The 450,900-nt window shown below is 60.4% G+C and carries 446 protein-coding genes, 5 tRNA genes, 2 other RNA genes and 2 riboswitches (1 of these 455 only partly in view); of the genes, 275 read left to right on the forward strand and 178 right to left on the reverse strand.

The genetic code is table 11. The features are described from left to right. The 4 genes from M8997_RS01875 to M8997_RS01890 form a co-directional block, all read left to right on the forward strand. On the forward strand, nt 1-472 hold the 3' portion of the coding sequence (locus M8997_RS01875; protein ID WP_250013161.1) for an NADH:flavin oxidoreductase/NADH oxidase. It extends 626 nt beyond the left edge of the window; the window shows 472 of its 1,098 coding nt (coding positions 627-1,098); its start codon lies beyond the left edge, outside the window; the stop codon is at nt 470-472. A 260-nt stretch (nt 473-732) separates the two neighbouring features. Further along, nucleotides 733-1,833, forward strand: coding sequence for a methionine ABC transporter ATP-binding protein (locus M8997_RS01880; protein ID WP_371929474.1), 1,101 nt, complete (start codon nt 733-735; stop codon nt 1,831-1,833). Continuing rightward, on the forward strand, nt 1,823-2,488 hold the full coding sequence (locus M8997_RS01885; protein WP_250013162.1) for a methionine ABC transporter permease: 666 nt from the start codon (nt 1,823-1,825) through the stop codon (nt 2,486-2,488). The genes M8997_RS01880 and M8997_RS01885 overlap by 11 nt, the downstream gene beginning before the upstream one ends. A 28-nt stretch (nt 2,489-2,516) precedes the next feature. Next, nucleotides 2,517-3,296: a MetQ/NlpA family ABC transporter substrate-binding protein gene (locus M8997_RS01890; protein ID WP_250014358.1), complete on the forward strand. Its 780-nt coding sequence runs from the start codon at nt 2,517-2,519 to the stop codon at nt 3,294-3,296. A gap of 66 nt (nt 3,297-3,362) precedes the next feature. Here the strand turns inward: M8997_RS01890 and ugpC are convergent, their stop codons facing one another. The 9 genes from ugpC to M8997_RS01935 form a co-directional block, all read right to left on the reverse strand. Continuing rightward, nucleotides 3,363-4,439 (reverse strand): sn-glycerol-3-phosphate ABC transporter ATP-binding protein UgpC, encoded by a 1,077-nt coding sequence (gene ugpC, locus M8997_RS01895; RefSeq protein ID WP_250013163.1) that lies wholly within the window; start codon nt 4,437-4,439, stop codon nt 3,363-3,365. 3 nt (nt 4,440-4,442) lie between these two features. Continuing rightward, entirely contained in the window at nt 4,443-5,291 is an 849-nt protein-coding gene (gene ugpE / locus M8997_RS01900; protein ID WP_250013164.1) for a sn-glycerol-3-phosphate ABC transporter permease UgpE, read from the reverse strand. Between the two features lie 9 nt (nt 5,292-5,300). Continuing rightward, nucleotides 5,301-6,191 carry a sn-glycerol-3-phosphate ABC transporter permease UgpA gene (gene ugpA / locus M8997_RS01905; protein WP_250013165.1) on the reverse strand — a complete coding sequence of 297 codons (891 nt, stop codon included), beginning with the start codon at nt 6,189-6,191 and terminating at the stop codon, nt 5,301-5,303. A gap of 73 nt (nt 6,192-6,264) precedes the next feature. After that, nucleotides 6,265-7,575: a sn-glycerol-3-phosphate ABC transporter substrate-binding protein UgpB gene (gene ugpB / locus M8997_RS01910; protein ID WP_250013166.1), complete on the reverse strand. Its 1,311-nt coding sequence runs from the start codon at nt 7,573-7,575 to the stop codon at nt 6,265-6,267. Nucleotides 7,576-7,724: 149 nt separating this feature from the next. Then, entirely contained in the window at nt 7,725-8,324 is a 600-nt protein-coding gene (gene pncA, locus M8997_RS01915) for a bifunctional nicotinamidase/pyrazinamidase (protein ID WP_250013167.1), read from the reverse strand. A gap of 51 nt (nt 8,325-8,375) precedes the next feature. Beyond that, nucleotides 8,376-9,536: an N-acetylglucosamine-6-phosphate deacetylase gene (gene nagA, locus M8997_RS01920; RefSeq protein ID WP_250013168.1), complete on the reverse strand. Its 1,161-nt coding sequence runs from the start codon at nt 9,534-9,536 to the stop codon at nt 8,376-8,378. Continuing rightward, nucleotides 9,533-10,543: an SIS domain-containing protein gene (locus M8997_RS01925; protein WP_250014361.1), complete on the reverse strand. Its 1,011-nt coding sequence runs from the start codon at nt 10,541-10,543 to the stop codon at nt 9,533-9,535. The genes nagA and M8997_RS01925 overlap by 4 nt, the downstream gene beginning before the upstream one ends. 8 nt (nt 10,544-10,551) lie before the next feature. Further along, nucleotides 10,552-11,340, reverse strand: a complete 789-nt coding sequence (locus M8997_RS01930; RefSeq protein ID WP_250013169.1) for a GntR family transcriptional regulator — start codon at nt 11,338-11,340, stop codon at nt 10,552-10,554. Next, nucleotides 11,333-12,211: a BadF/BadG/BcrA/BcrD ATPase family protein gene (locus tag M8997_RS01935; protein WP_250013170.1), complete on the reverse strand. Its 879-nt coding sequence runs from the start codon at nt 12,209-12,211 to the stop codon at nt 11,333-11,335. Before M8997_RS01935 ends, M8997_RS01930 begins: the two co-directional genes overlap by 8 nt. A 197-nt stretch (nt 12,212-12,408) precedes the next feature. Here M8997_RS01935 and M8997_RS01940 point away from each other — a divergent pair, with 197 nt between their 5' ends. The 8 genes from M8997_RS01940 to M8997_RS01975 all read left to right on the forward strand — a co-directional run bounded on the left by M8997_RS01940 (nt 12,409) and on the right by M8997_RS01975 (nt 21,269). Next, nucleotides 12,409-13,350 carry an N-acetylmuramic acid 6-phosphate etherase gene (locus tag M8997_RS01940; protein ID WP_250013172.1) on the forward strand — a complete coding sequence of 314 codons (942 nt, stop codon included), beginning with the start codon at nt 12,409-12,411 and terminating at the stop codon, nt 13,348-13,350. 1 nt (nt 13,351) lies between these two features. Beyond that, nucleotides 13,352-14,611 (forward strand): ABC transporter substrate-binding protein, encoded by a 1,260-nt coding sequence (locus M8997_RS01945; protein ID WP_250013175.1) that lies wholly within the window; start codon nt 13,352-13,354, stop codon nt 14,609-14,611. Between the two features lie 181 nt (nt 14,612-14,792). After that, the gene (locus tag M8997_RS01950) at nt 14,793-15,743 is read left to right on the forward strand and encodes a carbohydrate ABC transporter permease (protein ID WP_250013177.1); all 951 of its coding nucleotides are present in this window, start codon (nt 14,793-14,795) and stop codon (nt 15,741-15,743) included. Between the two features lie 16 nt (nt 15,744-15,759). Next, nucleotides 15,760-16,599 carry a carbohydrate ABC transporter permease gene (locus M8997_RS01955; protein WP_250013179.1) on the forward strand — a complete coding sequence of 280 codons (840 nt, stop codon included), beginning with the start codon at nt 15,760-15,762 and terminating at the stop codon, nt 16,597-16,599. Further along, complete coding sequence (locus M8997_RS01960) at nt 16,596-17,660, forward strand: Gfo/Idh/MocA family protein (protein WP_250013181.1); 1,065 nt, start codon at nt 16,596-16,598, stop codon at nt 17,658-17,660. Before M8997_RS01955 ends, M8997_RS01960 begins: the two co-directional genes overlap by 4 nt. Before the next feature lie 22 nt (nt 17,661-17,682). Continuing rightward, the gene (locus tag M8997_RS01965) at nt 17,683-18,681 is read left to right on the forward strand and encodes an ABC transporter ATP-binding protein (RefSeq protein WP_250013183.1); all 999 of its coding nucleotides are present in this window, start codon (nt 17,683-17,685) and stop codon (nt 18,679-18,681) included. Nucleotides 18,682-18,790: 109 nt separating this feature from the next. After that, nucleotides 18,791-19,852, forward strand: coding sequence for an L-glyceraldehyde 3-phosphate reductase (mgrA, locus tag M8997_RS01970; protein ID WP_250013186.1), 1,062 nt, complete (start codon nt 18,791-18,793; stop codon nt 19,850-19,852). Between the two features lie 106 nt (nt 19,853-19,958). Beyond that, complete coding sequence (locus tag M8997_RS01975; RefSeq protein WP_250013188.1) at nt 19,959-21,269, forward strand: UDP-glucose/GDP-mannose dehydrogenase family protein; 1,311 nt, start codon at nt 19,959-19,961, stop codon at nt 21,267-21,269. Between the two features lie 18 nt (nt 21,270-21,287). On the opposite strand, the gene M8997_RS01980 is transcribed toward M8997_RS01975, so the two are convergent. From M8997_RS01980 to M8997_RS02000, 5 genes are all read right to left on the reverse strand, one after another. Beyond that, the gene (locus M8997_RS01980) at nt 21,288-21,608 is read right to left on the reverse strand and encodes a lipid-A-disaccharide synthase N-terminal domain-containing protein (protein WP_250013190.1); all 321 of its coding nucleotides are present in this window, start codon (nt 21,606-21,608) and stop codon (nt 21,288-21,290) included. Beyond that, complete coding sequence (locus tag M8997_RS01985) at nt 21,601-22,332, reverse strand: glycosyltransferase family 2 protein (protein WP_250013191.1); 732 nt, start codon at nt 22,330-22,332, stop codon at nt 21,601-21,603. The genes M8997_RS01980 and M8997_RS01985 overlap by 8 nt, the downstream gene beginning before the upstream one ends. Nucleotides 22,333-22,399: 67 nt before the next feature. Continuing rightward, nucleotides 22,400-24,049, reverse strand: coding sequence for a thiamine pyrophosphate-binding protein (locus tag M8997_RS01990; RefSeq protein WP_250013192.1), 1,650 nt, complete (start codon nt 24,047-24,049; stop codon nt 22,400-22,402). After that, nucleotides 24,033-25,235 carry a CaiB/BaiF CoA-transferase family protein gene (locus tag M8997_RS01995; RefSeq protein WP_250013193.1) on the reverse strand — a complete coding sequence of 401 codons (1,203 nt, stop codon included), beginning with the start codon at nt 25,233-25,235 and terminating at the stop codon, nt 24,033-24,035. Before M8997_RS01995 ends, M8997_RS01990 begins: the two co-directional genes overlap by 17 nt. Next, a complete protein-coding gene (locus M8997_RS02000; RefSeq protein WP_250013194.1) occupies nt 25,235-26,185 on the reverse strand; it encodes an alpha/beta fold hydrolase in 951 nt (316 codons plus the stop codon). Before M8997_RS02000 ends, M8997_RS01995 begins: the two co-directional genes overlap by 1 nt. Nucleotides 26,186-27,377: 1,192 nt before the next feature. On the opposite strand from M8997_RS02000, the gene ettA reads away from it, so the two are divergent. Genes ettA through bluB form a run of 3 tightly spaced genes read left to right on the forward strand, consistent with a single transcriptional unit; the run spans nt 27,378 to nt 30,357 of the window. Then, on the forward strand, nt 27,378-29,027 hold the full coding sequence (ettA, locus tag M8997_RS02005) for an energy-dependent translational throttle protein EttA (protein ID WP_250013195.1): 1,650 nt from the start codon (nt 27,378-27,380) through the stop codon (nt 29,025-29,027). 31 nt (nt 29,028-29,058) lie between these two features. Further along, the gene (locus M8997_RS02010) at nt 29,059-29,667 is read left to right on the forward strand and encodes an MOSC domain-containing protein (protein WP_250013196.1); all 609 of its coding nucleotides are present in this window, start codon (nt 29,059-29,061) and stop codon (nt 29,665-29,667) included. 15 nt (nt 29,668-29,682) lie between these two features. Next, entirely contained in the window at nt 29,683-30,357 is a 675-nt protein-coding gene (gene bluB / locus M8997_RS02015; protein WP_250013198.1) for a 5,6-dimethylbenzimidazole synthase, read from the forward strand. Between the two features lie 77 nt (nt 30,358-30,434). Here the strand turns inward: bluB and M8997_RS02020 are convergent, their stop codons facing one another. Continuing rightward, complete coding sequence (locus M8997_RS02020) at nt 30,435-30,752, reverse strand: DUF2293 domain-containing protein (RefSeq protein ID WP_250013200.1); 318 nt, start codon at nt 30,750-30,752, stop codon at nt 30,435-30,437. A 127-nt stretch (nt 30,753-30,879) separates the two neighbouring features. On the opposite strand from M8997_RS02020, the gene M8997_RS02025 reads away from it, so the two are divergent. Next, on the forward strand, nt 30,880-31,887 hold the full coding sequence (locus tag M8997_RS02025) for a metalloregulator ArsR/SmtB family transcription factor (RefSeq protein ID WP_250013202.1): 1,008 nt from the start codon (nt 30,880-30,882) through the stop codon (nt 31,885-31,887). Beyond that, complete coding sequence (gene metF, locus M8997_RS02030) at nt 31,887-32,813, forward strand: methylenetetrahydrofolate reductase [NAD(P)H] (protein ID WP_250013204.1); 927 nt, start codon at nt 31,887-31,889, stop codon at nt 32,811-32,813. The genes M8997_RS02025 and metF overlap by 1 nt, the downstream gene beginning before the upstream one ends. Before the next feature lie 515 nt (nt 32,814-33,328). Here metF and M8997_RS02035 read toward each other — a convergent pair. Next, nucleotides 33,329-34,258, reverse strand: a complete 930-nt coding sequence (locus tag M8997_RS02035) for a DMT family transporter (RefSeq protein ID WP_250013206.1) — start codon at nt 34,256-34,258, stop codon at nt 33,329-33,331. A 133-nt stretch (nt 34,259-34,391) separates the two neighbouring features. Between M8997_RS02035 and M8997_RS02040 the strand changes: the two genes are divergently transcribed. Further along, on the forward strand, nt 34,392-35,618 hold the full coding sequence (locus M8997_RS02040) for an alanine racemase (RefSeq protein ID WP_250014363.1): 1,227 nt from the start codon (nt 34,392-34,394) through the stop codon (nt 35,616-35,618). Nucleotides 35,619-35,627: 9 nt separating this feature from the next. Here the strand turns inward: M8997_RS02040 and M8997_RS02045 are convergent, their stop codons facing one another. The 9 genes from M8997_RS02045 to M8997_RS02085 all read right to left on the reverse strand — a co-directional run bounded on the left by M8997_RS02045 (nt 35,628) and on the right by M8997_RS02085 (nt 47,427). Next, a complete protein-coding gene (locus tag M8997_RS02045) occupies nt 35,628-36,833 on the reverse strand; it encodes a lytic murein transglycosylase (protein ID WP_250013207.1) in 1,206 nt (401 codons plus the stop codon). Nucleotides 36,834-36,937: 104 nt separating this feature from the next. Continuing rightward, nucleotides 36,938-37,756, reverse strand: a complete 819-nt coding sequence (locus M8997_RS02050; protein ID WP_250013208.1) for a glycoside hydrolase family 25 protein — start codon at nt 37,754-37,756, stop codon at nt 36,938-36,940. A 105-nt stretch (nt 37,757-37,861) separates the two neighbouring features. Next, nucleotides 37,862-38,533 (reverse strand): class I SAM-dependent methyltransferase, encoded by a 672-nt coding sequence (locus M8997_RS02055; RefSeq protein ID WP_250013209.1) that lies wholly within the window; start codon nt 38,531-38,533, stop codon nt 37,862-37,864. Beyond that, nucleotides 38,533-39,789: a DUF3419 family protein gene (locus M8997_RS02060; RefSeq protein ID WP_250013210.1), complete on the reverse strand. Its 1,257-nt coding sequence runs from the start codon at nt 39,787-39,789 to the stop codon at nt 38,533-38,535. Before M8997_RS02060 ends, M8997_RS02055 begins: the two co-directional genes overlap by 1 nt. Nucleotides 39,790-40,036: 247 nt before the next feature. Then, nucleotides 40,037-41,071 (reverse strand): HlyD family secretion protein, encoded by a 1,035-nt coding sequence (locus M8997_RS02065; protein ID WP_250013211.1) that lies wholly within the window; start codon nt 41,069-41,071, stop codon nt 40,037-40,039. Nucleotides 41,072-41,083: 12 nt separating this feature from the next. After that, nucleotides 41,084-42,742 (reverse strand): MFS transporter, encoded by a 1,659-nt coding sequence (locus tag M8997_RS02070; RefSeq protein ID WP_256473136.1) that lies wholly within the window; start codon nt 42,740-42,742, stop codon nt 41,084-41,086. A gap of 2 nt (nt 42,743-42,744) precedes the next feature. After that, nucleotides 42,745-43,188 (reverse strand): MarR family winged helix-turn-helix transcriptional regulator, encoded by a 444-nt coding sequence (locus M8997_RS02075; RefSeq protein ID WP_250013212.1) that lies wholly within the window; start codon nt 43,186-43,188, stop codon nt 42,745-42,747. Between the two features lie 95 nt (nt 43,189-43,283). Continuing rightward, nucleotides 43,284-43,790: a GNAT family N-acetyltransferase gene (locus tag M8997_RS02080; RefSeq protein WP_250013214.1), complete on the reverse strand. Its 507-nt coding sequence runs from the start codon at nt 43,788-43,790 to the stop codon at nt 43,284-43,286. Nucleotides 43,791-43,794: 4 nt separating this feature from the next. Further along, nucleotides 43,795-47,427, reverse strand: coding sequence for a hydantoinase B/oxoprolinase family protein (locus tag M8997_RS02085; protein ID WP_250013217.1), 3,633 nt, complete (start codon nt 47,425-47,427; stop codon nt 43,795-43,797). A gap of 199 nt (nt 47,428-47,626) precedes the next feature. Here M8997_RS02085 and M8997_RS02090 point away from each other — a divergent pair, with 199 nt between their 5' ends. The 22 genes from M8997_RS02090 (at nt 47,627) to lpxC (ending at nt 71,714) form a co-directional block, all read left to right on the forward strand. Continuing rightward, nucleotides 47,627-48,034 carry a hypothetical protein gene (locus M8997_RS02090; RefSeq protein ID WP_250013219.1) on the forward strand — a complete coding sequence of 136 codons (408 nt, stop codon included), beginning with the start codon at nt 47,627-47,629 and terminating at the stop codon, nt 48,032-48,034. A 131-nt stretch (nt 48,035-48,165) separates the two neighbouring features. Beyond that, nucleotides 48,166-48,885, forward strand: a complete 720-nt coding sequence (locus tag M8997_RS02095; protein WP_250013221.1) for a DnaJ family molecular chaperone — start codon at nt 48,166-48,168, stop codon at nt 48,883-48,885. Further along, on the forward strand, nt 48,872-49,636 hold the full coding sequence (locus tag M8997_RS02100; RefSeq protein ID WP_250013223.1) for an N-acetylmuramoyl-L-alanine amidase: 765 nt from the start codon (nt 48,872-48,874) through the stop codon (nt 49,634-49,636). The genes M8997_RS02095 and M8997_RS02100 overlap by 14 nt, the downstream gene beginning before the upstream one ends. Before the next feature lie 212 nt (nt 49,637-49,848). Continuing rightward, complete coding sequence (locus M8997_RS02105) at nt 49,849-50,631, forward strand: lytic transglycosylase domain-containing protein (RefSeq protein ID WP_250013224.1); 783 nt, start codon at nt 49,849-49,851, stop codon at nt 50,629-50,631. Between the two features lie 80 nt (nt 50,632-50,711). Further along, an RNA gene (gene rnpB, locus M8997_RS02110) (RNase P RNA component class A) lies at nt 50,712-51,144 on the forward strand. 414 nt (nt 51,145-51,558) lie between these two features. Next, nucleotides 51,559-52,008, forward strand: coding sequence for a division/cell wall cluster transcriptional repressor MraZ (mraZ, locus tag M8997_RS02115; RefSeq protein WP_250013225.1), 450 nt, complete (start codon nt 51,559-51,561; stop codon nt 52,006-52,008). Beyond that, entirely contained in the window at nt 52,005-53,003 is a 999-nt protein-coding gene (gene rsmH / locus M8997_RS02120) for a 16S rRNA (cytosine(1402)-N(4))-methyltransferase RsmH (RefSeq protein WP_250013226.1), read from the forward strand. Before mraZ ends, rsmH begins: the two co-directional genes overlap by 4 nt. Nucleotides 53,004-53,005: 2 nt before the next feature. Continuing rightward, the gene (locus M8997_RS02125) at nt 53,006-53,410 is read left to right on the forward strand and encodes a hypothetical protein (RefSeq protein WP_250013227.1); all 405 of its coding nucleotides are present in this window, start codon (nt 53,006-53,008) and stop codon (nt 53,408-53,410) included. Next, entirely contained in the window at nt 53,410-55,149 is a 1,740-nt protein-coding gene (locus tag M8997_RS02130; RefSeq protein WP_250013228.1) for a penicillin-binding protein 2, read from the forward strand. The genes M8997_RS02125 and M8997_RS02130 overlap by 1 nt, the downstream gene beginning before the upstream one ends. Nucleotides 55,150-55,221: 72 nt before the next feature. Then, nucleotides 55,222-56,691 (forward strand): UDP-N-acetylmuramoyl-L-alanyl-D-glutamate--2,6-diaminopimelate ligase, encoded by a 1,470-nt coding sequence (locus M8997_RS02135; protein ID WP_250013229.1) that lies wholly within the window; start codon nt 55,222-55,224, stop codon nt 56,689-56,691. Then, nucleotides 56,688-58,121, forward strand: coding sequence for a UDP-N-acetylmuramoylalanyl-D-glutamyl-2,6-diaminopimelate--D-alanyl-D-alanine ligase (locus tag M8997_RS02140; RefSeq protein WP_250013230.1), 1,434 nt, complete (start codon nt 56,688-56,690; stop codon nt 58,119-58,121). The genes M8997_RS02135 and M8997_RS02140 overlap by 4 nt, the downstream gene beginning before the upstream one ends. Before the next feature lie 31 nt (nt 58,122-58,152). Further along, on the forward strand, nt 58,153-59,235 hold the full coding sequence (gene mraY, locus M8997_RS02145; RefSeq protein WP_250013232.1) for a phospho-N-acetylmuramoyl-pentapeptide-transferase: 1,083 nt from the start codon (nt 58,153-58,155) through the stop codon (nt 59,233-59,235). A gap of 7 nt (nt 59,236-59,242) precedes the next feature. Next, nucleotides 59,243-60,655: a UDP-N-acetylmuramoyl-L-alanine--D-glutamate ligase gene (gene murD, locus M8997_RS02150; protein WP_250013234.1), complete on the forward strand. Its 1,413-nt coding sequence runs from the start codon at nt 59,243-59,245 to the stop codon at nt 60,653-60,655. Next, complete coding sequence (ftsW, locus tag M8997_RS02155) at nt 60,639-61,793, forward strand: putative lipid II flippase FtsW (RefSeq protein ID WP_250013236.1); 1,155 nt, start codon at nt 60,639-60,641, stop codon at nt 61,791-61,793. Before murD ends, ftsW begins: the two co-directional genes overlap by 17 nt. A 3-nt stretch (nt 61,794-61,796) precedes the next feature. Continuing rightward, on the forward strand, nt 61,797-62,927 hold the full coding sequence (gene murG, locus M8997_RS02160; RefSeq protein ID WP_250013237.1) for an undecaprenyldiphospho-muramoylpentapeptide beta-N-acetylglucosaminyltransferase: 1,131 nt from the start codon (nt 61,797-61,799) through the stop codon (nt 62,925-62,927). After that, nucleotides 62,924-64,324, forward strand: a complete 1,401-nt coding sequence (gene murC / locus M8997_RS02165; RefSeq protein ID WP_250013238.1) for a UDP-N-acetylmuramate--L-alanine ligase — start codon at nt 62,924-62,926, stop codon at nt 64,322-64,324. Before murG ends, murC begins: the two co-directional genes overlap by 4 nt. 32 nt (nt 64,325-64,356) lie before the next feature. After that, on the forward strand, nt 64,357-65,331 hold the full coding sequence (gene murB, locus M8997_RS02170) for a UDP-N-acetylmuramate dehydrogenase (RefSeq protein ID WP_250013239.1): 975 nt from the start codon (nt 64,357-64,359) through the stop codon (nt 65,329-65,331). Between the two features lie 309 nt (nt 65,332-65,640). Beyond that, nucleotides 65,641-66,567 carry a D-alanine--D-alanine ligase gene (locus tag M8997_RS02175; protein ID WP_250013240.1) on the forward strand — a complete coding sequence of 309 codons (927 nt, stop codon included), beginning with the start codon at nt 65,641-65,643 and terminating at the stop codon, nt 66,565-66,567. Then, the gene (locus M8997_RS02180; protein WP_371929475.1) at nt 66,555-67,496 is read left to right on the forward strand and encodes a cell division protein FtsQ/DivIB; all 942 of its coding nucleotides are present in this window, start codon (nt 66,555-66,557) and stop codon (nt 67,494-67,496) included. The genes M8997_RS02175 and M8997_RS02180 overlap by 13 nt, the downstream gene beginning before the upstream one ends. Then, nucleotides 67,493-68,815 (forward strand): cell division protein FtsA, encoded by a 1,323-nt coding sequence (gene ftsA, locus M8997_RS02185; protein WP_250013242.1) that lies wholly within the window; start codon nt 67,493-67,495, stop codon nt 68,813-68,815. Before M8997_RS02180 ends, ftsA begins: the two co-directional genes overlap by 4 nt. Nucleotides 68,816-68,883: 68 nt before the next feature. Continuing rightward, a complete protein-coding gene (gene ftsZ / locus M8997_RS02190) occupies nt 68,884-70,569 on the forward strand; it encodes a cell division protein FtsZ (protein WP_250013243.1) in 1,686 nt (561 codons plus the stop codon). Between the two features lie 209 nt (nt 70,570-70,778). Next, the gene (gene lpxC / locus M8997_RS02195; protein WP_250013244.1) at nt 70,779-71,714 is read left to right on the forward strand and encodes a UDP-3-O-acyl-N-acetylglucosamine deacetylase; all 936 of its coding nucleotides are present in this window, start codon (nt 70,779-70,781) and stop codon (nt 71,712-71,714) included. Here the strand turns inward: lpxC and M8997_RS02200 are convergent. Continuing rightward, nucleotides 71,680-72,609 (reverse strand): LysR substrate-binding domain-containing protein, encoded by a 930-nt coding sequence (locus tag M8997_RS02200; RefSeq protein WP_250013245.1) that lies wholly within the window; start codon nt 72,607-72,609, stop codon nt 71,680-71,682. The genes lpxC and M8997_RS02200 overlap by 35 nt on opposite strands. Before the next feature lie 105 nt (nt 72,610-72,714). Here M8997_RS02200 and M8997_RS02205 point away from each other — a divergent pair, with 105 nt between their 5' ends. The 6 genes from M8997_RS02205 to M8997_RS02230 all read left to right on the forward strand — a co-directional run bounded on the left by M8997_RS02205 (nt 72,715) and on the right by M8997_RS02230 (nt 81,333). Beyond that, on the forward strand, nt 72,715-73,104 hold the full coding sequence (locus tag M8997_RS02205; RefSeq protein ID WP_250013246.1) for a tautomerase family protein: 390 nt from the start codon (nt 72,715-72,717) through the stop codon (nt 73,102-73,104). A gap of 280 nt (nt 73,105-73,384) precedes the next feature. Beyond that, nucleotides 73,385-74,251, forward strand: coding sequence for an outer membrane protein assembly factor BamD (locus tag M8997_RS02210; RefSeq protein ID WP_250014367.1), 867 nt, complete (start codon nt 73,385-73,387; stop codon nt 74,249-74,251). A 23-nt stretch (nt 74,252-74,274) separates the two neighbouring features. Further along, nucleotides 74,275-75,954, forward strand: a complete 1,680-nt coding sequence (gene recN, locus M8997_RS02215; RefSeq protein ID WP_250013247.1) for a DNA repair protein RecN — start codon at nt 74,275-74,277, stop codon at nt 75,952-75,954. 63 nt (nt 75,955-76,017) lie between these two features. Further along, complete coding sequence (gene ligA, locus M8997_RS02220; protein ID WP_250013248.1) at nt 76,018-78,162, forward strand: NAD-dependent DNA ligase LigA; 2,145 nt, start codon at nt 76,018-76,020, stop codon at nt 78,160-78,162. Then, nucleotides 78,159-78,869, forward strand: a complete 711-nt coding sequence (locus M8997_RS02225) for a DUF2461 domain-containing protein (protein ID WP_250013250.1) — start codon at nt 78,159-78,161, stop codon at nt 78,867-78,869. Before ligA ends, M8997_RS02225 begins: the two co-directional genes overlap by 4 nt. A gap of 199 nt (nt 78,870-79,068) precedes the next feature. Beyond that, nucleotides 79,069-81,333 carry a TonB-dependent hemoglobin/transferrin/lactoferrin family receptor gene (locus M8997_RS02230; protein ID WP_250013252.1) on the forward strand — a complete coding sequence of 755 codons (2,265 nt, stop codon included), beginning with the start codon at nt 79,069-79,071 and terminating at the stop codon, nt 81,331-81,333. Between the two features lie 54 nt (nt 81,334-81,387). Here the strand turns inward: M8997_RS02230 and M8997_RS02235 are convergent, their stop codons facing one another. After that, nucleotides 81,388-81,732 (reverse strand): cupin domain-containing protein, encoded by a 345-nt coding sequence (locus M8997_RS02235; protein ID WP_250013253.1) that lies wholly within the window; start codon nt 81,730-81,732, stop codon nt 81,388-81,390. 105 nt (nt 81,733-81,837) lie between these two features. Between M8997_RS02235 and M8997_RS02240 the strand changes: the two genes are divergently transcribed. Together M8997_RS02240 and M8997_RS02245 are read left to right on the forward strand one after the other, a co-directional pair. Continuing rightward, nucleotides 81,838-82,578 (forward strand): AzlC family ABC transporter permease, encoded by a 741-nt coding sequence (locus M8997_RS02240; RefSeq protein ID WP_250013254.1) that lies wholly within the window; start codon nt 81,838-81,840, stop codon nt 82,576-82,578. After that, a complete protein-coding gene (locus M8997_RS02245; protein ID WP_250013255.1) occupies nt 82,578-82,871 on the forward strand; it encodes an AzlD family protein in 294 nt (97 codons plus the stop codon). The genes M8997_RS02240 and M8997_RS02245 overlap by 1 nt, the downstream gene beginning before the upstream one ends. A gap of 6 nt (nt 82,872-82,877) precedes the next feature. Here M8997_RS02245 and M8997_RS02250 read toward each other — a convergent pair whose 3' ends face one another. After that, nucleotides 82,878-84,716, reverse strand: coding sequence for a M24 family metallopeptidase (locus M8997_RS02250; protein WP_250014368.1), 1,839 nt, complete (start codon nt 84,714-84,716; stop codon nt 82,878-82,880). Nucleotides 84,717-84,951: 235 nt separating this feature from the next. Here M8997_RS02250 and M8997_RS22120 point away from each other — a divergent pair, with 235 nt between their 5' ends. Continuing rightward, nucleotides 84,952-85,083: a hypothetical protein gene (locus M8997_RS22120; protein ID WP_256473138.1), complete on the forward strand. Its 132-nt coding sequence runs from the start codon at nt 84,952-84,954 to the stop codon at nt 85,081-85,083. Between the two features lie 23 nt (nt 85,084-85,106). Here the strand turns inward: M8997_RS22120 and M8997_RS02255 are convergent, their stop codons facing one another. Then, on the reverse strand, nt 85,107-85,988 hold the full coding sequence (locus M8997_RS02255) for a 50S ribosomal protein L11 methyltransferase (protein WP_250013256.1): 882 nt from the start codon (nt 85,986-85,988) through the stop codon (nt 85,107-85,109). Nucleotides 85,989-86,091: 103 nt separating this feature from the next. Between M8997_RS02255 and M8997_RS02260 the strand changes: the two genes are divergently transcribed. From M8997_RS02260 to M8997_RS02270, 3 genes are all read left to right on the forward strand, one after another. Beyond that, nucleotides 86,092-86,730, forward strand: coding sequence for a DapH/DapD/GlmU-related protein (locus tag M8997_RS02260; RefSeq protein ID WP_250013257.1), 639 nt, complete (start codon nt 86,092-86,094; stop codon nt 86,728-86,730). 68 nt (nt 86,731-86,798) lie between these two features. After that, complete coding sequence (locus M8997_RS02265; RefSeq protein WP_250013259.1) at nt 86,799-87,284, forward strand: CreA family protein; 486 nt, start codon at nt 86,799-86,801, stop codon at nt 87,282-87,284. Nucleotides 87,285-87,384: 100 nt separating this feature from the next. Next, the gene (locus M8997_RS02270; protein ID WP_250013261.1) at nt 87,385-88,020 is read left to right on the forward strand and encodes an N-acetylmuramoyl-L-alanine amidase; all 636 of its coding nucleotides are present in this window, start codon (nt 87,385-87,387) and stop codon (nt 88,018-88,020) included. Here the strand turns inward: M8997_RS02270 and M8997_RS02275 are convergent. Then, on the reverse strand, nt 88,007-90,448 hold the full coding sequence (locus tag M8997_RS02275) for an ATP-dependent helicase (protein WP_250013263.1): 2,442 nt from the start codon (nt 90,446-90,448) through the stop codon (nt 88,007-88,009). The two genes, M8997_RS02270 and M8997_RS02275, sit on opposite strands and share 14 nt — an antisense overlap. Before the next feature lie 236 nt (nt 90,449-90,684). Here M8997_RS02275 and M8997_RS02280 point away from each other — a divergent pair, with 236 nt between their 5' ends. The 5 genes from M8997_RS02280 to M8997_RS02300 all read left to right on the forward strand — a co-directional run bounded on the left by M8997_RS02280 (nt 90,685) and on the right by M8997_RS02300 (nt 99,773). Beyond that, nucleotides 90,685-93,021 carry a glucose/quinate/shikimate family membrane-bound PQQ-dependent dehydrogenase gene (locus M8997_RS02280; RefSeq protein ID WP_250013265.1) on the forward strand — a complete coding sequence of 779 codons (2,337 nt, stop codon included), beginning with the start codon at nt 90,685-90,687 and terminating at the stop codon, nt 93,019-93,021. A 128-nt stretch (nt 93,022-93,149) separates the two neighbouring features. Then, nucleotides 93,150-94,094, forward strand: a complete 945-nt coding sequence (locus tag M8997_RS02285; protein ID WP_250013267.1) for a hypothetical protein — start codon at nt 93,150-93,152, stop codon at nt 94,092-94,094. Between the two features lie 8 nt (nt 94,095-94,102). Further along, the gene (locus M8997_RS02290; RefSeq protein WP_250013270.1) at nt 94,103-94,468 is read left to right on the forward strand and encodes a DUF2185 domain-containing protein; all 366 of its coding nucleotides are present in this window, start codon (nt 94,103-94,105) and stop codon (nt 94,466-94,468) included. A 95-nt stretch (nt 94,469-94,563) separates the two neighbouring features. Continuing rightward, entirely contained in the window at nt 94,564-95,973 is a 1,410-nt protein-coding gene (locus M8997_RS02295) for an FAD-binding oxidoreductase (RefSeq protein WP_250013272.1), read from the forward strand. A gap of 119 nt (nt 95,974-96,092) precedes the next feature. Then, complete coding sequence (locus M8997_RS02300) at nt 96,093-99,773, forward strand: AsmA family protein (protein ID WP_371929505.1); 3,681 nt, start codon at nt 96,093-96,095, stop codon at nt 99,771-99,773. 4 nt (nt 99,774-99,777) lie between these two features. Here the strand turns inward: M8997_RS02300 and M8997_RS02305 are convergent, their stop codons facing one another. From M8997_RS02305 to M8997_RS02325, 5 genes are all read right to left on the reverse strand, one after another. Further along, a complete protein-coding gene (locus tag M8997_RS02305) occupies nt 99,778-100,263 on the reverse strand; it encodes a VOC family protein (protein ID WP_250013276.1) in 486 nt (161 codons plus the stop codon). A gap of 78 nt (nt 100,264-100,341) precedes the next feature. Further along, a complete protein-coding gene (locus tag M8997_RS02310; RefSeq protein ID WP_250013278.1) occupies nt 100,342-100,572 on the reverse strand; it encodes a ribbon-helix-helix domain-containing protein in 231 nt (76 codons plus the stop codon). Further along, entirely contained in the window at nt 100,569-100,805 is a 237-nt protein-coding gene (locus M8997_RS02315; protein WP_250013281.1) for a DUF4169 family protein, read from the reverse strand. Before M8997_RS02315 ends, M8997_RS02310 begins: the two co-directional genes overlap by 4 nt. Nucleotides 100,806-100,813: 8 nt before the next feature. Next, nucleotides 100,814-101,392 (reverse strand): SspB family protein, encoded by a 579-nt coding sequence (locus M8997_RS02320; RefSeq protein ID WP_250013284.1) that lies wholly within the window; start codon nt 101,390-101,392, stop codon nt 100,814-100,816. A gap of 178 nt (nt 101,393-101,570) precedes the next feature. Further along, nucleotides 101,571-102,263 (reverse strand): TetR/AcrR family transcriptional regulator, encoded by a 693-nt coding sequence (locus M8997_RS02325; protein WP_250013286.1) that lies wholly within the window; start codon nt 102,261-102,263, stop codon nt 101,571-101,573. Between the two features lie 175 nt (nt 102,264-102,438). Here M8997_RS02325 and M8997_RS02330 point away from each other — a divergent pair, with 175 nt between their 5' ends. Further along, nucleotides 102,439-103,647: a multidrug effflux MFS transporter gene (locus tag M8997_RS02330; RefSeq protein ID WP_250013287.1), complete on the forward strand. Its 1,209-nt coding sequence runs from the start codon at nt 102,439-102,441 to the stop codon at nt 103,645-103,647. Between the two features lie 63 nt (nt 103,648-103,710). On the opposite strand, the gene M8997_RS02335 is transcribed toward M8997_RS02330, so the two are convergent. Together M8997_RS02335 and ssrA are read right to left on the reverse strand one after the other, a co-directional pair. Continuing rightward, nucleotides 103,711-104,295, reverse strand: coding sequence for an AAA family ATPase (locus tag M8997_RS02335; RefSeq protein ID WP_250013288.1), 585 nt, complete (start codon nt 104,293-104,295; stop codon nt 103,711-103,713). A gap of 71 nt (nt 104,296-104,366) precedes the next feature. Continuing rightward, nucleotides 104,367-104,724: a transfer-messenger RNA gene (gene ssrA, locus M8997_RS02340) on the reverse strand. 140 nt (nt 104,725-104,864) lie between these two features. Between ssrA and M8997_RS02345 the strand changes: the two genes are divergently transcribed. Further along, nucleotides 104,865-105,176 (forward strand): DUF2853 family protein, encoded by a 312-nt coding sequence (locus tag M8997_RS02345; protein WP_250013289.1) that lies wholly within the window; start codon nt 104,865-104,867, stop codon nt 105,174-105,176. A 215-nt stretch (nt 105,177-105,391) separates the two neighbouring features. Continuing rightward, nucleotides 105,392-106,288: a thymidylate synthase gene (gene thyA / locus M8997_RS02350; protein ID WP_250013290.1), complete on the forward strand. Its 897-nt coding sequence runs from the start codon at nt 105,392-105,394 to the stop codon at nt 106,286-106,288. 6 nt (nt 106,289-106,294) lie between these two features. Here thyA and xth read toward each other — a convergent pair whose 3' ends face one another. Both xth and M8997_RS02360 read right to left on the reverse strand, forming a co-directional pair. Continuing rightward, nucleotides 106,295-107,074 (reverse strand): exodeoxyribonuclease III, encoded by a 780-nt coding sequence (gene xth / locus M8997_RS02355; RefSeq protein ID WP_250013291.1) that lies wholly within the window; start codon nt 107,072-107,074, stop codon nt 106,295-106,297. Between the two features lie 54 nt (nt 107,075-107,128). After that, on the reverse strand, nt 107,129-107,380 hold the full coding sequence (locus tag M8997_RS02360; RefSeq protein ID WP_250013293.1) for a GlsB/YeaQ/YmgE family stress response membrane protein: 252 nt from the start codon (nt 107,378-107,380) through the stop codon (nt 107,129-107,131). A 174-nt stretch (nt 107,381-107,554) separates the two neighbouring features. Here M8997_RS02360 and M8997_RS02365 point away from each other — a divergent pair, with 174 nt between their 5' ends. The 7 genes from M8997_RS02365 to M8997_RS02395 all read left to right on the forward strand — a co-directional run bounded on the left by M8997_RS02365 (nt 107,555) and on the right by M8997_RS02395 (nt 113,063). Beyond that, nucleotides 107,555-107,860, forward strand: coding sequence for a nitrile hydratase subunit alpha (locus M8997_RS02365; RefSeq protein WP_250013295.1), 306 nt, complete (start codon nt 107,555-107,557; stop codon nt 107,858-107,860). Nucleotides 107,861-107,930: 70 nt separating this feature from the next. Continuing rightward, on the forward strand, nt 107,931-108,275 hold the full coding sequence (locus M8997_RS02370) for a hypothetical protein (RefSeq protein ID WP_250013296.1): 345 nt from the start codon (nt 107,931-107,933) through the stop codon (nt 108,273-108,275). A 181-nt stretch (nt 108,276-108,456) separates the two neighbouring features. After that, nucleotides 108,457-108,960, forward strand: a complete 504-nt coding sequence (locus M8997_RS02375) for a dihydrofolate reductase (protein WP_250013297.1) — start codon at nt 108,457-108,459, stop codon at nt 108,958-108,960. A 192-nt stretch (nt 108,961-109,152) separates the two neighbouring features. Then, on the forward strand, nt 109,153-110,256 hold the full coding sequence (hflK, locus tag M8997_RS02380; RefSeq protein ID WP_250013298.1) for an FtsH protease activity modulator HflK: 1,104 nt from the start codon (nt 109,153-109,155) through the stop codon (nt 110,254-110,256). Continuing rightward, entirely contained in the window at nt 110,256-111,197 is a 942-nt protein-coding gene (hflC, locus tag M8997_RS02385) for a protease modulator HflC (protein ID WP_250013299.1), read from the forward strand. Before hflK ends, hflC begins: the two co-directional genes overlap by 1 nt. 12 nt (nt 111,198-111,209) lie before the next feature. Next, a complete protein-coding gene (locus tag M8997_RS02390; protein ID WP_250013300.1) occupies nt 111,210-111,395 on the forward strand; it encodes a DUF2065 family protein in 186 nt (61 codons plus the stop codon). A 129-nt stretch (nt 111,396-111,524) separates the two neighbouring features. Beyond that, nucleotides 111,525-113,063 carry a DegQ family serine endoprotease gene (locus M8997_RS02395; RefSeq protein ID WP_371929476.1) on the forward strand — a complete coding sequence of 513 codons (1,539 nt, stop codon included), beginning with the start codon at nt 111,525-111,527 and terminating at the stop codon, nt 113,061-113,063. Between the two features lie 22 nt (nt 113,064-113,085). Here the strand turns inward: M8997_RS02395 and serB are convergent, their stop codons facing one another. Beyond that, a complete protein-coding gene (gene serB / locus M8997_RS02400) occupies nt 113,086-113,973 on the reverse strand; it encodes a phosphoserine phosphatase SerB (protein WP_250013301.1) in 888 nt (295 codons plus the stop codon). On the opposite strand from serB, the gene miaA reads away from it, so the two are divergent. The 14 genes from miaA (at nt 113,963) to ilvC (ending at nt 127,519) form a co-directional block, all read left to right on the forward strand. Further along, nucleotides 113,963-114,883, forward strand: a complete 921-nt coding sequence (gene miaA, locus M8997_RS02405; protein ID WP_250013303.1) for a tRNA (adenosine(37)-N6)-dimethylallyltransferase MiaA — start codon at nt 113,963-113,965, stop codon at nt 114,881-114,883. The two genes, serB and miaA, sit on opposite strands and share 11 nt — an antisense overlap. 263 nt (nt 114,884-115,146) lie before the next feature. Then, the gene (locus tag M8997_RS02410; RefSeq protein WP_256473139.1) at nt 115,147-116,949 is read left to right on the forward strand and encodes an acetolactate synthase 3 large subunit; all 1,803 of its coding nucleotides are present in this window, start codon (nt 115,147-115,149) and stop codon (nt 116,947-116,949) included. Between the two features lie 14 nt (nt 116,950-116,963). Then, entirely contained in the window at nt 116,964-117,536 is a 573-nt protein-coding gene (gene ilvN / locus M8997_RS02415) for an acetolactate synthase small subunit (RefSeq protein ID WP_250013305.1), read from the forward strand. A 118-nt stretch (nt 117,537-117,654) separates the two neighbouring features. Beyond that, a complete protein-coding gene (locus tag M8997_RS02420; protein WP_250013307.1) occupies nt 117,655-118,248 on the forward strand; it encodes a LysE family translocator in 594 nt (197 codons plus the stop codon). Between the two features lie 38 nt (nt 118,249-118,286). Continuing rightward, complete coding sequence (gene nthA / locus M8997_RS02425; RefSeq protein ID WP_250013309.1) at nt 118,287-118,904, forward strand: nitrile hydratase subunit alpha; 618 nt, start codon at nt 118,287-118,289, stop codon at nt 118,902-118,904. After that, nucleotides 118,901-119,560, forward strand: a complete 660-nt coding sequence (nthB, locus tag M8997_RS02430) for a nitrile hydratase subunit beta (RefSeq protein WP_250013312.1) — start codon at nt 118,901-118,903, stop codon at nt 119,558-119,560. The genes nthA and nthB overlap by 4 nt, the downstream gene beginning before the upstream one ends. Beyond that, nucleotides 119,547-119,900, forward strand: coding sequence for a nitrile hydratase accessory protein (locus M8997_RS02435; RefSeq protein ID WP_256473140.1), 354 nt, complete (start codon nt 119,547-119,549; stop codon nt 119,898-119,900). Before nthB ends, M8997_RS02435 begins: the two co-directional genes overlap by 14 nt. A 1-nt stretch (nt 119,901) precedes the next feature. After that, entirely contained in the window at nt 119,902-120,339 is a 438-nt protein-coding gene (locus M8997_RS02440; RefSeq protein WP_250013314.1) for a hypothetical protein, read from the forward strand. A 61-nt stretch (nt 120,340-120,400) separates the two neighbouring features. Continuing rightward, the gene (locus tag M8997_RS02445) at nt 120,401-121,528 is read left to right on the forward strand and encodes an ATP-dependent RecD-like DNA helicase (RefSeq protein ID WP_250013317.1); all 1,128 of its coding nucleotides are present in this window, start codon (nt 120,401-120,403) and stop codon (nt 121,526-121,528) included. A gap of 104 nt (nt 121,529-121,632) precedes the next feature. Continuing rightward, nucleotides 121,633-122,373 (forward strand): pyridoxine 5'-phosphate synthase, encoded by a 741-nt coding sequence (locus tag M8997_RS02450; RefSeq protein ID WP_250013319.1) that lies wholly within the window; start codon nt 121,633-121,635, stop codon nt 122,371-122,373. 141 nt (nt 122,374-122,514) lie between these two features. Continuing rightward, nucleotides 122,515-124,440, forward strand: a complete 1,926-nt coding sequence (locus tag M8997_RS02455; RefSeq protein ID WP_250013323.1) for a potassium transporter Kup — start codon at nt 122,515-122,517, stop codon at nt 124,438-124,440. A 64-nt stretch (nt 124,441-124,504) separates the two neighbouring features. Continuing rightward, on the forward strand, nt 124,505-125,728 hold the full coding sequence (locus M8997_RS02460; protein WP_250013325.1) for an NAD(P)/FAD-dependent oxidoreductase: 1,224 nt from the start codon (nt 124,505-124,507) through the stop codon (nt 125,726-125,728). A gap of 85 nt (nt 125,729-125,813) precedes the next feature. Next, complete coding sequence (locus M8997_RS02465; RefSeq protein ID WP_250013326.1) at nt 125,814-126,485, forward strand: TetR/AcrR family transcriptional regulator C-terminal domain-containing protein; 672 nt, start codon at nt 125,814-125,816, stop codon at nt 126,483-126,485. Between the two features lie 14 nt (nt 126,486-126,499). Further along, nucleotides 126,500-127,519, forward strand: coding sequence for a ketol-acid reductoisomerase (ilvC, locus tag M8997_RS02470; protein WP_250013327.1), 1,020 nt, complete (start codon nt 126,500-126,502; stop codon nt 127,517-127,519). 58 nt (nt 127,520-127,577) lie between these two features. Here ilvC and M8997_RS02475 read toward each other — a convergent pair whose 3' ends face one another. Beyond that, the gene (locus tag M8997_RS02475) at nt 127,578-127,922 is read right to left on the reverse strand and encodes a BA14K family protein (protein ID WP_250013328.1); all 345 of its coding nucleotides are present in this window, start codon (nt 127,920-127,922) and stop codon (nt 127,578-127,580) included. Between the two features lie 126 nt (nt 127,923-128,048). Here M8997_RS02475 and M8997_RS02480 point away from each other — a divergent pair, with 126 nt between their 5' ends. From M8997_RS02480 to M8997_RS02530, 11 genes are all read left to right on the forward strand, one after another. Continuing rightward, the gene (locus M8997_RS02480) at nt 128,049-129,164 is read left to right on the forward strand and encodes an endonuclease/exonuclease/phosphatase family protein (protein ID WP_250013329.1); all 1,116 of its coding nucleotides are present in this window, start codon (nt 128,049-128,051) and stop codon (nt 129,162-129,164) included. Nucleotides 129,165-129,166: 2 nt separating this feature from the next. Next, nucleotides 129,167-129,925: an NUDIX hydrolase gene (locus M8997_RS02485; protein WP_250013330.1), complete on the forward strand. Its 759-nt coding sequence runs from the start codon at nt 129,167-129,169 to the stop codon at nt 129,923-129,925. A 100-nt stretch (nt 129,926-130,025) separates the two neighbouring features. Next, the gene (locus tag M8997_RS02490) at nt 130,026-130,943 is read left to right on the forward strand and encodes a PhzF family phenazine biosynthesis protein (RefSeq protein WP_250013331.1); all 918 of its coding nucleotides are present in this window, start codon (nt 130,026-130,028) and stop codon (nt 130,941-130,943) included. Nucleotides 130,944-131,058: 115 nt separating this feature from the next. Beyond that, nucleotides 131,059-131,134: transfer RNA gene (locus M8997_RS02495), tRNA-Lys, on the forward strand. 85 nt (nt 131,135-131,219) lie between these two features. Further along, nucleotides 131,220-131,564 carry a RidA family protein gene (locus tag M8997_RS02500; protein WP_250013332.1) on the forward strand — a complete coding sequence of 115 codons (345 nt, stop codon included), beginning with the start codon at nt 131,220-131,222 and terminating at the stop codon, nt 131,562-131,564. 715 nt (nt 131,565-132,279) lie between these two features. Further along, nucleotides 132,280-132,537: a 30S ribosomal protein S21 gene (rpsU, locus tag M8997_RS02505; protein ID WP_250013334.1), complete on the forward strand. Its 258-nt coding sequence runs from the start codon at nt 132,280-132,282 to the stop codon at nt 132,535-132,537. Nucleotides 132,538-132,674: 137 nt separating this feature from the next. After that, nucleotides 132,675-133,244 (forward strand): NADPH-dependent FMN reductase, encoded by a 570-nt coding sequence (locus M8997_RS02510; RefSeq protein ID WP_250013336.1) that lies wholly within the window; start codon nt 132,675-132,677, stop codon nt 133,242-133,244. Nucleotides 133,245-133,279: 35 nt separating this feature from the next. Beyond that, a riboswitch (TPP riboswitch) is annotated at nt 133,280-133,396 on the forward strand. A 94-nt stretch (nt 133,397-133,490) separates the two neighbouring features. Then, complete coding sequence (gene thiC / locus M8997_RS02515; protein WP_250013338.1) at nt 133,491-135,293, forward strand: phosphomethylpyrimidine synthase ThiC; 1,803 nt, start codon at nt 133,491-133,493, stop codon at nt 135,291-135,293. A 2-nt stretch (nt 135,294-135,295) separates the two neighbouring features. Further along, nucleotides 135,296-136,249, forward strand: a complete 954-nt coding sequence (gene thiO / locus M8997_RS02520; RefSeq protein WP_250013341.1) for a glycine oxidase ThiO — start codon at nt 135,296-135,298, stop codon at nt 136,247-136,249. Continuing rightward, nucleotides 136,246-136,443: a sulfur carrier protein ThiS gene (gene thiS, locus M8997_RS02525; protein WP_250013343.1), complete on the forward strand. Its 198-nt coding sequence runs from the start codon at nt 136,246-136,248 to the stop codon at nt 136,441-136,443. The genes thiO and thiS overlap by 4 nt, the downstream gene beginning before the upstream one ends. A 1-nt stretch (nt 136,444) precedes the next feature. Beyond that, a complete protein-coding gene (locus M8997_RS02530; protein ID WP_250013345.1) occupies nt 136,445-137,218 on the forward strand; it encodes a thiazole synthase in 774 nt (257 codons plus the stop codon). Nucleotides 137,219-137,223: 5 nt separating this feature from the next. Here M8997_RS02530 and M8997_RS02535 read toward each other — a convergent pair whose 3' ends face one another. After that, nucleotides 137,224-137,673 carry an Rrf2 family transcriptional regulator gene (locus M8997_RS02535; protein ID WP_250013348.1) on the reverse strand — a complete coding sequence of 150 codons (450 nt, stop codon included), beginning with the start codon at nt 137,671-137,673 and terminating at the stop codon, nt 137,224-137,226. Between the two features lie 247 nt (nt 137,674-137,920). Between M8997_RS02535 and M8997_RS02540 the strand changes: the two genes are divergently transcribed. From M8997_RS02540 to cysW, 4 genes are all read left to right on the forward strand, one after another. Further along, nucleotides 137,921-138,160, forward strand: a complete 240-nt coding sequence (locus M8997_RS02540; RefSeq protein ID WP_250013350.1) for a hypothetical protein — start codon at nt 137,921-137,923, stop codon at nt 138,158-138,160. Nucleotides 138,161-138,384: 224 nt separating this feature from the next. Further along, nucleotides 138,385-139,386 (forward strand): sulfate ABC transporter substrate-binding protein, encoded by a 1,002-nt coding sequence (locus tag M8997_RS02545; RefSeq protein ID WP_250013352.1) that lies wholly within the window; start codon nt 138,385-138,387, stop codon nt 139,384-139,386. Between the two features lie 92 nt (nt 139,387-139,478). Further along, the gene (cysT, locus tag M8997_RS02550) at nt 139,479-140,321 is read left to right on the forward strand and encodes a sulfate ABC transporter permease subunit CysT (RefSeq protein ID WP_250013354.1); all 843 of its coding nucleotides are present in this window, start codon (nt 139,479-139,481) and stop codon (nt 140,319-140,321) included. Further along, nucleotides 140,305-141,171 (forward strand): sulfate ABC transporter permease subunit CysW, encoded by an 867-nt coding sequence (gene cysW, locus M8997_RS02555; RefSeq protein WP_250013356.1) that lies wholly within the window; start codon nt 140,305-140,307, stop codon nt 141,169-141,171. Before cysT ends, cysW begins: the two co-directional genes overlap by 17 nt. A 7-nt stretch (nt 141,172-141,178) precedes the next feature. On the opposite strand, the gene M8997_RS02560 is transcribed toward cysW, so the two are convergent. The 5 genes from M8997_RS02560 to M8997_RS02580 all read right to left on the reverse strand — a co-directional run bounded on the left by M8997_RS02560 (nt 141,179) and on the right by M8997_RS02580 (nt 147,898). Further along, nucleotides 141,179-141,736, reverse strand: coding sequence for an alpha/beta hydrolase (locus M8997_RS02560; protein ID WP_250013359.1), 558 nt, complete (start codon nt 141,734-141,736; stop codon nt 141,179-141,181). 171 nt (nt 141,737-141,907) lie between these two features. After that, nucleotides 141,908-142,858, reverse strand: coding sequence for a lysylphosphatidylglycerol synthase domain-containing protein (locus M8997_RS02565; protein ID WP_250013361.1), 951 nt, complete (start codon nt 142,856-142,858; stop codon nt 141,908-141,910). Between the two features lie 45 nt (nt 142,859-142,903). Then, nucleotides 142,904-144,670 carry a YbaL family putative K(+) efflux transporter gene (gene ybaL, locus M8997_RS02570; RefSeq protein WP_250013362.1) on the reverse strand — a complete coding sequence of 589 codons (1,767 nt, stop codon included), beginning with the start codon at nt 144,668-144,670 and terminating at the stop codon, nt 142,904-142,906. A 182-nt stretch (nt 144,671-144,852) separates the two neighbouring features. Continuing rightward, on the reverse strand, nt 144,853-147,381 hold the full coding sequence (secD, locus tag M8997_RS02575; protein WP_250013363.1) for a protein translocase subunit SecD: 2,529 nt from the start codon (nt 147,379-147,381) through the stop codon (nt 144,853-144,855). A gap of 91 nt (nt 147,382-147,472) precedes the next feature. After that, the gene (locus M8997_RS02580; protein WP_250013364.1) at nt 147,473-147,898 is read right to left on the reverse strand and encodes a hypothetical protein; all 426 of its coding nucleotides are present in this window, start codon (nt 147,896-147,898) and stop codon (nt 147,473-147,475) included. Nucleotides 147,899-148,086: 188 nt separating this feature from the next. Here M8997_RS02580 and M8997_RS02585 point away from each other — a divergent pair, with 188 nt between their 5' ends. Genes M8997_RS02585 through guaD form a run of 3 tightly spaced genes read left to right on the forward strand, consistent with a single transcriptional unit; the run spans nt 148,087 to nt 151,385 of the window. Continuing rightward, nucleotides 148,087-148,788: a 2OG-Fe(II) oxygenase gene (locus M8997_RS02585; RefSeq protein ID WP_250013365.1), complete on the forward strand. Its 702-nt coding sequence runs from the start codon at nt 148,087-148,089 to the stop codon at nt 148,786-148,788. Nucleotides 148,789-148,839: 51 nt separating this feature from the next. Continuing rightward, the gene (locus M8997_RS02590; protein ID WP_250013366.1) at nt 148,840-150,072 is read left to right on the forward strand and encodes a urate hydroxylase PuuD; all 1,233 of its coding nucleotides are present in this window, start codon (nt 148,840-148,842) and stop codon (nt 150,070-150,072) included. Beyond that, nucleotides 150,069-151,385, forward strand: a complete 1,317-nt coding sequence (guaD, locus tag M8997_RS02595) for a guanine deaminase (RefSeq protein WP_250013367.1) — start codon at nt 150,069-150,071, stop codon at nt 151,383-151,385. The genes M8997_RS02590 and guaD overlap by 4 nt, the downstream gene beginning before the upstream one ends. Before the next feature lie 9 nt (nt 151,386-151,394). On the opposite strand, the gene M8997_RS02600 is transcribed toward guaD, so the two are convergent. The 3 genes from M8997_RS02600 to M8997_RS02610 are packed head-to-tail and all read right to left on the reverse strand — an operon-like array spanning nt 151,395 to nt 155,237. Next, the gene (locus M8997_RS02600) at nt 151,395-151,982 is read right to left on the reverse strand and encodes a sarcosine oxidase subunit gamma (RefSeq protein WP_250013369.1); all 588 of its coding nucleotides are present in this window, start codon (nt 151,980-151,982) and stop codon (nt 151,395-151,397) included. Continuing rightward, the gene (locus tag M8997_RS02605) at nt 151,975-154,962 is read right to left on the reverse strand and encodes a sarcosine oxidase subunit alpha family protein (RefSeq protein WP_250013371.1); all 2,988 of its coding nucleotides are present in this window, start codon (nt 154,960-154,962) and stop codon (nt 151,975-151,977) included. The genes M8997_RS02600 and M8997_RS02605 overlap by 8 nt, the downstream gene beginning before the upstream one ends. Then, entirely contained in the window at nt 154,959-155,237 is a 279-nt protein-coding gene (locus M8997_RS02610; protein ID WP_250013374.1) for a sarcosine oxidase subunit delta, read from the reverse strand. Before M8997_RS02610 ends, M8997_RS02605 begins: the two co-directional genes overlap by 4 nt. Before the next feature lie 258 nt (nt 155,238-155,495). Between M8997_RS02610 and M8997_RS02615 the strand changes: the two genes are divergently transcribed. The 7 genes from M8997_RS02615 to M8997_RS02645 all read left to right on the forward strand — a co-directional run bounded on the left by M8997_RS02615 (nt 155,496) and on the right by M8997_RS02645 (nt 164,281). After that, complete coding sequence (locus M8997_RS02615; RefSeq protein WP_250013376.1) at nt 155,496-157,949, forward strand: mechanosensitive ion channel domain-containing protein; 2,454 nt, start codon at nt 155,496-155,498, stop codon at nt 157,947-157,949. A 133-nt stretch (nt 157,950-158,082) separates the two neighbouring features. After that, nucleotides 158,083-158,346 (forward strand): hypothetical protein, encoded by a 264-nt coding sequence (locus M8997_RS02620; RefSeq protein ID WP_250013378.1) that lies wholly within the window; start codon nt 158,083-158,085, stop codon nt 158,344-158,346. A 197-nt stretch (nt 158,347-158,543) separates the two neighbouring features. Continuing rightward, the gene (locus M8997_RS02625) at nt 158,544-159,983 is read left to right on the forward strand and encodes a UbiA family prenyltransferase (protein ID WP_250013380.1); all 1,440 of its coding nucleotides are present in this window, start codon (nt 158,544-158,546) and stop codon (nt 159,981-159,983) included. Continuing rightward, entirely contained in the window at nt 159,980-161,299 is a 1,320-nt protein-coding gene (locus M8997_RS02630) for an FAD-binding oxidoreductase (RefSeq protein ID WP_250013383.1), read from the forward strand. Before M8997_RS02625 ends, M8997_RS02630 begins: the two co-directional genes overlap by 4 nt. Before the next feature lie 80 nt (nt 161,300-161,379). Continuing rightward, nucleotides 161,380-161,808 carry an EamA family transporter gene (locus M8997_RS02635; RefSeq protein ID WP_250013385.1) on the forward strand — a complete coding sequence of 143 codons (429 nt, stop codon included), beginning with the start codon at nt 161,380-161,382 and terminating at the stop codon, nt 161,806-161,808. An 11-nt stretch (nt 161,809-161,819) separates the two neighbouring features. Beyond that, the gene (locus tag M8997_RS02640; protein ID WP_250013388.1) at nt 161,820-162,830 is read left to right on the forward strand and encodes an NAD(P)-dependent oxidoreductase; all 1,011 of its coding nucleotides are present in this window, start codon (nt 161,820-161,822) and stop codon (nt 162,828-162,830) included. A gap of 11 nt (nt 162,831-162,841) precedes the next feature. Continuing rightward, nucleotides 162,842-164,281, forward strand: a complete 1,440-nt coding sequence (locus M8997_RS02645; protein WP_250013390.1) for an aspartate aminotransferase family protein — start codon at nt 162,842-162,844, stop codon at nt 164,279-164,281. Nucleotides 164,282-164,296: 15 nt separating this feature from the next. On the opposite strand, the gene M8997_RS02650 is transcribed toward M8997_RS02645, so the two are convergent. Further along, entirely contained in the window at nt 164,297-165,991 is a 1,695-nt protein-coding gene (locus M8997_RS02650) for a hypothetical protein (RefSeq protein ID WP_371929477.1), read from the reverse strand. A gap of 243 nt (nt 165,992-166,234) precedes the next feature. On the opposite strand from M8997_RS02650, the gene M8997_RS02655 reads away from it, so the two are divergent. Next, entirely contained in the window at nt 166,235-168,751 is a 2,517-nt protein-coding gene (locus M8997_RS02655; RefSeq protein ID WP_250013392.1) for an FAD-dependent oxidoreductase, read from the forward strand. 119 nt (nt 168,752-168,870) lie between these two features. Beyond that, on the forward strand, nt 168,871-169,722 hold the full coding sequence (locus M8997_RS02660) for a DUF1194 domain-containing protein (protein WP_371929478.1): 852 nt from the start codon (nt 168,871-168,873) through the stop codon (nt 169,720-169,722). Here M8997_RS02660 and M8997_RS02665 read toward each other — a convergent pair whose 3' ends face one another. After that, nucleotides 169,723-170,721, reverse strand: a complete 999-nt coding sequence (locus tag M8997_RS02665) for a GlxA family transcriptional regulator (protein WP_250013396.1) — start codon at nt 170,719-170,721, stop codon at nt 169,723-169,725. Between the two features lie 207 nt (nt 170,722-170,928). After that, nucleotides 170,929-171,183: a hypothetical protein gene (locus M8997_RS02670; RefSeq protein WP_250013398.1), complete on the reverse strand. Its 255-nt coding sequence runs from the start codon at nt 171,181-171,183 to the stop codon at nt 170,929-170,931. 118 nt (nt 171,184-171,301) lie between these two features. Here M8997_RS02670 and M8997_RS02675 point away from each other — a divergent pair, with 118 nt between their 5' ends. Next, the gene (locus M8997_RS02675; RefSeq protein WP_250013399.1) at nt 171,302-172,210 is read left to right on the forward strand and encodes a LysR family transcriptional regulator; all 909 of its coding nucleotides are present in this window, start codon (nt 171,302-171,304) and stop codon (nt 172,208-172,210) included. Here M8997_RS02675 and M8997_RS02680 read toward each other — a convergent pair. The 9 genes from M8997_RS02680 to M8997_RS02720 form a co-directional block, all read right to left on the reverse strand. Next, entirely contained in the window at nt 172,200-172,922 is a 723-nt protein-coding gene (locus tag M8997_RS02680; protein WP_250013400.1) for a copper homeostasis protein CutC, read from the reverse strand. The genes M8997_RS02675 and M8997_RS02680 overlap by 11 nt on opposite strands. Next, nucleotides 172,919-173,833 carry an ROK family protein gene (locus M8997_RS02685; RefSeq protein WP_250013401.1) on the reverse strand — a complete coding sequence of 305 codons (915 nt, stop codon included), beginning with the start codon at nt 173,831-173,833 and terminating at the stop codon, nt 172,919-172,921. The genes M8997_RS02680 and M8997_RS02685 overlap by 4 nt, the downstream gene beginning before the upstream one ends. Before the next feature lie 68 nt (nt 173,834-173,901). Continuing rightward, the gene (locus M8997_RS02690) at nt 173,902-175,929 is read right to left on the reverse strand and encodes an ASKHA domain-containing protein (RefSeq protein WP_250014373.1); all 2,028 of its coding nucleotides are present in this window, start codon (nt 175,927-175,929) and stop codon (nt 173,902-173,904) included. A 146-nt stretch (nt 175,930-176,075) separates the two neighbouring features. Continuing rightward, nucleotides 176,076-177,038 (reverse strand): methyltetrahydrofolate cobalamin methyltransferase, encoded by a 963-nt coding sequence (locus M8997_RS02695; protein WP_250013402.1) that lies wholly within the window; start codon nt 177,036-177,038, stop codon nt 176,076-176,078. Between the two features lie 10 nt (nt 177,039-177,048). Further along, nucleotides 177,049-177,921, reverse strand: a complete 873-nt coding sequence (locus M8997_RS02700; RefSeq protein WP_250013403.1) for a methylenetetrahydrofolate reductase — start codon at nt 177,919-177,921, stop codon at nt 177,049-177,051. Between the two features lie 16 nt (nt 177,922-177,937). Beyond that, complete coding sequence (locus M8997_RS02705) at nt 177,938-178,240, reverse strand: virulence factor (RefSeq protein ID WP_250013404.1); 303 nt, start codon at nt 178,238-178,240, stop codon at nt 177,938-177,940. 154 nt (nt 178,241-178,394) lie between these two features. Beyond that, nucleotides 178,395-179,066: an exopolysaccharide biosynthesis protein gene (locus M8997_RS02710; RefSeq protein ID WP_250013405.1), complete on the reverse strand. Its 672-nt coding sequence runs from the start codon at nt 179,064-179,066 to the stop codon at nt 178,395-178,397. A gap of 67 nt (nt 179,067-179,133) precedes the next feature. Beyond that, nucleotides 179,134-179,706, reverse strand: coding sequence for a DUF4893 domain-containing protein (locus M8997_RS02715; protein WP_250013407.1), 573 nt, complete (start codon nt 179,704-179,706; stop codon nt 179,134-179,136). Between the two features lie 36 nt (nt 179,707-179,742). Beyond that, nucleotides 179,743-180,372 (reverse strand): DUF1638 domain-containing protein, encoded by a 630-nt coding sequence (locus M8997_RS02720; protein WP_250013409.1) that lies wholly within the window; start codon nt 180,370-180,372, stop codon nt 179,743-179,745. Between the two features lie 69 nt (nt 180,373-180,441). On the opposite strand from M8997_RS02720, the gene M8997_RS02725 reads away from it, so the two are divergent. Further along, nucleotides 180,442-180,597 carry an entericidin gene (locus M8997_RS02725; RefSeq protein ID WP_250013411.1) on the forward strand — a complete coding sequence of 52 codons (156 nt, stop codon included), beginning with the start codon at nt 180,442-180,444 and terminating at the stop codon, nt 180,595-180,597. Nucleotides 180,598-180,655: 58 nt separating this feature from the next. Here the strand turns inward: M8997_RS02725 and M8997_RS02730 are convergent, their stop codons facing one another. Then, nucleotides 180,656-181,345, reverse strand: a complete 690-nt coding sequence (locus M8997_RS02730; RefSeq protein WP_250013414.1) for a B12-binding domain-containing protein — start codon at nt 181,343-181,345, stop codon at nt 180,656-180,658. A gap of 249 nt (nt 181,346-181,594) precedes the next feature. Here M8997_RS02730 and M8997_RS02735 point away from each other — a divergent pair, with 249 nt between their 5' ends. Both M8997_RS02735 and M8997_RS02740 read left to right on the forward strand, forming a co-directional pair. Next, nucleotides 181,595-183,169 (forward strand): trimethylamine methyltransferase family protein, encoded by a 1,575-nt coding sequence (locus M8997_RS02735; protein WP_371929506.1) that lies wholly within the window; start codon nt 181,595-181,597, stop codon nt 183,167-183,169. Nucleotides 183,170-183,250: 81 nt separating this feature from the next. Then, nucleotides 183,251-183,931, forward strand: a complete 681-nt coding sequence (locus tag M8997_RS02740; RefSeq protein ID WP_250013418.1) for a hypothetical protein — start codon at nt 183,251-183,253, stop codon at nt 183,929-183,931. A 12-nt stretch (nt 183,932-183,943) separates the two neighbouring features. Here M8997_RS02740 and bmt read toward each other — a convergent pair whose 3' ends face one another. Then, complete coding sequence (gene bmt, locus M8997_RS02745; protein ID WP_250013421.1) at nt 183,944-184,954, reverse strand: betaine--homocysteine S-methyltransferase; 1,011 nt, start codon at nt 184,952-184,954, stop codon at nt 183,944-183,946. Nucleotides 184,955-185,040: 86 nt separating this feature from the next. Continuing rightward, complete coding sequence (locus M8997_RS02750) at nt 185,041-185,877, reverse strand: helix-turn-helix domain-containing protein (RefSeq protein WP_250013423.1); 837 nt, start codon at nt 185,875-185,877, stop codon at nt 185,041-185,043. Between the two features lie 117 nt (nt 185,878-185,994). On the opposite strand from M8997_RS02750, the gene M8997_RS02755 reads away from it, so the two are divergent. Further along, nucleotides 185,995-187,008, forward strand: coding sequence for a fatty acid desaturase (locus M8997_RS02755; protein ID WP_250013425.1), 1,014 nt, complete (start codon nt 185,995-185,997; stop codon nt 187,006-187,008). Between the two features lie 10 nt (nt 187,009-187,018). Next, entirely contained in the window at nt 187,019-187,789 is a 771-nt protein-coding gene (locus M8997_RS02760; protein ID WP_250013428.1) for a phosphate/phosphite/phosphonate ABC transporter substrate-binding protein, read from the forward strand. On the opposite strand, the gene M8997_RS02765 is transcribed toward M8997_RS02760, so the two are convergent. From M8997_RS02765 to M8997_RS02785, 5 genes are all read right to left on the reverse strand, one after another. Next, the gene (locus tag M8997_RS02765; RefSeq protein WP_250013430.1) at nt 187,766-190,342 is read right to left on the reverse strand and encodes an FAD-dependent oxidoreductase; all 2,577 of its coding nucleotides are present in this window, start codon (nt 190,340-190,342) and stop codon (nt 187,766-187,768) included. The genes M8997_RS02760 and M8997_RS02765 overlap by 24 nt on opposite strands. 59 nt (nt 190,343-190,401) lie before the next feature. After that, on the reverse strand, nt 190,402-191,976 hold the full coding sequence (locus M8997_RS02770) for a trimethylamine methyltransferase family protein (RefSeq protein WP_250013433.1): 1,575 nt from the start codon (nt 191,974-191,976) through the stop codon (nt 190,402-190,404). Between the two features lie 167 nt (nt 191,977-192,143). After that, entirely contained in the window at nt 192,144-193,211 is a 1,068-nt protein-coding gene (locus M8997_RS02775; RefSeq protein WP_250013435.1) for a glycine betaine/L-proline ABC transporter ATP-binding protein, read from the reverse strand. Next, nucleotides 193,204-194,091: a proline/glycine betaine ABC transporter permease gene (locus M8997_RS02780; RefSeq protein ID WP_250013438.1), complete on the reverse strand. Its 888-nt coding sequence runs from the start codon at nt 194,089-194,091 to the stop codon at nt 193,204-193,206. The genes M8997_RS02775 and M8997_RS02780 overlap by 8 nt, the downstream gene beginning before the upstream one ends. Before the next feature lie 120 nt (nt 194,092-194,211). Continuing rightward, nucleotides 194,212-195,216: an ABC transporter substrate-binding protein gene (locus M8997_RS02785; RefSeq protein ID WP_250013440.1), complete on the reverse strand. Its 1,005-nt coding sequence runs from the start codon at nt 195,214-195,216 to the stop codon at nt 194,212-194,214. A gap of 569 nt (nt 195,217-195,785) precedes the next feature. Between M8997_RS02785 and M8997_RS02790 the strand changes: the two genes are divergently transcribed. After that, nucleotides 195,786-195,923, forward strand: a complete 138-nt coding sequence (locus tag M8997_RS02790; protein WP_250013443.1) for a hypothetical protein — start codon at nt 195,786-195,788, stop codon at nt 195,921-195,923. Between the two features lie 297 nt (nt 195,924-196,220). Here M8997_RS02790 and mmsB read toward each other — a convergent pair whose 3' ends face one another. Beyond that, entirely contained in the window at nt 196,221-197,111 is an 891-nt protein-coding gene (mmsB, locus tag M8997_RS02795) for a 3-hydroxyisobutyrate dehydrogenase (RefSeq protein WP_250013445.1), read from the reverse strand. Between the two features lie 25 nt (nt 197,112-197,136). After that, complete coding sequence (locus M8997_RS02800; protein ID WP_250013446.1) at nt 197,137-198,297, reverse strand: isobutyryl-CoA dehydrogenase; 1,161 nt, start codon at nt 198,295-198,297, stop codon at nt 197,137-197,139. Between the two features lie 100 nt (nt 198,298-198,397). Here M8997_RS02800 and M8997_RS02805 point away from each other — a divergent pair, with 100 nt between their 5' ends. From M8997_RS02805 to cobO, 7 genes are all read left to right on the forward strand, one after another. After that, nucleotides 198,398-199,861, forward strand: coding sequence for a cobyric acid synthase (locus M8997_RS02805; protein ID WP_250013447.1), 1,464 nt, complete (start codon nt 198,398-198,400; stop codon nt 199,859-199,861). Nucleotides 199,862-199,904: 43 nt separating this feature from the next. Continuing rightward, nucleotides 199,905-200,140, forward strand: a riboswitch (cobalamin riboswitch). Between the two features lie 46 nt (nt 200,141-200,186). After that, a complete protein-coding gene (locus M8997_RS02810) occupies nt 200,187-200,366 on the forward strand; it encodes a CbtB domain-containing protein (RefSeq protein WP_250013448.1) in 180 nt (59 codons plus the stop codon). Nucleotides 200,367-200,475: 109 nt separating this feature from the next. Further along, nucleotides 200,476-201,186 carry a CbtA family protein gene (locus M8997_RS02815; RefSeq protein WP_250013449.1) on the forward strand — a complete coding sequence of 237 codons (711 nt, stop codon included), beginning with the start codon at nt 200,476-200,478 and terminating at the stop codon, nt 201,184-201,186. Continuing rightward, the gene (gene cobU / locus M8997_RS02820; protein ID WP_250013450.1) at nt 201,186-201,710 is read left to right on the forward strand and encodes a bifunctional adenosylcobinamide kinase/adenosylcobinamide-phosphate guanylyltransferase; all 525 of its coding nucleotides are present in this window, start codon (nt 201,186-201,188) and stop codon (nt 201,708-201,710) included. Before M8997_RS02815 ends, cobU begins: the two co-directional genes overlap by 1 nt. Before the next feature lie 4 nt (nt 201,711-201,714). Beyond that, entirely contained in the window at nt 201,715-202,767 is a 1,053-nt protein-coding gene (gene cobW, locus M8997_RS02825; protein ID WP_250013451.1) for a cobalamin biosynthesis protein CobW, read from the forward strand. A 12-nt stretch (nt 202,768-202,779) separates the two neighbouring features. After that, nucleotides 202,780-206,505 carry a cobaltochelatase subunit CobN gene (gene cobN / locus M8997_RS02830; RefSeq protein WP_250013452.1) on the forward strand — a complete coding sequence of 1,242 codons (3,726 nt, stop codon included), beginning with the start codon at nt 202,780-202,782 and terminating at the stop codon, nt 206,503-206,505. Between the two features lie 26 nt (nt 206,506-206,531). Continuing rightward, complete coding sequence (gene cobO / locus M8997_RS02835) at nt 206,532-207,170, forward strand: cob(I)yrinic acid a,c-diamide adenosyltransferase (protein ID WP_250013454.1); 639 nt, start codon at nt 206,532-206,534, stop codon at nt 207,168-207,170. A gap of 2 nt (nt 207,171-207,172) precedes the next feature. Here cobO and M8997_RS02840 read toward each other — a convergent pair whose 3' ends face one another. Continuing rightward, nucleotides 207,173-207,967 (reverse strand): TSUP family transporter, encoded by a 795-nt coding sequence (locus M8997_RS02840; protein ID WP_250013456.1) that lies wholly within the window; start codon nt 207,965-207,967, stop codon nt 207,173-207,175. A gap of 155 nt (nt 207,968-208,122) precedes the next feature. Between M8997_RS02840 and M8997_RS02845 the strand changes: the two genes are divergently transcribed. From M8997_RS02845 to cobM, 3 genes are read left to right on the forward strand one after another with little or no spacing between them, the layout of a single operon-like run. Beyond that, entirely contained in the window at nt 208,123-208,551 is a 429-nt protein-coding gene (locus M8997_RS02845) for a TerB family tellurite resistance protein (protein ID WP_250013458.1), read from the forward strand. Next, nucleotides 208,551-208,943 carry a cobalamin biosynthesis protein gene (locus tag M8997_RS02850; protein ID WP_250013460.1) on the forward strand — a complete coding sequence of 131 codons (393 nt, stop codon included), beginning with the start codon at nt 208,551-208,553 and terminating at the stop codon, nt 208,941-208,943. The genes M8997_RS02845 and M8997_RS02850 overlap by 1 nt, the downstream gene beginning before the upstream one ends. 11 nt (nt 208,944-208,954) lie before the next feature. Then, a complete protein-coding gene (gene cobM / locus M8997_RS02855) occupies nt 208,955-209,710 on the forward strand; it encodes a precorrin-4 C(11)-methyltransferase (protein WP_250013462.1) in 756 nt (251 codons plus the stop codon). Here cobM and M8997_RS02860 read toward each other — a convergent pair. Together M8997_RS02860 and M8997_RS02865 are read right to left on the reverse strand one after the other, a co-directional pair. Then, nucleotides 209,689-210,453: a cobalt-precorrin-6A reductase gene (locus tag M8997_RS02860; RefSeq protein ID WP_250013465.1), complete on the reverse strand. Its 765-nt coding sequence runs from the start codon at nt 210,451-210,453 to the stop codon at nt 209,689-209,691. The genes cobM and M8997_RS02860 overlap by 22 nt on opposite strands. Next, the gene (locus M8997_RS02865) at nt 210,440-211,555 is read right to left on the reverse strand and encodes a cobalt-precorrin-5B (C(1))-methyltransferase (protein WP_250014374.1); all 1,116 of its coding nucleotides are present in this window, start codon (nt 211,553-211,555) and stop codon (nt 210,440-210,442) included. The genes M8997_RS02860 and M8997_RS02865 overlap by 14 nt, the downstream gene beginning before the upstream one ends. 104 nt (nt 211,556-211,659) lie before the next feature. Here M8997_RS02865 and cobA point away from each other — a divergent pair, with 104 nt between their 5' ends. Genes cobA through cbiB form a run of 4 tightly spaced genes read left to right on the forward strand, consistent with a single transcriptional unit; the run spans nt 211,660 to nt 215,809 of the window. Further along, the gene (gene cobA, locus M8997_RS02870) at nt 211,660-212,496 is read left to right on the forward strand and encodes a uroporphyrinogen-III C-methyltransferase (protein WP_250013467.1); all 837 of its coding nucleotides are present in this window, start codon (nt 211,660-211,662) and stop codon (nt 212,494-212,496) included. Beyond that, nucleotides 212,493-213,788: a cobyrinate a,c-diamide synthase gene (locus M8997_RS02875; RefSeq protein ID WP_250013469.1), complete on the forward strand. Its 1,296-nt coding sequence runs from the start codon at nt 212,493-212,495 to the stop codon at nt 213,786-213,788. Before cobA ends, M8997_RS02875 begins: the two co-directional genes overlap by 4 nt. Beyond that, complete coding sequence (cobD, locus tag M8997_RS02880) at nt 213,789-214,814, forward strand: threonine-phosphate decarboxylase CobD (RefSeq protein ID WP_250013472.1); 1,026 nt, start codon at nt 213,789-213,791, stop codon at nt 214,812-214,814. Between the two features lie 14 nt (nt 214,815-214,828). Then, nucleotides 214,829-215,809 (forward strand): adenosylcobinamide-phosphate synthase CbiB, encoded by a 981-nt coding sequence (gene cbiB / locus M8997_RS02885; protein WP_250013474.1) that lies wholly within the window; start codon nt 214,829-214,831, stop codon nt 215,807-215,809. On the opposite strand, the gene M8997_RS02890 is transcribed toward cbiB, so the two are convergent. The 3 genes from M8997_RS02890 to M8997_RS02900 are packed head-to-tail and all read right to left on the reverse strand — an operon-like array spanning nt 215,810 to nt 219,081. Continuing rightward, nucleotides 215,810-216,583 (reverse strand): ABC transporter permease, encoded by a 774-nt coding sequence (locus M8997_RS02890; RefSeq protein ID WP_250014375.1) that lies wholly within the window; start codon nt 216,581-216,583, stop codon nt 215,810-215,812. Nucleotides 216,584-216,630: 47 nt separating this feature from the next. After that, nucleotides 216,631-217,578 (reverse strand): ABC transporter permease, encoded by a 948-nt coding sequence (locus tag M8997_RS02895; RefSeq protein WP_250013477.1) that lies wholly within the window; start codon nt 217,576-217,578, stop codon nt 216,631-216,633. Nucleotides 217,579-217,602: 24 nt separating this feature from the next. Next, entirely contained in the window at nt 217,603-219,081 is a 1,479-nt protein-coding gene (locus tag M8997_RS02900; protein WP_250013480.1) for an ABC transporter substrate-binding protein, read from the reverse strand. 192 nt (nt 219,082-219,273) lie between these two features. Here M8997_RS02900 and M8997_RS02905 point away from each other — a divergent pair, with 192 nt between their 5' ends. From M8997_RS02905 to M8997_RS02915, 3 genes are read left to right on the forward strand one after another with little or no spacing between them, the layout of a single operon-like run. Beyond that, a complete protein-coding gene (locus M8997_RS02905; protein ID WP_250013482.1) occupies nt 219,274-222,129 on the forward strand; it encodes a molybdopterin oxidoreductase family protein in 2,856 nt (951 codons plus the stop codon). Then, nucleotides 222,126-222,893, forward strand: coding sequence for a 4Fe-4S dicluster domain-containing protein (locus M8997_RS02910; RefSeq protein ID WP_250013484.1), 768 nt, complete (start codon nt 222,126-222,128; stop codon nt 222,891-222,893). Before M8997_RS02905 ends, M8997_RS02910 begins: the two co-directional genes overlap by 4 nt. 4 nt (nt 222,894-222,897) lie before the next feature. After that, the gene (locus M8997_RS02915) at nt 222,898-223,797 is read left to right on the forward strand and encodes a DmsC/YnfH family molybdoenzyme membrane anchor subunit (protein WP_250013485.1); all 900 of its coding nucleotides are present in this window, start codon (nt 222,898-222,900) and stop codon (nt 223,795-223,797) included. Nucleotides 223,798-223,809: 12 nt separating this feature from the next. Here M8997_RS02915 and M8997_RS02920 read toward each other — a convergent pair whose 3' ends face one another. The 6 genes from M8997_RS02920 to M8997_RS02945 form a co-directional block, all read right to left on the reverse strand. After that, nucleotides 223,810-224,742, reverse strand: coding sequence for a lipid A biosynthesis lauroyl acyltransferase (locus M8997_RS02920; protein ID WP_250013486.1), 933 nt, complete (start codon nt 224,740-224,742; stop codon nt 223,810-223,812). A 7-nt stretch (nt 224,743-224,749) separates the two neighbouring features. Then, complete coding sequence (locus tag M8997_RS02925; protein ID WP_250013487.1) at nt 224,750-225,778, reverse strand: zinc-binding dehydrogenase; 1,029 nt, start codon at nt 225,776-225,778, stop codon at nt 224,750-224,752. Nucleotides 225,779-225,804: 26 nt separating this feature from the next. Next, nucleotides 225,805-227,082, reverse strand: coding sequence for a beta-ketoacyl-ACP synthase (locus M8997_RS02930; protein ID WP_250013488.1), 1,278 nt, complete (start codon nt 227,080-227,082; stop codon nt 225,805-225,807). A gap of 11 nt (nt 227,083-227,093) precedes the next feature. After that, entirely contained in the window at nt 227,094-228,278 is a 1,185-nt protein-coding gene (locus M8997_RS02935) for a beta-ketoacyl-ACP synthase (RefSeq protein WP_250013489.1), read from the reverse strand. Nucleotides 228,279-228,342: 64 nt separating this feature from the next. Then, nucleotides 228,343-228,624: an acyl carrier protein gene (locus tag M8997_RS02940; RefSeq protein ID WP_008123430.1), complete on the reverse strand. Its 282-nt coding sequence runs from the start codon at nt 228,622-228,624 to the stop codon at nt 228,343-228,345. 108 nt (nt 228,625-228,732) lie between these two features. After that, complete coding sequence (locus M8997_RS02945; protein WP_250013490.1) at nt 228,733-229,293, reverse strand: histidine phosphatase family protein; 561 nt, start codon at nt 229,291-229,293, stop codon at nt 228,733-228,735. 103 nt (nt 229,294-229,396) lie between these two features. On the opposite strand from M8997_RS02945, the gene M8997_RS02950 reads away from it, so the two are divergent. The 3 genes from M8997_RS02950 (at nt 229,397) to M8997_RS02960 (ending at nt 232,989) form a co-directional block, all read left to right on the forward strand. Beyond that, a complete protein-coding gene (locus tag M8997_RS02950) occupies nt 229,397-230,353 on the forward strand; it encodes an AEC family transporter (protein WP_250013491.1) in 957 nt (318 codons plus the stop codon). Between the two features lie 142 nt (nt 230,354-230,495). Then, the gene (locus M8997_RS02955) at nt 230,496-231,953 is read left to right on the forward strand and encodes an NAD-dependent succinate-semialdehyde dehydrogenase (protein WP_250013493.1); all 1,458 of its coding nucleotides are present in this window, start codon (nt 230,496-230,498) and stop codon (nt 231,951-231,953) included. Between the two features lie 16 nt (nt 231,954-231,969). Further along, complete coding sequence (locus M8997_RS02960) at nt 231,970-232,989, forward strand: aldose epimerase family protein (RefSeq protein WP_250014377.1); 1,020 nt, start codon at nt 231,970-231,972, stop codon at nt 232,987-232,989. On the opposite strand, the gene M8997_RS02965 is transcribed toward M8997_RS02960, so the two are convergent. Then, nucleotides 232,976-233,920 carry a sugar kinase gene (locus M8997_RS02965; RefSeq protein ID WP_250013495.1) on the reverse strand — a complete coding sequence of 315 codons (945 nt, stop codon included), beginning with the start codon at nt 233,918-233,920 and terminating at the stop codon, nt 232,976-232,978. The genes M8997_RS02960 and M8997_RS02965 overlap by 14 nt on opposite strands. Nucleotides 233,921-234,055: 135 nt before the next feature. On the opposite strand from M8997_RS02965, the gene M8997_RS02970 reads away from it, so the two are divergent. Beyond that, complete coding sequence (locus tag M8997_RS02970) at nt 234,056-234,670, forward strand: pyridoxamine 5'-phosphate oxidase family protein (protein WP_250013497.1); 615 nt, start codon at nt 234,056-234,058, stop codon at nt 234,668-234,670. Between the two features lie 6 nt (nt 234,671-234,676). Here M8997_RS02970 and phnF read toward each other — a convergent pair whose 3' ends face one another. Next, nucleotides 234,677-235,429 carry a phosphonate metabolism transcriptional regulator PhnF gene (gene phnF / locus M8997_RS02975; RefSeq protein WP_250013499.1) on the reverse strand — a complete coding sequence of 251 codons (753 nt, stop codon included), beginning with the start codon at nt 235,427-235,429 and terminating at the stop codon, nt 234,677-234,679. An 81-nt stretch (nt 235,430-235,510) separates the two neighbouring features. Between phnF and phnG the strand changes: the two genes are divergently transcribed. The 15 genes from phnG (at nt 235,511) to dusA (ending at nt 248,745) form a co-directional block, all read left to right on the forward strand. Beyond that, nucleotides 235,511-235,987 carry a phosphonate C-P lyase system protein PhnG gene (phnG, locus tag M8997_RS02980; protein ID WP_250013501.1) on the forward strand — a complete coding sequence of 159 codons (477 nt, stop codon included), beginning with the start codon at nt 235,511-235,513 and terminating at the stop codon, nt 235,985-235,987. Continuing rightward, a complete protein-coding gene (phnH, locus tag M8997_RS02985) occupies nt 235,988-236,599 on the forward strand; it encodes a phosphonate C-P lyase system protein PhnH (RefSeq protein ID WP_250013503.1) in 612 nt (203 codons plus the stop codon). Nucleotides 236,600-236,602: 3 nt separating this feature from the next. Further along, nucleotides 236,603-237,712 (forward strand): carbon-phosphorus lyase complex subunit PhnI, encoded by a 1,110-nt coding sequence (locus M8997_RS02990; RefSeq protein ID WP_250013507.1) that lies wholly within the window; start codon nt 236,603-236,605, stop codon nt 237,710-237,712. Further along, complete coding sequence (locus M8997_RS02995) at nt 237,709-238,587, forward strand: alpha-D-ribose 1-methylphosphonate 5-phosphate C-P-lyase PhnJ (RefSeq protein ID WP_267226551.1); 879 nt, start codon at nt 237,709-237,711, stop codon at nt 238,585-238,587. The genes M8997_RS02990 and M8997_RS02995 overlap by 4 nt, the downstream gene beginning before the upstream one ends. Beyond that, nucleotides 238,584-239,360 carry a phosphonate C-P lyase system protein PhnK gene (phnK, locus tag M8997_RS03000; protein WP_250013509.1) on the forward strand — a complete coding sequence of 259 codons (777 nt, stop codon included), beginning with the start codon at nt 238,584-238,586 and terminating at the stop codon, nt 239,358-239,360. The genes M8997_RS02995 and phnK overlap by 4 nt, the downstream gene beginning before the upstream one ends. Nucleotides 239,361-239,369: 9 nt before the next feature. Then, nucleotides 239,370-240,083, forward strand: coding sequence for a phosphonate C-P lyase system protein PhnL (gene phnL / locus M8997_RS03005; protein WP_250013511.1), 714 nt, complete (start codon nt 239,370-239,372; stop codon nt 240,081-240,083). Further along, nucleotides 240,080-240,694, forward strand: a complete 615-nt coding sequence (locus M8997_RS03010; RefSeq protein WP_250013513.1) for a DapH/DapD/GlmU-related protein — start codon at nt 240,080-240,082, stop codon at nt 240,692-240,694. Before phnL ends, M8997_RS03010 begins: the two co-directional genes overlap by 4 nt. A gap of 97 nt (nt 240,695-240,791) precedes the next feature. Then, nucleotides 240,792-241,625, forward strand: coding sequence for a phosphonate ABC transporter ATP-binding protein (gene phnC, locus M8997_RS03015; RefSeq protein ID WP_250013515.1), 834 nt, complete (start codon nt 240,792-240,794; stop codon nt 241,623-241,625). A gap of 69 nt (nt 241,626-241,694) precedes the next feature. Then, nucleotides 241,695-242,606, forward strand: coding sequence for a phosphonate ABC transporter substrate-binding protein (gene phnD, locus M8997_RS03020; protein ID WP_250014380.1), 912 nt, complete (start codon nt 241,695-241,697; stop codon nt 242,604-242,606). 69 nt (nt 242,607-242,675) lie between these two features. After that, complete coding sequence (gene phnE, locus M8997_RS03025) at nt 242,676-243,644, forward strand: phosphonate ABC transporter, permease protein PhnE (RefSeq protein ID WP_250013517.1); 969 nt, start codon at nt 242,676-242,678, stop codon at nt 243,642-243,644. Then, complete coding sequence (gene phnE / locus M8997_RS03030) at nt 243,641-244,978, forward strand: phosphonate ABC transporter, permease protein PhnE (protein WP_250013519.1); 1,338 nt, start codon at nt 243,641-243,643, stop codon at nt 244,976-244,978. Before phnE (M8997_RS03025) ends, phnE (M8997_RS03030) begins: the two co-directional genes overlap by 4 nt. Nucleotides 244,979-245,035: 57 nt before the next feature. Continuing rightward, nucleotides 245,036-245,743 (forward strand): DUF1045 domain-containing protein, encoded by a 708-nt coding sequence (locus M8997_RS03035; protein WP_250013521.1) that lies wholly within the window; start codon nt 245,036-245,038, stop codon nt 245,741-245,743. Between the two features lies 1 nt (nt 245,744). Beyond that, the gene (locus M8997_RS03040; RefSeq protein ID WP_250013523.1) at nt 245,745-246,881 is read left to right on the forward strand and encodes an alpha-D-ribose 1-methylphosphonate 5-triphosphate diphosphatase; all 1,137 of its coding nucleotides are present in this window, start codon (nt 245,745-245,747) and stop codon (nt 246,879-246,881) included. After that, a complete protein-coding gene (phnN, locus tag M8997_RS03045; protein WP_250013526.1) occupies nt 246,881-247,498 on the forward strand; it encodes a phosphonate metabolism protein/1,5-bisphosphokinase (PRPP-forming) PhnN in 618 nt (205 codons plus the stop codon). Before M8997_RS03040 ends, phnN begins: the two co-directional genes overlap by 1 nt. Nucleotides 247,499-247,728: 230 nt before the next feature. Then, nucleotides 247,729-248,745 (forward strand): tRNA dihydrouridine(20/20a) synthase DusA, encoded by a 1,017-nt coding sequence (gene dusA, locus M8997_RS03050; protein ID WP_250013527.1) that lies wholly within the window; start codon nt 247,729-247,731, stop codon nt 248,743-248,745. A gap of 13 nt (nt 248,746-248,758) precedes the next feature. Here dusA and M8997_RS03055 read toward each other — a convergent pair whose 3' ends face one another. Genes M8997_RS03055 through cobS form a run of 3 tightly spaced genes read right to left on the reverse strand, consistent with a single transcriptional unit; the run spans nt 248,759 to nt 250,488 of the window. After that, nucleotides 248,759-249,463: a TIGR02281 family clan AA aspartic protease gene (locus M8997_RS03055; protein ID WP_250013528.1), complete on the reverse strand. Its 705-nt coding sequence runs from the start codon at nt 249,461-249,463 to the stop codon at nt 248,759-248,761. A 2-nt stretch (nt 249,464-249,465) separates the two neighbouring features. Next, entirely contained in the window at nt 249,466-249,696 is a 231-nt protein-coding gene (locus tag M8997_RS03060) for a DUF1289 domain-containing protein (RefSeq protein ID WP_250013529.1), read from the reverse strand. 18 nt (nt 249,697-249,714) lie between these two features. Next, nucleotides 249,715-250,488 (reverse strand): adenosylcobinamide-GDP ribazoletransferase, encoded by a 774-nt coding sequence (gene cobS / locus M8997_RS03065; RefSeq protein WP_250013530.1) that lies wholly within the window; start codon nt 250,486-250,488, stop codon nt 249,715-249,717. 112 nt (nt 250,489-250,600) lie between these two features. On the opposite strand from cobS, the gene cobT reads away from it, so the two are divergent. Further along, entirely contained in the window at nt 250,601-251,620 is a 1,020-nt protein-coding gene (gene cobT, locus M8997_RS03070; RefSeq protein ID WP_250014381.1) for a nicotinate-nucleotide--dimethylbenzimidazole phosphoribosyltransferase, read from the forward strand. A gap of 39 nt (nt 251,621-251,659) precedes the next feature. Here the strand turns inward: cobT and M8997_RS03075 are convergent, their stop codons facing one another. Further along, complete coding sequence (locus M8997_RS03075) at nt 251,660-252,106, reverse strand: DoxX family protein (protein WP_250013531.1); 447 nt, start codon at nt 252,104-252,106, stop codon at nt 251,660-251,662. Between M8997_RS03075 and M8997_RS03080 the strand changes: the two genes are divergently transcribed. The 5 genes from M8997_RS03080 (at nt 252,072) to M8997_RS03100 (ending at nt 254,896) form a co-directional block, all read left to right on the forward strand. Then, complete coding sequence (locus M8997_RS03080; protein WP_250013532.1) at nt 252,072-252,581, forward strand: hypothetical protein; 510 nt, start codon at nt 252,072-252,074, stop codon at nt 252,579-252,581. The genes M8997_RS03075 and M8997_RS03080 overlap by 35 nt on opposite strands. Further along, nucleotides 252,568-252,987, forward strand: coding sequence for a thermonuclease family protein (locus M8997_RS03085; protein ID WP_250013533.1), 420 nt, complete (start codon nt 252,568-252,570; stop codon nt 252,985-252,987). The genes M8997_RS03080 and M8997_RS03085 overlap by 14 nt, the downstream gene beginning before the upstream one ends. After that, the gene (locus M8997_RS03090; protein ID WP_250013534.1) at nt 252,984-253,595 is read left to right on the forward strand and encodes a glutathione S-transferase family protein; all 612 of its coding nucleotides are present in this window, start codon (nt 252,984-252,986) and stop codon (nt 253,593-253,595) included. The genes M8997_RS03085 and M8997_RS03090 overlap by 4 nt, the downstream gene beginning before the upstream one ends. Beyond that, nucleotides 253,558-254,226: a uracil-DNA glycosylase family protein gene (locus tag M8997_RS03095; protein WP_250013536.1), complete on the forward strand. Its 669-nt coding sequence runs from the start codon at nt 253,558-253,560 to the stop codon at nt 254,224-254,226. Before M8997_RS03090 ends, M8997_RS03095 begins: the two co-directional genes overlap by 38 nt. A 190-nt stretch (nt 254,227-254,416) precedes the next feature. Next, nucleotides 254,417-254,896: an Lrp/AsnC family transcriptional regulator gene (locus tag M8997_RS03100; RefSeq protein ID WP_250013537.1), complete on the forward strand. Its 480-nt coding sequence runs from the start codon at nt 254,417-254,419 to the stop codon at nt 254,894-254,896. 63 nt (nt 254,897-254,959) lie between these two features. On the opposite strand, the gene M8997_RS03105 is transcribed toward M8997_RS03100, so the two are convergent. Beyond that, nucleotides 254,960-255,829: an NAD(P)-dependent oxidoreductase gene (locus tag M8997_RS03105; protein WP_250013538.1), complete on the reverse strand. Its 870-nt coding sequence runs from the start codon at nt 255,827-255,829 to the stop codon at nt 254,960-254,962. A 60-nt stretch (nt 255,830-255,889) separates the two neighbouring features. On the opposite strand from M8997_RS03105, the gene M8997_RS03110 reads away from it, so the two are divergent. Beyond that, entirely contained in the window at nt 255,890-258,349 is a 2,460-nt protein-coding gene (locus tag M8997_RS03110) for a penicillin acylase family protein (protein WP_250013539.1), read from the forward strand. 17 nt (nt 258,350-258,366) lie between these two features. Here the strand turns inward: M8997_RS03110 and M8997_RS03115 are convergent, their stop codons facing one another. The 8 genes from M8997_RS03115 to moaA form a co-directional block, all read right to left on the reverse strand. Further along, on the reverse strand, nt 258,367-258,987 hold the full coding sequence (locus M8997_RS03115; RefSeq protein ID WP_250013540.1) for a glutathione S-transferase family protein: 621 nt from the start codon (nt 258,985-258,987) through the stop codon (nt 258,367-258,369). Nucleotides 258,988-259,003: 16 nt separating this feature from the next. Continuing rightward, a complete protein-coding gene (locus M8997_RS03120; RefSeq protein WP_250013542.1) occupies nt 259,004-259,834 on the reverse strand; it encodes an ABC transporter permease in 831 nt (276 codons plus the stop codon). Beyond that, the gene (locus M8997_RS03125) at nt 259,831-260,550 is read right to left on the reverse strand and encodes an ABC transporter permease (protein WP_250013543.1); all 720 of its coding nucleotides are present in this window, start codon (nt 260,548-260,550) and stop codon (nt 259,831-259,833) included. The genes M8997_RS03120 and M8997_RS03125 overlap by 4 nt, the downstream gene beginning before the upstream one ends. A 126-nt stretch (nt 260,551-260,676) precedes the next feature. Then, nucleotides 260,677-261,468 (reverse strand): ABC transporter substrate-binding protein, encoded by a 792-nt coding sequence (locus M8997_RS03130; RefSeq protein WP_250013544.1) that lies wholly within the window; start codon nt 261,466-261,468, stop codon nt 260,677-260,679. A 192-nt stretch (nt 261,469-261,660) separates the two neighbouring features. Continuing rightward, nucleotides 261,661-262,176, reverse strand: coding sequence for a molybdopterin-guanine dinucleotide biosynthesis protein B (gene mobB / locus M8997_RS03135; RefSeq protein ID WP_250013545.1), 516 nt, complete (start codon nt 262,174-262,176; stop codon nt 261,661-261,663). Next, on the reverse strand, nt 262,169-262,804 hold the full coding sequence (gene mobA, locus M8997_RS03140; RefSeq protein WP_250013547.1) for a molybdenum cofactor guanylyltransferase MobA: 636 nt from the start codon (nt 262,802-262,804) through the stop codon (nt 262,169-262,171). Before mobA ends, mobB begins: the two co-directional genes overlap by 8 nt. 22 nt (nt 262,805-262,826) lie before the next feature. Further along, the gene (locus M8997_RS03145) at nt 262,827-263,744 is read right to left on the reverse strand and encodes an EamA family transporter (protein WP_250013548.1); all 918 of its coding nucleotides are present in this window, start codon (nt 263,742-263,744) and stop codon (nt 262,827-262,829) included. Between the two features lie 91 nt (nt 263,745-263,835). Then, nucleotides 263,836-264,825, reverse strand: a complete 990-nt coding sequence (moaA, locus tag M8997_RS03150) for a GTP 3',8-cyclase MoaA (protein ID WP_250014382.1) — start codon at nt 264,823-264,825, stop codon at nt 263,836-263,838. Between the two features lie 183 nt (nt 264,826-265,008). On the opposite strand from moaA, the gene M8997_RS03155 reads away from it, so the two are divergent. Further along, a complete protein-coding gene (locus M8997_RS03155; protein ID WP_250013549.1) occupies nt 265,009-265,380 on the forward strand; it encodes a gamma-butyrobetaine hydroxylase-like domain-containing protein in 372 nt (123 codons plus the stop codon). Between the two features lie 37 nt (nt 265,381-265,417). Here M8997_RS03155 and M8997_RS03160 read toward each other — a convergent pair whose 3' ends face one another. Next, nucleotides 265,418-266,026 (reverse strand): L,D-transpeptidase, encoded by a 609-nt coding sequence (locus M8997_RS03160; protein ID WP_250013553.1) that lies wholly within the window; start codon nt 266,024-266,026, stop codon nt 265,418-265,420. 282 nt (nt 266,027-266,308) lie between these two features. Between M8997_RS03160 and M8997_RS03165 the strand changes: the two genes are divergently transcribed. Next, a complete protein-coding gene (locus tag M8997_RS03165; RefSeq protein WP_250013555.1) occupies nt 266,309-268,228 on the forward strand; it encodes a murein L,D-transpeptidase in 1,920 nt (639 codons plus the stop codon). Nucleotides 268,229-268,246: 18 nt separating this feature from the next. On the opposite strand, the gene M8997_RS03170 is transcribed toward M8997_RS03165, so the two are convergent. The 6 genes from M8997_RS03170 to M8997_RS03195 form a co-directional block, all read right to left on the reverse strand. Further along, a complete protein-coding gene (locus M8997_RS03170) occupies nt 268,247-268,978 on the reverse strand; it encodes a proteasome-type protease (RefSeq protein WP_250013558.1) in 732 nt (243 codons plus the stop codon). Between the two features lie 30 nt (nt 268,979-269,008). Next, nucleotides 269,009-269,806, reverse strand: a complete 798-nt coding sequence (locus tag M8997_RS03175; RefSeq protein ID WP_250013560.1) for a transglutaminase family protein — start codon at nt 269,804-269,806, stop codon at nt 269,009-269,011. A 5-nt stretch (nt 269,807-269,811) separates the two neighbouring features. Further along, nucleotides 269,812-270,753, reverse strand: coding sequence for an alpha-E domain-containing protein (locus tag M8997_RS03180; RefSeq protein ID WP_250013562.1), 942 nt, complete (start codon nt 270,751-270,753; stop codon nt 269,812-269,814). Nucleotides 270,754-270,819: 66 nt separating this feature from the next. After that, nucleotides 270,820-272,214 (reverse strand): circularly permuted type 2 ATP-grasp protein, encoded by a 1,395-nt coding sequence (locus M8997_RS03185; RefSeq protein ID WP_256473175.1) that lies wholly within the window; start codon nt 272,212-272,214, stop codon nt 270,820-270,822. 228 nt (nt 272,215-272,442) lie between these two features. After that, nucleotides 272,443-272,940, reverse strand: a complete 498-nt coding sequence (locus tag M8997_RS03190) for a BA14K family protein (RefSeq protein WP_250013567.1) — start codon at nt 272,938-272,940, stop codon at nt 272,443-272,445. A gap of 103 nt (nt 272,941-273,043) precedes the next feature. Further along, nucleotides 273,044-273,727 carry an HAD family hydrolase gene (locus tag M8997_RS03195; protein WP_250013569.1) on the reverse strand — a complete coding sequence of 228 codons (684 nt, stop codon included), beginning with the start codon at nt 273,725-273,727 and terminating at the stop codon, nt 273,044-273,046. 121 nt (nt 273,728-273,848) lie between these two features. Between M8997_RS03195 and rpiA the strand changes: the two genes are divergently transcribed. The 3 genes from rpiA (at nt 273,849) to gor (ending at nt 276,611) form a co-directional block, all read left to right on the forward strand. Next, nucleotides 273,849-274,556, forward strand: coding sequence for a ribose-5-phosphate isomerase RpiA (gene rpiA / locus M8997_RS03200; RefSeq protein WP_250013572.1), 708 nt, complete (start codon nt 273,849-273,851; stop codon nt 274,554-274,556). A 3-nt stretch (nt 274,557-274,559) separates the two neighbouring features. Beyond that, the gene (locus tag M8997_RS03205; RefSeq protein WP_250013574.1) at nt 274,560-275,108 is read left to right on the forward strand and encodes a DUF2059 domain-containing protein; all 549 of its coding nucleotides are present in this window, start codon (nt 274,560-274,562) and stop codon (nt 275,106-275,108) included. Between the two features lie 111 nt (nt 275,109-275,219). Then, on the forward strand, nt 275,220-276,611 hold the full coding sequence (gene gor / locus M8997_RS03210; protein WP_250013577.1) for a glutathione-disulfide reductase: 1,392 nt from the start codon (nt 275,220-275,222) through the stop codon (nt 276,609-276,611). A 4-nt stretch (nt 276,612-276,615) separates the two neighbouring features. On the opposite strand, the gene M8997_RS03215 is transcribed toward gor, so the two are convergent. Continuing rightward, nucleotides 276,616-277,494 carry an alpha/beta fold hydrolase gene (locus tag M8997_RS03215; RefSeq protein ID WP_250013579.1) on the reverse strand — a complete coding sequence of 293 codons (879 nt, stop codon included), beginning with the start codon at nt 277,492-277,494 and terminating at the stop codon, nt 276,616-276,618. Between the two features lie 218 nt (nt 277,495-277,712). Here M8997_RS03215 and M8997_RS03220 point away from each other — a divergent pair, with 218 nt between their 5' ends. From M8997_RS03220 to gltX, 7 genes are all read left to right on the forward strand, one after another. Continuing rightward, nucleotides 277,713-279,092 carry a class II 3-deoxy-7-phosphoheptulonate synthase gene (locus tag M8997_RS03220; protein ID WP_250013581.1) on the forward strand — a complete coding sequence of 460 codons (1,380 nt, stop codon included), beginning with the start codon at nt 277,713-277,715 and terminating at the stop codon, nt 279,090-279,092. Nucleotides 279,093-279,217: 125 nt separating this feature from the next. Continuing rightward, nucleotides 279,218-280,396 carry a Na+/H+ antiporter NhaA gene (nhaA, locus tag M8997_RS03225; protein WP_250013583.1) on the forward strand — a complete coding sequence of 393 codons (1,179 nt, stop codon included), beginning with the start codon at nt 279,218-279,220 and terminating at the stop codon, nt 280,394-280,396. 30 nt (nt 280,397-280,426) lie between these two features. Further along, nucleotides 280,427-280,852, forward strand: a complete 426-nt coding sequence (locus M8997_RS03230; protein WP_250013584.1) for a GFA family protein — start codon at nt 280,427-280,429, stop codon at nt 280,850-280,852. 52 nt (nt 280,853-280,904) lie between these two features. After that, a complete protein-coding gene (locus tag M8997_RS03235; protein WP_250013586.1) occupies nt 280,905-281,255 on the forward strand; it encodes a diacylglycerol kinase in 351 nt (116 codons plus the stop codon). A 51-nt stretch (nt 281,256-281,306) separates the two neighbouring features. Next, nucleotides 281,307-282,977 carry an NAD+ synthase gene (locus M8997_RS03240; protein WP_250013588.1) on the forward strand — a complete coding sequence of 557 codons (1,671 nt, stop codon included), beginning with the start codon at nt 281,307-281,309 and terminating at the stop codon, nt 282,975-282,977. Nucleotides 282,978-283,344: 367 nt separating this feature from the next. Next, nucleotides 283,345-285,159 (forward strand): ABC transporter ATP-binding protein, encoded by a 1,815-nt coding sequence (locus tag M8997_RS03245; protein ID WP_250013590.1) that lies wholly within the window; start codon nt 283,345-283,347, stop codon nt 285,157-285,159. 78 nt (nt 285,160-285,237) lie between these two features. Next, nucleotides 285,238-286,611, forward strand: a complete 1,374-nt coding sequence (gene gltX, locus M8997_RS03250; protein ID WP_250013592.1) for a glutamate--tRNA ligase — start codon at nt 285,238-285,240, stop codon at nt 286,609-286,611. Here the strand turns inward: gltX and M8997_RS03255 are convergent. Further along, complete coding sequence (locus tag M8997_RS03255) at nt 286,529-287,473, reverse strand: DUF2865 domain-containing protein (protein ID WP_252597179.1); 945 nt, start codon at nt 287,471-287,473, stop codon at nt 286,529-286,531. The genes gltX and M8997_RS03255 overlap by 83 nt on opposite strands. 96 nt (nt 287,474-287,569) lie before the next feature. Continuing rightward, the gene (locus tag M8997_RS03260; protein WP_250013597.1) at nt 287,570-289,867 is read right to left on the reverse strand and encodes an NADP-dependent malic enzyme; all 2,298 of its coding nucleotides are present in this window, start codon (nt 289,865-289,867) and stop codon (nt 287,570-287,572) included. Nucleotides 289,868-290,088: 221 nt separating this feature from the next. Between M8997_RS03260 and M8997_RS03265 the strand changes: the two genes are divergently transcribed. From M8997_RS03265 to M8997_RS03275, 3 genes are all read left to right on the forward strand, one after another. Further along, nucleotides 290,089-290,910 (forward strand): UDP-2,3-diacylglucosamine diphosphatase, encoded by an 822-nt coding sequence (locus M8997_RS03265; RefSeq protein ID WP_250013599.1) that lies wholly within the window; start codon nt 290,089-290,091, stop codon nt 290,908-290,910. Beyond that, complete coding sequence (locus M8997_RS03270; protein WP_250013602.1) at nt 290,900-291,961, forward strand: glycosyltransferase family 1 protein; 1,062 nt, start codon at nt 290,900-290,902, stop codon at nt 291,959-291,961. The genes M8997_RS03265 and M8997_RS03270 overlap by 11 nt, the downstream gene beginning before the upstream one ends. Before the next feature lie 105 nt (nt 291,962-292,066). Continuing rightward, a complete protein-coding gene (locus M8997_RS03275) occupies nt 292,067-293,281 on the forward strand; it encodes an MFS transporter (protein ID WP_250013604.1) in 1,215 nt (404 codons plus the stop codon). On the opposite strand, the gene dgcA is transcribed toward M8997_RS03275, so the two are convergent. Further along, a complete protein-coding gene (dgcA, locus tag M8997_RS03280) occupies nt 293,278-294,261 on the reverse strand; it encodes an N-acetyl-D-Glu racemase DgcA (RefSeq protein ID WP_250013605.1) in 984 nt (327 codons plus the stop codon). The genes M8997_RS03275 and dgcA overlap by 4 nt on opposite strands. Before the next feature lie 58 nt (nt 294,262-294,319). Between dgcA and M8997_RS03285 the strand changes: the two genes are divergently transcribed. The 4 genes from M8997_RS03285 to M8997_RS03300 all read left to right on the forward strand — a co-directional run bounded on the left by M8997_RS03285 (nt 294,320) and on the right by M8997_RS03300 (nt 298,025). Continuing rightward, nucleotides 294,320-295,495 carry an MlaE family lipid ABC transporter permease subunit gene (locus tag M8997_RS03285; RefSeq protein ID WP_250013607.1) on the forward strand — a complete coding sequence of 392 codons (1,176 nt, stop codon included), beginning with the start codon at nt 294,320-294,322 and terminating at the stop codon, nt 295,493-295,495. 9 nt (nt 295,496-295,504) lie between these two features. After that, a complete protein-coding gene (locus tag M8997_RS03290; protein WP_250013608.1) occupies nt 295,505-296,380 on the forward strand; it encodes an ABC transporter ATP-binding protein in 876 nt (291 codons plus the stop codon). Nucleotides 296,381-296,383: 3 nt separating this feature from the next. Next, nucleotides 296,384-297,376, forward strand: a complete 993-nt coding sequence (locus M8997_RS03295) for an MlaD family protein (protein WP_250013610.1) — start codon at nt 296,384-296,386, stop codon at nt 297,374-297,376. A gap of 64 nt (nt 297,377-297,440) precedes the next feature. Continuing rightward, entirely contained in the window at nt 297,441-298,025 is a 585-nt protein-coding gene (locus M8997_RS03300) for an ABC-type transport auxiliary lipoprotein family protein (protein WP_371929480.1), read from the forward strand. A gap of 146 nt (nt 298,026-298,171) precedes the next feature. Here the strand turns inward: M8997_RS03300 and M8997_RS03305 are convergent, their stop codons facing one another. Then, nucleotides 298,172-303,133 carry a kinesin gene (locus M8997_RS03305; RefSeq protein WP_250013612.1) on the reverse strand — a complete coding sequence of 1,654 codons (4,962 nt, stop codon included), beginning with the start codon at nt 303,131-303,133 and terminating at the stop codon, nt 298,172-298,174. A 303-nt stretch (nt 303,134-303,436) separates the two neighbouring features. On the opposite strand from M8997_RS03305, the gene M8997_RS03310 reads away from it, so the two are divergent. The 3 genes from M8997_RS03310 to M8997_RS03320 all read left to right on the forward strand — a co-directional run bounded on the left by M8997_RS03310 (nt 303,437) and on the right by M8997_RS03320 (nt 305,459). Then, nucleotides 303,437-303,805 carry an Hpt domain-containing protein gene (locus M8997_RS03310; protein ID WP_250013615.1) on the forward strand — a complete coding sequence of 123 codons (369 nt, stop codon included), beginning with the start codon at nt 303,437-303,439 and terminating at the stop codon, nt 303,803-303,805. Nucleotides 303,806-303,907: 102 nt separating this feature from the next. Continuing rightward, complete coding sequence (locus tag M8997_RS03315; RefSeq protein WP_250013618.1) at nt 303,908-304,228, forward strand: 2Fe-2S iron-sulfur cluster-binding protein; 321 nt, start codon at nt 303,908-303,910, stop codon at nt 304,226-304,228. A gap of 205 nt (nt 304,229-304,433) precedes the next feature. Then, nucleotides 304,434-305,459, forward strand: a complete 1,026-nt coding sequence (locus tag M8997_RS03320) for an NAD(P)/FAD-dependent oxidoreductase (RefSeq protein ID WP_250013620.1) — start codon at nt 304,434-304,436, stop codon at nt 305,457-305,459. Between the two features lie 18 nt (nt 305,460-305,477). On the opposite strand, the gene M8997_RS03325 is transcribed toward M8997_RS03320, so the two are convergent. Continuing rightward, on the reverse strand, nt 305,478-306,104 hold the full coding sequence (locus M8997_RS03325; protein ID WP_371929481.1) for a DUF922 domain-containing Zn-dependent protease: 627 nt from the start codon (nt 306,102-306,104) through the stop codon (nt 305,478-305,480). 135 nt (nt 306,105-306,239) lie between these two features. Here M8997_RS03325 and folP point away from each other — a divergent pair, with 135 nt between their 5' ends. Next, a complete protein-coding gene (gene folP / locus M8997_RS03330; RefSeq protein WP_250013626.1) occupies nt 306,240-307,088 on the forward strand; it encodes a dihydropteroate synthase in 849 nt (282 codons plus the stop codon). Beyond that, nucleotides 307,085-307,591 carry a 2-amino-4-hydroxy-6-hydroxymethyldihydropteridine diphosphokinase gene (gene folK, locus M8997_RS03335; RefSeq protein ID WP_250013628.1) on the forward strand — a complete coding sequence of 169 codons (507 nt, stop codon included), beginning with the start codon at nt 307,085-307,087 and terminating at the stop codon, nt 307,589-307,591. Before folP ends, folK begins: the two co-directional genes overlap by 4 nt. Nucleotides 307,592-307,603: 12 nt before the next feature. On the opposite strand, the gene M8997_RS03340 is transcribed toward folK, so the two are convergent. The 4 genes from M8997_RS03340 to M8997_RS03355 all read right to left on the reverse strand — a co-directional run bounded on the left by M8997_RS03340 (nt 307,604) and on the right by M8997_RS03355 (nt 311,426). Beyond that, nucleotides 307,604-308,140, reverse strand: coding sequence for a hypothetical protein (locus M8997_RS03340; protein WP_250013631.1), 537 nt, complete (start codon nt 308,138-308,140; stop codon nt 307,604-307,606). Nucleotides 308,141-308,304: 164 nt separating this feature from the next. Beyond that, nucleotides 308,305-309,375 (reverse strand): YcjF family protein, encoded by a 1,071-nt coding sequence (locus tag M8997_RS03345; protein ID WP_250013633.1) that lies wholly within the window; start codon nt 309,373-309,375, stop codon nt 308,305-308,307. Next, nucleotides 309,372-310,829 (reverse strand): YcjX family protein, encoded by a 1,458-nt coding sequence (locus tag M8997_RS03350; RefSeq protein WP_250013635.1) that lies wholly within the window; start codon nt 310,827-310,829, stop codon nt 309,372-309,374. The genes M8997_RS03345 and M8997_RS03350 overlap by 4 nt, the downstream gene beginning before the upstream one ends. A gap of 81 nt (nt 310,830-310,910) precedes the next feature. Continuing rightward, nucleotides 310,911-311,426 carry a histidine phosphatase family protein gene (locus tag M8997_RS03355; RefSeq protein WP_250013638.1) on the reverse strand — a complete coding sequence of 172 codons (516 nt, stop codon included), beginning with the start codon at nt 311,424-311,426 and terminating at the stop codon, nt 310,911-310,913. Between the two features lie 358 nt (nt 311,427-311,784). On the opposite strand from M8997_RS03355, the gene dksA reads away from it, so the two are divergent. Next, on the forward strand, nt 311,785-312,201 hold the full coding sequence (gene dksA / locus M8997_RS03360; RefSeq protein ID WP_091877580.1) for an RNA polymerase-binding protein DksA: 417 nt from the start codon (nt 311,785-311,787) through the stop codon (nt 312,199-312,201). A 59-nt stretch (nt 312,202-312,260) separates the two neighbouring features. Here dksA and M8997_RS03365 read toward each other — a convergent pair whose 3' ends face one another. Continuing rightward, on the reverse strand, nt 312,261-313,283 hold the full coding sequence (locus tag M8997_RS03365) for a flagellar biosynthetic protein FliO (RefSeq protein ID WP_250013641.1): 1,023 nt from the start codon (nt 313,281-313,283) through the stop codon (nt 312,261-312,263). Between the two features lie 407 nt (nt 313,284-313,690). On the opposite strand from M8997_RS03365, the gene cckA reads away from it, so the two are divergent. Beyond that, nucleotides 313,691-316,288: a cell cycle histidine kinase CckA gene (gene cckA, locus M8997_RS03370; protein ID WP_250013644.1), complete on the forward strand. Its 2,598-nt coding sequence runs from the start codon at nt 313,691-313,693 to the stop codon at nt 316,286-316,288. A 37-nt stretch (nt 316,289-316,325) separates the two neighbouring features. Here the strand turns inward: cckA and M8997_RS03375 are convergent, their stop codons facing one another. Continuing rightward, on the reverse strand, nt 316,326-317,756 hold the full coding sequence (locus M8997_RS03375) for a PLP-dependent aminotransferase family protein (RefSeq protein WP_250013647.1): 1,431 nt from the start codon (nt 317,754-317,756) through the stop codon (nt 316,326-316,328). Between the two features lie 102 nt (nt 317,757-317,858). Between M8997_RS03375 and M8997_RS03380 the strand changes: the two genes are divergently transcribed. Then, entirely contained in the window at nt 317,859-318,113 is a 255-nt protein-coding gene (locus M8997_RS03380) for a DUF1127 domain-containing protein (protein WP_250013650.1), read from the forward strand. A gap of 76 nt (nt 318,114-318,189) precedes the next feature. On the opposite strand, the gene purB is transcribed toward M8997_RS03380, so the two are convergent. From purB to M8997_RS03405, 5 genes are all read right to left on the reverse strand, one after another. Further along, a complete protein-coding gene (gene purB / locus M8997_RS03385; RefSeq protein ID WP_250013653.1) occupies nt 318,190-319,491 on the reverse strand; it encodes an adenylosuccinate lyase in 1,302 nt (433 codons plus the stop codon). An 88-nt stretch (nt 319,492-319,579) separates the two neighbouring features. After that, nucleotides 319,580-320,317 (reverse strand): DUF2259 domain-containing protein, encoded by a 738-nt coding sequence (locus M8997_RS03390; RefSeq protein ID WP_250013656.1) that lies wholly within the window; start codon nt 320,315-320,317, stop codon nt 319,580-319,582. Next, on the reverse strand, nt 320,317-320,991 hold the full coding sequence (rpe, locus tag M8997_RS03395) for a ribulose-phosphate 3-epimerase (protein WP_250013660.1): 675 nt from the start codon (nt 320,989-320,991) through the stop codon (nt 320,317-320,319). Before rpe ends, M8997_RS03390 begins: the two co-directional genes overlap by 1 nt. A 70-nt stretch (nt 320,992-321,061) precedes the next feature. Beyond that, nucleotides 321,062-322,069, reverse strand: coding sequence for a P1 family peptidase (locus tag M8997_RS03400; RefSeq protein WP_250013662.1), 1,008 nt, complete (start codon nt 322,067-322,069; stop codon nt 321,062-321,064). Further along, nucleotides 322,070-323,125, reverse strand: a complete 1,056-nt coding sequence (locus M8997_RS03405; protein ID WP_250013665.1) for a branched-chain amino acid ABC transporter substrate-binding protein — start codon at nt 323,123-323,125, stop codon at nt 322,070-322,072. 213 nt (nt 323,126-323,338) lie between these two features. Between M8997_RS03405 and M8997_RS03410 the strand changes: the two genes are divergently transcribed. The 5 genes from M8997_RS03410 to M8997_RS03430 all read left to right on the forward strand — a co-directional run bounded on the left by M8997_RS03410 (nt 323,339) and on the right by M8997_RS03430 (nt 326,287). Then, nucleotides 323,339-323,794: a flavin reductase gene (locus M8997_RS03410; protein ID WP_250014384.1), complete on the forward strand. Its 456-nt coding sequence runs from the start codon at nt 323,339-323,341 to the stop codon at nt 323,792-323,794. A 2-nt stretch (nt 323,795-323,796) separates the two neighbouring features. Beyond that, nucleotides 323,797-324,120, forward strand: a complete 324-nt coding sequence (locus M8997_RS03415; RefSeq protein ID WP_250013668.1) for an XdhC family protein — start codon at nt 323,797-323,799, stop codon at nt 324,118-324,120. A 2-nt stretch (nt 324,121-324,122) separates the two neighbouring features. After that, nucleotides 324,123-324,824 carry an XdhC family protein gene (locus M8997_RS03420; protein WP_250013671.1) on the forward strand — a complete coding sequence of 234 codons (702 nt, stop codon included), beginning with the start codon at nt 324,123-324,125 and terminating at the stop codon, nt 324,822-324,824. 20 nt (nt 324,825-324,844) lie between these two features. Further along, nucleotides 324,845-325,726: an alpha/beta hydrolase gene (locus M8997_RS03425; protein ID WP_371929507.1), complete on the forward strand. Its 882-nt coding sequence runs from the start codon at nt 324,845-324,847 to the stop codon at nt 325,724-325,726. A gap of 123 nt (nt 325,727-325,849) precedes the next feature. Next, the gene (locus tag M8997_RS03430; protein WP_250013674.1) at nt 325,850-326,287 is read left to right on the forward strand and encodes a hypothetical protein; all 438 of its coding nucleotides are present in this window, start codon (nt 325,850-325,852) and stop codon (nt 326,285-326,287) included. A gap of 27 nt (nt 326,288-326,314) precedes the next feature. Here the strand turns inward: M8997_RS03430 and M8997_RS03435 are convergent, their stop codons facing one another. Both M8997_RS03435 and M8997_RS03440 read right to left on the reverse strand, forming a co-directional pair. Beyond that, entirely contained in the window at nt 326,315-327,238 is a 924-nt protein-coding gene (locus tag M8997_RS03435) for a diacylglycerol kinase family protein (protein WP_250013677.1), read from the reverse strand. 34 nt (nt 327,239-327,272) lie between these two features. Continuing rightward, nucleotides 327,273-328,577, reverse strand: a complete 1,305-nt coding sequence (locus tag M8997_RS03440) for a glucoamylase family protein (protein ID WP_250013680.1) — start codon at nt 328,575-328,577, stop codon at nt 327,273-327,275. Between the two features lie 87 nt (nt 328,578-328,664). On the opposite strand from M8997_RS03440, the gene M8997_RS03445 reads away from it, so the two are divergent. The 4 genes from M8997_RS03445 (at nt 328,665) to M8997_RS03460 (ending at nt 334,204) form a co-directional block, all read left to right on the forward strand. Then, nucleotides 328,665-329,360 carry a fumarylacetoacetate hydrolase family protein gene (locus M8997_RS03445; RefSeq protein ID WP_250013681.1) on the forward strand — a complete coding sequence of 232 codons (696 nt, stop codon included), beginning with the start codon at nt 328,665-328,667 and terminating at the stop codon, nt 329,358-329,360. A gap of 247 nt (nt 329,361-329,607) precedes the next feature. Beyond that, nucleotides 329,608-330,087 (forward strand): hypothetical protein, encoded by a 480-nt coding sequence (locus M8997_RS03450; protein ID WP_250013683.1) that lies wholly within the window; start codon nt 329,608-329,610, stop codon nt 330,085-330,087. A gap of 128 nt (nt 330,088-330,215) precedes the next feature. Then, nucleotides 330,216-332,837 carry a bifunctional lysylphosphatidylglycerol flippase/synthetase MprF gene (gene mprF / locus M8997_RS03455; RefSeq protein WP_250013685.1) on the forward strand — a complete coding sequence of 874 codons (2,622 nt, stop codon included), beginning with the start codon at nt 330,216-330,218 and terminating at the stop codon, nt 332,835-332,837. After that, on the forward strand, nt 332,834-334,204 hold the full coding sequence (locus tag M8997_RS03460; protein WP_250013687.1) for an AcvB/VirJ family lysyl-phosphatidylglycerol hydrolase: 1,371 nt from the start codon (nt 332,834-332,836) through the stop codon (nt 334,202-334,204). Before mprF ends, M8997_RS03460 begins: the two co-directional genes overlap by 4 nt. A gap of 2 nt (nt 334,205-334,206) precedes the next feature. Here M8997_RS03460 and M8997_RS03465 read toward each other — a convergent pair whose 3' ends face one another. Beyond that, a complete protein-coding gene (locus tag M8997_RS03465; RefSeq protein ID WP_250013688.1) occupies nt 334,207-335,196 on the reverse strand; it encodes a bile acid:sodium symporter family protein in 990 nt (329 codons plus the stop codon). A gap of 74 nt (nt 335,197-335,270) precedes the next feature. Then, nucleotides 335,271-335,975 carry a GntR family transcriptional regulator gene (locus M8997_RS03470; protein WP_250013690.1) on the reverse strand — a complete coding sequence of 235 codons (705 nt, stop codon included), beginning with the start codon at nt 335,973-335,975 and terminating at the stop codon, nt 335,271-335,273. A 76-nt stretch (nt 335,976-336,051) separates the two neighbouring features. Here M8997_RS03470 and M8997_RS03475 point away from each other — a divergent pair, with 76 nt between their 5' ends. The 3 genes from M8997_RS03475 to M8997_RS03485 are packed head-to-tail and all read left to right on the forward strand — an operon-like array spanning nt 336,052 to nt 339,917. Then, entirely contained in the window at nt 336,052-337,650 is a 1,599-nt protein-coding gene (locus M8997_RS03475; protein WP_250013692.1) for a sugar ABC transporter ATP-binding protein, read from the forward strand. Nucleotides 337,651-337,676: 26 nt separating this feature from the next. Continuing rightward, entirely contained in the window at nt 337,677-338,933 is a 1,257-nt protein-coding gene (locus M8997_RS03480) for an ABC transporter permease (protein ID WP_371929508.1), read from the forward strand. A gap of 24 nt (nt 338,934-338,957) precedes the next feature. Beyond that, a complete protein-coding gene (locus M8997_RS03485) occupies nt 338,958-339,917 on the forward strand; it encodes a substrate-binding domain-containing protein (protein ID WP_371929509.1) in 960 nt (319 codons plus the stop codon). Nucleotides 339,918-339,947: 30 nt separating this feature from the next. Here M8997_RS03485 and treY read toward each other — a convergent pair whose 3' ends face one another. Both treY and M8997_RS03495 read right to left on the reverse strand, forming a co-directional pair. After that, nucleotides 339,948-342,554, reverse strand: a complete 2,607-nt coding sequence (gene treY / locus M8997_RS03490; RefSeq protein WP_250013697.1) for a malto-oligosyltrehalose synthase — start codon at nt 342,552-342,554, stop codon at nt 339,948-339,950. Nucleotides 342,555-342,577: 23 nt separating this feature from the next. Continuing rightward, the gene (locus tag M8997_RS03495; protein WP_250013698.1) at nt 342,578-344,002 is read right to left on the reverse strand and encodes a trehalose-6-phosphate synthase; all 1,425 of its coding nucleotides are present in this window, start codon (nt 344,000-344,002) and stop codon (nt 342,578-342,580) included. 159 nt (nt 344,003-344,161) lie between these two features. On the opposite strand from M8997_RS03495, the gene otsB reads away from it, so the two are divergent. Beyond that, nucleotides 344,162-344,911 (forward strand): trehalose-phosphatase, encoded by a 750-nt coding sequence (gene otsB / locus M8997_RS03500; RefSeq protein WP_250013700.1) that lies wholly within the window; start codon nt 344,162-344,164, stop codon nt 344,909-344,911. A gap of 3 nt (nt 344,912-344,914) precedes the next feature. On the opposite strand, the gene M8997_RS03505 is transcribed toward otsB, so the two are convergent. Then, nucleotides 344,915-346,255, reverse strand: a complete 1,341-nt coding sequence (locus M8997_RS03505; protein ID WP_250013702.1) for a sorbosone dehydrogenase family protein — start codon at nt 346,253-346,255, stop codon at nt 344,915-344,917. Nucleotides 346,256-346,523: 268 nt separating this feature from the next. On the opposite strand from M8997_RS03505, the gene modA reads away from it, so the two are divergent. The 4 genes from modA to M8997_RS03525 all read left to right on the forward strand — a co-directional run bounded on the left by modA (nt 346,524) and on the right by M8997_RS03525 (nt 350,394). Beyond that, the gene (modA, locus tag M8997_RS03510) at nt 346,524-347,282 is read left to right on the forward strand and encodes a molybdate ABC transporter substrate-binding protein (RefSeq protein ID WP_250014388.1); all 759 of its coding nucleotides are present in this window, start codon (nt 346,524-346,526) and stop codon (nt 347,280-347,282) included. A 26-nt stretch (nt 347,283-347,308) separates the two neighbouring features. Further along, entirely contained in the window at nt 347,309-348,010 is a 702-nt protein-coding gene (modB, locus tag M8997_RS03515) for a molybdate ABC transporter permease subunit (protein WP_250013704.1), read from the forward strand. After that, complete coding sequence (gene modC / locus M8997_RS03520) at nt 348,007-349,086, forward strand: molybdenum ABC transporter ATP-binding protein (RefSeq protein ID WP_250013705.1); 1,080 nt, start codon at nt 348,007-348,009, stop codon at nt 349,084-349,086. The genes modB and modC overlap by 4 nt, the downstream gene beginning before the upstream one ends. 267 nt (nt 349,087-349,353) lie before the next feature. Then, nucleotides 349,354-350,394: a glutamine synthetase beta-grasp domain-containing protein gene (locus M8997_RS03525; protein ID WP_250013707.1), complete on the forward strand. Its 1,041-nt coding sequence runs from the start codon at nt 349,354-349,356 to the stop codon at nt 350,392-350,394. A gap of 86 nt (nt 350,395-350,480) precedes the next feature. Here M8997_RS03525 and M8997_RS03530 read toward each other — a convergent pair whose 3' ends face one another. Next, nucleotides 350,481-351,323, reverse strand: a complete 843-nt coding sequence (locus M8997_RS03530) for a phytanoyl-CoA dioxygenase family protein (RefSeq protein ID WP_250013709.1) — start codon at nt 351,321-351,323, stop codon at nt 350,481-350,483. A gap of 236 nt (nt 351,324-351,559) precedes the next feature. Next, on the reverse strand, nt 351,560-352,225 hold the full coding sequence (locus M8997_RS03535) for an outer membrane protein (RefSeq protein WP_250013712.1): 666 nt from the start codon (nt 352,223-352,225) through the stop codon (nt 351,560-351,562). A 238-nt stretch (nt 352,226-352,463) separates the two neighbouring features. Between M8997_RS03535 and M8997_RS03540 the strand changes: the two genes are divergently transcribed. Genes M8997_RS03540 through arsH form a run of 4 tightly spaced genes read left to right on the forward strand, consistent with a single transcriptional unit; the run spans nt 352,464 to nt 355,052 of the window. Continuing rightward, complete coding sequence (locus tag M8997_RS03540; protein ID WP_250013715.1) at nt 352,464-352,820, forward strand: helix-turn-helix transcriptional regulator; 357 nt, start codon at nt 352,464-352,466, stop codon at nt 352,818-352,820. Between the two features lie 45 nt (nt 352,821-352,865). Beyond that, a complete protein-coding gene (gene arsB / locus M8997_RS03545) occupies nt 352,866-353,927 on the forward strand; it encodes an ACR3 family arsenite efflux transporter (RefSeq protein WP_250013718.1) in 1,062 nt (353 codons plus the stop codon). After that, the gene (arsC, locus tag M8997_RS03550; RefSeq protein WP_250013721.1) at nt 353,927-354,349 is read left to right on the forward strand and encodes an arsenate reductase (glutaredoxin); all 423 of its coding nucleotides are present in this window, start codon (nt 353,927-353,929) and stop codon (nt 354,347-354,349) included. The genes arsB and arsC overlap by 1 nt, the downstream gene beginning before the upstream one ends. Continuing rightward, nucleotides 354,327-355,052, forward strand: coding sequence for an arsenical resistance protein ArsH (gene arsH, locus M8997_RS03555; protein WP_250014390.1), 726 nt, complete (start codon nt 354,327-354,329; stop codon nt 355,050-355,052). The genes arsC and arsH overlap by 23 nt, the downstream gene beginning before the upstream one ends. A 29-nt stretch (nt 355,053-355,081) precedes the next feature. Here arsH and M8997_RS03560 read toward each other — a convergent pair whose 3' ends face one another. Further along, a complete protein-coding gene (locus tag M8997_RS03560; RefSeq protein WP_250013725.1) occupies nt 355,082-355,891 on the reverse strand; it encodes a helix-turn-helix transcriptional regulator in 810 nt (269 codons plus the stop codon). 138 nt (nt 355,892-356,029) lie between these two features. Between M8997_RS03560 and M8997_RS03565 the strand changes: the two genes are divergently transcribed. The 7 genes from M8997_RS03565 (at nt 356,030) to M8997_RS03595 (ending at nt 365,367) form a co-directional block, all read left to right on the forward strand. Then, entirely contained in the window at nt 356,030-358,138 is a 2,109-nt protein-coding gene (locus M8997_RS03565; RefSeq protein WP_250013728.1) for a N,N-dimethylformamidase beta subunit family domain-containing protein, read from the forward strand. A 1-nt stretch (nt 358,139) separates the two neighbouring features. Continuing rightward, on the forward strand, nt 358,140-359,105 hold the full coding sequence (locus tag M8997_RS03570; protein WP_250013730.1) for an ABC transporter substrate-binding protein: 966 nt from the start codon (nt 358,140-358,142) through the stop codon (nt 359,103-359,105). Between the two features lie 57 nt (nt 359,106-359,162). Then, nucleotides 359,163-359,996 (forward strand): ABC transporter permease, encoded by an 834-nt coding sequence (locus tag M8997_RS03575; protein WP_250013731.1) that lies wholly within the window; start codon nt 359,163-359,165, stop codon nt 359,994-359,996. After that, on the forward strand, nt 359,993-360,808 hold the full coding sequence (locus tag M8997_RS03580) for an ABC transporter ATP-binding protein (RefSeq protein WP_250013733.1): 816 nt from the start codon (nt 359,993-359,995) through the stop codon (nt 360,806-360,808). Before M8997_RS03575 ends, M8997_RS03580 begins: the two co-directional genes overlap by 4 nt. Before the next feature lie 52 nt (nt 360,809-360,860). Beyond that, nucleotides 360,861-362,183 carry a histidinol dehydrogenase gene (hisD, locus tag M8997_RS03585; RefSeq protein WP_250013734.1) on the forward strand — a complete coding sequence of 441 codons (1,323 nt, stop codon included), beginning with the start codon at nt 360,861-360,863 and terminating at the stop codon, nt 362,181-362,183. Between the two features lie 285 nt (nt 362,184-362,468). Continuing rightward, entirely contained in the window at nt 362,469-363,560 is a 1,092-nt protein-coding gene (pstS, locus tag M8997_RS03590; protein WP_250013736.1) for a phosphate ABC transporter substrate-binding protein PstS, read from the forward strand. 82 nt (nt 363,561-363,642) lie between these two features. Further along, entirely contained in the window at nt 363,643-365,367 is a 1,725-nt protein-coding gene (locus M8997_RS03595) for a Na/Pi cotransporter family protein (RefSeq protein ID WP_250013737.1), read from the forward strand. 54 nt (nt 365,368-365,421) lie between these two features. Here M8997_RS03595 and M8997_RS03600 read toward each other — a convergent pair whose 3' ends face one another. The 9 genes from M8997_RS03600 to M8997_RS03635 form a co-directional block, all read right to left on the reverse strand. Next, nucleotides 365,422-365,934 (reverse strand): hypothetical protein, encoded by a 513-nt coding sequence (locus tag M8997_RS03600; protein ID WP_250013739.1) that lies wholly within the window; start codon nt 365,932-365,934, stop codon nt 365,422-365,424. Between the two features lie 436 nt (nt 365,935-366,370). After that, complete coding sequence (locus tag M8997_RS03605) at nt 366,371-370,144, reverse strand: vitamin B12-dependent ribonucleotide reductase (protein ID WP_250013742.1); 3,774 nt, start codon at nt 370,142-370,144, stop codon at nt 366,371-366,373. Between the two features lie 609 nt (nt 370,145-370,753). After that, entirely contained in the window at nt 370,754-371,248 is a 495-nt protein-coding gene (locus M8997_RS03610; protein ID WP_250013744.1) for an NUDIX hydrolase, read from the reverse strand. A 345-nt stretch (nt 371,249-371,593) separates the two neighbouring features. Then, nucleotides 371,594-372,091 carry a xanthine phosphoribosyltransferase gene (gene gpt, locus M8997_RS03615; RefSeq protein ID WP_250013746.1) on the reverse strand — a complete coding sequence of 166 codons (498 nt, stop codon included), beginning with the start codon at nt 372,089-372,091 and terminating at the stop codon, nt 371,594-371,596. 157 nt (nt 372,092-372,248) lie between these two features. Further along, entirely contained in the window at nt 372,249-373,091 is an 843-nt protein-coding gene (locus tag M8997_RS03620; protein ID WP_250013747.1) for a universal stress protein, read from the reverse strand. A 43-nt stretch (nt 373,092-373,134) separates the two neighbouring features. Further along, complete coding sequence (locus M8997_RS03625) at nt 373,135-373,905, reverse strand: competence/damage-inducible protein A (protein ID WP_250013749.1); 771 nt, start codon at nt 373,903-373,905, stop codon at nt 373,135-373,137. A gap of 169 nt (nt 373,906-374,074) precedes the next feature. Then, nucleotides 374,075-374,530, reverse strand: a complete 456-nt coding sequence (locus M8997_RS03630; protein WP_250013751.1) for a DNA-binding transcriptional regulator — start codon at nt 374,528-374,530, stop codon at nt 374,075-374,077. Between the two features lie 26 nt (nt 374,531-374,556). Next, nucleotides 374,557-374,886 carry a DUF4258 domain-containing protein gene (locus M8997_RS22215; protein WP_371929483.1) on the reverse strand — a complete coding sequence of 110 codons (330 nt, stop codon included), beginning with the start codon at nt 374,884-374,886 and terminating at the stop codon, nt 374,557-374,559. A 265-nt stretch (nt 374,887-375,151) separates the two neighbouring features. Beyond that, nucleotides 375,152-375,237: transfer RNA gene (locus tag M8997_RS03635), tRNA-Leu, on the reverse strand. A 173-nt stretch (nt 375,238-375,410) separates the two neighbouring features. Here M8997_RS03635 and M8997_RS03640 point away from each other — a divergent pair. Beyond that, nucleotides 375,411-376,901 (forward strand): glycosyltransferase family 39 protein, encoded by a 1,491-nt coding sequence (locus tag M8997_RS03640; RefSeq protein ID WP_250013753.1) that lies wholly within the window; start codon nt 375,411-375,413, stop codon nt 376,899-376,901. Here the strand turns inward: M8997_RS03640 and M8997_RS03645 are convergent. From M8997_RS03645 to M8997_RS03655, 3 genes are all read right to left on the reverse strand, one after another. Continuing rightward, nucleotides 376,898-378,403, reverse strand: coding sequence for a tripartite tricarboxylate transporter permease (locus M8997_RS03645; protein WP_250013754.1), 1,506 nt, complete (start codon nt 378,401-378,403; stop codon nt 376,898-376,900). The two genes, M8997_RS03640 and M8997_RS03645, sit on opposite strands and share 4 nt — an antisense overlap. 9 nt (nt 378,404-378,412) lie before the next feature. Beyond that, a complete protein-coding gene (locus M8997_RS03650; RefSeq protein ID WP_250013770.1) occupies nt 378,413-378,874 on the reverse strand; it encodes a tripartite tricarboxylate transporter TctB family protein in 462 nt (153 codons plus the stop codon). Nucleotides 378,875-378,954: 80 nt separating this feature from the next. Next, complete coding sequence (locus tag M8997_RS03655; protein WP_250013773.1) at nt 378,955-379,932, reverse strand: tripartite tricarboxylate transporter substrate binding protein BugD; 978 nt, start codon at nt 379,930-379,932, stop codon at nt 378,955-378,957. 320 nt (nt 379,933-380,252) lie between these two features. Here M8997_RS03655 and ade point away from each other — a divergent pair, with 320 nt between their 5' ends. From ade to M8997_RS03670, 3 genes are read left to right on the forward strand one after another with little or no spacing between them, the layout of a single operon-like run. After that, entirely contained in the window at nt 380,253-381,992 is a 1,740-nt protein-coding gene (gene ade, locus M8997_RS03660; protein ID WP_256473179.1) for an adenine deaminase, read from the forward strand. Then, complete coding sequence (gene ilvA, locus M8997_RS03665; protein ID WP_250013779.1) at nt 381,989-383,248, forward strand: threonine ammonia-lyase IlvA; 1,260 nt, start codon at nt 381,989-381,991, stop codon at nt 383,246-383,248. The genes ade and ilvA overlap by 4 nt, the downstream gene beginning before the upstream one ends. Before the next feature lie 10 nt (nt 383,249-383,258). Then, nucleotides 383,259-383,816 carry a DUF1697 domain-containing protein gene (locus M8997_RS03670; RefSeq protein ID WP_250013781.1) on the forward strand — a complete coding sequence of 186 codons (558 nt, stop codon included), beginning with the start codon at nt 383,259-383,261 and terminating at the stop codon, nt 383,814-383,816. On the opposite strand, the gene M8997_RS03675 is transcribed toward M8997_RS03670, so the two are convergent. Then, nucleotides 383,764-385,212: a PLP-dependent aminotransferase family protein gene (locus M8997_RS03675; protein WP_371929484.1), complete on the reverse strand. Its 1,449-nt coding sequence runs from the start codon at nt 385,210-385,212 to the stop codon at nt 383,764-383,766. The genes M8997_RS03670 and M8997_RS03675 overlap by 53 nt on opposite strands. 84 nt (nt 385,213-385,296) lie before the next feature. Here M8997_RS03675 and M8997_RS03680 point away from each other — a divergent pair, with 84 nt between their 5' ends. From M8997_RS03680 to M8997_RS03705, 6 genes are all read left to right on the forward strand, one after another. Then, nucleotides 385,297-386,193 (forward strand): DMT family transporter, encoded by an 897-nt coding sequence (locus M8997_RS03680; protein ID WP_250013788.1) that lies wholly within the window; start codon nt 385,297-385,299, stop codon nt 386,191-386,193. Between the two features lie 290 nt (nt 386,194-386,483). Then, a complete protein-coding gene (locus M8997_RS03685; protein ID WP_250013790.1) occupies nt 386,484-387,875 on the forward strand; it encodes a DEAD/DEAH box helicase in 1,392 nt (463 codons plus the stop codon). 166 nt (nt 387,876-388,041) lie between these two features. After that, entirely contained in the window at nt 388,042-389,073 is a 1,032-nt protein-coding gene (locus M8997_RS03690) for a cysteine synthase A (protein WP_250013793.1), read from the forward strand. After that, nucleotides 389,073-389,819, forward strand: a complete 747-nt coding sequence (locus M8997_RS03695) for an alanyl-tRNA editing protein (protein WP_250013796.1) — start codon at nt 389,073-389,075, stop codon at nt 389,817-389,819. Before M8997_RS03690 ends, M8997_RS03695 begins: the two co-directional genes overlap by 1 nt. Nucleotide 389,820: 1 nt before the next feature. Then, nucleotides 389,821-390,672 (forward strand): 3-mercaptopyruvate sulfurtransferase, encoded by an 852-nt coding sequence (gene sseA / locus M8997_RS03700; protein WP_250013799.1) that lies wholly within the window; start codon nt 389,821-389,823, stop codon nt 390,670-390,672. Nucleotide 390,673: 1 nt separating this feature from the next. Beyond that, complete coding sequence (locus M8997_RS03705) at nt 390,674-391,198, forward strand: N-acetyltransferase (protein WP_250013802.1); 525 nt, start codon at nt 390,674-390,676, stop codon at nt 391,196-391,198. A 394-nt stretch (nt 391,199-391,592) separates the two neighbouring features. On the opposite strand, the gene M8997_RS03710 is transcribed toward M8997_RS03705, so the two are convergent. The 3 genes from M8997_RS03710 to ald form a co-directional block, all read right to left on the reverse strand. Continuing rightward, entirely contained in the window at nt 391,593-392,420 is an 828-nt protein-coding gene (locus M8997_RS03710; RefSeq protein ID WP_250013805.1) for an Abi family protein, read from the reverse strand. Nucleotides 392,421-393,960: 1,540 nt separating this feature from the next. Beyond that, nucleotides 393,961-394,281, reverse strand: a complete 321-nt coding sequence (locus M8997_RS03715; RefSeq protein ID WP_250013808.1) for a GIY-YIG nuclease family protein — start codon at nt 394,279-394,281, stop codon at nt 393,961-393,963. 240 nt (nt 394,282-394,521) lie between these two features. Beyond that, nucleotides 394,522-395,637: an alanine dehydrogenase gene (gene ald, locus M8997_RS03720; RefSeq protein WP_250013810.1), complete on the reverse strand. Its 1,116-nt coding sequence runs from the start codon at nt 395,635-395,637 to the stop codon at nt 394,522-394,524. A 149-nt stretch (nt 395,638-395,786) separates the two neighbouring features. On the opposite strand from ald, the gene M8997_RS03725 reads away from it, so the two are divergent. Continuing rightward, nucleotides 395,787-396,275, forward strand: coding sequence for an Lrp/AsnC family transcriptional regulator (locus M8997_RS03725; RefSeq protein ID WP_250013813.1), 489 nt, complete (start codon nt 395,787-395,789; stop codon nt 396,273-396,275). A 189-nt stretch (nt 396,276-396,464) separates the two neighbouring features. Here the strand turns inward: M8997_RS03725 and M8997_RS03730 are convergent, their stop codons facing one another. After that, a complete protein-coding gene (locus M8997_RS03730) occupies nt 396,465-397,724 on the reverse strand; it encodes a cyclopropane-fatty-acyl-phospholipid synthase family protein (RefSeq protein ID WP_250013817.1) in 1,260 nt (419 codons plus the stop codon). 601 nt (nt 397,725-398,325) lie between these two features. Here M8997_RS03730 and M8997_RS03735 point away from each other — a divergent pair. Beyond that, nucleotides 398,326-398,886 (forward strand): DUF930 domain-containing protein, encoded by a 561-nt coding sequence (locus M8997_RS03735; RefSeq protein WP_250013820.1) that lies wholly within the window; start codon nt 398,326-398,328, stop codon nt 398,884-398,886. A gap of 311 nt (nt 398,887-399,197) precedes the next feature. Here M8997_RS03735 and M8997_RS03740 read toward each other — a convergent pair whose 3' ends face one another. After that, nucleotides 399,198-400,709, reverse strand: coding sequence for an NAD(P)H-hydrate dehydratase (locus tag M8997_RS03740; RefSeq protein ID WP_371929485.1), 1,512 nt, complete (start codon nt 400,707-400,709; stop codon nt 399,198-399,200). A gap of 78 nt (nt 400,710-400,787) precedes the next feature. Here M8997_RS03740 and M8997_RS03745 point away from each other — a divergent pair, with 78 nt between their 5' ends. From M8997_RS03745 to M8997_RS03755, 3 genes are read left to right on the forward strand one after another with little or no spacing between them, the layout of a single operon-like run. Continuing rightward, complete coding sequence (locus M8997_RS03745; RefSeq protein WP_250013822.1) at nt 400,788-401,024, forward strand: DUF2171 domain-containing protein; 237 nt, start codon at nt 400,788-400,790, stop codon at nt 401,022-401,024. Between the two features lie 29 nt (nt 401,025-401,053). Continuing rightward, nucleotides 401,054-401,263: a hypothetical protein gene (locus M8997_RS03750; protein ID WP_250013825.1), complete on the forward strand. Its 210-nt coding sequence runs from the start codon at nt 401,054-401,056 to the stop codon at nt 401,261-401,263. Nucleotides 401,264-401,286: 23 nt separating this feature from the next. Then, complete coding sequence (locus M8997_RS03755) at nt 401,287-401,490, forward strand: hypothetical protein (protein WP_250013828.1); 204 nt, start codon at nt 401,287-401,289, stop codon at nt 401,488-401,490. Nucleotides 401,491-401,495: 5 nt separating this feature from the next. On the opposite strand, the gene M8997_RS03760 is transcribed toward M8997_RS03755, so the two are convergent. Continuing rightward, nucleotides 401,496-401,660, reverse strand: a complete 165-nt coding sequence (locus M8997_RS03760) for a hypothetical protein (RefSeq protein ID WP_250013831.1) — start codon at nt 401,658-401,660, stop codon at nt 401,496-401,498. A 148-nt stretch (nt 401,661-401,808) separates the two neighbouring features. On the opposite strand from M8997_RS03760, the gene M8997_RS03765 reads away from it, so the two are divergent. Together M8997_RS03765 and M8997_RS03770 are read left to right on the forward strand one after the other, a co-directional pair. Further along, nucleotides 401,809-402,048, forward strand: coding sequence for a hypothetical protein (locus M8997_RS03765; protein WP_250013834.1), 240 nt, complete (start codon nt 401,809-401,811; stop codon nt 402,046-402,048). A 115-nt stretch (nt 402,049-402,163) separates the two neighbouring features. Further along, complete coding sequence (locus M8997_RS03770) at nt 402,164-402,517, forward strand: hypothetical protein (RefSeq protein ID WP_250013837.1); 354 nt, start codon at nt 402,164-402,166, stop codon at nt 402,515-402,517. Between the two features lie 131 nt (nt 402,518-402,648). On the opposite strand, the gene M8997_RS03775 is transcribed toward M8997_RS03770, so the two are convergent. From M8997_RS03775 to M8997_RS22220, 3 genes are all read right to left on the reverse strand, one after another. Beyond that, the gene (locus M8997_RS03775; RefSeq protein WP_252597180.1) at nt 402,649-402,789 is read right to left on the reverse strand and encodes a hypothetical protein; all 141 of its coding nucleotides are present in this window, start codon (nt 402,787-402,789) and stop codon (nt 402,649-402,651) included. A 33-nt stretch (nt 402,790-402,822) separates the two neighbouring features. Beyond that, on the reverse strand, nt 402,823-403,050 hold the full coding sequence (locus M8997_RS03780) for a hypothetical protein (protein WP_250013839.1): 228 nt from the start codon (nt 403,048-403,050) through the stop codon (nt 402,823-402,825). Between the two features lie 83 nt (nt 403,051-403,133). Next, the gene (locus M8997_RS22220) at nt 403,134-403,475 is read right to left on the reverse strand and encodes a general stress protein (RefSeq protein ID WP_371929486.1); all 342 of its coding nucleotides are present in this window, start codon (nt 403,473-403,475) and stop codon (nt 403,134-403,136) included. Between the two features lie 301 nt (nt 403,476-403,776). Between M8997_RS22220 and M8997_RS03790 the strand changes: the two genes are divergently transcribed. From M8997_RS03790 to M8997_RS03800, 3 genes are read left to right on the forward strand one after another with little or no spacing between them, the layout of a single operon-like run. After that, nucleotides 403,777-404,589, forward strand: a complete 813-nt coding sequence (locus M8997_RS03790; RefSeq protein ID WP_250014392.1) for an SDR family oxidoreductase — start codon at nt 403,777-403,779, stop codon at nt 404,587-404,589. 12 nt (nt 404,590-404,601) lie between these two features. Next, the gene (locus M8997_RS03795; RefSeq protein WP_250013840.1) at nt 404,602-406,233 is read left to right on the forward strand and encodes an alpha-amylase family protein; all 1,632 of its coding nucleotides are present in this window, start codon (nt 404,602-404,604) and stop codon (nt 406,231-406,233) included. Then, entirely contained in the window at nt 406,233-407,201 is a 969-nt protein-coding gene (locus M8997_RS03800; RefSeq protein ID WP_250013842.1) for a TIGR03885 family FMN-dependent LLM class oxidoreductase, read from the forward strand. Before M8997_RS03795 ends, M8997_RS03800 begins: the two co-directional genes overlap by 1 nt. A gap of 65 nt (nt 407,202-407,266) precedes the next feature. On the opposite strand, the gene M8997_RS03805 is transcribed toward M8997_RS03800, so the two are convergent. Continuing rightward, nucleotides 407,267-407,341: transfer RNA gene (locus tag M8997_RS03805), tRNA-Asn, on the reverse strand. 246 nt (nt 407,342-407,587) lie between these two features. Here M8997_RS03805 and M8997_RS03810 point away from each other — a divergent pair. Together M8997_RS03810 and M8997_RS03815 are read left to right on the forward strand one after the other, a co-directional pair. Then, entirely contained in the window at nt 407,588-407,824 is a 237-nt protein-coding gene (locus tag M8997_RS03810; protein ID WP_250014393.1) for a hypothetical protein, read from the forward strand. Nucleotides 407,825-407,998: 174 nt separating this feature from the next. Beyond that, a tRNA-Cys gene (locus M8997_RS03815) sits at nt 407,999-408,072 on the forward strand. 22 nt (nt 408,073-408,094) lie between these two features. Here M8997_RS03815 and xerC read toward each other — a convergent pair. From xerC to M8997_RS03880, 13 genes are all read right to left on the reverse strand, one after another. Continuing rightward, the gene (gene xerC / locus M8997_RS03820) at nt 408,095-409,279 is read right to left on the reverse strand and encodes a tyrosine recombinase XerC (RefSeq protein ID WP_250013844.1); all 1,185 of its coding nucleotides are present in this window, start codon (nt 409,277-409,279) and stop codon (nt 408,095-408,097) included. Next, entirely contained in the window at nt 409,276-409,521 is a 246-nt protein-coding gene (locus tag M8997_RS03825; protein WP_250013847.1) for a hypothetical protein, read from the reverse strand. Before M8997_RS03825 ends, xerC begins: the two co-directional genes overlap by 4 nt. Further along, nucleotides 409,514-409,942, reverse strand: a complete 429-nt coding sequence (locus M8997_RS03830) for a hypothetical protein (protein WP_250013849.1) — start codon at nt 409,940-409,942, stop codon at nt 409,514-409,516. The genes M8997_RS03825 and M8997_RS03830 overlap by 8 nt, the downstream gene beginning before the upstream one ends. Beyond that, on the reverse strand, nt 409,939-410,337 hold the full coding sequence (locus tag M8997_RS03835) for a hypothetical protein (RefSeq protein WP_250013852.1): 399 nt from the start codon (nt 410,335-410,337) through the stop codon (nt 409,939-409,941). The genes M8997_RS03830 and M8997_RS03835 overlap by 4 nt, the downstream gene beginning before the upstream one ends. After that, entirely contained in the window at nt 410,337-410,525 is a 189-nt protein-coding gene (locus M8997_RS03840) for a hypothetical protein (protein ID WP_250013854.1), read from the reverse strand. Before M8997_RS03840 ends, M8997_RS03835 begins: the two co-directional genes overlap by 1 nt. Beyond that, the gene (locus M8997_RS03845; RefSeq protein ID WP_250013857.1) at nt 410,522-410,944 is read right to left on the reverse strand and encodes a hypothetical protein; all 423 of its coding nucleotides are present in this window, start codon (nt 410,942-410,944) and stop codon (nt 410,522-410,524) included. Before M8997_RS03845 ends, M8997_RS03840 begins: the two co-directional genes overlap by 4 nt. A gap of 41 nt (nt 410,945-410,985) precedes the next feature. Next, the gene (locus tag M8997_RS03850) at nt 410,986-411,978 is read right to left on the reverse strand and encodes a hypothetical protein (RefSeq protein ID WP_252597181.1); all 993 of its coding nucleotides are present in this window, start codon (nt 411,976-411,978) and stop codon (nt 410,986-410,988) included. Between the two features lie 2 nt (nt 411,979-411,980). Then, nucleotides 411,981-413,009, reverse strand: coding sequence for a hypothetical protein (locus M8997_RS03855; protein WP_250013862.1), 1,029 nt, complete (start codon nt 413,007-413,009; stop codon nt 411,981-411,983). Then, entirely contained in the window at nt 413,006-413,182 is a 177-nt protein-coding gene (locus tag M8997_RS03860; RefSeq protein WP_250013865.1) for a hypothetical protein, read from the reverse strand. The genes M8997_RS03855 and M8997_RS03860 overlap by 4 nt, the downstream gene beginning before the upstream one ends. Beyond that, the gene (locus tag M8997_RS03865; protein WP_250013867.1) at nt 413,179-413,409 is read right to left on the reverse strand and encodes a hypothetical protein; all 231 of its coding nucleotides are present in this window, start codon (nt 413,407-413,409) and stop codon (nt 413,179-413,181) included. Before M8997_RS03865 ends, M8997_RS03860 begins: the two co-directional genes overlap by 4 nt. A gap of 76 nt (nt 413,410-413,485) precedes the next feature. Continuing rightward, complete coding sequence (locus tag M8997_RS03870; protein ID WP_250013869.1) at nt 413,486-413,815, reverse strand: hypothetical protein; 330 nt, start codon at nt 413,813-413,815, stop codon at nt 413,486-413,488. Next, on the reverse strand, nt 413,812-413,955 hold the full coding sequence (locus tag M8997_RS03875) for a hypothetical protein (protein WP_250013871.1): 144 nt from the start codon (nt 413,953-413,955) through the stop codon (nt 413,812-413,814). The genes M8997_RS03870 and M8997_RS03875 overlap by 4 nt, the downstream gene beginning before the upstream one ends. Continuing rightward, nucleotides 413,955-414,254 (reverse strand): hypothetical protein, encoded by a 300-nt coding sequence (locus M8997_RS03880; RefSeq protein WP_250013873.1) that lies wholly within the window; start codon nt 414,252-414,254, stop codon nt 413,955-413,957. Before M8997_RS03880 ends, M8997_RS03875 begins: the two co-directional genes overlap by 1 nt. A gap of 130 nt (nt 414,255-414,384) precedes the next feature. Here M8997_RS03880 and M8997_RS03885 point away from each other — a divergent pair, with 130 nt between their 5' ends. Both M8997_RS03885 and M8997_RS03890 read left to right on the forward strand, forming a co-directional pair. Continuing rightward, nucleotides 414,385-414,609 carry a hypothetical protein gene (locus M8997_RS03885; protein ID WP_250013875.1) on the forward strand — a complete coding sequence of 75 codons (225 nt, stop codon included), beginning with the start codon at nt 414,385-414,387 and terminating at the stop codon, nt 414,607-414,609. Then, entirely contained in the window at nt 414,606-414,908 is a 303-nt protein-coding gene (locus M8997_RS03890) for a hypothetical protein (RefSeq protein ID WP_250013877.1), read from the forward strand. The genes M8997_RS03885 and M8997_RS03890 overlap by 4 nt, the downstream gene beginning before the upstream one ends. Here M8997_RS03890 and M8997_RS03895 read toward each other — a convergent pair. Next, complete coding sequence (locus tag M8997_RS03895; protein WP_371929488.1) at nt 414,905-415,774, reverse strand: LexA family protein; 870 nt, start codon at nt 415,772-415,774, stop codon at nt 414,905-414,907. The two genes, M8997_RS03890 and M8997_RS03895, sit on opposite strands and share 4 nt — an antisense overlap. Nucleotides 415,775-415,923: 149 nt before the next feature. Between M8997_RS03895 and M8997_RS03900 the strand changes: the two genes are divergently transcribed. Next, nucleotides 415,924-416,766 (forward strand): DUF2312 domain-containing protein, encoded by an 843-nt coding sequence (locus M8997_RS03900; RefSeq protein WP_250013879.1) that lies wholly within the window; start codon nt 415,924-415,926, stop codon nt 416,764-416,766. A 117-nt stretch (nt 416,767-416,883) separates the two neighbouring features. On the opposite strand, the gene M8997_RS03905 is transcribed toward M8997_RS03900, so the two are convergent. Then, complete coding sequence (locus M8997_RS03905) at nt 416,884-417,156, reverse strand: hypothetical protein (protein WP_250013881.1); 273 nt, start codon at nt 417,154-417,156, stop codon at nt 416,884-416,886. An 85-nt stretch (nt 417,157-417,241) separates the two neighbouring features. Here M8997_RS03905 and M8997_RS03910 point away from each other — a divergent pair, with 85 nt between their 5' ends. Both M8997_RS03910 and M8997_RS03915 read left to right on the forward strand, forming a co-directional pair. Then, nucleotides 417,242-417,616, forward strand: a complete 375-nt coding sequence (locus M8997_RS03910) for a hypothetical protein (protein WP_250013884.1) — start codon at nt 417,242-417,244, stop codon at nt 417,614-417,616. A 3-nt stretch (nt 417,617-417,619) separates the two neighbouring features. Further along, nucleotides 417,620-417,844 (forward strand): LexA family transcriptional regulator, encoded by a 225-nt coding sequence (locus tag M8997_RS03915; protein WP_250013887.1) that lies wholly within the window; start codon nt 417,620-417,622, stop codon nt 417,842-417,844. A 2-nt stretch (nt 417,845-417,846) separates the two neighbouring features. Here M8997_RS03915 and M8997_RS03920 read toward each other — a convergent pair whose 3' ends face one another. Beyond that, a complete protein-coding gene (locus tag M8997_RS03920) occupies nt 417,847-418,662 on the reverse strand; it encodes an HNH endonuclease signature motif containing protein (RefSeq protein ID WP_250013890.1) in 816 nt (271 codons plus the stop codon). Nucleotides 418,663-418,894: 232 nt separating this feature from the next. Here M8997_RS03920 and M8997_RS03925 point away from each other — a divergent pair, with 232 nt between their 5' ends. The 9 genes from M8997_RS03925 (at nt 418,895) to M8997_RS03965 (ending at nt 423,985) form a co-directional block, all read left to right on the forward strand. Then, nucleotides 418,895-419,140 (forward strand): hypothetical protein, encoded by a 246-nt coding sequence (locus M8997_RS03925; RefSeq protein ID WP_250013894.1) that lies wholly within the window; start codon nt 418,895-418,897, stop codon nt 419,138-419,140. A gap of 199 nt (nt 419,141-419,339) precedes the next feature. Beyond that, entirely contained in the window at nt 419,340-419,942 is a 603-nt protein-coding gene (locus M8997_RS03930) for a DUF1376 domain-containing protein (protein WP_250013897.1), read from the forward strand. After that, nucleotides 419,929-420,159 (forward strand): hypothetical protein, encoded by a 231-nt coding sequence (locus M8997_RS03935; protein WP_250013900.1) that lies wholly within the window; start codon nt 419,929-419,931, stop codon nt 420,157-420,159. Before M8997_RS03930 ends, M8997_RS03935 begins: the two co-directional genes overlap by 14 nt. Continuing rightward, nucleotides 420,159-420,461, forward strand: coding sequence for a LexA family transcriptional regulator (locus M8997_RS03940; RefSeq protein ID WP_250013909.1), 303 nt, complete (start codon nt 420,159-420,161; stop codon nt 420,459-420,461). Before M8997_RS03935 ends, M8997_RS03940 begins: the two co-directional genes overlap by 1 nt. Before the next feature lie 21 nt (nt 420,462-420,482). After that, nucleotides 420,483-421,067, forward strand: a complete 585-nt coding sequence (locus tag M8997_RS03945; RefSeq protein WP_250013910.1) for a transcription termination/antitermination protein NusG — start codon at nt 420,483-420,485, stop codon at nt 421,065-421,067. Between the two features lie 45 nt (nt 421,068-421,112). Next, nucleotides 421,113-422,120, forward strand: coding sequence for a hypothetical protein (locus M8997_RS03950; RefSeq protein ID WP_250013912.1), 1,008 nt, complete (start codon nt 421,113-421,115; stop codon nt 422,118-422,120). A 348-nt stretch (nt 422,121-422,468) separates the two neighbouring features. After that, on the forward strand, nt 422,469-422,885 hold the full coding sequence (locus M8997_RS03955) for a DUF4279 domain-containing protein (protein ID WP_250013915.1): 417 nt from the start codon (nt 422,469-422,471) through the stop codon (nt 422,883-422,885). Between the two features lie 151 nt (nt 422,886-423,036). Next, nucleotides 423,037-423,113, forward strand: a tRNA-Met gene (locus M8997_RS03960). 401 nt (nt 423,114-423,514) lie between these two features. Next, a complete protein-coding gene (locus M8997_RS03965; protein WP_250013917.1) occupies nt 423,515-423,985 on the forward strand; it encodes a ferritin-like domain-containing protein in 471 nt (156 codons plus the stop codon). A 227-nt stretch (nt 423,986-424,212) separates the two neighbouring features. Here the strand turns inward: M8997_RS03965 and M8997_RS03970 are convergent, their stop codons facing one another. Then, entirely contained in the window at nt 424,213-424,737 is a 525-nt protein-coding gene (locus tag M8997_RS03970) for a super-infection exclusion protein B (protein WP_250013919.1), read from the reverse strand. A gap of 65 nt (nt 424,738-424,802) precedes the next feature. Between M8997_RS03970 and M8997_RS03975 the strand changes: the two genes are divergently transcribed. Further along, nucleotides 424,803-425,432 (forward strand): putative metallopeptidase, encoded by a 630-nt coding sequence (locus M8997_RS03975; protein WP_250013921.1) that lies wholly within the window; start codon nt 424,803-424,805, stop codon nt 425,430-425,432. Nucleotide 425,433: 1 nt separating this feature from the next. On the opposite strand, the gene M8997_RS03980 is transcribed toward M8997_RS03975, so the two are convergent. Then, nucleotides 425,434-425,796: a helix-turn-helix transcriptional regulator gene (locus M8997_RS03980; protein WP_250013923.1), complete on the reverse strand. Its 363-nt coding sequence runs from the start codon at nt 425,794-425,796 to the stop codon at nt 425,434-425,436. A gap of 39 nt (nt 425,797-425,835) precedes the next feature. Between M8997_RS03980 and M8997_RS03985 the strand changes: the two genes are divergently transcribed. From M8997_RS03985 to M8997_RS04020, 8 genes are all read left to right on the forward strand, one after another. Then, complete coding sequence (locus M8997_RS03985; protein ID WP_250013926.1) at nt 425,836-426,300, forward strand: DUF2280 domain-containing protein; 465 nt, start codon at nt 425,836-425,838, stop codon at nt 426,298-426,300. Then, on the forward strand, nt 426,287-427,705 hold the full coding sequence (gene terL / locus M8997_RS03990) for a phage terminase large subunit (protein WP_256473142.1): 1,419 nt from the start codon (nt 426,287-426,289) through the stop codon (nt 427,703-427,705). The genes M8997_RS03985 and terL overlap by 14 nt, the downstream gene beginning before the upstream one ends. Beyond that, the gene (locus M8997_RS03995; RefSeq protein WP_250013933.1) at nt 427,698-429,200 is read left to right on the forward strand and encodes a DUF4055 domain-containing protein; all 1,503 of its coding nucleotides are present in this window, start codon (nt 427,698-427,700) and stop codon (nt 429,198-429,200) included. The genes terL and M8997_RS03995 overlap by 8 nt, the downstream gene beginning before the upstream one ends. Before the next feature lie 94 nt (nt 429,201-429,294). Further along, nucleotides 429,295-430,071, forward strand: a complete 777-nt coding sequence (locus M8997_RS04000) for a hypothetical protein (RefSeq protein ID WP_250013936.1) — start codon at nt 429,295-429,297, stop codon at nt 430,069-430,071. Nucleotides 430,072-430,179: 108 nt separating this feature from the next. Beyond that, the gene (locus M8997_RS04005) at nt 430,180-431,151 is read left to right on the forward strand and encodes a major capsid protein (RefSeq protein WP_250013939.1); all 972 of its coding nucleotides are present in this window, start codon (nt 430,180-430,182) and stop codon (nt 431,149-431,151) included. Between the two features lie 72 nt (nt 431,152-431,223). Then, nucleotides 431,224-431,619, forward strand: a complete 396-nt coding sequence (locus M8997_RS04010) for a hypothetical protein (protein ID WP_250013942.1) — start codon at nt 431,224-431,226, stop codon at nt 431,617-431,619. Nucleotides 431,620-431,628: 9 nt separating this feature from the next. Beyond that, nucleotides 431,629-432,159: a DnaT-like ssDNA-binding protein gene (locus M8997_RS04015; RefSeq protein ID WP_250013945.1), complete on the forward strand. Its 531-nt coding sequence runs from the start codon at nt 431,629-431,631 to the stop codon at nt 432,157-432,159. Continuing rightward, nucleotides 432,159-432,524: a hypothetical protein gene (locus tag M8997_RS04020; RefSeq protein ID WP_250013948.1), complete on the forward strand. Its 366-nt coding sequence runs from the start codon at nt 432,159-432,161 to the stop codon at nt 432,522-432,524. The genes M8997_RS04015 and M8997_RS04020 overlap by 1 nt, the downstream gene beginning before the upstream one ends. Here the strand turns inward: M8997_RS04020 and M8997_RS04025 are convergent. Then, a complete protein-coding gene (locus M8997_RS04025) occupies nt 432,521-433,084 on the reverse strand; it encodes a hypothetical protein (protein ID WP_250013952.1) in 564 nt (187 codons plus the stop codon). The genes M8997_RS04020 and M8997_RS04025 overlap by 4 nt on opposite strands. Before the next feature lie 151 nt (nt 433,085-433,235). Here M8997_RS04025 and M8997_RS04030 point away from each other — a divergent pair, with 151 nt between their 5' ends. Both M8997_RS04030 and M8997_RS04035 read left to right on the forward strand, forming a co-directional pair. Continuing rightward, complete coding sequence (locus M8997_RS04030; RefSeq protein ID WP_250013956.1) at nt 433,236-434,282, forward strand: phage minor head protein; 1,047 nt, start codon at nt 433,236-433,238, stop codon at nt 434,280-434,282. A gap of 146 nt (nt 434,283-434,428) precedes the next feature. Next, nucleotides 434,429-434,875, forward strand: coding sequence for an HK97 gp10 family phage protein (locus M8997_RS04035; RefSeq protein ID WP_250013959.1), 447 nt, complete (start codon nt 434,429-434,431; stop codon nt 434,873-434,875). Here the strand turns inward: M8997_RS04035 and M8997_RS04040 are convergent. Continuing rightward, nucleotides 434,853-435,062, reverse strand: coding sequence for a hypothetical protein (locus M8997_RS04040; RefSeq protein WP_250013961.1), 210 nt, complete (start codon nt 435,060-435,062; stop codon nt 434,853-434,855). The two genes, M8997_RS04035 and M8997_RS04040, sit on opposite strands and share 23 nt — an antisense overlap. 18 nt (nt 435,063-435,080) lie before the next feature. On the opposite strand from M8997_RS04040, the gene M8997_RS04045 reads away from it, so the two are divergent. The 15 genes from M8997_RS04045 (at nt 435,081) to M8997_RS04115 (ending at nt 447,578) form a co-directional block, all read left to right on the forward strand. Then, nucleotides 435,081-435,497: a phage tail terminator-like protein gene (locus M8997_RS04045; RefSeq protein WP_250013963.1), complete on the forward strand. Its 417-nt coding sequence runs from the start codon at nt 435,081-435,083 to the stop codon at nt 435,495-435,497. Between the two features lie 58 nt (nt 435,498-435,555). Further along, on the forward strand, nt 435,556-436,050 hold the full coding sequence (locus tag M8997_RS04050) for a phage tail protein (protein WP_250013965.1): 495 nt from the start codon (nt 435,556-435,558) through the stop codon (nt 436,048-436,050). Nucleotides 436,051-436,097: 47 nt separating this feature from the next. Then, nucleotides 436,098-436,511 (forward strand): hypothetical protein, encoded by a 414-nt coding sequence (locus tag M8997_RS04055; RefSeq protein WP_250013966.1) that lies wholly within the window; start codon nt 436,098-436,100, stop codon nt 436,509-436,511. Nucleotides 436,512-436,558: 47 nt separating this feature from the next. Then, entirely contained in the window at nt 436,559-436,879 is a 321-nt protein-coding gene (locus M8997_RS04060) for a hypothetical protein (RefSeq protein WP_250013968.1), read from the forward strand. Nucleotides 436,880-436,882: 3 nt separating this feature from the next. After that, nucleotides 436,883-439,093 carry a phage tail length tape measure family protein gene (locus M8997_RS04065; RefSeq protein ID WP_250013970.1) on the forward strand — a complete coding sequence of 737 codons (2,211 nt, stop codon included), beginning with the start codon at nt 436,883-436,885 and terminating at the stop codon, nt 439,091-439,093. 2 nt (nt 439,094-439,095) lie between these two features. Beyond that, nucleotides 439,096-439,752 carry a hypothetical protein gene (locus M8997_RS04070; RefSeq protein WP_250013972.1) on the forward strand — a complete coding sequence of 219 codons (657 nt, stop codon included), beginning with the start codon at nt 439,096-439,098 and terminating at the stop codon, nt 439,750-439,752. Between the two features lie 8 nt (nt 439,753-439,760). Then, nucleotides 439,761-440,393 carry a hypothetical protein gene (locus M8997_RS04075; RefSeq protein ID WP_250013975.1) on the forward strand — a complete coding sequence of 211 codons (633 nt, stop codon included), beginning with the start codon at nt 439,761-439,763 and terminating at the stop codon, nt 440,391-440,393. A 9-nt stretch (nt 440,394-440,402) separates the two neighbouring features. Continuing rightward, nucleotides 440,403-440,822 (forward strand): hypothetical protein, encoded by a 420-nt coding sequence (locus M8997_RS04080; protein WP_250013979.1) that lies wholly within the window; start codon nt 440,403-440,405, stop codon nt 440,820-440,822. Between the two features lies 1 nt (nt 440,823). Continuing rightward, nucleotides 440,824-443,838: a phage tail protein gene (locus tag M8997_RS04085; RefSeq protein ID WP_250013982.1), complete on the forward strand. Its 3,015-nt coding sequence runs from the start codon at nt 440,824-440,826 to the stop codon at nt 443,836-443,838. Nucleotides 443,839-443,876: 38 nt separating this feature from the next. Then, a complete protein-coding gene (locus tag M8997_RS04090; RefSeq protein ID WP_250013986.1) occupies nt 443,877-444,092 on the forward strand; it encodes a hypothetical protein in 216 nt (71 codons plus the stop codon). Continuing rightward, a complete protein-coding gene (locus M8997_RS04095; RefSeq protein WP_250013990.1) occupies nt 444,092-445,102 on the forward strand; it encodes a hypothetical protein in 1,011 nt (336 codons plus the stop codon). The genes M8997_RS04090 and M8997_RS04095 overlap by 1 nt, the downstream gene beginning before the upstream one ends. Beyond that, on the forward strand, nt 445,099-445,557 hold the full coding sequence (locus tag M8997_RS04100) for a hypothetical protein (RefSeq protein ID WP_250013992.1): 459 nt from the start codon (nt 445,099-445,101) through the stop codon (nt 445,555-445,557). Before M8997_RS04095 ends, M8997_RS04100 begins: the two co-directional genes overlap by 4 nt. Nucleotides 445,558-445,865: 308 nt before the next feature. After that, nucleotides 445,866-446,711: a glycoside hydrolase family 108 protein gene (locus M8997_RS04105; protein ID WP_250013994.1), complete on the forward strand. Its 846-nt coding sequence runs from the start codon at nt 445,866-445,868 to the stop codon at nt 446,709-446,711. Further along, nucleotides 446,708-446,998: a hypothetical protein gene (locus tag M8997_RS04110; protein ID WP_250013996.1), complete on the forward strand. Its 291-nt coding sequence runs from the start codon at nt 446,708-446,710 to the stop codon at nt 446,996-446,998. Before M8997_RS04105 ends, M8997_RS04110 begins: the two co-directional genes overlap by 4 nt. 118 nt (nt 446,999-447,116) lie before the next feature. Beyond that, the gene (locus M8997_RS04115; protein ID WP_250013998.1) at nt 447,117-447,578 is read left to right on the forward strand and encodes a hypothetical protein; all 462 of its coding nucleotides are present in this window, start codon (nt 447,117-447,119) and stop codon (nt 447,576-447,578) included. Between the two features lie 961 nt (nt 447,579-448,539). Here the strand turns inward: M8997_RS04115 and M8997_RS04120 are convergent. Beyond that, nucleotides 448,540-449,967, reverse strand: a complete 1,428-nt coding sequence (locus M8997_RS04120) for a PAS domain S-box protein (protein ID WP_250014000.1) — start codon at nt 449,965-449,967, stop codon at nt 448,540-448,542. A 170-nt stretch (nt 449,968-450,137) separates the two neighbouring features. After that, nucleotides 450,138-450,794, reverse strand: a complete 657-nt coding sequence (locus M8997_RS04125) for an SOS response-associated peptidase (RefSeq protein WP_250014002.1) — start codon at nt 450,792-450,794, stop codon at nt 450,138-450,140. Between the last annotated feature and the right edge of the window lie 106 nt (nt 450,795-450,900).

Consider the following 450,900-nt stretch of genomic DNA (forward strand, 5'->3'; position numbering starts at 1 on the left):
TTTCCTGCTCGAGACGTTCCGTGCGGTTCGCGCCGTCTGGCCGCAGGAGCTGCCGCTGGCCATGCGGCTCGGCGTGATCGAATTCGACGGGCATGACGAGGAAACGCTGGCCGAGGCCGTAGAACTGGTGCGCATCCTCAAGCAGGAGGGGCTCGACTTCATCGATGTCAGCATGGGATTCTCGACCGATGCCGCGAATATCCCCTGGGGTCCCGCGTTCCTCGGTCCAGTCGCCGGGCGGGTGCGGCAGGAAGCGGGATTGCCGGCCTCCACCTCCTGGTATGTCAGCACGCCGCAACAGGCTGAGAAACTGGTGGCGGATGGCATGGTCGATCTCGTGATGCTGGCGCGGCCGCTGCTCAACGACCCGCACTGGCCCTACCGCGCGGCGCGGGAACTCGGCGTCGATCGCCCGTCATGGGTGCTGCCCGCACCCTATGCGCATTGGCTGGATCGCTATCGCGCGGCATAGCGTCTGCAAAGATGCAGTTTTTGCAACCTGTTAGTACGGTTCTTTTAGAATAAGATTCCGGCATATGACCACAATATGAAACCGGCTGCTTGTTGGGCCGCAGGGCGCTCATCTATGTTGGTGGCAGGATTTCCCGCCACCAACCACCGAGCCTAAATGTTCAACACTTTTACCAAAGCCTATCGCAAATCGTCGATCGCCTATATAGACGGTCGAAAATTGGCAATAGGGCGGCCGGGTGCGTGCCGCAGATGAATATGATGGCGATAAAGACGAAGGCGCAGGCGGTTGCCCGGGACCCGCAGCGGGATGCCGCGCCCATGGTGGAATTCCGCCAGGTTTCGAAGCGGTTTTCAGCCGGCAGGACGAGTGCGGAAGTGGTGGCGCTGGACGGGATCGATCTCACCGTTCCCCGCGGCTCGGTAACGGGCATCATCGGCCGCTCCGGCGCGGGCAAGTCGACGCTGATCCGGCTGGTCAATGGCCTCGAAAAGCCGAGCAGCGGGCAGGTCCATGTGGACGGAACCGACATTTCGGCCATGGACGAGAAGAGCCTGCGCTCGGTCCGCCGCGAGATCGGCATGATCTTCCAGCATTTCAACCTGCTCTCGTCGCGTACCGCATTCGACAATATTGCGCTGCCGCTCGAGATTGCCGGGCTCGACCGTCGTGCGATCGAAAGCCGCGTCACGCCGCTGCTCGAACTCGTCGGGCTTTCCGACAAGCGCGACCGCTATCCGTCCGAACTTTCCGGCGGCCAGAAGCAGCGGGTCGGCATTGCGCGGGCGCTCGCCACCGAGCCGAAGCTGCTGCTTTCCGACGAGGCGACCTCCGCGCTCGACCCCGAGACCACGCGGTCGATCCTGGCGCTGCTGCACCAGATCAACAGGGAACTGGGGCTTACCGTCCTCCTCATCACCCACGAGATGGAAGTCATCAAGACGATCGCGCACCATGTCGCCGTCATCGATGGCGGGCGCATCGTCGAGCAGGGCTCGACATTCGACGTGTTCACGGCACATGAACATCCGACGACACGCGCGCTTCTGAGCGGGCTTTCGGGGATGCACCTGCCGGAGTTCCTGACCAGCCGCATGAGCGAAGAGGCGGCGCCGGGGGCGCGCGCCATCATCCGCGTCATCTTCAAGGGCGAGAATGCGACCGAGCCGATGCTGGCGCGCCTCGGCAGCGAGCTTGGCATAGAAGTCAACATCATGGCCGGCGCCGTGGACGAGATCGCGGGGCGCCCGTTCGGCCTGCTCGTCGTGTCGCTGCTGGCCGACGCAGAAAAACTGCGGGAAGCGCGCGCCTTCCTGCTGGAGCATGGTCTCGCATCGGAGGTGCTCGGTTATGTCCGCTGACATCATCTATCTCATCATCAGGGCGACCGGCCAGACGCTGTACATGGTCGCGGTCGCCGGCCTCGTCGGCTCGCTGTTCGGCATTCCGCTCGGCGTATTCCTCGCGACCAGCGAGAAGGGCGAGCTGTTTCCGGCGCCGCGCACCAACAGGGTGCTCGGCCTCATCGTCAACGCCACGCGCTCGACGCCCTTCATCATCCTCGTCGTCGCGATAATCCCGTTCACGCGGCTGATCGCCGGGACCTCCATCGGCACCAATGCCGCCATCGTTCCCCTGACGCTCGCCACCGTTCCCTTCATCGCGCGCCTTGTCGAGACGTCCATTCGCGAGGTCGATTCCGGGCTTTCGGAGGCTGCGCGGGCGATGGGCGCGAGCCCCATGCAGATCGTCTTCAAGGTGCTGCTGGCCGAGGCCCGCCCGGGTATCGCCGCGGCGCTGACACTGACGATCGTCAGCCTCATCGGCTATTCGGCCATGGTCGGCGCGGTCGGCGGCGGCGGGCTCGGCGATCTCGGCATCCGCTACGGCTACCAGCGCTTCATGCCGGATGTGATGGCTGTCGTCGTCGTCGTCCTCATCGTGCTCGTTCAGCTTGTCCAGAGCGCCGGCGACCGTCTCGCCCGGCAGTTCGACAAGCGAAACCGTCCCAGATAATCAAGAAACACAACAGGAGTATGAGATGTTGAAGAAAATTCTCGGTGTGGCCGCACTGGCAGCGGTCCTGAGCGCCACCGGCGCACTGGCCGAAACGATCAAGATCGGCGCGACGCCGGGCGAACATGCCCAGATCCTGGAGAAGGTGAAGGAAGTGGCCAAGCCGAAGGGCCTGGACATCGAAATCCTCGAATTCTCCGACTATGTGGTTCCGAACCAGGCGCTGAACGATGGCGAGCTCGACGCCAACTCGTTCCAGCACAAGCCCTATCTCGACAACCAGATCGCCGACCGCAAGTTCGATATCGTCGACGTCGCCTATACGGTGAACTTCCCGATGGGCGTCTACTCGAAGAAGGTGAAGAGCTTCGACGAACTGGCCGATGGCGCGACGATTTCCATCCCCAACGATCCGACCAATGGCGGACGGGCGCTGCTCATCCTCGCCGACAAGGGCGCGATCAAGCTGAAGGAAGGCGCGGGCCTCAAGGTAACGGTCAATGACGTCACCGAGAACCCGAAGAACTTCAAGTTCGTGGAACTGGACGCCGCGCAGCTGCCCCGTTCGATCGACGATGTCGATGCAGCCGCGATCAACACCAACTACGCGCTCGAAGCCGGTCTCGACCCGATGAACGGCACCATCCTCAAGGAAGGCGAGAAGGCTCCCTACATCAATCTGATCGCCGTTCGCACCGCCGACAAGGACAAGCCCTGGGTGAAGACGCTGATCGAGGCCTATCACTCCGATCCGGTGAAGCAGTTCATCCTCGACAAGTACAAGGGTGCCGCGGTACCGAGCTGGTAAGCATCACGAAAAAGGCCGGGTTCGTCCCGGCCTTTTTTATGCCTGTCCTGAAATGGTTCTTCCGGCTCAATCGTTCAGGCGCTTGCCGTCCTTGCCGAAAAGATGGAGCTTTTCCCGGGGTATGATCACCCGCAGGCTGTCGCCGGTCTGCGACGCCGAACGGCCCGCCACGCGCACGACCACCCTTTCGCCGCCGACTATTCCATAGACATAGCTTTCCGCGCCGACAGGCTCGACGCCGAGAATGCCGAGCTCCAGCACGAGCCCGCCGGCATGCGACTTCTCGTCGGCGGCAACCTCGAGATCTTCGGGCCGGAACCCGATCACCGCGCCTTCGCCGGGCACGGCAAGCCCGGTTGCGCCGATCTTGGTTCCATCATTGAGAATGAGGCCGTTGCCGTCGCTGGTCACATGAACGAGGTTCATGGGCGGCGCGCCGATGAAACTTGCGACGAAGGTGCTCGCCGGCTTCTCGTAGATATCCAGCGGCGCCCCGATCTGCTCGACGGCACCGGCATTCATCACCACCAGGATATCGGCGAGCGTCATGGCTTCGAGCTGGTCATGCGTGACATAGACGCTGGTCACCCCGAGCTGGCGCTGGAGGTTCTTGATCTCCACCCGCATCTGCCCGCGCAGTTTCGCGTCGAGGTTCGACAGCGGCTCGTCGAAGAGGAACACTTTCGGGTTGCGGACGATGGCGCGGCCCATGGCGACGCGCTGGCGCTGGCCGCCGGATAGTTCGCGCGGGCGGCGATCGAGGAGATGCGTCAGTTCCAGCGTCTGGGCGGCCTCGCGCACCCGCTTGTCGATCTGGTCCTTCGGCATGCCGCGATTGCGCAGGCCATAGGCCATGTTGTCATAGACCTTCATATGCGGATAGAGCGCATAATTCTGGAACACCATGGCGATATCGCGCTCGGCGGGTCCAAGGTCGTTGACCGTCCTGTCGTCGATCCGCACGGTGCCGCCGGTGATCGATTCCAGCCCGGCGATCATGCGCAGCAAGGTTGATTTGCCGCAGCCGGAGGGGCCGACCAGCACGCAGAGCGCGCCATCCTCGATGGCGATGTTCACGCCCTTGACCGCTTCTACCGAGCTGCCATAGACCTTGCGGACATCGGTCAATTCTACGCTTGCCATAAATCACTTCTCCGTTTCGACCAAGCCGCGCACGAACCAGCGTTGCATCAGGACGACAACGAGAATGGGCGGGACAATGGCAAGAATGCTGGTGACCATCACCAGATGCCATTCGGTATCGGCATCGGCGAAGGAGATCATTTTCCGCAGGCCGATCACGATCGTGGCCATGTCGTTGCGGTTCGTCATGAGCAGCGGCCAGAGATATTGCGTCCAGCCATAGATGAAGAGGATGACGAAGAGCGCGGCGATGTTGGTCTTCGACAAGGGAAGCAGGATGTCCTTGAAGAAGCGCCAGGGCCCGGCGCCATCGACGCGCGCCGCTTCCACCAGTTCGCCGGGGATCGTCATGAAGAATTGCCGGAACAGAAGGGTCGCCGTGGCCGAAGCCATGAGCGGCAGGATCAGCCCGGTATAGGTATCGATGAGGCCGAGATCGACCATGATCTTGTAGGTCGGCAGGATGCGCACCTCGACGGGGAGCATCAATGTGATGAAAATCAGCCAGAAGAACACCATGCGCCCGGGGAAGCGGAAGAACACGATGGCATAGGCCGAGAGGATGGAAATGACGATCTTGCCGATCGCTATGCCAAGCGCCATCACCAGCGTATTGAACAGCAGCCGGCCGACGCCGACGCCGCCGATGCGCCCGACGCCGCCGAACAGCGCCGCCTTGTAGTTCTCCCAGAAATGGGCGCCGGGCAGGAGCGACAGCGGCGGACGCATCACCTCCTGCAGGGTCTGCGTCGAGGCGACGAAGGTGTAGTAGATCGGAAAGGCGACGATCACTATGCCCAGGATCAGGATGAAATGGGCGATGAAGCGGCCTATGGGATTGTTCTCGATCATGTCCGCATCCTAGCCGTAATGGACTTTCCGCTCGACATAGCGGAACTGAATGGCCGTCAGGGCAATGACGATGACCATGAGGATCACCGATTGCGCTGCCGAGTCGCCGAGAATGAGGTTGACGAAACCGTCATTGTAGACCTTGTAGACCAGTGTTTCCGTTGCCTTGCCGGGGCCGCCGCCGGTGACGGCATGGATGATGCCGAACGTGTCGAAGAAGGCGTAGACGGTATTGACGACGAGCAGGAAGAAGGTCGTCGGCGCCAGCAGCGGAAAGATGATCGTCCAGAACCGCTTGTTTTCGCCCGCGCCATCGATGGCGGCGGCTTCGATGAGCGATTTCGGGATGCTTTGGAGGCCGGCGACGAAGAACAGGAAATTGTAGCTTATCTGCTTCCACGCCGCCGCGGCGACGACCAGCACCATGGCCTGGCCGCTGTCCAGCAGCGGATCCCAATTATAGCCGGTAGAGCGGATCAGATAGGCGAGGGTGCCCATCGAGGGGTTGAACAGGAAGAGCCACAGCATGCCGGCGATTGCCGGCGCCACCGCGTAGGGCCAGATGAGCAATGTGCGGTAGATGCCCTTGCCGCGCACGACCTTGTCGGCCATGACGGCGAGCAAAAGCGCGAGCGCCATCGCTATCAGCGCGGTCGCCACCGAAAAGACCACGGTCACCTGCAGGGAATTCAGGTAGTTCGGATCGTTGAGGACGCGCTTGAAATTGCCGAGGCCGACGAATTGCGTCGCCAGACCGAACGGGTCCTCGCGCAGCACCGATTGCTGGATGGCCTGCGAGGCAGGCCAATAGAAGAAGATGATGGTGATCGCGAGCTGCGGGGCAAGGAGAAGATAGGGCAATAATTTATTCGGAAACGTCACGCGGGTGGACGATGCCATGAATAATCTCGCTTTATCAAAGAGGGATCCGTCCGCGCTGAAATTCCGCGGACGGATTGCGTTGCAACGATGCTTACTGGCCGATGGCCTGCTTTATGGCGGCATTGCCGCGCTCTACAGCATTGTCGAGCGCCTGCTGGGCGGTCTGCTTGCCGGCCAGCATGTTCTCGAACTCCTCGTTCTCGATATCGCGGACCTGCGGAAGATTGACGAGGCGAACGCCCTTGGAGTTCTCGGTCGGTGCCTTGCCCATCATCTGCTTGATCGGGATCTCGCGCGCCGGGTTCTTGTCGTAGAAGCCGGATTTCTTCGTCTCTTCATAGGCTGCGAGCGTAACCGGGAGGTAGCCCGAGACCTGATGCAGGCGCGCCTGGATTTCGGTCTTCGACAGGAAGGCGAAGAAGGCGGCGACGCCCTTGTACTGCTCGTCGGATTTTCCGGCGAAGACCCAGAGGCTCGCGCCGCCGGGCGTGGTGTTCTGCGGTGCGCCCTGGGCTTCCGGCTCATAGGGCAGCTGCCCGGTGCCGTAATTGATACCCGACTTGACGACATCGCCCAGACCGCCGGAGGATTCGGTGAAGATGCCGCATTCACCGGAGGTGAAGAGCTGCTTGGCTTCCGAGGTGCGTCCGCCGTAACGGAAGGTGCCGTCCTTGGCGAGATCGGCCAGTTCCTGGAAATGCTTGACGAAGATCGGGGCGTTGATCTTCAGTTCGACGTCGGTTCCGGCAATGCCGTTCTCGTTGCTGCCGAAGGAGACGTTGTTCCAGGCGGCAAAATTCTCGGTATGGATCCATGTGAGCCAGGTCGAGGTATAGCCGCAATTGGCCGCGCCGCTGGTCTTGATCTTCTTCGCCGCTTCCCAGACTTCCGGCCAGGTCTTCGGCGGGTTGTTCTCGTCGAGACCTGCCTTCTTGAAGATGTCCTTGTTGTAATAAAGGATCGGCGAGGAGCTGTTATAGGGGAAGGACAGCATGGTGCCGTCCGGCTTCGAATAATAGGCGACGATGCCCGGCAGATAGAGGCTCTTGTCGAACTTCGAATCGCCCATCGACAGGATGTCGGCGACCGGCTTGATGGCGCCCTCGGCGCCCATCATGACGCCCGTGCCCGCATCGAAGACCTGGATGATGTCCGGTGCCTGCTTGGCGCGGAAGGCCGCAATGCCGGCATTCAGCGTTTCGGGATAGGTGCCCTTGAATACGGGCGTTACCTTGTATTCGCTCTGGCTTTCGTTGAATTCCTTGGCCAGCGTGTTCACCACCTCGTTGTTGGCGCCGGACATGGCGTGCCACCAGGAGACTTCGGTGACGGCAAAGGATGAAGTGGACGAGGCGAGGATAAAGCCTAGTGCAAGGCTGATCTTGCGGCTGTCAATCTGCATTTGTTTCTCCCATTCGTGAGGCGTCATCTTCAGTGCGCTTGCGGTCAGTATCCTTATTATGTGACAGACAAACAACAGTTTTCTGTCCGCCGGCCTTTTTCGGACGGCCGGCCTGTGGAAAAATGCGCAGCTGTTCACTTATCGGGGCTTCAGATCAGGGTGACGCCCGCCTTCAGCATGCGATCGGTCATGATCTTCATGGAGCCGGCAAGGTCGATGCCGCGGCAGGCATCCATCAGCACCTCGGCGGTGAAACCCTGGCTGACGGCGTCGAGCGCCGAATAGGCCACGCAGAAATCCGTGGCAAGGCCGACAAAGGTGACATGGGTAATGCCCCGTTCGCGCAGATAGCCCGCAAGCCCCGTCGGCGTCCGGCGGTCGTTCTCGAAAAAGGCCGAATAGCTGTCGATGTGCGGGCGGAAACCCTTGCGGATGACGAGCTGCGCCTTGGTCCAGTGCAGATCCGGATGGAACTCGGCGCCGACCGAGCCCTGGACGCAGTGGTCGGGCCATAATGTCTGCTCGCCATAGGGCATGGCGATCGTGTCGAAGGGCGCTCTTCCGGGATGCGAGGAGGCGAAGCTCGAATGCTGCGCCGGGTGCCAGTCCTGGGTGAGGATGACACGGTCGAAACGAAGGATGAGCTTGTTGACGATCGGCAGGATTTCATCGCCGGCGTCGACGGCGAGCGCGCCACCGGGGCAGAAATCATTCTGCACGTCGATGACGATCAGGGCGTCCTTGGTCATTGTCGGGTTCTCTCGGTGAGCGGCAAGACTACGGCCAAGCGGCGGCCCGCGTCAACGCGCGTAGTGCGTATCGCCGCCGACCCAGACATGGTTCACATCGAGATCGTCGCCGAGATGGACGATGTCGGCGGCATAGCCGGCGGCGATCCTGCCGCGATGATGATCGATGCGGATGCTCTGCGCCGGGTAGAGCGACGCCATGCGCAACGCCTCTTCCAGCGGCAGGCCGAGCTCGCGATGGACGAAGCGCACCGCCGATATCATGTCGAGATCGGCACCGGCCAGCGTGCCGTCGGCCAGGGTCAGCCGTCCGCCGGCGCGGGTGATCGTGCGGCCATTGAGCGTGAGCGTGGTGATGTCGGTGCCGATGGTGGACATCGCGTCGGTCACCAGGAATATGCGGCCGGGTCCCTGCTTGGCGCGCAGGGCGATCGACATCGCCGCCTTGTCGACATGGAAGCCGTCGGCGATCAATCCGGCCGAGAGCGCGCCGGACTGCAGGGCGGCGCCGACGAGTCCGGGGCTGCGGTGGCCGAGCTGGCTCATGGCGTTGAACAGATGCGTGACCATGCTGGCGCCGGCGTCGCATGCGGCCATCGCCACCTCGAAGCTGGCGCCGCTATGGCCGAGGCTGACGATGATGCCGGCATCGGCCATGGCGGTGATCTTTTCCGCCGGCACCGTTTCGGGCGCAAGCGTCGTCAGCAGCACGGGTATCTCCTGCGCCGCCTCTATGATGGCGACGAGATCGGCATCGTCCATCGGCCGGATCAGTTGCGGATCGTGCGTTCCCTTGTGGCTGACCGAAAGATGCGGGCCTTCGAGGTGGAGGCCGGCAAAGCCCGGCACCCGGTCGCGCGCCGCTGCCCTGGCGGCGGCAATGGCGGCGGCGGTGATTGCGGGCGTGTCGGTGATCAGCGTCGGCAGGAGCGCCGTGGTGCCGAAGGCGAAATGCGCGCTGCATATGCGGGCGATGATTTCGGCGCTGGGGCCGTCATTGAGCAGGACGCCGCCGCCGCCATTCACCTGGACGTCGATGAAGCCGGGAACGAGCCTGCCGCCCGGGAGCGCGACGCGTCGCGTTTCGGCCGGAAGCGAGCCGGCGGCAACGATGCCGGCAATGGTGCTGCCATCGACGACGAGCGCGCAATCGGAGTGCCATTCATCGCCGTCGAATATCTCGGCCCCGACAAGGGCAAATTCCGTGCTCATAGAGTTTCGGTCACTTTTCGCAAATGGGGCGGCTGGTCGGGATTATGGCCCCGGCTGCGCGCGAATGCTTCGACGAAGGCATAGAAGGATACAAGGGCGGCGAGGGGGTCGGTCAAGGGATGCGCGGTCGTCACGAAGGGCAGCGTCCTCGCCGACGCGGCCTTGTCCGAAGTGATGAACACGGCCGCGCCCTGTTCGGCCAAACGGTCCGCAGCTTCGGCGATCGAGGCTTCGGCGGCATCGCGCGAGGCGAGGACGAGGATGGGGAAATCCTTGCCGACGATGGCCTTCGGCCCGTGCATCACCTCGGCGGCACTGTAGGATTCGGCGTGGACGCCGCTGGTTTCCTTGAATTTGAGCGCGATCTCGTTGGAGATCGCCAGCGACGGACCACGGCCGAGCACGAAAAGCGAGGTCTCGTCCTTCAAGGCGGCGGCAAAGGGCGACCAATCGCAGGCGAGCGCCTTGGCGAGGGCCGCCGGAAGCGCATCGATGGCGGCCAGCAGATCGTCGTTCTCCGTCCAGTGGGCGATCAGCGCGAGGCCGGCGATAGCGGAACTGACGAAGGATTTGGTCGCCGCGACGCTGCGCTCCGGCCCCGCCAATATGTCGATCGGATATTCGCTGGTGCGGGCAAGGTCGGAATCGATCGCATTGGTGATGGCGATGGTCAGGGCGCCGCTCTGCCGCGCCGCCCGCGTCATGCTGACGATGTCGGGGCTCTTGCCGGATTGCGAGATCGACAGGGTGGCGGCCTGGCCGAGCTTCAGGCTGACGCCATAGATCGAGGCGACCGAAGGGCCGAGCGATGCCACCGGCACGCCCGCCGTCAATTCGCTGGCATATTTGAGAAAGGCGGCGGCGTGGTCCGAGGAACCCCGGGCGATGGAGGCCATGAATGGCGGGTTCTTCCTGCGCAGTTCGGCTCCGACCGAGGCCAGCATGCCGCGCGACTGGTCGAGAAACCGGGTCGCGACATCCGGGATCGATAGAATTTCTTCGCGCATGAGGGTGGTCAAAGCACTGCTCCTGATATTTCGGACGAGCTGCCGAGCTTCAGTTCGGCAACGAATTCATAGGCGTCGGCACGGTAGATCGACCGCGTGAACTCGATCACCCTGCCGGATTCCAGATAGGATATGCGCTCGATGTTGAGGCTGGCAGAACCCGCCGGCACCTGCAGCAGCTTCGCGTCGCTCTCCCGCAGGATTGCCGCGGAAATCCGCTGGATCGCGCGCGCCGGCCGATTGCCGCTCTCCGCCAGCACCGCATAGAGCGACAGCGTGACCAGTTCGGGATTTGGCAGCACCTGCACCGAAAGCGCGGCCCGCTCGATTGCCATGGGTGTGTCGTTGGCGACGCGCAGGCGGCTGATGCGGGCGACCTTTTCCCCCGAACTCAGCCCGAGCGTCACCATTTCTTCCGGCGAGGGCGCATAGACGCCGCGATCGAGCCATGTGGAGCGCACGATCATGCCGCGCCGCGCCATGTCCTCGGTGAAGGAGGTGAGGTGCGTCAGCGACTGCTCGACACGGGCCGAACGGGGCGCGACGAAGGTGCCGGAACCGTGGCGCTGGACCAGCAGCCCCTCCTGCACCAGTCCCTGCACGGCCTTGCGCACCGTGACGCGCGAAATATCCGCCATGGCCGCGAGTTCCCGTTCCGGCGGCAAGGCATCGCCGGGATTGAGCAAGCCGTCGCGCACGGCATTTTCGATCAGGCGCTGCAGTTTCACGTAGAGCGGCCCGCCCATGGTGGAGCCGTCATTCAGCGACGGCAGTATCGAGACCAGTCCGTCAGCCATGGATACGCTCCAATGCAAATTGCTTCACCGCCAGCTGCACGGCCCCCGTCAGGGCATCGTTCAACGGCTTGTGCAGCCGCGCGCGATAGGCGGGCGAAAGCCGCGGTTCGTAGAGCGGTCCCAGCCCGCCAAGCAGCGCCAGGCGGTGTGCGCCCGGCTGCATGACCGTCGCGAGGCCTTCTTCGATCTGGCGAACCGCCGCATCGAGCAGCCCCGCCGCGACCGCATCGCCATTATCCGCGTGGTCGAAGATCATCGGCGCCAATGCGCCGAAATCGCTCGGCGTCGCCGCATGGGCGAATTGCACGATCGCATGGGGATCGCCGCCAAACCGCGCCATGACCTTTGCCGTCAGGCCGGAGGAGGGGTGGAACCCGTCATGGGCGAGCAGCGTCTCTTCAAGCAGCGCCCGGCCGAGCCGTGCGCCGCCGCCAAGATCGCCGACCTTGAAGCCCCAGCCGCCGGCAAAGCGCACTTCGCCCCCGGCCCGGGTAATGAAGGCCGAGCCTGTGCCAAGGATGACGACCGTGCCGTCATGATCGCCGATGGCGCCCTGAAGGGCGATGAAACCGTCGGAATGGACGCTGGCATTGCGGAAGGGCAGCGCCGCGCGCAAGTCGGCGGCATTGCTGCCGACATTGGCCCCGGCAAGGCCGAGAACCGCGTCAAGCGAGGAGATTTCAGCGGCATCCAGTCCCGCATCCCGCAGCGCGAATGTCGTGGCCTCGATGATATTGGCGCGGGCGACGTTCATATCGGTCATGATATTGGCCGAGCCGCTGCGGCCCGTGCCGAGAATGCGGCCTTCCATATCCGCCACGGCCGCCCTGCAGCCAGTGCCTCCGCCATCAATTCCCAGGAGATAAGTCACGCGATTGCCCTCCATCACCTAGAATACCAATAAAGTACCAATAGCCAAGTGTTAATTTCGGTAAATGATCGTTTTTGCCAAATTGGCTGATTTTATTGGGTAAATTACAGCACGCCTGCGCCATGGTCAGAAAATTTTAAGATTTGCTGGACAAGTGGTATTTTTTTGGCATTAATTACACCAACGAGGAGAAATCAGTGGCGCTTACCCGCACAGAGCAACGCAACGACAAGGCCGTCGGGCTGGACGAGAAGTCGCCCGCCGAGGTTCTTGGCCTGCTGCTCGATGCCCAGATCGCTGCGGCCGAAGCGGTGCGCCCGGCGCTTCCTTCCATTGCCCGTGCGGCCCATCTCGCTGCCCGGACGCTTGCCGATGGCGGGCGTCTCGTCTATGCGGCGGCGGGCAGTTCCGGCCTGATGGCGCTGGCCGATGCACTCGAAATTCCAGGCACATACGGTATCGCGGCCGACAGGATCGTGCTTCTGCTGGCGGGCGGTCTCGCCAGCCTGGAGCGTCTCGCCGGCGGCTACGAGGACGATGTCGAGCAGGCCTCGCGCGATATTGCCGGCGCGAATATAGGCCCGAAGGATTGCCTCATCGCCATTTCCGCCAGCGGCACGACCCCCTATGCGCTCGGCGCGATGGGGCAGGCGCGGCAGCGCGGCGCGAGGATCATCGGCATCGCCAACAACAGCAATGTCCCTTTGCTCGACGCCGCCGATGTCGCGATCGTGCTCGAAACGCCGGCGGAGATCGTGGCGGGATCGACGCGGATGGGGGCGGGCACGGCGCAGAAACTGGCGCTCAACCTCATGTCCACGCTGATGGCCGTCGAGCTCGGCCATGTGCATGACGGCTATATGGTCAATCTCATTGCCGACAACATCAAATTGCGCGATCGCGCCGCGCGGATCGTCGCGGCGATCAGCGGCTGCGATCTCGATGCGGCGCGCCGCCATCTCGATTCCAGCGGCGGCTCGGTCAAGGCGGCGGTGCTTCTGGCGGCCGGCGCGGAAAATGGCAATGCGGCATTAGGAATTCTCGAAAGCAATCAACAGAGGCTTCGCCCGGCGCTTTCGGAACTGAAAGGGAGCATGGCTCTCGTCAACGGCACTGCTGAGGGTGCAACAGGAGACTAAAATGGGAAGCAAGACATTGAAGACATTGCTGATGGCCAGCAGCATTCTGGCAGGCGCCGGAATGGCGAATGCCCAGGAGACCACCCTGACCATCGAAAGCTGGCGCACGGACGACCTTGCGATCTGGCAGGAAAAGCTCATCCCGGCCTTCGAGGCCAAGAACCCCGGCATCAAGGTCAAGTTCGCACCGACGCCGCCGACGGAATATGACGCCGCTCTCGGCGCGCGCTTCGATGCGGGCAGCGCCGGCGACATCATCACCTGCCGGCCGTTCGACAAGTCGCTGGAGCAGTTCAAGCGCGGCAATCTGACCAGCCTGAACGACCTTGCCGGCATGAAGAACTTCTCCGACGTCGCCAAGGCGGCCTGGACGACGGACGATGGCAAGGACACGTTCTGCGTGCCGATGGCCTCGGTCATCCATGGATTCATCTATAACCAGGAAGCCTTTGAAAAGCTGGGCATAAAGGTTCCGGCCACGGAAGAGGAATTCTTCGCCGCGCTGGAAAAGATCAAGGCCGACGGCACCTACATCCCGATGGCGATGGGAACGAAGGACCTGTGGGAAGCCGCCACCATGGGCTACCAGAATATCGGGCCTACCTACTGGAAGGGCGAAGAGGGCCGCGCCAAGCTGATCAAGGGCGAGGCCAAGCTCACCGATCCGGAATGGGTCGAGCCCTACAAGGTGCTTCTGAAGTGGAAGGACTATCTCGGCGACGGCTTCGAGGCGCAGACCTACCCGGACAGCCAGAACCTGTTCACGCTCGGCCGCGCGGCGATCTATCCCGCCGGTTCGTGGGAGATCGGCCTGTTCAACACGCAGGTGCAGTTCAAGATGGGCGCATTCCCGCCGCCGGTGAAGAAGGCGGGCGATGAATGCTACATCTCCGACCACAATGATATCGGCGCCGGCCTCAACGCCAAGAGCAAGCATCCCGAGGAAGCAAAGAAGTTCCTCGACTGGGTTGCCTCGCCCGAATTCGCCGAGATCTACGCCAATGCGCTGCCGGGCTTCTTCAGCCTGAACTCGACGCCGGTGAAGATGCAGGACCCGCTGGCCCAGGAATTCGTCTCCTGGCGCGAGAAGTGCAAGCCGACGATCCGGTCCACCTACCAGATCCTGTCGCGCGGCACGCCGAACCTCGAAAACGAAACCTGGGTCGAATCCGCCAATGTGATCAACGGCACCGATACGCCGGAGGCGGCTGCGAAGAAGCTGCAGGACGGGCTCGACAGCTGGTACAAGCCCGCCAAGTAAGCCGATGGCGCGTGGCTCGCCACGCGCCGCCAATCGTGAGGGTGCGGCCTTGCCCACCCTCGTATGCCAGATATCGGGCGCCTGACATCGGGCGCCCGACATCGGGGGCTGATATCGGGCACCTGACATCGGGCAGATGCCGGGAAATCGCGGCCTGGAACAAAACTGGGATTTGGGGTTCATGAGCACTATCGAGCAATCATCGGCCATTGCCGGCGGCGACAGGCGTCCGCGGCGCTGGCACATATTGGTGTTCCTCGCGCCTGCGCTCCTCATCTACACGGCCGTGATGATCCTGCCGCTGATCGAGACGCTGCGGCTGTCGCTGTTCAATGTCAGGGACGGGCAGAGCGTTTTCGTCGGCTTGGGCAATTTCGGCGTTCTCTTCGGCGATACGCGCTGGGCCGCGAGCTTCTGGAATGCGCTGAAGAACAATTTCGTGTTCTTCGCCATCCACATGCTGGTGCAGAACCCGATCGGCGTGGCGCTTGCGGCGCTGCTCTCGGTGCCGAAGCTGCGCTTCGCCGCCTTCTACCGCACGGCGCTTTTCCTGCCGACGCTGCTGTCATTCGTCATCGTCGGCTTCATCTGGAAGCTGATCCTGTCGCCGATCTGGGGCGTCTCGCCCTTTCTCCTCGATCTCGTCGGCCTCAAATCGCTGTTCTCGCCATGGCTCGGCAAGCCCGGCAGCGCGCTGATCGCCGTCTCGCTGATCTCGGTCTGGCAATATGTCGGCATACCGATGATGCTCATCTACGCCGCCATGCTGAACATCCCGGACGAGGTGCTGGAAGCGGCGGAATGCGATGGGATCACCGGCTGGAGCCAGTTCTGGAAGATCAAGCTGCCGCTGATCCTTCCTTCCATCGGCATCATCTCGATCCTGACCTTCGTCGGCAATTTCAACGCCTTCGACCTCGTCTATACGGTGCAGGGCGCGCTTGCCGGTCCGGATGGTTCGACGGACATTCTCGGAACGCTGCTCTACCGCGTGTTCTTCGGATTCCAGCTGCAGATCGGCGACAAGTCGATGGGCGCGACCATTGCGACGGTGATGTTCCTCATCATCCTGTCCGGCGTCTGCCTCTACCTGTTTGCAATCCAGCGGCGCATGCGCCGGTATCAGTTCTGAGGGCGAGGGGACCATCATGGCAAGACCGACCGCATCTCCGTTCCGCATGGGCCTCGTGCATCTCGCGCTCGTCATCTATACGCTGATCGCGCTGTTCCCGGTGTTCCTCACGGTCATCAATTCGTTCAAGGACCGGTCGGCGATCTTCCGCGATCCCCTCGGCCTGCCGATGCCGAAATCCTTCAGCCTCGTCGGCTATGAGACGGTGCTCAAGCAGGGCGATTTCGCCCTCTATTTCCAGAACAGCTTCATCGTCACCGCGGTCTCGATCTTCTTCGTGCTGCTGTTCGGCGCCATGGCGGCCTTTGCGCTGTCCGAATACCGCTTTCGCGGCAATACGCTGATGGGGCTCTATCTCGCCCTCGGCATCATGATCCCCATCCGCCTCGGCACCGTGGCAATCCTGCAGGGCATGGTGGCGACCGGCCTCGTCAATACGCTGACCGCGCTCATCCTGGTCTATACGGCGCAGGGGCTGCCGCTCGCCGTCTTCATCCTCAACGAGTTCATGCGCACCGTCTCGGACGATCTGAAGAATGCCGGGCGCATCGACGGCCTGTCGGAATATTCGATCTTCTTCCGCCTGGTGCTGCCGCTGGTGCGGCCCGCCATGGCGACGGTCGCGGTCTTCACCATGATCCCGATCTGGAACGATCTGTGGTTTCCGCTGATCCTCGCGCCGAGCGACGCCACCAAGACCATCACGCTGGGCTCGCAGGTGTTCATCGGCCAGTTCGTGACCAATTGGAACGCGGTTCTGGCGGCGCTGACGCTGGCGATCGTGCCGGTGCTGGTACTCTACATGCTTTTCTCGCGGCAGTTGATCCGCGGCATCACCGCAGGAGCAGTGAAATGACGGACAGGCCGATAAGGGTACTCGTGGCCGGGCTCGGCAATATGGGGCGGAGCCATGCGCTGGCCTATCATGAAAATCCCGGCTTCGAGATCGTCGGGCTGGTCAACCGCTCGGTGGTCGAACTGCCGCCGCAGCTTGCGTCCTATACGATCCATCCGTCCTACGAACGGGCCCTGGCCGAGCTGAAGCCCGATCTCGTCTCGATCAATACCTATTCCGACAGCCATGCGGACTATGCAATTGCCGCCATGGAGGCCGGCGCGGACGTGTTCGTGGAGAAGCCGCTGGCGACCAGTGTCGCCGATGCGGAGCGCGTGGTGGCGGCGGCGGTGAAACATGGCCGCAAGCTGGTGATCGGCTATATCCTGCGCCATCACCCGTCATGGATGCGGCTGATCGAGGAGGCGCGCAAGCTCGGCGGTCCCTACGTCTTCCGGATGAACCTCAACCAGCAATCGAGCGGCCCGACATGGGAGACGCACAAATCGCTGATGAAGACCACCTCGCCGATCGTCGATTGCGGCGTGCATTATCTCGACGTGATGCTGCAGATCACCGATGCGAGGCCGGTGCAGGTGAGGGGGATGGGCGTGCGGCTCTCCGGCGAGATCGCCGACGACATGTATAATTACGGCCATCTGCAGGTGCTGTTCGACGATGATTCCGTCGGCTGGTACGAGGCGGGCTGGGGCCCGATGATCTCGGAAACCGCCTTCTTCGTGAAAGACGTCATCTCGCCGGCCGGCTGCGTCTCCATCGTCATGGACCAGAACGCCAAATCCGACGATATCGACTCGCATACGAAGACATCGACGATAAAGCTGCATTCGGCCGCGACCGGCCCGGATGGCCGCTTCGCCAGGGCCGACACGCTGCTCGACATGGCGGGCGAGCCCGGCCACCAGGAGCTTTGCGACCGTGAACAGGCCTTCGTGCTGAAGGCGATCCGCGAGGACATGGATCTGGGCCGCCACATGCGCGATGCGGTACGCTCGCTCAGCGTCTGCCTGGCGGCGGATGAGAGCGTGCGCACGGGCCGGCCGGTCGATCTGACGATTTGATTCAAGAGACAGGAACAAGACATTGGGTTCTTTGAAGATTCAAGACATTCGCAAGTCCTTCGGCCACGTGGACGTTCTCAAGGGGATCGATCTGGAGGTCGAGGATGGGGAGTTCGTGATCTTCGTTGGCCCTTCCGGTTGCGGCAAGTCCACCCTGTTGCGGGTCATTGCGGGTCTCGAGGATGCGACGTCCGGCGATATCCTCATCGATGGCAAGCGCGTCAACAACACGCCGCCGGCCAAGCGCGGCATTGCCATGGTGTTCCAGACCTATGCGCTCTATCCGCACCTGACGGTGCGGGACAATATGGGCCTCGGGCTGAAACAGGCCGGAAAACCCGCTGCCGAGATCAAGGAACGCACCGCCATCGCCTCGGCCATGCTGTCGCTCGACGATTATCTCGAACGCCGCCCGTCCGAGCTTTCCGGCGGCCAGCGCCAGCGTGTCGCCATCGGGCGGGCCATCGTGCGCGAGCCCGAGCTGTTCCTCTTCGACGAACCGCTGTCCAATCTCGATGCGGCGCTGCGCGTCAATACGAGGCTTGAGATCGCCCGGCTGCATCGCCAGCTCAAGGCGACGATGATCTACGTCACCCATGACCAGGTCGAAGCCATGACGCTGGCCGACAAGATCGTCGTGCTCAACAAGGGCAGGATCGAGCAGGTCGGCACGCCGATGGAGCTCTACAACAATCCCCAGACGGTGTTCGTCGCGGGTTTCATCGGCTCGCCGCAGATGAACCTCATCGACGGCGGCAAGCTTGGCGATACGGCGAAAACGGTCGGCATCCGGCCCGAGCACATCCAGGTAAGCGCCAAGGAAGGCACCTGGAAAGGCTCGGTCATCCATGTCGAACATCTCGGCGCCGACACGATCCTCTATCTGCAGACGGAATTCGGCCCGCTGACGGTGCGCCTGTTCGGCGAGCACGATTACGAGGTGGACGGCGTGCTCTACGCCACGCCGGACAAGGGCCGGACCTATCGCTTCGACGCCGAAGGCAAGATCGTCCGCAGCTAGATACCCAACCATCGCGGGCATGACATTGCGCCTTGTTTCGTCCATAGTCGCCGCGCGCGGGGAGTCGCCTGCGTGCTGCATGTGACATGAAGATCGAGGACTGGTGAAGATGGTTTGGACTGCTGACGCGAAGCGCTACGACACGATGAAATATAATCGCTGCGGACGCAGCGGCCTGAAGCTCCCGGCGATATCCCTCGGCCTCTGGCATAATTTCGGCAATGATACGCCACACGGCCTGAAGCAGTCGATCTGCCGGCAGGCCTTCGATCTCGGCATCACCCATTTCGACCTCGCCAATAATTACGGCCCGCCGCCCGGTTCCGCCGAGACCGCCTTCGGCGAGATACTGCGCACGGATTTCAAGCCCTACCGCGACGAATTGATCATTTCGTCCAAGGCCGGCTATGGCATGTGGCCCGGCCCCTATGGCGAGTGGGGCAGCCGCAAATACCTGATTGCCAGCTGCGACCAGAGCCTGAAGCGGCTCGGCCTCGACTATGTCGACATATTCTATTCGCACCGCTTCGATCCCGATACGCCGCTCGAAGAGACCATGATGGCGCTCGATCACATCGTACGTTCGGGCCGGGCGCAATATGTCGGGATTTCCTCCTATAATGCGCGCCGCACGCGCGAGGCGGCCGCCATTCTCGAACAGCTCGGCACGCCGTGCCTCATTCACCAGCCGAGCTATTCGATGATCAATCGCTGGATCGAGGAAGACGGGCTGGTCGATGCGCTGGATGAACTCGGCATCGGTTCCATCGTGTTCTCGCCGCTGGCGCAGGGCATGCTGACCGACAAATATCTGAAGGGCGTGCCGGAGGAGAGCCGCGCGGCGCAGGGAAAATCGCTCAATCCGGAATTCCTGAGCGAGAAGAACATCGCCAATATCCGCGGCCTGAACGAGATTGCATTGAAGCGCGGCCAGACCCTGGCGCAGATGGCCCTGGCCTGGGTGCTGCGCGGCGGCCGCATCACCACGGCGCTCATCGGGGCCAGCAAGCCGCAGCAGGTCGTCGATTGCGTCAAGGCGCTCGACAATATCGAGTTCACCGATGCGGAACTGGCGGAGATCGACGTTTTCGCCAATGATGCCAACATCAATCTCTGGGCTGCCTCCGCCGAGCGCAAGGGGCCGGCACGCAAGCCGGTCAAGGTGGACTGACGGGGACGATTTACCAGATTCCGGGTCACCAGATGCAGGGTGATTGGCAGCGCGCGTGCAATGTGCGAAATCATTGCCGCGCAGATTTGCAGATTGGAAGTATTCGATGAAGATTGCGATGATTGGGACCGGATATGTCGGTCTGGTGTCGGGCGTTTGCTTTGCGGAATTCGGTTTTCAGGTCACTTGCGTCGACAAGAACCCGGCCATCATCGAGCGGCTGCGGGCCGGCGAGGTGACGATCTTCGAGCCCGGGCTCGACGAATTGCTGATGCGCAATGTCCGCGACGGCCGGCTGACCTTCACCACGGAACTCGCCGCCACCGTCGCCGATGCCGATGTGGTGTTCGTCGCCGTCGGCACGCCTTCACGCCGCGGCGATGGCGAGGCGGACCTGCAATATATCCACGCCGCCGCCGACGAGATCGCCGCGGCGATGAAACCCGGAGCCGTCATCGTCATCAAGTCGACCGTCGTCGTCGGCACCAATGCGGCGGTGCGCGAGCGTATCGCGCAGGCACGTCCCGGCGTTCCGTTCTCGATGGTGTCGAACCCGGAATTCCTGCGCGAGGGATCGGCGGTGGAGGATTTCATGCGCCCCGACCGCGTCGTCGTCGGCGTGCATGACGAGACCGGCGCGGCTGCCATGCGCCGTGTCTACAAGCCGCTTTACCTGCGCGAGACGCCGATGATCGTGACCACGCTCGAAAATGCCGAGCTGATCAAATATGCGGCCAATGCCTTCCTCGCCATGAAGGTGACCTTCATCAACGAGGTCGCCGACCTCTGCGAAAAGGCGGGCGGCAACGTCCAGGACGTGGCGCGGGCGATCGGCATGGACAATCGCATCGGCTCGAAATTCCTGCATGCCGGGCCGGGCTTCGGCGGTTCGTGCTTTCCCAAGGATACGCGCGCCTATGCCGCGACCGGGCGCAAGCTGGAGGCGCCGCAGACGCTGATCGAGCAGGTGGTCGCCATCAATGAAAACCGCAAGCGTTCGCTGGCGCAGCGCGTGGTGGAAGCGGCGGCAAGGACCAGCGCGAGAACGGTCGCCGTGCTCGGCATCGCCTTCAAGCCGAACACCGACGACATTCGCGAGTCGCCCTCGCTCGACATCATACCGGCGCTGCAGGCGGCGGGCCTGACGGTGCGGGCGCATGATCCGGAGGCGCGGCAGGCCGCCGAGGCGGTGCTCCCCGGCGTGGTATGGTGCTCTTCGTCCTATGAGGCGGTCCGGGGCGCGGGCATCACCGTCCTGATGACGGAATGGAATGCCTATCGCGCGCTGGATCTCGGGAGGGTCGCCGAACTGATGGACGGCAAGGTCTTCTTCGACATGCGCAATGTGTTCAATTCACAGGATCTCGAAGGTTCGGGACTGGAATATCACTCCGTCGGCCGGCCATTGATCCGCTAGACCGGAGCGCGACGCGAATCAGGTGTCCTGCGTCAGCGACTTCTTCTCGTTGGCGATGAGCCAGAGATTGCGGATATAGACGAAGAGGCCGAGGCCCTGGCCGGCAATGAAGACGGGGTCCTTGCGCACCACGGCATAGACGAACAGCAGCGTGCCGCCGATCAGCGAAAAGAACCAGAAGGCGACGGGCACGACGCTGCGCTTCGCCTTTTCGGAAGCCAGCCATTGCACGACGAAGCGCATGGTGAAACAGCCCTGGGCGAAAAAGCCGAGCACGATCCAGGCGTCGAACTGGGCGACGAAGACCGAGTGCAGCCAGTTTGAAAATGCGTCAGCCATGGCCGATCTCCGTAATCTTTGGAACCGTCTTTCGACGTCTTCTCAGCCACCATACCCCGTAGAGGTCGAGGATGCCGCGCAGGCCGCGGTCGAGGATACCGTAATTGGATTTGCCGTGCCGCCGCTCGCGGTCGACGACGTCGACATGAACCGTGCCGTAGCCCTCGCGCAGGACGAGGGCGGGCAGATAGCGGTGCCAGCCGTCGAAGAACGGCAATTCGCGAAACAGCTGCGCGTGGACCGCCTTGAGGCCGCAGCCGCTGTCGCGGGTATTGTCCTTGAGGATCGACTGGCGCAGCCCATTGGCAAAGCGCGACGATATCTGCTTCAGCTTGCTGTCCGTCCGCTTCAGCCGCTGGCCGGCGGCAATGCCGATGGCGGGGCCGGCGGCGATCAGCGCATCGGCGAGAACCGGGAGATAGGCCGGATCGTTTTGCCCGTCGCCATCCATGGTGACGATCACCGCGCCGCGCGCCGCAAAGACGCCGGAGCGCACCGCGGCGCTCTGGCCGGCCGACTTGTCATGGTGGATGTGGCGCAGCTGCGGCGCCGTCTTCATCCGCTCCTGGAGCGCGGTGCCGGTCGCATCGGTGGAGCCGTCATCCACGACGATGACTTCATAGTCGCGCCCCTTCATCGCCTCGTCGACTTCATCGAGCAGAAAGGCAAGATTGGCCGCTTCATTGCGGCAGGGGATGACAATGGTGATCGCGGGATTGCGCAAAGATGGAAGCTCTCGTCATTATTTCTGGCGCGCTCATACCATCGAATTGTGCGCTCTACCAACCAGTTTATTTGCCAAGGCGTATGTCCGTCAGCGTCCGCGCCGGGGTGATCGCCTCCGGATCGAGCCGTATTTCGATGATCGCCGGCTTGCCGCTGGCGAGCGAGCGCTGCCATGCGCCGTCGAACTCGCCGGTGGTCTCGACCGTCTCGCCATGGCCGCCGAATGCCCGGGCCAGCAGCGCGAAATCGGGGTTGGTCAGGTCCGTCGCCGAGACGCGGCCGGGATATTCCCGCTCCTGATGCATGCGGATCGTGCCGTAGATGGAATTGTTGACGACGATCGCGATGATCGGCAGCCGGTATTTGACCGCCGTGGCAAAATCCTGCCCGTTCATGAGAAAACAGCCGTCGCCGGCGAAGCAGACGACGGTTCGCTGCGGATATAATTGCTTGGCGGCGACGGCAGCCGGCAGGCCATAGCCCATGGAGCCGGATGTCGGCGCGGCCTGGGTGCCGAAGCGGCGGAAGCGATGGAAGCGGTGCAGCCATGTGGCGTAATTGCCGGCGCCATTGGTCATGATGGCATCCTCCGGCAGCACCGTCTCCAGGTAGGACATGATCGGTCCCATGGCGACAGCGCCGGGGCCGGTCTGCGGCGGTGTCGACCAGGCAAGATAGGCCTCATGCGCCGCGGCGGCCGCATCTGCCCATGCGACATGGGATGGCGGCGCCAGATGTTCCACCGCCTCGGCAAAGGCGTCCGGGGCGCTGTTGATCGCCTGGTGGGGCCTGTAGACGCGGCCGAGCTCTTCCGCGTCGGGGTGGACATGGATGAGCGTCTGGCGCGGATAGGGGCTCTCGACCAGCGAATAGCCGGAGGAGGGCATTTCGCCGAGCCGCCCGCCGACGAGGAGAAGCACGTCCGCCTCCCGGATGCGCTTCGCCAGAGCCGGGTTGATGCCAATGCCGACATCGCCGGCATAATTCGGGTGGAGATGGTCGAACAGCATCTGGCGCCGGAAGGAGCAGCCCACCGGCAGGTGCCATTTTTCGGCGAAGCGGGTGATGGAGTGCACCGCCTTCTCGCTCCAGCGCGAGCCGCCAAGGATCATGAAGGGGCGCTCGGCGCCCTGCAATCGATCCGCCAGCTTCTCGATCGCCGCGGGCGAGGGCGCGGTCTCCACCGGCTCGTAGCCCTGCGCGGCGACGGCTTCCACGCGGTCGGTCAGCATGTCTTCCGGCAGCGCCAGCACGACCGGTCCCGGTCGGCCCGAGGTCGCGACCGCGAAGGCGCGCGTGACGAATTCCGGAATGCGCCGTGCATCGTCGATTTCCGCCACCCATTTCGCCGTATCGGCGAAGAAGCGGCGATATTCGATCTCCTGGAATGCCTCGCGCTCGCGGGCATCCCGCTGCACCTGGCCGATGAAGAGGATCAGCGGCGTCGAATCCTGCCGCGCGATATGGATGCCCGGCGAGGCATTGGTGGCGCCGGGGCCGCGGGTGACGAAGCAGATGCCCGGCTTTCCCGTCAGCTTGCCCCAGGCTTCGGCCATCATCGCCGCGCCGCCCTCGGCCCGGCACACCGTCACGCCGATCGGGGCGTCGTGCAGGGCGTCGAGCACGGCGAGATAGCTTTCGCCGGGCACGCAGAACAGTCGCTCGGCGCCGTTTGCAATCAGGGAATCAACGATCAGTTCACCGCCGGTCTTCATCCTTCGCCTTTCCGATTTCCTCGAGAATTTCCGAACTGTGCTCGCCGAGGCGCGGCGAGGGCCGATCATAGGTCAATGGCGTCTTCGACAGCACGATGGGGCTCCGCACCGAGGGAATGGCATTGCCATGGCCGTCGTCGAGATCGAGCCGCAGCCCCCTTGCCACGATCTGCGGATCGGCGAACATCTCGCCGATCTCGTTGATCGGCCCGGCGGGAACCGCATTGCGCGAACATTCGAGCAGAAGGTCGGCGCGGGTGCGCAGGGCGGTCTCGGCAGAGATGAGCCGCGTCAGCTCGGCGCGGTTTTCGAGGCGGGCGCGATTGGTGAGGAAGCGCGGGTCGCTCGCCCATTCATTGCGCCCGACGATCGCGCAGAAGCGGGCGAACTGGCCGTCATTGCCGACGGCGAGGATCATGTGGCCGTCGGCGGTCGGTATGACCTCGTAGGGCGAGATATTGGGATGGGCATTGCCCATGCGCGTCGGGCTGCGGCCGGTGGCGAGATAGTTCATCGCCTGGTTGGCGAGGACGGCGGATTGCACGTCGAACAGCGCCATGTCCACCAATTGTCCTTCGCCAGTCCTTGCCGCATGGGCAAGCGCCGCCTGGATGGCGATGACGGCATAAAGCCCGGTGAAAATATCGGCGACGGCGAGCCCGACCTTCTGCGGCTGGCCCGCCGGGTCGCCGGTCACCGACATCAGGCCGGACATGCCCTGGATGATGAAATCGTAGCCGGCCTGCGCGGCATAGGGGCCGGTCTGGCCGAAGCCGGTGATCGAACAATAGACGAGGCGCGGATTTTCCGCGCGCAGGCTTTCATAGTCGAGGCCGTATTTTGCCAGGCCGCCGACCTTGAAGTTCTCCAGCACCACGTCGGCGCCGCGGCACAGGGCCTTGACGGTATCGCGGCCCTCTTCGGTGGTGAAATCGGCGGTGATCGAGCGCTTGCCGCGGTTGCAGGCGTGGAAATAGGCGGCGGAAAGGTTCTCGCCCTCGCGGCTGTTGATGAATGGCGGGCCCCAGCCGCGCGTCTCGTCGCCGCCGGCGGGGTTCTCCACCTTGATGACATCGGCGCCGAGATCGGCGAGCACCTGTCCGGCCCATGGCCCGGCAAGGACCCGTGCAAGCTCGACGACGCGAATTCCCTTCAGCGGGGCATTTGACAGCGGCGCTTCGGACATCATCTGCCGTCCCTGTTGAAACTCGCGAGCGCCCAGGCGGCGAAATCCCGCAGGATCATGTCTCGATTGATGTCGTTCAGCCCCTCATGGCGCGTATCGGGATAGATGGTGGCATTCACATTGCCAAAGCCGAGATTTCGCATTCTTCGTTCAAGTTCCTCCACCGCCTTGCCGCCTTCCGTTGCCGGATCGGCCGCGCCTCCCACCAGATTGATCGGCATGCCGCGGGCGAGCCGTGACAGCAGCCTATCGTCGGCGCCGTCGAATACAAAGCTGAATATATCGCGCCACATGCCGACGCTCGGCGGCCAGCCGCAAAGCGGGTCGGCAATATACGCATCGACTTCGGCGGGATCGCGCGACAACCAGTCGGCGTCGGTGCGTCCCTCGCCGGTGCGCCTGTTCCAGTCCCGGAAGGTCAGCTTCGGCAGGATCATGCTCGGCACGTCCGAGCCGAGCAGCATCCGTTCCGCCGCGAGAATGGCGATCGCCGCCCTGCCTGCCATGCCGGCGGAGAAACTGGCGTTCCAGATCGCCGCCGCATCGACGCGGCCGGGAAAGCGCATCGCATAGGCGAGGGCGATCAGCCCGCCCATCGAATGGCCGAAGATCAGCACCGGCAGGCCGGGATGGCGCTGGCGCATCTGCCGGTTGACGGCATCGACATCGCCCAGCACCAGCTCGGCCCCGTTTCGCGCGGCGAAGCGGCCGGCGCCCCCTGCGGCCAGGCCCGGCACGCGGCTGAAGCCATGGCCGCGATGGTCATGCGCATAGACGTGAAATCCGTGGCCCGCGAGATGGGCGGCGAAGCGGGCATAGCGCCGCGAATGTTCGCTCAGTCCGTGGTTGACGTGCACCAGCGCCCGGGGCTGGCCCGTCGCCGGCCAATGCCGCAGCGCGAGCATGGCTCCGGTCGGGCTCGCCAGGATTTCGGGCTCGTCGAAGTTCATTGCGAATCTGCGCGAATCTGCCATTTCAAGGCAGTTGACGGCCTGCCGTTTAATTAGTCAACGCGCAAAACTCGCATTAAAATGCCGGCAATTTTGCAATATTATGCCTAATTGATAGGCACACACTTGGCGTTGCAATTTTATTTTGCAAACCCCCTTGCAATGCTGTTTAACATGCCTCAAAACTTCCTTCCACGAGCTTTTTGGGCGGTCTGAACCTCGGTTCCAAAGCACTCGCGCAGCTCGAGCAGTTACATGGCCGTTCAGGGGAGAAGAGGACGCTTTCCGAATGCGGCACCAGAGGGGAAACCGGGTGACGGAAATATCCGCGCCCGGTTTCGCTCGTTGTGGCCCTCCCTTTTTGCAATCAATCCAATTTGCCTCATCCTGAGCTTGTCGAAGGGTGCAGCAACATTTGTGCAATCCTTCGTTGGAGCGCTGCAAAAGCATCGTGCGTGCTTCGACAGGCTCAGCATGAGGGAGGTGGGCTCAGCATGAGGGAGGTGGGGGGCAATCCCTGCTGGATGCGGAAAATCCGCACCACGCCCGCAAAATCGCGTCTGGTCATTGAAAATGGGGGGAGACGGGCGGTCTTCAGCGCGTCAGTAGGTATCAGGGTCGAGGTCCGAAGACCGCCCGCGACGTCTTTGCCTGCCATTGTCACGTTTGTCAGACGCAACAACCCGGAAAACGAAGCGCCACCCCCGTTTCCTTCTGCAGTTTGCCGGCCAATCGGGGTTGTCACTTCCGATATCCCGGCAACGCCATCCTCTCCCAGCTTGTCGAAACAGCTCCGGAAGCTGCTCCCCCACTGGAAAGGATTTGTGCAGAATACCCCGGCTTCAAACAGGGGGGATAAGTTTTTTTGCGTGCCGGGGGGAAGAATGAGCGAAATCAGCAGCTTGCAGGGCGAAATATTTTTTTAGGCCGGAAATCTATCCCACCGCGTGGGCCAGTTGTTGAAAAACGAGAGATGGCAATGAGGTACCGCGTGCTTTGTGGTTCGACCAGCTCAGCATGAGGGGCTCAGCATGAGGGAGGTGGGGCTCAGCATGTTGGCCCGGCATCAGGGAGAGCGATCTGATTGCAGGCAATGCGGGGACAAATCGGCCCGCGGTCCATTGCCACAACTGGCCCTTTCGCCTACATACGGCGCAAATTCATTACCCGAAAAAGCGGAGTGACGCGCGGTATGGCACGCCAATTCATCTATCATATGGCCGGCTTGAACAAGGCCTATGGCGCCAAGAAGGTGCTCGAGAACATTCATCTGTCGTTCTATCCGGATGCGAAGATCGGCATTCTCGGGCCGAACGGCGCCGGCAAGTCGACGATTCTCAAGATCATGGCCGGCATGGACAAGGAGTTCACCGGCGAGGCCTGGCTGGCGGACGGCGCCACGGTCGGCTATCTGGCGCAGGAGCCGGTGCTGGACCCGGACAAGGACGTCATGGCCAATGTGATGGAAGGTGTCGCCGCCAAGAAGGCGATCATCGACCGCTACAATGAATTGATGATGAATTATTCCGACGAGACCGCAGACGAGGGCGCGAGGCTGCAGGACATCATCGACAGCCAGAACCTCTGGGATCTGGAATCGCAGGTTGAGATGGCCATGGAAGCGCTGCGCTGCCCGCCCGGCGATGCGGATGTGACCAAGCTTTCCGGCGGCGAGCGTCGCCGCGTGGCGCTGTGCAGGCTGCTCTTGTCGCAGCCGGACCTGCTGCTGCTCGACGAGCCGACCAACCATCTGGACGCGGAGACCACCGCATGGCTCGAGAAGCACCTGCGCGAATATCCGGGCGCGGTGCTGCTCATCACCCATGATCGCTACTTCCTCGACAATGTCACGGGCTGGATCCTCGAACTCGACCGCGGCCGCGGCATTCCCTATGAAGGCAATTATTCGGCCTATCTCGAAGCCAAGGCCAAGCGCATGCAGCAGGAGGGCCGCGAAGAGGCCTCGCGCCAGAAGGCGCTGGAGCGCGAGCGGGAGTGGATTGCCGCCAGCCCCAAGGCGCGGCAGGCGAAATCCAAGGCGCGCATCCGTGCCTATGACGAACTCGTCGATGCCGCCAACGACCAGCGGCCGGGCGATGCGCAGATCATCATTCCCGCCGGCGAGCGTCTCGGCCAGGTGGTGATCGAGGCGGAGAACCTGACGAAATCCTTTGGCGACCGGGTGCTGATCGAGAACCTGACCTTCAAGCTGCCTCCGGGCGGCATCGTCGGCGTCATCGGGCCGAACGGCGCCGGCAAGACCACGCTGTTCAAGATGATCACCGGGCAGGAAAAGCCCGATTCCGGTGCGATCCGCATCGGCGACACGGTGCATCTCGGCTATGTCGACCAGAGCCGCGACCACCTGAAGGGCGACAAGAACGTCTGGGAGGAAATCTCGGGCGGCAACGACATCATCAAGCTCGGCAAGCACGAGATGAACTCGCGCGCCTATGTCTCCGCCTTCAATTTCAAGGGTGGCGACCAGCAGCAGAAAGTCGGCAACCTGTCCGGCGGCCAGCGCAACCGCGTCCATCTGGCGAAGATGCTGCAATCGGGCGGCAATGTGCTGCTGCTCGACGAGCCGACCAACGATCTCGACACGGAAACATTGTCGGCGCTGGAAGATGCGCTGGAAAAATATGCCGGCTGCGCCGTCATCATCAGCCATGATCGCATGTTCCTCGACCGCCTGGCGACGCATATCCTCGCTTTCGAGGGCGACAGCCATGTGGAATGGTTCGAAGGCAATTTCGAGGAATATGAGAACGACAAGATCCGTCGCCTCGGGCCCGACAGCGTCAATCCGAAGCGCCCGACCTACAAGCGCCTGACACGTTAGGATCAGCGGCGCGGAGAACGGTGGGTGCAACATGACAGACCTGTTCCACAATCCGGATGAAATCGTCCCCGCGCGCAAGATCAGCGGGCGGGTCGAGGCCCTGTTCGAAGCGCGGGGCGGGGATTTCGTCACGACGCCGGCGGCGGCGCTGCATCTCACCTTCGACGGTATCGTCGGCGATTTTCATGCCGGGCCGACCCGCCGCTCGGGCGGGCGCGAGCCCTGGTATCCGCGCGGGACGGAAATGCGCAATGAGCGCCATGTCTCGATCCTCGGCGCCGACGAGATGAGCCAGATCGCCGCCGGCATGGGTCTGGCGGAGCTGAAGAGCGAGTGGATCGGCGGCAATATGCTGCTTTCGGGCGTGCCGTCGCTTTCCATGCTGCCGCCGCGCAGCCTGATGTTCTTCGAAGGCGGCGTGACGTTGAAGGTCGATGGCCAGAATGCGCCATGCAAGGTGGCGGGCCGCTCCATCGCCGCGCATGCCGGCAGCGACGACGAACTGGCCACGGCGCTGGATTTCGTCCGCGTCTCCAAGCGCCTGCGCGGCATTGTCGCCTGGGTCGAGAAGCCCGGCACCATCCATGGCGGCGAAAAGGTCGATATCCGCCTGCCGGAACAATGGATCTACCGTGCGTAGCGGGACCAGCCGCCGATGAGCGAGGCAAGCGGTCCGGTACCGGCGGTCAGGTTTACCCCGGAAGAGCGCGACGCCGTCTACAAGGCCATCTTCAACCGCCGCGACGTGCGCGACCAGTTCCTGCCGCAGCCAATCGAGGAAGCCGTGCTGCTGCGGCTGCTGGAGGCGGCCCATCACGCGCCTTCGGTCGGTTTCATGCAGCCATGGAACTTCATCATCATCCGCAGCGACGAGACGAAGGCGGCCGTGCACGCGGCGTTCACGCGCGCCAACGAGGAGGCGAAGGCGCTGTTTCCGGACGAGCGGCAGGCGCTCTATGCCTCGCTGAAGCTCGAAGGCATCCGCAAGGCGCCGATCAACCTGTGCATCACCTGCGACCGGACCCGCGGCGGCGAGGTGGTGCTGGGGCGCACGCATAACAGGCAGATGGACCTCTACAGCACCGTCTGCGCGGTGCAGAACCTCTGGCTCGCCGCCCGCGCCGAGGGGATCGGCGTCGGCTGGGTGAGCATCTACAGCGATGCGGACATGCGCCGCATCCTCGCCATCCCCGACCATGTCGAGATCATCGCCTATCTCTGCATCGGCCATGTGGACGAGCTCTATAGCGGACCGGAGCTGGAAAAGCGCGGCTGGCGCGAGCGCCTGCCTCTCGGCGATCTCATCTTCGAGGAAAGCTGGCAGGGTTAAGGCAGGGCGCTCATTTTTCGATTCACGCTGTGCCCGCAAACATCTGTTTTGACGGTATTTTTATGAAGGGCGGCGCTCTAGGAGGCGTCTTCCTCGTCGGGATCGAGCAGGCGCGTCGCCCGCCACTCCGTCAGCTTGCGGTTGATGGCGTCGAGCACGAAGAACCGCGCCGAATCGCGGTCATAGCCCTCGTCGCGCAAACTGTCGTAGTCCGTGTGCTGATGGCGTATATGCGCGACGGCGGCGAGCCATACGGCGATGCCGGGCGGCAGCGCCTTCATGTGCGGGGCATTGGCCGCGGCCCGGATCGGCTCCGAATCCGAATAGGGCACCGCAGGCAGCAGCAGTGTCAGGGACTTGTTCAAGGCCCGCTGCCGGTTCGTTCCTGCGCTCATGCGTCATCTCCATTTCATCTGCGCCACCATTTCAGTCGCGTCACATTTTGTCGTCAATAGCAAAAACAGCTTGCCAGCAAACCCTTTCTCACATAAACATATCTTTATGTCTTTTGAGGATCAGCCGATGAGCCGTGGAAATCTCGATCTCGACCTGATGGTGGATACGCTGAAGGCGGCGGCCGAGCCGAGCCGCCTGCGCATTCTGGCGCTGCTTTCGCGCGGCGACCTGACCGTTTCCGACCTGACATCGATACTTGGACAGTCGCAGCCGCGCGTGTCGCGCCATTTGAAGCTCCTGTTCGAGGCCAGCCTGATCAACCGTTACCAGGAAGGGTCCTGGGCCTATTTCCGTCTCGCCGAATCGCCGATCGTCGGCGACATCGCCCGTTCGCTGCTCGAAAGGCTGGATTGCACCGATGCGCTCATCGAGCGCGACCTGGAGCGCCTTTCGGCGGTCAAGCTGCAGCGGCGGGAGCGGGCGGCCGCCTATTTCAGCGCCAATGCCTCGAGCTGGGATGCGATCCGCTCGCTGCATGTGCCGGATGGCGCGGTGGAGGAGGCGCTGCTGCGCATCGTCGGCGACAAGCCGTTTCAATCCATGCTGGACATCGGAACCGGGACGGGCCGCCTGCTCGAACTCTTCGCCCCGCTCTATCTGCGCGGTGTCGGCGTCGATATCAATCGCGACATGCTGGCGATCGCCCGTTCCAATCTCGAAAAGGCGAGCATCGGCAATGCGCTGGTGCGCCAGGGCGATGTCTACTCCCTGCCGGTGGACCGCGAATCCTTCGATCTGGTGACGATCCACCAGGTCCTGCACTTCCTCGACAATCCTTCGGAAGCCATTCGCGAGGCGGCGCGGGCGCTGCGGCCTGCCGGCCGGCTGCTGATCGTCGATTTCGCGCCGCACGAGCTCGAATTCCTGCGCGACAAGCATGCGCATCTGCGGCTGGGCTTCCATGACGACCAGATGCGCGACTGGCTGTCCGATGCCGGCCTGTCGCTGGAGAAGAGCACCGAGCTCGAATCCAGGGGCAAGGACAAGCTGACCGTCAAATTATGGCTGGCGCGCGACCCGCGCCTGTTGATCGCCGATCCCGTTTCAACCTCCCGCCTCACGGAGAGTGTCTAATGAGTTTCTTCCGCCAGTCCCGCCGCCCCGATATCGGCGACAATATCCAGGTTTCCTTCGAGTTCTTTCCGCCGAAGACCGAGGCCATGGAAGAACGGCTTTGGGAAACGGTGACGCGCCTCGCGCCGCTCAAGCCGGAATTCGTCTCCGTCACCTATGGCGCCGGCGGTTCCACCCGCGAGCGCACGGCGCGCACCATCAAGCGCATCCTGACCGAGACGGATGTGAACGCCGCGGCGCACCTGACCTGCGTGGATGCGACGCGCGAGGAAGTGGACGCGGTCGTGCGCGAATTCGCTGCCATCGGCGTCAAGCGCTTCGTCGCGTTGCGCGGCGATCCTGCCGGCGGCGTCGGCACGCGCTACAGGCCCACGCCCGGCGGCTATGAGAATGGCGCCGATCTCGTCGCGGGGCTCAAGGCCTTCGCCGATTTCGACATTTCCGTTTCGGCCTATCCGGAGAAACATCCGGAGAGCCCGGATTTCGCCACCGATATCGACATGCTGAAGCGCAAGGTCGACAATGGAGCCACACGTGCCATCACCCAGTTCTTCTTCGAGAACGACCAGTATGAGCGTTATGTGGAAAAGGTTCGCCGGGCCGGCATCTACATTCCGATCCTGCCGGGCATATTGCCGATCCATAATTTCAAGCAGGTGACGAATTTCTGCTCCAAGGCCGGCACCCATATCCCTGCCTGGCTGGCGGAACGCTTCGACGGGCTGGAAAATGACGAGCAGACCCATGCGCTGGTCGCATCGGCTGTCGCTGCCGAACAGGTGCTCGATCTGGTCGAGCGCGGCGTGCAGGATTTCCACTTCTATACGATGAACCGCGCCGATCTCGCATTCGCCATCTGCCATCTGATCGGCATCCGCCCCGAAACCAGCCCGGTCGGCGCCGCATTGGCAGGCGCTGCCGCCTGAACGGAATTTTCAGGACGCTGAAGCCCTGAAATGGAAAACGGCCCGGTCTTGCCACCGGGCCGTTTCACTTTGTCTTCGCTTAACGGTCAGAGACCATCTCCATAGCGCTCTGGTTCATTTCACGGTATCAGTCCTACGACCATTGCACCAATAAATGCGAACGCTGCGCAGATCATAAGGACGTTCATCGATCGAGTTAGTCCCATCATATGTCTCCTGCGGTTAACCCCTATAACATAGCGCAAATTTGCCACAGAAAAAGCCCAAATATTACTGTTGTGTGACATGGCGCGAGAAATAATTTTCTACGAGGCATATAAGTTGATGATATTCAATGCATTTAGGTGGTGCGATTCCAGCGAAAAATCGCAGAAATATTCCTGAATCGAGGAATTTTTTGCGCTGCGGTATAAATCCGTGTGCGCTGCGAAGCTGCCGTTTTCAGCCACATTTTTGCCGGAATGAGGATACTCGCCGGCGAGCTAACCCATGGGATTTATTGCAAAGTTCATGGTTCAACTCCGGCGCATGAGCGCTTCGATGCGTCCATCGATGACGAGCAGCCCGATCGCGATCAGCCCCATGCCGATGAAGTCCTGCAGGGCAAGGCGCTCGCCGAGGAAAATGGTTCCAAGCAGGATGGCGCTGACCGGCACGATCAGCGTGACCAAGGAGGCGTTGGTGGCGCCGCCGGACCGGACGATGGAGAAGAAGAGTATATAGGCAAAGGCGGTCGACAGCAGGCCGAGCGCGAGGATCGCCAACCAGACGCCGGGCGACACGCCGGAGAAATCCGCCACGCCATCATTCATGAGGACGAGCGGGATCATGATCAGCGTCGAGGCCGTCAGCTGGCCCGTGGCCGTGACTGTCGGGGGCACCGCCTTGAACCGCTTGGCGAGGATGCTGGCCAGCGCATAGGAAAGCGTCGCGCCGATGACGGCGAGCTGCGCCCAGAGCGGCGCGCCGAAGCTGGTGCCAATGCTCGGGCCCATCATGACGATGATGCCGGCAATGCCGAGCCCGATGCCCGTCAGCTTGCGCGGCGTGGCTTTCTCGTCCGCCGTCAGCACCGTCGCCAGAAGCACGGTCCAGATCGGCGTCGTCGCGTTGAAGATCGATGCGAGCCCGGCGCCGAGCGCGGTCTGTCCGATGAAGAGCAGCGAGAAGGGGATGGCATTGTTGAGGATGCCGAGCCCGGCAAAACCGAGCACATGGCTGCGATAATCGAGAAAGCGGATGCCGCGCGCCAGCAGGAAGACCTGCAGGGCAAGAGCGGCGACGGCGACGCGGATCAGCACCAGGGTGAACGGCGGCACGAACTGCACGGCGATGCGGGCAAAGAAGAACGAGCCGCCCCAGATCGCGCCGAGAAGCAGCAGTTGCAGCCAGACATAGCCGCTCATCGTCAGCGGATTGGTCGCTCGCGTGCCGGCTGTGGACATTGATTCTCTCCCAGCGAAACTGCGGCGATCCTACGAGCCTGGCCAGTGGCGCACCATCCGAATCTTGCACGAGGGGTGACTTTCGCCTGCCACGATCCCTTGCTAAGGATTGGCGATGGAACAGTCAGCGCCAATGCAACGATTCGCCACCGCCCGCGATGCCGCGCTCCAACTGCGGCCCGACGAGCCCGTCTATTGCTTCCGGCCCAAGGTCCTTGTCGAGGAAGCGCATAATTTCATGGCGATGTTTCCGGGTGAAACCGCCTATGCGGTGAAGACCAATGGCGAGAACATCGTGCTGGAGACGCTGGCCCGCAACGGCGTCCATACGTTCGATGTTGCCTCGCCGGGCGAATTCGCCGCCGTGCGCCGCGTCGCGCCCGATGCGCAGATGCTCTACATGCACCCGATCAAGGCGCAATCCGACATAAGGCTGGCGCTGGAGACCTATGGCATCAGGGTTCTCGCGGCCGATCATGAGGATGAGATTGCCAAGATTACCCGCATCGTTCGCGCGCTCGACATCGATCCCGGCAGCATCACCCTCTACATCCGGTTGCAGACCAAGGGCCATGCAGCCTACGAATTGTCGAAGAAGTTCGGCGCCGCGCCCGCCCATGCGGTGGAACTGCTGCAGCGCGCCGACAGGATCGGCTACCGCGTCGGCATCTGCTTCCATGTCGGCAGCCAGATCGAGGATCCGGATACCTATGAACGTGCGCTTCGCGCTGCCGACTGGGTGCGCAACCGCGCCGGCGTCACGCTGGCGGGCCTCGATGTGGGCGGCGGCTTTCCGGCCGAATATCGGCCCGATCCGAAGCGCAAGGGCACTGAAATGCCGGGGCTCGGGCAACTCATGTCGCGGCTGCGCAACGATATCGATGAATATGGCTTCGGCGATCTGCCGCTCGTGGCCGAGCCGGGCAGGGTAATCGTCGCCAAGGCGTTCTCGCTGATCGTGCGGGTGCTGCTGCGCAAGGGCAAGCGCCTTTATATCAATGATGGCATCTGGGCGTCGCTGTCGGATTCCTGGACCGGCAAGATCACGCTGCCGGCGCGGTTCATTCCCGATCCGGCCAAGAAGATCCGCCACGGCAATGCCGACAATGTGGTGCCGTTCCGCGTCTGCGGCGCCACCTGCGATTCGGTCGACATCCTGTCGCGGCCGTTCTGGCTGCCGGAGACGGTCGACACCGGCGACTGGATCGAGATCGGCAATATCGGCGCCTATTCGCTCTCCCTGCGCACGCGCTTCAACGGCTTCTACCCCGACACTTTCGTCGAGGTGGAGACGACATTCGAAGCGGGCGAGACGCCGGAAGGGCTGGCCTCGCTGGAGACGATGTCGCCGGGCGAATAGCGGCCGGGATCAGAGCTTGCCGAGCAATTCGGGCGTAGGCCAGGAATCCGCCGGCAGGCCGAGGCGCAGCTGCTCGTCGCGCACCGCGTCGCGCGTCAATATGCCGAACACGCCGTCGATCTTCGGACCCATATCATGGCCGCGGGCGGCGAGCTTGTTCTGCAACTCTTTCATCTGTTCCGGATCGAGGCCGGTTTCAGGCGTCGTCGGCGTCAGTGCCGGTGCGCCGGCGAGGCGAGTGGCGAAATAGGCGGCCGTCGTCGCATAGATGATGGATTTGTTCCATTCGACGAAGATGTCGAAATTCGGATAGGACAGGAAGGCCGGCCCCTTGCGGCCCATGGGCAGGAGCAGCGAGGCATTGCCATTGTCCGGGCCGAGCGGGCCGTCGCGGCCGGTCACGCCCCATTCCGCCCATTTCGAATGGGGGAGGCGGTTGCTGCGGATGGCGTTCTCCCAGGGCAGGTCCCTGGTCAGCTTCACCTCTTCCAGCCATGGCTCGCCGCGCTTCCAGCCGAGGTCGCGCAGCACGCGCGCCGCCGTCATGATGGCGTCTGGCGCGCTGTTCTTCAGATCGACCTTGCCGTCGCCATCGCCATCGACGCCGCGCTCCAGATAGTCGGTCGGCAGCATCTGCATCTGGCCGATTTCGCCGGCCCATGCGCCGGTCGTCTTGGCATCGACGACGCCGCGGTCGAACAGTTTGAGAAGGGCGATCAACTGCGGCCGGAAGAGTTCGGGCCTGCGGCAGTCGAAGGAGAGGGTGAGAAGGGCGTTCAGCGTGTCGAAATCGCCCTGCACGGCGCCAAAATCGGTCTCCAGCCCCCAGAAGGAGGAGATGACCGCGCCGGGCACGCCATATTCCGTCTCGGCCTTGGCGAAAGCATCGGCATATTTCTTCAGATTGGCGGCGCCCTGCTTCAGGCGGTAATCCGAAACCATGCGCGACGAGAAGGTAAGGAAGGTCTGGTTGAAGACGCCCTGCGCCCGGTCCCGCTGCAGGACCCTGTCGTCCATGGATGCCTTCAGCAATTCGCCGAGGCCCTTGTCGGTGACGCCCGCTGCCCGGGCTTCGGCGATAAGCCCGTTGAACCATGGCTCAAGATCGCCGCCGCAGGCGGGCTTCACCGCCGGCGCTGGCGCGACCTGGTCGAGGGCGTGGGCGCCGGTAACGGCAAAGAGGGTTGCGGCGAGGGCAAGCGAAAGTCGGTTCATCTGGAGGTTCTCTGTGAGGCGCGGGCGCGCGCTTGGACGCCTAATGCCCCATTATCGCATCGAGGTGAAGTCACAGAATTGCGATGCAAGTGCCGCTTGCCGCTTTATCGCACCTTGTTGCGCACCAGCCACTGTTTCCAGGCTTCATGGCCGCCGGCGAAGACGTTGATGTCGGCGTCGCCGCGGATGCCGGGAATGGCGCCGGTGCCGGTATATTGCCAGAACGTCCATGGATGCGGGCCGTATTTCTCGTCCGGATGGCCGGCGACCGAGCGCAGCCAGAAGGGATAGCTCGCCAATTGCCGCAGGTCGTTGTCGTCGAAGAAATCGACGGTCGTATAGATGATCGGCCGCTTGCCGTAATGGCGTTCCACCATGTCGAGGAAGGTCTGCATCTCGCGCCGGACAGTGGCTGCCTTGGGACGCAGCTTGCATGTGGGCGAGGCGGAATTCCATTCCATGTCGAGGACCGGCGGCAGCGCGCCCGGGTCCTTCGGCACATGGCGGATGAACCAGCGCGCCTGATCCTCGGCGGAGCGGCAGAAATAATAGAAATGATAGGCGCCGCGGGCGATGCCGACATTGCGGGCGGCAGCCCAGTTCTCGGTGAAACGATCGTCGACCCGGTCGCCGCCCTCGGTGGCCTTGATGAAGACGAAGGAAATATTGCTCGCCCGCACTCTCTGCCAGTCGATCGTCGACTGGTATTTCGACACGTCGGTGCCGTGGACCGGGTAGTGCCAGGGCGTCTTGCCGGTCCATTCATGCGGGTCGCGGTCGCCGAAGCGCGGCGCCTTCACATTGCCCGAAGGTGCCGCGATGCGCGCCGTCGGCGAGGGTTTCGCGGCTTCCGAAAAATTATAGTCAACCGTGGTGCAGCCGCCGAGGACAAGTGTGATCAGTGCTGCTGCTATGCGTCTCATGAAAAATCGTCCGTGGCCAATCGAGGAATGCGTAGGGATTGTGCCATACAGATGCTTGATTATGTTTAATAGATCGTGAGCGCAGCTTCGACATCGGCAAGTTCTTTATTGCTTGTCCTGTTGTTGCAGGCGGCGCAGCAACGCGATCCAGGCAAAGCCGCGATAGAGACGCTGCTCGCCGAGTGTGCAGCCATGCTTCGATGCGACGGACCGGGCGACTTCGAAGAGATCGTTGCGCGGGCTGACATGGTACCAGCCGAGCCAGGTATAGAGCGCTTGCCTCGCAATGGCCGGAAGGTCGCGCAGATCGCCGAAATCGACGATGTGCAGCGAGCCGGAAGGGCTGAGATGGCTCACCGCCTCCTCGACCACGTCGCGCCATTGCGGGATCATCGAAACCGCATAGGAGATGAAGATGCGGTCGAATTTCTCGACGTCGAACAATTCAGCGGGCGCGAACCGCGCCGCATCGGCATAGGCGAGGGTCGCTCGCTGTTCCAGCCCGGCCTGTGCGATCTTTCGCCGTGCGGTCGCCAGCATCTCGCTCGAGATGTCGACGCCGTAAAGCCGGGTCTGCGGATAGGCGCGGCCAGCAAGCACCAGATTGCGGCCGGTGCCGCAGCCGATCTCCAGGATCGTCGCGCCGGGAGGAGGCGCGAGCCCGGCGATCATCGGATCGCGGCCGAGAAGGTAATATTTGCGCGTGGCGTCGTAGAAATGCCGCTGGTGCCGGTAGACCCGGTCCATCAGCCGGCCATGGTCCAATTGCGCGAACATCATCGATCCCGCAGCGTATAGAGGTGGAAACCGCCATAGATCGACGAGCGGTCCCTGGCATGAAGCGCGGCCGACCGCTCGGCGTGATAGTGCCAGCGCGCGAGGATGTCTTCCGGCACGCGGCCCGGCAGCAGCGAAGGTTCGGCCGCCGTGCGGAAAATGACGCGCGCGCCCTTGGCGGCCGTGCGGCTTATCTCGGTCCATAATTGCTCGAGCTGAAGGTCGCTCATCCAGTCCTGCGCATCGAGCAGGATGAAGCGATCCACCGACGCATCGGGCTTTTCCGCCAGGAACTCGGTCAGCGACGCGTTGACGACGCTCATCCGTTCCGCCCGCTCGCGGACGATGCTGAAATTGTCGCGCGAAAGATAGGGCGGCAGCGGCCCGGTCTCGGCGTCCGAACTGTAGCCGCGGCCGAATGCCTGCCAGGCGAAGTAATTTTCCGACAATGGGAAGCCGCAGGCGAGCTTTTCGAGGCGCCCGCGCAGGACCTGCGCCATGTCGCCATTTCCGGCTGTCGCCAGTGCATCATATTGCTGCGGCGGAATGCCGAGCCCGAACAGCGAGGATTTGCGCTTCGTCGCCCAGCGCACCATGCGCTTATCGAAGAGGGGCGACAGCGCCGTGTCGAAATAGGCGCGCTGCTCCTCCATCGTGCGGGCCTTGAGCATATCGCGCGGGTCGATGCCGTAGAGCCGGGCAACCCGGTGCCCCATGCCGATGAAGAGGCCGAGCAGGCCATGGCGGTAGAGGTCGCGGGAAAAGATCGTGATGCGGCGCCGGCCGGACCACATGCGCTTCTCCCAGTAACTCCGGCTCGCCGTATCGAGCTCCGGCTGGATGAAACGTTCATAGGCTGCAAGATTGGCCCTGTCGTCGGCCTTGCCATAGAAGCGGTAGAAGGCATCGTAATTCGGCAGGTTCTTCACGGCTGCAAGCTTGAGCCGGTTGAAGGCGACATGCGCGGTGTTCAGATCGACAGCCTCCACGGCGGCCGGATCGGCAGTGAGATAGGACATGGCGTTGCAACCGCCAGATGCGATGGTCACGATCCTCGCGCCCGGAAAGATTTCCAGCGCCTCCATGTCCACCTCGGGGTCTTCCCATATCTGCGGGTAGACGAGGCCCTTGAAGACATGGGCGAAAAGCCGCTCGGAGATGCCGGCCCGGGAAAAGAGCCCGTTCTGCCGGACCGCGTCGTTCAGCTTGCTGCTTCCCGGAGCGGGGATATCTGTCATTGGTCGGGCGTGGGCCATGGTGTCGAATCTCCCAGATTGGAAATTCCTGCCCGCCTAGCATTGCGATGTAACAGGCCAGTGACGGCCCGGGATGAACTCGATTAGAAGTTGATTCAAATTTTAACGATACAGCCTTGAATTGCTTCAGTTGCCGTCCGGCACGGCGGGGTCGCCGGCCATGGCGGCAACGGCCGAGCCAGGCGCTTTACCGGTGATCGTTCGGAGCCTGATTCACCCGGGCGCATCAAGCCACTGATTTCGATGATTATTCCGGTTCTGTCCTGACGACGACCGACATGCCGGGTGCAAGTGCGCGCGCCAGCTCCTGGCCTTCATCGATGGCGATGCGGACCGAGATGCGTTGCGCGACCTTGGTGAAATTGCCCGTGGCGTTGTCCGGCTTGAGCACGCTGAATTCCGAGCCTGCCGCCGGTGCGAAGCGTTCCACGCGTCCTGTCAGCCGCTTGCGCTGCAACGCATCGACGCTGAAGGAGACACGCTGGCCGACGGCGATATTGCTGAGCTGCGTTTCCTTGAAATTGGCGATGACCCATACGTCTTCGGGCACGACGGCCATCAGCTGCGTTCCGGCCGCCACATATTGGCCGAGCTTCACGCCGACTTCGCCGAGCCGGCCGTCGCGCGGGGCGACGATCTTGGTATTGGCAAGGTCGATCTCGGCCAGCTTCACCGCCGCTTCCGCGCCAGCGACCGAAGCCTCCAGCGAGCCGCGGCTGACCTTGATCGTCTCGAGATCCTGGCGCGAGACTTCAAGGGCGGCCTTGGCCTGGGTCACGGAGGACTGTGCCTGTTCAAGTGCGGTCTCGCTTTGCTCGGCATCGCTTTTCGTCATAACGCCCTGGCGCGCCAGCGGCTCTATGCGCGCCCAGTTGGCCTGCGCACGGCGCAGTACCGCCGAAGCGCTGTCGAGTTCCGCCTGGCTGGAGCCGATCCTTGCTTCGGCCGCGCGCTGCTGCTGGGTGGAATTGGCAAGGGCGGCCTTCTGGCTGGCGAGCGTCGCCTTGGCCTGGTCGAGCTTCTGGGCAAAGATGCGGTCGTCGATGCGCGCCAGCAATTGACCGGCCTTGACGCTGGCATAGTCCTGGACCGGGACATCGACGATATAACCGCTGAGCTGCGGGCTGATCAGGGTGACATAGCCTTTGACATAGGCGTTCTCGGTGGTCTCCACATCCGAGGTGAAGGGCGGCAGGCGCCATGAATAGAGGACGAGGACGAGACCGGTAATGCCGATGAGTACGGCGATGATGCTGGCGGCGTGGCGTTTGAATCGAGACATTTGCGTTTTCCGTTATGCGTGCAGTGGCCTGGGCGAGCCACTGACGAGGCGGCGCAACGTGACGTGGCCGACAAGCGTGATCAGGGCGCCAAGCGAGATGATGGCGATGAGGAGGAAGGCGTCGTTATAGGCGAGGATATTGGCTTCCCGCGTGACCTGCTGCGACAGGAGGGCGACGCCTTCCGCATTCAGCAATGCCTTGTCGGTGAGGACGCGGCCATAGGCGCCGGTCAGCTGGCCGATCCGCTGGACGACGAGCGGGTCGGACATGAGGATGCCTTCGGTGAGGATATTGGAGTGGAACTTCTCCCGGATCGTGATGAACGTGCCGAACACGGCCTGGCCGAACAGGCCGCCGAGGCTCTGGGTCGCCAGGAACACGATGATGAAACTCAGGAGGTAGTTCGGCCCGCGCTTGAGCGCCGAGGTCAGCCCGACCGACATGGCCGGCGGCAGGAAAAGCGCCGTCGCCGCGGCGATGCAGGCCTGGCTGAAATACATCTGTTCCGGGCGCGTCAGGCTCGTCGACTGGCTGTCGAGCAGCGAGCCGATGATGAGAAAGCACAGCGCGACCGCATGGATGGCCGGCACGCGCTCCGGCGTCATGACGGCGGCGCAGCAAAGCGCCGCGACGATCATCGCGGCCATCATGACGAGATAGAGCGTCGCGATCTGGTCGTTCAGAAGGCCGAGGTTCTGGAAGAAATTGTTGGCGACACTCGATTGTTCGGACACGGCCAGCCGGAACAGGAAGATCGTCCCAGCGAAATGCACCACCTCGCGGCTGGCGATCCAGCGGATGTCGAGGAGGGGGCTTTCCCGGTTGAGTTCGATGACGACGGCAATCGTCACCGTGATCACCGCAATGGCGAGCAGCACGCCGAGCCAGGGCGCTTCGAGCCACCAGTAGAACCGGCCGGTGGCGAGAGCGACGGCTGTGCAGCCGAACCCGACCGCAATGAGCAGATAGCTCACTATGTCGAGCTTTTCGATCACCTTGGCGCGCGGAACCGGCGTGAGCGGCAAGAGGTAGATGACCCCGAAGGCGATGAGCGCCAGCGATATCTCGAACATGTAGAGGCCGGGCCACTGGCCGATGTCGAGCAGGGTGGGCGAGAGCAGCCGCGCCAGAGGCGGGGCGAGCGATATGTTGGTCAATGCGAGGCAGATGCCGATCGTCATCTTGCGGGCCGGAGAGAAGGCCTGCAGCATGTACAGGAAGGCCAGGCCGGAGAGCGGCGATGCCGCTATTCCCGCGACGAAGCGAATTATGATTGCCGATTGCAGGTCGGTGACGACAAGGTGCAGCAGCGAGGCGAACACGAATATCGCAAGGCTCAGCTGGGCGAAATTGCGCAGCCCATATTGATTGCGGATCTTGATCAGCGCGACCGACAGGCTGACATTGGGCGCCATATAGGCGGCGATGAGCCACGTCGTTTCCGTCGTCGTCGCGCCGAGATAGCCTTGTATCTGCGGTATGTTGGTGGCGATGAGGTTCATTCCGAGCCCCTGCGTCAGGGCGAGCAGGGTCGAAGCGCCGACATAGGCGGCGGCCCGCAGCGGATGTAGGGGTGGGGGCTCGGCAGCGGCGGGTCCAGCTGGGGCGGGCGCCGGCTGCCGTGCCGCCACGGGGTCATATCCAACGAATTCGGCCTGGGGCAGCGTCATCGTCATGTCCTTCCGGAAAGCCGGTCCATATTGCCGTTGACAATGGACAGAACGGCCGTTGCCCGCTCGAGTTCGCTTCCGTCGATGCCCGACAGCAATTCGGCGCGGAGTTTCATGGCGAGGTCGTCCACCTGCTTGACGAGTTCGTCGCCTGCCTCGGTGATATGGATTTCCTTGGCACGGCGGTCGCCCGATGCCGCGCGGCGTTCGATGAAGCCCTGGCTTTCCAGCCCGTCCAGCAGGCGAACCATGGTCGGCGTCTCGATTTCCAGTTCCTCTGCCAGTTCCTTCTGGTTCCTGACTTCCTCGCGGTCGAGCAGCATGAGGGCCCGGGCACGCGCATGGGTCAGGCCCAGTTCCTTCACCCGGGCATCGAAAAGCGTGCGCAGCTTGCGGCTCGCTTTCGCCAGATGATCGACGAACAGGAAATGCGCTTGACGGGTCATAAGGGTAGCCATGTAATGGGTAGGTTGCTAATTATATAGCCAATATAGTTGCAGCCCTGCCATCTGACAAGTTCCAATGGTGTAAAAGACGCAGTTTATTGGAAATCGAGGCGCAGCAATTCGTCGGTATAGGAGCGGCCGCCCTCGCGCAGCGCGTCTTTCTCGACCCCGAAAACGACGAAGCCGAGGGCAAGATAGAGGTTGCGGGCCGTCACGTTCTCGGCCATCACGGTGGCATGAAGCGTATCGACATGCTGGCGGGCATGTTCGATCACGGCGAGCGTCAATTTCCTGCCAAGCCCCTGTCCGCGCCATTGCCGGTCCACATGCACGCCCCAGAGCAGGCCCTTGTGCTTCTGCTTGAGCCGGGGATTGCGGGCAAAGCCGGCAATGCCGACGAGCTGCCCTTCGGCAAAAGCGCCGAACACCGCATTGGGCCGGGCGCCGAGCCTTTGCGCCACTTCACCGAGCGGCTCATCCTTTTCCTCGTCATAGCTCGAGCCGAAGGCCTCCGGCCGGTCGAGCAGGGCGCAGAGGCGGAACGCCTGGAACGCCGCCGCGTCCACGGGTTCGAGCATGCGGATGGTGATGGTTTCGCTCATGATCTCAATCCCCGCTGCCGTAGCCGCCCGGCGTCGGCGTGGTGACGATCACCGCTTCGCCCGCCTCGAGCACGGTCTGGTCGCAGGCTTTCAGACGTTCGATCGTGCCGTTCCGGCGGCGGACCTCGGTCTTGCCGGCCTCGCCGTTTCCACCGCCGTCCAGCCCCTCGGGCGGGCGGCCCCGATGCGACGAGAGTATGGCGCAGTCCATCCGTTCGAGGAAACGCAAAGTGCGGCTGGTGCCGTCGCCACCGGGAAACGTCCCGCGTCCGCCGGAGCCCTGGCGGATATGGAAATCTTCGAGCAGCACCGGGAAGCGCATTTCCAGGATTTCAGGGTCAGTCAGCCGCGAATTCGTCATATGAGTATGGACGCCGGCCGTGCCGGCAAAACCGGCGCCATTATTGTGGCGGCCGGCAGGCGAGCCCGAGCAGATCGTCTCGTAATATTGGTAGCGGTCATTGCCGAAGGTCAGATTGTTCATCGTCCCCTGCGAATTGGCCATGGCGCCGAGTGCGCCGAAGAGTGCGTTGGTGACGTGTTGCGATGTCTCGACATTGCCGGCGACCACGGCGGCGGGATAGGCCGGCTTGAGCATCGAGCCATCGGGTATGATGATGTCGATCGGGCGCAGGCAGCCGGCATTCATCGGTATCGCCCCTTCCACCATGACGCGGAAGGCATAGAGCACCGCGGCGCGGGCGACGGGTTCGGGAGCATTGAAATTGTTCTTCATCACCGGCGAGGTGCCGGTGAAATCGACGATTGCGCGCCGCTCCTGCCTGTCGACGCTGATCTTGACGCGGATCGTCTGGCCGGTATCGGTGTCGTAGGAATATTGCGACTGTTCCGGCAGCCGGTCGAGAACCGCCCTGACGCTTTCGGCGGCATTGTCCTGGACGTGTCCCATATAGGCTTCGACCACGTCGAGGCCGAACAGGCCGATCATTTTCCTGAGCTCGGCAACGCCCTTCTCATTGGCGGCGATCTGGGCCTTCAGATCGGCGATGTTCTGGTGGACATTGCGCACCGGCCAGCGATGGTTGGTCAAAAGTTCCGTCAGTTCGGCCTCGCGGAAGCGGCCCTGCTCGACGAGGCGGAAATTGTCGATAAGCACGCCCTCTTCATCGACGGTGGTGGCAAGCGGTGTCATCGAGCCCGGCGCCGAGCCGCCGACATCGGCGTGATGGCCGCGCGAGGCGGAATAGAACAGGATGTTCTCCCCCGCATCGTCGAAGACCGGGGTGACGACCGTGATGTCCGGCAGGTGCGTGCCGCCATTATAAGGTGCATTGAGGGCGAAGACGTCGCCCGGGCGGATATTGCCGGCATTGAGCTTGATGATCGTCTCGACGGAACGGTCCATCGAGCCGAGATGCACGGGCATGTGCGGCGCATTGGCCACCAGCGCGCCATTGCGGTCGAATACGGCGCAGGAAAAATCCAGCCGCTCCTTTATATTGACGGAATAGGCGGTGTTCTGCAGCGTCACGCCCATCTGCTCGGCGATCGACATGAAAAGATTGTTGAAGACTTCAAGCATGATCGGATCGGCCTTCGTGCCGAGCGCCGCATGCCGCCGCTTCTTCTCGATCCTGCGCATCAATATGTGGTTGAGCGCCGTGATCTCCGCCTGCCAGCCCGGCTCGACGACGATGGTCTGGTGCGCCTCGATGATCAGCGCCGGACCCTTGATCCTGTGGCCGGGCCTCAGACCGTCGCGCAGGAATGCCGCGGCGTCATGATACTGGCCGCCCGAATAAAACCGGACCTCTGTTCCACTATTCGGAACACCATCTTCGGTTGCAGACTTTGTCTCTATGCGCGCGCGCTCGCGGTTGTCGCTGCCTTCGACCGAAACCGCCTCCACCACGATCGGCTTGTTGTCGTAGACGAACCCGAATTGCGCCTTGTGCGCCGCTTCGAAGCCGGCCAGCGCCTGCTCCAGCGAGAAATGGGAGAATTCCACGGCGATGGTGGTATCAGTTCCCTCATAGCGCAGATGCAGGACCGGGCGATGCGCAATATCGCCAGCCGGTACGCCCTGTGCGGTGATCTCGCCGATGACATCGCGGGTGAGCGTGTCGCTGAGCTGGCGGATTTCCGCGAGCGCCGCTTCGGCGAACGGCTTGACCAAGGCCTGCTGGCGCGTGGCGAAGATCGAGGAAAGGCCGATGCCATAGGCGGACAGCAGGCCCGAAAAGGGATGGATCAACACTGCTTCCATGCCGAGCGCGTCCGCCACGAGGCAGGCATGCTGGCCGCCGGCGCCGCCAAAGCAATTGAGAAGATAGCGCGTCACGTCATAGCCGCGCTGGACCGATATCTTCTTGATGGCATTGGCCATGTTTTCGACGGCGATGGTCACGAAGCCTTCCGCGACTTCCTCCGCGCTCTTGCCGCCGGTCTCGGCCGCGAGGGCGGCGAACTGGTCCGCCACTGCCGCCGCATCCAGCGCCTGGTCCTGATCGGGGCCGAAGATGGCGGGAAAGAATTCCGGCCGCAGCTTCCCCAGCATCACATTCGCATCGGTGACGGCGAGCGGGCCGCCGCGGCGATAGCATGCGGGTCCGGGATTTGCTCCGGCGGAATCCGGTCCAGCCTGGAAGCGGCCCGCCCGGTAATGGAGTATCGAGCCACCGCCGGCGGCGACCGTATGGATGCGCATCATCGGCGCGCGGATGCGGACGCCGGCAACTTCGGTATCGAAGGCCCGTTCGTAATCGCCATCGAAATGGGCGACATCGGTCGACGTTCCGCCCATGTCGAAGCCGATCACCTTGTCGAAACCGGCCAGCCTTGCCGTCTCCACCATGCCGACCACACCACCGGCGGGGCCCGACAGAATGGCGTCCTTGCCCTGGAACAGGTTTGCGGCGGTGAGCCCGCCGGACGACATCATGAACGACAGTCGCGGCGTGTCGCCATCATTATCATCGCCAATGCCAAGCTCTTTGGCGACGCGGTCGACATAGCGGCGCAGGATGGGCGACAGATAGGCGTCGACGACCGTCGTATCGCCGCGCCCGACCAGCTTCACCAGCGGCGAGACCTCGTGGCTGACCGATATCTGGCCAAAGCCGATGCTGCGGGCAATGTCCGCGGCCAGTCGCTCATGCTGCGGATATTTCCACGCGTGCATGAAAACGATGGCGATGGCATCGAAGCCGTCGCGCCTGATCTGCGCAAGCTGGTCCTGAAGCGTTGCAGCGTCGGGCTCCAGCTCCACGGTCCCGTCCGCCCGGACACGTTCGCCGATCTCGACGACGCGTTCATAGAGCTGTTCCGGGAGGATGATCTCCTTGGCAAAGATGTCGGGCCGGGCCTGATAGGCGATCTTGAGAGCGTCGCGAAAACCTGCCGTGATGATGAGGGCAGTGCGATCGCCCTTGCGCTCGAGCAGCGCATTGGTCGCCACCGTCGTGCCCATCTTCACCTCGCCGATGCGCCGGGATGGAATGGGATCAGCCGCGCCGACGCCCAGAAGCTGCCTTATCCCGTGCAGCGCCGCATCGGGGTAGGATTCGGGATTTTCGGACAGCAGCTTTCGCGCATGAAGACCATGTGTCGGATCCCGTCCGATAATGTCGGTAAACGTGCCGCCGCGATCGATCCAGAAGTCCCATTTTCCGTTCATGACATTGTCCATTCGCGAGAATCAGTTAGTTGTTACTTGAAAGAGGCGGGGCGTGCTCGACAATAAGCGGGGGCTTATGCCGAGGGCAATCCATCACAGGGGGCAACTCCGACTTTCCGCAATCTTTGCGAATCACGTCACTCATGACCCAAGTCCCGCATGTTGATCGAGCCGGGACACTTGCCTAGGAGAGGAAAAGATGAAGAACAAATTGACGGTTGCCGTAGCAGCCCTGTCGCTGTTGGCCTTGGCCGGTTGCGGCGAAAGCGAACAGAAATCCGAACAGGCACCTGCCACGACAACGGAAACGCCGGCGGCACCTGCCACGACGACGGAAACGCCAGCACCTGCCACCACGACGGAAGCACCGGCGCCGGCGCCTGCTGCACCAGCGGGGACAGAAAAGCCGATGACCGTTGAAGATGCGATGAAGACGCTCAAGGAACAGGCGGCGACGATGACCGCCGAGCAGAAGCAGGCCGCGATCCAGACCGCGCGCAAGGCCGCCGAAGATGCCGCCAAGGCTGCCGGCCAGACCGCCGAGCAGATCAGCGCTGCAGCCGACGCCGCCGAAAAGGCGATCAAGGAAGCGCTGGGCGTTCAGTAAAATTCAACCTGCCGGCACGGCCAGGCCTCGTTTGGCCGTGCCGGCAGACGCAACCGGTCTTCAAGATTGAACAATTTTGATGCGCCAATATCTCGCTCGCAATCGCGAAAGATATTGAATAAAACAGAACAATGTCGATTTGGCGCCGCATAAGCGATTTCATAACCACCACTGCCGCTGATGCTTTTTCCAGCATCATCGAGGCCGTGCGCACGGCGTTTGAAGGCGACCCCGAGACCCGGCGGCGCGTGGCTTTCTCCATCGCCATGATCGCCCTGTCCGCCAAGATGGCCAAGGCCGATGGCATCGTCTCGCAGGCCGAGATCAACGCGTTCCATCAGATATTCCACGTTCCGGCACAGTATCGCCAGCAGGTCGAGCGGCTCTACAATCTCGCCAAGCAGGACGTGGCCGGATATGAGGCCTATGCCGCGCAGCTGGCATCGCTCTGCGGCTCGGGGCAACCCAACTGCCAGATGCTGGAAGACGTGCTCGACGGCCTCTTCTATATCGCCAAGGCCGATGGCGCGCTGCACGACCAGGAACTGATCTTCCTCGGCACGGTAGCGGAGATATTCCAGCTGGACGAGGCCAAGTTCGATAGCGTTCTTGCCCGCCATGTCGGCAGCGGCCGCGCCGATCCCTTCCTCGTCCTCGGGCTGCCGCGCAATGTCACTTTCGATGAAGCGCGCAAGCGGTACAGGTCGCTCGTGAGAGACAATCACCCGGACGTTCTCGTCGCACGCGGCGTGCCGGAAGAATTCATCGCCATCGCCAATCAGAGACTGGCAGCAATCAACGCCGCCTGGGAGCAGGTCGAAAAAGATCTCAAGGCGTATGAGCGCGTTTGAATCCGATCATTTTGGCGCGCACGTCCATGCTTCTCCCAATTTCGGCCCGCGCCGGGATGGCAAGCGCGTTACCGTCCTCGTCCTGCACTATACGGGCATGGAGACGGGGGAGGCGGCCGAAAGCTGGCTGGCCAATCCCGGCAGCGAAGTCTCGGCGCATTACCTCGTTCATGAGGACGGCCGCGTCGTGCAGATGGTGCCCGAGAGCGAGCGTGCCTGGCATGCCGGGCAGAGCTCGTGGAAGGGCGAGACCGATATCAATTCCTCTTCCATCGGCATCGAGATCGCCAATCCGGGGCCGCTTGCGGGGTTTCCCGATTATAACGAGGCGCAGATCGAGGCCGTGATCGACCTCTGCAAGGGGATCATTTCGCGCCACCGCATAGCGCCGGAACGCGTGCTGGCCCATTCCGATATCGCGCCCGCGCGGAAGATCGATCCGGGCGAGAAATTTCCGTGGTCGGTGCTTTACGACTCCGGCGTGGGGCACTGGGTTCCGCCGTCGCCGATCCGGGGCGGACGCTTCTTTTCACGCGGCGATAATGGCCAGCCGGTGGAGGCCTTGCAGTCGATGCTGGCCCTTTACGGCTATGATGTCCCCATCGACGGGACGTTCGGAAATGCGACGGAATTGGGAATTCTCGCGTTTCAACGCCACTTTCGGCCGGCCAAGGTTGATGGAGTCGCGGACATGTCAACCATCGAAACGCTGCATCGACTGCTTTCTGCACTTCCGTCTATAAGCGTTTAACTTATTGAGAAAAAAGCGTTTTATTGCGGTGCTTTTTGCACTGCAGCATATATATTTCAATGAGTTACATATTGTTATTTGGCGGATCAATATTCGGCTGCATTGGGCCTGCAAATCCTTGGCCAGTTGTTCCGGCACGAGCCTTCTGGGGGTTGGCCGCTGAACTTTCCCGGCCCGCTTGAGTTTGCGGGCCCCATATTAGACGGAAAATGATGACAAAAAAATTTGGTGTGATTTTCGCCCTTCTGGGGGCGGTGGCTTTGTTTGGTTCAAATCCGGCGTTCAGCGAGCCGGCCCAGCCCACGAACCTGAGGGATCTGTTCAAAGCGAAGCGTGCGGAGGCCGAAAAGGCCAAGGCGCAGAAAGCAAAAGCCGAGAAGGCAAAACCGGCCAAACCGGCCAAGGTAGCAAAGGCAAAGCGCGCGAAAGCGCAGGGGCAGAAGGTAGCTGCAAAGGCTGATCTGAAGAAGAAGGCCGAGCTGAAGAAGCCGGCGGTCAAGCGGCATGCCGGCAAGAAGGCATCCGGCAAGGCAGCGGCCAAGGCGCGGACGCGGATCAAGACGGTCGTTTCGCGCAATATCGATACGATGACGACGGGCAGCGTCGGTACGGCCGGTGGCGCGACGAAATATTCGTCGATCATCGCATCCTATGCGAGCTCCTATGGCGTTCCGGTCGATCTCGCCCATGCCGTGGTGCGTGTCGAAAGCAATTTCCGTCCGGAGACGACCGGTCTTGCCGGTGAGATCGGCCTGATGCAGATCAAGCTCTCGACGGCGAGGGGGCTCGGCTATACGGGCAGCCGGGCTGCGCTCTACAATCCGGATACGAATATCCGCTGGGGCATGAAATATCTTGCAGGGGCACACAAGCTCGGCAATGGCACCACCTGCGGCACGATCCTGCGCTACAATGCCGGCCATGGCGCGACGCGCATGAATCCGGTGTCCGCCAATTATTGTGCGAAGGTCAAATCGCAGCTCGCCTCGAACTAAAGGCGGCGATTTACGCAAAGGGCCGGATTTTCCGGCCTTTTTTGTTGCAATTTGCCGGAACAATGCGTTTATACGCAACGCCAGCTGGCCGGGCAGCCGCGCATGTCAAAAGCCGAAAGGCGGCATGTGAGGAAAGTCCGGGCTCCAGGGAAACACGGTGCCGGATAACGTCCGGCGGGGGCGACCCCAGGGAAAGTGCCACAGAAAGGAAACCGCCCCGCCTGCAAATCGGCTGCTCGCAAGGCAGAAGAGCCGATTTATTGGCGGGGTAAGGGTGAAAGGGTGGGGTAAGAGCCCACCGCGCAACTGGTAACAGGGGCGGCATGGCAAACCCCACCGGGAGCAAAACCGAATAGGGACGGCGTGCCGGGCGCAAGCCTGGCGATCAGTTTCCGGGTTAGTCGTCCGGGTGGGTTGCAGGAGGCGGATGGCAACATCCGTCCCAGATGAATGGCTGCCGCGCCGGGCTCGCGCCCGGCCATACAGAACCCGGCTTACAGGCCAGCTGGCATTTCTCTCCATAGCCGATATGGCGTGCTGCCCCCGCTGCGACAGGTCGCGGCGGCGGCTTTGCAGCATGCAACTGCATCCAACGCAAAACCGAACCGATTCAACGGGCTCTAACCCTTCATTAAGCTTAATGAGCCATAAATTAAGAATCGCCGGAAGTGCGTCCGAATTCGGGCTCATTGCCAAGTTGTGTACCCTGATCCCATTGACGCCCATAGTGCCCCATGATAACGATTGGTTTCATCAGTAGCGTTCAGTCGACACGGTGTTTCCCGACATTGGCTCTTGCTTTGCAAGGCCGGCATCCCGCTCGCGGGGCCGGTTTGCCGACGGTCGCTGACTGGCAGTCGCGGCCCGCTGATGCGGCGGGCGTCGCGGTGAAAACGGGAGCCCCTGCGGGCAAGAGGGTGGCAGGCATTGGACCGGTTTCTCGGGCACATCACGAACAGGATCGACGCGAAGGGTCGCGTTTCCGTGCCGGCTCCGTTCCGCTCGATCATTCTGGCATCCGGACATACGGAACTCTACGCGCTGCGCTCGCTGCACCTTCCGGCACTGGAGACGGGCGGCCCCGAACTGCTGACGCGTTTCGACAAGAGCCTCGAGGGCGCCGATCCCTTCACGCAAGGGGCGGACGACATGTCGTTCTACCTTCATGCGGACGGGACCTTCCTGAAGCTGGACGCGGATGGGCGCATCACGATGACCGATTTCATCCGGGAACATACGGGCATTACGAGCGAAGTTACCTTTGCGGGTGCCAATACGCATTTTCAGATCTGGCAGCCCGAACAGTTCGAGGCGCACCGGGCAAGGGTGCGGCAGCGGCTGGCCGAGAGGCGCTTGAACATGGAACGCGAGGCATGAACGAAGCAGCCGACGACAGGCACATTCCGGTTCTCATCGACGAAGTCATCGCAGCATTGCGTCCCGGCAAGGGCACGCGCATCATCGACGGCACATTTGGCGCCGGCGGTTACACGAAGCGCATCCTAGAAACGGGTGCGGAAGTCATCGCGATCGACAGGGACCCTTCGGCCATCGCGGCCGGACGGCAGCTGGAAAAGGATCATGCCGGGCGCCTGACGCTGGTGCAGGGGACATTCTCGACATTGGACCAGGTGGCCCTTCTCGGCGCGCCGGATGGCATCGTCCTCGATATCGGCGTGTCGTCGATGCAACTCGACGAGGCCGAGCGCGGCTTCTCCTTCCAGAAGGATGGTCCCCTCGACATGCGCATGTCGAGCGCCGGCGCCAGCGCTGCCGATGTCGTCAACCGTTTCAAGACCGGCGATCTTGCCCGCATCTTCAATTTCCTTGGCGAGGAACGTCAGGCCGGCCGTATCGCGCGGATGATCGAGAAACGCCGCGCGAGCGAGCCTTTCGAGCGGACGCGCGACCTTGCCAATGCCATCGAGGCGCTGGTCGGTCGCAACCCCAAGGTGCCGATTCATCCCGCCACACGCGTGTTCCAGGCATTGCGGATCTTCGTCAATGACGAGCTGGGTGAGCTCGTCCGGGCGCTGCATGCTGCCGAGCGGGTATTGAAGCCGGGCGGAAGGCTCGTCGTCGTCACCTTTCATTCGCTCGAAGACCGCATCGTCAAGCGGTTCTTCGCCGATCGGGCAGGGGCGGCGACCGGATCGCGTCATCTGCCGCAGGTGGAGCAGCGGCTGGCGAGCTTCACGCCCATCGGCAAGGGCATCGTGACACCGGGCGAGACGGAACTGGCGCGCAATCCGCGATCGCGCTCGGCCAAGCTCCGCGCCGGCGAACGCACGGACAATCCGCCGCTTGCCGAAGATCACTCGATCTATGGCTTGCCGCAACTTCCGCAAATCCATGAAACCGCGAGGAACTGAACGTGCTGCGCACCTTTGACATCATCCTCATCGGCCTCATGATCACGGCAGCTTCCGTGACCTACAAGATCAAGCATGACGCCGAAAAGCAGATGACGCAGGTCAGCAAGCTCGAACGCATGATCGCCGACGAGCGCGACACCATCGATCTGCTGAAGGCCGACTGGAGCCTGCTGACCCAGCCCAACCGGCTGCAGAAGCTCGTCGAGACCTATCACGACCAGCTCCAGCTCCAGTTCGTCGAGGCCCAGCAGATCGTCGGGCTGAACGAACTGCCGCAGCCGAAGCCGGCAGTGGAGAATTTCAAGTCCATTGCAGACATCATAACCGAGGCCGATGCCGGGGCCCTCGGAACCGACGACACGCTGACCGGCAGCGTGGCCAAGCCGAAGGGAGCGACGCACTGATGGCTGGGGCGTGGATCAAGCGGAAGAAACCCGTCGTGCAGGATGCCGGAACGCCGGCCTTCGCGCTCGATGCGCGCAAGAAGAAGACCGGCAGCCGCGCTCGCAATCGCGTCGTCATGGCCATTGCCTGCTTCGTCGGCATCTACGGCGTCATTGGCGGCCGCCTCGTCTATTACGGCATGCAGGAGGATGCGACCGGCTATAACGGCCCGACAGGCAGCACCCTCGCGGCGCGGCCGGACATTCTCGACCGCAATGGCGAAGTGCTTGCGACGGATATCAAGACCAATTCGCTGTTCGCCGAGCCGCGCAAGATCATCGATCCGGACGAGGCCATCGAACTGCTCTCGACCGTCCTGCCGGACCTGAATTTCGAGCAGACCTATAATCGCCTGAAGAGCGGCAGCGGCTTTGCCTGGCTGAAGCGCGGACTGACGCCGCAGCAGAAGAGCCAGATCATGGCGCTCGGCATTCCGGGCATCGGCTTCAGGACCGAGAAGGCACGGTTCTATCCGGGCGGGCCGACCGCGTCGCATATTCTCGGTCTGGTGAATATCGACAATCAGGGCATTGCCGGCATGGAGAAATATATCGACGCGCAGGGGCTCTCCGACCTGCGCGACGTCGGGCTTGCCGATAGCCGTTCGCTCGAGCCCGTCCGCCTGTCGATCGATCTTCGCGTCCAGCACGTGGTTCGCGACGTGGTGGTGCAGGCGATGCAGAAATACAGCGCCATTGCCGCTGGCGCGGTCGTCCTGAACGTCAATACCGGCGAAGTTCTCGCCATGGCTTCGGCGCCGGATTTCGATCCCAACAATCCCGTCGATGTCGGTGACAAGGACCGCCTCAACCGCATGTCGGCGGGCGCCTATGAGATGGGATCGACGATCAAGAGCTTCACCACGGCGATGGCGCTCGATTCGGGCAAGGTCAATCTGCAGAGCACGTTCGACGCGCGCCGGCCCATCACCATCGGTCGCCAGACGATCCGGGATTTCCACGGCAAGGGCCGTGTCCTGACGCTGCCGGAAGTCTTTATCTACTCCTCCAATATCGGCTCGGCCAGGGAGGCCGACGTGGTCGGCATCGAGGGACATCGTGAATTCCTGCATCGCCTGGGCCTTCTCGACCGGATGCAGACCGAACTGCCGGAAGTGGCACGGCCGATGGAGCCGAAAGTCTGGAAGAAGGTCCATTCCATCACGATCTCCTTCGGCCATGGAATGGCCACAACACCCCTGCAAACAGCGGTCGGGGCAGCTGCCCTGATGAATGGGGGCAAGCTCATCCCGCCGACATTCCTGCCGCGCACGCCGGAGCAGGCGGCGGAGGTGGGCAAGCGGGTGATCAGCGAGAAGACGAGTGAAGACATGCGCTACCTTTACCGCCTGAATGCCGAGCCCGGTTCCGGAGGTTCCGGTTCGCGCGCGACGGTCAAGGGCTACCGGGTCGGCGGCAAGACCGGAACGGCGGAAAAGGTGGTCAATGGCCGCTATTCGAAGGATGTGCGCTTCAATGCCTTCGTCGCAGCCTTTCCGATCGACAAGCCGGAATATGTGGTGCTGACGATCGTCGACGAACCGAAGCCGGAATCCGGCAAGGTCGGTGCCACGGCCGGTTTCAATGCCGCGCCGATGGTTCAGGAGATCATACGACGTTCCGCCTCGTTCCTCGGCGTCAAGCCAGACTTCGAGGAAGAACAACAATCCGCTCCATTGATGGTGAATTTTAATCAGTAGCGCCGCGAATCGAAGCAAAGCCATGCGTTTCTTCCGGCAAAGCATCAGGTAGAAGACAGGTCCGGTCCGGCCATGAAACTAGAACAACTGAACGGTATCCCCGCCCTGGCCAAGTCGGAACTTGGCAGAACGACCATTACCGGCCTGACATCGGATTCACGCCAGGTGGAACCGGGATATCTGTTTGCCGCGCTCAAGGGCTCGAAGGCCGACGGCACAGTCTACGCAGCGGATGCGGCGGCGCGCGGAGCCGCCGTCATCATCGCCTCGAAGGATGCCAAGCTCGGCGGCATCAAGGCTCCGATCGTCTATGTCGATGATCCGCGCCGCGCATTGGCGCTGGCGGCGGCAAGCTTCTACGGCCGCCAGCCCGACGTCATGGTCGCGATCACCGGCACCAGCGGCAAGACTTCGGTGGCCTCGTTCACGCGCCAGATCTGGGCGCATGCGGGTTTCGCCTCCGCAAGCATCGGTACGACGGGCGTCGTATCGCCCCGCCGCGAGGATTATGGCTCGTTGACTACGCCCGATCCCGTCGAACTGCACCGACTGCTCCGCGAACTCGCGGATGAGGGCGTCACCCATGCGGCGATGGAGGCCTCGTCCCATGGTCTCGACCAGCGCCGGCTCGACGGCGTGGTGCTTTCCGCCGGCGCATTCACCAATCTCGGCCGCGATCACATGGATTATCATGCGACGGTCGAAGAATATCACGCCGCAAAGCTGCGACTTTTCACCGAATTGCTGCCGAAGGGCGGCCCGGCGGTCATCTTCGCCGACGATCCGTTTTCGAAGGCGACCATCGCGGCGGCGACGGCAGTGGGCTGCAAGGTTCTTACCGTTGGCCGCAAGGGCGAATTCATCTCGCTCAAGCGCGTCGAACACGAGCGCTTCCGGCAGCATGTGGAGGTTCATATCGCCGGTGATATCTACGAGATAACCCTGCCGCTCGCCGGTGATTTCCAGGTTGCCAACGGGCTGGTGGCCGCAGGGCTGGCAATAGCCACGGGCGTGCCCGCCGCCGCCGCCATGCGCGGCCTCGAAAGACTGAAAGGCGCTCCCGGCCGTCTCGATCTCGTCGGCGCCACCGAAGATGGTGCGCCAGCCTATGTCGATTATGCCCATAAGCCGGACGCGCTGGAAAATGTGCTGACCTCGGTGCGCCCCTTCACCACCGGACGCGTCATCATCGTCTTCGGCTGCGGTGGAGACCGCGACCGGGGCAAGCGGCCGATGATGGGCGAAATCGCCACCCGCCTTGCCGATGTCGTCATCGTCACCGACGACAATCCGCGCTCGGAGGTTCCTGCGGCCATCCGCGCCGAGATATTGGCCGCCGCTCCCGGCGCCGTGGAGATCGGCGATCGCCGCGAGGCGATTCGCGAGGCGGTGGGCATGATGCGGCTGGGCGACACCTTGATCGTCGCCGGCAAGGGGCATGAAGAAGGGCAGACCGTCGGCGACGTGGTGCTGCCATTCTCCGACCATGTCGAAGTGGCGCAGGCGCTGAAGGACCGCGCCCTGGCGGGAAGCGGCTCATGAGTCTGCTCTGGTCATCCGACGCCATGCTGGAGGCGATGAACGGGCGGCCGGTCGGCACCCTGCCCGAGGGCATTACCGGCATTTCCATCGACACGCGCACGCTGAAGGAGGGCGAGGCCTTCTTTGCCATCAAGGGCGATGCGCTCGACGGACATGATTACGCTACGGCGGCAGTGGCGGCGGGCGCCGCGCTGCTGGTCGTCGCCGAGGCGAAACTGCCGGCGCTCGGCAAGCTCAAGGCGCCGCTGATCGTCGTCGACGACGTGCTGGCCGCGCTGACGCGGCTCGGCATTGCCTCGCGGGAACGGTCCCATGCCCAGATCATCGCGGTGACCGGTTCGGTCGGCAAGACGACCACCAAGGAAGCCCTTCGCCACGTGCTCGCCGATTGCGGCAAGGTGCACGCCTCGGTGGCCTCCTTCAACAATCATTGGGGCGTGCCACTGACGCTCGCAAGGATGCCGGGCGATACGGATTTCGGCGTGTTCGAGATCGGCATGAACCATCCCGACGAGATCAGGCCGCTTGTAAGGATGGTGAGGCCGCATGTCGCGTTGATCACGCTTATCGCCGCCGCCCATCTCGGCCAGTTCAAGAACCTGCAGGAGATCGCGGCAGCGAAGGCCGAGATATTCGAAGGGCTCGTGCCAGGCGGATACGCCTTGCTCAATCGTGATGATAAATACTTCAAATCGCTTGAGAAAATGGCATTCGCGGCCGGCGTCGAGCATATCAAGTCCTTCGGCGAAAGCCGGCTTGCCGACTACCGCCTGATGAAGTTGAAGCTGCATGACGAATGTTCCTGCATGACGGCGCGCCTGGACGGCGAGGAGGTCGTGGCGAAGGTCGGAGCGCCCGGCCGCCATATAGTGCAGAACGTGCTTGCGGTGCTCGGCGCCGCGCATCTGACGGGGGCGGACATGGCCAAGGCCGTGCTTGCCCTGGCGTCGCTGCGGGCCGAGGGCGGGCGCGGGGAGCGCCATGTGCTCGAAATCGGGCGGGGTACGTTCACGCTCATCGACGAGAGCTACAATGCCAACCCCGCCTCGATGCGCGCGGCTGTCGAACTCCTGGCCGCGGCGAAACCGGCCGGCAATGGCCGCCGCATCGCGGTGCTTGGCGACATGCTGGAACTCGGCAAGCACTCCGCCAGGCTGCATGCCGAGCTTTCAGCGGTGATCAGCGACAACAAGATCGACATGGTGTTTTTGGGCGGGCCTGAAATGCAGGCCCTCAAAACGGCAATGCCGGTTGATATTCACGCCGAATACAGGCAGAGCGTCGAGGAATTGCAACCGCAACTGCTCAAGACGATCCGGGCTGGTGACGTGATCATGGTCAAGTCATCCAAGGGGACCGGGTTTTCCCGGATCGTCAAGACGCTCTTGCAGAAATACAACGCTGCCGCGCCGCTCGCTCCAGCCGAGTGAACCCGCGGGGAATGGGGAAAGGCATTAGTCGATGCTTTATTATCTTGCCGGCCTGGCGGAACATGTCCAGTTCCTGAACGTGTTCCGCTACATCACGTTCAGGACCGGCGGCGCGCTGATCACCTCGGCGCTGATCGTTTTTCTTTTCGGGCCGCGTATCATCGACTCCCTCCGCATCCGCCAGGGCCGCGGCCAGCCTATCCGTGCCGACGGGCCGCAGACGCATTTCAAGAAGGCCGGAACGCCGACAATGGGCGGCCTCATGATCATGACGGGCATTCTCCTGTCGTCGCTGCTCTGGGCCAACTGGTCCAACATCTATGTCTGGGTAGTCCTGCTCGTCGCCGTCAGCTTCGGTGCGATCGGCTTCTATGATGATTACCTCAAGGTCAGCAAACAATCGTTCCGCGGCTTCTCGGCAAGAGCGCGCCTCGGCATCGAGTTCCTGATCGCCGCCGTAGCCGGGCTTGCCATCATGTGGGCCGGGCAGGAGCCGTTCTCGTCATCATTGACGTTCCCCTTCGCCAAGCAGCTGATCCTCAATCTCGGTATCTTCTTCATTCCCTTTGCCGCTTTCGTCATGGTGGGCGCGGGCAATGCCGTGAATTTCACCGATGGTCTCGATGGACTCGCCACCGTGCCCGTGATGATTGCCGCCGCGTCCTTCGGCGTCATCGCCTATCTGTCCGGCAATGCGATCTTCGCCGATTACCTGCAGATCCATTTCACCCCGGGCACCGGCGAACTCGCCGTCGTCCTCGGCTCGGTGATCGGGGCCGGCCTCGGCTTCCTCTGGTTCAATGCGCCGCCGGCGGCAATCTTCATGGGCGACACGGGTTCGCTGGCGCTTGGCGGCCTGATCGGCGCCGTGGCCGTGGCGACGAAGCATGAAATCGTTCTCGCCATCATCGGCGGCGTGTTCGTGATGGAGGCGATGTCGGTCATCATCCAGGTCGCGTCCTTCAAGCTCACCGGCAAGCGCGTATTCCTGATGGCGCCCATCCATCATCACTTCGAAAAGAAAGGCTGGACGGAAAGCCAGGTGGTCATCCGGTTCTGGATCATCGCTGTCATCCTGGCGCTGATCGGCCTTTCGACCCTGAAGTTGCGGTGAGTTGCCGATGATCGCCGCCCACTCCATGAAAGGCAAGATCGTCGCGCTGTTCGGCCTTGGTGGCTCGGGCATTGCGACGGCGAGGGCTATTCTTGCCGGTGGAGCGGAGGTCGTCGCCTGGGACGACAATCCGGAGAGCGTCCTGCGCGCCAGGTCGGCCGGCGTCCCGACGCTGGACCTGCGGCAGGCCGACTGGAAGCAATTCTCCTCGTTCGTGCTGTCGCCGGGCGTGCCGCTGACGCATCCGCGCCCGCACTGGACCGTCGATCTTGCCCGTGCCGCCGGTGTCGAGATCATCGGCGATATCGAGCTTTTCGTGCGCGAGCGCAACCTTGCGGCCAAGGCCGATGCGTTCATCGCCATAACCGGCACCAACGGCAAATCCACCACGACCGCACTGATCGCCCATATCATCAGGAACGCCGGCAGGGACATGCAGCTCGGCGGCAATATCGGCACTGCGGTCATGACGCTGGAGCCGCCGGCAGATGGCCGGTTCTATGTGGTCGAATGTTCGTCCTACCAGATCGATCTCGCGCCGTCGCTCAACCCCACGGCGGGCATCCTTCTCAATCTGACGCCGGATCATCTCGACCGGCACGGAACCATGCAGCATTATGCCGAGATCAAGGAGCGGCTGGTCGCCGGCAGCGACACCGCGATCATCGGCGTCGATGACAGCTATTGCGCGGCGATCGCCGACCGGCTGGAGCGGGCAGGCAAGCGGGTGGAGAGAATATCCAAGCGCATGCCGGTCCGGAACGGATTTTTCGCCGATGGCGCCGACCTGTTCGAGGCGCGGGACGGCGAGGCGCGGCTGATCGCGTCGCTCACCGGCATCGGCTCGCTGCGCGGCGAGCATAATGCGCAGAATGCACTTGCCGCCATTGCCGCCTGCCGCACGGCAGGTCTTTCCGAGGAAGAGATCGGCCAGGGCCTTGCCACTTTCCCGGGGCTTGCGCACCGCATGGAGCAGGTAGGGCGTATCGGCCCGACCCTCTTCGTCAACGATTCCAAGGCAACCAATGCCGAAGCCGCTGCGCCGGCGCTCTCGTCCTTTTCGCGCATCTACTGGATCGCAGGCGGATTGCCGAAGGAGGGCGGGATAAGCTCGCTATCCGGCTTCTTCCCGCGGATCGTCAAGGCCTATCTCGTCGGCGAGGCCGCACCGCAATTCGCTGCCGCATTGGGCGATGCGGTGCCGTTCGAGATTTCGGGCACCGTTGCATCGGCCGTCGCCCACGCCGCCGCCGACGCGGCAAGGGACGGTTCGCAGGAGCCCGTCGTCCTGCTGTCGCCCGCCTGCGCCAGCTTCGACCAGTTCCAGAATTTCGAGAAACGCGGCGAGGCATTCCGCGCTGCAGTCTTGGCGCTCGAGGGCGCATCACCGATTGGGGGTTCTGATGGTAAGTCGCATTGACCGTGGTCCCGTCGCCGAATGGTGGTGGACGATTGATCGCTTTCTTCTCGCCGCCTGCCTCAGCCTGATGGGGCTCGGCATATTGCTTTCCTTCGCTGCCAGCCCCGCCGTGGCGGAGCGCATCGGCCTCGAGAGCTTCTACTTCGTCAAGCACCAGTCGATGTTCATGGTGCCCGCCGTCGTCGTCATGTTCGCGGTGTCGTTCATGGCGCCGCGCACGATCCGCCGCTTCGCCATCATACTCCTCGCCGGTTCGCTGGTGGCGATGGTGGGAGCACTCTTCTTCGGCATCGAAGTCAAGGGCGCGCGGCGCTGGGTGTCGCTCGCCGGTATCTCCGTGCAGCCGTCCGAATTCATGAAGCCGGCCTTCGTCATCGTCTGTGCCTGGCTTTTCGCGGAAAACGAACGCCGCAAGGACATTCCGGGCAATTTCTTCTCCATGGTGCTGTTCTGCATCGTCGCGGCGCTGCTCGTCGCGCAGCCCGATCTCGGCCAGACGATCCTGACGGCCGGCACCTGGGGTGCGATGTTCTTCATGGCGGGCGTGCCCTGGATCTGGATCATCGGGCTTGGCGTCCTTGGCGCGGCGGGCTTCTTCAGCGCCTATACGGTATTTCCCCACGTCGCCGGCCGTATCGACCGCTTCCTGACAGGGGAAGGCGACACGTTCCAGGTGGACGCAGGCCGGGAGGCGATCATTCGCGGTGGCTGGCTCGGGCAGGGCCCGGGCGAAGGCACGATCAAGCGCATCATCCCCGACAGCCACACGGATTTCATCTTCTCCGTCACGGCCGAGGAATATGGCATAGCGCTCTGCCTGCTGCTGGTACTCATCTTCGCCTTCATCGTCATCCGCGGCCTGTCGATCGCGCTCAAGGAACGCGATGATTTCACACGGCTGGCCATTTCCGGTCTGGTCATTCTCTTCGGCTTCCAATCGATCATCAACATGTCGGTCAATCTGCACCTGATGCCCGCCAAGGGCATGACCCTGCCGTTCATTTCCTATGGCGGTTCGTCACTGATCTCGGTGGCTATCTCCACGGGCCTCCTGCTCGCGCTGACGCGCCGCCGTCCCGAGGCTCGCCGCTCCGCAACACTGGAAAGCAGCATGGCCTCCATGGCGCGCGCGGGTTAGCCAATGTCGAAGGGTGTTATCTTCCTGGCCGCCGGTGGTACTGGCGGCCACCTCTTTCCGGCCGAGGCCCTGGCGCACGAACTCATCGAGCGCGGATGGGATATCCAGCTGGCGACCGACGATCGCGCCGAGCGGTTCACATCGGGATTTCCGGCCAGCAAGATCCATGTCGTGCGCTCCGCCACCATAGCGGGGCGCAACCCTCTGGCGCTGGCGAGAACGTTCTGGACGCTCTGGCTGGGCAATCTCGATTCGCGCCGGCTGTTTCGTTCGGTGAAGCCGAAGCTCGTCGCCGGCTTTGGCGGCTACCCGACATTGCCGCCGCTCTATGCGGCGACCGCCATGCGCATACCGACCCTCGTCCACGAGCAGAACGCCGTCATGGGACGCGCCAACAAGGCGCTGGCGGCGCGCGTCGATGCTATTGCCGGAGGCTTCCTCGCGGATGCGCCCGGGCCCTATGCCGCAAAAACGGTGATCACCGGAAATCCGGTCCGGCCGGCCGTGCTCGCCGAAGTCGGCAGGCCCTACAAGGCGTCGCAGGCGCATCAGCCGTTTCACTTCCTCGTCTTCGGCGGCAGCCAGGGCGCGCAATATTTCTCGTCCGCAGTCCCGGAAGCCATCAAGCTTCTGGCGCCTGAAATACGGTCGCGGCTCGTCATCACCCAGCAGGCCCGCCCCGAGGATGAGGGGCAGGTGCGCGGCACCTACCAGGCGCTGGGCGTGAGGGCCGATGTCGCGGCGTTCTTCAAGGACATGCCGCAGCGGATCGCCGCCGCGCATTTCGTCCTGTCCCGTTCCGGAGCGTCCACCGTTTCCGAAATTGCCGCTATTGGACGCCCGGCGATCCTGGTGCCGTTCCCCCATGCGCTCGATCATGACCAGGCCGCCAATGCCGCGGCCCTGCAGGCAGCGGGCGGCGCGGATGTGATCAAGCAATCGGAGCTGTCGCCCGAGCGCATTGCAACCCTGCTTGCGCAGGCCATGGATGAGCCCACGCGCCTGGCGCGCATTGCGGAAAATGCGAGAAGCACGGGCAAGCCGCATGCTGCGAGGTTGCTCGCAGACCTCGCAGAGGCTATTGCAACCGGCCAAAGCGTCGAAAAGTTCAAGAAGGAAGGAGTGCGTCCATGAAGATGCCGCTCAATATAGGTCTCGTCCATTTCATCGGTATCGGTGGTATCGGGATGAGCGGCATTGCGGAAGTGCTCCACAATCTCGGCTACAGGGTGCAGGGCTCCGACCAGTCCGATGGCGCCAATGTCCAGCGTCTGCGCGACAAGGGCATCGAGGTCTTCGTCGGCCACGCGGCGGCCAATCTTGGCGATGCCGAAGTCGTCGTCGTCTCGACGGCCATCAAGAAGTCCAATCCCGAACTCGCGGCCGCACGCGAAAAGCTGCTTCCGATCGTGCGCCGCGCCGAGATGCTGGCGGAACTGATGCGCTTTCGCCAGGCTGTCGCCATCGGCGGTACCCATGGCAAGACCACGACCACGTCGATGGTCGCGACCCTGCTCGACGCCGGGCGGCTCGATCCGACCGTCATCAATGGCGGCATCATCAATGCCTATGGCACGAATGCGCGCATGGGCGGCGGTGACTGGATGGTGGTGGAGGCGGACGAGAGCGACGGCACGTTCCTCAAGCTGCCGGCCGATATCGCCGTCATCACCAATATCGACCCCGAACATCTCGACCATTACGGCACGTTCGACCGCGTCCGCGAGGCATTCCGGCAATTCGTCGAGAACGTGCCCTTCTATGGTTTCGGCGTGATGTGCCTCGACCATCCGGAAGTGCAATCGCTCGTCTCGCGGATCGAAGACCGCCGGGTCATCACCTATGGCGAAAACCCGCAGGCGGATGTGCGCTTCGTCAATCTCGTCGTTGACGGTGCGACCTCGCGCTTCGACGTGCAGATCGCCCGGCGCAAGACGGGCGAGATCACGGAGATCACCGGCCTGACCCTGCCCATGCCGGGCCGGCACAATGTTTCGAACGCCACCGCGGCCATCGCCGTCGCGAGCGAACTCGGCATATCGGCGGAAGACATCAAGAAGGGGCTTTCTTCCTTCGGCGGCGTGAAGCGCCGCTTTACCCATACGGGCAGCTGGAACGGTGTCGAGATATTCGACGATTACGGCCACCATCCCGTCGAGATAAAGGCGGTGCTCAAGGCCGCGCGCGATTCAGCCAGGGGACGCGTCATCGCCATCGTGCAGCCGCATCGGTTCACGCGCCTCGCAAGCCTGTTCGACGAGTTCGCCGCCTGCTTCAACGATGCCGATACGGTCGTCGTCGCTCCCGTCTATACGGCGGGCGAAGAGCCGATCGACGGCGTGACGTCCGAGGCGCTGGTGGCGAAGATCAAGACCGCCGCGCACCGCGATGCGCGCTATGTTGCCGGACCGGAGCAGATCGCCCCGCTGATCGCCGGAATAGCCAAGCCCGACGACTATGTGGTCTTCCTCGGTGCAGGCAATATCACGCAATGGGCTTACGCCTTGCCAAAAGAGCTGGCGGCGCTCTAAATCGCTCCTAGCCGAGCGCCTGGAAGGATAGAATGTCTTCAAAGATCGATGGTGAAGCGCTGCTCAAGAAGCTGGGAGACCGCTTCGCGAATTTGCGCGGGCGCCTGACGCCCGATATGAGCATGGAAAAAGTGACCTGGTTCCGCGCCGGCGGTCCGGCCGAAGTGCTGTTCCAGCCGGCCGACGAAGAGGATCTGGCCGCGTTCCTGCAGGCGCTGCCCGAAGAATATCCCGTGCTGACAGTCGGGATCGGCTCCAATCTTCTCGTTCGGGATGGCGGCATTCCCGGCTTCGTCGTGCGCCTGTCCGCCAAGGGCTTCGGCGAGGTCGAGCGCGTCGGCGAAACGCAATTGCGGGCCGGCACGGCAACGCCGGACAAGCGCGTCGCGGCCATGGCATTTGAAGCGGGGATTGCCGGCTTCCACTTCTATCACGGCATTCCAGGCGGGATCGGCGGTGCGCTGCGCATGAATGCGGGCGCCAATGGCGTCGAGACGCGCGAGCGCGTCGTCGAGGTGCGGGCGCTCGACCGCAAGGGCGAGCTTCACATTCTTTCAAACGCCGATATGGGCTATGCCTATCGCCACTCGGGGGCGGCGCCGGACCTCATTTTCACGTCCGCATTGTTCGAGGGTACGCCCGGCGACAAGGCCGACATATTGGCGGCGATGAATGCCGTCCAGCATCACCGCGAAACGGTCCAGCCCATCCGCGAGAAAACCGGGGGTTCCACGTTCAAGAATCCCGAAGGCTCCTCTGCATGGAAGGAGATCGACAAGGCCGGCGGCCGCGGCCTGATGATCGGCGGCGCGCAGATGTCGCCGATGCACTGCAACTTCATGATCAATACCGGCACTGCGACCGGCCATGATCTCGAAACGCTGGGCGAGACGATCCGGGCGAGGGTGCTGCAGAATTCCGGAATCCGCCTGCATTGGGAGATCAAGCGCCTCGGCAATTTCCGTCAAGGCCAGGAAGTCCAGGAGTTCATGGGGCAGTTGCTCTAGCCCGCATCGACCGCATTCGCCGAGATGCCCCGTCTGTCGCGTCCATTGCGCCAGCGCGGGACGCAGCTGTCATTTACCAACCCGGAACGATCTTTCCGGCGCTCCTGACATAAAATATTGCACCTTTCATCATTGTTGAATCATTGGGGCTTGTCAGAGAATCAACTCTCTGATTCTTTAGGGACAAGCGTTAACTGATTTGAGTCGGCTGGTTTTCACCAGCCTTGGGTATCTGCGGTCCTGCCGCCGGATGTGTGTCGACTCATGCCTGTTGTTCGCGGCGAATGGGGAAGTGAGGGGTTTATCTTTATGGTCAAGAAGCATGTTGCAGTGCTGATGGGTGGTTTTTCATCGGAGCGCCCGGTGAGCCTCTCATCCGGTAATGCCTGCGCCGATGCTCTCGAGGCCGAAGGTTTCTCCGTTACCCGGGTCGATGTCGACCGCAATATCGCCGAGCGCCTGCAGCAATTGCGGCCGGACGTCGTTTTCAACGCGCTTCATGGTCCGTTCGGCGAGGACGGAACGATCCAGGGCATCCTCGAATATCTTGAAATCCCCTATACCCATTCCGGCGTGCTGGCCTCGGCTCTCGCCATGAACAAGGAGCAGGCGAAGATCATCGCGAGGTCTGTCGGCATTCCGGTCGCCGATGCCGTGGTGATGAATCGCATGCAATTCACCTCGGAACATCCGATGAAGCCGCCTTACGTGGTCAAACCGGTCAATGAGGGCTCGAGTTTCGGCGTCGTCATCGTCAAGGAAGACCAGTCGCATCCGCCGCAGATCATCACCTCCGCCGAGTGGAAATATGGCGATGTCGTCATGGTCGAGCGCTATATCCACGGACGCGAACTTACCTGCGCCGTGATGGGCGAGAAGGTCCTTGGCGTCTGCGAGATCATACCGGTCGGTCACCAGTTCTACGACTACGACTCGAAATATGTTGCCGGCGGATCAAATCATGTGATTCCAGCGAAAATTTCACCGAAAATTTACCAAAAAATAGAAACACTGGCGCTCAAGGCACATCAGGCAATCGGATGTAAAGGTGTCAGCCGGTCGGACTTCCGTTTTGACGATCGTTTCTCCGAAGAAGGCGAGCTCATCTGGCTGGAAGTCAATGCCCAGCCGGGCATGACGCCGACGTCTCTCGTGCCTGAGATAGCCGCGGCCGCTGGATATTCCTTCGGTCAATTGTTGAGTTGGATGGTGGAGGACGCATCGTGTTTGCGTTGAAAGGCAAAAATCCGCACCGCCGTGGTGCCTTGCCGATGTCTTCGGACAGGTCGGTGGGTTTTGGCCGCTTTCGCGTGGTGCTGCCCCGATTCCTGCGCAAGCCCGTGCGTGTGCTGACCCGTCTCGTCGATGGCGACCTGATCATACCGAACCATGTCGGCACTGTTGGTGCTGTTGCATTCCTCGCGCTCACCGGCGCCTATGGCGCGATCATCGGTGGCCATGCGCCGGAAGTGGTGAAGGTCACCACCTCCACATTCGGCTTTGCCATTGAGGACGTGAAGATCGTCGGCAATACCGAGACTTCCGAAATCGACGTGCTCGGCGCGCTGGGCCTCGATGGCGAAACCTCGCTGGTCGGCCTGAGCGCCAGGGACGCGCAGCAGGCGGTGGCACAGCTTCCCTGGGTTGAATCCGTCGATGTGTTCAAGGTCTATCCGAACACGATCCAGATCTCGATCAAGGAGCGCAAGGCGCTGGCCGTCTGGCAGAATGGCAGCGAGCTATCGGTGATCGATGCCGATGGCCGTGTGATCGTGCCCTATACCGGCGGCAGCAGTTCGGCTCTTCCCCTCATCATCGGCGATGGCGCTGACAAGCAGGCGAAGCTGCTCTTTGCCCAGATCGCCGCCTATCCCAAGATCGCGTCGCAGGTTCTCGCCTATGCGCGGCTCGGCAATCGCCGCTGGGACCTCATCCTTAAAAACCGCATCAAGCTGATGTTGCCGGAGCACGACATCAACGAGGCGCTCGCCCATGTCATGGAAATGGATGCGAAGTCCGGTCTTCTCGGCCGCGATATCGCATCGGTGGACATGCGGCTTGCCGACCGGGCGGTGATCCGGCTGACGCCGGAGGCGATGGTACAACGAGTTGAGTATTTGAAGGCGCGCGAAAAGGCGTCCAAGCGTTCGGAGAAGCGTGTATGAGTATTCTCGGCGGAAAAAGCGTCTCTTCCGGAACGACGTCCGCAAAAAGGACGCGTTCCTTGACGGTTCTGGATATTGGTTCGAGCAAGGTCTGCTGCATCATTGCGCGCTTGCGCCCGCGGGAGGAAAGCTCGCTGCTTCCGGGCCGCACGCACCGCATCGAGGTGCTGGGCATCGGCCATCAGAAGTCCCGCGGCATCAAATCCGGCGTGATCGTCAATCTCGATGCGGCCGAGCAGGCAATCAGGCTGGCGGTCGATGCTGCCGAGCGGATGGCAGGGCTGACGGTCGATTCCATGATCGTCAATATCTCCGCTGGACGCCTCAAGAGCGAAAGCTTTTCGGCCAGCATCAATCTTGGTGGCCATGAGGTCGATCAGGCCGATATCCGCCGCGTCCTCTCCGCAGGCGCCAAGCAGGCGCTGGCGACGGAGCGTCATCTGGTTCATTCGCTGCCCATCGCCTACGGGCTCGACGGCGAGCGCGGCATCCGCGATCCGCTCGGCATGATCGGCGATTCGCTCGGTGTCGAGATGCATGTGCTCACGGCCGATGCCGCGCCGCTGCGCAATCTCGAACTCTGCGTCAATCGCTGCCACCTTTCGGTCGAGGCGATGATCGCGACGCCCTATGCGAGCGGCCTGTCGGCGCTGGTGGACGACGAGGCCGAAATGGGCGCTGCCTGCATCGATATGGGCGGTGGCACCACGACGATTTCGGTGTTTTCCGAGGGCAAGTTCATCCATGCGGATGCGATCGCCATCGGCGGCAATCATGTCACCATGGACGTGGCGCGCGGCCTGTCGGCCCATATGGACGATGCGGAGCGGCTCAAGGTCATGCATGGCTCGGCCCTGCCCAGCGCAGCGGACGACCGCGACCTGATCAGCGTATTGCCGCTTGGCAATGATGCGCGGGACGTTCCGAACCAATATCCACGCGCGGTGCTGACGCGCATCATTCGCGCGCGTGTCGAAGAGACGCTGGAGTTGGTGCGCGATCGTCTCAATCAATCGGGCTATGGCCAGATCGTCGGCAAGCGCGTGGTGCTGACCGGCGGTGCAAGCCAGTTGGCCGGCCTGCCCGAAGTGGCGCGCCGGATCCTTGCCCGCAATGTGCGTATAGGCCGCCCCCTTGGCGTCACCGGCTTGCCGGAAGCTGCCAAGGGACCGGCTTTTGCCGCCGCGGTGGGTCTTCTGATCTATCCGCAAGTGGCGGGCATCGAGGAGCGTTCTGTGAAGGCTGGTTCATCATCGCTGATGACAGGTACGGGTGGGCGTTTTCAGCGTATCGGCCAATGGCTGAAGGAAAGTTTTTGATCAATCGGGGAAACCCAAAAAGGGATTACCGCAGCGGCGACGCGGTATAGACAAAAAGGAACGGACATATGAGCATCAATCTGCAAAAGCCGGACATTACCGAGCTTAAGCCCCGCATCACCGTCTTCGGTGTTGGCGGCGGCGGTGGCAACGCGGTCAATAACATGATCAATGCCGGTTTGCGCGGTGTTGAATTCGTTGTTGCCAATACGGACGCCCAGGCGCTGACGCAATCGAAAGCCGAGCGGTTGGTACAGCTTGGCGCTTCGGTTACCGAAGGTCTCGGTGCGGGTTCGCAGCCCGAGGTCGGCCGCGCGGCCGCCGAGGAATGTATCGACGAGATCAATGATCACCTGCAGGGAACGCATATGTGCTTCGTCACCGCCGGCATGGGCGGTGGTACCGGCACCGGCGCTGCCCCGGTCGTTGCCCGCGCGGCGCGGGAAAAGGGCATCCTGACCGTCGGCGTGGTCACCAAGCCCTTCCATTTCGAAGGCCAGCGCCGCATGCGCACCGCCGACCTCGGCATCGAGGACCTGCAGAAGAATGTCGATACGCTCATCGTCATTCCGAACCAGAACCTGTTCCGCATCGCCAATGACAAGACGACGTTTGCCGATGCCTTCGCCATGGCCGACCAGGTGCTCTATTCCGGTGTTGCCTGCATCACCGACCTGATGGTCAAGGAAGGCCTCATCAATCTCGACTTCGCCGATGTTCGCTCCGTCATGCGCGAGATGGGCAAGGCGATGATGGGAACGGGCGAAGCCTCTGGCGATGGCCGGGCAATGGCTGCGGCCGAAGCCGCGATCGCCAATCCGCTCCTGGACGAGACATCGATGCGCGGCGCCAAGGGCCTGCTCATCTCGATCACGGGCGGCCGCGACATGACCCTCTTCGAGGTCGACGAAGCCGCAACGCGTATTCGCGAGGAAGTCGATCAGGACGCCAACATCATTCTCGGTGCGACGTTCGACGAGAGCCTCGAGGGCATCATCCGCGTATCGGTTGTCGCGACCGGCATCGACAAGCAGGTTGGCGACGCCGCGCCGGCGCCGATCGAATTCCGTCAGCCGCTGAAGCCGATGCCGAAGCCGGCCGCACAGCCCGCCGCCCGCATCGAGCCGGCGCGCCCGGCAGTGCAGCAGCCCGCCGCCCGCGCACCGGAAGCGGCCCCGGCTGCCGTCCATGCGACGGAGCACGAGGAGGTTCAGCGCGCGCCACAGGCCAGCGAACCGGAATTCCGCCCGCAGAGCCGTATTTTCCAGGCTCCCGCACCGGAAGTGTTCGACGCGCCCGTGGCCGCCGCACCGCAGCAGCCGGCGATGCAGCCCGCACCGCAGCCGATGCCTGAGGTCATGGCTGCGCCGGCACCGGTTCCGGCCGCACCGCGCATGCCGAACATTGCCGACTTCCCGCCGGTGGTTCAGGCCGAACTCAGCGCCCGCGACCATAATCGCGAGCAGGCAGCCTATGAGGCACAGGAGGACCGCGGTCCGATGGGGCTGTTGAAGCGCCTGACCGCCGGCCTTACCCGCCGCGAGGACGAGACTGCCCGCCTGGAGCCGGCCCAGCCGCGCGAACCGGCGATGCGTCCGGCCGAACCGCGCCGTCCGCTCTCGCAGGATGCTTCGATCTACGCACCGCGTCGCGGTCAGCTGGACGATCAGGGCCGTGTGCAGCCGCAGGCACGCCAGTCTTCGGACGAAGACCAGCTCGAGATCCCGGCCTTCCTGCGCCGCCAGGCCAACTAAACAGAGCCTCGACACCGAGGTCTTCAAATTCCGCCATCTCCGGATGGCGGAATTTTCTGTTTGCAATCATTGAAAATCGGGCAAATCTCGCTAGCTGTAGGTACATAGAGCGAAGAACGCGATATGGGTTCGATCCCCGGTACCCATGTGGCAGGCGAGGGGAAGCATGCCGGTCATGCGTCGTGTCATAGCAGTGCCAGAGGTTTCCATTGCGGATTTTCCAGACGACCATAGCGGGCGAAATCACCTTGAGCGGCGTTGGCGTTCACAGTGGCGCGCCGTCGCGCATCACTTTCCGTCCGGCGGACCCCGGCCACGGCATCGTCTTCCGCACCATCGATAGGGACGGCCGCCGCCATCCGGTGGAAGCCCTTGTCTCCCGTGTCGCTCCAAGCGATCTTTCCACGACGTTGACGGGGCAGAACGGCCAGACCATCAGCACCGTCGAACATGCCATGGCCGCCATTGCGGGAGCTGCGATCGACAATCTCGAGATCGATATCGACGGGCCGGAAGTGCCGATCATGGATGGCACGTCGCTCGCCTTCATCGATGCTTTCGAACAGGCCGGCATCGTCGAGCAGGCGGCGAAGCGCAGATATATCCGCATTCTGCGTCCCGTCCGCATCGAGAGCGGCAATTCCTGGGCCGAGTTCGGGCCCTATGATTCCGGCTCGCGCTACGAGGTGGAGATCGATTTCGACACGCCGGTCATCGGACGACAGAAATATGCCGGTGACATGCAGCCGGCGGCATTCCGCGGCGATATATCGAATGCCCGCACATTCGGTTTCATGCGCGATGTCGAGCGCCTGTGGGCTGCTGGACTGGCACTCGGATCGTCCCTCGACAATTCGCTCGTCATCGGGGACGACAATACGATCATAAATCCCGGCGGCCTCCGCCATCCCGACGAGTTCGTCCGGCACAAGACGCTGGACGCGATCGGCGATCTCGCGCTGGCAGGGGCGCCTTTCATCGGCTGTTTCCGATCCTATCGCGGCGGGCACCGGTTGAACGCCGCCGCGCTGCGGGCGGTGTTCGAAGCGGACAATGCCTATGAGATGGTGGAACTCGAGGAGGCGCCGGGCGGCACTTCCCATGTGCCGGTCACGCCGCCGGTGCCAGCGCCGGGTGCCGCCTGACCCGCTCGCCGCGTGGAATGACGTTCGACACGGCCTCGCGCAGAATATCGGCGAGGCGCTCCGTCGCCGGCGTGCCATGCGCGTCGGCCCTGTGCAGGACAAGACCAAGCTCCGGAAGCTCGGGCAGGCCGGATTCGGCCGGCGAAAGCGGCACGAGCCCTGCCGGCAGGCCGATTGGTGTGCGTACCGCAAGGCCGAGCCCCGCCGCCGTTGCCGCCCACAGCCCGGCAAGGCTGGGGCTGACAAAGGCAAGCCGCCATGCCAGCCCGGCCTGGTCCAGCGCATCGATGGCTGCCGTTCGAAGGATACATGGCGCCTCGAGCGAGGCGAGGGGCAGCGTCTCTCCGCCTTGCTCCCGGCGGTGCTGGCCGCCGGCAGCGCCAACCCAGCACATGGGAACCGTGCCGATCTGCTGGTGATGCGGTGTTTCGGCTGCGCCGAGGCTCCATGCCAGCGCCAGGTCCAGGCGCCCCGATGCGACGCGCTCCAGAAGTTCGGAGTTCCTGCCGATACGCGCTTCGATGCGCACCTTCGGATGGGCGCGGGCGAACTGGCCGAGTATCTGCGGCAGGACGGTTTCGCCGAAATCCTCCTGCAGGCCAAGCCGTACCCAGCCTTCAAGATCGCTGCCGCGCACTGCCACCGCCGCTTCGTCATTGAGTTCGAGCAATCGCCTTGCATAGGCGAGCATGGTTTCGCCTGCCTCGGTAAGGGCGAGGCCACGTCCTGCCTTCTCGAAGATGGCGGTTCCGGCCTGCTGCTCCAGCTTTTTCAACTGGGCGCTGACGGCCGAAGTGGAGCGGCCGAGACGGTCCGCCGCCCTGGCGAAACTTCCAAGCTCGACCCCGGTCAGGAAGGTGCGCAGCACATCGAGATCAAAATTGACTTTCCGCATCTCAATCGTCCGGTTTTTCAGGATTATCTGTTCCTAAAAATCTGATTTTCAGGACGATATTGCGGCCTTATCCTTGCATCGTCAAGTGAAAGGAAGGAAGCCATCATGCCCTTTACCCGCATCTCCCTACTGGAAGGTAGGTCGCCCGATTATCTGAAAGCCATATCGGACAGTTTTCATCAGGCAATGGTCGACAGTTTCAATGTGCCGCCGACGGACAAGTTCCAGGCCTTCCATCAACACCGCGCCAACGAACTGATCATCGACCCGACCTATTTCAGCAAGGGCCGATCCGCCGACTGCGTGATCTTCACCATCACGATCGGCAAGCCGCGCGATACGGCGACGAAACAGGCCTTCTACCGGCGCGCCGTGGAACTGCTCGGCAAGTCGCCCGGCATCCGCCCGGAAGACATCATGATCGTCATCAGCACGTCGACGCGCGAAGACTGGTCGTTCAGCAATGGCGACATCCAGATGCTCGAGCCTGCCTGAGCATTGGAATCATGACGGAATATCGCCCTGATCCGATGCAGGAACCGTAAAATCAGCCACTTGCAGCCTGCAAATCGACGGCGGCGCTGCTTCCGCCACAAATTTGGACGATTGCGCGGCAATAAGATTGCTGATTCCTGCCGCTTGTGGTTTATGAACGCCCAAACCCAAGGCAGGTACTGCCTAGAGCGTGTCGCGAAAACGTGGTAACGGGTTCGCGACAATCGCTCTTTTAATGACAAGCGGGGCCGGAGACAGCATGGCGTATAGCAGAATGTCGATGAATGCAGGGTTTGGGGGCAAGGCTCGCTTGGCTCTTCTTCTTTTTCCCATTGCAGGCGCCGTTGCCCTGTCGGGATGTGCTTCCAAGGATGAGGATCTCGACCTTGCGGCCTATGTCGACACGATCGAACCCGCCGATGTTCTCTACAATCAGGCGCTCGCCAATCTGAATGCCGGCCGGCTCGACGAGGCCGCCAAGAAGTTCGATGCCGTCGATCGCCAGCATCCCTATTCCGAATTCGCACGCAAATCGCTGGTGATGGGCGCTTTTGCCAACTACCGCGCAGGCAAGTATGACGAGGCCGTCGCGATGACGAAGCGCTATGTGTCGCTTTATCCGACGCAGCCGGAAGCGGCCTATGCCTATTACATCACCGGCCTGAGCTATTACCGGCAGATTCCGGACGTGACGCGCGAGCAGACGATGACGCGCCGGTCCATTGCGGCCTTCAACGAGGTGGTGGAGCGCTACCCCGATTCCGAATATGTCGAAGATTCCAAGGCGAAGATCCGCTTCGGCCGCGACCAGCTCGCCGGCAAGGAAATGCAGATCGGTCGCTATTATCTGGAGCGCAAGGAATATATAGCGGCGATCAAGCGGTTCCGCGGCGTCGTCGAGCAATATTCCAACACGCGGCATGTGGAAGAAGCGCTCGCCCGCCTGACCGAAGCCTATTACGCGCTCGGCCTGACCAGCGAGGCGCAGACCGCAGCCGCAGTGCTCGGGCAGAATTACCCGGACAGCCAGTGGTACAAGGATAGCTACAAGTTGTTGCAGGGCGGCGGTCTCGAGCCCCGTGAGAATTCGGGCTCTTGGCTCTCCAAGGCTGCTTCTGCTATTACAGGCGGTAAAGACGGCGCCTGATTCACAACTTACCCGAGCGATCCATGCTTTCGCATTTGTCGATCCGCGACATTGTTCTGATTGAACGGCTCGACATCGAGTTTCATGAAGGCTTGTCGGTGCTGACCGGCGAAACCGGCGCGGGCAAATCCATTCTTCTCGACGCATTGTCGCTGGCGCTTGGCGCACGGGGCGATGCGTCTCTCGTTCGGCATGGCGCGGAGCAGGGGCAGGTGACGGCCTCCTTCAATGTCGCGCTGGGGCATCCGGCACGGCAATTGCTGCGTGACAATGATATCGACGATGATGGCGACATCATCCTCAGGCGCATGCAGAGCTCCGACGGCCGCAGCCGCGTTTTCATCAATGACCAGGCCGCAAGCGTCGGCCTCCTGCGTGAACTTGGCCGCAAGCTCGTCGAGATACATGGCCAGCATGACGACCGGGCGCTGGTCGATACCGGCATCCACAGGACCCTGCTTGACGCGTTCGGAGCGCTCGATGGAGCCGCTGCCCATGTGCGGGCGCTGCACAAGAGCTGGAAGGACACGGAGCAGGCGCTTGCTCGTCACCGCGCCCGGGTCGAGGCGGCGATGCGCGAGGCCGATTATCTTCGTGCATCGGTGGAAGAACTTTCGAAGCTCGATCCGGAGCCGCAGGAAGAGGAACTGCTGGCGAACAAACGCTCCGACATGATGCGGTCCGAAAAGATCGCAAGCGACGTCAACGACGCCAATGACGTGCTTTCCGGCAACGCGTCGCCCGTTCCTTCGCTTGCCAGTCTCGTGCGGCGCCTGGAGCGCAAGGTGCCCGAAGCCCCGCACTTGCTGGAACCGGTGGTCAAATCCATCGACGAGGCGCTGAACGCGCTTGCCGAGGCGCAAAGCGGCATCGAGCAGGCGATCAGGGCGATCGATTTCGATCCGCGCGTGCTGGAGCAGACCGAGGAGCGGCTTTTTGCGCTGCGCGGCGCGGCGCGGAAATATTCCGTCACGGTGGACGATCTTCCGGCGCTGAGGGACCGCATGGATGCCGATCTGGCCGATCTCGATGCCGGCGCCGAACGGCTTGCGAAGCTCGAGGCGGACGCCGCTGCGGCGCGCGACAGCTATGACGAAGCCGCGCGGAAACTGTCGGAACAGCGGCGTGAGACGGCGGATCATTTGAAACAGGCAGTCATGGCCGAATTGCCCGCCTTGAAGCTGGAACGGGCCGAATTCATCGTCGAAATGACGACAGATGGCGACAACCGCATGCCGGAAGGCATCGATACGGTCGAATATTGGGTGCGCACCAATCCGGGAACGCGCGCCGGACCCATGATGAAAGTGGCCTCGGGCGGCGAGCTCTCGCGCTTCCTCCTGGCATTGAAGGTGGCGCTGGCGGACCGTGGTTCGGCGCCGACGCTGGTCTTCGACGAGATCGATACGGGCGTTGGCGGCGCCGTCGCCGATGCCATCGGGCAGAGATTGCGCCGCCTGGCGAGCACCGTGCAGGTCCTTTCGGTTACCCACGCGCCGCAGGTGGCCGCGCGGGCCCAGACGCATTTCCTTATCGCCAAGGCGGCAGCGGGGAATGACCGGGTGGCCACCTCGATCCGCGCCATGGCGATCGACGACCGCCAGGAAGAAATCGCCCGCATGCTGGCCGGGGCGAGCGTGACGGAAGAGGCGAGAGCGGCGGCCGTGCGCCTGTTGCGGGAAAATGCAGCCATTGTCAGTTGATCAGGGCGATGGTTCTCTGGCAAGAACGTGCGAGTTTCCCGCCGAAGCAGAATGGGCACAATCATGGCAGACATCCCGGTCGACAAATTAAGCGAAGCTGAAGCCGCTGAGGAGCTTGGCCGTCTCGCCGCCGAGATCGCCCAACATGATTACCGCTACAATACGGAAGATGCCCCGATCATCTCCGATGCGGAATATGATGCGCTGCGCCGGCGCAATCTGGCGATCGAGCAGCGATTTCCGCAGCTGAAGCGCGAGGATTCGCCGTCGAACAAGGTTGGCGCCAGCGTTTCGGAGAAGTTCGGCAAGGTGACGCATACCGTGCCGATGCTGTCGCTGGACAATGCGTTTTCGGATAGCGACGTCGAAGATTTCGTCGGCCGCATCCGCAGGTTTCTCAAGCTCGCAGCCGACGCGCCGGTCGCCATCACGGCGGAACCGAAGATCGACGGCCTTTCGCTTTCCCTGCGCTACGAGCTCGGCCGGCTCGTCACCGCCGCGACCCGCGGCGACGGTACGACGGGCGAGAATGTGACGCTCAACGCACGGACAGTCGCCTCGATACCCAATGTTCTTGCCGGCGATCCGCCGGAGGTGCTGGAGGTGCGCGGCGAGGTCTATATGAGCCATGCGGATTTTGCCGCGCTCAATGAGCGCCAGGCGAAGGAGGGCAGGCAGGTATTCGCCAATCCGCGCAATGCCGCTGCCGGGTCGCTGCGCCAGCTCGATGCTTCGATCACGGCGTCGCGCCCGCTGCAATTCTTCGCCTATGCCTGGGGCGAGGTGAGCGAGATGCCGGCTCAGACACAGATGGGCATGGTGGAAGCGTTCCGTTCCTACGGTTTCCGGGTCAATCCGCTCATGCGGCGGTTTGACAGCGTCGAGGGGCTTGTCGAGCACTATCATGATATCGAGGAGCAGAGGGCGCTGCTGGGCTATGACATCGATGGCGTCGTCTACAAGGTGGACGACCTTGCCCTGCAGCAGCGGCTCGGTTTCGTCTCGCGCAGCCCGCGCTGGGCCATTGCGCATAAATTCCCGGCCGAGCGGGCGATGACCATCCTGCGCGGCATCGACATACAGGTGGGCCGGACCGGGGCGCTGACGCCCGTGGCGCGGCTTGAACCGGTCACCGTCGGCGGCGTCGTCGTCACCAATGTCACCCTGCACAATGAGGATTATATCAGGGGCATAGGGCAGAATGGCCAGCCTATCCGCGAGGGGCGCGACCTGCGCATCGGCGACACGGTGGTGGTGCAACGTGCCGGCGATGTCATCCCGCAGATCGTCGACATCGTCGCCGACAAGCCGCGCGGCGCTGACGCCTATGTGTTTCCCGACACCTGCCCCGCATGCGGCTCCCATGCGGTGCGCGAGGAGGGCGAGGCGGTGCGCCGCTGCACGGGCGGTCTCATCTGCCCGGCGCAGGCTGTCGAGCGAATCCGGCATTTCGTTTCGCGCAATGCTTTCGATATCGAAGGGCTGGGCGAAAAACAGGTCGAATTCTTCTTCAGATCGGAAGATCCGGCCCTCCATATCGGCACGCCTGCCGATATTTTCACCCTTCGGCAAAGGCAGGCGAATTCGCTGGCCAAACTCGAGAACATTGACGGTTTCGGCGCCACATCCGTGCGCAAGCTCTATGACGCGATCGATGACAGGCGGCAGGTCCCGCTCGGCCGGTTCCTCTATGGCCTCGGCATCCGCCACATCGGTGAAGTCAATGCGAAGCGGCTGGCGAGGGCTTTCCGCTCATACGAGGCGCTTGCCGGGACCGCCAGGGCGGCGCAGCCGCCCAGCGACGAGGCACCGAAGGGGAACGATGCCTGGCGCGACCTCAACGAGATCGAAGGCATCGGCAGCATCGTCGCGGAGGCGCTCGTCGATTTCTATGCGGAGCAGCACAACGTGGAAGCGCTGGATGCCCTGTTGCGCGAGGTTACGCCGCTCGACGAGGAACTGAATACCGTCGGCAATTCTCCTGTCGCCGGCAAGACGATCGTGTTCACCGGTTCGCTCGAGCGCATGTCGCGCGACGAAGCAAAGGCGATGGCGGAGCGTTTCGGCGCCAAGACTGCGGGTTCCGTGTCCAAGAAGACCGATCTCGTCGTGGCGGGGCCGGGTGCCGGCTCGAAGCTGGCGCAGGCGCAGGCGCTCGGCATCGAAGTCATCGACGAGGATGCCTGGTTCACATTGGTGGGAGCATGACCGACAATCGCTTCAGAGGATTTGGCGAAAAGGCGCTGCCGTTCCTGAAGGCGCTGGATTTTCACCAGAATCGCGAGTGGTTTCTCGAAAACAAGGATATTTTCGAGGCGCATCTCCACGAACCGCTAGGCGATCTGGTGGAAGATCTGATCCAGCGTTTCGAGAAGGCGGGCCTGCCGTTCAAGGGCGACCGGACCAAATCGCAGTTCCGGATAAAGCGCGACACCCGGTTTTCCAAGGACAAGGCACCCTATAACAGGCATTTGTCCGCACTTCTGTCTCCCGACGGCAGCAAATGGACCGAAACGGGCTGTTTCTACGTCTGTATCGGGCTCGCCGAATATCGCGGCTGCTTTGCCTCCGTCGCCTGGTGGCAGCAAAAGCCTGAACTCCTGCTGGGCATGCGCAAGGCCATCGTCGAGAAGCCCAGGGCCTATCGGTCGATGCTGGCCGCGCTCGGCAAGAATGGATTGCAGCTCGGCGATGGCGACAGCCTCAAGCGCACGCCGCGCGGCTTCGAATCCGTGACCGACGCCGACCTGATCGAAGCCGTCCGCCGCAGGAATTTCAACGTGCGCCATCCCATCGATCCCGAGCGGATAACCGCGCCGGAACTCGTTGACGACCTGTTCGATTTTGCCGAGCGCGCCCGGCCATTGATCGATTGGGGCAGGGCCATCCAGGGCACTCTCGTCAACGAGCCGTGACATTGCCGCAACAGCTGCCGGTGGCCGGCGGAATCACGGCGATTTGAGGGCGCGGTAATGTTGACTTTTCCAGTTAAGTATTAGTACTGAACATTTGTTAGCGTGCTTGAACACGCTTCATTTCTGCTCAGCAAGCCACCACCTCGCGCCTCCGTGCCGCGGGTCAGCCAGCCAGGCAAACTTCTCTGTGGGGATTGATATGGCTTTGACTCGAAGAATGTTCGGGCGACTGATGTGTGGCAGTGCGGGCATGATATTGGCGGCGATGGGGGCATCGCCAGCGTTTGCGCAGAGCGCCGATACGGGCGCGAGCGTGCAATTGGCGCCGATCGTATTGAAGGGCAAGGGAAGCGCGGGCTCGGGTGAAGCCACGCCGCTGACCACCGTCACCGATCGCGAGACCATCCAGAAGCGCATGGTCGATGATTTCAAGGATCTCGGCCGCCGTGTGGATGCGGGCGTCAACGTCAATTCCTCCAGCAAGAGCATCAATCTGCGCGGGCTTGACCGCGATCGCGTGCTGACCACGCTCGATGGCATCCGCGTTCCGTGGCTGTCGGATCCGCGCAGTACCCAGGGTGGCCTCGATTCGTTCGATTTCGACGGTCTGGGCAGTGTCGAGATCACCAAGGGCACCGATTCCAGCCGCTATGGCTCGGGTGCGCTTGGCGGCGTCATCATGCTGCGCACGCTCGATCCATCCGATGTGATCGGCGAGGGGCGCAATTGGGGTGCGATCACCAAGGGCACCTATGACAGTTCCGACGAGAGCTGGCGTACCAATGCCGCTATTGCCGCCCGTTCGGGTGGCACCGAAATCCTCGTTCAGGGGGGCTATCGCGAAGGGCACGAGGTCGACACTTTCGGCGAGATCGGCGGTTATGGCGCGACGCGCTCGGAAGCCAATCCGGGCGACTACGATCAACGCAATCTCCTGGTCAAGCTGTACCAGAATGTCGAGGGCGGCCACCGCTTCGGCCTGACCGGCGAGATCACCAGGCGCAATGAGGATGTCGATAATTTCAGCGGCACGACTTCCTCCTATGTGCGCAATTCACTTCGCTCCGGCGAAGATTCCGAGCGGAAGCGGATCTCCGGCAGCTATGATTATGTCGCTCCGGACGGTTCCGGCTGGGTGGACGAGGCGCATGCCGTTGCCTATTGGGTGCAGCAGACGCTCAACAATACGACGGACGGCATTCGCTTGCCCGACGCTCGCGCTCGCATCATCTCCGGCGATCCTTTCCGCTACGGCTATCCGTCTGGCGTCTATCAGCGCGACAATGAGCTGAAGCAGGATTCCTATGGCTTCACCGGCCATGTGAAAAAGTCGGTCGAAATCGGCGATATCAAGCACACGTTCCGCCTCGGCGCCGAGCTCTATCGCTATGATCTGACGCAATATTCGGCCGGCGTCGACAATTGTCCGGATGTCGACTGGTCGCGGCTGCCGCAGCCATTCGGCCCACAATCCTGCCGCATGCTGCATTCCAACAGTTCCGACATGCCCGATGTCAAGACGACCGGCTTCGGCATCTATCTCGAGGACGACATCGAGCTCTTCGGCGGTCGCCTGACCTTGACGCCCGGCGGGCGCTTCGACTGGTACGAACACAGCCCCGAATCCACTGCGGCCTATGTGGGCGGACCGAACTATAGTGGCTCGCTTCCGGACAGCAACAGCGATTCCCGCTTCACGCCGAAGCTGCGGGCAACGTGGCACGCAACGCCGGACCTCGATTTCTATGCGCAATGGGCGCAAGGCTACCGCATGCCATCGGCAATGGAGCTTTACCAGAATTACGGCGCTCCCGGCTCCTATGCCCGCCTTGGCAATGCCGATCTGAAGCCCGAGACCAGCAATGGTTTCGAAATCGGCACCAAATATGATGACGGCACCTATGCACTCTCGGCGAGCGTGTTCAACAATTACTACCGGAATTTCATCTACGACGGCGTCGTGATCGCGCCGCCGGGCGGCGAATATCCGGTCGGCGGCATCACCGGCTATGCCAATCTGAACAAGGTCCATATCTACGGTGCCGAGATCAGCGGCCAGATCAACTTCGCCAATAATTGGTATAGCTGGGCTTCCGTCGCCTGGACCGTCGGCAAGGATACCGAGGCGGATGCCTATCTGAACTCCATCCCGCCGTTACGCGGCATCCTCGGCGTCGGCTATAATGGCGATGGCTGGGGTGCGGACGTGTCATTGACCATGGCCGCCAGGCGCGACAAGGTCAGCGGCAGCGGGTTCGTGGCGCCGGGTTACGGCATTGTCGATGCGACCGCCTATTGGGAGCCGAAATTCGCCAAGGGCATGAAGCTGCAACTGGGCGTGTTCAACATCTTCGACAAGAAGTACTGGAACGCGACGGATGTTGCCGACAGTCGCGGTCAGCCGATCGACTATTACACCGAGGCAGGACGCAGTGTTCGCGTCTCCCTGACGCAGAAGTTCTGACCGTCCTCACCGCAAAATGGCCGCCTCGTCATGGCGCGGCGGCCATTCATTCACTCATTCCAGCCATTCGGTCACGATCTTGGGGCTGGCGTGAATATTGATCGTTTCCAGTGCATCCGGGCCGAGATTGACGAATTTATGCGGGGTGTTGGCGGGAGAAACGACGATCTGGCCCTCGCTCGCATCGATCACTTCGCCATCCACCGTGAAGCGGGCATTGCCCTTGCGGACGACATAGGTCTCCGTATAGGGATGCCGGTGCAGACGAGGTCCGGCGCCGACACGGTCCTGATGGTTGAAGATGATCGAAATCTCCGATCCAAACGCGCCGCCGTTCAATTCGCCCCGCCACAATTCCGGATGCTGGGCCCAGTCGCTGCGATTGATTATTGTAGCCATTCCGATCCTCCCATGGGCGTTGCGTCGTCGAGTTTCTGACGTATTGATGATTCCATCAATAAAACTTGCGTGACACGGGCAGCAAGCCTGTCATAAGGGACCGGCATGGATCAGCAGACACATCAGCACCTGCAAGGGGGTGTCGTGAGCCCGAGCGCGCAGTTCTGGGAAGGTTTCGCCAGGGGCGTGCCGATCATGATCGCTTCGGCGCCCTTCGGCCTGCTCTTTGGCGCGCTTGCGATCGATAATGGCTTCACGCTGTCGGAAACGGTGCTGATGAGCGCCGCGGTCTATGGAGGCGCCAGCCAGATGGTCGGGATCGAATTGTTCGGCCAGAATATTCCCGCCTGGCTGATCATATTCTCGATCTTCGCGGTCAATTTCCGCCATGTGCTCTATTCGGCCGCAGTAGGGCGACGTATCGGCCATTTCCGGCCACTGCAGAGCCTTTTGAGCTTTTTCGTGCTGACGGATCCGCAATTTGCCGAGACGGAGCGCCGCGCCGAGGCGGGCCGGCAGATCACGTTTGCCTGGTATATCGGCGTCGCGGCACCGATCTATGTCATGTGGGTGGTCGAAGCCTGGATCGGTGCGCTTTTCGGCAATCTCATCAGCGATCCGCATGCCTTGGGCATAGACATGCTGCTGCCGATCTATTTCCTCGGCCTCGTCATGGGCTTTCGCAAGCGCAACCACTGGGCGCCGGTCGTTGCCGCCAGCGCCATCGTTTCCATAGCAGCCTATACGTTCATCGGTTCGCCCTGGCATGTCGGCATCGGCGCCCTGGCCGGCATATTGACCGCCGTCATACTGGCGAAGCCCGATGACCGGCCGGAGGTCGAATAATGTCGGACACGTTCTGGATCATCGTCGCCGGCGCCGTGCTGACATTCCTGACCCGGATCGGCGGCCATCTCGTCCTGTCGCGGTTCGAGCGCGTCCACCCGCGTGTCGAGGTGGCGCTGAACGCAGTTCCGGCGGCCGTGCTGACGACGCTGGTTGCCCCCGCCGCCGCCAATGCCGACTGGCGCGGCCTGCTGGCATTGGCCATCGCCGGCCTCGTTTCGCTGCGCTTCAATGCCCTGACGATGTTCGTTGCCGGCGCAGCGGTGATCATCGTGCTGCGCCAGATTTCCTGATCCCGTTCAGCCTTCGTGGCCGAAAGGCTCCGTGGCCTCGATCAGCCATTGGCGGTTTTCCTCGTCCGCATGCGGCATCAGCGCCTCGCGCACGCGGGCATGATAGGCGTCGAGCCAGATGAGTTCCTCGCGCACCAGCAGGGACGTGTCGATCAGGCGCTTGTCGATCGGGCAGAGCGTGATCGTCTCGAAACCCATCATCGGCAGGTCGCCGCCTTCCGGAACCTGCGGCTCGGTCACGATCAACAGGTTCTCGGTGCGAATGCCGTAGCCACCGGGCTTGTAGTAGCCCGGCTCGTTGGAAAGGATCATCCCCGGAAGCAGCTCCTGCATGCCGCGCCTGGAAATGCTTTGCGGCCCCTCATGCACCGAAAGGAAGGCGCCGACGCCATGGCCGGTGCCATGTCCATAGTCATATCCCTGTTTCCAGAGCGCGATGCGGGCCAGAACATCGATATCCATGCCTCGCGTCCCCTTCGGGAAGCGCGCCGTGGATATGGCGATCATTCCCTTGAGAACGAGGGTGAACTTGCGCTTCATGTCGTCCGTCGGCGTGCCGATCGGCAGGGTGCGGGTAATGTCCGTCGTTCCATCGCGATACTGGCCGCCGCTGTCGATCAGATAGAGTTCGCCATCACCCAATATCCGGTTGGACTGCGTGTTGACGCGGTAGTGGGCGAAGGCGGCATTCGGCCCGGCGCCCGAGATACTGTCGAAGGAAAGGTTTTCCAGCGGCATCTGGAAGCTCTCGGCATTCCTGGTGCGGATTTCCTCGAGTTTCGTCGCCGCTCCGATTTCGTCGATCGTTCCGGGAGCCTGCGCGTCGATCCATGAGAGGAAGGAAACCATGGCCACGCCGTCGCGCAGATGCGCCTTGCGCGCGCCTTCGAGTTCCGCGCCGTTCTTCGTGGCACGCGGAAGGCGGGCAGGGTCGCTGCCCTCGATGACCATTCCGCCGGCCCTTTCGATGATCAGGCGGAAGTTTTCAGCGGCAAGGGACGGATCGAGGAGGATCGTCCTGCCTCCAGCCGCATAATCGGCAATGTCGCCTTCGAGTGCCGATGGCGCCCGCAGGGCGGTCAATTGCGTCAGATAGGCTTCCGGTTCGATCGGGAGCTTGCGCTTGTCGATGAAGAGCACTGGCTCGCCCTCGGCCGGGATCAGGGCGAATGCCAGGGGAAGCGGCGTATTGCTTACATCATTGCCGCGAATATTGAACGTCCAGGCAATGGATGAAGGATCGGTGATGATCGCCGCGTCTGCCCTGGCTCCCGCGATGATGGCGGCCATGTCGCGCAGCTTCTGGCTGGCCAGCCTGCCGGCATATTTCTCCGGCTGGATGGACACCTGTTCCAGCGGCGGCGCGGGCTGGTCGTCCCATACGAGATCGACGAGATTGTCCTTCACCGGCACCAGCGTGCCGCCATTGGCTTCGAGCGACTCGCGCAATGCCCGGGCCTCGCTGATCGTATGCAGCCATGGGTCGAAACCGATCCTGAGCTTGGTCCCCGACTTGCGGAACCAGCTTGACGGCGGTGTCTCGACGAGGCTTTCAATGGTGAAAACCGTGGGATCCGTCTGTTCGGCGGCCTGCAGGGTGTAGCGGCCGTCGACGAAGAGATAGGCCTGTTTCCTCATGATCAGCGCGACTCCGGCGGAGCCCGTGAACCCGGTCAGCCAGGCAAGCCGCATGGCGCGGGGCGGGACATATTCCCCCTGATGCTCGTCGGCGCGCGGAACGAGAAAACCATCAAGGCCGAGCGCTTCCAGTTCCGCCCGCAACAGGGCAACACGCGGCGCGCCGGTAGCAGGATTGCTTACGACCTCAAACGACTGGAACATGATGGCGGGACCTCTTTGTTGGTGGCCGACCCTAGCTTCCCGCCCCGGCCGACGCAACGGATGAGTGTTGCCGGCAACAGGTTTTTGCCGCCGAAAGGCCGGAAAACCGTGGGGCGAGGGCCGGTTTATATGCAGCTTCGTCATGACTGCCATGCCGCAACGGCAATAGTGGCGCTGCGGCGTGCGGCGTATGATGCTCGCGGGAGGATCGACAGGCCGATATTCGTGGAGATGAAATATGGCGCTCGTGATCCGATACGTTAAGACCGCACTGCAGAACCTCATCGCCTATCGCATGGCTGAAATGGAGCGGCATGCCGTCATTTACGCCGATGGCCGCCGCAAGCAGCAGATCAGCTATTATATCTGACGCCTGACGAGCCCGAGGGCCGCTCAGGCCGCGCTCGCCTTCAGATGCAGCGTGACCCAGCCCTCGCGGTGCAATGTCCGGTGGTGATAGAGGCCTTGCGCCCTGTAGGCGGCGAGGACCTTGTCCCTTTGCGTATCGAGAATGCCGGAGAGTATGAGCGAGCCGCCCCAGGCAAGGTGCTGGCGCATCTGGGGTGCAAGCTGCATCAGGGGCCGGGCCAATATATTGGCGACGATAAGCTCGAAAGGCGCATTGGCGCGGAACGAGGGATGGTGGAAGCCCGTTGCGGTCACCGCCTTCACTCTTGATGCAACGCCATTATTGGCGATGTTCTCCTGCGCCACCACTATGGCGACCGGATCGATATCGGTGGCGAGAACCGGGATCGGCGTCAGCCTGGCTATGCCTATGGCAAGCACGGCGCTGCCGGTGCCGAGGTCCAGCGCGTTGCGGGGATGTTCGCGCCGCACGACATGGCCGATCATTTCGAGGCAGCCGGACGTGGTGCCATGATGGCCCGTGCCGAAGGCCTGGCCGGCGTCGATCTCGATCGCAAGATCGTTGACGCGGCGGCGGTGGCGATCATGCGAGCCATGCACGAAAAAGCGCCCGGCGCGGACGGGCCTGAGGCCTTCCAGCGAATGGGCGACCCAGTCGATATCGGGTAATTGTTCGCGCTGCAGGCCATGCTGGCCCGGCGTGTCGCCCAATATGTCCCGCATGCGCTGTTCTATTTCGTCCGGGTCGAACGAATAGACCGAAACCTCGTATATTTCCCGTTCTTCATCGATTTCGGATGACGAAATCGGCAGGCCTTCATCTTCGAAAGCACTTTCGAGGAGCGAAAAGATGCGTTCCGCTTCCTGCTTTTCCGCAGTGATGTAAACACGGGTCTGGGTTGTCATGATATGTGTCTTCCGGCCGAATTCAGTTCGAGGCTAGCCGTAACAGGATTTTCGCCATAGGCAATGCTTGATGAATCGGCGCATGAATTGCATGGGGATGATGATGAGCGAAGACGAGGATTTACGCTTTCTGGACGAGCAGCCGCGGATCCATTCGACAGCGCAGCTGAAGGGGGTGAAGCTTGGCAAATATGCCGAAATCGGCGAGCGCGTCATCCTCCGCGACGTGAAGATCGGCGATTTCTCCTATATCGAGCGTCAGAGCGAGGGCATCTACACGGATATCGGCAAGTTCTGCTCCATCGCCTCGCAAGTGCGCCTCAATGCCCTCGAACACCCCATGGAGAGGCTGACGACGCACAAGATCAGCTACAGGCCGAATGAATATTTCCGCTACCAGGGCGTGGACGGCGCCTTTCGCGACATGCGCAGCGGCAAGCGCGTGACCATCGGCCATGATGTGTGGGTGGGCCATGGCGCCGTCGTCATGCCGGGCGTCGAGATCGGCCATGGCGCTGTGATCGGTGCGAATGCCGTCGTCACCAGGGATGTCGCGGCCTATTCGATCGTCGCCGGCAGCCCGGCGAAGTTCATCCGCAACAGGTTTCCGCGGCCGGTGGTAGAACGCCTGTTGCGATTGTGCTGGTGGGACTGGCCGCGCGAGATGATCTTCGATGCGATCGGCGATATGCAATCGCTGGAAATAGAGGCGTTTCTCGACAAGTGGGAGCGCACAGGCTGATATTCAGCTTGCAATGCGTGCGCGCAGTATCCACTTGGTTCAAGCATGTCGACAATCGGAGGTCACGGATGAAAAACTGTCTTCTTGCCGCAATGGTTCTGCTCGGCGCGGCTTCGCTGCCGGCGCAGGCGGAAGAGGTGGGGAAGGTCGGGGTCGATTGGCTCGGCAATGATATCGTCATCGATGCGGTCAGCGATCCCAAGGTTCAGGGCGTGACCTGCCATCTGGCGTCCTTCTCGCGCGGCGTCATCGACCGGCTGCAGAAGGGCAATTGGTTCGAGGACCCCTCCAACGCATCCATCGCCTGCCAGCAGACGGGGCCAATCACGGTCGGCGACATCGATCTCGACGAGAATGGCGAACGGGTGTTCTCGGAGCGCACCAGCCTGATCTGGAAGAAGCTCATCATCACCCGCATCTACGACAAGGCCAATGACACGCTGATCTACCTCGCCCATGCCAGCCAGATTCAGGACGGTTCGGCCAAGACGTCCATCTCGACGATTCCGCTTTTCTCCGGCAACGTCACATGGTCCAAGGGCAAGCCCCAATAGGCAATTAACGGTGCCGCTCCCGAAGCGGCATTTTTGCTATTGCCTTATAGGATTATTTTCTTATTATGCGCATGAGTTTTGAGATAAGAGGATTTTAATCATGGCATATTCCATTTCCGATCATTGCCTCATTTCCAGGTCCAAACCCGTCCCTTTCATGCCTTCGCCGAATTCCGGCGGGCGGCTTCGGCCCCGGTTTCTCGTTATCCACTATACCGCGAGCGGTCCGAGGAGCGACGTGGCGTCATATTTCAGGCAGGAGGCGGCGAAGGTGTCGGCACATCTGGTCATCCGCCGCGACGGCACGGTGACGCAATGCGTGCCCTTCGACAAGATCGCCTGGCATGCGGGCCGGAGCCAGTGGCGCGGCAAGAACGGCAGGCGGTATGACGGATTGAATCAGTTTTCTATCGGCCTGGAACTGGAAAACTGGGGAGCGCTGACGCGAACCCGACAGGGATGGACATCATGGTCCGGGGCGGCGGTCGACAGTGGATCGGTGATCGAGGCACGCCATAAATTCGGAGCACAGGATTGCGGATGGGAAACATTCCCGTCGCCGCAGATGGACACCGCCATTGCCGCGGCAAAGGCGATCTGCCTCGCCTATGGCATCGAAGAGATCGTCGGCCATGACGATATTGCGCCCGACCGGAAAATCGATCCCGGTCCGGCCTGGGATATGGAACTGTTCAAGGCAGGCGTGGGGATGGGGACTGAACTCAGACTGGCTTGACGAAGCTGTCCAGCACGCGCTTCTGCCCGGCCTTGTCGAAATCGATCGTCAGCTTGTTGCCTTCGATCGCGGAGACATTGCCATTGCCGAACTTGATGTGGAACACGCGGTCGCCGACATCGAAGGGGGAGGGCGCATCGCTTACCGATTTGGCAACGAGCTCTCCATCGATGGTCTTGGCCTTTACCGAGCCGCGGCCGGCGCCGTGGCCGGAATCGGTTTCGCCATAGCCGATGCGTTCGACGCGGGCACCGGAGCGCGAGCCCCAATTGTTGCGGGTTGCATCGGAGCGATTCTGCTGCGCCCTCTGCCAGCCGGGCGTGGAATAGGTGTTTTCGAACGGGTCCGCCCGGTCGAAGCGGGATTGCCCGTAGCTGCCTCGTCCGCCATAGCCGCCATAGGTATCGCCGCTGGCAACCACTTCCACATGCGCTTCCGGCAATTCCTCAAGGAAGCGGGAAGGTATGGTCGATTGCCACAATCCATGAATGCGGCGGTTGGAGACAAACCAGATATGGAGGTTTTTCTTGGCGCGGGTCACGCCGACATAGGCGAGCCGCCGTTCCTCTTCGAGGCCTGAGCGTCCGCCTTCGTCCAGGGATCGCTGGTGCGGAAACAGGCCCTCTTCCCAGCCAGGGAGGAAGACGGTTTCGAATTCCAGGCCCTTGGCGGAATGCAGGGTCATGATGTTGACCGCATCGAGGTTCTCGTTCTGCTCGGCATCCATGACCAGCGCCACATGTTCGAGGAACGAGCGCAGCGACTCGTATTCTTCCATCGAACGGACGAGTTCCTTCAGGTTCTCGAGCCGCCCCGGCGCTTCCGCCGATCGATCGGCCTGCCACATGGCGGTATAGCCGGATTCGTCCAGTATTCTTTCGGCCAGTTCCGTATGCGGCGTCGAATCGATCAGCGATTGCCAGCGGCGGAAATTCTCAACCACTTCGCGCAGCGCCGAGCGTGGCTTGGGCTTCAGTTCCTCGGTCTGGACAAGATCGGCGGCGGCGTCGAGCATGCTGATGTCGCGCGCGCGGGCATAATCGTGCACCTGCCGGATCGCAGCCTCGCCAAGCCCGCGCTTCGGCGTGTTGATGATGCGTTCGAGCGCCAGATCGTCCGAGCCCTGGGCAACCACGCGCAGATAGGCGAGGGCGTCCCTTATCTCCAGGCGTTCATAGAATCGCGGGCCGCCGACCACGCGGTAATTCAGCCCGAGCGTGACGAACCGATCTTCGAATTCGCGCATCTGGAATGATGCCCGCACGAGGATGGCCATGTTGTTGAGCAAATGACCCTTGCGCTGCGCCTGCTCGATCTCCTCGCCGACGGCGCGGGCCTCCTCCTCGGAATCCCAGGCGGCATGGACGAACACCTTGGCATCGTCGGGATCCGGCGCATCTGTGAACAGCGTCTTGCCGAGGCGTCCCTCATTATGCGAAATCAGGAAGGACGCCGCGCCGAGAATATGGGCGGTCGAACGGTAGTTTCGTTCGAGCCTGATGACCACCGCGCCCGGAAAGTCCTTCTCGAACCGCAGGATATTGTCGACCTCGGCGCCGCGCCAGCCATAGATGGACTGGTCGTCGTCGCCGACGCAGCAGACATTCTTCGATCCCTGCGCAATCAGCCGCAGCCACATATATTGCGCGGTATTGGTGTCCTGGTACTCATCGACGAGGATGTAGCGGAACTTGTTGTGATATTCCTTGAGGATATCGGGATAGGCACGGAACATGCGGATGGGGTGGCACAGAAGATCGCCGAAATCGCAGGCATTGAGCGTTTTCAGGCGGTTCTGGTAGGCAGCGTACAATTCGCGGCCCTTGCCGTTGGCGAAGGCGCGTGCATCGCCTTCCGGTATTTCGGACGGTCCAAGACCCTTGTTCTTCCACCCGTCGATCATCAGGGCGAATTGCTTGGCGGGCCAGCGCTTGTCGTCGAGGCCCTCGGCCTGGATCAGCTGCTTGATCAGCCGCACGACGTCGTCCGTGTCGAGAATGGTGAAATCGGAGCGCAGGCCGACCAGTTCCGCATGCCGGCGCAGCAGCTTCACGCCGATCGAGTGAAAGGTGCCGAGCCATGGCATGCCCTCGACTGCGCCGCCGACAAGAACGCCGATGCGCTCCTTCATCTCGCGCGCGGCCTTGTTGGTGAACGTCACCGCCAGGATCTGGCTTGGCCATGCCTTGCCGAGAGACAGGATATGGGCAATTCGCGACGTCAGCACCCGCGTCTTTCCCGTGCCCGCGCCAGCGAGGACCAGCACCGGACCTTCGGTTGTTTCGACCGCCAGGCGCTGCTCAGGGTTGAGCCCGTTCAGATAGGGCGGGGCGCCCCGCGCCTGCATTGCACGCGCGGCGATGCCCGAAGGCCGGCTGGGCACATCAGGTTCGTCAAAGAACGGCATATCGTCGGCTAATCCGGACATTTGGTCCCAATGTAGTGATTCGGGACCGAAAAACCAGATAAAAACGGATACAAAAAGAGAACGCGGCAGATTGAAGCTATAGGGTGTGCAAAACCCCCAGTTGAATCAAGGGAACCGTGTTGCGTCACGGCGATTATGGGCCTACTCCTTTCGATTAATGGGATATTCGTCCGGCAATTCAGCTGGATACTTCGCTGCCGTCGACCTTGGTTGAGCTTGAAAAAGGACTCTACTCCATGGCTGTAAATCTCACCGCTCTCCTGCTCCTCGTCATTGCTGCGGCCCTCGGCGCCGGCGGTGTCTGGCTCGCCGTCCTCGGCGGCAGCTGGTATTACATCATTGCCGCGATCGCCTTTCTATTGACGGCCATACTGCTTTTCCGCAGGCGCTCGTCGGCGCTGCTGGTCTACGCCCTGCTGGTGATAGGAACGCTGGCCTGGGCGATATGGGAAATCGGGCTCGACTGGTGGCAACTGGCGCCGAGAGGCGGGGTCATCATGCTCATCGGCCTCTGGCTGCTGACGCCGTGGGTGAGGCGCGGGCTGGTGTCCACGGACGGAAGCGTCCGCTCGTCATGGGGCGGCGCGGTGCCGCTCCTGCTCAGCGTCGTCGCGGCGCTCGCCATCGCCGGCTATTCGATGACGCGGGACCCGCTTGCCATCGCCGGGAAGCTGAGCGAAGAAGTGGTGTCCGATTCTGCCGATCTCGGTGGAAATGTTCCGCCCGAGGACTGGCACCAATATGGCCGAACCCCCTATGGCCAGCGCTACTCGCCGCTCAACCAGATCACGGCCGAGAATGTCGGCCAGTTGAAGGTTGCCTGGACCTACCAGACCGGGGACGTGAAGCTGCCGGAGGATGTGGGCGAAACCACCTACCAGGTGACGCCGCTCAAGATTCGCGACACGCTTTTCATCTGCACGCCGCACAATTGGGCGATCGCGCTGGATGCGAAAACGGGCAAGCAGAAGTGGAAATTCGATCCCAATGCCGGGCTCAATCCCGACCGCCAGCATCAGACCTGCCGTGGCGTTTCCTATTATGCGGATCCGGCGATCCAGCCGGGACAACCCTGCGCGGAGCGGGTCTACCTGCCGACATCCGATGCGCGCCTGATCGCGCTGGACGCAGCCAATGGCCAGATCTGCACCAGCTTCGCCGATGGCGGCACCCTGCATCTGGAACAGGGCATGCCCTACAATCCGGCCGGCTACTATTATTCGACATCGCCGCCAGTGGTCGCGGCCGGGAAGATCATCGTCGGCGGCGCGGTCAACGACAATTATTCGACGCAGGAGCAGTCCGGCGTCATCCGCGCTTTCGACATCAATACGGGCGCCCTCGTCTGGAACTGGGACTCGGGCAATCCGGATGTGACGACGCCATTGCCGGAGGGGCAGAAATACACGCATAATTCGCCGAACAGCTGGTCCGTCTCCAGCGCCGACGAGAAGCTCGGCCTGCTCTATGTGCCGCTCGGCAACCAGACTCCGGACCAGCTGGGCGCCGGGCGCACCGAGCATGTGGAGAAATATTCGTCGTCCATCGTCGCCCTCGATCTCAATACGGGACAGGTCCGCTGGGTACGCCAGACGGTCCACCACGACCTCTGGGACATGGACGTTCCCTCGCAGCCGACGCTGGTCGACATCAACACGGCGAGCGGCACCGTGCCGGGGCTGGTCGGGCCCACCAAGCAGGGCGACATCTATGTGCTCGACCGGCGGACGGGCGAGCCGATCCTGCCCGTCAAGGAAGTGCCTGCGCCCACCGGCGCCATCGAGGGCGATTTCACCGCTCCGACACAGCCGGTATCGGACCTAACTTTCATGCCGCCGCCGCTGACCGGCAAGGACATGTGGGGCGTCTCCATGTTCGACCAGATGGTCTGCCGCATCCAGTTCCTGCAACTGCGCTATGAGGGCCGGTACACGCCGCCATCGCTGCAGGGCACGCTGGTCTATCCGGGCAATTTCGGCGTCTTCAACTGGGGCGGCGTCGCGGTCGATCCAGTGCGCCAGGTCATGTTCGGCATGCCGACCTATCTGGCATTCACGTCGAAGCTCGTTCCCCGTGCCGACGTTCCGCCGCCGGGCCAGGGCACCAAGGGCAGCGAGCAGGGCCTGAACCGCAACGAGGGCGCTCCCTACGCAGTCATCATGGGGCCGTTCGTCTCGCCGCTCGGCCTGCCGTGCCAGGCGCCGCCATGGGGCTATGTTGCGGGCGCCGACCTCAGGACAGGCAAGATCGCCTGGAAACACCGCAATGGCACGGTGCGCGATTCCTCGCCTCTGCCCCTGCCGTTCAAGGTGGGCGTGCCCGGCATCGGCGGACCCATCGTCACGGCGGGCGGCGTCGCGTTCCTCGGGGCGGCCGTGGATAATTTCTTCCGCGCCTATGATGTGACCGACGGACGCCAGCTGTGGGAAGCACGCCTGCCGGCGGGCGGGCAATCCACGCCGATGACCTATTCGCTCGACGACAAGCAATATGTGGTCATCGTGGCGGGCGGCCATGGATCGGTGGGCACCAAGCCGGGCGATTACGTCATCGCCTATACCTTGCCGGACTGATCCACGACGCCAACGGTTCCTCGGCCTTGCGGGCGGCTGCAACAGCCAGCCGTCCGCGCCGCAACCAATCGCTTGCCGGATCGTTTTCGGGACACTACTTGTGGGCTGAAACACAGGATTTATCCCGAATGCGAATTTTGTTCCTGGCCTTTTTCCTGCTGGTGGCCGCAGTCAATCCTCTCATTGCCCAGGAAGCGCGCTTTCCCGAAGGAGCCAGCGTCGGCCTGGTGCCGCCGGCGGGGCTGGTCCCTTCGGCTCGGTTCAGCGGTTTCGAGGATGCGGCAAAGGGCACCTCGGTCGTCGTCACCGAACTGCCGGTCGAGGCCTATGCGAGCATTGCGGCCAAGTTCAACAAGGAAGGGCTTGAGGCTACCGGCATCGCGATCACCAGCGGGCCGGAGGACTGGCCGGTAGAGGGGGCTGTCGTTTCCAAGATCGTTCGCGGCAGCCAGGTCGCAGCCGGAGTCCGCTACAGGAAATGGGTCGTGCTCATCGGAGCGGAGAAGCTGACCGCGATGGTGACCGTCCAGATACCGGAAGGCGTGCAGGGCGGACTGTCCGACGAGGATGTCGACAAGACGTTGCGCAGCATCCGATTGCGCGCGCCGGTCACCCTGAACGATCAGATCGCGACGCTGCCCTTCAAGGTCGCCGACCAGGCGGGTTTCCGTCCTGTCCGCGTCATTGCGGGAGCGACGCTGCTTCTCACCGAAGGTCCGAACGATGTCGCGGCCAATTCGCTGCAGCCGGTGATCATCATCGCGTCCAGTCTCAGCAGCGCACCTGCCGCCGCGACCCGAATGGAATTTGCGAAACAGGCTTTCCTTTCGCTCACCGGCATAAAGGACGTGCAATCCGACAATGAAACGAGTTCCCAGGCTGGCGAGGCCGAGTGGATCGAGATCGATGGCAAGGCGACCGATTCGGTGAGCGGCGACGCTCTCTACGTCGCGCAGGTCGCTCGTTTCGAAGCTGAACGCTATGTGCGGGCGATCCTGATCGTGAGGGAAAGCGAGAAGGACAAATATGCCTCCCGTTTCCGGACGCTAGCCAAGTCCATGACGATCAACTAAAATTGGCCATGGAGAAAAGTTACCGACTCACCAAGTCCGAAATTCGGCCATTGATCCGGAACTATGGCGGCTGCATCGCCACCGACACGATCACGATCGACGGCTACCCGGTACGGTTCATGTACCGCGAATATCCGGACAATGAGCAGGATAGCGGCTGGCGCTTTCTTTCCGGATTCGAGAGCGACGACTACATGGAAGACCCTGCCAATAGCGGGATATTCGACGTCAATACCATCGCCAACTACGATCCCAGCATCATACCCCTGCTGGATTCGCCCTTCGGCAGCGTCTTCGAGAAGACGGGCGAACAGGAGCGCTTCGTCGCGGTCACGGACTGGCATCCGGACGAAGATGAGGATGACGACGCCTGAGGCCGGCTCACACTGAGTTACAACTGGACAAGTTGTGTGCATTCCTCGAAAATGCGCCCCTGTAAAAACATATCTCGTTGAATTCGGAGACCGGAATGGCATTGGCAGACGCAGGTGCATTGCTGCGCAACGAAAACGGCATCGCGACCGTTGTTTCGATACTGAAGAAACGCTTTGGAGACAGTGCGCAAGGCGGCCAGGCAATTCGTCAGCAGCACGCCCATACGACCAGCTATGTGCCCAATCAGGCGCCAGACCTCGTGGTTTTCGCGCAATCGGCCGAGGATGTGCAGGAAGTCGTCCGGCTTTGTGGCGAATGGCAGGTTCCGGTCATCGCATTCGGAACGGGTACGTCGCTCGAAGGGCAGGTCAATGCACCCGCCGGCGGCATCTGCATCGACATGTCCCGCATGAACCGGATTCTCAAGGTGCATGCCGAGGATCTGAACGTGGTCGTCGAGCCCGGCGTGACCCGCAAGGAGCTCAATGAATATCTGCGCGATACGGGGCTCTTCTTCCCGATCGACCCCGGTGCCAATGCGAGCCTTGGCGGCATGGCGGCGACGCGCGCCTCCGGCACCAATGCGGTTCGCTACGGCACCATGCGCGAGAACGTGCTGGCGCTGAAGGCGGTCATGCCGGACGGGCGGCTGATCACCACGTCGAAACGCGTGAAGAAGACCTCGGCGGGCTATGATCTGACCCGCTTGCTCGTCGGCTCCGAGGGGACACTCGGCATCATCACGGAGCTCACCTTGAAGCTCTATGGCATTCCCCAGGCGATTTCCGGCGGGATATGCCCGTTCCCGAACCTTGAAAGCGCGTGCAACACCGTTATCGAGACCATCCAGATGGGTATTCCGGTAGCGCGCATCGAACTCGTCAACGAACTCGAAATGAAGGCGATGATCGCCTATTCGAAGCTGGACTACGCGCCGGCGCCCTATCTCTTCCTCGAATTCCATGGCAGCGATACCAGCGTCGCCGAACAGGCGGAGATGTTCGGCGAGATCGCGGCTGCCAATGGCGGCGGCGAGTTCCGGTGGACGGCGAATGCCGAGGAGCGCGAGAAACTCTGGTCTGCGCGGCACAATTCCTATTTTGCCTGCATGACGCTTGCCCCGGGCAAGCAATCGCTGTCGACGGATGTCTGCGTGCCGATTTCGCGCCTTGCCGAATGTATCGTGGAGACGGAAAAGGACATCGAGAGCAGCGGCCTGATCGCGCCGATCGTCGGGCATGCGGGGGATGGAAACTTCCATGTCCTGGTGCTTTTCGACGAGAACAACCCGCGGGAGATCGAGAATGTCGAGGCCTTCGTCGAGCGGCTCAACCTGCGGGCCATCGCGATGGACGGCACCTGCACGGGCGAGCATGGCATCGGACAGGGCAAGATCAAGTTCCTGCGCGCCGAGCTTGGCGGGGCGGTGGATGTGATGGAAACGATCAAGCGGGCGATCGATCCGGGCAATATCATGAATCCGGGCAAGATCTTACGGCTATAGGTTCAGAATTTGAATCGGCTTGCTGATGCAAATTGTTGCCACCTGCTCATGCGAGCATTGTGGCTGCATGATCAGGCTGGAATAATCGGAGTGAGACACTGGCGCGTCTGTTTGTATTCATCGGTGGGCTACTGGTAGTTCTGCTGACGGCGGCGTTGGTGGTGCCCTATTTCGTCGATTGGGCGGGTTATCGCTCTGCCTTCGAGCGCGAAGCGTCGGCGCTGCTGGGGCGGCCTGTCACAGTGGCCGGCACGGCCAATGCGCGGCTTTTGCCGTTCCCGTCGGTGACATTTTCGGATGTGCGGGTAGGCGAGCCGGGAAGCGAGCCGCTGATGACCATCGAGAAGTTCTCGATGGATGCGGAACTCGCGCCCTTCCTGCGCGGCGAAGTGCTGATCTTCGACATGCGGGTCGAAAAGCCCTCGGCGGTGGTGCGCATCGACGAAGAGGGCCGGTTCGACTGGACGATCCGGCCGAGCAGCCCATTCGGCTCCGCGCAGGTCAAGCTGGAAAACATGCGCATCACCGACGGCGCCGTCATCATCCGCGACCAGTCGACATCGACCACGCGCACGATCAGCAATGTCGATGCGACGTTGTCGGCCACCGATCTTTCCGGGCCATGGAAGTTCGGCGGAACGCTGTTCTTCAACGGCCGAAAACTGTCCATGACCGCCTCGACCGGGCAGGCGAAGCCCGATGGAAGCATGCAGTTGCGCACGCGCGTGGTCCCCGACGACATGCCGGTTACGGTCGAGACCGACGGGCAATTGGTGCTGGAGAACCAGGGCCTCAAATACGGGGGGACGATCAATCTCCGTTCGGCGGATGCCGCGCCGACGCCCGCTGCCGCGACGGCGCCCGCTGCCGTAACGAGCCGCACGCCGGCAGAGCCGCCGCTGCTCGCCAGCGTGCGCGTCAATGGCCGGTTCGAAGCCGATCATGCGAAGATCAGCATACCGGAATTCCAGATGGAGCAGGGGAAGGCGGATGATCCCTACCGGATCACCGGCAACGCCTTGTTCGACTATGGCCGGGATCCCCGTTTCGAAATCAAGGCCGACGGTCAACAGGTGACGTTCGGCAATGGCACGGAAGAGAACACGACGCCTCGCCCGCAAGTATTGAGCGAAAGGCTCAGTGTTTTCCGGCGTCTCATGGACCAGCTGCCCGTTCCGACCGTGCCCGGAAAGATCGATCTCAATCTGCCGGCCATCGTTGCGGGCGATACCACCATCCGGTCCGTCACGGTCGACGCTGCGCCCTCCGGCGGCAATTGGCTGATCAACCAGCTTCGGGCCGAACTGCCGGGAAGAACGCAGTTCGAGGCCAAGGGAACGCTGCAGGTCGGGCAGAATTTCGGCTTTGACGGCGATCTTCTGATCGCGTCGCGGCAGCCTTCCGGCCTTGCGGCGTGGCTGACCGATTCGGTGGACGAGGCCATAAGGCGGCTTGCGGGGGCCGGTCTTTCCGGCAAGGTCAGCCTGCATGAGGACCTGCAAAAGGTCGACAATCTGGAAGTGGCGCTCGGCGGGGCCTCGCTCAAGGGTTCGCTCGTTCGCAGCGCCAAGGGCGCATCCATGCCGCTTACCCAGCTCAAGCTGGAGGGTGGCGCGCTTGATGCGGATGCACTGCGCGCGTTTTCATCATTGTTTGGCAGCGGCGACCGGCCGCAACTTCAGGGCCAGGATCTGGACGTCTCGCTCAAGATCGGACCGGTCGCGGCTGAAGGGCTCAAGGCGGAAAGTCTGGATACGGCGTTCAGGGTGCGTGAGGGCGCATTCGACATCGATCGCCTGACGATCAGCAATGTCGCCGGAGCGACGATCACGGCGACGGGCAGGGTGGAGCCGTTCAAGGCGGAGCCATCCGGTTCGATCGACGCCACCATACTTTCGGATGATCTTGCTCCGCTGCTATCGACGCTTGGGCAGCGATTTCCATCCTTTCCATTCCTGCAGACGCTGAACCGGCATTCGGCCCGGTTTCCGGGGCTGTTCAGCGATACGCAACTCAGCCTGCTCGCCAATACGCTGAAAGGCGACAGCGGCAGGGAAGAGTTTTCCTTCAGCGCCGCCGGAAACTCCGGCGGAATGACGCTCAATTTCTCAGGCACGGCTGCAACGGCCGCCAATCAGCCGCGCACGCTCGAACTGACGATGAACGGACGGTCGGGCCAGGCTGAAAACCTGATGGCGCTGCTCGGCCTGCCGGCGCTTCCACTTGGACTTGCGGGAGAGCTCGAGGCCGATCTTGCGCTGAAAGGCGATGAGAAAAGCGGGCTGCAGACGCAGGTCTCGTTGAAAGGGCCGGGTGGCCGCGCGCTGGTCGATGGCAGTTTCAGGCAGACGGGAGACGCCATGAGCGGCGAGGGGCGCGCATCGGTCAAGGTCGACGACATCGATCCGTATCTCGCGACCACGGGCTACTCACTGCCGGGATTCGGCAATGGCACGCCTGTCGATCTTGCCAGCAGCTTCCAGCTCGCCAATGGCAAGCTGACGCTTCCGGATCTGAGCGGCCAGGTCAATGACGGAAAGGTGACGGCGCGGCTCTCCGCGTCGATAGACCAGGGCGTCCCCAATATCGAAGGCAGCGCCAAGCTGGCGACGCTGGATCTTGATTCCATGGCGCAATTCATCCTTGGCATCGGCACGACAGCCGGTGGCAGCGAAGAGGAATGGCCGCGCCAGGCATTTGCTGCCGGGGCGCTCTTTCCCGCCAATCTCAATGTTGCGCTGGCCATTGACGAGGCGGATGCGGGCGCATTGGGGCCGATCAGGAATTTCGCTGCGACCGCGTTCGTCAAGGATGGATCGCTGCGTTTCGAGAATACCAATGGCGAGCTGTTCGGCGGCAAGCTGACGGGGATGTTCGAACTGCGCAACACGAGCGGCACAGGGCTCGCGACGGCGCAGTTCACGCTCGATCAGGCGGCGCTCGATCATCTCTATCGACGCAATAACCCGCCGGTGAAGGGCCAGGCGCGGCTTTCGGCCTCGATAAATGCTACCGGCCAGACGCTTGCCGAGCTCATGGGCTCGGTTGCCGGGTCGGGCGCGGTGACAATCAACGATCTTACGATCAACGCGATCAATCCGGCCGCTTTGCAACCGATCCTTGCCGATATTGACGGCATCGAGGGGCCGGTGACGCCGGATGCGGTCGAAGCGACGATCAACAAGCATCTGCATGCAGGCGTACTCACGGTTCCCCAGACGGAGATAGCCTATACGATCGCCGGCGGCATCGCCCGGACCTCGAGCTTTCAGCTGAAGGGCGATGGCGCCAGCCTGACCGGTGATCTGCGGGTCAATCTCGACGACATGTCGGTGGCTTCGAAGGGCAAGATCAGTTTCGATCCCGGCAAGTCCGTCGTGGTGGGTGCCGATCCCGAAGTGGAATTTGCGCTGCTCGGGCCCTGGGGCGATGCGGCGGCAAACCTGAACCGCCAGCCGCTCGAGCAATTCCTGACGCAGCGGGCGCTTGAGCGCGAACAGCAGCGGGTAGAGACGCTCCAGGCTTCGCTGATGGAGAAGCAGCGCCTGCGGCGGGAAGTGCAATTGTTCCAGTTCCGCGCCGACGAACGGGTGCGGCTGGCAGAGGAGGCTCGCCTGAAAGTCGAGCGCGAAGCGGCCGAGCGGAAGGAAGCGGAGCGGAAAGCGGCCGAAGAAGCCGCTCGCCGGGCGCAGCAGCAGTCAAATCCGGCGGCGCCAGCGCAAGGCGAGCGCTCCACCGGCGGGGCCATCGACCAGCGCTCGGTGGAGGAGTTCCTGAAGTCGCTCGAGCCGGCGCCCTGATCGATCAGCGACCCGCATAGGCGGCTTCGAGCTTGGCCAGGTCCAGCTTTCTCATATCCATGACGGCATCCATCACGCGCTCCACCTTCTCCTGATCGGCATCCCGCAGCATATCCATCAGCCCGGACGGAACGATCTGCCATGAAAGCCCGTATTTGTCCTTGAGCCAGCCGCAAGGGCCGACCTCACCGCCATCTGCGGTCAGTTTCTGCGTCAGTTCATCGACCTCCCGCTGGTCCTTGCAATCGATCGTCAACGAGATCGCCTCGGTGAAGCGGAATTCCGAACCGCCATTGAGGGCGATGAATTCCTGCCCCGCCATCCGGAACTTGGCTGTCAGGAGCGACAGTTCCGGTGCATTGGCGCCACGCTTCCAATAGGTGCTGCTGATGATCTCGCCGTCCTTGAAGACGGAAAAATAGAACGCCATGGCTTCATCGGCGTTTCCGCTGAACCAGAGGCAGGGCGTAATCTTCTGATTGGCTGGCATGCTCGCTTCCTTTCGATATGAATGGCGATATCGATTGAAAGACGAAGCGTCGGGTGCCGCTCCTACACCGGTGCCGAACTATTTTTCGGCGCGCGGCCCGTTCATCACCCATTCGAGCGCGTGGATGCGCAGGGCCGAGGAAAGATTGGACGAAGGGCTGCGTTCCGCATCGACCTCGGCAATGATCTGCGCCAGCGTCGCCTGGCGCTGACGGGCAATGGCGATGATGATGTCGTAGAAGGGGTCTTCAAGGGAAAAGCTGGTGCGGTGGCCGTTGATCGTCACCGACCGCTTGCGGACGTCACTCACGCATCGTCCTTGTCGGCGTCCCTGCCAGCGTCCTTGTCGGCGTCCTTGCCGGCATCGGGCCGCTCGCGGCGGCTGTCGTCGAGAAACTTCTCGTCCTTTTGCGCCAAGGTCGCCCGCAGGCGCTTCTCCGCCTTGGTCTGGCCGAAGACGACGCGGTTTTCCGCTGCCGCCTGCTCCCTGGCCGCCTTCTCGCGGCGCTTCCTGGCCTGCCGGAGATTGACGATCTCAGCCATGCGCCAGCCTATTTTTTCTTGCGGAACGAGTCGAGCGAGACCACGGAAGCCGATGATTTCGATTCACTTTCTTCGCCCGGCTCCTGCTTTTCGGTAGCCTTTGCGGGCTTCTTGCCAGTTTTGGCGGCCGGCTTCGGCTTGGCGCTCGCGGAGGGCAGCTTTGTCCCCTCCGGCGTCTCTACCGGTCCAATGCTCGTGATGCCCTGGTCATTATCGCCCACGGTCTCCTGAATCTCGACGTCGAATTCGAGCTCGAAATTGACGGAGGGATCGTAGAAGCCGCGAATCGCCGAAAACGGCACGACCAGCCGTTCCGGTACGTCGCCGAAGGACAGACCGACCTCGAACTGCGTCTCCGTGACCTGCATGTCCCAGAACTGGTGCTGAAGCACGATCGTCATCTGCTCGGGATATTTCTCATGCAGGCGCGAGGAGATGCGCACGCCCGGCGCGCTGGTGAGGAACGTGACAAAGAAATGATGATTGCCCGGCAATCCCGCCTTGGCGACTTCGCCGAGCACCTTGCGGATCACGCCCCGCAGTGCTTCCTGGGCAAGTATATCGTATCGGATCAAATCTTGTGGCATGCGCTCTTATCCCATGGATTCACCCCCGCATGTCAAGCGGGCCGGCAACCGTATTTCGCTATTATGGCGCATGGCTAACGCAATTGCGACCGATTGTCAGCCACTGGTCCCGTTTTTGCCGGACCGTTTGCTGCCGAAAACCGGAAAATGCTGCGACTTCAAGCCACTGGGCGTGTTTTCAGGCCGGCTCCTGCACGGCGGTTTCCTGGGGGGAGCGGACGGATGAATAGGCTTTGAGGAAGGTACGGGCGGCATTGCGCGCGGCCGTTGCGAGTTCCTCCTCCGTCGGCTTGCCGCCAAAGAGCGTCGCCATTTGCAGGTCGGCATTGACCAGAGCGAGGAATTGCCGTGCCGCCAGGTCGAAATCGTCGATCTCCAGCAGGCCCTGGCGCGTGAGCCGGGCGAATATCATGCCGAGCGCCGTCGCGATCTTGGCCGGTCCCTGTCTCCGCCACGCCTCGAAGAGATGCGGATAGTGCTCGCCTTCCGACAGGACGAGCTTGCGGAGAAACTTGCCATCCTGATTGCACAAACAATTTGCGCTCAACCTTACCGCGAAGTCCGCCAGTTCGTCCTCGAGCCGGTCGGGCTTGTCGGGGAAACTCGACAGGGTCGAGAACAGCATGGCATTGGCACGGTCCATCACATCTTCGACGACGGCCGTGAACAATATTTCCTTTTCGCGGTAGTGGTTGTATATAGTCTGCCGAGACACGCAGGCTTCCATGGCAATCTCGTCGATACTCGCTCCCGCGAAGCCCTTTCGGCAAAAAACGGCGGCGGCGGCATCCAGAATCGATAAACGTTTCGCACAGTGACCACGCTGCGTGTGGGTGATCGTTCTCGGTGGCGATACTGAATTATCTGTCATGAGAGCAGGATATGATGTCTTGACGTCTTAGACAATAGTGTCTAGTTTTACATCACTGTCCAAGTTAATGGACAGGCCTCTTTCGCTGTCGGCACCGTCCTCCCAAGCTTTCGCCGGCAGCCCAAACTTAAAATTCGGCAGTTCTGAACTTCGAGATTCGTGAAAGAGCATCGCTATGAGTCCGTCCTTTCTGCGCTATGCGATAATTCTCGGATTGCTGTCGGCGATCGGACCTTTCGCGATCGACATGTATCTCCCGGCATTGCCGTTCATCGGCCAGGACCTGATGGCGGACGAGGGCGCGGTGCAGATGAGCCTGCTCGCCTTCTTCCTGTCCTTCGCGCTGTTCCAGATCGTCTATGGACCGCTTTCGGATATGTGGGGGCGCAAGCTTCCGCTCTATCTCGGCATCGGATTGTTCACCGTGGCCAGCATCGGTTGCGCCCTTGCCACCAGTGTCGAGATGCTCATCGCCTTCCGGTTCCTGCAAGGCATCGGCGGTGCTGCGGGCATGGTCATTCCGCGCGCCGTCGTCCGCGACATGCACACCGGCGTGCAGGCTGCCCGCCTGATGTCGCTGCTGATGCTGGTTTTCAGCATCTCGCCGATTCTCGCGCCCCTGACCGGCAGCGGCGTCATTCATTTCTTCGGCTGGCGCGGTGTGTTCTGGGCGGTGATGATCGCAGCCCTGATCGGACTGATCCTGCTTGCGACCCAGCTTGAGGAAACCCGCCCGAAACAGGCGCGGACCGAAAGCAGCCTCGGCAGCGCCCTGTCGGCATATGCACTCCTGCTGCGCGACCGGAACTTCCTCACGCTCACCTTTATCGGCGGATTCGGAATTTCGAGCTTCCTCGTCTATCTCGCCAATTCCCCCTTCGTCCTCATCGACCATTACGGCCTGACCCCGACGCAATATAGTTTCGCCTTTTCCATCAATGCCGTCTCGTTCTTTGCCGTATCGCAAATGACCGGATGGCTCGGCAGCCGCTACGGCCTGCTGCGCGTGATGCGGATGGCGGTTGCCGGCTTTGGCCTGTCCATGGCTGCCATGGTTCTGGTGATGAGCACGGGCTTCCCGCAGCTATGGGTCATGGCGGCGTTCCTCTTCGTCGGTTACGGCTGCCTCGGCCTTGTCATTCCGACGACAGGCGTCCTGGCGCTCGAGGATCATGGCGAGATTGCCGGATCGGCCTCCGCCCTGATGGGAACGCTGCAATTCGTCGTTTCCATCGTGGCGATGGTCATTGCATCGCTGTTTTTTAACGGTACGCCGCTACCAATGATCATGGGCATAGCCCTGTGTGCGGTCATTGCGTTCGCGATCACCCATCTGGCGGTTGGCCGCCACGGCGAGGCAGCAGTGAGTGCGCCCGCTGAATAGAGAAATCTGATCCTCCAGTCAGATGAAGGCGGAAGGCCCGGAGCTTGCTCCGGGTCTTCTGTTTCAAGCGCCTTGTTTCAGGATGAAGTCCGCGCGCTCTTCCACCGGCAGCCGCGGCACCTCGACCAGATCATAGCCGCAATCGCGGTAGGCGCGCAGCATTGCCTCATAGGTGCGTTCCGCGTCGGCAAAATCCTGTTTGCGCTCCGTATCCTGGCCGAATATCTCCTTCCACGGCGGAAGAATGAACACGGTCCGGTGATACCGATAGAGTTCCGCCGCCCGTCTCACATGAGCGGGGACCGCGATTCCGACAAGGCCGAGATAGCCGATGACATCGGGAACGCCGCGGTCGAAGTAGATGCGCTGCGGACTTTCCGGCGCAGTGGCATGCGAGCGCAACTCCCATGCGAGCATCAGCTCGGCAAACAGCAGCGGATCGTTCCAGGGCAGGGCGGGGCCGCCTATGGCCTGGTGGTACTGGATGATGGCGCGGCCGGCTTCGCTGCTTGTCGCATGGCCCTTGTGCGCAAGCTCGCCGAGCAATGTCGTTTTGCCCGATCCCGGGCCGCCGGTGAGAATGGTGAAACGTTGATGATTCTGCACGGATGTCTCCTTATGGAAGGCCGAGCCACAGCCTTGCGGCATGGCACGAATGTCGGCGCAGCGCCGACAGACTGATCGATGAAAATCTGGAGATGGGAAAAGCAAAGGGGGAAAGTGAAGGCTTCTGTTGCCAGGTGCCTCCGAACCCCGCCTAGAAGTGCGAACCACTAGGACTTGATTTGAAGCTATCGCACCGCATTAAGCGGCGAGACGTGCTTCCGCATAGTTGTCGTTTGCAACTACTGAGTTAGCCCGATAACGGTGGTACAATGCCGGGCAAAAGTTCGATCTTTACACCCTTGTCGATCCTATTTCGCCCCCGCCAAAACGCAGCTCCGAGTGCTGGATTTTGGTGGAGGCGCCGGGTACCGCCCCCGGGTCCAATGGGCTTATTGCATCGTCCGTTTATCGCCATAGCCGACCGAAGCCGGCACGACCTATATAGGGACTATCGCGCTGAATTAAAAGAGTGCATTGACTTGGGCATGCGGCTGAGGAATGTTTCACTCTGTATCAGCGGTGTCGAACGGAGCTTGTGAGCTTTGGACGGTGTCCGCATTGTCAGGGAGGCGGCAACCTCTAGTTGCGCCTAACAATCAGGGGATGATTCCATGAGTGACTATCTTACCGATGTTCGCCGCTATGATGCCGCGGCCGATGAAGCAACGGTCGAAAAAATCGTCAAGCACCTCGGTATCGCGCTGCGCAACCGTGATTCGTCGCTTGTATCCTGTTCGGATCCTGACGAGCTTAAGCGCGTGCGTACAAACTGGGTGGAAAAGAAGCTCGGATTGACCGATGAGACCAAGGCGGATGCAGCAATCCAGTCCGTATGCGAAACGCTGAAGGATGATCGCAGCAAGAGCCGCGTGACGTTCTATTACCTGACGGCGAAGGCGCTCGGCGCGCTTGGCAGCATCTAAGGCCGATTCGGTAACGGTGCTTTGCGGGCCCCGGTCTCGACCGGGGCTTTCGTTTGTCCGGGTTTGATCGGTGAGGATCTGCCGTTCCGCGATGGTGCAGACGATTTCTGTGGCCTAGACTGTGCTGGAGATTCGTTTGACTTGTGCCCAGCGCGCCCGGCGGTCTAACACCGCCTTGTCAGTGCGTCAGCGCCAACTCCAGTGAGAGCCGAACCATGTATCATGCCGAATCGCAATATCTGGATCTCATGTCCTTCATCCTCGAGAAGGGGGACAAGCGCATGGACCGCACGGGCGTCGGCACGCTTTCCACATTCGGCGCGCTGATGCGGTTCGACCTTTCGGATGGCAGCGCACCGATCCTCACCACCAAGAAGGTTTACTGGAAGCTGGCGGTGAAGGAGATGCTCTGGTTCCTAACGGGCGGCACCAATATCCAGGCTCTGCTGAAGGAGAATGTCCGGATCTGGAGCGACTGGCCGCTGGCCGCCTATCGAAAGGCCACCAATAGCGACATTTCCCAGGCGGAATTCGAGAAGCGCATTGTCGAAGACGACCAGTTCGCCGCTGAATGGGGCGAGCTCGGGCCGGTCTACGGCAAGCAATGGCGGCGCTGGCGCGGTGCCGACGGCAAGGATTACGACCAGATCGCAACCCTGATCGAGACTCTTCGCAACAATCCGTCCAGCCGAAGGATGTTGTTCCACGCCTGGAACGTGCCTGAACTTTCGGATATGGCGCTGCCGCCCTGCCACATGGTCTACCAGTTCCACGTTTCGCATGGCGATCGCCTCAATCTCCTGATGTTCCAGCGCAGCTGCGACCTTCTGCTGGGCGCGCCGTTCAACCTCGCCGGCGCGGCCGCCTTGCAGCACATGATAGCGCAGCAGGCGGGGCTGAACCTTGGCGAGCTGGTCTGGGTGGGTGGCGACGTTCATCTTTATCTCAATCATATCGATCAGGCGCGCGAGCAGCTGTCGCGCACGCCACGGCCATTTCCGAAGATGCGCCTCAAGCGCCAGGCAGCGTCGATCGACGATTACAGGATCGATGATTTTGAAGTCGTCGACTACGATCCGCACCCCGCCATCGCCGCCGAGGTCGCAGTCTAGGCGCGGTCAGGCCTCGACATCCACCTCTATCCAGACCGGAGCGTGGTCGCTGCTCTTGGGCCAGCCGCGCACGTGCCGATCGACATTTCCCGCCCGCAGGGATCTGGCGAGCGTCGGATTGAGCAGGAAGTGGTCCAGCCGCAGCCCGGCATTGCGTCCCCACGCGTTGCGGAAATAGTCCCAGAAGGTAAATATCTGCTCCTGCGGATGCAGCGTGCGTATGGCGTCGGTCCAGCCGCTGTCGACAAGCGCCTTGAACAGGGATCGCACTTCCGGCCGGAACAGGGCGTCGCCTTCCCAGCGTTCGGGCTTGTAGACGTCGAGCGCCGTGGGCATGACATTATAATCGCCGACCAGCGCGACGGGAGCCTCTATGGAAGAGAGCTCGCCGGCATGGGCAAGCAACCGGTTGAACCAGGCCAGCTTGTAATCGAATTTCGGACCCGGAGCCGGATTGCCGTTCGGCAGATAGATATTGCCGATCAGCACACCGCCGACCGCAGCTTCGATATAGCGGCTTTGCACGTCTTCCGGATCGCCGGGCAGGCCGCGCCGCGTTTCGACCGGCTCGGCGTCACGGGCGAGAATTGCAACGCCGTTCCAGCTCTTCTGGCCATGCCAGATTGCGCCATACCCAGCCTTTTCAATGGCTTGCAAGGGAAAGTTGTCTTGCTGTGCCTTGAGTTCCTGCAGACACACGACGTCGGGCGCTGCTTCCTCAAGCCATTTCAGCAGGACCGGGAGGCGTCCATTGATGCCATTGATGTTGAAAGTGGCAATTTTCATCATGCGCCGCCCGGCTTCGTCATCGGCGCGAGGCGGCGCATGTTTCGCATTCCGCTAGCGCCGGATCATTCGGCCTGCCGCGATGAGGATACACGCTCCGATGAAACCGGCGACGAGATAGCCGAGCCAGCCCGAGAGCGCCACGCCGACGAAGGACAAGAGGGCATTGGCTATGATCGCGCCGACTATGCCGAGGATGATGTTCATGATGATGCCCATATTGCTCTTCATGAACATTTCCGCGAGCCATCCCGCGATGCCGCCGATGATGATTGCCGCGAACCAGCCGACTTGTGCATCTTCCATTTGAATTCTCCTGCGCTGAAAAGATTGAGCGCGAGCGCGCCCCGCTGTCTAAACGCAGAACTGCCGTTCTGGTTCATTCGCCAGTATTGGGCAAGGCCCCGTTTTTCGCAAGGAAGGAACCAATACCGTCCCGGAGCCTTTCTGTTCCAGCGCGGTTTTAGCCTGGAGGATAGGATGGACACCGGAAATCTGCAGATGCAGGGCCTTTGCCTCGCCCTGGCATCGCTCAATGAACTTCTCGTCGAAAAAGGTCTCGTGAGCCAGTCGGAAGTGGATAGGGCCCTCGCCAGGGCGGAGGCGGGCGCGACCGGCGACGATCGCTTCGCCGAACTCCTCGCGCCGCAGCAGCGTGATGCGGTGTGCTTCCCCATACGATTTCTGCGCCTCGCCAATGAAGGCGGCGCCGACCTGGAATTGTCGTTCAGCGGATTGGCGAAGCGCGTCGGCATGACCAAGGCGCAGTATAATGACCAGCGATAGTTGAACGGCGACGGAACATATCCGGCCTGCGCGCAGTTTAGGTCCGTAATGTTCAGCGACGAGGTTTGCCATGAAAATCGTGAAGGTGGAGGTCATACGGGGCGGCTTGCCCGCCTATGTGGACACGGTCGAGTTCCTCGCAGAGGACGGCACGCGCATCCAGGTGAAACTGAAGCGTGCCGACGAAGCCGAGCCAAACCATGACGAACTCGTGCGCCGGGCCGTGGGCCTCATCCGCGAAGTGTCGGATGAATCGCTCAGCCAGGTCACCCAGCTTTCCCGCCGCACCGCCGGCCGTTCGGAAGATGCCGAAACGCTGGAGGAGCAGTTGCAGGAAGGACTGGAAGACACGTTCCCCGGGAGCGATCCCGTATCGGTGGCATCGACTGCAATTCCTGGCCAGCCTAAGGAATGAATTTTGGGCGGCGGCGGAGAAGTCGCTCGATCGCCCTGCGATGGCGGCCTGATCCTATAAGTACGGACGGCTGGATGACGCGCCTTGGGGCGCGTTATTTTTTTGTCCTTCCGTGCTTGTTGGCAGGTTTCATATTGCCTACAACTCCGCCTTCGAGATCAATCGAACCAGGCAGGCAGAAATGATCAGTTTCGTAGTTGCGATCGCGCAGAACGGCGTTATTGGACGAGAGAACGATCTGCCCTGGCGCCTCTCCACGGACCTGAAGCGCTTCAAGGCCACGACGATGGGCAAGCCCATCATCATGGGGCGCAAAACGTGGGAATCGCTGGGACGGCCCTTGCCGGGACGGACGAATATCGTCGTGACGCGCGATACCGGCTTCGCGGTCGAGGGCGTTATCGCGGTGCGGTCGATCGACGAGGCGTTGCTGGTCGCCGGCAGCCATGCCGCGGCAGACAGGGTCAACGAGATCTGCATCATCGGCGGCGGGGAAATCTTCAGGCAGGCCCTGAACAGGGCCGATCGGCTGCATGTGACCTGGGTTCTCGCCGATATTGAAGGCGACGTGCATTTCCCGCCCATCGATCCGGCCGTCTGGGAAGAAAAATCGAGCGAGGAGTTCCCCTCGGGCGAGAAGGACAGCCATCCTACGCGCCACGTGGTCTATGACCGGCGTCGGTAAGGGATCGCGCACCGTCGACATTGATATGATAATATCGTGATAGAGCCTGATAATCGTTTGTTTTTTCAGTAAAACCTTTCGAAATGCCAAGGCGCGCGTTGAAAGCGCGTCCTGCGATCCCTATAAACGGGTGATCGGACCAGCGAGGGGAGGCCACGGGGTGGCGCTTTTCGTTCAAATTAAGAGGTAGGAATGCCCTGGAGTAATCAGAACGGTGGCGGCGGCCCATGGGGTGGCGGCGGAAACAATAATGGTGGAGGCGGTGGCCCGTGGGGCCAGAAACCCCAGGGCGGCGGCGGAGGCAAGACGCCTCCCGATCTCGAAGATATTTTCAGGCGCGGCCAGGACCGTCTGCGCCAGGCCATTCCCGGCGGCACCGGCGGAAGCCCGGCAATATGGATCGTCGGCGTCCTCGCGCTGGTCGCCTTCTGGATCTTCCAGTCCGTCTATACCGTGCAGCCGGACGAGCGCGCGGTGGAGCTTCGCTTCGGCAAGCCGAAGCCTGATATCGCCGAGCCCGGATTGCATTTCCATCTCTGGCCCATCGAGACCTATGAAAAGGTCGAAATCGTCGAGAAGCAGAAGAATATCGGCGGCCAGGGAACAAGGGGCGCGAAAGAGGGCCTGATGCTGTCGGGCGACCAGAATATCGTCGACGTGCAGTTCTCGGTGCTTTATCGCATTTCCGATCCCGTTTCCTATCTATTCCACGTGGAAAATCCGGAAAACCTCGTCCAGCAGGTATCCGAAAGCGCCATGCGCGAGATCGTCGGACGCAGCCCTGCGCAGGATATTTTCCGCGACAACCGTGCCGGCATAGCCAATGACGTGCGGGCGATCATCCAGCGCACGCTGGACGAGTATCGCTCAGGCGTCGCGATCAACGCCGTTTCCATCGAGGATGCCGCGCCGCCGCGCGAAGTGGCGGATGCCTTCGACGAAGTCCAGCGTGCCGAGCAGGACGAAGACAGGTTTGTCGAAGAGTCGAACCAGTATTCGAACCAGAAGCTGGGTGAAGCTCGCGGGCAGGGCGCGCAGATTCGCGAAGATGCCGCCGCCTACAAGAACCGTATCGTCCAGGAGGCGGCCGGTGAGGCCCAGCGCTTCACCTCGGTTTACGATGAATATGTCAAGGCACCGGACGTTACGCGCCAGCGCCTTTACCTTGAGACCATGGAGCGTGTGCTGAAGGATTCCACCAAGGTGATCGTCGATCAGAACGGGCAGGGCGTCGTTCCCTATCTGCCATTGCCCGAGCTGAGCAGGCAACAGAACTCCGCAAAGGGAGCACAGTGATGAACCAGAACCGTCTCCCTTTCATTGCAGGCATCGTCGTTCTTCTCGGCCTGCTCGTCTACGCCTCCGTTTTCGTGGTCAAGGCCGGCCAGCAGGCCATCGTCCTGCGTTTCGGTGAAATCGTCGATGTGAAAACCGACCCCGGCATCTATTTCAAACTGCCGTTCAGCTTCCTTGAAGCGGACAATGTCCAGTGGATCGAGGATCGCCTGCTCAGCTTCGAGCTCGACAATATCCGTGTCCAGGTTTCGGGCGGCAAGTTCTACGAGGTCGATGCCTTCCTCGTCTATCGCATCACCGATCCGCGCAAGTTCCGCCAGACCGTCTCCGGCGACATCACCCTTGCCGAGGCGCGGCTGCGCACACGCCTGGACGCATCGTTGCGCGGTGTATACGGCCTGCGCGGCTTCGAGGCGGCATTGTCAGACGAGCGCGCCGGCATGATGCGCGAAGTACGCGAACAGCTGCGTCCGGATTCGGAATCGCTCGGCCTTCAGATCACCGACGTTCGTATCCGGCGCACCGACCTGACGCAGGAAGTGTCGCAGCAGACCTTCGAGCGCATGAAGGCGGAGCGCCTGGCGGAAGCCGAGCGTCTCCGGGCGCGCGGACGTGAAGCGGCCCAGCGCATCAAGGCAATCGCCGACCGCCAGGTCGTCGAGATCGTGGCCGAGGCGCGCAAGGAATCCGAGATCATCCGCGGCCAGGGTGAAGGCGAGCGCAACCGCATCTTCGCCGAAGTCTTCTCGAAGGACCCCGACTTCTTCACGTTCTACCGTTCCATGTCGGCCTATAGCGCCGCCCTGGAGAATTCCGGTACGACGATGGTATTGTCGCCGAACTCGGAATTCTTCCGCTACTTCCAGGGCGCGGCCGGGGCCGTTCCGCCGGCAGCCGGTGCCGCACCGGCGCGTCCCGCCGCTCCTGCTCCTGCTCAGTAAGGGGCGGGAGACATGACGGATTTTCTGGACGCCGTAGGGCTGTTCCTCGTTTTCGAGGGACTGCTCTACGGATGCTTCCCCATCATGGCGAAGCGGGTGGCGAGAGATGTCAGCGAGCAGCCCGACACGTTCCTGCGGATGGCGGGCGTGGCCTCGATCGCGATCGGCGTCGCGGTCGTCTGGTTTGCCAGGGGCTAGCCCGCCGACAGGTCCCGTTCGGTCGCGGGCCGATCAAATCACCGTGGGGAGATAGCCACGCGGCCATATTTTCGACTATTCTTGCCGGTCTGTTGTGACCGGTCATCCCTATCTGAAAAGGCCCGAGGCATGGTTTCCGATAAAGTCGTCCGCTCTCTCTCTGCTTCCGTGGCGCTTCTCGTGCTGGTGACTGCCGCGGGCAGTCCCTTCACCGTGACGCAGGCGATGGCCCAGAACGAGGCTCCGGCAGTTCCGAACAGTGCGCAGCCGCGCGCCCAGGGGCCGGCCTCGGTCGCGGACCTCGCCGATGGGCTGCTCGGCGCCGTGGTCAATATATCGACATCGCAGCGGGTCAAGGGTCCCGATGGCGAATCCGGGCCCATTCCGATGCCGAAAGTGCCCGACGGATCGCCATTCCAGGAGTTTTTCGACGAATATTTCGGCAAGCAGCGGCCCGGCCAGAACAATCCTTCGCGCGAGGTGCAGTCGCTGGGCTCCGGTTTCGTGATCGACGCGGCGCAGGGGATCATCGTCACCAATAATCACGTCATCGCCGATGCAGACGAGATCGAAGTGAATTTCAGCGATGGCATGAAGCTCCCGGCCGAGCTCGTCGGCAAGGACACCAAGACCGATCTTGCGGTTCTGAAGGTCGATCCATCCAAGCGGAAGCTGGTCGCGGTCCAGTTCGGCGATTCGTCGAAGACCCGCATCGGCGACTGGGTCATGGCGATCGGCAATCCGTTCGGCTTCGGCGGCACGGTGACGGTGGGCATCGTTTCCGCCCGCAACCGCGACATCAATTCCGGCCCCTACGACAATTTCATCCAGACGGATGCCGCGATCAATCGCGGCAATTCCGGCGGGCCCCTGTTCGACATGTATGGCCAGGTCATCGGCATCAATACGGCGATCATCTCTCCGACCGGCGGGTCCATCGGCATCGGCTTCGCCATCCCGGCGGAACTCGCTTCCGGCGTCATCGCGCAATTGCGTGAATTCGGAGAGACCCGCCGAGGCTGGCTCGGCGTTCGCATTCAACCCGTCACCGACGATATTGCCGAAAGCCTCGGTATGACCTCCAGCAAGGGCGCGCTCGTTGCCGGTGTCATCGAAGGCGGCCCGATTGCAGGCGGCGAGATCCAGGCCGGCGATATCATCATCCGTTTCGACGGCAAGGAAGTGGGCACCGTGAAGGACCTGCCGCGCGTCGTCGCCGAGAGCCCCGTCGGCAAGGAAGTGGACGTCGTCATCGTCCGCAAGGGCAAGGAGCAGACGGTGAAGGTCAAGCTCGGCCGGCTGGAGGACAGCGAGCAACAGGCGGCCAAGCAGGATCAGACCGACGAGGGCGAGGACAGCACGCTTCAGGGCGTCGATGTACTCGGCATGACGCTCGGAGCGCTGGACGACGAGACGCGCAAGAAGTTCGGCATCGCCAAGGAAGTCCAGGGCGTGGTGATCACCGAAGTGCAGAACGATTCGGTCGCGGGCAACAAGCGCGTCCAGGCCGGCGATGTCATCGTCGACATTGCACAGGAAGCGGTTTCGACGCCGGAAGACGTGGCGGCACGCATCGAGAAACTCAGGGATGAGGGCCGCAAGAACGCCTTGCTCATGCTCGCGTCCAAGAGCGGAGAACTGCGCTTCGTCACCCTGCAGATCGATTGATCTTCAGCAGCGTCCGGGCGCGTCAGACGACGAAATCGGTCTTTCTATAGCCTTGCAGGTAGAGAAGGGCGGTCAGATCGCCATGGTCGATGCGGATTTTCGCCTGCGCGGCGACGATCGGCTTCGCATGCAGGGCGACGCCTGTGCCAGCAAGCTGGATCATGCCGAGATCGTTGGCGCCGTCGCCGACTGCCAGCGCATCCTGGGTGGAGAGGCTGAAACGCTCGCAGATGGAGCGCAGGGCGGCCACTTTCGCATCGCGCCCGAGTATCGGTTCGGCGACCTCGCCGCTCAGCGTCTCGCCATTGTCGACAAGGACATTGGCGCTGTTCTCGTGAAAGCCGATCATTTCGCCGATCCGCCGCGTGAAGACGGTAAAGCCGCCCGAGACGAGCGCGGTATAGGCGCCGTGCTTCTTCATGGTGCGCACCAGTTCCGGCGCGCCCGGCATCAATGTGATGCGGCTGGCGATAACCCTGTCGATGACCGAATAGGGCAGCCCCTTCAGCAGCGCGACGCGCTCCCGCAAGGCCGGTTCGAAATCGATCTCCCCGTTCATCGCGCGGGCGGTGATCGCCGCGACCTGGTCGTAGACGCCGGCCTCCTGCGCAAGCTCGTCGATACATTCCTGCTGGATCACGGTCGAATCCATGTCCGCGATCAGCACCTTCTTGCGCCGCGCATCCTGTTCCTGCACGACGATATCCACCGGCTCGCCATCGATGGCGTTCGCAAGCTCGGCGCGCACCGCGGCAAGATCCGCGCCCTCCCTGATGGTCAGATCGCAGGCCACGCCGTCCGCCAGCCAGTAAAGACCGGTTGCATTGATGGCGGCAGAAGCTTTAATCCCGAGGGAAGTCGTAAGGACGGGCCTTGCGGGATTGGCTATGAGAGTGGCCATGAATGGCATGAGCGATTTCCAGTCGGGTGATGGTGTGGGTAGACAACGAGTAGTGCTGATAGCCGGACCGACCGCAAGCGGCAAGTCGGCACTTGCGCTGGAGATCGCGAAGGAGCGGCAGGCGGTCATCGTCAATGCCGATTCGATGCAGGTCTATGACGTTCTCGACGTCCTCACCGCGCGGCCGGATGCCAGCGAACAGGCGGTCGTCCCGCATTATCTCTATGGCCATGTCGACCCGTCGGTCGCCTATTCCACCGGCCTTTGGCTGGACGATGTGAAGAGGCTGCTGCAGCAACCGCCGCTCCGCGAGCGTCCGCTGGTGTTCGTCGGCGGTACCGGCCTCTATTTCCGCGCCCTTCTCGGCGGCCTTTCGGACATGCCGGAGATTCCCGCCGATATACGCGCCTATTGGCGACAGCAGCAGGTCGAACAGGGGGCCGAGGCGCTGCATGCGGTGCTCGCCGCCAGGGACCCGCTGGCCGCCGCAACGTTGCGCCCCACCGACAGTCAGCGCGTCGTGCGGGCGCTTGAAGTATTCGAGGCATCGAATCGCTCCATCCTCGAGTGGCAGGAGCAGAAGGGCGAAGCGCTGATCGAGGGCGAGTTCGCGGAGAAGATGGTCATCGAGCCCGACCGGCAATGGCTGAACGACCGCATAGCGCAGCGCTTCGCCAGGATGATCGATCTCGGGGCCCTCGACGAGGTTCGCGCGCTGTTGTCGATGCGGCTCGCGGGCGACCTCCCGGCCACGCGGGCGATCGGCGTCCGTGAACTTGCGGAAGTGCTGGCGGGGACAATGGAAATCGATCGGGCGATCGAACGCGCGATCATCGCGACACGGCAATATGCCAAGCGCCAGATGACGTGGTTTCGCAACCAGCTCGATAGTAGCTGGCAGCGCATTGCGCGCCCCTGACCGGATCGATTCAATCGATCCTTTTGCAAATGAGGTCATTTTTGCCGTTGACGGACGGAAAAGGCTTAATTATCGTCCGCCACCATGAAAACTATTCTTATCGTCGTGGGATCGCGCATGGGCAGGGTGTTGTAAACACCCGGCGAAAGCTCCCATGCGCGAAACACAGGCTCCTTCGGGGGCCTTTTTTATTTCCATCATCTCAGCTAAACGAAAGCACCTTCTGAAAGGCCGCGCGCCACAGAATAGACGGGAAGAGACCAATGACCGCAGATAGACAGGACAACAGCCAGCCATCGCAACGACGCGAAATGACCGGGGCCGAAATGGTGGTCCAGGCGCTGATCGACCAGGGCGTAACAGATATTTTCGGCTATCCCGGCGGTGCTGTGCTTCCGATCTATGACGAACTCTTCCAGCAGGACAAGATCCAGCACGTGCTGGTGCGGCACGAACAGGGCGCCGGACACGCCGCCGAAGGCTATGCGCGCTCCACGGGCAAGGTCGGCGTCATGCTCGTCACCTCCGGTCCCGGCGCCACCAATGCGGTGACGCCATTGCAGGACGCATTGATGGATTCCATTCCGCTCGTCTGTATCAGCGGCCAGGTGCCGACGACGCTGATCGGCTCCGACGCCTTCCAGGAATGCGATACGATCGGGATCACCCGGCCCTGCACCAAGCACAATTGGCTCGTCAAGGACGTGAACGATCTCGCCCGCGTCCTGCATGAAGCGTTCCATATCGCCCGCACCGGGCGCCCGGGACCGGTCCTCGTCGATATTCCGAAAGATGTCCAGTTCGCGACCGGCACCTATACGCCGCCCGAGACCAGCCCGCGCACCAGCTACCGGCCGAAAATGCAGGGCGACCTCGAAGCGATCAAGCAGGCCGTGGCGCTGATGCTCTCGGCCAAGCGTCCGGTCATCTATTCCGGCGGCGGTGTCGTCAATTCCGGCAACGAGGCCAGCAAATTGCTGCGGGAACTCGTCCAGCTGACCAATTTCCCGATCACCTCCACCTTGATGGGGCTCGGCGCCTATCCGGCTTCCGGCAAGAACTGGCTCGGCATGCTGGGAATGCACGGCACCTACGAGGCCAACATGACCATGCATGATTGCGACGTCATGGTGAATATCGGCGCCCGTTTCGATGACCGCATCACCGGGCGGCTGAGCGGCTTCTCGCCGAACTCGAAGAAGATCCACATCGATATCGACCCGTCCTCGATCAACAAGGCGGTTCGCGTCGATATCCCGGTCATCGGCGATGTCGCTCTCGTGCTGGAGGACATGATCCGCCTGCTGCGTGCCTCGTCGCAGAAACCGGACGAAAAGGCGATCGATGCCTGGTGGACGCAGATCGACAAATGGCGGGGCCGGCGTTCGCTGTCCTATACGCGCAACAAGGACGTCATCATGCCGCAATATGCGCTTGAGCGGCTCTATGCGCTGACCAAGGACCGCGACACCTATATCACCACCGAAGTCGGGCAGCACCAGATGTGGGCGGCGCAGTTCTACGGGTTCGAGAAGCCGAACCGCTGGATGACGTCGGGCGGCCTTGGAACGATGGGCTATGGCCTGCCTGCGGCGCTCGGCGTGCAGATCGCCCATCCGGAATCGCTGGTCATCGACATTGCCGGCGACGCTTCCGTCCAGATGACGATGCAGGAGATGAGCGCCGCCGTTCAGTATGAAGCGCCGATCAAGATCTTCATCCTGAACAATCAATATATGGGCATGGTGAGGCAGTGGCAGCAATTGCTGCACGGCAACCGCCTGTCGCACTCCTACACCGAGGCGCTGCCGGATTTCGTCAAGCTGGCGGAAGCCTATGGCGGGCACGGCATCCGTTGCGAAAAGCCGGACCAGCTCGACGACGCCATCCAGGAAATGATCGACGTGAAGAAGCCGGTGCTCTTCGACTGCCGCGTTGCCAATCTCGCCAATTGCTTCCCGATGATCCCCTCGGGCAAGGCACATAACGAGATGTTGCTGCCGGACGAGGCGACCGATGAAGCGGTTGCCAATGCAATCGATGCCAAGGGCAGACAGCTCGTTTAAGCCGGAGAGAAATGATGAACGCACAGAACCTAGCCTCCGGCTCCGCCTATTTCATTGCCAAGGAAACGGAACTACCCGTCACCACCGTCCTGTCGGTGCTGGTGGACAATGAACCCGGCGTGCTCGCACGCGTGATCGGCCTCTTTTCCGGGCGAGGCTACAATATCGAGAGCCTGACGGTTTCGGAGACGGAGCACGAGCAGCATCTGTCGCGGATCACGATCGTGACGCGCGGCACGCCGCATATACTCGACCAGATCCGCCACCAGCTGGAACGCATCGTTCCGGTCCACCGCGTGGTGGACCTGTCGATGCGGGCGGACGAACTCGGGCATGAACGGCCGATCCAGCGCGAGCTGGCGCTGGTCAAGGTCGCGGGGCGGGGAGAGCACCGCAACGAAGCCTTGCGGCTGGCCGACGCGTTCCATGCCAAGGTCGCCGACGCGACGACGGAGCACTTCATCTTCGAGATTACCGGCAAGAGCTCCAAGATCGACCAGTTCATCGCGATCATGAAACCGCTGGGACTGGTGGAAATCTGCCGGACCGGCGTCGCGGCGATGAATCGCGGCCCTGTCGGCATGTAAAGACAGATGCAATCTTGTCAGGGATTTCGATTGCATCCCTGACAAGTCGCCTGTTGAACGGCCATGGCGCCGGTTCCAGGCTATTGTCCAACCCTGAGCGTTACCAACGCGGTTCAAGATGTCTCTCGATATATTCATCACCCTGGTCGTCTACGCCTTCGTGGCGTCGATAACGCCGGGTCCCAACAATTTCATGCTGCTCACATCCGGCGCCAATTTCGGCTTCCGCAGAACGATCCCGCATATGCTCGGCATCGGCTCGGGCTTCTGCTTCCTCCTGCTCGGGGTCGGCTTCGGCCTTGGAGCCCTGCTGGAAACGGTGCCGCTGCTCTATACGGTGCTGAAATTCGCCGGCGGCGCCTATCTCGTCTATCTCGCCTGGCGGATTGCGACGTCCAGGTCTATGGACAATGTCGACGGGCGTTCGCAGCCGATCTCCTTCCTCGAGGCGGCGGCGTTCCAGTGGGTCAATCCCAAGGCATGGGTGATGGCGGTGACGGCGATGGCGACCTATACGTCGCCGCAATCCTATATCGCCACGGTTCTCATCGTCTGCCTCGTCTTCACGATCGTCAATGTGCCTTCCGTATCGAGCTGGGCAGCCTTCGGGCAGGTCATGCGCGGCTGGTTGGCCGATCCGGTCCGCCTCAGATGGTTCAACATCACCATGGGCGTTGCCCTCGTCGCCAGTCTCTGGCCGATGCTGAGGTAAGGCTTGCGACTTTGCCGAGAGCCTCATAGGATTTGGCCATGGCCCATCATCATGATCATGACCACGACAACGAACTCGACCCGATGACGGCGCGCGTACGCGCGCTGGAGACGATCCTGACGGAGAAGGGGCTCGTCGATCCCGCCGCCATCGATGCTATTGTCGATACCTACGAACACAAGGTCGGCCCGCGCAATGGTGCCCGCGTGGTCGCCAGGGCCTGGAGCGACCGGCAATATGCCGACTGGCTGAAGCAGGATGCGACGGCTGCGATCGCTTCCCTCGGCTTCACCGGACGGCAGGGCGAGCATATGCAGGCGGTGTTCAACACGCCCGAGACGCATAATCTCGTCGTCTGCACCCTGTGCTCCTGCTATCCGTGGTCGGTGCTGGGCCTGCCGCCCGTCTGGTACAAGTCGCCGCCCTATCGCTCGCGGGCGGTGATCGATCCGCGCGGCGTGCTGGCGGAGTTCAATGTCGTGCTGCCGCAATCCACCCGTATCCGCGTCTGGGATTCGACAGCGGAACTGCGCTATCTCGTCATTCCGATGCGTCCCGCCAATACGGAGGGATTGAGCGAGGAGGCGCTGGCCGATCTCGTCACGCGTGATTCCATGATCGGGGCGGGGCTGGCGCTGGCTCCGGGCGCAGCATGAACGGAGCACAGGACCTTGGCGGTGAAATGGGCTTCGGGCCCGTGGCGCCGGAGAAGGACGAGCCGCTGTTCCATGCGGAATGGGAGAAGCGCGCGCTCGGGCTGACACTGGCTGCCGGGGCCATGGGGCACTGGAATATCGATGAAAGCCGCCACGCGCGCGAAAGCCTGCATCCGGGGGACTATTACGCCTCCAGCTATTATGAAATCTGGATCAAGGCGCTGGAGATCCTGCTGAAACGCCATGGTTTCGTCTCCGATGAAGAATTGCGGTCCGGACGGGCGCTCTCCGCCGGTGCGCAGGCAAAGTCGAAGCTCCTTGCCGAAAATGTCCCGGCGGCTCTTGCCCGGGGCGGGCCGTGCGACCGGCCTGTCGATGGCCAGCCCCGTTTCAAGCCGGGCGACAGGGTTCGCACCATCAATTTCAATCCGCCTACCCACACACGCCTGCCGCGCTATGCGAGCGGCAGGGAAGGCGTGATCGAATCCGTGCATGCCGGCTATGTCTATCCGGACAGCAATGCCCATGGCCATGGCGAGAACCCGCAATTCGTCTACACGGTGGCGTTCGCAGGAAGCGAGCTATGGGGACGCTCGGCGGATGCGAGTTCCGTGGTCAGCATCGACGCGTGGGAGAGCTATCTTGAGCCTGCCTGATTTCGATCCCCGGGGACAAGGGGCGATCGACCCGCCCACGTTCCAGGAGCCGTGGCAGGCGCAGGCCTTCGCCATGGTCGTCGCGCTGCACGAGCGGGGACTGTTCAGCTGGGCCGATTGGGCCGAGGCGCTGTCGACGCGGCTGGCCCAGCCGGATTTCCGCCATGATGCCGGCAATTATTACGAATGCTGGCTGGACGCGCTGGAAACCCTGATGACGCGGAAGGGGATTGCGGACCCGGACCATATCGGGACATTGGCGGCGGCGTGGCAGCGCGCGGCGAAGGCAACGCCGCACGGAAAGCCGATCTTGCTCGAAAACGACCCTGACAGGAATTGATATGAGGCTTATCTCGATGGAACGGATCGGTGCAATCCTGGTCCTGTCGCTGACCCTGCTGGCGGCGCCGACGCAGGCAGAGGAGACCTGGCCGACGCCGCCCCTGGAAGAATTGCGCAAGCTGCTCACCGGCGCGACGCTGACTGGCGAAATCAAGGCGCAGCCGCCCTATAATTTCAGCGAGTACCTGGCCGAGGACGGCACGTCGCGCGGCAGGATGATCGAATGCTGCAAGCCCGATCAACTCCTGACCAAGGGCATTTCCTATTCGGGCGAATGGGCGCTGTCGGAGGAAGGGCTCTGCCTGACCTATGAGGGCGAGGAAAAGAAGATCTGCTGGACGCTGCAGGTCAAGGACGATCGCTTCCGCATGGTCGACAAGCATTTCGGCCCGATCGGCGAGGGCACCATCCGCGCCGGAAATCCCGATAATCTCTAGGAAATGAGCGCCGGCGCGCATTCTTCTTGCCCTTTGGGCACGAATCCTGTCAGTCAGACCCATGCAATTATCACCTCAACAGGATGAGGCGCTCAAAGCCGTCTCCAAATGGCTGAAAGATGGCCGGAGCCCGATCTTCCGGCTGTTTGGCTATGCGGGAACGGGGAAAACAACCCTGGCGCGCTATTTCGCCGAGCACATCGACGGCGACGTGCAATTTGCCGCCTTCACCGGCAAGGCGGCGCAGGTTCTGCGCTCCAAGGGCGCCAGAAACGCCCGAACCCTGCATTCGCTGATCTATCGGCCGCGCGGCGAGGAAGCCGTGGAGGATGAAACCACGGGCAAGACCAGCATCGCGCCGACATTCTCGCTCAATCGCCAAAGCCCCGTGGCAAAGGCAAAGCTGATCGTCGTCGATGAATGTTCGATGGTCGATGAACAGCTTGGCCGCGACCTGATGACTTTCGGCACGCCGATCCTCGTGCTCGGCGATCCCGGTCAGTTGCCGCCCATCTCCGGCGGCGGGTTCTTCACCGAGCATGATCCGGATTTCCTCCTGAGCGAGATACATCGGCAGGCGAGGGACAATCCGATCCTGCGCCTCGCTCTCGATGCGCGCGAGGGCCGCGACTTCGGATATGGGGATTTCGGCAAGGCCAAGGTCATTTCGAAGGCGGAGGTGACGCAGGAACTGGTGCTGGGCGCCGATCAGGTCCTCGTCGGCACCAACCGCACGCGCCGACGCTACAATCAACGTTTGCGGGAACTCAAGGGCTTCAGCGCATCGTTTCCGCAGGCCGGCGACAAGCTGGTCTGCCTGCGCAACGACCCGGCGAAGGGACTTTTGAACGGGTCGCTGTGGAAGGTCATGACGTCGTCGCGCGAGACCGTAAAGCCGGGAATAAACCTGCTCGTCTCGCCCGAAGACGAGGAGCCGGGCAGGGGCGTGGCAAAGATAAAGCTGCTCAAGGCACAGTTCGACGATCCGGATACCGAGATTCCATGGCAGACCAAGAAGCGCTATGATGATTTCGATTATGGCTATGCACTGACGACCCATAAGGCGCAGGGTTCGCAATGGAACGAAGTCGTGCTTTTCGACGAGAGCTATGCGTTCCGCGACACACGCGAGCGCTGGCTCTATACGGCGATCACCCGGGCGGCCGAGCGGCTGACCGTGGTGCGCTAGGTGCCGGTGCGGCGCCGGAATTGACAGGGTGACGATATAGCTGTTTCCAATGCGGCTTCGCACTGTATTAACTGACGCCATCCTATTCGCGCGGGTTCTTTTCGATGACAGCTTCTCTTTCAGTCAATCTCAACGCCATCGCCATGCTGCGCAACCGCCGCGACCTGCCATGGCCAAGCGTCACCGGCCTCGGGCGCATCGCGCTGGCCGCCGGCGCTTCCGGCCTCACGGTTCACCCCCGGCCGGACGAGCGGCATATCCGCTTCTCCGACCTGCCGGAAATACGGGCGCTGATCGATGATGAATTTCCGGCGGCGGAATTCAATATAGAAGGCTATCCGACCCCGGAATTCCTCGATCTCGTCGCGAGGAACGAGCCCGAGCAGGTGACGCTGGTTCCCGACGACCCGGCGCAAGCGACCTCGGACCATGGCTGGGATCTGGAGCGGCAGGCGCAGTTTCTGCAGCCCATCATCCAGGAATTGAAGCGCGACGGCCGCCGCGTGTCCCTGTTCATCGATGCCGATCCCGCCCTGCCGGCGCTCGCGGCGGAACTCGGCGCACAGCGCGTCGAACTCTATACCGGCCCCTATGGCGGTGCCGTGGAAGACAGGCAGCGCGAGGCGAGCGAACTGGAGAAGCTCGGCGCGACGGCACTGGCGGCGGAAAAATCCGGCGTGGAGGTGAATGCCGGCCATGACCTGACGGTCGGAAACCTGCCGCCGCTGGTCAAAAAGGTGCCGAATCTCGTGGAAGTGTCTATTGGACACGGCCTCACAGCCGATGCGCTGGTCCATGGAATGGCGCGATCTGTGGAAAGATTTCTTGCCGCTTTGCGCGGCTAGTGCTTTGAAACGGCTGCATTTACAATTTTCCCATGCATTTTTGCATAGCAGTTGTTAACAGCTATGTTAAAATGATGATTGATATTGCGATGCAACACGACTAACTCGTCCGCCCACGCCGTCAGAGCGAGGGAAAGCCATATGAGTGACCAACTGTCGGACGACGATAGCTGCGAAAACGGCAATGTCGTTCATGAGTCGGACCCGCACCACAAGGAAGCTTTTCCGGTCCTGGTGCTCGGCGCTCTCGGCGTCGTCTATGGCGACATCGGTACCAGCCCCATCTACGCCTTTCGCGAGGCGCTCCACGCCGCATCGCTGGACGGAAGCCTGAGCCGCACGGACGTGCTCGGCGTCGTATCGATGATCTTCTGGGCGCTGGCGCTCATCGTCACCGTCAAATACGTGCTTTTCGTGCTGCGCGCCGACAATGACGGCGAAGGCGGCATTCTTTCCCTGATGGCATTGGCGCGGGCGAGCTTCAAGTCTCGCCCGCAGCTCATTCTGGGCCTCGGGATCATCGGCGCTTCCCTGTTCTATGGCGATGCGGTCATCACGCCGGCAATTTCCGTGCTCTCGGCCGTGGAGGGACTGGAAATCGTCACGCCGGACCTTGAACCGTTCATCGTCCCCATCACCCTCGTCATCCTTATCACGCTGTTCTCCATACAGCGTTTCGGCACTGCGAGGGTCGCCATCATTTTCGGTCCGATAACGCTGTTGTGGTTCCTGGCGATCGGCGCTTTCGGCCTGTGGCATCTGGCGGACGACCTCACGGTGTTCGCGGCGGTCAATCCGGTCTATGCCTTCGAATATATCATGAACAATCCCGCCACGGCCTTTCCGACCATCGGCACGGTGTTTCTCGCGGTGACCGGCGCCGAGGCGCTCTATGCCGACCTCGGGCATTTCGGCCGCAAGCCCATTGCGACGGCGTGGATGTGGATCGTGTTCCCCTGCCTGCTGCTCAATTATTTCGGCCAGGGCGCCTTCATTCTCGCCCATGCGTCTTCCGCCAAGAACCCGTTTTTCGAGATGTTCCCGGGCTGGGCGCTGCTGCCGATGGTCGGTCTTGCGACCATGGCGACCGTCATCGCCAGCCAGGCGGTCATTTCCGGCGCCTATTCGCTGTCGCGCCAGGCCGTCCAGCTCAATCTTCTGCCGCGCCTGAACATCGAGCATACGTCGGAGAAGCAGTCCGGCCAGGTCTACCTGCCGAAAGTGAACGTGCTGCTCGGCATCGTCGTCATCCTGCTCGTGCTCGGTTTCGAACGCTCGACCAATCTCGCCTCGGCCTATGGCATTGCCGTCACCGGCAATATGCTGGTCACGACGATCCTGCTGTTCATCGTCATGACGCGGATCTGGAACTGGAGATTGTGGATCGCCATTGCGCTGACCACCGGCTTCCTGATCATCGACCTCACCTTCGTCAGCGCCAATCTCATCAAGGTCGTCGATGGCGGCTGGGCGTCGCTGGTGGTGGCCGTGCTCGTCGTCCTCGTCATGTTCACCTGGGTGCGCGGCAGCCGCCAGCTGTTCGAGAAGACGCGCAAGGGCGAGGTTCCGCTCGATATCATATCGCGGAAGATGGCGGAGAATCCGCCCGCGCTCGTTCCGGGCACCGCGGTTTTCCTCACCGGCGATCCGAAGAGCACGCCGACGGCGCTCATGCACAGCCTCAAGCACTACAAGGTGCTGCACCAGAGCAATGTCATCCTGACGGTGGTCACGGCTTCGACGCCGCTGGTGCGCAAGAGCGAGCGGGTGCGCATCGAGCCCATCAACGATCTCTTCATGCGCGTCACGCTGACTTTCGGCTATATGGAGCGTCCCAATATTCCGCGCACGCTTGCCATCTGCCGCAAGCAGGGCTGGAAGTTCGACATCATGACGACCTCGTTCTTCCTTTCGCGCCGTTCTCTCAAGGCCTCGGCCCGCTCGGAGATGCCGCGCTGGCAGGATCGGCTGTTCATCGCCCTGGCTCGAAGCGCCAGCGACGCGACCGAATATTTCCAGATACCCACCGGCCGCGTGGTCGAGATCGGTACGCAGGTCAATATCTAGAGCATTCGACGCGGATCATGGCATGCCTCGGTCCAGGGAAGCCTGCAGTGCAAGGTGAGGATCGATGAAGAAACTGGACGTCGCGATCGTGGGGGCGGGGCCGGCGGGACTGGCCGCCGCTCTCTATCTGAACCGCAGCGATCACCGCATCACCCTGTTCGAGCGGTTCTCCTCGCCGTCTCCGGTCGGTTCCGGCCTGATCCTGCAGCCGACGGGCCTGACCATCCTTGACGATCTCGGCCTGTTCGATGCCATCCGGGCGCTGGGCAATCGTATCGACCGGCTCCATGGCACCGATGCCGTGACCGGGCGCACGGTTCTGGATGTCAAATATTCCGCGCGGCCGGGCGGAAGATTTGGGCTGGCCGTGCACCGTGCAGCGCTGTTCGACGTGCTTTATCGGGCGGTCCTCGACGCCGGGATAGCTATGGAGACCGATGTCGATGTGGTGTCGCTGGAAAGCGGCGCCGACAAGACCACGCTCCTGACGGAGGCGGGGCGCCGGTTCGGTCCGTTCGACCTCGTTGTCGATGCGAGCGGCGCCAGATCGAAGCTCATCCGGCACTGCCTTGCCCCGTCTTCTCCCAGACCGCTGGCCTATGGAGCCTATTGGGCATCGCTCAAATGGCATCCGGAAGGTTTTGACAACCGTTCGCTGGTGCAGCGCTATCAGAGGGCGAGCACGATGATCGGCGTACTGCCCATCGGCCGGACGCCGGCGGGGGATCACGAGATGGCTGCCTTCTTCTGGAGCACCAAGCCCGAAGGGGAGGCGGCGCTGCGGCAGGGCGGACTTCAGCGCTGGAAGGACAGCGTGCTTGCGCTCTGGCCCGAATGCTCGGCCTATCTCGACCAGATCAGCAGCTTTGACGAAATGACATTGGCCCGCTACGGCCATCACACGCTGGCCAGGCCGATAGGACCCCGGCTTGCGATCATCGGCGACGCCGCCCATTCGACGAGCCCACAGCTCGGCCAGGGCGCCAATATGGCCATGCTGGATGCGCGGGCCCTGGCGCATGCCCTGGCCATATCGGGCGATCTCGCATCGGCCCTGTCGTCCTATGCGCGGTCGCGCAGGAACCACATACGCGGCTTCCAGATGTTCTCGCGCGTGTTCACGCCCTTCTACCAGTCGGACTCGCACATATTGCCGCTGATCCGCGACCACGTCGTCTCCAATCTCGCCCGTATTCCGCCGGTGCCGCAGCAACTGGCTTCCCTGGTCGCCGGCACCTTCATCGACCCGTTCAGGCCGATCGGCCTTCGCGAGAAGAACTGGCTCTGATTTTGCGGCTGTCCCGCCTTGTCAAAGGCCGGAAGCTGTATTAGAACACGCCGTAACGTACGGTACGGTACGGCCGGAGGATGAATTGGCTTCAGAACTGGAGATAGGCGAGACCACATTGACGGAGCGTCAGAAAGACGTCCTCGATGCTGCCTTGGCGCTTCTGGTCGAGGCCGGCGACAAGCTGACGATGACCAGCGTGGCGCGCCGCGCCAGTTGCTCCAAGGAAAGCCTCTACAAATGGTTCGGCGACCGTGACGGCCTTCTGACGGCCACCGTGCAATGGCAGGCCTCGAAGGTGAGGGGCGTGCCGGTCCGGCGCGACGATTTCGATCTGAGGGCATTGAAGATCGGACTTGAGCGGTTCGCCGCCGACTGGCTGCGCGTCATATCCGGCAAGATCTCCGTTGCGCTGAACCGCGTGGCGATCAGCCATGCGGGCATCGACCGGCATGGCCTTGGCCGCGACCTTGGCGGGATCGTGCTGGAAAACGGCCCGTTCGCGATGGCACGCCGGCTGCAGCCGCTGCTGCTCACCGGGCGCGAGGCCGGCTATCTGCGCTTTGACGACGAGCGCGAGGCGTTTCGCACCTTTTTCGGCCTGGTGGTGCGTGATGTGCAGATCCGCCTGCTGCTCGGCGACCATTTCGAACTGAGCGACGCGGCGATCGAACGCGACGCGCATCGGGCAACGGAACAATTTCTTCGCCTTTACCAAACACAGGAAAACGGCCCCGATGGGCCGCAACATTCATAGGAAGGATAAATCACATGCGCGTTTATTATGACCGGGATGCGGACATCAATCTCATCAAGTCGAAGAAGGTCGCCATCATCGGCTACGGCTCGCAGGGCCGTGCCCATGCGCTGAACCTCAAGGATTCGGGCGCCAAGGATGTGCGCATCGCCCTGCGCGCCGGCTCGGAAACGGCCAAGAAGGCCGAAGCCGACGGCTTTCAGGTCGTCAGCGTTGCCGATGCGGCGAAATGGGCGGACCTGATGATGATGGCGACGCCGGACGAGCTCCAGGCCGACATCTACCGCGACCACATTGCCGCCAACATCCGCGATGGCGCGGCAATCGCTTTCGCGCATGGCCTGAACGTCCATTTCGGACTGATCGAGCCGAAGAAGACGGTCGACGTCGTCATGATCGCGCCGAAGGGCCCGGGCCACACCGTGCGCGGCGAATACCAGAAGGGCGGCGGCGTTCCCTGCCTCATCGCCATCCACCAGGATGCTTCCGGCAATGCGCATGACCTCGCGCTTTCCTATGCCTGCGGCGTTGGCGGCGGACGTTCGGGCGTCATCGAAACCAATTTCCGTGAAGAGTGCGAAACCGATCTTTTCGGCGAGCAGGTGGTCCTGTGCGGCGGTCTGGTCGAGCTCATCCGTGCCGGCTTCGAGACGCTGGTTGAAGCCGGGTATGCGCCGGAAATGGCCTATTTCGAGTGCTTGCACGAAGTGAAGCTCATCGTCGACCTGATCTACGAGGGCGGCATCGCCAACATGAACTACTCGATCTCGAACACCGCCGAATGGGGCGAATATGTTTCCGGTCCCCGTATCATCACTGCCGAGACGAAGGCGGAGATGAAGCGCGTGCTCAAGGACATCCAGACGGGCAAGTTCACCTCCGACTGGATGCAGGAATACAAGGCCGGCGCGTCCCGCTTCAAGGGCATCCGCCGCATGAACGACAGCCACCAGATCGAGGAAGTCGGCGAGAAGCTGCGTGGCATGATGCCATGGATCGGCAAGAACAAGCTCGTCGACAAGGCCAAGAACTGATCTTCGGACGAACCGATGAAAGGGCCGGTGGAGCAATCCGCCGGCCCTTTTTTCTATGCTAGAGGTCGCAGCGGCGGCGGGGCCCGACATAGGGCTGGTAGGTATTGTCGAAGCCGCGATAGGATTGATACGCGGCCTTGCAGCGCTCCGCCTGGCTCGGGCCGGAAGGGCCGACAGGCTTGTGCCGGCGGAAATTGTAGCAGCCGCTGCCCGAACCCCGGCAATCGGGCTCGCGATATTTGTAGCCCGCGCTGTTGCGCTGGATGATCTGCGTCCGCGGCGTAACGTCGAGGCCGCGGGGAGCCGGGCGGTAGGTCTGAATTTCCTGCGCGAACGAAGCCGTCGCCGCCGGTATCGCGCCGATCAGCGCCGCGCCCAGGGTCATGAGGATCAAACGTTTCACTTTCCGTCTCCCATATTCGTCTCCCCCGCATATAGGTGTCGCGGCAGTGCAAAGCTACTGGCCGAAGCGTCACAATGTGGTTAGTTTCGGCCGGAGCAGCCATTCCCCTTGAACCTCAGGACGTGCATGTCAGTTCGAATTGCCACCTTCAACGTCGAAAACCTCATGAACCGGTTCGATTTTTCGGGGTTCAGGAACAATCTCAACCAGGACAGGACGCTGCAGCTGTTCCAGATAAAGGACGAGAATCAGTATCGCCAGCTGGAACAGGCACGCGCCATCGCGCATACGGACGATACCAGGCAGCTCACGGCTCTGGCGATCGCCGCCACCCATGCGGACATCATCTGCCTTCAGGAGGTGGACAATATCGGTGCGCTCAATGCCTTCGAATTCGGCTATCTCTTCAAGATGGTGGGCGAGGGCTACCGCCACAAATACATGGTCGAGGGCAATGACAGCCGCGGCATCGATGTCGCGGTGCTGGTGCGCGACCAGACCCGCGACGGGGAGGCGATCGAATTCGTCGAGATGACGAGCCATGCCCATGTCACCTACCAGGAGTTCGGGCTGCATACGCCGGAACTGGCGCTGCTCGGCCTTGAACCGCATGAGCGCATTTTCAAGCGCGATTGCCTGTGCATCGATCTGCGCGTCGGCGGCAGGCCGCTTTCGCTCTTCGTCAGCCATTTCAAATCCATGGGCTCGCCGCGAAACGGGATGGACGGACGTACGGCATCGATGCCGGTTCGCATGGCGGAGGCCAAGGCGGTGCGGCGCATCATCGAGGAGAAGTTCGGCGGCGTTGCCGGCGCCATGGCGCGGGATTGGCTCGTTTGCGGCGATTTCAACGATTATCGCGAGCGCGTCATCATCAGCGGCGACAGCCTGTCCGGCTACGGGTTCGAGCCGGTCGAGGAAGCCCTGAGCTGCGTCAATGTGCTGACGGAAGGCGGCTTCTGCGAGAATCTCGTGGAGCGGCGCCCCGCGATCGATCGCTGGACGCTCTACCATACCCGCGGGCCGCAGGAGCGTCATCTTTGCCAGCTGGACTATGTTCTCGCCTCCGCGGCGCTGGCGGGCAAGAATGCCGGTGCGGTTCCCGATATCATCCGGCAGGGCCAGCCATATCGCACCATATTCCCGCCGGATCAGGCGGTCGAACGTTTTCCGAGGGTGGGCTGGGACCGTCCCAAGGCCAGCGATCACTGCCCCGTCGCGGTAACATTGGACATGGCCTAGGCATGCTGAATATTCCCGAAGAGACAGTCGTACCGCTTGCTGCAGCGAAGCTGCAGATCGACGACGGCCCGCTGGACTACGAGGTGCGGAACCGGCAGCAGATCGACGCCAACTGGCTGAGCGACGTGACGGACAATCCCGCGCTGTTCAACGGCCCGTTCTTCATGGCCGAAGCGGCGGACGTGGACAATGGCGTTTTCGCTGCGCGCTATCGGCGCACCCGTTTCGCCACCATGCTGCACTGGAAGAAGAATGCCGATCTGGCGAAGCCCTGGCATGTGTTCGCCGTCGGTGTCATCGTCTCGGCCGACAACCGGTTGATCGCCGGGCGAATGGCGGCTTCGACTTCGGCGGCGGGCCGCGTCTATTTTCCGGCCGGTTCGTTCGACGAGGGGGATGTCGTTGGCGGTACGATCGATATCGAAGGCAACATGCACCGCGAGGTGGCCGAGGAAACGGGCATCGACCTGTCGGCGGCGGCGGATCGCGACAGCGCGACCTATCTCGTAACGTCGAGACGCAGCATCGCCCTGTTCCGGCGGTACTACCTGGCGCTGGAAGCCCGGGAATTGCTGGCGCGCATCAGCACGCATATTGCATCCGAACAGGTGCCGGAACTCGACGGCGTGACGGCGATTTCGGCAGCCGGAGAGATGGGGGAGGCTACGCCGGCGCCGTTCCGCATCTTTGGCGACTGGCATTTCAGCGAGGAGCAGCGACGACGGAGGCCGCGTCGGCCCCATAGGCCAATGCCACCATGACAAGGCCAATGACACCATGACAAGGCCAATGTTACCATAACAAGGTTTGACTTGATCTGGCGAAAGCGTGTTCTATTTTCCGGCGAACGGGAGCGAAACCATGTCGGGTCGTCAATACGAGATTTATGATGTCTTTACCGATTCGGCATTGAGCGGCAACCCGCTGGCCATCGTCCACGAGGCCGAGGGGCTTGACGACGCGGCCATGCAGCGGGTCGCAAGGGAATTCAATCTGTCCGAGACGGTTTTCGTGCTGCCGGCGCAGAACCCCGCACATACGGCATCGATACGAATATTCACGCCGGATTATGAACTGCCTTTTGCCGGGCATCCGACCGTCGGCACCGCCATATCGCTCGCCCACCGCCGCTTCGGCGCCGAGACGAGCGGTCAGGATGCACTGATCATTCTCGAGGAGCAGGTGGGGGCGGTGCGCTGCGGCGTGACGCTGGGCCAATCCGGCGCCTTCGCCGAATTCGACCTGCCCAGGCTGCCGCAGCGGGTCGCCTATAATTACGACAGGATGGCGATAGCCGCCGCGCTTCGACTGGAGCCGGGCGACATAGGCTTCGAGAACCACGTGCCGAGCATCTGGGAGGCGGGCGTGCCCTACCTTCTTATTCCGCTCCACGGCATCGACGCGGCCGGGCGCATCCGGATAGATCAGGCGGCGATGAAGAAGGTGGCGCCCCGCATCGGCGCGCGGCAATTGCCCGTCTACGCCTATTGCCGCGAGACGGTGCGGCATGACAGCCATTTTCACGCCCGCATGTTCGTCAGCGATGACGGCACCTATGAGGACCCCGCGACCGGTTCGGCGACGGCGGCATTCGCCGGTGCCGTTCACGCCTTCGACCAGCCGCTCGACGGCGTGCTGCACCTTTCGCTGGAGCAGGGCTTCGAGATGGGACGGCCGTCGAAGCTGCGGCTGGAGCTCGACATCGCGGACAGCCGGCTCGTCGGCGCCCGCATAGGCGGTGGAGCGGTGAAGGTCGCGGAGGGCCGGATTTTTGTCTGAGCTGCGCCAAAGCGCAGTTGTTGCACGGCGAAACAATAAAGTTGTCGCGAGGGGCTGGACAGGCAAGATTTGCCCCGTTATAGAGCGCTCACTTACTGCCGTTCAGGCGGCCGGAGGGCACATAGCTCAGTTGGTAGAGCAGCTGACTCTTAATCAGCGGGTCGTAGGTTCGATCCCTACTGTGCCCACCATATCTTTGAAAACAAGGGCCTTACGGCCCTTTTTTCTTGTGCCCCGGCGGGCATTGGCCTGCCATATTCTTACGAGGAGACATCCATGAGCGTTCGTCGAATTGAAGCTGGCCCCCGCATGAGCCAGGCTGTCATCCATGGCAATACCGTATATCTCGCCGGCCAGGTCGGTGGTCCGGGCAAGAGCGTCACGGAACAGACGAAGGATGTACTCGCCTCCGTCGACCGCCTTCTCAAGGAAGCAGGCACGGACAAGTCCAAGCTGCTGCAGGCGATTATCTGGCTCGACGACATGAAGGACTTTGGCGAAATGAACGCCGTCTGGGATGCCTGGGTCGATCCGGCGAACGCGCCCGCTCGCGCTACCGGCGAAGCCAAGCTCGCCACGCCCGAATACAAGGTCGAGATCATCATCACCGCCGCGCTCTAGGCGACCGACATGCCTCATGCTGTGCCAGTTCACCTGGCTCAGCACGAGGGTGGTGGATTGAATACGGAAGATCCGCACCACGCCCGCGAAATCGCGTCTGGTCATTGAAAATGGGGGGAGACGGGCGGTCTTCAGCGCGTCAGTAGGTATCAGGGTCGAGGTCCGAAGACCGCCCGCGACGTCTTTGCCTGCTATCATTGCGCTTGTCAGACGCAACAACCCGGAAAACGAAGCGCCACCTCCGTTTCCATCTGCAGTTTGCCGGTCGATCGGGGTTGTCACTTCCGACCATCCGGCAACGCCACCCTTTCCCAGCAATCGAAACAGCACCGGAAGCTGCTCCCCCACTGGAAAGGACCGAAACAGAATAACCCGGTTCCAAAGTGGTGGGATAAGTTTTTTTGCGTGCCGGGGGGAAGAATGAGCGAAATCAGTGGCTTGCAGGGCAAAATATTTTTTTAGGCCGAAAATCTATCCCACCACGTGGGCCTGTTGTGCCCCCGTTCACGGCCCACCTCCCTCATGCTGAGCCCTCATGGTTGTTCAGTGCTGCACACCCATCGCCCGGTGCCAATCCATGCAATTAATTGCGTGTAATGCGAACAATTGAGCTGCGGCACTGGATTTTCAGGCGCGAACTGAATAGAGTTCGCGCTTCTCAAGCTGCTCCAAGGCGATATACCGCGCCACGCAGACAAAATGGTGAGGATTAGGATTGCAAGTTCTCGTTCGCGACAACAATGTTGAACAGGCCCTGAGGGTCCTGAAAAAGAAGATGCAACGCGAAGGGCTGTTTCGCGAAATGAAGGCTCGACAGGCTTTTGAAAAGCCCTCCGAGCGCCGGGTGCGTGAAAAGGCCGAGGCTGTCAGCCGTGCCCGCAAGGCGGCGCGCAAGCAGGCTCAGCGGGAAGGGCTTCTGCCCGGCCCGAAGAAAAAGGAACGCGGCGCCCCTGCCGGCAACGATCATCGTTGAACGTCGCGCCTGATTGAATAAAAAGCCCGCGCGGTCATCCGTCGCGGGCTTATTCACATGGTTTCCCGAAAGTGCCTTCTTGCAAGCCTAGGCTCGTCGTCCCTATGCAAGGGCTGTCGTGAATCATGGAGAGACCAATGGCGCTCAAGTTGAATATCATCATTGCAAGTACACGTCCCGGCCGGGGTGGTCCGCCGGTGGCGGAATGGTTTCATGAATTCGTCAGGCAGGATGGCACGTTCGAGCCTGTTCTCGTCGATCTCGCGGATATCAACCTTCCGCTACTCGACGAACCCAGCCATCCGCGGATGAAGAAATATGAGCACGAACATACGAAGAGGTGGAGCGCGGTGGTCGATGCGGCCGATGCCTATGTCTTCGTCATGCCGGAATATGATTACAATGCGCCGCCGTCGCTGATCAACGCCTTGATCTATCTCTGGAACGAATGGAACTACAAGCCCGCGAGCTTTGTCAGCTATGGCGGGATTTCCGGCGGCATGCGCGCGGTGGAATCGGTAAAGGGGCTCATGTCTGCCCTGCGGCTCGTGCCGCTCTCGGAGTCGGTGCCGGTGCCGCTCTACCAGAACTTCATCAATGACGAGGGCGTGTTCCAGCCCAATGAGGCGATCACCAACGGCGCCAAGACGATGCTTGCCGAGCTGGCCAAATGGGCCGGCGCGTTGAAGCCGCTGCGCGACGCCTGACACTTGACAGAGCGGCGCTAAGCCGCTCTTCTAACGCTATTCACCAGGGGGGTCCCGACAAGGGGCTGAGATACTGCTGGCTTTTGCAGCGCAGTGACCCGTTGAACCTGATCCAGTTCATACTGGCGTAGGGACGGTGCAAAGCTGCGACCAGCTCTGGCAAAAAGTCTGATTCCAGGCTCGCGCAGTTCTTCATCCTTCCGGCACAGAACTGGGTTTCCTTGACGCAAACAATGGAACCTGACGATGACCGACACACTGAAAGTATCCACGGGGCCGCTGCCGGCCTCAGAGAAAATCTACAAACCGGGCAAGCTTCACCCTTCGATTCGCGTCCCCTTGCGGCAGATTGCCGTTCATCCGACCGCGGGCGAGCCCGATCTTCCCGTCTATGATTCCTCCGGACCGTTCACGGACTCAAATGTGGCGATCGACATCGCCAAGGGTATCGCCCGGGTGAGAGAACAATGGTCGATCGCCCATGCGGATACCGAGCAATATGAGGGCAGGCATGTCCAACCGGCCGATAACGGCTTCGCATCCGGCGAGCGGCTGACGCCTGCGTTCCCGGTAATCAACAGGCCGCGCAAGGCGAAGAATGGCAAGGCGGTTACGCAGCTCGCCTATGCCAAGGCCGGCATCATCACGCCCGAGATGGAATATGTGGCGATCCGCGAAAATCTCGGACGCGACGCCGCGCGCGGCATCCTGCGCGACGGAGAATCCTTCGGCGCCGCCATTCCCGACCACGTCACGCCCGAATTCGTCCGCGACGAGATCGCGCGGGGCAGGGCCATCATCCCCGCCAACATCAATCACCCGGAACTTGAGCCGATGATCATCGGGCGCAATTTCCTCGTCAAGATCAACGCCAATATCGGAAATTCGGCCGTGACCTCTTCCATGGAAGAGGAAGTGGAAAAGATGGTCTGGGCCATCCGCTGGGGCGCCGATACGGTCATGGACCTCTCCACCGGACGCAACATCCACAATATCCGGGATTGGATCATCCGCAATTCGCCCGTTCCGATCGGGACCGTTCCGCTCTACCAGGCGCTGGAGAAGGTCGGCGGCATTGCCGAGGACCTCAATTGGGAAATCTATCGCGATACGCTGATCGAGCAGGCGGAGCAGGGCGTCGACTATTTCACGATCCATGCCGGCGTCCGGCTGCATTACATCCCGCTGACGGTGAACCGGGTGACGGGCATTGTCTCGCGCGGCGGCTCGATCATGGCCAAATGGTGCCTGCACCATCACCGGGAAAGCTTCCTCTATGAACATTTCGAAGAGATCTGCGATATCTGCCGCGCCTATGATGTCAGCTTCTCGCTGGGCGACGGGTTGAGACCCGGCTCCATCGCCGACGCCAATGACGCGGCGCAATTCGCCGAGCTCGAGACGCTTGGGGAACTGACGCGGATTGCCTGGGAGAAGGATTGCCAGGTGATGATCGAAGGCCCGGGCCACGTGCCGATGCACAAGATCAAGGAGAACATGGACAAGCAATTGGCCATATGCGGAGAGGCGCCGTTCTATACGCTTGGACCGCTGACCACCGATATCGCGCCGGGCTATGACCATATCACTTCGGGTATCGGCGCGGCGATGATCGGCTGGTACGGCACGGCAATGCTCTGCTATGTGACGCCGAAAGAGCATCTTGGCCTGCCCAACCGCGACGACGTCAAGGTCGGGGTGATCACATACAAGATCGCCGCACATGCGGCCGACCTTGCCAAGGGGCATCCCGCCGCCAAGCTGCGCGACGATGCGCTGTCGCGGGCGCGGTTCGAGTTCCGCTGGGAAGACCAGTTCAACCTGTCGCTCGATCCGGAAACCGCGCGCCTCTTCCACGACGAGACCCTGCCGAAGGATGCGCATAAGGTCGCGCATTTCTGTTCCATGTGCGGGCCGAAATTCTGCTCGATGCGGATATCGCACGATATCCGTGCCGAGGCGCAAAAGGAGGGAATGGCCGCCATGGCGGAGAAATTCCGCGTCGGCGGCGAACTCTACATGCCGTTGGAAGGCGGCGGGGCTGGCTGAGCATGCCGATACTGGTGAAAGGGGCCGGGGTTGCCGGCCTCACGGTGGCGCATGAGCTTTGGAGCAGGGGACATGACGTCGCCGTATTCGATCCTGTAGGGGACCATCGCCATGCCGCCTCCTGGTATGCGGGCGGCATGCTCGCACCCTATTGCGAGCGTGAAAGCGCCGAACAGGCGGTCGTCGATCTCGGCGCCGGCGCGGCGGATTGGTGGGATTCCGCCTTGCCGGGGCTGGTGCGGCGCAATGGAACGCTGGTGGTTGCGCCGGCGCGGGATACCGGCGAACTGCGCCGCTTCGCCGGCCGCACGACCGGGTTCGAGCCGCTCGATCACGCGAAGATAGCTGCGCTCGAGCCTGATCTTGCGGAGAATTTCCGCAGCGGGCTCTTCTTCTCGCAAGAGGCGCATCTTGACCCACGCAGCGCGCTGATGCAGTTGCGCACCAAGCTCGCGGCAGCGGGTGTGGAATTTCACGCGGCAGCGCCGGACGTCGCCGCATATGACCGGACGGTGGATTGCACCGGGATGGCGGCCCGGCTTTCCGGCCTGCGCGGCGTTCGCGGCGAGATGCTGCTGCTTCGGACGGCCGAACTGTCATTGGCCCGGCCGGTTCGCCTCATCCATCCGCGTTTTCCGCTCTACATCGTGCCGCGCGACGATAATATGTTCATGGTCGGCGCAACCATGATCGAAAGCGAGCAGTCCGGCCCGATAAGAGCGCGGTCGCTGATGGAACTGCTCAATGCGGCTTATGCGCTGCATCCGGCATTCGGCGAGGCGGAGCTGGTGGAAACCGGCGTCGGCATCCGGCCCGCCTATGCCGACAATTTGCCGCGCGTCAGCCGCGATGGCGCGACGATCCATATCAACGGCCTTTATCGCCACGGCTTTCTGCTTGCACCGGCGATGGCTGTCCGGGCGGCGGGCCTGATCGAAAACGAGGAAGAACCATGAGACTGATCATCAATGGCGAGCCGCGCGAGGTGACCGCCCAGGGCCTCGGCGAGGTGCTTGCCGAACTGGAATTCACCGGCGACTGGCTTGCAACGGCGGTCAACAGCCAGCTCGTCCCCGCGGCTGAACGCGCTGGTTTCGTCCTGAGCGACGGCGACCGGGTCGAGATACTGACCCCGAAGCAGGGAGGCTGACATGCTTGATCTCTATGGCGAGCAAATCGCCTCGCGCCTGCTGCTCGGCACGGCGCAATATCCGTCGCCGGCGGTGCTGGCGGAGGCCGTCAAGGCTTCCGGAACAGGCATCGTGACCGTCTCGCTTCGGCGCGAGACGGCGGGCGGCAAGTCGGGAGACGGCTTCTGGTCCCTGATCCAGTCGCTGGGCGTGAGGGTGCTTCCCAATACTGCAGGCTGCCATACGGTGAAGGAAGCCGTGCTGACCGCGCATATGGCGAGGGACCTCTTTCGGACGGACTGGATCAAGCTCGAAGTGATCGGCAATCACGACAGCCTGCAGCCCGATGTCTTCGCGCTGGTGGAAGCGGCGCGCATCCTGACGCAGGACGGCTTCAAGGTGTTTCCCTATACGACGGACGATCTCGTGGTCGCCGAGCGGCTGCTCGAGGCCGGCTGCGAGGTCCTGATGCCATGGTGCGCGCCTATCGGTTCCGCCATGGGGCCGGTCAATCCCTATGCGCTGCGCTCGCTGCGAGGGCATTTTCCCGCTGTGCCGCTGATCGTCGACGCGGGGATCGGGCGTCCATCGCATGCTTGCAGCGTCATGGAGCTCGGATTTGATGCCGTGCTGCTGAATACTGCGGTCGCAAAGGCTGGCGATCCCGTCGAAATGGCGGCGGCATTTGCGGAGGCGGTGAATGCCGGCCATCGCGGCTATCGGGCGCAGATGCTGGAACCGCGCGACTTCGCGGTCCCGTCAACGCCCGTCATCGGCAAGGCGGTGTTCAGCTAAGGCAATCAGCCTTCAAGGACGGCAGCGATGGGGCTTGCCTTGCCATAGGCGAGGCAGTCGGCGATCGTCGTGCCATCGAGCACGCCGCGAGTGACATTCGCGACCCTGTGGAAGACATGTCGAATCTCGCATGTCTCCTCGCTCTCGCAGTCCTCACAGCGCCGATAGGCGATCTTGCTCAGGCAGGGAAGGGAAGCGATCGGCCCGTCTATCAGCCGCAAGACTTCGCCGAATGTGATCTCGTCGGCCGGCTTGAGCAGGAGATAGCCGCCCATCTTGCCACGACGGCTCATGACGATGCCTTCGCGCTTCAGATCAAGAAGGATCTGTTCGAGGAACTTCTTCGGAATATTCTGCTCATCCGCAATATCGGATATGAAGAGCGCCTTCTGCGCGTCTGCTCGGGCAAGAACAACAAGGGCTCGCAGAGCGTATTTTGCTTTTTGCGAAATCATTTTCTCTGTCTGACTGCGGTTTCGGGCGCGGCCGTCCCTTGTCGCGCGCTCGTTTCTAACCGAAATTGGTTAAAAAAACGATGGGGAGCGAATTTTTTACGTGAGCTTTATTGCCGCGCCTAAATCGCTGAAAATTAAGGCTTCATTAAGGATGCGGCCGGCACGCGGATCGCCGAACGCGCCATCGATACACGATTAATTCAGTCGTGATTGTTGACAAATGATTTCCTGCCGTCATCATTCGGCAATGGCAGCCGTGATGGAAGCCCACTCGCCACCTGATTTCAGGGAGATTGCAATGCACAGTGAAGCTAGCAGTATTTTCACCAAGGCGGAGCGTTTTTGGCGTGATGCCTTTTTTGCACGCCAGGACGACAGCGACGAACAGGGCGACAGGGTGAGTGCAGCCGAAGCCGCTGCACGGCGCAGAAGGAACTGGACCGAGGAAGATTTTCTCTGGTGCTGGCAGCACCGCGGCTTCTGGTAAGAACCGGTCTTATACTGCCGATTTTCGGCCGTTGTGACAATGGGCGGCGCCGCTCAGCGCCGCTTGCTCGGTTTTTGCCGATCCTTGGCACGAACGTCCTGATTTCCACCGTCCAATAGTATATTTTACCTTCCTAATCGCCTGCCGCCCCGGCAATGTCGAAAAAAATATCCGCGATAAATCGCGTGTCGGCACCGCCGGCATTACCGGGCATGGAGAGTGTGATGAAGAGGATGATCGCCTACGCCGTTCTGGCGCTGGGACTGGGTGTTGCGCCTGTGAAGGCCGAGCCGACGGAAATATTGAATGTGTCCTATGATATCGGACGCGAGCTTTACGAGCAGATCGATAAAGCCTTCACCGCCAGCTACAAGGCATCGTCGGGCAAGGATATCACCGTCAACCAGTCGCATGCCGGTTCGTCCAAGCAGGCGCGGTCCATCCTCGAAGGGCTGGAAGCCGATGTGGTGACCTTCAACCAGGTGCCTGACGTTCAGGTCCTGCATGACAAGGGCAACCTCATACCCGCCGACTGGCAATCGCGGCTGCCGAACAATTCCTCTCCCTATTATTCCCTTCCGGCATTCCTCGTAAGGGCCGGCAACCCGAAGGGCATCAAGAACTGGGACGACCTCGTGCGGGATGACGTCAAGGTGGTTTTCCCCAATCCGAAGACGTCCGGCAATGCGCGCTATACCTATCTCGCCGCCTATGCCTATGCGCTGGAGGCGAACAACAAGGATGAGGCCAAGGCGCAGGAGTTCGTCAAGAAGCTGCTCGCCAACGTGCCGGTGTTCGATACCGGTGGCCGCGCGTCCACGACGACCTTTGCCGAGCGCGGCATTGGCGACGTTCTCATCACCTTCGAAGCGGAGGTGCTTGGAACCCGCAAGCAGCTCGGCGAGGACAAGTACGAGGCGGTCGTGCCGCCGGTCAGCCTGCTGGCCGAATTTCCCGTCACCGTCGTCGACAAGGTTGCCGACAAGCGTGGTTCGCGCGCCATAGCCGAGGACTATCTGAAGTTCCTTTATACTGCCGAGGGGCAGGACATCCTGGCCCAGAACTATAACCGCGTTCACGACGAAACGGTAAAGGCCAAATACGCCTCGCAATTCCCCGAGACGCGCCTTCTCACAGTCGAAGACGTGTTCGGCGGCTGGGACAAGGCAACCAGGCAGCATTTCGCCGAGGGCGGGATATTGGACAAGGTGTTCACCAGGCGCTGAGTCCGGCGTTCTGTCGGCCGGAATGATGTTTACACCGCGTCCTTCCGGCCACAGATGCCTTGCTTTGGCTCGGTGATCGATTAAGAAGCGCTATGTCGTTCTTCAGGGGTCCCAGCAATCGCGGAATACTCCCAGGCTTTGGCCTGACGCTCGGCGTGACGTTGCTTTACTTCGCGCTGATCGTCGCGTTGCCATTGCTGGCGATGCTCTACAAGATCTACGGCCTCGGCTGGGTCGATTTCTGGACCATCATATCGTCCGAGCGGGCCATAGCCACCTATCGCACAACCCTCGGGGCTGCTGCGCTGGCGACCATCGGCAATGCCGTCTTCGGAATGCTGCTGGCCTGGGTTCTGGTGCGCTACGAATTTCCCGGCAAGCGCATCCTCGACGCCGTGGTGGATCTGCCCTTCGCCCTGCCGACGGCAGTCGCCGGCCTCGCTTTGGTCACCATGTTTTCCGGCAATGGCTGGTTCGGGCAGTTCCTGGAGCCGCTCGGCATCAAGGTGGCCTATGCGCCGCTCGGCATAGCCATCGCGATGATGTTCACGAGCATCCCCTTTGTCATACGCACCGTGCAGCCGGTGCTGGAGGATGTGGCAAGCGATGTGGAGGAGGCGGCCCGCTCCCTCGGCGCCAACAAGTGGCAGGTGTTCGCGCGGGTGATATGGCCGGCCATTCTGCCCGCATTCATCGCCGGCTGCAGCCTGTCCTTCGCCCGCAGCCTCGGCGAATTCGGCGCGATCATCTTCATTTCCGGCAATCTGCCGTTCGAAACCGAGGTGGTGTCGCTGCTGATCTTCATACGCCTCGACGAATATGACTATCCGGCTGCGGCCGCGCTGGCGACAGTGATGCTGTCGATCGCATTCGTCATGCTCTTCGTCACCAATTCCATCCAGGCCTGGCAGCTCCGCTATGCAGAACGCAACTGATATGGCTCTTCCCGCATTGGGCCCGGGGCGGCCACACGGTCGCGGCAAGCGCCCGGGCACTGCCGGGCAGTGGTGGCTGGTCGCGGCAGCCGGGATATTGTCGATCGTCCTGATCGGCGTGCCGCTGGTCATCATCTTTGCCTATGCCTTCAGGGAAGGTTTCGGCGTCTATTTCGCCGAGATCAGCGAACCGGCGACATTGCATTCGATCTGGTTGACCGTGCTCACTGCGATCGTCGTCGTGCCGATCAACATGGTTTTCGGCGTGTGCGTCGCCTGGCTCGTGACACGCTTCCGCTTTCCCGGGCGGCGGCTGCTCATTACCTTTATCGAAATACCGTTTTCGATTTCGCCGATCGTTGCGGGCGTGACCTATCTTTTTCTCTATGGCAATCAGGGCCTGCTCGGCCCATTCCTCGAGAGCCACGACATCCGTATCATGTTCACTGTCCCGGCGATCTTCCTGGTCAGCCTATTCGTCACCAGTCCCTTTGTCGCGCGTGAGCTCATACCGCTCATGCAGGCGCAGGGCAGCGAAGACGAAGAAGCGGCCATCACCCTCGGCGCTTCGGGCATCCAGACGTTCTTTTATGTCACGCTGCCGAATATCCGCTGGGCCTTGCTCTACGGCGCGGTGCTTTGCAACGCCCGCGTCATGGGTGAATTTGGTGCGGTGTCAGTGGTTTCCGGCGCGATCCGCGGCCAGACCAACACCTTGCCGCTGCAGATCGAGCTGCTGTTCAACGACTACAATGTCACCGGCGCATTCGCCGCGGCATCGACGCTGGCGCTGATCGCCGTGCTGACGCTGGTATTGAAGTATCTGCTGGAGCGCAAGCAACTGGCCTAGATGCCGGTCAGGCGGCAGCCCGCTCGCCAGAATGCTGCGGCCGGACCAGCGATCCGGCAAGGATATGGCCCTCCGGCCAGGCGCCATGGCCGCTGTCGATATTGATGTGGCCGGCATTGCCGAGATCGACAAATCCCGCTCCCCATACTTCCGACAGCGCCTTTGCCTTGTTGAACGACATGTAGGGATCATCGCGGCTTGCAACGACGATGGCGGGAAAGCTCAGCTTCTGGCGCGGCAGCGGCGCAAAGCTCTCAAATGTCTTGTCTGCCGCGGCCATGCGCTCGACATCCGCCGGCGCGACGATAAGGGCGCCGGCGACATGCGCTGCCGATGGACGCCCGGCGAGATGGGCAACCAGTATCGATCCGAGGCTGTGCGCCACCAGCACTGCCCCCGGCGTTTCCGCAAGCCGGGCTTCGAGAACATGCAGCCATTGCGAAAGCGTCGGCGCGTTCCAGTCATCCTGTTCGACGAGGTGTGCGTTGGGATCGTCGCGCAACCATTGGCGCTGCCAGTGCCCGTTTTCGGAGCCACGATAGCCGGGTATCAACAGTGTCGTCATATGCAATCGCTCCTTCGCTGGGGCTGGCAAATATCACCGTAGAAAGGATAGGCTGCGATCAGCGATTTTCGAAGGAACCGGGGACTAAATTGCGGTCGGAATAGAAAAATATTCTCCTGGCATGGTCCGCTGGCTGGAAAGTTTCTTGGCGTTTCCGTTTGGGCGCAGGGCCTAGCTGTCCTCGTCTTTCCTGTACCAGCGCAGCAGCAATTGCGATCTTTCGAAGAACAGGACGACGATGAGCGAAAGCGCGAAGGGAATAAGCAGATAGAACAGACGGAATATGATGAGCGCCGCAAGCACGTCCGCCTTGTTCATGTCGGGCAGGCCGGTCAGGAACACCAGTTCGAGGACACCGAGGCCGCCCGGCGCATGCGATATGAGTGCCGCGGAAAACGATACGAGAAAAATGCCGAGGATGATGAGAAAGCCGGGATTTCCCGCAGCGGGGAGGGTGAAATAGATGATGGCGGCCGCCCCTATCAGTTCGAGCGGGCCGACGACGAGCTGCTGCATCACCACCGAAAGCCGTGGATATTCGAGCGTGAACTGCCGGATGCGCAGGGGCTTGAACTTCAGCCAGCTGCCGAAGACATAAAGCAGAACGAATGCCGACGCGCCGCCGCCAATGGCATAGCTGAACCATAGCGGCCATTCATCATTGAAACGCTGCGGCAATTCCGGCTCGATCAGCAGCACGAAGGCTGCGAGCGTGATGACGCCGAGCATGAAGGTGAAGGAGCAGAAGGCGATCAGCAGGGCGATTTCGGGGCCGCTCATGCCTTGCGAGGAATAGGCCCTGTAGCGCACGACCGCCCCTGAAAGGACCGACGCACCGATATTGTGCGAAAGCGCATAGGTGGTGAACGAACATAGCGCGATGAACAGCCATGAAATATGGCGGCGCAGATGGAGAAGGGCGATCCGGTCATAGCCCGCGAGTGCGGCATAGGCGACAAGCGACGCCAGCGCGGCCAGGATCCAGCGATGGGCATCGATGGCATTGATACTGTCGATTACGTCGTCCAGGGATATGCTGCGGAGCTCCTTATAGAGGAGCCAAACCGAGATTCCCACGGCTGCCAGGCCAATGGCCGGCCAGGCATAATCTTTTAGTTTCATAGTCTTCCTGCCCGAATTTCCCACTCATGTCGTTCTTGTTTTGCTTCAGTTTTCGGTGAGCGGCCCTTCCGGCTTCGGCTGATCGAGGCCCATTATATGCGAGACGATGCCGCGGGCGATCTCCCTTTCGCCCATTATCACGGCATCGGCTCCCAAATCCTGCAAATGCTGGACCTCAGCGTCGGAATGCGCCCGTGCAAGGATATTTATCACCGGGTTCGCGGCTCTTGCCTTGACCACGATCTGGCCTGCCTCGAAGGCATTGGGTATTGCAAGGATGAGCTGCCGTGCTTCGGCGACATTGGCCGCCGTGAGCACATCGCCATTGACGGCATTTCCGACGATCGTCTCGACGCCCTCGTCGCGAAGCTTGGCTACCGTCTTGTCGGCATCCTCGATGACGAGGAACGGCTTGCCGACCTCCTTCAACGCATCGCCGACGAGACTTCCGACCCTGCCATAGCCGATGAGAACCGTATGTTCGGCGAGCGAGGTCGGACGAAGCTCCTCGGTCTCGGCTTCCTCCGCATCCGTTGGAGTGGCAACCTCGCTTACCGGTTCGGAGCCGCCGGATATGCGCCGCTCGAGCCAGGGCTTCATATAGGCGATACCGGCGAAGACGAGGGGATTGAGCAGGATGGACAGGATTGCGCCACCAAGGATCAGGTCCCGCCCTTCCTCCGGCAGCATGCCGAGACTGACGCCAAGCTCCGCCAGGATGAACGAGAATTCGCCGATCTGGGCGAGGCTGGCGGAAATCACCAGGGCCGTGCCGGTGGGATAGCCGAATGCGAGCACGATGAAGAAGGCGGCCAGCGACTTTCCTATGACGATGATCCCCAGTGTCGCGAGCAGTGGCAGCGGATCGTTGACGATGGTCATCGGATCGAAGAGCATGCCGACCGATACGAAGAACAGCACTGCGAAAGCGTCGCGAAGGGGCAGGGACTCTTCCGCCGCCCTGTGGCTGAGCTCGGATTCGCTCATGATCATCCCGGCGAAGAATGCGCCGAGCGCCAGCGATACGCCGAATAGCTTGGCTGCACCGAAAGCCACGCCAAGGGCGATTGCGAGGACGGCGAGGCGGAACAGCTCGCGGGAGCCGGTATGGGCGATGGCATGGAGCGTCCACGGTATCACGCGGCGGCCGACGATGAGCATGATCGCAACAAAGGCCGCAACCTTGCCGAATGTCAGCGCGATCACCCCGCCGACGCCGAGATTGAAATAGGACGCTATGGGATCGCTTGCGAGATGCAGCGAGCCTTCCGGCGTCGCGCCGCCATTCATGGCGCCGGCGATGGCTGGCAGCAGGACCAGCGCCAGAACCATGGCGAGATCTTCGACGATCAGCCAGCCGACCGCGATCCGGCCGCGCTCGGTCTCGATCAGGCGTCGTTCCTGCATGGCGCGCAGGAGCACGACGGTACTTGCGACGGACAGCGCCAGGCCGAAGACCAGGCCCGCTTGCAGGCCCCAGCCGAGAATCCAGGCGAGGCCGGCGCCAAGCAGCGTCGCCGCGAGAATCTGGACGATCGCCCCGGGGATGGCTATGGCGCGAACCGACAGCAGGTCCTTGAGCGAGAAGTGCAGCCCGACGCCGAACATGAGGAGGATGACACCGATTTCGGCGAGTTCCGCCGCCAGTTCCTGATCGGCTACGAATCCTGGCGTGTGCGACCCTGCGAGCACGCCGGCAACGAGATAGCCGACCAGTGGAGGAATACGCAGCCGATTGGCAATCGCACCGAAAATAAAGGCCAGTACAAGGCCGATGACGATTGTCGCAATAAGCGGCGTTTCATGAGGCATATGGCGGCGTCTCCCTCGAGGATTCGTGATGTGGTGCGATGTTGAATGAGCGTTCGGGGCAGTATTGCCCACCCGGCTCGGCTTGCAAACCTTTTTCCTGCTTTTGCGGCACTTGAAGCCGAATTTTTTTCAAGTGCCGCAAATAGTTAGCGGTGGATGTTGAGTTCCGGGCGAAATCGCCGTCAGCTGGCCTGGGTTTCCCCCGACCCGATCCTGTGTGCGTGGTTCTTTTCCCACCACGTGCCGAGCAGCAAGAGGATCGGCGCGGCGATGAACAGCGAGGAGCTCGTGGCGACGATCACGCCGAACAGCATCGGAAGGGCGAAGTTCTCGACCGCCTTGCCACCCCAGATTGCCATGGGCAGCATCGCAAGGAACACCGTCAGCGACGTATAGATACAGCGGGCGAGCGTCTGGTTGATACTCAGGTCGATGATCTGGCGCAGCGGCATCTTCTTGTGAATGCGCAGGTTCTCGCGCATGCGGTCATAAACCACCACCTTGTCGTTCACCGAATAGCCGATGATCGTCAGGAGCGCCGCGATCGCCGTCAGGTTGAAGTCGAGCCCAAGCAGCGCGAAGAAGCCCACCGTCTTGGTCGTATCCAGTATGAGCGTTGCGATCGCGCCGAGCGCGAAGTGCCATTCGAAGCGCCACCAGATGTAAAGCAGCATGGCCAGGCTTGCCAGAACGACAGCGAGGACGCCGGAACGTGCGAGTTCCTGGCTGACCTTCGGTCCCACCACCTCGGAACGTTCGATCTTCACGCCCGCATCGAGCTTTTCCACGGCCTCTTTCACCTTGGTGACGGCGGCTGTCTGCGCTTCCTCGCCGCCTTCCTGCCGCTGAACGCGGATGAGCACCTGGCTATCGCCGCCCGCCTGCTGCAGGGCGACTTCGCCGAGACCGAGGCCTTCCAGCGTTTCGCGCATCGAGGCGAGATCGGCAGGCTTCGACGTGGTGACCTCCACCTGGATGCCGCCCTTGAAATCGATGCCGTAGTTCAATCCGGGATGGATGAACAGGATAATGGAGGCGATGGACAGGAATATGGAAACGCCGATACCGAAGAAACGGGCGTTCATGAACGAGATATTGGTGTTTTCCGGCACGAGCTTGAACAAGTGCTCGATGCGGATCGTCTTCATCTTCCGGCGGCGGACGATCGCCGTCATGATGATGCGGACGACGGTGACTGCCGTGAACATCGAAACGAGCGCGCCGATGATCATGGTGATGGCGAAGCCGCGCACCGGGCCCGTTCCGAAAAGGAACAGCAGCAATGTGGCGATAAGGTGCGTGGCATTGGCGTCGATGATCGTCGAATAGGCCAGTTTGAAGCCACGATCCACGGCCGCCATTGCGCCGATGCCTTTGCGCGCCTCCTCGCGGATACGCTCATTGATGAGAATATTGGCATCGACCGCGAAGCCTATGCCGAGGATGATGGCGGCGATGCCGGGAAGGGTCAGCGTCGCGCCGATGAGGCTCAGAACGCCGAAGGTGAGAATGACGTTCAGGGCAAGCGCCAGATTGGCGATCAGGCCCCAGCCGCTATAGAGGATCATGATGAAGACGACGACGAGGGCGAAGCCGATAATGCCTGTCAGCAGGCCCATGCGGATGACGTCGCCGCCGAGGTCCGGTCCGACGGTGCGCTCTTCGATCACGGTCAGCGGTGCGGGGAGGGCGCCGGCCCGCAGCAGCGCGGCGGTCGTGACAGTATCCTGAACGGTGAAATTGCCGGTGATCTGGCCCGATCCGCCGGTGATCGGAACCTGGATGACCGGTGCCGTCAATACCTTGCCGTCAAGCACGATGGCGAATGGGCGACCGACGTTCTGGCTCGTAATGTCGGCGAACTGCCGCGCGCCGATATTGTCGAAACGGAACGAGATGATCGGCTGGTTGGTCTGCTGGTCGAATGCGGCGCGGGCATCGCTGAGACGCTCGCCGCTGATGGCGACGCGGTCTTCGACCGGGTAGGTTACACCGGACTCCTTGGCGTCGGGCAGGATCGAAACGCCGGGCGGCGGCGTTGCGCCGGTCGCGCTGTCGGCAACCATGTGGAAGGTCATCTTGGCGGTGCTGCCCAGCAGCGCCCGCAACTGGCTCGGATCCTGCAGGCCCGGCAACTGCACGACGATGCGGTCCGATCCGACGCGCTGGATCGATGGTTCGGCGACGCCGACCTGGTCGACGCGCCGGCGCACGATTTCCAGGCTCTGCTGAAGGGCATTGTCGAGCTTGTCCTTCATGCCAGCTTCGGTCAGCGTCAGCCGCACCTGATTGTCATTGGTGGAAATATCGATATCGCTGACCGGAGCGGCAAAGCCGACCTGGCCGACCTGCGTCGTCAGTTCCCTCAGCGCCGTGGTGGCGGCATCGCGCTGCGACGGGTCGGCGAGCGTCACGACGACCGAGTCGCCCGCGACCCGCACCGACTGCGGCTGAATGCGCGCCGTCCTCAGCCGGCCACGCGCATCATCCAGAATCGAGCGCACCCGGTCGCGTTTCAGCGCCACCGCATCGACTTCCAGCACCAGATAGGAGCCGCCGCGCAAGTCGAGACCGAGGGCGACCTGCTTCTTCGGGAACCAGCCCGGAAGCGATTCAAGTTGAGCCTTGGTGAACATGTTCGGGAGGGCAAGGATGATACCTGCCACGATTACAAACATATAGGTCCAAAAGAGCCATCTGGGCGTGCGCATAGTCTGAAGTTCCGTTTATAAGGCGAGGTGATGGCCGCGTTCGTAGGCGGCTGCCCGCTGAAAATGATCGAATTCTGCCGGTATGAAGCTGCTAGGCCTGATTCGGCGGCCCGCGCGGATGAAAACCGGCTTCACGCTTCAGGCGAAGATCAGCCGAGACCGACGAGGCGTTTGCCTGCCGGCCTTCTTGAAACAGAAGCGACGGCGACGCCGGCAGGATTGCATCCTGCGGGCCCGTATCGAGCTTCAGTCCGCTCTTGATTTTCAGATGCAATGTTTCGAGCGCAGCCACACGGGTGGTGCGTTGCGGAGCGTTCGACGAATTGTCGCCTTCGCGCGACACGCGGGCATGGGCGCTGTCCGCTGCTTCGGTGGAGGCCATGTTCGAGGGACGCTCGGCGAGGTAGCCGGCGCTGATGGCAGCGCCGAACGTCGACACCAACCAGAAAATAGAAAGCAGGACGGAAGCAATATTCTGCTTTCCTGATTTGCTATTTCTCCTCAAGCTCATGCTCATCCCGAATTTGAAGCGTTCCTACGCGTCATGACGCGTTGATACGCTCTTTATGAAGTCTGGTCCCGCGAGTCACCTAAAATCGTCGTGTATGGCCCGATTGGCGGCATTTTCACGCAAAGCAGGAAACGGGTGGCCCGTCAGGCGTCGGATTGTACTCTGGTTTGCGACAATACTGAAGGAGCCGGGATATGAAGGATGAATTGAAAGCGATTGACTGGGGCGCCGTCGAGGCGGAACTGGACCAGTTCGGTTGCGCGGTCCTGAAGAACGTTCTGGACGGCCCCCAATGCAGCAGGATCGCGGCGGGCTATGGCGACGACAGTCAGTTCCGCAAGCGAATCGTCATGGCGCGGCACGGTTTCGGCAGTGGCGAATACAAATATTACGACTATCCGCTGCCTTCCTTTCTGGCCGGGCTGCGCGAGACGCTCTATGCGCCGCTGGCCGAAATCGCAAATGTGTGGAACGAGCGAATGGGTATCGCGACGCGCTATCCGCAGCGACACCAGGATTTCATGGAGACTTGCCGGACCGCAGGACAGAATCGCCCCACGCCGCTGCTGCTTGAGTATAGGGAAGGCGACTACAACTGCCTTCACCAGGATATATATGGCGAGCATGTGTTCCCGTTGCAGGTCGCATTCCTGCTATCACGTCCGGTCGACGATTTCAGCGGCGGCGAGTTCGTCATGACGGAGCAGCGGCCGCGCATGCAGTCGCGGGCGGAGGTCGTTCCGCTTCGGCAGGGCGATGCGGTAGTATTTCCGGTCAGTCATCGCCCCGTCAAGGGCGCGCGCGGCTATTACCGGGTGAATATGAAACACGGCGTAAGCCGCCTGCGGGCCGGCACGAGGCACACGCTGGGCATTATCTTTCATGATTCGAAGTAGTTGCATCGTTCCGCGAACCGCAGCATTGTAGGCTGATCACCACGCGGGGACTTGATGGATTATCTGATTTTCTGGGATTGGCTGGCCTTCGCTGCGCGCTGGCTGCATGTCGTGACGGCGATCGCCTGGATCGGCTCCTCCTTTTACTTCATCGCCCTGGATCTCGGCCTGCGCCGTCATGCGCAGTTGCCGGCGGGCGTCAATGGCGAGGAGTGGCAGGTGCATGGCGGAGGCTTCTACCACATCCAGAAATATATGGTGGCCCCGCCCAACATGCCGGAACATCTGATCTGGTTCAAATGGGAATCCTATGCCACCTGGCTATCGGGTTTTGCTCTTCTCTGCATCGTCTATTATGCGGGTGCCGATCTCTATCTGATCGATCCGAACGTCCTCGACGTTTCTCCCGCAGTCGCAATCCTGATTTCGCTGGTCTCCTTGTCGGTCGGCTGGCTGATCTACGATCTTCTGTGCAAATCGCCCCTGGCGAGCAACGACACGCTGCTGATGTTGATCCTCTATGGCGTGATCGTCTTCATGGCATGGGGATATACGAACCTTTTCACCGGCCGGGCGGCATTTGTTCATCTTGGAGCTTTCACCGCCACGATAATGTCGGCCAATGTCTTCCTGCTGATCATACCCAATCAGAAGAAGGTGGTGGCCGATCTCATAGCGGGCCGCACTCCGGACCCGAAGCTGGGCAAACAGGCGAAGCAGCGATCGACGCATAATAATTACCTGACGCTTCCAGTGCTGTTTCTGATGCTGTCCAACCATTATCCGCTGGCACATTCGACGCAATTCAACTGGGTGATAGCGGCGCTTGTCTTCATTCTGGGCGTCCTCATCCGCCACTATTTCAATTCACGCCACGCGGGGACGGGCAATCCGCACTGGACCTGGCTGGCGAGCGCGATAATCTTCATTGTCATCATCTGGCTTTCCACCGTGCCGAAAATGCTTGGAGGTCAGGAGAAAATCAGTGCGTCGGCGCAGGCGCTGATCGAAGCGCCGGAATTCCAGCAGGCGCGGGACGTTGTCCTTGGCCGCTGCTCCATGTGCCATGCCGCCGAACCGGCGTGGGACGGCATTCTGTTGCCGCCCAAGGGCGTGCGGCTGGATACCGATGGCGGGATCGCGACCCATGCGCGCGAAATCTATTTGCAGGCGGGCGTCAGCCATGCCATGCCGCCCGGGAATCGAACCGGCATGACCGAAGAGGAGAGGGCGCAGATTGTCGGCTGGTACCGGAATGCGACGGCAGGAAAATTGATCCAATGAATGATGTCATATTGCGTGGGCGCCTCCTGACGTTTCACGACGAGCCGTTCGGCAATGAAGACGACCAGCGTTGCTTTACCTATCTCGAAGACGGTGCCCTGCTCATACGGGATGGGAAGATCGCCGCGGTCGACGAATTCGCGGCCATCCAGGCAGGAGGCGGCGAGGACATCGATGTCATCGACCATCGCCCGCATCTCATCCTGCCCGGTTTTATCGACTGTCACATCCACTTCCCCCAGATGCAGGTGGTCGCGTCCTATGCCGGGGCATTGATGGAATGGCTGAACCGCTACACATTCGTAGAGGAGCAGAAATTCGGCAATCAGGGCCATCCCGAGATGATCGCCTCGGCGTTTTTCGACGAACTGATCCGCCATGGCACCACGACGGCCGCTGCCTATTGTTCGGTTCACAAATCTTCCGCGCAGGCGTTCTTTGCCGAAGCGCATGCGCGGAACATGCGGATGATCGCCGGCAAGGTGATGATGGATCGCAATGCGCCAGACGGCCTGCTCGATACAGCTCAATCGGGCTATGACGACAGCCAGGCGCTCATCGCGCAATGGCACGGGAAGGGCCGCCAGTTATACGCGATAACGCCTCGTTTTGCGCCGACCTCCTCGCCGGAGCAACTGGAAATGACCGGGGCGCTGGTGCGTGAGCATCCCGATCTTCACGTTCAGACGCATCTTTGTGAAAATGCGGGCGAAATTGCCTTTGTAGCCGAGCTGTTTCCCTGGAGCCGTGACTATACGGATGTCTACGAACATTATGGCCTGTTGGGTCGCCGGACACTTCTCGGCCACTGCATCCATATGACCGACCGCGAAATCGGCGCCTTGGCCGAAAGCGGGGCGGTCGCAGTCTTCTGCCCCACCTCGAACCTGTTCATCGGCAGCGGTTTGTTCGATCTGGATCGCCTGCGGCAGGGCAATGTCCGCAATGCCATTGCCACCGATATCGGCGGCGGTACCTCATACTCCATGCTTCGTACGCTCGACGAGGGCTACAAGGTGCTGAATATCCAGGGCCAGCGCTACCATCCGCTGCGATCCTTCTACCAGGCGACGCTCGGCAATGCGCGGGCCCTCGCACTGGATGGCGTGATCGGAACGTTCGCGCCGGGCGCAGAAGCCGATTGCGTGGTGCTCAATGCCAATGCCACTGCCGCGATGCGCGTGCGCATGGCGACGGTGGAGACGCTGGTCGAAGAGCTCTTCCTGCTCCAGACAATGGGCGACGATCGCGCCGTGGAAGAGGTTTATATCGCGGGCAAGGGCGCCAAACGCGCATTGAAGCAGCGCGTTTGAGAGTTTGACTCAGCCGACCCGGTAGCCGACTTCTTCGGCTGCATGACCCAAAATGGTCCAGAACGAGCGTGCGAAGGTTCTGAATATGTAGAGATCGAAGGCATCTTGATCGACTCGCTGGATGAGAGCGTGGATATCATGATGAAGCGTCGCGCGGCCATGGCCAACAGCGAAGGCGTGCTCGGAGAAATCCAGCGCGAAAAGCTTGGAAAGCACCCACTCGGACGCCGGGCCCGCAATGCGGATCACGCAGCGGCCATGTGTCAGGGGAACGATAGTGCCGAGATCGGCGGAAATGGCTGAACGAAGCCTCGTCTCAAGATCCGCCGACGCGGCTGTGACAAGGAAGCGTCCGGGGGCAAAGCCGAACACGGATTTTTCGCCAGCGACGCGACCGAGGCCCGGCTTGTTGTCGATGATGAGCCCGGTGGCGCTGCCGATCGCGGTGAGGACGGTAGGGATGGTGTTCGGCCAGGCCGTGACCTGGATGATCGAAAGGTTCCTGCGTTCGGCAAGCGAGACACCTATACCCGCCGCGACATTGCCATGCTCGCCGGCAATATAGTTCGAACCGAGAGGAGAATCGATTTCAGCCATGCATGCGGCTCCCTTCGCGGTCGAACATGTGGTGGCTGACGATCTCGACAGGACCATGCTTGTCGCGCAACAGGTCGGACGCATAGGCGCGCCGGCCGATCATCGAGCTGCCGTGCTTGACGAGGGCGAGCGCAACATATTTGCCGAGGGCGGGGGAATAGCAGGCCGCCGTGACATGGCCGAAACTGTCGGCCGGTTCGCGCGGCGTCGCATCCGCCACGATATGACTGCCGCCGTTGATCGGCTGGTTGTCGAGGGAAATCAGCCCGACGAGCGAAAGCCGGTTGTTGTCCTGCAGGCCTTCACGCCCGAGCATGGCGGAGCCGATGAACGGCTTCTTCTTCGACAGCATCCAGTCCAGATGCAGATCATGCGCCGTGGTTCGTCCGTCGATCTCCGCGCCCGTCACATGGCCCTTCTCGATGCGCAGGGTCCCAAGCGCCTCAAGGCCATAGGGAACGATGCCAAAGGGCGTACCCGCCGAGATGAGGGCTTCCCACATGGCAGTTCCGAAACCGGCGCCGCAATAGACCTCGTAGGCAAGCTCGCCGGAGAAGGAGAGGCGGCAGATCATCACGGGAATATCGCCGATCCTGGCATGAACGATGCCCATGAACGGCAAGGTCGCATCATCGACCTTGCTTGCCGTGACGCAGCTTTCCAGCACGGCGCGCGATTTCGGTCCCGCGATCGCCGCTCCGGCCCAAACATCGGTGACCGATGTCAGATGCACGCGCAGGTCCGGCCAGATGCAATCGAGGTAATATTCCAGATGCTGCATGACGGGGCCGGCATTGGCCGTCGTCGTCGTCATGAGAAACTGATCCTGGCCGAGCCGCCAGGTGGTGCCATCGTCAAAGACGATGCCGTCTTCGCGGAGCATCAAGCCGTAGCGTGCCTTGCCGATGGGCAGGGTCGAGAACATGTTGGTGTAGACGCGATCCAGAAATTCCGCCGCATCGGGTCCCTGGATGTCGATCTTGCCAAGCGTCGACACGTCGACGATGCCGACGCTGTCACGTACGGTGCGGGCCTCGCGTATATAGGCCTGTTCGATTGTTTCGCCGGGACTGCCATAGATCATCGGGCGGTGCCATAGGCCGGCATCATACATGGTCGCTCCAGCCGAGAGGTGCCAGTCATGTATGGGCGTCAGCCGGTGCGGCCGCAAATCGCCGTAACGCTCGCCCGCAAGTGCGCCGAGCGAAACCGGCGTGAAGGGGGGGCGAAAACGCGTTGTTCCGGCGGCGGTGATCGGGATCTGCCTCGCATCCGCCATGATCGCCAGGCCGGGAACGTTCGACGTCTTGCCCTGGTCGGTCGCCATGCCGAGCGTGGTGTAGCGCTTCAGGTGCTCGACGGAATGGAAACCTTCGCGATAGGCGAGGCGGATATCGTCGGCCGTCACGTCATGCTGCAGATCGACGAAAGCCTTTTGGGTCTTTCCGTCCGGTTCTATCTGGTATACCGGGGCGGGCGATGCATCGAACATGGGCGCATCGACCGTGGGCAAAGCGGCGCGGTGTTTTGCCGAACCCTTGGTGGCGGCGTCCGACAATACGCTGATCGTATCCATATAGCCGGCCGCGCTGCCGGCAACGACCCAGTTCTGGTGAGCTTCCGGCGCGAGGAATGCCTGCAGGTCCTCGTCCCATTCAGGTTTCCCGCCGGCCTGGCTGGCAAGATGGATGGCCGGAGACCAACCGCCGGAAACGCCGAGACAATCGGTCTTTATCTCGCGTGGCGCACCGGAGACCCGGCCCGTCTGCGCATTGAAGTGCTGGACCGTGATGGAACTGAGCGTCTTGCCTGCGTGAGTGGCCGTGACGGCATGGCCGAGCAACAGTTCGGCACCCGCAACATCGGCTATGTCGCGGCATGTGCCGGAGATGTCGGTGCGGACATCGATGATGGTGCCGATGCCGACCCCCGCCTGCGAAAGCGTCCGCGCGACATCGTAGGCGCTGTCATTGTTGGTGAAGAGCGCGATGTTGCTGCCCGCGGCCACGCCATATTCCATGGCGAAACGGCGAACCGCGTCCGCCAGCATGACGCCGGGCCTGTCATTGCCCGGAAACACGATCGGCCGTTCGAATGCGCCCGTCGCCAGTATGGTCTTGCCGGTACGGATTACCCAATGACGCTGCCGCGGCTGGCCCTCCGTGCGGTTGGGCTTGAAATCGGCAACATGTTCGATTGCCGCAAGGACGTTGCCGTCGTAGTGCCCCCAGACCGTGGTCCTCGTCAGAAAGCGGACATTCGGCAGGCCCGCCAGCAACTCCGCCTTCTCGCGCGCCCATACTGCCGGGTTGCGGCCATCGATCAACTCGCCGGACGAAACCAGCGAGCCGCCCGCAACGGGTCGTTCCTCGGCAATGATGACGCGCGCGCCGGTCGCGGCCGCCGTCTCGGCGGCAATCAGGCCCGCGGGGCCCGTGCCCACGACCAGCACGTCGCAATAGGCGTTCATTCTCTCATAGCGATCAGGATCGGCAGCCATGCCGGCCCTGCCGAGTCCGGCAGCCCGGCGGATGAACTTTTCGCAGAACATCCAGAAGCGGGTGCCGCGCAACGGCCCGATGGCCGGGCCCATGAACGTCTTGTAGTAGAAACCCGCCGAGAAGAGGGGCCCCGCCAGCTGGTTCACCGCCATCAGATCATGTTCGAGCGACGGGAACCGGTTCTGGCTCTCGGCCACGAGTCCATCATGAATTTCGGCTTCCGTCGCCCGCACGTTCGGCTCGCGCACCTCGCCGTCGATGAGCGTGACCAGGGCATTCGGTTCCTCGCTGCCGGCGGCAAACACACCTCGCGGCCGGTGATACTTGAACGAGCGACCGAAGAGCGTCACGCCATTTGCAAGGAGCGCGGATGCGAGCGTGTCACCCGGATGACCCGTATAGGCCTTGCCGTCGAAGATGAAGCGGATGGTTCGGGACCTCTCGATACGTCCGCCGGTGTTCAACCTGGAACTCGTCATCGCCTGTCCCCGGAAGACGTATTTTCCCGCGCGAAGCTAACGGAGGAGATCGCGTGGGAGCTCATGTCCCGAACGACAAGCAGATGCTGTCGGCATCCGCCGCTGTGAAGCCAGTATTCGCGATGCGACCCCGAGGGGTTGGCGCGGTCATAGACGTATCGATTCCATTCCGCCTGGTCGGTCGAGGCCGGTTCGGGGCGCGTGCGTGAGGCATCGCCCTGATAAACGAATTCTATCACGTCGCGCGGTCCGCAGTAGGGGCACTTTATGATCATTGTTTCATTGTCCGGCAGGCGAATCGGTGCGTGCAGGCATTATGATGCGGCCTTCCTCTTCACACAAATGGAACGCGAGAATAGACGTGCGGATGCGGAGATAAACGAACATTCCTTACTATGCTATTGTCACCGCGCAATGATCATCAGTATAGCGGCGGTGAGTATCAACCAGCCGACTTCAAATTCGCCGCGCCTTGATTGTGCCGAGATAGACGGGCAAACGCCATGAAAGCTTCCAGGAACGGATATGAAACAGTGATTTTCAACATTCGGCAGATGATTCGGCGCCTAGTCGGCATCATGATCCTCCTTGGCCTGTGCTGCGTTGCGCCCGCCTCTTTCGCGCAGCCGGCCGAACAGCCGCAGGTGTCGTCGACCATCGTCGCCGAGCAGCGGCCCGTGATCGACGCGCTGAAGCAGCAGATAGAAGGCTACCAGCAGAAATTTCAGGACAAGGCGGATGCGGATGCCGCCTTGGCCGACCTTCGGCTGGAACTGGAGGAAACGGCGAAGAAACTGCTCGAAGTGGGCGTATCCTTTCGGCCGCGCATAACGGAGATCAATTCGCGGCTCGAACAATTGGGATCGCCGCCGGCCCAGGGACAGCCGCCCGAGGCGCAGATCGTTACCGAAGAGCGCGGAAGGCTGACGACGGAAAAGGCCGAGATCAATGCCGTCCTCGGCGAGACGGAGGATCAATTGATCGCCGTCAACAAGATGATCGAGGCGATCGGCGATGCGCGGCGGGAGCTATTTGCCAATACGCTCTCGCAGAGGGTCGATATCAATTACTCCCTCGGAAGCGAGATTGCCGAGGCTTACGGCCAGGAACTGCGCACGATGAACCAGCTCGTGTCGTCCTGGTGGCGTTTCGTGATATCGTTCAAGTGGCAATCCTTGCTTGCTGCTGCCTTAATGGCAGCAATAGCTGCGCTGGTGCTGCTCCTGGGTGGGCAGAGGCTGTTTGGCCATCTTTACAGGCGCGACGCCACGATTGAATCTCCTTCCAATCTCAGCCGGGTGGCGGTCGCCTTCTGGTCGACCCTGATCCGTTCCCTGACGGTGGTGGTCTTCCTCGCCACAACCTACTTTTTCCTCGGCTACTTCAATGTGTTGCGGCCGGATATAGCGTCTCTCTTCTATACGCTGTTCAGCGTGGTGGGGATCGTCTATTTCGTCCACGCGCTGGCGCAGGCCGTCATCTGCCCCGGTGCGCCGAACTGGCGCCTCGTGCGTGTCGCTCCCCGGCCGGGACGCATTCTGATGGTTCTGATCACGGCAACCGCCACCATCACCGGCCTCGACTACCTTGCCGGTACGGTCAACCAGATCGCCACATCGCCCCTGTCGCTGACGGTAGCGAAAAGTCTTTTCGCGACGGTGCTGGTCGGGGCCCTTATCATTGCCATCGCCTCGCTACGGCCGCTGGAGGATCCGGAGACCGGGGAGATCAAGCCCTGGCCGAAGACGATACGGATACTGCTCTACATAGCAGGGCTTCTGCCGGTGATCGCCGCCTTGCTCGGTTATATCGGTCTGTCCCGGTTCGTTTCGCAGCAGATCGTCATCAATGGCGCGGTTCTTGCCACCATGTATCTCGGCTTCCTCACCGCGCGCGCCGTGTCGGAAGAAAATGCGCTCTCCGGCACGGTTCTCGGTCGAGCCGTGCAAAACCGCTTCGGAATGGATGAGACGACGCTGGATCAGCTCGGGCTCGTCGCCAGCATCGTCATCTACATCTTTGTCATCATGCTGGGCATTCCGGTCATCCTGCTGCTCTGGGGCTTCCAATGGAGCGAGATGACAGCCTGGTTCCTCAACGTCGCGACAGGCTTCCAGATTGGTTCCGTCAATATCTCGCTTGTCGCAATCGCCATCGGCCTGCTGCTATTTGCGCTGTTCTATGCGTTCACCCGCTGGTTCCAGGGCTGGCTCGATACGAAGGTCATGGCGCGCGGCAAGCTCGATTCCGGCGTTCGAAACTCGATCCGCACCGCTGTCGGCTATCTCGGGCTTGGCGTCGCCGGCGTCATCGGCATATCGGCTGCAGGCATAAACCTTTCGAGCCTCGCGCTCGTCGCCGGCGGCCTCTCCCTCGGCATCGGTTTCGGCATGCAGGCGATCGTATCGAATTTCGTTTCCGGCCTGATCCTCCTGGCCGAACGTCCGTTCAAGGTCGGCGACTGGATCGAAACGGCCGGCGTCGGCGGTATCGTCAAGAAGATCAGTGTTCGAGCGACAGAGGTCGAGACGTTCCAGCGCCAGTCCATCATCATTCCCAATTCGTCCTTCATCAATGGCAATGTCGGCAACTGGACCCATCGCAACAAGCTTGGCCGCGTCGATATCCCGATCGGAGTGTCTTACAAGGTCGATCCGCGCCGGGTTTACGCCATCCTGATGGATATTGCGCGCGAGCACCCGCTGGTGCTGAAGAACCCGGAACCGTTCGTGGCCTTCAAGGCATTGATGGATTCGACCATGGAATTCGAGATGCGCCTTCATCTGGCGGACCTGTCCAATTCGGGCACGGTACAGAATGAAATCCGCTTCGCGCTGATCGACCGCTTTGCGGAAGAGGGCATAGAGATCCCGTACCCGCAGCGGGATGTGAACCTTCATCTGGAAGATGCGGAAGCTATCGTCCAGGTTCTGACGAAGCGGGTGAAGGACGAGTTGCAGAAGGAGCCGACGAAGCCAAAATCCTGAACGTGGCTTCGATGGCCAAATCATGGCGAAATGTCGGAGCGTTCAGTTGCCGTTCAGACTGATCCCGCTATAAGTTAAGCCGAAAGGTCTAACGACCGACGGTTAACAGAGGCGGTGGTGACACCGGACAATTATGTACAGAGTTGTTGTAGCTATTGTCTTTTGCGGTTTCTCTATTGGTCAGGCGTTCGCCGCGAGCGTTACGAACGCCGATACGAGCGTGCAGACCATCGTCGTGACAGAGGGATCGAGAAAGACCGAATTGCAGGTCGGCGCAGGAGAAACGCTCGAGTTCTGCAGCAGTGGCTGCTTCGTGACGTTCCCCAATGGCGACCGTGAGGCGCTCAAGGGCGACGAGACCGTCGAGATCAAGGGCGACAAGGCCTCGGTAAAGTAATCCCCGCCAGCCCACTACTGATTTAGCGCCAGTTTGACATAGTTCAAACTGGCGTTTTAATACAGAGTTTACTTTGGGAAGTGGATTTCAGCTTCGACCTCGGCTGGTTCACTAATCATTTTTACTTTTTCTCTAATCCCGCATATTGATACAGCGCCGTGCGAGCGAGCGCGCTCGTCGGTGTCAGGGATTCTGTGGTGGACTCTTCTTCAAAAAACAATATCGCCGACCTTATCGTCGATCTCGATGGCACTTTGATTGCCACTGATCTTCTTTGGGAAAGTATGTTTCAGCTTCTCAAGCAGAATGTGCTTTATCTATTTGTTCTGCCATTCTGGGCGATAAAGGGAAAAGGCTATCTGAAGCATAGAATATCCCTGCTGGTGAACATTGATCCGACCATTTTGCCGTATCGGACCGATTTCATCGACTTCCTGCGGTCGGAGCGTGCCCGCGGCCGGCGGCTCATTCTTGCCACCGGTGCAGCGAAGCGTTTCGCCGATGCCATTGCGGAATATCTCGGCATCTTCGACTTCGTCCATGCGACCGACGCCAAACGCAATCTCACCTCCACCAACAAGACGAACTTTCTGCTCGAGACATATGGCGATGTGAAATTCGCCTATGCGGGAAACAGTCGTGCCGATATCCCGGTGTTCAATGCTGCCTCCGAGGTGATTGTCGTCGCGCCGGATCGTGCAGCGGCCCGATGGCAGCGGAAACATGCCTCGCGCCTGTTCCAATCGCCAAAACTCCATTGGAAATCCATCCTGAAAATGCTGCGCGTGCATCAGTGGATGAAGAACACGCTCATTTTCGTTCCGGCCATACTCGATCACGAGATCATGAACTGGCAGGTCCTTTTCAGCGCGCTCATCGCCTTTTGCGCCTTTTCCAGCGCTGCATCGGCGATCTATATCATCAATGACCTCCTCGATCTTCCGCTCGACAGAAAGCATGCGCGGAAAAAGCACCGGGTATTTGCAAGCGGCGTCTTTTCGATCCCTTTCGGCATCGTGGTGTCCGGCGGCTTGCTTGGCATTGCGGTGCTGCTCTCCTTGCAATTGCCCTGGGCGTTCAGCGCCGTGCTGGCGCTTTATGTGGTCGCCACCAGCGCCTACTCGCTATCGCTGAAGCGGATGCTGTTGATCGACGTCTTCACGCTCGCCGGCCTCTATACGCTGCGCATCCTCGCCGGTTCGGCCGCCAACGAGATCGAAGGCTCGTTCTGGCTCCTTGCCTTTTCATCGTTCTTCTTCATCTCGCTGGCGCTGGTGAAACGATATGTGGAATTGCAGTCCGTGGCACATTCGGCCAATGACAGGATCGCGGGGAGGGGCTATCGCCCGGCGGACAAGGAGATAATCGCGCAATGCGGTGTCGCCGCGGCCTTCGCCGCAGCGCTGGTTCTGGCGCTCTATGTCGATAGCGACGCCGTAGTCAGCCTTTATGCCTACCCATGGCTGATCTGGCCGCTATGCCCGATCGTGCTCTATCTCAACATCCGCATCTGGATACTGGCCTATCGCGGCGAGATGCATGACGATCCGGTGGTTTTCCTGATTTCCGACTGGCGCAGCCTGATAATGATCGGTGTCGGGGCGGTACTGCTACTATATGGCGGCATGCGCCTATGAGCGGACCTTGCTTTGACAGTTTCGGCCGCATTCGGCGTCAGCTACGAAAATCCGTAAGCCTGGACAAGGCGCGCGAGATTTTCCTGGAACGTGGCGCCGGCAGTGCCAGCTATCTCGCCTATGGCAATGGCAGGTCCTATGGCGACAGCTGCCACAATGATGCCGGGAGCCTTGTGGATATGCGCGATGCCGACGCGTTGATCCACTTCGATGCGAATACGGGTCTTCTCACGGCTCAGGCGGGCATGCTGCTGTCGCAGATCATCGCGATTGCCGCGCCGCACGGCTATTTCCTGCCGGTCACGCCGGGGACGCGTTTCGTCACACTCGGCGGCGCCATCGCCAATGATGTCCATGGCAAGAATCATCATCGCCGGGGGACGTTCGGCCGCCATGTCGAGAACCTGAAATTGCTTCGGTCCGACGGCACGGTCAGCACGTGCTCCGGAACCAGCCATGCGGAGCTCTTCGCAGCGACGATCGGTGGGCTCGGCCTCACCGGGATAATCTTGTCGGCGACCGTGAAGCTGATGCGGGTGGGCTCGCTGGACATCCTCGAACGGATCACTCCATTCAACAGTCTCGAAGACTATTTCGCTATGGCGTCCGAAGCCGATCTCGACAACGAATATGCGGTCGCCTGGGTGGATCAACTCGCCTCCGGTGCAACATCCGGCCGCGGCGTCCTCATAACCGGCAATCACGCGGAAAAGGGCGGGCACCGCACGCCGGAATCGCCGGGAAATCTCGGCGTGCCTTTCGAAACGCCAATTTCGTTGCTCAATTATCCGAGCCTGAAGCTGTTCAATATGGCCTATTTCTGGATGAAGAGCCGCAAGACCGAACCTCATATGGTCGGATACGGCTCCTTCTTCTATCCGCTGGATCAATTGCGGAACTGGAACAGGCTCTACGGAACGGCGGGGCTGTTTCAGCACCAGAGCGTCATTCCGGAGCAGGCGGCACTGGCAACGATACCGAAGATGCTCAAGGCGACACGCGATGCCGGTCAAAGCTCGTTCCTCACCGTCCTCAAGCGCTTTGGCGACGTCGCTTCGCCCGGATTACTTTCGTTTCCGCAGCCGGGATATACGTTGACGGTGGATTTTCCCAATCGCGGTCAACGCACGCTGGCGCTGTTGAAGCGCCTGGACGACATGACGATCGATGCCGGCGGACGCATCAACCCGTACAAGGATCAGCGCATGAGTTCCCACAGCTTCAAGCGCGGATTTCCGATGTGGGATCAACTGGAGACATGGCGCGATCCGGCAATCATGTCGAACTTCTGGGCAAGGACGGCGCTGGCGTCATAGCGGCAATATCAAATTTTACACAAGAGCTTGGTGGCTTTTCAACTTATGGTTGTTATTGGATCGAGCAAGGGGCGGGCATAATGACAAAATACATCCCATTCATACTCTTCACCGTCATGACGAATGCGGCGGCGCAGGTCATGCTCAAATATGGCATGATCACGCTTGGTCCGATCAGCTTCAGCATGGATACGCTGATCCAGCGTGTCTTTCAGATCGTGTTCAACCCCTGGGTGTTCGCCGGTCTGGTCATGTTCGTCATATCCATGGCGTCCCACCTTTATGTGCTCTCGAAGGTCGATCTCTCCTTCGCCTACCCCTTCTTGAGCCTTGCCTATGTCGCAGTGGCTCTCTTTGCCTGGCTGGTCTTCAAGGAAGATCTCGGCATCTACAAAATCGCCGGCATTGCGTTGATCATGGCCGGCACCATCCTCATCGCGCAAAGCGGGCGCTCGGTTCCGGAGAATACCGGTCTCGGAGAACCCCCGGCGTCCACGACCTCTTCCTGAGCGAGCATCCCATGAAACACATCATTTTCGGTGGCGACGGATTTGTCGGCCGCCATCTTGCACCAAAACTGGCCGCGGAAGGCCAGGAGGTTGTCGTCGCGGACATCGTCAAGAGCGACTTGGCCCATTATGGGCAGGTACGTTTCTTCCATTGCGACGTTACCGATCCCAACTCCGTCCAGGCCGTGGGCATGACGGCAGGGGATATGGTCTATAACCTTTCCGCGAAGATGCTTTCGCCGCTGCAGGTCAGGGCCAAGCGGCATGATTTCTTCTTTCCGGTCAATTATTACGGCACGGAGAACATCATCAAGGAGATGGACCGGGCAGGGGCCAGCAATTTCGTCCACTACACCACCGATATGATTTACGGCCATACCTACGTCTGGCCGCAGACAGAGGAACACCCGGCTGCGCCTCTGGGCGAATACGGCCTGTCGAAACTCAAGACGGAAGAGCTTGCTGCAGAGTGGCGCCAGCGCGGAATGAACATTTCGCTGTTCCGTCCGCGTCTCATCATCGGACCTGGCCGGCTCGGAATATTGGAGAAGCTGTTCCGCCTGGTGGATCTCAATCTGCCGGTGCCGATGATCGGATCGGGCAAGAACCCGTATCAATTCATCTCGGTATTCGATTGTGCCGAAGCCGCAAGGGCAGCTTGGAAGGCAGGGGTTCCGAACGAGGCCTACAATCTCGGTTCGCTCAATCCACCGCCGGTACGGAAACTCCTCGGGGATCTCGTCAAATTCGCCGGTTCCAGGTCGATCCTGCTGCCGACGCCCGCCTGGGCGGTAAAGAGGACGCTCGACCTGTTCGACTGGATGAACATACCGATCATGGATCCCGAGCAATATCTCATCGCCGACGAGATGTGCGTGCTCGACGTGTCGAAAGCCGAAAGACAACTGGGCTGGATTCCGCAATATCGCGATGAGGACATGCTGATCGCAGCCTATAAGGAATATCGCAACACGAAAGAGGGTGGGGCGCAACAGCCGGCTTCATCTGCCGCTATACAATAAAGGATAGGGTGATGAACGACATGCACACGCCGTCGATGGACAAACGTCCAGCCGTGACGAAGCCGAACCTCCTGACCGTCGAGGATGCCAAGGCGATGCCCCTGGCCCAGATGGCGGATATTTTCACGAAGCACATCAATCCGGGACAGCTCCATTTCATGAAGCTTCTCGGCTTCCACAAGATCAAGATCGAGCGTGCCGAGGGCATGTATTATTACGATCAGACCGGCCGTGCCATTCTGGACTTCTTCGGTGGCTTCGGCTCTCTGGCCTTCGGTCATAACCATCCCCGCATCATCGAAGCACGACGAAAGTTCCAGGAGGAGAAGCGGCAGGAGATCGCCATCGCCTTCATGTCGCAATATGCAAGCACTCTCGCTTACAATCTGGCTGCCTGCTCGCCCGGCGATCTCGATATGGTATTTCTAGGCTCGTCCGGCTCCGAAGCCATGGAAGCGGCGATCAAGGTGGCCGAGCGCGCCGCCGGTCCGTCGCGGTCGAAGATCGTCTATGCGGAGAACTCCTTTCATGGCAAGACCAAGGGCGTCCTCGCAATAACCGACGGCCAGCTCTACAGGGGTGAGTTCAAGCTCACCGGCAATACGGTCAAGGTGCCGTTCGCCGATATCGAAGCGGTAGAGGCTGCCTTTAAGGCCGATCCGGAGATTGGCGTCATCGTGCTCGAGACGATCCAGGGCGGCGGCGGCATCTTGCAGGCGCCGGTGGAATATTGGCAAAAGCTGCGCGCCCTTTGCGACCAGTACCGCGTACTTTGGGTTGCCGATGAGGTACAGTGCGGTTTCGGCCGTTCGGGCAAGTTCTACGCCTTCGAGCATGCCGGGGTGGTCCCGGATGTCACCGCATTGGCCAAATCCCTGGGTGGCGGCAAGGCCGCTGTCGGGGCGATGATCGCGCGGCGGGACGTCTATATGAAAGCCTATGGCACGCCGAAGACGGCGATGATCCATGCCATGGCGACCTTTGGCGGCATCGGGGAAGCCTGCGTCACCGCCATCGAGGGCATGAACATTCTCTATGACGAGCACCTGATCGATAATTCGGCCGATATGGGCGACTACCTGCTGTCCAGACTGCAGGAGTTGAAGCACCGCTATCTGACGATGATCAAGGATGTTCGCGGCAAGGGCTTGATGATCGGCATCGAGTTCCACGACTTCTCGAAGACGGTGCCGGTCGTGTTAAGGCCGGTGCTGGCCATGCTTGACGACAAGCTGAAGGGGTCATTGCCGGGCTTCATCGGCAGTCATCTGCTGCGCGACCACGGTGTTTTGGTGGCCTTCACCGAATATAACCGCAATGTCGTTCGCCTGGAGCCGCCATTGATCTGCGAGAAGCAGCATGTGGACGCATTCATCGCTGCGCTGGAAGAGGTTCTTTCCCGCGGGATCGTGCGTATCGTCAAAGATTTTGTGAAGGCGCAGGTGAAATGATCGCCGCTGCCGGGATCACGGCCCGGCAGCGATATCCGAACGAAGCAGCAATTCCCAGCACTCATTGAGCTTGACGACGCGGCGCCCGGCAAGGGCGCTTTCATAGGTCTCGGCCAAGCGCATGCGGGAGTGGGTGATCGGGCATAGCGGCCGCAATATCCCGTCAGTTGCGCGAACCGATGCCTCTTCCATTGCCGAAAGGCCGGCAACCGTGCGGAAAGGATCGGCCCCGATCTGGATGTTGCGCGTGGCATCCCGGTCCAGAATCCAGGGAAACGGGTTAACGAAATCGAGATTCATCAGGCTCTCCAGCCGGATATTGTTGCTGGTCTCGAACTGCTTGATCGCCTTGACCGCACCATCGGCGGAAATCAGCCAGAACATCTGATAGTCAAGTTCGGAATAGAGCTGCCAGCTTGGCAATTGTCCGTTCAATGCGAGGTCGCGATAGGAAGCGGCAGCGCGGCTGTAATGGCCTTCCAGAAACAGCGCTCGCTCCATTATGTCCTTGCGCGTCGATACAAGGCCCATCGTCTTCAATTCCGTAACCGGAGCGGCGATGTAGGTCGGTGCTACGGCGATGAAGCGGAGCGTGCCATGAACGACTTTCGCCACGGTCGGAACGGCAACAAAAGCGACGAGACAGCCGATGATCAACCGATCCCGGCTTGGCGAAATCCGGATGCTGCGCAGGATCGCATAGAGGACCGGCCAAAGGAAAATGAACTCCTGGCTGCCCGTGTTCTGGGTTTCCAGAAAGGTGCCGGCGACCAGGACGACGAGAACCCACAGCCAATCATGGTCGATCGTGGATGTTTTGCTGGCGGGTTTTGGCCCCGAGCGCACATGTTCCGCCCAGAACAGGTAGAGAGCGAGCAGGCCGGCTGCCATGATCACATCGAGCTTGGCGGAGAATACCGTGAGAAACCGGGAGAGCAGCGAGTCCTGGTTGAGAGCAATCAAGATCGCTATCTCGCTGAGATAGGACGAGACAAGTCCGGTGGAAAGCTCCAGTGTACCGATCAAGGCGAGGAACACCGCCGCTGCGATCAGCGTCTGCCGCAGGGTAATGCGGCCTGCGGCAATGGCGTAAAGACCGATGAGGCCGCCGGCGAGAAATCCGGTGATCTTGGTCATGAAGAGCGTCGCCATGGCAAGCGCCGCAACGATCGTAAGGCGCAGTCCGTTCGGGAGGAAGACGAGCGCGCTCACCAGCACATACAGCAGCAGGGAGGTATGCCTGTTATAGATGCCGAAGCCGTTCACGCCGGGATAGGAGTGGAAGCTCAACGAATTCGTCGGGCAGACGGCGAATATCAGGAACGGCAAGACCAGCGCATAGGCCGTCCACCGGTCCCGCCTGTCGATTGCGGCGGCGACGACCGCCATCAGAGGTGCGGCGCTTATGAGGACCGACCATTGTGCCAGCAGCGTCGGCTGTCCGCCTGGGAACAGCGATTGAAGCCAGTAGAACTGATAATATTCGAGCGCGCCCGCCGGCGTATGGAAATCTATGGCCGGTATCTGGCCTAGTTTCAGTCGCTGGGCGGCATCGAGATAGATATAGGTGTCCCAGTACATCGGCCCTATGGGAACGACTAAAGGCAGGGAAAGCAGGACGCACAGAAAGGCGAGTACGAGGCCCATCGGGACGAGTGGAGAGAAGCACCAGTCTGGCATCGCGCTGGTGATGGTTTTCGGAGGCGCCATAGGCTTTCGATCCACATTGCCGAGGAATGGTTCACCCTAAGCGGGCAATTATCGATATTGGGTTAAACCAAGGCGCAACTTGTGTAGATTGGCTCCATTAAAGCGCCGATTCAGGCTGCGTCGCGCGGTGTTTTAGCCATGTCGCAAACAGGCCGGAAGAAGCAATGGACGTCACTGCATAGTGCGAAAAATGGGCGCAAGCCATGCCAACCATCGATCGGTACTACCAAAGGATAAAATGAAATGAAGACTGAGGCGCGTGTTGTCGTTATCGGCGGTGGCGTGGTGGGTGTTTCGACGCTTTACCATCTGGCCAAGAAGGGCTGGAGCGACGTTGTACTGATTGAACGCAAGGAGCTCACATCCGGCTCGACATGGCATGCCGCGGGCCTGCTGCCACTGTTCAACATGAGCTACTCGGTTGGCCAGATCCACAAATATTCCGTAAAGTTCTATCAGGAACTGCAGGAGGAGACCGGCATGAATGTCGGCTTCTCCAATTGCACCAATATTCGCCTGGCGCGCACAAAAGACCGTTGGGACGAGTATATGTATTATGCCGGCGTTGCCGAAACGATCGGCGTACCGGTGAAAATGTTGACGCCGGAACAGGTCAAGGAAGTCTGGCCGTTGGCCGAGACGGATGGAATTCTCGGCGCGATCCAGCATCCGGACGATGGCTACATCCAGCCTGCCGACCTTACCCAGGCACTCGCCAAAGGGGCACGCGACCGCGGCGCCACCATCTATCGCTATACGACAGTCACCGGCATCGAGCAGCTGCCCGACGGGAAATGGCTGGTAAAGACCGACAAGGGCGACATAACAGCCGAACATGTGGTGTCCGCCACCGGCAATTTCGCCCGCAAGACGGGCCAGATGGTCGGGCTCGACGTCCCGGTCATTCCGGTCGAGCACCAATACATCGTCACCGAACCGCATCCGGCCATTGTCGAGCGCAAGGCGAAGGGCCTGCCGGAAATGGGCGTTCTCCGCGAGAGCGACTCCTCCTGGTACATGCGCGAGGAGAATGGCGGCCTTCTGCTTGGACCATACGAGCATGGCGCTCCGGTCTGCTATGTGGATGGCCCGTCGGATGGCAGCGAATACGAACTGTTCCAGGAGGATCTCGAGCGCCTCGAGCCCTATATCGAAACGGCCATAGCGCGCGTTCCCGCCTTTGGCGAAGTCGGGATCAAGAAGGTCTATAATGGCGCGATCGCCTATACGCCAGATGGTTCGCCGATCATCGGGCCTGCGCCACGGTTGAAGAATTTCTGGCTCAATGAAGGCCACTCCTTCGGCGTAACGGCCGCCGGTGGTGCTGGCTGGCAGCTGGCAGAATGGATCGTGGAAGGAGAACCCTCGATCGACATGATGGGTGTCGATCCGCGGCGCTTCGGACCCTACGCGACCGAAGGCTATCTCAAGGAGAAGAACGAAGAAGCCTATGCGGATGTGTTCACCGTCCACTACCCGGACGAAGAGCGCGTTGCGGCGCGGCCGTTGAAGCGGTCGCCCAGCTATGACCGCCAGAAGGAACTCGGAGCCGTTTTCGGCAGCGTCTATGGCTGGGAGCGGGCCAACTGGTTTGCGCCAAAGGGCTATGAACTCGACGTAGGCAAGCTGGAGAAACCGGACGTTCTCCTGAACCGGAACCATCCGATGCCCGACGCCAACGGCAAGATCAAGGAATTGTGGTCGTTCAGGCGGTCGAATTATTTCGAGCATGTCGGCAATGAAGTACGCAATGTGACGACCAATGTCGGTCTCCTCGACATGTCGGCATTCGCCAAGATGGAAGTATCCGGACCCGGAGCGCGTGCATGGCTCGATTCCATCCTGGCCAATCGCATCCCAAAGAAGCAGGGCCGGATTGCGCTGTGCCACCTCCTGACACATCAGGGTGGGGTGCGTTCGGAGTTCACGGTCTATGAATGGTCGCCGGGCCGGTTCTATCTCGTCTCGGCCGGTGCCTACGAGAACCATGACCATGATTATCTCTACAAGTTGCTGCCAAATGACGGCTCGGTATCGCTGCGGTCTCTGACGGCTACCTTTGGCGTTCTTGTTCTTGCCGGACCACGCAGCCGCGACGTTCTGCAGAAGTTGACCCGTGCGGACCTCTCCAACGAGGCGTTCCCCTGGCTGTCAGGCAAGCAGATCAATGTGGGACCCGCCACCGCTCACGCGTTGCGCGTGAATTTCGTTGGTGAACTGGGCTGGGAGTTGCATCATCCGATCGAGCAACAGGCAACGATCTACGACATGTTGCTTGAGGCGGGCGCCGAATTCGGCATCAAGCCATTCGGCATCCGTGCAATGACGGCCATGGCGGTGGAGAAGTCCTACCGGCTCATACCGCGCGAGCTTTCGATCGAATACAACGCGTTTGAAAGCGGACTTGACCGTTTTGTCCATCCCAACAAGGGTGATTTCATCGGTCGCGACGCGGTGGTCAAGGCTCGCGAAGAAGGGCTTCGATGGAACTTCGTCACGCTGGAGGTGCACGTCCCCGGTGTTTCGGACGTGGACGCCCGCGGCAGTGAGCCGATCTATGCCAAGGGCGAACTGATAGGCCGCGCCACCCATGGCGGTTATGGTTGGCGCCTTGGCAAGAGCCTCGCATTGGCGATGGTAAAGCCTGCTCATTCCGCGCTCGGCACCGTGCTGGAGATCAAGATACTGGGCAAGAACCACAAGGCCACCGTGATCGCCGAGTCGCCGTTCGATCCCGAAAATGAACGTCTGAAGGCCTAGTCCCGGGTTCCAGACAAGTGGGCGCGCGAATGGCGCGCCCATTCCTTGCCCCGTTCAACAGAGCGTGAACGGCGGCAAAGCTGCTTTGTCCTTGGGAAAACTGCGCTACACTTCCCGGCATGTTCATGCGGAAGAAGGCGATCTTCGGTTTTCTTGTGCTGGCGACAATGGCTGCCAGCCCCTCCGTGCGAGCCCTATCAAACGAAATCGATGTCGATGTGGAACTTGTGCTGGCAGTCGATGCTTCGCGCTCCATGGAAAGTTTTGAACAGAAGATCCAGCGCGAAGGCTATATCGCAGCGCTGAGGCAGAAGGAGGTCATCGACGCTATCCGGGAGGGCGTTCATGGCCGAGTAGCAGTGACCTATGTCGAATGGGCCGGGGCCACCATGCAGCGAGTGATCGTGCCTTGGACAATTATCGACAGTGCGGAAACGGCGGAAAGCTTTGCGACCGCCTTGATGCGCCCGATACCTTCGACGCAGAGCCGCACCTCGATCTCGGGTGCGCTCGAATATAGCGGCCGGCTCTTCGATGATAATGGGTTCAAGGGAATTCGAAGGGTGATCGACGTGTCCGGTGATGGCGCCAACAATAACGGCATGCCCGTTGCGCCGGTACGAGATGACGTCCTCGCCAAAGGCATCACCATCAATGGCCTGCCATTGATGACGCAGGGCAATTTTTATTCTGACTGGGCCGTGCGCGATCTCGATGTCTACTACACCAATTGTGTCATCGGCGGGCCGGGGTCCTTCATGATCCCCGTGAACTCGTGGGACCAGTTTCCCGAGGCCGTCCGCCGAAAGCTCGTGCTCGAACTTGCCGGCAGAACGCCCGACGTGGTGAAGGCATCGAGCGATGTCGAAAAGCTACCTGTGATCCTGGCCCAGGCCAAGGCGCAATCCTATGATTGCATGTCCGGAGAGCGCATATGGCAACGCCGGATGCAGGATTGGGAATCCCGATGATCAGGCGGCCATGAGCTGTTTTCTGTCAGCGCGCTCCTGCTGCGGCGAACGCCCGTAAAGTTCGCGATAGCATTTGGAGAAGTGCGAGGCGGAAACGAAGCCGCAGGCGACCGCAACTTCGACAATGGGCATTGACGACTGAATCAGGAGATGGCGCGCCCTGTCCAGCCGTATTTCGAGGTAGTAGCGCGCTGGGGACCGGCCCATTTCCTGGCGGAACAGTCTTTCGATCTGCCGCCGCGACAGGCCCACATGGTCTGCAATCTCGATCAGCGACAAGGGCTCGGACAGGCGTGCCTCCATCAATTCGATAATGGTCAACACCTTGGAATTCTGGACGCCGAGACGCGCACGCAGGGGTAGTCGCTGCCGGTCATGCGGGCTGCGGACCCGGTCGGTCAGCGCCTGCTCGCAAACGCGATTGACGATATTGTCGCCGAAATCATCGCCGATGAGCTTCAACATCATATCCAACGCCGCCGTTCCGCCGGCGCAGGTATAAATGTTTCCGTCTACTTCAAAGAGGTCGGCATAGACGTCGGCCTTCGGGAATGCTTCGGCAAAACCCGGCAGGTTTTCCCAATGGATCGCGCAGCGCTTGCCAGAAAGGAGGCCGGCCGCCGCCAATATGTGCGCGCCCGTGCATAGCCCGCCAACAGCGACGCCCCGATTGAATTCCTCGCGGAGCCAGGCGAATACGGACTTGTTCTGGAACTTCTCGACATGTACGCCGGCGCAGACGAAGACCATCGACGGACGTTCTTCGCCAGTCAGGAACCGCCGTTCATCTTCGAGCGAAGAATTGACTGCGCATTCGACACCGTTCGAAGCGGTGACCGGTCTCGCATCAACCGAGGCCAGACGCCAGCGATAGGCCTCGTAGCCCAACATCCGGTTCGCGATCCGCAGCGGCTCGATTGCCGTGGCAAAAGCGATCATCGAAAAATTGGGTACGAGAAAAAAGACGAACGACCGCTTGTTGAGACCGATTTGATCCATAATAGCCTATGTTCCCGTATCTGGCTTTGAACCATGTCGCAGTTGAAGCATATTTCGCGGCATTCAACCGAGGCTCACAAAGCTTTTTTTCAGATACAACCATAGAACTATTCTAATTGGAAGTGGCCATCCCTGTGTCGCAAACGCACAGCTTTCACTTATGCTGACCGGGGCAGATAGTTCGTTATCGGCCCCGGTCGTACCAGGCTATTGCTGCTGCTTTTCGCATTCGCTGACCTGGCGCTGGTAAAGGTCCGGCCAGCCTATATCGCAGCGGATGTTCTCGGGCAGCGCGTCGAGAGCGGCTTCTGTAACATGGCGGCGATGAATGCTTCGCACACGGTTTCCGACGCTTTTGATGAAGCGAACGGAGTAATCGGCTTGGGCAACAAGCGGGGCGGCGAGCCGCTCGATAAGCGGAGTGGCAGCCCGTTGCTGATGAAGTTCGATGCAAGTGCTCATTTCCTTCTCCTGCTATAAGTTGGTTGAACTCTTCAGGCTTGACTATCGGGCTAATCTAATGTTCAATCAAACGAAATTTGCGAACTATATGATTAAGAAAAATTGATGGAGTAGCGCCGTGTCAGCCCCTATGCATCACCCAATTCCGATCCTTGATCTGGATGTTTTGCGTACTTTCGCGATGATCGCCGAAACCGGAAGTTTTTCGAGCGCCGCCAATGCGGTGTTTCGCACTCCCTCGGCTGTCTCGATGCAGATCAAGAAGCTCGAGGATATTCTCGGTCATGTCCTGCTCGAGCGCGACGCACGGTCGGTGAAACTGACCCCGAATGGCGAGATTCTGCTTGGTTACGCCAAGCGTATGCTGGCACTCAACCGCGAAACCGTCGCCAAATTCATTGCGCCGACCGTTTCCGGCGTTGTGCGTCTCGGCGCGCCTGATGATGTCGGGGAGCGCGTTCTTCCTTTCGTGTTGAAGCGTTTCGCCGATTCCCATCCGGATGTGACGGTCGATGTCGTCATCGACCAAAGCAACAGCCTGCGAAAGCGGCTCGACGAACAGCGCCTGGACGTGACGCTCGTGAATGTGAACGAGACATTGGCCAAGCTGGACGAGATCGAGGTCCTGATGACCGAGGAGATCATCTGGGCCGGGGCCAAATGCGGCACCGCCCACGAGCGCAACCCGTTGCCGCTCTCGATGTGGGAGGAGGGCTGCATATGGCGCGCCAATGCAATCGAATCGCTGGAGAAGGCCGGTCGCGATTATCGCGTGGCCTATATGAGTGCCCACACGATGGGGCAGCGTGCCGCGATCATAGCTGATCTTGCAGTTGCGCCATTCTCCAAGTTTCTACTGGATGACAATATGGTGCAACTCGGACCGGAGCATGGATTGCCTCCGCTCGGGGAGTCGAAGCTGGGCATGCTGGTCGCCAAGGATGCCGGCGCCCATATCCGGGCTGTCGCGCAGCATTTGCGCGTCTATTTCGAAGGCTATGAACGGACTGGCAAGCTCAGCTGTTGAGCAAATAGGCTTTCAACTCTCGTACGAGATCGGCGTCCGTTCGCTTCCGGGAGGCTGTTTCGAAGCCCAGTCTTGCGGCCGGTTCATTGACGATCGTTGCGGCAACGGAGCAGGACGAATGAATTTCGCCAAAAGCCAGGTGTTCCAATAGTTTTTGCGCAGTTCTTAAATTGACGCCTGAGCCGGGCATGATCGCAATGCGGCCCGCTGCACAATCGTGGGTCGCCTCGAGATCTGCCATGCCTTCGAGGGCGGTGGGCATGCGGCCGGACGTCAATATGCGTTCGAACTTCAATTCGACGGCTGTTTCGACTGCTTCGGCCACATCCGGAACGAGATCGAAGGCGCGGTGCAGGGTCACTCCGAGCCCAGTTGCCTCCGCCATCAGGCGTCGGAGCGCTCGCTCGTCCAGGGCGCCATTGGCGAGATTCGCGCCGAATACCACTCCCGCCAGTCCCGCCGAACGGATACCGGCGATGTCGTGCAGCATCGCACCCAGCTCAATGTCCGAATAGATGAAATTGCCTGCGCGCGGCCGAACCATCGCATAGACGGGCGTTGAGACCCGTGCCGCCTGTTCAATGAGCCCCGGCGTCGGAGTGAGCCCGCCGAGCTCCAGCGAGGAACAGAGTTCGATACGGTCTGCCCCGCCGGCCACGGCGGCCGCGAGACCTGCTGGATCATCGACGCAGACCTCAAGCAGGACAGTCATTTGGCGATCTCCGTCAACCCAAGGATGCCGGCGCCGACGAGACCTGGCTCGACCTTGAGCTTGGCGGGTACCACCAGGGGGCGGTCCGTCTTGTAGAGGATGCGCCGCCGCACGGCTTTGTCGAGCAGTTCCACCAGCGGGATGCAATTGGCAAGGCCGCCACCCACCGGAACGATGGATGCGCCGACAATATTGATGGTCATCGCAAGCGGCGCGCTGACGATATCGACATAGCAGTCGATCGTTCTTGCGGCGGTGGCCTCGCCATTCTCCCATGCCTCGATGATTTCGGTGCTGCTCAGCGCGGCTTGATGCAGGTGAAGATGCAGGCGCTCCAGTCCGCGGGCGGCTCCCACCGTATCGATGCAACCGATCTGGCCGCAACCGCACGCAAAGCGCGGTATGCTGGCAGGAGGATTGCCTGCACTCGTGGCCGAAACGGGCCCATGCCCCCATTCTCCGGCAAAACCGCCGACGCCCTCATGGATATTCCCGTTGATAACGAGGCCACCGCCGACGCCGGTGCCGATTATCACGCCAAAGACGATCCGGTGGCCAACCCCCGCGCCGACTGTCGCCTCGGACAGCGCAAAACAATCGGCGTCATTGGCAATCAATACTGACCTGCCGAGTTTTTCCTTCAGATCGGCGGCGAGGGCGCGTCCGTCTATACACGGTATGTTGGCGCAGGTGATCCGGCCCGTTTCCGCATCGACGACGCCGGCAATGGAGATCGCGATCAATTGCGACCGGTCGGCGCCGCTCTGGTCCGCAAGCTCGCCTATGGTCGCGGCGAAGGCGTCGAAATCGCTCAACGGCGTCGGCACTTTCGGCAATGGTCGTACGTCGTCATGCGCGTGGGCAGCGGCCGCCTTGATGGCCGAACCACCAATATCAAAACAGGCTATCATGGAAGGTGCAATCCAGGTCCGAGCTTCAATGCGACGCTTGTTAACCGAAATTGCTGCGCCGTCAAAGCCTATTCCCGGTTGCGGCGGGCGGCGCGATCTTCCCGCGAGCGCCGGCGCGGCGTGGCTTCGCCAGGCGTGGCGCCATCCGACAGGCTTTTGCGCGGCGGCAGGGTGACGGCCTCTGACAATTTGGGGAAAGGATCGACCTTGTTCGGCAGGGCCATCGCATAGACGAAATGCTCCTGGAACTTCGGTTCGAGCGCCGTTTCGATCTTTTCGATGCTGGTAACGGCATTTTCGATTTCGCGGCGGTAATTGCGGTTCAGCAAAGCCATGCGGGCACCCGTACCGGCGGCATTGCCGACCGCCTGCACCTTGTCGAGATCACAGTCCGGAATGAGGCCGAGGACCATCGCATATTTCGGATCGATGAACGAACCGAATGCTCCGGCAAAGCGGATCTGGTCGACATGGTCGATACCAAGCTTGTCCATCAGGAGTTTGACGCCGGCATAGAGCGCAGCCTTGGCCAGTTGGATGGCGCGAACGTCATTTTGCGTGATGGTGATCGTCGGTGATCCCTCATGCAGCAGATACGAGAATGTGCGGCCGGTAGCGACAATTCGCGACGACCGTGCCGCCATGGCACCATCGACAACGCCGTCTTCCGAGATGATGCCGGAAAGATACATCTCGGCCACGACCTCGATGATAGCCGATCCGCAAATTCCGGTGATGCCGGTCTTGGCGACTGCTTCCGCGAAGCCGGGCTCGTCCGACCATTGTTCGGTACCAATGACACGAAAGCGGGGTTCGAGCGTCAGCGGATCGATGCGAACGCGTTCGATCGCCCCCGGTGCTGCGCGCTGGCCGCCGGAGATTTCGGCGCCCTCGAATGCCGGACCGGTGGGAGACGACGCGGCCACGGTTCTTACGCGATTGCCAAGGACGATCTCGGCATTGGTGCCGACATCGACCAGAAGCATCATTTCATCCTGCCGGTGTGGTCCCTCGGCCAGCGTGGCGGCGGCGGCATCGGCGCCGACATGACCGGCTATGCAAGGCAGCATGTAGAGCCGGGTGCCCGGGTTCATCGTCAGGCCGATTTCAGACGCCTTGGTATGAACTGCACCGGAGACGGCGAGGGCGAACGGAGCACCGCCAAGCTCGGTCGGATCAATACCGAGGAAGAGGTGATGCATGATCGGGTTGCCAACGAAGACGCTGTCGAGGATGTCCTCTCGCGCAACGCCGCCCTCCGCGCAGACCTTGTCTATCAGGCCGTTGATGGCTTCACGAACCGCCTTCGTCATCGCCTCGCGTCCGTCCGGATTCATCATGACGTATGACACGCGGCTCATCAGGTCTTCGCCAAAGCGGATCTGCGGGTTGGATGTGCCGGCCGAGGCGATCGTGCGCACCGAAAGAAGCGACGACAAATGCATGGCTATGGTGGTGGAGCCAATATCGCAGGCGATGCCATAGGCCTCGTTCTTCAGCCCCGGATAGAGCGCTATCATGGTCGGGCTGAGGCTTTCCTCGTCATGGTGAATGGCTGCCGTGACGGCCCATTGACCTTGGCGCAGGATCTTCTGTACCTGCGGCAATAGATGCGTATCGACGGAAATGCCCGTCAGCCCCCATTCCCTTTCAAGCGCCGCCTTCAGCCGATCAAGATCGCCGAGAGGCTTGTGCATGTCGGGTTCTTCAACTTCGACATAGCACATCCGCACCGCCGGATTCCGCTCGATAACGCGGGTGTCGGCGGCCTTGCGGACGATCTGAGCGTTTATCTGAACATCCTGCGGCACATCGACCACAAGATCGCCAAGGATAGTGGCAGAACAGGAAAGACGGCGCCCCTCTTTGAGGTCGCGCTTTTCCGCATATCGCTGCTCCTTGGGGCCGAACTCGGAAATATGATCATTGGAGGAAGTGATGCCGTGCTTGGCAAATCGCCCTTCCTGCACCTCGACCTGGCAGCGGCCGCATATGCCGCGACCGCCACAGACGCTTTCCACGTAGACGCCGAGCGTGCGGGCGGCCTCGAGCACCGGCGTGCCAACCGGAAAGCGTCCGCGCTTTCCCGATGGCATGAACAGGACCAGGGCTTCCTTGCTATTTGTTTCGGGCGTCTTCACGGGTGCATTCAATATCGATGCTCCAAATACTGGGGCGGGAGTTACCGCCTCCTCTTATCCCGCCTGCATATCAGTCGTAAACGCGCTGAGCGCACAGGCGGTCAAACAGCCGCACCGCGGCGCGCTTCCCGGCCACCGCGCCGCCGTCCGCCGTTGGACGAAGCGGCCTCCGCTGGCACCGACGGTGCAACTCCTGCCGCCGCGGGCTGATGATCGCGGTATTTCTTGATCCAGTAAGTGCAATTGGCGTCGGTCCCATTGAGGACATTGGCGGCATGCACCGCTTCCATCTCCTGCGGTCGGCACGGGTTCATGATGGCCGACGTCATTCCGGCGCCGATGACCATCGGGATGAAACCTGCATTGATGCCGTGCCTGTGCGGCAGGCCAAACGAGATATTCGAGAGGCCGCACGTGGTGTTGACCTTCAATTCTTCGCGCAGGCGGCGGAGCAGTGCAAAAACCTGCCTGCCGGCATCTCCGAGGGCCCCGATCGGCATGACCAGCGGATCAACGACGATATCATGCGCGGGAATGCCGAAATCCGCGGCGCGCTCGACGATCTTCTTGGCGACGGCAAAGCGGACGTCCGGGTCCATCGAAATACCGGTCTCGTCATTCGATATCGCCACGACCGGGACATTGTATTTCTTGATGAGAGGCAAGATCGCCTCGAGCTTTTCCTCTTCGCCAGTGACGGAATTTACCAGCGGGCGGCCCTTCGCAACCCTCAAGGCGGCCTCGATAGCGGCCGTGACGGAACTGTCGATGGACAGCGGAACATCGACGAGGTTCTGCACGATCTCAAGTGTCTTGACGAGAAGGTCCGGCTCCGTGGCGTTCGGATCGACCGCCGTGACGCCGGCATTGACATCCAGCATCGTTGCGCCTGCCGCCACCTGTTCCAGCGCGTCCTTGGTCACCGTGTCGAAATTGCCCGCCACCATCTCTGCGGCCAGTTTCTTGCGGCCGGTGGGATTGATGCGCTCGCCGATCACACAGAAGGGCTGGTCAAAACCGATGATGATTTCTCTTGTCGCCGAGGCAACGATCGTACGGGTCATTCAAATTACCTCAGTTGGCAGCGGCGTTTGCGGCGGTGAAATGCGAAGGTGCCAGATTCCAGCTACCCCGATCGACAAGCCATTCGGACGATTTCTTCAAGCCACCAAAGGGGAATATATGGATCTGCTTGATGGCGGTACCCGCCGTCGCGAGCACATGTTGCTCAATAGGCCCCACCACGCCCTCTGGCGAATGGCTGGTGGCGAGAGCAGTCAGGGAGAGGGCGTTCTTTTTCAGGAAGCTGATGGAATTGCCGACGCCGCACATGGCGGCATATTTTATCAGCGTCGTGATCTTTGCCGGTCCGGCAACGCCGAGATGCACCGGCAGGTCGATGCCATGTTCGCGCAGCGATTCAGCATAATTGATGAAGCGTTCGGCATCGAAGCCGAACTGGGTGACGACACGAAGCTTGGCTCCGGTGCGTTCGCCAAAACTCTTCTTCAACCGCAGGGCCTGCAATGCCACCGCGTCCGAAAATTCCGGGCTGCCTTCCGGATGGCCGGCCACGCCCATTTCCTTGATGCCATATTTGTCGAAGAAGCCGGTTTCGAGCACTTCCATGGTCGAAGAGAATTCTCCGGCCTGACGCTCCAGACCACCGCCTATGACCAGCACATCGGTAACGCCTGCCTCCTCGGCAGCGCGGCGGATGCGTGTTTCCAGCGCGGTGCGGCTGGAAAGGCGCCGCGACGCAAAGTGCGGGACGGGCTTGTAGCCGAGATCATGAATTCTCCTCGCCGCAGCAGTGAGCGTGTCGACGCTGTCGGTGCCCATATCGGTGATGTAGACCCGCGTTCCGACCGGGAAGAGGCCGGGCAGATCTTGCGATTCAATTGCCTGGCGCGCCGCGACTTCGATAGATGCTGCGATTTTGCTCATTGGCTTCGCTTTCAATTCATGAATTGTCATGTCCACCTGCCTGTACGAGGGCTACCAAGCGCTGCCGGTCATACTCCTGATCGATGCGGGCCAGCGCATTATCCGCTTCTGCTTCAAGATCGTCACTGACCGCAACTGGCGCTCCACGGCGCCATTCGGCCAGATATGCGTCGGAATCCTTTGCGCCGATGCGCATCGCACACATGTCGATAGCTTCGGTGAAGCGCAGCGGAAGCTCTCGCTTTGCTGATTGCCGACCCTTCTTGACAGTGACTTGTGCCGGAATATCCCGCCAATAAACGACAATGAGATCAGCCATGCACCACATCCTCCGACAGGGACCGTTTTGCCGGAAAAATAAGGCTCAAGCTAGCTATGGCACGACGCGCGTGCACTCAAATGCGACGTTGCCAGATGGTGTTTTTGCGACGCCGCAACCAGCCGGATATGGCCTTCGGAAAGTGACGATCTGCCTAGAAGGGCCAGAAGCTGGCGAGATAGGTCAGGACACTCGCCGCGATGAAGGCGAAACCGGCGACAATAGCGATCGATACGACACCGATGACCAGCCCACCGAAGAGCAGCCTGCCGTCCCGCTCGCAAAGAGCGATGCCGATAATGGCCGTGGCAAAGGCCGGCAGCCAGTTCGAAAGCGGCATCGGCAGCACGACGGACATTCCGAGTATCGTGGTGAAGGCGCCGAGCCAGCGATCGCCCTGTCTTCGCCCGAACGGCCAGTTTCTTGGCTTGATGAACCGCTCGAGCCATTGCAGGCGAGGGACGACCTTGTCGGACATCTGCCGGAAGCGGTCCGGCGATATGGATTTGGTGCGCAGGAAAGCGGGCAGCCATACGGAATCACGTCCCATGACCATCTGCACCGATACAAGTACCAACGGGATGCCTGTGATCATCCCGGTGCCCGGCGGCAGTGGAATGAGGTTCAATATGGCAAAGAACGTCAGAAGGGCGGCGAAGCTCCGATCGGTGAACGCATCTTCGAGTTCGGTAAACGATACGGGTCTTGTTGCCGATAGCGAAAGATCTTGAAACACCTGGGACAAGGGGCGCGGATCATTGTCCGCCATTGCATCGGTTTTCTTGTCTTCCGACATCAAATCATCACCTGCATCTGTCGCGGTCATAGCCTCATCTTCGTCAAGCGTTTCGACGCATATGGCGCGGGTATGATGACATTGCAATGACGAATTTCTATCGAGCGAGCTCCAATATATTGAATCGGGACTCTTTGGCGGGCGCGGGAAACTCGATGCGAAAGGCGTCGTCGGAGGTTCGGTAGGCATAGCCGACTTCGTCGGTTTCGGCGCCGCTGCCATAGGGCAGGGCGGTTTCTCCCGCTATATAGCCTGATCCGAGATAGGTGAGGCGATTGTCGCCATCGGTATAGAAACGCCCTTTTGTTCGTTGCGAGCCGGTGAGTTTCTCCAATTGCCAGCCCGACCCATCATCGGTGACGCGGCATTTGAACCAGCCATAGACAACCAGCGGCAGATTACCGCCGAGTTTCAGCGTCCGGCACTTCCAGTCGCCGGTCATGTCGAAGCTGCCAAATGGCAGATCCGGTCGGGCGATTATCCCGTCCAGGATCGCTAGATCCTGCGCTGCGCCACGCCGCGCTTCCTCGAGGGCCTGTTTCCTGGTCGTTTCGTATCCGGCCAGGCGCTCGGAATCCTGGCGCGTGATGATTTTAAGGATGGTGCCGTCAGCCTTCGCCGGTAACGCGGCAAGAAGCATTGCCGACACGATCAAAGTGACACGAAGCATCGATCCATATCCTTGTGAGAGAGCTGCAATGATTGATCACGAAGGGACGGAAGCGGCCTTCGCGAGCGCGGACGGAAGATCGCCATAACCGGTGAAGCGGCGTTCATAGGCGAGACCGAGAAACTGTGCCGCCCGCTCCGCCTTCAGATCGAGCTCCGGGTCGTCCGTCTGCGCCATGTAGATCATCTTTTTGTAATGCCCGAAATACATGTCCCGCAATTCAGGATGCCGGTTCAGTCCCAAGGGTTTGACCATGAAGGTTTCAAAATGGCGGGCAAGAAAGTCGGTCATGAAGAATGATGTCATGTCATCCTCCCATTGCTCGGCGAATTTGGCATTGCCGGTATAGAACGAAAAGCAATGCGGGCCGGCAATGCGCTCCACGCCGTGGCGCTTGCAGACTTCGTCCAGCAGGCCGCCGGTGCCGCAATCGGCATAGCCGACAAAAACATGGTCGATGCCTTCGGTGCGGGCCTCGGAGATTGCCCTGTCGACCGCTGCGGGGATTTTATCGGGATGATGATGGAAGTCGGCGGGCAGGCACGTAAGCTGCACATGGTCCAGCCCGAGAGATTGGCGAATTGCCAGCACCTCGCGTGCAATCATGCCACAGGCGATGACTCTGACGGTGCTGGGCGAAATATTGTTCTTGCGGCTAACATTCATGGAACCGATAATGCTCCATCGCGTTATGCGAACGTTGAATTCAGTTTAACACAACGGGAGACCCAGTCCATGAAACTATCTCGCATTGCTCCAATTGCCGCAGTTGTCGCAGTCATTGCGCTGGCGGGCTGTGCAAATACCATACGGGGTGTGGGGGCTGATGCAGCCAACACTGTGAATGCGACCCAGAATGCCGGCCAACGCGTCGCCAATTCGGCGGAATAGGACCGGGTCAATCCATCGATTGAATGGCCGCTCCCGGCGGCCATTCAATTTTGTGCGTCTAGAGCTGATTGTGCTTGCGCTTCATATATGATTTGGCTGTCTCCACAGCCACCGCCGCATCGCGGCAATAGGCATCGGCACCGACAGCCTTGCCGAATTCTTCGTTGAGCGGTGCGCCGCCGACGAGAACGACATAGTCGTCACGGATGCCTTTTTCCTTCATCGTGTCGATGACGACCTTCATATAAGGCATCGTCGTCGTCAGCAGGGCCGACATGCCGAGAATATCGGGCTGGTGCTCTTCGATGGCGGCCAGATAGTTCTCGACCGGGTTGTTGATGCCGAGATCGATGACGTCGAAACCAGCGCCTTCCATCATCATTCCAACCAGGTTCTTGCCGATGTCGTGGATGTCGCCCTTGACGGTGCCGATTACCAGCTTGCCCTGCTTGGGCGCGCCTGTCGCGGCAAGAAGCGGCCGCAATATCGACATGCCGGCCTTCATGGCATTGGCCGACAGCAGAACTTCCGGAACGAAAAGAATGCCGTCGCGGAAATCCTCACCGACGATGCGCATGCCTTCGACCAGAGCTTCGGTCAAGACCCGATAGGGCTCCCAGCCGCGCTCCAGAAGAATATTGGTGCCTTCTTCGATTTCTTCCTTCAGGCCGTCATAGAGGTCGTCATGCATCTGCTCGACGAGTTCATCGTCGGAAAGCTCCGAAAGAATGATTTCATCATCGGCCATTTAAATGCTTCCTTTCAGACTTGTGCACCGTTGAGACCCGGTTCTGGCGTTTCCCTATCATATCGGGCAAGTTGCTGAAAACACATTGCTTAAATGCGACCTAGTGAATGACGAAAACGACTGGCCATTTGTCCCCGATGCGCCATCATGTGCCGCACACGGAATTGCTATTGCGGGTATGAAGGCTAGGATTTGCCCATTATCAAACTATCGGCGCCATGCGCCCGGAGAAATCTAATGACCGAGGAAATGCCAATCGATGTTCCCGCAGAGGCGGAGGCAGGCAGTGGACGTCGCGGCAGGGGAAGCGGTGGAGGCGCGGCTGCCCGCCGTGCGGCCCGATCGGGCGGCGGCCCCGGCAAATCGCTGACCTATATCCGGCGGAAGATCCACACCTATGATGTCCTCGATGAAGAGGGGCTGGCACTGATCGAAGCCAATGCGGATACTGTGCTGGAGGAGATCGGCATCGAGTTCCGCGACGATGCCGAGGCGTTGTCGCTCTGGAAGGAAGCGGGCGCCGACGTGAAGGGCGAGCGGGTTCACTTCCCGAAAGGCCTGCCGCGTTCCTTGTTGAAGACCGCGCCGTCCATCTATACGCAGCACGCGCGAAATCCGGAACGTTCGGTCCAGATTGGCGGCGATGCCACTGTGTTCGCACCTGTCTACGGCCCGCCCTTCGTCCGGGATCTCGATGGCAACAGGCGCTATGCGACGATTGCCGATTTCCAGAATTTCGTGAAGCTGGCCTATATGGCGCCTTCGATCCATCATTCCGGCGGCACGGTTTGCGAGCCCGTCGACGTGCCGGTCAACAAGCGCCATCTGGACATGATCTATGCGCACATCAAATACTCCGACAAGCCCTTCATGGGCTCGGTGACTGCGCCCGAGCGCGCAGAAGATACCATCGAGATGTGCAAAATGGTGTTCGGCGAGGATTTCCTTGACCGGAACACCGTGCTCACCAGCCTGATCAATGCAAATTCGCCTATGGTTTTCGACGAAACCATGCTGGGCGCATTGAAGGTCTATGCGCGCAACAATCAGGCTTGCATTGTCACGCCGTTCATTCTCGCCGGCGCAATGAGCCCGGTCACGGTGGCCGGGACGCTGACACAGGTTCTCGCCGAAGTTCTGGCGGGCGCTTCGTTCACCCAGCTGGTGCGTCCCGGCGCCCCCGTTATCTTCGGCACCTTTGCCTCGTCCATATCGATGCAGTCGGGGGCCCCGACCTTCGGCACGCCCGAACCTTCTCTCGTATCCTACGGCGCTGCGCAGCTCGCGCGCCGTCTGGGGCTGCCTTTCCGTACAGGCGGGTCGCTCTGCGCCTCCAAGGTCTCCGATGCACAGGCTGCCTATGAAAGCGCCAATACGCTGAACTCGACATTGCTTGCAGGCACGAACTTCGTCCTGCATGCGGCGGGCTGGCTCGAAGGCGGGCTGGTGTCGTCCTACGAGAAGTTCATGATGGATATCGACCAGCTTGGCATGGCCCAAAGGCTCTCGGAAGGTGTGGACCTGTCGGAAAACGGTCAGGCCATGGATGCAATCCGCCAGGTTGGCCCCGGTAGCCACTATCTCGGCTGCGACCATACGCAGGCAAATTTCCAGACCGCGTTCTATCGCTCGACGATGGCCGACAACAACTCCTACGAACAATGGCTGGCCGAAGGGGAGAAACGCGCGGATCAACGAGCCAACGAGCTCGCACGCCGCTGGCTGGAAACCTATGAGGCGCCCTATCTGGACCCCGCGATCGACGAATCCCTGAAGGAGTTCATCGCCAAGAAGAAGGCTTCGATGCCCGACGCATTCACGTGAAAGAAGCCCGAGGACGGCCGGGCTAAAGTGGCCGATCTGATCCACAAGGACGTGTGGGCAACTGCCGTCAAGGGGTAGACCATGCCGGATGGTGGTCCAGATATCGGCGGATTGACATCACGGCTCGAGGAGTTTGGCCTGTCGGTGCGTGGCGGGTTCGTCCTGGAAGAGGGCGATATCGATGCACCACGTCATCGAGCAGGGCCTGTGAGATCCGTTCTGATGGTTGGCCATTTCGGCTCTTCCATCTGGCCTAGCTTCCGGCGGTGGCACCTTGCCCATTCCCATGAAGCGGATCCGCTGGACAATTGGTCCAAGGAAGTTCTGGGCCGTATTGCGGCAGACCATTCCGCAGTCGCGGTGTTTCCATCCGACAAGCCCTTCATGCCCTTTCAACGTTGGGCCATGCGGGCGGAGGGCATTTCGCAATCGCCACTCGGCATGCTGATCCACCCCGTATACGGTCTGTGGCATGCGTTTCGCGGCGCCTTGCTGTTCCGCGATCCGATCGACATCGAGCCTGCGACAAAACAGGCGCACCCCTGCGCCACTTGCCGAGCCAAGCCATGCCTTTCAGCCTGTCCCGTCAGCGCCTTCGATGGCGCGAATTTCGCGGTGGACAGATGCCGCGATCATCTGCGGCAGAAACATCAGGCCTGCATGATGGGTGGCTGTCTTGCCAGGTTGGCGTGTCCGGTCGGCGATGGTTATGAATACGTTCCGGAACAGCAGGCGTTTCACATGCGGGCTTTCGCGGGCTGAGCGCCGAACCCGTCAGGCCCTGCGCCGCCGCTCCCGCTTCGGCAGATTGTCGCCATGCGCGGCCAGCTTGTTGCGCATCGGGCCGATCACCTCAACGATGCTCTCCACGGTGGGCCGAGCCGCCGCCTTGTGTGTATCGAGCGCCTTCCGCATTGCAGCGAGGTGCTCAAACGAGGTGCCACAGCAGCCGCCGATGATCCTTGCCCCGCCATCGATCGCCAGTCGTGCATAATCCGACATGAGTTCCGGCGTGCCAGAGTAGAAAATCTCGGAACCACGAAATTCCGGGATGCCGCAATTTCCCTTCACGACGATGGTTGCAGATGGGTCGGATTCGCTCATATCCAAAAGGGAAGCGAGAATGTCCGATGCTCCGACGCCGCAATTGGCACCGACTGCCAGCGGACGTTCCGCGAGGCCGTCCACGACGCCGTGAATATCTTTCGGATGCAGGCCCATCATCGTCTTGCCCGCAGTATCGAACGATCCCGTATATACGTAAGGGAGGCCGACCTTCACGGCCGCTTCGGCTGCGGCCCTTATCTCGCCGGGCGCAGACATGGTTTCAATCCAGGCAACATCCACACCGCCGGCCTTCAGGCCCTCCAACTGCTCGATGAACGCTGCGACCGCGTCTTCTTCGGTCAGTGCGCCAAGCGGGACAAGAAGTTCGCCCGTCGGGCCGACCGATCCGGCAACGATGACCTTGCGGCCGGCCTTGTCCGCAACCTCGCGAGCCAGTTCCGCAGCCGCCTTGTTCAAGGCAAAAACACGGTCCTGCGCGTGATGCAACTTGAGGCGATGCCTCGTTCCGCCGAAGGAGTTGGTGAGGATGATGTCCGCACCCGCATCGATGAAGCCCTGATGCAGCGCCAGGATTTTCTCCGGCTGCGACTCGTTCCACAGTTCCGGCGCTTCGCCTGCTTCAAGTCCGGCGGCGAACAGGTTGGTCCCTGTGGCTCCGTCGGCGAGCAGCACCCCTTTTTCTGCAATGAGGTCGGCAAGAGGATTGGAAGCGGACATTGCGGAGTATTCCTTCGTTGGATTTAGATAATGATATAAGCAAGTCTTTATATGTCGGTCAATGCGAATCTAAGCGTCGATGATCTCTAGGCTGTGTTCAGGCCGGCAATATAGGCCGCTGTTTCATGAGCATTTATCCGCGCTACGCGGATGAGCCCGTCAAAATGACGCTGCATCGTCAGAACAGCCTCGGTCGTGTTGAGCACGAGGTACATGCCTCCGACGAAAAGCGCCACTCTATAGGGCCCGAAAACCGTATAGGGCACCGAATAGCGCTCGCGCCCGTCGAAGAGGTACAGCCGGAACGACGGATAGAGCTCGTCCACCAGACCGGCCATGTGCTTCAACTGTTCAATTCGAACGTCTTGCGGCAGATCTGCCCATATGCCGTGCCCGGAGGCGAAATCATTGAGTGTCTGCACCGGCATGCAGACTTCCATATCCGTTCCGGGCTGGCGGTTATAGTCCAGCCGAAACGCAGTTTCATGCATCTGGACTGACGGGTCGCGCGGAACCATCGAGGTCTCATAGGAAATGACCGCAGGGGTACGCAGAAGATCGGGAATACGGGCGGGAACGTAGCGAATCTTGCTTCCGGTTGCCTCGGCGTGCCAACGCACCAGCAATGTACGTTCGAAATTATCCGGACCCTCTTCCAGCTCCATGCTCGGGCGAAGCTCGCCGGTGATGCCTTCATCATGGCTAAGCCCGAGCAGCCAGTCCAGCGACACAGCATATTTCTCGGCAATGTTCAGCAAGGTCTCCACCCGCGGCAGACGGGTTGATTGGCCGGAAAGCAGCTGTGAAAGGGCTGAACGATCGATTCCTATGGAGGCAGCGAAAGAGGATTGGTTCTCTCCGCTTCGTTCCAGCAGGATTTTCACCCGAGTCTGGAAGAGCCGGGACAGATCCCTCTTATCCACTGCAAGCACTCCGAATGTTTATATTGAACAACATATGCGCTGTTTGGTGCGCAAAATCAACATTCAGTTACGGAAATCTCATTGCTGACACTTGCTGACAATGAGACGATAAATGACATGGAATCAGAAAGACATACATCTCGCCGCGGTAAGCGGCGCATCGAATGGCCGACAATCGGCCTTGTTTTGGTTTGCTACGGGCTGTGGTTTGCCTCCGGCCTTTATCTTTATCCCGTAAGCCCGCTGCTTGCGCTGTCACTCATGGCAGTGTCGGTCGCCTTGCACTCTTCACTGCAGCACGAAGTCCTGCATGGCCACCCGACGCGGAATGGCTCTATCAACGAGTTGCTGGTGGCAATGCCGCTCGGACTTTTCTACCCGTATCGCCGCTATAAGTACCTGCATCTGAAACATCATGCGGATGAGCGGCTCACAGACCCCTATGATGATCCGGAGAGCTATTATCGGGCGTTGGGCGATTGGGAGAAATTGCCGTCATTCATCAAACGGCTCCTGAACTGGAACAATACGCTGATCGGACGGGTAACGATCGGGCCGGCCCTAATGGTTATCGGCTTTGCCATCAGCGAGACGCAACTGGTTCTCGGTGGCGAACGCAAGACCCGCGACGCCTGGATATTGCATGGTCTGAGCCTGATCCCTCTCGTCGCGGTCCTGTGGTTCGTCTTCGATATTCCATTGTGGCTCTATGGCCTGACTGCCGCCTATTGGGGGTTGTCGATCATTGCTATTCGCACCTATTGCGAGCACCAATGGTCGGAGCGGCCGGATGGTCGAACGATCATCGTCGAAAAATCACCCCTGGCACTGCTTTTCCTCAACAACAATCTTCATTTCGTCCACCATAAACGGCCGACGGCGCCATGGTATGATCTGCCTAAACTGTATCAGGCGCAGCGGGAGGAATGGCAGCGCATGAATGGCGGCTATGTGTTCCGCAACTATCTCGAAATTTTGAAGGCCTATGCTTTCCGCAAGAAGCACGAAGTCGTTCATCCGGTGTTGCGGCGCGATCCCGCTCCCGCACGCGCTTTCCGGCCGCGGCGCCATGGTATAAGCATGCAGGGAGGGTCAACCATGCCCATCCCGGCCGAGCCGCCCAAGGACTGAAGCCCATTACATGATGCCATTCATTGCCGCTTTGCCAATGTATGATTGGCCGGAACGCCGTGCTGAGGTCGACGCGCAGTGGGGTTTGCTGCGTCAGCGGCTGATCGATGCAGGGTTTGACGCGCCGAGCGACCTCGTGCGCCGCAACGGGGATCTTCCGCCTGTGCCTGGCGGTATCATCGGCAAGAATGGCGAGCTTATCGCGCCGGACCCGGCGACATTGCCGCCGCATGAGCTTGATCTTCCGGTACTGTGGAAGCACCCGGCACTATTGTTGGCGCAGACCTGCTGGGGGCCGATGGAACTTGGCCTGAGGGACCACGTCCATGTGGTTGGCCAGGACGATTATTCGGGTATCGAGGGCGGGCAGGGTGCCTTGTATTCCAGCGTACTCGTCATGCGTCGCGGCGACGGCGTCCGTGCCGGTGCGCCTGCGGACGGCAATGCGATGCTGCCTGTCGAGAAAATGCGAGGCAAGCGGCTCGCTTTCAACAGCCGGGATTCCATGTCCGGCTACCTGGCGCTGGAGCGCGATCTTGCTGAAGCCGGGCTTTCGTTCGGCATTTTCTCCGACCTTGTCGAAACTCGCGGACATCGCAGATCGATCGACGCCGTTGCCGAAAATCGCGCCGATCTCGCCGCGATCGACTGCAAATCGTGGGATATTGCATTGAAGTTCACGACGGCGGCGCGCGCCCTGGCACCTGTAGGCTGGACTGCGAGGCGAAAGGGTTTGCCCTTCATCTCCTCGCTGCAGCTACCCGCGGAGCTTTTCGCCTGAAGGATCAAAGGGCGGTTCGACATTGATGCGGGCAGGGCGTCGTTTCCCGAGGATTTCGATCTCGAAGAGCCCGGCGCTTTCGTTTCCTGCAAGCTCGTTCGGCACATAGCCCTGGGCCATGGAATGGCCGACATGATGCGCATAACCGCCCGAGGTAACCCAGCCGACCACGCGCCATTCGCCCTGTACTGCACCGATGTCGCCAATATTCGCAACAGTCTTGCCGCTGCCGTCGAAGCGCGGCGCACCGACGCCGTGGCTGGCCTGAACGATGCCATAATCCTTGGAAACCTTGGCCCAGATCGGCTCATCGCCCATCACATCGGCGGCGTCCGGTCCGGTTGGCACGTCGACGATGAATGATACGCGGCGAAGCTTGCCGTCACCTCCGGCGTCAAACTCTGCCTTTTCCCTCGCTGCCGGCTCCCGTCCGATGAAATCATTCTTGGCCAGCTTGACGAAGCGATCCATCGAGCCTTCATAGGGGCCATAAATCGGCCGCAGCTCGCGATACCAGGTCGGAAAGTTCTTTTCGAGGCGCATCGAGAGCAGGGCGCGCATGCCGAAGTCCACGATGCCATATTCGGCGCCGGCATCCTTGATCGCCTGATAGACAAGACGCTGATAGGCCGGCTCCATCCAGATCTCGTAGCCGAGGTCGCCGGTATAGGAGATCCGGTTGACGCGGCAGGGAGCACCGCCGACAGCCATCTCGCGATAGTCCATGAAGCGGAACTGGCCACCCGAGACATCCTCGTCGACCAGTTTGGCGAGCAGGTCGCGCGATTTCGGCCCGGCAATGCTCAGTCCGACCAGGGTCTGGTCGAAACGGTGGATGCGAACCGAGCCGTCGCGCGGCTGGTGCTTCTGGAACCAGCGCATGTGATAACGCTGGGCGGCGGATGAGCCCCAGATGACGAACCGGTCCTCTGCTGCCTTGGCAATGGTGAAGTCGCCGATGAGTTTTCCATCCTCGTTCAACATGGGTGTCAGCACCAGGCGTCCGATCCTCGGCATGGTGTTCGTCATCAACCGGGACAGGAAGGCTTCGGCGCCGGGACCCGTCACCTCATACTTTGCGAAGTTTGCGATTTCGGTCACGCCGACGCTGCGCCGCGTTGCCCGTACTTCATTGCCGACATGGTCGAAATCGTTGGAGCGGTGGTAGGAAACGATATCGCGCGGTTCAGTGCCCTCTGGTGCGAACCAGAGCGGCGTTTCAAGGCCCCAGGAATCGCCCATGACGGCGTTTTGAGCAATCATCCTGTCATAGAGCGGCGTGGTCTGCTGCGGTCTGCCTGCCGGGAGTTCCTCATTGGGGAAGCGAATGGAGAAGCGTCTGGAGTAATTTTCGCGCACCTTGGCATTCGTATAGCGCAGGGTTGCCCACTCGCCGAAACGGGCGACGTCCATTCCCCATACGTCGAAGCCGGGTTCGCCGTGAACCATCCAGTTGGAGAGCGCCAGGCCAACGCCGCCGCCCTGGCTGAATCCGGCCATCACGGCGCAGGCCGTCCAGTAATTGGTGAGGCCCGGGACGGGGCCGACGAGCGGGTTGCCGTCCGGCGCGAATGTGAAGGGTCCATTGATGATCTGCTTGATGCCGGCCTTTTCGATGCCGGGGAAATGGCGGAACCCGACTTCCAGCGAGGGGGCGATACGATCCAGGTCAGGCGCCAGCAGCTCGTGGCCGAAATCCCAAGGGGTATTGACGGGCGACCATGGCTTTGCCGCTTTCTCATAGGTGCCGAGCAGGACGCCGTTCCGCTCCTGGCGCGTATAGATCTCGCCCTTGAAGTCCATGACACCGATGAGCTCGCGACCGGTCGATTCATTGAATTCGATGACTTCCGGCATGTCTTCGGTCAGGAGATACATGTGTTCCATGGCGAGGACAGGCAGTTCGAGCCCCGCCATACGCCCGACCTCGCGAGCCCAGAGCCCACCGCAATTGACCACGTGCTCGGCCTTCACCGTTCCCTGTTCGGTTACCACGTTCCATGTGCCATCGGCGTCCTGGGTCAGTTCCACCACGCGATTGCGCAGCGAGATGTCGGCGCCGAGCTTGCGTGCCGCCTTGGCATAGGCATGGGTAGTGCCGGAGGGATCGAGGTGGCCTTCGACCGGATCCCACATGGCGCCGACGAAATTGGACTCGTCCATGAGCGGGAACATTGCCCGCGCTTCGGATGGGGTAATGAGCTCGGTGTCCATGCCGAGATAGCGGCCGCGCGCGTGGGCGAGGCGGAGAAAATCCATTCGTTCGGGCGAATCCGCCATCATGACACCGCCGGTCAGGTGCAGGCCACAGGACTGCCCGGACAATTCTTCGATCTCCTTGTAGAGACTGACGGTATAGGCTTGAAGTTTCGCGACGTTCGGATCGCCGTTCAGTGTATGGAACCCGCCGGCCGCATGCCAGGAGGAACCGGATGTGAGTTCGGATCTCTCGATCAGCAATACATCTGTCCACCCGGCGCGGGCGAGATGATACAGCACCGAACATCCGACTACTCCGCCACCGATTACCACTGCTTTAACGTGCGATTTCATTCGCTTGGGCCTCTTTGATGTGAATATGATTCAGGGGGCTGACAGATTGATTCAAGCAATCAGAAATCCGTCGGCGCGCCGCCTTCCGCCTTGCGCCGTGCGACGAAGGCATCGATCTCTTCTTCGATCGCGAGATCGATTGCGGGTTTGGTATAGGTCGCCAGACGCTCTTTCCAGAGGCGGTTGGCGCGCTGGATGGCTGTAGGCGAACCGGCTTCCTGCCATGTCTCGTAGTTCCGCCAGTCGGATATGATGGGCGAATAGAATGCCGTCTTGTAGCGCGACTGCGTATGGGCAGTGCCGAAGAAATGACCGCCTGGGCCGACATCCCGCATGGCGTCCACGCCAAGCGCATCCTGCGACAGGTCCAACGGGGTCAGAAATTCGGCTACCATCTGCAGCAGATCGATATCCAGCATCATCTTCTCGTATGAACAGCAAAGGCCGCCTTCGAGCCAGCCGGCCGAGTGGAGCATGAAGTTTGCTCCGCCCTGAATGGCGCCCCACAGGGAAAACACCGATTCGTAGGCGGCCTGCGCGTCAACCGTATTGGCGGCGCAAACATTAGAGGTGCGGTAGGGGATGCCATAGCGTCTCGCCAATTGTCCGCCGATGAGCTGCGCCTTCATATATTCGGGTGTTCCGAAGGCGGGTGAACCGGATTTCATGTCCACATTGGAGGTAAAGCCGCCATAGCCGACGGGAGCGCCCTTCTTGACCATCTGCGTGAAGGCGATGCCCGCCAATGCCTCGGCATTCTGCTGCACGAGGGCGCCGGCAATGGTAACCGGGGCCATTGCTCCGGCCAGGGTGAACGGGGTGACGATGACGAGCTGGCCATTGCCCGACATCTGGATGATGCCTTCCATCATCGGGATATCGAGCCTCAAGGGTGAATTCGTATTGATGATGGTGTAGCAAGACGGTTCGTCCTGCAATTGTTCGCGGCTTATCCCCCGAGCCAGCCGCGCAATCTCTATTCCATCCTCATTTCGCTCCTTGCCGAGCGAATAGATGTGGAATGCCTTGTCGGTGAGGGTGGCAAGGTCTCTGATACATTCGAGGTGCCGAACCGATGGATGGATGTCGATGGGCTCGACGGGATAGCCGCCGCTCATGTTGATGATATTATGCATCTGGGCGAGCTTGAGGAAATTGCGAAAGTCCGCCTGGTTTCCCGAGCGCCTGCCATTGTCGGTGTCGGAGCAATTTGGCGCAGAACCCATCTGGGCGAAGATGAGATTATTGCCACCGAAGCGCACATTATGCGCCGGGTTGCGCGCGTGCATCGTGAATTCAGAAGGCGCATGGCCGACATGCTCAAGGATCATCTCCGGGTCGAAACGCACGCGCATGCTGCCTGGGACGATATCGGCGCCGGCTTGCTTCATGATTTCGCGCGCGCCGTCGTGGAGGACATCGACACCGATTTCCCGCAGGACCTGCAGGGAAGCATTGTGGATCGATTCCAGTTCGTCGTCGGAAACGATCTTGGTCGGCGTGATCGGAATGCGAAGCTGGCGAAAGGGTGGCTGGTCGAATGGGCCGCTTGCGACATCGCGGGGCCTTGCCCGTCCGCCACGCCTGCCATGTGCCTGTTTTTCGCTATCGGTTCCTGTCGCGGATTCGCTCATTGCCATGCCCTCAATCGCACCTGATGGTGTGGCTTTCACTATCGCCAAGCGACCGCAAAAGATGCGTGGCCTGAACGACGCTCAGCGCGAGGGAAGCGACATGGCGATTGCCGAAACTTGGTGCGACGACGATGCCGGCCGGCGGCCGGAATCGGATACGCGGCGAGCTATTCCGCGGCTGCGCTAAGATGGCTGATCGGGGTCACCATCGCCTGGATAAGGCTGTTCATGCTGATGACGCCGATGCTCTTGCCGGACTCGTCCACCACCGTTGCATATTGCTGGTTGGCGTCGGTCATGGTCTTGGCGGCATCCTCCAAAATCGTACCGGACTTGACCGTTACGCTGCCTAGATCGGGCGGCGTGGCACCGGTCGTTGCTATCGTGTCGACCATGATGACGCGGCCGCGATTCACTTCCTTTACGAAGCTCGAGATATATTCATCGGCAGGCTGAAGGACGATATCCTGTCCTGTTCCCTGCTGAACGATTTCCCCATCACGAAGGATCGCGATGCGGTCGCCGAGGCGCAGTGCCTCGTCAAGGTCGTGGGTGATGAAGACGACCGTCTTCTTGATTTCCTTCTGGAGATCCAGCAGGACCGATTGCATATCCATGCGGATAAGCGGATCGAGCGCCGAAAAGGCCTCGTCCATCAGGAGAATCGGCGCGTCATTGGTCAGCGCTCGTGCGAGGCCGACGCGTTGCTGCATGCCGCCGGAAAGCTGGTTGGGATAATTGTCCTCAAAGCCTTTGAGTCCGACACGTTCGATCCAGCGCCGGGCCTGCTCTTCCTGCTTCGTGCGGGACAATCCCTGTATTTCCAGGCCGTAGACCGTATTATCCAGCACCGTGCGGTGCGGGAGCAGGGCGAACTTCTGGAACACCATGGCGGTCTTGTGCCGCCGGAACTGGCGCAATTCATTCTCGTTCATCTTGCAGACATCATCGCCATCGATAATGACTTCGCCGGCCGTTGGGTCTATCAAACGGTTGATGTGACGGATCAGCGTGGACTTGCCCGAACCGGAAAGCCCCATGACAACCTGAATACAACCAGCTGGCATATCGATGTTGATATCACGCAATCCGAGCACGTGGGCGTGCTTCTCATTGAGCTCAGCTTTCGTCATGCCGTTCTTGACGGCCTCGACATGGGCGGAAGGACGCTGGCCGAAGATCTTGTAGAGATTCTTGATCCTGATGCCAGCGTGCTGTGGTGATGGATTAGCCATGTACGACCTCTTGATGCTTCTGCAGACGCTTGCCATAGGCCTGACTGACGCGGTCAAAAATGATGGCAATGCCTACGATGGCAAGACCGTTGAATAGCCCAAGGGAAAAGAACTGGCCGTTGACGGAGCGCAGAACCGGCTGGCCTAGTCCCTGCACGCCGATCATCGAAGCGATGACCACCATTGCCAGCGCCATCATGATGGTCTGGTTGATGCCGGCCATGATCGTGGGCAGGGCGAGCGGAATCTGGACGTTTTTCAGCCTCTGCCAACTGGAGGAGCCGAAGGCGTCGGCCGCTTCGAGAACGTCCTTGTCGACGAGCCTGATGCCGAGATTGGTCAGGCGTATCATTGGCGGGATCGCGTAGATGACGACCGCGATAAGGCCGGGCACCTTGCCGATACCAAGAAGCATGACGACGGGTATGAGGTAGACGAAGCTCGGCATGGTCTGCATCACATCGAGTATCGGATTGACCAAACGCTGGAAACTGTCCGAGCGAGCCATGATGATGCCGATGGGAATGCCGACGACGATGGACACGACGGTGCCGACAAATATCATCGCGATGGTCTTCATCGCGTCGCTCCACATGTCGAAATAGCCGATGAGGAGGAGGGTGATGATGGTGCCGCCGACGATCTTCCAGTTGCGGCTCGCGAGCCATGCAATCCCCGCTATCAGGACGATCATGATTGGCCACGGCGTCGTGGTCATGAACTTTTCGGCCTGGATCAGGAAATATTGCAGCGGCCGAAAGAATGTTTCGATGACGTCGCCATAACTGCGCGTGAAAGCCTTGAAGCCCTCATCCATCGTCTTTTTCAGATTGCGCAGCGTATCGTCATTCATATTCGGGAATGAGTAGAACCAATCCATTTGTTGGTACCCCCTTCTTCGGCCACAACGCGGCTCGTCATAGCAAATTCATAGCTGAGCGTTGCGGCTCAACTGTCCAAGCTTGCGGGTGCGGCGGAGTCTTGCTCCGCCGCATGCAAATTACTGTACTGCGGCCTTGATTTTCTCGGCAGCTTCCGGCGAAACCCAACTGGCCCAGGTCGCCTCATTGTTCTTGAGGTAGTATTTGGCGCCATCTTCACCGGTGGCCTGATTGTCCACCATCCATGCCAGGAGCTTGTTGGCGTCTTCGGTGGATATCTGCCGCTTCTTCAAATATTCGAAGGCGGGGCCGGCACGATCAGCGAATTTCTTCGTCACGATCGTGTAGATGTCGGCAATGGGCCAGCCGTTCGGCTTGGGATCCGGGCAATCCGCGATGGCATTGCAACGGTTCCATTCCTTCTCGTCCCACGCCACGCCGTTGTCCAGTTTGACCATGGGATATTTTCCGAGGATCGCCGTTGGGCCCCAGTAATAGCCGAGCCATGGTTCCTTGCGCTCATAGGCCTTGGCAATAGAGCCATCGAGGCCGGCGGCAGAACCCGTATCAACCAGCGTGAAGCCGTTCTTCTCGCCTTCATAGGCCTTGAAGAAATTCGTTGTCGTGATCTGGCATGCCCAACCGGAGGGGCAATTGTAGACAGCACCCTTCTTGGGATCTTCCGGCGAGGGGAAGAGCTCCGGATGTTTCATCGCATCAGCGATGGTCTTGATCTCCGGATGTGCGTCCGCAAAATATTTTGGTACCCACCAGCTCTCGGTGCCACCCTCGGTAATTGCGGGCGCTGCATAGACCAGCTTGCCTTCCTTGACGGCTTTCTCGAGCGGCTCACGAACGGCATTGAGCCAGCCTTCCGGTGCGATGTCCGGCTCGCCTTTTTCGATCATGGAGGTGAAGGTTGGAACGGTGTCGCCGGCCACAAGTTCGGCATCGCAGCCATAACCTTCCGACAGAATGATCTTGTCGAGATTGGCGAGAGCTTCAGCCGATTGCCAGTTCATGTTTGCGATCGTCACGGTACCGCAGTCTTCGGCCGCTGATGCCGTTCCGGCATAACCCAGAAGGCCTGTGACCAATATAGTCGAAGCCAATAGCTTCTTCATGATGGTAGTCTCCCACTCTTTGGACAGTTCACCCTTACGCGAATTACTGCTGGTACTGCCTCACCCAGCTTCGCTTGTGCCATTTGGCATTATTATCCCGGCAGAATGCAATGGTTCCACTGAATAAATGCGGTCTAACGCGACAATGCCTGTCGATATAACGACGCCTGTAAAATGACTGAGTGCCAGTACAAGAATGCTCATGTGAACATCGTAACAAAGCAATAGATGAAAGATCAACGCTTTAAGCCATTTTCTTTATCCTGGACGCCCCTCCGATGTCGCGAAGCTGGCTGAAAGCTAGTAATGGCGGGTCCATATCGGCGTCCTCGGAAGGCGATTGCTTGTGGATTACTGGCTTATCTGATAGCGCCATGCTCAAATTCTGCGTCGGTTGATGACGAGTTCCCGTGCCGCAGGCGGTTTTTGCGGCCTCGCGCATAGCTGGTATGCAAAAATGCATGAGCCGGTACCGTAAATGCGACACGTCGTGACGAATTTCCCTGATCAAAGTTTAAGCAAAGAGCGCATTTGGAGTGCAACAACCACTTCGTTTTTAGGGTGCAGAAATGCTCTATATCTTCAATCGCAACAACCGCGTTCACATCGCCTGGAATGCAACTGAAAAGCGCGACATGGCGCGCGCCAATGAGAAGAGCGGTCTGGCTTCCGCGCTCTCCTTCATCTGGACCCGTTCGGCAGGCTGACACCTGCGGAACCAGCCGGAGGTACACGACCGCCGGCAACACCGATCCAGTTCGTTATCTTGGCGGCGCTTACTCGGCGCCGCTTTTTCACGTCTGAACGCAAAAAAACCGCCCCATGCACGGCACAGCGCGGTCTTTTTAAAGCCAGAAGCTTGGTATCCTGCCGTCTAGGAAGCAGGACTCCGGTACGCAGTACCTGATCCGGAGTAGGGGCTTTGCAGCTCCGGATAAAGTTTTACCTGCACATCGTTACCGCAAGGTTATCAGCCGCAGCGGAACTGGCGCTGCAACGTGCAACTAGTCGCGCCGTTCGGCCTGGCGCAGATAATTGACGATGCCCGAGAAATCGGAGCCTTCATTTCCCGCCGCCGCGAAAGCCGCATAGATTTCTTCCGCATGCGCTCCGAGTGGTGTCGCGACATGGACACTGGCGGCTGCCTCCTGGGAAAGCTTGAGGTCTTTCAGCATCAGCGCAGCGGCAAATCCCGGTTTATAGCCGTTGTTGGCAGGAGATGTCGGGACCGGACCCGGTACCGGGCAATAGGTCGTCAGCGACCAGCACTGGCCGGACGATGTGGACGCGACGTCGAAAAGTGCCTGATGGGAGAGGCCGAGCTTCTCTGCCAGGGCGAAAGCCTCGCTGACCCCAATCATGGAAATGCCAAGGATCATGTTGTTGCAGATCTTTGCGGCCTGGCCGTTTCCGGCGTCGCCGCAATGGACGATGCGGGCTCCCATGTTCTTGAGGAGAGGTTCCGCCGCGGCGAAAGCCTCCGGGGCGCCGCCGACCATGAAGGTCAGCGTTCCGGCTGCCGCGCCACCGATGCCGCCCGAAACCGGTGCATCGACCGAGCGCAAGCCGTTTTCGCGGGCGATCTCATGCGCTTTCCGCGCCGAAGCTACGTCAATGGTCGAGGAATCGATGAGGAGGCTGCCTTTCGGGGCGCGCTTGGCGATTGCCTCATAGACGGAAAGCACATGTTTGCCTGCCGGCAGCATGGTTATGATGGCTTCGGCTTCCGCAACAGCATCCTCGGCACTCGCTGCGATGACGACACCATTCGCCTCCGCCGTAGCGAGGTTTTCGGGCATCAGATCGAACCCAAGCACCTTGTGCCCAGCCTTCACCAGATTTGCGGCCATCGGATTGCCCATATGTCCCAATCCGATAAATGCGATTGTCGTCATCGCGCTTTCCTCCCTCGCTGAACAGTCATCGATCGATCATATGCCGTGCGATGATGACACGCATGATCTCGTTCGTGCCTTCGAGTATCTGATGCACGCGCAAGTCGCGAACGATTTTTTCGATTCCGTAGTCGTGCAGATATCCATAGCCGCCATGAATCTGCAGCGCATCATTTGCGATGGCGAAGCCTGCATCGGTAACGAAGCGCTTGGCCATGGCGGACCATTTCGAGGCATCGTGTGCCTTGCGGTCGAGCTTGGCCGCAGCCGTATAGAGCAGCATCCGTGCAGCGGAGATGTCCGTTTCCATATCGGCGAGCTTGAATTGCAACGCCTGGAACTGGTTGATCGCCTTGCCGAATGCCTTGCGTTCGGCGGCGTAGGCGAGGGCCTTGTCGAGCGCCGATTGTGCGCCGCCGAGCGAACAGGCGGCGATGTTGAGCCGGCCGCCGTCGAGCCCACCCATGGCGATGCGGAAGCCTTCGCCTTCCTCGCCTATCCTGTTTCGGACAGGCACCCGGCAATCGTCAAAAGTCACCGTGCGCGTCGATTGGGCGTTCCACCCCATCTTGTGTTCATTGGCTCCAAAGGAGAGGCCAGGCGCATCCTTTGGTATGATGAATGCCGATATGCCTTTCGCGCCTTCGCCACCGGTTCGCACCATCGTCACATAGAGATCGCTGTCGCCCGCGCCGGAAATGAACTGCTTGGCGCCGTTCAGAACATATTCGTCGCCTTGCCTGACCGCCGTGGTCTTCAAGGCGGCTGCATCCGATCCTGAGCCGGGCTCCGTGAGGCAATAGCTGGCCAATTGCTCCATGGCCGTCAGGCCCGGTACATATTGCCGCCGCTGGTCCTCGTCTCCGAAGCGGTCGATCATCCACGTCGCCATGTTGTGGATGGATATGAAGGCCGAAAACGCCGGACAGGCGGCAGCGAGCGCCTCGAAGATCAGCACGGCGTCGAGACGCGCCAGGCCCGATCCGCCGACATCCTCGCGCACATAGATGCCGCCCATGCCGAGCGGTCCCGTCTCCTTGATGATCTCGATCGGAAAATGCCTGTCCCGATCCCAGGCGAGCGCGTTCGGAGCGACCCTGTCGGCGGCAAACGACCTTGCCATATCCTGAATTGCAATCTGATCTTCGTTCAGTTCGAACTGAACCGGCGCGACGTCTGCGTCCATTGTTTCCTCCAACCCACGACCCACTCTATCCAAAGTGTCGATGCGCGCAACGGCCTGCATGGGGCTAGGAAGAGAAAGACATATCCGCTACTCAGAGCCCATGACACGCGCAATCATGTTACAGGGAACAGGCTCGGACGTTGGCAAATCGGTACTGGTAGCCGGTTTGTGCCGCCTGGCACGCAATCGCGGCTTGAAGGTTCGGCCATTCAAGCCGCAGAACATGTCGAACAATGCAGCGGTCAGCGATGACGGCGGCGAAATCGGGCGCGCGCAATGGCTGCAGGCGCTGGCCTGCGGCGTTCCCTCGTCCGTGCACATGAATCCTGTACTCCTGAAACCGCAATCGGAAACCGGCAGCCAGGTCGTCGTCCACGGCAAGGTGAGGGGCAGCGCTCGCGGCAAGGACTACCAGACCTTCAAATCCACCCTGATGGAAGCCGTCATGGAATCATGGGGCAGGGTCGGGGAGGGCGCCGACCTGGTTATAGTCGAAGGGGCGGGATCGCCGGCCGAGATCAACCTGCGGGCGGGAGACATCGCCAATATGGGCTTTGCAACGCGCGCCGGTGTTCCGGTGGTGCTCGTCGGCGATATCGACCGTGGCGGTGTCATCGCGTCCATCGTCGGTACACACACCATTTTGCCGCAAGAGGATCGCGGCATGATCGCCGGCTATATCATAAACAAGTTTCGCGGCGACGTATCGCTGTTCGACGAAGGGTTGAAATCGATCACCGATTTTACCGGCTGGCGTTCCTTCGGCGTTGTTCCATGGCTCAAGGATGCGGCGCGCCTGCCGGCGGAGGATTCGGTCGTGCTGGAGCGGCTGACCCGAAGTGCCGGCCCCGCGCTGAGAATCGCCGTGCTGGTGCTCGACCGGATCGCGAATTTCGACGATCTTGATCCACTCGGCAGCGAGCCGGCCGTCGACCTCAATTGGGTGCACCGAGGCGAGCGGATACCGGCCGATGCCGGCCTTGTCATCATTCCGGGCTCCAAATCCACCATCGGCGATCTTCAGCAGTTGAAAGCGAATGGCTGGGATCAGGATCTTCATCTCCATCGCCGGCGGGGAGGCACGATTGTCGGCATTTGTGGCGGCTACCAGATGCTTGGGCGCAGCATATCCGACCCTGACGGCATCGAGGGACCTGCGCGAGAGGTCGATGGTCTTGGTTTTCTCGACGTCACGACCATCATGGAGCCTGAAAAGACCGTGCGCAATGTGACGGCGCATTCGCTGCATTTCGACTTGCCGTTGGAGGGATATGAAATCCATCTCGGCAGGACTGCCGGGCCCGATTGCACCCGGCCTGCGACGCGTATCAATGGGATCGATGATGGAGCGACTTCCGCTGACGGCAAGGTTTTCGGAACCTATCTCCATGGATTGTTCGGCGCCGACGATTTCAGGACGCAGTTTCTGCGTTCGATGGGAGTAGTGGCGGAACCGTCGAATTACAAGGCAGGCGTGGAACTCGCCCTTGACGCCATCGCCGCGCAACTCGAGCAGGTTCTGGACATCGATGCGCTCCTTTCCGTCAGTTCGATCTCCCGGTGAAGGCCATGGCGGATTTGTTTTGACATTTCGCGCGCTTGGTGACTAACGTTCGGGATTGATTGGTTCCCGCTTGGCCAAAGGCTTAGGGATCAAAAGGGAATACGACGACCGTACCCATCAGGGCGGTCCAACCGTAGCCGACCCCGCGACTGTAGAGCGGATAGGATCATGCCATCGCTGCGAGCCGAAGCGCTTGCAGCAGCCACTGGGAAACCGGGAAGGAGGCAAGGATCTTATGACCCGCGAGCCAGGAGACCTGCCAGTCAAAGGGCAATAATGCCCAGAACCGAAGGATTGTCCCTTCTGGCCCTGCACGGAGGTTGTTATGGCTGCCACTTCTACTTCGAATACGATTTCCATACCGCTTGCTTCGCGTATGGCGACCGCTGTCGTCTCGCTGCTGCTCGGTGTCTTCATCATTTATGGCGTCGGCATGGCCCATTCCGACATGCTGCACGATACCGCGCATGATACGCGCCATTCCTACGGTTTTCCCTGCCACTGAGCCGAAGCTGAATCTGATTCTTTAGCGCGCTTGATTGCCGAAAAACCTGCGGTTTTGACCGATATCGTTGCGGTATCGGCACAATCGTATTCCGATGGGGACTGAAACCATGTTGGTAAAATATCTTCTGGCTACGATCGTGGCCGGATTGTTCGCCGGTATCCTTCTCACGCCGGCCATGTATGTCCGAAACGTACCTCTGATCCTGCACGCCGAACAATTCGAAGGCGAGGGCGGGCATTCGCACGAATCGGACCATGCGGCGCAGGGTGCCGCTGCGACGCCGCATGAACACGCCGAGGAGGCGGGGGCAGAACTCCCGTTAGGACGCCTTGGCAATACCTTGCTGATCAATCTCGTTGCGGGTGCGGGCTTTGCACTGGTGACCGGCGCCGCCGCCCTGTTTCTCGGCCGTCGCATCACGTTGCAGAACGGCGTCTATTGGGGGCTGGCAGGGTTCTTCATCTTCAACTTCGCACCCGCTTTCAGCCTTGCGCCGGAACTGCCCGCAATGCCTGCGGCCGATCTCGCGGCGCGTCAGACATGGTGGCTGGTCACAGTTCTGCTCACGGCCGGCGGCCTCTATCTGATCGTGCTTAAAGATTTCATCTGGGCGAAGATCGCCGGCATTGCGCTCATCGTCGCGCCTCATCTCTACGGCGCGCCCGAGCCCGATAATCTCACCTCGCCGGTTCCGCCGACGCTGGCATCGGAATTTGCCGTATCGACGCTGGCGACGAACCTCTTCTTCTGGGCCGTACTCGGTATCTCGCTGGGCTGGCTCCTGCAGACTTACGCTCAATCGGAGCTTGAAGTCTGATGCATGAACTTGATCGCGGCTGCACGCTCGTGCTTGGCGGCGCGCGGTCCGGCAAGTCGAGCTTCGCCGAAGGACTAGCCGAAAGTTCGGGCAAGCGCTGCGTCTATATCGCAACCGGGCGTGCCTGGGATGAGGAGATGACGCAGCGTATCGCGCTTCACCGACAAGGACGTGGCGCTTCGTGGGTGACGGTAGAAGAGCCGCTCGATCTCGTTGCGGCGCTGGAGGCGAATTGCGGGGCGGAGAATGTGGTTCTCGTCGATTGCCTGACGCTATGGCTGACAAACCTCATGATGGCTGAAAAGGATGTGGACGAGGAAATTGCGCGGTTCGTCGCGCTGCTACCCAAGCTGGAAGGCGCGACGTTGCTCGTATCGAACGAAGTGGGCCTCGGCATCGTGCCGGAAAACCGCATGGCGCGCGATTTCCGCGACCATGCCGGCAGGCTCCACCAGGCGGTGGCCAAGGTAGCCGCGAGTGTTTATTTTCTGGCAGCCGGGCTGCCGCTCAAAATGAAGGGATAATGAAATGCAGGGGCACAAGATTCCGGCGACGGTAATCACTGGTTTTCTAGGATCGGGCAAGACGACGATGATCCGCAATCTGCTGGAAAACGCAGATGGCAAGCGTATCGCGCTGATCATCAACGAATTTGGCGATCTCGGCGTCGATGGCGGACTGCTCAAGGGCTGCGGCATCGAAGCCTGCCGGGACGAGGACGTCATCGAACTCAACAATGGCTGCATATGCTGCACCGTGGCCGATGACTTCATTCCGACAATGACCAAGCTGTTGGACCGCGAGGATCGGCCTGATCATATCGTCATCGAGACGTCCGGCCTGGCACTACCCCAGCCGCTGGTGGCGGCCTTCAATTGGCCGGAAATCAAGACGCAGGTCACCGTCGATGGCGTCGTGACGGTCATCGATGCCGCTGCGGTCTCCGAGGGCCGTTTCGCAGATGATCACGACAAGGTCGATGCACAAAGGGCGCAGGACGAATCGCTCGATCATGAGAGCCCGTTGGAGGAGCTGTTCGAAGATCAGATCAGGGCGGCCGACCTTATCGTTCTCAACAAGGCGGATTTGATCAGCGAGACCGGACTGGCCAGCGTCAGAAGCGACGTGCAGAGCCGGTCGAGCCGATCGCTCAACATGGTGCCGGCAAGCTTCGGCAAGCTCAGCACACAATTGCTGCTCGGGCTCGGCGTCGGCACAGAAGAAGATATCGCCAACAGGAAATCGCATCACGAGCTTGAACATGAGGCCGGCGAGGAACACGATCATGACGAGTTCGAGAGCTTTGTCGTGGGTCTTGGCCCGGTTGCCGATCCGAAACCCTTCATCGATAAGCTTAAGGACGTGATCGCGGGCCATGATATCCTTCGTTTGAAAGGCTTCGTGGACGTGCCGGGCAAGCCGATGCGTCTCGTCATCCAGGCGGTGGGCCGGCGGATCGAGCATTATTTCGACCGGAGCTGGAATCCCGGCGAGGCGAGGGAGACGAAGCTTGTCGTCATCGGCCTGCACGATATAGACAACGCGGCCATAGAGGCGGCGATTCAGTCTGCCGCAGCCTGACGGATATCAGATATGCATTTGTTGCTGGCGCAGAAAGGCACGATTGCCGAGGGCAATGAAGCGATCGACCTCGGGCAGACCCCGGGCGATGTCGTATTTCTCTCGGCTGCCGATACGGAACTCGCCAGCCTGGCTTCGGCCCGGCGCGGCGAGGCCGGCTTTTCGCTGCGTCTGGCAAACATGATGGCATTGAGCCATCCGATGTCGGTCGATGCCTATGTCGAGCGTACTGCCCGTCACGCCCGGCTCATCATCGTCCGCATCATAGGCGGCGAAAGCTACTGGCCCTATGGGCTGGAGGCGCTGCACGCCTGCGCGGTCAATCACAAGATCATGCTTGCCGTTCTGCCCGGCGACGACAAGCCCGATCCGGGCCTCGACAGGTTCTCGACGCTCCCGCAGGCCGATCGCGACGCACTCTGGCACTATCTTCTTGAGGGAGGCGAGCAGAATTCGCGCCGTTTTCTCGACTATTGCGCTTCCCTCGTCCATGGTTCGGAGAGGCCCGAGGAGGCTTCGCCGCTGCTCAAGGCCGGACTGTGGTGGCCTGAGCTTGCAGCTCCGGCATTGGATGATGTTTCCAGACATTGGCAGGTAGGCGCACCCGTCATAGGCATCTGCTTTTACCGGGCGCTCGTACAAAGCGGACAGACCCGGCCCGTCGAGGCGCTTGTCGCGGCGCTGTTGGCGAAAGGGCTCAATCCGCTGCCGATCTTTGTCGCCAGCCTCAAGGATGCGGTGTCCGTTGCCATCGTAGAGACGCTGTTTGAACAGGCGTCTCCGGCCGTCGTGCTCAACGCGACGGGTTTTGCGGTTTCCGCACCGGGTAGCGCCCGCAAGCCAACAGTGCTCGAGAAGGACGGAGCAATCGTCCTCCAGGTCATTTTCTCGGGTTCGAGCCGCGAGCAGTGGCAGGAAGCAGGGCAGGGACTATCGGCGCGTGACCTTGCCATGAATGTCGCCCTGCCCGAGGTTGACGGCCGCGTTCTTGCGCGCGCGGTTTCGTTCAAATCCGCCCGGCAATATGACGAGAATGTCGAAGCGAATATCGTCTCGCACGAGCCGCTTGCCGATCGCGTCGAATTCGTGACCGATCTTGCCGCCAATTGGGCCAGGCTCCGCGCTTCCGCGCCGCAAGCGAGGCGCGTGGCGCTGGTCATGGCCAATTATCCAAGCCGCGATGGCAGGGTAGGCAATGGCGTTGGTCTCGACACGCCGGCCAGTACGTTGGGAATACTCGGCGCCATGCGTGAGGCGGGTTATGATGTGAGTGATCTGCCGCCGGATGGCGAGGCTCTGCTGCGGCAGCTTGGTGCAGGTCCGACCAATGCCGGGATTCGTGGCCGCGAGGTGCGTGAGACGATTTCCGTCAATGATTACAAGGATTTTTTCCGGTCGCTTCCGGAAAAGATTCAGGCCGAGGTAACGGCGAGATGGGGCGCACCTGAATCGGACCCGTACTTTATCGGCTCCAAGGGACTATTCGCGCTGCCTATTTGCAGGTTTGGCGGCACATTGGTTGGCATTCAGCCGGCGCGAGGCTTCAATATAGACCCAAAAGAGAGCTACCACTCGCCCGACCTTGTTCCGCCGCATGGCTATTTCGCCTTTTATGCCTTTCTGCGCCTTATCTATGCGGCACATGCCGTCGTTCACGTTGGCAAGCATGGCAATCTTGAATGGCTGCCCGGCAAGTCTCTTGCACTGTCGAATGCGTGCTATCCGGAGGCTGCGCTCGGGTCATTGCCTCACATTTACCCGTTTATCGTCAACGACCCGGGCGAGGGCACGCAGGCGAAACGCCGCGCTTCGGCAGTCATCATCGACCATCTGACACCGCCGCTGACGAGGGCTGAGAGCTATGGTCCGTTGAAGGACCTCGAAGCGCTGGTGGATGAATATTACGAAGCTTCGGGCGTCGATCCTCGCCGACTGGTGCGATTGAAAGCGCAGATTCTGGATCTGGTGCGGGACATCGGCCTCGATCACGATGCGGGCATCCATGGGCATGACGCCGACGATCTGGCGCTGCAGAAGCTCGACGCCTATCTCTGCGACCTGAAGGAAATGCAGATTCGCGACGGTCTGCACATATTCGGGCAATCGCCGCAGGGGCGCCTGAAGACCGACCTGATCGTCGCGCTCTCTCGAGTGTCGCGTCATTCCGGCGAAGGACGCGACAAGAGCCTGCAGCGCGCCATCGCCGCCGATCTGGAACTGGATATCGACCCGCTGGATTGCGACATGGCCGCGCCGTGGGAAGGTCCGAGGCCGGAAATGTTGCAGGCGGTGTCCGCCGATCCGTGGCGGACCAACGGCGATGTCGTCGAGCGGATAGAACTATTGTCCGCCAGCTTCGTAAGCGGCGAACTTGGCTGCCCGTATGGTTGGCTGGCAACCGCCGCGGTCCTCGAAGGGATAGAACAGGAGATTGCCCCTGCCATCGACCGTTGCGGGGCCAACGAGATCAATGGTTTGCTGGCGGCGCTGGACGGGCGCTTTGTCGAGCCGGGGCCGTCCGGGGCGCCGACGCGTGGCCGTCTCGACGTGCTCCCGACCGGCAGGAACTTCTTTTCCGTCGATACCCGCAGCGTGCCGACACCGGCTGCCTGGGCGCTCGGCCAGAAATCGGCAGAGCTTCTGGTCCGACGCTATACTCAGGATCACGGTGAATGGCCGAAATCCTTCGGCCTGACGGCGTGGGGCACCTCCAATATGCGCACGGGAGGAGACGATATCGCGCAGGCGCTCGCCCTCATCGGCGTCAAGCCTGTCTGGGATATGGCCTCCCGCCGGGTGACTGGCTATGAAATCCTGCCCGTGTCGGTGCTGGGACGGCCGCGCGTCGATGTGACATTGCGCATCTCCGGCTTCTTTCGTGATGCATTTCCCGACCAGATCGCGCTTTTCGACCGGGCGGTCCGTGCGGTTGCGAAGCTCGCCGAGGACGAAGACGACAATCCCATCGCGGCGCGCGCCAGCAAGGACCGGCAGCGGCTGCTGGCGGAAGGCGCTGACGAGAAGCTTGCAGAGCTGCGCGCCGGCTTCCGTGTCTTCGGCTCCAAGCCTGGAGCCTATGGGGCGGGGCTGCAGGCCCTGGTCGATCATGGCGAGTGGACCGAACGCGACGATCTCGCCGAAGCCTGGCTCGTCTGGGGCGGCTATGCCTATGGTGCCGGCGAAGAAGGCAAGGCGGAACGCGGGCTGTTGGAAGAACGCCTGCGCGACGTGAGCGCGGTGGTGCAGAACCAGGACAATCGCGAGCATGACCTGCTCGATTCGGATGAATATTACCAGTTCGAGGGCGGCATGGCGGCGGCGATCGAGAAGGTGGCAGGAGAGCGGCCCGCGATCTACCACAATGACCATTCGCGCCCCGAGAAACCTGTCATCCGGACGCTCGAGGAAGAGATCGGCCGGACCGTGCGTGGCCGCGTCACCAATCCGAAATGGATCGCTGGCGCGATGCGACACGGCTATAAGGGTGCCGCCGAGATGGCTGCGACGGTGGATTACATGTTTGCCTTCGCTGCGACGACGGGGGCGGTCGGCAATCATCATTTCGAAGCCGTCTATGCGGCATTCCTTGGTGATGAAGCCGTTCGGGCATTCCTGCAGGAAAAGAACCCGCATGCCTTGCGCGAGATGGCGGAGAAGCTGGAAGAGGCGGCGGCAAGGGGACTGTGGACGCCCCGGTCCAATTCGGCGCGCTACGAATTGAGCAGGCTGGCAGCTTGAGAAACAGATTCGGGAAAGACGGGTAAATGGCTGAGAAATCACAAAAACTGCAAAACATGTCGGAAGCGGAGCTCAATGAGCGTCACGCCGAGAAGATGCGCAAGAAAAAGGCGGTTCGCGACAAGATCCTGGCCACCAAGACGGACGAGAAGGGCCTGGTCATCGTCAACACCGGCAAGGGCAAGGGCAAATCGACTGCAGGGTTCGGCATCGTCTTTCGGGCGCTGGGGCATGGCATGAAGATCGGCGTCGTCCAGTTCGTCAAGGGCGCTTGGGACACGGGCGAGCGCTGGGTGCTGGAGAAATTTCCCGAGCAGGTGAAGATTTCGGCGATGGGTGAAGGGTTCACCTGGGAGACGCAGGACAGGGCGCGCGACATCGCAATGGCGCGCGAGGCCTGGGAGCAGGCGAAGACGATGATAATGGATGACGAAACCGAGATCGTGCTGTGCGACGAACTCAATATCGCCCTCCGTTACGACTATCTGCCCGTCGAAGAGATTATCGATGTGCTCCGGCAGAAGCCGCATATGAAGCACGTGATCATCACTGGCCGCAATGCCAAGGACGAACTGATCGAATTCGCCGACCTCGTGACCGAAATGGAAATGATCAAGCATCCGTTCCGGGACGGCATAAAGGCTCAGAAGGGCATCGAGTTCTGAGCCTAGCCGACTAGCGCGGTAATCCAGATGCGCAGCGGATTGTCCGTTTCGAGCAGCAGCTTTCCCGCCAGCGCCAGGCAGACGACGATCAGCAGCGGCTTGATGATCCTGGCGCCGTTTTTCATCGCCATGCCGGCCCCGACCCTTGCCCCTGCAAACTGCGCGACCCCCATGAGGATGCCGACCTTCCAATTGATGACGCCAAGCACGGCGAATGTGGCGAAACCGCCGAGATTGGAAGCAAGATTGAGCAGTTTCGTATGGGCGGTCGCCTTGAGGAGGCCATAGCCGGCGAGGGAAACGAAGCTGAGCATGAAGAAAGAGCCCGTTCCAGGGCCGAAAAGCCCGTCATAGAACCCGATGAGCGGAACGATGGTGAGACCAAAGAGAAAGGGTGTCATGCGTTGTGCCCGGTCGATATCGCCCATATTCGGCTTCACCGCGAAATAGACCGCAATTGCGACGAGCAGGATGGGCAGGAAGGCGCGCAGCACATCGCCCGGCAGAAATCCCGCCAGGAGTGCGCCGCCGACACCGCCAAGCGCAGACATGAGCGCGGAAGGCAGCTGTTTCTTCAGGTCCACATGTCCCTTCTGGGCATAGGCGATCGTCGCCGAGGCCGAGCCGAACAACGATTGCAGCTTGTTGGTGCCGAGGGATTCGACTGGCGAGAAGCCGGCGAGCAAGAGTGCAGGCACGGTCACAAGGCCGCCGCCGCCGGCAATCGAGTCGATGAAGCCTGCTGCAAATGCTGCAATTACCAGGATGAGCGGAAAATTATCGAGAAATGTAGACATTGGGCGATCCGATTTTGCGCCGGACCATAGTGGTATTTTGGCGATTGGCGAGTGGTTTCAGAGCGGCGCCGTGCAAATAAGCGGGCTGTGTGTTGTTTACGCACTTGAAACGATCGGCGGCCACTGCAATCAATCGGGAAAATGACGGGGGTATGATGAGCGAGAGCATTTTTGATCGCATATTGGCATATCTGGGCACCAAGAGCGCTGTCCAGAAAGTTGCCGATGATCCTGTTTTGACGGCCGAACTTCTCTTGTTGCTTCACATCGCCCTGGCCGATGGGAAGACGGAGAAAGCCGAATACACGGCCATATTGAAGATCGCTGCATCGGATTTCGGCATATCTCCGGAGGAATTTGGAGAAGTCGCCTCCTATCTGAAGGATTTCGGTTATGAAACCACGAGCGCGCAGGCGGCGCTGGCTTTCGCCGAGGTGCCATTCGAACGCAAGGTACTTCTTCTGCGCCATTTGCTGACGATCGCCAATGCCGATAATGATATCGACCCCAAGGAAGCGAACCTGATCCGGAAGACGGCGGAGCTGCTCGGTGTCACGCCTGAAGAACTGCACAAACCGCATTGATGAAACCCGTCTATACGCTTGGCCTTGGGTGCGAACGGGGGTGCGATCCGCTTGAACTGCGGCAGCTTGCCGAAAGGGTGCTTGCCGAAGCAGCATTGTCACCAGGGGATCTCGCCGGCGCTTTTACGATCGACCAGCGCGAACATGAGCCGGCGATCATTGCCGTCGCCGATGGTTTGGGTATCTCCTTGTCATGCTACAGTGCGGCGCAGCTGGAAGAGCAGACGCCGAAACTGCTCAATCCGTCCGATGCCGTTTTTGCGCTTGTCGGTTGTCATGGCGTAGCCGAGGCGGCCGCATTGGCTGGTGCCGGCAGGCTAGCTCGCCTCATCATCGGCAAAACCAAGTCTGCACATGGAACGGCCGCACTCGCAACCGGGTCGAGCCTTTAACGGGACATAGAATGATCGTACATTTCATCGGTGCCGGCCCCGGCGCGACAGACCTCATCACCGTTCGTGGGCTCCGGCTCATCCAGACCTGCCCGGTATGCCTCTATGCGGGGTCACTGGTTCCGGCGGAAATGCTGGCCGAGGCACCCAAGGATGCGCGCATCGTCGACACGTCGGTGCTCACCCTGGATGAGATCGTAGCCGAATTTGAGAAGGCGCAGCGGGAAGGCAAGGATGTCGCGCGCGTTCATTCCGGCGATCCTTCCATCTATGGCGCCGTAGCGGAGCAGATGCGGCGGCTGGACGAACTCGGGATCGACTACGACGTCACCCCGGGTGTGCCGGCCTTTGCGGCCGCGGCGGCGGCGCTGAAGAAAGAGCTTACCGTTCCGGAAGTATGCCAGACGATCATCCTGACACGCACTTCGATGAAATCTTCCGCCATGCCGGAGGGCGAGGATCTGGCAACGCTGGGCAAATCAGGGGCGACGCTTGTCATCCACCTTTCCGTCCGCAACATGCAGCGGATCAGGACAGAGCTGGCGCCACTATATGGGGAGGATTGCCCGGTCATCGTGGCCTACCGCGTCGGATGGCCCGACGAGCAGTTCCTGCATGGAACGTTGGCCGATATCGAGGACAAGATCAAGAATGCGGGCCTGAGCCGAAGCGCCATGATCTTTGTCGGGCGAGGGCTATCAGCCGACGGTTTTCGTGATTCAGCGCTCTATAACAAGGGCCATCATCACAGTTTGAGACCCGGCTGAGGCATCGCTTCGGCGACAAAGGACAAAATCGCGCCGATATCGGGGAGTGTGGCAATGGCGGGGCGCTGCGGCCGCTCGATCATGATGACGGGTATGGATTGTTCCCGCGCCGCCCTCAACTTCGCATAGGACTGGCTGCCGCCGGAATTGCGGCAGACGATATGGGAAATCCGCTTCTTTGAAAGCAGTGCGACCTCGTCGTCGAAATTGCCGGGCTTCGACAGTTCAAGTTCGAAATCCATCAGATCGAGCGGAGCGTCTGGCGGATCGATCATGCGGACGATGAAATGAACGTCGTTGCGGCGCGAAAACGGCGCAAGATGCTGTCGGCCCAGTGCCAGCAGGACCCGGGCTTTCGATGGGATGGCGCGGGCCGCCGCCGAACCATCGGCCACGCTGGTCCAGATATCACCGGGCCTCGGCAACCATGCGGGCCGCTCGAGCCGCGCGAAGGGAATTCCCGTTGCCTCTGCGGCAGCTATCGCGTTGTCCGAGATCTGCGTCGCGAAGGGGTGCGTCGCGTCGATCAGGATGGCGGTGCCATTGCTGCGAATATAGTCCGCCAGGCCCTGCTGTCCGCCGAAGCCACCGACGCGCGTTTCACCGGCAATGCGGATGGGATCGCTGGTGCGCCCGGCCAGCGAGGAAATGACTCGGTATCCTTGTTCCACGAGCATTTTGGCCAGGCCGCGCGCCTCCGCGGTGCCTCCGAGAACAAGGATTGGCCGCTCAGACGCGCGCAATGATCGTCCCTTTACGATCCACGACGATGATTTCGACTTCGACGGGCGCGCCCTTCAGCGTCTGCAGTGCCGTGGCCTTTGCCTTCACGGCTATTGGCAGGGCGAGGTCGATTCCATTATCTCGCGCGGTTTCAAATACTTCCTGTGCTGTGTTGGCATTTTGAATCCGCTCGATCAGCTCCGCAGGTGCGCCAAGTTCCTTTGCTTCAGCGGCAAGAAACTCCATGCTGACCTGGCTGCGGGCGGAATGCAGGTCCAGTGCGCCCTGGGCGAGTTTCGTGAGCTTGGCGAAGCCGCCGGCGATGGTGAGACGCTCGATCGGGTGGACACGCAGATATTTGAGCAATCCACCGGCGAAATCGCCCATGTCGAGCAGTGCGATCTCAGGCAGATCATATAAGGATTGCGCTGCATCCTCCGATGTTGAACCGGTCGCGCCCAACACATGTTTCAGGCCCGCTGCGCGGCAGACGTCGATGCCACGGTGAATGGAATGAATCCAGGCGGCGCAGGAGAACGGATGCACGACACCCGTCGTGCCGAGGATCGATATGCCGCCGACGATCCCCAGTCGTGGATTCCAAGTCTGTTTGGCCAGTTCTTCTCCCTCAGGCACGGAGATGGCAATCACGAGGTCCGCCGGCAGGTCGTACTGAGCACAGATTTCGTTGCAGATGTCCGTCATCATCTTGCGCGGCACCGGATTGATGGCTGCTTCGCCGGGGGCGATCGGCAGGCCCGGCAATGTCACCGTGCCTACGCCTTCGCCAGCGACAAACTGAATGCCGCTTCCGGGCGGGGCAGGAAATACCGTCGATATTATAGTTGCGCCATGGGTCACATCGGGGTCATCACCGGCATCCTTCACGATGCCAGCCATAGCGTAGCCGTCGCCGAGGGATTCGATGGCGAGCTGGAAATGCGGAACTTCGCCCTTTGGCAGGATGATCGCTACAGGATCCGGAAATTCCCCCGTGATCAGCGCCAGAAGAGCAGCCTTCGTGGCAGCCGTTGCGCAGGCGCCCGTTGTCCAGCCCCTGCGCAATGGCCGTTCATGTGTCTCATCCTGCTTGCGCAAGCCAGCATCTGCTTCATCACTCATCCGGTTCTTATAGACCAGCTTCGATCGCAGTTGCATGATTTTTGCATTATGCTCATTCATGTTCGGCGGAAATTTATGCTATGCGCCAGCAGGCGGGGTGACTTATGAGCGCGAAAGTGAAATTGCCGAAACTCGAAGCGGGTCATGTATGGCTGGTGGGCGCCGGTCCGGGCGATCCCGGGCTGTTGACGCTGCATGCGTTGAACGGCATCGAGCAGGCAGATGTGATCATTTACGACGCGCTCGTAAATGAAGACTGCCTCTCCTATGCGAACTCGGCGGCAGCGCTGGAATATGCAGGAAAGCGGGGCGGCAAGCCTTCGCCTCAGCAACGCGATATTTCGTTGCGGCTGGTCGAACTGGCTCGAGCCGGCAAGAAGGTGGTTCGCCTGAAGGGCGGCGATCCGTTCGTCTTCGGGCGGGGGGGCGAAGAGGCGCTCATGCTGGTCGAACATGGCGTGCCGTTCCGCATCGTTCCGGGAATCACGGCCGGCATTGGCGGGCTGGCCTATGCGGGCATTCCCGTTACCCACCGGGAAACGAACCAGAGCGTCACCTTCCTGACGGGGCATGATGCGAGCGGCCTCGTACCCGATGCCATGGACTGGGCAAGCATAGCAAAGGGTTCTTCCGTCATCGTCATGTACATGGCCATGAAACACATAGGCACGATTGCGGCGCGGCTCATCGCAGGCGGGCGCGCAGCGTCCGATCCCGTCGCCTTCGTCTGCAATGCCACGACCAATGTGCAGCGGGTGGTGGAAACGACACTCGCGCAGGCCGAGGCGGATGTCGAGGCAGCAGGTCTTGAGCCGCCGGCGATCGTCGTGATCGGACAAGTGGTGCGACTGCGGAGCGCGCTGGACTGGCTTGGCGCGCTCGAGGGCCGGGTGCTCACGCGCGACCCTCTCGGTACGCGCAAGAAAAGAGATACCGCATGAAGGGAATACTGATTGGCGCTCCCGCATCCGGAAGCGGCAAGACGACCATCACTCTCGGGCTTTTGCGTGCATTGCAGGACGCAGGCGCCGATGTTGTGCCGGCCAAGGCCGGGCCCGACTACATAGATCCGGCATATCATGCCATCGCTGCGCGAACGAGTTGCATCAATCTCGACCCATGGGCGATGCGCCCCGACCTGATAAGCGCGCTCGCTGCACGCCATACGGAAGGCGGCAAGATGCTGCTCGTCGAAGGGATGATGGGTCTATTCGATGGGGCGATCGACGGGCAAGGCTCGGGTGCGGATCTGGCGCAGCGGCTGCAGCTTCCAGTTATTTTCGTCGTCGATTGCGCGCGTCAGTCGCAATCCATCGCCGCGCTGGTCAGCGGCTTCAGGGATTTCCGGCGCAATGTGATGATTGGCGGACTGATCCTGAACAAGGTCGGCAGCGTCCGGCATGAAAGCCTGCTGAGGCGGGCACTGCAGCCGGTGGGAATACCGGTGCTCGGGGTGGTCCCGCGCGATGCGGGCCTGGCATTGCCGGAGCGTCATCTCGGCCTCGTCCAGGCGGGGGAGCATCAGGATATCGATGATTTCATCGCCAATGCCGGAGAAGTCATTGCCGGCGCGGTCGATTTGCAGAGCATTCGCCAGATCGCGGGACGGTGGGGGCCAAGCGAATCCATGGCCAATGTGCAGCGCGTCCCGCCTTTGGGACAGCGGATCGCCGTGGCGCGGGACAATGCCTTCGCCTTTTCCTATGCTCATCTCATCGATGGCTGGCGCAGGCGGGGAGCAGAGGTCAGCTATTTCTCGCCGCTGGCCGACGAAGCGCCGGCGGTCGACAGCGATGCCATCTATCTGCCGGGCGGATATCCCGAGCTTCACGCGGGGAGGCTGGCCGCAGCGCAGGTTTTTGGCGACGGGATTCGCGAGGCTGCCGCCCGCTCGATTCCCGTCTATGGGGAATGCGGTGGCTATATGGTGCTGGGGGAATCACTTGAGGACGCGGAAGGCAATGAGCACAAGATGCTCGGTCTGCTGCCGTTGCGGACGAGCTTTGCCAAAAGAAAGCTTCATCTCGGCTATCGCCGGCTCCAGCCTCTCCCGGGTGGCCCGTTCGCCTCGCCGCTTACCGGCCATGAGTTCCACTACGCAACGATCGTCGAGGAAGGAAGCGCCCCGCGGCTGTTCCGGGTTCGCGATGCCTTGAACGAAGATCTGGGAGAAGCGGGACTGAGAAATGGCTCGGTTTCGGGTTCCTACATGCACATTATCGACTTGGCCTGAATGAAAAAGATCGAACATGGTGGCGCGCTCGACCGCGCCATGAGCCAATATGGCGGGGTCCGCAGCGACTGGCTCGACCTCTCCACGGGCATTAATCCCGAGCCGTTCCATTTACCCGATATGAGTTCCGATATATGGAACAGCCTGCCGGACGAGGGACTTTTGACCAAGGCGTTGAACGGCGCGCGAACCTATTATGGTGCAGCACCGGCCACTGCGATCGTGGCGGCACCGGGCACGCAGGCCCTGATCCAGCTCATGCCCTGGATGAAGCCGAGCGGCGAGGTGGCCGTGGTCGGACCGACCTATCAGGAACACGAGTTTTGCTTCGCCAAGGCCGGCTGGGCAATCCGCCATTGTTCGAGTTTGCGCGAGATTCCGGTCTCTGCGGGCGCTGTTGTCATCGTCAATCCGAACAATCCCGACGGCCGAAGCGTCGATCGGGCCGATCTGTTGAAACTTGCCGAGGAAATGGCGAATCGTCAGGGTTTTCTGGTCGTCGACGAGGCCTTCGCGGACATGCATCCGGAAAACAGCCTTGCCGCCGACGCCGGCAAAAAGGGTTTGATCGTCCTCAAATCATTCGGAAAGTTCTTCGGTCTGGCCGGTTTGAGGCTTGGATTCGCCCTGACATCACCGGAGACAGGGCTATTCCTGCGGGAAAGGCTGGGCCCTTGGGCCGTATCGGGGCCTGCGCTCGCCATTGCGGCGCATGCGTTTGCCGGCGGCGAGGCGTTGGATGCCTTTGCGTCGAGACTGCAGACGAGGCGCAAGCTGCTGAGCGAGGTGCTGGCTGCGCATGGTTTGATGGAGATCGGCGGCACGGCGCTTTTCTCGCTCGTCAGGCACGAACAGGCGCACGGGCTGCATGATTCTCTGTGCAGGCAGCGCGTTCTGACCCGAAAATTCGAGCATTTCGCGGACCGTCTTCGCTTCGGCGTGCCGCTCGATCGGAACGATGCCGACAAATTGCATCTTCGTCTTACTCTTGCTTTACGAGCGGCCCAAGCTGATTGGCCGAAGTGATGGATTGGGTGCAAATGGAAATCAATCTGCTGATATTGTTTCTTGCGCTGCTGGCCGACCGATATTTCGGCGATCCCGATTGGCTCTGGCGCACGATTCCGCACCCCGTCGTGCTATTCGGCAAGGCCATCGATTTTGTCGATCACAGGTTCAATCTGGCTGCCAATACCGACCAGCAGCGTCGGCGCGATGGTTTCTTGTCGGTGCTCGCACTCTTGCTTCTGGCAGCGCTGGTTGGTGCCGTCATTCACGCCGCACTTGCCCTCATCCCGCCCTTTGGCGGGCTGGTGGAGGCGCTTGTCGTGGCAGTGTTTCTGGCACAGAAGAGCCTCGGCGATCATGTCGAGGCCGTAGCAACCGCGCTGCGCGAGGAGGGCCTGGAGGGCGCGCGGCGGGCCGTGTCCATGATCGTCGGCAGGGATACGCAAGTGCTGGATGAGGCGGCGACCAGCCGTGCCGCGATCGAAAGCCTTGCCGAAAACAGTTCGGACGGTATCGTCGCGCCGGCCTTCTGGTATGCGCTGCTCGGACTTCCCGGATTGCTCGCTTACAAGATGCTGAACACGGCCGATTCGATGATCGGTCACCTGAATGACCGGCATCGCCATTTTGGACGCTTCGCCGCGAAGCTCGACGACGTGGCGAACTGGGTGCCGGCGCGGCTCACCGGGCTTCTGATCGCAGCCGCAGCCTGTCTCGTTCACGGCGGGAGCGCGGCCCGGCAATCCTTCGACGTGATGATGCGCGATGCCCGCCTGCATCGTTCGCCGAATGCCGGTTGGCCCGAAGCGGCGATGGCCGGCGCCATCGATGTGGCGCTGGCGGGACCGCGCGTCTATGGCGGGGCGGTCGCCAACGAACCCATGCTCAACGGTGCCGGCCGACGCGATGCGGGCATAGAGAATATCGAGGATGGCCTGCATATTTTCCGCGTCGCGACGGCCATATTCACGGGCGTGGTGGCGGTACTCTTCCTTGTCGGGCTGTTGTTCTGATCAGCGGGAGGAGGCCCTCGGGTCCAGCATGTCGCGCAGCCCGTCACCGAAAAGGTTGAGCCCGAGCACCGTCGCGACAATGGCGAGGCCCGGGAATATCGCCATGTGCGGCGCCACCCCGATCATCGTCTGGGCATCGAAGAGCATGCGGCCCCAGCTTGGCATCGGCGGCTGGGTCCCGAGCCCGACATAGGCAAGGCTCGCTTCCGCAAGGATGCCGAGCGAGAACTGTATCGTCGCCTGCACCATGAGCAGGTGCGAGACGTTCGGGAAGACATGATCGAAGGTGATCCGACGGTCGCTTTTCCCGGTCGAACGGGCGGCGAGGATATATTCCCGTGGCCAGATGGAAAGCGCTGCTCCCCGCGTCGCCCGGGCGAAAACCGGAATATTGAAGATACCGATGGCGATGATGGCGTTGAGCGCACCGGGGCCGAAGACCGCCGTGATCATGATCGCGGAAATGAGGGCGGGAAACGCAAATATGAGGTCATTCAGCCGCATCAGCGCGTCGTCGATCAGACCCCGCCGCTCTGCCGCCAACAGTCCGATGGGAACACCGATGCCGATGCCGATGGCAACGGCGGCAATGGCTACCGCGATCGACGTTCGACTGCCGACCATGACCATGGAAAGAATGTCGCGGCCGAAATGATCCGTGCCCATCCAGTGTCGCATCGAGGGAGGCTGCAACTTGCTGGCGATATCGATGGCGGTCGGCGGGTAGGGTGTCCAGACGAACGAGCAGAGGGCCGTCAATCCTACGACCAGCATGATGAGCAAGCCGATCTTGAAACGGGCTGGTGATTTGCGCCAACCGTTCATCGGTCTGCCGCCAGTCTTGGATCGATCAGAGCGTAGGAACAATCCACGAGAAAATTTATCAGGATGACCGTCGCGACGAGCAGGACGACGACGCCCTCGACGACGATGAGATCCCGCTGCGTGATGGATTGGAAGACGAGCCGCCCGAGACCCGGCAAATAGAAGACGTTCTCGATGATGATCGTGCCGGCCAGCAGGAACGCGAACTGCAGCCCCAGGATCGTCACCACCGGTATGAAGGCGTTGCGAAGAGCGTGGCGGTAGAGCACCTGCGCCGGGCTCAGTCCTTTGGCGCGGGCGGTGCGAATATAGTCCTCGGCCAGGGTTTCGATCAGGCTGGAGCGCGTTATCCGGGCGAGTATCGCTGCTTGCGGCAAGGCAAGGGCAAAGGCAGGCAGCAGCAGCGATTTAAGCGCTGTCCAGGTGCCGGTCTCCCAGCCTGCAAATCCACCGGCTGGAACGAGCCGCAAGGATATGGCGAACACGTAGACGAGAAGCAGCGCCAGCCAGAAATTCGGCAGTGCTATGCCGAGCTGCGTGGCGCCCATGATGGCGGTATCTGCGGGCCGCCCGCGCCGCGAGGCCGTGAATATTCCAATGGGGATCGCGATGGCGGTAGACAGGACAAGCGACAATACCGCCAGAGGCAGCGATACGACGACGCGCTCGCGAATGAGGTCGGCGACAGGAACGGCATAGGTATAGGAGCGGCCGAAATCCCCGGTCAGCATGCCGAAAAGCCAGCTGAAATAACGCATGAACAGCGGCTGGTTCAGTCCCATCTGTTCCTGGAGAGACCGTATGGCTTCCTCCGAAGCATTCATTCCCAGCATGATGCGGGCAGGATCGCCGGGGAGGATTTCAATGAGGGCGAAGATAACCGCGCTGGCCGCAAGAAGCGTCATAAGGCTTATGAACAGACGTCTGATCGCGTAATTTGCCATCGCTGCCCAATCCGCCTGCGAGCTTCAGTCGGTCCATCTGACATTGGTCAGATCATTCGCCTGGATCGGGCCATTCTCCCAAAGCCCCTCGACGCCGGCATCCCAGATACCCGTCTTGGGAAGCTGGAACAGGAAGGCCGCAGGCATATCGTCGGCGAGAACAGTCTGTGCCTCGCGGTAGAGTTCGGCACGTTGCGCCTGGTCCGAAGTCGCGGCAATGGTCTTGATCAGTTCCTTGAAGGCCGGATTGTTGTAGTTGAAATAGTAGTCGTCACGGGCAAATATATTGAGATCGTTCGGCTCCGTATGGGATACGATCGTCAGATCGTAATCCTTGCCCTTGAACACCTGGTCGAGCCATTGCGCCCATTCCAGTGGGACGATCTGGGCTTCTATGCCGATGGCCGCGAGCTGCGCCGCGATAATCTCGCCACCGCGCCGCGCATAGACGGGCGGAGGCAGTTTCAGCGTCGTCTTGAATCCCTGCGGGTGACCCGCCTCCGCCAGCAATTTCTTGGCAAGTTCCGGATCATAGGCCGATTTGGCGGTCAGATCGGTATAGGCTGCATGGTGCGGCGGGAAGAACGAGCCTATCGGCGTCCCAAATCCGAACATTGTTCCATCGATCAGTGCCTTGCGATCGATCGCATGCGCGATCGCCTGCCGGACTTTCAATGCGTCGAATGGAGGTTTGGCATTGTTCATGCCCAGAACCGTCTCGCCTTCGGTCGTGCCGATCACCACCTTGAAACGCGGATCGGTCTGGAATTGCGGTACCGTTTCATAGCTCGGAAACACCGGAAAAGCTTGAACATCGCCGGCAAGAAGCGCTGCCGTGGCGGCGGCAGGGTCCGGTATGATGCGGAACGTCGCCTTCTCCAGCGCCGGTTGGCTGCCCCAATAGGCGGTATTGCGCAATAGTGTGATCTGCGATCCCTTGGCCCAATTGCCGAATTTGAACGGGCCTGTGCCTACGGGTCTTTCCTTGTTTGTCGCGGCCGTTTCCGGTGCCACGATCACCGCGTCTCCCCAGCCCATATTATAGAGGAAATCGCCATCCGGTTGTTTCAGCGTGATGCGCACCGTCAGCGGATCGACGATCTCAACATTCTCGATACCTTCGAACAGTACCTTCTGCGCATTGACGGATTTCGCGTCGCGGGCGCGATCCAGCGAGAATTTCACATCTTCCCCGTCGAAAGTCGTGCCATCGTGGAAAAGCACCTTGCCATGAAGCTTGAACGTATAGACCCGGCCATCGTCGGAAATGTCCCAGCTCTCCGCCAATGCAGGTAGAACTTCGCCATTCGCGCCTATCCGTGTCAGTCCTTCGAACACATTCGCATAGACGATCTCGTCTATCGCGGCAGCAGCGCCGGCGGTGGGATCGAGATGCGGCGGCTCAAGGACGACACCGAGCACCAGATCGCTCCTGGCGGCATGGGCGCTCGCCGATCCAAGGACCAGCGTCAAGGCAAGCAGCGCAGATCTCCACAACGTCATTCTACCGTTTCTCCAGTATTCGGTGCTCGTGAATCGATATGTAGCGCGTTTCGTGCTGCGAGCACAGCAGGAGCCGGATATCGATGAATCCGGCATCAAACTTTGCGCGGGAAATGTCGTTTGCGTGTTTGTAGATTGGAATTGTTCTTATAAAACTGGTGTCACAGAGTAAAGCGAGCGGGGCAGCGCGTCATGACGTCAGAACCAGATCTGACCCTAACCGAACCGGTGGGTGACGCTATTGCCAAGACCACATGCTACATGTGCGCCTGCCGCTGCGGCATCGACGTGCATCTGAAGGACGGCAAGATCCGCTATATCGAGGGCAATCGCGACCATCCGATCAACAAGGGCGTCCTCTGCGCCAAGGGCTCGGCCGGCATCATGCAGCACTATTCGCCAGCGCGGCTGCAGGCGCCTCTGCTGCGCACCGGGCCAAGGGGGTCGGGCGAGTTCAAGACGATCAGCTGGGAGGAAGCGCTGTCGCTCGCGGTCGAATGGTTGGCGCCGATCAGGGAGACGGCGCCTCAGAAGCTGGCGTTTTTCACGGGACGCGACCAGAGCCAGGCGCTGACGAGCTTCTGGGCGCAGAATTTCGGCACGCCGAATTATGCCGCGCATGGCGGTTTCTGCTCCGTGAACATGGCGGCCGCCGGGATTTATACGATCGGCGGCGCTTTCTGGGAGTTTGGCGCGCCGGATTGGGACAAGACCAAACTCTTCGTCCTGTTCGGCGTCGCGGAAGATCATGATTCGAACCCGATAAAGATCGGCATATCCAAGCTGAAAAAGCGGGGAGCGCGCTTCGTCTCGGTCAATCCGATCCGCACCGGATATTCAGCCGTGGCGGACAATTGGATCGGCATTCGTCCCGGGACCGATGGCTTGCTCATCCTGTCGATCATCCATCAATTGTTTCTCACCGGCAGGATCGACCTCGATTATCTCCAGCGTTACACGAATGCGCCCTGGCTGGTCATCGACAATCCGGGAGGAGAGGACCACGGCCTCTTCCTGCGCGACGATCTTGGCAAGGCGCTGATACGCGACCGCGGGACGGGTGCCCTGGTCAGGTTCGATGCGTTCGGGCATTCCCCCGATCTCAACGCGGACTTCGTCCTTGCGGACGGTCGCAAGGTGCGCAGCGTATTGCGGCTGATGGCCGAGAAATATCTCGATCCCAGATATGCGCCCGAGGCTGTGGCGGAGCAGACCGGGATCGATGCGGCGACCATACGAGGGCTGGCTGCGGAGATAACCCGCGTTGCCTTTGAGGAAGAGATCATCCTGCAGCAACCCTGGACGGACATGAAAGGCGAATATCACGAGGTGATGATCGGGCGGCCGGTCAGCTTCCACGCCATGCGCGGGATTTCAGCGCATTCGAACGGATTTCAGACGGCGAGGGCGCTGCACGTCCTTCAGACCATCATCGGCTCCATCGATTGCCCTGGCGGCTATCGCTACAAGCCGCCATACCCGAAACCCGCGACGGCTCACCCTCGCCCGCACGGGAAACCGGCACATGTCCAGCCCGGCAATCCGCTGGCAGGACCGCATCTCGGCTACCCCCTTGGGCCGGAGGATCTGCTCGTAGACGATCAGGGCAAGCCACAACGCATCGACAAGGCGTTTTCCTGGGAAGCTCCGCTTTCGGCGCACGGCATGATGCACATGGTGATCGCCAATGCCTGTGCCGGTGATCCCTATCCTGTGGATGTCCTGTTCCTCTATATGGCCAACATGGCCTGGAACTCGTCGATGAACACGCGCGGCACCATCCGGATGCTCGAGGAGCGCGATGAAACGACGGGCGAGTACAAGATACCGCGAATCATCTATTGCGACGCCTATTCATCGGAAATGGTGGCCTATGCGGATCTCGTCCTGCCGGATACGACCTATCTGGAGCGCCATGACTGTATCTCATTGCTGGACAGGCCCATATCGGAACCCGACGCGGTTTGCGACGCGGTCCGCTGGCCGGTACTTCAGCCAGAGCGCGACGTTCGAGGCTTCCAGTCGGTTCTGATCGATCTCGGTGCGCGCCTCGGACTTCCGGGCTTCGTCGATCCGCAGGGGCAACCGCTCTACCGCGATTATGCGGACTACATCGTCAATCACCAGCGCAAGCCCGGTATCGGACCGCTGTCCGGCTGGCGGGGTGAGGATGGACTGGACGAGGGCAGGGGACAACCCAACCAGAGCCAGCTCGACCGCTACATCGGCAATGGCGCCTTCTGGCAGAAGCATATTCCGGCCGAGGCACTCTACTTCAAGCACCACAACGCCGCCTATCAGCAATTCGCCATCGATATGGGGTTTTTCGATACGCCGCAGCCGGTGACGATACAGCTTTATCTGGAAACCCTGCAGAAGTTCCGGCTGTCGGGCGAAGGCGTGCGCGAGCCGGTGGCGCCTGAGCCATACAGGCAGCGGCTGGTGGATTATTTCGATCCCCTGCCGGACTGGTACATGCCTCTCGAAGAGCAGCAAACCGACAATTCGGTCTTTCCCTTCCACGCGCTGACGCAAAGGCCCATGGCCATGTATCATTCCTGGGGCTCGCAGAATGCCTGGCTCAGACAGATACACACCAGAAACCCGCTTTATGTTCCGGGACCGATCTGCAACGAACTCGGCCTGAGCGACGGTGATTGGGCATGGGTCATCTCCAGCCATGGCCGGATCAAATGCGAGATCGCCCGCATGGATGCGGTAAATTCGAAGACGCTGTGGACGTGGAATGCCATCGGCAAGCGCAAAGGCGCATGGGCGCTCGAGACGAACGCGCCGGAAGCCAATAAGGGCTTCCTGCTCAACCATCTCATCCATGAATTGCTGCCGCCAAAGAGCGACGGCATGCGCTGGTCCAATTCCGACCCGATCACCGGGCAGGCCGCCTGGTATGATCTGCGCGTGCGTATCGAAAAGGCCGAGCCCGGTCTTGAACTGGCCGAGCCGTCCTTTGCGCCGGTCGGGCGTCCGGCGGGCCAGGCCCGCGCGGCCAGCGAACTGCGCTATGGCCAGGAGTGGAGCAAGCAATGACCAGTCTTCCGCAGGATCGCGGTACAACCAGTCTCGGGCTGGTCATCGATCTCGACGTATGTGTCGGCTGCCACGCATGCGTCGTCAGTTGCAAGGAATGGAACACTGGCGGATATGGCAGCGCGTTGTCCGACCAGCATCCTTATGGAGACGACGTCTCGGGTACGTTCCTCAACCGCATTCACAGCTACGAGGTCGTCCCGGAAGGCGGCGAGGTGATCGGCGAGGCCGGACAGGCCCGTATCGTCCACTTTCCGAAATCATGCCTCCACTGCGAGGATGCGCCTTGCGTCACCGTCTGCCCCACCGGAGCGTCATACAAGCGCGCAAGCGACGGCATCGTTCTGGTGGACGAGACCAAATGTATCGGTTGCGGGCTGTGCGCTTGGTCCTGTGCCTACGGCGCTCGCGAGATGGATCTGGCTGCCGGCGTCATGAAGAAATGCACGCTGTGCGTGGATCGCATCTACAATGAAGCGCTGCAAGAGGAAGATCGGGTTCCGTCCTGTGTCCGTACCTGCCCGGCGAACGCTCGCCATTTCGGCGATCTTGGCGACCCGCGATCCGAAGTTTCCATCATGGTTGCCGAGCGCGGCGGCTATGACCTCATGCCTGAACAGGGCACACGGCCAACCAACAAATATCTGCCGCCGCGACCAAGAATATCCCTGGCCGACCAGCAACCTGCCATGCCGCTGGCGGAGAACACGGAAGGCGCTCGCGGTTTCTTCGCCTGGCTGGACAAGACGCTGGACCGGATCTGACGCAATGCATCCAGCCTATTCGATGATCATATTCACGGTACTGTCAGGCCTGGGCTATGGGCTTGCCGTCGTTCTTGGCCTTGGCGGGCTCGAGCCTTCGCTGCCATCGACGGTGCTGGCCCATATCCTGGCGCTGGTGCTCATAGCGGCGGGATTGATCGCGTCGCTCTTCCACCTCGGCAATCCGCAACGGGCATGGCGCGCGCTCAGCCAATGGCGGTCGAGCTGGCTGTCGCGCGAAGGCGTGATGGCGCTTGGAACCTTCGTGCCTCTGACATTGAACGCCGGGCTGTTGCTGTTCACAGGACAGTCGGAGCCCATCCTCGGCTATATCGGCGCCGCCGGCGCCATGCTCACCGTGTTCTGCACGTCGATGATCTACACGTCGCTGAAAGGCATAGACGCCTGGCACAGCGCCCTGACGCCGGCCTGCTTCCTGCTCTTGTCGCTGACGGGGGGCGTTCTGCTCGCCGCCTGTTTCGCCCCGGGCACGAGGCTGCTTGCCGGCGCGGGATTGCTGCTGCTCCTCGGCGCGATGGCCAGCAAATTGGCGTGGCGCAGGCGGATGTTGCGAAACCAGCCGCTCTCGACACCGGAAAGCGCGACAGGGCTGGGCGGTATCGGCCGGGTGCGGCTATTCGAACGTCCCCATACGCTCGACAATTATCTCACGCGGGAAATGGGCTACCGCGTCGCGAGGAAACATTCGGCGAAGCTGTGGGCCATTGCGCTTGTCTGCGCTTTTCTGCTGCCGGCGGCACTGCTGCTGCTTTCCCTGGCGCTGGGCGGCCTGCCCTTGCGTTCGGTGCTCGTCTTCGCCGTTCTGAGCCATTCTGTCGGCGTTCTGGTCGAGCGTTGGCTGTTCTTCGCGGAGGCAAGGCACGCCGTGATGAATTATTATTGAGCGACCATGACCCTAGCTGTTCCAGCGCTTGTGGAACCACATCCATTGGCCGGGATATTCGCGGACCCAGGCTTCCACCTTGTCGTTCAGCGCCTGCGCGGTCGCAGCTATATCGACGCCGCCCTTTTCATCGCGCGGCAGCTCCATCTTTTCCTCGAGTTCGAGACGAAACCGGCCGCCAGGAAGGCGGACGCAGCGCGCCGGATAGACGTCGCATTCATATTGCCGCGCCAGCTTCGCGAGGAGCGGGTTCGTCCTGCACGGCCGGCCGAAGAATGTCGAGGGTACGCCCCGACGGAACTTCTGGTCGACCAGCATGCCCACATTGCCGTCCGCGTTGAGGACTGTCGCGAGCGACCAGGCGGCACCCGCCTTTGAAGGTACGAGATGACCCATATTCGTGCGCCGGGCGCTCAAGATCTTCTTGGCGACATAGGGATTGTTGGGCGGGCGGAACAACGCGGTGACGTTCAGATCGAACGTGGCCGCGCATATCGGCAGCAGTTCGAAATTCCCCGTATGGCCGGTGAAGAAGATGTGAGGACGGTCCTTTTCGTCGCGGATGCGCTCGAAGATCTCGCGTCCCTTCACCTCGACGAGGCCCGTTTCGTCGCTGTGCGGATCATAGTCGAATATAGCGTCGAGGAAGATGTACTCGCCGGTGAGGCGCGCCATGTTGCCCCACATTTCGCGCGCGATCGTCTGAAGCTCGGCTTCGTCCTTTTCCGGATAGGCCTTGCGCAGATTGTTCATGGCGACCCTGTGGCGGCCGAGCCAGGGGCCAACCCGTCGCGCAGCGGAATCCAGAAAATTCATCGCTGCCCTTGCCGGCAAGAGCTGCAGCAACCGCAAGATGCCGAACACGAAATGAGCGGACAGCCAGTAGTTGAACATTTTCAACTTCTGGCTCCACCGGAAGAGGGCGAGCTTGTATTTGAGCTTCATTGCTGGATCAATTGATGCGCAATATGATCTTGCCGAACACGTCGCGGCCTTCCATTCGCTTCAACGCGGTATCGATATCGTCGAAACCGACTTCGGTGTCGATGACCGGATGAACCAGGCCGCGCGCCATCTTCTGCATGGCGTCAGCCATGTTCTCCATCCGGCATCCGAAGGAACCGAGCAGCTTCAACTGCTGCTGGAACAGCATCATCAGATTCATGCTTGTCGAGACACCCGATGTCGATCCGCAGGTGACGAGGCGTCCGCCACGCTTGAGCGAGAGCATCGAGCCGGCCCAGGTATCGGCGCCGACATGTTCGAACACGACGTCGACGCCCTTCTTCTTTGTCAGTTTTCGGACGACGCCTTCAAAGCGGTCTTCACGGTAATTGATGACATGATCGGCGCCGAGCGCCTTGGCCTTTTCGATCTTGCTGTCCGAGCCAACCGTCGTGATGATCGTACAACCGATCTTGCGAGCCAGCTGGATCGCGGCCGAGCCTATGCCGGAGCCGCCCGCATGGATCAGGATCGTTTCGCCGGGCTCGAGCTTGGCATTGTCGAAGAGCATGTGCTCTACCGTGCCGAAGGTGACGGGCGCGACCGCCGCGCCGATTTCATCGACACCGGGAGGGGCCGGTACCAGCAGCCGCGCCGGCAGATTGACCTTCTCCTGGGCGAAGCCGTCGAGATGAAAACCATGAACGCCGGAGACATGCTCGCAGAGATTGTCGCGGCCTTCCCGGCACGGACGGCAGAGGCCGCAGGTACGGGCCCCGTAGATCGAAACGAGCTGGCCCGGAAGGAGGTTGGCCACACCCGGACCAATGGCGTCCACGACGCCGGAGGCCTCGGCCCCGATCGTCAACGGCATTTTGCGTTTCGCGAATGCCATGCCGCGCCAACCCCAGACGTCGATATGATTGAGGGCGACGGCCTTGATATTGACGGTGACCTCGCCGGCAGCCGGCGGAGGCGGGGGTGCCAGATCGACGATCTCGAGTTTGCGGTCTTCAACCAGTTGTAATGCGCGCATATCCGTTTTCCTTTTAGGGAAGGGGATTAGTGCGGTTCTGCAGTCATTACAAGACAGGTATTTTGTCCGCCAAAGCCGAAGGAGCTGGAAAGCACCGTAGAGACGCTGGCTTCGCGCTTCACATTGGGCACGACGTCGAGGGCGATCGCCGGATCGGGGTTGTCATAATTGATCGTCGGCGGAATGGTCCCGGTCTGGATGGTGAGAACCGAAAAAACCGCCTCGATCGCGCCGGCCGCGGTCAGAGTGTGCCCGATCATCGACTTGTTCGACGAGACCGGAAGCGACGATATCCTTTCGCCAAAAACGGTGGAAAGCGCCAGATATTCCATCTTGTCGTTTTCCGGCGTGGAAGTGCCATGCGCATTGATGTAGTCGATGGCGTCTTCCTTGATGCCGGCGTCATCGAGCGCCGCACGAACGGCGCCGATGGCTGGCGATCCATCGGGTTTCGACCGCGTACGGTGGAAATCATCCGCTTTTTCACCGCATCCGCGCATGATGCCCAGGATATTTGCGCCGCGGGCAACCGCCGCTTCGAGCGATTCCATGACCAGCGCACCGCTGCCTTCAGCCATCACGAATCCATCGCGATCCTTGGAGAACGGCTTGGCGGCCTTGTGGGCAGGATCATTCTGCGTGGAGAGCGCGGACAGCAGCGAGAACCGGATCAGAGCTTCAGCGGAGACCGAGCCGTCGGTTCCGATCGAAAGCACCCTGTCGCTCTCGCCGCGCCGGATCGCCTCGACGCCAAGCTGGATCGCCGTGGCGCCGGACGCACAGGCGGTCGAAAGCGTGATCGGCAGGCCCCGCGTGCCGAAAGTATCAGCGAGACGCTCGGCGATGAAGCCGAACTCGGCCGTATTGAACATTTCCGTGTGAGCCTGCTGGCGGCAGGCGGCAAGCAGCAGATCATATCCGGGCTCGCCTTCGCTCTTCACCGCTGCATCGAGGGCAAAGCGATTGCGCCATTCGAGTTCGACCGGGGGGGCTGCCAGAAAAAGCGGGCCACCGAAATCATCCGTCTTGAAGCCCGCCTGCGCGATTGCCTCTTCAGCAGCCAGCGAGGCCAGTTTCTCGGAGAGCGCCGAAGCGCCCTTGCTGCTTTCCTCGAGGAAATCGACGGTTCCAGCGATCTGCGTGCGCAGATTGTCCAACGCAAAACGGGTGATCGTATGAATGCCGGACGTGCCAGAGGTAAGCGCGGTCCAGTTTTCCTGCTTGCCCTGTCCGAGCGACGAAACGACGCCGAGCCCCGTGATGGCAACCAATGGACGGCCTAGATGATCGGTATATTTGGACATGGAGATATCCTTTAAACCTTGGTCAGGCGGGCGACGCCTTCGCTGCGCGTGGCGCCGATGGAGGTTGCTATCGCACTCGTGACCTTCGCCGGTCCGGCCTTCTCGTGCTCGCTGTCGAGCGGAGCGAACGCCTGTCCCTTGAACACGGTAAGCGCCGCGATCGCCACAGCCAACGGGAATTGCGCCTCGCGCATATGGCCGGTTTTCGTCGCCAATCCGCGAATGGCGGAACTTTCGAACGAGTCCAGCACCGCTTTCTCGGCTGCGGTCACCCGCTTGGCCCCGCTTGCGCCGGAAATGATGAGATCGGCAGTGCTCTCCGCGCTGGCTGCGCCGAGAAGCTTGGCTATCGTCGTTTCCAGATCCTCGCGGTTGCGCCTCGTCTGCTCGCCGAAGACATTATCGATTGCCGCATAGGCGCGTGCGCCGCGCTGCTTCGCATGGTCGGCGCTTTCGAGCACCAGAAACGCACCACCGGATCCGGTGACGATACCGCCGCCGCTGGCATTCTCGCGCTGCCATAGCGGCGACCAGCCATCGGTCTTGAGCATCTGGTTGAGCTCGAACCCCAGCAACATATCCGGATGTTCGGCATTATACGCGCCGCCAACGAGCGCATGCGTGCTCTGCCCGGCACGGATGCGCGAGACGGCGGTGTCGATAGCGGAAATCCCCGAACCCTCTTCGCCCATGAAGGTGCGCGAGGATCCCGTAACCTTGTGGACGATGGAAATATTGCCGGCGAGAAGGTTGGAAAGCTGGGCAAGGAACAATGTCGGCCGAAGTTCCGTCGACAGTTTCTCGTTCAGCATCGTGCCAAGATCGTTGCGGCCGCGGGCCTCGGCAAGAATCTGCGTGTCGACCGCGACATCGCGCTCGCCGCCACCGGCTGCGACGACCATGTCCATGGTCGTGCATAGCGCCTCGTTCTCCTTGATGCCGGCATCCTGGAGGGCCAGCCCGGCGGTATAGGTGCCGATCCGCTGCCAGGTTTCCATCTGGCGCTGGTCGCCGCGCTTCGGAATCTGGTTGTTCCAATCGACTTCCGTCAGCGGATGCACCGTATAGGGGTTGAACCTGTCGCTGTCCGTTCGGGGCGCCGACGCATCGTTCAGCGCCTGCCAATGCGCCTCGACGCCTTCTCCAAGCGAAGAAATAAGTCCGATGCCAGTGATAAGGACGGTATTGTTCTGCATTTTTCGCAACACCGCTTTACGGTGGACCCGGTTGATCGAGAAGAGAGCGGCAGGCCGGTCTGGATCAGGCCTTCTTCGCAGCGACGAGTTCGTCGATCTTGGCGCAAAGGTTCTTCAGCACGAAATATTCTTCGGTCGGAACCTTGCCGTCATTGACTTCCTGCGTCCACTGTTCCAGCGGAATCTTGATGCCGAACGCCTTGTCGATCGCAAAGACGATGTCGAGGAAGTCGAGACTGTCGATACCGAGATCGTCGATCGTGTGGCTCTCGGGGGTGATCGAGTCGCGATCGATTTCGCTCGTTTCAGCAATGATATCGGCAACTTTGTCGAATGTATCGGACAATGGATGTTCCTTTGTGTTGTAGGTGCCTTCGGCAAGGCACAGATGCTTCATGGGGCGCTATCTAGCTTTTTTCACGGCGCAGGGAAAGACCCATGCGCCTCGTGCAATTCAATCGAATATAATTCGTCCAGCGACATTTATCGTCTGTCCATCTTTCGCGGGCGCCACGACAACTGCTTCGGAAGGGCGCGGTGTGATGCCGGTCAGGGCCGCAATATGGTTGCGATCGGTCATGATTACCAGATTTCCCTTGCCTTGAAATGTGTTGATGGCGGCGCGAAGCGCCTCGGTCTGCTGCTGGTCCGCCCCCGTGTCGAGCGATGGCAGGACTTCGGCGGCGACGGAACCGAACGAAAGACGTGCTGTTTCACGGGCAGCGCAGGAGGAACTCGTCAACAGCTTCTCGATGCGTATCGAGCGGGCGGCAAAACGCGCACCAAGCTTTTGCGCCAATTGGTGGCCACGGTCGGAGAGGACCCTTCCGCTGCACTCGTCATCGCCCGGCTGGGCAGCGGCTCTCGGCGTTTCTCCGGCTTGCAGCAATATCGTATAGCCGCCGCTCTGGATGCGCGCCCAGGCTGCCTCCGTCGCCACGGCGCTTGGAACCATGGAGGCGAGCAGCAGACACAGCAAGGCTGCGGTCGCCAGATAAGGGAATCTTGCAGGCATTGGTCCTCCTTACCAGTCGAAATGGGGATTTGCTCGCAAAAAGTGAAGGAGAACGGCCGTTCACCCTTGCGACCCGCGCCCGGCGGGCTTATTGCGGATGGCGATGGGCCTCGTTCAGACAATTCTCGTTGTGTTCGGTGTGATTGCCATCGCTTACGCCGCTGCACACTTCAAGTTGCTGGATGAGCGCGTGGGCGATGGGCTGTCCGAATTCGTGTTCATGATCGCTGCACCATTGCTGCTCTTCCGCACGATGGTCACCGCCGATTTCCATGGCACTGCGCCATGGGGGCTGTGGATCGCCTATTTCAGCGGCGTCACGATTGCATGGGCTGCCTCGGATATTGCGATCAAACTCCTGTTCGGGCGCGACAATCGAGCCGGGGTGGTCGCGGGTGTTTCCGGCTCGTTCTCCAATCTCGTATTCCTGGGCATGCCGCTCGTACTCGGCGTGTTCGGACAGCCCGGATTTGCAGTCCTGTCCCTGATCGTCGCCGTTCACATGCCCATCATGATGGCCGCATCGATCTGCCTGCATGAAGTCGCGCTGCGCCGCGACAAGGTGTTCGATGGAGAACATAGTTTCACCGCGGTGGTGCGATCCTTTTTTACGAGCCTGCTGCGCAATCCCTTCGTGCTGGGGATATTGGGCGGCTGGCTCTGGCGATTCGCAGGTTTGCCCATGCCGCAGACCGTCGATGCGCTGATCGGCACGCTGGCCAGCGTGGCCGGTCCGGTTGCGCTCTTCGCCATGGGAATGGGCCTGAAGAAATTCGGTGTTTCGGGCAATATCGCCGCGGGTCTCGCCATGTCCGTGATCAAGCTGATGATCATGCCGGCAGCGGTGCTCGGCGCCGTGCTGTTGCTGGGGTTACCGGCGTTTACCGCGAAAATTGCGGTGGTATCGGCGGGCCTGCCAGCCGGCGTCAACTCATATCTCATCGCGACGCGATTCGGCACCGGCCAGGCGCTCGCTTCCAATTCCATGGTGATGGCCACGGGTCTTTCCGCAGCAAGCCTCTTGTTCTGGATATTCGTCGTCACCCATATCTACGGCTAGGACGGTTTGCCCCGTTGCAGCTTTCGCGGAAAAAGAGCAGGGTACCGATGGCCCCGACCAGGCGGCTTTGCTGACAGCAATTAAGGTTCATCCAGTACGGACGCTACCAGGACCATAACCCTCAGAATTCAGGGAGACTATGATGTTGCAGAAATCCAGCCAGTTCATGAAGCAGGCCAATCTCATCGACGGAGCGTGGGTCGCGGCAGATTCAGGCAAGACGATCGACGTCATCAATCCCGCGACCGGGCTGAAGATCGGCACGATTCCGAATTCGGGCAAGGCCGAGACGCAACGGGCAATCGATGCCGCCGCCGAGGCCTTCAAGTCCTGGCGCAAGACTTCGGTGCTGGAGCGATCCAAGCTCATGCGCAAGCTGCACGATCTCATCCTTGAGAATAAGGACGCACTTGCCGAGCTCCTGACCATGGAGCAGGGAAAATCCCTGGCAGAGTCCAAGGGCGAAGTCGGCATGTCCGCCGCCTATATTCTCTGGTACGCAGAGGAAGCCCGCCGGATGTATGGCGACGTCATTCCTTCACCATGGGCCGACCGGCGGATCATGATCACGAAGGAACCGGTCGGCGTCGTTGGCGCGATCACGCCATGGAATTTCCCGTCATCCATGCTGGCGCGCAAGATCGGCCCCGCCTTGGCGTCCGGATGCACGGTTGTGGTGAAGCCCGCCACGCAGACGCCCTATTCGGGACTTGCCTGGGGCGCGCTGTGCGAGGAGGCCGGTATCCCGAAAGGCGTCGTCAACATATTGACAGGTTCGGCAACCGAGATCGGCGGAGAGCTGACCAGCAATCCCCTGGTGCGGAAGATCACCTTCACGGGCTCCACGGAAATCGGCAAGATTCTCATCAAGCAGGCAGCTGATACGGTCAAGAAGGTTTCGATGGAGCTTGGCGGCAATGCCCCATTCATCGTCTTCGACGACGCGGATATCGACCGCGCGGTCGAAGGTGCAATCATGGCCAAGTTCCGCAACTCCGGCCAAACCTGCGTATGCACCAACCGGTTCCTGGTGCAGGCCGGCATCTATGACCGCTTTGTCGAGAAGTTCGCGGCTGCCACCGACAAGCTCAAGGTCGGTGACGGACTGGAATCCGGCACGCAGCAAGGGCCGCTGATCGATGAAAAGGCCGTTCAGAAGGTGGAAGAATTCATCGATGACGCGAAGAAGAAGGGCGCGAAGATCGTCACGGGTGGAAAGCGCCATGCGCTCGGCGGCAGCTTCTTTGAACCCACCGTCATTGGCGACGCCAAGGTCGACATGCTGTTCACCTCGGAAGAGATATTCGGCCCCGTCGCTCCGGTCTACAAGTTCGAGACGGAACAGGAAGCAATCGACCTCGCAAACAACACGCAGTTCGGTCTCGCCAGCTATTTCTATACACAGGATCTCGGCAGGGCGTTCCGCGTCTCCGAGGGATTGAAATACGGAATGGTCGGCATCAATGAGGGCCTGATCACGACGGTCGAAGCTCCGTTCGGCGGCGTGAAGGAATCAGGACTCGGCAAGGAAGGCGGTCATCAGGGCATCGAGGACTATCTCGATACCAAATATGTCTGCCTTGGCGGTCTCGGGCTCTGATCAAGAGATCGGCATGATGGAAACCGAAATATTCGGCCATGCGCCGTCTGGCGAGCCTGTCCACCGCATCACTATTTCCGGTGGTGGACTGACCGCCAAGGTCCTCACCTGGGGCGCAGTCATCCAGGACCTGCGTCTGAAGGGGCATGAACATCCCCTGGTGCTGGGCTATCGGAATTTCGAGGACTACCCGGCATATTCGCCCTATCTCGGTGCGACGATCGGGCGCTCGATCAATCGGATACGCAATGGCGAACTTGTGCTCGACGGCGCAACCTTTGAACTCGAGAAGAACTTCAAAGGGTTGCACAATATTCATGGCGGCAGCACCGGTGCAGGCAAGCGCGTCTGGCAGGTGGTGGCAGTCGGGCCGGATTATGTCACGCTCACCATCACCCTTGCCGATGGGGAGTGCGGGTTTCCGGGGAATCTCACCATTACCTGCACCTATATGCTGGAAGCCAAAGGTACGTTGGTCGTGCGACTCGATTCCGTCACGGACAAGCCGACGATCTGCAATCTCGCCCATCACAGCTATTTCAATCTGGAAGATGGCGGAGCGACCGACGCGCTCGACCATGAGGTCATGATCGCGGCCGACGCCTTTCTGCCGGTCGACGCCGACCTTCTTCCGGATGGGCGTGTTGTGCCGGTTGCCGGAACCAGCCATGATTTCCGCGTGGCTCGGCCTGTCCGGATGGAGCAGGACGGCCGCCAGATCGTCTACGACAATAATTTCTGCCTCTCCAGCCAGAGGCAGCCCCTGCGGCAGGTCGCTTCGGTCCGGGGACCCCGCTCAGGCATTGAGATGTCTGTGCTGACGACCGAGCCGGGCGTGCAGTTCTACGCAGCCAACACGCTTGGCGGGCGCCCGCCGATCGGCCTGACCGGCCAGCCATATGAAAACTATGCCGGCCTCTGTTTCGAAGCCCAAAGCTGGCCGGACGCCACGCATTATCCGTATTTTCCACAAGCCGTACTGCGCCCGGACCAGGCTTACCGTCAAATGACGAAATATAGTTTCAGGCAGAATTAGTCTGATCCACCGGAATGACGCCGAACGCCTTCCGCGCCTCCTTCATGGGCGCAAGCGCGCCATGATATTCGACTACCCGCGCGGCTACACGATGCGCTGCCGCAGCTGAAGACACCGGATCCATTCCTGCGACGCGGGCCGAAATGTAGGCGCCGTTGAAACTGTCGCCAGCGCCGGTGGTGTCAACCGCCCGTGCGGCAATCGCAGGCACGCTCGTCTGCTGGCCGTTCTCGACGACCAGCGCCGGAGCGGTGCCGTCCTTGACGATGATTTCCTTGACGCCGTAGCTGGCGATCCTGGCTGCTGTCTCCTCGGGCGTCGCGTCGCCGAAAAGAGCATTTTCATCCGGAAAGGTCGGAAGCGCGATGTCCGAGACGTGGAAGGCATTGCTCAGTGCCTGCTTCGCCGTTTCGGCATTTTCCCACAGGCGCGGCCGATAATTGGCATCGAATATGACCGTTGCGCCAAGTCGGCGGGCGCCGCTCACGGCGCTTAGAAGGTTCTGGCGCGCCCTTGGACTCAATATGCCCATTGTTATACCGGAGAAATAGATGATCCTCCGCCCCTCAAGGCTGCGCTGGAGCGCATCCATGTCATCCGCGAGCTGACGCGCTGCCGAATCGCTGCGCCAATAGGTGAAGGACCGTTCCGCTTCCGTGAGCGTGATCGCGTAGAGCCCGGGGCGCGCGCCGGTAATGGTGGGGCTGTGGGCTGTTTTGATGCCGTTCTCCGCCAGGAATGCGCGTTGTTTGTCCGAGAAGGGATCGTCGCCGAAGGCGGTGACATAATCGACCGGGAAATCTGCCGGGGCGAGGGCGCGTACATACCAGGTGGTGTTGAGCGTGTCTCCGGCAAAGCCCATGCGCCATTGGTCGCCATTTGCTCCGGAAAGCTCGATCATACATTCGCCGATTGCAGCAAAACCGCCCATGTGAACCTCTTTCTTCCGTACTGGGGCGAACTGATATACTAGCTGGTTGCCGCTGTCATGGGCTAAAACGGGCCGCGTGTCACAATCGGTTCGTGAAGGCGTGTTAGTCGGCGAAGGCAAGCAAGGGAGAAACGAATGTCACGGATTACCACGATCGAGCAATTGGAAGCGATCTATGATGCCGGCGTCACCGAGGCATCGACAGCCAAGGTCGCCGCCCACATCACACCGGAATATCGCCTGCTCATTGAGGCCTCGCCCTTTGTCGCCCTTGCTACCAGTGGACCGGAAGGCCTCGATTGTTCGCCGCGCGGCGACCTGGCGGGCTTTGTGCGTGTTCATGATGCGAATACGCTGATGATGCCGGACCGGCGCGGCAACAATCGAATCGATTCCCTGCGGAATATTGTCCGCGACCCGCGCGTCGGGCTGCTATTTCTCATTCCCGGCCTGACCACCACATTCCGCGTCAATGGCAAGGCCTATATCGAGACTGAACCGGCACTGCTCGAAAGCTTCAATGTCGATGGCAAGGCGCCGCGCTCCGTCACCGTGATTGATGTCGAAGAGGCGTATTTCCAGTGCGCGCGGGCGCTCATACGCTCGGAACTCTGGAATCCGGAACGACATCGCTCGCCAAGGGAGTTTCCGACACCTGGCCAAATTCTGGCGGCCCTAAGCGAAAATCGGGTCGGCGGCGAGAATTATGACCGCGAATGGCCGGAGCGCGCGGCGAAAACGATGTGGTGAGGCGCTTCACTGCGCCGGATGATCGATGGCGATCTCCATACGATCGGCCGCAAAGCGTGTCTGACCATATTCTATCGGTTGCCCATTCATATCGACGTTGATGGCTGTGGAAACGAGGACGATCGCGCCCGGTGAAAGGCGCAGATGGCGCAGGTCCTCGGCATCGGCATGCCGCGCGGCGATGATGGTTGACTGACGAAGATAATCATCGACGCCTGCGGCTCTCAGCGCCGCGGTGATCGATCCAGATGCGCGATAATCATCGGCAATATTGGGAAACCGCTTCGCATCGAACCATGCCGTGGCGCAGGAGATGGGATTGCCATCGGCCGAATGCGTGGTGTCGATCCGGATGACCTCTCCATCGCTCATATTCAGCGCTTTTGCTATCTCGGCGCTTGGTGTTTCAAGCCGCTGCCCGAGCAGGGTGCCCCTGGTTTCCCGGACCTGCGCTGCCAGCGTCTGCGAAAAGCGCGTCCGCGAACCGATTCGGTAGAGCAGCTTGCGGTTGTTGGCGACGAAGGTGCCGCGCCCCTGTTCGGCTCTCAGCACGCCTTCATTGGTCAATGCAGCGATCGCCGCGCGGATCGTGTGCCTGTTGACGGAGAAACGCCGCGACAATTCCATTTCCGGTGGCAGTTGCGCGCCTGTCTCCAGCTTGCCTTCGCTGATATCGCCGCGGATCTGGTCCGCGATCTGTCGCCAGATCGCGACCCCGCTATTGCGCGTTATGAGGTTGTTTGCCGGCACGACTGTCATGCTCCTGTCATTGACCACGGATATAAGGAAGTATATTGTCTAGTTGTATAGATAAGTAGACAAATTTACCGGAGGTGTCAAATGGAAAACCCCGACGTTCAAAAAGCGAAGGCCGCGCCCGACCTGGCGCGAAAATCCGCCATGGCTTTGCTTGCTCAGGCAACACGGATTGAGCTCGAGGAGCGATGGGACGCCTGGCCTGCAAAGCCCAGTATCGAGGAGCTTCGTCGTCCGGAAACCGGACTTGTGATGTTGCGCGGCCGTATCGGGGGTGGTGGTGCGCCATTCAATCTGGGCGAGGCGACCGTGACGCGCGCAACGGTCAGGCTTGGCACTGGCATGGTGGGCCACGCCTACGCATTGGGGCGGGATCGCGAGAAAGTGCGTCTTGCGGCGGTTTTCGACGCACTCTGGCAAACGCCGGAGGCGCGCGACGCGGTGGAAGCCTCGGTTCTCCGGCCGATCGCCCGCCGGCTGGACGAGGATCAGTCACGGCGAACCTCTGAGGCTGCTGCCACCAAGGTCGATTTTTTCACGATGGTAAGAGGGGACGATTGAATGAAGCCGCAGACACAAATGTTCGAAGGCGGATTTCCGGACGCTGTCTTCGACGCGCAGCTTGTCTTTCGCGCGGTCATGGACGCCATGGCCAATCCGGGTCGTATCGTGCCGGTCGATCCGCGTGCAACGCCTCCTGCGCCGCTTTCGCCCTTGGCAGCGAGCATAGCTGCGACATTGTTCGACCAGGATACGATCGTCTGGTGCGACAAGCCGATCAGCAAGTCGGATGCCGCTGTCGGATGGTTGCGGTTCCAGACCGGCATGATGCTGTCGTCCGAGGCGGGGCAGGCCGATTTCGCTCTGGTAACGGATATCGACGCCATGCCGTCCTTCGAGGCATTCGCCAAGGGGACCGCCGAATATCCCGATCAATCGACAACGCTGATACTTCAGGTCGAAGGATTTGACGGCGCGGAGCAGTTTGACCTCAGGGGCCCGGGCATCGAGGAATCGACCCTATTTGCGCCGAGCCATCTGCCGCGGCTGTTCATCGAGCAGTGGGCGGCTAATCGTGCTGCTTTTCCGCGTGGCATCGATCTGATCTTTGCCGGCAAGGACAGGCTTGCTGCGCTCCCCCGCACCACGCGGGTCACGAGAAGGGAGTCCTGATCCATGTATGTGGCTGTAAAGGGTGGCGAAAAGGCCATCAATAACGCGCACCGGCTGCTTGCCGACCGTCGCCGAGGCGATCGGTCCGTGCCCGCGATCCGTCTCGACCAGATCGCCCAGCAACTGGCGCTCGGGGTCGATCGGGTCATGGCCGAAGGCTCGCTCTTCGATACGGAGCTGGCAGCGCTAGCGATCAAGCAGGCCCGCGGCGACATGATCGAGGCGATCTTCCTGCTGCGCGCCTACCGCACGACACTGCCGCGTTTTGGCTACTCCAATCCGCTCGAAACCGCGAAAATGCTAATCGAACGGCGCATTTCGGCGACTTTCAAGGATTTGCCGGGCGGGCAGTTGCTGGGAGCGACATTCGACTACACGCATCGTTTGCTGGATCCTGAACTTGCGGCGGACGAGCCCGTTCCCGCCGGCGAGAGGCGCGATGAGCCGGCCCGCCAATCGACGCCGCGCGTTACCGATATTCTTGGGCACGATGGAATGATCGAGCCCGACAGTTCCATGCCGGAAGAGCAGGAAATCGGTGATCTGACGCGCGAACCGCTGGCATTTCCGCTGGAGCGGGATCTTCGTCTGCAGGCGCTGGCGCGCGGTGACGAAGGCTTTCTGCTCGGTCTCGCCTATTCCACCCAGCGCGGTTATGCCCGCAGCCATCCATTTGCAGGCGAAATCAGAATCGGCGAGGTCGATGTCGAACTGGAAGTGGCCGAGCTCGATTTCCCGCTGACACTCGGGCGTATCCAGGTGACGGAGTGCCAGATGGTCAACCAGTTCAAGGGGTCCAGCAAGCAACCGCCGCAGTTCACGCGCGGCTATGGGCTCGTATTCGGGCAGAGCGAGCGCAAGGCGATGTCCATGGCGCTATGCGACCGGGCCCTGCGCGCTCGAGAACTCGGCGAAGACATTACCGCCGCGGCTCAGGATGAGGAGTTTGTGATTTCCCACAGCGACAATGTCCAGTCCACCGGCTTCGTCGAGCATTTGAAGCTCCCGCACTACGTCGATTTCCAGGCGGAGCTTGATCTGGTGCGCATGATGCGCGCCGAGCAGGGGCTGGAACGGACGACCGCCAATCAAGCGAGCGAGGCTGCAGAGTGACCGAATTTGCCACCTATAATTTCGCCTATCTGGACGAGCAGACCAAACGGATGATCCGGCGCGCGATCCTCAAGGCCATCGCCATCCCCGGCTATCAGGTTCCGTTCGCTTCCCGGGAAATGCCCATGCCCTATGGTTGGGGCACGGGCGGGGTCCAGGTGACGGCTGCCGTGCTTGGTCCCGATGATCGCCTGAAGGTCATCGATCAGGGTGCGGATGATACGACCAATGCAGTGTCGATACGGGCCTTTTTCCAGAAGACCGCAAACGTCGCCGTTACGACGAGGACGGCCGAAGCGACCATCATCCAGACGCGGCACCGGATTCCGGAAGTCGCGCTGCAGGCGGGCCAGATACTCGTCTACCAGGTGCCGATCCCCGAGCCCCTGCGCTTCCTGGAGCCACGGGAGACCGAGACGCGCAAGATGCACGCGCTCGAGGAGTACGGCCTGATGCACGTCAAGCTCTACGAGGACATTGCCCGTCACGGGCACATCGCCACGACCTATGCCTATCCCGTGAAGGTGGAGGGCCGCTATGTCATGGATCCATCGCCAACGCCGAAATTCGATAATCCCAAGATGCACAATTCCCCGGCTCTGCAGCTTTTCGGCGCCGGGCGGGAAAAGCGGATCTACGCCATTCCCCCTTACACGGAAGTGGTGAGCCTGGATTTCGAAGACCATCCCTTCACCGTGCAGTCCTTCGCGCAGCCCTGCGCACTGTGCGGGGCGCAGGGCGCCTATCTGGACGAGGTGGTCCTCGATGACAAGGGCGGAAGCATGTTCGTCTGTTCGGACACGGATTTCTGTGAGGATCGCCAGGCACAGGGACATCGCGGGCATCTTTCCCCGCAAGCGGAGGCAGCGGAATGAGCGATATGCCACTTCTGAAAGTCAATGGGCTTTCCAAATTCTACGGGAGCCGCATCGGCTGCCAGAACATTTCCTTCGAGCTTTATCCCGGCGAGGTGCTGGCCGTCGTGGGTGAGTCCGGTTCAGGCAAGACGACCTTGCTGAACTGCCTCGCCACCCGGCTCGCGCCATCGGCCGGTTCGGTGTCCTACCGCATGCGGGACGGTGAATTTCGTGATCTCTATCGCTTGAGCGAGGCGGAACGCCGTTTCCTTATGCGAACCGATTGGGGGTTCGTGCACCAGAATCCGGCCGATGGGCTGAGAATGACCGTTTCGGCCGGCGCGAATGTCGGCGAAAGGCTCATGGCCACCGGCAACAGGCATTACGGCAATATTCGCGCTACGGCGACGGACTGGCTCGGACGGGTCGAGATTGCTTCCGACCGCATCGACGACGAACCGAGAGCTTTCTCCGGCGGCATGCGGCAGAGATTGCAGATCGCCCGCAACCTCGTCACCGGGCCGCGGCTGGTATTCATGGACGAGCCGACCGGGGGGCTCGATGTATCGGTACAGGCGCGGCTGCTCGACCTGCTTCGCGGGCTCGTGGGCGACCTCGGTCTGGCGGCAATCATCGTGACGCATGATCTTGCCGTCGCACGGCTGCTGTCGCACCGGATGATGGTGATGAAGGACGGCGTCGTGGTGGAGACCGGACTCACCGACCGGGTGCTGGACGATCCCCAGGCGCCTTATACGCAGCTTCTCGTCTCCTCCATCCTGCAAGTCTAGGACAGCCCAATGTCATCAACACCACTTGTCGTTTCCGATGTCGCCAAGAGCTTCACCATGCACCTGCAGGGCGGGCTTCTGCTGCCGGTCGTGGAAAACGTCTCCTTTTCGATCCGGGCAGGGGAATGCGCCGTGCTGGGCGGGCCCTCCGGCGCCGGAAAAAGCTCGATCCTGAAGATGATCTACGGCAACTACGCCGTGGACAAGGGGCAGATCATCGCGCCTTTTGGCGGGCGTCTCATCGATCTTGCCCAGGCCGATCCGCGGACGATGCTCAGCATCCGGCGTGATCTCATCGGCTATGTCAGCCAGTTTCTGCGGACCGTGCCGCGCGTCGCCGCGATCGACGTCGTCGCCGAACCGCTGGTGGGGCGCGGCATCGACCGGGCGGTGGCACGGGACAGGGCGGCCGAACTTCTCGGTCAGCTCAACCTGCCAGAACGGCTGTGGACCCTGGCGCCTGCGACCTTCTCAGGCGGAGAACAGCAGCGCGTGAATATCGCGCGAGGGTTCATCACCGATCATCCCATTCTTCTCCTCGACGAACCGACAGCTTCGCTGGACGCTGCAAACCGCAGCGTGGTCATTTCCATGATCCGGAAGAAAAAGCAGGACGGCGTGGCAATGCTCGGCATCTTCCACGACGAGGACGTGCGGGAAGCGGTGGCCGACCGGATTATCGACGTCACCGCCTTTTCCAGCCGCGGCGGAGTTGCAGCATGACACGCCTGTCGGAAACACCGACCATCCACGAGACGGCGTCGGTCAGCGATTGCGAACTTGGCCGCTATACGGAAATTGCCGAACGCTGCCGGATGATCGACACCAGTCTTGGCGACTATTCCTACATCATGCAGGATGGGGCGGCATGGTGCGCTACGATTGGCAAATTTGCCAATATCGCGTCAAATGTGCGCATCAACGCTCCAAATCATCCGACATGGCGCGCCACCTTGCATCATTTCACCTATCGCTCATCGGATTATTGGGACGATGCGCAAGTGGACGAAGGCTTTTTCGACTGGCGCCGCGCCAATCAGGTCACCATCGGCCACGATGTCTGGATCGGGCATGGCGCGACGATCCTTCCGGGCGTGCGGGTGGGCAATGGCGCGGTCATCGGTGCAGGGGCCGTGGTGAGCCGCGACGTCGATCCCTACACGATTGTCGGCGGCGTGCCGGCACGCAAGATCCGGGATCGCTTCGATGACAAGACTGCGGCGCGACTTGAAGCACTCCGTTGGTGGGATTGGAGCCATGGCAAACTCAGGGCATGCCTCGATGATTTCCGTTCCTTGCCGATCGACGCGTTTCTGGACCGGCACGGCGTGTAAGAAAACTGTATCGCAATCGTCATCTCATTGAAACAAAAGTGACATCGCGTCTTCATGAAACACCTCTAGGACTCCCGAGTACAATAGAGGTAGAGCCATGCTGAGACTTCAGAACGTCACCTGCCGCTTCGGAAAATTCGTGGCTATCGACGACGTGAACCTAGAGATACCGCAGGGCCAGATGGTGGGCGTCATCGGTCGATCGGGCGCTGGAAAATCGACCTTGCTGCGCATGGTCAACCGGCTGGTCGATCCGTCCGAGGGTTCCATCGTGTTCGACGGCGTCGACGTGGCAAAGCTGCGCGGCGCGCGGCTCCGCCGCTGGCAGCGCGACTGCGCGATGATCTTTCAGCAGTTCAACCTCGTGCCGCGCCTGGATGTCCTCACGAACGTCCTGCTCGGAAGGCTCAACCATCGTTCCACGGTAACAAGCTTCCTCGGCATGTTCTCGCGCCAGGAGCGGGCGATGGCGATCGCCGCCCTCGAACGGCTCGATATAGCCAAGACCGCCTTGCAGCGGGCAGGAACATTGTCCGGTGGTCAGCAGCAGCGCGTGGCGATTGCCCGGGCGCTGATGCAGGAGCCGAAAGTGGTTCTGGCCGATGAGCCGATTGCTTCCCTCGATCCGCGCAATGCTCAAGTCGTGATGCAATCGCTGCGCGATATCAATGAGCAAGAAGGGCTGACAGTTATCACCAACCTGCACACGCTTGATACGGCGCGCAATTTCTGCGAGCGGATCATTGGTATGCAAGCTGGACGTGTTGTGTTCGATGGATCGCCGGACGATCTGACGGAGGCGGCCGCCCGCCGCATCTATGGTGTCGATGGCGTCAAGGACGCTTATTCGGAGTCGATCACATCGACGAAAATCCGCGTGGACGCGCCGAAACCAATTCCGGAACTAGAGGCGATTCTGGCGGCGCGATAGGCGTCGCCCGCTCGCTTCAAATAGCAAAAGTCACATCAAAAACACCGTTTGACAGGAGAGAAGATCATGTTGTTCAAGAAGGCACTGCTCAGCGCCATCGCGCTCGGCGCAATGTTCGCCGGTTCGATTGCGCGTGCGGAAAACCTCGAAACCTTCCGCGTTGGCATCATCGGCGGCGAGAACGAAGCCGACCGGCTGCGCAATTACCAGTGCATCGTCGACCAGCTCCCCAAGGCGATCGGCGTAAAGGAAGTCAAGCTCTTCCCGGCGACCGACTATGACGGCGTGATCCAGGGGCTTCTCGGCGGCACGCTCGACTATGCCGAGCTCGGTGCATCCGGCTTTGCCAAGATCTACCTGACAGACCCGAAGGCGGTGGAACCCATCCTGACCACGATCCAGACCGATGGCGCCACCGGCTATTACTCGATCATGGTTGCCCGCAAGGATAGCGGGATCAAGACGCTCGCCGACGCCAAGGGCAAGAAACTCGGATTTGCCGATCCGGATTCGACGTCCGGCTACCTGATCCCGGTCACGTCGCTGCCCAAGGATATCAAGGCGCCGGTCAAGGAATATTTCGGTGAAACCGGCTTCGGCGGTGGCCACGAGAATCTCGTCCTGGCCGTCAAGGACGGCAAGTTCGATGTCGGCACCACCTTCGGTTCGGGCGTCGGCGACTTCAGCGAAGGCTACACATCCGGCAATCTGCGCAAGATGGTCGACAAGGGCATCATCGACATGAAGGACTTCGTCGAAGTCTGGAAGTCGCCTCTGATCCCGAATGGTCCGATCGTCGTGCGTACGTCGCTCGACGCCGACATGAAGTCGAAGTTCAAGAAATTCATGCTTGATCTGCCGAAGACCGATCCGGCCTGCTTTGCCGCCACCATGGGTGGGGATTTCAAGGCCTATACCGAGGTCAACACCGAGTTCTATCAGCCCATCATCGACGCTCGCAAGGCGCAGATCGGCGGCTGATATCGCCACTTCATCGACGGCCGGCGCTCTCCATGGCGCCGGCCGTAACGTCGTGCATCAAGGTGTTTCATGACTGACCGGACCGTACCAGACCTTAGCCCGGAGGGCTTGCAGATCGAGCGCCATTGGCGCGAACTCTCGGGGCGCCGCCGCGCCTATTCCTGGCTCATCGGTCTCGGCCTGTTGCTCGCCGTGTCGGGGTCGCTATGGTTCGCCAACGAGTCCAATGCAGGCAAATTTCTCGACAGATTGCCGCATTTCTTCGATTTTGCCGGCGATCTCATCCCGCGCGACGGCTGGGAGGTGTGGCGGGCGCTTTTCGACCTGCCGTCGCCCTATTTCGATGGAAGCCTGAAATATGACTACCCTGAGGGGCGGGTATACCTGTTCGGGCCGGTCTATCTCCCCGAATATTTCTACAAGATGCTCGAGACGCTGAACATCGCCATCGTATCGACGCTGGCTGGATTCGTGCTCGGCTTCCTCCTGTGTTTCCTGGCGGCCAAGAACCTCGTTCGCAACCGTTTTGTCCGTTTCGTCGTGCGCCGCTACATGGAAATATTGCGGGCGTTTCCCGAGATCGTGATTGCCGGTTTCTTCGCGGCGATTCTTTCGCTAGGCCCGATTCCGGCCATGCTGGCTGTCGGAATTCATACGATCGGCGCGCTGGGCAAGCTGTTCTTCGAGGTGGTCGAAAATGCCGATATGAGGCCTGATGAGGGGCTTCGTGCCGCCGGCGCCAATTGGTTCGAACGGGTCGGGTTCGGCATCATTCCGCAGGTCATGCCGAATTTCATCTCCTATGCCCTGCTGCGGCTGGAAATCAACGTGCGTGCATCGACGATCATCGGCGCCGTGGGTGGCGGCGGGATCGGCGAAGAATTGCGTCTGTCGATCGGCCGCGGTCACCAGGCAAAGACATTGGCCATCGTTCTCCTGCTTCTCGTGACAATCATCGTCGTCGATCAGTTTTCGGCCTGGCTGCGCCGCAAATTCGTGGGGGAGCAGGCCTTTGGCTTCGGAGGCAAACCAGCATGAGCGCTTCTGTTTCAATCGCGGAATATGAGAGCCGCTATCCGGAGGTGTTTCGGCCGTCGCTGTGGAAGCGTTTCGCGCCGCTGCTTATCCTGGCCGGGGTGATCGTCTATTTCATCTATTGCTGGTGGTTCTTCTCGGTCGGCTCGGTGCTGGCATCGGGGCAGTGGCAGCGGGCTGAATATTATGCGCGCGATTGGGTCTCCTATGCGGTGAGGGCGACTATCCGCACCAATTCTGCCCGGCCGACCATCTCCTATCCGCGGTTCTCGGAGCTTGGTGACAATCCCGACCCAGCCTGGATTGCGCAGCGGGACGGGCAGGCCATCGTCGATTTCGGTTCGGATTCGAGCCTGGCGATCCAGCGGGGACGCGTCGTCGTGAACCATGATGGCGAGACGCTGGAAGTGTTGACCGAATCGGACAAAGTCGTGCCGCAAGGGAATTTGCCTTCCTGGGCTACCGCCGAGGAGGATGAAGTCAGCGTGAATTTCGGTTTCGCCGGTCAGGCGGACATACTGGCGGAGCGGGTGGTCATCAGCCGGCGCTTCTTCGGCTGGGCCAATTTCGTATTCGATACGGCGTCGCCATTCTGGAACAAGTCCCTCGGCGAGGTGGCGTCGCTCATCGTCAGCGGAGAGCGTATAAAGCCGGAAATGTCCAATCTTGCGCTCGCCTTCGACAATGTCTGGTACAATTCCTCCTGGCAGCACGGCGATGTGTGGACCAAGCTCCTGCAGACCATCGTGATGGCCTTTGTCGGCACGCTTCTGGCCACGCTGTTGTCATTTCCGCTGGCGTTCATTGCTGCGCGCAACATCACGTCGAGCAGGCTGGCAAACCAGCTGACCAAGCGGTTCTTCGATTTTCTGCGTTCGGTCGATATGCTGATCTGGGCATTGTTCTTCACGCGCGCTTTCGGGCCAGGTCCGCTGGCAGGTATCGCCGCCATTTTCTTCACCGATACGGGCACGCTGGGCAAGGTCTATTCCGAAACCCTGGAGAACATCGACGAGAAGCAGCGCGAAGGCGTAAGGTCCGTGGGTGCGTCTCCTGTCAACGTCCAGCGCTATGGCGTCGTGCCCCAGGTCATTCCTGTGTTCGCAAGCCAGGCGCTGTATTTCTGGGAATCGAATACGCGATCCGCGACGATCATCGGTGCGGTTGGAGCAGGCGGAATCGGGCTGAAATTGTGGGAAGCGATGCGGACCAATACGAACTGGCACAATGTTGCCTATATGGTGCTGCTAATCTTGCTCGTAATCTTCATCTTCGACAATGTCTCGAATGCTTTGCGCTCCCGGCTGATGGGTGATTCGAGGACGCACCGCTCGTGATCACGCTGGTTGGCTGGTCTTGGGCAGCAGATGGCGAGGAGTTTTCAGAGGAACCAAATGCGCTACGCACTCTATTTCACGCCGCCCTCCAGCGATCCGCTGCTCAAGGTCGCGGCGAACTGGCTCGGACGCAATGCCTTCTCGGGCCAACCCGTTCGCGCGCCGCTTATTCGTGACCTGGCGCATGAGGCTTTCGAGAGGCTGGTGGAGGCGCCGCGGCGCTACGGCTTTCATGCCACGCTCAAACCTCCGTTTCATCTTGCGGAGGGGCTCGAAGAGCGCGAGCTATTATCGGATCTCATGCATTTTGCATCGTCGATCGAACCATTCGAGATTCCGCGATTGGAGATTGGCTGTATCGACGGGTTCTTTGCGCTGGTACCCGACGCGCCCGTTCCGGAGCTCAACCAGCTGGCCAATGATCTGGTCGTGGCGTTCGACCGCTTCCGCGCGCCGCCAAGCGAGCAGGAGATTGCAAGACGCCGACCGGAACGATTGAGCCAGGCCCAACGCGACAATCTCAAGCGGTGGGGTTATCCCTATGTGTTCGAGGATTTCCGCTTCCATATGACGCTGACCGGTCAGGTGCCGGAGCATGAGAGAGACAAGGTCGAGCGGCTCGTCCGGGATTTCATCGAGCCTGTACTGGAGGAGCCGGTGGAGGTTAACAATATTGCGCTTTTTACCGAGGCGGAGCCCGGTGCACCGTTCGAAGTACATTCCCTGCATCCGCTTGCAGGCACAAGAAAGAGAAAGTCCGCCTGAAATGCCCGAAACTGTTTTGAAAAATGCGAAAATCGTTCTGGAAAACGAGATCATCTCAGGCTCCTTGAGCTTCAAGGACGGCCTTATCCACGATATATCGACCACGACCAGCGTATCCGGCGACGATTTCGAAGGCGATTTCCTCATTCCGGGATTGGTCGAATTGCACACGGATCATCTCGAAGGCCATTACATGCCACGGCCGCGGGTACGCTGGAACCCGATCGCCGCGGTGCTTGCCCATGATGCGCAGATCGCGAGTTCCGGCATAACGACCGTGTTCGACGCTTTGCGGGTCGGGCTCGACGAGGATGCGGACATGACCGCTGCCGAGACGCGCAAGCTGGCCGACGCCATCGAGGACAGCGTGCATCAGGGCCGCCTTCGGGCTGATCACTATTTCCATTTGCGTTGCGAGGTCTCAGCCGAGGATTGTCTCGAAGGCTTCGGCCTTTTCGAGAATGACGAGCGGGTCAAGCTTGCTTCGCTCATGGATCATGCTCCCGGGCAGCGGCAGTTCGTCGATCTCGAGACCTATGCCTATTACTACCAGCGCAAGCTGAAGCTCTCGGACCCCGATTTCAAGCTCTTCTGCGAGAAACGCATGGCGCAATCGGCGGCGAATTCCGATCCGCAACGCCGCGCCATCGCAGAATTGTGCCGCAAACGCGGGATCGTGCTCGCCAGTCATGACGACGCCACGCAGGCGCATGTGGATGAGGCCATCGAACAGGGCATCCAGGTTGCTGAATTCCCAACGACGATCGAGGCTGCCGCCGCATCCAAGAATGCGGGCATGTCGGTGTTGATGGGCGCTCCGAATATCGTCAGGGGCGGCTCGCATTCGGGCAATGTGTCGGCGCGGGAACTGGTGGAGCACGGGCACCTCGATATTCTGTCGTCGGACTATGTGCCGTTCAGCCTGATCCAGTCGACATTCGTGCTGGGCGAGGCCAACGGGAATATCGGATTGCCAGAGGCGATCAAGCTCGTAACGAAGAACCCTGCCGAGGCTGTCGGACTGAACGATCGCGGCACGGTGGCCGTGGGCAAGCGCGCCGATCTCGTGCGGGTGCGCGTGGATGAGCATATTCCGGTCGTGCGGACCGTGTGGCGAGAAGGGCGGCGGGTGGCCTGATGACTATCTCGATCTCTACGCAGGCGGGCGCGGCATCAGAAACGGTCCATGGCGGGGTATTCGTCGCTGTCGTCGGGCCGAGTGGCGCGGGCAAGGACACGATCATCGACTATGCGCGCCGTTCGCTCGCGGAGGACCACCTTTTCCATTTCGTACGACGCGTCATCACGCGGCCATCGAATGCCGATGCTGAAGATCATGACACGATGAATGAGGCAGATTTCGCCAAGGCGAAGCTGGCGGGCGCATTTGCCCATCACTGGTCGGCCCATGGTCTGAGTTACGGCCTGCCGCAATCGGTCCAGGACGAAGTGGGGAAGGGATCAGTCGCCATCGCCAATGTCTCACGCGGTATCCTGCCGGAACTGAAGCGCAGTTATTCTCATTGCACGATCGTTCACATAACGGCTTCATTCGATGTTCTCGCCAGGCGTTTGGCGATGCGCGGCCGGGAAAATGCCGATGAAATCAAGCGCCGCTTGATGCGTGCAGCACCGAATGCCTGCGATCCGGATGATGCCATCATGATCAACAATTCGGCCAGTGTCGAAGAGGCGGGGGCGCGTTTCGTCGCGATCCTGAAACAGAGCGCGAAGCAGCCGGCGGCTATGGTCTAGGCCGACAGGTTCAATCCCAGCGCCTGCCGGTTGCTCTAACGCCGCCGGCGCTTCAGCGTTCCTTTCCGATCGTGGTTTCAGCCTTGATATCCCGCCCAGGGGGATCCAGACGAGCGAAGCTGGCGCGAATGCGTGATAAAGTGTATCCCCCAAGGAGCCTGGTGTCCGGTCTTGATATCCTGTTCCAGGACCCGACATGTGGCAAAGGATACGAGCAGAAGTTTTGAGTAATGGCCGAGCGCGAGAAAAAAGTGAAGGATTACAAGGCGAACCGTTTCGCCGTGGCACCTATGATCGACTGGACTGACCGCCATTGCAGGGTGCTGCACCGGCAGTTTTCCCGCCATGCCCTGCTCTATACGGAGATGGTCGTAGCCGATGCCGCGATCCACGGCGATCGCAATCGGATATTGGGGTTTTCGGACGTGGAGCAGCCTGTTGCCCTGCAATTGGGCGGCTCGGACGCGACGAAACTGGCCGAGGCGGCCCGCATCGGCGAGGCAATGGGATATGGCGAAATCAATCTGAATGTCGGTTGCCCTTCCGATAGGGTGCAGTCGGGAACGTTCGGCGCCTGCCTGATGAAGACGCCGGATATTGTCGCCGAATGCGTACGGGCCATGCGGCAGGCCGTCTCCCTGCCGGTAACCGTAAAGTGCAGGATCGGCGTTGATGATCAGGATGTGGAAAGTGCGCTCGACGATCTCGCCGGCATGGTCCACCGGGCGGGCGCCGACGCACTGTGGGTGCATGCCCGCAAGGCTTGGCTGAAAGGGCTGTCACCGAAGGAAAATCGCGAAATCCCGCCGCTGAACTATGACCGCGTCTACCGGTTGAAGCAAAACTACCCCGATTGGTTCATCGGTATCAATGGCGGCATCGAAACGCTCGAGCAGGCATCGCAGCACCTTGGCAAGGTCGATGGGGTAATGCTGGGCCGGGCGGCCTATCACAACCCGATGCTGCTCGCGGATGTGGATCGCACGATCTACGGGGATCCGCACCAGATTGGCTCCATGGATGACATAATCGAATATATGTGTGGCTATGCAGAGCGCCATATCGCGTCGGGAGGACGGCTTTCCCACGTTTCGCGCCATATGGTGGGCCTGTTTCACGGAGCGCCGGGAGCCAAGCGCTGGCGACAGCTACTGTCGACCGACGCGACTCGCCCGGGTGCCGGTAGCGATGTCATTCGCAGGGCATTCGAGGCTGTCCAGACTGCCTCGGTCGGCGAAGCTGCCTAGCCTATCAACCGAGTCAATCGGACAGGATCAGACGATCGCCGCGAACCGAAAACCCGCTCAAGGAACTGAGGAAATTCATCCCGAGCAGGCTTCCGTCCATGAGGCCGTCGCGTACGACGACCGCCCTTAGCCTGCGCCGCTCGATGTCGCCGACCTTCACGCTGTCCAGCCTGATATTCGCAGCCTGGGCCAGGCCGTTGGCCGTCATGACGGGGGTATTGTAGTCGAGCGCATCCGTATCGATGCCGGCCTGTCTGGCATCCTCGGCAGAAAGAACAATGGAGGAGGCTCCGGTATCGACCATGAATGGCACCGTCCGTCCATTCACCTCGCCACGAACCTCGAAGTGACCATTGCCTGCCTTGGCCAAGGTGACCGTGACTGCCCCATCCGCGCTCGTCGTCGATAGCGGGCTGCCGGGGATCAGGCCTGCGGTCACGCGGTTGGCCACGTCCTGCAATTCGTAGCGATATTGGTAACCGGTGACCAGGACGAGGATGATGACCACCCAAACGGCGAGGTTTCGTGCGATATGGCCAAGCGGGATGCCGGAGCCCAGAATTGCTGCGCCAAGCACGATTCCCCAGATGCCCATATAGGAGAGGCGGGCGAATTGATCATTGGCCAGTCCGAATGTCGAACCGGCATCATTATTGGCGACCAGCAGCAGGAGTACGCCGCCGATCAATGCGATCAATATCCAGAAGAGCCGCGGCATGATCAGTCCTCCAGCCTTTCCCGTGCAAGGCGGCGCCGTTTCGTTTCGCGCCGCGGAGGCCGTTCTACGTTTTCCAGCCGCGCCGGCAAGGCTGACATGATCTGCCTGCGGTTATCGGCGGACATGCTGATCCAATCCGAGATCTCCTGGCGCGTGCGGCCACAGCCAAAGCAGTAACCTGTCTTCGGATCAATGGCGCAAACCAGGATACAAGGGCTTTCAATCATGCTCATCGTTAAAGAGTGGGGCGCTCAAAGGCTGATGACAAGTCCAATTTGAAGTGCGATTGCGGAAACCTGCTGTATGGCGCCGAGCGTGTCGCCTGTCTGGCCGCCGATTTTCGCGCGGCAGATGGCTTGCAGTCCGAAATAGGCCAGCGCTGCGAGAATGCAGGCGGCAACAATGCCCGGGATGCCGCCGGCGACACCATATCCTACCACCAGGAAGGCGAACCCGATCAGAAGGGCGATATCAGCCTCGCGGCCGGTCGGAATGCCGGAACTGTCGGCAATGCCACCTGGCCGCACGGACGGCAAGGATTGCCAGAATTTTACCAGAACCGCGCGACTGGCGCTTTCTGTGGCGATGATGGCAAGCACAAGTTCAAAAAAGTCGAGTTCGTCGAGCAGTTCCGCGAGCAGGGCAATGCGCAATGACAGGCTGAGGATCAAGGCGATAACGCCGTAGGAGCCGACCGCGGAATCCTTCATGATCTCAAGACGGCGCTCGGTGGTTTGCCCGCCATAGAAGCCATCGGCCACGTCGGCCAATCCGTCCTCGTGCAGCGCACCGGTCGTGATGATCAGGGTGCCGACGACAAAGATCGCAACGACGAGTTCCGGCAGACCAAGGCTGCGCGTGCCTATCAATAGAACGAGGGCGGGGAGGGCAATCAGGGCACCGGCGAGGGGGAAGGCGCGGGCGTTGGCTGAAAGAGCGCTCCCTTCATGTCCAAACCAGCCTGGTCCGACCGGAATGCGTGAAAGAAAGGCCAGTGCACGCATCGTCTGAGAAAGTAGGTCCATTTTGCCACCGCTCCTGCCCGCGACATTGCGGGTCGGTCACAAGTCTTTGCGTTTTCCGCCGCAGCGCTTATAGGACGGGAGCTTCCGATTTGCCATGAAGAGTTGAAGGATTATCATGACCACTGGCCTTCCATTTGACGATTTTCGCACATTGATCGAAACCTTGCCGGGGCCTGACGACGCGGCGGTCGCTGCGGTGCGCAAACGGGATGCCATGTTGACGAAGCCGCCAGGCTCTCTTGGGCGCATGGAAGAGATCGTAGAATGGCTGGCCGCGTGGAGTGGTCGGCCGCAGCCGCAGGTTACACGCCCGCTGGTCGCCGTATTCGCAGGCAATCACGGCGTAACCGCCAAGGGAGTTTCACCGTATCCTTCCTCGGTCACCATGCAGATGGTGGAAAATTTCGCTGCCGGCGGCGCCGCGATCAACCAGATCTGCATCGCCCATGATCTTGGCCTCAAGATATTCGATCTTGCGCTTGAATATCCAACCGCCGACATCACTGAAGAGGCGGCGATGGACGAGAAGACCTGCGCCGCAACCATGGCATTCGGCATGGAATCGATTGCAGGCGGCACGGATTTGCTGTGCATCGGCGAGATGGGAATCGGCAATACCACGATTGCGGCGGCGATCTGCCTTGCCCTCTATGGAGGCGCGGCGGAAGATTGGGTGGGACCGGGCACCGGCGCCGATGTGGACGGCATGAAGCGCAAGGTCAACGCGGTGAAAACGGCCGTTGAACTGCATTCTGCTCACCTCAAGGACCCACTCGAGGTGTTGCGCCGGCTTGGCGGGCGTGAAATCGCTGCAATCGTGGGTGCGATTTTGGCCTGCCGCGTGGAAAAAATCCCGGTCATCATTGATGGCTATGTCGCAACGGCGGCCGCCGCAATTCTGCATGCTGCCAATCCGGAAGCCATCGATCATTGCCTGTTTGGCCATCTCTCGGCGGAGCCCGCACATGGCCGACTTCTGCAGAAGCTGGGTAAGGCGCCGCTGCTTGCCCTCGGCATGCGGCTGGGCGAGGGCACGGGCGCAGCCCTTGCCGCCGGCATCGTCAAGGCTGCCGCGCTGAGCCATTCAGGCATGGCCACCTTCGAACAGGCGGGGGTCAGCAACCGCGCCTAGTCTAGGACGAGGGGCCTGCCAGGCAGGCCCATCCCCCGCTCAGAATTGCCTGCCGATCTTGGCGTCGACAGCTTGGCTATTGGCACCGCGAATGAAAAAGAACACCGTGATGGCCATCCACAGCATGGATTTCTCTGCTCCACTCATGCCTTCGCCGCGCACGACCCAGTGAAAATAGATCGTTACGGCGAGGACGATGGATGTTGCGAAGGCGGCGGGACGCGTCAACAGGCCAAGCGCCAGAAGGATGCCGCCAAAGAACTCCGTCGCTGCCAGAAGGGGTGACCAGAACACGCCCGGGTAGAAGCCCAGGCCTTCCACCATGCCGACCGCGCCGAACGGATTGGCGATTTTTCCGGATCCGTGCACGACGAGCAGGAGACCCGCAACCAGGCGGAGCAGCGTCTCCGCACTTTCGCTCAGCGGCGCATAGAAGCGCCCGAGCGCCGGTATGATCAGCGAATTGTTGGTTTTGGTTTCGGCCATGAAATACCCCTTGATGCGGAATTGGTTTCCGCAGCAATGGCAAAAGGTCGCGCCTGCGGCAAATAACGATGAATTGATGTCGCAAGGCTGGCTTGGCCACCGCCTGCGCGATGCCGCCGAGCGCGGCGTGAATTGCTGTTGTGTGACATCCTTGTTCATAAATGATCAAAACCACGCCGAATCGGTGTTGAATGCGGACGGCGTCCAGTCAGGCGGGGGGAAAAACGATGGGCCGCAGATATGGCAACGGCCGCAGGCGATATCGCGCCCCGAGCCCTCGTCCCTCCATGGGGCGGAGACTCTGGGACATCTTGCTCGCAGTTGTGCTGTTGGTCCTGATCGCCGTCCTCGTGGTCAGGCTCGATCAATCGCCGAAAACCGTGACGCCAAGCGCGGCGCTTACCGGCAGGGCCTATGTGATCGACGGGGACACGATCTCGATAAACCGGATCCATATTCGATTGAAGGGCATTGACGCACCGGAACTGAAACAGACATGCGGCGCTGCAGCCCGGCCGTGCGGACAGGAGGCGAGGCAAAGCCTGATTCGCCTGATCGGCGGCAGGGATGTCCGTTGTTCGGAAGAAGGCCGGGATCGCTATGATCGGGTGCTTGCAATATGTCTTTCGGGCGAAACAGAACTCAATCGTTCGATGGTTGGCACCGGACAGGCTGTCTCCTATGGTGACTACGGTGGCGCCGAAATGGAGGCGCGTGCCAAATCGCTGGGACTTTGGAAAGGTGATTTTGAACGACCGAGCGACTGGCGCAGGCGCAACCAGGAGGTGGTTGACGATTTTGATCAACCGGACGATGCGGCTACGACGCCGCTTGACCGACTGTGGAATTGGTTCGTTACGATGATGGGAGGAACAAGATGAAGCTCTATGACGGCGGCCGCGCGCCTAATCCCCGGCGGATACGCATGTTCCTGGCCGAAAAAGGCATTGAATTGCCGTTGGTCCCTGTCGATATGTCGGGGATGCAGCACCGGTCGCCTGAGATTGGTGCGCTCAACCCATTCCAGCGGCTTCCCATTCTGGAACTGGATGATGGGACGATCATCACGGAGACAGTTGCAATCTCACGCTATTTCGAGGAACTGCATCCCGAGCCGCCGATGTTCGGCGTAGATGCGCTTGACCGGGCGCTGGTCGAGATGTGGCAGCGGCGCGTCGAACTGCACGTCTTCGTGCCGATTTCATCCGCGTTCCGCCACACTCATCCGGCAATGGTCGAGTGGGAAGTGCCGCAAATTCCCGCATGGGGCGAGGCCAATCGTGAGAAGGCCAAGGACGCGCTGCGGGTGATGAATGATCAATTGGCGACGCATGAATTCATCGCCGGGGACCGCTATACCATCGCCGACATTACGCTGCTCGCAAGCGTCGATTTCATGAAACCGGCAAAGATCGCGATGCCCGACGACCTCGCCAATCTGCGCCGCTGGTATGAAATGGCTTCGAACCGTCCGAGCGCGAAGGCTTGAGTTGACTGAACGTGACCAGGATCTCGCCGCCTTGGCGGCTCGTATCAGGAGTTGCAGAATCTGCCGCGACGCACCGCGACACGCTCCGCCGCTCGCCTTCGAGCCAAATCCAGTCTGCGTGGCATCATCCGAAGCGCGAATTTTGATCAGCGGGCAGGCACCCGGCATTCGCGTCCACGATACCGGCATTCCATTCAACGATCCGTCCGGCGACAGGCTGCGCGACTGGCTGGGAGTGGACAGGTCGATCTTCTACGATTCGAACAATTTCGCCATCGTGCCCATGGGCTTCTGTTTCCCGGGATATGATGCCCTGGGGAGCGACCTGCCGCCAAGGCGCGAATGCCGCGAGACGTGGCATGATGCGCTGTTTGCGCTAATGCCCCAGGTGGAACTCATTCTCGCCATAGGGCAATATGCGCAGGCCTACCATCTCGGCTCGAGACGGTTGTCCGGCATGACCCGGACGGTCTCGAACTGGCGCGAATATTTCTACCAGGGCGATCGACCGGCGATATTGCCATTGCCTCACCCCTCATGGCGCAATAGCGGATGGTTGAAGAAAAACCCCTGGTTCGCGCAAGACGTGCTGCCAGTTCTCAGGCAGACGGTGCAAAATCTAATATCCTAGCAAATGGTGCGAATTTTTTTCGCTTTGTGGAAACAATAGAATAATTTTCTTGTACGTCCGCAGTTTATCAGCTCATAAAGTATCCCATTCCACAGCTGGTGTTTGCATTCGCAAATACATGCGTATCGAAGAGCAGAGTTGAAAAGTTTTGCTGCATGGATTTCTTCTTGCAGTATGGGGATGACAAGGCATGGACAGACTTGACCGAAAAATTCTTCGCCTTCTGCAGGAGGATGCGACGCTTGCCGTCGCCGATGTTGCAAAAAAGGTAGGGCTTTCGACAACGCCATGCTGGCGGCGCATCCAGAAGCTGGAAGAGGATGGCGTGATCCAGCGCCGTGTGGCGATCCTCGATCCGGTGCGGGTGAATACGCGGGTGACGGTCTTCGTCTCGATCAGGACGGGTGCGCACAATAATGAGTGGCTGAAGCGCTTCTCGGAAGTCGTGCAGGAATTTCCCGAGGTGGTGGAGTTCTATCGCATGAGCGGCGATGTGGACTATCTGCTGCGGGTCGTGGTGCCGGACATTGCGGCCTACGATGCCGTCTACAAGCGGTTGATCAGCAAGATCGATATCCGCGACGTGTCTTCCGCCTTTGCCATGGAGCAGATCAAATATACGACGGAACTGCCGCTGGACTATATGAGCATCGAAAAGGAATCGTCCTGAGCTGGAACGCTGCAGGAACTGCCTTGCATGTGTGAAGGCAGTTCCTGGGACGACGCTGCGCGGTTATTTCTCCAGCCGTGCCAGGAGCGACGACGTATCCCAGCGATTGCCGCCCATCGTCTGAACCTCTTTGTAAAACTGGTCGATCAGCGCGGTCACCGGAAGCTTGGCGTCGTTGCGGTCGGCTTCCGCGAGGCAGATGCCGAGGTCCTTGCGCATCCAATCGACGGCGAAGCCAAATTCGTATTTGCCCTGGTTCATCGTCTTGTGCCGGTTTTCCATCTGCCAGGAGCCAGCGGCACCCTTGGAGATCACTTCGACGACTTTCTCGATGTCCAGGCCTGCCTTCTTGCCGAAATGGATACCTTCAGCGAGACCCTGAACGAGGCCCGCGATACAAATCTGGTTGATCATCTTGGTCAATTGCCCGGCGCCGGCATCACCCATGTGCCCCACCATCTTTGCGAAGGATTCAATGATCGGCTTCGCCCGGTCGAAGATTTCCGCTTCGCCGCCAACCATCACCGTCAGCGCGCCGTTTTCCGCCCCGGCCTGGCCGCCTGAAACCGGCGCATCCAGAAAATGAAAGCCCCGCTTCTTCGCCTCGTCATTCAGTTCGCGTGCCACTTCCGCCGAGGCCGTGGTATTGTCGATGAAGATGGAGCCTGGTTTCATCGAATGGAAGGCGCCATTTTCGCCTATGGTGACCGAACGTAGATCATCATCATTGCCGACACAGCAGAAGACATAATCCTTGTCGCCGGCGGCGTCGCGGGGCGTTGCCGCGGCAAGGCCGGAAAATTCGCCAGCCCATTTCTTGGACTTTTCAGGAGTGCGGTTGAAGACGGTAACATCGTGACCGCCACGGGTCTTCAGATGACCCGCCATCGGGTATCCCATGACGCCAAGACCAATAAAAGCAACGCTTGCCATTCCGCAGTATCCTCTATCTTATGAGCTTTTCATGAAGTGCAGGTTTGGGAGGTTAGAATATTGCGGCGTCTCATCAAAGGGCTGTTGTGGATTGTTTTTTCCCTTGTACCTCTCATTCTGATCGCTTCCGTTCTCGCCTATATCTGGATCACCCGCTCCGTTACCCCATCCGAGGGCCAAGCGGCGATCGCTGGCCTCGCTGCACCGGTGACGATCACGCGAGACAAGAACGCCGTGCCGCATATTGTCGGGAATACGGTCGAGGATGTGTTCACAGCGCTTGGCTTCGTGCATGGCCAGGAACGGCTATGGCAGATGGAGGTGTCGCGGATGGCCGGGCAGGGCCGGCTTTCCGAACTCTTCGGGGAGACGACGATACCGACAGATCGTTTCATCAGGAGCCTTGGCGTCTACGAATCGGCGCAAAAATCGGCCGATGCGCTGGATCCCGCCGACAGGGCCAAGGTGGAAGCCTATGTGCGCGGGGTCAATGCCTTCATAGACGCGCCAGGCCCGTCCTTCGGGGCGAAATTTTCGCCCGAATTCGTCATTCTTGGCCATCGTCCGGAGAAATGGACGCCGGCGGATGTCATCGTCACCTTGAAACTCATGTCGATCACGCTCGCTGCCAATATCGATGACGAGATCCTGCGGCTGAAATTCGCGCGGCTGGGGATGAGCGATGCCGAGATGCTCGATCTCCTGCCGCCCGTTGCCGCAGACACGCCCCCGCCATTGCCCGATCTGCGCGCCTTGCTTGGCCTGCCCAGTGGTGCGCTCAGGGCCGGAGCCCGCGATAGCGAGGCTCAATATGCCGCCTTGGACGACATCATGGCCAGCGGTGCTTCCAACAATTGGGTCGTCGGCGGCGCGCGCACGGAGAGCGGCAAGCCGATACTTGCGAACGATCCCCATCTTGGCCTGACCGCGCCGGCCGTCTGGTACCTCGCGCATCTGCAGGTCAAGAGTGGCGATGGCACCTCCAGAAATCTCGTCGGTGTAACGTTGCCGGGTGCACCGCTGGTCCTGCTCGGACGCAATGACCGTCTTGCCTGGGGTTTCACCAATACGGGCTCAGATGTGCAGGATATCTTCATAGAACGGGTAAATCCGGCAAATTCGGATGAATACCAGACGCCTGAGGGGTTTGCTGCGTTCGGCAGGACGGCGCAACGCATCAGAGTGAAGGGAGGGGAGCCGGTTACCTTCGACCGGCAGACGACCCGACACGGCCCGGTTCTGCCGGCAGACTATCGCGGACTCGATAGCTACCTGCCTGAGGGCACCGTCGCTGCTCTGTCGTGGACTGCTCTGGCCGAAGACGACAAGACGATTGCCGCTGGCTTCAGGCTGTGGGATTTCGCAAGCGTCACGGAGTTCCAGGAGGGGATGCGCGATTTCGTGACGCCCATGCAATCCATCGTCATCGCCGATATCGATGGAAATATTGGCATGATCGCGCCAGGAAGGGTGCCGATGCGCGATCCGGCGAACGCAATAATGGGACGGGCGCCATCGCCCGGTTGGGACGCGACCTATGACTGGAAAGGTTTTATCCCCTACGAAGCCCTGCCGCGCGCATTCAATCCCGCCGAGAATATCTTGGCCACGGCGAACACCAAGATCGTCGGTCCTGACTACCCGCACTTCCTGACGTTCGACTGGGACGAGCCCTGGCGGCTGGAGCGCATAAAATCGCTTCTCTACGGTGCCAGCGGCCAGACACTCGAGACCAGCCGGAAGGCACAGGGAGACGTGCGGTCGGAGGCCTATGCCACGCTCATGCCGGTATTCTTGAGCGTCAGAGGGCGGAGCGATGTCGACGTCGACGTCCTCGATAGGCTTTCGAAGTGGAACTTCGAGGAAGACAGAGGCAAAACTGAGCCACTCATATTCAATGCCTGGTTGCGCGCCGCCACAAAGCGGATATTGGAGGACGATCTGGGACAGGCATTTCCTTCGTTCTGGCAGGCCCGCGCTGGAGCGATGCTGCGCTGGCTCGGCACCGCTCCTTCGCGCGATTGGTGCGATGACGGCCGGACGGCAGTGAAGGAAAGCTGCGGGGATATTCTGGCCTTGTCGCTGGCGGATGCAATCAAGGACCTCCAGACGCGGCTGGGTTCCGACCGGTCGAAGTGGACATGGGGCGCATTGCATTATGCTTATGGAGCGCACAGGCCGTTCGCGCAGGTCAGCCCGCTGGATCGCTTCTTCGATGTCACGGTTCCGGCCTCAGGTGGCGCCTATACGCTTGACCGCGGCAAATCCGCTTTCAGCGATGAGAACAACCCTTATCGGGCGACTCATGCCAGCAGCTATCGCGGGCTGTTCGATCTGGCCGATCTGGAACGCTCCACCTACATCCAGACGACGGGGCAGTCCGGGAATGTATTCTCGCAGAATTACCGTGACTATGCTGAACGCTGGTCCAATCTTGAAGCGATCACCATCCCGACGCGGGAGTCCGGATACGAGGATGGCCGTATCGGTGTATGGCAGCTCAGCCCCGGCAACAGGTAGAATATATCGATGACGCCTCAGCTGAGAGGTGTCATGACCGTCTTCTGATAGGCCGGGCGCAATTTGAGGCGCTCGTACCAGGCTGCAAGGTGAGGCAGCTCAGGACGTTCTATCGGCATTTCGAACCAGCCATAGGCGAAGCAGCCCGCCGGCACATCGCCGATGCCGAACTCGTCTCCTGATAGATAGGGCTGGGAGGCAAGAGCCTCGTCGGCGATGGCAAGGATCTTGCCGCAGCTATCGAGACCCCGCTCAAGCGCAGCCTGATCCCTCTGATCCGGCCCATATCTTACGACATTCCAGAACACGTCACGGAACGGTGCAGCGACTGTGGAGGTCGTCCAATCCATCCATCGCTCGGCCTTGGCCCGTTCGGCCGGATCATTGATGAACAATGTCGAAGGCGCATAGCGTGCGGCGAGATAGCGGACGATCGTGTTGCTTTCCCAAAGAGTTAGGTCGCCATCTTCCAGCGTGGGAACGAGGCCGTTGGGGTTCTTGGCGCGGTATTCGTGGTCGGAGACGATGCCGAAGGTACCTCCCGCCGGAATGTTCTCATAGTCCAGCCCTGCCTCTTCAGCAGTCCACAGCACCTTCTTGACGTTGGTCGAGTTGGTCCGGCCCCATATCTTCAGCATTCGGTTCTCCGAGGTTTTAGCGTACGAGATGTCTCGTGATCTGCCTTTCCATCCAGTCCCAGAGATGGCGGAGCAGTTCCACCAGAATGAGATAGATGATGGCGGTCCAGAGATAGGTCTGGAAATCGAACGTGCGGGAATAGGCGAGCTTGGTGTAACCCATGAGGTCGTAGACCGAGATCAAGGCAACGATCGCCGACCCCTTGATCATGAGAATGACCTCATTGCCATAGGGCCGCAGTGCGACGACCAGCGCCTGGGGCAGAATGATCTTGCGGAATGTGACCGATTTCGGCACGCCGAGCGAAGCTGCACCCTCCCATTGCCCGAGCGGCACGCTGCGGATCGCTCCACGCAGGATTTCCGCCTGGTAGGCAGCCGTATTCAACGCAAACGAAAGCAGGGCGCAGAACCAGGCCTCGCGGAAGAACACCCATAGCCCGATCGCCTGAAGCTCCTTGTTGAACGAGCCGACGCCGTAATAGATCAGGAAAACCTGCGCCAGGAGCGGTGTGCCGCGAAAGAAGTAGACGTAGAAATAGGCGAGGGTGGCGAGAATGCGGTTGCTGCTCATCCGTCCCATCGCGATCGGTATGGACAGGATGGCACCTATGAAGACCGACGAGAGAACCAGAATGACCGTCGTTATCAGGCCATCCAGATAATCGGGTCCGTAGCGCGCTACGAGATCGAAGTTCCAGGCGCTGTAGAGGTAATAGGCCAGCCCAAGCGCGATAGCGGCCCAGAATCCCACCAAGATATGACCGAGGATGCGCGTGCGCGTCCAGCGGCGCACTGGCGGTGGCGGACGCATGGCTGCGCTGGAGACTATTGCGCTGTCGCTCATCGTTTTGTTGCTCCGCTGTTTCGCCCCGCCCAATTGTCGATCCCGCTGATGACGATGGACGACAGTATCGCGAGCGCGAGATAGATGAGACATGCGGTGCCGTAGAAGAGGAAGGCATGCTTGGTGACACGCGCTGCCACTGCCGTCTGGCGCAGGATGTCCGCGAGTCCTATGGCCGAAACCAGAGCGGTATCCTTCAATAGTACCATCCACAGATTGCCAAGGCCGGGCAGGGCGATGTGGATCAATTGCGGAAGGATGATCTTGCGCATCGTCTGCCAATTCGACAGGCCGATTGCGTAACCACCCTCGTATTGTCCCCTGGGAATGGCCCGGAAGGCCGAAAGGAACACCTCGCTCGCGTAGGAGGAGAACACCGTGCCCATGGCGAACATGCCGGCGATGAAGGAATTGATTTCGATGGCGCCGCCATAGCCGAGCAATTGTCCCAGCTTCTGGATGCCGATCTGGGCGCCATAATAAACGAGGAAGAGGGTGAGGAGTTCGGGCAGCCCGCGGAATATCGTCGTGTACAGATTTGCAGCCAGTTTGAGCGATGGCTCTTCCGACTGCTTGCCCAGGGCGACGAAGAACCCGATGGCCAGCCCAACGGGCAGGGTCGCTACGGCCAGGGAGATGGTGACGAATATACCCTGGACTATGCTTGGGCCCCATCCGCCTTCGCCAAAACCCAGTAGCGCTATTGAGCCTTCCATAGGCAACTTTCGTAGTTTTTGCGGAACGCCCCATCGACACCCGTTCTTGGTGTCCGTCCCGTCATTTGCATAGGATCAGCAGATGGCGACAGCGCGCCACCCGCCAGGTCGAGCCGCAAAAGCGGCTTAATTATCAGCGCCGTAGACGTCGAACTTGAAGTACTTGTCGTTGATTTCCTTGTACTTGCCGCTCGCGCGGATAGCGGCAATGGCCGTGGAGAACTTGTCTGCCAGCTCCGTATTGCCTTTCTTCACGGTGACACCGGCGCCCGGGCCATGGATCGCGACATCAGGCGTGATCAGGCCGAGCAGCTTGCAGCAAGCACCTGCTTCGCTGTCGAGCCACTGGGTAAGCACGACGGAATCGTCCATCACGGCGTCGATGCGGCCGTTGGAGACATCGAGCTTATATTCGTCGGCAGTCGGATACATCTTGATTTCCGACTCGCCATACTTCGCCTCGGCAAAGTTGGAATGGCTCGTCGAACCCTGTACGCCCAGCGTTTTTCCCTTCAGGGATTCCGGCGTAATGTCCTTTATCTCGGAGTCCTTGGGTACGGCGATTGCCGGTGGCGTGTTGTAATATTTCTTGGAGAAATCGACCTTTTCCAGCCGCTCGGGCGTAATGGACATCGACGCGATCACGGCATCGAACTTTCCTGCCTGCAGTGCGGGGATCATACCGTCCCAATCCTGGGTGACAAAGGTACAATCGGCCTTCATCTCCTCGCAAAGCGCCTTGCCGATATCGATGTCGAAACCTTCGAGCTTTCCGTCCGGCGTCAAATTGTTGAAGGGAGGGTAGGCGCCCTCGGATGCAATCGTCAGTTTCAAGGCGTCCTGTGCCTGCGCTGCTCCCATTGTCAACGCCAATGCGGCGGCCGAAATTGCCAGTGTTAGACGCTTATTGATACGCATGTCTGAACCTCTCTTTTATGACCCGACTGTTCCCCTGTTCTTATGGACAGTTTCCGGGCTGGTCGCAGGTGTTACTGCTACTGGCGGAATATTCCCACTAGTTTTTGCGTAAATGCAACGGGAATCGTTTCCGCTCTAAACAATTCTGATGAGAATATCGTGCCCGGATGCGTCACCTGCGCAGAACATGTGTCACTGCCGTCGATGCAGGCCCGTCTCGCGTTCGACGAGGTCCGCCAGCCCGCCAATGTCGTTGAGCGAATAGACCGGCAGTCCGGTATCGAGCGGCCTGTGATCGGCCGCGATGGCAACAATGGCCGGATCATTGGCGGCAAGGCTGTCGGTCGATCTCGCTTCGGTCCGCCTTACTTCTATCTTCTTGTGCCGCTCCCTCTTGTAGCCTTCCACCAGGACTATGTCGCAAGGGGCGAGGCGGGCGATCAGTTCAGACAATTGAGGTTTCGCCTCGTCCTGCAGCTCATGCATCAGTGCCCAGCGCCTGTCGGATATGATGGCAACCTCCTTCGCGCCGGCACGCCGGTGGCGGTGGGAGTCGGTGCCTTCATGATCGATGTCGAAATCATGATGAGCATGCTTGACCGTCGAAACGATCCAGCCCCGGCGCACGAGTTCATCGACCAGCCTCTCGGTCAAAGTCGTCTTGCCGGAGTTTTTCCAGCCGGTAATGCCGAATATTCGCTTATCCATGCCTTTCAGACCACTCCTGTTCGGCTCTCCTGAGGTCATCCGGATTGTTCACGTTGAAAAACGGATCCAGCATAGTCTCATTGTCGCCCGACATCTCGAAATTCACGACCTGGTAGGGTTGCGAACCTATCCAATCCATCACGCGACGGTTGCTCGGCTCCGTCAACCACAGTTGCAACGTCTCGCGCTGTGCGGCGGGCCAGATCGAGAAAGTGGGATGAACGCGGCCGCCTGACGCTGCGACGACAATTTGTTCGGGAGCCTGCAAGGCTGCCGCCGAAAGTCGGGCCGCCAGATCGCGCGGGAAAAACGGCGTATCGACGGCAACGGTCAGGATATGGGAGAAAGGGGGTGTCTGCTCATGGGCCCATTTCATTCCCGCAAGAACACCGGCGAGCGGGCCGGGATATCCACCGAGACCGTCCGGTACGATCGGAATTCCAAGGGCTGATAGCGCCTGCCGGTCCATGTTTGCATTGATGATGACGGGTTCTGTCTGGGCGGCGATGCGGCGATAGACGTGCTCCGCCAGAGGCACGCCACCGAGCCGGGCCAAGGCCTTGCTTGCCCCCATCCTGCTTGACCGCCCACCCGCCAATATGACACCCGCAAGACGTATGCTTTGCATCGTTGCTCCCTGGATCGGCAGTTTACGCCACCTCCGGCGACGTGCTTGCCGTGACCGTCGCGGCCGGTTTCAGTCGGCTCGAAACGCGCTCTCGGTAAAGCGTGTAAAGTCCGCTGCCGATGACAATAAGCGAGCCGACCACCATCGGAAGATCAGGTAGATCGCCGAAGATGAGGAAGCCCAGCAATATCGCCCATAACAGGCTCATATAGCGGAAAGGCGCCACGAACGAGATTTCGCCCTCGCGCATGGCGATGATGAGGAACTGATAGGCCGCCATCACGCAGCATGCGGCCAGTGTCAGAAGACCAAGATTTCTCAGCGAGAGAGACGACCAGCCGCCGAGTGGCACGATCATCGCTGCTCCGGCAATACCGACGCCGACCGATGTCAGCGCCGAGATCATGAGAACCGGTATTGCCCTTGGCACTTTGCGCGTCGCAAGATCGCGCAGGGCGGCAAAGATCACCGTTACCACGATCATCAATACGTAAGGGCTGAGGGCCCCGTCGGCAGGCCGGACGATGATCAGGACGCCAGCCAGCCCTATGGTGATCGCGAGCCAGCGGCGCCAGCCGACGGGTTCGCCGAAAAGGAGTGCCGCGCCAAGTGTTACGACAAGCGGCAGCGCCTGCAATATGGCCGAGGCGAGCGGCAATGGGACATGGACCAGGGCGACGAGAAAGGTGACCGTGCCGACGACTTCGCCGATGACGCGCAGAATGGTCATCTTGTGAAGAGCACGTCGCAACGGAATGAGCATGCCACGCTGCCAGGCAACGGCAAGGATGAGGATCGTGGCGATGACGCTGCGGATCAGCATGACCTGACCCATGTTCATTTCCTCGCCGACATATTTCACGGTGGCGTCGTTGAAGGTAAAGCACGCCATGCCTGCAGCCATTGCAAGGCCGCCGCGCACATTTGGAGATAGGGCCACGATTCGTTCCACCGTTTGCGGCGATCCTCCTCCAGAATCGCCTGACCCCGTATATCAAAATTTGGAAGGGAAACGCTATCGATAGCTGGCGTCAGCCGCCGGTGACGCTCATATGCCGCGATACAGCCGGGCGGTTATGGCGCCGGTCTATGATGAAGTCATGGCCCTTGGGCTTGCGGCCAATTGCGCGGTCGATCGCCTCCGACAACAATTCATTGCCTTCGGAAGCACGCAGCGGCGCGCGCAGATCCGCCGCGTCCTCCTGGCCGAGGCACATATAGAGCGTACCGGTGCAGGTGAGCCGAACCCGGTTGCAACTCTCGCAGAAATTATGGGTCATCGGGGTGATGAAGCCGATGCGGCCGCCCGTTTCGGCTACTTTCACATAGCGGGCTGGGCCGCCGGTCTTGTAGGCGATCTCCTCCAGAGAGAACTCGCGTTGCAACTGCGTACGCAAGAGCGAGAGCGGCAGATATTGGTCCGTCCGGTCCAGTTCGATTTCGCCCATGGGCATCGTCTCGATCAGCGTGATATCCATGCCTCGCCCATGGGCCCACCGGATCATCTGCGGAATTTCGAGATCGTTGAAATTCTTGAGGGCAACTGCATTGAGCTTGACCTTGATACCGGCTTCCTGTGCTGCGTCTATTCCAGCCATGACGCGGCTGAAATCGCCCCAGCGGGTGATCGCGCGGAATTTGTCCGGATCGAGCGTGTCCAGGGAAACGTTGATGCGCTTCACGCCGAGATCGGCGAGTTCGGCGGCATAGCGCGACAACTGGGAGCCATTCGTCGTCAGCGTCAGCTCATCGAGCGCGCCGGTCTGCAGATGCCGCGACAACTGGCCGATGAGGTGCATGATGTTTTTTCGCACCAGCGGCTCGCCCCCCGTAAGCCGAAGGCGCCGAACGCCTTTCTCGATGAAGAGGCTGCAAAGCCGATCCAGTTCCTCGAGGGAAAGCAGTTCCTTCCTCGGCAGGAAGGTCATGTTCTCGGACATGCAATAGGTGCAGCGGAAGTCGCAGCGATCCGTGACGGACACCCGCAAATAGTCGATCGTCCGACCGAAGGGGTCTATCATGTTCGAATGCCCATTGGCGCTATCGGATTGAAGCAAGCTGTTCACCATATCCTCCTGTGACACAGATAGGATTTGCGCGGAGCCTTGTCCAGCCTTGTGCCTTGTCGCTTGCGAAGCTTGATGGCAAGGCCTACAGCAGTTCGGCGCCGCGAACCGGCGCGAGACGACGGAAAGGTGCGCCCAATGACCGATGTATGGCCCAAGGAACTTCGTGTCAGCAAGGATCGGAAGCTGCTGATCGTGGAATTCGACAATGGCGAAAAACATGAATTGCCGGCCGAATATCTCCGCGTCGCTTCGCCTTCAGCGGAAGTGCAGGGACATTCGCCAGAGCAGCGTGTCACGGTTCCCGGCAAGATAGATGTTGCCATCGCCAAGCTGGAACCCATCGGCAATTATGCGGTGCGGATCACCTTCGACGACATGCATGACACCGGCCTGTTCAGTTGGGCTTATCTGATGGAACTCGGGCGCAACAAGGAGCAGCGCTGGCAATCCTATCTGGACGAGCTATCGGAAAAAGGCCTGAGCCGCGAGCCTCGCCGCTCCCGCTGAGCCCGAAACTGGATATTCGAGGGCGAGGCCGCGACATTCAGCGTGTTACGACTACCCTCGTGCCGACCGCGACATTGTCATAGAGATGCCTGACATCGTCGTTGGCCATGCGAATGCAGCCCGACGACATGGCCCTGCCGATGGTCCATGGCTGGTTCGTTCCATGGATCCTGTAGAGCGTCGAGCCGATATACATGGCTCTTGCGCCCAGGGGATTGTCCGGTCCACCCGGCATATAGGCGGGCAGAATACGCCCCTTGGCCGCTTCCCGGGCCCGCATTCGCGCCGGTGGCGTCCAACCCGGCCATTCGGCCTTGCGCGATATCCTGTTGCTGCCGCTCCATGTGAAGCCTTCCTTGCCGACGCCGATGCCATAGGCGATAGCGCGGCCGGGAGAGGTGACGTGGTATAGCCGTCTTTCTCCGGTCCTGATGACGATCGTCCCGGGCTGGTATTTTTCCGATATCGACACACGCTTGCGTGGAATCGGTGAATAATCCGAGCGATATTTGAGAGTTTGTCCCGGTTGTCTGCCTGCCAGAAATATCTTCTTGACCATGCGATCTTGAGATATCGCAGCAGCCTGCAAGCAACCCAGACAAAAAACGACACACGTCAGAAAGAAAATCCGTAAAATTTGAACCATCTGTCTCCCCCAAGGCGGATGCAACGAATCCACTCTACTGTGGCATTATTGCACGTTCGCGAAAAGAACAGGGGTGATCAACTCGTTGTGTAGTGAATCGAAATGAAATGACTGTTGAATCACGTTACGTTTGCCGCTCGGGCCGGTGAAAATCATCTGGGGGAAACGTCGGAGCGTGGGGGCATTGTTAAAACAATCTAAACAGGATGTGCTGAAACTGGAGCGACACAGATTCGATGGCCCGCGCACGATCGCGGGCGAGATTCCAGTTGGACGGGCATCATGAACACCAGACTATCCAAACGAGCCGTTTTCATCGCCGCGCTCATGTCGGCCACGGCATTTTCCGCGCAGCCCAGCCTTGCGGCCAGCAATCTGATGGAGCTGTTGTTCCCGTCGCGCCGGATCGAAGCCCAGCCCGTCATGCCCGCCGATCCGCCAAGCAAGCGCACGGCGGCGCCAGCCCGAAGCCAGCCGGTGCGGGCACCGATCAAGCGCGTCACGGTCACCGCTCCCACGAATTATGACTATAAGCCGGAAACGCTTGTTGCCGTCGATTTCAGCAAGGTGGATCCGCAGCTCACTGCATCGGCACATCCTGTCTCCATGGCGCCGACTATGGAGGCTGACAGGTTCGGTCTCAAGATCGATCACCTGAAGGAAGCACAGGTGCAAGCCGAAAAACGGGTCGCGGACGCCTTGTTGTCGTTCTATGCAACAAACCAGAAGCCGATATGGACCAGTTCATATGATGTCACGCCTCAGGCCAAGGCCGTTGTCGCCCAACTGGCGAGAGCGGGTGAAGCCGGCCTTGATCCGCTGGATTATTCGGTGAAACTGCCCGGCGATGCGTATGACAGATCCGATATCCCCGGTCGGCTCAAGTTGCTGGCGGAGTTTGAGCTGCAATTGTCGGCTCGCGCGCTCAGATACGCCCTTGATCAGAGCGAGGGGAGAATCAATCCGAACCGTCTGAGCGGCTTCCACGATCTGGCGACGGAAAAGGTTGAACCACGCGCAATTCTGGAACAGCTTGCCGAGGCGAAGGATCCGACTGCCGTTCTCGCCAGTTTCGAGCCCAGGAACAAGTGGTATGCCGAGTTGAAGCAGCGTCTGCACGAGATTGCAGACACCGGTCAACCAAGCGTGACCATTGCACCCGGCACTTTGATCCGGCCCGGTCAAAGCAGCCCCGAACTGCCGAAACTTATGGCGCTCTTGCGAGAAAAGGCACCAAAAGCCTATCTGGAACAGCATGATCTGGTGCTGCAGCAGCATCAATCGAGCGAGATCTACGATGAAAGCCTGGTCCAGGCCATCAAGGATTATCAGCTGTCGCAGGGTCGGCGCGCCGATGGAATCATCGGTAGCGCCACGATCAAGGCACTGGTTGGCGAATCCAGCCAATCCAAGCGCGACCGCATTCTGTACTCGATGGAGCGGCTCCGGTGGATGCCGCATGAATTCGGCGAGCGCTATGTCTTCATCAACCAGCCAGCCTATCGCGCCCAGTATTTCAGCGGCGGTACAGAGAAACTGGCGATGAATGTCGTGATCGGGTCGCCGAGAAATCAGACCTATTTCTTCAATGACACGATCGAGACGGTGGTTTTCAATCCATCCTGGGGCGTCCCGCGCTCCATCATCCTCAACGAGATGATGCCGAAAATCCTGAGCAATCCGTCCTATCTCGAACGAAGCGGATACGAAGTCTATGATCGTACGGGCCGCGTTGTGCCGTCGAGTTCGGTGAATTGGTCGAAGGTGGCTGCCAGCGGTGGCGGCGTCGGCATCCGGCAGAAGCCAAGTCTCGACAATGCGCTGGGCGAGTTGAAGATTCTCTTCCCCAACAGCCATGATATCTACATGCACGACACGCCGGCGAAATCATACTTCAAACGGGACATGCGCGCCCTCAGCCATGGCTGCATCAGGCTCGAAAATCCACGGGGGATGGCGGCGGCCGTGCTGGAACTGTCAGTCGACGAGTTGAAGCCCTATTTCGGCAAGAACGAGCGCAATGTGAAGGTCAAGTCGCAGTTGCCGGTCTACGTCTCCTACTTCACGGCATGGCCGGATGCCGCGACGGGCGAAATCAACTATTACGACGATGTCTATGAGCGGGACGCCTATCTGCAAAAGGCCATCGCCAAGACCACCGCGCTTCGGCAGGCAGACATGTTGCAGACCGCCAACCTCTAGGTTTCCAGGAATGCCCTGTTACTTGATCTGAAACGGCGGCAGGCTCTGAAATGCGAGTTTCAGCGCCTGCGACCAGCCCTCGGAGATGATCTCGTAATAGGGGTCGTTCCGCTCGATGCGTTTTTCGAATCCGACCCTGAAACTGTCCGTTTCGTAAAATTGCAGGTCGAGCGGCAAGCCCACCGAGAGGTTGGATTTCAGCGTCGAATCGAACGATACGAGCAACAGTTTCGCTGCTTCTTCGAAGGTGAGGGCGGGATCATAGGATCGCACGATGATCGGCTTGCCATATTTATGCTCGCCGATCTGGAAGAACGGCGTATCCGGAGTGGCTTCGATGAAGTTGCCCTCGGGATAGATCAGGAAGAGGCGCGGGTCTCCGCCCTTGATCTGTCCGCCGAGAATAATGGAAGCCCCGAAGGAGTCGGCGCGTTGTCCCTCGGTATCGACTTCGTGGATCACGTCGCGGATCGTGTCGCCGATCAGGCGCGCGGTCTGGAACATCGAAGGCATGTCGTAAATGGATGGTGAACGCTCGGAGGGCGCCTTGGTCCTCTCGTTCAATATGCTGATGACAGCCTGCGTCGTGGCCAGATTTCCAGCGGAAAGAAGGGTGATTACACGGTCACCGGCCTTGGCCCAGGTATACATTTTCTTGAACGTCGAAATATTGTCGACACCAGCGTTGGTCCTGGTATCGGACATAAACACCAGACCTCGGTCCAGTTTCAGTCCTATGCAATAGGTCATAACGAATCCCGTATTCGATCATCCGAGCGATTACTGCTCTACATTGACCTCGACGGCAAGTGATTCAATGGCGGGTCCGAAGCGGACACCGGATACCGGTGCGGCGTCGCGGTAATCAAGGCCGCAGGCCAGGCGGATATAGGTTTCGTTCGGGCAGATATTGTTCGCGGCATCGAATCCCACCCAGCCGAGGCCGTCGATATGGGCTTCGGCCCAGGCATGGCTCGCCGTCTGTTCGATCGTATCCAGCATCATCAGATAGCCGGATACATAGCGGGCAGGGATCCCGAGGAGCCGCGCCGAAGCGAGGAAGGCGTGGGTGTGGTCCTGGCAGACGCCCTGGCCACTAACCAGCGCCTCTTCACCGGTGGTGTTGACATTGGTCGAGCCGGGCACATAGGCGATGCGCTGGTTTATGGTTTCCATCAGGCGATGCAATATTGACAGCCGATCGCTGTCCTTCGGCATGGTCGCTGCCAGTTCCCGCAACGCTTCACCAGGTTCCGTCAGCGGCGTTTCGCGCTCGTAAAGCCAGGTCGGCATGAAATTATAGACCTTGCCAAGCACACCGGCATGATCTTCCGTTTCCACCTTTCCTTCGGCCCGGATAGTGAGTTGCTGCGCGCCGCGGTCGATATTGATCAGTTGGGTGCGATTGCCATAGCCATCCCGATAATTTGCTTCCTCTGTGGCGCCTTCCAGCGTCACGCTCCATTCCAGCACCTTTTGCCCGGGCGAATTATGCGGATAAAGCCGCAACCGCTGGATCGCGTAATGCACGGGCGTATCATAGCGGTAGTGCGAATTATGCTGGATTGTAAGAAGCATGGTCCTCAATCGAAATTGTAGGCTCGGGCAATTTCATTGCTCAAGCTGGTTGTCTCGCAGATTATGTCGCTCAGAAACTCGTGCAGGCCATTGTCGAATATGTGACGGATCTCGTTGTTTTCCAGCCGCGTCATGATCGCTTCCGACATGGTGTGGCATTCGTGCCTTGCGCCGTAGTCGATCGCGAGATGTTGGAGATTGTCGACGATATTCGAATAGCAGAAATTCAATGAACGCGGCATGCGGGAATTGAGTATCAGATAATCCGCTATGTTCACTGGGTTGTATTCGACATCGTAGACCCACCGATACGAGCGATGGGCCGAGACGGAGCGCAGAATCGATTCCCACTGAAAATTGTCCAGCGTCGTGCCGACATAGGAAATCGACGGCAGAAGGACGTAATATTTCACGTCGAGGATGCGGGCGGTGCTGTCCGCACGTTCCACGAATGTGCCGAGCCTGGCAAAGTTGAAAATCTCGTTGCGCAACATGGTGCCGTGAAACGCACCGCGGATGATCGCGGTTTCACGCTTGATCTGGTCGAGAACCCGCGGCAGGTCGGTTTCGGCGATCGCCGAGGCGAGGGTGGCCTTGAGTACCATCCAAGTCTCGTTGACGCTCTCCCAGGCCTCCCGCGTCAGTGCCGTGCGCACCATGCGGGCATTGGATCTGGCTGTTTCGATGCAGGAGATCACGCTGGAGGGATTGCCGGTATCGCGCAGCAGGTAGTCCGATACGAGGCTTGCATTATACTCGTTGTACTTCGCATCGTAGCCGATTTTGACGCCTGCGCTCATGAGTACCGAGGACCATTCTTCGGGAGCGTCGGATGTCTTGGTCAGCGCCATTCTCAATCCGGCATCGATGAGCCGCGCCATATTTTCGGCCCGCTCGATGTAGCGGAACATCCAGTAGAGACCATTCGCAGTACGCCCAAGCAACATATTCTATGAGTATCCCTCTACAGCGTTCGGCCTTGGCCCGGCCCTTTGTCACGTTCGTTCACATCGCTAGTCGTCCAGGACCCACGTATCCTTGGTACCGCCGCCCTGGCTGGAATTGACCACCAGGGAGCCCTCTTTCAGGGCTACCCGCGTCAAGCCGCCGGGGGTGATGCGGATGCGATCGGAGACGAGCACGAAAGGCCTCAGATCGACATGCCTTGGCGCAAGTCCCTTTTCTGTCATGATCGGCGTCGTCGATAGAGCCAGCGTCGGCTGGGCTATGTAGTTCTTTGGATTTGCCTTGAGCTTGAGCGCGAAGGCTTCGCACTCCTTCTTCGATGCTGCAGGCCCGACCAGCATTCCATATCCGCCCGAGCCATGTACCTCCTTCACGACCAGGCTCGAGAGATTCTCAAGCACATATTTCAGCGTGTCAGGTTCCGAACAGCGATGTGTCGGGACGTTTTCAAGTATCGCCTTGCGCCCCGTATAAAACTCGACGATCTCGGGCATGTAGGAATAGAGCGCCTTGTCGTCGGCGATGCCAGTGCCTGGTGCATTGGCAATGGTGATGTTGCCGGAACGATAGACATCCATGATACCGGGAACGCCGAGGGCGGAATCCGGGCGGAAAGTCAGCGGGTCGAGGAATGCGTCATCCACCCGCCTGTAGAGAACGTCGATGGCACGGTTGCCCTCCGTCGTCCGCATGACGACTTTGCCATTCTCGACGCGAAGGTCGCCGCCTTCGACGAGTTCGACACCCATCTGATCGGCCAGGAACGCATGTTCGAAATAGGCCGAATTATAGATGCCCGGGGTCAATACCGCGATCGTCGGGGTTCCCTTGCAGCCCGGTGGCGCTACTGCGGCGAGCGACTGGCGCAACTGCTTCGGATAGGTTTCGACGGGACGGACCTTGATCTGCTGAAACAGCTCCGGAAAGAGCTGCATCATCGTTTCGCGGTTCTCCAGCATATAGGAAACACCGGAGGGCGTCCGGGCATTATCTTCCAGAACATAGAACTGATTTTCTTCGGTTCGGACGATATCGACGCCTATAATGTGGGTATAGACGTTGCCGGGAGGGCGAAAGCCGACCATTTCTGGCAGATAGGCATCATTGTGCATGAAAAGTTCGCGCGGGATACGCCCGGCGCGAATGATCTCCTGGCGGTGATATATGTCGTCGAGGAATGCGTTGAGCGCCATGACACGCTGTTCGATGCCCTGCGAGAGGCGGCGCCATTCGTTTCCGGTGATGATGCGCGGAATGATATCGAAGGGTATCAAGCGCTCGGCGGCTTCCTCGTCGCCATACACGGCAAAGGTGATCCCGGTTTTCCGGAAGACGTTCTCGGCGTCGATCGCCTTCTGGGCCAGGCGGCCCGAATTTTGCGTGTCGAGCCAATTCTTCAATTGTTGGTAAGGCGGACGAACAAGGCCGCCGGACTGAATCATTTCATCAAATGGCTTCACTCAAATCCCCCTTTATCGGGTTTATTCAAGCGCGTTCGGCAGAAAAAGCAAGCATATTCCAACGCGTCGCGATTATGGCGCGTGCAATGCCTAAAAATTGGGCGACAAGCGTGACGCTGGGGCAGCAAAGCCAACTGTTTCAGCGAGATATACGGGAGCTGAGCGGTGGAAGGGCCCGACAGTCAGGCGGGCCCCAAATCGTTCACCTGCTCAATAGGGCGAGACACACTGCCTGCGTGGGCCATTATAGGGCTGGTAAGTGTTGTCATAGGCCCGATACGAGCGGTAGCGGTTATAGCACCATTGCGTATGGGAACGTGCGCCGCGGTAAACCGGGCGGTTTATGGTGCTGCCGATTACGACGCCCGTGCCGAAGGCTGCGAGCGGGAACCATGCACCATCATAATATCTGTAGCCCGGACGGTGGTAACGGTATCCGCGGTAGCCGCCATAACGGTGGCCGCGCCAATGCCGATTGCGATGCCAGCGCCGCTCGCCGCGCCAATGACGGCCACCGCGCCAGTGCCGATCGCCCCTCCAGCCCCGGTCGCCTCGCCAGTGCCGGCGGTGCTGCACATTGAGGAGCGGCGTGTTCCCCGTCTCGATGGCAGGTGGCGTGATCGGCGCCGCATAGACCGGCAGTGCACCGGTCGAAAACGTGCCAAACGTCATGACTGCCGCCGCAATGAATGATGTAAGCTTTTTCATGGGTCCTCCGGTTTCCCGAGGTCTGGGCCTCGTTCCATGCCGGTGGATCAGTGATGCCGGCATTGTCCGATGCCTTCAACGCGCCAGGGTCGTGTTGGTTCCGTCAGGCGTTGACAGCCGCCAGGAGGCTGTTGGCCATTTCCACCTTGAGCTCGCGGAAATGCGAAATGATGCGGCTCGGGCCATAGGCTGAAACATGCTGGTCGGAGTAACCGAAATCAACGGCAATGACCGGAATTCCAGCCGCCTTGGCCGTTTCGATATCCGTTCGGCTATCGCCCACCATCACGGCGCGGGCGCTGTCGCCATTCGCCTTGCTGATCGTTTCGAACAGATGCCGCGGATCCGGTTTGCGGAAGGCGAAGCTATCGCCGCCGCAAATGGCGCCGAAGCGGTCGGCCTGCTTCAGGCCGCGGAGCAGCTTCGTCGCCAGGCCCTCGAACTTGTTCGTGCAGACGGCGAGAGCGTAACCGGCGGCAGCGAGTTCGTCCATCGCCTCGGCGGCGCCCTCGTAGAGGGCCGAATGCCCAGGCATGTTGGCGCCATAGTGGTCGATGAAGATCGAGACGAGCCAATCGAGCTGTTCAGGGCTCAGGAGCTTCTGCTGTGCCTCGAATGCCCGTTCGATCATGACCCGTCCGCCATGGCCGACATATTGGCGCAGCGCGACCGGATCGACCTTTTGCAGCCCTGCTTCGGCCAGGCAATGGTTGAGGCTGTCGAGAAGATCGGGAGCCGTATCGACAAGCGTCCCATCGAGATCGAAAACAATGATCGGTTTAGACATTCTGATCCTGCAAATTCGGAGGGAAATGGTAGATCTGCAATCGATCTTGAGCTTGACCCAATTGTCTGACGTGCTAGGGAGCCCGGTGTCAAGTCAAAGCTGGAACGGGAGGGCGAGACCAATGGACGCGAGGGCGCTGAAGATCGAAGCCGCCGTGACGGCGCTCGCCTATGTTCAGGACGGCATGCGGCTTGGGATAGGCACGGGATCGACCGCCGAGGAATTCGTGCGGGTACTGGCGGACAAGGTGCGCGACGGGATGAGCGTGATCGGCGTGCCCACCTCCGAGAGGACGGCCGCTTTGTGCAGGGAACTCGGAGTGCCGCTGACGACGCTCGAGGAAACCCCGGCACTCGATCTGACTATAGATGGCGCCGACGAGGTCGATCCCGAACTGTCGCTGATCAAAGGCGGTGGCGGTGCTCTTCTTCGCGAGAAGATCGTGGCGGCGGCGTCCGAACGCATGATCGTCATCGCGGATGCCTCCAAGCGCGTCGACGTGTTGGGAGCGTTTCCCCTGCCGATCGAAGTCAATCGTTTCGGCCTTTCCGCCACCCGGCGCGCCATCGAAAGCGCTGCGAGCAATCTCGAATTGTCCGGTCCGATCACATTGAGGATGACGGGCGATCAACCATTTGTTACAGACGGTGGGCATTTGATCCTGGATGCATCTTTTGGCCGCATTCCGGATACAAGAGCTTTATCGAGAGCTCTGCACGCCATACCCGGCGTCGTGGAGCATGGGCTATTTCTGGATCTGGCGCGCATAGCCATATTGGCCGGTGCTGACGGTATCCAGACACTGACAACGAAGAAAACGGAGCGATAATTCATGACCCGAGCAACTGGCCTTCGCCGCTTGATTGCACCTTTGTCCATCGCAATCATGCTGGGCGGCGGATTGTCTGCCTATGCGCAAGACGTCACGCCATCTCACCTGGCTGCTGCACGTGCCGCCGTTACCGCCATCCGCACGACCGACCAGTTCGATGCAATATTGCCCCAGGTGGCGCAGCAGCTGAAAGCCGAGCTTATCCAGAAGGATCCCAATCTGGAATCCATAATCAGTTCCACCGTTGACGAGCAGGCGCTGGCCTTGGCCGCGCGCCGCGGCGACCTGGAGAACGAGGCTGCACGCGCCTACGCCGTATCGTTCACTGAAGAAGAGCTCAACGCGATCACCGGCTTCTACACATCGCCTGCCGGCAAGAAGCTTCTTTCGGAAGGCCCGATCGTGACGCGCGAAGTGCTCAAGGCAGCTGGCATCTGGGAGCGCGGCATTGCACGCGACCTGGCGCAGGCTGTCGCCGAGAAGGTCGTTGCCGCTGCTGCCGCGACCGCTCCCGCCGCGCCGGAAGCCCCGGCAGCGCCAAAACCCTGATCTGCTGAAATTAATGGTTTAGAGAAGGCCCGGTGAAAGCCGGGCCTTCTCTTTTAAATTCGACCGTTAAGCCTCATATATTGGCTCTGCGCAGATTCGGAGTGTCTTCACATGGCAAGTTATGACTACGACCTTTTCGTCATCGGGGGAGGGTCGGGCGGTGTTCGCGCCGGTCGCCTGGCTGGGGCCATGGGCAAGCGCGTCGGGCTAGCCGAAGAGTACCGGATGGGCGGAACATGCGTCATCCGCGGCTGCGTCCCCAAAAAGCTGTTTGTCTATGCTTCACAGTTTCCCGAACATTTCGAGGCCGCGAAGGGCTTCGGATGGAGCGTCGGCGAAACGAAGTTCGATTGGCCGACGCTGGTTGCGAACAAGGACAAGGAGATCGCCCGGCTGGAAGGCCTTTACCGGCAGGGACTCGACAACGCCCAGGTAGAGATCTTCGACAGCCGGGCCAGACTGGTCGATGACCACACGATCGAGATATTGAACTCGGGACAAAGGATCACCAGCGACCAGATACTGATCGCTGTAGGTGGCCACCCCAATCCGCATGTCGCCTTGCCTGGCCATGAATTGTGCATCAGTTCCAATGAGGCATTTCATCTGAAGGAACTGCCGAAGGCGATCGTCATCGCGGGCGGCGGCTATATAGCAGTCGAATTTGCCAATATTTTCCACGGGCTTGGGGTCGATGTGACACTGGTCTACCGTGGCAAGGAGATATTGTCGCGTTTCGACCATGACCTGCGCCAATTGCTGCACGAGGCAATGACGGCGAAGGGGATCAAGATCCGTTGCGGCGAGATATTCAAGGAAGTGAAGCGCGACGATTCCGGCCGGCTGCAGGTGGCCTTGCTGTCGGGCGGGACCATGGTCGCCGATCAGGTGATGGTGGCATTGGGCCGCGTGCCGAACACGCAATCGCTGGGGCTCGAGCATGCGCTGGTGAAAACCGACGAACTCGGAGCTGTCGTCGTCGATGAATATTCGCGCACCAATGTCGCCAATATCTGGGCCGTCGGCGATGTCACGAACCGCGTGCAGCTCACGCCTGTCGCCATTCATGAGGCCATGTGTTTCCTCGAAACCGCTTTCAAGGGTAATCCGACGAAGCCGGACCACCGGACGATTGCCACGGCGGTATTCTCGCAACCTGAGATAGGCACCGTGGGCCTTTCGGAGGAAGAGGCAGCCAAGGAATTCGATAATGTCGAAATCTACAGGGCGCTGTTCCGGCCGATGCGCAATACGCTCTCGGGCGCGAAAGAACGCATGCTGACCAAGCTCGTCGTCGATGGTGCGAGCCGCAAGGTGCTCGGCGCGCATATTCTGGGGCCGGATGCGGGCGAAATGGCGCAATTGCTCGCCATTCCGATCAAGGCGGGCTGCACAAAGGATGATTTCGACAGGACGATGGCAGTGCATCCGACTGCCGCGGAAGAACTGGTGACGATGTACAATCCGACCTATCGCATCGTCAAAGGCGAGCGCGTGGGGTGAATTTCTAGGCGGCCTCTGGCCTGTGCAAGGCGCACGACCCCGCCGGCAGGTCACCCTGCAACAGCCAGTTTGCGACGGGCGCCCATAGTGCATCGGCGCGATGCTTGCGGAAGAAGCCAATATGGCCGATCTTGTCGCCTGCCTCGGGGGAGAGCCAGATTTCATGGATCGTCGAATTCTCGAAGCGCTCCATCAACGCACCGATAGCGCGCGGCGTCCCCCAAGGGTCGTCATTTATGCCGATACTGAGAATAGGCGTCCTGACGGTGGGAAAAAAGCGCGCTTCGGGGACTTTGGCGTCCTCGAAGAGGAAGTTGCGGTTTCTGCACCAGCGGGCCCAATCGCGGAATATGCTTCCGGGCAAGGCTTCGCCGATGCCGCTCCATTTGGGAAGGCGGCCGAGGGGGAAGGTAAGAGGGACACCGACGAGATTCATTCGGGCGAATACCGCCAAAGGTTCGGCTGTGTTGCGATAATATCCCGAAAGGGACGCGACGGTGGCATATCGGTCGAAGCGGGCCGAGTGGTCGTTCAATCCGAGTGCGACGCCGCCGAATGAATGGCCGATACCGACGATCCTGTTGCCGTTCGCGTGGGCGCTGAGTTCCTGAAGCGCAGCCGGTAAATCCAGCGCGCCCCAATCCTTCATGTTCAGCCGCGATCTCCATTTCTTGTCCGCAGACGATTTCGCCACGCCGCGATAATCATAGGTCAGCACGTGGGATGCGCCGTTCTCGACCAGGAACGCCGCGAAATGGCGATAGAACGTTTCAGGTACGGCCGCAGCCGACGACAGGAGTACTGCCGGCTTGTGGCCTGTTCCCTTGAACAAGCTGCCACGCAACTCGAAGCCGTCCGCAGCGCGGAAGCTGATCTCCTCCATCGAAGTCTCCATATTACCTTGACGTAAAGGTAATATTATTCGGCGGCCAGGGCAATGGTTTCGTCATATGCCGAAGCGTCGTTGTCGAAGCGCTGTGATCAGGACTGGTGCGTGTCACATAATTAGACTATATGAGCGCCTTCTGAGACATTTTCGGAAACTTCAACCCATAAGTTTTGACCTAATCAACATGTAGAAAGCAAGCAACAGGTGCAATAATGACGAAGAACTGGACACCGACATCCTGGAGAGGCAAACCGATCAAGCAGGTGCCTTTTTACCCGGACGCTCAGGCATTGAGCGATGTCGAGGCTCGTCTTCGCACCTATCCGCCGCTTGTATTTGCAGGTGAGGCACGCAAGCTGAAAAGACAGCTTGCCGCCGTTGCCCATGGCGAAGGATTCCTGTTGCAGGGCGGCGATTGCGCCGAGAGCTTTGCCGAGCATGGCGCTGACAATATTCGCGACTTCTTCCGCGTGTTCCTGCAGATGGCAGTCGTACTCACGTTCGGCGCATCGCAGCCGGTGGTGAAGATCGGGCGCATCGCAGGCCAGTTCGCCAAACCGCGGTCCTCGGACACCGAAACCAAGAACGGCATCGAGCTCCCGGCCTATCGCGGCGACATCATCAATGGAACCGAGTTCAGCGAACAGGCTCGCATCCCTGATCCTGCCCGGCAGGAAATGGCCTACCGGCAGTCGGCGGCGACGCTCAACCTGCTTCGTGCGTTCGCGCAGGGCGGTTACGCCAATCTTGAGAACGTCAACCAGTGGATGCTCGGCTTTGTCGCCGACAGCCCGCAGGGCGAGCGCTATGGCATGTTGGCCCGGCGCATCTCGGACACGATCGATTTCATGCGGGCAGTGGGCATCACCGCCGAGACGAACGCGCAATTGCGCGAGACGGATTTCTACACGAGCCATGAAGCTCTGCTGCTTGGCTATGAAGAAGCCCTGACCCGCGTGGATTCGACCTCGGGCGACTGGTACGCCACGTCCGGGCACATGATCTGGGTCGGTGACCGCACCCGGCAGGCCGACCATGCACATATCGAATATTGCCGCGGCATCAAGAATCCGCTTGGCCTGAAGTGCGGACCGTCGCTCGAGCCGGACGATCTTCTGCGCCTGATCGACTTGCTGAATCCCGCCAACGAGGCTGGGCGGCTCACGCTGATCGCCCGCTTCGGCCATGACAAGGTTGGCGATCATCTGCCCAAGCTCATTCGGGCTGTGCAAAAGGAAGGCCGCAATGTCGTATGGTCATGCGATCCGATGCACGGCAACACGATCACCGCGAATGGCTACAAGACACGGCCGTTCGACCGCATCCTGAAAGAGGTAGAAGCGTTTTTTGCAGTTCATCATGCCGAGGGCACCTATGCAGGTGGCATTCACATCGAGATGACGGGCAATAACGTCACCGAGTGCACCGGTGGCGCCCGCGCTATCTCCGCCGATGATCTGCAGGATCGGTACCACACGCATTGCGATCCGCGACTCAATGCCGACCAGGCACTGGAACTTGCGTTTCTCGTTGCCGAACTGCTGAAGAAGGAACGCGACAGTCAGCCACAGAAGCTGGCGGTCAACGCTTGAAGCAGCGACGAATACCCATGTGAAAAGGGCGGCCTTTGGGTCGCCCTTTTACTTTGGCAGTTCATAATCACGTTATGAATGACTTTCGACTGGTGTTTTTTGCTTCCGGATTCTATCAAGTCGGCATGCAAAAAGAACCTCGCCGCGTCCGCCTTTCCAAAGCCTTCCGTTCCTTCATCGAGAATGAAGCTTCTGGCGGCATCATCCTGATGATCGTTGCAGCGCTTGCTCTGGTGGTGGCGAACTCGCCCTGGAGCGAGCTTTATTTCGGCCTTCTGCATGTCGAGGTCGGCGGATTGAGCATACTCCATTGGGTGAATGATGCCCTGATGGCGATCTTCTTCCTGCTCGTCGGACTGGAAATCAAGCGCGAGATGATCAGCGGGCAATTGTCGAGCTGGCCGCGCCGCGCATTGCCGGGTTTTGCGGCAGTGGGCGGCATGCTGGTGCCTGCGCTGATCTTCATCGCGTTTAACAGGGGCAATACGATCCACGGCTGGGCGATTCCATCGGCGACCGATATCGCATTTTCGCTTGGCGTACTTTCGCTCCTCGGCTCGCGCGTGCCAATGTCGCTGAAGGTGTTCCTGACGGCCTTGGCGATCATCGACGACCTTGGCGCCGTCATCATCATCGCGCTTTTCTATTCGAGTGGAATTCACGTGCCGGCGCTCATAGGCGTGGCCGTGGTGTTCCTGATCCTCATTGCAATGAACCGCATGGGCATGATGCAGCTCTGGGCCTATGTCATCCTCGGCGTCATCCTCTGGATACTGGTGTTCAAGTCCGGCATCCACGCAACCATAGCCGGGGTGCTGCTGGCGCTGGCGATACCAATGCGCGGCAGCGGCAAAGCCGCTTCGGAATCGCCGTTGCATACGCTCGAACATGCGATCCAGCCATGGGTCGGTTTCGCGGTGGTGCCAATCTTCGGCTTCGCCAATGCCGGCGTCTCGTTCAGTGGCGTCGCTCTCTCCAATCTGGCGGATCCGGTGCCGCTCGGCGTCGCGGCAGGGCTGTTCATAGGCAAACAGCTTGGCGTCTTCTCCTTTGCCTGGCTCGCCATCAAGCTGCGCCTTTCGGAGCGGCCTGCAGGAACGACATGGACGCAGCTCTACGGCGTAGCCATCCTGTGCGGCATCGGCTTCACGATGAGCCTGTTCATCGGGCTGCTGGCCTATTCGGACTCGACCATATTGCAGGACGAAACAAAGCTCGGCGTCCTGATGGGCTCGCTGCTGTCAGCGCTTTTCGGCGCGGCTTTGTTGGCCGTGGCGGCCAGACGCCCTGCCAGGCAGGGCTAGATGCGGCAACAAACCTCCGAAGGGGCAGGGATGGCGGATATACATACGGGGTCATGTCTTTGCGGCGAAGTCAGCTTCAAGACCAGCGGTCCGTTGCGTGGCGTCGTCTATTGCCATTGTACGCAATGCCGCAAACAGTCCGGACATCATTATGCGGCGACCAACGTTCTTGACGATAATATCGAGATTTCCGGTACCGACCATCTGAGCTGGTATCGCGCAAGCAAGCAGGCAAGGCGCGGCTTCTGCCGTGATTGCGGTTCGGCACTGTTCTGGAAGCATGACGATCTGGATTATATCTCCGTCATGGCCGGTGCGTTCGAGGCTCCGTCCGGATTGAAGGGGGAGTGCCATATCTTCGTTGCCGACAAGGGCGATTATTATGAGATTGACGATGGTCTGCCGCAATTTGCCGCGAGCGGCAGTATCGTCGTTGCCAATCATGATCATGATTGACGGTTCATATTCGGCCAGTGATCGCTAGGTTCAAGGGATTGGAGGCGCAGCCATGCAACGATTGATCGCCGCCTTCATCAACTCGATGAGGGCATTGCGGCATCTCGCCAGGAACGAGAAGGCCGTCCAGCAGGAACTGGCGATCTTCCTGCTTTCCATTCCGGTTGCAGCGGCAATCGCGCCCTCGGCGCTCATATTCCTGCTCCTGACCGGCTCACTGCTATTCCTCATCATGATCGAGGTGCTCAATACCGGAATCGAGGCCGCCTGCGACGCGGTCTCAAAGGACTTTCACAAGGAAATCCAGATCGCCAAGGATTGCGGCTCGCTTGCGGTTCTCATTTCGGTTGTTCTCGTTGCGGGTATCTGGCTCTATATATTGTGGAGTCTCTATCTGGCCTGAAGCGGCCCGGCATCTATTGTCCATCCCATAGCAAAGCGATATATGTTCACTATGAGCAAAAATCCCGACGTCCTCCGCATAGCCATCGCCCAACTCAATCCGATACTGGGAGATATCAAGGGAAATCTCGCGAAAGCGCGCGAAGCCCGTTCCGATGCGGCACGACAGGGCGCCGACCTCATCCTCTATACCGAACTGTTCATTTCCGGTTACCCGCCGGAAGATCTCGTTTTGAAACAGGCGTTCATCGAGGCATGCGAAGCGGCGGTCAACGAATTCGCACTGGATACCGCCGATGGCGGCCCGGGCGTCATCATCGGAACGCCGTTGCGGCGTCCGACCGGGCTGCACAATTCCGTGGTCGTCCTTGATGGCGGCAAGGTGATCGCCGAGCGCTACAAGGTTGATCTTCCGAATTATGGCGAGTTCGACGAGAAGCGCGTCTTCCAGGCAGGGCCGATGCCAGGGCCGGTGAACTTCCGCGGCACGCGCATCGGCATACCGATCTGCGAGGACATCTGGGGCGACCTGGGCGTCTGCGAGACGTTGGCGGAGAGCGGCGCCGAGATCCTCTGCGTGCCGAACGGTTCGCCCTATTATCAGGGCAAGGTGGATGTGCGTCATCAGGTGGCATTGCGGCAGGTCATCGAGACCGGGCTTCCGCTCATCTTCGCAAACCAGCTCGGCGGGCAGGATGATCTGATCTTCGACGGCGCTTCATTCGCCTTCAATGGCGACAAGAGCCTTGCATTCCAGATGTCGCAGTTCGAAGAGCAAATCATCGTCGTGACCTGGCGGCGCACGGAAGGCGGCTGGGTCTGCAGCGAAGGGCCGGCGTCGCGCATTCCGGAAGGTGAGGAGGCCAACTACCGCGCCTGCATGCTCGGCCTGCGGGACTACGTCAACAAGAACGGCTTCAAGGATGTCGTTCTGGGACTGTCCGGCGGCATCGATTCTGCCATTTGTGCGGCGCTGGCTGTGGATGCCCTCGGCGAAGAACGGCTGCGGGCAGTAATGATGCCATATCGCTATACATCGAAAGATTCGCTGAAGGATGCCGAGGACTGCGCACGCCTCCTTGGCTGCCGCTACGATATCGTGCCGATCTTCGAGCCCGTCGAGGGGTTCCTCAAGACGCTCGCGCCGACTTTTGCCGGAACGGAACCGGGCATCACCGAGGAAAACCTGCAAAGCCGTGCTCGTGGCACGATCCTGATGGCGATTTCCAACAAATTCGGCTCGATGGTGGTCACGACAGGCAATAAATCCGAGATGTCAGTTGGCTACGCCACGCTCTACGGCGATATGAATGGCGGCTACAATCCGATCAAGGACATCTACAAGATGCAGGTCTACGCCATGTCGGAATGGCGCAATCGCAATGTGCCGGCTGGAGGGCTGGGGCCGTCGGGGGAGGTGATCCCCAACAATATCATCAGCAAGGCGCCGTCGGCCGAACTGCGGGAAAACCAGACCGACCAGGATTCACTGCCGCCATATCCCATCCTCGACGATATTCTCCAGAGCCTGGTGGAAAACGAGATGGGTGTCGATGAAATCGTCCAACGCGGCCATGACCGGGCGACGGTCGAACGTATCGAGCATCTGCTTTACATCGCCGAATATAAGCGGCGGCAATCGGCGCCGGGGGTGAAGGTAACCCGCAAGAATTTCGGCAGGGACCGGCGCTATCCGATCACCAATCGTTTCCGCGACCGCTAAGGCGCCAAGCGAGCAACTGTTGCAAAGAGGCCGCACCAGCGGCCTGGCCGCTTCCCAGGTTCCATTTTGGTGCTTGGCGCTTGATCACGATTCACATATAGAACATATTCCGGCACTCCAGACCGGGAGGTTCATGAATGAGACCATTTCATATGTCCCGACAGGGCGGCGTCCATTCCTGACTTGTGGTGAGCGAAGGTCATTCGACCTTCTATTGGCTTCATGAGTCAAGAATAGCTATCGCCAATTTGGCCTTTCCCGTATTCGGGCGAGACGCCAACCAGTTTGCCGCAACAAGTCGTCATAACCAGCGGCATCTCCATCTTTGTGAAGCTATTGAGGCCGGTGCTTGCACCGGGCAATCGTCATGACATTCTTACGACTCGAGATCCGAGGCGGAGCTTTCCGCAGCGTGTTCGGATTCACCTGGAAATATTGGCAGAAGCAACCCGTTCGCCTGGTTGTGATCCTGGCGGCCATATTGCTGGCCACGCTGGCGGACATCCTGACCCCGCTCTATTCCGGCCGGCTGGTTGATGCCGTCGTGGGCGGTCAGCCGAGTGACCAGGTCGCATGGGATGCAGCCATGGCCGCATTCATGATGCTTCTGGCGCTTTCGGTCAGCGCGGTCGTATTCCGCTACATCACGTTCATGCAGGTGGTGGTTCTCACCCTGAACATGATGTCCGGCATAGCCTCCGCCGCCTTTTATCGCATCCAGAGGTTTTCGACCGACTGGCACGCCAATAGCTTCGCGGGCTCGACCGTCCGCAAGGTTACGCGTGGCATGTGGGCGCTCGACCTGCTGAACGACACCTTGCTCGTCGCGTTGTTTCCGTCAGTCGTCATGCTGGTGGGATCGACCTTGCTCATGACCTGGCACTGGCCGCTGATGGGCCTGATCTTCGGTGCCGGGTCACTGCTCTTCATCGTGGTCACGGTGCTGATGTCGCTCGGCTATGTCGCCCCGATGGCGAGCCTTGCAAACAGCTGGGATACGAGGCTTGGTGGCGCCCTGGCCGATGCCATCAGTTGCAACGCGGTGGTCAAGGGCTTCGGTGCCGAGGCCCGCGAGGATGCTCGTCTCGCAAAGGTCATCGCCAAATGGCGAGACCGCACCGACAAGACGTGGCGGAGGGCGACCTACAACGGAACGACGCAGGGCATGCTGCTTGTCCTGTTGCGCGCCGCCATCATCGGCTTTTCGCTGGTCCTGTGGGCCAGCGGCCAGGCCAGCGCCGGTGATATCACCTTCGTCCTCACGTCGTTTTTCATTCTGCAGGGTTACCTGCGGGAGGTCGGCATGGACGTCCGCAACCTGCAGCGATCGGTGAACGACATGGAAGAACTGGTTGAAATCCATGGGCAGAAGCTGGGTATCGAAGATGTGCCTGGGGCCAAGCCGATCCGGATTTCCGCCGGCAAGATCGAGGTGGACAATGTGACGTTCCATTATGGTGCTCACCAGAAACCGCTCTATGACCGCTTCTCCGTTGTCATAAAGCCCGGTGAGCGGGTGGGTCTGGTCGGTCATTCGGGCTCGGGTAAATCGACCTTCGTCAAGCTGGTACAGCGCCTGCACGACGTGAAGGCGGGTCAGATATTGATCGACGGGCAGGACATCGCCAGCGTCACGCAGGCATCCCTGCGCCAGCAGATAGCCATCGTGCAGCAGGAACCGATCCTGTTTCACCGTTCGTTGGCCGAGAATATCGCCTATGGACGGATGAATGCCACGCAGGCGGAGATCGAAGAGGCCGCGCGTCAGGCCAGTGCTCATGATTTCATCATGAACCTGCCGAAGGGCTACGCGACGCTGGTCGGCGAACGGGGCGTGAAGCTGTCGGGCGGCGAGCGGCAAAGGGTGGCGATTGCGCGTGCTTTCCTGGCGGACGCACGGATCCTCATCCTGGACGAAGCCACGTCGAGCCTCGACTCCGAATCCGAGGTGCTGATCCAGCAGGCGATGGAGCGGTTGATGTATGGGCGGACGACCCTGGTCATTGCCCATCGGCTGTCGACCGTCCGCTCGCTGGACAGGCTGCTCGTGTTCGACCATGGCCGGATAGCCGAGGAAGGAGACCATGATACCCTGATCCGCAGGCCGAACGGCATCTATCGCGGCCTGTTCGAACTGCAGGCGCTGGAACTGACAAAGGGGCTCGTCCTCAATGATGGCTAGGCTCTTCGCCCCTGATATGGGCCGCGGCGACACGCGGCCCATATTGCCAATCCAGGCGCCATCCGATATGCCCCGGTCATGACTGTCACCGTTCGTTTTGCGCCGTCTCCGACTGGCTACATCCACATTGGCAATACGCGTACTGCCTTGTTCAACTGGCTGTTCGCCCTGAAGAATGACGGCCAGTTCATTCTGCGGTTCGATGATACCGATGTGGAACGTTCGAAGCCCGAATATGCCGAGGCGATCAAGGAGGACGTCGAATGGCTCGGCATCCGTCCGTCGCGCATCGCCTATCAGTCGGATCGTTTCGCGATCTACGCGTCCGCGGTGGAAAAGCTGAAATCCGCCGGGCTGCTATATCCCTGCTACGAGACGCCGGACGAGCTTGAGCGCAAGCGCAAGCTGCGCCTTGCGCGGCGATTGCCGCCGGTTTACGGCCGTGATGCGCTGAAATTGAGCGCTGACGACCGCGCGAAACTCGAAAGCGAGGGCCGCAAGCCGCATTGGCGCTTCCTTCTGCCCAATTTCTCCGCCGATCCTTTCGCGCCGCAAAGAACCGATGTTCATTGGGACGATGTCGTGCGCGGGCCCGAGACGGTCGATCTGGCCTCGCTGTCAGATCCTGTATTGGTGCGTGAGGACGGCACTTATCTGTATACGCTTCCTTCGGTCGTCGATGACATCGACATGGGCGTTACGCATATCATTCGTGGCGATGATCACGTCACCAATAGCGGCGTCCAGATCGCCCTGTTCGAAGCTCTTGGAGCTGTGGCGCCTGCACTCGGCCACCATAATCTCCTTACGACGGTTTCGGGCGAGGGCTTGTCGAAGCGGTCCGGCGCTCTTTCCGTCGGCAGTTTGAGACGCGACGGCTATGAGCCCATGGCGGTTGCAAGCCTTGCGGTGCTTATTGGCACGTCCGAGAATGTTTCGGCGATGCCCGACATGGCGGCGCTGGCGGAAGTCTTCGACCCCAAGGCGACATCCAAATCCGCCTCGAAATTCGACCCGGGCGAGCTGGATACGCTGAACAGGACGCTGATCCACGCAATGCCCTTCGCTGAAGCTGCCCCAAGGCTCGCAGCCCTCGGCGTCGAGGGTGCTATCGCAGAGCCGTTCTGGCTGGCCGTGCGGGGCAACCTGTCGCGTCTGAGCGAAGCGTCGCAATGGTGGGGTATTATCAGGGATGCGCCGTCGGGCGAAGAGACGGTGGCGGAAGACGACAAGGATTATGTGCGTTCCGCATTCGATCTGCTGCCGCCGGAACCCTGGAGCCGCGATACGTGGAAGATCTGGACCGACGCGGTCAAACAGCAGAGCGGACGCAAGGGAAAGACGCTCTTCATGCCGCTGCGCATCGCACTTACCGGACTTGCTTCTGGTCCGGAGCTCGCAGATTTATTGCCCCTTCTTGGTCGGGAAGAAACGTTGGCCCGACGACCCTGACCTTGCGGCTCGGGTCCATCGGCTTGTCCGGCGACAAAGGCTTGGGCAGGGGAGCCTCTGCCTTCGGTGCCTCTGGCTCGCCAGGTCCTGTCACGGCTGAAGGTTTTGCATCGGCGTCGGTCTTCGGGGCTGGCTGCTGTGCTTCAACGGCCGCAGGCTTCGTCGGCGTTTCCACCGGATCTGCCGCTGTCGGAGCGGCGGGGGGCATCGTCTTGGCCTCGACGGGTGCATCGGCACGCGCGGCGGGCTTCTGCGCTGGAACAGTCTCTGCAGCCTTGCCCATGGACCCATTGCCGAGACCTTTGTCATTGCCGGCAGTACTCTCGCATGTGCACTGCGCCGTGCCATTGGCTCCGGCCTTGCGGAATTTGAAGGCGTTCGGCAGGTTGCCATAGGGCTGGCCGGCGAGCGACATCATCGCCTCCGGGCTCTGCCTGTCGGTCGGCCTGTAGAACAGTTTCGCGCCCGGGCACTGCGCTTCGCACCTCGCCTGGTCGCGCTGGAAGTTCTCGGCGCCCGTCTGGTAGGTCAAGGGAAAGTAGTAGCCGTCGCAACTGCGTACGCAGAGCGTCTGGTAGTCGCCGCCATAGATGGGCGTCGTTTCCGCCGGCCGCTCAGCCCCTGGCTGCCCCAGGACCTCATAGGGCGGGTCGTCGTTGACGGAGGGCAGATTGCGGTACTGATGATCGCGTATGGGGCAATCATTGGCATCGAGCGCAGCTTCGATACGGTCCCTGCGCAGATTATATTCGTAGTCGTCGATAGCGTAGTCGCTCGTCAGCTCATCGAGCCTTGCCTGCATGCGGGCACAAACGGCAGGATCGGCCAAGGCCGGTCCCGTCTGCAGAAATGCGCCCAGCATGAAAAACAGCAGTGAACAGAAGCGTATCATCGTCATGCCTATTGATTGGCCGCATGAACCATCACGTCCATGCGGCAGCAATAAGACACCGGGCCGTCAGTCAATTCGTTGTGATGCTTCAACAACCGCAAGCGCCGTCATGTTCACAATACCGCGCGAGGTAACGGACGGCGTCAGGATATGTGCCGGCTTGGCGGCGCCCAGCAGGATGGGGCCGACATGCAAGGCATCCGTCACCGACTTCACCACATTCAAGGTGATGTTCGCGGCATCGAGATTGGGGAACACGAGGAGGTTTGCCTCGTCGCTGAGCCGTGAGTGCGGCAGCACCCTGTCGCGCAGGATCTGCGAAAGCGCTGAATCGCCGTGCATTTCGCCATCCTGTTCCAGGTCGGGCGCTTTGGAGCGCAGGATCTCCGATGCGAGGCGCATCTTCGCCGCGCTTTCCGAATCGCGGGACCCGAAGTTGGAGTGCGACAGCAGCGCAGCCTTGGGCTCGATGCCGAAGCGGCGGATTTCGTTGGCGGCAAGCACGGTCTTTTCAGCGATTTCTTCCGATGTCGGGTCGATGCTGACATAGGTATCGGTAAGGAAGAGCACGCCGCGCTGCGAGATCAGCAGGCTCAGGGCGGAAAAGTTGCGAATTCCCTCCGTCTTGCCGATGATTTGTTCGACATTGCGCAGATGGCGTTCGAACCTGCCTTCAAGACCGCAGATCATGGCATCGGCTTCGCCGCGCACAATGGCGAGGGCGGCGATCACGGTTCCGCTGGCGCGCACCATGGTCCGCGCCACCTCCGGGGTCGTGCCACGACGCCCGGTGAGGTTGACGAGAAGATCGACATAATCGCGGTAGCGCGGATCGTCTTCAGGGTCGATGACGTCGAAATCCGTCCCCAGCTTGATCTTGAGGCCGTAGCGCTTGAGCCGCGTCTCGATGACCTGCGGGCGACCGATGAGCGTCGGGATGGCTATGCCTTCCTCCAGCACCACCTGCGCGGCGCGCAGGACCCGTTCATCTTCGCCGTCCGAGTAGATCACGCGCTTCTTTTCCGCCGATTTTGCTGCGGTGAAGATCGGCTTCATGATCAGGCCCGAACGGAAGACGAACCTGTTGAGCTTGTCGAGATAGGCGTCGAAATCTTCGATCGGCCTGTCGGCGACACCGGTTTCCATGGCGGCCTTGGCCACCGCCGGCGCGATACGCAGGATAAGCCGCGGATCGAACGGCGATGGAATGAGATAATTCGGTCCGAAAGTCGGCGTGTCACCGGAATAGGCGCGGGCCGCCACGTCCGACGGCTCCTCGCGCGCCAGAGCGGCAATCGCCTTTACCGCCGCCATCTTCATCTCCTCATTGATGGCGCGCGCACCGCAGTCCAGCGCACCGCGGAAGATGTAAGGAAAACACAATACGTTGTTGACCTGATTGGGAAAATCCGATCGGCCGGTGCAGATCATCGCGTCCGGACGGGCAGCGCGGGCCTCCTCGGGCATGATTTCGGGATTGGGGTTGGCGAGCGCCATGATCAGCGGGTTCGGCGCCATCTGCTTCAACAGTTCAGGCTTGAGGACCCCGGCCGCCGAAAGGCCGAGAAAGACGTCCGCGCCGGAGATCACGTCCGCCAGGACCCTCGCATCGGTCTTCTGGACGTAGGCGGATTTCCACCGGTCCATCAGCGTATTGCGTCCTTCATAGACGACACCGTCGAGATCGCAGACCCAGATGTTTTTCCGATCCGCGCCGAGCTTGACCAGGAGGTTCAGGCAGGCGAGGGCCGCCGCGCCGGCACCGGAGGCGACGATCTTCACCTTGGACAGATCCTTGCCGGCGAGTTCCATGCCATTCAGGATGGCTGCGGCAACGATGATGGCCGTTCCGTGCTGGTCGTCGTGGAAGACAGGGATGTTCATCCGTTCGCGCAGCTGTTCCTCGACCTCAAAGCACTCGGGAGCCTTGATATCCTCGAGATTGATACCGCCGAATGTGGGTTCGAGCGCCGAAACGACATCGACGATGCGCGCAATCTCATTGGCGTCGATCTCGATGTCGAACACATCGATATTGGCGAACTTCTTGAAGAGGACGGCCTTGCCCTCCATGACCGGCTTCGAAGCCAGCGGGCCGATATTTCCAAGGCCGAGCACCGCCGTACCGTTCGAGATCACGGCGACGAGATTGGCGCGGCTGGTATAATCCGCGGCGGCCGCGGGATTTTCATGGATTGCAAGACAGGGCGCTGCGACGCCCGGCGAGTAGGCGAGCGCCAGGTCGCGCTGGTTGCCCAGGGGCTTGATCGCCTGGATTTCCAGCTTACCCGGCTGCGGAAAGCGATGATAGAACAGAGCGCTCTCTTCGAGATCAGATGTACCGGGCGTTTTATCCTCTGCCATGGACGGTCCTTTCACCTTCGCTCTGCTGCCTTCACGGTTGCACATCCCGAAGAGGTTTGCATCCGCGTCTTGAGGCTGAGAGGCTTAAATGAACTCAGAATCGATACAAGTGTTTATCGCCAGGAACCCCCCATTTTTAGCGCCGTCATACGTTTGTGACATGAATCGGGTTTGTGTCGGCCAATCGGACGCATCCACGTCGTAGCAACGGAGATCGGATCATGATGGATGGCGAGGCACGAAAATTCCGTACGCTCTTTCTGTCGGATATCCATCTTGGGTCGAAGGGCGCAAAGGCCAACTTCCTGCTGGATTTCCTCAAGCATCATGACGCCGATACGATTTATCTCGTCGGCGACATCGTCGATGGATGGCGGCTCCGGCGTTCCTGGCATTGGCCGCAGGAGCACAATGACATCGTGCAGAAGCTGTTGCGGAAGAGCCGGAAAGGCGCCCGGATCTATTATATCGCGGGCAATCACGATGAATTCCTGCGCGATTTCCAGGGGACGCATTTCGGCGGCATCGAGGTGACGGACCGGATGATGCACGAAACCGCGAACGGCAAGAAATATCTCGTCATCCATGGCGATCAGTTCGATGTCGTGGTGCGAAACGCCCGTCATATCGCCTATCTCGGTGATTGGGCCTATGACGCAGCACTGGCGATCAATACGGTCATGAACAAGATGAGGCGCTTGCTGGGCCTGCGCTACTGGTCGTTCTCGGCCTGGGCAAAATTCCGGGTGAAGAAGGCGGTCAATTTCATCGGCTCGTTCCAGACGGTGGTGTCCGACGAAGCCCGGCGAATTGGCGCCGATGGCGTCATCTGCGGCCATATTCATCACGCGACGATCGAGCAGATCGACGGTATCGAATATATCAATACGGGCGATTGGGTGGAGAGCTGCACCGCCATCGTGGAACATTTCGACGGCCGGATGGAGCTTTTGTCCTGGACCCACCTCATCGGCGAGAATGCAGGCTTCGCCCCTGTCGTTCAGCTTGCCGATAAGCGGCCAAAGGCGGCGAATGCAGCCTGAAGACGATACACGGCGACTGGTGATCGTTACGGATGCCTGGCATCCGCAGGTCAATGGTGTTGTCAGGACATTGACCAAGGTGCGCGAGCTGATGGAGGCTCGCGGCTACGAAGTCACCATCATGTCGCCGGCGGATTATCCCTCGGTGCCTTGCCCGACCTATCCGGAGATAAGACTTGCAATGACGCTGCCCGGCGCGCTGAAGGCGCGTCTTGAGGCCATCCAGCCCGCCTATATCCACATAGCGACGGAGGGGCCGCTTGGTTTCATGGCCCGGCGCGCCTGCATGAAGAACAATTGGCGCTTCACGACCAGCTTCCACACGCGCTTTCCCGAATATCTGCGCCAGCGCCTTCCGGTTCCACTGTCGCTTTCCTACGGCCTGCTGCGTCGATTTCACAACTCGGCCCAATGTTGCCTGGTGCCGACGCAGTCGATCCACGATGAACTGTCGCAACGGGGCTTCAAGACGCTAAAAGTCTGGACGCGGGGCGTCGATCGCGCGCTGTTCAAGCCTGAACGCGGTGCCGACCTTGGGCTTCAGCGACCCGTCTTCCTCTGCGTGGGGCGGGTAGCGCCGGAAAAAAACCTTGAAGCCTTCCTCGACCTGGATCTGCCCGGCACAAAGCTGGTCGTTGGCGACGGCCCTGAACTTGAGTCGCTGCGGCGCAAATATCCGAGCGTCGTCTTCGCAGGCAAGAAAGAGGGTGCGGAACTCGCCCATCACTACGCGGCATCGGACGTCTTCGTGTTTCCCAGCCGGACGGACACTTTCGGCCTTGTTCTGCTTGAGGCGATAGCTGCCGGATTGCCGGTCGCGGCCTATCCGGTGCCGGGACCCAAGGATGTCATAGCAGCGACGGGCGCGGGCATATTGGCCGAGGATCTGAGCGTTGCCGCTCTGGAAGCCCTGGCGATGGGGCGCGTCGATCCCGAGAAAAGTCTGAATAAATTCAGCTGGGAAGCCTGCGCCGAAATATTTGAAAGCATATTGGCCTTTATCGGCGCCTCAAGGCCGCGCAATCTGTCCGACCAGGCCCAGAAACCTTAGGCCTCGCTGGATGGAGGTTTTCTAGGCAGCGGCGCGGTTTCGTGTTAGCGACGTAGGGCCGGGCTATTGATTCTACCGGCCTGTTTCACACCTGAAAGTCGATTGATGACAGCCGCATTGGCGGATCCCAGCGTAGAAAAACCGTCGCGGTTCGAGCTTCGGATCGCGCTGATGTATTTCGCGATCTTCATGTCGACCGGGCTGCATCTGCCCTATTTTCCGCTCTGGCTCGAATATAGGGCGCTCACGCCCACCGAGATTTCGATCGTGCTGTCGATGCCGCTTTTCGTGCGCGTGGTCGCGGCTCCACTCGTATCGATGCTTGCGGACAAATCCAGTGACCGCGCCCATGTCCTGTCGGCGGCGGCGGTAATGGCGGCGCTTATCGCCGCGTTTTATTTCGTCCCTTTCGGTTTCGCTGGAATCCTTGCGGTTTCACTGCTGCTGTCCCCGCCCTGGACGTCGCAGATTCCTCTAGCCGACACGATCGCCCTGTCCGGCGTGCGCCGATACGGCATCGATTTTGCGCGGATGCGGGTGTGGGGCTCGATTTCCTTCCTGCTCACCTCTTTCTTCGCGGGGATCATCATCCAGCGCATCGGCGAACACATCATCCCCTGGGCGCTGCTGGCGGCGTTGATCCTCGCCTGCGCGACAAGTTTTGCCGTGCCCCGAATCGGCAGGCCCCGCCGCATATCGCCGCTGTCGGACATAGACATAGCCAATGCAGGAAGGGCATTGCGCCGGCCCGCCTTCGTTACGTTCCTCATCGCGACCGGCATCACGCAGGCGAGCCATGCCTATGGCTACAGTTTTTCAGCCATCTACTGGAAGTCGATCGGCATCGAAGAGACGGTGATCGGCATATTCTGGTCCATATCGGTGGTCGCCGAAGTCATCATCTTCGCGACGTTCCGGCGGTTCTTCGGCAAGGTTCATCCGGCCAAGGTGCTGATGATCGGCTCTGCCGTCGCCATGTTCCGCTGGACCTTGTTCCCCCTGGTCGAGCCGCTCGGTCTCGGCCTAGGCGGGTTCCTGTTCTCGCAGTGCCTGCACTGCTTTTCCTTCGCATTGTCGTTTCTCGGAATGCAGAAGATGATCGCCCTAACCATTCCGGAGGAACGGGGCGGCACCGCCCAGGGCCTGTCGACCTTCTTCGTCGGAACTTCGCTTGCGGCGGCGACGATGGCATCCGGGCCGCTTTATTCGGCGACAGGCATAAATGGCTTCTACGTGATGGTCGCCCTCGCTGCCATCGGCCTCGTTCTGGCGCTGGCCTCGTTGAAACTCGAGAGAGGCGAGCGGGCTGCCGCCGCCTAGCCCCAGAGCACGGGCGAAGGCGGAGAAACGAGGCTGCCGGAAAATGTCAATCCCGGCTCCCGGTCCTTCTTCAGTATGAGCGGCCCGTCGAGATCCACATAATCCGCGTCCTGAGCGACGAGCATTGCCGGTGCCATGGCCAGCGATGTGCCGACCATGCAGCCCACCATGATGCCAAATCCCAGGCGCCGGGCTTCCTGCTGCATTCGCAGCGCTTCCGTCAGGCCGCCGGTCTTGTCGAGCTTGATGTTTACATAATCATAGAGTCCGGCCAGTTGGTGCAGATCGTCCGCGGCATGGACGCTTTCGTCCGCACAGATCGGCACAGGATGCGGTATCCGGCGCAGGATGGCATCTTGGCCGGCCGGCAACGGCTGTTCGACGAGTGCCACCCCGGCCTTGGCGCAAGCGAGGAGATTGGCGACGATATTATCGTCGTTCCAGCCCTCATTGGCGTCGATTATGATGCGGCTGGCAGGAGCGGCGGCTGCAACCGCGCTTATGCGATCGGCATCGTCGTCGCCGCCGACCTTGACCTTGATCAGCGGCCGATGAGCGAATTTCGCCGTCGCGGCAGCCATGGTCTCCGCGTCGCCGAACGACACGGTTACCGCCGTCGTCAGGTCCCGCAATTCACCGAGACCGAGTAATTCTGCGACACTGGTCCGGGCGCTCTTGGCTTCGAGGTCCCACAGGGCGCAATCGACCGCATTGCGCGCCGCGCCAGCGGGAAGCAGCTTCGCCAGATCGTCGCGGTCCAGTCCTTGAACCAGCCGTTCGCGGATCGATTCGATCTGCTCGCAGACGCTATCGATACTTTCGCCGTAACGCGCATAGGGAACGCATTCACCCCGACCGGTTGCAGTTTCGGTGACGAGCCTGCAGATGACGACGGCGGCCTCGGTTTTCGAGCCTCGGGATATGGTGAACGTTCCGGCGATGGGCCATCTCTCCACCCCGATTTCAAGTATTGTTGACATTATTGAGTGCCTTAATTGTTCAAGTGACACGCACCGAAAGACTCGATATGTGTGAGGAATGTTGACCGATAGAGCAAGCAAATCAAGTGCTTCTACCGCAGCGCCGCCTCAGGTTGAGTTCAGTGAGGACGGCGGTCAGGCCCTGATCGCTCTATCGGGTGCCTGGACGACGCGGAACGTCAGGCGTGTGGACGATACCATGCGGCAAATCGGCGAGAATCGCAGCTTTTCCAGCGCAACCATCGATCTTTCCGGCGTTGAACTGCTTGATACGGCCGGTACCTGGCTGGTGGAGCGGCTGCGGACCACGCTTGAGAAGGCAGGCAAGCAAGTCGCCCTGAAGGGCCAGGCACCGGGTTGGGCGGCATTGTTCGAAGCCGTAGGCGAGGCAGCCTCTGCTCCGGACGAGGCTGTGACCGTCGATCGGCCGTCGATGCTGACCCGCATGTTTGCCGGCATCGGGCGCGGGGTCTATGCTTTCGGCGACGACTTCCTGAAGGCAATGCACATTCTTGGCGCCACCGTGCGTGGCGCGCAGATGAAGGGCAGCGGGCGCACGGGCATACGGCCGGCCGCAATCGTCCATCAGATCGACAGCATGGGGATCGGCGCCATCCCGGTCGTCGTACTCATGTCGACGATCATCGGCGCCATCATCGCGCAGCAGGGTGCGTTCCAGCTCCGCTATTTCGGCGCCGAGATTTTTGTCGTCGATCTCGTCGGCATCCTCGTCCTGCGTGAAATCGGCGTGTTGTTGACGGCAATCATGATCGCCGGCCGCTCGGGAAGCGCCATCACGGCCGAAATCGGCTCCATGAAGATGCGGGAAGAAACCGATGCGCTGACGGTCATCGGCCTCAATCCCGTCGGCGTGCTGGTGTTCCCCCGTCTGGTGGCGCTGGTGATCTCGCTGCCACTATTGACCATAATTGCGGACTTTGCCGCATTGGTCGGCGCGATCATCATCACCTGGGCCTATTCCGGCATTTCCCCCGATGCCTTCATTCAGCGGCTCCGCGATGCGGTGGATCTCTCGAGCTATCTCGCGGGGCTGATCAAGGCGCCGTTCATGGCAATGATCATAGGCGTAATGGCCTCGGTCGAGGGCATGAAGGTAGGCGGCAGCGCCGAATCCCTCGGACAGCGCGTGACGGCCTCCGTGGTGAAATCGATCTTCGTGGTAATCGTGGTCGATGGCTTTTTCGCCATCTTCTACGCGTCTATCAATTTCTGAGCGAGCGGTATGAACCCGAAACAGCAGAACCCGGATGGAGACACGACGACCAGGGAGGTAATCCTCTCGGTCAAGGATGTCAGCGTCTCGTTCGGCCGGGCGCAAATCCTTGATCACCTCGATCTCGACGTCTATCGCGGTGAAATCCTCGGCTTTGTCGGCGCTTCCGGCACGGGAAAATCGGTGCTGATGCGGACGATCCTCGGGTTGAACCAGAAGCAGAACGGCAGCATCAGCATATTCGGCCACGACATAGATCATGCCAGCGAGCAGGAAAAACTCGCCGTGGACATGCGCATGGGTGTGCTTTTCCAGCACGGCGCCCTGTTTTCATCCCTCACCGTACTCGAGAACATTCAGGTACCGATGCGGGAATATCTGGACATCCCGCCGCGCTTGATGGACGAACTTGCCCGGCTGAAGATCGACCTGGTGGGATTGAAGCCGGATACGGCCGACAAATTCCCGTCGGAACTTTCAGGCGGCATGATCAAGCGCGCGGCGCTGGCCCGGGCTTTGTCGCTGGATCCGGAAATCGTCTTCCTCGACGAGCCGACCTCGGGGCTCGATCCGATCGGTGCCGCGGAATTCGACGAACTTATCGCGAATTTGCGCGATACGATGGGCCTGACGGTCTACATGGTCACGCATGATCTGGACAGTCTGTTCGCGGTATGCGACCGAATCGCGGTATTGGGCAAGAAAAGGGTGCTCGTGGAAGGAACGATCGACGATATGCTGGCGTTTGACGATCCTTGGGTTAAGGAATATTTCCAGGGAAAGCGAGCCCGCCAGATCGTGCCGGCGGGCGAGAATTTGCGTCGGTCCGAACGCGCGGCCACAACAGAAACGGCACCAGCGGGGCTGCACGGGCAGGCGAAATAATCGATGGAAACCAAGGCAAACTACGTTCTGGTCGGAATTTTCACGCTGGTCGTCTGTCTGTTCGCGTTCGGATTCGTCTATTGGATCGCCCGTTATGGCGACAAGACGGAGACCGCAACGCTGGAAATCCGGATTCTTGGCTCCGTCACGGGTCTCGCCGATGGCAGCCAGGTGCTCTTCAACGGCATCAAGGTTGGCACCATCCGCCGCTTGTCGATCGACGACAAGAACCCGGATGCCGTCATCGCTCAGGCGGAAGTGAACGCATCGACGCCGATAACCCGCTCTACCCAGGCCACATTGGGCTTTGCCGGCCTCACGGGGCAGGCCTTCATCGAATTGAAGGGCGGCAAGCTCTACGAGCCGAAGCTTCTGGAAGAGGCGGCGAAGGAAGATGTCGTCGCGCGCATCGATGCCGATCCTTCAGTCGTCAACAATTTGCTGCAGAAGGCGCAAACCATCCTGGAGCGTGTCGAGACGGCGGTTGGTTCGATCGAGAGTTTCATCACCGAGGTAAAGGGACCGCTGGTCGATACTGTCAACAATACGAAGAAATTCACCGATGCCCTCGCCAAGAATTCGGACGTCATCGACAAGTTCAGCCGCAGCGCGGAGGATGTGCAGGTCCTCGTGCGCGAAGCCCGGGAGATGATGACGCGGCTCAATGCGGCTTCGACCCGCGTCGATGGTGTATTGGCCAAGCTCGATCTGCAGCTTTCCGATCAGGATGGCAGCATCGTTCGGGAAGCGCGCGCCACGTTGCAATCCTATCGCAGCGTTGCCGACAATCTGAATACGCGGCTTGGGCCGATTGCCGACAATCTCAACCGGTTTTCGGGGCAGGGCCTGCGCGACGTGCAGTCATTGGTCAATGAAAGCCGGCAATCCGTGCAGCGGATCGAACGCGCCATCAGCGATCTCGAAAAGAATCCGCAGAGGGTGATTTTCGGGGGCGGCGGCAATGTGCCGGAATATGATGGCCGCACGCGGCGTTGACTTTCGCTCGTGCCCATATCATTAACGTGAATTAAGAATTGCTGTGCAGGGATGGGTTGAATCGGTGAGTTCGCAAAAAATCATTGCAGCTTTGATTGTTGCCCTTTCCGTTACTGCATGCGCCAGCGCGAAAAAGCTCGATACGTTCGATCTCTCGGCCGCAACGCCGGAGATAACAGCCTCGAGGAAGCAGGGTCGGCAGATACTGATCGCTGCCCCATCGGCGCTCAAGGCGCTGGATGGCGAGAATATCGTCGTAAGGTCCGGCCCCAATTCGATATCGTTCCTCAAGGGCGCGCAGTGGGCGGATCGGCTGCCGAATATCGTACAGTCGCGCCTGGCCCAGGCCTTTGAAGGGACAGGCCGCCTCGGCGGAGTAGGGCGTCCGGGTGACGGCCTCGCGATCGATTACCAGATCATCACCAATATCCGTACATTCAACATCGATGCGTCAGCTGGCGAAACCGCTGTCGTCGAGATTGCCGTCAAGGTGCTCAACGACAAGAACGGCACGGTGCGCGCAACCCGCGTCTTCCGTTCGGCAGCGCCGGTCGCGGGGGGCGGCAACGCATCCTACGTCGCGGCGCTTGACCGGGCCTTCGACGATGTGAGCGGCGAGATCGTCCGCTGGACGCTGTCCGTCATTTAGTCAAAAGTAGATCGGTTGGGATAGAGCCGCAGATGCCTTGCCGAGGCGCCGGGCTCCCCTGAATTCATCCTCCCCTGAATTCATCGCTAAACAAAAAACGCGGCCGAAGCCGCGTTTTTTACGTTTGTGGCTCGTCGAGCCGGCGCTTAGCGCAACCGTCCGCTGGCATGGGCAAGCATCGTATAGACCTTGCCCGTGTCCGATGTGAGGTAATTCTGCGTCGTGGTATTGTCACGATCATTGCGCGTCACATCTTCCAGCAGGCGCTCGAAATCATCCATATAGCGGTCCACAGCGCGCTTGAATTCGCTGTCGGACTGATATTTGCGCTTGATCTCGTCGAAGGTCTGCTGGCCCTTCAGCGTATAGAGGCGACGCGTGAAGACGTTGCGCTCGCCCGCCCGATAACGCTGCCAAAGTTCAACAGACGCATCATGATCAATGGCACGCGTGATGTCGACCGACAGTGAGTTGAGGGATTCGACCACCTGGCCCGGCGTGCGGCCGGCGGGCGCCTTGGCAGCCGCGTCGCTCTCTTCGGTCGATGCGCGCCGCAGAAGATCCGACACCCAGCCATTGCCGCCGGCACGTGGCTGCTCGGCATTGCCGCGCGTGTCGATCGTTCCGCGCATGGCGGGTGCCGCCGGTGCGGGAGCGGCAGGGGCGGGACGCGGTGCGGCGACCTGCGGCTGCGGAGCCGCAGCGACCGCCGCTCTTGCCGGTGCAGCGCGCTGGGCGCGGGCTTCACCGACATCGGTAAGGCGGCCGGACTTCTGCACGATTTCCGAAAGTTCCTTCAACGCATTGATCTGTTCCGCCACGGCCTTGCGCATCTGCGCAGTGGACTGCTTGGCTTCTTCTGGCATGTCCATGACGCCGCGCTGCAGTTCGGCGCGTGTCTGCTCGAGTTCCGTGCGGATCGCCGCCGAGGAACGACGGATTTCATCCGTCGCATTGGCGAACTTCTGCGAAGCCTGTTCGACGACTTCCGAAATCGAGTTGCGAATCTGCTCCGTCGTCTGCGACGCGCGTCCTTCAGCCCGATCGAAGGCAGAAGCCACCAGCGTTTCGAAGGAGCGCATATTCTTCTCGATCATCTCCGACTTGGCGACGAGACCTGCTGCCAGCGACTGAAGCGCTTCCTGCCTGTCATCGAAAGTGGATGCGAGGTTGGACTGGGAAGCATTGATCAGTTCGGCCGCGTTGCTCAGCATCGCACCATGCTCGTCGAAGCGCTTGGCGATGGAGGCAATATCCGTGAGCGTGCTGTTCGACAGATGCGAAAGCTTGCCCATATTGCCGTCGATCAGGCGCGTCGAGTTCTCGAACGATTCCGCGGCCTTGGTCGCGTTCTCGGCGAAGGCCGTCGTCGTATCCAGCAGGCGGCCGTCAATATCGCCGAGGTTCTTCGTGGCCATGTCGATAAGTTCGCCCAGCTTGGCATTCGACGACGACAGGCGATCGATGAGATTGCTTACATCGTCCGTCAGGCCTGCCTTGGCTGCCTGAACGGCGGTGATGGTTTCCGCGGTGCGGCTGGCGATCGCGTTGATGAGCGCTGCATTCTCTACCCGCAGCCGCTCCGTTGCCGAGGTGGTGGCCTCGACCAGCTGCGATGCGAGCGTGCGTCCATTGTCCGCAAGGCTTTCGACCAGCGGCTGGGCGGTATTGTCGAGAATGCTGAGGATTTCCTGCGAACGGGCGGAAAGAACCTCGTTCAGCTGGCGTGTGCTCTCGGCGAGCTTGGACGCCGTGCTGTCCGTTGCCGCCGTGAACCGCGCCTCGAGTGCCTCGAGGTTGGCGGCAGCTTCGGTCGCACGCTGGCCGAGACGCTTCTCGGTTTCGCTCAGGCTTTCCACCATGCGCTGGCTGAAAGCTTCGCCATGGCCGTCGAGCGCCTCTCCGGCCTTCTGCGCTTCGGTGGAGAGCGACGAGGCGGCCTCCGAAATCTTGTCGCGCAGGCTGCGTGCAACGACAGACGCGCTCTGTTCGAGTGATTTGCGGACGTTTTCCACGCCGATCGCCAGTGCGTTCTGCATCGTATTGGTCCGCTCGTCGATCGTTCCGCCGTGGCTTTCGAATGCCTTGGCCAGGATTTCGGAGCTGTTCTGCAGGACCGTCTGTAGCTCTGCAGTACGGCTGTTGATGGCCTCCGACTTCGCGTCGAGGACCGTTCCGAGTTCGGCATTGCCCTTTTCGAGCGCCGCACGAATGCCGGCAATGCGCTGCTCCAACTGGTTCGCATGATCGTTGAGCGTGTCGCCGACGCGGGAGTCGCTTTCCGACAGCGCCGCGCGGATGGCCGCTGCGCGTTCATCCAGAGCGTTGAGGTGCAGCGACAGCGTATCGCCGATCTGGCCGTTGCTGCTATCGAGCAGGGAACGGATGCCGGTAGCGCGGTCCTCGATATCGCTGGCATGCTTCGCCAACGTCTCGCCGATGCGCACATGTGTGTGCTCCAGCGCCGCCTGGATACCCGAAGCACGCTCGTCGAGCACGGAGGCGTGGGCGGCAAGCGTCTGGCTGATACGCTCGTCACTGTTGACAAGGGCCTGCTCGATGCCTGCGGTGCGTTCGTCGATAGAGCTTGCGTGGGACGACAGGATCTCGCTGATGCGGGAATCGCTGTTGATCAGCGCAGCACCGATTCCGGCCGTACGTTCCTCGATCGTGCTGGCATGGGAGGCGAGCACATCGCCAATCTTGGCGTCGCTGTTGCTGAGCGCCAGTTCGATGCGATTGGTGCGCTCGTCCACGGATTCGAGGAAGCTGCCGAGCGTGCCGTCGATCTGGGTGCCGCTGTTGAGCAGGGTTGCCTGGATCTCCGCATTGCGTGCATCGATCGTCTGGGTATGGGCGGCGAGGGTTTCGCCAAGCTGGGCATTGCTATTGCTGAGAGCGAGCTGAATCTCCTGATTGCGCTCGTCAAGGCCTTGATTGTGCTTGTCCAGGGTCTGCGCGATCTTGGCATGAGTCTCGACGAAGGCCGAGCGCATGCCCGAGGTCCGGTCGTCCATGATCTTGGCATGCGCTTCCAGCGTCTGCCCGATCTTGGCGTCGGTTGCCTGGAGCGCCGTCTCTATGTTGGCGCTGCGCAGATCGATATTGCGTGCATGCTCGTCGAGCGTGGCGCGGATTCTGCTATCCGTATCGGCGAATGCGGCATGCATGCCGGACGTCCGCTCCTCGACAGCCTTGGTATGCTGCTCCAGTGCCGCGCCGATGCGGGCATCATTGTCTTCAAGGGAAGCGCGCAGGCCCGCAGCCTTTGTCTCGAGAGCATTGCCATGACCCTCGATGATCTGGCCGATAGCAGACGTGCTGCTCTCGAGGATGGTCTTCAGGTTGGACGTATGGTCGCCGATCTGACCGGCCTGGTCCCTGATGATCGATGCGGCGCGTTCGGTCTCGCCGGCGAGCGTCGCCGCCAATGCTTCGCGGTTTTCGGCCAGCTTTTCGGCAAATGCTGCCGTATTGGTCGAAAGCAGGCTGCCGACCGACTCCGAAAGGCTGGAAAGGTCGTTGCCGATCTTCGCCTTTGTCTCATCGACAATACCGTCGATCGACGCACGTCCGTCGGTGAAGGTGCGGGCGATATCGCGGGTACGCTCTATCAATTGCTCGTTGATCTGGCGCGCACGCGCTTCCAGTGCCGAATTGAGGCGTTCCGTGCTGGTATCGAGCGCCTGCGCACGCGTCTCGAACTCGGCGAGAAGCGAACGGCCGCGTTCGTTGATCGTCGTATCGAGGCCGGCAAGGCGGCTGTCGAACTCACCGACCAGCGTCTGTGTTGCGTTGCCGAGGAGCGACAACATGCTGTTGGTACGCCCGTCGAGCGTATCCGCCAGCTTCATCGTCACGGAATCGGTCTGTTCCGACAGGGCGGCGATGCGCATTTCCAGAAGATTTGCAAAGGCTTCGCCGGAAGTGCTGATCTTGTTTGATATATCGTCGGAACGCGATACGATCGATTCCGCGATGGCCTGGCCACCCTGCGTCAGCCGGTCGATGAGCGATTCGCCCGACTGGTTGATCGACATGCTGAGATTGGTCGAGGCATGGGCAAGATGATCGCGCAGCGATTCGCCCGCCTGGGAGAGTTCGTCCTTCAATTGTTCATGGGCGCTGGAAATCGACGCCCGGACGCGCTCGGCATGGCCGATGACCGACTCGCGCTCGCCGCCCAGGCGATCGACCAGTGTGCGGATGCGATATTCATTGTCGGTGTAGACGCGCTCCAGCTGGTTGACTTCGGTCTGAACGAGGGTTTCGAGTTCCACGGCGCGAGCAAGCGTGCGTTCGACGCCTTCGCTCATGGCCGCCACCTCGCGACGCACGGCCTGGCCGAGCGAGGCCACGCGATCGGAGGAAAGCATTTCCGGCTCGGAAAGGCGCATCGCCGCTTCGGCCATCGACCGCGCAGCGTACTGCATTTCCTGTGCCCGCCTGATCATCATGGAGAAGGCGAAGAACAGCATGATCGGAACGACAATCGCCACCGCAATGCCGATTGCATGCGGGCGCGCCGCGAAGTCCGACAGCGAACCGATGGACCACAGCGAGGAGCCGTAAAGTGCATGGCCGAGCGCCAATACGCCAGCTGCCCAGACAGCGCTGACCACGGCAGTGATGAGGCCATAGGAGCGCGGCTGCGGCAGGGACGATGCGGAGCGCGAGGCTTTCGATGCCTGTAGGAGATCGTCGTTGGCCGCTCTGAAGGATGGCTGCGCCGGTACTGCCGGGGCCTTCGGAGGGGCAGGAGGAGCAGCCGGAATGGGATTTGCGGCCTTGATCTGCGGCTTTGGCGCAGGAAGGGGAATCGCGGCGATTTCAGCCGTGGCCGGCTTGGGCTGAGGCTCGGACAGTTTTACAGGCTCGGCCTCTGGCTCGCTGTTCGTGTCGAATTTCTCGGCCGCCAGTTCCTGGGCAGCCTGGGAAATCTGCTCTTCGAGATCGTTCAGGGAAAGGATGTCATCATCATCGATTGGCGACAGGTCCATATCCATCCCGAGCGTCGACTCGTCGAAGTCGATTTCCAGGGCCTTTTCAAGGGCTTCTCCGAGTTCGTCTTCGGCTTTGAACGCCTTGTTTTTTGGGGCTGTGGCCATGTTTACCTCACAATATTGGACGGCGGCCACATGCGAAGCCTGCCGCGCCATACTCTTTACGCCGCTATCCTAATGTACTGGCACATGGATTGGAAAGAAACAATGGAATCCCGAAATGCTTAAAAGTTTAAACACAAGGTTAATTTTTGAAGCTCGCGACAAATTTCATTTGCCGGAAAAAATTTACCAGGTGTTCACCATAGCACGCCATTTCGGGGGCTTTTCTGCCTCGTTTTAACCTAGAAGCAGGTGCAATGGGGGACTGTGTTCGTTCAGTTGTAAAAGCGTTCAGGAGAATATTCAATGGCACTACAAGCATCAATGGCCTTCGCTTCGCCGGGTGGCGAGCGATCGCAACCGGCGCGTAACCGACCGATTGATCTTGTTCATCTAACGCGCGAAACATTCGGCAACAGAGCCCTCGAAACCGAGATACTGAACCTGTTTTCCCGTCAGACATGCGGCATCGTGGATCGCCTGCTCCAGGCGAATGCACAGGAGCGCGTGCGGCTTGCCCGTTCGCTCAAGGGGTCGGCGGAGGCCATCGGCGCGTTTGGAGTGGCCGAGCTGGCGGAGGCTGTGGAAAACGCGCCTGCCGATGCGAAGAATGTCAAGGCGCTGCGGCCGGCGATCGATGCGGCCCGGGATTATATAGCAGCCATTACCCGCTAAAAGCTGCCCGGGCATCGCGGGCCCTGCGTCAGGGAGTACAGTTGACTTGGCCGTTCAAAGCCCTATGTCAGCGGTAAATTTCTCGACCAGGACACTTTAATAATGGCGAAGATTACATTTGTCGCATTCGACGGCACACGCATCGAGGCGGAAGCAGAAAATGGCTCGACCGTCATGGAAAACGCCATCCGCCACGCGGTGCCGGGCATAGACGCCGAATGCGGGGGCGCCTGTGCCTGTGCGACCTGTCATGTCTATGTCGACGAGGAGTGGACGAGCACCACGGGCGATCCCGAGGCGATGGAAGAGGATATGCTCGACTTTGCCTATGATGTGCGCCCCAATTCCCGCCTGTCATGCCAGATACGCGTATCGGACGAGCTCGACGGCCTGGTGGTCCACGTTCCCGAGCGGCAGTCCTGACACTGGCGACGCCGTCTTTCCCTTGAAAATTCCTCACCGGCTGTTGAGATAATTCCTCGGCAGCCGGTTTTGACGCCAGACAACCGGTTCTCCGGCTTGACCTGACCAGACACAATCGCTACGCGAACGGCAGCCCGCGTGCTTGCACGCCAGCCATCCCCCACATTCTGCGCCAGCAGATCATTCCCGGCACGAGGACGTTGTGATGAGCGAGATGATAAAAACCGATGTTGTGATCATTGGAGCAGGGCCTGTCGGCTTGTTCGCCGTGTTCGAGCTTGGTCTTTACGATCTGAAATGCCACCTCATCGACATTCTCGATCGTCCCGGCGGGCAGTGTGCCGAGCTCTATCCGGAGAAGCCCATTTATGACATCCCGGCCTGGCCGGTGATCAGCGGCCACGAACTGACCGAGAAGCTTCTGGAGCAGATCAAGCCGTTTTCGCCCGAGTTCCATTTCAACCGCATGGTCACAAAGCTCGAACGCCAGGAAGACGGGACGTTCCATGTCGAGACCGACGAGGGCGAAGTCTTCGAAGCGAAGGTCGTGGTGATTGCTGCCGGGGGTGGCTCCTTCCAGCCAAAGCGGCCGCCTGTGCCGGGCATCGAGGAATATGAGGGCAAGAGCGTCTTTTATTCCGTCCGCCGCATGGAAGAGTTCCGCGACCAGGACATATTGATCGTCGGTGGTGGCGATTCAGCGCTCGATTGGGCGCTGAACCTCCAGCCGATCGCACGCAGCCTGACCGTCGTGCACCGGCGCGCGGAATTCCGTGCTGCGCCGGACAGCGTGAAGAAGATGTTCGAACTCGTCGAGAGTGGCAGCGTTCGCTTTGAATTGGGGCAGGTCGCCGGCCTGAAGGGCGCCGATGGCCAGCTCTCCCATGCGGTGATCAAGGGTTCGGAGGGGGAGGTCGAAATCCCCACGACCCGCCTGCTTCCTTTCTTCGGCCTGACGATGAAGCTTGGCCCGATCGCAGATTGGGGCCTCAATCTTCACGAGAATCTCATTCCGGTGAATGTCGAAACATTCGAAACGTCGGAACCCGGAATATTCGCCATCGGCGACATAAACTGGTATCCGGGCAAGCTGAAGCTCATCCTTTCCGGCTTCCATGAAGCTGCCCTCATGACCCAGGCAGCCAAACGCATCGTCAATCCGGGCGAGCGGGTGGTGTTCCAGTACACGACGTCATCAACGAGCCTGCAGAAGAAGCTCGGCGTCAGTTGACGCCGATGCGGTCGGGAATCAATGGCTGCCGAACTCGCGAATGATGCGATAGGCCAGCAGACGCTCGAAACGGGCATCGAAATTGATGCTTTCGACCCTGTCGAAACGGACCTGCGCGGCGTCGTGCTCCTTGAGCAGCCGCGCGGTGATCTTGTCGACGTCGGCCTTCATCTTCACGCAATCGCTGCGCCAGTGCAGGGCCTTGATCCGCCGTTCCATATCGCCCGCCGCCGTATGGGCGATGGCGATATGGCTCTCCTCATGCCGTTTGATGTCGGCTGAAAGCGTATCCCAGATCAGCGCCAGATCCGTCCTTGCGGTGCGCCTTTGCTTCCAGCGGGGCAGGTAGACATTGGCATGGACGATGATATCGGCATCGACAACCCGGCAATTTTTGGCGGTCGACGCGAATTTCACCTTGCTGTCGAAGCGCATCCGCGTCATCCCGGGATGTCTGGCGCCGGTCTTGCGCAAGATCGGGCCGCGTCGCCCGAGTTCGCGGTCAAGATCGCTGGCGGTCGTCCCGTTGATCGGGAAATACTGGTATTTTCGCAGCACGGTTGCCGCATTGGCCGCGGTCAGCGTCATTGCCGAGCCAATGAGGGCAGCACAGACGGATGCAAATATTCTGGCCCGGATACGCATTGAAAACTTCCCTTGATCATGGCCAGTCTGCCTCATCGACAGCTTAGCGTCAAAAACCTTGCCGATGAATTGACGTAGACGCGGTTCTGTTGAAAAACGGCTTAGGCAATCAACGATGTATTGGAGGCGCGGCTGATGGAACGGGAATGGCAATTGGCGCATGGTCGCTCTCTGACGCTCGGCAAACGGGCCCTGCTCATGGGCATATTGAACGTCACGCCCGATTCCTTCTCCGATGGCGGCTTGCATCTATCCATTCCGGCAGCGCTGGCTGGCGCGCGCAAGATGATCGGCGAGGGCGCTTCGATCATCGATGTCGGCGGAGAATCGACGCGGCCCGGCGCAACAAGGGTGGAACCGGCGGTCGAGCAGTCACGGGTGCTCCCGGTCATCGAGGCGCTTAGCAAGGAAACCGATATCATCATTTCCGTCGATACCTACCGGGAGGAAACCGCGCGGCTGGCCGTGGAGGCGGGCGCCCATATCGTCAATGACGTCTGGGGCGTCCAGCGCGAACCTGCCATTGCCGATCTTGCCGCCCGGACGGGGGCGGGCCTGGTGATCATGCACACGGGACGCGAGCGGGAGCGGGACCCTGACGTGATCGCCGACCAGTTCTTCTTTCTGAATCGCTCGCTCGAGATCGCCAGACTTGCCGGTGTCGCAGAGAACCAGATCGTTCTTGATCCTGGTTTCGGCTTTGCCAAGGATACGGCCGAGAACATCGCGCTGATGGATCGTTTCTCGGAATTGTCGGCCTTCGGCTTTCCGTTCCTGGCGGGCACGTCGCGCAAGCGGTTCCTTGGCGGCGTTTCGGGCGGGGAGGCCGATGAGCGCGACGTCGCCACGGCGGCATCCTCCGCAATTCTGCGTCTGGCCGGCGCCGAGATATTCCGCGTCCACGACGTTGCCATGAGCAGGAAAGCACTGGCGCTGGCCGATGCCATCCTCGAAGCCCGGAATCAAAGGGGTGGGAGGGCATGAACCGCGCGTGGCTGGGCCTCGGCGGCAATCTCGGCGATCCGATCAAGGCCATGAGCAAGGTCCTGCGCAGCCTCGATGGACGCGACGATACGACGGTGAGGGCGGTGTCGCCGGTTTATATGACGCCGCCATGGGGCAAGACGGACCAGCCGGCTTTCAAGAATGCCTGCGCCGAAATTGCGACGACACTCTCTCCGCAGCAATTGTTGCGTGTGGGCCTCGATATCGAACTCGAATTGAAACGGGAGCGGCTCGAACGCTGGGGGCCACGTGTCATCGACGTGGATATATTGGTCTATGAAGGAATCGGCGTTCTCGAAGAGCCGGAACTGACGCTGCCGCATCCGAGGATGACGGAACGCGCATTCGTGCTGGTTCCTCTTGCCGACATAGCGCCGGATCTGGTCGTCGGGGGTCTTTCCATCGCCGAATGGGCATCCCGTTCGGATGCTTCCGGCATAGAGAGGATCACGCCGGGCGACGAATGGTGGCAGTCAGGCTGATCCTGGTCGGGATCAGTTCTTGGCGATGCTGCCGACAGCGGTCTCATCGACGCGCTTCAGCGACATGCCGACGACCGGAATCATCTGGTCCTCGAGACGTACGGATATCGTGACGTTGAGGCTGTTGTCGCCGGTCATTTTCGCCTGCATCGCACCGCTCAGCTGCTTGCGGCTGATGGCGAGCACGACGCGATTTCCCGAAACATTGCCGCCGGTGATGTCGAGACCCTTGCCGGCGGAGCCATCAAGGAAGCTGCCCTTGTAGCTGTTTCCGGTGCGCACGACCGTTGCTTTCATCGGCTGATTGAAGATGCCGACGCGGCAGTTTCCATCGAGGGTCATGCCTGTTGCTGCTGTTGGTGTCGAACCGTCCAGCGTGCAGGTGAATTTCGTGCCCTTGTACTTGCCGGCGACAATTTCGCCGGGCCCCACCCATTGGCCTTCGATGGTCTGGAAGAATTCCGCGTCCTTGTCCTTGGCATGGGCCGTCATTGCCATAAGCGAGCAGGCAAACAGGGAGAGGGCGGCGGCTGCAACGCTTGTTTTCATTGAACGGACTCAACACAAATCATTGGAATGGATCGTTGGGCCAATCATCGTCCGGAATGGTTAATGGTTGGTTGCCACGGTTACGGCAAAGCGTGTTTATTCAAGCGGCGGCACCTTTTGTCAATGGCAGAACCAGGCCGGAGGCGGCGATTGGCAGCCAGCTATCAGGGTTTCTTGACGCCGCCGATGCGGGCGAGATCGCCGATGAAATCGCCGATCGTGGGGCGCTTCTCCGATTGGAAGGGGAAGGGCCTGACCAGATCCATGGCCGATATACCGATGCGGGCCGTCATCAAGCCATTGATGACGCCTTCGCCAAGACGGGCGGAGAGGCGGGCGGCGATGCCATGGCCGACGAGCTGTTGAACGATACTGTCTCCCATCGCGACCGTGCCGGTCACGGCGAGATGGGCGATTACATTGCGCGCCAGCCGCAGGAAGCCAAGCGTACCCGGCCTTCCGCCGTAGAGTTCCGACAGGCGACGGATCAGCCTTGCCGATTCGAAGACGACATAGCCCACATCGACCAATGCACGCGGACTGACGGCCGTCACGATCGATACCCGCTTGGCGGCCGCCAGGATCAGTTCCCGCGCCTGGCGATCGAGCGGACGCAACAGCTCGGCCTCGCTCAACCTTATGAGGTCGCGCCCGTCGATCACGTCATCGCGCAACTCATGCAGCATGGCGCGGCCCTTGGCGGTGGCGGGCAGCGTCTCGGCGATGCCGACGAGTTTGGCCACGGCGGCCTTGGCCTGGCGCACGTCATTGTCGCTGGCCGCCCGCGCGGCTTCGACGCGCAATTCCTGCACCGTCGCCAGCCGCAGCAGCGCCAGCGCCTCCCGGGCAAGGAAGGCAAAGAGCGCGAGAGCGCCAACGACCGTTGCCGCCAGTGCGACCCAGCCGAGCCATGGCGCGCGTTCGAACAGCGTCCGGATCAGATTGTCGGCCCACAAGCCCACACCAAACGACACCAATATGCCGAGCGCGCCGGTGAAGACCGCCGCAAAGGAGAGACGCCTGCGCCTCGGAAGCGCCGGCGGCGGCGTCAAGGCATCGAGTTCGTTCGCGGCGGCGGGGTCGAGATCGAAGATGTCGACCGCAGATGGCGTTACGACAGCGAGATCCTTTATCGCAGTCGGTCGGCGCGGCGCGGAAGGCTCGCTGGTGGCTGGGGCCTCCTCATTCGGGGAACTGTCGACGCGGAACGATGCCGGCTTGCGCTTGTCGGTCATGCGAGGCGATCTCCGATGAGGAACTCGATTGCCCGGTCCAGCCTGATATGCGGCAGGGAGAGCGTATAGCCTTCCGCGGTCCGCTCGAGTTTCGGCGGGCGAAAACGCACGAACCTGACCATGGCATCTTCGGCGACAGGGCCTTCGAAAAGCGAATCAGGATCCTTGGGTAAGTCTCCGGGAAATATAGCGGTTTCCGTCTTTCCGTCGAACTCTTCATCGCCGATCGTCTCGCCCTCGATGGGCGTACCGACGATGACCGGAAGAACGTCCTTTCCTTGCGTGACGGTTGCTTCCCTGGTCGTCCGGACAGCTGCCATGGCAAGGACATCCACCTGCGCGCCCGAGAAATCGGCGCGGGAGATTGCCCGGTCGACCAGACGGCGCACGATCGCCTGCAGCCGGTCGTGGCTTTCATGATGCAGTTGATCGGCCTTCGTCGCCGCCACCAATATCCGGCTGATGCGGCGTTGGACCAGACCAGTCAGGAAGTTGGTCACGCCGGGACGGAAACACGACAATATCTCCGTCAGCGCCCGCTCCAGATCGGCGACGGCGGCGGGACCCGCATTGATTGCCTGCATCGTATCGACAAGGACGATCTGTCGGTCGAGACGCGCAATATGTTCGCGAAAGAATGGCTTGACGACGTGGGTCTTGTAGGCCTCGTAACGCCGTTCCATCATCGCGGCCAGCGATCCCGGCTTGGTGCGGCCATCGCCAAGGGACGGCAAGGGCGCAAAGGTCAGGGCAGGCGAACCATCCAGGTCGCCGGGCATGAGAAAGCGGCCGGGTGGCAGGGTCGACAGCGCGCGTTCGTCCGCCTTGCCGGCGCGAAGATAATCGGTAAAGGCCTTGGCCAGCCCTTGCGCCGTCATCTCGTTGGCGTCGCCAGCCGGATCAACGGCGCCCGCGGCGGCAAGCCATGCCGCGGCAAGGTCCTTGCGGCTCTCCAATTGCGCCAGTTCGAACGAATCCCGCGAGAACTCGGCATAGGACTTGTTCAAAAGCGGCAGATCCAGCAGCCATTCGCCAGGATAATCGACGATATCGACCGAGAGCTTGCCGCCGGAAAACATGCGGTTCCACATCGAGGCGGACTCATATTCGATCGTCAGCCGCAATTCGGAGATGGCGCGGGTCGAATCCGGCCAGATTCGCTCGTCGAGCAGTGCGTTCAGATGGTCTTCATATTGAAACCGCGGAACCGCATCATCGGGTTGCTGCTCGAGATAGGCTCGGGCGATACGTCCGGACTTCTGCGCCTGGAACAGCGGCAGCCGGCCGCCATGGAGCAGATTATGGACAAGTGCGGTGATGAACACGGTCTTGCCGGCGCGCGAAAGCCCGGTAACGCCGAGCCGCAGGGAAGGAGAAACCAGTGAAGCCGTACGGTCCGACAAAGTGTCCAGAGCAATCTTTGCTTCGTCGGTCAGTGTGGTCAGCGTTCCCAAATTTATATCCTGTGGCGGCGTTTGAGAGGTTGATGCCTCGCCCATATGGGGCACCGGCCCGCTAAAGACAAGAATTCACGCTCATAAGTGCTCGGATGGCGACAGGAACTCCCGCAATATGCCGTGGCCGGGACGGACATCCTGCAAGGGCGCGTCGAACTCGATCACGGCAAGCCCGGCGGTGGGAAATCCCGGCACGAAACTTGGATGGGTAGGCGGATCGCCGCGCCCGGCCAGCGCGGTCGCCATTTCCTCCATCATGGGATTGTGTCCCACAAGCATTACCGATTGGGCCTGGTCGAATTCGAGGCCGGTCATGCGGACGGCGAGGAGATAGGCGTCCGGGCCGCCCGAATAGAGTTTTTCCGCCTCCTGATGCGCCAGGCGCGGCGTGATATCGACATGTTCGAGCGTCTGGCGGGCGCGGATTGCCGGCGAACACAGGATGACGTCGGGAATGAGCTCCATTCGCCGCATCGTCTCGCCCAGCATTCGCGCTGCGTCGATGCCGTCCTTGTCGAGCGTTCGATCGAAATCCTTTTGGCCGGTGGTCGGCCAGACAGCTTTTGCATGCCGCAACAGGAAGACTCTACTCATTGGCACCCCCCTCCGGATGAGCGTTGCACGCTTTTCACGCAGAGGCAATTGCCTGCTTTGCGCGCCGGGAAACAGCCCGGCCGATCAAAAAAATGTGCACAACCATACTGCGAAATTAATATGCTCCGTGCATCCATTGCGAGCATCGCCTGGTCTGCTGCGCATGCCCACGCCACTAAAAATGATCAATTTGGTCCGATTTCGGCCGCTGCAACGATAATTTTACGGAACTTTGCTGATATTTTGAGCGTATTCGTAGGGAGATGTGGCCGACCTCTTATGCTTTTGTAGTTGTGTGCCAATCTGACACGACATATATAGGCCTCCTCGCGTCTCATAGGTGCAGGGTGATTCAATGATGAATAAGCTTATCGATCTTGACTACAAGCCCACGGATGACGAGCCCTTCATGAGTGATCGGCAAAAATCCTACTTTCGTGAAAAACTGATCAACTGGAAAAACGATATCCTGCGGGAGGCGCGCGAAACGCTTGAGATCTTGCAGCAGGAAAATGCAAATCTACCGGACATCGCTGACCGTGCTTCCTCGGAAACAGACCGAGCGATCGAATTGCGTGCGCGTGACCGTCAGCGCAAGCTGATTTCGAAGATCGACGCGGCACTGCAACGGATCGACGACGGGACCTACGGGTTCTGCGAAGAGACCGGTGATCCCATCAGCCTGAAGCGGCTGGATGCCCGGCCGATCGCCACCTTGTCGATCGAGGCGCAGGAGCGCCACGAACGGCGCGAAAAGGTCTATCGCGACGACTGATACAGAAAAAAGCCCGGTTCGCCGGGCTTTTTTTATGACCGCTGCATCGGACTGGAGGCTCAGCGCCTTTCGTCGCGCGAAAGTTCGCCAAGCAGACGCTCCATTTCGTCTTCGATTTCATCCGTTTTCTTCGGCGCCTCGTCCTTGCCTGGAGCGATGTGGAGCTCGCCATCCGAGTCGCTGTCGAACTGGTCGTCGAAATCGACCTCGCCAAGATTGACCCTGTCCTCGTCCTTGGCAGGCGTCACCGCATCAAGGGACGAGCCTTGCACAGGCTCGGCGGGCGGGCTGTCGCGCAGGCTGAACGGAAAGGCGGCGGCCGTCGTCGGCCTCGGCTCGCTGATCGGCTCGATCCTTGGCCGCGGCGGCATTGCCGGGGACTGCGGACGCGGTTCGCCCGTGAAGGAAGGGGCTGGAGTGCTGCTTTTCTCCCATCCGGTTCCGGTATCGCGCGCCGCTATGCTTGGCATGGGCGCTGCTGCTTCCGCAATCGGCGCTGGCGTATTGACGCGCGGGGCAGCGGACGGCGTCACTGGTGCCGATGGAACCGGCGATATCGGAATGCGGGGCGCATCCTCTTCGCCTGCCTCCGGTGCGGACGAGGCTGGCGGAGATACCGGCTGGGATTGCCTCGGCTGGGGCGCAGGCCGTCTTGCCGCTTCGACAGGCGCTGCCTGTGGCGCTTGGCGCTGCGGCGTTTCCGCCGGCTTGGGCTCAGGTTTGAGATCGGGTTCGGGCGCCGCAATTGGCGCCGTTGCCACCGGCTCACTGCGCGGCGCCTTGGCGAACTGCCTTATGTTTTGCTCGACGATCACGTCGGTAGGGCCGCCGATCAGGATGAGATGCTCCACATCGTCACGGCGAACGAGCACCAGACGACGTCGATTGTCGACCGCGGCTGCATCGGTGACGGAAAGCCTGACCTGCCGGTTTCGGCCGCCGGCAACGAAGGTTCCGCCCGTTAACCGGCGCAATATGCCGAAGACGAGAAGGAGCAGGACGATGACCAGGGCGAACAATAGGACGAAGCCCACGATAGGCGCGGCTCGATCACCGACGATAGTTGCAAGCCAGGCATTCATGACGAGTCTCCTCTGCGATCTCTAACCCGAAACCATGCTCCCCAATGCGGGCTCGAAGCATATGTTTACATGACATTAGTGCCGGAACCTATTAATTTGATGGAAATGAGGCGACAGGGAAATCCCTCATATGCTGGTCGAATGCGTTTTCCCCACCCCGCCTGGCTCAACGTTTGCAGGCGGGCAGATTGCTTCTTTGCCTGATGCTCAGGCCGCTCGTGGCAGAATTAATCGGCTGAAAGTAACGGCTTGGCCATTGGTATGCAACTGCGTGCCCATGCGGTCCGGCCCGATAATCGTGGAATAACGGACTTCCTGCGGGGGATGGGGTTTTACCTTTGGCGCAGATATGATCCAACCGATTCGAATGGGCGCGCCAGCCTGAGGGAAGAAGGGGTTTGAGACGGATGTCTCAAGAAACGAACAGCGATCTATATCCTGAGCCGATCATAGCGAAGACCAAGGCAAACCGGGCCGGCCTGCGGCTGGTTCTGCTGGGGGCGCTGCTGATCGGCGTGGCGGTGCTGTATTTCGTCTACCGCGATCAACTCGGCCAGCCATTCCTGCTCGGCCTTCTGGGGCTGCTCGCCATGATCGGCGTCTTCTACCTGTTCGGTTCGGCCATCAATGTCATCCAGTTCACCCCGCGCGGCACGAGCGACGAACTTACCCGTGCTTTCGTCGACACCTATCCCGAAGGAACCGTCGTTTGCGACCAGAAAGGGCGCATCGTCTACGCCAACCGGGCCTATGCGCAGCTCACCGGTGCCACTGGCGCCGACGACGTGCGCCCGGTCGAGCATATCTTGTCCGGCGAAGCGGCGGCGTCGGACCCGATCTACCGCCTCGCCAATGCGGTCCGGGACGGGATAGCGGGGCAGGTGGAAATACGCCTGTCGCGCCCGCTGGACCCGGCGCGGGAGCCGGTACCGACCTGGTATCGCGTCAAAACGCGTGCGGTCGCCGGAATTCCCGACCAGACCACGCCGGTATATGCCTGGCAGATCGCCGACATATCGGCGGAGCGGGCCGAGCAGGAGCGCTATTTTCAGGATATACAGGAGGCAATCGACCATCTCGATCATGCTCCCGCCGGCTTCTTCTCGGCCGACCCGGAAGGCCGCATCATCTATGTCAATGCCACGCTTGCCGACTGGCTCGGCATCGACCTGACCCGCTTTACTCCCGGTTCCATGACGGTGCGCGAGATCGTGGCCGGCAATGGCATGGCCCTGCTGGATGCCGTCCGGACCGAACCCGGCACCAGCCGCAACACCGTCATCGATCTCGATCTTGCCACGGCCCATGGTCAGAGCCTCGCCGTCCGCTTCTACCACCGTGTGCAAATACATCGCGATGGCCGCCGTGGACCGACGCGGACGATCGTCCTCAACCGTGCGGAGGGCGAGGACACGTCCGCCGCCTTGCGCGCCGCCGAAGTCCGCTTCACCCGCTTCTTCAATTCGGCCTCCATGGCCATTGCCGCCGTTGACGCCACCGGCAAGATATTGCGGACGAATGCGCGCTTCCTCGGCCTGTTCGCCCCTGTCGTAGACCGCGACGAGATCGATCGCCGCATCCCGCTCGAGACGGTGGTGCATGAGCGCGACCGCGATGCCTTCGACCGGGCGCTTGCCGCCGCCTTTGCGGGCAAAGCCGAGATTTCGCCGGTCGATACGGTCATTCCGGGCCATGAGGACAGGCATTTGCGCTTCTATATCAGCCCGGTCTTCGATGCCGGTGCGGAAGAGGGCGCAGAAGAAGCGGCCATCGTCTCCGTGGTGGAAACGACGGAGCAGAAGGCGCTCGAAGCGACGATGGCGCAGAGCCAGAAGATGCAGGCGGTCGGGCAGCTTGCGGGCGGCATCGCCCATGATTTCAACAATGTCCTGACGGCGATCATCATGTCGTCGGACCTGCTCCTGTCGAACCATCGCGCCTCGGACCCTTCGTTCGCCGACATCATGAACATCAAGCAGAATGCCAACCGTGCTGCCTCGCTGGTGCGGCAATTGCTGGCATTCTCGCGTCGCCAGACATTGCGGCCGGAAGTGCTCAACCTTACCGATGTCATCGCCGATGTCCGCATGTTGCTGACTCGACTGGCGGGTACACAGGTCAGCCTCAAGATCGAACATGGCCGCGATCTCTGGCCAGTCCGCGCCGATCTCGGCCAGTTCGAGCAGGTCATCGTCAATCTGACCGTCAATGCGCGCGACGCCATGCCTGAAGGCGGCGAACTCACCATCCGTACGCGCAACATGACCGAAGCGGAAAGCATGGAGCTCAACAACAGGGACGTGCTCCCGGGCGAATATGTCGTCGTCGAAGTCTCGGACACAGGCACCGGCATGGCGCCGGACGTCATCGCCAAGATATTCGAGCCGTTCTTCACCACCAAGGAGGTGGGCAAGGGGACGGGCCTCGGGCTTTCCATGGTCTATGGCATTATCAAGCAGACGGGTGGTTCCATCCACGCCGTATCTGAACTCGGCAAGGGATCGACCTTCCGCATATTGCTGCCGCGCTATGTGGAGGGGCAGCCCATGCCGCAGCTCAATGCCGAGGGTGAAACCATTGTCATCGAGACTCCGAAGAAGGAGAAGAAGCAGGACAAGCCCAAGGATCTTTCCGGGTCGGCGACCGTGCTGCTGGTGGAAGACGAAGATGCCGTGCGCATCGGCGGGCTGCGCGCCCTGCAATCACGCGGCTATACGGTCCATGAAGCTTCCAGTGGCGTCGAGGCGCTCGAGGTCATGAAGGAACTGGACGGCAAGGTGGATATCGTCGTGTCCGACGTGGTGATGCCCGAAATGGACGGGCCGACGCTGCTGCGCGAGCTACGCAAGGAATATGGCGACATAAAATTCATCTTCGTCTCGGGTTATGCCGAAGATGCCTTCGCCAAGAACCTTCCCGAGGATGCCAAGTTCGGCTTCCTGCCGAAGCCATTCTCGCTGAAGCAGCTCGCCACGGCCGTCAAGGAAATGCTCGAAGAAGAGTGAAGGGACCGTCGCATGTTGGCGATAGCGCGGCCTGGCGCTACGAATAGCTGTCATAGCTGGCATTGTCCGTCACCATCAGCCGCCGAAGCACGGTCAGCCCGTTCTTCAGTTCCTCGCCGCTGCCGGGAACGGTAATGCCGAGCCGCACGCGGTGGAACGTTTTCTCCGTGCGGCCGGTCTTGAATTCATCCTCGTCGTCGATAAGGACGCCTTCGTTCAAGGCCGCGTTCTTGAAGGTCGCCGACAGCCAGGGATCCGGCAGCTTGACCCAAAGGAAGGCTGACAGGGGCTGCGTGCTGAATTCGATACCGGCAAGAGCCTGGCGGGCAATGGCGCCCCGGCTCCTCACCTCATTGCGGACGCGCGCGCGGATTTCATCCGCATCGCCCGAATTGACCAGCCGCGCCGTCAGTTCCGCCATGAGAAAGGGAAGGCCGCCGGTCACCATCTTATGGGCCGTATGCACGCGCGCGGCGAGATGCGGAGGGCAGGCGACCCAGCCGCCGCGCAGGCCGGCCGCGACCGACTTCGACATGCCGCCGATGACGAATGTGCGCTCGGGTGCGAAGGCTGCGATCTTTACATGACCGTCCTCGACCAGCGAGCCATAGATTTCATCCTCGATGATCCAGACATTGTAGCGGCGCGCGATCTCGGCGGTCGCACGGCGATAGTCCTCGGGCATGGTGAATGCCGTCGGATTGTGCAGCGATGGCATGAGAAAGACGAGCTTCGGGTGCTGCTGGGCGCAAAGGCGCTCGAAATCCTCCGGCGTGGCGCTGCCATTCTGCGTGTGCATGATGATGCTGCGCCGGCCCATCAGATTGACGCTGCGGGCGGCCGAGCAATAGGTGAGGTCCTCGAAGGCAATCTTGTCGCCCGGCACGGTGACGGCAGCAATCGCCGCCAATATTGCGGAGTGGGCGCCGAGTGTCGGAACGACGCTTTCACCGTCCGGTGACCAGCCTGCGCCGGAGAGCCATCTGACGCCCGCATCGCGCCACGAGGCGGGCAGGCTACGCGAATAGCTCGCTATCTCGTTCGGGTGCTGCCGCGTGATCTCGGTGAGCGTGGAGCCCATGAGTTCCGCCTGGCCCACTTCCACTGCGGCGGTGCTGTCGAGCCGGATCAGCCCGGAATGGACGAAGGTCGAGCGTGTTCCACCGAAGGGCTCGCTCGGACTGGCGGGTGCAACAAGCCCCGCTGCCTTCGGATCCATCACATAGGTGCCGCGGCCCACCTCTCCACTGACGAGGCCGCGCTCACGGATCAGATTATAGGCGCGCCCGACCGTGCCGATGGTAACGCCGATATCGAAGGCGAGATTGCGCTGGGGCGGCAGTTTCGTCCCCGGCGGCAATATTCCACCGGCAATGTCGGCCTCTATTCGCTCCGCCAGGCGCAGGTAGAGCGGGCCCTTGCGGCCCTGATCGGGGTCATTGTCCAGATTTGGAAGCCAATTTGTCATGGTAACAATGAATATATTGCGTGTTGAATTGAGTCAATACATGACTGCAATCGCAGAATATGCAGACAATTTACTGCGGAACTGTGCTTTGGAGACCGCAAAATGAGTACAATTGATACAATCTGTGCCGATGAATGTGCAAACGCCCGTACCGATGGCGTGGCAATCGGTACGGCCGTGCGAACACCGTTCAAGGGCAGGCTGATTGCCGTGATCGACTGGATCGGCACTGCAATGATGAAGCGCCGTACCCGGATCCACCTGAGCGAACTCACGGATGATCAATTGCGCGATATCGGCGTCGCGCCGCGGGAGGCGCGCCGGGAATCGGAACGCTTCTTCTGGGACTATCGATAGATTCGCTGAGCCGAATGCAGGAAAACCCGCGATCCGGTCCGGATTGCGGGTTTTTCGTTCATTTTGCCTCGATCATTCAGCCGAATACGCGCTTGAATATCGTTTCCACATGTTTGGTGTGGTAGCCGAGATCGAACTTCTCGCGAAGGTCGGCCTCCGACAATGAGGCCCGCACATCCTGGTCCGCCAGCAGTTCCTCGAGGAAGTCCTTGCCCTGTTCCCACACTTTCATCGCATTGCGTTGAACCAGCCTGTAGGAGTCCTCGCGCGAGACACCTGCCTGCGTCAGCGCCAGAAGCACGCGCTGGGAATGGATCAGGCCCCTGAACTTGTTCATGTTGGCGAGCATGTTGTCGGGATAGACCAGCAATTTCTCGATCACGCCCGTCATGCGAGCCAGGGCAAAATCGAGCGTGACGGTCGCATCCGGCCCGATCATGCGCTCAACCGACGAGTGGGAAATGTCCCGTTCGTGCCAGAGCGCGACATTTTCCATGGCCGGCAGAGCGAAGGCGCGAACCATGCGGGCGAGGCCGGTCATGTTCTCCGTCAGGACGGGGTTGCGCTTGTGCGGCATGGCCGAGGAGCCCTTCTGGCCGGGCGAGAAATATTCCTCCGCCTCCAGCACTTCGGTGCGCTGCAGGTGGCGGATCTCGACCGAGAGCCGCTCGACCGACGAGGCGATTACGCCGAGGGTCGCGAAATACATGGCATGGCGGTCGCGCGGAATGACCTGCGTCGAGACCGGCTCGGCCTTCATGCCCAATGCCTTCGCGACATGTTCCTCGACGCGCGGATCGATATTGGCGAAGGTTCCGACGGCTCCCGAGATGGCGCAGGTGGCGATTTCCTCGCGCGCGGCGACGAGCCGGGCGCGGCACCGCTCGAACTCGGCATAGGCCTGCGCCAGCTTGACGCCGAACGTCGTCGGCTCGGCATGGATGCCGTGGCTGCGGCCGATGGTGACCGTGTCCTTGTGCTCGAAAGCACGCTTCTTGAGCGCGGCAAGCAGGCGATCGAGATCGTCGATCAACAGGTCGCTGGCCCGCATCAACTGGACATTGAAGCAGGTGTCGAGCACGTCCGAGGAGGTCATGCCCTGATGCACGAACCTGGCATCGGGGCCGACGATCTCGGAAAGGTGCGTCAGAAAGGCGATGACGTCATGCTTGGTCTCCCGCTCGATTTCGTCGATACGGTCGATGTCGAACGTAGCCGCGCCGCCTTTTTCCCAGATCGTCGCTGCGGCTTCCTTGGGAATGACGCCAAGTTCCGCCAGTGCGTCACAGGCATGGGCTTCGATTTCAAACCAGATGCGAAACTTGGTTTCCGGGGACCAGATGGCGACCATTTCGGGCCGCGAATAGCGCGGGATCATATTTCTTCCTGTCGGCGATGTCGTTCGGGTTCAGCGGGGGTCTATCAGAGGATGCGCTGGCGCTCAACGCGAGTTTTTCACGCACAGCCTATCTTTGCCTGGTTACGGCCAGCCATCGATAGTCCGGTCCTTCGAAACCCTGTCCGCGGATGGCGATCATCACGGCAACGACCCGAGTGCCCGATTGCGGGTAGAAGGTCTGGACAGCGCCGATCGAATAGCCGAGCGGGCAGCCACGGCTTGCCGGAACTGAACTGTCTTCATGGATGGTCGATGGCGCCGCATTCGGCGTTTCTTCCTGCAGCGTCAGCCTGAAGCCCTTGATATCGCCGATGTTCTGGCAATTGCTACCCGCGGCAAGGGGGAATTCGTCAAGCGAAATGGCCAGAACCGGATCGAGAGCAGGAAAAATCGGGCGAGGATTGACCTTCACGGCCATGGGATTGGCGGAAAGCTCGGTGACAGGATTGAGGGCCACCGTATTGCCGCTATTGGCCAGCAGTTCCGCGTCCGACAAGGATGTCGCGCTCTGTGCCTTCGTTGCGGCTTCGCCGCGCGCCTTGCCGACATCGGCGCTTTCATCGTCGAGGCGCACGCGGATCGGCGTTCCTGGAAGGAATTTGTCGTCCGAGGTGCGGATATAATAGCGATTGGCGTAGGGGAAGCCGGAACCATCCTGCACGCCGAATTCCTCGAAGGCGAAGATGCCGCCATCCTTGGAGAAGCCGAGTATGTTGAGGTTGGCGACGTCGCCGGCGCCCGCCTCGACAGGAAAGGCGAGGGCGGAGGCTGCAATCATGCCCTGCAACAGGCGGCGTTTGACCATCAGCTTGCTTTCATGATCGATGCTCTGATGCGATCGATATTATCCTTGTAATGCGCTTCTGTCCCGCCCTTATAGATCGCCGAGCCCGCAACAAGGGCGTTTGCACCGGCAGCGACTACGAGCGGCGCGGTATCGGCGGTGATTCCGCCATCTACTTCGAGATCGATCGGGCGGTCTCCGATCATCTGGCGGATGCGCCGGATTTTCTCCTGCATGCCCGATATGAAGCTTTGTCCGCCAAATCCGGGATTGACGGTCATCGCCAGGATCAGGTCGACGTCATCGAGCACAAATTCGATCGCGGATTCAGGCGTTGCGGGATTGATCGCAACGCCCGCCTTCTTGCCATGCGCGCGGATCGCCTGCAGGGAACGATGCAGATGCGGCCCGGCTTCCGCGTGAACCGTTATGATATCGCATCCTGCCTTGGCAAAGGCTTCGATATATGGATCGCAGGGCGCGATCATCAGATGCGTGTCGAATATGGCATCGGTCAAGGGGCGGATAGCCTTGACGACGTCCGGCCCGAACGTGATGTTGGGGACGAAGTGGCCGTCCATGACATCGATATGAATCCAGTCAGCGCCGGCCTTGAGCACGGATTTGACCTCATCGCCCAGTCTGGAGAAATCCGACGCGAGAATGGAAGGGGCGATGACAAGCGGGCGGCTCATGGTTGTTCTCCGTACTGAAATTATCGGTGGGCGTTACCATGGGTGGCATTGCCGGACAATGCACAAGCGATTATCGCAGCGAGCTCCATACGGGATAGGGGTCACCATCGGCCGGCGTCGCTGAAAATACACCGCGCGCAATCGCCCGCGCCGTCGTCGAGGCGGCATGGGCACAGAGCTCGATGAATTCGGCCGCATCCGGTGTTCTGCCGCTTGCCCCGGTTGCGAGAGCGAAGACGAGATCGCCATCATAGGCGGTATGGGACGGCCAGATGGCGCGGGAATAACCGTCATGGGCGGATATGGCGAGCCGCTTGGCTTCGGCCTTGGTCAGGATATAATCCGTCGCCACGACGCCGATCACCGTGTTCGAATTGGCAGGCGGGTGGGAAAATTTCGTACGAACTGCCGCAACTTCGGCAGGAAGCGGATGCGGAAGACCGAGCCCGCCAAATTCCGCGGCCAATTCGAACGGCGCCGCCCAGAAATGCCTCGATGAGCCGACCGTGACGGAACCAAGCGCGTTGGAAGCCACGAGTGCACCTATGCAAGTGCCGTTTTCGAGCATTGCCGAAGCCGAACCCAGCCCGCCCTTCAGCCCGGCGACGGTCGCGCCCGTGCCTGCGCCATGGCTGCCCAGTTCGAAATCCGGGCCACTCGCTTCAACGGCGTCATGGCCGAGTTCGCGGTAGGGCGGATATCTGCCCCAGTCCTTGTCGCCGCCATTCATGAGGTCGAACAATATGGCCGCAGGCACGATCGGAACCCGGTGGCCACCAACTTCGAAACCTATCCCGCGTGCGCGCAAGGCTGCCTGCGCCCCGGATGCCGCATCGAGCCCGAATGCCGACCCGCCGGAAAGGACGATGGCATTGACTTGCTGTACGGTATTGTGTGGCTCCAGCAGGTCGGTCTCGCGGGTACCGGGGGCCCCGCCCAGCGCCTGATAGGCCGCGGTAGCGGGTTCTTCGCAGAGAATGACGGTGCAGCCGGATTTCAGCCTGTGATCTTCGGCATTGCCGACGAGAAGGCCTTTGACGTCCGTTATGAGGTTGCGCGCTCCGGGTGTGGGTGGCATTTATTCGGCCTCCGGTACGAATTGGGCGCCGTCATAGCGTTGCAATTCGTAAACATTACCTATCCTCTGGCCGTTCTGGTCGAATTGCAGGGTGCCAAGCGCGGTCTCGAACTTGGTGTTGCGCAAAAGTTCGCTAATTGAACCGGCCTGCGTTTGCGCGGCAGTGAGCACGTTCAGCGCTGCCTCCGTCGCTGCAAAGGCTGCTATCGTATATCCCTCGGGAGCCTTGCCGGCGAGTTCCACCGCATTCCTGGCGTTGCGGGCGGTGTCGAGGAACTGCGGCTCCGTCGGCGCGACCATCAGCGTTCCCGGCACGAGATCGCCTTCCTTGCGGCTGGCATTCAGCGCTTCTCCGCCGATTATGGTGAGCTGGGTGCCCATTGTCTGCGCGCTGAGGCCGATGGATGCCGCATCGTCGCGTTCCCCGCCGACGAAGACCTCGGTCGCGCCGGCGCGTTTCAACCGCCCGACCAGTGCGTTCTGGTTGTCCAGCCCTGGCCGGTATGTGTCGTTGTACACCGGCTTCAATCCTTTTTCCTCAAGCCGTGCCCTGACGCCGCCTGCGAGTTCGCGGCCCGAAATCGTGCCGTCATCGATGATGGCGAATGGCGTGGAGCGCCAGCGTTCCGCCAATATATCGCCGGTTTCCAGGATCGCCTTGCGTTCGGAAGGCGCTGTGCGGAATACCGCAAACGGCGGATCGGCACGCAGTTCCGTCAACGTCGGTGACCGGATCGCCGGGGTGATCACGACCACGCCCTTCTGGTTGAAGAGTGGAAGGGCAGCTTCGAGCGACTCGCTGCACAGGAAGCCGATCACGACCATCACGTCGGATTGTATCAGGCGCCGTGCCGCTTCCGCGCCGCCTTCCGCCTCGCACCGGTCATCTTCCGTAACGATCGTCGCACGATCCGCACCGCCATTCGCGGCTATCGCGGTGGAAACGCCAGTGACGATCTGGTCGCCGAGGCGCGCGAATGGGCCTGACAAGGGTGCTACGATACCGATCCTGTCTTCAGCATGCGCGGCACCGCAGACCATCAGGCTCAATCCCAAGAAAGCTGCCCGGATCATTGCCGTCATTGGACCTGTCGTAATTCCCTGTAAACCATTCGTACCATGCTTTTGGGTAGCGGTTTCCAGCGGTTGGCGCAATCGGGGGTCTATATAAAAGCTTTGGCTTGCTATACTGATGCGTGGGTTGAGTGGAAGAAAGCTGTGTTTATCGCCAAAGATCCTAAAATCGAGCCGCTGGCTTTTCGCAATGCAATGAGCCATTTCGCAGAAGCAGTGCATGTTGTGACCACAGATGGCCCGGCGGGTCGGCGCGGCGTGACCATTTCAGCCGTATGTTCGGTCTCGGATAATCCCGCGACCATGCTGGTGTGTCTCAACCGGGAACATGAGTCCAATCATATATTCATCGAAAACAAGGTGTTCGCGCTGAATACGCTGTCCTTCGGTCATATGGCGCTGTCGGAAGCATTCTCCGGCAAAGGCAGCCTGTCGCAGGCCGACCGGTTTGCGCTCGGCGAATGGCAGACGCTGCAGACGGGCGCGCCCGTGCTTGCCGATGCGCTGGCAAGTTTCGATTGCCGTATCATCGAGACGCATGAAGTCGCGACGCATTACGTGGTCTACGGACGGGTAACAGCTCTGAAAGGCGGTGGCGATGGCCAATCTCTCATCTATCTCGATCGTTCCTACCATCATGTCGGCGGTTGATCATGGTGTCCGAGACGTCTGATCCGCTTTTCATCGCCGAAGGCTGGATGAACAATGGACGCGCTGTCGCCATAGCGACTGTCGTCGAGACGTGGGGATCGTCGCCGCGGCCTGCCGGCAGTCAATTGGCGATCGACGAGGATGGCAACTTCGAGGGATCGGTCTCGGGCGGCTGCGTCGAGGCCGAAGTGATCACGACCGCGATCGACGTCATCAGGTCCGGCGAGCCGACCATGCTGGAATTCGGCGTTGCGGACGAGGTGGCCTGGAGAGCGGGACTTTCCTGTGGCGGCCGCATCAGGATTTATCTCGAGCGGCTGGGCTGACAGTGGATCCTTTTTGTCTGAAAAAGCTCAACCAGGCCCGCCGATTGCGGCAGGCCGCCATACATCTGACCGACCTCGCCGATGGCCGGGACAGGGTGATATTGCAGAACGACGCCGTTGCGGGCGAGCTAGGCGCTGCCATAGCACAGACTTTCGCAGCCGGACGTTCCCGGCTGGTGACCGCCAACGGCCGCGAGTTCTTTCTCAATCTGCACCAGCCGGCGCTGCGTCTCGTTCTCGTGGGCGCCGTGCACGTCAGCCAGACACTGGCGCCTATGGCGGCCAAGCTCGGCTATGAGGTCGAAATCATCGATCCCCGCACCGGATTTGCAACGAGCGCGCGTTTTCCTGAGACTGAGGTTATCGCCGAATGGCCGCAGGATGTGCTGACGAACAGGCCGCTCGATCGCTACAGTGCGCTTGCCGCCCTGTCGCACGATCCGAAGATCGATGATCCGGCGCTTGAAAGCGCGCTTGAAGCGGGCTGCTTCTATATCGGGGCGCTTGGCAGCCGGAAAACCCATGAGAAGCGCATCGAAAGGCTGCGCCAGAAAGGCATTGACGACGACCGGCTGCGGCGGGTGCACGCGCCAATTGGACTCGCGATCGGTGCGGCCAACCCACAGGAAATAGCGGTCGCCATCCTCGCTGAAGTCGTTCAGGCGTTTCGAGTTGGTTCGATTGCCGAGGAGGCGCGGAATTGAGGGGAATGGCGTTGAGTAGGATGGTTTTGAAAGCGGTTTTGCTTTCCTCGATGATGTCGCTGGCCGGGCTGTCGTACGGTTCTGCCGCAGAACTCGCGCCCTACAGGGACGAATTGTTCCAGTATCCGGGCATATTGCAGACGGGGGATTCCGGCGATTACCTCGTCGTCGATTATGACGAGATGCGCGACATCAATGGGCGCGACCAGATACCCGAGCGCCGCGTCAAGCAAGCCTATGTATCGTTGCAGCCGAAGCGTTCCCAGAAGGACCTGGTGTTCCGGACGAGCGGAAGCGGAGTAAAGGCGATGGTCGTCGGCGACATCGGCGACCGGCCGGCATTGGTGGTCATTTATCTCCACGGTCAGGGCGGCAATCGCCAGCAGGGCATGAATGATTATACTTTTGGCGGAAATTTCAATCGCCTGAAGAACCTGATGGCGCGCAATGACGGCGTCTATATAAGCCCGGATTTTACCGATTTCGGGCCAAAGGGCGAAGAAGAGATAGCTTCGCTGGTCGGGTATGTTGCGGGACAGGCACCATCAGCCAGGATTATCATCGCCTGCGGCTCCATGGGCGGCCAATTGTGCTGGAGCGTGGCGGCCAACCAGCAGGCGGGGCAAAGCATAGCGGGTCTCGTCCTGCTCGGTTCGTTGTGGGATGAAGACTTCATTGGTTCAGCGGCCTACAAGCGCCGCGTACCGGTGTTTTTCGGTCATGGCAGCCGCGATCCGGTGTTCGCGGTTGAGAAGCAGGAAGCCTTCTACCGCAAGCTGCGTAGCGGTGCGAAGAACTATCCGGTTCGCTTCCATCGTTTCGAGGGCGGGAACCACGGCACGCCGATCCGGATGACCGACTGGAGGGCGGCCTTGAACTGGATGCTTTCCAAGGCTCCATGAAGGCTTTGTTTCATGTTGCAATAAAGTCCCAGTGTGGCAGCTGTGCCACTCGACAATTGTTAAAAAGCGAATAGTTTCCGGCCAATATTCAGCCATTCAAAAGACGATTTTGCGGAGAAAGCAATGGGTCTGCCCAACAACATTCTATGCCGGATTGCCCCTTTGGCGATCCTTGTCCCGCTGGCAGCGTGTTCGACCACGAGCGACATCGGATCGCGCCCGGTGATCATTCCAACCTTCGCGCCGCCACGCCCGCCGGTTGACGCTGCTCTCGCCGACCCTTGCATATCGGCGGCTTCGGCCAAGTATTTCCTTGCCGAACGCCATATCAAGGTCATCGACTCGGAAGCCGTCGGCGGTGGTGTCAACCATGTTCGGCTGAAGGCCGATATCCGCGACGCTCTCTGCACCGTCACGGACAAGGGCAAGGTCCGTTCCGTCGTGGATACGATGCCGAAGAGCGCCGACCAGGTTGCCGCCGAAGAGGCTGCCGCCCGCAAGGCGGCATCGGGGCAGGCGGAAGCGCCCGCGCCCGTCAAGAAGGCCAGGAAGAAGAGCTGAGCCCAAAGGCGAAGAAGCGGCGCAGCATCAGCTATCCGCTTCTTCCGCGCCCGGCGAACGCGGCACCAGCACTTTCAGTTCACCAGGGTGGATCTGTATTTTCACGTCGCGCGGAAGTTGTATCAACTCGCCGTCGATGGTCGCCTTGGCGTGCTTCCTCAGATGCGGGAAGTGAAGCTCGATCGTCCTGGCAAATTTCTCCTCGACATCCGGATGGTCCCGCCACGAGCCGGTAAAGACGCTAAGGGCGAGCTTCGCGATGGAGGCGGGCGTCGGTTTGCGCGCGATATAGATTCCAAGCTCGCCTCTGCCGAGCTTGTCGGGCACAGGCAACATGCCTTGCCCATAGGGATTGTTGGCGACGGATACAGCCGAGACTTTTCTTTCGCTCGCCTTGCCGTTCAAGGTCATGCGCACCTTGAAGTTCGGCGGTTTGCTGACTGCCTTCGCAAAGGCCCGCAAGCTCGCAAGTCGCTTGCCCCATCGTGAACTATATTCCAGCGTGTTGCGGAATTCGATCATCTGGGGCTGGAAGCCGATGGAGAACTGATGGACGAAGCTCTCATCATTGGCGGTGGAGATATCGACGGCGATGATCTCGCCGGTGGCGAGGCTTTCCAGAGCTGCCGTCAGATCCAACGGGATCTTGAGCGCACGGGCGAAGAGATTCATCGTCCCTGCCGGTAGAACGGCGAGCGGAATGCCGGCTTTCCATGCGATATCGGCGGCGGCCGAGATCGTCCCGTCGCCGCCGCCGGCCATCAATACCGGCTCACCGGATTCGCCTGCGACCCGTTGCATCGCCTTGACCATGTCTTTTCCCGAGACGATCTCGCTGCTGAATTCGTGGCCGCGCTCTTCGAACAGGGTTTTTGCCGTCTGGCTGAATTGCTGCATATCGGTGGTGCGGAATGTTCCGCCATCCCGATTGAAAACGGCGTGAATTCTCATTCATGGCCCCTCTGTTGGCGGATGGCGCTGCCGCTCACCCCGGACACGAGCAATGGTCGAGGCTGGATTTGGTTCCCTGCGCCTTTCCCAGATGAGGACTGTCAAACCCGAGTTCGGCCAGCGCACCCCTTATTTCCACGGCGCTCATGAACAGGCGCCAGAGCAGGCCGCTGCGGTAGTTCTCGATCATGGCGATGATCGGTCCCTGGTCGATGGCGAGGTAGGTTCGGGCAAACCAGTTGAGCGAAGGGGCGAAGGCATCGACGAAGCCAAAGCGGCCACCGATGCGGCCTCGGGGCAACGACAGGAAATAGCGCAGCGCCTGCAGCGATTCCTCTGGCAGATAGGGCATGCTGCTCAAGGAGGCGGTCGGCGCGATCACGCCATTATCCGTTGCCGGAGAGCCGACGCTATAGCCTTTCGGCCCATGGCTCGACGTCAATCCCCAACAGAACGGGGCATGGCCCGCCTGGACGCTATGATTATAGTTGATGCGGCAATGGGCAACATTCTGCTCCCAATAGTCGGCATAGCGATCAACCAGGCCGCGGGGATCGAGGCCGCAGAAGGAATAATGGGCGAAGAAGAGCGGCCCGCCGAAATCCGGCCCGAGCGGCAGTTTGACCCCGTAGAAGCTTTGACCGTTGCGCAGCGCGCCATTGGCGGCAAAACCCTCATGATAGATGATCGGGTCGATCGCTGCCGTGGGTGACGCCGCTGCCAGGAGATAGGTAATCAGAGCCTCATTCCAGCCCCGGACAGGAACGTTGCGCCGAAAGCCATGTCGGGGGCTGCGGTGCCAATAAAGCACTCTCTCGCCGGATTTGATGTGTGAGGTCCAGCGAACTTCGCGCCACAGGCCGTCGATGCGGCTCCGGATATCGACCTCATCGTTGCAATCGCCGGAAAAATACTGCCGGGCGCAGATGAGACCTTGCATCAGCAGGGAGGTTTCGACGAGGTCGCCGCCGTCGTCGAGCCGGGAAAAAGGCACCGTCGAACCGTCCATTCCATTGATGAAATGCGGAAAGACGCCATCATAGCGCCGCGCGCCTTCAAGGGCGGTCAGCATCCGGTCAAGCCTGGTGGTCGCTTGCGTTCGGTCAATCCAGCCCCGCTCGACGCCGATGATGATCGCCATGATCGCAAAGCCCGAACCACCGATTGCGACGAGATCGTTCTTTGGATCGGCCGTCCGTCCGGATCGGTCGCGCGCGAGGCCGCTCGCCGGATGCGCGCCATCCCAGAAATAGCGAAAGCTCTGGCGCTGGATCTCCTCCAGCAGATCATCATCTTTGCCAGCGACGATTGACGATTGCGGCTCTATTCTTAAATTCATGTGAACAGTTTGCGCATACTGATCGGCAGCGAAACAGCTAATGCGCGCGAGACGCGCTTCTCCACAATCCATAGGGGCAATCCGGTCATGAAAAACGACCACTATAGTTTCGAGCCGCAACCACAGCCATTCCTGCGGATAAAGCAGTCGGAAAAACTGTTTCCGGTGCACCGAATCTACTGTGTCGGCCGCAATTATGCGGATCATGCCATCGAAATGGGCCACGATCCAAACCGGGAACCGCCGTTTTTCTTCCAGAAGAACCCCGATTCGCTCGTGATAGACGGGGCCGATTTTCCCTATCCGGGCGCCAGCAGTGACGTGCATTTCGAAATGGAACTGGTGGTCGCAATCGGCAAGGACGGCGCGGGGATCGCCGCCCAAGATGCGCTGGACCACGTGTTCGGCTATGCGGCAGGGCTCGACATGACCCGCCGCGACCTGCAGGGCGAAGCCAAGAAGCTCGGCAGACCCTGGGAGACCGGGAAGGCGTTCGAAGCGTCGGCGCCATGTTCCGAGATTGTGCCGGTATCGATGATCGACCATCCGGGCGAGGGCGCAATCTGGCTGAAGGTCAATGGCGTCGAACGCCAGCGCGGCGACCTGCGTCAGATGATCTGGAACGTATCGGAGACCATCGCCTTTCTGTCGACGCTGTTCACCCTGAGGGCAGGCGATCTTATCTTTTCCGGTACGCCGGCGGGCGTTGGCGCCATCCAGCGCGGCGACGAACTGCATGGAGGTGTCGATGGCGTGGCCGAAATTCGGACCAAGGTGGTCTGAAGATCAAACTTCGCCGACAAAATGACCTTGTTCGCGACACCTCGACGAACAATAATTCAGGGGAGCAGTTGCAACTGCAGCGCGTAAAATCATCGCCAAATCAATCATGTGCAACTGCGCCGCCGGCTAATGAATAAAATTGTGATCGGATGTGAGAAATTTGTCCCTTGTATTTGATTTCAAATGGTTTTACCTGACTGAAGTATAACGTCAAGCTCCCTCTCCATTGTGTCTGCATGGTATCCGGATGAATCATCGCATCGTTTTTGGTTCTTACCCAATCCCTCGCTTTGCGGGGATTGCCAGCCATAATTTCGTCGCCTGGACCGATGCGGATGGGCGGCCGCTCTACGAGATCAATGGCGGTGCGGCAAATGCCGATGGCAGTTTCAACTATTGTGCGGTCAAGGGACCGCTGACGGCGGTCGTTACCGACTACCGGCACCGCGATCTGACCTATTATCCTGAATTCTACGTTCGGCCGACATCGGTTTCGAACGTCCTGATGGAAGCGCCCTTTGCCGTCATCGCCGCACGCTGGAATGCTGCGGTAGAGGTGGCGGAGATGATAAGGCAGTCCGGTCTGCGCTATTCCTTCCTGGTGCAGAACAGCAATAGCGTCGCCACGGCCATAACCGAAGCCATGGGCCTTACGCCTCCCTCGGCCGCAATAGGGAGGCTGAAGGCGCCGGGAAGCTTCCGGAGACTTGCCCTGAAGGCTGCCTGAGGTCGGGCTGCCTGAGGCGCCCGGCATCATCGATAGTCAAGGCGCAATCCCGCCATTATTTGATTGCTAATGACGGCGTCCCGAATTCATGTTGATTTGGGGATGTTCAACCGTCGAAGGCGGTCCTCATGACTTCCGTCAATGATAAAGTGGATGCCACTGACAAACCCAAGGATGTATCCGGGGTGGGTTTCCAACTGGGCAATCGCACGCGCTCGGCGCTGTTTGCAGCCCTGGGCATCGGCGTCGCTGCCATCAGTCTTTTCATACTCAGCCGCGTATCGAGCGACCTGCACCTGCACGATGTGCGGCGCTCGCTTCACGCGCTTCCGGCAAGTTCGCTATGGCTGGCGCTGCTTCTGACGCTGGTCAGCTTTGCGGCAGTCGCGCTTTACGATGTCGTGGCGGTCGAGACCATTGCTCCGGGCCGCGTGCCCTATCGCATATCGGCGCTGGCCGGCGGTGCGGGCTATGCCATCTCCAACGCTCTTGGTTTCTCCCTGCTGACGGGCGGGGCGCTCCGCTACCGGGTTTATGCGGCGGAAGGCATAGATACGGCCGATATCGGCAGAATTATCGGCACATCGTGGATGGCGATCTGGTTCGCATTCACGATCATGATCGCAGTGGCACTCGTTACAGACCCGTCGCGGATACCCTGGCTGGTCTCCTTTGGCCCGGCTCTCGATGAGGCGATCGGTATCAGTATCCTGCTTGCCGTGGCGACGCTGCTTTTCTGGCTGTCGCGACGCGAGCGGACGTTGCGGCTGGGAAGATTGTCGGTGCGGCTGCCTTCGACACAGGGTGCGCTGCTGCAGATCGTCGCCGGTCTCATCGATGTCGCGGCGGCTGCCGCGACGCTTTATGTGCTGTTGCCGCCGGACGCCGTTGGCAGCATCGCCGCCTTCGCGCTGATCTATGTCGTGGCCGTCGCACTTGGCCTGCTCAGCCACGCCCCTGGAGGCCTGGGCGCATTCGAGGCGACGATCATTACAGGGCTGGGGCTTGGTCAGAATCCCGATGCGATTGCCGGGCTTGTTGCCTATCGTGTCATTTATACGCTTATCCCGTTCCTGATTGCCGTTGCCGGTTTCGTTCTGTCCGAAATCTTGCGCCGCCGGCACCTTATCGCAGCGCCAGCCCAGGCCGTGGTGCGCTTGTTCGAGCCGCTGATACCACCGCTGGCCGCGGGGATAGCCTTTCTCGGCGGCATCGTCCTCCTCATCTCCACGGTCATTCCCGGCGCTCGCGGCAGGATAGAGACACTCGCCGACATAATGCCATTGCCGTTCCTCGAAATGTCCCATCTTGGCGCGAGTTTCGTCGGATTGGCGCTGCTGATCGTTGCGCGTGGACTGGCGAGGCGGCTGTGGCGGGCGTGGCTTGTCGCCATCGTGCTGTTCAGCCTCGGTGCAGTGTTCGCGCTGTTCAAGGCGCTGGCCTGGGAAGAATCGGTCATTCTCGGACTGATGGCGGGAATATTGCTGCTGTTCGGCGATTCCTTCTATCGCAAGCCGCTCGACGAGCGTTTTGCCTTGAGCTGGGGATGGCTTGCCAGCATCGGAACGACCGCATTCGCCATCATCTGGCTCGGATTTTTCGCCTATCGGCACGTGGAATACGCCAATGAACTCTGGTGGGAGTTCGCCTGGGATGCGCCGGCATCGCGCTTCCTGCGGGCAACCGTGCTGTTGCTTACATTGCTCGCAGCAGCCACCATCAACACGATCATCAATGGCGCCGGGCGAAGCAGGCTGAAAAAACAGCCGATCCCGTCCGGGGTTCCGGCCCTTGTCGAGGCATCGCCGCGTGCATCCGATGCGCTGGCGCTGCTTGGCGACAAGCGATTTCTCCTTGACCCGCAGGGCCGGGGATTTGTCATGTATGCGCGTTCGGGCGGCAGTCTCGTCTCGATGGGCGAGCCGGTCGGGAACGCTGCCGTCGCCGACGAACTCGCCTGGGCATTCCGGGCGCTTGCCGATCGCTCGGGCTTGAGAACGGTGTTCTACGCGGTCGGGCCGGAGCGCATTCCGCTGTTCCTCGATATGGGCCTGACGGCACTCAAGCTTGGAGAGGTCGCACGCGTCGAACTCGAGGATTTCTCGCTGGAAGGATCCAGGCGCCAGCCGCTGCGATATGCGGCGCGTCGCCTCGAAAAAGAAGGGATATCCTTCGAGATCGTCGGCCGGGACGCCACTGCGGAGATCATGGATGAACTGCGGCAGGTTTCGGACGCCTGGCTCGATATGAAATCCGGTTCCGAGAAGCGCTTTTCGCTCGGCTCGTTCGACCCCGCCTATCTGGCCTATTTCGACATTGCGGTTCTGCGCAGGGAGGGCCGCATCGTTGCCTTCGCCAATCTGTGGCGGGGTGCCGATAAGCATGAGATGGCGGTCGATCTGATGCGCCATCTGCCCGACGCTTCGAGCGTCGTCATGGATGGGCTGTTCGCCAACCTGCTGATGGCCGCCAAGAATGAAGGCTACCAATGGTTCAATCTGGGCGCTGCGCCGCTGTCCGGCCTTTCCGACAGCCATCTCGCCTCACGCTGGAACAGGATAGGCTCCTTCATCTATCGCCGCGGTGCTGAATTCTACCGATTCGACGGGCTGCGGTCGTTCAAGGACAAGTTCGGGCCGAAATGGACGCCCTATTATCTCATCTGCCCCGCCGGACTGGCCACGCCGCGCTCGCTGATCGACGCGACCAATCTCGTCAGCGGCAGCCCCTTCGAGGTTCTCAAAAGATGAAATTGCCGCGTCGTTCGCTATCCGGACTGCTCGTCGCCCTGGTGCTCGTCAGTCTCGGGCTGGCGCTTTATCTGAACTACGGCCTGCCTGGTCACAGGCCCAACGCTGTCACGGTCACGGCCGAGCGGTTGAAAGACGTTCCGCTGTTACAACCCAAGGGAGAGGTGACCGGCATTGCCATACTTGTGTCGCAGACCGGCGGTCCCGCTGCCGACGATCGAGCTCTGGCGGACAAGCTCCTCGACCGGGGTTTTCTCGTTCTCACCGTCGACCTTGAGAAATGGCGGCGCGAACTGAACCAGGATACCGGCGATTGCACCTATTTCGTTGCCGATTTCGAGGGCCTCGCAAAGGAGGCGCAGCGCCTGGTCGGAGGCAGTACCTACATGCACCCGGTGATCGTCGGCATCGGCGAGGGCGGCGTCATGGCCTATGCGTCCGTCGCCGATACGCCTGCGGCGACCCTTGCCGGGGCAGTGATCGTCGATCCCGCCGCCGCCCTGAACACCAAGCTTCCATCGTGCGAAGGTGCGGATTACGAAGCCGTTGCCGGTCAGGGATACAGCTATTCCTACAATGCCGATCTGCCGAACCCTGCCATCATCGTGCGCGAGAAGCCCGATGCGGAGCCGAAAGGGCCGCCGACGCAGGGGTATTTCCTTGCCGAGGAACGACTTGCCGACACCAGGGCGAAGCGTCTCGACATGGCTGCCGATGCTGCCGTGGAAATCGCGCGCGAAGATGCCTCCGCCGGTGCGCTTCCGACGATCGACATTCCTGCAAAGGATGGTCAGGCGAAATATCTCGCGCTGTTCTTTTCCGGCGATGGCGGCTGGAGAGATATAGACAAATCCGTCGGCGACATCATTGCCGGCAAGTCCGTGCACGTCGTCGGTGTCGATTCCCTTCGTTACTATTGGAGCCTGCGCAAGCCGGAGGGGATTGCCAAGGATATCGCGCACATGGTTGCGAAGGCTGATCCTGGCGGCAGGCTTCCGGTCGTGCTGCTGGGCTATTCGTTTGGAGCGAACACGCTGCCTTTCGCCTGGCCCTATCTGCCGAAGAGGCTGCAGGACCGCACCGCAATGATCGGCCTTATCGGTACGGAGAAGACCACGCCTTTTCAGGTTTCCGTCGGCGCCTGGCTCGGTCTGGGCGGCGACAGCGACGTTGCGCCAGCCATTGCCAGGCTGCCGGCGTCGAAGGCGCTGTGCGTCTATGGGTCGGAGGAGGACGATACGGCCTGCAACGATCCGGCGCTTGCCGCCGTCGAAAAGATCGAGCTAGCCGGCGATCACCACTATGACGAGAAGTACGAGCTTCTGGCCCAGAAACTGATGGAGGCGCTGGACCGGCGCTTGCCGTGACATCACTCGGTGCGGCTGTCGGATAGGGGCTGCCGAGCCGCCACGTCGGCATAATGCTTGGCGATGACGGCGCATACCATAAGCTGGATCTGGTGGAACAGCATCAGCGGCAGAACGATGGTGCCGATGCTCTGGTCCGCAAATATGACGGTGGCGATCGGTATTCCGGTCGCGAGGCTCTTCTTCGACCCGCAAAACGTGATGGCGATTTCATCGGCCTTCGAGAAACCGGCGAGGCGGCTGCCATACATGGTGATGGCCAGTACGATGGCAAGAAGCACGATGTCGATGATGATGACCGCAGCGAGATCCTGGATGGAGGTTGTCCGCCACAGGCCTTCGGTCACGGACTCGCTGAAGGCGAGGTAGACCACCATGAGGATGGAGCCGCGATCGACCGGCATCAGCAGCGATTTCCTGCGGCGCAGAAACTCGCCGATCCACGGCTGCAGGATCTGACCGAGCACGAAGGGCGCCAGAAGCTGCGTGAGGATCGACTCCAGGGCATCGAGCGAGAAGCCCGCATGACCGCTGGCCGATATCAGCAGTCCGGCAAGAAGCGGCGTCAGGAACATCCCGAAAATGTTGGAGGCGGACGCCGAGCAGATGGCGGCGGGCACATTGCCACCGGCTATCGATGTGAAGGCGATCGAGGACTGAACGGTGGAGGGGAGTACGCACAGGAAGATTATGCCGGTGTAGAGCGCAGGCGAAAGTACCGAGGGAACGAGAAAGCCGGTTGCGAGCCCGAGCAGGGGGAACAGCACGAAGGTCGACGCCAGGATGGTCAGGTGCAGCTTCCAGTGAAGAGCACCAGCGATCACGACCGCACGCGACAGCCGCGCACCGTGCAGAAAGAACAGCAGGCCTATGGCGATCTTCGTGGCGATCGCAAAATACTCGGCCGCGTCGCCGCTGATCGGCAGGAACGAGGCGAGCACGATGGTCGCGACAAGCATGATGGTAAAACTGTCTGGGATCAAACGGGACATGATATTCTCTCAGCCTGGGAAGGGCCGCTCTACCACGTGGAATGACAGGACGAAAGCCTTGCAAGGGCAGCGGATCAATCTCCGAAGAGTTCGGGCCGCTTGTCGCGAAGTTGAAGCAGCATCGTGCTCATCTTGGAAATATGGGCTGCCATTGCCTCTGCCGCCTGCGGCCCGTCTCCCTCGGCGATCGCCGCGATGATGGAACCATGCTCCGCCAGCGTCTCCGACATGCGGGTCTCGTAGTGCAGCAGCAGACGGCGGGCCCGGTCGATCTGGCTACGCTCCTTGGCAGCGATCTCCCGCAGTCCGATCAGCCCCGTGCCGTCGCAGATGAGATCGTGCAAGGCTTCGTCGAGTGCGTAGAAACGCTCGAAATCGGCGGCTTCGGCAGCGGCCTTCTGCTTTTCCAGATTGTCGTTCATGAGCGCCACTATTTCCGGGGAGACCCGCTGCGCCGTGTGCCGCACCGCAGCCGTCTCAAGGGCCAGCCGCACAAACTGGGCCGTTTCGATCTTTTCCATCACGAGACGCGCGACGAATGTTCCGGTCTGTGGGTAAATTTCGACGAGGCCCTCACCGGCGAGGCGGCTTATCGCCTCCGTTACGGGGGTGCGCGATACGCCGAGTTGAGACGCCAATTGTTCCTTGCGGATCAATTCGCCCGGAGAAAGCTGCGATGAGATGATGGCCTGCCGCAAGATCGTATAGACTTGGTCGCGGCGTGACACCACGATGACCTTCTGTGCCCGATAATCCGTGGCCGCCGTCTTCGTTTGCAAATCCCCTCCAAACCTGTCGCTGCTTGATTTGCGTGACAGGAAAGTATTTGACTCCGCGCCTGTCTTCGCATCTAACATGTTACACATCAGCTTGAAAGAGTGTTTTGGGAGGAACATTTTGGAGAGTTCGGCGCCGATCGTCTCGCTACGCGGGATCAGCAAGAATTTCGCCCACATCATGGCCCTGGAAAGCGTTGATCTCGATATCCACGCTGGGGAAATTCATGCGGTCATGGGCGAGAACGGGGCGGGAAAATCGACGCTGGTCAAGATATTGAGCGGCGTTTACCGGCGCAGCGGCGGCACGATGACCGTGCGCGGCGAGGAGGTCGATTTCGTCTCGCCAAAGGAAGCCGAACGGTACGGCATCGCCATCATCCACCAGGAACTCAATCTCATTCCGAGTCTCAGCGTCGCGGAAAACATCTTTCTCGGGCGGGAACCGATGAAGAAAGGGCTCTTCATCGACTACAGGGCGACGGAAACGCAAAGCGCCGAGCTGTTGTCGAGATTTGGCATCGATATCGATCCGAAGGCCGATATAGAGAACCTGCGGGTTGGCGAGCAGCAGCTTGTCGAGATCGCCCGCGCGCTGTCGCTGAATGCCGATGTCCTTATCCTGGACGAGCCGACTTCGGCGCTTTCCGAGGCGGAAGCGCAGCAACTTGCGCGTCTGGTGCGGATGCTTGCAGAGCGCGGTGTCGCCATCATCTATATTTCGCATCGCATGAACGAGGTGTTCGCGCTTGCCGACAAGATCACGGTGCTGCGCGACGGCAGGTTCATCGCTACCCATCCGGCATCGGCAATAGGCGAGCGCGACGTCATCCGCATGATGGTCGGGCGCGAATTGCAGCCGCAGCGGGCAAAGGAGCCTGTTACGGCCAAGCCGGTGGTTCTGTCGGCGCACCATCTCGGATTGAGCCGGCCGAATTCGCGCGGCCGGGTCCATGCCGTCGTCGACGATGTCAGCTTCGACGTCCATGCGGGCGAAATCCTCGGCATCGGCGGCCTGCTGGGTTCCGGGCGGACCGAGGTTCTGGAACTGATATTCGGTGCAGCCGAAGGGCAGCGGTCCGGCACGATCATTCGCGACGGCAGCAGCCTCGACGTCCCGTCGCTCACGCCGCGCCAGTCGGTCGTCAATGGCATCGGCTTCCTGACGGAGGACCGCAAGGGAACCGGACTGCTTCTCGATGCCGATATCCGATCCAATGCCGTGCTGCCATCATTGCCGTGGCTTGCGCCGACAGGCCTCATCTCGAAGCGGCGGGAAAATGCGGTGGCCAGGCGGATGATCAAGGCCATGCGTGTCCGCTGCCAGGGGCCGGACCAGAAAATCGATGAACTCAGCGGCGGCAACCAGCAGAAGATCGTGCTGGGCAAATGGCTGGAGACGAGGCCGCGGGTCGTTCTGCTGGACGAGCCGACACGCGGCATCGACGTCGGCGCCAAGGAAGAGATCTACGAACTTCTGAACGGGCTCGCCGCTTCGGGGGTCGCCATTGTCATGGTGAGTTCCGAACTGCCGGAACTGCTGGCGCTGTCGCACCGGATCGTCGTCATGTGCGAGGGCAGGGCCACCGGTATCGTCGCGAGCCGGGACTTTTCGGAAGAACGCATCATGGAGCTTGCGACACCGCGAGGCTCGGCGCTTGTCGAGGCGGCGGCATGACCCATGCGAGCGAAGAAAGGCTGCACATGCCCGATCTCGTTGGACGGTTGAAGAGCGTCCTGAAGCACACAAAACTCTATTGGGGCCTCGGCTTGCTGTTTCTCGTCGGCGTTCTTTCGTCGCCCGTTTCGTCGAAAGGCAACAATATCTTCCTTTCCTTCGGCAATTTGTCGGACGTTTTCCGGCAGGTATCGGTGACCGGTATCACCGCCGTTGGAATGACGCTCGTCATACTCATCGCCGGTATCGATCTTTCCGTTGGCTCGGTCCTGGCGCTCGGCTCGGTGGTCTGCGCCATGTTGCTGACAAATGAAGGATGGTCGGCTGCCTATTCGCTCGGCGTGCCGGCCGTGTTTCTCCTGTCCTTCCTCGTCATATCGAGCATCGCGGCCTTTGCGGTGAAGGCGATGAGGGCTTCGCAGGATTCCAGCGCGGCCGTATCTTCCGGCATGTCCCGCCCGGCGCTGGCGCTGGCGCTCGTCGCAGCGGCCGCTATCGCCGCATGGGTCTTTGCCGGTTCGGGAACGAAGGCCGGCGTCCTGCTTGTCCTCCTCGTGGTGCCCGCCGTCGGCTTCATGCTCGGCGCTATCAACGGCCTTGTCATCGTCGGCGGCAGGCTGCAGCCCTTCATCGTCACGCTGGCGATGATGGTCGCGGGGCTAGGCGTCGCGCGGCTGACGGCAGGACAGAACACGGCGGTCTGGCCGGTCTATACGGGCAGCAATGCCACCGAGAACTTCGAAGTGCTGCGCTCGCTGATCTTCGGCATCGTGCCGGTGCCGGGCGTCATATTCGCGGCCATCGTGCTTCTGTTCTGGGCCGTGCTCACCTTCACCAAGTTCGGGCGGTATATTTATGCGATCGGCGGCAATGAGGAGGCGGCGAGGCTGGCCGGCGTGCCTGTCTGGCGCGTCAAGATCACGGTCTATGCCATATCCGGCTATCTGGCGGCGCTCGCCGGCATCCTCTATGTGGCGCAATACCGCCAGGGCAAGCCGGACGCCGGAATGGGCCTGGAGCTCGATGCGATCGCCGCCGTGGTCATCGGCGGCACCAGCCTCATGGGCGGGCGCGGCTCCATGATCGGCACATTGGTGGGAGTGCTGATCTTCGGTTTCCTCAGCAATATCCTGCAACTCAACAATATCGACAGCAATACCCAGCTCGTCCTGAAAGGCATGATCATCATCGCCGCCGTTCTCCTGCAGGAGCGGCGGTCGAGCGGATGGGCATTCTTTCTGTCGCAGTTGCGGGCGCGCAGCGCATCGAAACACAAGAAATAAAACAAAGGGAGAGAGACGATGTTGATAAACCGACGCTTGTTTACGAAATTGGCGGTGGCGACCGCGCTTGCGACGCCGCTGCTGACGCATATGGCCCTGGCGCAGACCAAGGACAAATATGTGATCGGCTTCAGCCAGACCACCACGGTCGAACCCTGGCGGGTCCAGTTCAACAAGGATCTGGAGGCTGAGGCCAAGAAGCACGACAATGTCGAGCTTCTGATTGCCGACGGGCAGGACAAGACCGAAAAACAGGTTGCCGATGTGGAGAATTTCATCCGGCAGGAGGTGGATGCGATCCTCATTTCGCCCAAGGAGTCGGCCGGGCTGACCGGTGTGGTCGAGAAAGCCATGGATGCGGGTATTCCCGTCATCGTGCTCGATCGCAATGTCGATACGGACAAGTTCACCCAGTGGATCGGCGGTGACAATGTCGTCATTGGCGAAGCCGCAGGCAAATATGCGGTCGAGCTGCTGGGCGGGCCGGGCAAGGCCAAGGGCACGGTCGTCGAGATCTGGGGCGGCCTCGGCACACAGGCCAGCCACGACCGCAGCAATGGCTTCCATAAGCTCACCGATGCGGAAAAGGGGATCACCTATCTGCTCGACAAGCAGTCGGGCGATTGGAAGCAGGACCAGGCCTATAACATCATGGCCACCGCCCTGCGCAATCACGAGGATATTTCGCTCGTCTACGGTCACAATGACCCGATGGCCTATGGCGCCTATCTTGCCGCCAAGGATGCCGGCCGGGAAAAGGACATCCTGTTTCTCGGCGTCGATGGCCTGCCCAATGAGGGTGTCCAGTGGGTGAACAAGGGCGAACTTGCAGCGACTTTCCTCTACCCGACGCCGGGCGCGGAAGGTCTGCGTCAGGCCTTGAAGGTACTCGCCGGCGAGAAGGTCGAAAAGAAGATCGTTCTCGACACCCAGACGATCACCAAGGAAAATGCGCCGGAAATCCTCAAGGCGAACGGCCTCTGATCGGACGGGCGGGCGGCATTGCTGCCCGCCCTATTTCGATACGAGCGTGACCGTCGAAAAATCGCGCATCAGATTGGCGACCTTGAGTTTGGCCCTGGTCGTTATCGACGCATCGGTGATGACGTTCCGCATTTCGATGCCGGTCAGCCGATCAGGTATCGCAAGCGCCGTGTTCTGCCAGTCCGGCAGCGGCATGAACGGGTCCTGATATTTGGACACCGCATCGAAGGGCAGGCGCGGCACGGCGACGATGCAATGCCGCTTGCCCTTGCTGCGCGCAAAGGCGATGACATGATCGGCCATCGGGCCGCTGACCTCCAGCGGCGTATAGGAACCTTCAAGGAACAGCGAGCGCTCCCGTCGCCGCAATTCGAGATGCTTGCCCAGAATTCGTTGCTTTATCGCGCCGGAATGCCAATCGGATAGAAGATTGGACAGGGGAGAGTCGTTGACGTAGCGCAGCCTGTCGCGAAGCGCGGATGGCTCAAGGTCGATCGGTGCAACGACGTTCGACAGAGCAAGATCCCAGCTTTCAGAGCCGATGTGGACGAGCGGGATGCCCGGCGTCGTGGTTTTCAGGACGGTCTGGGAGAAACTGTTGATGGCGCCGGCCACGCGGAACGGACGCGTCTTCTCGGCGAAATCCGCAAGGAAACTGCGGTCGTGAAACAGGTTCTGCACATAGCGCGTCAGCGCCTGCTCGTAAGGCTTGTTGATCTCGGTCCAGAATGCCTCCTTGCGCGCCTCCCTTCCGGCCCGGATGATGAACTGCGAGAGTGTGTTCTCCAGAGTATCGAGGCCGGCCTGATCGTCCAGATGCAAGGTCGCCGGCCAGATCGCCATCAAGGTCTGGTAGATCAGCCATTCGGTTTCCGGCCCGGGCGCCGGCTTGTTCTCCATGCGGATGATGCTGTCCGCATGCCTGGAGCGCCAATCCGACAGGTTCTCGGCCCACAAGGAGGGTGCCTCGGACAGGGCCAGCAGGCGCATGCGCGCATCTTCGCCGAATTTCGTCGCGTAGGAGAAACTGGTGGCGACCATGCCATGGGGCGCTGCCGCCGCCTTGTTGGCCATCTGCCGGTGGAAAGCCCCGACGGGATCGTCGGCAGTCGCCATGCGCAATGTCATGTCGTCCACTGCGAGCGGGCCACGGTCGTAGCGGTAGGATTCCTCCACCGCCTGCGCCATCACGGCGGCGGAAAGCTGCTGGAAGCGCCTGTCGAACGCCTGAACCAGTTCAGGCGATGCCGTTTTCCATTCGACACGGCCGGCCTGGAAAATGCTTGCATAATCCGGCTTGTGCTTCGGCGAGGAATAGGTGCGGAAAACCGGCATTTCAGCGATGGCGGCACTGATCGCCTGCCGGACGGCCATGCCCTTGCCCTTCTTTGTAGCGGCTGCGAGCAGAAGATCGCCCAGTTCGCGCAGCTCGGCTCCGAATTTCTTGTGAAGTATGGCCGACTTGGCGTGGCGGTAATGAAAGTGGTTATCGTCGACATTGCCGATGCTCTGGCCGTAGAGCCGGTCCATTTCGTCCAGTTTCGCATGATCCACGAGCACATTGGCAACAGCCGATATGAATTCATAACCGGCGGTTCCCTGGACCGGCCAGTGGGGTGTGTGTTCCTCGCCGGCCAGGAGAATCTTGTCGGTGACGATATAGGCTGAATCGCCGGCAAGACGCCGCAGCTCTTCCAGGTAGTTGTCCGGATTGCCCAGGCCATCGATCTGGTTCACCCGAAAACCCGAAACGGCACTGTTCTCCAGAAGGTCGATGGCGACGCGATGGAAATCCGAAAATGCTGCCGGTTCACCCATGTCGATGCCGACGGATATGGCGGAATCATAGGAGTGGCGGTAGTTCAACGCCGCCGGAATGTCGGATTCGGCGATCAGTTTCCAATGTTGCTGAGCGAGCAGGTCGTCGCGGGCGGCGCGATCCTGCAGCATGCCGTTCAAATGGCCGGCAAGCCGGAGGCGGGATGCTATCGGGGCATCATGGTAGGCCTTGCCGAGACCAAGACGAAAGTCCTCGGCTGCTTCCGGCTTGGCAGCCGCTGCCAGATCGCGAAATGCATCCGCCAGCGCGTCGCTCAGATCGCCCAGCGCCGTTGCGTAGGAGCCCGGCGCCAATGGGACGAAACCTTCGGGATAGGTCAATCCGATCGTATTCGTTGCGGAATCGAATTTGATCGTGATGTTGCCCGCCTCGATCTCCTCGATCAGCGGACGCTCAAGCGCCGGAATGGCAAGCGTCTTGCGCCAGTCGATGTCGAAATAGCTGGCGAAAGGGCTCTTCGGTCCCCATTCCAGGACGGAAAACCACCATTTATTGCTATGTTTTGCGGGCGTCTGGTTCGGATTGATGTCGATGATGAGCGGAATGCCCGCTGCGCGAAGCGAATTGTCCAGCAATGCGAATCCCGGTTCGCCGCCCGCCTGTTCGTCCAGCCGCGTCGGGTCGAAGGAGCGTCGGCCGCTGCCGGCATCGGCCGTATCGAATGCCGAGGAAATACTCAGGCTGTCTATGCCGAGGTCCGTGAGATAAGGAACTGCCTTCGCCACGTCGCGGAACGTTATTCCGTTCCTCAGGAGCAATCGGTAGGCTGAGGTCGGCATATGCTGGGTAGGGGCCATGCTGTTACTTCGTCTCCATTGGCTTAGACGTTGGGATGGGCTTCGGCGGGCGCCAGCCTCCCGGACGATTGCGCCTGTTGCTCGGCATGACCGAGCAGGGCGTTCAGATATTTCCGCTGCCACCACTGCGCATCATGGTCGGTCACCCGTCGCAAGAGTTTGCGGTGGCGCAGCTGGCGTTCTTCCAGGGGCATGGTCGCCGCCTTGTGGATGGCTTCCGCGACTTCCTGTATGTTGTAGGGATTGACCAGAATGGCTTCCCGCAGTTCCTCGGCAGCACCGGCGAACTTCGAAAGGATGAGAATGCCCGGGTCGCTGTCGTCCTGCGCCGCGACATATTCCTTGGCGACGAGGTTCATGCCGTCGCGCAGCGGCGTGATCAGGCCGATCAGGCTCGATTTGAACAATGGAGCGAGCTTCGTGCGGGGGATGCTACGGTTGATATACTGGATCGGAGCCCAATTGAAATCGGCGAACTTGCCGTTCACCGCCCCTGCAAGCTGTTCGAGTTCGGCTCTGATGTCGCCATAGGCCGATACGTCCTCGCGGGACGGCGAGGCTATCTGGAGATATTCCGCATGGCCCTGATATTCAGGGTATAGATCAAGAAACTTGCGGAATGCCTTGATTCGATGCGGCAATCCCTTGGAATAATCAAGCCGGTCGGCCGAGATAAGCTGAAAGCGGCGCAGGACCTTGCGGCGCATTCGTTCCAGTTCCACAGCATCGTCCGGCTTGCTCGACGTCTGGGCGAATTGCTTGACGTCGATGCCGATAGGATAATGCCCGATATGCACCGTACGCTCCCTTACGCGCACCAGCTCCGGCGAAATGATGTCGGCGTCCGAATGTTCTTCCAGGTAGCGATGGAAATTATGCACGTCATTCAGCGTCTGGAAGCCGACCAGATCGTATTGCAGCAGGCAATATCGCAACCAGGGATGGCGCGGTACGGCCGAAAACACATCCACCGGCGGGAAGGGGATGTGCAGGAAGAAACCGATGCGGTTGTCGATCCCGAGCTTGCGGAGCTCGGCCGCCATCGGCATCAGATGATAGTCGTGGATCCAGATGACGTCGTCGTTCTCGAGCTGCGGCGCGAGTAGTTTGGCGAAACGTTCATTGACTGCGGAATATCGATCGACGAATTCCGTCCGGTAATCCATGAGGTCCAGCCGGTTATGGAATGCCGGCCACAGGACCTTGTTGGAGAAGCCCAGATAATATTGTTCATGCTCGGCATTGGTCAACGGCGTGGTCAATATCGAGATGTTGCCATGCTCCGAACGGCGCAGGTCTCCGACCGCGTCCTGGACGTTGCCGTCCCAGCCCATCCACAATCCGCCCTGAGAGCGGAGCGCATCGATTATTCCTACTGTTAATCCGCCTGCCTGATTTTTCTTCGCAAGATTTGCTGTCCGGTTTGAAACAACAACAAGCCGTCCCATATAATTGTCCCTTACGTCCTAGGAGTAAAATTGAACCCCTCGCAACGCGTATGGTTCCATATTTTTGGCAGGAATCGGGGAAAAAATAAGAACTTGCCGAACAAAATGCCCTATCTGTGAGTTCTTCCCTCAGACAAACAGCAGCAGCGAAACGATTTGATGACCCTAGAAACTGTCCACCCGCTTCCCCTCGACCTCAGGGAATGGGCGCTCTTCATCGATATCGATGGGACACTCATAGACCTTGCCCCGACGCCCTCCGCCATCATCATCCCGAAAGAGCTGCCGCATCAGCTCGCCGTCGTCCAGCGCCGGGCCGGTGGTGCCATGGCGCTCGTCACGGGACGGGCCATCAGCGCCGTCGACGAGATGTTCCACCCGAACAGGCTGCCGGTCGCCGGAATGCACGGCGCTGAAATGCGCGACGGAGCAGGGACCGTCACATACAAGTCCGTGGAACCTGCGGATCTCGATCCCGCCCGCCTCGAACTCGATCTTCTTGCCAAGCGCTGGCCCGGCGTGATCCTGGAAGACAAGGGCCGGGCCCTCGCCATCCACTACAGGCAGGCGCCGGAGGCAGAGCCGGCCATCCACAACGCACTCGGCGGTATCCTGAAGGGGCTCGGCGACAGCTGGAAGTGCCAGGAGGGCAAGATGGTGGTGGAGATCCACCCGGCCGCGGCCAACAAGGGCGATGCGGTTTCGACCTTCATGCAGAGCCCGCCCTATCTTGGCCGCAAACCCTTCGTCATCGGCGACGATCTGACGGATGAAACCATGTTCCGCATCGCCAATGACGCCGGGGGGCGCTCGGTCGGCGTCGGCAATCCGCCTTTCGACAGCATTGCGCAATACCGCATCGGATCGGCGGATGAGGTGCGAGACTGGATCGGCCGCCTTGCCGCCTGAGACCTAAGGCCGGGCAGTGACCCGCCAGACCTTGTTGCCGGCGTCGTCTGCGACCAGGAGAGCGCCGTCCCTTGCGATCGCAACGCCGACGGGACGGCCGAATGCCTTGCCGCTGCCTTCATCGACAAAGCCGGTAAGCACATCCTTCGGCCTGCCTGAGGGCTGGCCGTTCTCGAACGGCACATAGATGACCTTGTAACCGCTGCGCGGCTTGCGGTTCCATGAACCATGCTGGCCGACAAACGCGCCATTGGCATAGTCCGGGCCGAGCGCCATACCCTTGTTGAATGCCAGCCCGAGCGATGCGGTATGGGCGCCGAGCGCATAGTCCGGCTTTATGGCCCTGGCCACGAGGTCCGGATTCTGCGGCTTGACGCGAACATCGACAGTCTGCCCGTAATAGCTGTAGGGCCAACCGTAAAAGCCGCCATCCTTCACCGAAGTCATATAGTCCGGCACGAGGTCGCTGCCGATCTCATCGCGCTCGTTCACGGCGACCCACAGGGCTCCATTGTCCGGGTTCCATGACAGCCCGTTGGGATTGCGCAACCCCGACGCAAATACGCGTTGCGCTCCGGTCTCCAGATCGATCTCGAGCACGTTCGCGCGGTTCTTTTCCGCAGCCATGCCGTTTTCGCCGACATTGCTGTTCGAACCGACGGTCGCGTAGAGCTTCTTTCCGTCGGGCGATGCGATAACGTCCTTCGTCCAGTGATGGTTGATCGGCCCTCCGGGCAGATCGGAAACATGTTGCGGCGAGGCGCTCGCTTCAAGATCGCCGTCGGCATAGGGCACGGCGACGATCGCATCGGTATTGGCGATGAACAGCCGCCCGTTGGAGAGCGTCATGCCAAAGGGCGAGTTCAATCCTTCGAGGAATGTGTGGCGTATTTCGGCGACGCCGTCATTGTCGGCATCGCGCAGCAATGTGATGCGGTCGGCGCTTCCGGAGCGGGCGCCGGCGCGGCGCATGAGGAGCTGCGCCACCCATTCGCGAATGCTGAACTTGCCGCTTTCCTCCTTGGCGGGCGCATCGGACTCGGCGACCAGAACGTCTCCGTTCGGCAGCACATGAAGCCAGCGCGGATGCTGCAGGTCACCGGCAAGGGCATTGACACGCAATCCCGGTGCGGGTTCCGGGGTGGCGCCCTCGGCCCAGCCGGCGATGCGGGCGATGTTGACCGTTGGTATCGGCTTCGGGTTTGGAGCCGGCAGGACGGGATCGGGACCATAACCATCCTCGACTGCCACCTTGGCGGATTCCTGCGAGTAGAAATAAACGCCGGCGGCGCCAAGCACGATCAATATGAGAAGGATCAGTATGCCCAAGGCCAACAGCTTCATTTGCTCATCCTTTTCATTATCCTGCGACGATCATTGCGGAATTTGCCTGCGATGAAAAGCGGCGAGGGGATTGATCATTGATTGAATGCTGCGCCAGCCATGTTTGTTCCCGGCGAGCGGACGAATGCCAGAGCCGTGCAACTTTCGTTATATTTGGCCGGATATAACACTGGCCAAAATGACAAGGATCGATATATTCGTGCGGATATCACGATTTTCAGGGAAGAGTGCCATGCGCATGATCGGATTGAAGAAGCTTGGCGGCGTCATGGCCGTGATCTGCCTGATGTTCTCGTCCGCTGCTGCACCCGCCCGGGCCGAGGAGGCGGTGACCGTTTTTGCGGCAGCCAGCCTGAAGAACGCCATGGACGACGTAGTGGCGGCCTGGATGAAGGAAAGCGGCAAGCAGGCCGTGGCTTCCTACGCGTCGAGCTCGGCCCTGGCCAAGCAGATCGAGGCGGGAGCACCCGCGGACATATTCATCTCCGCCGATCTGGAATGGATGGACTATCTCGCGAACAAGAACCTCATCAAGCCGGCCAGCAGGAGCAATCTTCTCGGCAATCGGCTCGTGCTTGTCGCCCCCGAGGGGCAGGCAGAGCCGATCGAAATGAAGCAAGGGCTCGATCTCGCGCGCTTGCTCGATGGCGGGCGTCTGGCAATGGGGGAAATCAATACCGTTCCGGCCGGTAAATACGGCAAGGAAGCGCTGCAATCTCTCGGGATCTGGCCTGCGGTGGCGAACAGCATCGCTGGAGCGGAAAATGTGCGCGCGGCGCTGCTTCTCGTGGCGCGCGGGGAAGCTCCCTACGGTATCGTCTATGAGACCGATGCAGCCGCCGACAGCAAGGTCGAGATCGTCGCTACGTTCCCGGAAGCAAGCCACAAGCCGATCGTCTATCCCGTCGCAGTGCTGGCGGAAAGTGACGACCGCGAGGCGGAATCGCTGCTGGCCTTCATGAAATCGGAGCGCGCCGCACCATTCTTCCGCAAGCACGGTTTCACCGTGCTTACCCCGGCCACGTAGTTGCGGCGAACGGAATCGGGGCCGATGTGAGCTGGTTTGCACTGACGGACAGCGAATGGGTAGCGTTGCTGCTGAGCCTGCGCATAGCCTCGGTCGCGACCCTGTGCAGCCTGCCGCTGGCCATCATCACCGCCATGGCGCTGGCGCGGGGCAGGTTTCCCGGCAAATCGCTTTTGAACGGCATCGTGCATCTGCCGCTGGTTCTTCCGCCTGTGGTCACCGGCTTCGTGCTTCTGGTTCTGTTTGGTCGGCGCGGCCCGATCGGCGCATTCCTTGCGGATCATTTCGGTCTCATATTCTCGTTCCGCTGGACGGGCGCGGCCCTGGCCTGCGGCGTCATGGGGTTCCCGCTGATGGTCAGGAGCATCCGCCTGTCAATCGAGGCCATCGACCGAGGGCTGGAAGACGCGGCCGCCACGCTCGGCGCCAATCCTGCCTGGGTGTTCGTCACCGTCACCTTACCCCTGATGCTGCCGGGGGTCATCGCCGGAGCCATACTCGGCTTCGCCAAGGCGGTTGGCGAGTTCGGCGCGACCATTACCTTCGTGTCCAACATTCCGGGCGAAACGCAGACGCTTTCCGCGGCGATCTATACGCTGACCCAGGTTCCGGGCGGCGATGCCGGCGCGTTTCGCCTGACGATCATCGCCGTAGTCGTTTCGATGGTCGCTCTGCTCGCATCCGAATTCGCCGCGCACAGCATCAACCGTCGGATGCGCGCCGCATGACCCTTTCCTTCCAGGCAAAGCAGAGGCTGGGCGTGTTCGAACTCGATGCCGAGTTCACCGCCGGTCCGGGAGTGACCGCTCTCTTCGGCCGTTCGGGATCGGGCAAGACATCCATCATCCGCTTGCTGGCGGGGCTTTCCCGACCCGCCAAAGGCCATATCCTGTTCGATGGCGATGTCCTTCTCGACACTGAAAAGGGTGTTTTCGTGCCGAAGCATCGGCGAGGATTCGGCTATGTCTTCCAGGATGGCAGGCTGTTTCCGCATCTGACGGTCGAGAAGAATCTGCGATATGGGATGTGGTTCGCCGCCAGCCAGCGCAAGAGCACACAATTCAGCCAGATCGTGGACCTGCTCGGCATCGATGGCCTGCTGCAGCGGCGGCCTGCCAATCTCTCCGGAGGCGAAAAGCAGCGCGTTGCGATCGGGCGGGCGCTGCTCGCCGCGCCACGCCTCCTGCTGCTGGACGAACCGCTTTCCGCGCTCGACGACCCGCGAAAGGCGGAAATATTGCCTTACCTGCAAGCACTTCGTGACGAGATGCGCATTCCGATCATCTATGTCACGCATGCCATGGCCGAAATCGCGCGGCTGGCAGATCGCGTGATCGTCCTCAGGGATGGAAAAGTCGGCATGAGCGGCGATGTCGACATGCTGCTCAACCATCCGGAGACGGTGGTGGAGATGGACGAGGGACGGGATGCGGGCGCCTTCGTCGAAGGCATGATCGCCGATCATGACGATCGATATGGCCTCACGACGGTCATGCTCGGCTCCCAGCGGCTTTTCGTGGCCGGCACATTCCCGGCGGAGACGCGGATGGCGCGCTTCCACATCAGCGCCAGGGATGTCATGCTGGCGACGCGCCGCCCGGAGGAAATCAGCGCGCTCAACATTCTGGAGGGGCGCGTGGAGAGTTTGCGGCCCACAGTGCCCGGCGTTGTGGATGTCCAGGTCAATTGTGGCGGTGCGCTGATCATATCGCGGCTGACGCAGCTTTCCTGCGAGAATCTGGCGCTTTCGCCCGGCAAGGACGTATTCGCCATCATCAAATCCGTCAGTTTCGCCCCACTTTGATCCTGCCGCTTGCCAAAGCAGCTTCTGCCTAAATTCAGTGCAACTTGCCACTGTACTTTGCACCGCTGTTCACCGGATGGGACCGGCCGTTGACTTTCGCCAGGGTGAACCGTGAGCCGAGTAAGGGCTTTTGACCGGAGAATCCGGCTCGTCAGAAAATTATTTGGGGGGCGATGCTCAAGTTGGCACGGAACCTGCACTGTTGTGGACGACCGTATCGTCCCCGTCGGAATTCGCTGTCCGACGCAGCATTACAGGAAGGTTGAAATGACAAAATACAAGCTCGAGTACATTTGGTTGGACGGATACACGCCCGTGCCGAACCTGCGTGGCAAGACGCAGATCAAGGAGTTCAGCAGCTTTCCGACGCTTGAGCAGTTGCCGCTTTGGGGCTTTGACGGCAGCTCCACCATGCAGGCCGAAGGACGTAGCTCCGATTGCGTGCTGAAGCCGGTGGCGCTCTATCCGGATAGCGAGCGCAAGAATGGCGTGCTCGTCCTCTGCGAAGTGATGATGCCCGATGGTGTCACGCCGCATCCTTCGAATACCCGCGCTTCGATCCTTGACGACGAAAATGCCTGGTTCGGTTTCGAGCAGGAGTATTTCTTCTACAAGAACGGCCGTCCGCTCGGCTTCCCCGAGACGGGTTACCCGGCGCCGCAGGGCCCGTATTACACCGGTGTCGGCTACAGCAATGTCGGTGACGTCGCGCGCCAGATCGTCGAGGAACATCTCGATATCTGCCTAGCCGCCGGCATCAATCACGAAGGCATCAATGCCGAAGTTGCCAAGGGCCAGTGGGAATTTCAGGTGTTCGGCAAGGGCTCACGCCGCGCCGCCGATGAGATCTGGATGGCGCGCTATCTGCTGCAGCGCCTCACCGAGAAATACGGCATCGATGTCGAATATCATTGCAAGCCGCTCGGCGCCACCGATTGGAACGGTTCGGGCATGCACGCCAATTTCTCGACCGCCTATATGCGCGAAGTTGGCGGCAAGGACTATTTCGAGGCGCTCATGGCAGCCTTCGACGAGGCCCGCGCCGACCATATTGCCGTCTACGGCCCGGACAATCACATGCGCCTGACCGGCCAGCACGAGACGCAGTCGATCGACACGTTCAGCTATGGTGTTGCCGACCGTGGCGCTTCGATCCGCGTCCCGCACAGCTTCGTCAACAACGGCTACAGGGGCTACCTCGAAGATCGCCGTCCGAACTCGCAGGGTGATCCGTACCAGATCGCATCGCAGATCCTGCGGACGATCGCTACCGTACCGACCGAGACCGAGATATCGGCAGCCGCCTGATCGGCCCGGTGTGAAACTGAAAATGGCGGGGGCCTCGGCTCCCGCCATTTTCATGCCTGCCCATGGCGGGCGATCGAGAAAAACGGCTAGGCCGGGTCGGATCCCATCACCAGACCTTCGATATCGTGCTTCTGGGTCACGGGGACGAGTTCATCCACGACGCGGCACACGAGATGCTGCTTCACAATATCGGGCAAGCTGTCGAAATAGGCCTGCGTTACCATCATGTCGTGCAATTCGGCATGTCCGGCTCCCGGCGCATCGACGCCGAGCACCATCACTGGCCGGGAGATGGGGGAGGCGTGGGCGGTGCCGCGATGGACGGTGAGTGCCGAGCGGCAGGATATATCGCCGAGTTGGGGAAATTTGCGCACCGCGCGGCTCTGGAAGGTCGGCCAGATTTCCTTCGGCGGAAACATTTCGTGCTTCCATTCGCGGCCATCATCATATTGCGTTCCGGGCGCTACTTCGAAGGGGCCCATATCCTCGGTGACATCGACGCCGGTAAGATTGAAGGCCAGCGACGTGATCCGGCGATCTTCGTAGGTGTCCCTCGGTGACGGAAAATCCCTGTGCCACGGCTGGAACTTGGCGCCCTGGAACGGCACGTCGAACCCGATCTCGACGATCTGATAGTCTTTGCCCAGCGCGTTCTCGCACATGGCGACGACCCAGGGATGGGTGACAAGATCGACAAATCCCGAAAATTCTTCCGGGTGGATTTCCACATACCAGCGGCGAGGACCACGACCGACGGCGCCGCCCGGTCTCTGGATCGATGTCCAGAAGGCGGTCATCATGTCCTCCCTCATGTTTTCAGCCCATTCCCTTGAAAACGCGGATTTTTTCCCGACGATGCCGTCGGTGCGAAGCGTCTCGATATCGCGCTGGATCTCTTCTGCCCCGACTGACTGATGCTGACTGTCCATAATCTCCTCCCAGATATCAACATGGCTTATTTATATTTATAAGTCGAAACAGCCGGCCTTGCCAAGCCTTGATAACCGTTAAAGGCCCGAACGAGATGCGGCCGCAGACGTTCCACGTCGGCAGGCAATAACGGGCAATTGGAAGCAGAGAATGGGTTCGAAGGCTGCGCTTCGGCGCGGCTATCGAAAAAATCAGGCGGGCAAAGGAGATTTTGCCCGCCTTGAGATGAAAATTGCTAGAATTTGTAGCTGATGCCCAGCTTCAGAGCATGCGTCTTCAAATCCACATTGTAGTCGGCGCCTGCGAAGTCGAAGTCCTGATCGCCGAAATCGGTATAGCGATATTCACCGCGCATGATCCAATTGTCCGTGATGGCATATTCGATGCCCGCACCAACTGTCCAGCCGACATAGGTGTCGTCGTCGGAGAATCCGTCGACGCCATCGGTGATGCTGTGCTCATAATTGCCGAAGGCCACGCCGCCGGTGATATAAGGCAGCACGCGGTCCATGGCATAGCCGAGACGTGCCCGCACCGAACCTTGCCATTGAAGTTCGCTGTCCCCCGAAATGATACCGACCTCGTCGTCGCCATTCATGTCGCTGTAGTCGATATCGGCCTCGATGCCGAGAACGACATTGTTGCTGAACTGGTAATTATACCCGGCATATACACCGCCCAGAAATCCATCCGGGTCGAAGGACATGCTGCCGAAGTCGGAATCGAGATCCGACTTGCCCCAGCCATAGCCGGCCGCGGCACCGATATAGGGTCCTGTCCAGGTGAATTGCGGTACCTCTTCGACAGCCGGCGCTGGCGGTTCCAGAACCACGTCAGCGGCGAGGGCGGGAGTCGATACCAGAAGGCATGCGGTCAGAAATAACCATCTTTGCTTGATCATGGACTGTCCTCCACTTCGAACGTTAGAGAAACGGACATACTACGCTCGTTTCAGACAAAAAGTGTCACTTATCGATCACAGAGGGCACTTAAATGGGCCATTTTGCGACAAAACTGGCCGGTTTGGCGGCTGAAAACCTCCATTGCCCCCGATCTGGGGAGCCGCCGACCATTGATCGAACAGCGCTGCGCCCACAGCCTCGCTTGACAGTTCTCCATTAATCGAGATATCTGGATATATGGAAAAAGAAGCGACTATCGAAGCTCTTGCTGCTCTCGCGCAACCGTCGCGCATGGACGCATTCAAGCTCATCGTGATGCACGAGCCGGAAGGCATCGCTGCAGGCGAGATCGCCCGCCAACTGGACATTCCCCAGAACACCATGTCGTCGCATCTGGCGATCCTGTCCCGGGCGGGCCTGATCGTATCGGAGCGGCAAAGCCGGTCCATCATATACAAAGCGAGCTTTGGCAATCTTCGCGCCGCCATCAATTATCTTCTCAAGGATTGCTGCCGGGGGCACCCGGAGATTTGCGCCCCTCTCATCGCTGACATCGTTCCCTGCTGCGCGCCAGGGGAGAAGGCGGATGGATGACGCGCTTCGTTTCGCTCCAAGTCTGTTTCGCTCCAAGGAAGTACGATGTCGGTCTTTGAACGTTATCTAACCCTCTGGGTGGCGCTTTGCATCGTGGCGGGTATCGCCCTCGGGCACTTCTTTCCCGGTCTCTTCCAGGCGATCGGGGCGGCCGAATATGCCCGGGTCAATCTGCCGATGGCGGGCCTGATCTGGCTGATGATCATCCCGATGCTGCTGCGGATCGACTTCGCCTCGCTTCGCAGCGTCGGAGCGCACTGGCGCGGCATCGGCGTCACGCTGTTCATCAATTGGGCAATCAAGCCGTTTTCCATGGCTTTGCTGGGCTGGCTGTTCGTCGGCTGGCTGTTCCGGCCCTATCTGCCGGCTATCCAGATCGATTCCTATATTGCAGGGCTGATCATTCTTGCCGCCGCGCCTTGCACCGCAATGGTGTTTGTCTGGTCCAACCTTACCAAGGGCGAGCCGCATTTCACGCTGTCGCAGGTGGCGCTCAATGATGCGATCATGGTCGTCGCCTTTGCGCCTATCGTCGGGCTGCTGCTTGGTCTCTCGGCGATCACCGTTCCCTGGAGCACGCTCATTCTATCGGTTGTCCTCTATATCGTCGTCCCTGTCGTGATTGCCCAGTTCATCCGCCGGCAATTGCTGAAAAATGGCGGCGAAGCTGGCCTTGAAAGGCTACTGGCCATCCTCCAGCCATTGTCGCTGCTGGCATTGCTTGCGACCCTCGTCATGCTTTTCGGCTTCCAGGGAGAACAGATCATCGCCCAGCCACTGGTGATCGCGCTGCTGGCCGTGCCTATCCTCATCCAGGTCTATTTCAATTCCGGCCTGGCTTATATTCTCAACCGGATCAGCGGCGAAGAACATTGCGTTGCCGGACCGTCGGCCTTGATCGGAGCCAGCAACTTCTTCGAGCTCGCCGTCGCAGCTGCCATCAGCCTGTTCGGCTTCAATTCGGGGGCCGCGCTCGCGACCGTCGTCGGCGTGCTCATCGAAGTGCCGGTGATGCTTTCGGTCGTTTGGATCGTCAACAGAAGCAAGGACTGGTATGAGCGAGGTGCAGCGGTCCAAAATCTTCAAAAAGCGGAAAGGACCGTCTGATGACAGTCACCATCTATCACAATCCATCCTGCGGCACGTCACGCAACGTGCTGGCCCTGATCCGCAATGCCGGAATCGAACCGACGATCATCGAATATCTGAAGACGCCGCCGGCAAGGCAGGAATTGAAGGATCTGATCAGCAAGGCCGGCTTGACGGTGCGCCAGGCGCTTCGAGAGAAGGGAACGCCATTCGCGGAGCTTGGGCTCGGCGACCCTTCACTGGATGACGAGCAATTGCTGGACGCCATCGAGGCCCACCCGATCCTGCTCAACCGCCCTTTCGTCGTTACGGAAAAGGGCGCAAGACTTGCGCGGCCATCCGAGACGGTGCTGGATATTCTGCCGGGCCCGCAGAAGGGAGCCTTTTCCAAGGAAGATGGCGAGATGGTCATCGACGATGAAGGAAAGCGCATTGTCTGATCTGCCCAATACTCTGTCTGGCGCCCTGGATATTCCCGACGTCGAAAAGCTGGTCGCTCGACCGTCGAACCATCGTCCGCGTATCCTCCTGCTTTACGGTTCGCTCCGGAAAGTCTCGTACAGCCGGCTGCTGACGCAGGAAGCTGCCCGGTTGCTGGAGCATTTCGGCGCGGAAACGCGTATTTACGATCCGGCAGGCCTGCCATTGCCCGACGATGCGCCTGTCGATCATCCAAAGGTGCAGGAACTGCGCGACCTGTCGCTATGGTCGGAGGGTCAGGTCTGGACCAGCCCCGAGCGGCACGGTGCAATGACCGGGGTTATGAAGTCGCAGATTGACTGGATACCGCTGGCGATGGGAGCGATAAGGCCAACGCAGGGGCGCACGCTGGCCGTCATGCAGGTCTCGGGAGGCTCGCAATCATTCAATGCGGTCAACCAGATGCGCGTGCTGGGGCGTTGGATGCGCATGATCACGATCCCCAACCAGTCCTCTGTCGCCAAGGCCTATCAGGAATTCGACGAGCACGGGCGCATGAAGCCCTCCGCCTATTATGATCGCGTCGTTGATGTGATGGAGGAGCTGGTGAAGTTCACGCTGCTGACCCGCGACGTAACCTCCTATCTGACCGACCGCTACAGCGAACGGAAGGAGAATGCGGCAGCGCTGGAGCAGCGCACGAACCTGAAGGCGGCAATCTGAGTTCAGACATGCGATCCGGGGCGGCCTGGCTAGGCCGCGTCGGCATGCGTCAACTGCTCGAAGATCGGCATCATCAATGCGAAAAGCTCGGCCTGGGACGACAGATTGCACTTGCGATAGAGCTGTTTGCGAAAGACTTTCACCGTTTGCGGGCTGATGTCCAGGTTCAGGCCGATCGACGGCGATGAATGCCCGCGCAGGATGAGAAGAGCCACCTCGGCCTGCCTGTGGCTGAGATTGACGGCAAAGCGCGTACGCATGGCATTGATCAGGCTTTCCGTCAGCGACAACTCGGGTTTCGTGCGTACGGAGGCCTCCACCGAAGGGGTAAGGTGAGCTTTCAGCAGCGCCATGATCACCGGCTGGTGCTTTCGCAGGACGGCATCGGCCTTGCTGGAGAACATGTCGCCGGATGAACCGTCCTTTCCCATGGAAATGGTCGCCGTCATGTTCCTGCCGATGGTCATGACGATGGAAATCTCGTCGGTGATACCTATGCGGCCATAATACCATTCGTAATAACGACTGCGCTTGAACTGATCGGGAGCGACATCCAACAGCCGGTAGATACCGGATTTTCCGCGTTCCAGATGGAAATGATAGATCGGGTCGAGGACGTAGGCCCCGGTGAGGTAATCGCTTTCGATATACTGGAAGACGTCGGGTCCATAGATGCGCCGGAACCTGACGGATGGCGTCTGGGTGCCATCGAAAATGATCACGACAATATTGTCGAAATCCATACATTGGCGCAGGTAGACTTCCAGTTTCTCGTAAAAGTCGGCTTTACCGACGGAATCTATGGCTCTCGCCAGGCTGTCCAGCTCATTTGCCGCCATGGAATACCCCTTTGGGGGTATATACCCCTGCATGTGGAATTTGTGACTGTATAGCTAAGAATTAAGGGGTATCTGGTCGCAGATCAATGGTCTGGGATTCGCCGGATAATAGCGGACAACCGCTAAGGCAGAGTTGAGATGAAGAAGCGCGTCAATCATAACGCCATGCCGTTCATCGGTTACACGACGCCCTGGAGCACGGGATCGGGCAGACCCGTAGCCTTGCATCTGTCCTGTGCAGTGAAGCCGGATGCCATCGAAATCAGGCGGCTGGACGACGGTTCGCGGCAGCCTATGCCGTGGCGCGTCACGCCGCTGGACGATGGTCCCGTCCACCGCGACTTCGAGCAAGGCTCCTACCTTGCGGTCAGGAGCGATGAGCTCGAGAAGATCGAACGGGTCACGGCCGTCCGCTTCGAGCTGCTGCTGACCAGCAACCCCGACCCGCGTACCGTTCTCGACCTTGGCAACACGGTGCTACGACTGGCGGACTACCGGTTCGAGCTGGAGCAGGGCGGCCAACGACATCCGCTCGATGCCGCCATTCCTCAGCGGCGCTGGTTCAACGTTGTCCTCCGCGATGATCGCGGTCTCCTGAGCATCGAGTTGAGTGGCGCGGATCCGCTTGCACCGTTTCACTTCAAGGAGACGGTCGCCGGGATGCGTTGGGACGCCTTGGTCGGCGATCTCCTGTTCGGCACAGACAGGCACTTCGACAGGCCGACTCTCAATGCGCGGTTTTCGTCGATCGCATTGGCAACCGTGTCGTCCGGCCATGCCTGGCAGTTTCCGACGCTTTTGCCCGATGGGCCGCTGCTCTCGAAGGGCAATGGAGCGGCTCTCGCGCTGGAACTGGTCAATCTGCCGACGTGCTGCGTGACCTCTGCGCGCTGGGACGGATCGGCATTGGACCCGCGCCTGGTGCCGGATCACTATGATGCCGTGCATTGCCATGATGATGACATGGCCGCGCTCGGTTGGCCTGCATCCTATCGGGTGGACGTGCCGGAAACGGCCGACTGCGGGGTCTACGCCTTCGAGATCCGGGGCGCCGGGGCAAAGGAACAGATCGTGTTCTTTGTGTCTTCCGATGCCGCGCGCAATCCGCTGCTGTTCATCGTTCCGACCGCGACCTATCTCGCCTATGCCGACGAAATTCTGCCGGAACATCTCTATGAATGGCAATGCGACGATCGCGGCCACCGGCTGGCCGTGGATAATAATTTCAGGTCGCTCTACGACTATCATGGCGACCTGAGCGGGGTTTCGATCTGTTCCTATCAGAAGCCCAAGGCCACGCTCCGGGCAGATTATCGCTATCCGCTCGGCGATTGCCCGCACAACCTCCCGGTCGATCTTCATTTCCTGCGGTTCTGCCACAATAACGGGATCGCTTTCGACCTGATTACCGATCACGAGCTTCATCTTCGCGGCGCGGCAGGCCTTCGCGGCTATTCGGCAATCGTGACCGGAAGCCACCCCGAATATCTCTCCATCGAGATGGAAAGCGCCTACAGGGAATTCGCGGCCGGCGGCGGCAATATCGCCTATATGGGCGGCAATGGCTTTGCGGGCGTCGTCGCGTTCAAGGACGATCTGATGGAACTGCGGCGTTCGCCGCTCGAGGCCGGACGGACCTGGGATGGACCGATAGCCGAGCAGAATCTCGCCATCACCAATGAGCCCGGCGGACATCTGCGATCCCGCGGCAAGGGCGAGTTTTCGCTGGTCGGCGGCGCGATCTCCCTGATGGGGTTCGATGCAGCCCGGCCATTCACCAGAACGCCCGATAGCTACGATGCCAGGCACCAATGGCTGTTCGACGGCGTCACCGCCGCGACATTCGGCGAGGACGGCATCGTGCTCGGCGGTGCGGCGGGCTACGAAGTCGACGCCACCGACATGCGCCTTGGAACATCGCCCGATACCATCGTGGTTGCCAGGGCCGACGGCTTCCCGGACAGCTTCTTCCATGATCCGTCGCGCTGGTACGAAGGCGGCGATAGCCAACGCGACGGACGGCGCTGCGGCGAGATGACCGTCAGGTACCTGCCGGCTGGCGGGATCATTTTCTCCGCAAGTTCCGTAGCCTGGCTCGGAGCGCTGCCATCCGGCAACGAAATGAACGATGTCGGGGAAATGAACGATGTCGGGCGGATAACGCTGAATGTCCTGCGTCAAATGGCATTACAATCCGGCGAAGAAAACATAATAGATCATTCGGATCCAATCGACAGAGGAGAATAACATGATCAGGAAACTGGCATTGGCGCTGGCAGTGATGACTGCCACGCTGACCGCCGCACAGGCGGAAACGATCAAGCTCGGGCTGCAGCCCTGGCTAGGATATGGGCCGTTGTGGGTGGCGGAGGAGAAAGGCTTCTTCAAGAAAAACGAGATCGACGTGGCGCTGACCACGTTCAACTGGGATCAGGACATGACCGCGGCGCTTGCCAGCGGCAATCTGAACGTCATCGCCAGCGCCACCAACGGCATGATCACCAATTTCAACCAGAAGGTCGATCAGAAGGGTTTCCTGATCATGGATCTGTCGTTCGAGGCGGATGCCATCATCGCCGGCAAGGACATCGCCTCCATCAAGGATCTGAAGGGCAAGAAGGTGGCCTTCGAAGCCGGTGCGACCAGCGATCTGCTCATCAATTATGCACTGAAGCAGAACGGCATGACGATCGCCGATGTGGAGCACGTTCCGATGGGCGCGTCGGAAGCGGGGCTCGCCTTGATTGCCGGCCGCGTCGATGCTTCGGTCACCTATGAGCCCTATATCTCGACGGCCCTGGCCCAGGGCGGCGACAACAAGGTCATCTACACGGCCGCCGAAAAGCCCGGCCTGATCGGCGACATGCTGACGGCTTCGTCGGAGTGGATCAACGCCAACCCAAAGGATGTCCAGGGTCTGATCCGGGCCTGGGACGACGCGATCAACTTCATCCGCTCCAACCCGGAAGAGGGCAAGGCCATCATCGCCAAGGCCGTGGGCAGCCCGATGGCCGAGTTCGAGCCTGCATTCAAGGGCGTGCGGCTCTATAATGTCAAAGAGAATGTCGAGGCACTGAAAGGGGAATTCCAGGGTTCGCTCCAGACCGTCGGTGAAATCCTGCACGCGACCAATCCCGACAATATCAAGACTGTTCCCGCCCCGGCCGACCTCCTGTCGCTCGATTCATTGAACGCGGTAGCGGCAAAACAATAACGGCAAGTCCGGCGCTCGATGCGAGCGCCGGCCAGTCCTTCAGGCGAGGAAAGCACCATGACACAACAGGCGACAGGCAGCGGCAAGCCGGCAAGGAAGCGCAAGGGCCTGCTGAAGCTGCGGCAGGACATACCCGACAGCATCTTTTCCGCCGCCGGTTTCGTGATACCCGTGGTGCTGTTCCTGCTGTGGTGGGCGGTGACGGCTATGGGGCTGGTGCGCCCCTTGTTCCTGCCGAGCCCATGGAGCGTCATCGGCGAGGGCTGGCGCCAATTGATGGAAGGCATTCTCTTCGCCGATGCTTCGGTCAGCATCTACCGCATCCTCATCGGCTGGCTGGCTGCTACCGTCATTGCCGTGCCGGTCGGAATATTGATGGGCAATTACAAGCTCATCGAGGGATTGCTGGAGCCGTTGATTTCGACGGTGAGATACATGCCCGTCGTCGCGCTCATTCCGCTTTCGATCCTGTGGGCCGGCATCGGCGACGGGCAGAAGATACTCATTCTCTTTCTCGGAACGTTTTTTCAGCAGGCGCTGATGATCATGGACAATGTGAAGAACATTGATCTCAATCTGATCCGTGCGGGGCAGACGCTGGGCTTCAGCAACAATGAAATTCTGCGCCGCATCATCCTGCCCGCGGCGCTCCCGGGCATCTGGGATACGTTCCGCATCACGATCGGCTGGACCTGGACCTATCTCGTCGTGGCGGAACTCGTCGCCGCGAATGCGGGCCTTGGACGCCGCATCATGGATGCCCAGCGCTACCTGTCGACCGATACGATCCTGTTCGGGACGCTTTTTATCGGGCTGCTCGGCCTTCTGACCGACTATCTGTTCAAGCGCGGCGGCAGGTCATTGTTCAAATGGAGCAGCCAGACCCGATGAGCAATTTATCCACTCAGGCGGCAGGCGCTGCGAAAGTATCGATCGTCGGCGTCGGCAAGACCTTCAATGTCTCGGGCCGCGATCTGGTCGCGATAGAAAAGATCGACCTCGACATCGGCAGGAATGAGTTCGTGTCGATTGTCGGCACGTCCGGCTGCGGCAAGTCCACCTTGCTCAACATGGTTGGAGGACTGGACGAACCAACATCCGGCGAAATCCTGATCGACGGCAAGCCGGTCAACGGACCGGGCAGGGATCGCGGCTTCGTGTTCCAGACCTACAGCCTGTTCGAATGGATGACCGTGGAAGGAAACATCCGTTTCGCCCTGGAAAAAAGCACCTTCTCCAAGGCCGAGAAGAGCGAACTGGTGGCGCATTTCGTCCACGCGGTCGGATTGTCGGGCTTTGAGAAGGCATTTCCGAAACAGCTGTCGGGCGGCATGCGCCAGCGCGTCGCCATCGCCCGTGCGCTGGTCTACAAGCCCTCGATCCTGCTGATGGACGAACCCTTTGGCGCGCTGGATGCACAGACGCGGGGGATGATGCAGGAATTGTTGCTGCAGATATGGGACGATCACAAGGTGACGGTGCTTTTTGTCACCCATGATGTCGATGAGGCCATTTTCCTCGCCGACAGGGTGGTCGTTCTTGCCAGCCGGCCCGGGAGGATCAAGAAGGTGCTGCCGATAGAGCTGGAAAGGCCACGATCGTTCGAAGTGCTGACCGATCCGACCTTCGCCGCCTACAAGCGGGAAATCCTCGCCGACATTCGCGAAGAGACCCTGAAACTGATGGCCATGGACCATTCCTGACAGAAACATGCCGCCTGCCAATCGGCCAGATCGAGTTCGAAGAAGACACCACATGACCCACGCAATAGCGCTCCATGATCTTGCTGCCCTCACTGCGGAAGAGCGCAACGCGCTCCTGCTTCGCGCCGAGGACGACCTGTCCTATTTCCTCGAGCGGGTGCCGCCCATCATCGAGGCGGTGCGACGCGAAGGCGACGAGGCGCTGGTGCGGTTTGCCCGCGAGTTCGATGGCGTGACGCTCGACCCCGGCAGGCTGGCCGTCGAGGAGAGCGAATTCGACGAGGCATTCAAGGCCCTCGATGCCGAGATGATCGAGACGCTCGAATATTCGGCCGACAACATACGGCGCTTCCATGCAGCGCAATTGCCCGGCGACATGTGGATCAAGGAGATCCGCCCCGGCGTGCTGGTCGGCGAGCGATATACGCCGATCGACAGCGCCGCGCTGTATTCGCCGAGGGGGAAGGGCTCGTTTCCCTCTGTAACGCTGATGACCGCCATCCCCGCCATTGTTGCCGGCGTGAAGCTTCCCATCATCCTGACGCCGCCCGGACCGGACGGCAAGGTCGATGCGGCGACGCTCGTCGCGGCGCGCATCGCGGGCGTCGAGAAAGTGTTCCGGGTGGGCGGGGCGCAGGCGGTGGCTGCGGCGGCATTCGGTACTGCCAGCATACCGAGGTGCCACAAGATCGAGGGTCCGGGAAGCCCGTGGTTCCTGGCCGGCAAGCGGCTGCTGCAAGGCAAGATCGCCTCGCGCCTGCCTGCCGGGCCGAGTGAAATCATCATATTGGCCGACGAGACGACCGACCCCCGGATGGCTGCCTTGGACCTGCTGATCGAATCCGAGCACGGCCCCGACAGTTCTGCCTTTCTGGTGACGTGGGATCGTGATTTTGCCGAGAAGGTGCGACAGGCCATACCGGCCTATTGGGAGAAGATGAGCAGCAAGCGCGCCGGGTTCTCGGCGACCGTGCTGGGCGGGTCGAGCGGCGGCATCGTCATTGCCTCGTCGCAGCAGGAGGCCTACGACTTCGTCAATGATTATGCGCCGGAGCACCTGCAAATTCTGTCGAAGCAGCCGTTCGATCACCTGTCCGAAATCCGCAATGCCTCCGAAATCCTGCTCGGGGAATATGCGCCGGGATCGATTGCAAACTACATGATGGGGCCGAATTGCGTCCTGCCGACATCGGGTGCGGCGCATGTCCACTCGCCGTTGGGCGTGCATGACTTCATGAAGAGTGCATCCATCGGCCACATGACGGCAAAGGGATATGCCGAGATGGCGCCGCATACCCACAGGTTCGCAACCTATGAAGGCTTCGACGCCCACGCAAATGCGGTGTCCGGGCTGCGAAATTTCAATCATCGCTGATACTTGGCTCCGCCGAAGCTGGCGCAGCTTCGATCAGATTCGTTGCCCCTGGGCCTGACAAGATCCCTGTCGGGCCCTTGGCATATCTGCGCCTGATATGGCCGGATTGCGTCGGCACGACAGCGCCCTGTCATCAATGTTTCAACAAACCAAGTTACTGAGAAACTGGCATTAGTTTTAAAGAACAGCGCCCGAACATTCATATGCTCTCTGAACGGGTGGCCTCCGGTCTCCCTGCAACTTTACGATGTTTATGACTACGAGGCGTCGATAATGGAATGTTTCTTGCTGCGCAGCCGTTTGCAACTGGCCGCGGTCTGCTCCGGTCTTGAAGCGGCTTTATTTGGAGCGGGTCTGTTGATGATCGGCCTGCTTCTGGGCTCGAGCGCTCGGGCAGAGCCGATCCGGGGCGCGGGCTCGACATTTGCAGCGCCGATCATAGCAAAATGGGCCGAGAACTACCGGGCGTCGCGCGTCGACGGTGGCGATTTCGCCTCACCCGACTGGACGGTGGACTACGAACTCGTCGGTTCGCTGGCGGGGGTGATGCGGCTTGATCAGCCGGAACTCGATTTTGCCGCGACCGACGTTCCGATATCGCATGATGAACTGGTGAAGCATGGGCGCCAGCAGTTTCCGATCGTGCTGGGCAGCGTGGCCGTAGCGGTCAATCTCGAGGGCATTGCAGCCGGCGACCTGAAACTGTCCGGTCAGGTCCTGGCGGATATCTACCTCGGCAAGATACAGTCCTGGGCCGATCCGGCCATCAAGGAGATCAATCCCGACCTGCAGCTTCCAGACGTCAAGATTCTGCCGATGTATCGCAAGGACGGATCCGGCACGACCCATATGTTCACGCAATATCTGTCGTCCGCCAGCGCTGAATGGAAGGCCGGATATGGCGCCGACACGTTGATTGCCTGGCCGGTCGGCACGGGCGTCGAGGGCACGCAGGATCTTGTTCTTGCGGTGAAGGCGACGCGAGGTGCAATCGCCTATGCCGAATATGGCCAGGCCGAGCGGGCCAATCTGGCATTCGCCGCCATCCTGAACCGGGCGGGCAGGTTCGTCAGCCCTGGTCCGGAAGGCGTCAGGGCGGCGCAGGACGCTGTCGATTGGTCGAAGGCCCAGGATTTTGCCGTCTCTCTGACGGACCAGCCGGGTGAGGCGACATATCCGATCTGCGGGGCTACCTATGCGGTCGTGCCGATCGAGGGGCAATCGCCGGGGCGCTATCGCCGCGTCCACGATTATTTCCGCCTGGCATTCGATACTGGGGCCAGGGATGCCGAGGCGCTTCGGTATGTGCCGCTATCGGAGCCGCTGGTGAGTGAGATCAAGCAATATTGGCTGAGACAACCCGCGGCTGGACATTGAACGCAATGGCAGCCCGGAGCAGGCCCGCGCCCAGATGCGGGAAAATACGGATCGCGCCTCGGCGCTGTGGGGATAGGACAAAATGGATATAGATATTTTCAAGGATATTCTCGTGCCTGTCATTGGCGGGCTCGGAATATTCATGCTCGGCCTGGAGTTCATGTCGAACGGCATTCAGGCGCTCTCGGTCAACAAGATGCGCGCATTCCTGGCCAAGGCAGCCGGCACGCCGATCAAGGGTGTCGTTGCCGGGACGCTGATCACCGGCGTGATCCAATCTTCGACGGCGATGACTGTCATGGTCGTCGGCCTCGTCAATGCCGGCGTCGTCGGCCTCAGACCGGCCATCAGCGTCATCATGGGGGCCAATATCGGCACCACGCTCGGCAATGGCCTGATCGCCCTGCCGCTGGGACCGCTGGGGCTGATCTTTGCCGGCCTGTTCTCCCTGGTCTATTGCTTCTCCAAGAACGAAAAGCTGCGCAACATCGCGCTCGCCTGCATGGGCTTTGCGCTGATCTTCTACGGCCTGAATCTGATGACCGGCGGTCTGCGCCCGCTGCGCAATATTCCCGAGGTCATGTCCGTCCTCTCGACGCTGCAGGCGGATTCATACTTCAACCTGATCAAATGCGTGCTTATCGCAGCCGGCGTCACCGCGATGATCCATTCCTCATCGGCGACGATCGGCATCGTGATGGGTCTCGGCGCCGCGGGCGTGCTCGACTGGACGACCGCCGTCGCGTTTTCGCTCGGCGCCGACCTTGGAACAACCATCACTTCGTGGATCGCATCGCTGAACCTGTCCAGGAATGCAAAACGCGCCGCCTATGCGCATATGTCGTTCAATATCATCGGCGTCTGCATAACCGTGCCACTGTTCTTCGTCTCGATCGACGTCCTGGCCTGGGCAATGCAGTGGTTCGGTGGCGACCCGGGCGTGCCCGTGGTGGTGGAAGGCAAGCAGACATTCCCGCTTGTTCCCGTTGCGGTCGGTCTCTATTCCACCTTCTTCAACGTCTTCAACACGGCACTGCTCTTCCCGTTCGTCGGCGTGTTCGAACATGTTCTGGCGCGGATCGGCCGTACCGATGCCGAGGATGCGGAAGATTATTCGACCCCGAAGTTCCTCGACCGGAAACTTGCAGGCGATTTCGCCAAGGCAATCCCGGCTGTCCAGCAGGAGACGGCGCGTCACCTGCAGGCCGGGGCGATGTTCCTCGATATCGCCCGCTCGTCGAAGTCGGCTCCGTCCGATCCCGGCGAGCACTATCTCGCCACGGACATCCTCAGCCGCGACATACGCGAATATACGGCTTCGCTCATGAAGGAAGACCTGCCTTACGAGCAGCTCGATCTGGTGGCGAGCCTGATCGAGGAGGCCGATTTCACGGCGGCCCTGACCGAGTCGCTGCATCAGGTAGCCCGGCGTGTGCGCCGCGAGGCATTCGGTTCGGAAGCGCGTGCAATCGTCGATGTTGCGCTCAACAAGCTCGACGCTTCGCTGCAGGAAATCCTGCCGGACTACGGCGTCGCCAATCCGCCGATGCCGGCTGGCCATGTCAGTATCCCCGACGTCGAGGAACTGCGCGCGCGAACCCTGGCGCTTGGTCCGAATGCCGGTGCTGCGGAGCGCGGCACCATACTCGCGCTGCTCGGCTCCATCGAGCGGGCGGAAATCCTCATCCACCGTATCGATGCGGAGCGGAAATCGGTCAATCGGCAGGGTATCCTGTCGCGGGCGGCGCGCAGGGCCGAAAAGGCGCAGTCGGTCAATGATCCCGAACTGAGCCCGATGCCGGCATGATTGCCGTCCAATACAGATGGCATGGCGTCTTGATTGATGCCATGTCGACGCTATCTACCACTGACGCTGAATTGGTTCAGAATCTGGTCGCACACCGTCTATTTCGTCTCTTGTCCGATCGAACTGCGCTTCGATGCGCGCCACCATCGCGCGCCCAAGAAAGGCTGCTTCAGCGTTCAGAGCTAAATGATAGAGCGTGTCGTCACGTAGCGAGAGAACGGCGATATCATCAAGTGAGCTTAGGGATGTGTTCCTGTAGTGATCGCTGAAAATTGCTAACGCTGAATATACAACGCGATGCGAGAGTTCGGGTGTTTTAGTGTTCCAGATATGGATTGCGGTATTTCGACCGTTCACGCGTACTCCAAAATCGGGCGTGTACTTGACTTTGAATATTGCGTTAGGACTTTCGTAGGTGGCTGGCGCGACCTCAAAAATCTTACTAGGATTCAAGTCGCGCCATTTTGTCAGGCTTTGAATTCCACGCCTTACGGACTCTCGTTCGTGTGGCATCTTGATCTCAGATAGTGATTGCAGCACCTCTGCTAGAGAGTGACTACCCTTCATCACCCGTTGCGTTCGAAGTCGTAAAGATCTGTGAAAGTCATATCCTTCACTTTTCACGGGAGAAAGACGCTCTCGAATTATCGACCGCTGAGGTCTCTCGTTCGACGCGCAAAGCTTCAAGTAGGCGGAAAATCCGAAGGTCGGCATGCACATTACTCCTACGTAGTGACAATCGGCACCCCCAACCGACGCTGTGTGTTCAATTTGTAATCAAAATCCCCATTTCCTGTTTATGCTGGATCTCTCGGTGCAAAGGTGCCCCAAGAATAATGCCATTCACTCCGTCTCAAAGCCCACCGCCCACGTGCAGGAGGTATTTCGTATTCCAAGTGAGAACAAGTTCCTATCTTTATGACTATCTCGTTGCCGGTGGATGAATTCAAGTTGCTTCGAACACCGGCAAAAGCATTTTAGGAAATCATTTTGATCTCGCCAATCAGCTGCAGCCGCTGGTGGCGCCGCATGTATCGCACTTCAGGCAGGTGCCGTTGCGCACCATCGTGAAGTTCGAGCATTCCGAGCAACTGTCGCCGGTATAACCCTGCATCATCGACTTGATGCGGCGGTCGGAAATCACCTTCTTGGCCGCTGCCTTCGCCTCTTCGGCGGCGGCTTCTGCATCTTCATTCTCGAAGAGTGCGGCCGAAGGGCTGAGTTCAGTCTCCGTACGCTCCTCATAATCGCGCTTGAAGGCAGAGGATTCCTGGCTGACGGCTGCCACGACAGGCTTGGTGGCCAAGGCAGTCGCGGACCTGTTCAGCGCCGTGACGTTTGAAGACACGGCCAGCTTCGAGGCGTTGGACGGAGCGGCCGTTCCCTTCGGGTCGGCCTTGGCCGGTGCAACGACCGTCAGGCTCGCACCGCGAGTCAGGCCCTTGGATACAGGCTCGGCCTTGCCTTCGAATATACCGCGTCCAAGCGAGGTATTGGAGAAATCCGACTGGTCCACATGGGCGAGATCATGACGATCGAGATAGGAGACGGCCAGTTCGCGGAACACATAGTCCAGGATGGACGTGGCATTCTTGATCGCATCATTGCCCTGAACCATGCCGGCCGGCTCGAATTTGGTGAAGGTGAAGGCCTCCACATATTCTTCCAGCGGCACGCCATATTGCAGGCCCAGCGAGATCGCGATGGCGAAATTGTTCATCATCGCCCGGAAGGCAGCGCCTTCCTTGTGCATGTCGATGAAGATCTCGCCAAGGCGGCCATCGTCGAATTCGCCGGTGCGCAGATAGACCTTGTGGCCACCGACCACGGCCTTTTGCGTATAGCCCTTGCGGCGGTTCGGCAGCTTCTCGCGATCATGGACATATTTCTCCACGATGCGCTCGACGATCTTCTCGGTGACCTGCACGGCGCGGGCTGCCGCAGGTGCATCGATCAGCGCCTCGACAGCATCGTCCTCGTCCTCCTCGTCATCGGCGAGAAGGGAGGAATTCAGCGGCTGCGACAGCTTGGAACCATCGCGATAAAGCGCGTTCGCCTTGAGTGCCAGCTTCCACGACAGCATGTAGGCCGACTTGCAATCGTCCACGGTCGCTTCGTTCGGCATGTTGATCGTCTTGGAGATCGCGCCGGAAATGAAGGGCTGGGCAGCCGCCATCATGCGGATATGGCTCTCCACCGAAAGATAGCGCTTGCCGATCTTGCCGCACGGATTGGCGCAATCGAACACCGGATAGTGCTCTTCCTTCAGGAAAGGCGCGCCTTCAAGCGTCATCGCGCCGCAGACATGGACGTTGGCAGCCTCGATCTCCTTGCGGGTGAAGCCGAGCGCCGGCAGCATCTCGAACGAGAAATCGTTGAGCTGCTCATCGGTGAAGCCGAGGACATCCTTGGCAAAAGCTTCGCCGACCGTCCATTTGTTGAAAGCAAACTTGATATCGAAGGCGGATTTCAGCGCCGTATTCAGGTTGGCGATGATTTCATCCGTGAAGCCCTTGGCCTTCAGCGAGCCGGGATTGATCGCCGGCGCCTGATTGAGATTGCCATGGCCGACGGCATAGGCTTCGATCTCGGCGATCTGGCTTTCGGAATAGCCGAGCGTGCGCAGCGCTTCGGGTACTGCGCGATTGATGATCTTGAAGTAGCCGCCGCCGGCGAGCTTCTTGAACTTCACCAGGGCGAAATCCGGTTCGATGCCGGTCGTATCGCAATCCATGACGAGGCCAATGGTCCCGGTGGGGGCGATGACCGTCGCCTGGGCATTGCGGTAGCCATGCTTCTCGCCGAGCTCAAGCGCCTTGTCCCAGGCGGAGCGCGCATGGGTAATGAGCGCCTGTTCCGGGCAATGATCGGCGACAATGCCAACCGGATTGACGGCCAGACCCTCATAGCCCTGGCTTTCGCCATAGGCGGCACGGCGATGATTGCGGATGACGCGCAGCATATTGGCAGCGTTCGGCGTGTAGTTCGGGAATGCCCCGAGTTCCTTGGCCATTTCCGCCGATGTGGCATAGGAAATGCCCGTCATGATGGAGGTGAGCGCACCGCAGATGGCACGGCCTTCATCGCTGTCATAGGGAATGCCGGAAGTCATGAGCAGGCCGCCAATATTGGCATAGCCGAGGCCCAGCGTGCGGTATTCATAGGAGAGGCGGGCAATTTCCTTCGAGGGGAACTGCGCCATCATCACCGATATTTCCAGAACGATGGTCCAGAGCCGCGCGGTGTGCTCATAGCCGGCAATATCGAATTTGCCATCCTTGCCGCGATAGGTGAGGAGGTTGATCGACGCCAGATTGCAGGCCGTGTCGTCCAGGAACATATATTCCGAGCACGGATTGGAGGCGCGGATCGGACCAGCCGCCGGGCATGTGTGCCAATCGTTCATCGTCGTGTTGAAATGCAGGCCCGGATCGGCCGAAGCCCAGGCGGCATAACCGATCTTTTCCCAAAGATCGCGTGCCTTGAGGCTCTTCATCACACGCCCGTCCTTGCGGGCCGTCAGGTTCCATGAACCATCATTCTCCACGGCGCGCAGGAACTCGTCCTTGAGCGAAACCGAATTGTTGGAGTTCTGGCCGGCAACCGTCAGATAGGCTTCCGAGTCCCAGTCGGTGTCATAGGTCTTGAAGTCGATATCCGTGTAACCCTGCCGCGCGAACTGAATGACGCGCTGGATGTAGTTTTCAGGAACCTGGTTCTTCTTCGCGGCCTTGATCTCGCGCTTCAATGCGGGGTTCTTGAGCGGATCGTAGCAATCGCCATTGTCCGCCTCGCAATTGACGCAGGCCTTCATGATGGCGGCAAGATGCTGCTTGACGATCTTCGAGCCGGTGACGAGAGCCGCCACCTTCTGCTCTTCCTTGACCTTCCAGTCGATATATTCCTCGATATCGGGGTGATCGACATCGACGACGACCATCTTGGCCGCGCGGCGGGTGGTGCCGCCGGACTTGATTGCGCCGGCAGCACGGTCGCCGATCTTGAGGAAGGACATGAGGCCGGAGGAGCGGCCGCCGCCCGAAAGCTTTTCGCCTTCGCCGCGCAGATGCGAGAAGTTGGAGCCGGTGCCCGATCCGTATTTGAACAGTCGCGCTTCGCGCACCCATAGGTCCATGATGCCGCCTTCATTGACCAGATCGTCGGCGACGGACTGGATGAAGCAGGCATGCGGCTGCGGGTGTTCATAGGCGGATTTGGATTTCGTCAGCTTGCCGGTATCCGGATCGACGTAATAGTGACCCTGGCCCGGACCATCGATGCCATAGGCCCAATGCAAGCCGGTGTTGAACCATTGCGGGGAATTCGGCGCCACGCGCTGCGTCGCCAGCATATAGGCAAGCTCGTCGCGGAAGGCGAGGGCGTCGGCCTCGCTGTCGAAATACTTGCCCTTCCAGCCCCAATAGGTCCAGGTGCCGGCAAGGCGATCGAACACCTGGCGCGCATCCATTTCGGAACCGTAGCGCTGATCGGCCGGCAGCTCCGCCAGAGCCTCTTCATCGGCGACCGAACGCCAGAGCCAGGAAGGAACGGCGTTCTCCTCGACCTTCTTCAGGCGCGCAGGCACGCCTGCCTTGCGGAAATATTTCTGGGCAAGGATATCTGCCGCAACCTGGCTGAACTGAGCCGGGACGTCGATATTTTCCAGGCGGAACACAACGGATCCATCCGGATTCTTGATCTCGCTGGTCGCTACGCGAAATTCGATTTCCGCATAGGCCGACTGGTTCTCTTTCGTGAAGCGCCGTTCGATCCGCATTTCTTCGTCCTCGTCTCTATATATAGTGTCCAATCGGCGCCGTGTGAAGACTTGGCGCGTCAGACACAATTCCTCTGATCCCGCCTTCGAATCCGAAAGCCGGCTGCTTCGCCCTGGTTTTCCCGACCGCCTGTTATCTCGGCGTGGTCTCTTCCGGGCGGTTCATATTCCCGATGCGTCGTCTTTGATTCCTGCCTTGAAGGCATTCAACACTATCTGGTGGTTATGATGGCTGCAAACACTAAATATAGTGTTAACAGCTAAATTTGTCCACCTCGATCCTGCTTTGGGAAACCTCCATTTTCGCACATGTATCGCTGCTCGCGGACCCGTGTGGAAACCGCGTTAAAACGTTGTTCTAACTGGAAAATGAAGACCGGCTACAAACTCCGGCCACGCCACCAACGCAACGGATTACATAAAAAATGACTCGGGTCACAGCGTCAAGAATTAGTTTCTGACGAATTTATGACGCAACATCTTGTGTGTCACATATGTGGATAACGGGGAGAACGAAATTATTTTCGGGCAATGTTGCGACGGGATGCGTCGGCGTCGCTACGAAAGACCGATGGATGCCGCCGGCGCATCCAAAGACAATGAAAAATATCAGCCAGCCACGACCGCATTCGGATCGAAGCTGCGCAAGAGTTCTTTCAGGCCCGGCTCCTCGACGCGCTGCGCGGCTTCCTCGCGGCTGAACCAGTCGAGGCGACGTTCGCCGCGCTCCGGCCATTTCTTTTCCTGGCGCTCGAAAAGGAGAGGGAAGACATCGACGGTGAAGTCGCCATTCTCGCCCTCGCACACATCGTGCTTCTCATAGGTGTAGGTGCCGACGGGCACAGGGTAGGTCTCGCCGCGAACGCCGGCTTCCTCATAGGCTTCCGCTTCGGCCGATTGAACGAACGTCTTGCCCACCTGTGGCCAGCCTTTGGGCAGCACCCAGCGCCCGGTGCCGCGGCTCGTGATCAGCAACACCTCCGGTACCTGTTTCTTCAACCTGTAGACGAGGGCGGCAACCTGGCGGACCCTTCCATTCGGGGTCTCGATCCGCTTGGCGGTTACGAGCTCGTCTTGATACATAATATTCAAGGCTTCACTCATTTCGTTGTCTTGCTGCGTGATTTTGGACCGATTCGCGCGATTAGCAATTGTTGATGACCCAAACGGGCGTCACTAACCGGCAGTTGTGGCCATTCTTTGAACAGCAGTGCAAAAATACCACAACGACGGACCCTGGACATGGTTCCTGATAAATTTTCAAGATTCCAAAATGACTAGCACGCCAGTGTGACACCCGAATGAAGGATCATCCGGACGACTTGTTCCGATATCACGTCGAATGCGTGCCGGCGGTCGCAAATGCGACTGAACATGGTCCGCTTGAGAAGTTGGACGCGGCTTGGGCGGTGAGGGAGCTTGGCTGGCTGACCGGCAATGTCCCGGTCGTCAGCCCTTGTGGCCCTTGGTGATCGGTTCCTGATAGACCAGCCCCATGTCCCAGGGAAAATAGATCCAGGTGTCCTGCGAGACTTCGGTGACGAAAGTATCGATCAGCGGACGCCCCTTCGGCTTGGCGTAGACGGTGGCAAAATGTGCGCGGGGCATCATGGCGCGCACGACCGCCGCCGTTTTGCCCGTATCGGTCAGGTCGTCGATGACGAGGACGCCGTCACCTTCGTTCTCGAGCAGGCGGGCATCGACATCCTTCAATACCTTGAGTTCGCCCTGCTCGTCATAATCATGATAGGAGGCGATGCAGACCGTCTCGATCATGCGGATGCCCAGTTCCCGGCAGATGATGGCCGCCGGCACAAGTCCGCCGCGGGTGATGGCCACCATGGCCCGCCACTCGCGCTGCATGCCGGCCACGCGCCACGCCAGAGCGCGCGCATCGCGGTGAAACTGGTCCCAGGAGACCGGAAAGGCTTTGTCAGGCAGTGACATGGCGCGAACTCCATCGATTGATCGCCGAGCGACTTGCGCTCACATCGGCCCGCAATAACGGGAAAACGGCGTGGAAGGCAAGCGGCTTGCGCCGATCCTGCGCTGCCATGCCAGTCGCCTGTGGATTATGCGCCATTGCCACCGGGTGAAACCGGGCCTAGCGCGACATCAACGTCAGACATGGCATGTCCGTCATGATCGACGTGGTGACGCCGCCAAACACCCATTCCTTCAAGCGCGACTGGCTGAATGCACCCATGACGAAGAGCGAGGCGTCATTCTCTTCGATCCGCTTCCTGAGGATCTTGTCCGTGGCCTCGCCATTGGATTCGATGGTGCTCGGCTTCACGTTCACCCCGTGGCGGCGCAGCGCATCGGAAAGCGGTGTCCCGGGGATTTCCATGTTGGGATCCGTGGTCTTCTTCGGATCGATCCATACGATCTCGACGCTCTCGGCATCGACGATCAAAGGCAGCGAATCGAAAGCCGCGCGGGAAGCCTCCCGCTTGCCGTTGAAGGCGACGACGACACGCTCGATCTTTTCGGGCAGGGAAGATTTGTAGGGTACGAACAGCACCGGGCGGCCGCTCTCCATAACCAGCGGGTCGGTCACGTCATTGACGGTATCGGGATCGTTGGGGTCCGGTTGGCCGGCGACGATGATGTCGGCGCGCAGCGCGCTCTGGGTCACGCCGGCGGAGGGGCTGCTGCTCTCGGCGCGAACGATGCGGAACTCGTGCGAGCCGCCGCTCGTCGCCATTTCGGCGTTGAACAGCGCCATGATGGCCTCGGCATTCTCCTTGTGCCGCTGCTCGTGCGCTTCAAACAGCGTGGTATCGGCAAAGCCCGTGGGGTCGGCATAGACGACGGGTGAGGGTATCGTATAGAGCCCGATAATGTGCGACTGGCCGCTGGAAGGCGCAATCAGCCGCGCAGCACCCATTACGCGGCGTGCCTCGCGTTCGCTCCGGATGAATGCGATGATCGTGCGAAATGCCATTTTGGCCTCCATGCGTTGCGTCACTCGAAATCAGACATTTGCATTATACGCCTGATGGGGCAGACCTGTTAGCGTTGTTCTGGTGCAATGATGCAATCATAGATTGCACGGCCGTTTCCGCGGCGACAAGCACATCGAGATCGCGCGCACGGACGACCAGTTCGGTCCAGAAGGTTCCGTCCTGGTATTTCGGATAGGAGCCGATGATCGCCTGCGGATATTGCTTCTGGATCTCGGCCAGCGGCTCGGCGATCGTGCCTTCGCCGAAGGGGCAATCTATGGTGCGGGACAAAAGCTGCTTGCCGACCTTCAGCGTCGGGACGACATTGTCGAGCATCGCCTGGAAGATGGAAGGCACCCCGGCCATGACATGGACATTGCCGATGCGGAAACCCGGCGCGGTGGAAACGGGATTGTCGATATGTTCGGCGCCGCGCGGCATGCGCGCCATGCGCTTGCGTGCCTCGGTGAATTCGATGCCGCGCGCGGCATAGCTTGCGCCAAGCAGTTCCAGCGCCTTGGGATCATGTTCGCAGGGTACGCCGAAGGCCTTGGCGATGGCATCGGCGGTGATGTCGTCATGGGTAGGGCCGATGCCGCCCGACGTGAACACATAATCATAGCGCTGGCGCAGCGCGTTCAGGGCCTCGACGATGCGATCCTCGTCGTCGGGGACGATCCTCACTTCTTCGAGATCGATGCCGACGGCAGTCAGGATATCCGCGAGATGGCCGATATTCTTGTCCTTGGTCCGGCCTGAAAGCAGTTCATCGCCGATCGCGAGCATTGCCGCGGTGATCACGTCATTCGTCATTCAAGTTCTCCTTGCGGGGAACATGAACCTAAATGCCGGCTCGGGCGCGGGCAAGTGCATGTCTACTGCAATCGGGCGACATGGCTGTGGATGAACGAGCAAGGCAGGAGCCGGGCGCGATGCCGGCTCCTGCAGAGCTTGGTGCGGACGTCTGCGACCGACTGTTTGTTCAAGCAGCCATCAATTCATACTGGTGGTTGCGCTCGTCAACCTTTCGTATGTTGATCGTTTGCGTTTCAACCGTAGGGATGCTGCGACGGGATAACTCGTCTATCCCGGCATCGGTGGGAAGTTGAAGCTTTTCGATTGCCAACCGACGAATTAGGGCTTCAGCCGGGCTGTCAATTTCTATCTCGCCTCTTTCCCACCGGCCAATCGACTGTTTGTCGCGGTGAACGGTTTTTGCCAATTCGGCTTGAGTTAGGCCCATTTCTGAACGCAGGAAGCGTAGTTCCGCGCCGCTCATGCCTTTGTCATGGCTTACGATCCCCAATGCAATCACGCAATGAAGCTCGTTGATTGCAGGGATGGTGATGGTTTCATCGCCATCATCATCCAGCTCAACAGCAATCCCACTGATGTAGACATTGCTCAATCCGCTTTCCGTGTAATGGTGTTCACTCATCCTATTAACTCCAGTTGACCATCCGGTCATTCATCGATCCACATGACCGATACAATCTTAATAAGGCATCCTGCCTTAGAAGGGATAACAACGACCCCAATACTTCGACTTCCACTGTTCGGCGTTCTACACTCCATGCGATATCTATAATGTCCGGGACGTGTTGCCGGAATAGGGGCCTGGAACACAAAGCCATTCTTGAGCGCATACAAGACATCGGAGGCAATAAGATTGCGTTCTGCCAGACGCTCTCGCGCATGCAGCTTGTAGGAAAGATCCAGTTTATTGCTGCGCGCTATCGCTCGTATTTCAGTCGTCGCTTGCCCTGGGTTCCACGGCTGTGTGCTGGTCAACATTCCCCCTAACCAGCAGCATCCTTACTGCCAATATGTATCATGGTGATACTTTCTTAATGTCAGTTCGTCAATTGGCGAGAGGGTGCTATTTTTTGATCTTGCTCATCTCCGCGCCGTCGCCGGTGCAGTTCTCGGTGAAAATATGATGGCTGCGCTTGCCGACATGCGGGCGCGGGCAAGTGCATGTCTACTGCAATCGGGCGACATGGCTGTGGATGAACGAGCAAGGCAGGAGCCGGGCGCGAGTGCCGGCTCCTGCATGGCTTGGTGCGGACGGCGGGACTTGAACCCGCACGGCCTGGGGCCGACAGATTTTAAGTCTGTTGTGTCTACCGGTTTCACCACGTCCGCGCGACTATGCTTTTCCTTGGTTCCGGCGCATCCGTCAACGACGTTTTTCACACTTTCGCGCTGAAACCGCCGGTTGCGGATCGCAATGCTCCGGCAATGGATATCGTCGCTTATTGGGTAGATTCGGTCCGCGAACTAGACTAGAACACACCCCGCAACATTAATAAGATGAAATGACGCCCATTCCTGAACAAACAGCGCGCAACAATCTTTGGCTCGAAAACTGGCCAATATTGTTCATTCTGCTCTATTTTGCCTTTCAGATTTTCTATCTGACGAGCATTTCCAATGGCGCAGGCCTGGATGATGCGGAGCAGCTCGCCTATATCGGCGCGCTTCAGGCCGGATATGGCGGGTCGCAGGCGCCGCTCTATACCTGGATCAACAGCATGGCGGCCGGCATTTTCGGCATCAGCCTTGCGACGCTTTATCTCGTCAAGTTCAGCATGCTCGCCAGCCTGTTTCTCAGTGTCTATTTCGGCGCGCGGCTGCTCGGCCTGCCGAAGGCGGTGGCTGCGGCAGGCATGCTCGGCGTGTTCATGCTGCCGCAGATCGCCTGGGAGTCGCAGCGTACGCTGACCCATTCGGTGGCGGGAACGACCGGTTGCGCCTGGGCCTTCCTCGCCTTTGCCTGGCACATGAAATCGCGCTCGTGGCTCTCCGCCGCCCTGCTGGGGCTCGGGCTGGCGGCCGGGCTTCTCGGCAAGTTCAACGCCGCCTTCTTCATGGTCGCCATCGTGATCGCCGGCCTGTCGATACCGGCCTACCGGGCCGTGCTCCTGTCGCGGCGCAGCCTGGTGACGCTGGTGGTATTCCTCGTCGCCATCGGCCCGACTGCCTTGTGGAGCCTGGAGCATACGGAGAATGCCCTGGCACGGGCGGACAAGTTCCAGATCAATGATGGCGGCAATTTCATCCTGAGCCGGCTGCACGGCGCCTGGGAACTGGTGCTCAACGGCATTCTCTTCGCCGGCGTCGCGCTGGCGATATTCGGGATCGAGGCGCTGCGCGGCCGCAACAACAAGGTCGTGCCCGACCGGCCGATGCATGATGGCGAGGAACTGGTCAAGCGCATATTGATCCTTGCGCTGTCGATCGTGCTTGTCGGCGTGCTGATCAGTGGCGCGGCCCAGGTCAAGGACCGCTGGCTGCAGCCGGTGCTGTTCCTTTCGCCGCTGTTCTTCGCGATCGTCATCCACCGCAATATTGCCGGCCTTGCGGCGCTCAAGCGCTACGGCTTCGTCGGCGTGGCCTGTGCCTTGCTCGTCGTTCCCGTGCTGGCGGTCAACCTGCTTTATGCGCGGGACGGCAACAAGCCGTCGATCGGCCAGCTCGACTATGCCGGGCTGTTCGCGCAGACGCGCCAGTCCGGCGATTATCGCAGCGTCATGTCGGATGGTCCGCAATTGCCCGGCAATCTGCGCCTTTCGGATACGAAGCTGCAGCCGATCCATTTCGAGATGCCCAACGCGTTGGAGCAGATCCAGTTTCCGATGCTGGTCGTCTGGTTCGGCCATGAGCCGAACCCGCGGGTCGTCGCGTTGCTGGAGAGCGCCGGGCTGAAGCCGCCGGCGGCTACCGAAATGAAGCACGTCACGCTGCCCTACAAATATTACCCTTCGAGCAGCGAAGAAGTGAGCTACTTCATCCTTTCCAGGCCTTAGGCCTCCTCGACGAAGACCTCGTCGCGCTTCTTGCGGATGCTCGGCAGCAGCACGATGATGAGCACTGCGACGGCGATGAGCAGCAGCGTCAGGCTTATCGGCCGGGTGACGAAGGTCGAAGGATCGCCGCGCGACATGATCATTGCCCGGCGCAGATGCTCCTCCAGCAATGGGCCAAGCACGAAGCCGAGCAGCAGCGGCGCCGGCTCGCAGCGCAATTTCGAAAGGCCGTAGCCGATCAGGCCGAAGAAGGCGACGGCATAGAGGTCGAAGACGTTGGAATTGACGCTGTAGACGCCGATCGAGCAGAAGGCGATGATCGCCGGGAACAGCATGTAATAGGGGATCGTCAGGAGTTTCACCCAGAGCCCGATCAATGGCAGGTTGAGCAGGATCAGCATGAGATTGCCGATCCACATCGAGGCGATAATGCCCCAGAACAGTGCCGGCTGTTCGGTCGCGACATTCGGGCCGGGCACGATGCCCTGGATGATCATCGCGCCGATCATCAGCGCCATGACCGGATTGGCCGGGATGCCCAGCGTCAGCATCGGGATGAACGACGTCTGCGCGCCGGCATTATTGGCGGATTCAGGCCCGGCGACACCGGCAATGGCGCCCTTGCCGAATTCGGACGGCCGGTCCGACATGCGCTTTTCCACCGTGTAGGAGGCAAAGGAGGCGAGAATGGCGCCGCCGCCGGGCAGGATGCCGAGCGCGGAACCGATAGCCGTACCGCGCAGGATCGGCGCGACCATGCCTTTCCAGTCTTCCCGCGTCGGCCACAGATTGGTGATCTTCTTGATGACGACGTCGCGGTCGGTCTCGTTTTCGAGATTGCGCAGGATCTCGGCGATGCCGAAGACGCCGACGGCGACGGCGACGAAATTCAGCCCGTCGGACAGTTCGAGTATGCCGAGATTGAAGCGCGGCGTGCCGGTATAGATGTCCGTGCCGACAAGCCCCAGCAGCAGGCCGAGAACGACCATCGCCAGCGCCTTGACCACCGATCCATGGGCGAGGGCGATGGACGAGACCAGGCCGACGATCATGAGCGAGAAATATTCCGCCGAGCCGAATTGCAGCGCGATGGAGGTGAGGGGCGGGGCGAAGACGGCGACCAGCACCGTCGATACGGTACCGGCAAAGAACGAGCCTATCGCCGCTATGGCGAGCGCTGCGCCGGCGCGTCCCTTGCGCGCCATCTGGTAGCCGTCGATCGCGGTCACGGCCGAGGAGGATTCGCCCGGCATGTTGATCAGGATCGCGGTGGTGGAACCGCCATATTGCGCGCCGTAATAGATGCCGGCGAGCATGATCAGGGACGAGACCGGCTCGAGCTGAAAGGTGATCGGCAGCAGCATGGCGATCGTCGCCGTCGCGCCGATGCCGGGCAGGACGCCGATCAGCGTGCCGAGGATGACGCCGATGAAGCAGAAGAACAGGTTCCAGGGGTGGCCGGCGGTGGCAAAGCCGAGGACGAGGTTGTTGATGAGATCCATGGCCCGCTCCTATTGGCCGAGCCAGGGGCCGAAACGCCGGAACGGCAGGCCGAGCGCATAGCTGAAGACGATGACGGAGAACAGCGTCAAGCCGCCGACGAGAAGCAGCGCCGTGCCCGGGCGCATGCGCTGGCTGGCGAATGCCGCCACCATTGCCGTCAGGAACAGCGAGGGAACGAAGCCGAGGCCGCGTATGGTGAGGCCGAAAATGATCGGTGCCGGCAGGATGAACAGGATGCCGCGCCAGGCGATCGGGCCCATCGGCTCATGTTCGACCTGCGTCGATTGAACGATGACGATCACGCCGAGCAGCACGAGAATGCCGGAAAGGACGAGCGGGAAATAGCCGGGTCCCATGCGGAACGCCGTGCCTATCTCCAGTCCGAATGCCTGCGCGCCGAACACCAGCCCGACGAGAATGAAAACGATCCCGCACACAAGGTCGCGCGCGCTGAAACTCAAGGATTTCATTCGTCCCCCAATTGCCGTTTCCCGGCTTTCTTATGACATCAGGGGGCCGGAGCCTGAGGGGCTCCAGCCCCGAACTCCCGCTAGTCGGCGTATTGGCCGGCCGCTTCGATGATCGGCTTCCACCGCGTCACTTCGCTCTCGAGCTTGGACTTGAGGCCGTCCGGCGTTGCTTCGGCATCGGTAACGGGCACGGTGCCCAATTCGGCGAAACGGGCGACGACATTCGGGTCCTTCAGCGCCTTCTGCAACGAGGCGGAGAGCTTCTGGGTGACGTCCGAAGGCGTGCCCTTCGGCGCATAGACGCCGTGCCAGATGCCGACTTCCATGCCCGGCAGGCCGCCTTCGGCTACGGTCGGCAGGTCCGGCAGCGCATCCAGCCGTTTGGCCGAGGTGACCGCATAGGCCTTGATCGTGCCGCCCTTGATCTGCTTGGTCGTATTGGTGGTCTGGTCGCACATGAGATCGACCTGCCCGCCGAGGAGGTCCGTCATCGCCGGGCCCGTCCCCTTGTAGGGCACGGTGACGAGCGGGACCTTGATCTCGTTCATGAACAGCATGCCGCACAGATGCGACGCCGCGCCGATGCCGGCATTGGCAAGGCTGATCTTGTCGCCATTGGCCTTCACATATTCGACCAGGCCCTTGAGATCGGTCGGCTCGAAATCCTTCTTGGCGACGATCGTCATCGGAACGTCGGTGACAAGGCCGACATATTCGAACGCATTGAGCGTATCATAGGGCAGCTTGCGATAGAGCGTGGCGCTGGTCGCCATGCCGATATGATGCAAGAGCAGGGTATAGCCGTCAGGCTCGGCCTTGGCCACCTGCGAGGCACCGAGCGTGCCGCCGGCGCCGCCGACATTCTCGACGATGATCTGCTGTCCGAGATCCTTGGACATCGCTTCCGCCACGAGGCGCGTCACCGTATCGGTCGGACCGCCAGCCGAGAATGGCACGACCATGGTGATGCTGCGCTCGGGATAGGCCTGCGCGAAAGCGCTGCCGGCGAATAGTGCAAGGGCGGCCGTTGCCGCGAGTGTCATACCAAATTTGTGCATCCGAACTCCTCCCAGTGATGCAGTCCCATTCTTTTTGCGCCTTTTTACGTCCGGCAAGGCCGTTCCTCCTTGACCCGCCAGAATCCAGTCCGCGCACAATAGTCTATCGGAAGCGAGCAACCAGGGTATGTCAAGCGTTTCATGGGCTTCGGCTAATAATTTCGACAAAACAATCGGCAAGTGCATTGCGCGAAGTTTTTTGGTGTAGCATGTGATTTGAAACCGAAATTCAGCGAGGTGAAACTGTGGCGAAACGATCGAACGCGGCCAATCGGCCAGCCGACTGGACCCACTCCGCCCCTCTGCTCGTCGATGTGGCCATGGGGCGGCAGCCGGCCGATCTCGTGGTGCGCAATGGCAGGCTCGTCAGCGTCTATTCCGGCGAGATCATCGCCGGCGTGGACATCGCGGTCGTCGCCGGGCGCTTTGCCTTCGTCGGGGCGGGCGCGCAGCATTGCATCGGACCGACGACCAAGGTGATCGATGCGGCCGGGCGCTATCTGGTGCCGGGTCTCTGCGATGCGCATATGCATGTCGAAAGCGGCATGGTCACCGTCACCGAGTTCACGCGGGCGGTCGTTCCGCATGGCACGACTTCCATGTTCATCGATCCGCATGAAATCGCCAATGTCCTCGGCATCGAGGGCGTAAGGCTGATGCACGACGAAGCGCTGGCCATGCCCATCAACGTCCATGTGCAGATGCCGAGCTGCGTTCCGTCCGCGCCCGGCCTCGAAAATGCGGGGGCGGCGATCAGCCCGCAGGACATAGAAGAAGCCATGACCTGGCCCAACATCGTCGGCCTCGGCGAAGTCATGAATTTTCCCGGCGTCGCCGCCAATGACGCCACCATGCGCGGCGGCATCGATGCGACGGTGCGGGCAGGCAAGACGGTCGGCGGGCATTATGCGGCGCCGGAGCTCGGAAGGGCGTTCCATGGCTACGTGGCCGGCGGTCCCGAGGACGACCACGAGGGCACGCGCATGGAAGACGCGATCGCCCGCGTGCGCCAGGGCATGCGGGCCATGCTGCGGCTCGGATCGGCATGGTATGACGTTGCCAGCCAGATCAAGGCGGTCACCGAACAGGGGCTCGATCCGCGCAATTTCATCCTCTGCACCGATGACAGCCATTCCGGCACGCTGGTCAATGAAGGCCACATGGACAGGGTGGTGCGCCACGCCATCGCCCAGGGCCTCAAGCCCGTCACGGCCATTCAGATGGCAACGCTCAACACGGCGCAGCATTTCCGGCTGGAGCGCGAGATCGGTTCGATAACGCCGGGGCGTCTCGCCGATTTCCTCATCGTCTCCGACCTTGCCAATCTCACCATCGACCGGGTCTATGCAAGGGGCGTACTGGTGGCGGAGCGCGGCAAGCTGCTCATCGACATACCCGCCTATGATTATCCTTCCTATGCACGGAACACGATCAAGCTCGGCAAGACCCTGCGCGCCAGGGATTTCGACATCGCGGCGCCGAAACCCGGCAAGACCGCAACGGCGCGCGTCATCGGCGTCATCGAAAACCAGGCTCCGACGCGGGCGCTCGAAGCCGAACTCGCGATTTCCGACGGCGTGGTGCAGATGGACCGCCGCAACGACATCTGCCAGATCGCCCTCGTCGAGAGGCATCGCGGCACGGGAAAGGTCGTCAACGGCTTCGTTTCGGGCTTCGGCTATACGCTCGACTGCGCCATCGCCTCGACCGTCGCCCATGACAGCCATCACATGATCGTCGTCGGCACCAACAAGGAGGACATGGCCAAGGCCGCCAATCGTCTCGGCGAAGTCGGTGGCGGTGTCGTCATCTACTCGAAGGGACGGGAACTGGCGCTGGTTGAAATGCCGATCGCCGGCCTGATGTCGGATGAAAGAGCCGAAGTGGTTGCCGCCAAGGCGGACAAACTCGTCGCTGCGATGCGCGCCATGGGCTGCAGCCTGAACAATGCCTACATGCAGCATTCGCTGCTGGCGCTCGTGGTCATTCCGGAATTGCGTATTTCCGATTTGGGGATTATCGACGTCAGAACTTTCAAGAAGGTTGAACTGTTTCTATGACTGCCTTTACCGATCATGTGGCGCGCGCCGCCGACAAGATGCGCACGCTGTTTCCCGAGACACCCCTGCAACTCAATCATTATCTGTCGCAGAAATATGGTGCGCATATATGGTTGAAGCGCGAGGATCTTTCGCCGGTCCGCTCCTACAAGATACGCGGCGCGTTCAATTTCATATCGCAATATCTCGCCGCCCATAGGGATGGCGACGCCTCGTTCGTCTGCGCCTCCGCCGGCAACCATGCCCAGGGCTTTGCCTTCATCTGCCGGCACTTCAACCGGAAGGGCGTGGTTTTCATGCCCGTCACCACGCCGCAGCAGAAAATCGACAAGACACGCAGTTTTGGCGGCGAATTCATTGAAATCAGGCTGGTCGGCGATATTTTCGACCAATGCTACGCCGCTGCGCGCGATTATTCCGAACAGACCGGCGCAATCATGGTGCCGCCCTTCGACCACGCGGACATCATCACCGGCCAGGCCACCGTCGCCTACGAGATCTCGCGCGAGCTGCCGGAGAAGAGCCGCCCGGACCTGATGATCCTGCCCGTCGGCGGCGGCGGGCTCTCCGGCGGCGTTACCCGCTACCTCGCGGATATCGGCTGGAAGACGCAATTCCGCTTCGTCGAACCGGCGGGCGCGCCCAGCCTGAAGCGCAGCCTCGAAGCCGGCAAGCGCGTGCGCCTCGATGCGGTGGACAATTTCGTCGATGGCGCGGCGGTCGGTGAGATCGGCAAGGAAAACTTCAAGCTTCTCAAGCACTTCCGGCCGGAAGATGTGACATTGATTCCGGAAAATCGATTGAGTTCGACCATTCTCGAAATGCTCAACATCGAGGGCATCGTCGTCGAACCCGCCGGGGCGCTCGCCATCGACGCCTTGAAGGATTTCAAGAAGGGCGATCTTCGCGGCAAGCATGTGGTTCTGGTCATATCCGGCAGCAATTTCGATTTCGAGCGCTTGCCGGAACTGAAGGAGCGGTCGCAGCGCTATGAGGGCCTGAAGAAATATTTCATCTTCCGCTTTCCGCAGCGGCCCGGCGCATTGCGCTCCTTCCTCGACCTGCTCGGCCCGGAAGACGATGTCGCGCGGTTCGAATATCTGAAGAAGTCGGCCCGCAATTTCGGTTCCGTCCTCATCGGCATCGAAACCAGGCACAGGAGCAATTTCGATGCACTGTTCAAGCGCTTCGACGAAGCGGGCTGGGCCTATCAGGACATTACGGAAAACGATGCGATTGCGGGATTGATCATCTAGGCCGAAATTGATGAGCCGAACGCAGAAGACATGGATCGTGCTATTCCGCGGCGTCGGCGGCGATACGCTCCTGCCGGTCAAGCCGCTGCGCGAGGCGCTGACGGAAGCGGGTTTCGACAATGTCCGCACCTTTATCAATACGGGCAATGTCGTCCTGACGTCCGGCGACCGGCCGGAAAAGATCATCGCGCGCATCGCGCCGGTGGTGCTCCGGGAATTTCAGTTCGCCAAGGCCATTCTTGTCGCGGATCTCGCCGAATGGCAGCGATTGATCGACGAAAATCCGTTTCCCGCCGACGTGCCGCAATATCTGCATGCGTTTCTGATGGAGCGGGAACCGGCGGCGGAGGCCGTGGAGGCGCTGCGGGCGAAGGTGAGGGGAACCGAACAATTCAGCATCAGGGGGCGCGTGCTCTATTATTACACGCCGGACGGTTTCTCGAATTCCAGGCTGCATACCAAGATCGAGCGCACGCTCGGCCTGTCGGTGACGGCCCGCAACTGGAACAGCGTCCTCAAGCTGCACGCACTTGCTTCCGGGCTGCAATCGCCTCGCGCAGGGTCGTGAAAATATTCGGGTCCGCGCATTGCGCAACATTGAAGCGCATGAACGACTGCGCCGTCTGCGAGGCGCTGAACACGTTGCCCGGAGCGAAGACCACACCGCGGGCAAGGCCGAAACGGGCAATTTCGGCGGCATCCACGCCGTCGGGCAGCCGGCACCACAGGAAAATGCCGCCGCGCGGCTCGATCCAGGGTTCGATCCCCATTGTATGAAGGCGGGCACGCGTCTCGTTCATGGCGCGGGCGAGGCGGGCGCGCAATTGCTCCATGTGCTTGCGATAGGTGCCGTCCTTGAGCATCAGCAGCACGAGCTCGGAAGCCAGCGTGCCGCCGCCGAAGGATGTGGCGATGCGCAGGTCGACAAGCGGTTCGATCCAGTCGCGGCGCGCCGCGATGAAGCCGCAGCGGAACGACGCCGACAGCGATTTCGAGAAACTGCCGATGTGGATCACCCGCTCCAGCCCGTCGAAGGCGGCAAGGCGGGGCGCTGGCTCCTGTTCGAAATCGGCGAAGATATCGTCTTCGATGATGGTCAGACCGTGCTGCTCGGCCAATTTCAGCAGCCGATGCGCGACGACCGGCGACAGCGTTGCCCCGGTCGGATTGTGAATGGCCGAGTTGGTGATGTAGAGGCGCGGCCTGTGCTCCGCCAGCGCCTGGCTGAACTTGTCGAGATCAGGCCCGGCAGGGGTATAGGGCACGCCGACGATGGTTGCGCGGTGCGCCTTCAGCAGGGCGCGGAAGTTGAAATAGCAGGGATCGTCGACAATCACCGCGTCGCCCGGTTCGATCAGCAGCCGGCAGAGCAGGTCGATCGCCTGCGTGCCGGATTCCGTCAGCAATATCTGGCCGGGCATGGCCTCGATGCCGCGCTCGGCCAGCCGCCGCACCAGAAGCTGGCGCAGCGGCTGCAGGCCCTGCGGCGTCGAATAGTCGGTGAGGCTGGCGCTCGGCGCCTTGGCCAGCGAGCGCATGGCGCGGCGGATGGCCTGTTCGGGCATCAGCCCGGATGGCAGCCAGCCGCAGCCCGGCATGGAGGCGCCGCCATCGGCTTCGAGCGAGCTGCGCGAAACCCACAGCGGATCGATCGCGCGATCGAGCTTCGGCTCCATCTCGGTCAATGTGAGCGGCTGCAGGCGGCCCGAGACATAGAAGCCGGAACCGGGGCGGGGCTGGATGCTGCCCTCGGCGGCAAGGCGGTCATAGGCCTCGACCACCGTCGATTTCGACACGGCCATGCTGGCGGCAAGGCTGCGGATCGAGGGCAGCCGCGAGCCCGGCGTCAGCGTGCGCGCCGTGATGCGGCGGAGGATTTCGCGCATCACCTTTTCGACGAGCGTCGCGCTTTCGTCCATGGCCGGGGAGGTGGTGTCATCCATCTGTACTGGCTCTTGCTCCATGACAGTTTGGTTGAATTGTACTGTATCGTCTCTGGCGAATCCAGCCCTTGCCGCGCTAACGGAAGGGAAAACGGATGGAAAGACATGACATCGCAAGACATGACATCGAAGGACACGGACAAGGTCGCCAGCGGCTGGATCAATGGCTTCATCGGCGTGCTCGTCTTCAGCGGTTCGCTGCCGGCGACGCGCGTTGCGGTGGCGGATTTCGATCCGATCTTCCTGACGGCGGCACGCGCCTCGATCGCCGCGCTGTGCGGCCTGGCGCTGCTGCTGGTGTTTCGCGAGAAGCGGCCGACGCGGCAGGATCTCGGCTCGCTGCTGGTCACGGCGCTCGGTGTCGTCGTCGGCTTCCCGCTGCTGACGGCGCTGGCGCTGCAGCATATAGACGCCGCGCACTCGATCGTGTTCATCGGCCTGCTGCCGCTGGCGACGGCGATATTCGGCGTGCTGCGCGGCGGGGAGCGCATGCGGCCGATGTTCTGGCTGTTCTCCTGCCTCGGCAGCCTGCTCGTCGCCGGTTTCGCCCTGATGCAGAATTCCGGCGCCTCGATGACGGGCGACCTGCTGATGTTCGCGGCGGTGCTCGTTTGCGGCCTCGGTTATGCGGATGGCGCGCGGCTGTCGCGCCGGCTCGGCGGCTGGCAGGTCATTTCCTGGGCGCTGGCGCTGTCGCTGCCGCTGATGCTGCCTTTGTCGCTGGCGCTGCTGCCATCGGACTGGGGCGGCATCGGCGCTCCGGCCTGGTTCGGCCTGTTCTACGTCTCGATGTTCTCGATGCTCATAGGCTTCATCTTCTGGTATCGCGGCCTGGCGCAGGGAGGCATAGCGGCGGTCGGCCAATTGCAGCTGCTGCAGCCGTTTTTCGGGCTGCTCCTCGCGGCGACCCTGTTGCGTGAGCCGGTGGGCTGGCAGATGGTGCTCGTCACCCTCGCGGTCATCCTCTGCGTCGCCGGGGCCAAGCGGTTCGCCAGGGCCTAGCATTTTTCGGGGCCTAGCATTTTTTGGGGCCTAAACGGCGCCGCAGGGTGCGCCGCACAATAAATCATTTGCATTTTCGCGCGGATGAGCCCATATGCGGTCCAGGCGCTTGAACCGGCACAGGCTGGTTTTCCTTTTATGGACTTCGTGGCGTCTTAGTCTCAATCGCGCGATGCGATGGGCACGGCTGCGCAAGTCGCATGGAATTTTCATTCCCGCGTCTCGTCGTTTATCAAATATTACGCACACAGGTTGCGCCCTGTCTGACACATTGACGGTCATGCACAACCATGCCCGCTGAAAGAAGAATTGAATTGGAAACTACAGAAAAAACCGGCTTTGCCGCCATGGGTCTCAACCCCGTCCTCCTGAAGGCGCTTGAAGCAGCCGGGATGGACCAGCCGAAGCCGATCCAGGAACAGGCGATACCGGCGCAGCTGGCCGGCAAGGACGTTCTCGGCATCGCCCAGACCGGCTCCGGCAAGACCGCGGCCTTCAGCCTGCCGATCCTGCAGAAGATCATCACCATCGGCGACAAGCGCAAGGGCAAGACCTGCCGCGCGCTCGTTCTCGCGCCGACGCGCGAGCTTGCCGTGCAGATCGAAGAGACCGTGCGCAAGCTGTCGAAGGGCGCCCATATCTCCACCGCTCTCGTCCTTGGCGGTGTTTCGCGCGGCGCGCAGATCAACAGGATGCAAGGCGGCGTCGATGTTCTCATCGCCACGCCCGGCCGCCTGACCGACCTCGTGCGCGACAATCGCGTCGATCTGTCGGAAACGCGCTGGCTGGTGCTCGACGAAGCCGATCGCATGCTCGACATGGGCTTCATCAATGATGTGAAGCGCATCGCCAAGGGCACGCATCGCGACAGGCAGACGGCGCTGTTCTCCGCCACCATGCCGAAGGAAATCACCGCGCTGGCCGAAAGCCTGCTGCGCGATCCGATCCGCGTCGAGGTTGCCCCGCAGGGCACCACCGCCGCCGAGATCAAGCAGGTCGTCCACATGGTGCCGACCCGGCAGAAGAAGCAGATGCTTTCGGCGCTCTTGAAGGATGAGAGCCTCTCCTCCGTCATCGTCTTCACCCGCACCAAGCACGGCGCCGATGCCGTGACCCGCGTCCTCGACAAGGATGGCTACAGCGTTGCCGCGATCCATGGCAACAAGTCGCAGAATGCGCGCCAGCGGGCGCTGAACGGCTTCAAGGACGGTTCGGTCCGCATTCTCGTCGCCACCGATATCGCCGCGCGCGGCATCGATGTCGTCGGCATCAGCCATGTGATCAATCTCGACCTGCCGGACGAGCCGGAAAGCTATGTGCACCGCATCGGCCGCACCGGCCGCAACGGCGCTTCGGGCAATGCGATCACGCTTTACGATCCGGCCGAGGAAGGCTCCAAGTTCAAGGCGGTCGAGCGCGTGACGCGCCTGCGCCTCCCGGTCGTCGATTCGCCGGTCGATCTTGCGAGCCTGCCGGCGCGCGCCGCCAATAATGACCAGCGCCCGGCCCGGCGCGATGCCCCGAAGCCCGCATCGGCCAAGAAGCCGCATCGCGGCCAGGGCAATGGTAGCGGCAAGCCGCGCCAGGAAAGCGGCGAGAAGATCTGGAGCAATGATGGTGCTCCGGCGCAGAAGCGGCCTTTCCGCCGCAACCGCAAGTCGTTCGGCAACAAGGCGGCCTGATCCCGCCGCCATTCTATCCAACGCCATTCTATCCCCCGCCATTCTATCCAACGCCGTCCCCGGACCATCCGGGGGCGGCGTTTTCCATGATCCGGCGGTTATTTCTTTGCTTGAACGGATCGTCATGGGCACATAGGTTCAAGTCTCGCATTTGAAGGATTTGCCCATGTTTGATTCTGTGATCGATGCCATCGGAAACACGCCGCTCATTCGTCTGAGGAAAGCTTCCGAACTCACGGGCTGCGAAATCCATGGCAAGGCCGAGTTTCTCAATCCCGGCCAGTCCGTCAAGGATCGCGCCGCGCTCTACATCATTCGCGATGCGGAACGGCGCGGCCTGTTGAAGCCCGGCGGCGTCATCGTCGAGGGCACGGCCGGCAATACCGGCATCGGGCTCAGCATGGTCGCCAAGGCGCTCGGCTACCGCACCGTCATCGTCATCCCCGAGACGCAGAGCCAGGAGAAGAAGGACGCGCTGCGCCTGCTCGGCGCCGAGCTCGTCGAGGTGCCCGCCGTGCCCTACAAGAATCCCGACAATTACGTGAAGGTCTCCGGCCGCCTCGCCGAACAGATGGCGAAATCCGAGCCGAACGGCGCGATCTGGGCCAACCAGTTCGACAATGTCGCCAACCGGCAGGCGCATGTGGAAACCACGGCGCCGGAAATCTGGCGCGACACCGGCGGCAGGATCGATGGCTTCGTTTCCGCCGTCGGCTCCGGCGGCACGCTCGCCGGCGTTGCCGAGGGACTGCGCGCCCAGCGGCCGGATATCAAGATCGCGCTGGCCGATCCCTTCGGCGCGGCGCTGTTCTCCTATTATACGACCGGCGAATTCCAGTCCGAGGGCGGCTCGATCACCGAGGGCATCGGCCAGGGCCGGGTGACGGCCAATCTCGAAGGCTTCAAGCCGGACTATTCCTACCGGATACCCGATGCCGAAGCGCTGGAGATCGTCTTCGATCTCGTGCAGGAGGAGGGGCTGTGCCTCGGCGGGTCGACGGGCATCAATATTGCCGGCGCCATCCGCCTTGCGCGCGATCTCGGCCCCGGCCACAGCATCGTGACGATCCTTTGCGATTATGGCAATCGCTACCAGTCGAAGATGTTCAATCCGGAATTCCTGCGCTCCAAGGAGCTTCCCGTTCCAGCCTGGATGGAAGCGACGAGCGAGATTTCCGTCCCGTTCGAGAACAGATGATGGCTTTCGATTCAGGCATATTGTTCCGCGACGATTCCTACCTGCAGGAGACGCCGGCGCGCGTCATTGCCGTCAATGAGCGCGGCGGCATCATCACCGACCGCACGATCTTCTACGCCACGTCCGGCGGACAGCCCGGCGATAGCGGCCTGATGCTCCGCGGCGACGGTTCCGAAATCCGCATCGCGACGACGGTGACCGGCGAGACGAAGGAGGAGATCATCCACATCGCCGATGCCGGCCAGCCGCTGCCGGCCGTCGGCGAGGATCTCGTGCTGCGTATCGACTGGGAGCGCCGCTACAGGCTCATGCGCATGCACTCGGCCTGCCATCTTCTCAGCGTCGTCTGCCCGTTCCCGATCACCGGCGCCGCGGTCGGCGAGGATGACAGCCGGGTCGATTTCGACCTGCCGGATGCGGGTTTCACCAAGGAAAGCGTTACCGAACGGCTGATGGAACTGGTGCGCGCCGACCAGCCGATCTTCACCCGCTGGATAACGGACGAGGAACTGGCGGCCAATCCCGGGCTGATAAAATCCAAGAATGTGCGCCCGCCTGTCGGGACGGGCCGGATCCGGCTCGTCTGCATCGGCGAAAACGGCATCATCGACTCGCAGCCCTGCGGCGGCACCCATGTCGCCTCGACGGGCGAGGTCGGCGAAATCCATATCGGCAAGATCGAAAAGAAGGGCAAGGAAAACCGGCGGTTCCGCATCCGCTTCGGCGCCTTGCCGGAAGGAGCATAGAGTGAGCGAGAAAAGTCCCTTCGTGGTTTCGGCCGACTGGCTGCAGGAGCGGCTGCAACAGCCCGGCCTGACGATCCTCGACGCATCCTGGTATTTCCCCTTCCAGAACCGCGACGCCAAGGCCGAATACGACGCCGCCCATATTCCCGGCGCGATATTCTTCGACCATGAGAAAACGTCCGATCCGGCGTCCTCCCTGCCGCATACGCTGCCGAAGCCGGAGGCCTTTGCCGCCGCCGCCAGCAGCATGGGCATTGCCAATGACGATACGATTGTCATCTATGATGGCCCGGGCATGTACACCTCGCCGCGCGTCTGGTGGATGTTCCGCATCATGGGCGCGCGCAATGTCCATGTGCTCGATGGCGGCTTCGACAATTGGAAAAAGGCGGGCAGGCCGGTGACGGCCGAGGCGACGCGCATCGCGCCGACGGCTTTCGTGGCGGATTTCGACGCCGCGCGCGTCGCCAGCTTCGACCAGATGCTGCAGATCGTGCAGACCGGCAGCCGGCAGATCGCCGATGCCCGTTCGGCCGGGCGGTTCAAGGGCGTCGATCCGGAGCCGCGCCAGGGGCTTCGCTCGGGGCACATGCCGGGCGCGCGCAACGTTCCGTCTTCGACGCTGGCCGATAATGGCTATCTGAAGGATCTCGACGGGTTGCGCCGGGTTCTGGGCGAGGCGGGGGTCGATCTCGACCGGCCGATCGCCACCACATGCGGCTCCGGCATCACTGCCGCGGTCATCACGCTGGCGCTGGAATCGCTCGGCCACGGCGACAATGTGCTCTATGACGGTTCCTGGACGGAATGGGGCGGCAGCAAGGAAACGCCCGTGGCAACGGGCGACGCCTGACATGGCCAGGCGCATCCTGAAAACGCGGGTGACGCATCTGGAAATGACCGAGCGGCTGGTGCACGCGGTGCCGATGCCCGTCAGCTACAAGCTCGCTTTGATGCGCGCGTCGAAGATTTCGCTGCCCTTCTACCGTTTTCTCTATGAGCAGGTCGGCAAATCGCACCATTGGGCCATGCGCCGCGATGTCGACGACGCGACGCTGGCGGCGATGATCCACCGCGACAATGTCGAGATCCACGTGCTCTATGTCGATGGCTCGCCGGGCGGCTTCTTCGAAATCGTCATCGACGAGGAGACGCGGATCGCCGAGATTCTCTATTTCGGCCTCGTCCCGGAATTTCAGGGGCTGGGCCTCGCACGGTTTTTCCTCAACGAGGCCATATTGACCGCCTGGATGGGCGACCCGGAAAAAATCAGGATCGAAACCAATACGCTCGACAGCCCGCGCGCGCTGCAGCTCTACCAGCGCATGGGCTTCCGGCCGGTGAGCTTCGCCGATGCGGAGATCGAAGCCTGGGATTGAGGGGGATTCGGTTATGCAATCAACTTGGTTGCCTCATGCTGGGCCAACCTCCCTAATGCTGACCCCCTCATACTGGGCCCCTCATGCTGGGCCCCTCATGCTGGTCTTGTCGAAGCACGCGCTTGCTGATTCGTAATGTTCTGTTCAGGGCGAGACAATGAAGCTGCAGCAGTTCCAGATCGAAGCTGGAAGCCGGTTCACATGAAGCCGGTTCACATAGTGAAGTCAGGTTTGAACACCGCTCCGCGGATTATTCCGTTTGCCGCTCCATTTGAGGTCACGACAATTGCGCCCGGTTTTTGTTTGCTATCCGGGGCATGGAATAGTTTGTGAGCCATGCCCGTCGTGCTTTCTTCCCCCAGTATCGCGACCGGAGTCAGAGGCCCCGCCGATTTCAAAAAGTCATTGATCGGCAGCGACAGATCGGCACTTTTTCGACGAAAGCAAGGAGCTTGCGTCCAGACTGCTGTGCGTCGCGTCTCGGCTTGTCATGCCAAACCTGCAGGAATGTGGAATGGTGTTTGACCCACGCTTTCATGTTCTGGTCACGCATTCCAATCAGTTCAAGTACGGACTGGTGACTACTGACCAGATCGGCGACGTGAAAGATCGGCTCGTGATGAGATACGCGATTCCTTAGCCCCTTTACTTTATCCGCCGCCAACCAGAGATCACGTCGGCTCTTGGTGGTTGGAAGGTTTGGAAATACTGTTCTCAGCGTCTCGTGCCAGTCAGATTCGTGAGGGCCAGACAACATCGCCACCCAGTATTCAAAAGAAAGGCTGGCAATGACATCATTGGTGTCTATTCGCCCAAAATCAGGTACGAACCTGAAAGCTTGATTGCGCACGAGAGCATTGTACTCACCTTTTCTCATTCTATATTCGAGAAGACGCCGCTTTCCACGGTTCTGAGCTTCAATCGCGGCATTGCTTTTATTCGCCAAGTCTTCAAGATATTCATCATGGAAAGCCCAGTTTGTTGGCCAATTCAATTTCATGATGTGATGATTGATGGTATTTCTCAGCGTCACTTCCAGGGAATGGATCGGGAATTGAAGCGCTTTACAGAGGCGGGCGTTCCATAGATACAACGCCATTGTATATTCGAAATCGCGCCCGCCCTCGCGTAGGTATTTTTCTAGGCGGGGCTCTGTCAAGGAAGTTGCAATGGCAGATTGAACATCTTTGTCATAGGCAAATTGGAATTGACTTTCTGCCATAGCTACTCCAATATCCGTTCAATCGCGTATCCCTGTCGCCTCTGTCCATGTTTGGTTAAGCGCTGCGGTGAGCACCAGAGCCCCTGTGCCCGGCAGAAATGCCCGCCAGGGGTTTCGTTTTTCCAGCAGAGAAGTATTTCGGGATAAGCTTGGAATAATAAATCGAGATATATTCCAAGTGGCTTAGCATGCTGTCCAGGCTTTTGAAACGTGTGATTATATTCGGCACAGCCTTCCAACAACCTGATGCTGAGCCAACCTCCCTCATGCTGAGCCCCTCATGCTGAGCCAATCCCCCCTCATGCTGAGCTTGTCGAAGCACGCGGTACATCATTGCCATCTCTCGTTTTCCGGCCCTGAACGGAGCACAACAGGTCCACGCGGTGGGATAGATTTCCGGCCTCAAAAAATATTTTGCCCTGCAAGCCTCTGATTTCGCTCATTCTTCCTTCCGGCTGCCAAAATAAATAACACGAACTTATCCCACCACTTTGAAACCGGGTTATTTTGATTCGGTCCTTTCCAGTGGGGGAGCAGCTTCCGGAGCTGTTTCGACAAGCTGGGGAAGGATGGCGTTGCCGGACGGTCGGAAGTGACAACCCCGACTGTCCAGCAAACTGCAGATGGAAACGGAGGTGGCGCTCTTGTTTCCGGGTTGTTGCGTCTGACAAGCGTAACAATGGCAGGCAAAGACGTCGCGGGCGGTCTTCGGACCTCGACCCTGATATAATACTGACGCGCTGAAGACCGCCCGTCTCCCCCCATTTCAATGACCAGACGCGATTTCGCGGGCGTGGTGCGGATTTTGTGTATTCAACAAGAGACTGCACGAACGTTGGTGCGCCCTTCGTGGTTCGACAAGCTCACCATGAGGGCTCAGGATGAGGGAGAGTAGAGTTTTGCAGGGTTCTAGTTCTGCAAGGTTTCAAACCCAAGCTCCCAACCTTCCCGCCATCAATAAACTTCCCTCATGCTGAGCTTGTCGAAGCACGCACGATGCTTTTGCAGCGCCCAAAGAGAATTGCAGCAACGTTGCTGCGCCCTTCGACAGGCTCAGGATGAGGGAGGTAGGGATTTGCAGGGTTCTAGTTCTGCAAGCTTTCAGACCCAAGCTCCCAACCTTTTTGCAGCCCTTCATGCTGAGCTCCCACCTCCCTCATGCTGAGCTTGTCGAAGCACGCACGATGCTTTTGCAGCGCCCAAAGAGAATTGCACAAACGTTGTTGCGCCCTTCGACAGGCTCAGGATGAGGGAGGTAGGGATTTGCAGGGTTGTTAGTCTGCGAGCTCAATACTCGCAAACATCTCAAAATCACCACCCTGCCAAACACCCCAACCCCCTCATGCTGAGCCAACCTCCCTCATGCTGAGCCTGTCGAAGCACGCACGATGCTTTTGCAGCTTCCCAAAAAAGGGATTGCAGCAACGTTGTTGCGCCCTTCGACAGGCTCAGGATGAGGGTTATTGTTTGATTGCAGGGTTCTAGTTCTGCAAGCTTTCAGACCCAAGCTCCCAACCTTCCCGCCATCAAATTAATCCCCTCATGCTGAGCTTGTCGAAGCACGCACGGCAGCGGTGCCGACCCGATTCCTTGCCAATTCAGGAAGGCCCTCATAGTCCAGTTTGATAAGCGCCTGCTTCTTTGCGCGTGACCACCCCTTGATCTGCCGTTCTCGCGCAATTGCATCGGTCAAGCGGTCGTAGGTCTCGGTAAAGACAAGAGTGACGGGGCGGCGTTTTCTCGTGTAGCCGTAACATATGCCGGCATTGTGCTCCCAGACACGTGCCTCGATGTTCTGCTTTGTCAGCCCGGTATAAAAGGCGCCATCCGAGCACTGCAAGATATAGACTGTCGCCTCCATCGGCCCACCCCGCGCTGTCCACCAATGTTAGCTGGCGTGCACGAGAACCACAATTCTACGAAAGTCGATGAACCGGGTTTATGTGCGCGCGGCGGTACTGCCCTGCGTGGATCGTGGTTCGTGGTTCGTGGTTCGACAAGCCCACCATGGGCGGCCCAGCAGGAGGGGCCGGGCATGAGGCTAGCGTAGGCTCGGCATGGGGGAGGCAAGGGGCGGGGCGCTCGGCCCCGCCCGTGCGCGTCAGGCAGCCAGGATCGTCTTCGGCTCGACCATTTCGAGGCCGAGCGCCTCGGCGACGGGGCGGTTGGTGATCCGGCCCCGGTGGACGTTGAGGCCGTTGCGCAGATGCGGATTGTCGACCAGCGCCTTCACGCCGCGATCGGCAAGCTGCAGGCCATATTGCAGGGTCGCATTGTTCAGGGCGTGGGCGGACGACACCGGAACGGCGCCCGGCATGTTGGCGACGCAATAATGGATGACGCCGTCGACCTCATAGGTAGGCTCCGAATGCGTGGTCGCATGCGAGGTCTCGAAGCAGCCGCCCTGGTCGATCGCCACATCGACGATGACCGCGCCCTTCTTCATGCCCGAAAGCATCTCGCGGGTGACGAGCTTCGGCGCGGCGGCGCCGGGGATCAGCACGGCGCCGACGACGACATCGGCCGAGAACACTTCCTCGTCCAGCGCCTCGATCGTCGAATAGCGCGTATGGATGCGGCCGCGGAAAATATCGTCGAGCTGGCGCAGGCGCGGGATCGAACGGTCGAGGATGGTCACGTCGGCGCCGAGGCCGGTCGCCATCATCGCCGCATTGATGCCGACGACGCCGCCGCCGATGATCGTCACCTTGCCCGGCAGCACGCCCGGAACGCCGCCGAGCAGCACGCCGCGGCCGCCATTGGCCTTCTGCAATGCGGTGGCGCCAGCCTGGATCGCCAGCCGGCCCGCCACCTCGGACATCGGCGCCAGCAGCGGCAGACCGCCGCGATCGTCGGTCACGGTTTCATAGGCGATCGCGGTGACGCCCGATGCCAGCAGGCCCCTGGTCTGTTCGGGATCCGGCGCAAGATGCAGATAAGTATAGAGAATCTGGCCTTCGCGCAGCTGCGTCCATTCGGATGGCTGCGGCTCCTTGACCTTGACGATCATGTCCGATTGCTGAAAAACTTCTTCGGCGGTCTTCACCACCTTCGCGCCCGCGGCCTGATAAGCTCCATCGTCGGCGCCAATTCCTGCTCCAGCTCCGGACTGGACGATGACCTCGTGGCCATGTGCAACATATTCGCGTACGGCGCCCGGAGTGAGGCCGACGCGATATTCATGGTTTTTGATTTCTTTAGGGCAGCCAACGCGCATAACGCCTCCTCATCTGGTTCTGCTGTTTCGGTTGATGTGCAATAACATCACAGAACAAACCGCATGTCCTTGCCAAATCCCCTCGACCAGCGGCTTGTTTCCGCGTATCCTTGCGTGAAAACGACGATAATCAGGGGAAGCTTTCAATAATGCCGCTCGACAGGATCGATATCGCCATTCTCGACAATCTGCAGAAGGATGGGCGCATGTCGAATGCGACCCTTGCCGACAGGGTCGGGCTGTCGCAATCGGCCTGTTCGCGCCGGCTGGACATTCTGGAAAAATCGGGGGTGATCCGCGGCTATCACGCGCGGCTTTCGAACAAGCTGCTCGGCCATCCGGTGACGGTCATCGTCAACATTTCGCTGTCCGGGCAGGCGGACAAGCAATTGCGCGAATTCGAGACGGCGGTGCGCCGCTGTCCCAATGTGCTGGTCTGCTATCTCATGTCGGGGGAATATGATTACCTGCTGCGCGTCGCCGCCAAGGATCTCGAGGACTATGAGCGCATCCATAAATTCTGGCTCTCGGCCATGCCGCATGTCACCAAGATCAACTCGTCCTTTGCCCTGCGCGAGGTGGCGGACCGCACCGGCCTCGGCGTCGAGACCGGCCTGATCGAGATCGCCGGGGGCTGAGGCGTTAATTGAACGATCGTTCAATTAAGTATGGCCGGTTTTTGCACCAGAATGGTCGAATCCTGCACATGAAGGCCGCGATCCGGTGGATGCTCATGCCCGTACAGCCGAATTCAGCCGGCAAATCCGGGCGTTTGGCGCGCGTTTCGACGGCCATGCCTTGTAGAAGACTTATGCCTTGTAGAAGACTTATGCCTTATAGAAGACTTGGCGCACGTCGATATATTCGGAGCGGAAACCGGCTTCGCAATAGAACAGGTAGAACTCCCAGAGCTTCTTGAAGCGGCCGTCGAAACCGAGATGCCGGAGCCTGTCCCAGGAGTTCCAGAACCGGTCGCGCCATTCGGCGAGGGTGCGGGCGTAGTCCTGTGCGAAGACGTTTTCGCGGTAGAGGTCGAGGCCGAACTCCTTGCCGAGGCTCTTGAGTTTCGACGGCGTCGGCAGCATGCCGCCGGGGAAGACATAGCGCTGGATGAAGTCCGGCCGCTTGCGGTAGCGATCGAAGGATTCGTCATTGATCGTAATGATTTGCATGCCGGCGCTGCCACCGGGCTTGAGGCAGTCCCTGACCTTGCCGAAGAAGACCGGCCAGTATTTCTCGCCCACCGCCTCGAACATCTCGATCGAGGCGATGTGATCGTAGCGGCCGGTCTCGTCGCGGTAGTCCTGGAACTTGATATCGACCTTGCCGGCAAGGCCCGCCTTGGCGATGCGCTCGGTGGCATAGGCATATTGCTCGCGGCTGATCGTCAGGCCGGTCACCCGGGCGCCGATCTCGCGCGCCGCAAACTCGGCAAATCCGCCCCAGCCGCAACCGATCTCCAGCACGGACGAACCCGGCGTGATGCCGATATTGCGGGCAAGGGCGCGATATTTCGCGGTCTGGGCGCTTTCGAGATCATTGGCGCCCTCGCTGTAGAGCGCGGAGGAATAGGTCATGGTCGGATCGAGCCATTCGCGATAGAACGAATTGCCGAGGTCGTAATGCGCGGAAATATTGCGGCGCGAGCGGCTGGGCGTGTTCTCGTTCATCCAGTGGCGCACCCGCTGCAGCGAATTGGCCAGCCAGTTCATGCCGCCGGCGAGCTTTTCGCCGATCTGCTCGTTGACGACGAAGAGTTCGAGAAAGGTGGTAACGTCCGGACTGTCCCAATCGCCATCCATGTAGGATTCGGCGACGCCGATCGTGCCGCCGGAAAAGGCGCGGCGCGGCAGGTTCCAATTGTGCAGGATCAGCGCCGCTTCCGGCCCGCTCTCCCTGCCGACGACCTTGAAGGTCTGGCGGTCCGGCGTGGTGATCGTCAGGCTGCCGCGCGGCAGGTGGGCGGCGGCGCGAAGGGCGGTACGAACCTTGAAGGGCAGGCCCTTCAGGACGGCGCCGACATTGTCGGGCGTCAGCCATTTCAACTGGCCGGCAGCATCGGCTACCGCTCGATCATTCTCTTCCATGGCTCTCCACCCTTGAGCTTGACGCACCATATTTGCCGCCGCGGATCAAATGTTCAAGGGGTTTCATGGCAGGACGGGAGCAGCGTCGGGAAAGCGGCATGCCGGATGGCTAGGAGCCGTTCAGGCTGCCGGGTGAACGGTAAACCGCCTCGCGAAACCGGTAAATGGGCATGGGGCGCAGGTTTTATGCTACTAGCGAAGGTCGAATTCCGCATGTTTGAAGGCGGCGCAGCGGACCGGAGGATCAGAAATGCACCTTTACAGTGCCAGTTTCGATGGTTCAGGGTCTTGAGGTATCCGCACAACCATGTTTGCGTCGTCATTGATGAAAGAAATCGCGATGCTTCTTCTGCCCAGTTCCCAAGGTAATCCAGTTCATGCGCGTAGTTATTACAGCCATCGCTTTATTCATGATCGTCAGCAATTTCGTCAAGCTGCTGCAGCTTGACGGATAGTGATGCAGGGGACGGCAAGGGTTAAGGATCAGCTTGGAGGATGGAGCTTTGGTGCTTCGGTCCTCCTGCACGTTGCCGCATGTCTGGTTGTTCTGCTGCTGCCGGATCGGCCACAATTCAAGCCTCCGCAGGAGGAAAGCATTGACGTGGAAATCGTATCGCTTTCGGCTCCGGTCGAAGAAAAGCACTACCTGCCACAGCAGGTTTCTCCGCCTGTAACGGATGAGGCAGCGCAGGACAACAGGCCGGAAGATCGCGCAGACACGTCGACAACTCCGCAGGCAGCACAGCCCCGCGATGAAATGCCGGCGATGGTGAAGCCGTCGCGCATGTTGTCGGAGAAGGTTCTTGACGATCCCCGCAGCCGGGACGCGAGAAAGGAACTGGCGGCACTCGCACCCACCGATCAGGTCGAGCAGCTTTGCGGCCTCGAAGCCATGGCGCAGGTCGGGGCATGGAGCAAGCAGTTCCTGCCTGATCGGGTAGTCGCCTATGCCATGGCGGACCCGAAGATGGTCGGGAACGCCTTTTCGGCCGACGGCGCCGCGCTACACAGCAAACGGGATTGGTTCAGGCTTCAATACAAATGCGAACTGACCCCGGACCACAAAAAGGTCGCAGCGTTTGAGTTCCTGGTGGGCGATCCGATCCCCCGGAAAGACTGGGCTGACCACAGCCTTCCCGACGAGGGCGGATCGCTCGACTGATTGGCTTCGCCAGCACGGGTAAGCATCTCGGCAAAAAGGCCAATCGGAACAGAAACTTGACGCTGAAAAAGCAAAAGGCCGGGAGCTACCCGACCTTCCTAAGTCTACCTCTACATCAGTGCCAGTACATCCGTGGTCAAGAATGGAAGTAAACTATTCGCTTTGATCCATCACTACACTGACATTGCGACAGGATAATGACAACATCGAAAATATTGAGCGCGTACGCAGTACCTTATCGCGCTTGCCGATCAAGGTGAAGGATCAAGGTAAAGACCGGGTTAACGCTACCGGACGGGGCGCATATTTTATCAGGCTTCCGCATGATCGATCATGCGGCCGATGATGGGGCCGAGCGCTGCCGGCAGGTCCTCGGCGATCAGGCCATGGCCGAGATGCCGCGCCGCCGCCGCATGAATATGGACCGCGGCGCAGGCCGCCTCGAAGCCGGGCATCGCCTGGCCCATCAAGCCGGCGATGAGGCCGGCCAGCACATCGCCGGACCCGGCCGTTGCCAGCAGCGGCGTGCCATTGCTGTTGATGGCGGCGCGGCCATCGGGCGCGGCGATGACCGTGTCCGCGCCCTTGTAGACGATGGTCGCGCCCGCAATCTCCGCCGCCTTGCGCGCCCGCTCCAGCTTCGAGGGCGTGTTGCCGGCAGTGATGCCGGGATAAAGCCGCGCGAACTCTCCCTCATGCGGCGTCAGTACGAGATCGCCGCCATGGCGGCGCAGGGCTTGCGGCTCGCCCTTGAACGCGGTTATCGCATCGGCGTCGAAGACGAGGGCAGGCGTTTCGAGTTCGAGCAGCGCCCGGCCGAAGGCGCGCGTCTTTTCGCCGACGCCGAAGCCCGGACCGAGGACGCAGGCGGAAACCTTGCGCCCTTCGACGAAGGATTGGAGACCGGCGGCATCATTGCACTCATGCAGCATGATCGATGTCAGATGGGCGGCATTGCTCGCCATGGCGTCGGTCGGCGAAAGCACCGTAACGGCGCCGGCGCCGCTGCGGGCCGCCGCCATGGCGGCAAGGCGTGCCGCACCCGTGCTCCAGGCGCCGCCCGAGAACACGCCGACATGGCCGCGCCGGTATTTGTGCGTCTCGGCCTGCGGTCGCGGCAGCTGCGCCACCCATAGCGGCGGCGCATTCTCGAAGCAGTTCGGCCCCATGGCGGCAAGGGTTTCGGCGCCGATGCCGATATCGGCGATGACGAGCTGGCCGCAGAGTTGCCGGCCCGGATAGAGCAGGTGGCCGGGCTTCTTCCTGAAGAAGCTGATGGTGGCATGGGCGGCGAAGGCCGCTCCCAGCGGCTGGCCCGTCAGCCCATCGAGACCGGACGGCACGTCGACGGCGATCCGGGTGCAGGCGGCCTCATTGGCGCGCGCTATCGCCTCAGCCGCCGCGCCCGACAGCGGCCGGTTCAATCCGGCGCCGAACAGGGCATCGACGATCAGCCCCGTGCGGGGCGGCTGGAACGCCTGCAGCGGGCGGGGAACGAGCGGGCAATCCGCCAGACAATCCGCCCTGGCGCGCGCCGCATCGGTGCCGCTGCTGGGCTCTGCCAGCGCCCAGAGATGCACCGGCACGCCCCGCCGTGCGAGGAGGCGCGCCACGACATAGCCATCGCCGCCATTATTGCCGGGGCCGCAGAGGATATGGACTTCCGCCGCGCCGCCATGATGGGCGAGGACATGCCGGGCAATGGCATCTCCCGCATTCAGCATGAGCCGGTAGCCGCTGAATCCGCCGCCTTCGATGGTCAGCCTGTCGGCCTCGGCCATCTCCCGCGGCGTCAATATTTCATGGCCCATGCGGCGATCCACTCCCATTTCCGGTTGCCACGATGCATCCAATGCGCCGCTCATGCGTTACCCACCATCATCCCACCATGGAGGTTAATCATGACAGCTGCGGGCATCAAGGAACATATGGAAGTCATCGGGGCCGATGGCGTCCATATCGGAACGGTTGATCGTGTCGAGGGCGGAAGGATCAAGCTGACCAGGAAGGATAGCGGCGAGGGCTCCCATGAGGGGCATCACCACTTCATTTCCAGCTCGCTGGTAGCCGAGATCGAAGGCAACAAGGTGCGGCTGTCGGCGAATTCCGATGTCGCTGTCATGTTCGAGGAGGAATGACTGCCGCGATTGCGGCGGGAGAATTTGCGATGACCCATAAAGCACAGATACCGGACCCGGGACCCGATACGAACAGGCCGGTAGACCCCGGCCCGACGCCACGGCCGGAGGAACTGCCGCCCGATCCGGACCCTCGGCCGGGCGATATCCCGGTGGAAGAACCGCCGCCGGAGCAGCTGCCGGACGAAATGCCGGTGCCCAATCCGGATGAGGTTCGCGAACCGCCAAAGCATGTTTGATCGGCAAGAAGTGAGACGGTGCAATGACGATTACGATGGCTGGTGCCGACCGCATTGACGGCGGCGACGATGATTGCCTGACATTCCTGCGCATCAGGATGGACGCCGCCGAAGAGCACGGAGCGAATGTCGCCGCGATCGTGACGGAAGCGATGCGGGCAGGCTGGAGCAGGGCGAGCGTCAGGCAGGCACTGGACGTGCTGGAGAGCGCCGGGCCGCCCGCATGATCGTTCTACAGGCCCCGCGACAGTCCGCGGCCGACATCATGGGCAGCCGGCTCGGCCCTGCCATAGGCGTCGGTATCCGGCGTGCGGGCCGTGTTGTAGCCGCTGCTCATGCAGCCGGCGACGAGCGCCGTGAGGCCGAGAACCAGCACCAATGATTTCAATCCCTGCATCGCATCCTCCGAATGGCTTCTGCCATGCAGATAGGTGCTCGCGGCGCAAATGAAAATAGCGGCATCGCATTCTTCGCCGGAAGCGGCCGCGAATGGAACCTTCCGGGTTGTTTCCTGTTCCATTTCAAAAGCGAAGAGGAAACGAATGATGGACAAGAGAACGACAGACGGACCCGTGGAAAGCGCGACGGACGCAAAACAGGGCAAGCGCGGCACGCCGGTGCTGATGGTGCTCGTGGTCGGCCTCATCCTCGCGATGATCGCCTGGGGCGCGGCCGAGATCTTCGGCGAAAGCACGGATGATGGCGCCAGGATCGATACGTCCGAACAGTCGAGCGGCGACACCAACCAGCCGAACGTTCCGTCGTCATCGCCATCGACGCAATAGGACAAGGATATTCGGCCGACAAGGAACGTCTTGCGTAGAGGGATATTGCCTGTCGACATTCGGCCGGCGGGTCTTTAGTGCCTAGAAACCACACTATGATCTGAAAGTGTCGTTCATGTCGAAGATTTCACCGGAGCCGAGAGTAAAACTGTCCAGACTGCGCGATATCGGCTGGAAATGCTGGGATCCATTTGGTTTGCTGGGACCAGATGCCGGCAAATGGAACGACGAAGCGAACCTTTCCTTTGCCGATGAATATGACGAGCATTTGATCTCGGCGGCGTCGCAATTGCGCAGGGGCATCGCGCGGGATCAGGTCATCGACTATCTCGTCGAGATCGAGACTCAATATATGGCTCTGGCAGAACATCCCTCCACGCGCGAGCGCGCAGCGGCCGTTGTCGATTCCATCCTCGCGGACCCCGAAATCTGGACCTGGCCCGACGAGAAAGGTCGATTTGCGGATTGAATGACCGGTGGTTCAGCTATTCCGGCTGGTTGTGCTTGCGGCTTGCCAGCACGAGCGACCCGATGCCAAGCGCGACGCCTATGAGCGTGCCGACGCCGATGAACAAAAGCAGCATTGTCAACTGATCCATTTCAATCTCTCCCCTTGCTCGGCGCCGCAATCTCGAAGAACCGGGTTGCGAGCTCGTTCAGACCTTCCTGCATCGTGCCCCGGTGCCCCATGCGGTCCATGCGGCCCATGGAACTCGGGCATCCGGCCAAGGCATGATACATGGATTCCTGCCGCGTCGTAATGATCGCGTCGCCTCAGCGCGACGGCTTGTTGTGGCGGCTCTCCTGATGTTCGCCGCGCAGGCGGCTCTGGTCGTCCGGTATCCTGACGCGCGGCCCCGCATTGCCATGTTCGCTGATGTCGCGCGCGGCGTCCGACTTCCTCAGATCGGCCTTCGCGTCGAAATCCTTGTCGGCCTTGCCGGTCTCCTCGCGCTTCTCGATGATGCGGAGCTGCTGTTCGTGGGTTTTCCTGCCTGCCATCGCTGCCTCCATATAACGGGCCATATAACGGGCGAACCCCGGCCAGCGGGCGAACCGCGCGGCCGGGGCTGTCGTGGAATATCCTAGCTCTGGCCTCCCTTGCGGCCGGCCTCGCGGGCGCGCTCTGGATCGCTGGCGAAATTGCCGCCCTGCTGACCGCCGCGGCTGCCTTCCTCGGCGCGATGCTGGCCGGAGACCGTGCCGCCCTTGTGGCCTGCCTGGCTCGCCCGCTCGCGGTCATGGGCGAAATTGCCGCCGGACTGCTGGCCGCCCTTGTGGCCGGCTTCGCTGGCGCGCTGCTGGTCATGGGCAAAATTACCGCCCGAGGCCTGGCCGCCCTTGCTGGCGATCTCGCGCTGCCTGTCGTCGTCCATCGAGGCGAAGCCGCGGCCCGAACGGTCATTGTTGCGTTCATTGTCAGCCATTTTCTTCTCCTTTCACGTTCCTTTTCAGGGTTGCTCGGGGCCTATTCCCCGATGCCTGACCAACCCGCCAATCGGGCGCATGTTCCTCAAAAAAACCGGGCGTTCTGGCGGAACATTCGGCGTTTGAACGAATTAGGAATGAGTGATTACGCCCGCTCCGGCGGGGCGAAACATTCCTGCGGCCACGCTGGAACAGCTTCCGCGGACCTGCGGCCGAACCTGAACAACCAATTGAGCGAGGCACCCCATGACCGAGCAGTTCAACTATCCGAAACCGCCTTTCGACACGCCCCAGCAACCGATGCCGGGGACCGTGGCGCGCATGAATCCCCTGCCTGACCATGGCGAGAATTCCTACAAGGGGTCCGGCAGGCTCGAGGGCAGGAAGGCCGTTATCACCGGCGCCGATAGCGGTATCGGCCGCGCGGTGGCGATCGCCTATGCGCGCGAAGGCGCGGATGTCCTCATTTCCTATCTGGAAGAGGATGACGACGCCAATGAAACGCGCCAACAGGTGGAGGCGGCGGGGCGCAAGGCCGTGCTGGTGCGCGGCGACGTGCAGAATGCCAGCCACTGCCGCGAGATCATCGAGACGGCGGTGCGCGAGCTCGGCGGGATCGACATCCTCGTCAACAATGCAGCGCATCAGGCCAGTTTCAAGAGCCTCGAGGAAATCCCCGACGAGGAATGGGATCTCACCTTCCGCGTCAATATCCACGCCATGTTCTACCTGACGAAGGCGGCGGCGAAACACATGAAGCCGGGCAGTGCGATCATCAATACCGCTTCGGTCAATGCCGACAATCCCAATCCGTCGCTGCTGGCCTATGCGACCACCAAGGGCGCCATCCAGAATTTCACCGCGGGCCTGGCGCAGATGCTGGCGGAGAAGGGGATCAGGGCCAATGCCGTCGCGCCCGGACCGATCTGGACGCCGCTCATTCCATCGACCCTGCCGGCGGAGAGCGTGCGCAATTTCGGCAGCCAGGTGCCGATGAAGCGCCCGGGCCAGCCGGCCGAGCTCGCGACCGCCTATGTGATGCTGGCCGATCCGCTGTCGAGCTATGTCTCCGGGACGATGATTGCCGTTACCGGCGGCAAGCCGATCATCTAGCCGGGCCGCCGCATGACCGCACCCTGGTTCAAGGATGCCATATTCTACGGGATCGACGTGGAGCGTTTCGCCGATGGCAATGGCGACGGCATCGGCGATTTCGTCGGGCTGACGCAACGGCTCGGCTATCTGCGCGACCTTGGCGTGACCTGCATCTGGCTGCTGCCGTTCTTCGGTTCGCCCGACCGCGACAATGGCTATGACGTCAGCGATTTCATGGCGGTCAATCCGAAAGTCGGCACGCGCGAAGACTTTCTCGCCTTCCTGCACAAGGCCGGCGAGCACGGCATACGCGTCATCATCGATCTCGTGGTCAATCACACATCCGACCAGCATCCCTGGTTCCAGGCCGCGCGGCGCGACGAGAAATCCCGCTACCGCGATTATTATGTCTGGAGCGGCGATCCGCCGCCCATAGCGCCCGGGACGGTGAGCATATTTCCGGGCGAGGAGAGCACCGTCTGGACCTATGACGAGGTGGCGCGGGCCTACTACTTCCACAAGTTCTATTCGTTCCAGCCGGAGCTCAACATCGCCAATCCCGAGGTGCGCGAGGAAATATTGCGCATCGTCGATTATTGGCTTTCCTTCGGCGTCAGCGGTTTCCGGCTCGATGCCGCGCCGCTGATCATCGGCGACAATGGCCTGCGGCAGGCCAATCCCAAGGACCCGCATGGCGTGCTGCGCGATCTCGCCGCCTATATCGAAAGCCGGCGGCCGGGCGCGCTGCTCCTCGGCGAAGTCAACATGCCGCTGGAGGAGACGAAGAAATATTTCGGCGAGGGCGACCAGCTCGGCCTGCTGTTCAATTTCATGCTCGCCTGCCACGTCTTCGCGGGATTGGCGCGCGAATCCGCCGAGACGATCTATGAGGCGCTGAGCGGTCTGCCCCAGCCGCCCGAGAATCGCGGCTGGGCGAATTTCCTGCGCAATCTGGACGAGCTGGATTTCTCGCAGGTGCCGGCGGACCTGAAGGCCGACGTCTTCGCCAAGTTCGCGCCAAGGCAGGACATGCAGGTCTATGGCCGCGGCGTCCGCAGGCGGCTCGCACCCATGCTTGGCGGCGATGCGCGCCGCGTCGCCCTGGCATTGAGCATCATATTCTCGCTGCGCGGGCCGCCGCTGATCGTCTATGGCGACGAGATCGGCCTCGGCGAGGACCTGGAGCAGGAAGGCCGCAATGCGGTGCGCATGCCGATGCAATGGTCGCCGGCGCGCAATGCGGGATTCTCGAGCGCCAATGCGAGCGCCCTGCCGCTCAAGCCGGTGTCCGAGGGGCCGTTCAGCTATAAGCGCATCAATGTCACCGATCAGGCCGACGACCCGAAATCGCTGCTGAACGAGGTCAAGCGGCTCATTTCGGTCAGGCGGCGGAGCGAACTCATCCGGTCGGGGCGAGTGGTGCGGCTGACGGCGGACAATCCCGCCATCTTCATCAGCGGCTATGAGGATGCCGATGCGATGCTGCTGGTGGCGCACAATCTCTCGGCGAAGCCGGTAAAGGCCAGCGTCATGCTGAACCCGCTGCGGCAGCAGGAACTGACGGATATCGCCAGCGGACGGAAATATGTGGTGAAGAAGGAGCTGGCGCTGGACCTGCCGCCCCATGGCTATTGCTGGCTGAGCTCGGAGGCGCAGGACTGATGGCATTCATCGGCTATCACGCGTCCCATGAGCAGTTCAGGCCGAGCGAACTGGTGCGGTTCGTGCGCGAAGCCGAGCAGGCGGGGTTCGCCGGCATCATGTCTTCGGATCATCTGGCGCCGTGGAGCATGCGCCAGGGCCAGTCCGGCGCGGCGTGGAGCTGGCTGGGCGCGGCCATGCAGGCGACGGCGCTGCCCTTCGGCATCATCACTGTGCCTTCCGGCTGGCGCTACCATCCGGTGATCGTCGCGCAGGCAGCCGCCACACTCGCCGAAATGTTTCCCGGCCGGTTTCCATGGCTGGCTGTCGGCAGCGGCGAGGCCTTGAACGAACATGTGACCGCCGGCGCCTGGCCGCCGAAGGACGAGCGCAACAGGCGGCTCCTCGCGGCAGTGGAGGCCATCCGGGCGCTCTGGAGCGGGCAGACCGTCAGCGAGAGCGAGCCGATACGAATCGACCAGGCGCGGCTCCATACGCTGCCGCCGCAGGCGCCGCGCATGATCGCCGGCGCGCTGTCGGCCGAAACCGCCGGCTGGGCCGGGCGCTGGGCCGATGGCCTTATTACCGTCAACCAGGATCGCGCGAGCCTTGCAGGCATTATCGAAGCGTTTCGGGGGCAGGGCGGCAAGGGCCAGCTATTGCTTCAGCTGCATGTCTCGCTGGCCGAGAACGACGAGACGGCGCGGGCCAATGCCTTCGATCAGTGGCGCAGCAATGCGATTACCGCGGAAACCGCCGAGAATCTCAGATTCCCGGAGGAATTCGACAAGGCGGCGCGCAATGTGCGGCCTGAGGACATGGACAGGCATGTACGCATATCGGCCGACCCGGCGGAACATCGCCGCTGGCTGGAGCAATATCTCGAAATGGGATTCGAGCAGATCTATGTCCACAATGTCGGTCGAAACCAGTCGGAATTCATCGAGGCCTATGGAAAATCGGTCCTGCCCGCGCTGTCGCCGCGATAGGGGGCCTGGACGGTGCTATTATAGGCATCGCCGGAACTGCATGGGGGAAGGGAATATCTGATGACTGGCTCCCCGGGCCGGATTCGAACCAGCGACCAACCGGTTAACAGCCGGTTGCTCTACCGCTGAGCTACCGGGGAAAAGGCTTCTCAGTCATCAGCGATGTGGCCTATAGCAAAAGGGTTCTGCTTTTGCAAAGGACCATTTCGATTTTTTTCAGCAAATGTGCACAGGAGAACCCTGGCACGTCCGGCGGAACGACCTACATCCTTGAATTGTAGCACCAGATGACGAATTGGAAGCGAGTGACGAAAAGCAGTAAAACCGGCGGAAATGATGCCGGCGAACAACCCCATCACGCGGCAGGCGCCAAGAAACGCCGGCATATACGGCTGTTTGGCCGCCACCTGCCGGTGCCGCAATCGGTGGCAATGCGTCGCACGCTGGGCGGATTGCTCGTCGCCGGCGGCACGCTGGGCTTCCTGCCGGTCCTCGGCTTCTGGATGGTGCCGCTCGGCCTGATCGTGCTGTCTCAGGATTCGGCCATCGTCCGCCGCAAGCGCCGCCAGCTCGAAGTGAAGATCGGCCGCAAATGGAAAGGCAGCCGCCCGGCCGATAAATAGGCGCGCCGACCGCATGGCATTCAGCAGCCGGACGTTAAAGCGCGGCGATGAGAATTTTGATGTTGCGGCACAAAACAAAAACGACTATTCAGAACGCCGCAAGGAGAACTATTCGGAATGAATTTCCTTCTTCTTGTCTAATATGTTGAAATCTTTATAAATTTCGACGTTTGGGGCCTCGTGGCGGAGTGGTTACGCAGAGGACTGCAAATCCTTGCACCCCGGTTCGATTCCGGGCGAGGCCTCCAACACAGTTTCCCGCTTCCGTATCTATCTGATTTTGCTTTGATTTTTCTCAGGTGTGGCAGTCTGGGACGCCATCGCTTCATCAGGGTGTGGCAGTTCGTTCCCGATTTCACCCCAATCGATCCTCAAAACCGCCTGTCGCGCGAGCTTTGATCTGCGGGCATTGCGCGTGTAGATTTTCGACGTCTTTCCGTCCGACCAGCCGAACATTCCCTCAAGCATGTGATCGGTCGCTTCATTCTCGGCCATGTTCGTCGCAAGGCCCTTTCGCACGCTGTGTGCGGTGAGATGGGGAAATCCGGCCTGAGTGAACCAGTCTGACACACGATTGCCCAGACCTTTGACCGAAAATGGCTTGCCGAACTCGGTAAGTAGATAAGCCATGCCCTTCACTGGGTGCATCGCCAGGACGGCCTCAAGGATAGGGTGAATCAGGATCGTCAGCGTCACCGGATGCCTGTTACGGTTCTTGAACACTCGAAATTCGAACGAATCGCCCCGGCGATGCTGAGGGCCGAGCTTGGCCAGGTCCGAAACGCGAACTCCGGTGTACATGAGAATGGAGAGGGCAAGGACGGCCTTCGATGAGGTGCCGTGATGCTGGATATATTGCCGAATCTCTTCGTCGCGAGCTGTGGCGTGTCCGTCCGTCTTCTGTCTGAACGATTGAACGAGCTTTGCAGTGTTGACCTTGACCAACGGCGCCGGCTTGGTTTTTATCCCGGCTTCAAATATCTGCCTCAACACCTTCAGCCGCTCATCGGCCGCGAATGGCGTTTGTTTCTTCCTATCGCGCAGCACAGCGATGTTGTCGGCATCGAGTGCCGATATCGGCATGGCGGCGAAAATTCGTTTGTCTGTCTCGCTGATCGGCTCGAGGAGCATTGCGTCGATGATTGAACGGCGCTTTGATTGGGTTGTAGGGTCAAGGCTGCTGAAAGCATCGCTCTTGAAATACGCGGTGCAGAGGTAATGAAATGTACCGGGGCGGGCTATCTGAGGCACAACCTTGTCATCAGACACTACATCCTCGGGTAGGGCGATCCCATTGCGAATCCGCCAGTATTCTTTCGTGAACTCCTCGCTATCAGGGTTATCTGGAAGGCGCCCCAGGCGCTTCCCATTCAAGCGGAAGTAATACCGCGCTTTGCCATGCCGGTTCGGGTTGTACTCGATGTATGGCAATTCAACAGCGGCCAAATCGTTCAAGCCGATGCCCTCCAGCCTGAGACATCGACCTCCTCCTCACCATCCACCGGCCATTCTGCCATCGCAGCTTCAAGTTCGGCTATCCGCCAAAACTTCCGCGTGTGCCATCTGCGCGGGCGAGGGAGCATACCTTCCTTGACCATTTCATCAACAGTGTTTGGGGCAACCCCGATCGCAATGGCTACTTCAGCACGGCTGAGGCCGAGCCGAGGGATGTTTCTGAGGCTTTCAATCTTAGCCATCGGACTTCCCCCCATTATCCACAGGATGTCTCGGGAGCGTTTCTTTCAGGGCGGCGGAAGCGAGGTTTCGCATGTCGACGACTTTTGACGTACCGAGCTCAAAGTTGCGGCTGCGCTCCACAATCCTCTCCAACGCCTCCCTTGCTTGCTGGTATTGGGCTTCCAACGCGGCGATGCGTTTCTCGGGGGCTTCGAGGCGCGTCGCATTATTGGGGCGACGTGGGTGGATGTTCTCGTTTTTGGGGACATTATTGGGGTCAAAGGTGCAACTCTTTTCCAGCGTTTCACTGTTTGATCTTGTATCGTTCACGGATAGAGTGGCTTTAGCCTCATCCAAAGTTGTAGCCATGCGCCGTTGAACGTTCGATGACTTTTCCGGATCGGCAATCTGCTCATCGATGATGGGTTGTATGTTGGTCATTGCTGGCGCTCCTGATACATACGGCGAGGCGGCAGGGACTTGGTGAGTGGGGGCTTGGTTTTCGCAACCTTGGGAAAGCCAGGCGACTTTATGATGCCTTTCGAGCGCTTCATGCCCAGGTGCTTCGCCTCGCGGCGCTTTGCCTGCGAGATGACCTTGACGTCCGCGGCGGTCTTCGGCTTGTGGCAGCAATCGTATCCGAGCAATTGACCGTGTGCCGCAGTGAGCTTTCCGCTCTTATCGACCTCAAGGCCATCGGCCTTTATATGATCGATATGCCATTTCTTGAGGCCGAGTACCTGGCCACAGCCCTCGCAGAAGATGCCATGGATCGGATGCATGGCTCGCTTCACAATCTGGGCATAGACAGCTTTGCTGAATTCGCGCCGAGCCATCAAGAGGGCCTCCGCGAGCGCTTCACGGCGCGTTCAATGATCCGCTCAAGATCGGCCGCCATCGCCTCGATGGCATTCTCATTCTGAGAGACTTCGAGCTTCAAGCGCAGGTGCGTCCTGTCGTAGACCGCAGCCAGTTCGCGCGAGCGACGGACTTCGTAGGGAGCGTGGAGGGGAACGGACGTCATGCTGCGTCATCCAGAAAATGGAGCGGGTCATAGCCGATAGCATCGGCCAACTGTTCCATCGCTCGGTTGAAATATTCACCGAATTGCTCTGCGCTCATTGCGTCAAAGGCAGTGCTATCGGTCGTGACAAATTCGTCGCCGTTCAGCATCACGTTAATGGTGACGTAGCCGCAGGCGCGCTTTAGTGCGTCGTGGAGGTGCTCCGGCGTGGGCCATTTATTGGTGGAGCGGCAAACTACGGACAGGGCTTTCCAGTATGTCCGATGCTGGGGAAGGCTTCTTTTCGTCAGGGAGGTCAGCCGGAACTCGGTTCCCAACGACTTTGCCATTAACAACTCGGCATCGAACCCGGACACCGGCTGCAAGCCCCTCGGCGTCTTTCGAACGATAATCGTTTGGGCTTCGCGCTTGTTTGCCATGTCCTGTCCTTTCCGGGGCATTCGCGCCCCTTGCCTGGTTGCTATTCTATCACGCGGTCGTACGCCCGCTGCATGATGTCGACGAGCTTGTCCCAATCGACCGGGAAGAACGTCTCCTGCAGGTGAGCGAATTCGGATCGCAGCTCTTCCCAATCACCTTCGTCCTGGACGCAGGCGAAGCGGGTTTCCGCATCGGCGATGACTTCGGCTGGATTGCTGAAATCGAGATCGGCGGCCGGTTTCGTCGCCGGCGGTGGTGATAGCTCCGTCGAGCGTTGTTCCGGTTCGATATCGGTTACAGCTTCGCCGGCATTCTGCGATTGCTGCTCGACGGCGATTTCACGCGTTGGAGAAGGCGGAGTGATATCTTTTGCGCGCTCGGGCTCGTAGCTCTCGCCGGCGATCTCGCGCGCCTCGTATTCATCGGTGATGCCGCCAAGGACGTCGGCGAAGAGCTCGCGAAGGCAGTATCCAGCGGAACGCCACTGCTGCATCCTCTGAGGGTAGCGGAACCATGGAGCCTCATTCGGCACCTCGTTCCACTGCTTGGTGTTCCAGTCCTGTTTCTTGACTGTGGGCCGGTCATCCCAAAGGCCAGCACGCTTGGCGTCGGCAACCGAGAACTCGGTACGCTTTTCTTCGCCGGTGTCGGATCGCTTTGCCTCACACCAGCCCACACCGCGGGCTTCGTCATATCCCGTCCGGATATAGGCAGCCTTCTTGGAACGGCGAACGACATTGATTATGCCGTCGCCATAAAGCGCCGGCCGGCCGCCGATGACGGTGAAGCTGCGCAGGGCTACCATGGGAGGCAAACCGAGCTCGGCGCCAGCCATCACCGATATGGCGACCGCGCTGACGGCATCCTCGCCGGTCTTTTTCCCAACGAGAGCCTTTGGCGCCAAGCCAGCCATTACGACCATCTTGGATACGCGCCAGATTTCCTCGATGGACTGAGGCACGATGGCATTTACACTGCCGCCGACCATCAAGACGGGCGGTCGGCTGTCTAGGATTTGCGCTGGTGCGTTCATGATCAGGCTGCCCTCTGCTCTTCGTAGCGCTCAACGCCGTCGAGCTCGTGGCCAGCGCGGATCGCGCGGTTTGCGAGCTGCTCGACGAGTGCTTTCAATTCGGGATGCTCTTTCAGGGCGGTGACCGCCTTGTCGTAGTCGACGATCCGAGCCGATACGAAGGTACGAAGGGAAACCTTCGACCCTGTCCGGCCTGCCGTTGCATTGCGAGCCTGTGCCTCGCGTTCTGCTTCAGCGGCTTCCTTCGCCAGCCTGTCGGCGTCTGCCTTCTTGGCCAGATCGACAGGATCATTCGGGTTGGTCGAGATATCCTCGGCCTTTCGGGCGGCCTCTTCCGCTGCGCGCCGAATCCTGTCGGCCTCGGCTTGGGCCTCTGCCTGGCGCTGGCGTTCCTTGCGCTGCTCTTCCAGAAGAAACGCATCCAAATGGCGCTTCATCTTCGTCGACAGTTCCTTCGGTTCTTCCTTGAGGTCGCGCCATTTCTCGTCGACACGGCGGCTCTCATCGAGGCTTGGCTGCTTCTCGACCTTGTGCAGGCCAGTCGCCTTGGTGGCTATGGCCGAAAGACGCTTGGCCCAAGCAGCGGCCTTGTCCGCCTGCTCCTTCGTCGTGATTGGCGACTTTAGGAACGCCTCTGCGATCTCGCGATCGCTTTCGAACTCGGCTTTCAATGCTTCGAATGGATCCGATGGCAGGTTCGTCCGCTGCACGGTCGGCGCCGGTTCACCTGGCCACTCCGCGCCTTTGCGCACGGCGTGGTAGGTTCCTTCGCTGATAGGGTTACGGCAGGCGAAGGTCCACACGCTTTCGGCGTCGGCTGGCCTTCCATCTACCAGGCAGACGGTGTTCAGGTTGTCGAACCAAATGGCGACCGTCTGCCATGGCCCGTCCTTGTGAGCGCGCCGGCGGAAGAAGCCGGATTTCGGATCACCTTCCGATACACCGAGCGTTTTCATCTGTTCGCGGGAAAGCTCGCCGCAGTCGCCGGCCAGTTCCAGCGCCTTGAAATACCATGCGTATTGATTGCTCATGCTGCGATTTCCTTCGATTGTTCTTCGGTGAGGTTGAGGTAGAGCCGCCGCAGTTCGGCGCGCGCTCCGATGTCGGGAAGGGGACCAGCCAAGGTCTGCTCGAGGCGGGCAAGCTGTTCGGTCAACGGCAGCCGCTCGAGTACCGCCAGTTCGGTTTGAACGAACAGGTTCATTTCTGATCACCGTGCCCACCGCCACCACGTCCACCGCGAGAGCCGTTGCCGCACTCGTAGTACCCAGAGGCGCAAGAGCGCTCGTAATAGGCGTCCACGGTGTTGCTGGTCTCAGGTGTCCATGTGTTGTACGTTCCACAGGCGGACAGGCAGATCACCGATCCGACGAATGCAGCGATTGCAGCAAACTCTGCTGCGCAGCGGATCGCTTGAATGATGTTCTTCATTGGTAATTTCCCCAGATTGCGATGATTGCGAGAACGGGCAGAAAACCGGCCCAAATGATCAGGATCAGTTCGTCCATCAGGAACCGACCCTGGCGAGCGCGGTCCGCGCCTTCGCTTCGGCGGCAACACAGTTGGACCAAGCCACCATGTTGCTGATGCCGCTGCCCTTGTGTTTGGGATCGATGAGAACGGCCAAGATGCTCTGGCACTGGCGTAACGCTGTGATCAGATCGTCACTGCCCGTTGCCGTTCCGGGTCGACGTCCTGCCTTAAAGTTTAAGTCCGCCAACAGGCTCAGGAACGTGATTTGTGTATTTGCATCCTCGAGCACGCTCAGGTCGTAGACCGGGCCTTCGTCTGTTTCACGCGTGATCAGTTCGTAGATGCTGTCGATGAGGGATTTCATTGGAAGCACCACGTCGCGAGCGCCGACCAGAAGTAGAGAGATGACATGACGACGAGCGACCAGATGAGGGCGCGCTCGACCTTGCGGGCGCGGCGATCCTGACAAGCGGCGATGTCGTCGGTTTCGTCGAGGTAGACCATCAGGCGGCCTCAGCGGTCGCCATTGCCTCGTCGGCAACCTCGTCAGTGACATCACGGACGGTGGCTTCAATGAGGTTGATGCAGAAAACCTTGAGGACCTTGCAGCTCTGATATGCCGAAATTGCTGCTTCACGCGTCATGTGAGCGAATTCGCGGTCACCGTCGATGCAGATGCTGCCGTCACGATGCTGCCAGATGACCTGATATGTTTCGCGGTCGAGAAGCTGATTGAGCAGTTTCGCTGTAGGATTGTTCATTGCGTCCATCCGTTGTTGATGAACACAATGTACGAAAATCATTCAATATGCGCAAGGATAAATGTACGATAATCGTAAAATATTTTGAGCCTGTGGATTGTTCCGATTCGCAAGATTCGACTCGACTTGTAGTTGTGGTTCTGCTTTCAAATAGAACGTAAGGAGAACAAACATGGGATTGGCGTTACAGGCAAGTAGCCGCGTCTTTGCGCTACACATCAGGTGCTCAAACTGCCTGAAGGAGAGCGTACAGGAGATTTTCGGCGGCCAGAGTGGTCCGTCGGACGTCGAAGAGCTGATTGAGAGCGGACTGATTGGCCAGGTCAGATATTCTTGCGTCCATTGTGAAAGCGCCATCGGTCAGTTGGTGGCGATCACAGAAGGGGAAATGGAATGAATCAACGGCAAGTGGGTGATTTCGTAATCGTCGCGCCGTTTGAAAAGCGGGCAGCGGCATCGGCGCAGAAAGATATGTTTACGGCTTACCTGAAGAGGTGTTTCCCCAAGCTCAACTTTGCCATCGCGCCCTTCGCGCCGGTCGATAGTGCCGGCGGATTCTCAGTGATCCCAATCATGGGAGCAGTGGGGGGCGACGGAGAATGCTCCTTGTGCGAGCCTCCGAGCCGATGGTTGATCGCCGAAATTATCAAGGCTTGTGAGCGGTTCGATCTTCCTGAAGTTCGCCTTGCGTCCTAGAATTCAAAGTCATTCACAACACGGCGAACAAGTCCGATTATTTCCACCACAGTGCCTTCATCGGCATGCATGTCCCGTTTGACAACGATCGGCTTGTGTTTTGGATTGTTTGAGCGTGGATGGAATTCAGTTCGATCAGCGTAGATCTCAACCTGTTTGATCGACCACTCACGCGTGTGGCCGCCGTCCCGAGTTCTCTCAACTACCACGACCATCCCATCACGGAGCGTGGCGTCATGAGCGACGTCCTCATAGGCAACGCAAACAGCTCTGTCGCCAGGCAGGATAGGGCGAGGGCGAAGAGCGTTCATCGAGTCACCCTCTACGTCGAATGCCACCTGGCGGGCGCCAGGGAACCTTTCATCTGGGGGCAGGGACAAGAAGACTGGCTCTGATTGATCCATGTCGTCGACTTCCCTGAAGGAGCCCGCCTCGGTTTTTCCAATCACCGGGATAGGCACTAGGCGCGATGTTGCCGGCCTAATTTCGCTGAAAGGATCCGGGAGTTCGAGGTATTCGGCGATCTTCGGAGGCTCCGAAACCTTCAAGCTTCGCTTTCCTTGCAGGAGTTGGGTTATCTGCGGATGAGCGATACCGAGGTGCTTTGCCAAACCGGATTGCGTTTTTCCCGGTTGAGCCAGCCCCTGCTTGATCCACTCCAAATACTTTTCCGTTACCTCATCAGCCATTGTTTGATTTTCGCACAACACATTTTCCAAATCCTTTAGTATTTTCGTACATTCACTATTGTCAGGTCTGTATGAATATCGTACATTGTCGGCATGAGATGCGAACCCGCCCACACGATTATCAAGAAGTTCAATGGTTTGAAGCCAATTGCCCAGGCTGCAAATGTGACTGTCCATTCGGTCATGCGTTGGCGCTCTCCCAGGGAGCGCGGCGGTACTGGCGGCATCATTCCACATTGGCACATGCAAGCTCTCCTCGAAGCGGCGAGGGACAGAGGCATTGACCTCCAGCCATCGGATTTTCTTCCACAGCAGGATGAAGCAGCATGAGCGCCGAAGCCGAAATCAAACAGTTCATAGATCGCATCCTGCGCCTCAAAGAAGAGCAGGACACGCTTGGCGAGGATATCCGCGAGGTTTACGCGGAGGCCAAGGGCAGGGGCTATGACAAGACCGTCCTCGGCAACGTCGTCTCTCACCTGCGGAAGGTCGAGAAGCTCGGCCGGGAAACGCTCAGCGAGCGTGAAGCAATCTTCGAAATGTACCTCAGTGCCTATGAGACTGGCGGTCGGGCGCACGCGCCTGCGCGTACGCGAGAAATCATTGAAGAATTTCCGGCCCAGGCGAAGCTCGTCGAGACGGTAGCTGCCGGCTTGCAGACCGAAATCGGTCGCAAGGCTCTTATCGCGGCCGTCGATATCATGATTGAGCGCGACGAGCAGATCGACCCGGAAACGGGCGAGATTACCAATTCGCCCGAAATGGCGATCGAGTGCGCGGCACCTGAAAAGGACGCCGCAGCGGACGAACGGAATGTTGAAGCTACGGTGGAGCATCGTTCGTCCGCACCAATTTCCGAGACTACTCCTGACCCGCAGCCTCCAGTGGTTGCCGACGGCCAACCAGTACCAAGCTCTTCTCCCAACAGCGTAAAAAGCGACCGGCCCGTGCCAGTCGTCGGTCAGGACCGCAAAGGCGGAACCATTGCGGGTCAAGAAGGGCAAGCCGTCAACAATTTCGAACCGCCAGCATTCCTGCAGCCGAAGGCCGCGAAAACAGCGTGCGATTACCGCCCGCACTGCCGGAAGCCAGACGCATGCGGGGCTTCCGGTCTCGCCCATTGCTATTCGTGCTCCATATTGATGACAGCCTCGAGCGAGGTCGCGTGAATCATGCCGTGTCTGAATTTGTCGTATTTGCGGGAGTACCAAACTCGAGAGAGTAGTACGATCTATTGCCGAATCATCTTCCCGCAAAAGACAGCCGGTTGGTTCGGAGGATGCCTGTTACCTTTGCGACGTCAAATCCGGCTGCCTGTCCATTTCCGTATTGCTCGCCGTCGTCCCCACCTCCCACACGGCTTGAGCATAACTGACGGAGGAAGCCACGGCGTTGGCTTCCTCCGTCCTTTTTCTCGCGATCAGGGTGGACAAGACCGTCTGCGCGAGAAATCCGATTCTCTTCGTATCCCAGTCATCAGCTTCAAGATTGCAGTCTTGGCTGATGGTCTCTTTCACCTGTTTCGCGCCCTCCGTTCTGCTCAATGGCTGCTGCGTCATGCAAGCAACCTAGCCAAGGATTTTGAGCATGACGTGCAGAGAAACAGAGCATCTCGTACACAAATTAACCCCGGAGCCTAAGGTCGTGAGTAGCGCCGATGTTGCCAGCGGTTATGTGAACCGCATGATTGAAAGAGAAAGCCGAGGGTGGGGTGACATTGGCCCCGCCATGGATCGGCTGCAGTCCAGATACGGGCTTTCCCGCTGGACGCTCAACCATCTCAGAACCCGCAGGGCCAAGACGATCGATGCCGGAACCTTCCAGCGCATCCGCTCGGCCTATCTCGATTTTTGCGAACGCCAGATCGCAAATCTCTCACATGAACTCGAAGTCGAAAGGTCGGTGTATCCGGATGCTCATATGGAGGATTTTGAGCGCGAGGCTTCGCAGCTACTGGCGAAGGTTCGAGAAGCGAAGGAAGCAGCGCCGCGAAGAAAATATCCAGGGGGAGGGCGATAAGAAATGAACGGCTTCGGTATCACCCCACGGCAGCGCCAGTTCCTCGACGCATTCACGGCATTCGAGAACACCAACGGCTATGCGCCCTCCTATGATGAGATGAAGGCTGCCCTCGGCGTAAAATCGAAAAGCGCCATTTCCAGCATCGTCGACGAACTCGAACAGCGTGGCTATCTCTGCCGGCTGCCAAACAGGTCCAGGTCCATCAAGCTTGCGGTGCAGCCATGAGGCTATGCACTCCCCTCAATAGACTTCATCTTCTCAGCGAGGCTCGCATTGTAAATGCTGCCATCGGCCCCGGAATGAACTCGTCTGTGGCAGTTAGGGCAGAGCGCAATTACATGCCTCGGATCGTCAGGGCCGCCATCTGTCAGGCGTCGAATATGATGCGGCTCGAGATATGGAAGCTCGCTAGCTCTCAGAAACGGGGCGGGAGCTCCGCACCCTTCACAGTGTCCCTTGGCTCGTGCCACGACGTAATCCCGAACGTGGCGGCTACGCTCAAAAACGTTAGAGGTGGTTTGGGTTTTGCCTGGGCTTTCGTTTGCAGCAGCCATCGCCAGGGCTCGAAGAGCTGCAAGATCGAGTTCTGTCGTGACAGCCTTGGGAGAAACCACTTCCACGACCTCTGCGACGTTCTCGATCGGCCGCAATTCGAAAACAATCGCGTCGCGCAGATTGCCCTCGCGGTCAGGCGCTTGCTCAATATGGTGAGATTCGTAGACGAGCTCACCTTCAAAACGCAAACCGGCCTTTTCCTTTTTGAAGAGGAGAAGGCTTTTCCCGTCGGCCGAATGGTTCGCGATCGCTTTATTGCCGGCTCTCAGCGTCATGTCGCCGATCTGGCCTTCGCCGAAGTATTCGAACACTCCGTCGGCCCGCGTCCTGTCGGAATACCCGTGTTCAAGCCCTTCCTCGCCGGTAATGATAATCACAAGGGTGTGCTGTGCCGGCGTGATGATCCCGCCTTGCTGCTGGCCCCTAAAGCGCGCGTGAATATCCCCTCGACGATTATAAATCTTTCCGCGCTCAAAGCCCCAGCTCATGCGCTCCCCCTTACATTTTCTACCTTGGCCCGACAGTCACATGGCGCCGATGAATTTTCAACGGGAGAGGCAGCATGATCGAGTCTCAAGACGAACCCGTTAGCCCCATCACCATAGCTCTCGGCATTTTCCTTGTTGCGGTCGCCGCGGCTTGGATCGCTGCTCCCTGGATATTCGGGAAGGGCTTCTGATGGCGCGACTTAAATCCGCAAAGGAAAAATCAATGCACGAGATGAAAACCCCACACTACGTGGAGCCGTTCCTTGCGCGCATCCGCGGCGGCGCCGTTCTGGTCAGTCAGGCGCCCCAATCGGAGGAAGCGACGGCAAAGGGCGACGGCCACCTCTACTTCACCCACCCTGACGGAAGGCCCGTTGGAACAGCTTCTGCCGTCTATTGCATCCGAGAGGGGCTCGTCGTCCCCGAGGGCGACGATCTGTTCGGCGGATCGCAGACCTACAGGGCGGCGCTACCATGACCGAGAGGCTTTCAGCGAGGGAAATGACTGAAGAGCTATCGAAGCTGCTCTCCAGCAAGCTTGACTGGCTTTCACGGTTCTCAACAGGTCGAAACAAGCGCCCTGAGCACGAGCTGGATCGCGTTCGGCGCGAGCGCGATGTTCTCAGCCAGGCCGCACACGATTACCGCAGAGCGACAGAGCGGGAGAGGGGAGCGGCATGAGCGAAAGGCCATTCATGCAGCTGTACGTTTCCGATTTCATCGGCGACACGCTGCACCTCAGCACGGAACAGATAGGAGCATACATGTTGCTCCTTATGGCCATGTGGAACGCCGACGGCAGCCTGCCTGACGAAGACGCGAAACTCGCTCGCGTCGTCCGCATGTCGGTCAAAAAATGGCGCTCCATCAGCGGCGATCTCTTGCCGTTCTTTGTGAAGGCGGACGGCAAAATCAGCCACAATCGTCTGACGAAAGAGCTTCAAAAAAGCGCGAGTAAAAGTCAATCGAGAGCTGCCGCCGGTGCCAAGGGTGGCGAAGCTAAAGCATTGAAAGATAAAGAACGGCACGTGGCAAATGCCAGCGTTTTGCCACAGCATCTTCCAGAAACCAGAGACCATATAGAAAAACCTTCCGGTTTTTCAGGGCGCGCAGGCGCGCGAAAACCAAATGGATTTGTCCCAATTCGAAAATCGACAGACGCAGCACTTTCACTGATCCAGGAGCTCCAACAGCATGAACAATTCCGAGAAGATCGAAGCAACCAAGGCATTGACCAAGCTGTTCGGCAGTTTCCCGCAATCTCCCATGTCCGACCCTGATCTGCAGCTTCGTGCCTATCTCGATGCCGTCGAGAGCTTCGAGTGCGTTGACGTTCTGGCAGCTGTCGAGCGTTTCCGGCAGGGCGAGGTGAAAGAGGTCAACAAGGCCTACTGCCCATCGACGGCTCAGCTCTGTGATGAGGTGCGGTACCGCAAGCAGATGCGGGAGATCATGGCTCGCGCCGGCGTAAAGCCTGGGACGCTTTTGGTGCAGTGATGGATACCGAAATTCAAGAACGAGCGAAACGGATCATAGCAGCGAGCCCAGCGTTGGCTCGTGAGATCGTTCGCCAGTTCAACCCGGCGCCGAAGAAGCTGACCGATCGCCAGCAACAGGCGCTGGACGCAGTGAAGGCATTCCAGACCGAGCATGGCCAGTCGCCGACGTTCAAGGAAGCGGCGGAGCTTCTCGGATGCTCGTCCACCGCGGCGTTCTACATGCTCCACCGCCTCGAAGAACGGGGACACATTGAGATCGAGCCGCATCAGCGCCGCTCGATCACCCTCAAAGCATCTTAATCGCATCATGAAGGACAAGCCATGAAGGCGGGCATAGACAAAGACAAGCACTGGTACGTGGTGCGTACAACCGTGAAGGGTGAAGTGAAGGCTTTCGAGAGCATCCGTAAGGCCGGTTACGATGTCTATTTCCCGCGTCGGCGGGTTGAGGTGCAGCACAGGCGGACTAAGACGTATGTTGTCAAGGAACAGCCGCTCATGCCTCGGTATCTCTTCGTGGGGCAGCCGAGGGTTAATCCTGACTTCTACCGGTTGCGCAACTGCGATTGTGTCGAGGGAGTGCTAGGAGTGGACGGCCGCCCAATCCGCGTTTCAGAAAAGAGCGTCGAGGAAATCTACATCGCCGAGATCGAAATGGATTTCGACGATACTCGCGCAGCACGTATTCATCGCAAGGAGGAACTGGCTTCCGCAAAGGAAAACGCTGCTAGGCAATTCCCATCAGGGCAGAGCGTTTTCGTAGTCGATCCTGCGAATCCGTTCTCGAAACATGCCGGTGTGGTCCAGGAAGTCACTAGGGCGGGAAAGGTCAGAGCGCTGATCCAGCTCTTCGGCAGAATGACTCCGGTCGAGTTCGAAGCGAAACAGCTTTCGTCTGCGGCCTGACATCAAGTACTTTTGAGTATCGTTCGTCTCAAGGAGTGAGTCGCTTTGCAGTTTGAGTATACGGAGCCACAAAGTGAACTTGAACGCATGTTTGGCGGCCATTATTCGATTAACTTGTTTGGTCCAATCAAGCTAGGCGATGACATCAGGTTCCAAGAGTTTCTAGCGCAATGCGCGCCACCGCCCAGAACGCCGGTGTACATCAATTCCACTGGCGGGGACGTTGAGACTGCGATCAAAATTGGCCAGCTCATACGCGGTGAGTGGTTTTCTACCCATATTGGAAGCTTCGTTCTTGATCACGACCGGCATCATGAACACTATGTTCCGCGGAAGCATATACCCGGTCGTTGTTTAAGCGCGGCTACGTTGATCTACCTTGGTGGACGGTTGAGATATTTTGACAACGACGCCAAGTTCGGAGTGCATCAGTTCTCGTTCAAAGACCCTGCCCCAGATCATGTTGGACGTTCGCAAGTACTCTCCGCAAAGATTGCGCGCTTCATAGAGGACATGGGCATCACATCGGAGTTTCTGAATATCTCTACCGCTGCTCCGGGCGATAAGATTAAGCTTCTGGAAGCGGATGAACTTGAGCGAATCGGGGTGGTTACTGGAGGTGAGACTGACGTCACGTGGAGCATGCAAGCGAGAAACAATACCCTCTATATTCGTGGCGAACGGGACTCATTGTATGGTCACCATAAGGTTATGCTTGGCCACACCCGGTCTGGAGGCTTCTACTTTCACGCAGTTATTGAAGCGCAAGGCCGCGAAGATGAACTGATCAGCTTTCCCGTAGTCGAGATCAATGTTGAAGCTAGTTCGAACAACATAGATATTTCTGAGCGCGCATTTCGCGCCGCGGTAGGGATATACGTTAATGTCTTTGCCAAACTCGAGCACAATGAAGCTGCAGTGATAGCTAATTCGATAGGTTTCGGAATTCAAATACGTGCGGCGCATGATGCGGGTATGTTTTTGGGGATAGCACCCATGAAGACTGACAACGGAAAAGACCAGCTTCTAAGCTTCTACAACAATCTTCGGTGAACTATTTATGAAAATATACCGTTTCATCGGACTTAGATCAGGCTATACGCGCATGTAGGATGATTTGATGTTCAGCGCGGACCTTTGGACAGGGGACACTCGCCGGTCAAACCCAACTTAAGCAGCAGACGAAGTGGCTTCAACAAAGGACAATACTGCTTGGCAGTTCCCGGCGCGTAGAGCGTTTTTGTAGTGATCCGCCAAATCCGTTCTAAGAACACACAGGCGTGGTTCAGGAAGTAACAAAAGCGGGAAAGGTCAGGGTGACCTCTCATGGAATTGTTTGGCCGGATGACACCAGTTGAATTCAGCGTTAAACTGTTAGTTTCCGCGGTATAGGATCAGCGATTGGCAGAAATATATCAATCAGCGGCATCACTTAATGTCTCGAGCGACGAACTTGAGATCGCACACGTTAGTCATCTTCTCGAAGCTGAGCCTGACTTAGCGTACGAGAAGGGGAAAGAACGTGTCTTGCCGAATGGAAATAGAATAATTGCGCACACTGGCCTTTGGTCCAGAAGCGCAGAATACAGAATACCCGGTGACCTCGACGGACAGATCGCTGAACTATTCACACCGCTTAGCCAGGATCTTGATCACTGGCTCGACGTGTCATCTCGGTACAGAATACGCATATTCTGCGGACTCTGGTTAAAGGGCAAAAACGAGGGCATAGACCTTGACCCCCAAACACTGATCGAAGTGGCACTGCGAAACGCCTCTATCGAATTTGACATCTACAACGGCGTTCAACGAAAATAATCCTTCACATAGGAAGAAAATCAGTTTATACGCGCATGCAGGATGATTTGATGTTCAGCGCGGACCTTTGGACAGGGAATACTCGCCGGTCAAACCCAGCCCAAGCAGCAGCTTGAGGCAGATGGAGGTTTATTCCTCAAATTCAGTTTCATGCGGAGTGGAGAAGTAGTCATCTCGCCGGTCTCATAAACCGGAGATCGTCGGTGCAAATCCGACCTGCCGCAACCACTTCATTTGAACTTGCAAAGCTTTGCCTGGCGAGCTTGCTCTTTCTCAGCCTCCGCCAACGTTTTGAATGGTCCGACGATCTCAGGTTGATCCGATCGTCCTTCAATTCTGAGATAGAACAACCCGAGACTTGGCGTGACGTACATCGAAAGCTTTTTGGTCTTCTTTTTGGACATTGAGCACCTGTGCAAAATGACCAAATAGCAGTTTCGCGGCTAACAAATCAACCATGCGAGATCATAATGCGCTGCGTCCGCTTCGTAGGCTTCCGCGCTGACGAATATATGCCAGCCGTAAAGGCGTTCTTCATATTCGGCTCCTGTATGCGTTCGTATCGATGAATTGGAACGATCAACAGGTTTGCGAGTTGGTTAGGTACTCAATCAAAAGGGAGTACCATCATGAAGACACTCGCGGAGCTGTTCGAACATACGCTCAAAGATGTCTATTATGCCGAGAACGCAATCGTAAAGGCGCTGCCGAAAGTGTCAGCCGCTGTAAAAAGTGCCGAACTAAAGAAAGCACTGGATCACCACCTTGAAGAAACAAAAGGTCAAATTAAAATTCTAGACAAGGTGTTCAAATCGATCAACGTCAAACCCGCCGGTGAAAAATGCGATGCAACCGACGGTCTTATTAAGGAGACCGATGGCGTTGTGGCCGAAGCGACGGGCGTCGCACTTGACGCGGGCGCGCTTGCCGCTTGTCAGGCTGTAGAACACTACGAGATTGCGCGTTACGGGTCACTTCGTGAGTGGGCAAAGGTGCTCGGAAACGAGGAAGCCCATGTTCTACTCAGTGAAATTCTCGACCAGGAAAAAGCTGCCAACAACAAGCTGACCAATCTGGCCGTCACTACCATCAACAAATAGTCTTCCAGATTTGCAGTCATCCCGCACAATAGGTGCGCCTGCGGCAGTCTACGGGCTGCCGTTTTCATTTGGAGCAATCACCATGAACCGCAGATCAATCCTGGCACTCCTCGGATTTGCTCCCATAGCCGGCGCTGCTGCCGCAATGCCTCGCGCTGCTGATCCGGTAAAGCTGGCAAGCACCGGGGGGACGTGGAAGGTCTAAGGAAAGTCGTCTAGAATCCCGATTATAAAGGATTAGCGTTCGGTGGGACCAACACAAACTTGTCTGTGTTCGCTTTCATTTCAGCCCACACATGATCGGGAATATAGTGGGGCCAAGACAATTGCTGGTGTTGACCACCAGGTCGAGAGATTAAACCCTTACTAAGCAATCCAACCAATCGACCCTCGCCGTAGGGATACGGAAAAGACTGAGTATTTCGTTTGAGAAGGTACGCCATAATTGCGTGTTCCTGGTCAGGTAAGTCGTAGAGTAGTTTTATGTGCCTCGCGATATGTGCACGAGTGGCAAACCAGCTTCTGACCGATGCAATACAATCGATTACTACAAGGATCACTTTCACAAAGCAGATGCCGACAGCGAACAAGAAAATAATCAAAGCGGCCGCAAGAAAAGCCGGTCCAATCAAATCTGCATAGGGCAAATTGTAATAATTTGCGCCCAGGGTACCCCCGCTACCGATGAGCGCCACCAATGCAATTGGCCAGGACACGCTAAGCGCTTCGATAAAGTCTTTTAGGCTTGGCACAATAGCTCCCCATTTTTAAATTTGATCCAACAGCTTCGCTCTCGGGAAAGCAAGAGGTGTGCCGCATGTTCATGTCTCGCCCACTGCCACCAGAAGCGATCACTGCCATTGACGCAACGAGCACCTTTGCGCCAGCTCCCCAATTGGTAGAGTGGGCCAGGGCGACTTTCATCAACGAAGACGCCAAGCTGTTTAACCCGGATCACTTCCATCTCAACAGCGCCTCGCTTGGCATTCTCTGGACCAACGTCAGTAACACCCGCAAGGGGCGCAGCATCATAGGCCAGTGCGAAGAGGGCAAGCCATCTGGCATGATGGGCAAATGGGGTAAGGCCCGAGCAGAAGAGCAGATCGTCGGATGGTTCGGCACGATACCCGATTTCATCATCACGATAGATGCTCTCTACGCCGTGGAATGTTCGGATGCTGAATTTTGCGCGCTGATCGAGCATGAGCTTTACCACGCGGCACAAGAGCGAGATCCTTTCGGTGCTCCCAAGTTCAGCAAGAGTACTGGCATGCCGATATTCACTCTACGGGGACATGACGTGGAAGAGTTCGTCGGCGTGGTCAGGCGATATGGAGCTGACGCCACCCAAATTCGGGCGCTCGTCGATGCAGCCAATGCAGGACCAGAGATCGCCAACGTTCGTATCGCAAATGCATGCGGCACCTGTCAGCTTCGTGCTGCTTGAACTAACTGGTGTAGTCTGGAACGCGTCCGAGAACAGAAAAGTTGTAAATGGGATGATGTTTGGGGTCGCCGTATCTCAAGACCGCCAGCTTGCGCTTATCTAGATCGATACGAACAATTTCAACGCTGTCACTGAATGTGCGAAGATTTTTGGCGTACCAATAGCCGATGGTTAAACTTCCAGCTCGTTTCGCCTGATCGTGAATCTTGGCGATTGTTCGATAATTATAGTGGAGCTGTGCGGCGCCGTGTGTCCAGCTTGAAATAGCCTGTTGGGAAACCCCCATCCGCTTTGCCAACTCGGATTGATTCATTCTAGTAAGCCTCATGATCTCCATGATCTTGTCGGCCGAAGAAAGTTCCATTATTCCACCTCCCTTTTTTGACCGGACTTTGACATAGCCATGGCTAAAGCGAAACTCTCAGATGAGGTGAAAACCTACATCGTGCAGGCCGTGGCATGTTTTGACAGTCCATCTGTAGTCGCTGCTGCGGTCAAGAAGGAGATGGGCATCGAGGTCAGCCGTCAGTTGGTGGAAAGCCACGATCCGAACAAGAAGGCCGCTTCAGGATTGGCTCCGAAGTGGAGGGCGCTGTTCGAGGAGACGCGCAAGACCTTTCTCGAAGACACTGCCACGATAGCCATTTCTCATCGGGCAGTTCGGCTCCGAGCATTGCAGCGCATGGCCGACAAGGCTGAAACCCAAGGAAATATGGTTCTTGCCGCGTCCCTGATGAAGCAGGCGGCCGAGGAAATTGGCAACGCCTATACGAACCGGCGCGAACTCACGGGGAAGGATGGAAAGGATTTGCCGGTGCCAGTATCGCCGGTGACGATATTCCAGTTGCCCGACAATGGCAGGAGCTGAAGCAGGGCAGGCGGCCCAAACCATAATCCGTCCTCAACCGGGACCGCAGACTGCCTTTCTGGCTTCGCCGGCCGATATCGCGATCTATGGCGGGTCAGCTGGCGGTGGCAAGACATGGGCTCTCCTAATGGAGCCTTTGCGCCATGTTGCCAATCCGCAGTTCGGTGCAGTGTTCTTCCGTCGATCGACTGTGCAGGTGCGCAACGAGGGCGGGCTCTGGGACGAGAGCGAGAAGCTCTACCCGAGCATAGGTGCGGCGCCGAAAGAACACGTTCTTGAATGGAAGTTTCCGTCCGGCTCTTCGGTCTCCTTTGCTCACCTGGAGCACGACAAGACAGTGCTCAACTGGCAGGGATCACAGATACCGCTCATCTGCTTCGATGAGCTGACGCATTTCAGCGCCAAGCAGTTCTGGTACATGGTTTCGCGCAACCGCTCGATGAGCGGCGTGCGGCCATATATCAGAGCAACATGCAATCCTGATGCTGACAGCTGGGTCGCCGAGTTCATCGCCTGGTGGATCGATCCTGATACGGGATTGCCGATACCGGAGCGGGCAGGCGTCCTGCGCTGGTTCGTCCGCATAGGTGACGCGATCATCTGGGGGAGTAGCCCGGGAGAACTCGCACACTACACGGCGCCGAATGAAGATGGGATTGAGGCGCCGATACCTCCGAAGTCGGTAACGTTCATCCCGGCCAAGCTCAGCGATAACCGCGCGCTGATGGCAGCAGATCCAAGCTACCTTGCGAGCCTTATGGCGCTTCCAACTGTGGAGCGCGAGCGGCTGCTCGGAGGCAACTGGAAGATCAGGCCAGCGGCTGGGCTCTACTTCCAGAGAGCGTGGTGCCAGATTGTCGACGCCGTGCCATCGGATATCACATGGATCCGCGGTTGGGATTTGGCGGGAACACCAAAGACAGAAAGCAATGACCCTGATTGGACTTGCGGTACCAAGATGGGAATGACCCGAGACGGTCGTTACTTCGTTGCTGATCATCGCAGAGATAGGGCGAGCCCTGCCGGTGTCGAACGCATGATCAAGAACACAGCCGATCGCGATGGAATAACGGTGGGTATTTCACTGCCGCAGGATCCGGGGCAAGCAGGCAAAAGCCAGATCGCAACGCTGACAAAATTGCTGGCTGGCTACAACGTTCGGTCTTCGCCCGAATCTGGTGACAAAATTACTCGTTTTGGCGGGTTCTCAGCGCAGGCCGAGGCAGGAAACGTGTTTGTTGTCCGCGGTAGTTGGAACGAAATCTGGTTCTCTGAGCTCGAAGGCTTTCCCGAAGCCACACATGATGATGATGCGGATAGTACAAGCCGAGCCTTCAATGCCTTGCTTTCCGGCGGGTCGCCCGCGCCACTCTTCGGAACATATGGACGGATAGCAAATGGTTAATAACACGCCCGATACACCATCTTGCGATTACCTCGCCATGAGTCCGTACTGGTGCATGGTGGAAACGATGCTTGAAGGTGCTCAAGCCATGCGTGCGGCCGGCAAGGCTTATCTGCCCCAGTTTCCAAATGAAACTGAAACCAACTACGAGTACCGGCGCAAGAACGCCAAGTTCACCAATGTGTTTCGCGATCTGGTCGAGGGCCTAGCTGCCAAGCCATTCGCCAAGCAGGTTGATCTCGTTGAAAAGTCGGCTTCGCCCGCAATCAAATCATTTGTCGAGGACGTTGACGGAGCCGGCAATCATCTACATGTTTTCGCTGGCGATGTGTTCTTCAATGGCATTGCGAGCGCGATAGATTGGATGCTCGTCGATCATACGGCTGTCCCAACGGGAATTAGCGCCACCGATGAGCGCAGGATGGGAGCGCGGCCCTATTGGGTTCGTATTCCGGCCACCCGCATGAAGTGGGTCGAATCCGCGATGATCGAGGGCAAGGAGCAATTCGTCTACGCCGCCATTCATGAGCCAACCACAGTTCGCAAAGGCTTTGATGAGGTCACGATAGACCGGATGCGCCTTTTGATCCGGGACAGGGCCGATGACGGTTCCTATGGTCCGGCACGATTTGAGATTTGGGAAGCGACCGCGGCAAAGGTCGGAAGCAAATCGACTTCGGTCAATTGGGTGATGAAGGAAAATGGCCCAATCTCGATCGGTGTCATCGCACTTGTCCCATTCATGACCGGCCGTCGCAAGGAAGGTACATGGCAACTCCTTCCTCCGATGAAGGATGCGGCTTACCTGCAGGTCGAACACTACCAACAGGAAACCAATCTAAAATCGGCCAAAGAACTGACTGCATTCCCGATGCTGGCAGGTAATGGCATTTCTCCTCCGCTCGATAGCAACGGTCAGCCGGTGATAGCTCCGATAGGCCCGTCTGTAGTGCTCTATGCCCCGATGGGAGGGCAGGGTCAGCAGCATGGCGAATGGAAGTTTATTGAACCGACAGCGGCTTCCCTGAAGTTCTTAGCTGAAGAGGTAGACAAGACCGAGCAGCAGCTCCGCGAGCTTGGCCGTCAGCCGCTTACAGCCCAAACTGGCAATCTGACAGTCGTGACAACTGCCTTTGCCGCTCAGAAGGGCAATTCGGCTGTCCAGGCATGGGCATTGAATCTCAAGGATGCGCTCGAGCAGGCGCTGAGGTTCACGTGCTTATGGTTAAAGGATGCCACGCAGCCGGAAGTGACGGTTTACACTGACTTTGATGTCGAGACAGACAGCGTCGAGGGCATGAAGGTCGTCCTCGATATGAAGAAAGAAAGCCTGATCTCGCGCGTCGCTGCAATCAATGAAGCCAAGCGCCGGAACATCCTCGCTCCTGAATATGATGAAGCTGAAGATCTAGAACTTATTCTATCGGAAATCCCCGGCGAGGATGGCGAGGACGATATTGCCGGATCGGTAACCCCGCCGGCAAACGCGGCCTGATCACAGACAGTTCAAGTTTCTACCGTCTCGGCAGGGTGATCCTTCCGGGGCATCTCAACGCGCGGGATGCGCATAATCCGGGATGGATATCACCATGGCACTTAAAGCAATTCTGGCATCGCTCGAGGGCGTCGACGATGCAACCAAGGCTCTCTATGTGGAGAAGGACGGGAAGTTCGTCCTCGACGTGGAACCCGTCGACGGCTTCTCCCTCGAAGACGTGTCCGGACTGAAAACGGCACTCGGCAAGGAGCGGACAACCCGCGAGAAGCTGGAAAAGGATGTGGTCAAGTTTAAGGATCTCGATCCGGACAAGGCACGTACCGCCCTACTTGAACTGGAAGAGCTGAAGAAGCTCGATCCGGCCTCCGAAGCTGACAAGATCGCCAACACGAAGTTTGAGGCGGCAAAAGCCCAATTGCTCCAGAAGCACGAGGGCGAAATGGGTGAAATCAAGACCCGCAACGGCTTCCTCGAAAGCCAGATCGGCGCTTTGCTAATCGACAATGCGGCGACACTTGCCCTGGCAGAGGCCAAGGGCTCGGTCGATCTGCTCCTCCCGCACGTTCGCGCTCACACCCGCGTGAAGGAAATCGACGGCAAGTTTGTCGTCGAAGTAGTCGACAAGGACGGCAACGCCAAGATCGCTGATTCCAAGGGAACGCCCATGGATATCAAAGGGCTGGTCGCAGAGATGCGCCAGTCAGACACTTTCGGCCGGGCCTTTGAGGCGTCCGGCAATACGGGCACTGGCAAGCAGCCAGGCAATGGCGGCGGCGGTGGCCAACAGAAAGGCAATTTCGGTGGGACGCGCGAGGAGCGCGCAGCGGCAATCGCTGCCAAGTTCCCCGACCTCAACAACGCGAGCTAATCGCAACCCTTTCGCTGCTGTCTCGGGATGAGAAGCGGCACTACCGAGGCGGGAAGCCTCTCTCAAACCGAACAATTCTCCCGAGACAAACCGTGAAAGGATTTTTCCATGTCTCTCTCCCAGATGCAGGTTTTCAACCAGTACATCATGCCTGCCACCATCGAAACTCTCGCCCAGATGGTCGAGAAGTTCAACGGCGCCAGCAATGGCGCAATCCGGCTGACCACAGCGGGCTTTGACGGCGATTTCCTCCAGGAATCATTCTTCGCTGCCATTCATTCTGCCCAGCGTCGTGTCGATCGCTATGCGGCCCAGGCAGCAGCCACCGCAACGGATTTGTCCCAGCTCAAGCATTCTTCGGTGAAGGTTGCCGGCGGCTTTGGCCCGATCCGCTATGAGCCGTCTCAGTTGACCTGGCTGAACAAGCCGACTGCAGAAGGCATCGAGGTTGCATCCCGCAACTTTGCCGAAGCCCTACTTGCCGATCAGCTTAACACTGCGATTGCTGCGCTTGTCGCTGCCATCAAGGCTCAGGCTGCCGCGACCGTCGTGGACGTGTCTGCGACAAGCGGGATTTCGCAGGTCGCGCTGAACAACTCCCATGCACTGTTCGGCGATCATTCACAGGCGCTGGTCGCTCAGGTCATGAATGGTGCGGCTTACCACAAGCTCATCGGTCTTGCTCTGACCAACACCAACCAGCTCTACCAGGCTCAGAATGTCCGTGTTGTCGATATCCTTGGCAAGGCGGTAATCGTGACGGATGCTCCGGCGCTGTTCGAGGCCGGCACTCCGGCCAAGCTCAACGTTCTGTCGCTGGCAGAAGGTGCGGCAACCGTGTTCGACGGCGGCGACGTGATCTCCAACATCGAGACCTCAAACGGTCAGACCCGTATCGAAACCACGATGCAGGTTGATTACACCTTCGGTCTTTCGCTCAAAGGTTACACCTGGGACGAGGCCAACGGTGGCAAATCGCCGACGGACGCTGAACTCGCCACGGGCTCCAACTGGGACAAGGTGGCAACGAGCATCAAGCACACTGCGGGCGTGCTCGCTCAGGGTGACGCTGCTCAGTAAGCAAACATCAAAGGATGAACGCGGCGGGCCAGAAGCCCGCCGATATTCCGTCGCACCTTAAGGATCAACCCAATGACCGACAAAAGCTTTGAATTGACCTATTCCGACCAGGGATCAGGATTTGAAAAGGGAAGACGCTATGCGAACCCTCGGTTCTTCTCTTCGGTTCGTGCTGGCGTGAATGCCGTTACTGTCATCGGCGACTATCCGAAGATCGTTGAAGCCTATGAGGCAAAAGGCATTCCGGTGACGGTTATCGCCGAGCCCCAAAACCCGGTCGTCGAAGTTCGTGATGTATCTGTCGCCAGTTTTCCTGATGATCTCGGCCTTGTCGACGGCGACACATTTAGCGACGAACAGCTCCGCGCAATCATCTCAGAGGTCACCGGCAAGGCCCCGCATCACATGCTGGGACGGGCAAAACTCATCGAGCAGTTTAACGCAGCCTGCCAGGCTGCTGCGGTCTGAGGTGAACTGATGGCTCTGACCACCACTCCGGGCGCTGTTGATGTCGATAGCTATGCCGATGTCGCCGCTTTCAAGACCTATGCCGGTAACATGGGCTATGACATAGCCGATAAGACAGATCCGGAGATTGAGCAGGCACTACGCCGCGGCACGCGCTGGATTGACGCCACATATGGCGCGCGGTTCGTTGGCTCGCCTACGGATAGCGCGCAGGCGTTAGAGTGGCCGCGCACAGGAGCGAAATGGAGAGGTTCGGAGCTTCCGGACGATGTTATCCCATCGCAAGTTAAGAACGCGACAAGTGAAGCCGCTTGGCGCGAACTGACTGCGCCCGGATCACTGTCGCCTGACTACAATGGAGCAGACCAGATCAAACGGGAGCGCAAGAAGGTCGGCGAGCTGGAAAAAGAGATCGAATATGCCGACGGATCATTCAGCCAGGCTGCATCTGTCCCGGTGTTCTCGGTCATTGACGGCATCCTGTCATCGCTCATCGGCGCAAAGCAATCCAATCTCTTCGGATCGGCAGCGAGGGCATAATGGCTGTCGAGAAGTTTGACTATCTGGAAGCGCAAACCGACGCCCTCGAACTGCTTGAGGAATTCGGCGCCGCTGGCGAGATATGGCGCGAAGTTCCCGGATCTGGTCCGATCTATGATCCGGGTGATCCGACGATCCAGAAGACGCCCTGCACCGCAGCAATACTCGCTATCGAACTGAAGGATGTGGACGGAACTCTCGTCAAATCGACTGATAAGACCGCCTATGTCGCCGCCAGACTTGCGATCGAGCCAACCACCACTGACAGGCTGCAGTTCAACGGCAAGAGCTACACCATCATAAAGGTCGCGCCGCTACAGCCGGCAGCGACCGTCGTTTATCACAAGCTGTTCGTTCGGAGTTAATTGCCCTCTAACTTGGTAAGTACCCGCTCGAATGTCCGGAGTATCTTAAGAGCATCGTCCAAAACCTCACCATTGCGTTGGTCAGATCGATAAAATCCGTTGATGCGGTCCTTATAGTCGGACATCTCATTGAGGAATTCGAGGCCAATTTTGTTTGCGGTTTCAGGCGCGTACCTGATTAGACCCATCATCGATGTATGGATTAGGCCGATGTCAAATGACAATTGGCTAGCTATGGAGTCGTAACGATGAAGGTCGCTGAAACTCATCAACAGTACAGTATTTCCAAAAGCGAACCGCTCCTCTAAGGGCAATACTTTCCCAAAATCACTTTTGGCCAAGAATTTAATCAGTTTTTCCACGTTGGCCATCCCATTACGTATGGAGCGCTGAAAACCTTCCGCCATCGCATCGCTGGCACTGGTCGCCGGTAATGTGCGCCGGTCTTTATAAGCGATGCCGGCTTGAACCACTGACGCTGCCGCAGCAACTGCAGCGATCGCAATGCTAATGATTACGAATGGGTCAGGATCAACTCTTGGCACTGTGTCTTCTGTCATAAGCCCCTCTAAGGAATCCCAAATGAACGCGCAGTATTGGATGCTCGGCTTAAACGCGTTCACGACGGTGATGATCCTCCTAAATCTTTACGTTACGCTTAAGAGGCGCTGACATGCTCAAGCGCTTTTCAGCCCGCGAGAAGTTCTGACTATGGCCGGCAACCGCAGCATCTTTGAGCAGCTTCTAGACAAGTATGATCAGCGGCTTGCCGAGGCGTTCTTCCAGGGCATTGACGCAATCAAGTCGGGCATTACGCTTCGCGTCGTGGCCGAGCGGCTTGAGAAGGGCGACATCGCCGGCGCGATCGATGCGATGCACCTGGAGCCGGAAGCGTTCTCAGCGTTGGAGGTCGCGCTTACCGAGGCGTACAACGCCGGCGGCACGAGCCTTGTCGAGAACCTGCCGAGGATCAAAGATACAGAAGGCAACCGTGTGATCTTCCGCTTTGGCGTCCGCAATCCGGAAGCTGAAGCAGAGCTGCGATATCATTCCTCGCAACTTGTTTCGCGCATCGTCGAGGATCAGCGGACAGCCATCCGCCAGGCGCTGCAGGAGGGATTCTCGGCCGGCCGCAATCCAAATTCCGTCGCACTCGATGTCGTTGGACGGATCAACCGCGTAACCGGCAAGCGGGTGGGTGGAATAATCGGCCTGACGGCGCCACAGGAGCGCTTTGTGTCATCGGCGCGGGCCGAACTGCTCTCGAGCGATGCAACGCTTCTCAGGAACTACCTGTCGCGCCAGCGGCGGGATAAGCGCTTTGATCGCACGGTCACGGCCGTTATTCGAGAGGGCAAAGCCATTCCTGCCGATGTGGTCGCGCGGATGGTGAGCAGATATTCCGACCGCCTGTTGCTGCTCAGGGGCGAAATGCTGGCGAGAACCGAGACCATGACGGCGATCGGCACGGCACGCGAGAATGCGATGCGTCAGCAGATCAGCGCAGGCAAGGTCGAAGCCTCGGACGTCCAGAAGATTTGGAGGTCCGCCGGCGACGGTCACGTCCGCCATACGCACCAGTCCTTGAACGGCAAGGCAGTCGGCATCGATCAAGTGTTTCAGAGCTCGTCCGGCGCAACGCTGCGCTATCCTGGCGATCCGCGGGCTCCGACGAATGAGATCGTCGGATGTCGCTGCCATTTGGAATACGAGATCGATTACTTCGCGTCCGTGGTACGGCGCTACAGGGCTGCGTGATCTGAAAAAAAGGCGAGCCGCCGAGAATTGGAGAGTAGTTCGACGGCTCTGACCAGACGACGCAAGAGCGTTGAACGGCGCCAGATATGCAACAACGACTATGCTTCAAGATGCTCCAAATCGCAAATAGGCAAGAGTGATTAGCCATGGCGAAACTCTCGTTCAGCGCACAAGTCGCGGCCTTCGCCGAAAAGATACCGGGCGCGGTGGAAGCCGTTTTCAAGGAAAGCGTGCAAGAGGTTGTTTCGGAAATGCAAATGCCCGTTTCGGCCGGCGGGCGGATGCGAGTGGACACGGGATTTCTGCGAGCTTCCCTGCTGGCGTCGACGGCAGCAATGCCTTCCATCAACGCGGGCAAGACGCCGGTCGAAGGCGCAAGCTACAGCTATGACGGCGGGCAGATCGAAGCAGTTATTCTCGGCGCCGACATCAATGCCACCCTGTTCTTCGGCTATACCGCTGCCTATGCCGGGCATCGGGAATACGGTTCAAACGGTCAGGCACCGGATGCGTTTGTTCGCTCGGCAGCGCAGCGGTGGGATATGATCGTCGAGAACAAGGCGCGGGAGCTTAAGGCACGCTTGGGTCTTTGACAGCGATGTTCCTGTCGCTTTCCTCATCCATGGCCTTGAGCAAGCCCATCTGAACCAAAGCGATAGCACGGCGTGCGGCCTTCAGGCTTGTATCGCCGCGCACGGTTTCGCCTTCCTCACGGCCCAAAGCCAGAAGGGCAGTGTGCAACCGCTCATATGCCTGTTTGTCTGAAAGCTTATCGGCCATTGCCGAAGGATTAACACGATGGCCGCGACTGTAGAAGCGACAATTGCCGAGCTGCTCTTTGCGAGGGCCGCCGCGTTGGTCCTCAATCCGGTGCTTCCGGTAGCCTATCCTGGTCGATCATTCACCGCCCCGGCCGGTCCATATCTGCGCGTAGACTTCATACCAAACCGCACGGACAATCTCGGCCTCGCCTATGATGCCACGGCCCGTCATCAGGGAATTCTGCAGGTGATGGCGATCTATCCCGTCGGCGCGGGCATCATCAAGGCCACAGACACCGGTGGGCTCATCGCCTCTCACTTCGCCAAGGGAACGATCCTCTACGGTTCCGGCGTCAAGCTCAAGGTCTACCAGAAGCCGAGCGTCGGCGGTCCGCTTATCGAGCCGGACAGGGTCAATGTGCCGGTAACGGTCCAATGGCGCAGCTTCAACTGAATTCCGGACGATCCGGTCTAACCCGCCCCGACAGGGGTTTTATGGAAAGGAAAACCCCATGGCCATTACGACAGCCACTGGCGCGAAATATTTTATCGGCGGCACGACCGCCATTGACTACACGACCGACGCAACTGCAATCGCTGATTTCGAGGCGCTGACCTGGGTCGAGGTCAAGGAAGTCGAAGACGGCGGCGAGTTCGGCGATGAATCCTCCGACGTTACATTCCAATCGCTCGGCGACGGCCGCGTTCGCCATCTCAAGGGCGCCCGCGATGCAGGAACCATTGCCCTTGTTGTCGGCGACGATCCGCTCGATCCGGGCCAGGTGGCCATGCGGGCGGCCGAAAAGACCAAGTTCCAGTATAATTTCAAGGTCGAGTACGAGGACGCACCAAGCGCTCAATACGAGAACAGCGTCGATTATTTCCGCGGACTGGTGATGTCCGGCCGGAAGAACGTCGGTACCGGCGACAACGTGCTTCGGCGGACCTTCAATATCGGCATCTCGACCGAGATCCTCACCGTCGATACGGCCCTCATCACTCCCTGATCCTCAACAACGGCCGGTCTCGCACCGGCCATCTCTACGGAGCAATCATGTTTGATCTTTCCCAGTTCGATGGTCTCGCCTCCAAGCTCGAAGAAGGCTTTGACCTCGATATTCTTCATCCGGCAACGGGCGAAAAGACCGGCCTTGTGGTCAAGGTCGTGTCCTATCGGTCGGAGCGCGTGAAGCGCGTTCAGCGCCGGCTTGCCAATGAGGCACTCCGCGAAGGCAAGAAGAACCCGAAGAAGGTCGGCACCGTCGAGGAGATTGAAGAGCGCACCAACGAAATCGTTGCGGCTTCGATCATCGGCTGGAACCTGACGCAGGGTGGCAAGCCGGTCGAATGCACGCCGGAAAATGTGCTCAAGGTCATCTCCAATCCGGATTATTTCTTCATATCCGAGCAGGTCGATAAGGCGGCGGATGAAGACGCACATTTCGTGAAGCCCTCGCAGAAGAGCTGATCGACTTCGCGAGGGCGCATTTTACGCCACGGCGGAAGAATGATCCGGTGCCGGAGCCGCCCGACTATACCGATTACATCTGGGATTGGTTCGTCCAGCTCCACAATTTGAGATCGATCGGCTTCAGCGCCAACCCGATCAGTTTCCTAGAGCTTGAGGCGTTCTGCCGGATCACCGGTGCCTTGATCACCCCATGGGAGCTGTCAGTGCTTCGCCGCATCGATCAGGCCGTTCTCGGCGTCATCAACAAGACCGACAGGCAGGCGCCAAGCGAGAGCCAGGCAACGACCGCGGACGTGGCGGAAGCAAAGCTCCGCATCAGAGGCGCGGTTGCAAATCGCCGGGTGGTTCAGCGCAACAAGGAATAGAACATGCCGGACATTGCACAACTTGGCGTGGAAGCGACAGCCAGCGGCGTTGAACAGACGGCGAGGGCGCTTGATCGGCTGACCGGCGCTGCCAAGCGTGTCGAGGCGGCAACGGACGCTATAGGCCCGACGTCGAGTAGGGCAGGCGCAATGGCATCGCAGGCGGCCCAGGCTCATGCCACGGCCCTGAATGCCGAGGCTGCTGCCGCAACCCGCGCTTCCAACGCGATGAAGGTTCACGCCACGGCTGTCAGCGCCAGCGGCCGGCAATTGGTCGGTGCCAATACGAACGTCGCCAATCTCGCGGCCCAATTTCAGGACATCGGCGTTTCGGCGGCCATGTCAATGAACCCGTTGCAGATAGCACTGCAGCAGGGAACGCAGATCAGCGCCGTCCTCGGTCCAATGGGAGCCGCAGGCGCACTCAGGAGCTTGGGCGCCGCGTTCCTTTCCGTAATATCGCCGGTCAGCTTGGTGACGATCGGCCTGGTTGCAGCAGTGGCCGCCGGTCTGCAGATGGTAGATTGGGCCAAGACCGGCGCCGCTGTCCTCGTAGGTCTTGCCGACAGTCTCGAGGTCATCGCCCCCTATGCCATCGGCGCTGCCTCTGCCTTGGCACTGCTCTACGCGCCAACGATAATCGCTGGCGTTGTGCAGATCATTGCACTGCTCGGGCGAGTTGCTGTAGCTGCGACCGTTGCCGCTGCTGCTATGGTAGCGGCTAATCCCGGTCTTGCATTCATTGTTGGCATCACCGCCGCCGTCGCGGCGGCCAATGTGTTCCGAGATGAACTCACGAAAATATTCGGAATAGATATCGTCGCCGCTGCAAAGGATGGCGTTAATTCGCTCATTGCGACCTTTGTCGGCGCCTATCGCGGCATCAAGGCGACATGGAGTGCATTGCCAGCCGCGCTTGGCGATATCGTCTATTTGACCGCCAACGCCACGGTCAAAGGCGTTGAAACAATGATCAATGCCGTCATCAAGCTCATGAACGATTATATCGGCGGCGCTTATAACAGCATCTCCGGTTTCGCCAGCAAGGTCGGGGTCGATATCGGCAAGTTCGGCGGGATAGGCGAGGTGTCCTTCGGCGGTGTTGCCAATCCCTATGCGGGTCAGGCAGCCGGCGTCGATAAGGCGGTCGCGGATGCAATCAAGGCTGCGCAAGGGCAGGATTATCTCGGCGACTTCGGAGCAGCGATCGCGAATGGCGCTTCCGCCGCATCGGGCAAGTTGAAAGAGCTTGCGAAGTCTTTGACCGATGTCGATGAAAAATCAAAGAAAAAGGGAAGCAAGGGCGGCAAGACCGATGCGGAACGCTACGAGGATATCGTCAGGGGAGCCGAACGTCGCATCGCCTCGCTGAGGGCGGAACAAGCGGCTGTCGGACTGACGGAAGAAGCTGCAGCCCGGTTGCGCTATGAGCAGGATCTGCTCAACCAGGCTCAGCGGGCCGGTATTGAGCTAACGGCAGCCCAGAAGACGGAACTTGCGGGCTTGGCTGGCAGCATGGCCTCGATAGAAGCTGCCACCAGAAAGGCGCAAGATGCTCTCGATCTGGCGAAGGACGTCAGCAACGGCTTCCTCTCCGATTTGCGCAGCGGCTTGCAGAACGGCGAGGGCTTCTGGAAGTCCTTCGGCAATGCCGCTTTGAACGTGCTCAACAAGATAATCGACAAGATACAGACGGATTTCGTCGATGCGATCTTCTCTGTCGGCGGAAGCGGCAGCGGAGGCGGCGGCTTTCTCAGATCATTGTTCGGCGGGCTGTTCGGTGGTGGTTTTAAGGTTACGCCAGGTGCTGGCCTGTTTGCCTCGGGCGGCTATACCGGCAACGGCGGGGCCAGCCAGGCCGCCGGCATCGTCCATGGCGGTGAATTCGTGTTTTCCAAGAAGGCGACCGACAGGATTGGTATCGGCAACCTTGAAGCCATGCACAACCGCGCCAAAGGCTATGCCAGCGGCGGCTATGTGCCGACGATGACGAGCACTCCGTCCGCCCCGGCTGCCAACAGCAATGCACCGCAAGGCATTCATGTGACGATAGGCTGGGCGCCAGGCTCTGACGGCGATCTGAAACCGGTCATCAAGTCGATCGCGCAGCAGGAGGCAAGCTCTGTCTCTACCGCCCAGATCGACCAGTATAATCGCCATGTGCTGCCTGAGCGTGTCAATCAGATCAATGAAGACCCACGGGCGAGGGGATAACGATGGCACTGACCTATCCCCTATCGCTGGCGCAGTTCGCCGAGAAACTCAACATTGCATCGGTGATCTGGCAGCTGAAGGAACAACAACAGCTCACCGGCCTTGGATCGGGGGAAATCCTTGCCGCCAACATGGCACCTCCACGTGTCGAAGCGCAGGTCGATATCAACCCGATGTATCATGAGGACGCCGCCGAGGTTCAAGCGCTTATCGAGGCACTGGACGGTGCTCTTGGTACGTTCTACCTGCACAGCCCGCAGAAGGCTTATCCTCGCATGGACCCGACAGGATCAATCCTCGGGGCATCAAGCGTGACCATCGACAGTTTGGTGTCGAACAATAAGGAAATGCGTCTGGCGGGGCTTCCGGCCGGCTACGTTCTCTCCGGCGGCGATCTCCTGTCATTCAATTATGGCACGAACCCTGTCCGGCGGGCGCTCCATCGCATCGTCCTGCCTGTCACCGCCTCCGGTACGGGTGTGACGCCACTCTTTGAGGTTCGGCCCTATATCCGGCCAGGTGCCGCAACTGGACTTGCCGTCACGCTGATAAAGGCCGCGGCAAAAGTGAAGATGATACCGGACAGTTTCAATCCAGGCACGAATGACAGCGACGGGATAACCCGCGGCATGTCGTTCCAGGTGCGGCAAACTCTTTAAGGTCGATCATGCGTGATAATGATCCTGCTGTATCGGCCCACCTGCAGAGCCGCCAGGGTGTAAACCCGCGTTCCCTCGTTTGGATCACGGCAAAGAATAGATCATCCGGTGTCGCCGAGAGCCTCGGCTTCTGGAATGGCGACGACACCGTGGAGGTGACAGTTATCAGCGGCACGACAGGCTTTCCGGTGACGAGGACGTATCACGGCTGGGGCGCGCTGCTATCAATCGACCCCGTGCCTCTCGTCTCCGACCTTTCCATTCGGACAATCCAGATCGGCTTGAGCCCGATTTCCGAAGAGGTGCGCCTTGCCATCCGTCAGTACGATGCGCGCCTCGCGCCGATCGAGGTCCACCGCGGCTTTCTCGGGCCCGATAATCAGATACTGATCGCTAATCCCCGGCCGCGCTTCGTCGGTTGGGTCAATGGCGCGCCGATCGATACACCTGCCGCGAAAGGAGAGGGCAAGGTTGCCCTTTCCGTCGTCTCCCACACGCGCGCACTGACCAAGATCAATCCGGCCAAGAGATCCGACGAGACGCAGAAGCTTCGGGGAAACGACCGCTTCCGCAAATATTCGGATGTTGCCGGCCAGTGGACATTCTTCTGGGGCGAACACAACAAGGTCAATGGCAACTAGGAGCGCCGTATGCCCGAGCGTTATTCATTCTGGCGGCCCGCCTTGGCCGAATACATCGACGCTTCGATGCAGAAGCCGTTCCAGTGGTCGGAGCACGATTGCGCTCTCTTCGCAGCGGGTGCCGTCGAGGCAATGACTGGCGAGGATTTCGCCGCGCCGTATCGTGGTAAATACAAGTCGCTCAAGGGCGGGCTCGGACTGCTCAAGCGTAAGGGCTTCGCCAACCATGCCGAGCTTGCAGCATCACTGCTCGAGGAAATCCCTATCTCTCTCGCCTCTGTCGGCGATATTGCCGCCGTGAAGGTATCAACGGGCGGCTTCTATGCGCTCGGCGTCGTCAATGGCCCGCGTATCTATCTTTGCCGTCCTGACAGCCTTGGGCTTGGGACGGCTGACCTCTTGACCGCCGAAAGGGCCTTCAGGGTCTAGCATGAAGATTTTCCGCATCCTTTGGCTCGCAGCATGGTTCATGCTGGCGGCGATGACCGCTGCCTACGCCGATCCCATTACGGGATTGGTGAGCCTGCTGGTATCGTCCATCGGCAGTCTCGGTACACTCGGTCAGTTGATTGTCGGCGCGGCGCTCAGTGTCGGTTCGACCCTGCTTCAGCGCGCAATGACGCCGAAGAACAAGCAGGCAGTGCCGGGCATCCAAGGGCAGATACAGGTCGGTGGCGACAATCCGCTGTCCTTTATCTTCGGAACCTACGCGACGGCCGGCCAGCTTGAGTATGTCAACACGGCGGGCAATTCGGGGAAGACCCCCAATGCGTATCTGACGCAGGTTGTCACGCTGTCCGACTTGCCGGTAACCGCGATCCTTCCAAAGGTATGGATCAACGGCGAACGCTGCACCATCGACGATATTCTGGACCCTGGCGGCAGGGGCAACCAGGTTGCCGAGTATCGAACGGGTCCGAACAGCAACTACCTTTTTATGAAAAGGCACCTCGGCGACCAAACCGCCGCTGATCCTTTCCTGCTGTCGCAGTTCGGCGGTGACGCCGATCGGCCTTGGACGTCCGACATGATCGGGCGCGGGCTGGCCTATGCTGTCGTCACTGCGCAGGTCAATCGCGAACTTTTCACTGGACCACCCCAATGCCGTTTTGAAGTGCAGGGCATCAGACTCTACGATCCGCGCTTTGACAGCACCGTCGGGGGCTCCGGTTCGCAGCGCTATGCGGATCCCGCCACGTGGCAGTTCTCGGACAATCCCGCTGTCGTGATTTACAACATTCTTCGCGGCATCTGGTACGGCACACAGTGGGTATATGGCTTACAGGACCTGCCGGCGACGCGCTTGCCGTTGTCGAACTGGTTCGCGGCAATGAACGAGTGCGACCGGATCGTCGGCGGTGCGAAGCAGTTTCGTTGCGGCGGTGAAATCCGCACCAATCAGGAGCCGGCTGAGGTCATTAACGAACTGCTGAAGGCCTGCAACGGCCGCATGGCGGAGATTGGCGGTATCTACAAAATCCGCGTCGGTGCGCCCACGCTGCCGGTCTACGCCTATACGGACGAGACGATATCCGTCACCGATCCGCGCAGCTTCGATCCATTCCCCGGCTTGGAAGCAACGCATAACGGCGTCCAGTATTCCTACCCGGAGCCGGAAGCCGCTTGGGAGATGAAGGACGCGCCGGTCAGGCTGCGATCTGACCTCGAGGCGCTCGACGACGGGCGCCGCCTGGTTGCCGACGTCAAGTTCAACTATGTGCCGTTTGCTGTTCAGTCCCAGCAGCTCGCCAAAGCGCTGATCGAAACGAACCGCAAGTTCCGCAAGCATAAGGCCGTCCTGCCGCCGGAAGCATACGATCTCGAGCCACTCGATGTGATTTCGTGGACGAGCGAGAGCGAGGGCTATTCCAACAAGCTCTTCGATATAGAAAGCATGGATGACCTCGACAACGTCAACCAGGGCGTGGCGATCCGTGAGGTCGATCCAAGCGATTACGACTGGAACCCGGCAACCGATCCGCTTCCGTCGTCCGTAGGCTATCTCGGGCCTATCCGGCCGCCAGCTCAGCCGATGGTGGACTTCTTCGCCGAACCGGCCGTGATCGAGGACAATGACGGCAACCCGCGCCGGCCGGCGATCAAGCTATCTTGGGATGGTGATCAACCGGACGTTATCGGCGTCGAATATGAGGTAAGGAACGGCGTTTCTCTCGAAACCCAGTATTCGAGCCGCATGGATCAGCCAAGCATCGGCGCGATCCTGATCAGCCAAGGCCTGTTGCCTAACACACTCTATGGTGTTCGGGCCCGATATATCCCCGGCAGTTCTAGGCAGACGTTGTGGTCGGGCTGGTTGCTCGTTATCACACCAGATATCCGCCTCGGGGCCGAGGACATCTATCTGCCGGGAATGGTTGATGACGTCATAGCGAGCATGGCTGGTCATCTCGAATGGCTTGCCGAGGGCGTTCACTATGCTCGGGACGAACTGGACCGCTTGAATAGCCTTGCCGCCGACGCTGCCGCTCAATCTGATCGCGATACATTCGAACTGAAGACCGAAGTAGGAAGTTCCATTGCCGAATATCGGCGTGAAATCCTCGTCGTGGCGACGGCCACAGAGGCATCTGCAATTCGGATCGAGGAACTGACGGCGCGGATCGATGACCCTGAAACGGGGCTTCAAGCTACTGCGAGCGCTGTTAGCACCCTTTCCGTCACGGTTAGCACGATTGGCGATGAAGTCACCGCCATAGGAAACTCAGTAGATTCGCTCACAGTGAGCGTCGGCAACGTCACGGCATCTGGCTTGGCTCGCACGACGGTGGAGGCAACGCAGGCCGGCGCACTCGCAACGATCGGGTGGAGTGTCGCCGCGTCGGCTGGCGGACCGGCCTCTCAGGCCGCTCTGATCATGAGCGCTCGGACCGATGGCCTAAGTGAAATCGGGATGATCGCAGACCGGATTTACATGATGTCTGGCGGTGCCAAGCGGCGGCCATTCATCTTTCAGAGCGGCACGCTTTATCTCGATGACGTCAGGGTCAACACGCTATCGGCCCTGTCGGCGGTGCTGGGCAACGTGGATATCAGCAATGCCATAATCGGCAATCTCATCGTTGGTACGTCGAATCTTGCTTTCGGCGCTGTGACCGAAATGGTGACGATGGCGGGTACCTTCACCGGAGCGAGTTCGAGTTACGACCAAGTCGTGCCGACGCCATTAGCCAATGCAACCATGATTCAGTTGGATTGGTCGGGAACCTTTACGGGTGACGGGATAACCGGCCGGTTTCGAATGGTGAACGCGACGACTGGTGCAATCCTTTTCGAAGAATCCCACACTCCCGGCTCATCGACTGTCTATGGAGGACGGCAATTCTTCTTTGGGTTGAACACAGCCGGAAACACCACGTTCAGATTCCAAGGAACCAATGTGATCGGTGGATCAGCGACAGCCCGAATACTTGTTTGGAAACGATAAATCCAAGGTCGACTAGAAGCAAACTCCAAAGGAAAACCATGTCTGAGAACCGTGTGCAGATCGCGCCTATGGCCGCGGTCAACGAACAACGTGCGCTTATCCAGCACTACGAGAACCGCAATCTACTTCTCGCCAATGAGCTGCAAACACTGCGCGACCAAAACGAGCAGTTGCAGGCTCAGTTGAAAGAGGCCGGTGAAAAGATCGCTGAGCTTTCGGGCGAAGAGCCCGAGACGACCGAGGAGAGCAACTGATGGCAATCAAGCCTGACTATGATGCCGGAACCGTCAGCGTGGCCGCCAATGGAACGGTTGTCACGGGAACCGGCACGCTATGGGCAATAGCCACTATAGGGCCCGGCGACACATTCAAGGTGAAGAACCTTGATGCGGTGATTGCATCCGTCGATAGCAACACGCAGATCACCCTGATTGAGCCTTGGACAGGCGGTGCCCTAACCGACAGCGCCTATCGCATTCGGTTCCAATCTGACGGTTCGCGCTTCACGGCGGTTTATGCGCAGATGCGAGAGTTCTTCTCCGGTGGTTCCGTGGCAGCGTTGCAGGCACTAACTGGTGCTGCGGACAAGTTGATCTATTTCACGGGCGCCGGCACGATGGCGCTTGCTGATTTTGGTGCAAATGCCCGTTCAGTTCTGGCAAACGCCAAGGCTTGGCTTGCTTCTTTCGCCGGCCTTACCATGGCGGCGGATCAGTTGCCCTATGGGACCGGCGCGAATACCATGGCCTTGACGCCGATAACGGCGCAAGCCCGCTCGTTTCTTGCAGCGACGAGCGTTACCGATCAACAATGGGCGCTCGGTATATCGGAATTCATTCGGACATTGCTTGATGATCCTAACGCGAGTGCCGCCCAAACGACCCTCGGCATATCCGCCTTTGCAAAAACACTACTCGATGACGCCAACGCGGCGGCGGCCTTCGCGACACTCGGCGGAAGTTCCGGTCCCGGATGGGTGCGCTTGCCCGGTGGTCTACTCGTTCAATGGGGAACAACCCTTCAGACCACAACAGCCGGTGGCGGTGTGGCGGTTGCTCTACCCACGGCTTACTCGTCAGCGTCTAGTTATAGCATCATCATGCAACAGTGGCGAAACGGAAGCTTCACGCTTGTCCCGCAAATATACGAACAGGGATTTCCAACGGCGTCCGCATTCTACTTTTTGGTTAAACAGACGCATTTGCAAAACGAGGCATATGCAAATTCGACGGTTCAAGTGTCATGGGTGACGGTGGGAACATGAAAAACGAGATTTACGCCAAGTTCAATGAAGACGGTTTTATCGCTGGTTTCTGGCAGAGCGCCGCTTATGCCCCGCCCGCCGATGGAGAGGACCGCAACCCGATCATTCCCGCCGATGCAATCAAGATCACCGAAGCGCAGTTCGACGAGCTTTTTAAGCATCCTCAAACGCGCAAGTGGCAAGACGGCAACGTCCTGCCATACGAGCCGCCTGCGCCCGAGGCGATAATTCCCGATCGGGTTTCACGCCGGCAGTTCCGCTTGCAGCTCATCGATGCCGGGATACTCGATCAGGTCGAGGGCTGGATTGCCACACAGGACATTCGAATACAGGCCGCCTATGCCGATAGCGGCACCTTCGTCCGCACCGATGAAATGCTGCAGCAGGGGTTCTCTGCGCTTGGCTTTACCGAACTGCAGGTGGATGAATTCTTCGGGGCCGCGTCGGTGCTTTAAAAGGTGAGCCTCTGACATGGAGCTTCGCACGGCTTTTGTCAGAGGCTCGTGCCGGGATTGGGACGTCCTCGGCCTGCTTAAACAGAAATGAGTGATGAAGGTTCCACGAGAACCAAAGAGCCTTCGGCGCGGAGCGGTTTGCGCCGAAGGCTCTCGTCGCCAGCCGGAGTAGCGGTTACGGCCCGCGAGTTTGAATTATAGGCGATATTGTCGGGCCTGACGAGCCTAAACGGGGGCTGCCCGTCAGGCCCCTAGCCGCTGACACTTGAGGCGGCACGAAATCTCATCATCAAATCGTAGGTATTCCCATGAAAGCGAAGTTCTCTTCCGCTCTCGCGAACGTGCTCGTTCATGAGGGGGGCTATTCCAATCATCCCAAGGACCCGGGCGGGGCGACCATGTGGGGCGTGACGCAGCGTGTCTACGACAATTACCGCAAGTCGCAGGGCAAGAAGCCGCAGCCGGTCAAGAAGATCAATGCGGCCGAGCGGGATGCGATATACCGCAATCTGTACTGGAACCCGATCAAGGGCGACAGGCTGCCGGCCGGGATCGACTACGCGGTGTTTGACGGTGCCGTGAACAGCGGTGTGTCTCAGTCGGTCAAATGGGTGCAGCGCGCCCTCGGCAATGCCTACAACGGCTCTATCGACGGGATCATGGGTGATCTGACCGTCAAGGCTGTTCTGGCCTATCCGGATCATGACGCGCTGATCGCTCGCATCCTCGATCGACGCTTGGCCTTCCTCAAGGCTCTTCGCACATGGAGTACGTTCGGCAGGGGTTGGAGCAATCGCGTTGCCCAGGTCAAGAAGATCGGGCAGGCGTGGGCGTCGGGTTCCGTTGGTCCCGAGCCCGTCTATGCGGTCAATATGGATGCCAAGGCGTATCTGGCGGATGCCAAGACCGCGCCCGGCAAAGGTCCGGCCGATGCAGCTCAGGGCGGCGGTGCCGTTTCGGCCGCACTCGCTCAGGCCACAGACCAGCTTACGCCGCTCAGCAATATCGACTTTGTCGCCAAGGCCGTCGCTGTGCTCACGATTGCCGGCGTCGTCATCTTCCTTGGCGGTCTGGGTTATCGCTACTGGTCGAAGCGGAAGGAAAGCGAGCTGCGTGACGCGCTCGATCTTCCGAGTAAGGCGGTGCCGGCATGATGGCGCTGCTCGCACTCATTCCCAATTGGGTCAAATTCGCCGCAGGGGCTGCGCTGGGAGCGTTTCTCATCGCGTCAGCATCTATTTACTACGGCAAGCATGAGGGCGCTCAGCAGGCCGCTGTGTCGGCGCTTGAAACCTCTGTCAAAGTCCTGCGCAAAAGGAAAGAAATCGATGGGACCGTATCTTCTTCTGATGCTGCCACTTTGTGCAGCAGTTTCGGGTTGTCAAGCGACGACCAAGCTGAGTGCGTGCGACGGGTTCTCGAAACTAACGCCGAACCTTGAAAGCTCAGTCTTCATACTCAAGAACGACCGGCCATTCGCCAATCAGGTCGCATCACATAACGGCTTTGGGGCGTCTCAGGGCTGCTGGAAATAATCACATAAGGAAATGGGCAGGTTGATGGACTTCACCGGCGAGGATGCGATGACAGGCGAACGCACACAGAAGATTGCCGACAACGTTCTGCTCAGGGCGGTTGCTCGGGTTTCGATGGCCATGGCAATGCCTATCTTGGGACTTGTCGTTTATCTTGGATCTGGATGGCTGGATGGCAAGTTTGACAAGGCCGCGACGGACAGCCAGAACGCCATTGCGTTTCAGGTCTCCCGAATTGACCGGATCGAGAAGACTGCGACCACAGCCATCGACCAATCAGTGAAGGTCAATGACCGCCTAACGGTGGTTGAAACCAAACAGGCCACCGCGGATGCTACTGCCGCCAAGTTCCAGAATGATACGCTGACGCGCCTCGATCGGCTGCAAGACAGCATGGTCAGCATGTCGAATGCGATTGCTGCTCTCACGGCCACGATGCAGGCGAGGGAGGATTACGAGCGCCGCAAGTCCAATGCCCCGCCTTAGATGACCAAGCCTTGACGTGATATCCAAATACACGAGCCGCTCTGTCCTTCGGGATGGGGCGGCTCTTTTTTGCGTTCAAGCCCTACGTGTCGGCTTCCGCTTGCCCCATTTCGGAGATGGCCTGCCTGCAGCCAGTGAGCGACCGGCAGGCTCGACATAGATGTTCGCTACCTTGGCCGCCTCGATCAGCGCAAACCGCGCCAGGCGTACTTTGCCAAAAGTCCGAGAACGGCTATGGAGACCTGCGTTCCGACCGCGGCCGGAATCATCTACGACACCGGCAATGGAATGCAAAGCGCATAGCCAGCAGAGCTGACGATAGCGCTTAAAGGGAGAGTGATTTATGGATTCGCATAACAACCATCCGGAGTTTAGCATTGTGGATAGGGTGGCAATGGCTCTCTACGAGCGGAGAGCCGGGAGGCGCGGTGGATGGGATTCAATGCCACCTTTCGTGCAGGACAACTATAGAAAGGATGCCCGAGCAGCTATAAACGCTGTACGTGATGTCTTGCTCGACCCAACTGACGCTATGATAGACGCGGCCAATCGCGCCAGTCCCTCGACCACAGTCGGTATGCTCCGATCCGCGATCGCAGCTTCGCCAATCTCACCAAAAGAAATGGATCTTCCCGACGTAGTCTCTTACCAGGATGCTTCGCGATTGACCCATATCTAGACCCGGAAATAAGCCACTAATCGTAGCGGCCGCAATGTCGAGTCAATTCGGTTCAGGGCAGTGCAGCCTATGCCTTCTGCAGAATCTGCCCGCCCCTTCATCTATGTACAGGCGATCATCGCTTGGCCATATTGTGGTGCAAGATGGCATTACAAGGGCCGAGGAAACGGTTGTCCTGGATATCGTCGCGAAAATGACGAACGGGAAATATGAAGTGCGCCCTTGGCGACATCCTGTGCACAACTACCCCTCCTCGATTAATCGTCTTAACGATGTTCTGAACTATTCGCTGTCAGCCGCTGACAGTCGTTCTTTATTTGCCGTCAGTTTGATGACAATGCCTTCCGGGTCCCAGCTGCGCGTAACCCGGCCGTCCAGTTGCGTGCTCACCGTCGCCTTTTCCAGCAGCGTGCCGAAGCCGGTTTTTTCGGTTGGGACGACAGGCGGGCCGCCCGCCTCCACCCATTGCAGCACGAATTCATCTCCCTCTATCATGCAGTCGATGTCGATCCTGCCTTCCGGCACCGACAGCGCGCCATATTTGGCCGCATTCGTAGCGAATTCGTGTAGCAGCAGCGCCATACTGGTCACTGCCGGGCCGTTGACGGTGATATCGGCGCCCGTGACCTTGCATCGCAGCGCCGGCTCTTCCCTCGGATCGACATAGGGCGAGATGATCGTCCATATCAGATCATGCAGCGTCGTCAATTGTTCTTTGCGGCCAGACGCGGTCGAGGAGGATGGTGTGGTGAGGCTGTGTGCGCGCGAAAGCGCATTCATCCGCCTACCCACTGATATGGCCAGCTCGCCGGGCGTTTCGGCAAAGCGGGAGCTCAGCGAGACGATGCTGTTGGCAAGCGCGAAGAGGTTCTTGATCCGGTGGTCCATCTCGCGGATGAGCATATGTTGCTGCTGCTCGGCGCGGCGGCGATCAGTGATATCTCGAGCTATTTTAGATGCTCCGACGATAATGCCCCGCCGATCTCGGACAGGCGATGTTGTCAAAGAGACCTCGACAAGGCTGCCGTCTTTGCGCCTGCGGATGGTCTCGAAATTTTCGGTGCGTTCACCGCGGCGAATGCGTCCGATTATTTCCGTCTCCTCACTATGGTGGTCCGCTGGAATGATCAGCAAAATAGGTTGGCCAATAGCCTCTTCGGCCTTATAACCAAACATCTGTTCGGCGGCAGGATTCCAGCTTGTGATTATCCCGTTAAGGTCCTTCGAGACGATAGCGTCGTCGGAGGACTGAATAATAGCCTGGTAGCGTTGTGCGGCCTGATTTATGGCAATGCTGTCTGTTAGATCAACCAGCATATTAATTGCACCAAGCAGTTTTCCAGAGTGATTAAGTATAGGCGTTGGAAATGCCTGGAAGGGGACTCGAGAGCCATCAGGCCGCTCTGCAATCGCTTCATGGCCCCGATTCGGAACCTGTTGCCGTAATGCCAGCGCCATCGGGCATTCGTCATGCGGCATTGGACGTCCGTCCGGCCAATAAAGCCTCCAAGATCCGCAAAATTCGCTCTTACGCAGTTCTGGACGTACACCCCAAAATACGGCTGCAGCATCGTTGAAATACGTTATTCTCCCATCTTGATCTACGGTGTAGACAGCCTCCGGGAGCGCGTCGAGGACCTGCTTTAGCGACACATTGGCCATATCAAACGTGTCCATCGACGCAGATGAAGGCATTTCATTGTCTTGCACTATAATCCTCTCAAAGAGATAGGGTTGCCGCACGGCACCGTACGATATTTGATGACAAAAGTAACTGTTGTCGTTGTTACGGGCTTACACGCAAAGCCTTCAAAGACAAAGTTGCCCCGCTGTGGCACCATCATGCATGCAATACGTGCGCGAGCGGTGAGGCGGGAGGATCATGCTGCGACCTTCTCTTGTGGTACGATGACGAGCTCGTCGTCGGGCAGGGGCTTTTGCAGCTTCAAGGCCTCCTCGGCCGGTGCATTCAGCCAGGTTGAGACCTCCTCTTGCGTTCGGAGGATAACCGGCATCGCCTTGGGGTGGATCGGCTTCACCACGGCATTCGCATCCGTCGTCAGAAACGCGAAGATTTCGGCCTGGATCGGCCCTTCCTTCTTCTTTCGCATGGAATACCAGTCCGTCCAGATGCCGGCAAACCAGAAGAGCGGTTTCTCCCCATTGAGGGAGAACCAATACAGTGGCTTCCGCTTCGTTTCAGGATCCGGCTCCTGTCCATATTCCGAGAAGCTTGTTACCGGCACCACGCACCGGCTCTCCGGCCCGAGCCAGCGCCGCCAGTGCGGCGACGTCACATTGCGGATATTAGTGACGCCGGAATCGACCTGGGACTTGAGGAACTGCGGAGGCGTCGGCATGCCCCAACGGAGCATGGAGAGATATGTATCGCCGTCCTTATCCTTGCGAATAACGGGCGCCGGATAATCCGGGAAGACATCTTCCGAGAACTCCATCTGGTTTGTGCGGTTGCCAAGGTCCGGAAACAGGTGGCGCATGGCCTGAAACGTCGTCGTCGCGTTATAGAGATTGCACATGGGCCGCTCGCTTTTGCCTTCGTCTCACACTGCGTCATCTTCGAACTTGACGCAAGATGGGGCAGTGTTCTTATTCTGTTCTCGTGAAGGGAGGGGCAGAAACAGG

It is taken from the genome of Phyllobacterium sp. 21LDTY02-6 (assembly GCF_023554255.2).
Lineage (GTDB): Bacteria > Pseudomonadota > Alphaproteobacteria > Rhizobiales > Rhizobiaceae > Phyllobacterium.

What these genes read in the sequence shown, in the direction of transcription:
- M8997_RS03270 (WP_250013602.1), top strand. Translation starts at nt 290,900, where the DNA reads ATGCAGCCTGAAGACGATACACGGCGACTGGTGATCGTTACGGATGCC.
- M8997_RS02235 (WP_250013253.1), bottom strand. Translation starts at nt 81,732, where the DNA reads ATGGCTACAATAATCAATCGCAGCGACTGGGCCCAGCATCCGGAATTG.
- M8997_RS02040 (WP_250014363.1), top strand. Translation starts at nt 34,392, where the DNA reads ATGCAACGATTCGCCACCGCCCGCGATGCCGCGCTCCAACTGCGGCCC.
- M8997_RS03290 (WP_250013608.1), top strand. Translation starts at nt 295,505, where the DNA reads ATGAACCCGAAACAGCAGAACCCGGATGGAGACACGACGACCAGGGAG.
- M8997_RS03925 (WP_250013894.1), top strand. Translation starts at nt 418,895, where the DNA reads ATGAAAACCCCACACTACGTGGAGCCGTTCCTTGCGCGCATCCGCGGC.
- M8997_RS03620 (WP_250013747.1), bottom strand. Translation starts at nt 373,091, where the DNA reads ATGGCATTTCGCACGATCATCGCATTCATCCGGAGCGAACGCGAGGCA.
- M8997_RS03080 (WP_250013532.1), top strand. Translation starts at nt 252,072, where the DNA reads ATGATCAGCGAATTGTTGGTTTTGGTTTCGGCCATGAAATACCCCTTG.
- arsB (WP_250013718.1), top strand. Translation starts at nt 352,866, where the DNA reads ATGTCGGTCTTTGAACGTTATCTAACCCTCTGGGTGGCGCTTTGCATC.
- M8997_RS02105 (WP_250013224.1), top strand. Translation starts at nt 49,849, where the DNA reads ATGACAAAAAAATTTGGTGTGATTTTCGCCCTTCTGGGGGCGGTGGCT.
- cobW (WP_250013451.1), top strand. Translation starts at nt 201,715, where the DNA reads ATGCAGGGGCACAAGATTCCGGCGACGGTAATCACTGGTTTTCTAGGA.
- M8997_RS03495 (WP_250013698.1), bottom strand. Translation starts at nt 344,002, where the DNA reads ATGGGACGGCTTGTTGTTGTTTCAAACCGGACAGCAAATCTTGCGAAG.
- M8997_RS02440 (WP_250013314.1), top strand. Translation starts at nt 119,902, where the DNA reads ATGAGGCTTATCTCGATGGAACGGATCGGTGCAATCCTGGTCCTGTCG.
- M8997_RS03465 (WP_250013688.1), bottom strand. Translation starts at nt 335,196, where the DNA reads ATGTCCCGTTTGATCCCAGACAGTTTTACCATCATGCTTGTCGCGACC.
- M8997_RS01950 (WP_250013177.1), top strand. Translation starts at nt 14,793, where the DNA reads ATGAGCACTATCGAGCAATCATCGGCCATTGCCGGCGGCGACAGGCGT.
- serB (WP_250013301.1), bottom strand. Translation starts at nt 113,973, where the DNA reads ATGCCATTCATGGCCACTCTCATAGCCAATCCCGCAAGGCCCGTCCTT.
- M8997_RS02320 (WP_250013284.1), bottom strand. Translation starts at nt 101,392, where the DNA reads ATGCCACAAGATTTGATCCGATACGATATACTTGCCCAGGAAGCACTG.
- ald (WP_250013810.1), bottom strand. Translation starts at nt 395,637, where the DNA reads ATGCGCGTTGGCTGCCCTAAAGAAATCAAAAACCATGAATATCGCGTC.
- M8997_RS03940 (WP_250013909.1), top strand. Translation starts at nt 420,159, where the DNA reads ATGGATACCGAAATTCAAGAACGAGCGAAACGGATCATAGCAGCGAGC.
- M8997_RS02305 (WP_250013276.1), bottom strand. Translation starts at nt 100,263, where the DNA reads ATGCCAGCCAATCAGAAGATTACGCCCTGCCTCTGGTTCAGCGGAAAC.
- M8997_RS01955 (WP_250013179.1), top strand. Translation starts at nt 15,760, where the DNA reads ATGGCAAGACCGACCGCATCTCCGTTCCGCATGGGCCTCGTGCATCTC.
- M8997_RS02775 (WP_250013435.1), bottom strand. Translation starts at nt 193,211, where the DNA reads ATGGCTAATCCATCACCACAGCACGCTGGCATCAGGATCAAGAATCTC.
- M8997_RS04115 (WP_250013998.1), top strand. Translation starts at nt 447,117, where the DNA reads ATGGACTTCACCGGCGAGGATGCGATGACAGGCGAACGCACACAGAAG.
- M8997_RS02840 (WP_250013456.1), bottom strand. Translation starts at nt 207,967, where the DNA reads ATGTCTACATTTCTCGATAATTTTCCGCTCATCCTGGTAATTGCAGCA.
- M8997_RS02815 (WP_250013449.1), top strand. Translation starts at nt 200,476, where the DNA reads ATGTTGGTAAAATATCTTCTGGCTACGATCGTGGCCGGATTGTTCGCC.
- M8997_RS04110 (WP_250013996.1), top strand. Translation starts at nt 446,708, where the DNA reads ATGATGGCGCTGCTCGCACTCATTCCCAATTGGGTCAAATTCGCCGCA.
- M8997_RS04070 (WP_250013972.1), top strand. Translation starts at nt 439,096, where the DNA reads ATGGCACTGACCTATCCCCTATCGCTGGCGCAGTTCGCCGAGAAACTC.
- M8997_RS03640 (WP_250013753.1), top strand. Translation starts at nt 375,411, where the DNA reads ATGACGCCCATTCCTGAACAAACAGCGCGCAACAATCTTTGGCTCGAA.
- hflK (WP_250013298.1), top strand. Translation starts at nt 109,153, where the DNA reads ATGCCCTGGAGTAATCAGAACGGTGGCGGCGGCCCATGGGGTGGCGGC.
- M8997_RS01945 (WP_250013175.1), top strand. Translation starts at nt 13,352, where the DNA reads ATGGGAAGCAAGACATTGAAGACATTGCTGATGGCCAGCAGCATTCTG.
- M8997_RS03205 (WP_250013574.1), top strand. Translation starts at nt 274,560, where the DNA reads ATGACCCGAGCAACTGGCCTTCGCCGCTTGATTGCACCTTTGTCCATC.
- M8997_RS02700 (WP_250013403.1), bottom strand. Translation starts at nt 177,921, where the DNA reads ATGAGCAAAATCGCAGCATCTATCGAAGTCGCGGCGCGCCAGGCAATT.
- cobN (WP_250013452.1), top strand. Translation starts at nt 202,780, where the DNA reads ATGCATTTGTTGCTGGCGCAGAAAGGCACGATTGCCGAGGGCAATGAA.
- M8997_RS03305 (WP_250013612.1), bottom strand. Translation starts at nt 303,133, where the DNA reads ATGGCCACAGCCCCAAAAAACAAGGCGTTCAAAGCCGAAGACGAACTC.
- M8997_RS03355 (WP_250013638.1), bottom strand. Translation starts at nt 311,426, where the DNA reads ATGAGTAGAGTCTTCCTGTTGCGGCATGCAAAAGCTGTCTGGCCGACC.
- M8997_RS03655 (WP_250013773.1), bottom strand. Translation starts at nt 379,932, where the DNA reads ATGCACAAATTTGGTATGACACTCGCGGCAACGGCCGCCCTTGCACTA.
- M8997_RS02890 (WP_250014375.1), bottom strand. Translation starts at nt 216,583, where the DNA reads ATGCTGGTCGTAGGATTGACGGCCCTCTGCTCGTTCGTCTGGACACCC.
- M8997_RS03180 (WP_250013562.1), bottom strand. Translation starts at nt 270,753, where the DNA reads ATGTTGCTTGGGCGTACTGCGAATGGTCTCTACTGGATGTTCCGCTAC.
- thyA (WP_250013290.1), top strand. Translation starts at nt 105,392, where the DNA reads ATGTATCATGCCGAATCGCAATATCTGGATCTCATGTCCTTCATCCTC.
- M8997_RS02065 (WP_250013211.1), bottom strand. Translation starts at nt 41,071, where the DNA reads ATGTCTCGATTCAAACGCCACGCCGCCAGCATCATCGCCGTACTCATC.
- M8997_RS02805 (WP_250013447.1), top strand. Translation starts at nt 198,398, where the DNA reads ATGACACGCGCAATCATGTTACAGGGAACAGGCTCGGACGTTGGCAAA.
- M8997_RS03240 (WP_250013588.1), top strand. Translation starts at nt 281,307, where the DNA reads ATGAGCAAAAATCCCGACGTCCTCCGCATAGCCATCGCCCAACTCAAT.
- M8997_RS02690 (WP_250014373.1), bottom strand. Translation starts at nt 175,929, where the DNA reads ATGCCATCGGGAAAGCGCGGACGCTTTCCGGTTGGCACGCCGGTGCTC.
- ligA (WP_250013248.1), top strand. Translation starts at nt 76,018, where the DNA reads ATGGCAGACATCCCGGTCGACAAATTAAGCGAAGCTGAAGCCGCTGAG.
- M8997_RS03325 (WP_371929481.1), bottom strand. Translation starts at nt 306,104, where the DNA reads ATGCGTATCCGGGCCAGAATATTTGCATCCGTCTGTGCTGCCCTCATT.
- M8997_RS03845 (WP_250013857.1), bottom strand. Translation starts at nt 410,944, where the DNA reads ATGGCAAACAAGCGCGAAGCCCAAACGATTATCGTTCGAAAGACGCCG.
- M8997_RS03055 (WP_250013528.1), bottom strand. Translation starts at nt 249,463, where the DNA reads ATGCCGCGGCTCTTCTGGATATTGATCGCATTGATCGGCGGCGTACTC.
- M8997_RS02660 (WP_371929478.1), top strand. Translation starts at nt 168,871, where the DNA reads ATGTTCATGCGGAAGAAGGCGATCTTCGGTTTTCTTGTGCTGGCGACA.
- M8997_RS03795 (WP_250013840.1), top strand. Translation starts at nt 404,602, where the DNA reads ATGACCGCACCCTGGTTCAAGGATGCCATATTCTACGGGATCGACGTG.
- M8997_RS03115 (WP_250013540.1), bottom strand. Translation starts at nt 258,987, where the DNA reads ATGCTGAAGATATGGGGCCGGACCAACTCGACCAACGTCAAGAAGGTG.
- phnH (WP_250013503.1), top strand. Translation starts at nt 235,988, where the DNA reads ATGAAGCCGCAGACACAAATGTTCGAAGGCGGATTTCCGGACGCTGTC.
- M8997_RS04005 (WP_250013939.1), top strand. Translation starts at nt 430,180, where the DNA reads ATGTCTCTCTCCCAGATGCAGGTTTTCAACCAGTACATCATGCCTGCC.
- M8997_RS02915 (WP_250013485.1), top strand. Translation starts at nt 222,898, where the DNA reads ATGCATCCAGCCTATTCGATGATCATATTCACGGTACTGTCAGGCCTG.
- M8997_RS03295 (WP_250013610.1), top strand. Translation starts at nt 296,384, where the DNA reads ATGGAAACCAAGGCAAACTACGTTCTGGTCGGAATTTTCACGCTGGTC.
- M8997_RS01995 (WP_250013193.1), bottom strand. Translation starts at nt 25,235, where the DNA reads ATGTCCGAAGCGCCGCTGTCAAATGCCCCGCTGAAGGGAATTCGCGTC.
- M8997_RS02270 (WP_250013261.1), top strand. Translation starts at nt 87,385, where the DNA reads ATGGCATATTCCATTTCCGATCATTGCCTCATTTCCAGGTCCAAACCC.
- M8997_RS03525 (WP_250013707.1), top strand. Translation starts at nt 349,354, where the DNA reads ATGACAAAATACAAGCTCGAGTACATTTGGTTGGACGGATACACGCCC.
- M8997_RS03650 (WP_250013770.1), bottom strand. Translation starts at nt 378,874, where the DNA reads ATGAAATCCTTGAGTTTCAGCGCGCGCGACCTTGTGTGCGGGATCGTT.
- M8997_RS03035 (WP_250013521.1), top strand. Translation starts at nt 245,036, where the DNA reads ATGCGCTACGCACTCTATTTCACGCCGCCCTCCAGCGATCCGCTGCTC.
- M8997_RS03725 (WP_250013813.1), top strand. Translation starts at nt 395,787, where the DNA reads ATGCCGCTCGACAGGATCGATATCGCCATTCTCGACAATCTGCAGAAG.
- M8997_RS04080 (WP_250013979.1), top strand. Translation starts at nt 440,403, where the DNA reads ATGCCCGAGCGTTATTCATTCTGGCGGCCCGCCTTGGCCGAATACATC.
- M8997_RS02410 (WP_256473139.1), top strand. Translation starts at nt 115,147, where the DNA reads ATGACCGCAGATAGACAGGACAACAGCCAGCCATCGCAACGACGCGAA.
- M8997_RS03530 (WP_250013709.1), bottom strand. Translation starts at nt 351,323, where the DNA reads ATGGACAGTCAGCATCAGTCAGTCGGGGCAGAAGAGATCCAGCGCGAT.
- M8997_RS02075 (WP_250013212.1), bottom strand. Translation starts at nt 43,188, where the DNA reads ATGACCCGTCAAGCGCATTTCCTGTTCGTCGATCATCTGGCGAAAGCG.
- M8997_RS02800 (WP_250013446.1), bottom strand. Translation starts at nt 198,297, where the DNA reads ATGGACGCAGACGTCGCGCCGGTTCAGTTCGAACTGAACGAAGATCAG.
- M8997_RS04075 (WP_250013975.1), top strand. Translation starts at nt 439,761, where the DNA reads ATGCGTGATAATGATCCTGCTGTATCGGCCCACCTGCAGAGCCGCCAG.
- M8997_RS03540 (WP_250013715.1), top strand. Translation starts at nt 352,464, where the DNA reads ATGGAAAAAGAAGCGACTATCGAAGCTCTTGCTGCTCTCGCGCAACCG.
- M8997_RS03010 (WP_250013513.1), top strand. Translation starts at nt 240,080, where the DNA reads ATGACACGCCTGTCGGAAACACCGACCATCCACGAGACGGCGTCGGTC.
- M8997_RS04020 (WP_250013948.1), top strand. Translation starts at nt 432,159, where the DNA reads ATGGCTGTCGAGAAGTTTGACTATCTGGAAGCGCAAACCGACGCCCTC.
- M8997_RS02450 (WP_250013319.1), top strand. Translation starts at nt 121,633, where the DNA reads ATGACAGCTTCTCTTTCAGTCAATCTCAACGCCATCGCCATGCTGCGC.
- M8997_RS02020 (WP_250013200.1), bottom strand. Translation starts at nt 30,752, where the DNA reads ATGAGCGCAGGAACGAACCGGCAGCGGGCCTTGAACAAGTCCCTGACA.
- M8997_RS22220 (WP_371929486.1), bottom strand. Translation starts at nt 403,475, where the DNA reads ATGGCTGACAATGAACGCAACAATGACCGTTCGGGCCGCGGCTTCGCC.
- M8997_RS02130 (WP_250013228.1), top strand. Translation starts at nt 53,410, where the DNA reads ATGGCTGGGGCGTGGATCAAGCGGAAGAAACCCGTCGTGCAGGATGCC.
- M8997_RS03415 (WP_250013668.1), top strand. Translation starts at nt 323,797, where the DNA reads ATGGTGTCCGAGACGTCTGATCCGCTTTTCATCGCCGAAGGCTGGATG.
- M8997_RS03750 (WP_250013825.1), top strand. Translation starts at nt 401,054, where the DNA reads ATGACCCATAAAGCACAGATACCGGACCCGGGACCCGATACGAACAGG.
- M8997_RS03345 (WP_250013633.1), bottom strand. Translation starts at nt 309,375, where the DNA reads ATGACCGACAAGCGCAAGCCGGCATCGTTCCGCGTCGACAGTTCCCCG.
- M8997_RS03975 (WP_250013921.1), top strand. Translation starts at nt 424,803, where the DNA reads ATGTTCATGTCTCGCCCACTGCCACCAGAAGCGATCACTGCCATTGAC.
- M8997_RS01990 (WP_250013192.1), bottom strand. Translation starts at nt 24,049, where the DNA reads ATGAAGACCGGCGGTGAACTGATCGTTGATTCCCTGATTGCAAACGGC.
- M8997_RS03825 (WP_250013847.1), bottom strand. Translation starts at nt 409,521, where the DNA reads ATGGCTAAGATTGAAAGCCTCAGAAACATCCCTCGGCTCGGCCTCAGC.
- hisD (WP_250013734.1), top strand. Translation starts at nt 360,861, where the DNA reads ATGACCCACGCAATAGCGCTCCATGATCTTGCTGCCCTCACTGCGGAA.
- M8997_RS02735 (WP_371929506.1), top strand. Translation starts at nt 181,595, where the DNA reads ATGCCAATCGATGTTCCCGCAGAGGCGGAGGCAGGCAGTGGACGTCGC.
- M8997_RS02945 (WP_250013490.1), bottom strand. Translation starts at nt 229,293, where the DNA reads ATGCCTGCAAGATTCCCTTATCTGGCGACCGCAGCCTTGCTGTGTCTG.
- M8997_RS02230 (WP_250013252.1), top strand. Translation starts at nt 79,069, where the DNA reads ATGGCTTTGACTCGAAGAATGTTCGGGCGACTGATGTGTGGCAGTGCG.
- ugpC (WP_250013163.1), bottom strand. Translation starts at nt 4,439, where the DNA reads ATGGCAAGCGTAGAATTGACCGATGTCCGCAAGGTCTATGGCAGCTCG.
- gor (WP_250013577.1), top strand. Translation starts at nt 275,220, where the DNA reads ATGGCAAGTTATGACTACGACCTTTTCGTCATCGGGGGAGGGTCGGGC.
- M8997_RS02705 (WP_250013404.1), bottom strand. Translation starts at nt 178,240, where the DNA reads ATGGCTGATCTCATTGTCGTTTATTGGCGGGATATTCCGGCACAAGTC.
- dgcA (WP_250013605.1), bottom strand. Translation starts at nt 294,261, where the DNA reads ATGTCAACAATACTTGAAATCGGGGTGGAGAGATGGCCCATCGCCGGA.
- recN (WP_250013247.1), top strand. Translation starts at nt 74,275, where the DNA reads ATGCTTTCGCATTTGTCGATCCGCGACATTGTTCTGATTGAACGGCTC.
- M8997_RS03160 (WP_250013553.1), bottom strand. Translation starts at nt 266,026, where the DNA reads ATGGTTCAAATTTTACGGATTTTCTTTCTGACGTGTGTCGTTTTTTGT.
- cobU (WP_250013450.1), top strand. Translation starts at nt 201,186, where the DNA reads ATGCATGAACTTGATCGCGGCTGCACGCTCGTGCTTGGCGGCGCGCGG.
- M8997_RS01925 (WP_250014361.1), bottom strand. Translation starts at nt 10,543, where the DNA reads ATGCGCGAAGAAATTCTATCGATCCCGGATGTCGCGACCCGGTTTCTC.
- M8997_RS02260 (WP_250013257.1), top strand. Translation starts at nt 86,092, where the DNA reads ATGAGCGAAGACGAGGATTTACGCTTTCTGGACGAGCAGCCGCGGATC.
- M8997_RS03375 (WP_250013647.1), bottom strand. Translation starts at nt 317,756, where the DNA reads ATGACAAATTGGCTTCCAAATCTGGACAATGACCCCGATCAGGGCCGC.
- M8997_RS02730 (WP_250013414.1), bottom strand. Translation starts at nt 181,345, where the DNA reads ATGGCCGATGATGAAATCATTCTTTCGGAGCTTTCCGACGATGAACTC.
- M8997_RS03780 (WP_250013839.1), bottom strand. Translation starts at nt 403,050, where the DNA reads ATGGCAGGCAGGAAAACCCACGAACAGCAGCTCCGCATCATCGAGAAG.
- M8997_RS03625 (WP_250013749.1), bottom strand. Translation starts at nt 373,905, where the DNA reads ATGACGAATGACGTGATCACCGCGGCAATGCTCGCGATCGGCGATGAA.
- M8997_RS03715 (WP_250013808.1), bottom strand. Translation starts at nt 394,281, where the DNA reads ATGGAGGCGACAGTCTATATCTTGCAGTGCTCGGATGGCGCCTTTTAT.
- M8997_RS03235 (WP_250013586.1), top strand. Translation starts at nt 280,905, where the DNA reads ATGCAACGATTGATCGCCGCCTTCATCAACTCGATGAGGGCATTGCGG.
- M8997_RS04055 (WP_250013966.1), top strand. Translation starts at nt 436,098, where the DNA reads ATGTTTGATCTTTCCCAGTTCGATGGTCTCGCCTCCAAGCTCGAAGAA.
- M8997_RS02645 (WP_250013390.1), top strand. Translation starts at nt 162,842, where the DNA reads ATGAACGACATGCACACGCCGTCGATGGACAAACGTCCAGCCGTGACG.
- modC (WP_250013705.1), top strand. Translation starts at nt 348,007, where the DNA reads ATGACCCTTTCCTTCCAGGCAAAGCAGAGGCTGGGCGTGTTCGAACTC.
- M8997_RS02545 (WP_250013352.1), top strand. Translation starts at nt 138,385, where the DNA reads ATGAAGAGGATGATCGCCTACGCCGTTCTGGCGCTGGGACTGGGTGTT.
- M8997_RS04085 (WP_250013982.1), top strand. Translation starts at nt 440,824, where the DNA reads ATGAAGATTTTCCGCATCCTTTGGCTCGCAGCATGGTTCATGCTGGCG.
- phnE (WP_250013517.1), top strand. Translation starts at nt 242,676, where the DNA reads ATGACTGACCGGACCGTACCAGACCTTAGCCCGGAGGGCTTGCAGATC.
- nthB (WP_250013312.1), top strand. Translation starts at nt 118,901, where the DNA reads ATGAACGGAGCACAGGACCTTGGCGGTGAAATGGGCTTCGGGCCCGTG.
- M8997_RS02000 (WP_250013194.1), bottom strand. Translation starts at nt 26,185, where the DNA reads ATGAACTTCGACGAGCCCGAAATCCTGGCGAGCCCGACCGGAGCCATG.
- M8997_RS03840 (WP_250013854.1), bottom strand. Translation starts at nt 410,525, where the DNA reads ATGACGTCCGTTCCCCTCCACGCTCCCTACGAAGTCCGTCGCTCGCGC.
- M8997_RS03120 (WP_250013542.1), bottom strand. Translation starts at nt 259,834, where the DNA reads ATGAGCGACAGCGCAATAGTCTCCAGCGCAGCCATGCGTCCGCCACCG.
- M8997_RS02060 (WP_250013210.1), bottom strand. Translation starts at nt 39,789, where the DNA reads ATGGCCCACGCCCGACCAATGACAGATATCCCCGCTCCGGGAAGCAGC.
- purB (WP_250013653.1), bottom strand. Translation starts at nt 319,491, where the DNA reads ATGATCCCGCGCTATTCGCGGCCCGAAATGGTCGCCATCTGGTCCCCG.
- M8997_RS03755 (WP_250013828.1), top strand. Translation starts at nt 401,287, where the DNA reads ATGACGATTACGATGGCTGGTGCCGACCGCATTGACGGCGGCGACGAT.
- M8997_RS03680 (WP_250013788.1), top strand. Translation starts at nt 385,297, where the DNA reads ATGACATCGCAAGACATGACATCGAAGGACACGGACAAGGTCGCCAGC.
- M8997_RS03390 (WP_250013656.1), bottom strand. Translation starts at nt 320,317, where the DNA reads ATGGTCAAACGCCGCCTGTTGCAGGGCATGATTGCAGCCTCCGCCCTC.
- M8997_RS02935 (WP_250013489.1), bottom strand. Translation starts at nt 228,278, where the DNA reads ATGCAGAACAATACCGTCCTTATCACTGGCATCGGACTTATTTCTTCG.
- M8997_RS02850 (WP_250013460.1), top strand. Translation starts at nt 208,551, where the DNA reads ATGAAACCCGTCTATACGCTTGGCCTTGGGTGCGAACGGGGGTGCGAT.
- M8997_RS03915 (WP_250013887.1), top strand. Translation starts at nt 417,620, where the DNA reads ATGAACGGCTTCGGTATCACCCCACGGCAGCGCCAGTTCCTCGACGCA.
- M8997_RS02670 (WP_250013398.1), bottom strand. Translation starts at nt 171,183, where the DNA reads ATGAGCACTTGCATCGAACTTCATCAGCAACGGGCTGCCACTCCGCTT.
- bluB (WP_250013198.1), top strand. Translation starts at nt 29,683, where the DNA reads ATGAGCGAGGCAAGCGGTCCGGTACCGGCGGTCAGGTTTACCCCGGAA.
- M8997_RS03730 (WP_250013817.1), bottom strand. Translation starts at nt 397,724, where the DNA reads ATGGAAGAGAATGATCGAGCGGTAGCCGATGCTGCCGGCCAGTTGAAA.
- M8997_RS03575 (WP_250013731.1), top strand. Translation starts at nt 359,163, where the DNA reads ATGACACAACAGGCGACAGGCAGCGGCAAGCCGGCAAGGAAGCGCAAG.
- terL (WP_256473142.1), top strand. Translation starts at nt 426,287, where the DNA reads ATGGCAGGAGCTGAAGCAGGGCAGGCGGCCCAAACCATAATCCGTCCT.
- M8997_RS03935 (WP_250013900.1), top strand. Translation starts at nt 419,929, where the DNA reads ATGTCCGACCCTGATCTGCAGCTTCGTGCCTATCTCGATGCCGTCGAG.
- M8997_RS03100 (WP_250013537.1), top strand. Translation starts at nt 254,417, where the DNA reads ATGGACAGACTTGACCGAAAAATTCTTCGCCTTCTGCAGGAGGATGCG.
- M8997_RS02960 (WP_250014377.1), top strand. Translation starts at nt 231,970, where the DNA reads ATGGAAACCGAAATATTCGGCCATGCGCCGTCTGGCGAGCCTGTCCAC.
- M8997_RS03965 (WP_250013917.1), top strand. Translation starts at nt 423,515, where the DNA reads ATGAAGACACTCGCGGAGCTGTTCGAACATACGCTCAAAGATGTCTAT.
- M8997_RS02445 (WP_250013317.1), top strand. Translation starts at nt 120,401, where the DNA reads ATGCAATTATCACCTCAACAGGATGAGGCGCTCAAAGCCGTCTCCAAA.
- M8997_RS03075 (WP_250013531.1), bottom strand. Translation starts at nt 252,106, where the DNA reads ATGGCCGAAACCAAAACCAACAATTCGCTGATCATACCGGCGCTCGGG.
- murD (WP_250013234.1), top strand. Translation starts at nt 59,243, where the DNA reads ATGATCGCCGCCCACTCCATGAAAGGCAAGATCGTCGCGCTGTTCGGC.
- M8997_RS03275 (WP_250013604.1), top strand. Translation starts at nt 292,067, where the DNA reads ATGACAGCCGCATTGGCGGATCCCAGCGTAGAAAAACCGTCGCGGTTC.
- phnN (WP_250013526.1), top strand. Translation starts at nt 246,881, where the DNA reads ATGACTATCTCGATCTCTACGCAGGCGGGCGCGGCATCAGAAACGGTC.
- rsmH (WP_250013226.1), top strand. Translation starts at nt 52,005, where the DNA reads ATGAACGAAGCAGCCGACGACAGGCACATTCCGGTTCTCATCGACGAA.
- M8997_RS02375 (WP_250013297.1), top strand. Translation starts at nt 108,457, where the DNA reads ATGATCAGTTTCGTAGTTGCGATCGCGCAGAACGGCGTTATTGGACGA.
- M8997_RS02095 (WP_250013221.1), top strand. Translation starts at nt 48,166, where the DNA reads ATGTCGATTTGGCGCCGCATAAGCGATTTCATAACCACCACTGCCGCT.
- M8997_RS02325 (WP_250013286.1), bottom strand. Translation starts at nt 102,263, where the DNA reads ATGACAGATAATTCAGTATCGCCACCGAGAACGATCACCCACACGCAG.
- M8997_RS03945 (WP_250013910.1), top strand. Translation starts at nt 420,483, where the DNA reads ATGAAGGCGGGCATAGACAAAGACAAGCACTGGTACGTGGTGCGTACA.
- M8997_RS04025 (WP_250013952.1), bottom strand. Translation starts at nt 433,084, where the DNA reads ATGACAGAAGACACAGTGCCAAGAGTTGATCCTGACCCATTCGTAATC.
- M8997_RS02665 (WP_250013396.1), bottom strand. Translation starts at nt 170,721, where the DNA reads ATGGATCAAATCGGTCTCAACAAGCGGTCGTTCGTCTTTTTTCTCGTA.
- M8997_RS02255 (WP_250013256.1), bottom strand. Translation starts at nt 85,988, where the DNA reads ATGACAACCCAGACCCGTGTTTACATCACTGCGGAAAAGCAGGAAGCG.
- M8997_RS03860 (WP_250013865.1), bottom strand. Translation starts at nt 413,182, where the DNA reads ATGAACCTGTTCGTTCAAACCGAACTGGCGGTACTCGAGCGGCTGCCG.
- mgrA (WP_250013186.1), top strand. Translation starts at nt 18,791, where the DNA reads ATGGTTTGGACTGCTGACGCGAAGCGCTACGACACGATGAAATATAAT.
- M8997_RS03265 (WP_250013599.1), top strand. Translation starts at nt 290,089, where the DNA reads ATGATGGATGGCGAGGCACGAAAATTCCGTACGCTCTTTCTGTCGGAT.
- M8997_RS02780 (WP_250013438.1), bottom strand. Translation starts at nt 194,091, where the DNA reads ATGGATTGGTTCTACTCATTCCCGAATATGAATGACGATACGCTGCGC.
- M8997_RS03190 (WP_250013567.1), bottom strand. Translation starts at nt 272,940, where the DNA reads ATGAAAAAGCTTACATCATTCATTGCGGCGGCAGTCATGACGTTTGGC.
- M8997_RS03630 (WP_250013751.1), bottom strand. Translation starts at nt 374,530, where the DNA reads ATGAGTGAACACCATTACACGGAAAGCGGATTGAGCAATGTCTACATC.
- folK (WP_250013628.1), top strand. Translation starts at nt 307,085, where the DNA reads ATGAACCGCGCGTGGCTGGGCCTCGGCGGCAATCTCGGCGATCCGATC.
- guaD (WP_250013367.1), top strand. Translation starts at nt 150,069, where the DNA reads ATGAATGATGTCATATTGCGTGGGCGCCTCCTGACGTTTCACGACGAG.
- cobA (WP_250013467.1), top strand. Translation starts at nt 211,660, where the DNA reads ATGAGCGCGAAAGTGAAATTGCCGAAACTCGAAGCGGGTCATGTATGG.
- M8997_RS02655 (WP_250013392.1), top strand. Translation starts at nt 166,235, where the DNA reads ATGAAGACTGAGGCGCGTGTTGTCGTTATCGGCGGTGGCGTGGTGGGT.
- M8997_RS02865 (WP_250014374.1), bottom strand. Translation starts at nt 211,555, where the DNA reads ATGAGTGATGAAGCAGATGCTGGCTTGCGCAAGCAGGATGAGACACAT.
- ilvA (WP_250013779.1), top strand. Translation starts at nt 381,989, where the DNA reads ATGACTGCCTTTACCGATCATGTGGCGCGCGCCGCCGACAAGATGCGC.
- ettA (WP_250013195.1), top strand. Translation starts at nt 27,378, where the DNA reads ATGGCACGCCAATTCATCTATCATATGGCCGGCTTGAACAAGGCCTAT.
- M8997_RS03255 (WP_252597179.1), bottom strand. Translation starts at nt 287,473, where the DNA reads ATGCTGGGCGCATTTCTGCAGACGGGACCGGCCTTGGCCGATCCTGCC.
- M8997_RS03900 (WP_250013879.1), top strand. Translation starts at nt 415,924, where the DNA reads ATGAGCGCCGAAGCCGAAATCAAACAGTTCATAGATCGCATCCTGCGC.
- M8997_RS03285 (WP_250013607.1), top strand. Translation starts at nt 294,320, where the DNA reads ATGTTGACCGATAGAGCAAGCAAATCAAGTGCTTCTACCGCAGCGCCG.
- M8997_RS02265 (WP_250013259.1), top strand. Translation starts at nt 86,799, where the DNA reads ATGAAAAACTGTCTTCTTGCCGCAATGGTTCTGCTCGGCGCGGCTTCG.
- M8997_RS02455 (WP_250013323.1), top strand. Translation starts at nt 122,515, where the DNA reads ATGAGTGACCAACTGTCGGACGACGATAGCTGCGAAAACGGCAATGTC.
- M8997_RS03185 (WP_256473175.1), bottom strand. Translation starts at nt 272,214, where the DNA reads ATGATTCAGTCCGGCGGCCTTGTTCGTCCGCCTTACCAACAATTGAAG.
- M8997_RS03040 (WP_250013523.1), top strand. Translation starts at nt 245,745, where the DNA reads ATGCCCGAAACTGTTTTGAAAAATGCGAAAATCGTTCTGGAAAACGAG.
- M8997_RS03505 (WP_250013702.1), bottom strand. Translation starts at nt 346,255, where the DNA reads ATGAAGCTGTTGGCCTTGGGCATACTGATCCTTCTCATATTGATCGTG.
- M8997_RS02845 (WP_250013458.1), top strand. Translation starts at nt 208,123, where the DNA reads ATGAGCGAGAGCATTTTTGATCGCATATTGGCATATCTGGGCACCAAG.
- M8997_RS02650 (WP_371929477.1), bottom strand. Translation starts at nt 165,991, where the DNA reads ATGGCGCCTCCGAAAACCATCACCAGCGCGATGCCAGACTGGTGCTTC.
- M8997_RS02955 (WP_250013493.1), top strand. Translation starts at nt 230,496, where the DNA reads ATGTTGCAGAAATCCAGCCAGTTCATGAAGCAGGCCAATCTCATCGAC.
- M8997_RS02970 (WP_250013497.1), top strand. Translation starts at nt 234,056, where the DNA reads ATGTCACGGATTACCACGATCGAGCAATTGGAAGCGATCTATGATGCC.
- M8997_RS03480 (WP_371929508.1), top strand. Translation starts at nt 337,677, where the DNA reads ATGCCCGATCTCGTTGGACGGTTGAAGAGCGTCCTGAAGCACACAAAA.
- M8997_RS03760 (WP_250013831.1), bottom strand. Translation starts at nt 401,660, where the DNA reads ATGCAGGGATTGAAATCATTGGTGCTGGTTCTCGGCCTCACGGCGCTC.
- mraY (WP_250013232.1), top strand. Translation starts at nt 58,153, where the DNA reads ATGCTTTATTATCTTGCCGGCCTGGCGGAACATGTCCAGTTCCTGAAC.
- M8997_RS22215 (WP_371929483.1), bottom strand. Translation starts at nt 374,886, where the DNA reads ATGTTGACCAGCACACAGCCGTGGAACCCAGGGCAAGCGACGACTGAA.
- M8997_RS03770 (WP_250013837.1), top strand. Translation starts at nt 402,164, where the DNA reads ATGTCGAAGATTTCACCGGAGCCGAGAGTAAAACTGTCCAGACTGCGC.
- M8997_RS02810 (WP_250013448.1), top strand. Translation starts at nt 200,187, where the DNA reads ATGGCTGCCACTTCTACTTCGAATACGATTTCCATACCGCTTGCTTCG.
- M8997_RS03775 (WP_252597180.1), bottom strand. Translation starts at nt 402,789, where the DNA reads ATGTATCATGCCTTGGCCGGATGCCCGAGTTCCATGGGCCGCATGGAC.
- M8997_RS03920 (WP_250013890.1), bottom strand. Translation starts at nt 418,662, where the DNA reads ATGAGCTGGGGCTTTGAGCGCGGAAAGATTTATAATCGTCGAGGGGAT.
- thiC (WP_250013338.1), top strand. Translation starts at nt 133,491, where the DNA reads ATGACCGACACACTGAAAGTATCCACGGGGCCGCTGCCGGCCTCAGAG.
- M8997_RS03475 (WP_250013692.1), top strand. Translation starts at nt 336,052, where the DNA reads ATGTTACACATCAGCTTGAAAGAGTGTTTTGGGAGGAACATTTTGGAG.
- hflC (WP_250013299.1), top strand. Translation starts at nt 110,256, where the DNA reads ATGAACCAGAACCGTCTCCCTTTCATTGCAGGCATCGTCGTTCTTCTC.
- M8997_RS03460 (WP_250013687.1), top strand. Translation starts at nt 332,834, where the DNA reads ATGAAATTGCCGCGTCGTTCGCTATCCGGACTGCTCGTCGCCCTGGTG.
- M8997_RS01930 (WP_250013169.1), bottom strand. Translation starts at nt 11,340, where the DNA reads ATGGCTGACGGACTGGTCTCGATACTGCCGTCGCTGAATGACGGCTCC.
- M8997_RS02685 (WP_250013401.1), bottom strand. Translation starts at nt 173,833, where the DNA reads ATGATAGCCTGTTTTGATATTGGTGGTTCGGCCATCAAGGCGGCCGCT.
- M8997_RS02740 (WP_250013418.1), top strand. Translation starts at nt 183,251, where the DNA reads ATGCCGGATGGTGGTCCAGATATCGGCGGATTGACATCACGGCTCGAG.
- cckA (WP_250013644.1), top strand. Translation starts at nt 313,691, where the DNA reads ATGTCTCAAGAAACGAACAGCGATCTATATCCTGAGCCGATCATAGCG.
- M8997_RS02225 (WP_250013250.1), top strand. Translation starts at nt 78,159, where the DNA reads ATGACCGACAATCGCTTCAGAGGATTTGGCGAAAAGGCGCTGCCGTTC.
- M8997_RS02285 (WP_250013267.1), top strand. Translation starts at nt 93,150, where the DNA reads ATGCGAATTTTGTTCCTGGCCTTTTTCCTGCTGGTGGCCGCAGTCAAT.
- rpe (WP_250013660.1), bottom strand. Translation starts at nt 320,991, where the DNA reads ATGAGCCGCCCGCTTGTCATCGCCCCTTCCATTCTCGCGTCGGATTTC.
- M8997_RS03570 (WP_250013730.1), top strand. Translation starts at nt 358,140, where the DNA reads ATGATCAGGAAACTGGCATTGGCGCTGGCAGTGATGACTGCCACGCTG.
- M8997_RS02275 (WP_250013263.1), bottom strand. Translation starts at nt 90,448, where the DNA reads ATGTCCGGATTAGCCGACGATATGCCGTTCTTTGACGAACCTGATGTG.
- phnK (WP_250013509.1), top strand. Translation starts at nt 238,584, where the DNA reads ATGAGCGATATGCCACTTCTGAAAGTCAATGGGCTTTCCAAATTCTAC.
- M8997_RS02720 (WP_250013409.1), bottom strand. Translation starts at nt 180,372, where the DNA reads ATGAATGTTAGCCGCAAGAACAATATTTCGCCCAGCACCGTCAGAGTC.
- M8997_RS02345 (WP_250013289.1), top strand. Translation starts at nt 104,865, where the DNA reads ATGAGTGACTATCTTACCGATGTTCGCCGCTATGATGCCGCGGCCGAT.
- M8997_RS02175 (WP_250013240.1), top strand. Translation starts at nt 65,641, where the DNA reads ATGGTCAAGAAGCATGTTGCAGTGCTGATGGGTGGTTTTTCATCGGAG.
- M8997_RS02480 (WP_250013329.1), top strand. Translation starts at nt 128,049, where the DNA reads ATGTCAGTTCGAATTGCCACCTTCAACGTCGAAAACCTCATGAACCGG.
- cobS (WP_250013530.1), bottom strand. Translation starts at nt 250,488, where the DNA reads ATGGACCTACTTTCTCAGACGATGCGTGCACTGGCCTTTCTTTCACGC.
- M8997_RS03790 (WP_250014392.1), top strand. Translation starts at nt 403,777, where the DNA reads ATGCCGGGGACCGTGGCGCGCATGAATCCCCTGCCTGACCATGGCGAG.
- M8997_RS02210 (WP_250014367.1), top strand. Translation starts at nt 73,385, where the DNA reads ATGAATGCAGGGTTTGGGGGCAAGGCTCGCTTGGCTCTTCTTCTTTTT.
- ugpA (WP_250013165.1), bottom strand. Translation starts at nt 6,191, where the DNA reads ATGGCATCGTCCACCCGCGTGACGTTTCCGAATAAATTATTGCCCTAT.
- ftsA (WP_250013242.1), top strand. Translation starts at nt 67,493, where the DNA reads ATGAGTATTCTCGGCGGAAAAAGCGTCTCTTCCGGAACGACGTCCGCA.
- M8997_RS03245 (WP_250013590.1), top strand. Translation starts at nt 283,345, where the DNA reads ATGACATTCTTACGACTCGAGATCCGAGGCGGAGCTTTCCGCAGCGTG.
- M8997_RS02500 (WP_250013332.1), top strand. Translation starts at nt 131,220, where the DNA reads ATGAGCGTTCGTCGAATTGAAGCTGGCCCCCGCATGAGCCAGGCTGTC.
- murB (WP_250013239.1), top strand. Translation starts at nt 64,357, where the DNA reads ATGTCTTCAAAGATCGATGGTGAAGCGCTGCTCAAGAAGCTGGGAGAC.
- M8997_RS03875 (WP_250013871.1), bottom strand. Translation starts at nt 413,955, where the DNA reads ATGGTCTACCTCGACGAAACCGACGACATCGCCGCTTGTCAGGATCGC.
- M8997_RS03155 (WP_250013549.1), top strand. Translation starts at nt 265,009, where the DNA reads ATGACCGATGTATGGCCCAAGGAACTTCGTGTCAGCAAGGATCGGAAG.
- M8997_RS02900 (WP_250013480.1), bottom strand. Translation starts at nt 219,081, where the DNA reads ATGACGTTGTGGAGATCTGCGCTGCTTGCCTTGACGCTGGTCCTTGGA.
- M8997_RS03310 (WP_250013615.1), top strand. Translation starts at nt 303,437, where the DNA reads ATGGCACTACAAGCATCAATGGCCTTCGCTTCGCCGGGTGGCGAGCGA.
- M8997_RS03895 (WP_371929488.1), bottom strand. Translation starts at nt 415,774, where the DNA reads ATGGACAGTCACATTTGCAGCCTGGGCAATTGGCTTCAAACCATTGAA.
- M8997_RS03380 (WP_250013650.1), top strand. Translation starts at nt 317,859, where the DNA reads ATGAGTACAATTGATACAATCTGTGCCGATGAATGTGCAAACGCCCGT.
- M8997_RS02965 (WP_250013495.1), bottom strand. Translation starts at nt 233,920, where the DNA reads ATGGGCGGTTTTGCTGCAATCGGCGAATGTATGATCGAGCTTTCCGGA.
- M8997_RS02490 (WP_250013331.1), top strand. Translation starts at nt 130,026, where the DNA reads ATGTCGGGTCGTCAATACGAGATTTATGATGTCTTTACCGATTCGGCA.
- M8997_RS02755 (WP_250013425.1), top strand. Translation starts at nt 185,995, where the DNA reads ATGGAATCAGAAAGACATACATCTCGCCGCGGTAAGCGGCGCATCGAA.
- treY (WP_250013697.1), bottom strand. Translation starts at nt 342,554, where the DNA reads ATGGCCCCTACCCAGCATATGCCGACCTCAGCCTACCGATTGCTCCTG.
- M8997_RS02360 (WP_250013293.1), bottom strand. Translation starts at nt 107,380, where the DNA reads ATGGAAGATGCACAAGTCGGCTGGTTCGCGGCAATCATCATCGGCGGC.
- moaA (WP_250014382.1), bottom strand. Translation starts at nt 264,825, where the DNA reads ATGATAGACCCCTTCGGTCGGACGATCGACTATTTGCGGGTGTCCGTC.
- M8997_RS02600 (WP_250013369.1), bottom strand. Translation starts at nt 151,982, where the DNA reads ATGGCTGAAATCGATTCTCCTCTCGGTTCGAACTATATTGCCGGCGAG.
- M8997_RS03230 (WP_250013584.1), top strand. Translation starts at nt 280,427, where the DNA reads ATGGCGGATATACATACGGGGTCATGTCTTTGCGGCGAAGTCAGCTTC.
- M8997_RS03610 (WP_250013744.1), bottom strand. Translation starts at nt 371,248, where the DNA reads ATGAGTGAAGCCTTGAATATTATGTATCAAGACGAGCTCGTAACCGCC.
- M8997_RS03600 (WP_250013739.1), bottom strand. Translation starts at nt 365,934, where the DNA reads ATGAAGGGTAGTCACTCTCTAGCAGAGGTGCTGCAATCACTATCTGAG.
- bmt (WP_250013421.1), bottom strand. Translation starts at nt 184,954, where the DNA reads ATGTCCGCTTCCAATCCTCTTGCCGACCTCATTGCAGAAAAAGGGGTG.
- M8997_RS02100 (WP_250013223.1), top strand. Translation starts at nt 48,872, where the DNA reads ATGAGCGCGTTTGAATCCGATCATTTTGGCGCGCACGTCCATGCTTCT.
- M8997_RS02605 (WP_250013371.1), bottom strand. Translation starts at nt 154,962, where the DNA reads ATGACGAGTTCCAGGTTGAACACCGGCGGACGTATCGAGAGGTCCCGA.
- M8997_RS04050 (WP_250013965.1), top strand. Translation starts at nt 435,556, where the DNA reads ATGGCCATTACGACAGCCACTGGCGCGAAATATTTTATCGGCGGCACG.
- cobD (WP_250013472.1), top strand. Translation starts at nt 213,789, where the DNA reads ATGAAAAAGATCGAACATGGTGGCGCGCTCGACCGCGCCATGAGCCAA.
- M8997_RS04030 (WP_250013956.1), top strand. Translation starts at nt 433,236, where the DNA reads ATGGCCGGCAACCGCAGCATCTTTGAGCAGCTTCTAGACAAGTATGAT.
- M8997_RS02295 (WP_250013272.1), top strand. Translation starts at nt 94,564, where the DNA reads ATGGCATTGGCAGACGCAGGTGCATTGCTGCGCAACGAAAACGGCATC.
- gltX (WP_250013592.1), top strand. Translation starts at nt 285,238, where the DNA reads ATGACTGTCACCGTTCGTTTTGCGCCGTCTCCGACTGGCTACATCCAC.
- M8997_RS02055 (WP_250013209.1), bottom strand. Translation starts at nt 38,533, where the DNA reads ATGTTCGCGCAATTGGACCATGGCCGGCTGATGGACCGGGTCTACCGG.
- M8997_RS03580 (WP_250013733.1), top strand. Translation starts at nt 359,993, where the DNA reads ATGAGCAATTTATCCACTCAGGCGGCAGGCGCTGCGAAAGTATCGATC.
- M8997_RS02785 (WP_250013440.1), bottom strand. Translation starts at nt 195,216, where the DNA reads ATGAAGAAGCTATTGGCTTCGACTATATTGGTCACAGGCCTTCTGGGT.
- M8997_RS03830 (WP_250013849.1), bottom strand. Translation starts at nt 409,942, where the DNA reads ATGACCAACATACAACCCATCATCGATGAGCAGATTGCCGATCCGGAA.
- M8997_RS02365 (WP_250013295.1), top strand. Translation starts at nt 107,555, where the DNA reads ATGGACACCGGAAATCTGCAGATGCAGGGCCTTTGCCTCGCCCTGGCA.
- M8997_RS03855 (WP_250013862.1), bottom strand. Translation starts at nt 413,009, where the DNA reads ATGAGCAATCAATACGCATGGTATTTCAAGGCGCTGGAACTGGCCGGC.
- dusA (WP_250013527.1), top strand. Translation starts at nt 247,729, where the DNA reads ATGGCCGAGCGCGAGAAAAAAGTGAAGGATTACAAGGCGAACCGTTTC.
- modA (WP_250014388.1), top strand. Translation starts at nt 346,524, where the DNA reads ATGGCCGTGATCTGCCTGATGTTCTCGTCCGCTGCTGCACCCGCCCGG.
- M8997_RS02925 (WP_250013487.1), bottom strand. Translation starts at nt 225,778, where the DNA reads ATGCGCGCATTACAACTGGTTGAAGACCGCAAACTCGAGATCGTCGAT.
- M8997_RS04015 (WP_250013945.1), top strand. Translation starts at nt 431,629, where the DNA reads ATGGCTCTGACCACCACTCCGGGCGCTGTTGATGTCGATAGCTATGCC.
- phnE (WP_250013519.1), top strand. Translation starts at nt 243,641, where the DNA reads ATGAGCGCTTCTGTTTCAATCGCGGAATATGAGAGCCGCTATCCGGAG.
- M8997_RS02560 (WP_250013359.1), bottom strand. Translation starts at nt 141,736, where the DNA reads ATGACGACACTGTTGATACCCGGCTATCGTGGCTCCGAAAACGGGCAC.
- M8997_RS03670 (WP_250013781.1), top strand. Translation starts at nt 383,259, where the DNA reads ATGAGCCGAACGCAGAAGACATGGATCGTGCTATTCCGCGGCGTCGGC.
- dksA (WP_091877580.1), top strand. Translation starts at nt 311,785, where the DNA reads ATGAATAAGCTTATCGATCTTGACTACAAGCCCACGGATGACGAGCCC.
- M8997_RS01885 (WP_250013162.1), top strand. Translation starts at nt 1,823, where the DNA reads ATGTCCGCTGACATCATCTATCTCATCATCAGGGCGACCGGCCAGACG.
- nhaA (WP_250013583.1), top strand. Translation starts at nt 279,218, where the DNA reads ATGCAAAAAGAACCTCGCCGCGTCCGCCTTTCCAAAGCCTTCCGTTCC.
- M8997_RS03060 (WP_250013529.1), bottom strand. Translation starts at nt 249,696, where the DNA reads ATGAGCATGATTGAAAGCCCTTGTATCCTGGTTTGCGCCATTGATCCG.
- M8997_RS02920 (WP_250013486.1), bottom strand. Translation starts at nt 224,742, where the DNA reads ATGAAGCTCAAATACAAGCTCGCCCTCTTCCGGTGGAGCCAGAAGTTG.
- M8997_RS02695 (WP_250013402.1), bottom strand. Translation starts at nt 177,038, where the DNA reads ATGACCCGTACGATCGTTGCCTCGGCGACAAGAGAAATCATCATCGGT.
- M8997_RS03260 (WP_250013597.1), bottom strand. Translation starts at nt 289,867, where the DNA reads ATGGCAGAGGATAAAACGCCCGGTACATCTGATCTCGAAGAGAGCGCT.
- M8997_RS03695 (WP_250013796.1), top strand. Translation starts at nt 389,073, where the DNA reads ATGGCTTTCGATTCAGGCATATTGTTCCGCGACGATTCCTACCTGCAG.
- M8997_RS03985 (WP_250013926.1), top strand. Translation starts at nt 425,836, where the DNA reads ATGGCTAAAGCGAAACTCTCAGATGAGGTGAAAACCTACATCGTGCAG.
- M8997_RS04095 (WP_250013990.1), top strand. Translation starts at nt 444,092, where the DNA reads ATGGCAATCAAGCCTGACTATGATGCCGGAACCGTCAGCGTGGCCGCC.
- M8997_RS02080 (WP_250013214.1), bottom strand. Translation starts at nt 43,790, where the DNA reads ATGAGCGAAACCATCACCATCCGCATGCTCGAACCCGTGGACGCGGCG.
- M8997_RS02540 (WP_250013350.1), top strand. Translation starts at nt 137,921, where the DNA reads ATGGCAGCCGTGATGGAAGCCCACTCGCCACCTGATTTCAGGGAGATT.
- M8997_RS04045 (WP_250013963.1), top strand. Translation starts at nt 435,081, where the DNA reads ATGGCCGCGACTGTAGAAGCGACAATTGCCGAGCTGCTCTTTGCGAGG.
- M8997_RS03685 (WP_250013790.1), top strand. Translation starts at nt 386,484, where the DNA reads ATGCCCGCTGAAAGAAGAATTGAATTGGAAACTACAGAAAAAACCGGC.
- M8997_RS04035 (WP_250013959.1), top strand. Translation starts at nt 434,429, where the DNA reads ATGGCGAAACTCTCGTTCAGCGCACAAGTCGCGGCCTTCGCCGAAAAG.
- cobM (WP_250013462.1), top strand. Translation starts at nt 208,955, where the DNA reads ATGATCGTACATTTCATCGGTGCCGGCCCCGGCGCGACAGACCTCATC.
- M8997_RS02585 (WP_250013365.1), top strand. Translation starts at nt 148,087, where the DNA reads ATGAAGGATGAATTGAAAGCGATTGACTGGGGCGCCGTCGAGGCGGAA.
- arsC (WP_250013721.1), top strand. Translation starts at nt 353,927, where the DNA reads ATGACAGTCACCATCTATCACAATCCATCCTGCGGCACGTCACGCAAC.
- M8997_RS02510 (WP_250013336.1), top strand. Translation starts at nt 132,675, where the DNA reads ATGGCGCTCAAGTTGAATATCATCATTGCAAGTACACGTCCCGGCCGG.
- M8997_RS03605 (WP_250013742.1), bottom strand. Translation starts at nt 370,144, where the DNA reads ATGCGGATCGAACGGCGCTTCACGAAAGAGAACCAGTCGGCCTATGCG.
- M8997_RS03425 (WP_371929507.1), top strand. Translation starts at nt 324,845, where the DNA reads ATGGTTTTGAAAGCGGTTTTGCTTTCCTCGATGATGTCGCTGGCCGGG.
- M8997_RS02010 (WP_250013196.1), top strand. Translation starts at nt 29,059, where the DNA reads ATGACAGACCTGTTCCACAATCCGGATGAAATCGTCCCCGCGCGCAAG.
- M8997_RS03215 (WP_250013579.1), bottom strand. Translation starts at nt 277,494, where the DNA reads ATGGAGGAGATCAGCTTCCGCGCTGCGGACGGCTTCGAGTTGCGTGGC.
- M8997_RS03850 (WP_252597181.1), bottom strand. Translation starts at nt 411,978, where the DNA reads ATGAACGCACCAGCGCAAATCCTAGACAGCCGACCGCCCGTCTTGATG.
- otsB (WP_250013700.1), top strand. Translation starts at nt 344,162, where the DNA reads ATGACCCTAGAAACTGTCCACCCGCTTCCCCTCGACCTCAGGGAATGG.
- M8997_RS02200 (WP_250013245.1), bottom strand. Translation starts at nt 72,609, where the DNA reads ATGCGGAAAGTCAATTTTGATCTCGATGTGCTGCGCACCTTCCTGACC.
- M8997_RS03800 (WP_250013842.1), top strand. Translation starts at nt 406,233, where the DNA reads ATGGCATTCATCGGCTATCACGCGTCCCATGAGCAGTTCAGGCCGAGC.
- M8997_RS02050 (WP_250013208.1), bottom strand. Translation starts at nt 37,756, where the DNA reads ATGAGACGCATAGCAGCAGCACTGATCACACTTGTCCTCGGCGGCTGC.
- M8997_RS03535 (WP_250013712.1), bottom strand. Translation starts at nt 352,225, where the DNA reads ATGATCAAGCAAAGATGGTTATTTCTGACCGCATGCCTTCTGGTATCG.
- M8997_RS01980 (WP_250013190.1), bottom strand. Translation starts at nt 21,608, where the DNA reads ATGGCTGACGCATTTTCAAACTGGCTGCACTCGGTCTTCGTCGCCCAG.
- M8997_RS03765 (WP_250013834.1), top strand. Translation starts at nt 401,809, where the DNA reads ATGGACAAGAGAACGACAGACGGACCCGTGGAAAGCGCGACGGACGCA.
- cysT (WP_250013354.1), top strand. Translation starts at nt 139,479, where the DNA reads ATGTCGTTCTTCAGGGGTCCCAGCAATCGCGGAATACTCCCAGGCTTT.
- M8997_RS04010 (WP_250013942.1), top strand. Translation starts at nt 431,224, where the DNA reads ATGACCGACAAAAGCTTTGAATTGACCTATTCCGACCAGGGATCAGGA.
- M8997_RS04125 (WP_250014002.1), bottom strand. Translation starts at nt 450,794, where the DNA reads ATGTGCAATCTCTATAACGCGACGACGACGTTTCAGGCCATGCGCCAC.
- M8997_RS02070 (WP_256473136.1), bottom strand. Translation starts at nt 42,742, where the DNA reads ATGACGCTGCCCCAGGCCGAATTCGTTGGATATGACCCCGTGGCGGCA.
- mobB (WP_250013545.1), bottom strand. Translation starts at nt 262,176, where the DNA reads ATGGATAAGCGAATATTCGGCATTACCGGCTGGAAAAACTCCGGCAAG.
- M8997_RS02290 (WP_250013270.1), top strand. Translation starts at nt 94,103, where the DNA reads ATGGAGAAAAGTTACCGACTCACCAAGTCCGAAATTCGGCCATTGATC.
- M8997_RS02330 (WP_250013287.1), top strand. Translation starts at nt 102,439, where the DNA reads ATGAGTCCGTCCTTTCTGCGCTATGCGATAATTCTCGGATTGCTGTCG.
- M8997_RS02875 (WP_250013469.1), top strand. Translation starts at nt 212,493, where the DNA reads ATGAAGGGAATACTGATTGGCGCTCCCGCATCCGGAAGCGGCAAGACG.
- M8997_RS02420 (WP_250013307.1), top strand. Translation starts at nt 117,655, where the DNA reads ATGTCTCTCGATATATTCATCACCCTGGTCGTCTACGCCTTCGTGGCG.
- M8997_RS02580 (WP_250013364.1), bottom strand. Translation starts at nt 147,898, where the DNA reads ATGAGCATGAGCTTGAGGAGAAATAGCAAATCAGGAAAGCAGAATATT.
- M8997_RS02710 (WP_250013405.1), bottom strand. Translation starts at nt 179,066, where the DNA reads ATGACCGCGACAGATGCAGGTGATGATTTGATGTCGGAAGACAAGAAA.
- M8997_RS02280 (WP_250013265.1), top strand. Translation starts at nt 90,685, where the DNA reads ATGGCTGTAAATCTCACCGCTCTCCTGCTCCTCGTCATTGCTGCGGCC.
- cysW (WP_250013356.1), top strand. Translation starts at nt 140,305, where the DNA reads ATGCAGAACGCAACTGATATGGCTCTTCCCGCATTGGGCCCGGGGCGG.
- M8997_RS02085 (WP_250013217.1), bottom strand. Translation starts at nt 47,427, where the DNA reads ATGAACGGAAAATGGGACTTCTGGATCGATCGCGGCGGCACGTTTACC.
- M8997_RS02390 (WP_250013300.1), top strand. Translation starts at nt 111,210, where the DNA reads ATGACGGATTTTCTGGACGCCGTAGGGCTGTTCCTCGTTTTCGAGGGA.
- phnF (WP_250013499.1), bottom strand. Translation starts at nt 235,429, where the DNA reads ATGACAGTCGTGCCGGCAAACAACCTCATAACGCGCAATAGCGGGGTC.
- M8997_RS02990 (WP_250013507.1), top strand. Translation starts at nt 236,603, where the DNA reads ATGTATGTGGCTGTAAAGGGTGGCGAAAAGGCCATCAATAACGCGCAC.
- metF (WP_250013204.1), top strand. Translation starts at nt 31,887, where the DNA reads ATGAGTTTCTTCCGCCAGTCCCGCCGCCCCGATATCGGCGACAATATC.
- M8997_RS02205 (WP_250013246.1), top strand. Translation starts at nt 72,715, where the DNA reads ATGCCCTTTACCCGCATCTCCCTACTGGAAGGTAGGTCGCCCGATTAT.
- M8997_RS03165 (WP_250013555.1), top strand. Translation starts at nt 266,309, where the DNA reads ATGAACACCAGACTATCCAAACGAGCCGTTTTCATCGCCGCGCTCATG.
- M8997_RS04090 (WP_250013986.1), top strand. Translation starts at nt 443,877, where the DNA reads ATGTCTGAGAACCGTGTGCAGATCGCGCCTATGGCCGCGGTCAACGAA.
- M8997_RS02760 (WP_250013428.1), top strand. Translation starts at nt 187,019, where the DNA reads ATGATGCCATTCATTGCCGCTTTGCCAATGTATGATTGGCCGGAACGC.
- M8997_RS02025 (WP_250013202.1), top strand. Translation starts at nt 30,880, where the DNA reads ATGAGCCGTGGAAATCTCGATCTCGACCTGATGGTGGATACGCTGAAG.
- ybaL (WP_250013362.1), bottom strand. Translation starts at nt 144,670, where the DNA reads ATGCCTCATGAAACGCCGCTTATTGCGACAATCGTCATCGGCCTTGTA.
- arsH (WP_250014390.1), top strand. Translation starts at nt 354,327, where the DNA reads ATGAAGGAAAGCGCATTGTCTGATCTGCCCAATACTCTGTCTGGCGCC.
- M8997_RS02725 (WP_250013411.1), top strand. Translation starts at nt 180,442, where the DNA reads ATGAAACTATCTCGCATTGCTCCAATTGCCGCAGTTGTCGCAGTCATT.
- M8997_RS02240 (WP_250013254.1), top strand. Translation starts at nt 81,838, where the DNA reads ATGGATCAGCAGACACATCAGCACCTGCAAGGGGGTGTCGTGAGCCCG.
- M8997_RS03315 (WP_250013618.1), top strand. Translation starts at nt 303,908, where the DNA reads ATGGCGAAGATTACATTTGTCGCATTCGACGGCACACGCATCGAGGCG.
- mobA (WP_250013547.1), bottom strand. Translation starts at nt 262,804, where the DNA reads ATGCAAAGCATACGTCTTGCGGGTGTCATATTGGCGGGTGGGCGGTCA.
- M8997_RS03870 (WP_250013869.1), bottom strand. Translation starts at nt 413,815, where the DNA reads ATGAAATCCCTCATCGACAGCATCTACGAACTGATCACGCGTGAAACA.
- M8997_RS03095 (WP_250013536.1), top strand. Translation starts at nt 253,558, where the DNA reads ATGAAATGGCTTCGAACCGTCCGAGCGCGAAGGCTTGAGTTGACTGAA.
- M8997_RS03195 (WP_250013569.1), bottom strand. Translation starts at nt 273,727, where the DNA reads ATGTCTAAACCGATCATTGTTTTCGATCTCGATGGGACGCTTGTCGAT.
- M8997_RS02335 (WP_250013288.1), bottom strand. Translation starts at nt 104,295, where the DNA reads ATGCCGCAAGGCTGTGGCTCGGCCTTCCATAAGGAGACATCCGTGCAG.
- M8997_RS04100 (WP_250013992.1), top strand. Translation starts at nt 445,099, where the DNA reads ATGAAAAACGAGATTTACGCCAAGTTCAATGAAGACGGTTTTATCGCT.
- M8997_RS02640 (WP_250013388.1), top strand. Translation starts at nt 161,820, where the DNA reads ATGAAACACATCATTTTCGGTGGCGACGGATTTGTCGGCCGCCATCTT.
- M8997_RS03125 (WP_250013543.1), bottom strand. Translation starts at nt 260,550, where the DNA reads ATGGAAGGCTCAATAGCGCTACTGGGTTTTGGCGAAGGCGGATGGGGC.
- M8997_RS03645 (WP_250013754.1), bottom strand. Translation starts at nt 378,403, where the DNA reads ATGGATCTCATCAACAACCTCGTCCTCGGCTTTGCCACCGCCGGCCAC.
- M8997_RS03130 (WP_250013544.1), bottom strand. Translation starts at nt 261,468, where the DNA reads ATGCGTATCAATAAGCGTCTAACACTGGCAATTTCGGCCGCCGCATTG.
- nagA (WP_250013168.1), bottom strand. Translation starts at nt 9,536, where the DNA reads ATGAGCACGGAATTTGCCCTTGTCGGGGCCGAGATATTCGACGGCGAT.
- M8997_RS02460 (WP_250013325.1), top strand. Translation starts at nt 124,505, where the DNA reads ATGAAGAAACTGGACGTCGCGATCGTGGGGGCGGGGCCGGCGGGACTG.
- M8997_RS03320 (WP_250013620.1), top strand. Translation starts at nt 304,434, where the DNA reads ATGAGCGAGATGATAAAAACCGATGTTGTGATCATTGGAGCAGGGCCT.
- folP (WP_250013626.1), top strand. Translation starts at nt 306,240, where the DNA reads ATGGAACGGGAATGGCAATTGGCGCATGGTCGCTCTCTGACGCTCGGC.
- murC (WP_250013238.1), top strand. Translation starts at nt 62,924, where the DNA reads ATGAAGATGCCGCTCAATATAGGTCTCGTCCATTTCATCGGTATCGGT.
- M8997_RS03690 (WP_250013793.1), top strand. Translation starts at nt 388,042, where the DNA reads ATGTTTGATTCTGTGATCGATGCCATCGGAAACACGCCGCTCATTCGT.
- secD (WP_250013363.1), bottom strand. Translation starts at nt 147,381, where the DNA reads ATGCGCACGCCCAGATGGCTCTTTTGGACCTATATGTTTGTAATCGTG.
- M8997_RS02370 (WP_250013296.1), top strand. Translation starts at nt 107,931, where the DNA reads ATGAAAATCGTGAAGGTGGAGGTCATACGGGGCGGCTTGCCCGCCTAT.
- M8997_RS03595 (WP_250013737.1), top strand. Translation starts at nt 363,643, where the DNA reads ATGGATATAGATATTTTCAAGGATATTCTCGTGCCTGTCATTGGCGGG.
- mmsB (WP_250013445.1), bottom strand. Translation starts at nt 197,111, where the DNA reads ATGACGACAATCGCATTTATCGGATTGGGACATATGGGCAATCCGATG.
- M8997_RS03565 (WP_250013728.1), top strand. Translation starts at nt 356,030, where the DNA reads ATGAAGAAGCGCGTCAATCATAACGCCATGCCGTTCATCGGTTACACG.
- M8997_RS03980 (WP_250013923.1), bottom strand. Translation starts at nt 425,796, where the DNA reads ATGGAACTTTCTTCGGCCGACAAGATCATGGAGATCATGAGGCTTACT.
- M8997_RS02790 (WP_250013443.1), top strand. Translation starts at nt 195,786, where the DNA reads ATGCTCTATATCTTCAATCGCAACAACCGCGTTCACATCGCCTGGAAT.
- M8997_RS02485 (WP_250013330.1), top strand. Translation starts at nt 129,167, where the DNA reads ATGCTGAATATTCCCGAAGAGACAGTCGTACCGCTTGCTGCAGCGAAG.
- M8997_RS03105 (WP_250013538.1), bottom strand. Translation starts at nt 255,829, where the DNA reads ATGGCAAGCGTTGCTTTTATTGGTCTTGGCGTCATGGGATACCCGATG.
- phnL (WP_250013511.1), top strand. Translation starts at nt 239,370, where the DNA reads ATGTCATCAACACCACTTGTCGTTTCCGATGTCGCCAAGAGCTTCACC.
- M8997_RS03430 (WP_250013674.1), top strand. Translation starts at nt 325,850, where the DNA reads ATGGGTCTGCCCAACAACATTCTATGCCGGATTGCCCCTTTGGCGATC.
- M8997_RS03890 (WP_250013877.1), top strand. Translation starts at nt 414,606, where the DNA reads ATGAATCAACGGCAAGTGGGTGATTTCGTAATCGTCGCGCCGTTTGAA.
- M8997_RS02395 (WP_371929476.1), top strand. Translation starts at nt 111,525, where the DNA reads ATGGTTTCCGATAAAGTCGTCCGCTCTCTCTCTGCTTCCGTGGCGCTT.
- M8997_RS02315 (WP_250013281.1), bottom strand. Translation starts at nt 100,805, where the DNA reads ATGGCTGAGATCGTCAATCTCCGGCAGGCCAGGAAGCGCCGCGAGAAG.
- M8997_RS03995 (WP_250013933.1), top strand. Translation starts at nt 427,698, where the DNA reads ATGGTTAATAACACGCCCGATACACCATCTTGCGATTACCTCGCCATG.
- M8997_RS02770 (WP_250013433.1), bottom strand. Translation starts at nt 191,976, where the DNA reads ATGAGCGAATCCGCGACAGGAACCGATAGCGAAAAACAGGCACATGGC.
- ilvC (WP_250013327.1), top strand. Translation starts at nt 126,500, where the DNA reads ATGCGCGTTTATTATGACCGGGATGCGGACATCAATCTCATCAAGTCG.
- M8997_RS02910 (WP_250013484.1), top strand. Translation starts at nt 222,126, where the DNA reads ATGACCAGTCTTCCGCAGGATCGCGGTACAACCAGTCTCGGGCTGGTC.
- cobO (WP_250013454.1), top strand. Translation starts at nt 206,532, where the DNA reads ATGGCTGAGAAATCACAAAAACTGCAAAACATGTCGGAAGCGGAGCTC.
- M8997_RS03450 (WP_250013683.1), top strand. Translation starts at nt 329,608, where the DNA reads ATGAATCATCGCATCGTTTTTGGTTCTTACCCAATCCCTCGCTTTGCG.
- M8997_RS02565 (WP_250013361.1), bottom strand. Translation starts at nt 142,858, where the DNA reads ATGAAACTAAAAGATTATGCCTGGCCGGCCATTGGCCTGGCAGCCGTG.
- M8997_RS02245 (WP_250013255.1), top strand. Translation starts at nt 82,578, where the DNA reads ATGTCGGACACGTTCTGGATCATCGTCGCCGGCGCCGTGCTGACATTC.
- M8997_RS03090 (WP_250013534.1), top strand. Translation starts at nt 252,984, where the DNA reads ATGAAGCTCTATGACGGCGGCCGCGCGCCTAATCCCCGGCGGATACGC.
- M8997_RS03400 (WP_250013662.1), bottom strand. Translation starts at nt 322,069, where the DNA reads ATGCCACCCACACCCGGAGCGCGCAACCTCATAACGGACGTCAAAGGC.
- M8997_RS02045 (WP_250013207.1), bottom strand. Translation starts at nt 36,833, where the DNA reads ATGAACCGACTTTCGCTTGCCCTCGCCGCAACCCTCTTTGCCGTTACC.
- M8997_RS02090 (WP_250013219.1), top strand. Translation starts at nt 47,627, where the DNA reads ATGAAGAACAAATTGACGGTTGCCGTAGCAGCCCTGTCGCTGTTGGCC.
- M8997_RS03745 (WP_250013822.1), top strand. Translation starts at nt 400,788, where the DNA reads ATGACAGCTGCGGGCATCAAGGAACATATGGAAGTCATCGGGGCCGAT.
- M8997_RS04105 (WP_250013994.1), top strand. Translation starts at nt 445,866, where the DNA reads ATGAAAGCGAAGTTCTCTTCCGCTCTCGCGAACGTGCTCGTTCATGAG.
- M8997_RS02620 (WP_250013378.1), top strand. Translation starts at nt 158,083, where the DNA reads ATGTACAGAGTTGTTGTAGCTATTGTCTTTTGCGGTTTCTCTATTGGT.
- M8997_RS02765 (WP_250013430.1), bottom strand. Translation starts at nt 190,342, where the DNA reads ATGAAATCGCACGTTAAAGCAGTGGTAATCGGTGGCGGAGTAGTCGGA.
- M8997_RS03340 (WP_250013631.1), bottom strand. Translation starts at nt 308,140, where the DNA reads ATGAAAACAAGCGTTGCAGCCGCCGCCCTCTCCCTGTTTGCCTGCTCG.
- M8997_RS03220 (WP_250013581.1), top strand. Translation starts at nt 277,713, where the DNA reads ATGACGAAGAACTGGACACCGACATCCTGGAGAGGCAAACCGATCAAG.
- M8997_RS03175 (WP_250013560.1), bottom strand. Translation starts at nt 269,806, where the DNA reads ATGCTTCTTACAATCCAGCATAATTCGCACTACCGCTATGATACGCCC.
- M8997_RS02680 (WP_250013400.1), bottom strand. Translation starts at nt 172,922, where the DNA reads ATGACTGTCCTGCTTGAGGTCTGCGTCGATGATCCAGCAGGTCTCGCG.
- M8997_RS04040 (WP_250013961.1), bottom strand. Translation starts at nt 435,062, where the DNA reads ATGGCCGATAAGCTTTCAGACAAACAGGCATATGAGCGGTTGCACACT.
- phnC (WP_250013515.1), top strand. Translation starts at nt 240,792, where the DNA reads ATGCTGAGACTTCAGAACGTCACCTGCCGCTTCGGAAAATTCGTGGCT.
- M8997_RS02715 (WP_250013407.1), bottom strand. Translation starts at nt 179,706, where the DNA reads ATGCTTCGTGTCACTTTGATCGTGTCGGCAATGCTTCTTGCCGCGTTA.
- M8997_RS02950 (WP_250013491.1), top strand. Translation starts at nt 229,397, where the DNA reads ATGGGCCTCGTTCAGACAATTCTCGTTGTGTTCGGTGTGATTGCCATC.
- M8997_RS03445 (WP_250013681.1), top strand. Translation starts at nt 328,665, where the DNA reads ATGAAAAACGACCACTATAGTTTCGAGCCGCAACCACAGCCATTCCTG.
- murG (WP_250013237.1), top strand. Translation starts at nt 61,797, where the DNA reads ATGTCGAAGGGTGTTATCTTCCTGGCCGCCGGTGGTACTGGCGGCCAC.
- xth (WP_250013291.1), bottom strand. Translation starts at nt 107,074, where the DNA reads ATGAAAATTGCCACTTTCAACATCAATGGCATCAATGGACGCCTCCCG.
- pncA (WP_250013167.1), bottom strand. Translation starts at nt 8,324, where the DNA reads ATGACCAAGGACGCCCTGATCGTCATCGACGTGCAGAATGATTTCTGC.
- ade (WP_256473179.1), top strand. Translation starts at nt 380,253, where the DNA reads ATGGGGCGGCAGCCGGCCGATCTCGTGGTGCGCAATGGCAGGCTCGTC.
- M8997_RS03440 (WP_250013680.1), bottom strand. Translation starts at nt 328,577, where the DNA reads ATGAATTTAAGAATAGAGCCGCAATCGTCAATCGTCGCTGGCAAAGAT.
- M8997_RS03365 (WP_250013641.1), bottom strand. Translation starts at nt 313,283, where the DNA reads ATGAATGCCTGGCTTGCAACTATCGTCGGTGATCGAGCCGCGCCTATC.
- M8997_RS03705 (WP_250013802.1), top strand. Translation starts at nt 390,674, where the DNA reads ATGGCCAGGCGCATCCTGAAAACGCGGGTGACGCATCTGGAAATGACC.
- M8997_RS02905 (WP_250013482.1), top strand. Translation starts at nt 219,274, where the DNA reads ATGACGTCAGAACCAGATCTGACCCTAACCGAACCGGTGGGTGACGCT.
- ugpB (WP_250013166.1), bottom strand. Translation starts at nt 7,575, where the DNA reads ATGCAGATTGACAGCCGCAAGATCAGCCTTGCACTAGGCTTTATCCTC.
- rpiA (WP_250013572.1), top strand. Translation starts at nt 273,849, where the DNA reads ATGGACGCGAGGGCGCTGAAGATCGAAGCCGCCGTGACGGCGCTCGCC.
- M8997_RS03675 (WP_371929484.1), bottom strand. Translation starts at nt 385,212, where the DNA reads ATGGAGCAAGAGCCAGTACAGATGGATGACACCACCTCCCCGGCCATG.
- cbiB (WP_250013474.1), top strand. Translation starts at nt 214,829, where the DNA reads ATGGAAATCAATCTGCTGATATTGTTTCTTGCGCTGCTGGCCGACCGA.
- M8997_RS03880 (WP_250013873.1), bottom strand. Translation starts at nt 414,254, where the DNA reads ATGATTTTCGTACATTGTGTTCATCAACAACGGATGGACGCAATGAAC.
- phnG (WP_250013501.1), top strand. Translation starts at nt 235,511, where the DNA reads ATGGAAAACCCCGACGTTCAAAAAGCGAAGGCCGCGCCCGACCTGGCG.
- M8997_RS03865 (WP_250013867.1), bottom strand. Translation starts at nt 413,409, where the DNA reads ATGAAGAACATCATTCAAGCGATCCGCTGCGCAGCAGAGTTTGCTGCA.
- M8997_RS04065 (WP_250013970.1), top strand. Translation starts at nt 436,883, where the DNA reads ATGCCGGACATTGCACAACTTGGCGTGGAAGCGACAGCCAGCGGCGTT.
- M8997_RS03410 (WP_250014384.1), top strand. Translation starts at nt 323,339, where the DNA reads ATGAGCCATTTCGCAGAAGCAGTGCATGTTGTGACCACAGATGGCCCG.
- thiO (WP_250013341.1), top strand. Translation starts at nt 135,296, where the DNA reads ATGCCGATACTGGTGAAAGGGGCCGGGGTTGCCGGCCTCACGGTGGCG.
- M8997_RS04000 (WP_250013936.1), top strand. Translation starts at nt 429,295, where the DNA reads ATGGCACTTAAAGCAATTCTGGCATCGCTCGAGGGCGTCGACGATGCA.
- M8997_RS02635 (WP_250013385.1), top strand. Translation starts at nt 161,380, where the DNA reads ATGACAAAATACATCCCATTCATACTCTTCACCGTCATGACGAATGCG.
- M8997_RS02610 (WP_250013374.1), bottom strand. Translation starts at nt 155,237, where the DNA reads ATGATCATAAAGTGCCCCTACTGCGGACCGCGCGACGTGATAGAATTC.
- M8997_RS03835 (WP_250013852.1), bottom strand. Translation starts at nt 410,337, where the DNA reads ATGGCTCGGCGCGAATTCAGCAAAGCTGTCTATGCCCAGATTGTGAAG.
- M8997_RS02895 (WP_250013477.1), bottom strand. Translation starts at nt 217,578, where the DNA reads ATGGCAAATTACGCGATCAGACGTCTGTTCATAAGCCTTATGACGCTT.
- miaA (WP_250013303.1), top strand. Translation starts at nt 113,963, where the DNA reads ATGAATGGCATGAGCGATTTCCAGTCGGGTGATGGTGTGGGTAGACAA.
- mprF (WP_250013685.1), top strand. Translation starts at nt 330,216, where the DNA reads ATGACTTCCGTCAATGATAAAGTGGATGCCACTGACAAACCCAAGGAT.
- M8997_RS22120 (WP_256473138.1), top strand. Translation starts at nt 84,952, where the DNA reads ATGGCGCTCGTGATCCGATACGTTAAGACCGCACTGCAGAACCTCATC.
- M8997_RS03170 (WP_250013558.1), bottom strand. Translation starts at nt 268,978, where the DNA reads ATGACCTATTGCATAGGACTGAAACTGGACCGAGGTCTGGTGTTTATG.
- M8997_RS02930 (WP_250013488.1), bottom strand. Translation starts at nt 227,082, where the DNA reads ATGTCCAAATATACCGATCATCTAGGCCGTCCATTGGTTGCCATCACG.
- M8997_RS03435 (WP_250013677.1), bottom strand. Translation starts at nt 327,238, where the DNA reads ATGAGAATTCACGCCGTTTTCAATCGGGATGGCGGAACATTCCGCACC.
- M8997_RS01880 (WP_371929474.1), top strand. Translation starts at nt 733, where the DNA reads ATGGCGATAAAGACGAAGGCGCAGGCGGTTGCCCGGGACCCGCAGCGG.
- M8997_RS01960 (WP_250013181.1), top strand. Translation starts at nt 16,596, where the DNA reads ATGACGGACAGGCCGATAAGGGTACTCGTGGCCGGGCTCGGCAATATG.
- M8997_RS02630 (WP_250013383.1), top strand. Translation starts at nt 159,980, where the DNA reads ATGAGCGGACCTTGCTTTGACAGTTTCGGCCGCATTCGGCGTCAGCTA.
- ftsZ (WP_250013243.1), top strand. Translation starts at nt 68,884, where the DNA reads ATGAGCATCAATCTGCAAAAGCCGGACATTACCGAGCTTAAGCCCCGC.
- M8997_RS03905 (WP_250013881.1), bottom strand. Translation starts at nt 417,156, where the DNA reads ATGACGCAGCAGCCATTGAGCAGAACGGAGGGCGCGAAACAGGTGAAA.
- thiS (WP_250013343.1), top strand. Translation starts at nt 136,246, where the DNA reads ATGAGACTGATCATCAATGGCGAGCCGCGCGAGGTGACCGCCCAGGGC.
- M8997_RS02140 (WP_250013230.1), top strand. Translation starts at nt 56,688, where the DNA reads ATGAGTCTGCTCTGGTCATCCGACGCCATGCTGGAGGCGATGAACGGG.
- M8997_RS02035 (WP_250013206.1), bottom strand. Translation starts at nt 34,258, where the DNA reads ATGTCCACAGCCGGCACGCGAGCGACCAATCCGCTGACGATGAGCGGC.
- M8997_RS02135 (WP_250013229.1), top strand. Translation starts at nt 55,222, where the DNA reads ATGAAACTAGAACAACTGAACGGTATCCCCGCCCTGGCCAAGTCGGAA.
- M8997_RS03710 (WP_250013805.1), bottom strand. Translation starts at nt 392,420, where the DNA reads ATGGCAGAAAGTCAATTCCAATTTGCCTATGACAAAGATGTTCAATCT.
- M8997_RS03930 (WP_250013897.1), top strand. Translation starts at nt 419,340, where the DNA reads ATGAGCGAAAGGCCATTCATGCAGCTGTACGTTTCCGATTTCATCGGC.
- nthA (WP_250013309.1), top strand. Translation starts at nt 118,287, where the DNA reads ATGGCCCATCATCATGATCATGACCACGACAACGAACTCGACCCGATG.
- M8997_RS02535 (WP_250013348.1), bottom strand. Translation starts at nt 137,673, where the DNA reads ATGATTTCGCAAAAAGCAAAATACGCTCTGCGAGCCCTTGTTGTTCTT.
- M8997_RS03885 (WP_250013875.1), top strand. Translation starts at nt 414,385, where the DNA reads ATGGGATTGGCGTTACAGGCAAGTAGCCGCGTCTTTGCGCTACACATC.
- M8997_RS03560 (WP_250013725.1), bottom strand. Translation starts at nt 355,891, where the DNA reads ATGGCGGCAAATGAGCTGGACAGCCTGGCGAGAGCCATAGATTCCGTC.
- ftsW (WP_250013236.1), top strand. Translation starts at nt 60,639, where the DNA reads ATGGTAAGTCGCATTGACCGTGGTCCCGTCGCCGAATGGTGGTGGACG.
- ilvN (WP_250013305.1), top strand. Translation starts at nt 116,964, where the DNA reads ATGAACGCACAGAACCTAGCCTCCGGCTCCGCCTATTTCATTGCCAAG.
- gpt (WP_250013746.1), bottom strand. Translation starts at nt 372,091, where the DNA reads ATGTCACTGCCTGACAAAGCCTTTCCGGTCTCCTGGGACCAGTTTCAC.
- M8997_RS02530 (WP_250013345.1), top strand. Translation starts at nt 136,445, where the DNA reads ATGCTTGATCTCTATGGCGAGCAAATCGCCTCGCGCCTGCTGCTCGGC.
- ugpE (WP_250013164.1), bottom strand. Translation starts at nt 5,291, where the DNA reads ATGATCGAGAACAATCCCATAGGCCGCTTCATCGCCCATTTCATCCTG.
- M8997_RS01975 (WP_250013188.1), top strand. Translation starts at nt 19,959, where the DNA reads ATGAAGATTGCGATGATTGGGACCGGATATGTCGGTCTGGTGTCGGGC.